Consider the following 461,373-nt stretch of genomic DNA (forward strand, 5'->3'; position numbering starts at 1 on the left):
CATACACCATTGAGAAATTATAATCGTAACACTACACTAGAAATCAAATACATGTTTGTGCAAGCGGCATCTGAAATTAAGCTGTGATGGTTATTAGTGGAAGGTTGTTCCACTTTCTGCTTGTCATAAATTTACTTTAGGAACATGCAGAAATGGGTGCAACCTTCCACTTAGAACCCATCCAGCGAAAATTTCATAAGTCCGCTGGAATAAATATGTGCTTAATTTCGGTAGGTTCCGCATATGTCTAATTCTCGCGCTGGATATCTATATTAGATACTATTAATAAAGTCATAAGTATTATAACTTAGAGTTATTTTGATTTCTCCATTGTCTAGGTGGCATATTATAAATTTCCTTAAAAGCCCTAGAAAAATAAAATTGATTTGGATAGCCCGTCAGTTCAGCAATTTCTCTAATCGACATACTATCATCTTTAAGCATTTCGCATGCCTTAGTTAACCTGTATTTTATTAGAAATTCTTGTGGTGTAGTTTTCATAGTATTTTTAAATATTTTTCCTAAGTAACTCCTGTCTAAGTTACACCATCTCGAAATGTCTTCAACTGAAATATTATTATTATAATTCTTTTCTATAAAATTAATGGCCTCTCTTACATAGAACTCCTGAAGATTGCTAGCCTTTTTTGCAGTATAAAAACTTGAATTTTCTAGTAGTGCATAGAAAAATAAATAAACATGCCCTAAAATTGCAGAATCAGGTGATTCTGGATTATTTATTAAAAACATTAAGTTTTCTACAATAGAGTTTTCAGAAGTATATTCTTTTGGAATAAAGACTGGATTTTTAGCTGAAAGTCCTATTTCATCTAAATACCGTTGCGCTTTTAACCCCTCAAATTCTATCCAAATATAATGCCAAGGGTCGTCCTTGTCTGCTTCATAGGTATTTATTATGTTTGGCGTTATTAAAAAGCCTTCTCCAGCTTTTACTGAATAGGCAGATTTTTTGTTTGTATTATCAATTACTGGATAAAGTTTTCCTTTTCCAGATAAAACATAGTGAAAAAGATAATGATTTTTAACGGTTGGACCAAAGGAATGCAAAGAATCGCAACGTTCAGAGCCAAATTGATAAAGGATAATATCTACATAATTAATATTATTAAAAACATAACTTTTAAAGTCAGACATAAATATTTATCACCTCTTAATTGTATTTATGTAAATGTTTAATATTACTATAACATAAAATATATACTTTTGCGTTCAATATTGCACAATAATTGAATAATGTAGCAAAAGTATATATTTTTAGCTTTGTTATTCTATGTATTTCGAATATTTTAGATGTTAGAATTTAGTCATGGAAAGAAAATAGACGCCTAAAAGCTATGAACTTACTAAGGTGATAAAAATATAGAATATCTATATTAAGCTTTTTTAGGTATTTTATGAAAAGCTTTACTTTTAATATGCTCTGTAAAGAAATATATATTTTTGCTGAGTACTATTAAATAAGGTTTAATCAAAAGATGGAAATTATAAAATTAGATTTTTAATATTAGTGTAATAAAATGCACGGTAATATTAAGGATAAAGTTAAATTACAAAATTAATCTTTATAAAAAATGGAGGGTAATATAATGAAAAAGAAAATTGTTTCTTTATTATTAGCTAGTATGATGGCTATTACAGGGTTAGTTGGATGTGGTAATTCAAATACAGCAGCAACTAGTGGACAAGATGCGGCAAAAGCATCTGGTGGCGAAGATGTTCATATTACTTATGCTCTTTGGGATTCTAACCAAGCAAAAGGTATTAGAAAAATGGCAGATGAATTTGAAAGTAAAAATAAAGGTATAAAAATTGATTTACAAGTTGTTGGCTGGAGTGATTATTGGACAATGCTTGAAGCAGCGGCAACAGGGGGATCACTTCCAGATACTTTCTGGATGCATTCAAATGAAATTTATAGATATGCTTCTAATAACATGCTTATGGATTTAACAGACAAAATAAACAAGAGCAGCGAAGTTAAATTATCAAATTATCCAGAAGGCTTAGATAAAATATACAATTTAAATAGTAAGCAATACGCTATTCCAAAAGACTACGACACTATAGGACTTTGGTATAACAAAACAATGTTTGATAAAGCAGGAATTTCTTACCCAGATGAAACTTGGACTTGGGATAAATTATATGAAGCAGCTAAAAAATTAACAACAGGAGATGGAAAGCAATATGGTTTCTTAGCTCCACTTCATAATCAAGAAGGGTATTACAATTTCGTTTATCAAAATGGAGGAACAATTATAACTGATAGTAAAGTATCAGGATATGATAATCCTAAGACAATAGAAGCAATGAAATTTTATGTGAAATTTGTACAAGATGGTTTGTCACCTAAAATTTTTGATGATGCAGCACGTGCACAAGCAATGCAAAATGGATTATGTGCAATGGGATTCTTTGGTTCATGGAATTTAAGTGGCTTTGCAGCAAATGATTATATGGCTAAAAACTTTAATGTTGCAGTATTACCTTCAGCAAATGATGGGAAGAGAGCAACCATATTTAATGGACTTGGAAATGCAATTTCAGCTAATACAAAGCATCCAGAAGAGGCTTGGAAATGGGTTGAATATTTAAGCTCAAAAGAAGGACAAACAAAACAAGCTGAGCTTGGAGTAGCAATTTCAGCATACAATGGAACAGCAGATGCATGGGTAAATTCTAATAAGACCTTTAATATTAAGTGTTTCATTGATATGGTTAAGTATGCACAAATAAGACCATACTCAAATACAACTGCAAAATGGGAAGATAAAGCTTATGAATTATTAAAAGGTGCATTTACTGGAGAAAAGACAGTAGATGATGCATGTAAGGATACAGCTAAGATGATGAATGATTGCTTAAAGGAAGAGAAATAAGAGTATTCATTGGGAATTACGGCAATAAAATATATGTTGCCGTAATTTTTAAAATGTCTTTATAGGAGATGAATTTATGGTAAAGGATATAACAATGCAAGATATAAAAATAAAAACAAAAAAACCATCTAAACAAACCGTAAATGAATGGAAATGGGGATATGCATTAGTTGCACCTACTATTATTGGACTTATAGTTTTAAATATCATTCCAATTGTTCAAACTTTGTATCTAAGTTTTTTTAAAAGTGGCGATTTTGGAAAAGGAAATATATTTGTTGGTTTAAGCAATTATACGAAGATGTTCGGTGATGTTCAAGTATGGCATGCAGTAGGAAATACTTTAAAATATACACTTATAGTTGTCCCAGTAACAGTAGTTATAGCAATGATATTAGCAGTATTATTAAATTCTAAAATTAAAGGAAAAGGCATGTACAGAACTATATATTTTATCCCAATGGTTGCAGCTCCAGCAGCAGTAACTATGGTTTGGAAATGGTTATATAATAGTCAATTTGGACTTATTAATTATATGCTTTCTAAAATTGGAGTAGCTCCTTTAAATTGGATTGACGATCCTGGCATTGCTCTTTACTCTATAGCAATAATAGGAATATGGAGTACAGTTGGTTACAGTATGGTATTACTTATTGCAGGACTTCAAGAAATACCTAAAGATTATTATGAGGCATCTAGTATTGATGGAGCAAAACCAGTGAGACAATTTTTTAATATTACCTTGCCACTAGTATCGCCAACTTTATTTTTCGTTGTTGTTACTAGTATAATTCAGGCAATGCAGGTATTTGATGTTATTTATATGATGATAGATGTAACCAGTCCTGCATATGATAAAACTGTTTCATTAGTTTACTTATTCTATAACAATTCATTTAAATATGCAGATAAAGGCTATGGGTCTGCAATTGTAATGTTGCTTCTTGCAATCATAATGATAATAACAGTATTTCAAATGAAAGCACAAAAGAAGTGGGTTAATTATATGTAGAAAGGGGAAATGGTATTATGACTAGTATAAATAGAAAAATGAACACGTCAAAATTATTTATACACTTATTTTTGATAGTTGGAGTGGTAATTATGATATTGCCCTTTGTTTGGATGGTGTTAACATCCTTTAAAACGGTGTCTGAATCTACTTCAATGAATCCTTTTGTTATTTTTCCCTCTGAGTGGAAGGTAGAAAATTATTTAGAAGCAATACGTCAAAATGATTTTATTATATTATATTTTAATACCTTTGCAATGATGGCTTTAAGAATTATTTGTTCTGTGGGCTTTAGTGCTATGGCAGCTTATGCTTTTGCGAGGTTAAAGTTTCCAGGAAGAGATTTTTTGTTTGGAATAGTATTATTTCAAATGATGGTCCCAGTTCAGCTTTTTATAATACCACAATATTTGATGGTAGATAAAATTGGAATGAGAAATACAGTATTTGCGCTTCTTTTTCCAGGTCTTGTTAGTGCCTTTGGTACATTTTTGCTAAGGCAATTCTTTATGGGAATTCCAAAGGAATTAGAAGAATCAGCAAGATTAGATGGCTGCAATATAGGACAAACTTTTGTGAAAGTAATGTTGCCACTTACAAAATCAGGGTTGGTTGCACTTGGAATCTTTACAGCATTATTTGCATTTAAAGATTTAATGTGGCCATTAATTGTTAACTCAAGTGCTGATGCAGCAACTTTATCTTCAGCTCTAGCAAAAATTCAAAGTGCATATTCAGTAAACTACCCTCAGCTTATGGCAGCATCAGTACTTGCTATTTGGCCAATGCTTGCAATTTATATTGTGTTCCAAAAGCAATTTATAGAAGGTATTGCAACGTCAGGAGGAAAACTATAGTTTTGAAATAATTGACAGAAATCCATGGGGAGGGAGAAAGTTATGGCAATTAAATACAGCGAAAAATCTAGAGAATTTCATTTATATAATAAAGAAATAAGCTATATTATAAAAATATTAGATAATAACCAATTGGGAAATTTGTATTATGGAAAAAGAATTCATCATAAAGAATCTTTTTCATATCTTTTAGAAGGGGGAATGCGTCCATTAGCAGCATATGTATTTGAAGGTGATACTAACTTTTCACTTCAACATACAAGACAAGAATATCCCTCTTATGGTACAACAGACTTTAGATATCCTGCCTTTGAAATAAAGCAGAAGAATGGAAGTAAGATAACTTGTTTTGAATTTGAGGCATATAACATTTTTAAAGGTAAAAAGAAGCTGGAGAAACTTCCTGCGACTTACGTTGAAAATGAAATTGAAGCACAAACCTTAGAAATAATATTGTACGATAAGCTTATAAAAACAAGATTAGTTTTAAGTTATACTATTTACAAGGATTTACCTGTTATAGCAAGGAATGCGAAATTTCTGCATGAAGGAAAAGAAGAAATTGTTTTGACAAAAGCGATGAGCTGCAGTTTAGATCTGCCAGATTATGATTATGAAATGGTACATTTAGCGGGAGCTTGGAGTAGGGAAAGACATGTGAAAATTAAAAGTTTAGAACAAGGAGTTCAATCAATTTATAGCTTAAGAGGTACAAGTAGCGCAGAACATAATCCTTTTATAGCATTAAAAAGACCAAATACAACTGAATTTGAAGGTGAAGTTTATGGCCTTAGCTTAGTTTATAGTGGTAATTTTTTAGGCGAAGTATTGGTAGATACTCATGGCACCTCAAGAATTATGTTAGGAATTCATCCTAATATGTTTGAATGGAGATTAAAGGAAAATGAAAGATTTCAAACGCCAGAAGTTGTAATGGTTTATTCAGATAAAGGCTTAAATGGAATGAGTCAAGTTTACCATAAATTATATAGATCAAGACTAGCAAGGGGATTTTGGAGAGATAAGGTGCGTCCAATCTTAATAAATAACTGGGAAGCTACGTCCTTTGATTTTAATGAGGAAAGAATACTTAAGATTGCTAAAGCTGCAAAAGACCTTGGAATAGAGTTATTTGTATTAGATGATGGATGGTTTGGAGAGCGTAATAATGATAAAGCTGGTCTAGGAGATTGGTATGTAAATACTAAAAAACTTCCTGCTGGAATAGTTGGACTTTCAAAGAAAATTGAAGAAATAGGAATGAAGTTCGGGCTTTGGTTTGAGCCTGAGATGGTTAATAAAGATAGTAAGTTATATAGAAGTCATCCTGATTGGATTATTCATACACCAAATAGAACAGCATCTCATTGTAGAAATCAATATATATTAGATTTTTCTAGAAAAGAAGTAATTGATTATATATATGAAGCTATGTCAAAGGTATTGCGTGAAGCGTCAATATCATATGTAAAATGGGATATGAATAGATATATGACTGAATGTTACAGCGTTGTTAAAATAGCAGAAAATCAAGGCAAAGTAATGCATGAATATATTTTAGGGGTGTATTCCTTATATGAAAAATTAACCTCTGAATTCCCATATATTTTATTTGAGTCATGTTCAAGTGGTGGTGCAAGATTTGATCCAGGAATACTTTATTATGCGCCACAAGGCTGGACAAGTGATAATACAGATGCAGTTGAAAGGATGAAAATACAATATGGAACTTCTTTTGTATATCCAATAAGTAGCATGGGAGCACATGTATCTGAAGTGCCAAATCAGCAGGTGTTTAGAACAACTCCCCTTGAAACTAGAGCAAAGGTAGCATACTTTGGTGCTTTTGGATATGAGTTGGATTTGAATAATTTATCAAAGAAAGAAAGAGAAATAGTAAAAAGGCAAGTTGAATTTATGAAAGCTAAGAGGGAACTAATTCAAAAAGGAATTTTTTATAGATTGGTAAGTCCTTTTGAAAACAATATAAATTCTTGGATGGTTGTGGCAGAAGATAAATCTGAAGCAGTAGTAGGGTATTATAAAATACTGAATACAGCAAATGACGGGTTTAAGAGAATTAAATTGCAAGGGTTAGATTCAAACAAAAAATATTATATTAATGAAGATAAACAAAATGCATTTTTTGGCGATGAATTGATGTTTGCAGGAATACCAGTAAAGCAAGAAGAGCTTTGTAACAATGGTGGAGATTTTTCATCAATTATATATTATTTAAAAGAAGAATAAATACTTAGCATCTACAGACATAGGTAGTTAATGACTATAAATCAGAAATGCTTTTTATTAAAAAATAATTGTTTCTTGAAGATGAATAATTGACAAGCTAAATATATAGAAAATGAAAAGCATTATTCTGTATTTATAAATAAAGTTTTAAAAAGAAAAGGGGTGATTTTGAAAAGAAAAGAGATATAGAAGGGTTTAAAAATCAAGTGAATTTCACGATTTTGTGAAAATAAAAAGTTTTGAGGAGGTTGGGTATATGAAAAAAGTTTTAGCAAAAGTTTTGTGTCTATCTATAATGGTAGTATTGGCGCCTACATCAGGAATAAAAGCGTCAGCAGCTAGTTCTATTAATGTTGACTGTGGAAGTGTACTTAGGAATGCAACGCATTGTGCAAGTGGATCTCTTTATGGAATGACTGAAACTAAACCAGCGGATGTTAGTGGTCTTGTAGCTCCACTTAATCCATATGTAATGAGAAATCCTGCTAGAGGGGGTTCTGGAAATCAGCATAGTTTTGGTGCTGCAATACCTGTTTCAGGAAAGCTTGCCTCAGTTCCAAGTGCTAAGGTATCAATTGATCTAGCAGATATGCTTCCAGGTTGGCCATATAAATGGCCAGGTATGACAAGTTGGATTAATCAAGTGAATTCCTTTATTTCTGATAAGAAAGCATCTGGTAGAAATAATTATTATGGTTATGAAATATGGAATGAACCAGATGGTACCTGGAACACAGCTAATGGAAGCTTTAATGATATGTGGAAACAAACTTATAATGCTATTCGTGCTAACGATCCAAGTGCTAAAATAATAGGTCCTTGTTACAGTTATTATAATCGTACTAGCCTTAGTAGCTTTCTAAGTTTCTGCAAAACAAATAATTGTCTCCCTGATATAATAAGTTGGCATGAACTTAGTGGAATAGAAGGAGTATCATCACATTTAAGAGATTATAGGAATTTAGAAAAATCATTAGGTATAGGAACATTACCAATTAGTATAAATGAATATTGTGATGCAAACCATGACCTTGAAGGGCAACCAGGATCATCAGCTCGCTTTATAGGAAAATTTGAGCGTTATAAAGTTGATAGTGCATGTATAACATGGTGGTTTGTTCCATCACCAGGTAGATTGGGAAGTCTTCTTGCAACTGATACTCAAAAGGGTGCAGGTTGGTATTTCTACAAATGGTATGGAGATATGAATGGAAAAATGGTAAGTGTAACACCACCAAATGATGATAGCAATCTTGTTGATGGAGCTGCATGTGTTGATTCAACAAATAAGTCTATCAGTTTTATTTTCGGTGGACCAAATGATGGTACTATAAGCACAACAATAAAGAATCTTCCATCCTTTATTACATCTACAGCATCAGTTAAGATAGAGAAGATTGATTGGGTAAGTAAAGATACTGTATCTTCAGGGCCTTCAACAATTTCAACTACTAATTATCCAGTGGTTAATGGACAGATTACAGTAAATCTAACAGGTTGCAACAATAGTTCAGGCTATCGTATTTATGTTACTCCAGCAACCAGTGGCAAATAATAAAAGTAAATAAACTTTTAAAAATGATATTTATACTCTAGATAATTTTGTAGACTTAATATATTTATAATTAAAATATTACTGGGAATTTTGATTTCTGGTAATATTTTTTTGTTGTTTGACAGAGAAAAACACTTGTTAAATAGAGATATCAACGCCAAAGTAGATAATTCAAAAAACAATAAGGAAATATATTTTTACCTTATAGCAAAAATGGAACAGCAATAAATAAAAAAAAGGGTTATAGTATAATTACCACGTGGAATTAAGGAGTGAGAGCAGTGAAGCATGAGGAAATCATACTTTTGTGTATTCAATATATTGAAAATAATATTAAAGAAATATTAACAGTAGAAGGTATCTCTAAAAAAATGGGATATTCAATATATCATTTTTCAAGGTTATTTAGTGAACAAATGGGAATATCTCTTATGGAATATGTAAAGGAGAGAAGGCTCTTTAGAGCGACTAAAGATATTATGCAGGGGAAAAGGATACTTGATGTAGCAGTGGAGTATGGCTACCAAACTCATAGTGGATTTACAAAAGCTTTTCGAAGAAAGTATGGTTTTTCTCCTGCCTTTATTCATGCTATTTGCATTCAAAGCTTAGTTGAAGGAGGTAATTATTATATGAATGAAAATAAAGTATATGAAAACGCTAATATATTTTTAAAAGGAACTGAAAATTATAAAGCACCAAAAGAATTATACGGGTATTTAATTAAAAGTATTAAAAATAATAGAATATTTGATGATTTTGAAAGGTTGGAAAAAGCATATAACTTTGCTTGTTTGGCTCATAAAGGTCAAAAGAGAAAATCAGGTGAAGAGTATGTGACACATTCAATAAATGTAGCTATTATATTAGCTGAAATGGAGGCTGATGAAGAAACAATTATAGCAGGTTTATTACATGACATAATTGAAGAAAAAACTGGAGTAACCTTAGAAGAAGTAGAGGAAGGGTTCTCAACAAAGATTGCCAAAACAATAGCCGATGTGACTAATTTTAATGAAAGCTATTCAAAAAGGAATAAAGCTTTCTTGGATGACTGTGTTATCATGATAAAATTATCAGATCGTCTTCATAACATGAGAACAGTACAATTTATGGATGCAGAAAGATGGAAAGAAAAAGCTAAAGAAACTGTTGAGATATTTTCTCCAATAGCAGCTAAATTCAACAATTCAAAATTAAAAACCGAATTAGATAATTTAGCATTGAAGTATATTAAAAATTAAGAATGCAATTTAAAAAAGGACTTGCCATATAAAAATGATATGGTAAGTTTTTCTTGTTATGTATATAATAAAATTATATAGGAAAATTGGAACTTTTAAAGAAATTGTTTTGATAAAGAAATAGAAATTTAATGGGGGGCTTGGAGTGAAGATTTCAGAAAAATTTCATAAACGTGGTACATCAGCGATAGTCCTTTTCCCAATAATATATTATATAATTTCGGATACTTTTCATGCTAATAAATATATTAAATTTTTAATGGTTATTTTAATTTTTATATATACCGTGTTATTAGATATAGGATATAGATTTACAAATAATCTTATAGAGAAAAAGAAAGATATAATAAAAATAATATTATGGATTTTATTTAATTTAGCCCTTGTTGTTTGGTGGTATTTCAAATTTGTACACCTATAAAAAGAGCAGCTATGCTGCAATACGGATCATTTATGCAGTACGGAACTTTTTACTCATATTTCTTAATTCTTAACTGATCGGCAAATTCCAATTTATCGAACAGTTAAGAATTTTAAATATGAAATAAGGAATAAGCAAAAAACTGTATAAAATAGATTGATATGTTATAATATGGTTGGTTATATGGAGTAATAACAAAAGGAATCCAAGATACGAATAATCAAAAAAACTTTATATTCAATGGAGGTAGATAAGATGTCAAAAGTAGTTATTTTTAATGGTAGTCCAAGAAAGAATGGATATACTTCAAAATTATTAGAACAAGTGGTAAAAGGAGCTGAATCCAAAGGAGCAGATGTAATTGAATTTGATTTAAATGATCCTGGAATTCGTGGATGTCAAGGGTGTTATTATTGCCGTACTCATGATGGATGTGCTGTTAAGGATTATTTACAACCAATGTATGAAGCTATTAACGAAGCAGATGCAATTGTATTTGGTTCCCCAATTTATTTTTATCAAATTACAGGTCAAGCAAGAGTTTGGTTAGATCGTACATTTCCAATGATCGAGATGAATGGACAAAACATTAAACCTAGACATCCAGATAAAAAGTTAATAACTGTATTTGCCCAAGGAAGTCCAGATCCTAAAGTAGGAGAAGCAGGGATAAAATTTGTGACTGATGTTCTTGTGAGATATGGCTGGAAGTTAGAGGATAATATCCATTATTGTGGAACTAGTTATAATCCAGATTTAGCAACGCTTGAGGAGTTATCTTTAAGGGCATTTAAAGATGGAGAAAATTTAGTTGGATAAATATTGGGAGTGATTGGGAACAAATAATCCAGAAGAATATGTAACTGGACTTAAGTTTCCTTCAGTATAACTTTATTGAAATTTTATATATAATTATTAGGAATGACTTACCGTATATAAGTAATATGGTAAGTTTTTTTTATTACGTATATAATATAGTTATATATAGAAATCAATTCTAGAGTAACTATAAAATAGTAATAATTTAATGTGTAAAGAAGGCTATTATTATAACTTAGTGGAGGGTTAGAAAATGAGAACAAAAAATGTGGTCGTGTTACCATATGATTTTAATTGGAGTCATGAATTTGAAAAAATAAAAATATGTATTGAAAAAGAGCTTGGTGATAATATTATTGGAATAGAACATGTAGGAAGTACTTCAGTAGAAGGATTGGCAGCTAAACCGATTATAGATTTAGATGTTATTATAGAAAGTTATGATAATTTTGAAGAAGTTAAAGCTAAGTTGGAAACTTTAGGATATTATCATGAAGGGGATTTGGATGTAAGGGGTAGAGAGGCTTTTGCGTATGATGAAAATGAAAAAATAGAGTTTATGACTCATCATTTGTATGTTTGCCCTAAAAATTCTGATGAATTAAACAGACATATTACTTTTCGCAATTATATGAGAACTAGTAAAGAAGATGTAGAAAAATATAGTGCGATTAAATTACAGGCTGCAAAATTATATCCAAAAGATATAGATATCTATTGTGAATATAAGTCACCATGCATTATTGAAATTTATAAGAAAATTGGAATAGAAAATTAAAAAAGTCTATAGGAATTAAGGAGGAAAAATGAAATTTATTATACTTTTTATAATATTTTGTGTTTTTTATTCTATCTTTGATTGGATAATTAAGAAGACAGATATTCATAATAAATTATTTAATAAAGCAGGAATGAAAAAACATATAAAAATCATATTGACTATAATCATTGTTGTATTTGCATTTTTTATTGAATATGAAAAACAAGTATTAAAGGATGTATATGGTGATTACAGCTATATATGTTTTATAATAGGTGCATTTTTGAGTTCTATTTATATGAATTTTGTTCCTCTTATATTTGGAAAAAACAAGTGATTATCAAATTGGTATACTTAGATTGTTTAATTTTTCATTAAAGAATGGAAACTCTTTTTAAATATTCATAATATTAATATATTGATAGGGATGTGCTCAATATGGATAAAGCTTTTTACGGAATTATGGCAATGATTGGTTTCTTTGTTTTTAATATTATTTTAATGAATATATTTGGAGGTGTGTTTAGAGATCTAATTTACACTGGTGTAGTTACTTTATGTGGTGTTATTGTTATTTGTACTTGTATTATAGTTGAAAAGTTAAATAAAATTATTCAACAACTTAATGAACAAAGTGATAAAAATAATTTAAAGTGAAGATGGAAATGATAACCCATTATTTTAGGTATTCAAGAATATAAGGTGGTGTATATTAATGAAAGAAAAGTTTAACAGCATCTATCCTATAGTAAATTCAATACTTATTATAGGTACATTAATTTTTAAAAGTATTGATTATATACTTTGGATTCTAGTAATGATACTTAATATTGTTACATTAAGCATGTCATTAAGGGATGATACAAAAGCAAAAGCTGGTACAAAGATATTTGTAGGAGCAACTATTGTTTTCACAATAGGTTGTATAATTTATAAATTTTATGAAATTAGTTAATAAATAAATGCAAACATATTTGATAAAAGTGGAAGAAACATAATATTATACTTAAATTATATTACTTGTCCAAACACATTAAGTTAAAATCTTCTAAGAGACTGATTAGATTAAGTTAAAGGAGTATAATAATGAAGATAAAAAGAATGTTAGTTTGTTTTTTTATGATTATATTAATATCATGTGGAGCTTCTTTAACACTTAAAGCAGCTATAGGGGTAGGTGCTTGGGATGCATTAGCTTTAACGGGAAGTTCAATTTCAGGAATTAAAGTTGGTACGGTAGGAATGTTGCTTAATTTTATATGCATTTTTATTGAGTTAATGATATTAAGAAAAAATTTTAAGATTAAACATGCTTTACAAATAGCGCTATGTATTATTGTTGGATATACAGTGAATTTCTTTTTTTATAATGTATTAGGCGGAATTGAGTTATCAAATTATTTTATTAGAGTGGTAATTTTGATAGTTGGATATATTATTAATGCATTTACAGTAGCAGTAATTATGCTGTTAGATGTAGTAACTTTTGCATTGGAAGGTGCCTGTATGGCTGTGTCAAGTAAAGTAGGAATTAAATTTCATATTTTAAGACAAGGAGTAGATGTTGTATGCATTGTTGTTGCGAGTATTGTAGCTTTTACTAGCAACGTTCCTTTAGCAATTAGAGAGGGTACAGTAATTGGTATGGTTATTTTTGGACCAATTATGGGTATATTCATGAAACAATTAAAACCAATATTCCAAAAATATGATTTAACTGATTAGTAGTATCCTGTGATGCTATATGTCTACTTTTCAGATAATTGCTTATATGCATCAAGTTTATATTGTACATTTTTATCATAGTTAAATTTAAAATAGCAGGTATAGATGCAATCTAAAATATATAATAGAGATAGCCTAGTTGAAAAAGATGAAATTTTATTAAAGTGATTTTCATTTGAACTTAAATACAAATGATAATTTGCATATTTAGTAAGTGAGTTTTCGTTTGTAGAAGAAATCAATATAATAGGGGTCTTGTTTGTTTTCAGTATAGAAGCTATTCTTTCTATTATTATTCCTCTGCCTTCAAAAGAGACTATTATTGCAATATGATTTTCATTACTGGTAGAGGCAGTTAAAAGTTGATGATATTCTTCTATAGGAACATTAATAAAGGTTCCTATTTCTTGCATTTGAAATTTGAAGTTTTCTGCAAAGTAAATATTTCCAGCAGAAGTGTAAAAATCAATATGCTGTGTGTTCTTTAAAACATTAGAAATTAATTTTAATTGTTCAGGATCTATTAAATTTAAAGAGGAAACCAATGTTTGCTCATATAATTCTTTCATTTTTGAAATAATTTGGTTTTGAGTTTCATTTTGGTTAAATGGGTAATTATAATCTAAGGAATTATTTTCTTTTAAATATTCATTAATAGATGCAGATACCTGTACTTTTAATTCTGAAAGGCCTGTTAAATCTAATTTCTGGCATAACCTATAAATTGTTGAGGTTGAAATAAAACAAGCCTCACTAATTTCAAGAGCGCTCATTTTCACAAAAGACTCAGGATTATCCTGCATATAGCTGACTAATGTTTTTTCATTTTCTGTTAAGTTGGTTAATTTATTTAATTTGCTAAAAATGTTCATGAAGATCACCTCATGAACATTATACAATATTTTATTAAATTTTGGTTCTCTAATTTAAATAACTACATTGTCTATGTATTTACTTAGTGTATGTGCAATTCCATCTTCTTCATTAGATAATGTAACTTCATCAGCAATAGCTTTTAAATCATCTACAGCATTAGCCATAGCTACACCTACACCAGCATATTTAATCATTGATGCATCATTATGTCCATCACCAAAAGCAATCATTTCTTCCTTTTTATATCCCATTGGAATTAATACAGTATCTAAAGCTTTAGCTTTATCAATTCCACTCGCAGTAAATTCAAAGTAGAAAGCTGCTGTAAACATGCAGCTTAAGGTATCTTTAAAGGGCTCCATCATTTCTTTGTGATGAGCTGTTAAATAGTCAGGCTCACCAGCCGTTAATATTTTATTTAATGGATAGTTTGCAAAGGCTGCCAAGTCTTCTTTTTCACATAACTTAAACTTACCGCCTCTAGATTCATACTTAATTATGTTTATAATTGTATCTTTGTAATGAATCTCATTGTTGAATACATCATTAACATACATATAATCCCCCTTATCAATCATTGGCTTAACGTCAAATTTTTTCATATGTTCTAGTACAGCTTGTCCTTCTTCAATACTCATGGTTTCATTAAATAGAACTTCATTAGTTTCACAATCAACAACTTTAGCACCATTAAAAGAAACTAAAAGTCCATGATTTTTATTCATCTTTAATTCTTTAGCAAAATCCATCAATCCAGAGGTAGGTCTACCTGATGCTAGAATTAATTTAACTCCATTTTCTTGAGCTTTAATTAAAATCTCTTTAGTCTTTTCTGTAATTAACTTTTTACTATTAGTTAAGGTACCATCTACATCCATGATAATTACTTTTATATTATTCATTTCACTTCACCTCAAGTTTTTTTATTTGATTATACTAATATTGGGTTTATAAATGAATAGAGTAATTAAAGAATGAAGAATATATGTCAAAAATAATAAAGTTATAAAGAAATAAATGAAACAAGTTTATCATTATCTAAAAGAGTATTTTTATTTAACATAAGCTTATTGACAGGTTGATATATATCATTTATATTATTTATAAAGAGACTTAATAAAGTATATTTATAAAGGCGGTGGGAAATCAATGGCTAGTGTAAATGCCAATTTAGTGAAAGAAATTAATTTAAATAATCTAAGAAATACATTTAAATTAGTAAAAACAGCAACAAAGCCTCAATTAGCAGAATTAACAGGCTTAAGTGTAGTAACAATTAATTCTTTAGTTAAGATCCTCGTTGAAAATCGAGAAGTAATAGAAGATGTAATATTGCCATCTAATGGGGGAAGACCAGCAACAGCCTATAGCTTTAATAGTGAATTTAGCTTAGCTTTGGTTATCTATTTATATGAGCAAAGAGGAGAAGATACAGCCTTTATATGTGTTTCAAATTTATATGGAGATATTTTAGAAAAAATCGAAAAAACAATGGATAAAATTCAAAACAATAGTTTTGATAGTTTAATTGAGAAGATGCTTTCAAAATATCCTAATATAAAAGTAATAAGCTTTGGAATGCCGGGGGAAGAAATTGATGGAAGATTACTAATTAGCGACTATAAAGAACTTCAGGATCAATTATTCACAACATATATTAAAGAAAAATTTAAGTTACCCGTTATATTTGAAAATGATATTAATGCAGCCGTTGAAGGCTATTGTTATTCTCATGAAATAACAGATACACAATGTGTTATAGGTATATATTTTCCAAGTAAATATCCGCCAGGAGCAGGAATTTATATTAATGGAGGAATTTATAAAGGGCGAAATGGGCTTGCAGGTGAAATTAAATATCTTCCTTTTGAAGTAGATTGGGATAACTTTAATTTTAATAAGGAAAAGATGAAAGAAATAATTATAAAAACAGTAGTAGCTTTTTGTTGTATGTATAATCCAGATATTATTGTTTTATATGGAGAAGGAATGCCAGATACAATTGTTGCTGAAGTTAAGCATAGATGTAATTCTGAAATTGAAAAAATTATGATTCCGGAGATAGTAATTTCTGAAGAATTGAATCATGATTTTGAAATTGGAATTAAACAGATTGCATTGAAGTCTCTAGATCCCATATTGAAGCTTTAAAAGAAAATTTTAAGAGCATGAAAATATATTAAAGTTTGTACTTAAATATGTAGTTTAATATATTTCTCGTGATAAACACTTTGTAAATGGACTTTATAAAGTTGGCTTAGAAACATTTGTATTAATATTAATTTTTGGAATTATAAAATTAGAAAAGAAGATATTAAAAATTAAAAAGGAGAGATTTATAATGAGTTATATTGATTTACATATGCATTCAAATCATAGTGATGATGGTGAATTTAAGCCAAAGGAATTGGTTGATTTATGTTTGAAAAATCAAATAAAATATTTTTCTATTGCAGATCATAATAGTGTTAATGGAATAAAGGAAGCAAAAGAATATTGCATTGGAAAGGATATTAAAATCATTCCAGCAATAGAATTAGATTGTACTATCGATAAAGTTAATTTACATGTTTTGGGATATGGAATAGATTATGATAAGAAGATATTTCATGAAATTGAAGAAAATATTATTAAGCAGGAACAAACTGCATCAAAAAAGCGTATGAAATTGATTCGTGAATTAGGTATAGAATTCTCAGATGAGGTTATAGCGACCTTATCTAGAAATGGAGTAGTTAATGGTGAGATGATTGCTGAAGCTGCTATGGAATTTGACAAGGAACATAAAAATCCACTGCTTATGCCTTATTATGAAAATGGATCAAGAAGTGATAATCCGTATGTTAATTTTTACTGGGATTATTGTGCTCAAGGTAAACCAGCGTATGCTGAAGTGAAATTTATTAACTTGCAGAAAGCAATTAAAATTATTGAAGAAAGTGGAGGAATACCCGTACTTGCGCACCCTGGAAACAATGTTAAAGAAAATATTAACTTATTAAAGGATATTATTTCTTATGGTATTAAGGGGATAGAGGTTTATAGCAGTTATCACAGTAAAGAACAAGTGGCATTTTATAAGGAGTTTGCTTTAAAAAATAAATTGCTTTTAACTTGTGGAAGTGACTTTCATGGAAAAACTAAACCTAGCATATCTATTGGTGGGACAGATTGTGAAAACAATGAGGAACTTATTATATCCGAATTAAAAGAGTTAATACACTTATATTAGAATTAAAGATTAATGAAGTAATATGCGCAGTATGTGTTATTTAAAATTAGGGGAAAAATGTATTATTTATAATTAATTTATTAATATGTTTTCATAAATAAATTTCGATATAGAATGAGTTTATAATAAAAGGCGGAAAAATATGAAAATAGAATTACTAAAGTTAAACAGAGCAAACATAGTTTTTATTGGGTTAGTTATAATAAATATATGTGTATCTTATCTTGCTGGAAGTACTGGAATTTATGCAGCTACAGCATTTCGTGAATATGGTAGATTAGACTTGTTCAATGCAATGTTTATATTAGAGCCTTTAGCTAGAAGTCTTTCATTACTTATTTCAGGCAGAGCTGGAGAATATTTTGGTCGTAAACAATTATATATGTGGAGTGTGGGCACTTTTGCTCTAAGCATAGCAATTAGTGCAGTAGCAACAGATGGAATCACATTTCTTTTAGCTAGAGGTGCTTCAGGTTTCTTTTGGGGACTATTCTTTGCAAATGTATTTACAATGATAAATGACATAATGTCAGAAGAAGAATATCCAGTTAGAATTGGGATTATGCAGACGATCTATTCTTTAGTGCTTATTTTGGGTCCAATACTTTGTGGATTGCTTACTGAAAGTTGGAATTGGCGTATATCAATTGCTACTTTGCTTCCTTTATTTGTAGTTGGAATGTTACTTGTAGGTTGTTTTATGCCGAAGAGTAAAATAAAAAAGAAAATTAATGTAAATATTTTAAAAGAAAATTCTAAAACTGAAAGCATAAATCAAGATAAAAAAAGTGGAAGAGAATTACTAATTGTACAATTACTAAAGCAAAGGGGATATGGTGTAATTATTTTAATTACTTTCATAACTACATGTATTTCTTGCAGTGGTAATTATACACCGCTTTATGCACAGACTATTTTAGGTGCGAATACGGCTATCAGTGCTATTGTGCTTGCTCCGTGTAATATTTTCGTAATGGCCTTGTCAAGTGCAGCTGGTATATATATTTCAAAGAAAGGCTGCACAAAGACTATCTTTATTCTAATGTCAGGAACCATCTTTATAGGAACATGTATTTATGTAGCAACATTATTTATCTCTAGTTACTTTGTTATTATACTATCAACGGCAATTATAGGAATTGGAGTTGGGATACATCAAGTTGCTCCATTTGCCTTTGCACAGAGACATTTAGAGGACAAACTAATAGCAGAAGGAATATCATTCATTAGTTTTGTGCAAGGAGTTGCAGGAGTTATTGCTGGAATGGTATATTCGGCAACCATGAAAAATGGAATTGCATTTTCGTTAGCATTTACAGTAGTTTATAGTCTTACATTAGTTTTAATTACTATATTAAAATATAAAGAACCTCAAGGTGAGTAGAATCCAAGAAAGAACAATATGTTAATAGGATAATACGCAAATATTTATTTAAAGATACAAAAAATCAAAATAATTATATGAATTAAGGTAAAGAAAAGGAGAGGAAGGAAATGAATCAAAAAGAAAGAATGTTAGCAGGATTACCATATAAGGCTTGGCTAGATGGCTTAAGTGAAGAAAGAAGAGAAAATAAGTTGAAAATATATGAATATAACTTACTTAGACCAGATGAAAAAGACAGGATGAGTGAACTGATTGAAGATATACTTGGGAAGGCTGGCGATAATATTTGTATAGAACAGCCCTTTCACTGTGACTATGGAAAAAACATTGAAGTAGGCAAAAACTTTTTTGCTAATTATAATTGTACAATATTAGATGTTGGAAAGGTGAAAATAGGGGATAATGTTATGTTTGCACCTAATGTATCAATTTATACAGCAGGACATCCTATTCATCCAGATTCCAGAAATTCAGGGTATGAATATGGAATAGGAATAACCATAGGAGATAATGTTTGGGTAGGGGGAAGCGTTGTTATAAACCCTGGAATTCATATTGGAAACAATGTTGTAATAGGTTCAGGAAGTGTAGTTACTAAAGATATTCCAGATAACGTGATAGTAGTAGGAAACCCAGCTAAAGTTATTCGTGAGATTACAGAAGAAGATCGTAAATATTACTATAAAAACAAGGAATTTGACGTAGAAGATTTCAACGTTTAAAGCAATTTTGTGTATTCATATATCAAAATAAAAGACTTAAGAAATAGAGAGCCAATGTATGTGTGATATTTTGTAAATTATGTTATAATGAGTGTTATTAATAACTATAGTTTAATAAACAATAGTAAGATATGATGAATTAAATATTGTAAGGAGTAATAAATACTTAATGATTTAATTTTTAAAATAAAATTCTGTAATATAAAAAATACGATTAATCATACTAGAGGGGATGAATAAAAATGGAAATTTTAGAATGTATTAATAGCAAAAGAAGTATTAGAGCATATACAGATGAAATAATACCTGAAGAAGTTCTAAATAATCTAATTGAACTTGGTACAAAATCATCAACCGGTTCAGGTCTTGAACCATGGGGATTTGTAATTATTCAAGATAAAAATGAAATAAATTCATTATCTGAAAGGACAAAACAATATTTATTAGATAATTTTGAAAAATATCCTTATTTACATCAATATGAAAATTGGTTAAAGAACCCACAATATAGTATTTTCAATCACGCAAGTACATTGCTGATTATTTATGGAAATGTAGAATCTCATTGGCATGTTTATGATTGCAGTCTTGTAGCAGGAAATATTATGTTGGCAGCTCATAGTATAGGAATTGGAACTTGTTGGATTGGATTTGCAGAGCATACTTTAAACACAAAGGAATTTAAAGAAAAGTATGGTGTTCCAGAACAATATGAATTGGTTTGCCCTATGAGTATTGGATATATGAAAACTAAATTGACACCACCAAAAAGAAAAAAACCAATAATATTTAATAAAAAATAAAAGATACAATATTCATATATTGAGTATTATAGGTGGACAATCCCACCTATAATTTTTATGTCCATATTTCAACATTGTATTAAAACATAGCCTTATTTTTTTATTAAAATAGAAGTTTTTATAACAAAGTTTTCGTAACCAGATACAGACAATTCATCTAAAATTACATCTTCAAAAAAATACTCACTTAAATTTAAATTATTTTCATTAGCAAAGTCAAGAATTTTTAAATAGGTTTCTCCTATAGAGTCATATCCAGTTGTATGATAAGCAGTTAAATAGTTACCTGCTTCTTTTTTATATAAATTATTTTCTGTTAATGGTGCTGAAATTTTTGTATAAAAAAAGCTATATAAATTATAATTGGCTTTTTTTACATTTTCTAAGCTAAGCATTTGCCCAACAGTAAATGGAGAGATAATATTATTTTCAGTACAATATCTCATATGGTTTGCAAAAGATAGTGGGATATTTCCATAGTCTGAATTTGGAAGTGCATTTGAAATGAAGAATAATTCCATTTCCTCTTTTGATATAAAAATTTTTTCGTTAGTTATATTGAATATGGATTGAGTTGTTTTAACTTTTTGAGAAATTAAATTTTTTATAGCTAAGAGTCTATTAATTTCTGCATCTATTTTATTATTTTGATTATTTAAGAGATCTATCAATTCATTTGGAGTTCTTATATCTAAATATGCTTTGATTTCTTTAAGTGGCATTCCCAATTCTTTTAAAGCTGATATAACAAAAAAAGGTTCAACTTGAAAAGCAGAATAATATCTATATTCATTTTCTCCTTTTATTTCTGGTGAAAATATTCCTAATTTATCATAGTGAAAAAGTGTATGCTTTGTAACGCCAACAATTTTAGCAAATTCACCAGTTGAGAAATAAATTTTTTGATTTTTATTCATTATAAGAAAACCTCCTATTGACTATCGTGTAACACTATACTTTATTATATGAAATATAAAATTAGACTTCAAGGAGAAGTGAATATATTTTAAGGAGCGAAATTTAATGAATAAAAACTGGATATTTATAATAATTTCTGGAATTATAGAAGTACTTTGGGCTACAGGATTAAAATACTCAAATGGTGTAATTACTTGGATAGGAGTAGTAATGCTTATAGGTTTATCCTTTTGGTTATTGTTTGAAGCTACAAAAGAAGTTCCAGTTGCAACAGTTTATGCTGTTTTTACAGGAATAGGGACAGTGGGTACAGTTTTAACGGGGATGATTTTTTTTAATGAAGCCTTTAGCTGGAACAAAATATTATTTATTACTGTACTTTTAATAGGAATATTAGGTTTGAAAATTGTTACACCAAATTCAGATACGAAAGGAGAAATTTAATATGGGTTGGATGTTTTTAATTTTAGCTGGCTGCTGTGAAGTATTTGGTGTTGATAGTATGAATAGAGTGATGAAATATAAAAATATACAGTCTTATTTAAGGGTATTTATTGGATTTGTATTCAGTTTAACTTTTTTATCCATGGCAATGAAAACACTTCCTATGGGAATTTCTTATGCAGTTTGGACAGGAATGGGAACTGTAGGAGGAACCCTTGTGGGGATGATATTTTATGGTGAATCAAAGGATTATAAAAGGATTTTATTTATAGGTATGATTTTAGTTGGAGTAATAGGTTTGAAATTGGTAGCATAAATAATATTGATTTATTTTGGTTCAACTTAAATCTTTGATAAATTTAAAAGTTAAAAAATTAGAATAATATTTGAGGTTAAAACTTACCATAAAAATATAGATGGTAAGTTTTTATTTTTAATCTTACTAGAATATGGATTTGCTATTTTAATGATTGTTTGAGAATTGTAAATTAAAATAGCTATTGTTAAATTTTAATATTGTTGACATATTTAAATGTTAATAGTAGTATTATTAAATGAAAATGCAAATGCAAATCATATGCATGTGGAGGTGCAAATATGAAAAAGAAAATTATTTCAGGAGTTTTAGCTTTAATGACAGGTATTTTACTAATAGGCTGTGGGGCTAATACCCAAACAACATCAGATAACGCTCAAAAAGTAAAAGCTGATAAATTGAAAATCACAGTGTCAATTTATCCATTACAAGAATTCACAGAAGAAATTGCAGGAGATAAAGCAGAAGTTACCTGTTTAGTCCCTAATAACGTTGAACCACATGATTATGAGCCCAAAGCGCAAGATCTTGAAGTTCTAACTAAAAGTGATGCTTTTATTTATAATGGACTTGGGATGGAGAGTTGGGTTTATAAAGTCAACGACGTAATAAAAGATAAAAAAATACCTATTGTAGAGTCAACTAAAGGAGTAGAAGCAAGAAAAGAAGAAAATGCCATCGATCCTCATAGTTGGTTAAGTTTAAAAAATGCAGAAATACAGTCTGAAAATATAAAAAATACCCTTGTAAAATTAGATGAAAAGATTAAAGATTATTACGAAGAAAACTATAATAAATTTAAAGGTGAATTGGAAAGTTTGTATAATGAAAATAAACCTAAATTTGAAAAATTAAATAAAAAGAATTTTGTAACAGGACATGCTGCCTTTGGTTATTTGTGCAGAGATTTTGGATTAACACAAAAGTCAGTAGAAAATCTATTTGGAGAAGGTGAACCTACGCCTAAACAATTAGAAGATTTAGTTAAGTTTTGTAGAGAAAGCAATATAAAAACTGTTTTTTCAGAATCCCTTGCAAGTCCTAAGGTATCAGAAACATTAGCGAATGAAGTAGGTGCAAAGGTGGTTCCAATCTTAACATTAGAATCGAAGGAAGATGATAAGAGTTATATTGAATCAATGAGATATAATTTAGATGAAATTTATAAATGTTTAGAAAATGAATAAATGAATTAGTGTAGGAATATTTATAAGTTAACATAAAACATTAATACTAAGTTTCTTTTAAGAATATTTAAGAGGTTGTAATTTTTATCAGCTGGTAATATAATTCTTTTATGAAAAATAATTACAATAGGGAGAGTGAAGGATGAAAACTAAAATAAATATTGTTTTGGGTTTTATTGGATCTGGAAAAACTAGTTTTATAAATTCTATGTTAAAGACAGATGAATTGGCAAATGAAAAAATTGTAATTCTCCAAAATGAATTTGGAGAAACCGATATTAATGATAAACTATATAATTCCAATAAATTAATGAATATTATTAATTTAAAAAATGATTCAAATGAAGATATTACTGATATGTATATAAGAAATATTTTATTAAAGTATTCTCCGGATAGAATATTCATTGAAGAAAATAGCATGAAAAATCCTAATTCTATTATTAATATTTTTAATGACAAGTCCGTCAAAAAATTATGTAAAATTGATGATATTGTAGCTATAATTAACGCAAAACAATTTTTCATACTTTTGAAAAATCTAAAAAATATTATAAGTAATCAAATTTTTAATAGCGATAGCATAGTATTAAATAGTATAAATGAATTAGATAAAAATGAATTTAAAATTATACAAAAAGAAATTAAGAAGATTAATGAAACAGCTAGTCTTATAGAATATGTCCCTAACTTAAATATAAAAGAAATTTTTCAAGAGGAATTTAGAGAAATAAGAAATAGAAGTAATTTTTCTATAATGAAAAACTTGTTTTATATGGGGGGACTAGTATTACTATTTACTTGTTTAGTATCTCTTTATATGAGTGATTCTATTAGCTATAATGGCTATTTAGTTAAGTTTCAAAAATTATATATTGTATTTTTAAGTATTTTAATTCAAGGATTACCGTTCATTTTAGTAGGAAGCTTCGTGTCTGCAATAATACAAATTTATATTTCTAAAGACACATTTATAAAAATATTTCCCAAAAATATTTTTTTATCATGCATATTAGCAGCTTTTGCTGGTTTATTATTTCCTATATGTGACTGCGGGACAATCCCGGTTGTTAAAGGATTTATGAAAAAGAAAATACCTATAGGTGCTGGAATTACTTTTATGTTAGCTGCACCTATAGTAAATCCAATAGCTATTATTTCAACAATGTATGCTTTTCAAGGCATGAAATCAGTAGTAATTTATAGAGTTTGTTCAGGAATAATTATTGCAATAGTGGTAGGCTTAACTATGCAACTTTCAATTAAAAAAGGGGAAGAAATATTAAAGGATAATACTAATTTAACAAGCTGTAATTGCGGGCTATGTGATAATGAAGATAATACTTCAGAAAATAAGTTTGAGAAAATTAGATCGGTGTTTATTCACGCTGGGGAGGAATTTTTTAATACAGGTAAATATATGATAATAGGTACAGTTCTTTCTACCATTTTTCAAAATGTAATATCATTAAATAACAAGGGTTACCTTCCTAATGATAATAGACTTTCACTTATATTTATGATATTAATATCTTTTTTACTTTCAATTTGTTCAACATCAGATGCATTTGTTGCAAAAGGTTTTTTGACACAGTTTTCTATAAACTCTGTAATGGGGTTCCTAGTAGTTGGACCAATGCTTGATATAAAAAATGCAATTATGCTTTTTGGTAATTTTAAAAATAAATTCGTTTTAAAGTTAATGTTTTTTGTTTTTCTAGTATCATATTGTGTTTTAATAAACATTGGGTTAATTTACTTATCATATTAAATCTTATATATTATTGAGGTGAAAAATATGAAAAAATTAGATATGGATGTAATATTAAAAATGCTGATATTATTAGGTTTTTCAATATTTTATCTTGTGATTATTTTAAATAATCAAATATTAATTTATGTACATCCAAGAATTGTTCCATTTGCAATATTTGGAATGATATCGATGTTTATAATTGCATTATTTTTTATTCCAGATAGTATTAATAATAGAAAAAGAAAAATTAAGCTGAAAAATTATGTTGTCTTTGCAATTCCATTAATCCTAGTATTCTTTATGCAAAGTACTAATGCAAATTCATATACTGCTTCTAATAAAGATAAAAATACTGATATTACAGATAATTTGGATTCTGCTGGTTCAACATATGAAATATATAGTGGTAAAACTGAAAGCAATGGACAAGGTGTAGTTAATAAAAAACAATTAGATATTAGAAATAATATTATTGAAGTAAATCAAAGAAATTTTGTATTTTCCATTGATGAAATTATAGATAATATTGATAAATATGAAGGAAAAGAAATAGAAATAGCAGGATTTGTTTATAGAAATAAAGAACTAAAAGAAAATGAGTTTATATTAGGAAGGTTTATGATGGTATGCTGTGCTGCTGACATGCAAATTGCTGGACTTAGATGTGATAATAATAGTTTAGAATCTTACAGGAATGATACTTGGGTTAAAGTTAAAGGAAAAATTAAAAAAGATACTTATGATGGTGCAGTAGATCCGATTATAGTATTAGAACATATAGAAAAAGATAATAATCCAGATACTTCATATGTATATCCATTTTAATTGAAATTCATACTAGAATATAAATAAAATTATTAATATAAAAATATACAGATAGTTAAAGCTATTTAAGTTTTTGCTTAAAGTAGATCCAACTATTTTTTGTTATAGCTTATTGCATATTTAGATTAAAAATAATTTGTTCTTTAATAGAATAATCAAAGAAATTTTAACAATTAAAGTCGAGGAAATAATTATAATTCCTAAAACATAAATTATACTTTTTCATGAAAAAGAGCCTAATTCGATACAAATAATACATAAATATAGTATGAATGGCTGTGGTAATTTTGTTAGGATAAATATGGAGATGCAAATATATTGACATTAATAGCGTTAAGAATTATATATTAAATATAGATTCACTTAATTAATACCATATTAGAAATTATGGAATTGGAAATTTTAAAAAATTTATCAAAAGAAGAAAAGAGGTTAGTTATGCTAGTTGCTGTAGTTATTCTTAGTGTATTTATTATTTATGGCCTTACTAATTTAATGATTGCTAAAGAGGCAATGACATGGATTCTTATAATGTGTCCAAGTTTACCTCACTATATTTTTTATATAATTTATTCAATTTGTGCTGTATCAGTTTTTATTATGTTTTCTTTGCCTGCTAGATATAGAGTGCGAAAGTATATAGCTTGTTTTTCATATTATTGGATGGGCAGTTATTTCTATCTGCTGTTAACAACTTTAATTTCAATTATAATAGTGTTTTTTTGCTTCCAGTTTGGTTTTGTTAGTCCAGATTTTCAACGGCAAGTAGTTTTTATTAAAGGTTGGATTGTATTTATTACTGTTTTAGGTACTTTAATCTATGGAAGAATTAATGCGAAAGATATAAAACTCAATTCTTACGATATAAGGATTGATAAGAAAGCTGAAATTAGTGAATTGAAAATAGCCTTAATAAGTGATATTCATTTGAGTGGCATAAACAATTACGGGCATTTTAGTAAAGTAATTAAGAAGATAAATAGTACAAATCCAGATCTTGTATGCTTTTCTGGGGATATTTTTGATAGTGATTATTATGCAATGGAAAATTCAGAAAAGATACAAGAATTGTTGAAGGAGATCAAATCTAAATACGGAACATATGCTTGTATGGGGAACCATGACGCAGGTAAAACTTATAAGGAAATGATTGAGTTTCTTCAAAAATCACCTGTCAAGGTTTTAAATGATGATTACATTAATATTGAAAATAAATTTGTAATAGCTGGAAGAAGGGATTCAAGGCCTATTGGATATCAAGGTGAAGCAAGAGGACAACTTCTTGATTTAGATGAGAAATCTAAGGAGTTACCCGTTATTGTACTAGATCATCAGCCTTCAAATATTAAGGAATATAATTCAAATATAGATCTTGTTTTATGTGGCCATACTCATAGAGGACAAATTTTCCCTCTTAATTATATTACAAATGCAATATTTGATGTTGATTATGGATATTATAGAAAAGACAAAGATAGTCCTCATGTGATTGTATCCTCTGGGGTAGGTACTTGGGGTCCGCCATTTAGAATTGGTACTAATAATGAAGTGGTTAGCATAAATGTGCTTTTTAGGAAATAATTTTTGGTAAGTTGTAAAATGTGATGCGAAATTCTCTGAACTTGATAAATTTGATAAATAACTACTATAAGATTAATAATAAAGTAATGCTCAACAGTAGGCTGATGTATAATGCTTAGAGATCAATTAATTACATATATGTAATTGAGAGGTGGGATTTGTTTGGAAGAAGTGACATATCAGGATAGAATTAATGACAATATTAATAATAGTAAAATGCTTATTTTATATTTTAGTAATAAAGCATGTGGAGCTTGCGAAGTTATCAGGAGTAAGGTTGAGAAGCTTTTAGAATTATATCCTGAAATCAATATTATAGATATAGACGGTGAAAAAGAAATGAAATTTGCAGCAATGAAAAGTGTTTTCTCCTTTCCTTTGTTAATACTCTATATTGAAGGTAAAGAAACAATGAGATTTGGAAGAAATATCGATTTTCTTGAATTTGAAAAAAGTATTGATAGATACTATAAATATCTTAGTTAGTATTATTTTGAGTTGATAGTCCAGGCAAAATAGATGAAAGTGAGCCCAAAAGTATAAATAGAATACCAATAAGCATATTAAATGGGATTACTTCATGTAGTAAAATTAATGCAAGAATTGGCGCTAATATTGGTTTAAAGAAGAAAACTAAAGAAGTAACTTGTGCAGAAGTTTCTTCCATTGATTTAAAATAACAAGCAAATCCAACGCCAGTATTAATAATACAAATATACGATACAATAGGAAATGTGCTTAAAGTGTATCCTGTAAATAAAGGTATATTTGAGAAGATTTCAAGTCCACTAGAATAAAACAAGTTTGCAATAGGAGATATATGACTTAAACCAATTAAAGCTAACATTTCAAGACTTCCAAATAAAAAACCAAAGCAAGTAACTACGATACCTCCATATTTAGCGCATTTCTTTTTACCAGAAACTCCATAAAAAGCAAAAGTTAATGTAGATGCAATTGTAAGTATGGTACCAAGTACACTAAGTTGTGTATTTAATGGATTTATTATGATTATTGTTCCAACAACTTCAAGAATTAAAGCAAGAACATTGTTTTTGTGAATAGCTTCTTTCAATAGAAAGAAAGCCAAGATTGTAACAAAGACTGGATTGCAGCTAAATAAAACAGCAACAACAGAAGCCTTTGAGTTTTGGACTGCCAATTGATATAACACCATACTCACAACAGTACCTAAGAAACCTAAAAAAGCAAAATAGCGCAAATCTTTAGCTGAAATAGAAGAATGTTTTTTATGAAGTGCATTTAAAGCAAAGGGAATTAAAAATAACCCACCTATAAAAAATCTAGTAAAAGTAAGCTGTATAGGATTAAATACTCCAGAAATAAACTTTAGTACGATTTCCATTGTACTAAAAATAATAGTTGTCAAAGCTATATATAAATATCCCTTTTTCATGATAACACCTCCAAATTTGATCTGTATTGGTTAAAAAATACTTAGTAACTTAAAGGAAACTTTAAATATTATCTAGCTTTAGTATATAATAACAGCACATGTAATGTTAATACATATTTTATATATTTTTTAATAGGAGATCCTAAAATTACAACTAAACGTTTAGCGTTGTAAAGAAAGAATAGTTGTTTGCCACAATATTTACAAGATTATATTGATATTGTGAGAGAAGCGTTATAAAAAAGAACTCACAATATTTAGAGATACCTGTTAGATAAGCTTATCTGTGATATCACAGAAGAATTCCTTCATTATATTACTATTATTATAAAACAACGAATTTGATGTGGAGGATTACCGTTAATTTTTATAAATAATTAAAACTTGACTTTGTGAAAACGTTTATGGTAGTATATAAACATAAAATGAAATATATCATAGTAGACGTGCTACTGGTAATGCAGGCAAGATCGAATCAATCGTTTAGATTATTTTTATATAATCTAGCTATTTGATTTGGTCTTTTTTTGTTGAATGGCCATGAAACAAAAAGCTAAAAATTGTGTAAATATTTTAGGAGGAATTAATTATGGATTATGCAAAAATAGCACAAGATATTTTGAAAAATTTAGGTGGAAGGGATAATGTAAAAGAATTATCTCATTGTATGACACGCCTCAGATTTAAATTAAATAATTCATCTAAAGTAAATAAAGACGTAATTTCCAAAATCGAAGGTGTTATTTCAGTTGTTGAAGGTATGGGACAATTTCAAGTTGTAATAGGAAACAAGGTTACAAAGGTTTATGATGAAATGATTAAATTAGTACCGGAATCAGGTGTTTCAACTTCAGATTCTGCTGAAAGACAAAGTATTGGGAATGCACTTTTATCTGGTTTATCAGGCATCTTTGTTCCTATAGTTCCTGCTATTGCTGGATCTGGTATGGTTAAAGGGATTTTAGCAATTTGGGTACTATTTTATTCAAATAAATATGGAATTGATGTAAAACAATATCAAAGCTATATTATTTTAAATGCATTATCTGATGCTGTATTTTATTTCTTACCTATATTTTTAGCATTTACAGCAGCTAAAGTATTTAAAACTAGTCAAGTATTATCAATGATTATTGCAGCAACTTTATGTTATCCTGCTTTCACTGCACTTATGACAGGAAAGGATGCAGTTGATTTTTTGGGACTTTCTGTGACAAAAGCGCCTTATACCTCTTCTGTAATTCCAATTATCATTGCAGTATGGGTACTATCTTATGTAGAAAGATTCTTTGAAAAACATATACCAGAAGTATTAAAAATTATTATGGTTCCAACCTGTGTCTTGCTTGTGATGCTTCCTGCTACAATTTTACTATTTGGACCTATTGGAATATATTTGGGAAATGCTATTAACTTTGCTTATAAATCTATTTATATATTTAGTCCAGTTTTATGTGGAGCTTTTATTGGAGGTTTATGGTGCGTGTTGGTTATTTTTGGTGCACATAAAGCTTTAGTTCCAATTGGTATTAATGATGTTGCACAAACTGGAAGGCAAAATCTTTTGGCTTTTGCAGGTGCAGCTAACTTTTCACAAGCTGGTTCTGCACTTGGAGTATTCTTTAAGACAAAAAATAAGCAATTAAAAACAATTTCTATGTCTGCTAGTATTACTGCTCTTTTTGGAATCACAGAACCTGCTATCTATGGTGCAAACCTTAGATTAAAAAAACCAATGGTATGTGCTGTAATCTGCGGTGCTATTGGTGGTGGAATTATGGGGATTGGAGGATCTTATGGAAATGCCTTTGCAAACCAAGGTATCTTAACAATACCTGTTTATGCTTCAGCTGGAATGGTACCATTTTTAAGTTACTTAGGCGGTTGTGCTATTGCATTCTTTGGTTCTGCTATTTTAACTTATATAGTTGGTTTTGAAGATATAGAAAATGAGGATGAGGAAGCAGATAAAACTAGCAATTCACCTGAAAATTTATATTTTAGCGATGATCTTGAAATTACATCTCCATTAAGTGGAAAAGTTATTCCATTAACTGAGGTAAATGATAATGTATTTTCATCAAAGGTTATAGGTACCGGCGTAGCTTTAATTCCAACTGATGGAATAATAAAAGCCCCTGCTGACTGTAAAGTAGTTTCACTATTCCCTACGTTACATGCTATAGGCTTAAAATTAGATAATGGAGCTGAATTATTAATTCATATTGGAATTAATACAGTAGAATTAAAGGGAAGACATTTCGAATCATATGTAAAACAAGGTGATTATGTAAAAAAGGGAAATAAACTAATATCTTTTGATAAGGATAAGCTTAAAGAAGCAGGATATGATATTACAACACCAGTAATAGTTAGTAATACAGGGGATTTTGCAGATGTAAGTACATGTGAAAGTAAACATGTATCAGATAACGATATAATTATTTCTCTAGCAAAATAAAATGAAATAGACTAATATTAACTATTTTTAATATAAAGCACAAAAAATAACAAGGCTATGTGATTGACAAGGAGGATTTACATGAATACGATATTTCCAAAAGATTTCTTATGGGGTGCTTCATCTTCTGCCTTTCAAATTGAAGGTGCATGGGATGAAGATGGTAAAAAAATGACTGTAGCTGATTATAACTCTTTTAAAAAATCAGACATACAAGCGGATACAAAAGTAGCTTCTGATTTTTATCATCATTTTGAAGAAGATATAGATTTAATGAAAGAATTAGGAATGAAAACTTATCGTTTTTCTATCTCTTGGGCAAGAATTATTCCAGATGGTGATGGGGAAGTTAACCAAAAAGGAATAGACTTTTATAATAAAGTAATAAATAAATTAATAGAATGCAACATTGAACCTTTTGTAACTTTGTATCATTTTGATTTACCGTTTACTTTAGTTGAAAAATATAATGGGTGGGAAAGCAGAGAAACAGTATATGCATATGAAAGATTCGCCAAAATTTGTTTTAAGGAATTTGGAGATAGAGTTAAGTATTGGCAGCCTCATAATGAGCAAAATTTAATTGTCAGAGTTGAAGAAAGAATCAATATTTATGATGAAAAAGACCCATTAAAAATTGATAAAATGCGTGCTCAAATGGATTATAACATGTGTTTAGCTCATGCTATTGCAGTTAATGCATGTCATGAAATGATAAGAAATAGTAAGATTGGAGCAGCTGTATCATCATCTGTAACCTATCCACTTACTTGTAATCCAGAAGATGTTTGTGCTTCACGTATGAATGATAATTTTAAGGTTTATTATATGCTTGATATGCATTTTTATGGTGAATATCCGGGATATTATTTAAAATATCTTAAAGAACGAGATATAATGCCTTATATTGAACCAGAAGATAAGGACATCTTAAAAAGAGCAAAAATGGATTTTATAGCAGTAAATTATTATAGAACAAATTGTGCAGAAGCTTTACCAGTTGATGATAATCATCCTTATGGAACTAGAGAAGGTGCTGTAGACTTTAATCTATATGGATTATTTAAAATGTCCATGAATCCTAGATTGAAAGCTTCTGAATATGGTGCTTCAATCGATCCGTCAGGTTTGCGTGTTGCATTAAATGAGTATTGGCAAAGATATCATCTGCCTCTTATAATAACAGAAAATGGATTAGGAACTCCTGATGTTTTAGAAGATGGAAAAGTTCATGATGACTATCGTATTGACTATTTAAGAGAACATATAAATGCTTGTGCCTTAGCTATAGAAGATGGTGTTGAAATGCTTGGTTACTGTCCATGGTCATTTATGGATCTTTTAAGCTCTGCACAGGGCTTTAGAAAACGTTATGGTTTAGTTTATACGAACAGAACTGACCATGATATATTGGGATTAGAGAGAATAAAAAAGGATAGTTTTTATTGGTATAAAAAAGTTATAGAAACTAATGGAAAATTAGAATAAGGTACCAGAATTACTAAATTATTTAATCATATCGATGAAAATCCTCGATAGGTCTCATATATTTTATAGAACATTGAGTATATGTATCTTGTAGTTACATATACTCAAATGACAATAAAGTGAAACTTTTCATATGGAGTTTTACAGATGTTAGTTATCAGATAAAGCAAAATAGATTATTGAACTTTTCTAAACTCACTTAAATTAACTCTATTTATTTAGAATACAATGATGAGATTGGAGTGCTGAGTATGCATATTACAAAAATATTAAATAATTCCTTGGTACTTGCAAAGGATACAACAGAGAATGAAATGATTTTAATGGGAAAGGGGATAGGACATAAACATACTATAGGCTATGAATTAAAGAAAGAAGAGATTGAAAAAATTTTTGTTCTTCATGATGAAACTATGAAAAGAAATATTATACAGCTAGCTGCTGAAATTGACGAGGTTTATTTCAATATTGCACAAACTATTATTGATTACGCAATAACAAAATATAATATGAAATTAATGAATCATATATATTTAGCATTAACTGACCATATTGCATTTGCTGTAAAGCGGTTTAAATCTAATATTGTAATAGAAAATAATTATTTGTTAGAAATTAAAGATTTTAATCCTAATGAATATGATATTGGAATATATGCACTAAGAATAATTAATGAAAGCTTAAATTTGGAACTTCCACAAGAAGAATGTATAAATATTGCTGGTCATTTTATTAATGCTCAGCAGGATAACCCTTATAGTGAAAAAAACAAGAAAATTTCTAAAATAATAAAAGATATACTTGGGATTGTTCACTATCACTTTGCAATTATATACGATGAAAATTCATTTTACTATAAACGCTTTATAACACACCTGAAGGCTTTTGCTCAAAGATTTCTTAATAATCAGCCTAGTAAGGAGCAAGTTGATTTTATTTATGAACAAATAAGGACTAATTGCAGTGCAGAATATGAGTGTGTAAAAAAAATTAATACTTATATTTATAATGAATATTCTAGAAATCTTCCTATTCAAGAAGAATTGTACCTAATGATACATATACATAAAATTTTAGGAGAATTGCAGGAGAATATTTAAAATGTTCTTATTGCAACTACTTCAATATTATAAAAAATAATTAGATAAGGAGATTTATATATGGGGATCATTTTGGTAATTGATGTAGGAACTTCGAGTATGCGTGGTGTATTATATTCCAAAAGTGGAGAGGTACACAAGATTATTCAAGAAATATATTCTCCCGAATATCTTATTAATAATAAGGTTGAGCAAGATCCGTTTACATTTAAAGAAGCTCTTGTTAATATAGTAAAACAATCTGTTGATATTGTAAAAGCTTTATCTGATGAAATCATTGGTATTTCACTTACATCCCAACGCTCTTCTATGATTGCATTAGATTCTGAATATAATCCATTACGCAAAGCTATAATGTGGCAAGACAGGCGAACGCTTGAAATATGTTCAAATTTATCTCAACATGAAAATTATATTTATGAACGAACAGGTTTAAAATTGAGTCCAGTTTTTTTAGCACCTAAGATAGCATGGTTAAAGCAAAATGAAGAAGAGATATATATAAAATCGTTTAAGATTGTTACTATAGCAGATTATCTAATGTGTATAATGACTAATGAGTTAAGAACTGATTATACTTATGGCAGTAGAACTCTATTAATGAATTTACATACTCTTAAGTGGGATGCTGATTTACTTAACTTATTTGATATAGATGAAGATAAATTATGTACTTTGGGTGGACAAGGTTCCATTGTGGGATATACAACTGATGATTTTTCAAAACTATCTGGATTAAAAACAGGGATTCCTGTAATTTCAGCTGGTGGTGATCAGCAATGTAGTGCAATGGGAAATGGTGTGATTAATGAAGGTGATACTCAAGTGACCACAGGAACAGGATCATTTGTTATTACTTCTTCTGACAAGATTCATATTGATCCAGTTAGTAAAGTTATTTGTAGTGTTTCTGCGGTTCCTAATAAATATATTCTTGAAGCTAGCATATTAACATCGGGAACTATTTATAATTGGTTTAATAATAATTTTTATTGTAGTGATGAAACTGCTGAATATAACTATGATAAAATAAATTTCGATGCAGAAAGTTCTGAGCCAGGTTCTAATGGTATTATTTTATTGCCATATTTTCAAGGGAGTGGTTCACCTAATTGGAATCCAAATGCTACAGGTTTATTTCATGGTGTTTCACTTGGTACTAGAAGGGGAGACTTTTCGCGTAGTATATTAGAAGGAATAGCAGCAGAAATAGGGGAAAATCTAGATATACTACGCTCATATGTAGGAAAGATAGCTAGGATTAATATTTCTGGTGGGCTTACTAAAAATCCCCTTTTTAATCAGATACAAGCTGATATGTATGGAGAATCTGTAAATTTACCATCTGATTTTGAAACTACTGCTCTCGGTGCATTTGCAAGTGCAGCTGTAGCTTTAGGTCTACATAAATCTATAACTGAAGCATTAGAATGCTCAAACAAATATAAGGAAAACACAGTTTATAAGCCTATTTTAAATAATATTGAAATTTATTATAATATAAAAATTCGTAGAAAAGCTGTTTATAACGATTTATATAATGGAAATAATCAATTGAATTATTCAGATTCTAAGAAGGTTTCTATTGTCAGATAAACCTAGTAGTTAAGAAAAAAGTATATTAAAGATTAATAAAATAGGATTATAAAAAAGCTCAGTTTTTTTGTTACTCAGCTTTTTTATTATTTGAACTAATTGTAAAAATAAATACTATTCTTAAGTAAAATAAGGAGGGAATTTATTTTTATAAAGCTATCACTTTAAATTGTTAACTTCCTTTAAAATTTCTTCGAGCTTTTTAGTAGATGTAATTCGTTCGTTGCATTTTTCACTATCTATACATACGTCAAAACCTATTGATTTATAAGCACCTTCACCAGTATAGTTCGTTTTACAAATAGCAGAGACAAATGCTATTTCATCTTCCTTACCCATTCTATTACAAAGTGCACACATATGAGTATTGCTTGAACTATGACTTGTTAGTGTACATGTCATACCGACAAGCTTATCCATCATATTATAAGCTACAAATAATTTTCTAGTTGAGTCATCAAACCAGCCTAAGTAAACTTTCTTTGAAGTTTCTTTATCTAGATTTGGTAATTTAAGTTTCTTTTCTTTTTTAAATAGCTTGCTAAGTTGAGCAGTTGTTGGGATTTGCATTCCATATACATATTCCTTCAAACTAGACAAATATGAATCAATATATAAAGGATCATTTATTTTAGTAATATCTAATAATTCTTTTTCTTCCTCTGATAAGTTTGGGAAAATATTTAATATCTTATCACATATATAAGACTTAGTAGCCTCAATAATATTAGTGTCTGAAGTTCCTTTATAAGCGTTATTTAAATCCTCCATACATTTCTTAATATAATTGTATTCATGTTTTTTTATGAAAGCGTTCATAAAATATAGCACCTCTTTTCTATTGTTATCATCCGTAAGGTTGAGAAAATATAATTTTATTTTTGTCTATAGATATCTAAATTAATAATCAAACTTATAAATGAGATATGTATGCATTATCGATAAATTATAATCGTAACACTACACTAGAAATCAGATACATTTTTCTGGAAGCAGGCATGTGAAATTGAGCTGATGATGGTTCTTAATGGGGGCTTGTTTTATTTACAGCTTGTCTAAAAGTGAATGTCCAAAAAGTAAGTGCCCAAATTTTACATTTGGAAACACGAACTTTCTCCCTGGAGCTTTTATATTTGGAAACATGAACTTTCTCCTTGGGGATTTTACATCTGGAACATGCTGAAATGATGACAAGCTGCCATTTAGAACCTTCCAGCGAAAATTTCACTAGTCCTGTGGAAGATAAATGTGTCTGATTTCGGTAAGTTTTGCATAAGTCTAATTCTTGGTTTGGACATCTATAGTTGTAAACAAAAGATGATTACTACCACTTAAGTTTAAAGCAATAATAATCATCTTTTATATAAAATATAATATATATTCACAATCATTTTGCGTTTAATAGTTTTATTGATTTCTTCAATAAAATCATAACATGATTTTAAATAAGGCTTCAATCTAATAAACAGTTCTGTAATGATTATGAGCATATGAGTTTTTCTTTACTAATTATTCGTCTTATACTCTTTTCAGAAAGGTAATATTCCTCAGTCAATTCATTAATAGTAGCACCACTAATGTACTTTTTATAAATTTCATTGTTTCTTACCTTAAGACTACTTTTTATACCACTTTTTTCTCCCCAGGCTTTATGATTTTCATCTTTCCTAGGAATATAAAGATATTTTCCATCCACATATTTTTGTATAATTTGAACAATTTCCTCTGGTAACACATCTTGTGCTTTTGCATATTTCATTTCCTTACTCCTCCACTTTTTAGAAAGTATTAAAGCAAAGAATACAAAAAAGCTATGTGTCACAGAGCCTAAAACATGTACGCATTCCAGCTAACTTAACAGCTTAGGCTCCAAACAAAGCATAGCCGACTTTGTATAGTCTTTGCAAGGAGCAAACTGATTTAAAGCTGAATGTATCACAGACCTTCATAAAAAAACACCCCCAATACGGTTAAGTTATGTTTATTATATCATAATATTCTGATTCAAAAAAACATGATATAATGCAATTACTAGGAATCAATGAGCAATTGTCACTTCTAAGAAATTATTTCAGGATTTCTTAGAGTTATAAGGAGAGATTACTTAGAATTTTATATGCATTACAAAAAAGAATTGTTCAAAGTTCTAAGATTTCCAAAGGGAATCACCCTAAATTGACCATTGATCATCGATTATTGAAAATTTACAACTGAGTTGATCATTTGTTTAAAGAAAGGAAAATCAAAATGAGTGATGAAAAGAGTACCTTTAATAATTACATACCAAGAAGCAGTTTTCTTAATGTAGAAAATTTAATAAATGAAGATAATTTAATTAAAGATATATATGGCGATAGATTTTTTAAATTTGAAAATAAAAATAATTTAGATACAAGTGAAAAAATTATTAGAACTTCAGGCTCTCATAATTGTGGTGGACGTTGTGTAATTAAGGCGCATGTGAAAAACAATAGAGTTGTAAAGATATCCACTGAAGATGATATTGAAGATACCTTTGAAAAACCACAGCTCAGAGGCTGTTTAAGATGCAGAGGTTATCGTAATCGCCTATATAATTATAATAGATTAAAATATCCAATGAAGCGAGTTGGAAAGCGTGGGGAAGGAAAATTTGAATGTATTAGCTGGGATGAAGCTCTTGATATTATTGCAGATAATATTAAAAGGATTAGGTCAAAGTATGGACCAGATTCTATTTATATGAATTATGCCACAGGAAATGCAGGGAAGACTTCTGAAAGAAAATGGATGGCTAGACTCCTTAGTTTGAATGGAGGATATTTATCTTATTATGGTTCATATAGCTCAGCATGTACTCAAATAGCTACTCCCTATACTTATGGAACAGCCTACACTGGAAATAGTCGTGAGGATTGGTGTAATTCAAAATTAATAATTTTACTTGGGTTTAATCCTTGTGAAACTGTTCATGATACTAATACTGCCTATTATCTTAAAATGGCAAAAAAAGCTGGAACCAAGATTATATGTATAGATCCAATGTATTCAAGTACGGCAGCAGCCCTTGCAGATGAGTGGATTCCTATACGCCCAACTACAGATAGTGCATTATTAGATGCAATGGCTCATGTTATAATTAGCGAAAGACTTCAAGACCAAAAATTCTTGGATAAATATTGTTTAGGCTTTGATGAAGAGCATATGCCTGAAGGAATACCAAATGGGAACTCTTTTAAAAGCTATATCTTAGGGGAAGGTGAGGATAAAACGCCAAAGACTCCAGAATGGGCTGAAAATATTACAGGGATTCCAAGAGAAACAATTATTAAGTTAGCACGAGAATATGCAACTAATAAGCCTGGTGCATTAATACAAGGTTTTGGACCACAAAGACACGCTTATGGTGAACAAGTAGTAAGAAGTGGGACAGTGCTTGCAGCTATGACAGGTAACGTTGGTGTTAGTGGAGGTTGGGCCTCTGGAACTGGCTACACTGCTAGGCAGCAATATGTAGCTTCAATACCTAATGATAATCCTAATAAAGCTGAAATTTCTGTGTTTTCTTGGCCTGACGCCATAACTCATGGTAAAGGAATGGGAGCGGATTACAGTGTTGTAGGGGTGGATAAATTAACCTCAAATATTAAACTTATTTTTAATTTAGGTGGAAATTGTCTTATAAATCAACATGGAGATTCAAATGCTACAGGAAAATTATTAGAAGATGAAAGTTTAGTTGAATTTATCCTTGTAACAGAGCATTTTTTAACAGCAAGTGCTAAATATGCAGATATATTATTGCCAGCAGATAATATGATGGAACGAGATGATATAGTTACGCCATGGGTTGATGGAGATTATGTGCTTTACATGAATAAAGCTGTAGATACAGTTTATGAATGTAGAAATGGCTACGACTGGATAAGTGCTTTAGCAGAGAGATTAGGCTTAAAGGAAGAATTTACTGAAGGTAAAAACTTAGAAGATTGGTTAAGATATATAACTCACGAAACAGCAAAGAAAAATCCAGGGTTCCCGTCTTATGAAGAATTTAAAGAAAAAGGGATATACAGATGGGAATATGATGAACCAAGTATTGCATTTAAAGAACAAATAGAGGATATTGAAAATAATCCATTTCCCACGCCTTCGGGTAAAATAGAAATTTTCTCTAAGGCTTTATGGAATAAGAATAATCTAAAAGAAATACCAGCTGTACCTAAATATGTTTCAGCTTGGGAAGGTCCAGAAGATTCATTAAAGGAAAAATATCCGCTTCAATGTATCGGTCATCATACAAAAAGAAGAGTTCATTCGATCTTTGATAATATGAATTGGATGGAAGAGGTGGAGCCACATTCAGTTTGGATTAATACTTTAGATGCAGAAGAGCGTGGATTTAAGGATGGGGAATTAGTTAAAGTTTTTAATGACAGGGGAACTATTATAATACCTGTTAAGGTCACTCCTAAGATTATGCCTGGAGTTGTATCTATACCTCAAGGAGCTTGGTATTCTCCAGATAAAGAAGGAATTGATAGAAGAGGCTGCATTAACACCTTGACTAAATATAAACCTACACCATTAGCCTTTGGAAATCCAAGCCATACTGCACTGGTGGAAATAACAAAAGCATAGGGGGAGAAGAAATGATGAAACAATTGGCCTTTTATTTTGAGCAGGAGCACTGCACAGGATGTTCTACTTGTCAAATTGCTTGTAAAGATAAAAATAACCTAGAGGTAGGAGAACAATTTAGAAAAGTATATGAAACTACTGGTGGCAATTATGTGAAAAAGGGAAATGTAGTTATACAGGATATATATGCTTTTTGGACATCTATAAGCTGCAATCACTGTATTGAGCCTGCATGTGTAAAAAAATGCAGAACAGGAGCATTATATAAGAGAGTTGAAGATGGAATAGTGGTTATAGATAAGGATAAATGTATTGGCTGCAGGGCATGTGTAAATAGTTGTCCTTATAAAGTGATTCAATATGACGCAGTTTCTAAGAAAGCTAGAAAATGTGATTTTTGTTTAGATTTAATAGAAGGTGGAAAAGACCCAGTATGCGTTTCAGCATGTCCAATGAGAGCTTTGGATTACGGGAATTTAGAAGAGCTGCAAGAAAAGTACGGTACTGTAAATGAAACTGATGGACTACCAAGCTCTGATATTACAAAACCAGCCTTGGTGATTACTCCACACAAAAATGCAAAGGGGTGTGCAAATAAAAATGGATAATATAAATCAATGGTTTTCTGAAAGAAAAGCAATATATTATATATTATCACTTTTCTATGCTGGAAAAGTAAATGAAGGCTTAGAGCTTTTAAATAAAAGTAATTTGTTGAATAATTTTAAAAACTATGAACACAATAAAAAGCTTTCTAAGGGAGCTTTGGAAATCATTAATGAATTAAATGAAAGTGATAATTTTGATTATAAGAAAGCTATTTTAGAAGAGCATCAAAGATTATTTGTGGGGCCTAATGAGCTTTTAGCACCACTTTGGAAATCTGTATATAAAACAAAAGATAAATTACTTTTTGGAGATATAGAACTAGAGGTTAGAAGCTATTATAATAGTGTAGGGTTAGACGTTAAGCCGAGTGAGGCGGCTGATTATCTTCCTTTACAATTATCATTTATGTCACAACTATGCAGTATTGGGCAAGAATATAATTTAGAAGGATTGAATGCGGATGAATTAGAAAAATTAAGTGAAAACTTATCAATGCAAAAGGAGTTTTTAAATAAGCATTTGCTGTCTTGGGTGCCTCTGTGGGTAGAAGTTGTAAATAAAAATGCAGGAGGACAATTTTGGAAAGGATTTGCCGAGCTTACTGAAGGCTGGCTTGAAAATGATTTGATAGAAATAGAAAGGATATATATAAACTATAGGAATTTTTAAAGTAATTTAAAAAATGGTAGCACTTTAAAGTTGAGTTGCTATTTTTTTATGCTTTTTTTGAAAAAAATTCAATTATCGGAGGAATTTTTGTATTTATACAGAATATATTAAGTAAAAGTAATTTTGCTTTATAGAAAAATGTCGAATTTAGAAGAAATGTTTTTGCTTTGATTATATATTGGGTTTGGGAATCTGAAATGAAATTTTTAATTCTTTCATGAAGTATATAAATAAAATTTCTTTTTTAATAAACTGTGGGAGGGGTTACATATGTTTTCTTTAGGGAATGTAAGAGTAAGAACAAAACTTATTGGAGGCTTTATAATTGTTTCACTATTGATAGGTTTGGTTGGAGGGTTAGGAGTTATATCACTAAAAAATGTTGGTAAAAAGGCTGAAGGTATATATAGTCAAAATCTTAGGGTTGTATACATACTAACTGATATGCAAGCTAACTTAGAACGTGTTCGAGGTAATATGGCTGAATTGATATATGTAAAGGATCAAGCTCAAAAAGATGAATTGAAAAAAAGCATAGCAAATGATAAGGAAGAGAACACTAATTATATGAGCGAATTTGAAAGTATTAATATTAGTGATGAGGAAAAGAAGGTATATGAAGAATTTCAAAAAAATATAACTCAGTATAGAAGTTTAAGAGAAAATGTTATTAAACTTGTAGATGAAGGAAATTTTGAAGAGGCTGAAAAACAATATGTACCAATACGTAAAGTAACTGAGCCAATGTTTATTTCTTTAGATAAGTTAATTAATATCAATGTGGATAGTGCAAAGTCAGCAAATGATAATATCAAGGCAATTAATGCATCATCTAACATGATTATGATGGCTTTAAGTATCATTGGCCTTATATTAGCAATTTTACTAGGAGTAATTCTATCTCGTGATATAAATAAACCACTTCAGAAAATAAAGATGTTTGGTGAAAAACTTGCAAATTATGATTTGAATTTTGATTTTGAGGTAACTAGAAAAGATGAATTTGGACAAACAGGAGGCTCTTTAGTTATAGCACAAAATAACATAAAAGAACTTGTTAAGACAATAATTGAAAATTCTCAAAGTATGAGTGCTGCATCAGAAGAACTTTCAGCTACAGTTGAGGAAATATCATCAAAAGCTATAAACATAGATGAGGCAGTTAATACAATTGCAAGTAATATGCAGGAAGCTAGTGCTGAAACAGAAGAAATAGGAGCATCAATTGAAGAAGTAGATTCTAGTGTAATTGTACTATCTCAGAAAGCTATGGAAGGAAGTAATAATTCCAATGAATCTAAAGTTAGAGCAAAAGAAGTTAAAGATAGTAGTAAAAAAGCAATTGAAGAATCTCAAATAATATTCAATGAAAAGAAAAATAGGATGTTGAAAGCTATTGAAGATGAAAAGGTAGTTGAAAATATTAAAGTTATGGCTGGCACAATAGCTAGTATAGCAGAACAAACTAATTTACTTGCACTCAATGCTGCAATCGAAGCTGCAAGAGCAGGGGAACAAGGAAAAGGCTTTGCGGTTGTTGCAGAAGAAGTTAGAACCCTTGCTGAACAATCAGCAGAAGCTGTAAAAAATATTCAAGAAACTATAGAAGAAGTACAAAAAGCCTTTAAAAATAGTATTGATACTGGAAATGATATATTGGAATTTATTAATACAGACGTACATAAGCAATTTACTGAATATGAAAAAACAGGCAATCAGTATTATAGTGATGCTGATTTTGTCAGCACAATGTCAGAAAATATTGCTGCAATGTCAGAGGAAATCACTGCCACAGTAGGACAAGTAAGTGAAGCTATGCAAAATATGGCACAAAATACACAAAAATCAAGTGAGCAGGCTGAAGAAATAAGGGAAAGTGTGAATGAGACAACTCAAGCCTTAGAGCATGTAGCTTTAACAGCTCAAAATCAGGCTGAACTTGCTCAGAAGCTTAATGAAGTAATTCAAAAATTTAATATTTAATTATAGATATCCAAAGCAAGAATTAGACATATGCGGAACTTACCGAAATTAAACACATATTTATTCCAGCGGACTAATGAAATTTTCGCTGGATGGGTTCTAAGTGGAAGGTTGCACCCATTTCTGCATGTTCCTAAAGTAAATTTATGACAAGCAGAAAGTGAAACAACCTTCCACTAATAACCATCACAGCTTAATCTCATATGCCGCTTGCACAAATATGTATCTAATTTCTAGTGTAGTGTTACGATTATAATTTCTCAATGATGCATGTATAGTCCATTTATAAGTTTGATTATTCATTTGGATATATATAAAGGATAGTAGCTTTTTAGAGAAGCTACTATTTTTAATGTGAAATACATACACTTAAACCGTCTGAGAAAAACTAATGCAAATAAAAAATGTTGACTATGAAATAGAACAAATATAGAATAACATTATTAAATTTATTACAGAGTTAAGAGGTTAGAATGACACAAGAAAATACTCAGTTAAAAAAGAAAATTAAAAAAGAAAGAATAAGAATTAATAATTTAAGTGATTTTAGAGCTGCATTAAAAAAAGAGGGATATAACATAAATGGATTAGAGGAAGAGAAATTTATAGATAAAATTATAGATATTTTAAAACTGGACAGAAGTGTGGCAAAGAAAATTTTTGCCTCCTTTAAAGATACAGCTGTTACTTATAGAGCAAATGATATTATGGACTTTATAGATTATATGAAAAAAATAAGCTTATTTGAAAATGAACATAATAAGTTATGCGAGAAGATAAGAAAAATAGAAAAGCTTAGTATAGCTAGAGTTGAGTATGAAAGAGAATTGAAAGTTAAGGATGATGTTGAGCATATAATAACTAGAATAGAAGAAATAAAAAGTGATATATCTGAAATAGCAAATCATGAAGAAAAAGAAAAATTATATAGTTTAGAAAAAGAAATAGAGAAAGAATATCTTTATGCAAAGGATATTGAGCTATTAAAAAAAATGCTTATTACTAGAAAAGAATGCTCAAGAGAAAAATATAATGAGGAAACAAAAATTAAAGTAGTATCTATAGAAATACCTAAAGACATAGATTACAGATATATTCCAGCCCAAATAGGTACTATAGAATATCATCAACATTTAAGTAATAATATACCTAGAATGCAACGTTTAACGAAGAATATAAATAAATATATGAGGGTTCATGAAAATGAAAAAACAACCTTTAAAATAAATCAAAGCAAGGCCTTGCAGGATTCTATAAATATAGCATTAGCAACATATGATAATAAAGAATTTAAGGCGATAAGTGGAAGTAACAATATAGTTGATTATTGTGTTGCACCTAAAGAAGAGGAGGCTGTTTTTAAAAGTAATAAGGTTAATAAATTAGGAGAATTAGGTATAGGATATAACAGAGTTAATGATAGTGAAAAGAAGATATTAGAGGAAATACATAAACAAATTGAAGAAAAAACATTGAAGGATGAGGGGGACCTAATCCTGTTAAGTAAATGGGAGCCTTGTCCAAGTTGCTATTTTGTAATAAGCCAGTTTTGCAAAATGCATCCACAAATAAAAGTTCAAGTGAAATACAGTAAAAAATATGGAGAATAAATATAGAAGCAGTTTTTGCAATAGTACTTTTTTAGTATTATTGCAAAAGCTGCTTTTTATCTATTATGAAAGATATGTTATAAATTTTATGCATATTTTAATAAGAATACTATCATAATAATATGTAAATATTAATTGAATACGTTGAAAAGAAAGGCCTAATAGCATTTGTCAAAAATCTGAATTTTCAAATAAAGGGGTAAAATAATTATTTGTGCTATAATGTATCTGTAAATTTGATTTTTATATAAAACTTTTAAAAATTACTAATTGGACCAATGTCTAATTATGATGAACAAATAAATTTATTAAGTAGTTATTATTTTGTAAAACATTATTATTAAATTATTGACTACTGGGAGGGGCTATGAAATGAAAAAAATAGGACTAGCAATTCAAATTCTTATTGGACTTATATTAGGTATTACTGTAGGAGCGATTTTTTATGGTAATCCAGCTGTTGTAGCATATTTACAACCATTTGGAGATATTTTCATCAGATTAATTAAAATGATTGTCGTTCCAATTGTATTTTCATCACTTGTCGTTGGAGTTGCAGGTGTAGGAGATATTAAACAAGTAGGTAAAATAGGTGGGAAAACAATACTTTATTTTGAAATAGTAACAACAGTTGCTATAGTAATTGGGTTGCTTTTAGCGAATTTGGTGCATCCAGGAGCAGGAATAAATATTCAAGAATTGTCATCAGTAAGTATTGATAAATATATGAGTACAGCAGATGCAGCATCTAAACATAGTTTTGCGGATACAATTATTAATATTGTTCCAACAAATGTTTTCGATTCTTTTGCTAAAGGAGACTTGCTTCCAGTAATATTCTTTTCTGTTATGTTTGGATTAGGTGTTGCTGCAATTGGTGAAAAAGGAAAACCAGTTCTTTCTATTTGCCAAGGAATAGCTGATGCAATGTTTTGGGTAACTAATCAGATTATGAAACTTGCTCCACTAGGGGTTTTTGGTCTAATAGGTGTAACTGTTTCAAAATTTGGAGTAGCGTCACTAATTCCATTAGGTAAATTAGTTATTACTGTATATATAGCAATGTTTTTCTTTGTATTTGTTGTTCTTGGCTTAGTAGCTAAATTTGCTGGGACAAGTATAATAACACTTATAAAGATTTTAAAAGATGAAATCATCTTAGCTTATACAACTGCAAGTTCAGAAGCAGTTTTACCAAAGCTTATGGAGAAGATGGAGAAGTTTGGTTGTCCAAAGGCTATCACATCCTTTGTTATACCAACAGGATATTCCTTTAATTTAGATGGATCAACCCTATATCAAGCAATTGCAGCACTTTTTATTGCGCAGATATATGGAATTCATTTACCGCTTGCAACACAAATTAATTTAGTGCTTGTATTAATGTTAACTTCAAAGGGAATGGCAGGCGTTCCAGGTGCTTCTTTCGTGGTTTTATTAGCTACAGTAGGGTCTGTAGGAATACCAGTAGAAGGGGTAGCATTTATCGCTGGAATTGATCGTATTGTTGATATGGCAAGAACTACTGTTAATGTAATAGGAAACTCATTGGCTGTAGTGGTTATATCTAAGTGGGAAGGAAAATACGACGTTGAAGAAGGAAACAAATATTTTAAAACAATTACAAAGACAGCAGAGTTAATGTAATTAAAGAAGTTATTAATTACCTGCTTAAGCTGGAGAAAAAATATGTATTTTAATTTTTACATATCAAAATAAATATTTGAGGGGCAGCATTCAAAGTGTTGCCCCTTCTTCATGTCTTTTTAGTTTTTTGTTTACAACTAGATGGATTTTTGGATTGCTACTAAAATTTTTTGAAGCATTGTTTGAAATATTATGAAATAAAGAAATCATAATAAAATATAGTCGGTAAAACCAATGGAATAATGCTATTTATTTGATTAAAATAAAAAAATAAGATATAAATTTGGAATAATTAACAAGTAAACCTATACAAAAAGTGTTGACTATGGGATAGAAGGAATATAGAATAACATTATTGAATTAAACTTTGAGTTCAATTCAGATACTCTAAAAAAATAATATTCTATGTGCCTATATTAAAAGGAGTTGACAATAATGAGAGATTTAAAAAAGATTATAATTATCCCATTAGTTGTAATTTTTTTTTGCAGTAATTTATTTTTTATTTATTTGTTAAAAGAAAAGAAAGTAGACCAAGAACCAATTAAGCCTAAAATAGTTTTAATTTCACACATTAAAACTAATCCTTATTGGCTCAGTATAAAGGCAGGAGCAGAAAGGGCTGCAAAAGAAAGGGGAGCAGTGGTAGAATTTTTAGGACCTATGACTGCAAGTACAGAGGATGGACTAAATATTTTTGAAATGGCAACCTCGGCAAAAGTAAGTGGAATAATAACTTATGTCCAGGAGGAAGGAAAATATAAACAAAAAATTAATAGTGCAATAGAAAAGGGAATACCAGTAGTTACAATAGATGCAGATGAAGAAGATAGCAATAGACTGGCATATGTTGGTACTGATAACAATTTAGCTGGACAAGTTGCTGGGGAAGCTATGGTGAAAGAAATAGGAAAAGAAGGTAATGTAGCTATAGTAATGGGAGGTAAAAATGTTAAAAATCAAAAGGAAAGGGTAGAAAGTTTTACAAAATATATAACGTCAAATTCTAATTTGAAAATTGTTGACACAGATTCTTCTGATGCAATGCTGCTTGAAGCTGAAATTATAACAAGAAAAATATTAAATAGAAATAATAAAATAGATGCTCTATTTTGCACTTCAGCACTTGATGGAATAGGAGCCGCTAAAGCAGTAAAAGATTTAAATTATAAAGACAGGGTAAAAATTATATGTTTCGATGATTTAGAAGAGACCTTGAAAAATATTAAAAATGACTTAGTTTCAGCAACTATAGTTCAAAAAAGCGATGAAATGGGGTATAGAGCAGTTAACATTGTCATGGATAAAATTCAAGGAAACAATATTAAGAATTTTAAATCTTTAATAGATGTAGATGTCGTTGATAAAAGTAATGTAGATGCTTATATGCAGGGAGGTAATAAATTTGAAAACTAAGAGTTTAAACAGCAAATTTATTATGTTTGTTATATGTTTAATAATTCCTATAGGCATATGCAATATAATATCCTTAGGTATGAGTAAAAAGATTGAAGCTAGATATTCTACTATGCTTAATAATATGCTTATGACAAATGAAATTAGGCAGCACGTAGATAATTCTTTAGATGATTTTAATCAATACATATTAAATGGCAGCAGAGATAAGAAAGCTAATTATGATATTGAAATAACGCTTGCCAAACAGAAAATTAATACACTTAAAATAAATTCTGATAATGTAAATCAGTATATATTAAGAGATTTAGATAATACTCTGGAATCATATATAGAAAAATCTAATAATACAATCACAGCTTATGAAAATAGAGAGGGATATATTTTCTATTATGATGATTTTATAGCAGCTAAAAATATTGCATCTTATTGCGATACCCATGCGGCAACCTTAATGCAGAATTTTTTAGAAACCAGTAGCATAACTTATAAAGAATTAAATAGAAATAGTAATGTAATTTATGTTGCTCTCACAATATATCTTATAGTGATTTTAGCTTTATGTGTATTATATGCTTTAGTTTTTATAAGGAATATATCTGGAGGCTTAAAAGGAATAGTTGAAACTTCAAATAAGGTATCTAAGGGACAGTTTGAATATTATGAAGGTAATAAAACTGATATATACGAACTAGACATACTTATAGAAACTTTTAATACTATGGTTAAAGACATAAAAGAGCTTATAAGTTCAATTAATGAAAAGCTTTTATTAGAAAAAAAGCTTAAAGAAGAGGAAATGAAAAATCTTCAATATGAGAATGCCTTAAAAGAATTTGACTTAAAAGTGCTGCAATCTCAGATAAACCCTCACTTTTTGTTTAATACTCTAAATTGTATAAATTCTACGGCTATGATGGAAAATGCTACAACTACAAGTAAATTAATAAAATCCGTTTCTAATATTTTAAGATATTCTTTGAGGAGTACAAGCACAAATGCATTATTAGAAGATGAAATTAAGATTGTAGAAGATTATATTTATATACAGGAATGTAGATTTGACGATAGAATTAAATTTAATTTAAGCGCAAATATGGATATGAGAAAAGTAAAGGTACCCGGTATGACGATACAGCCACTAGTTGAAAATGCCTTTATACATGGTATTGAAGGAAAAGAAGAAGGAGGATATATAAATATTACTATATATGCAGAAAATGATGAATGTAATATTGTAATTGAAGATAATGGAGTAGGTATTTCAAAAGAAATTTTAGATAAGATTAATAATTATGATTACAACACAAAACACACTGGTCATACAACAGGTTTAGGAATAAACATGGTAGAGAAAAGACTGAGATACCTATACAATAAAAATAATATGTTTAAAATGGAAAGTGAAGAGGGGAAAGGGACAAGGGTTTATTTGAAAATACCTATAATGGAGGATGAGAGTAATGATGAAGATATTAATTGCTGATGATGAAAGGTATGACAGAGAAACAGTTAAACATATAATAAAAGATAATTTTTTAGAAGAACTAGAGATATATGAAGCTAAAAACGGAAGAGAAGCAATTGAAATATCTGAAAGAATTAGACCTGATATAGCTATAATTGATATAAAAATGCCGGGGATAGATGGAATACAGGCGTTAAAGGAAATGAGTGCTACTCTGCCTAATTTGTATAGCATAATTTTAACAGCTTATGATTATTTTGATTTTGCATTAGAGGCGGTTAAAATAAATGTTAAAGAATATCTTTTGAAGCCTTTTGCAAAAGATGAAATAATAGATAAAATTTCATTAGGAATAAAATGGGTTAAAAAGGAGCAAGATAAGAGAAAAAGTGAAATTGAAGATAAAGAAAAAATATATACTTTATTGCCTGTTCTTGAAAACCAATTAAGTGATCTTATTATAAATGATAAGCTGGCAGGGGTAGATTATAGAATGTACTTACAATGTTTAGATATGAGTTTTGTAAATAGTTATGCAATGGTTATTTCGATAAAAGATAAATATGATTACAAAGATATTAACAGAAATGAAAAGGATCAAATTAAAATTAAAATAGGTGAGTATATTAAAGAATACGTTAATAGAAGATATAAATGTATAGGAAATTATGTATTCTATGAAGAATTAACATATTTTATACAAATAGAAAATGAAAAAACTAGTGATTTTAAAAATCTAGAAATTGATCTTGCTTTTAATTTAAGACAAGAGATAAAAAGGCGCTTTAATGTATCCATAAGAGCAGGGCTTGGAAAAGTATTTGATTCAGTAGAGGAAATAGTTGAATCATATAGACAAGCTACTAAGTGTTTGGTGTACAATTCTGATAATGTAAATATAATATATATTGATGATGTTGATGGAAAGTTAAGTAATGATGGCTTTTTTGAAGAAACATCAACTAATATTAAAAACAATAAAAATAAAAGCATGAATAAAATGAAAATGAAGTTGTTTGAAAATGTAAAAGGCTTCATTAAAGAAAATATTGAGACGGAATTAGAACTGGAAAAAGTTGCTGGTAATTTTGGCTTAAGTGTATATTATTTTAGCAGAACTTTTAAAGAAGTAACTGGAATTAATTTTTCGGAATATGTAAATAAATGCAGAATAGATATGGCTAAGGAACTTCTTTCAAATGGAGAAATGAATGTAAAAGAGGTCTGTTATAAGATTGGCTACAATGACCCCAATTATTTTAGCAAGGTATTTAAAAAATATGAAGGTGTAAGTCCAGTTAATTTTAAAGCTGCTATAGAAGAAAGAGCGTAGTTATTAATTATTTTAGAAAGAGTGATAGTTATCAAGAACAAGTTTAGTATTCTTATCTCTATATTAATAGTATTAAATATTACAGGATGTTCAGTCAGTAGAAATATTCATGCATCGGAGAGAAAAGAAGATAGTTTATCTAAAGAAGTAGTTGAAGAAGAAAAGAGTACACATATACCAGATACAAAAGAAATTATATACACCCTATGTTCAGATGACTTCGGAGGGCGTTTAGTTGGTTCGGAGGGCAACAAAAAAGCTGAAAATTATATTATAGGGATACTAAAAGATTTAAAACTGGAATCATTATTTGCAGGAGAATATTATGAACTATATACCCAAGAAGTTTATAAAAAATATGGGTTAATTAATGATAATGATAAACCAGAAACAAAAGAAATTCATAATTTGGTAGGAATTATTAAAGGTATGGATAGTACAAAGGCACTAGTTATTTCAGCACATTTTGACCATATTGGATATCAAGATGGGAAGATAATTAGAGGAGCACTAGATAATGCCTCTGGTGTAGCTACATTAGTGAGAATAACTGATAACTTAAAGAAGAGGTCACAAAATAAAACTTTTAGCCAAGATGTGATCATTGCGTTTTTTAATGGTGAAGAAGAAGCGCAACAAGGAAGCAAAGCCTTTGTTAAAGAAGTAAAAGACAAGTATTCAAGTTTATATGATATAAATATAGACTGTGTTGGTGGAAAAAATGCGGGAAAAATATCTTTAAATAACAGTAGTAATTTATCCAGCAAGTTAACAGAAGCAATGAAAGTTACCTTTAAAAGTAATGGGATGGATTTTTCAGAAGTCAAATTGAAAAATGATACAAGTGATCAAAAAAGTTTTGAAAAAAAGGGAATCCCTAATATCTATATAGGCCAGGATAATTTACAACCATGTATCCATAATCCAAGTGATAATCCAGACACTTTAGATTATAATCAAATAGACAAAGTTGCAGATGTATTAAGTGATTTTATACAGATAAATGATGGGAAGACTTTTGAAAAATAAGTTATAAGTAATTAGTATAAAAAATATCGGTATTTAAAGAGCAATATATTACTATAATCATTAAATAATTCAAGTTAATTCTTATTTTAAAGAGTTAATTTGGATTTTTTTTGTGCTTTAGTGTTCAGAAAATCACCTGCTAAGCAAGTGTCCTGACTTTATTGTAGAGACACAGCAAATGCAGATCACAGAAATTATATAAAGGAAGTATAGTTAATAATGAATTAATCCAAGTGTTTTTCTAGTAAAAATTTGCTATATAAATACAGCAATATAAAATTATAACTCAGCCAATTAGTCTATTTGAAACGTTTACTTAAAACTATATAATTAGCATTGTAAAAGAACTTAATTATAAAAAAAGGGGAGAAATAACATGAAATCTAAAAAAATGATTAAAGTATTAGGCTTAGCATTAAGTGGGGTATTAATATTTTCAGCCCTAACAGGATGTGGAGCAAAAAAAGATGGTCAAGCTGCAAGCAATGGAAATAAGAAAATAAAAATTGGTGTAAGTATGGATGACTTAAGACTTGAAAGATGGCAGCATGATAAAGAAATTTTTGAAGCAGAAGCAAAAAAATTAGGAGCTGATGTTGTTTTCCAATCTGCTAATGGAGATGATCCAACTCAAATGTCTCAAGCAGAAAATCTTATATCTCAAGGTGTAGACGTTTTAGTAATCATACCACATAATGGTGAATCAATTGCACCAATAGTTGATGAAGCACATCAAAATAAAATAAAAGTTTTAGCTTATGACAGACTAATAACAAACAGTGATTTAGATTATTATGTATCTTTTGATAATGTAAAAGTTGGGGAATTACAAGGAAAAGCAATAGTAGATAAAACTCCAAAAGGAAATTACTTTATGATGGGTGGATCTCCAACTGATAATAATGCAAAGTTATTTAGACAAGGACAAATGAATATAGTAAAACCTTTAGTTGATAAGGGTGATATAAAAATAGTTGGAGACCAATGGGCAAAAGACTGGTCAGCAGAAGAGGCTTTGAAGATTATGGAAAATGCTTTAACTGCAAATAACAATAAAATAGATGCAGTAGTAGCTTCAAATGATAGTACTGCAGGTGGAGCTGTTCAAGCTTTACAAGCACAAGGTTTAGCAGGAAAAGTTTCTATTTCAGGACAAGATGCTGATTTAGCTGGATGCCAAAGAGTTGTTGAGGGAACTCAAACAATGACAGTATATAAACCTATAAAGGATATTGCTGCAAAAGCCGCTGAAATGGCAGTAAAGATGGCTAAAGGTGAAGATATTCAAACAAATGGAACAGTAACTAATAATGGTAAGAAGGATGTACCTTCAGTATTACTTACTCCAATAGCAGTTACAGCTGACAATATGATGGCTACAGTTGTAAAAGATGGCTTCCAAAAGTTTGAAGATGTATATAAGAATGTTCCAGCAGATAAAAGACCAAGTAAATAAATAGTATCTTGAGGTTTGAAGGTTACTTCAAACCTCAGTATTAGAGAGGAGACAGGCATTTCATGAGTGAGTATATTTTAGAAATGAAGGATATAGTCAAAGAATTCTTTGGAGTTAAAGCATTAGATGGAGTTAATCTAAAAGTTAAAAAAGGTGAAATTCATGCACTTTGTGGTGAAAATGGTGCTGGAAAGTCTACCCTTATGAAAGTTTTAAGCGGAGAGCATCCAACAGGATCTTATTCAGGACAAATAATCTTTGAAGGTAATGAATTAAATCAAACAGGAATAAAAGATTCAGAGAGAGTTGGTATAGCAATAATTCACCAAGAATTAGCACTTATTAAGCAATTATCCATAGCAGAAAATATTTTTTTGGGAAATGAAATTGGTGAACATGGCCTAGTAAACTTTAGTGAACAATTAAATAAGACCAATGAATTATTGAATAGAGTTAAATTAAATGTTAGTCCTCTAACAAGAGCAGGGGATCTAGGTATTGGACATCAGCAATTAGTTGAAATTGCAAAAGCTTTATCTAAAAATGCAAAATTATTGATTCTTGATGAACCTTCAGCATCTTTAAGTGAAGGTGAAGTAGAAGTTCTAATGGGAATATTAGATGATTTAAGAAAAGATGGCGTTACATGTATATATATTTCACATAAACTTAATGAAGTTACAAGAATTTGTGATAATGTTACTGTAATTAGAGATGGGTCAACAATAGGACAAGTTCCTATTAAAGAGATAGATCAAGATAAATTAGTTCAAATGATGGTTGGAAGGGAAATGAAAAACTTATTTCCAAGAGAAGACCATGAAATTGGTGAAGAATTTTTTGAGGTAAAAAATTTAAATGTTTTTGATCCTTTCAACAAGAGTATTAAAAGGGTAAAAGATGCAAATTTTACATTAAGGCGTGGAGAAATACTTGGGATTTCAGGTTTGGTTGGTTCAGGTAGAACGGAAATGGTAGCAAGCATCTATGGAAGTTTTCAAGGTGTAAATAATGGTGAAATATATCTTGAAGGTAAAAAAGTTAATATAAAAAATCCAAGTGAAGCCTTGAGTAAAGGTATAGCAATGGTTCCAGAAGATAGAAAAAAAGATGGAATAATTGCAGGTATGAGTGTCGCTAAAAATATGACAATGAGTAACCTTTTAAAATATAAAAAGGGACTTAACGTAATAGATAATGATAAAGAAATGATGGATGTTTTAAAACTTATTGAGGATATAAAAATTAAGACTGCAACCACTGAACTTGCTATAAAAAATTTAAGTGGAGGAAATCAGCAAAAAGTAATACTTGCAAAAAACCTTTTAGCTGAACCACAAATATTAATACTTGATGAACCTACTAGAGGAATTGACGTTGGAGCTAAATATGAAATTTATAAATTGATTTTTAAATTAGCTAAACAAGGAATATCAATAATAATGGTTTCGTCAGAATTACCAGAAGTACTTGGAATTAGTGATAGAGTTTTGGTAATGAATGAAGGTGAAATAAAGGCTAGTCTTGATAATGATGGTTTAACTCAAGAAATGATTATGAAATATTCAGTAGGAAAGAAAAGTGAAAATGTAGATGAAAATCATAACGAAGAAATTGTATCTTCTATAGGAGGGGTATAAAATGCAAATAAGTAAAAATAAAAGTATGAGTGTAGAGTCAGAAAAAGGAAATAAATTTGGATTAAATACTATATTTAAGTCTAAGATGACAACAATATTAATAGCAACAGCAGCAATATGGGTGTTATTTACGTTTTTAACAGATGGAAACTTCTTAACAACTAGAAATTTATCAAACTTATTTAGACAAATGTCTATTACAGGAGTTCTTGCCATAGGAATGGTCTTTGTAATAATTTTGGGTGAAATAGATCTTTCAGCTGGGTCAACTCTTGGGCTGTTAGGTGGTATTGCAGCAATTTTAAATGTTTGGTTAGGTTTTTCAGCTATTCCAACAGTAGTTATAACTTTGATACTTGGTGTAATTATGGGAGCATGGAATGGATATTGGATAGCATTTAGAAATGTACCATCCTTTATAGTTACCTTGGCAAGTATGCTTGTTTTTAGAGGTATATTAATAGGTATTACTGGTGGTAACACTGTAGCACCATTAACTCCAGACTTTAAAGCAATAGGGCAAGCTTATCTTCCAACAGCTTTTGGATATATATTAGTTGTATTAGCAGTAGCAGGTGCAGCATATTTAATATTAAATAATAGAAAAAATAAACTTAAATATAATATCGAAGTTAAACCAATGGGAGTTGATATTGCAACTATTGTGGGAATTGGAGTGGTATCTTTAGGATTAGTATTAATTCTTAATGATTATCAAGGCTTTCCAATACCAGCCTTTATAATGTTAGTTCTAGCATTAATACTAGGGTTTGTAGGAACAAAAACTATCTTTGGTAGAAGAGTATATGGAATTGGTGGTAATAGAGATGCCGCAAGACTATCAGGTATAAATGTTAAAAAACATATCATAGTTGTTTATTCAGTATTAGGCTTACTTTGTGCAGTTGCAGGTATATTACTTACAACAAGATTAAATGCAGGTTCAGTATCAGCAGGACAAAATGCAGAAATGGATGCTATAGCATCATGTGTTATTGGAGGTGCAAGTTTAGCTGGTGGTAGTGGTACAGTTGTAGGAGCATTAGTAGGAGCTCTTGTAATGGCAAGTATAGATAATGGTATGAGTATGATGAATACACCAACCTTCTGGCAATATATTGTTAAAGGTTTCATATTACTAATTGCAGTATGGATGGATATATCATCTAAAAATAAAAAATAATTTAGGTTGAAATTATATTAATCATTAATTTTTATAGATAATAAATCAATTTTATAGATATCCAAAGCAAGAATTAGACTTATGTGGTTACTTACCGAAATCCAATACATTTATCTTCCACAGGACTAGTGAAATTTTCGCTGGAAGGTTCTAAGTGTGGGCTTGCCATCATTTCAGCGTGTTCCAGATGTAAAATCCCCAAGGAGAAAGTTCATGTTTCCAAATATAAAATTTGGACATTCACTTTTGGACAAGCTGAAATGAAACAAGTCCCCATTAATAACCTTCATCAGCTCAATTTCACATGCCTGCTCCAGAAAAATGTATCTGATTTCTAGTGTAGTGTTACAATTATAATTTCTTAATGATGCATGAATATTACATTTATCTTCCGCAGCACTTAAATCAGTTAACAATTAACAGTTATCAGTTGAGGAAGAAAAGCTAATAGTTTTTCTTAAATTATACATTTTCTAAATCTTTAAAGAGATTTAATATGTAACTCATAACTCATAACTGATTCCAAGCCTGCTCCAGAAAAAATGTATCATATTTCTAGTGTAGTTTAGTAATTTTAATTTCTCAAGAGCGTATACGCATTCCATTTATAAGTTTGAGTATTAATTTGGATATCTATAATTTAGAAAATTAGTGGAGTTTATTTGATTATAAGCTAAAAAATAAGGAGATGTACTTATGTGCTGGTTTAGGCATTTAAAGATATCACAAAAATTAATATCAGCTTTTATGGTAATTGCAATTTTAATGGGTGTTGTTGGATACATTGGAATATATAATATGAATAAGATCAATTCTAATGCTGTTACTATGCATGATTATAATTTAGAAAAAATAAAATATTTAACAACAATCAAGCAAAATTTTACAGATATTAGAGCTGGCTTATTAGAGATTGTGTATCAAGACAAATATGAAAAAAAAGATGTTTTAGAAAAGGAGATATATTCATTTATTAATGAAAACTATATCCAAATTGATAAATATGAAAGTTCATTACTTTCAAAGGCAGACGAAGCAACATTTTCAGAATTGAAGGAAAATGTAAGTGTTTATTTAACAGCATGTAATAAAGTAATTAATTATGTTAATGAAAATAACTATAAGGATGCAGAAGCTAGTATAGTTGGTGTTACTGAAGCTAGGAAAAAGATATATACAAATTTGAGTGATTTAATAGAAAAAAATAATCTGGAAGCAGATAGCTTTAATGAAGCAAACAATTCAACTTACACAGTATCATTCTATCTTGCAATTTGTATAGTGATATTGGGCTTTATAAGTGCAGTTTCTTTAGGATCATTAATATCAATATCTCTTTCAAGGCAAGTTAATAAAGTATTAGCATTTGCTGAAGCACTTGAAGGTGGGGATTTAACCAAAGGAATACAAATTAATTCAAGAGATGAAATAGGAAAACTTTCAAAAGGCTTAAATAATGCTAATGAAAGTATAAAAAAATTGATTGTTAAAGTAATTAACAGAGCTAAAGATATAAATTCAGCTACTGAGGAATTATCTGCAACAACAGAAGAAATCTCACTTAAAATGGGAAATGTTAATAAATCAGTTGAACAAATATCTAATGGAACACAAGAATTAAGTACTACCGCTAAAGAAGTAACAGCTTCAACGAAAGAAATAAGTGTTACTACAAATATACTTGCACAAAATGCAAACGAAGCAGAAATATCTATAAAAGAAATACATAAGAGTGCTATTGATATAAAAGAAAAAGCATTAAATAATATTGAAAAAAGCAATGTTATTTATAATGAAAATCGTATAAGCATTATGAAAGCTATAGAAGATTCAAAAATAGTTGAAGAAGTTAAAATGATGACTATTTCTATTGGAGAGATAGCAGAGCAAACTAATTTACTTGCATTGAACGCAGCAATAGAGGCTGCAAGAGCAGGTGATCAAGGTAAAGGGTTTGCAGTGGTGGCAGAAGAAGTTAAAAAATTAGCAGAACAATCCTCAAAAGCAGTTGCTAAAATTCATGATATGGTTTTACAAGTTCAAGCTGCTTTTAAAAGTCTGTCCAAAAGTGGACAAGATGTACTTGAGTTTATGTCAGCAGATGTTAAACCTACTTATGAACTGCTTATGAATATAGGACTTAAATATGAGAAGGATGCTGAATTTATGCATAGCCTAATAGGAAATTTTGCTGAGTCATCAAAACAAATTGATGATGTAGTGATGCAAGTAAGAAGTTCAATAGAAAATTTATTTGGAGTTGCTCAAGAATCAAAAATTAGTACTGAGGAAATATCTAATAATATTAATGAAATCACAATAGCTATAGCAGATGTTGCAAAATCATCTGAAGATCAATTAGAGCTTTCATATGAACTTAATAAAATGGTTCAAAAATTTAAAATAAATTTATTATGAAAAAGTTTACTTAAATATATTGACTTAAGACAAAAATGGAAGTAAAATAAACTTATTAAAATACATTTAAAAAGTTATTTAAAAATATTTTTAATTATAAATTATAAAATGAGGAGGCTATTACAATGAAAGAATATTTTGGAAATGTTTCAAAAATAAATTACGAAGGACCTGGTTCTAAAAACCCTTATTCATTTAAATATTATAATCCAGATGAAGTAATTGGCGGCAAGACAATGAAGGAACATCTAAGATTCTCCTTATCTTATTGGCACACATTAACTGCTAATGGAGCGGATCCATTTGGAGCTGGAACTATGCTTCGTCCATGGGATGATATAACAAATGAAATGGATTTAGCTAAAGCCAGAATGGAAGCAGCCTTCGAGTTGATGGATAAATTGAATATAGAATATTTTTGTTTCCATGATAGAGATATTGCTCCAGAAGGAAAAACTCTACAAGAAACTAATGAAAATTTAGATGAAATAGTCGCATATTGTAAAGAGTTAATGAAGAAATACAATAAAAAACTTTTATGGGGAACAGCAAATTGCTTCACAAACCCAAGATATGTTCATGGTGCAGGAACTAGCTGTAATGCGGATGTATTTGCTTATGCAGCAGCACAAATTAAGAAAGCTCTTGAAGTAACAAAAGAATTAGGCGGAGAAAATTATGTTTTCTGGGGCGGACGTGAAGGTTATGAAACATTATTAAATACTGATATGGGCTTAGAATTAGATAACTTTGCTAGATTACTTCAAATGGCAGTTGATTATGCTAAAGAAATAGGCTTTACAGGTCAATTCTTAATAGAACCAAAACCAAAGGAACCAACAAAACACCAATATGACTTTGACACTGCAACAGTTTTAGGTTTCCTTAAAAAGTATAATCTTGACAAATATTTTAAAGTTAATATAGAAGCAAACCATGCTACTTTAGCACAACATACTTTCCAACATGAACTTAATTTTGCAAGAATTAATAATTTCTTAGGAAGTATAGATGCTAATCAAGGAGATCCGATGCTTGGATGGGATACAGATCAATTCCCTACAAACATATATGATGCAACTTTAGCTATGTATGAAATACTTAAAAATGGTGGACTTGCTCCAGGTGGAGTTAACTTTGATGCAAAAGTTAGAAGAGCATCCTTTGAAAAAGAAGATTTATTTTTAGCTTATATAGCTGGAATGGATACTTTTGCTAAAGGCTTAAAAGTAGCTCACAAGCTATTAGAAAATGGCGAATTAGAGAACTTCATAAAGAATAAATATGCAAGCTTTAGCGAAGGAATTGGTAAGGAAATAGTTGAAGGTAAAGTTGGTCTTAAAGAATTAGAAGCATATGCATTGAAAAACAATGAAATTACTAATAAATCAGGAAGACAAGAATTACTAGAAGCTATAGTTAATCAATATATATTTGAAGATTAATACAATTAAAAGTTGTAAATTTTGATTTAAGAAAATCTGTAAGGATCTCTTGATTAATTGAGAATTAATATTTGAAAATTATTACTTAGAACTTATTTATAAGTTCTAAGTAATCTTACACATCTCAATTCAAGAAATCCTGAACGGATTTCCACATTAATTGGTAATTGACAATTGAATATTGATAATTGGAAGAAATACTAAATAAATTATTTATAAATTAGGAGAGATTTTCTATGAGATATTTACTTGGCTTAGATATTGGTACATCCGGGACTAAAACAGCTTTATTTGATGAAGCAGGAAATACAATAAAGACAGCTACCTTTGGTTATGATTTATTTCAGCCACAAGTAGGCTGGGCAGAGCAAAATCCAGATGACTGGTGGGAAGCTTGTGTTAAAGGAATAAAGGCAGTTATTGAAAAAAGTGGTGTACAAGCCTCTGATATTAAAGGTATTGGCTTAAGTGGCCAAATGCATGGACTTGTCCTTGTAGATAAGGCTCACAAGGTAATAAGAAATTCTATAATTTGGTGTGATCAAAGAACAGAAAAAGAGTGCGATTACATGACAGAAGTTATAGGTAAAGAAAGATTGATTAAAATAACAGGAAATCCTGCCTTAACTGGATTTACCCTTTCAAAATTATTATGGGTTAGAAATAATGAACCTGAAAATTATGAAAAGATATATAAAATTCTTTTACCAAAGGATTATATTAGACTTAAATTAACAAATGTTTTTGCAACAGAAGTTTCTGATGCCAGTGGAATGCAGATGTTAGATATCAATACTAGAAATTGGAGTGATGAACTGCTTAAAGATTTAAATATTGATAAGAATATTTTAGCAGACGTTTATGAATCAGTAGTGGTTAGTGGAAAAGTTACAGAAGAAGTAGCTAAGTTAACTAACTTAGCAGTGGATACTCCAGTAGTTGGTGGTGCAGGTGACCAAGCAGCAGGAGCTATAGGAAATGGAATAGTAAGTGAAGGAATAATATCAACTACTATAGGTACTTCAGGAGTAGTATTTGCAGCAACAGATACACCAAGATTTGATAAGGAAGGAAGAGTTCATACTTTATGTCATGCAGTACCAGGAAAATGGCATGTAATGGGAGTAACTCAAGGAGCAGGCCTATCCTTAAACTGGTTTAAAAGAACTTTCTGTGCTAAAGAAGTAGAAGAAAGTGAAAAAGCTGGAGTTGATATATATGATTTATTAACAGAAAAGGCGGCAAAATCAAAACCAGGTTCAAATGGAATTGTTTATTTACCATATTTAATGGGAGAGAGAACACCCCATATTGATCCAAATGTTAAAGGTGCATTTTTAGGAGTTTCCTTAATAAACAATCATGATGATTTTGTTCGTAGTATCTTAGAAGGAGTTAGTTTTAGTTTAAAGAATTGTCTTGATCTTATTGAGGATATGAAGGTAAATATTGAAGAAATAAGAGTAAGTGGTGGTGGTGCAGAAAGCAGTGTATGGAGACAAATATTAGCTGATATTTTTGGTTATGCATTAACTACAGTAAAAGCTTCAGAAGGTGGAGCTCTTGGAGTAGCAATACTTGCAGGAGTTGGTGCTGGAATATATGATTCAGTAGAAGATGCCTGCAGTAAGATAGTAAAAGGAAACTTGAAGGTAGAACCAAATGCAGATTTAAAAGAAGTATACACTAAGGTTTATGAAGTATATAATTCAGCTTATCCAAGAATTAAAGATATTTAAAAAGCATTAAGGCACATTTGATTCAATATCTAATTTATAGATATCCAAATTATAAATGTAATATATATGTATTATTGAGAAATTATTATCGTAACACTACACTAGAAATCAGATACATTTTTCTGGAAGCAGGCATGTGAAATTGAGCTGCTGAAGGTTATTAATGAGGGCTTGTTTCATTTTAGCTTGTACAGATTTTACATCTGTAACACGCTGAAATGACGACAAGCCGCCATTTAGAACCTTCTAGCGAAAATTTCACTAGTCCTGTGGAAGACAAAATGTATAAGATTTCGGTAATTGTTGCATAAGTCTAATTTTCGCTTTGGATATCTTTAGATGTTGATATTAAAATATAAATACTTTTATCATTACAATAATAATGATATTATTTAAGAAAGCTACTGTCATTGAGGCGCATTCGAAAAAATAATAAGTTCATTTATTGGCTTTTATTTAAGCTCAATCAGAAAATGGCCTAATGGATTAACTAGAATATCCAGGGTGACGTTTGAGTTGTTACTTATTTTCATGTGCCTTATATGATAGATGAGAGGAGTATTGTAAAATTTGATAGAAGTAAATCACAGTAAAATAAAAGAAACGAATAGAAAAAAAATTATAACATTATTGTTAGAAAAAAATGAAATTACTAAATTAGATATTTCAAGAATTTTAGATATAAGTATAACCACGGTATCTACTAATATTACTGAATTGAAAAATGAAGGTATAGTAGAAGATGTAAGGCATTTAGAATCTACTGGTGGTAGAAAAGCTATTGCTGTAAAGTTAAGTGAGAATTGTAAATTTTCAATTGGAATTGCATTAACACCTAATAATATTAAAATAGCTTTGGTAAATTTAAAAAAAGAAATTATTGAAAAATTAAAGATAAGACATAAAAATAATGGGATAGAAAATTTAATTGGAATAATCAATGAAAATATAGCTTTACTTATGGAAAAGCATAATTTAGATTCTGAAAAAATATTAGGAATAGGTATTTCATTACCTGGAACTGTAGATTTTGAAAATGGAATAATAAAATATTCATATTTGCTTGGGATTAAAGATTTTAATTTGAAGGAGAAATTTGAACATTTAAATGTACCTATTTATGTGGACAATGAAGCTAATTTATCAGCATATTATGAATTTTTAAATAGGAAGAATATTTTAAAAAACTTATTATATGTATCTATAACTGATGGATTAGGTCTTGGAATAATTATAGATGGCAAAATATATAGAGGTGATAATGATTCATCAGGAGAATTTGGTCATATAAAAGTAGCTCTAAATGGCAAAAAATGCAAATGCGGAGCTAGAGGATGTTTAGAAGCATACACATCTATGAATTCTTTAGTAGATGGTTATAATGAAGTTTCGTTAGAGGCAATATCAGACGTAGAAGAGTTTGAAGAATTGTATCTTAAAGGTGAAGAAGCAACAAAAAAAGTTTTAGATAAATACTTGAAAATATTAGGAATGGGAATATCCAATTTAATTATGTTATTAGATCCTAATACTGTAATAATAGGTGGGGATATAAATAATTTGTTAAATGATAAAATAGATATTTTGAAAAAGAATATATATAAGGATAATTTATTTACAGATGAAAATAATTGCACTATAAGTGTAGCAAGTTACAAAGAAGCTTATTTATTAGGTGCAGCAATGATGCCTATAGAAGAATTTTTAGAAATTAAATAATGAGTAGTTTTTACTACTCTTTTAAATTAAAAACTTATTAAACTAATTTTAAAAACCTGTTTTTAAAATTACATTTTGAAAGTAATGTACTAAATGTATTTACTTAAATATTACCAATAGTCAAAAATAAAAAACAATAGTAACAGTTGATAATACAAGTAACAACTATTAAAGAGACCCCGTATGGGATTTCCAACATAACTGTAACCTGTAAATTGAAAACTGTAAACTAAAAGGAAAGGTTGAGTAAAATGAAGTTTTTTTTAGACACAGCAAATGTAGACCACATTAAAGAAGCAAATGAAATGGGAGTAATCTGTGGAGTAACAACAAATCCATCACTAGTAGCAAAAGAAGGCAGAGACTTCAATGAAGTAATTAAAGAAATAACAGAAATAGTTGATGGACCAATAAGTGGAGAAGTAATAAGTGAAGATGCAGCAGGAATGATAAAAGAAGGAAGAGAAATTGCAGCAATTCATAAAAATATGATAGTAAAAATTCCAATGACAGCTGAAGGCTTAAAAGCAACAAAGGTATTATCTAGTGAAGGAATAAAGACAAATGTAACTTTAATATTCTCAGCAACACAAGCACTACTTGCAGCAAATGCAGGAGCAACTTATGTAAGTCCATTTTTAGGAAGAGTAGATGATATATCAATGATAGGAATGGATTTAGTAAGAGATATAGCAGAAATATTTGCAGTACATGGAATAGAAACAGAAATAATAGCAGCAAGTGTAAGAAATCCAATTCATGTAATTGAAGCAGCTAAGGCTGGAGCTAATATAGCAACAATACCATTTAATTTAGTAATGCAAATGCTAAAACATCCATTAACAGATCAAGGATTAGAAAAATTTAAAGCAGACTGGGCAGCAGCGTTTCCAGTTAACAGTTAACAATTTACAGTTTACAGCATAATTGAAATATATTTATTATAAAAGTGAGGTAAAAAATGAGTAGAGAATTAGATAAGTTATCTATTAATTCAATAAGAGTATTATCAGCAGATGCTATAGAAAAATCAAAATCTGGACATCCGGGATTACCACTTGGTTCAGCAACAATGGCATTTACATTATGGACAAAAATGAATCATAATGGAAAAAATCCTGAATGGGATAATAGAGATAGGTTTGTATTATCAGCAGGACATGGTTCAATGCTTGAATATTCATTACTACATTTATTTGGATATGGATTAACCGTTGAAGATTTAAAGAACTTCAGACAAGTAGGAAGTTTAACACCAGGACATCCTGAATATGGTCATACTAAAGGTGTTGAAATAACAACAGGGCCACTTGGACAAGGTATTTGTAATGCAGTAGGTATGGCAATAGCAGAAGCGCATTTAGCAGAAAAGTTTAATAAGCCAGAGTATAGCATAGTTGATCACCATACATATGCTATAGTTGGTGATGGATGTCTTATGGAAGGAATTTCAGGAGAAGCATCATCTCTTGCTGGAACTTTAGAGCTTGGAAAATTAATCATATTATATGATTCAAACAATATTTCAATAGAAGGAAATACAGATATAGCATTTAGAGAAGACACCGCAAAGAGATATGAGGCTTATGGCTGGCAAGTATTAAAGGTTACAGATGGAAATGATATAGATGCAATCGAAAAAGCAATAGCAGAAGCTAAAGCAGAAACTAAAAAGCCATCAATGATAATAGTTAAAAATCAAATTGGATTTGGTTGCCCAGCAAAACAAGGAAAAGCTTCAGCTCATGGAGAACCTTTAGGAGCAGACAATGTAAAAGCTATGAAGGAAAACTTAGGCTGGAAGGCTGAACCTGCATTTTATGTTCCGGATGAAGTTTACACAAATATGAACGAACATATAGCAAAAGGTGAAAAGACTGAGACAGCTTGGAATGAATTATTTAAAGCTTATTCAGCAGCTTATCCAGAATTAGCAGCAGAATATACTAAGTGGATGAGTGGAGAAATTTATAAAGATGCATTATTAAACAATGAAGAACTTTGGAGCTTTGATAAAGAAATGGCTACAAGGGAATCTTCAGGAATAATGATAAACAGACTAGCTAAGCTTATTCCAAACTTTATTGGAGGATCAGCAGATTTAGCACCATCTAACAAGACTCATATGAATGATAGAGGAGATTTCTCAGCAGAAGATAGAAGTGGCTCTAACCTTCACTTTGGAGTTAGAGAACATGCTATGGCAGCTATAGCTAACGGTATGTATGCTCATGGAGGACTTAAGGTATTCTGTGCAACCTTCTTTGTATTCAGTGATTACATGAAGGGAGCAATGAGATTATCAGCTCTTATGAAGCTTCCAGTAACTTATGTATTAACTCATGATAGTATTGGAGTAGGGGAAGATGGTCCAACTCATGAACCAATAGAACATTTAGCAGCACTTAGAAGTATACCAAATATGACAGTGTTTAGACCAGCAGACTCAAAAGAAACAGCAGCAGCTTGGTATTATGCTGTAACAAATGGAACTACACCAACTTCATTAGTATTAACAAGACAAAAGTTACCACTATATGATGGATGTCCTAAGAGAGCATTAAAGGGTGGATATATCCTTAAAGATTCAAAGAAAGAAACTCCAGATGTACTACTAATGGCATCAGGTTCAGAAGTAGAATTAATCTTTAAAGCAGCAGATGAGTTATCAGCAAAAGGAATTGATGCAAGAGTAATAAGTATGCCAAGTTTTGAGCTATTCGATGCTCAAGATGAAGCTTATAAAGAATCAGTAATGCCAAAGAGCGTAAGAGCTAGACTGGCTGTTGAAGCTTTAACATCCTTTGGATGGCACAAATATGTAGGTCTTGATGGTGACGTTGTATCTTTAGATACTTTTGGAGCATCAGGAAATGCAGATGCATTATTTAAAATGTTTGGATTTACTGTAGAAAATGTTGTTAATAAAGCGATGGGGATAATTAACAAATAAAAAGCCCACAACTAATCTATAAATATATTAAAGTGAATTACTAATTTGTTTTATAGATATCCAAAGCGAGAATTAGACTTCTGAAACAATTACCGAAATCAGATACATTTATCTTCCACAGGACTAGTGAAATTTTCGCTGGAAGGTTCTAAGTGGAAGGTTGCACCCATTTCTGCATGTTCCTAAAGTAAATTTATGACAAGCAGAAAATGAAACAACCTTCCACTAATAACCATCATCAGCTCAATTTCACATGCCTGCTTCCAGAAAAATGTATATGATTTCTAGTGTAGTGTTACGATTATAATTTTTCAATAATGCATTTATAAGTTTGATTATTAAATTGGATATCTATATGTTAAAAAAGATATGTATATAGTGTGTGTTAAATAAATTAGAAAAATTAAATAAAATTAGAAAGTAGCTTGAAATATATTTATAGGTTATTAATAAATATGGAGAGGACGATAAATTTGACTATTAAAAGTGTTATGGACAAGGAGTTCAAAAAATATGGGCAAGTATTAAAAAATTATGATTGCTCAGAAATAATTGAAAAGATGAATGATACACCATTACCTAAAGATGTAATATATGAACCATCAATAAAAGAACTTGAAGCATTGGAAATAGCTAAAGAACTTCAAGCTAGAGAATATGGTGAATTACCTATTCAAATAGGATATTGTAATGGAAATAATTATTTGCTAAATGCTGTTGAATACCATAGATCATCTGAAATAAACATTGCAGCAACTGATCTTATTCTTCTATTAGGATCACAGCAGGATATTGAAGACGATTACTCATTTGATACGTCTAAAATTGAAGCTTTTAAAGTTCCAAAGGGAACTGCAATAGAAGTTTATGCAACTACGCTTCATTATGCACCATGCAATGTTTCAGAAGATGGCTTTAGATGTGTTGTTGTTTTACCAAAAGACACAAATTCAGCGTTAGAAAATAAGCCAGAAGCAAAAGGTGAAGATGCATTACTCTTTGCTAAAAATAAATGGTTAATTGGTCATAAAGATACAGACTTAGGTGAACAAGGAGCATTCATAGGATTAGTTGGAGAAAACCTACACATATAAAAAAAGCGCTTCAGCGCAACCAAGATCTTAATATTAAAGTTACAACGCATGTAAATAGTTTTAGAAAATTGATGAATAAGTTCTTACTTCATCAGACACCATTCAATTTTAAAAAAGGTGAGAAGCTCAATTAGGAACTTTTTCAACACAATCAAAAGATTATAAATAAGCTTTAAATTTAAATTTATTATAAATTGGAGGAATATAAAATGAATAATACACCAAACGTAAAATTAGGAATTGTAGCAGTTAGTAGAGATTGTTTCCCAATGGAACTATCAGTTAATAGAAGAAAGGCAGTTGTAGAAGCATACAAAAAAACTTATGGAGATATTTACGAATGTCCTACAGCAATTGAAAATGAAAAACATATGCTAAAAGCATTGCAAGAAGTTAAAGAAGCAGGAGTTAATGCTCTTGTAGTATACCTTGGAAACTTTGGACCAGAAACTCCAGAAACTTTACTTGCTAAAGAATTTGATGGACCAGTTATGTTTGCAGCAGCTGCAGAAGAAACAGGTGATAATTTAATTGGAGGACGTGGAGATGCTTATTGTGGAATGCTTAATGCAAGCTATAATTTAGCACTTCGTAATATTAAAGCATACATTCCAGAATATCCAGTTGGAACTGCAAGTGATGTTGCAGATATGATTAAAGAATTTGAACCAGTAGCTAAAGCATTACTTGGATTAAAGAACTTAAAAATTATTTCTTTTGGACCAAGACCACAAGACTTCTTAGCTTGTAATGCACCTATAAAACAATTATATAATTTAGGTGTTGAAATAGAAGAAAATTCAGAACTTGATTTATATGCAGCATTTAATGCTCACAAAGATGATGCAAGAATTCCAGAAGTTATAGCTAGTATGGAAAAAGAATTAGGTGAAGGGAATAAAATGCCTGGAATCCTTCCAAAGCTTGCTCAATATGAAATCACATTATTAGATTGGATGGAAGAACATAAAGGTTCAAGAGAATATATTGTATTTGCAAATAAATGTTGGCCTTCATTCCAAACTCAATTTGGATTTGTACCATGTTATGTAAATAGCCGTTTATCTGCAATGGGTATACCAGTTGCATGTGAAGTAGATATTTATGGTGCTTTAAGTGAATACATTGGAACTTGTATAAGTGATGATGTTGTAACTTTACTTGATATTAACAATACTGTACCAGCTGATATGCATGATACTGAAATCAAAGGTAAATTTAACTATACATTAAAAGATACTTTCATGGCTTTCCACTGTGGAAATACTGCAGCTTGTAAATTATCTTGCGGTACAATGAAAAATCAAATGATCATGGCTAGAGCATTAGAACCAAATCAAGAACCAAATATTACAAGAGGGACACTTGAAGGAGATATCGTACCTGGAGACATCACATTCTTTAGATTACAAAGCAATGCAGATGCAGAACTTACTGCTTATGTTGCAGAAGGAGAAGTATTACCAGTTGCAACACGTTCATTTGGAGCTATAGGAGTATTCGCAATTCCTGAAATGGGAAGATTCTACCGTCACGTATTAATTGAAGGAAGATATCCTCACCATGGAGCAGTTGCATTCGGACATTTTGGTAAAGCAATGTATAATTTATTTAGATATTTAGGAGTTAAAGAAGTTGGCTTTAACCAACCTAAAGGAATGCTTTATAAAACAGAAAATCCTTTCAATAGATAATTAAATTAATGACATAAATCTTTTAAAGAGAGTAAAGTATAAAGGAACGTACAAAAAATTATAGTACGTTCCTTTTTTATTAATATGCTCTCATTTTATTTTTATGAAGAATAGCATTTCATAGTATACTGAATTATTACTGTATTAAGCTTGTACCTATTTTATATGCTTTTTCACAATCTAAAGGAAATTGCTTTGCCCTATGAGCTGCTTTTTCCTCTTCAGAAAAGGCATCAGCTTTATATTTCGAGTAATCATCAAATTGATAAGTATTGTTAGAATACATTACTTTTGGCTTTGTAAATATACGTTCTATAGGTGCAGCTAATGTATTTAATATTAAGTTATAATTAAGTTGTTCCATAAATTCTTGTGGAACATTCATTGTATAAATAAAGGCTGTAGGCATTTTTTTAGGAGCAATTGAGGAATGGTTCTTATCATATACCAAATATGGGAAAAGCAATCGTTCTAAAAAAGCTTGTAATTGACCTGTTATATTGCTGAAATATATTGGAGAGCCAAAAATTAGTCCATCAGCTTGAGAAACTTTTTCTAACACTTCTTGAAGATCATCTTTTATAGCACATTTTCCGTAATTTTTACTTTCGAGTCTTTTACAAGCAAAGCAGCTTTTACATCCAGTGTAGTTTAAATCATACAAATTTATTATTTCAGTTTCTATTTCACTATCCTTTACAGAGTCTTTTACTCCATCTAAAGCTTTTTGAAGTAGAGTGGCTGTATTTTTATTTTTTCTTGGGCTTCCATTAATTGCATAAACTTTCATTTTAACACTCCTTGTGCGGTTTATATTTTTGCATTTATTATTTTATGTTATAATTATAAAACATAAAGTTATGAATATAGAAGTATGCAGTTTTTTCTGTGTTAGTATAAAAAGTATACTATAGAATTTACAAGAGGTGTAATTATGAATGATGATGTGAATTTTGGTCAAGGATTTCCAAACACTAACGTTTATGATAATCAGTGTCCAACTATGTATCTATTTAATATTTTAGGTCAAAAGTGGAAATTGCCTATCATTTGGTATTTAGCAGAAAAAGATACTGCTAGATATAATGAATTAAAACGAAGAATTAAAGGACTTACTAATATTATGCTTACTAAATCCTTACGGGAATTAGAAGAACTTAATGTTATTCAAAGAACACAATATAACACTATACCTCCTAAAGTTGAGTATTCCTTAACTGAAAGTGGAAAATCGCTATTACCTGCTTTAAGTGAATTAAATGTATGGGTAGAAGAACATATGAAAATTAATAATATAAAGCGGAAAGAGCAATAGGTTAATATAGTAACATATTGGTGGGAGGAGATACAATGAAAAAGGAAGAACAAGTTTTAATTGGTTTTAGGGAATTATATAACAAGATGGCTTGGCTTAATAAATCTAAGATGGAAGATAGTCTAAAGGGCTATAAGTCTTCAGAAGTGCATTACATAGAATGTATTGGAAGAAATGTAGAGCCAAATGTCACAAAACTTGCTGAATCCCTTTATATGACAAGGGGAGCCATAAGCAAAATGACTAAGAAGCTTATAGAGAAAGGTATTATAGAAAGTTATCAAAAGCCAGATAATAAAAAAGAAATTTATTTTAAACTTACTGAGCAAGGACAAAAAATTTATAAAATTCATGATAAACTGCATAAAGAGTTTCAAGAAAGGGATAAAGTTGTATTTGAAAAGGTAACGGAGGAACAATTTGATAGTATGCTTACGTTTATTAATAAGTATAGTGAGCATTTGGATAAAGAAATAAAGAAACTGGACTTAGATATAAAATCAGAATAAATGCGAACATCGAATTACGAGCAGCTAAATTCTATGGAGAATAGGCTGCATTTTTATTGTTTATTATTTTGTTGACTAGGAAACAAAAAGGTGATATGATAAATATGTTTCCTGGGAAACAAAATAAATTTAGTTAGGAGAATTAAATGGATAAATTTAAATCACACAAAGAAAATAAAATAGAAGAAACTGTAGATAAACATGCTTTGATTTTTGGCCTTATATCTGTATTTTTATGTGGAATAGGCTTTAGCATAATAACTCCTGTTATTCCATTTTTAGTACAGCCATATGTAAGTAATGAAGGAGAGCAAGCAATAGTTGTTACGCTACTGATGTCTGTTTATGCAATCTGCGTGTTCTTTGCAGCTCCTGCACTTGGAGCTTTAAGCGATAAATATGGCCGTCGCCCAGTATTAATAGTATGCCTTTTGGGTTCTGCAATTGGGTACTTAGTTTTTGGGATAGGGGGAGCTCTATGGATACTATTTGCAGGCCGAATAATTGAAGGCGTAACAGGTGGTGACATAAGCACTATCTTTGCATATTTTGGAGATATAATTCCTCCTGAAAAGAGGACTAAATACTTTGGATGGATGAGTGCAGTTGTAGGAGTAGGAACTGTAATTGGTCCTACTCTAGGAGGAGTACTTTCAAAGTTTGGTTATTCGGTACCAATGTATTTTGGAGCAATAATAACTTTATTGAATGTTGCATATGGATTCTTTTTTATGCCTGAGAGCCTTGATAAGAATAATAGATTGAAGGAGATTACATTTGTAAGACTAAACCCATTTACACAGCTAGCAAATATTCTTTCTATGAAAAACTTAAAAAGGCTGCTTGTCTCAGCTTTCTTGCTTTGGATACCTAATGGCTCATTTCAGGCGGTTTTTTCTCAATTTACAATGGATACTTTCAATTGGAAACCTACATTAATTGGACTAATGCTTTCAATTATTGGATTCCAAGACATCATTTCACAGGGTTTTATAATGCCAAAGCTTTTAATAAAACTTAATGATAAACAGATAGCAATTCTTGGAATGCTCTCAGAGATTATAGGTTATAGTCTTATTGCATTATCAACTTTAAGTTCGTTTTATCCTCTTTTTATTGTTGGAATGTTTATATTTGGTTTTGGTGATTCAATCTTTGGACCTTCTTTTAATGGTATGCTTTCTAAGTCAGTAACTTCTAGAGAACAAGGAAGAGTTCAAGGAGGAAGCCAGTCTATTCAGGCTTTAGCAAGAGTAATTGGCCCGGTAATAGGAGGTCAGATTTATGTATCACTTGGACACGCAGCCCCAGCATTTATGGGGATGATTTTAATTGCAGGGGCTATAAGCGTTTTGTATAAGGGTACAAATGCAAATATGTAATTAGAATGATGATATTTTATATTGTTGATATGATGGTTTGAAATATTATTTATGTCTTGGTTATTTATAGTGGACAAGTTTATTACATAATCATTTGTGAACTAGGTAAATTAAGAATTATAGCATTATAATTTCATAGAAAAGATATTTTAATATTGAATAGAGAGTTGTAAAGATATAGCATGCTTCCAACTCATAAAGGAGTAATTATAATGATATTAGAGAATTTAAAAATAGGAAATATCCCTGCTATTTTATGGGGGCCAAAATCAGATGAATTATTTATAGTGGTACATGGCAATATGTCAAATAAGGCATCAGATTTAATTGCGATATTTGCAGAACAGGCAATAGCAAGAGGATATCAAATATTAAGTTTTGATTTGCCTGAACATGGTGAACGCAAGAGAGTAAATGATGATTGCAAAATTCAAGAGTGTGTTAGAGATCTTAAGATCATTATGGATTATGCAAAATCATTATCAAATAATATAAGTGTACTTGCTTGTAGTTTAGGGGCATATTGCACTCTGTTAACCTATAAACGTGAATCTTTAAGGCAGTGTTTATTTCTTTCTCCTGTTGTAGATATGGAACAAATGATAAATAATATGATGGAAGAGTGCAAAATAAGTGAGAACAAGCTAAAGGAAGAAAAAGAAATAAAAACATCAATTGGACATACACTTTATTGGGATTATTATTGTTATGTAAAAGAACATCCTATAGATGAATGGAATAATACAACTTCAATTCTATATGGTTCAGAGGATGAAATATGTGAATTTAATGTAGTGGCTGGTTTTGCAAAATGCTTTAACTGTGATTTGGAAATAATGGAGAATGGGAAGCATTCTTTTCACACAAAGGAACAAATGGAATTTTTTAAGCAATGGTTGAATAAATATTTGTAATGGATAAGCGAAATAGGAGTGAACTATAAAATGTCTAGACAGGAAAAACCAATTATTACAATGGAAACAATAAAAGCAATTGAAGATATGTCTTATTTTACTCATGCACTGATATTTGATGATTTACTTATAGTTGCACAAAAAGAAACTAATTGTTTTGTTTTGAAAACAACAAAGGGATTAATTATAATAGATGCTATTTGGCCATGTGAAGAGGCATTTAATGCAATTATTTCTGCAATTAAAGAGGTTGGGTGGAAGCCAGAAGAAATAAAAAAATTAGTATTAACTCATGGACATGTTGACCATACTGGATGTGGAAAATGGATTGTAAATGCTTTTCATGCTAAAACATATCTATCAAAAAGAGATGATATATTTTGGGAAAAGGAACCAGCAAAAAAGAATAGGCCTGAGACCTGGAAGGATTATAATATAGATGTTTATGTTAAAGATGGCGACATAATTACTCTTGGTGATAAAACAATTTATGTTTATGAGACTCCAGGACATACACCAGGAGGTCTTAGCTTTATATTTAATGTAACAGAAAACAATAATATATATCAAGCTGCCTTATGGGGAGGTTCTAATCCACCAAGAAGTTTACCAGACATTATCACTTATATGAAGTCACTGGATTACTTTATGGAGCAGGCAGAAAACAAAAATGTTGAGATAGCACTTAGTAATCATACAGGGGTAGATAATGGAATGGAACGTATTGCATATTCACAAAAAAGAATGAGTTATATGCCTAATATTTACTTAATTGGGCAAAGTGGATTCCGTAAATATTGTCAGGTGTTTCGGAATCTATGTTATGAAAAATTGGAAAGTATATAAGTCTTATTGATTAACAGGAAGACAAATTACTTTAGATTTAAATAAATTAATGTTAATTATTTACTTTGACGCGACGTAATATATTATACTAGTGTTGAAGGGGGATTTGAAATGGAACTGCAGACCATTAGTCAAGTATCTAAGGCATTTAAAATTTCAACAAGAACATTAAGATATTATGAAGAGATTGGATTAATCGAGAGTTTAAAAAAAGAAGGTTATGCGTATAGAACATATGATGATGGTGTTATAAAAAGACTTAAGCAAATTCTGGTTTTGAGAAAGCTTAGATTGTCATTGAAAGAAATTGAACAGATATTAAAAAACAACGAAATATCGTATGCGGTAGAAGTCTTAAACGATAAATTGGAAGAATTAAACGATGATATTAATGCTCTTGATAATGTGAAAAATGCGATGTTAATGTTCATTGATAAATTAAAGGTTATAAATGAAAAAAATATGCTTGAAAAGGTATTAGATGATGAAACCCTTATTCAAACTGTTTTAGCTATGGCTGATATAAATAAATCATTTATTGCAAAGAAAGTAGGAATGGAGGATTTGAAAATGGCTAATAATATATTGGATATATTAAAAAATGTAAGAATAGTATACTTACCACCTATAAAAGTTGCTTCAATTTGTGCATATGGGAAAGAACCTGAAGATATGGCAATGAAAATATTATTGGAATTTATAGAGAAAAGTGAATTATTAAAATATAAACCAGATGCAAAGCTTTATGGTTTTAATAACCCAGGAGAACAAGATTCTGAAGGAAACTATGGATATGAATATTGGATTACGATACCAGATGATTTTGAAGTAATGGGGCCATTAGAAAAAAAGAGATTAGCTGGAGGAATGTATGGTGCTCACTGTATTAAATTTGGGAATTTTAGCGAATGGCAGCAATTAGAGAAATGGGCAAATAATAATGATGAGTATGAACTGGATTATAATAGAGAGCCAGGAGGAATGTGTGGCTATCTTGAAGAGCATATGAATGTGTATGAATATTTTACTACACTGGATTCAAAAGAAAAGAGGTTTCAGCAAATAGATTTATTAATACCATTAAAGGCAAAAAATAGATAGGTTTTATTTTTAAAGCAATTTTGAAAAACGCAGTTCATAATGAATTGCGTTTTTTATTATGCATATTTTATCAAAATCAAATTAACCAATGGTTAATTTTTATGAACAAAAAATGATAATGCTTCAATTGTTTAAATTAGGTAGCTTTGTTATGATTTAATTAACGAAGGTTAAAGTTAATTAAATGTATAGATAAATGAGGGAGTTTATTTTATGAAAATAGGTGAAATTATTAGACAATGTAGAAAGAAAGAAAATCTTACCCAAGAGCAAGTTGCTAATTGTTTAAATATTAGTGCACCAGCAGTTAATAAATGGGAAAATGGAATATCTTATCCAGATATAACGCTTTTATCACCGCTTGCACGAATTTTAAAAATTGATGTTAATACTTTATTAGCCTTTAATGAAGAGTTAACAGCTTCAGAAGTAAATAAATTTGGAAAAGAGATTAGTGAAATGGCATCGAAAGAGGGATACCAAAAGGCTTTTGAAAGAGGCAGTGATTTAATTAAACAATATTCAAGTTGTGATGATTTAATATTAAGAATAGCATCAATATTAAGATTGTTTTTAGTTACATCTAAGCTAGAGGAAAAAGATAAATATGAAAGAAAAATTATTGCTTGGATTGATTTAGTAGCAGCAAGCAGCAATGAAAAAGCAGCATCTATGGCAAAAATATCATTGGCTGCAATATATAGAGAGAGAAAAGAGCATGAAAAAGCTCAAGAAATTTTAGATAAAATTCCAGACATTGAGTTAGACATAGAGAAAAAAATACAACAGGCACTACTATTTGAAAGCAGTGAAAAGATTGAAGAAGCTTATGGAATTTGTGAGGACATACTGTTTAAGGATGCACAAGAAACCATAGCTGCTTTATTTTTAATAATAAGGATGTTATTAAAAGAAAATAAATTTAGTGAAGCAGAAGAATATACAGAGCGAGCTAAAAAAGTAGCTGAAGCATTTGATTTAGGAGAATATCAAAAATATAGTTTTGATTTATATTTAGCAAAGGAAAGGCAGGATAAAGAAAAAACTATAGAACTTATTATAAATATGGTAAATGAAGCTGACAGTATGAATCATATCAAGACAAGGCTATATAGGCATAGGAAATGGAAGTCTATCAATAGTTGGAGCAAAGATAAGTATGAAAACTTAGCCAAAATGAGAATTAAAAAAGATAAAACTCTTGATTTTGTAAGAAATGATCCTAGAATAAAATTTCTGTTAGAATAATAGTGAAATTAGTTGGAAATCAATTATAGAAAACTCGTTCTTTGAAAATTAAACAGTGTGATGCTTTATAAAAATGGTATAATTAGATTAATATGGATAGTAATTTATAACATAGATAGAAAAATGGTGTTTCACAAAAATTATTATTTTTTATGCTACACATAAAGAACTGATAAATGATGATGCATTTATAATTCTAGAAGAAGAGAGGATATTGTGACAATACAACCAGTGAAAGGAAGCATGGATTATGCATAAAGATTTAGAATTGGCATTTAATAAAATAGTGGAAATACTAAAAGAAGATAAACGATGTAAAGGTGGATGGCACTACGGATCTATTAGCAGAAATACTGAAGACATTTATTCAGATTATGATCCAGTTTTTTTAGTAGCAGATAGGGATTTTGAAGAATTTTCAAAAGATGTTCCTCAAATTATTACAAGGGCTTCTGATGAACTATTAATTTTTTGGGGTGAAAGTTTTAATGATCAGTACTTCAAAAATTATTGCAGTTTAATTCGCCTTGGAAACAACCTTCATCAATTGGATTTCTTTATAATTAATGCTGATTATCCTGAGGAATGGATGTGTAGACAGCATTTGAAAGGATGTACCAGTGATAATATAATTTTTGATAGAACGGGAGAGGTCACTAAGCTTCTTGGTAAAGGTCTTACAACTGATAACTATTTACCTGATCCTGTACGAGCTATGGATACATATTGGTTCCATGCAGAAATGTTAATAAAATATTTTAAACGAAAGGATATTTTTAAATTAATAAAAAATATTGATATATTGTTTCACTCGCATGTGGATTTATTATTAAGTCAATATGATAGTTTAGATTGGGGTTCATGGGAGAGTAAAGTAAAGTATTGTGTCCCAAAGGACAAGCGAAGTCATTTGAAATCATATTTTGTTAATGCTGAATTTAAAGATTTAGAAGACGCAGTTAAAAGCAGTATGTATTTATTTAAACAGGATGCTGAGGAGTTGTGTGAAAAAAAGGGGATTAATTACCCTAGTTCAATATCAGATCAGATAATTTTTTATTTTAGCAAAAGAATGGATGAAAAGGAATAGAATAATAAATTTTAAAATCGTATTATTCAGTGGATTTAATTTAAAAGGATGAGAATCATGAAATTTAAGAAACCTATGTTAGTTGTAAACGATATGGAAAAATCAAAAATATTCTATAAAGATGTTTTAAGATTAAGGGTGATTATGGATTTTGGAGCTAATGTTACTTTAACGGGTGGTGTCACTCTGCAAACAAAAGAAAGTTGGAAAGAATTTATACAGAAAGATGATAATGAAATTAGCTTTAATGGAAATAACTCTGAACTTTATTTTGAAGAAGATAATTTTGACAGCTTTATTAATAAATTAACTTCAATTAATTGCATTGAATATGTACACGATGTTTATGAACATAAATGGGGACAGAGAGTGGTTCGTTTCTATGATTTAGATAAGCATATCATTGAAGTTGGTGAAAATTTGAAAACTGTATGTAAGCGTTTTTTGGATAGTGAACTAAATGTTGAAGAAACTGCAAAAAGAATGGATGTCCCAGTTAAGTTTGTTCAAGCCAGTATAAAGTAAATCATAATAATTGGATTTTTGACTTTTTTACACCACAATAATAATTTTATGTAATTTGTAAAATTGACGTAGCAAAATATAAAAAATGTTCTTTGAAAATTGAATAATACTCATTGGAATAATATGGTATAATGTTGGTAAGAATTCAATAAAGGAGTTGTGTAGTATAATGATGAAGAATCAATCTATTTTACTTATATATGCTCATCCAGATGATGAAACAGTTTTTACTGGGGGAACTATACCTAAATATGTAGCTAATGGTGTAGATGTCTATTTAGTATCTGCTACAAGAGGAGAATGTGGTAAAACATCTGGTCTGTGTACTCAAGAACAACTTGCTATTACACGTGAACAAGAATTAAGAAAAGTTGCCCAAATACTGGGGATTAAAGAAGTAGATTTTCTTGGATATACAGATAAAAATTTAAATAAAGTTAATAAAATAGAAATAACCCATAGAATTGCAAATATTATACGTAATATTTGCCCTAAAGTAATTATTACATTTGGTCCTGATGGTGCTACGGGACATGAAGATCATAAAGCTATACATGATTTTGCGGTTGAGGCTGTAGAGATAGCTGGAAATGAAAGAGTCTTTGAATTGAAAAATAAGCCGTTCAAAGTACCAAGAGTGTATTACGTGTCTCTTATTCAAAAGATAAGAGACAATTGGGGAATTAGAGAAAAAGCACCTGAGCCTGATACAATAATAAATTTTAGATCATTTTCAAGTGTAAAATTGAAGGCTTTAAAATGTCATAGAACTCAAGCGCTAACCATAAATAAGTTTTTAAATCTAAGCGATGAAATATTGCCTTGTTTTCTTGAACAGGAAACTTTTAAGTTAGCAAAAGAGTATAGCTTAATTAAAAGCACAGGTGGAGAAGACTTAATCAGTGAAAATTGAAATATTAGCAGCTTACATTAAAAATAAAGATTATAATTAATTGGAATGCCGTATTATTCAAAGTTGGATTTGCGGCATTTCTTGTTGCGCAATACTACAAAAGCGTGCTTAAGTTATATCAAATCTAGAGACTGTACTATTAATAAATGGAGAAAGGAATTAAAAAAGGAATGATATTTAGCTGGAAAATTATGTTGTGATGAAATAGATATAATCATAAATAAAAAACAAAAGCAAGTATATCATATGAATAAAACTAAATGGCCCACTTTTAATTAATGGAGGTTTCAAATGAGTGATTTTTTAAAATACTGGTTTATTGGCTTTGAAAAAGGATTAGAAAATTTAAACGAGGATGAGCAGTGTAAATTATTATCTGAGTGCGGAAGAGCATGTTCTGAATCATATTCAAAAAAAATATATCAAGAGATATGGAAGAAAACAAAAAATTATAGTGAGTTTTTTAAAATATTGAATGATAAAATACTAGCAGTTGCAGCCTTTGAAATAGAAGAGAATAAAGTATATGAACTAAAGTATAATAGATGTCTTTGTGATTTACATACAAAAGGATATGTAAATACAGGAAGTTTATGCGAATGTTCAAAACAAAGTTTATTATATAATCTGAATAGTATTTTTCCTAATAATAGAATCCAAGTCATATTGGTAGATTCAATTTTAAAGGGTGGGAAAGAATGTGTACTTCGCATTTATATGTAATAGAATTTCAAGTGATAGTTCAATATAAAGGATTAGTAACGTATAGAGTGAATAAATGTGATACTGCTTCATAGGCTACTGATAGCATAATTTCATATAGCAACAAATTAAAGGACAAGTTATTTTTATATCACAAATTTTGATATACCTTATATAAGACTGTATATGTAATTGAATAATGTTGTAAAATAAATTTTTATTGACTCTGACCTTAGGGAAGAAATTAAAATGATTATAAAAGGAAGTTTAATAATTTTAAATGATTTTATAGGAGGTTAAAGAATGATAACAGGATATTACATTAGCAAAGACAAATCAAAATTACAGATGGATATGGTAAAGGATTTATTAAAACAAACATATTGGGCAGCTGATCGTCCAGAAGAAACTATAATTAAATCAATTCAGAATTCCATGTGTTATGGAATTTTCGAAAACAATGGGACTCAAGTTGGCTTTGCAAGGATTATTACAGATTATGCTACTACTTATTATCTATGCGATGTTATTATTGACAAAAAACATAGGGCGAATGGGTTAGGAAAAGCACTTATTGAATTTGTTACTAATGATGTTGATTTGAAAAATTTGCGTGGGTTATTGCTTACAAAGGATGCACATGGATTATATAAACAATATGGCTTCGAAAGAGAGAGAGAAAAATTTATGCAAAAGCCTATACTGTTATAATAGTCAGTTATGTTAAAGATAGGAGACAAGAAATTGAAATTAAAAGTTTTAGTAGATAACAACACTTATATTGATCAATATTACTGTGGAGAACCGGCTGTTTCTTATTATATTGAAGATGGAGATACAAAATTATTATTAGATGTAGGATATTCTGACTTATTTATTAAGAATGCATATGAGTTAGGTGTAAATTTAAATGACATAAATACTATTATTATTTCACATGGTCATGATGATCATACAAGAGGACTACAATATTACTTCAAAGAAAATGATAGAAAAAATATTAATGTTATTGCTCATCCAGATGCTTTTAAAGAAAAAATGAATGGAAACTTAAAAATTTGTTCTCCTATTTTACAGGAGGAATTAAAAGAGAAATGCAATTTGATTCTTTCAAAAGAACCTGCAAGAATAAGTGGAAATATGATTTTTTTAGGAGAAATCCCTCAAAGCAACAATTTTGAAAAGAGGAAAGCTATTGGTAAGCAAATCAATGGGGAAACGACTTTAGATGATTATGTAATGGATGATACAGCCATTGTATATAAATGTAATAATGGAATCTATATTATTACAGGATGTTCCCACAGCGGAATTTGCAATATAGTTGAGTATGCAAAACAAGTTTGTAATGAAGATAGAGTTTTAGGTATTATAGGTGGCTTTCATTTATTTGAAGTAAATGAGCAAGTGAAGAATACAGTAAATTATCTAAAACAAAATAACATAAAAGAACTATATCCTTGCCACTGTACATCTTTTGCTGTTAAAGCAGAAATACATAAAGAAATACCAGTTAAAGAAGTTGGAGTTGGATTAGAAATACATTGGTAAAGAGGAATTCATATTAATATTAAATTTAATATTTGTCGGAAGGACGTGAATATTTTGATTTTTTTAATAATACTATTAATATTTGCCTCTTACATTATAATTCAAATGGCAATTGATAAATCAATAAATACTAAATTATTAAAAGAAAATAATAAGCTTTTAGTTGAAATAAGGAATTTACTTAAAGAGCAAAACGAGAAAAATAAATAGACAATAAAAGCTTATAATAAGAATATGCTTGTTGTATGTGAAGAATTTAAGGTTATCTGGAAAGAATAGATAATAATATTATTTAAGTATAATTGTAAAAATCGCAGAAAATATCAAGTATGTACGTTTGCCTTATCTTATAATTTTTTTGAAAGATGAGGTGCTTATTATGAAGAAAACTAAGTCATATTTAAAGAATTTTGTAGGAACAAGTTATGAAGTTGGTACAAAGATTGGAAATTGGGTTTTAGCACAGCCTAATTTATTGAAAAAGGTGATTTTACCACCAAAGGCTTATCCTCAAAGTAAATTAACAGAAATATTCAATTTGCTTGACCAATATAGCAGTGGTGTAAATAAGGAAATAAAAGGTTTTGCAGATATAATTGGAATTTCAAAAGAGCAAGCTGTTTTTTATGCTATGACATATTTAGAGCGTGGATGCAGTTTGATGTCTGCAGCTTCAAACAAAACTGATTTTGGACACACTTTGATGGCACGAAACTATGACTTTAATGATGAAATGGAAGAAATGTGTTTTGCATATACAGCTATTAGTGGAAAGTATAGTCATATTGGTTCTACTCTCAACTTATTTGGTAGATGTGATGGAATGAATGAGCATGGGTTAGCAGCTTGTAAAGCTAGTAATGGATTGCCAGTTGGTAACTTTGAAGGAGGACAAAAAGCAGGTGTGACTGGTTTCTCTTTTTGGGTTGTTATAAGAAGTATTTTAGAAAATTGTAAAAATGTTGAGGAAGCTATTTCTTGGGCAATGGATGCACCTATTGGCTATAACATAAATTTAATGCTTGCAGATAGTAGCAATAATATTGCACTATTGCAGTGTATAAATGGTCATAAAGCATATCGGATTTTGCATAAGGACTCTGAGCAAAATTTTTTAATTTCTACAAATCACACTGTTTTACAGGAAGTAAAGCCATATGAAAAGATGATTATTGAAAATTCAGTAATTCGTTATAAAACAATAGAAAAAATGTTTTCTGAAAAAGAAAAAGTATCAGCAAATGACTTGAAGAATATACTTTCAACCTCTTATCCACAAGGATTGTGTTGTCATTATTATCCTGAGTTTTTTGGGACTTTACGTTCTATGTTGTTTGATACAACTGATAAAAAAATAGAAACGACATTTGGTTCGCCAAAAGCAAATGATTGGAAAACTTTTATGGTAGAAAAATTACAAGAAGAAGAAGTTATTGTAAATCTTCCATGTGAAAAGGCAGAAAAAGATTTTTACAATATTACTTATTAAAAAGGAGGAGACTGCATTGAAGGATAAGCAAATCATTGGAAGAGCAATTATATTTATTGAAACAAATTTGTATGAGCCTTTGACTGTAGAATCAGTTGCTAATGCAGTTTCTTATTCTTACTATCATTTTCATCGTTATTTTCAAGCAGTTATGGGAGAAACTATTGGCAATTATATTAGAAGCAGAAGATTGACTCAAGCAGCAAGTGAACTTATATATAGCAACAAAAAAATTTTAGATATTGCAATTTCACTATATTTTGAGTCGGCAGAAAGTTTTACAAGAGCTTTTAGAAAGAGGTATGGAATTACACCCACTGAATACAGAAAAAATGGTGTTGATAGGTTGATTGGGTGTCATCAGCCTATTGAAATTAATAAAATAGCAGAATTAGACTATTCGAATCTGTCACCAGAAATAGTGATGCTTGAACCTAAATATATTGCAGGATTTAGATTTTGCATGAGTATTGAGAATAATAACACAATTAATATGTGGGAAAAGCTAAATGCACAATTGGTGAAGCAAAATTATATTTCAATGAATAATAATAGGTATAGTATTTATGAAACAGGTGATACATGCTCCCAAAATACATTTAATAAAAATAGTGAAGCTACTTTATTTATAGGAATTGAAACAACACCTGATAATCATGTCCCAAAAGGTATGAAGTTAAAAGAGATTAGTGGTGGAAAGTATTCTAAATTTATACATAAAGGTACAGTTGAAAATTTGATTTATACTTATTATTATATTTGGGGTATTTGGTTACCTAATAGCAATTTTCAGCTTGATGATAGAGATGATTTAGAATGTTATACAGAAAAATTTTTAGGAGCTGAAAATGAAGCATCGCAAATTGAAATTTATTTTCCATTAAAATAAATATTAATAATACTGACTTATAGGTATATTATAAAATAAAAATGAGAGGTGCAATTTATGGGAGAAATAAAAAAAGTATTAGTTTCATATTATTCTGGAACTGGTGGAGTTGAAAGAATAGCTAAGGTGCTTAAAGAAAGTTTAATTGAAAGAAAATGTGAAGTAATACTGCATTCTATGGACCTTTCAAAATTTAATAACTATAAAGACCAATATCATGATATTGTGAAGGAAGCTAACCTCATTATTGTTTTATATGCAGTTTATGCCTTTGGGGCACCTAGACCTGTGGATAGATGGGTAGAAAATTTGCCAAAAACAAATAAATTACCTGTAGTTGTTGTTTCAGTATCTGGTGGAGGAGAGATTTGGCCAAATACATCATGTAGAGTAGCAACTATAAAAGGAATAGAAAGGAAAGGTTATGAGGTCATTTATGAAAAAATGATGGTTATGCCTGCAAATATGCTTTGTAAAGTAAATGATGATATGGCAATGCATCTTATTAATAGTATACCTATGAATATTAATAATATCTTAGAAGATGTTTTTTCAGGTAAAAGGCATAGAAGCAGATTTAAAATTAGTACAAGAGTTTTGATGCCGATAACAAATGTTGAGAAAAACGCTGTAAGAAATTTTTCAAAAGACCTTATGGCAAATGAAGTGTGTACTGGTTGTGGCTGGTGTTCTTCAAATTGTCCAATGGGGAATATAGAACTTAAAGAGGATAAGCCTATGTTTAAAAATAATTGTATAATGTGTTTAAGATGTTTTTATGGATGTCCTAATAAAGCTATTCAAAATGATAAAGTAAAAGGTTTATTATTTAAGGAAGGCTTTAGTCTTAAAGAAATTGAAAAGAGAATGGAAGGAAAAGAGCTTAAACCAATTAATGAGTGTTGTAAAGGGCTTGCATGGATTGGTGTAAAGAGATATTTGTTAGGAAGAGAATAAATATTTTTTGTTATCTTTAAAACTAAAGAAATATTGAATTGGAAAGGATATCGAAATAAGATATCCTTTTTAATTGTCCGTGAAAGTATAAAAATTTCGATTTTTTAAGTCAGTTATATAAACGCTTAAGAATGATATGGCTTGTAAAAATGTGATTAAAAGAGAGCTTGGCGCAGCCACTTTTGTTCTAAAAAAGTATTAACAAGGCAATTTGATAATAAAGGTAGAGCCTTTTCCTAATTCGCTATTAACTTCTATTATGCCTGAGCATAAGTTAATAATTCTATTTACTAGGGCTAGTCCTAAACCATTACCCTCAGAAGAATGGGACTTATCACCTTGATAAAATTTATCAAAAATATGTTTTTTAACCTCTTGTGTCATTCCAATACCTGTATCAGAAATGGTTATCGTAATCCAGTCAGAGGAATGTCTTAAGGTACAGGTAATCAATCCATTATGAGGGGTAAACTTTATTGCATTATCTAATATATTTACCCATACTTGCGACAGTAATTCTTCATTTCCATAAAAAATAGCTTCATCTAAGCTAATATCCAGGTCAATATTTTTAGCTGACCATTTTGGCTCTAGAAATAATAAGGTTTGCCTAAACTGTTCATCTAATTTAAAGTTACTTTTTTCTGTGATAATTCCTTGATTCTCTAACTTTGAAATTTGTAAAATAGTATAAACCAAATTGGATAGTCTTTTTGTATTTCCAAGTATTTTCTCAATATACTCATTTCTAGTTTCTTCTGTCAAAGTGTTATCTTGCAAAAGCATAGTATAACCATCTATAGAAGCAATAGGGGTTTTAAACTCATGAGAAACATTGGCAATAAAATCATTACGAAAAGTTTCAATATTATTGAGCTCACCTACCATGATATTGAAGTTGTGAGACATATTTTGTAGTTCTTTTACAAGATGCTCTTCTTTGTTTATTTTGATATTAAAATTACCTTTTGCAACTTCCATTAAAGCACTACTAATTTTTAAAATTGGAAGTAATATTATTCTTCCTACGATAGCTACAACAAATATTCCAATAATCAAACTGACAAGATATATATTAATAATTGGCCAGATTACTGAAGTGGAAGTTTGGATAGGAACTAAATTGAAATAATTATTTAAGCTAAATGAAATTATAGTTGATATTAACATAATCACAAAAATTATTATTGAAGAAATAAATAATGGCTTTAAAGGTTTCTTGCTATTCATGTTTATGCACCACCTTATATCCAAGACCCCTTACAGTTATTATTTCAAAATCATCATTAAACCTAAAACGATCTCTAAGTCTATTAATGTGAACATCTACTGTCCTAATATCTGTTTCTGAATCAAGTCCCCAAAATTCATCCATAAGTTCTTGTCTTGTGAAGATACGCTTTGGATAAGAGGCTAATTTATATAGAATATAGAATTCTTTTTGGGGGAGTACGATTGATTCACCATTTTGAATTACAGATAAAGAATCATATTCTAATAAGGTTTTGCCAACATATTGCTTTTTTTCGTTTATAATTTTTGCTCTTCTAAGTAATGCACCAACTCTAAGAACCATTTCATTAACATTAATAGGCTTAATCATATAATCATCTATTCCAAGTGAAAAACCGCGCTTAATATCTTGAAAACTTTCTTTAGCTGTAATCATAAGTACTGGAAGATTGAATTGCGCATCTCGAATAGATTTAATAAGTTCAAAACCATCCATATTAGGCATCATTATGTCAGAAAGAATTAAGTCAATATATTCTTTATCTAAAGCATTGAGAGCTTCAATGCCATCATTTACACAAGTGGTTTTATATCCATTTTTAAGTAGAACAGCACTAAATAACTCGCAGAGTTCCTTATCATCCTCAACTATTAAAATATGAAACATTTAGATACCCTCCTTAATCATATTAATTATACTATATTTTTAATATGCTTTTTGGTAAATTGAAGTATACACAATTATAACTAACAAATATTAATTGAATGTAAACTCATGAAGTTAATATATTTAAAGAATTTTTAAGTTGCTTAATTTAAAATTAACATTAAAGTTTAAATTGAGTTAATAATCCTATGTTAAACTCCCCAATAAGTAATTGTGGTAGGAGGAATATTAATGGAGAAATTAAAAAATTTTAAAATAACTAATTTAATGGGATTATTAAAACAAGTTTTTACAACAGTAGCATTATTATTAATATCACTAGCAGTGATTATTGGTATAATTTCAGGTACAATACTAAAGGAGGTTACCCATTTTGATAATTCACTAGATTTGATTTTTTTGTGTATAATATCAAATATATGTATTGAAGTTATGATTTTTATTGTATTTACAGTATTTATAAAGAAGACAGTTGATGATTTTGGAAATATAGCTGATTTAATCCATTCGGGTGATCTTTCTGTTAAATTGGATTTAAAAGATAATAAATTGTTGAAAAATGCTGGTACATACTTAAATTCTATAACTGCAGAGATGAAAGGAATTATAGAGGGAACCTATAAGCTTACGAAAGCTATTGTTAGTGCATCTTTTAATATGTCAGATAAAGTAGAACAAGCTATGAGTTCAGTAACAGAAATAGAAAAAACAATTGACCAAATTGCAGTAGGAGCTACAGAACAAGTAACTGAAATTCAAAAAAGTGTTGATAAGATAGAGAATTTATCTGATCATATAATACTTGTTAAGGATAGTTATAATGATGTAATTTTAGAAACAGATAATGTAAATAAATTAAATGGAGCTGGAATTTCCAGCGTAAGAGACCTAAGAGAAAAATCTGATGATTATAATGTAGCTTCTGAAGAAATATTTGTAGCAGTAGAAAATCTAACAGTAACTCTTCAAAATGTAGATTTGTTTGTAACAACAATACAAAATATAGCTGAACAAACTAATCTTTTAGCTCTTAACGCCAATATTGAAGCCGCAAGAGCTGGGGATGCTGGTAAAGGCTTTGCAGTAGTAGCTGATGAAGTTAGAAAACTTGCAGAAGAAAGTAAAAAATCAACAGAAGAAATAAGAAATATGATGGGAAACATAAAAAAAGATTCTGATCAAGCAATGAATGCAATGAAATTAATGCAAAATGTTTCAAAGGAACAGCTTTCATCAGTTGATCAAACTGAGAATTCTTTTAATAGAATAGCAGAGGCAATCAAATCAATTACATACAAAATTCAGAATACAAGTGAAGTAATAAATAAGATGGAGATATTAAAGAATGAAGCATTAAATAGTATTGAACATACAGCAGACGTCTCTGAGGAAACTGCAGCTGCTAGTGAAGAATTAGCGGCAAGCGTTGAAACACAATCAATAATTTTTGGAGAAATGTCAGCATCAGCAATAGAATTAAATAGTATAGCAGCAGATATGGATAACAGCTTGAAAAAATATAAAATTAAATAAATAATTATATTATACCTATTATTGCCTATTAGGCAGATGGTTTCAAAAAAGCACCTACAGAATAGAAAAAATCACTAGAAATAGTCTAGTGATTTTTTAAACATATATGATATTATAATAAAACAATGCAAATTGTGGGTTGGGAATGTAATAGGATTTAATTACCTTTATGGAGAGTACTTAAAAATATGTTATAAAATAATATTATAAACTAATACTTCTATATAATATGCTATAATTAATTTATGAGAATTTTATATAGTATATAAAGGAGAATTTAATTATGATTGTAAAAAGTGTAACACTTTATGTGAAAACAGAGCATATAAAGGAATTTATTGAAGCAACTAAAGAAAATCAAAACAATTCATTAAAGGAAAAAGGAATTATATGCTTTGACTTTTTCCAATGTAAAGACGATTCAACGAAATTTTTACTTTATGAAGGATACAAAACAGAAGAGGATGTAAATGAACACCTTAAAACTCAACATTTTAATAAATGGATAAATACAGTTGAACAGTGGTTTTTAATGCCAAGAGATAAAGCTACATATATTCCTGTTTCCTAAATAGAAGAAGATTTAAGGTGAAATAATTACTTAAAGGTTATAAAGGAAGTGATTCAAATAAGTAAACGATGTGAGTGGGTGACAAAAGAAGATTTATATATTGAGTATCACGATAAAGAATGGGGAGTGCCAGTATATGACGATAGGAAACTATTTGAAATGCTGTGCTTAGAAGGTGCTCAAGCTGGTTTAAGCTGGTGGACTATTTTACAAAAAAGAGAAAATTATAAACTAGCTTTTGATAATTTTGAGGCGGAGATAATTGTAAATTACACAGAAGAAAAGTTAGAAGAATTGATGGAAAATAAAGGTATTGTTCGTAACAGAAGAAAAATTGAAAGTGTTGTGACCAATGCAAAAGCTTTTCTGGAAATTCAAAAACAATATGGCTCTTTTTCTAATTATATATGGAAGTTTGTAGATAATAAGCCTATCATTAATTCCTGGAAAAGTATAAAAGAGCTTCCAGCTTCAAATGAATTAAGTGATAAAATGAGTAAACAATTAAAAAAAGATGGTTTTAAATTTATAGGAAGTACAATTTGTTATTCTTTTATGCAAGCAGTAGGAATGGTTAATGATCACATCACTGATTGCTTTTGTTATAAAAAATTAACTTAGAGGAGGAAATATTATGAGCTTTAAAGAAGGATTTTTTTGGGGCGGAGCTACAGCTGCAAACCAATGCGAAGGTGCATGGAATGTAGATGGACGTGGACCTGCTATGACGGATGTTACAACTGGAGGTTCTGTAAAAGAGTCTAGAATGATAACTTATATTGATAAAGATGGAAAGCCAGGAAAAGCAGGAAGAGGTATGAAAATTCCTGAAGGAGTAAAATATGCTGTTTTAGATACTGAATTATATCCTAATCATGATGGAATTGATTTTTATCACTATTACAAAGAGGATATAGCTTTATTTGCTGAAATGGGCTTTAAAATGTTCCGTATGTCTATCTCTTGGTCCCGTTTATATCCAAGGGGAGATGAAGAAATTCCAAATGAAAAAGGTATTGAATTCTATCGTAATGTATTTAAAGAATGCCAAAAACACAATATTGAGCCATTAGTTACAATTTGGCACTTTGATACACCACTTTATTTAGAAGAAAATTATGGTGGATGGACAAATCGTAAATTAATTGAATTCTATGAAAGATTTGCGCGTACTTGCTTTAAGGAATACAAAGGACTAGTTAAATACTGGTTAACCTTTAACGAAATAAATAATACTGTAATGTTCCTAGAGATGTTTGGCAATAAGGCTACGGATGAAATGTACAAAGATGGATATCAAATTTTACATAATCAACTTGTTGCAAGTGCTAGAGCAGTTCAAGCTGGTCATGAAATAGATAGTGAAAACATGATTGGATGTATGATTTGTGGAATAACCTTCTATCCAGGAACTTGTGATCCAAAAGACATCTTACTTAATCGTCACACTTGGGAAAAAGGCATATTCTATTGTGGAGACGTTCAATGTAAAGGAAAATATGGAACTTATGCAAAACGTTTATGGGCAGAGCATAATGTGAAATTAGATATTACAGAACAAGATTTAATTGATTTGAAAAATGGTACAGTAGACATGTATTCATTTTCTTACTATATGTCAAACAACGTGACAACTCATGATACTAAAGACATGGTAGGTGGTAATTTTTCAGCTGGAGCACGTAATGAATACTTGACTTATTCTGATTGGGGTTGGGCGTTAGATCCAGATGGACTTCAATATTATTTAGAAATGATTTATGACCGTTATGAAAAACCATTATTAGTAGTAGAAAATGGTTTAGGAGCTTTTGATACAGTAGAAGTAGATGGTTCTATTCATGACCCATATCGTATTGATTACTATCGTGAGCACATTAAAGCTATGGAAAAAGCAGTTAATAATGGTGTTGACCTTATTGCATACACAACTTGGGGCTGTATTGACTTAGTTAGTGCTGGTACTGGAGAAATGAGAAAGCGTTATGGCTTTATCTATGTAGATAAGCATGATGATGGAACAGGTACCATGGCCAGAAGTAGAAAAGATTCTTTCTATTGGTATAAAAAGGTAATTGGATCAAATGGTGCAGATTTAGAATAATAAAAGAGCTTATAATTTTGTAAAATATGAAATAAAAGATAAGGATAGAGTAATTATATCCTTATCTTTTTTTAGAAAAATAATTCTTTTTAGTCTAATTCATTATTAAAATAAGCAATTTCTTTAAATCAAATATTTCACTAGTATTAAATATTTCTTCAAGATCATAAAGGGTCTTTTCTGAATTTTCTATTTCTTTAGAATACATATGTGTTAGGTCTATTTGATCATTTATATCAAAGTTATAATTATTATCAATCCAGCGTACAACATTTAATTCTTTAATAACAAGATAGCTCATGACAGCTAATGTAACTTTTGAGTATAATTCTTCATCGAAAATAGCTTTCATAAAATATTGGAATATGAAATATACAATTATATGTTCATATTCGTAAGTTTTATTTTGATAGTATTCATTAAAAGCATTATATTGTTTTTCATAAAAAGTAACATCATTTATTTTATAAAAACAGTTAATAGCATTTTCTATTATTTGGGGCCAGTTATCATTAATAGGATTAAGCTTTCTATATATATTCATGCATTTACCCATATTATGATACTTATCAGCTTGTTTGGTTTTATACTTATTAAATTTACTAATAAGGCCTTTTTGATATTGCTCCTTAGAATAGTTATTTACTATCTCAGTAATCTCAGTTAAATTATTTTTAGTTAATTCTTCCTGTATATCATGAGCAAAATTAATTAACAGTGCAACTCTACACTTAAAAGATATAGAATGATTTTGAAGTATATCTAAGGCCACTTTTCTAGCTGACATTAGTTCCATGGAAATATCAAAATTTATATCATCATATATATCTATAAGTTCATTATCTTCTGAAACATCAAAAGTAATTGGTTTAGAATCTTTAAGAATTAATCTTGCAGCTTCAGGACAGGATAAAGATATTCCTATCTCACGGATATCACTATACTCCTCTATGAATCTTGGGTATGTCTTACAAGTATAACACAAACTTTCTTCTCCAAGTTCAGTATAGATATCGCAAAGGTTATTTTTATTTAAAAATGGACAATTATTATTTTTCAATATAAAGCCAGACTCTCCATCTTCATATAAGGTTAAGTTAGCTTTTAGCCTTTCACCAAACTCACCACATACCTTCTTATAATGCTTATTGGTCTCTTCATCAATTATAATTTCCCATCCGGCACAACAAGTATCGGTACATTTTGAAGCTATGCATTTAAAATCTTTGTAGTAATGGGGGACTATTGTTTTCATGTAAATTACCTCTTAGTTTTATTAATTAAGGAAAAAGAGCAGCTATGCCATAATATGTCACTCTTCTGCATATAAGAACAGCTCATAGTATATTTGCTTGATATGCTTATTTAAATATGTCAAAGTTCCATTATAATATAACATTAAACTTAGCACTAAGAAAAGTATTTTAAAATAACAAGAACAAATTGTGGTTTATTATTTTTGGAATTGTATGATTATAGTAAAGATATATAAGTACTCAAACCTAAATTTATGATATAATCGAGGTAAGAAAATGAGGCAGATAGAACTATTCAGGAATGGAGGAAGTTTAATGAACAATACTATTACAAGAAAAGAAGCAGTTGATTTATTAAAAAAATATAATAAGGAGCAATTTCATATATTACATGCTCTTACAGTAGAAGGGGTTATGACATGGTATGCTGAGCAATTAGGTTATAATAATGAAACAGAATATTGGGGAATTGTAGGACTTTTACATGATATTGATTTTGAAATGTGGCCAGAAGAGCATTGTGTAAAAGCACAAGAATTATTAAAAGATGCAGGAGTAAGCAATGAAATGATTAATTCTATCTGTAGTCATGGATATGGAATCTGCGTTGATATTAAACCTGATCATATAATGGAAAAAGTGTTATTTGCTACAGATGAATTAACAGGGCTTATAGGTGCAGCTGCAAGAATGCGCCCATCAAAAAGTGTTATGGATATGGAACTTTCAAGTTTAAAGAAAAAATTTAAAGATAAAAAATTTGCTGCTGGATGTTCAAGAGATGTTATAAAACAGGGAGCAGAAATGCTTGAATGGAGCTTGGACGAACTATTAGAAAAAACAATTATGGCAATGAGAGCTTGTGAAGATACAGTAAATGAGAGTATAAAAGAGTTTGAATAGCAGGCAATAGTACAGAGAGGAAAAGCCTTAAAATGAAATTTAAAGTTACTGATAAAATAAAAAAACAAGATGAAGAAACTATTTTTAAGAATTTGTTAGAATACAATTTAGCTAGGATTGAAGATAAAAATCCAAAAGATTTAGGAGTTTATTTAGAAGATGAAAAAGGTGAAATGATAGGAGGCTTGATTGGAAATACTCATGGTAATTGGCTTACCATAAAATTTTTATGGGTAAGTGAAAATGTGAGAGGTCAGAGCATAGGAAGCAAGCTTTTGAAAAAGGCAGAAGAAACAGCTAAGGAAAGAGGCTGTAAGTACGTTTTCTTGGATACATTTAGTTTTCAGGCACCAGAGTTTTATAAGAAGTATGGCTATGAAGAAAAATTTGTACTCGAAGAATATCCAATAAAAGGCAAACGGCATTATTATACAAAAACTTTATAGAGTAAGTTGAGATATCCAAAAGGAGAAACTAATGGAATAGAATATTATACAAAAACTCTATAGATTAAAAAGAATTTTAATTTTATAAAAACAATAGAGGAAAGTGATTTATTTGGAATAGCAAAGTATTGCTGTTTTTCTTAAATTTATGAGGGAATTATGATTAGCTTATTATTAATGAAACAAATTGTTGTACTTTTTTTAATTATGATTATGGGAATAATATTAGTAAAAACAAAATTGTTAAAAGCAGAGGAAAGCAAAAGTCTTTCAATTGTTTCAATTTATTTGGTAATGCCTTGTGTAATTATCAATGCCTTTCAGATTAAATATACTGAAAGTATACGTAATGGATTGATTCTTGCTGTTATTGCAGCTGTATTGATTCACATTGCATTATTGATTTTAATAACAGTACTTGGAAGGATATTTCGCTTAGATGCAGTAGAAAAGGCATCAATAATGTATTCAAATTCTGGAAATCTTATTATTCCAATTGTAACTTCTATATTGGGGAAGGAATGGGTGATTTATTCTAGTGCTTTCTTGTCTGTACAATTAGTTCTTTTATGGTCGCATGGAAGAATGCTGCTTTGTGGAGAAAGAAAAATAGATCTTAGAAAAATTTTTTTGAATATAAATATGATTACTATTTTAGTTGGAATAGTATTATTTGTTACAGGGATTCAATTACCGGAAATCATCTCAAAGACTATGGAATCAGTAAGTGTGATGATAGGTCCTATTTCAATGATCATGATTGGTATGCTTATTGGAAATATGAAGTTTAAACAAATATTTGCTTATAAAAGGATTTATATAGTAACTTTTCTTAAGATGATATTGTGCCCATTTATAATTCTGCTTCTACTTAAATATAGCGGAATGCCGAATTTATTAACGGATGGTAAGGTGATTTTGCTTATAAGTCTGCTGGCAACACTTACGCCTTCAGCAGTAACAATTACTCAAATGGCTCAAATTTTTGGAAATGATGAAGAATATGCAAGTGCTATAAATGTTGTTACTACTATTGTTTGCATTATAACAATGCCGATTATGGTGTGGATCTATCAGCTTTAGGACATGTTGATTGCTCAGATATTTTGAGGTGATGATAAAAAGCGCGTTAGAATAGACTAATTGAACTGTTATTTACATAAACTATGAATTAAAGCTGGGGATGTGAGTTACTTTGATTAAAGATATAATTTGGGATTTTGACGGGATATTATTTGATACATATCCAGGAACGGTTAATGCATTTATATTGGCTCTAAAAGATAGTGGTATAGAAGAAACAAGTGAAAATGTATTAAATTGCCTTAAAATATCTGACAGTTATGCAGTTACATATTTTAAAAAGCTATATGATTTAGATGAGGCTTTCAATGATAAATATAATGCTTATAAAAAAGATATAAAGCCAGAAATGATTAGACCATTTCAATTTGCAAAGGAAGTATGTCGGCAGTTTACAGCGTTAGGTGGAAGGAACTATATTATTACACATAGGGGTGAATCAACCTTAAAATTCCTTGAGCATTACAGTATGAGAAAACATTTTACAGAAATAGTTACAAAACAGTATGGTTTTAAACGAAAACCTGACCCTGAAGCATTCATATATCTAATTGAAAAGTATAAGATTAATAAAAGTTCAGCAATGGTAATTGGTGATAGAGAATGTGAAATTTTAGGCGGAAAATCAGCAGGAATTAGTACATGTTTATATAATACTAATAATGTAAAGATTAGTACAGAGCCTGATTTTTATATAGAATCTCTGGAAGAAATAATTAATATAATAGACTAAGTTGATATGTGATATTTGACTTATGAATATAATGGAACCAAACATGAAACTAAGTTAAGCAACAAAATTTAAATAAGTTTAAAGGCGATAAACATTTACAAACTAGATGTTTATCGCTTTATTGTGTTATGTCGGTTTATGAGGAGTGGAGTTTGGTTTTAACAAAAATAAAAAATTGATTTAAAATAAAGGATGAAATTGATCGGTTATGTTAAAAATTATGTCAATTTGAATATAAATGTATATTATGGTAGAATAATGGTTGCGGGATTTGTTATACCTAAAAAATGTAAATTGAAAAATAGGGGAAGTATTATATGTGGGGAGAAGAAGGAACAATTAAATTTGATTACGATTCTGTTCAGAAAGCATACACAACTATGCATAAAATTTATGATGAAGCAGCTAAAGTTTTAGAAAAATTAGTGCAAGATAGTAAAAATGCTGAGGAAAAAATGAAAGGTCAATATAGAGGTGCTTATAGTGATAAAAGTGAAGATATTTTCAAAGAATTAAAAAAGAGTATTGAAAATATAAACAAGCTTAGTAAAAAAGTTGAAGAGACCTCTAAAGACTTTTTAAAGCAGGATATGATTTTAGCAGATTTATATGGAAAATCTGAGTAAGGAGAATCGTTTATGTCAGATCATCATAAGGAGAGAATACGAAGAGAAATTCGTGAGTGTAGAGCAGAAATAGAAAAATATTCTGAATATGAATATGAAATGAGATGCGCAGAAGATTACTGTAAACAAGCAGGAAATGGAATAAGCTTATTAATGAATGAACAATATGAAAATGTTAAGATGCATTGTATTGAAGCAATTGGTGAAGAGGATGATTTACTAAGTGCATTAAAGGTTAAGCACAGTAATTTGCATGATATAAATTTAATGCTTTTGGAAGATATACAAGATGGAATACGTGGTATTCAAGAAAAAATAGAAGAACTTAGGGAACGAATCCAAATGTTATTGGGAGAGTTATAGAAGGAGTTAATATTATGGCAGGAATTTTAAGCAGTAATTTTTATATTGATAATTCATCATTAGATAGCCTTAAAGATAGCTATAATACTTCAATAAAAAGTTTAACTGATTTGTATTTTGATTTTGAAAATGAGGTAAACAATTTAGAAAGTAATGAGTTATGGAAAGGTGAAAGTTTCGATAAATTTAAAGAGAACTTTGATAGCTGGAAGATGGAGTATTTAAAAAGTTTAAGCGAAGTAGTTGAATTGAAGGAATTTATAGAAGAGGTAAAGGCAACTTCTGAAGCATTAATTAATCAAAGGGACAATTTGAAAACTTCATTGGAGGTATAAATATATGTCAAGAGACGTTTTTATGGCTAATTACAGTGAGTGTAGGGATACAAATAGAGAAATTGAAAGTAATCTTAATTATATTGAAGAGATTCTAGCAAGGTTAAGAAAAATGGACAATTGTGTTCAAAAAGTAAATGTGCCATCAAATGTATGGAATAGTGGAAATTATGAAAGTGATTATTCAACAATCAAAAGATACTTAAATGATGAAACCACAAGGTATAATAATTTTCATAAAGCATTTGATGAATTTCATATACCACTTGAAAAGATAGATGCAGGTTTAAAATCAAGGTTAGAAAATTCGCTGAATTTTATAGAAGAAAATAAGGAATATGGAATTTATGTATCTGTTATTAAGGGAAGCCAGATAGATGAGCTAGAAAATGGTATTTATAATGAACTTATAAGTAAAAATGTAAATGAAAAAGATGCAATAAAGCTTGCGTCTCTTGCAAATGAAGAGTCGCAAACTTTATTGAAAAAATTGTTAGCACTAGATGAAAGTGAACTGCAAAGTAAAATAGATGAAATAAAGCATAAAACAAAACAAAGTCCAAGTGAATTAGTACTTTTAGATATTTTAAGCTTAAATCAGCCAAATACTTATAGTGATACATTAAAAGATTTAGCAAAAGAATTTGCTAGAGGAGGATTTACAGGAGTTCTGCAGAGCGGTATGCTTGGGAAAGCTCTTGATAAATATAATCTTGATATAAAATCCTTATCAGGAGAAATTAATAAACTTGATAGGGAGATTATTTCGAGTCAGTTGGGGGCAAAAAAGATTAATCTTAAAACTGAAGCTATGAATCAGTTAAAGGCAATTAGAGATTCTAAATTATCAAAAGTAAGTAAATTTGAAACAACAATAGGAAATATGGCTACAATTAGCAAATGGTTAGGAAAAGCTAGTACAGCGTATAATATTGGAAAAATAGGTTACACAGAGTGGAAGAATGTTACTGAAAATGGCGCTGAATTTAATGATGCTGTTGTTGATGCAGGTATTGAATGGGGAGGTGTGATGGCAAGTACTGCAGGTGGAGCATTAGCAACTGCTAAAGCTGGAGCAGTATTAGGTACAGATGTCTGTCCAGTTGTAGGAACTGCAGTAGGATTAGGAGCAGGATTTTTAGGTGGAGCATTAGCAGGATTTGGTTATGGCGTGGTTATAAAACCAATTGCAACGAAAACATATAAAGATGCTATAAAACCATCAAGAGAATGGTTAGCTGGTAAAGAAAATGATGTTAAAGATTGGTGGGATTCATTATGGTGGTAAAAAGTATTTTCGAAGAAGTGGATTATCCAAGCGATAAGAAAAGCTTAGAGCATATTATAAAAGAATATGATAAAAGGTTAGAATATAAAATTGGACTGCCAATTTCCAAAAAACCAAACTATTTATTTCATATATTTAGTATTATAAATTTATTTTATATTATAAAATGTTCAAGTATCTCCATTTTTATAAGGCTTTTATATATGATGCCATTATTTCTAAGTGTAATTTATTCTATTATTTTATTCAATAAAGTGAAAAAAGATAATTATAATGATGAGAAGTTATTTTATAAGTTAATTAATTTTGATATTATTCATATTTTTATTTATATATATAGTGGAATATTCATGTATGAAACAGTTGTATTTAGAAAGTGGACTAGTCAAGAATATTTAATGTCATTTATGATTTTAATTATATTGGCAACATTATCGTCTATAATTGCAAGAATAGAAGCGCCTAAAAGATTTCTTAATAATTATAAAAATAACAAGAGAGAATTATTTACAGCTTACTCTGCTATAATTCCGATAGTACAAGTATTAGTAGGGGTAACGTACTTTAATAGACCTTATTATTTATTATTAATAGCATCAAGTATTTTTGTTGTAGTGATATCTGGAGTTATGACATATATACTGTTTATTTATAATCAGTACGACAAAATACAGGAACTTAAAAAAGAAATTAATTATATACCGAATCACAAAAGGAGATAGTAAAAAAATGATTTGGGAGAGTGATAGGATTCATTATGGTGGTAAGGAGTATTTTTCCCAAAATTAATTATCCTAATGATAAAAATAGTATTAAGCATATTATTACTGAATATGAAAAGGTACTAGAATACAAACTCGATGACAAATCTGTTGATAAAAAATTAATGTTTATAATATATTTTTTCATTATTGTAATCACTATATTTTTATTCAAAAGTAAATTGATTCCAGCAAGTATATCAGTAATATACTCCATACCTTCTATTTCAGCCATAATTTATGATGCTGAATTGAGAAGAAGAATTAAAAAATGTAGCACTGAAGATACAAAAATTTTATTTAAATCATTAATTTCATTTTTAGCACTAACATGGTTGTTATTATATATTGGAGTTGCATTATATGAGGCCTTATTATTTAATAAATGGACATATAAGGAATATTGGATTTCATTAGGTATTTTATCTATTTCTTCAGGATTAATTTTTATTTATGTAAGAATGAAAGTGACAAAAAAATTTATTAAAAAGTATCAATATGGAAACAATAAATTTTTCACAATGAATTCAGTTGTAATTTCAATAATTGAGTTTTTGATTTGTATAGCATATTTTAGAAAACCATATTTATTGCTATTAATTACTACCTATATATTTCTTCCAGTATATTTAGGAGCTATTGTTAATATCATTTTCGAATATTTGCAATACGATAAAATACAAGAGTTAAAAAAAGAAATTAATTATATACCAAGTCACAAAAAAGTTAGAAAAAAATGATTTGCGAGAGTGATGAGATTCATTATGGTGGTAAAGAATATTTTCCCAAAAGTTAATTATCCAGATGATAAAAATGATATTAAACATATTATAAAGGAATATGATAAAGTTCTAGAATATAAGTTATATGGATCAGTGTTAAAAAATCAAAAATCTGGAGGATATATTATACAATTAATTGTGGCAATGGCTATAATTTATATTTTTAAGTGTTCCTGGATCTCTTTTTGGATAAGATCTTTGTATTTTATTCCTTTGATTATTTCAATTGTATATAATATTTGGATAGCTATAAAAGCTAAGAAGAACAATTTTAATGAAGAAAAAATGTTATATAAATTTAAAATGTCTGAAATAATATTGATAATTGCATTAATTTACGGAGGAACATTTTGTTATGAGACAGTGATATTTGATAAATGGGATAATAAAAATTACTTTGTCTATTTTAGTATATTAGTTTTATTTTCATTATTAACTTTTATGAAATTTAGAGTAGAGGCACCAAAAAAGTTTATTAAGCAATATCAATATACAGATAATAAAATTAATTCATATAATATGATAATAATTCCAATCGTGCAATTATTAGTGAGTATAGCATATTTTGAAAAACCGTATTTTTTACTTTTAATAGGATCTTCTGTTTTTTTAGTGTTTTTTTTAGGAGTGATTTCATATACAGTTTTTGAATATGAACAGTATGATAAAATACAGGAATTAAAAAAAGAAATTAATTATATACCTAAGGAGAGAAAGAAATGAATAGATTGTTACCAGTAGGCAGTGTAGTAATGCTGGATTTAGATATAAAAGAAAAAGTAATGATTATAGGGCGACTTATGAAAATGACAGAAGAGGATGGTACAATTTGGGATTATTGTGGATGTATAATTCCCCAGGGATTACAAAACCCTGAACAAATTAGGCTATTTAATCACAAAGATATAAGAAGGCTTCTTTTTGTTGGATATCAGGATGAAGAAGAATTAGGATATTCACTAGCACTTTCAGAAGAGAAAGAAAAGAATAAATAGAAGTATGTAATTTGTAACAAAGCATTATACTAAAACTAGGATTTGCATTAATAGAGGAATGCAGGTACTAATATTATGAAGAAAATAGTGATAATAAGTTTTTTAACAATAAGTTTATTTTTAAATGGGTGCAGTTCATTTTCTCAAAAACCATCTAGTAATTTAAAGGAAAATACGGAAAGTGTTTCAGAAGAAAATAATAAAAAAGAATTAAAGTTAAAAGGGATGGTAGTAGAACGGACAGAAGATGAATTTGTATTTGCGGCTATATCTGAGTCGGGTATGAATACATATATGTTTAAATCACCTGAAGATGATAAAAGAAGATTAAGTAAACTAAGAAAAGGAGATGAGATAATCGTAGAATGGACTGTTGATGGAACTAGTACAGAAGGGAAAATTACATTTTATCTGAAAAAACTTGAAATAGACACGAAAAAATCATATAAAAATGAAGAGGAGTCAGAAAAATATAGACAAGAAAGTCTAGTAGCATATGCTGATTTAATAAAAGAAATAGAAGATGAATATCAAAATATTAAAGTTAGTTATATAGTAGGGAAAAATCAGAAAAAGATTATGTCAATTGAAATGCAGCAACTTTTAAATCAGGAGTTGACATTAGAAGAAATCGAAAAATTAACAGTTGAAAAGGAAATTAGACTTAAAGATGATAATATACATATAATACTAATATCTGTTAAAGAAAAAGATAAAGATGTTAGAATTATCTCGTTTTCATTAGAAAATGGGATATATGTTAAGATATTGGATCAATTTACATAGAGTTACTAAAGCTAGAAGATTTTTTATGTAAATTACAAAAGAGGATAAAGAATGGGTGAGATTATGTTAATAAAGCATGTTTTTCAAAAAGTGGATTATCCAAGAGATAGAAAAAGTATAGAACATATTATAAAAGAATATGATAAAAATTTAAATCATTTATTAGTGGTAAAAGAATCAAATAAGCTAGGAAAATATGTGTTATATATTATGAGTATTTTAATAATATTTTATGTTTTCAATTGTTCATGGGTTTCAATTTTTGTTAGACTTCTATATATAATCCCTTGTGCATTAATAATAATTTGTAATTCAATTTTGATTTTACAAATAAAAAAACATAAAGGAAATAAAAAACTTCAATATAAATATAAAGTTTTCGAGCTTATATTTATTAGCATGTTTATTTATATTGGTACATTTTTTATTGAAAGTATTCTTTTTAGTAGAAAATGGGGAGATGAAAATTATTTGGAGTGGTTCTATGTTTTAGTAATATTATGTATAGTAACTTTTTTAATGGCAAGGGTTAATGCTCCTAAAAAATTTATAAAAAAGTTTCAATATCAAGAAAATAAATTATATACTCCAAGTTCGATTTTGACAAGTATTACATCGTTACTTATTTGTATATCATATTATAATAAACCATATTATCTTGTATTAATAGTTTCGTATATTATTTTGATTTTAATGTCTGGCTTAGTAACGTATATCTTTTTTGTTTATAGACAATATGACAACATCCAGAAACTAAAAAATGCTGATTACAAATTTTAAAGTTTATTTGTAAGCAGCATTTTTTATGAACACATAATAAGGTATTGTAAGACTTGTTTGTATCAAGATAACCATTAATCTAATAAAACTATTTTAATAGTAATGGAGAAATAAAATTAAAAATCTTTTTTAAAGTGAGTTTTTTCTTTAGAATAGCAGTGGAATAGCACATGCTTTTTTGACTTGCATATTTTTGGAGGGTATTGTTTTTAAAGAATACAAAATCAACAAGCTCCATTTCATCTTTTGTTAAATTTTTTAGAGCTAGTTTTAAATCTTCATAATCACATTTCTCACAGAGGAGATCTTCTAAAGATATGTCCTCAGAAGGCAGTTCTTTTTCAAAGTCATCACAAAAGCTTAATGTTTCATAACCGTTTATAAAGCTCTTAGATTTAATCTTTCTTATTAAATCATTCACGTTGTTTTTTATAGCATTAGTGGCATAGGCAACAAATCTGTGTTTTTCAAGATTGTACACAGATACGCATTTGAAAAGTGAGTGATAACATTCATTTTGGATATCATAAAAGTCATATCCATCAATGAAGGTTCTTTTAGAAATATTAAGAATTAAAGGTCTAAATTCCGATGCTAATTTTTCTTTTGAGAGTTCATCATTGTTTTTGCATTTGATTACTAAAGCTTCAACATAATCAAAATCCATAGAAATCCTCCTTTTTGGTTCAGTTATGAGTTACGAGCTGAAATTCACAAATATTGTCAAAAATGTTAATATTATAAGTATATATAGTATATATGGTTTAGTTTGGATGTAATATAATAAATTTTAAAAAAGTAAAAAATATTAAAATCAATGGATTATCTTTAATAAATCATTTAAAATTGATATTAATCACAATAAAAATAAAATAAGCAATATATGAACTACTTGGGGAGGAAACTTAATGAAATCAAAATTAATAGATCTTTTAAATAGGAAAATTTTAGTCTTAGATGGGGCTATGGGAACTTGTATTCAAAATTATAAATTAGAGGAAAAAGATTTTAGAGGAGACTTGAAATTTTCTTGTAATCAAAAAGGAAATAACGATATTTTAAATATTACTAATCCAAACATAATAAGAGAAATTCATGAGGCTTATTTAGAAGCTGGGGCAGATATAATTGAAACTAATACCTTTAACAGCACGAGTATATCGCAAAAAGATTATGAAATGGAAAATAAAATATTTGAATTGAATTTTGAAGGGGCTAAGCTTGCTAGAGGAGCTGCTGATAAATTTACAGCTAAAAATCCAGATAAGCCTCGTTTGGTAGCAGGGTCTCTTGGACCTACAAATAAGACGGCTTCTTTATCTCCTGATGTTGAAAATCCAGGGTATAGAAATATAAGCTTTGATGAATTGGTTGAAGCTTATAAGGAGCAAACAGAAGGTCTTTTAGATGGAGGAGTAGATTTAATCCTTATAGAAACAGTTTTTGATGCCTTAAATGCCAGGGCAGCACTTATGGGAGCAAAGGCTGCATTTATAGAAAAAAGTAAGGATTTACCTGTAATCATATCTGGAACTATAGCTGATAAAAGTGGAAGAATTCTTTCAGGTCAAACTTTAGAAGCTTTTGCAAATACTATGGTAGATGAAAGCATAATTGCAATAGGTTTAAATTGTTCCTTTGGGGCAAAGGACTTAATACCTTTTGTAAAATATTTATCAAAAACACAAAATAGATTTATAAGCATTTATCCAAATGCTGGCCTTCCAAATTCCTTTGGAGAATATGATGAGAAACCTGAAGAAACTGCTGCTTTAATAGAAGCTTTAGCAAAAGATGAATGCATTAATATTGTTGGAGGCTGTTGTGGTACAACGCCAGAGCATATAAAAGCAGTTAGCGAAGCTATCAGAGATAAGAAGCCAAGAAAGCTGCCTGAGATTGAAAGGGAAACAGTTTATTGTGGGTTAGAAGCCTTTAGAGCTAATAAGGAAAATAATTTTATTAATATAGGTGAAAGAACTAATGTTGCTGGTTCAGCAAAATTTGCAAGATTAATTAGAGAAAAAAAATATGAAGAAGCTTTAGCAATAGCTAAAGACCAAGTTGAAAATGGGGCTCAAGTAATAGATATAAACTTTGATGATGCTCTATTAGATGCTAAAGAAGAAATGGATAATTTCCTAAAGCTTTTAGCAAGTGAGCCTGAAATTTCAAAAGTTCCAGTAATGATCGATTCTTCTAAGTTTGAAGTTCTTGTAAGTGGACTTAAAGCTTTGCAGGGAAAGCCTATAGTTAATTCTATAAGTCTTAAAGTAGGTGAAGAAGAGTTTAAAAGACAGGCTTCTATTATAAAAGACTTTGGAGCAGCGGTTGTAGTTATGGCTTTTGATGAAAATGGGCAGGCAGATACCTATGAGAAAAAAATAAGTATATGCAAAAGAGCTTATGACCTTTTGGTAAAGGAAGTTAAATTCTCTCCAGAAAATATAGTTTTTGATCCAAACATCTTAACAATTGCTACTGGTATAGAAGAGCATAATAATTATGCCGTAGACTTTATTAATGCTACAAAATGGATAAAGGAAAACTTACCTTATGCAAAAGTAAGTGGTGGTGTAAGTAATCTTTCCTTTGCCTTTAGAGGAAACAATGTAATAAGAGAAGCTATGCATTCAGTGTTTTTATATCATGCAATTAAAGCTGGAATGGATATGGGGATTGTTAACCCAGGAATGATACAAATCTATGATGAAATAGATAAAGGATTATTAGAAAAAGTTGAAGCAGTTATTTTTAATAAAAGTGAACATGCAGCAGATGAACTTTTAGAATTTGCAGCAAGCTTCAATAAAGTTGACAATAAAACAGAAGAAAATAAAGAAGCTTGGAGAAATGAAGACGTCAAAGAAAGATTAAAGACGGCTCTAGTTAAAGGTATAGATAAATATATTAAAGAAGATGTAGAAGAAGTAAGAGTAGAATATAGCAAATCCATAGAAGTAATAGAAGGACCTCTTATGGATGGTATGAATGAAGTAGGTAAGCTTTTTGGTGATGGAAAGATGTTTTTACCTCAAGTAGTTAAAAGTGCTAGGGTAATGAAAAAAGCTGTTGAAGTTTTAATGCCATATTTAGAAGAAGAAAAAAGCAGCAGTGGAAGTATTAGTGCAGGAAAAGTTGTATTTGCAACTGTAAAGGGAGATGTTCATGATATAGGAAAGAATATTGTATCAGTTGTGCTTTCTTGCAATAACTTTGAAGTAATTGATCTTGGAGTGATGGTTCCAGCAGAAGTTATTTTAGAAACAGCCAAGAAAGAAAATGCAGATATTATTGCTTTAAGTGGGCTTATAACTCCATCTTTAGAAGAAATGGCTAATGTAGCTGAAGAAATGGAAAAGCAAGGCTTTAAAATTCCACTTATGGTTGGAGGAGCTACAACTTCAAAGGCTCATACAGCAATTAAAATTGCTCCTAAATATTCAGGTGGTGTAATTCATACAATGGATGCTTCAAAAGCTGTTGAAGCAGCTAAACTTCTTTTAAATAATGATAAAAAGGCTGATTATCTTAAAGGCGTGGAAGCTGAATATGAAGCAATTAGAGAACTATTCAATAAAGTTCCAAGAAAATTTGTACCATTAGATTATGCAAGGAAAAACAACTTTAAGCAAGAATGGGCTGAGGTGCAAATAGATAAACCTAAAAATTTAGGTATAAAGAAATATCTTGATTTTCCTATAGGAAAGTTAAGAAAGTATATAGATTGGAGCTTCTTCTTTATTGGTTGGGACATGGGAATTCCATATCCACAAATCCTTGAAGACTCCAAATATGGAGAAGAAGCAAAAAAATTATTAGCTGATGCTGAGGAAATGCTTGATAAAATTGAAAAGGAAAATATCTTAAAGGCAAATGCAGTCTTTAGTATCTTTGAAGCAAATTCTATAGGCGATGATATTGAAGTTTATAATGGCTCAGAAGTAATTAAATTTAATCTTCTTAGACAGCAGGAGGAGAAAAAAGATAACACTTATATATGTTTATCAGACTTCATAGCACCTAAAGCTTCTGGAATAAAGGATTATATAGGTGGGTTTATTACTACAGGAGGAATAGGTGCAAAGGAATATGCAGATAAACTTAAAGCCTCTGGAGATGATTATGGAGCAACAATGGTTATTTTGCTCGCAGATAGGCTTGCTGAAGCTTTTGCAGAATGTATTCACCTTGAAGTAAGAAGAGAATTTTGGGGTTATTCACCAGAAGAAAATCTATCCATTGAGGATATATTTAAAGGAAAATATAGAGGAATTAGACCTGCAATTGGTTACCCTTCTTTAAGAGATCATTCAGAAAAGGTTAAATTGTTCAATTTGCTTGATAAAGCTGGTGAACTTAAAGTTGAGCTTACAGAAACCTACATGATGTCACCTACTGCAAGTACTTGTGGTCTTTACTTTGGAAGTAAAGCTGCTAAGTATTTTGATATTAATAAAGTGGATAATGATCAGTTTGAGGATTATGCAGAAAGAAATAGCAGAGATATAAAGGAACTTAGAAAACTAATGTATACACTTATAGATTAAGAAAAGGGGAAGTCAGTATGATTTTAGTTAATTGTGCATGGAAACAAGAGGATATTATTAAACACGTTGAAAGTATAATGGTTGATAATGAAAAAGCTTTTAAACTAGTTAAGGTTGAAGGGATTAGAATACTATTTGATACTCAGGTAGAAGATATGAAAAGTATAAAATTAATAAAGGCAGCAATAAAAAATATTAAGGGTTATCAGGCTTTGGCTGTAGATGTTGTACCTGTTGTTAATAACAGTATGTTTGAAGGATATACAAAATTGTTATAGAAACTGATTATATAAAGTATATTAAAACCTTGAAATGAGATTGTATGACAATTAAATGATTATGTGGTAAAATATAGAATATACTTATATAAGGAGGAATTAGATGTATAATAAAAAAATGAAATTATTAGGTTTATTAAGCTCATTGGCTGTTGTAGGAAGCCTTACATTAGGAACAGTTAGTGCAAATGCAGCTACAGTTGCTCAAAGTCAAAATGAAACATATTCTTACAATAAAAAAGCATATGTTAATAATCCAGAACTTCAATTTGATTTAAAAGTAAGAACTTCTCCAGATTTAAATGGAAAGGTAGATGGGTATTTATATAATTTTGAAGATGTTAAAATATTAGGTAGCGTAGTAGCTAATGGAACCTTATGGGATAAGATTTCATATAAGAATGGCATATCATATGTGAGTGATGCATACATAATGCATTATAATTCACCATCAGATAATGTTGTTGCTATAGCAAGAAACATTACTAAGCAATTTGAAGTTGGAAATTCAAATCAAATTGCAGGAAATTTTGATGGACAAGGTTTATCCTTAGGATATCTTCAATGGTGTATAGGACAGGGAACCTTACAGCCATTGCTTAATAGAATGGATAGAGAATATAATGCTGAAATGAAAAGTATTTTTGGAGCTAATTATGATAGTATACATAATATGATCCTTGATACAAAGGAAAATCAACTTGCATGGGCAAAAGCTATTAATACTTTTGACAATAAAATTATGGAACCTTGGTATTCACAGTTTGTAAATTTATATAATAACCAAGATTTTATTAATATTGAAGCAGATTCTACAGCTTATAAAGTTGGGCAAGCTATGATTATTTGTGATAAGTATAATTTAAAAACTGTAAGAGGTTTTGCACTTGCCTTTGATATAGCCGTTCAAAATGGAAGTATTAGTGCAGAAGCTGCAAAAGTTGTTGATACAGCTTTAGCGCAAAATCCAAATATGAATGAGAAAGACTTATTAAAGGTTATAGCAAATGCTGTTGCAGATGCAGCAGTTACCAATAATAACGATATTCGTTTAAGAAAAATGGCTATTGTTAATGGAAGCGGAATTGTTCATGGTTTCTTTCTTGATTTAGATAAAAATTATGGATTAAGTGATATAAGCTGGAGATAGAAAAGTAATATATTCAAGTGTAGAGTTTTAGTGAAATTTCCTAAAACTCTACACTTTTAATTTTGGTAAAGATTAATTTACTAAATAGTATTGTTTATATTTTATAGATTTCTATATATTGCGACAAAATAGTATTTGATTATGATGAAAATAAAGAAAACATTGCAAATTTGTTAAAATTGTATTAGTATGAAACAGTGAAAATTAAAATTTTAATGATTATGACAATAGAAGAATTTGTTTAATAATTCATTTGATTACAAAATACTTGCAGGGAGAAAGCATTTTTATTAATGCTTTTTGACTAAGGTGGAGGGATAAAATGAAACAATCAACATCAGAAAAACAAGACTTATCGAGAGGGTTAAAAAATCGGCATGTACAGTTGCTTGCCATTGGAGGTGCAATTGGTACTGGATTATTCCTTGGTTCAGGTAGGTCTATTCACTTGGCAGGACCATCTATTTTATTTTCATATATTATTACTGGAATAATTTGTTTTTTTATTATGCGTGCTCTTGGAGAATTATTGCTTACTAATTTAAACTATCATTCCTTTGTGGATTTTGTATATGATTATTTAGGAAGCGGAGCTGCCTTCATTACTGGATGGACTTATTGGTTTTGTTGGGTTTCAGTTGCCATGGCGGATGTAACGGCAGCAGGCCTATATATACAATACTGGTTTCCAAGTATACCACAGTGGGTACCAAGTCTTATAGTACTTGTTGTTTTATTAATTATGAATCTGACAGCTGTTAAGTTGTTCGGTGAAATGGAATTTTGGTTTGCTTTAATTAAAGTAGTTGCGATATTAGCGTTAATTATTATTGGAACTTTTATGATTATTAAAGGATTTTCAACAGATACAGGTGTATCTAGCTTTTCAAATCTTTGGAGTCATGGAGGCTGGTTTCCAAATGGAATTAGTGGTTTTATACTTTCTTTCCAAATGGTTGTGTTTGCTTTTGCAGGTATAGAATTAGTTGGATTAACAGCTGGTGAAACTGAAAATCCAGAAAGTGTTATTCCTAAGGCTATTAACAATATTCCAATTAGAATTATTATTTTCTATATTGGAGCTCTTGCAGTAATTATGAGCATATACCCTTGGAATTCAATTAATCCAGATAAAAGTCCTTTTGTACAAGTTTTTGCAGCAGTTGGAATTGCAGCAGCAGCTAGCATAGTGAATTTTGTTGTATTAACCTCAGCGGCATCTGCTTGTAATAGTGGTATTTTCAGCACAAGCCGTATGATTTTTTCTTTGGCTAAAGAAAATAACGCACCAGAGTCAATGAAAAAACTAACAAATAATAAAGTCCCTGCAAATGCTACCGTATTCTCAGCAGCTGTAATATTGATTTCAATTATTTTGAACTATGTTATGCCTGAAGGTGTATTTGTATTGATTACAAGTATATCAACCTTTTGCTTTATATTTATTTGGGCAATAATAATTATCTGCCATTTAAAATACCGTAAAGCTAATCCGGAACTTGCAGCTAAAAGTAAATTTAAAATGCCTTTGTATCCAATAATAAACTATGTAATTCTAACATTTTTTGCTTTTGTTATAATTGTTTTGGCATTTAATGAAGAAACACGTATTGCATTATTTGTAACACCTGTGTGGTTTATAGTGCTTGGTATTATTTATAAGGTAGTAAAATCAAAATAGAAAAGAAGGGAAGCACAAGTAAATGAATTTTAGTGTGAGCAAAGATTATATACAAAAGGAACTTGTAGCTACTAAGGATAAAAGAAGAAGTATATCCAAAATAAAAACTTTATTTAATTTAAGAGAAAAAAATGAATTTACCCTAGATGATCAAACTTGGGACGATTTACAAATGGATGAGGTCTTTTGTGAGCTTGATAGGACCTATTCTGCAGAAGGCGAAGCTGCATTATATACTATGCTTAGAAACCCAATTATGGATGAAGAAGAATTAAAAGTTAGAGGTAAATTAATAAATACATTTAAAGAAAACATAAATTTAACAGTAGATTTACGAAGAATATTTTATGATATGATTTATGATAAAAAAAATAGATTGATAGATATGATGGAGAGCTTAGTACCTGCTCAAAAATTTAAATACTTTCTTTATTCTTTTTTAGGAATTTTACCAATTTTGATTGTAGCAGCTGTTATTATTTTTAAATCACCAGAATTAATGATGTTGTTAATGATGGATATATTACTAACAATACAGATACACATTAAAGAAAAAGATAATATTAATTCAATTGGATTGACTGATTTAAGAGATTTGATAAATGCTGGCAAAAGAATATCACAAATCAACAATAATGAAATTGAAGCCTATAATATTAGAATAAATGAATTGCTGAAAAAAGTTAAATCTATTGATAATGCTACATATTTGATTAAAATTATAAATTCTTTTGGCGGATTGCTTGAAATGTGTTCAATTCCATTTTTGTTAGAGGAAATTACATATTACAAAGTTAATGAAGAATTGATGTTAAAAAAGGGTATGCTCCTTGAGCTATACTATTTAGTTGGTGAGCTTGATGCGTTAATTTCAATTTCAATTTATGAAAATAATAATAAAGATAATTGTAGTACACCAAAGTTTATAGAAGAGATTTCATTGAAAATAAAAGATGGAATTCATCCTCTTCTTAAGGAACCAGTTGCAAATTCAATTAATATTTGCAGAAAAGGGATTGTTTTAACTGGGACAAATATGTCAGGAAAATCCACATTTTTAAGAATGGTAAGTACTAATATACTCTTAGCTCAAACCTTTAATTTTGCCTTAGCTAAGGAATATGAAGGGTGCTTTTTGAATATAGTTTCCTCAATAAGCCCTAAAGATGATATAACTAATGGAAAAAGTTATTATATGGCAGAAGCAGAATCAATTTTAAGAATAATAAAAGCTTCTGAACAAGAAATACCAGTTTTTTGTCCAATAGATGAAATTTTTAGAGGGACAAATCCCCTTGAAAGAATTTCTTCTTCTGCTGAAATTCTTAATTATATTAATAAAGGAAGAGCAATTTGTATAGTGGCAACTCATGATAGGGAACTTTCGGATATGCTTAAGGAAAATTATGATTTCTACCATTTTAGTGAAGAGGTAGATAATGAAAATGGATTGAAATTTGATTATAAGCTTAAAAGAGGAGTATCTAAAACAAGAAATGCAATTAGGCTTTTAGAATATATTGGCTATCCTAAAGAAATAGTAGAAAAATCCTACAAGAGAATTGAAGGAATTGAAGGATATATTTAAATATACACAATTTCATCAAAAGGTAAATAAAATAATATGTGAGTTAATAATTTGATGAGGTAACAAATGTATCTAATAAGAATATATCTTACAAATGGAGTGATAATTGATTTAAACTGCGAACAATACGAGGTGTCCCAAAGTAGGACTACTGGAGAGGTATCTGGTTATTGTTTTAAAAATGCAAATAAGTGTATTGCCTTTTTAGATAAAACTCAAATTATAGCAGTTACAGGAGAAAAAATACAAGCACAAACATAAATGAATACAATATGATTTTTTATCGCAAATTCAAGGTGATTTGAATTTGCGATATTTTTATTCTATAAATTATAATCAAGCAAAATCAGTGGATAACTTTTGAATTAGCAGAAACACACAGTCAGCGAATCAGATAGAATTATTACATATAAGAATTTCACTCTGTTTTCCTAGTTGATGATGACTCTACAAATACAAACTTATCAGGTCTATGACGAGATTCAGTATACTCAAAAAGCTTGCCAGAATCAGTATAAGCATAGGTTTTAACTATTACGACACAATCATAGGTTCCTAAATCTAAGTAGCGCTTATCTAATTCTGTTGCATGTTCAACAACAATAATTTTTTTAGATGCAAGAATTTTAGTATGTAAATCTTTTTCTAAGTATTCATAAATTGATTTTTGCGCTATTTCGATAGTTAAATCTTTAGCTACTTCTGCAGTAAAATAATTAATATCAAGAATTATAGGTTCATTATCAAGGAATCTTATTCTATGAAGATGATATACTTCAGTATCAGGCTTTAGTGCAGTTTTTTTTGATAAGTGCTCATCTATGATTAATTTAGAAAAATTTACGACACTGGTGGTGAATTTCTTTTTTAATTTTAATTCTTGAAGTCCTAATAAATTTCCAATAGGAAGTTCTATGGATTCTCTGCTATCTAATATTATGACACCTTTACCTTTAACACTTTTTACATAGCCATCCTTGCTTAATTCAGCAATAGCTCTTCTGACAGTATTTCTGCTACAACTAAAGGTATCAATTAATTCCATCTCGGTAGGAAGCATCATAGAAGCATCATATTTACCATTATTAATATTATCTTTTAAGGCATGATATATATCTTTAAATTTTACATTGGGCAAAATAAACACTCCTCCAAAATATGTCTAAATAATTATATTTAGTTTTATTATACTTCACTTTTGAAAATAATAAAAAGTATTTATTAAAAAAACTTAATTTGTACTTATTATATGAACAAATTTTAAAGAATATCTATATTTGTTTAAACATATTTACGATAAAATTTATATAATAAAATAGCTAATATACAAGGATATATAGAATTGTTTAAAATTTGTTTAAACAAATTTTTAAATATATATTGACGATATGTTCAAAATAGAATATTATGAGTATGTAAACATTTAAAAAAGAAATTTAGTATAAATATCTAAGTTTTAAAAATACTAAATGTTTGTTCAATTGAACTTATACTAAGCAGATCTGTATTAATTTTAAAACGAAATTTATTTGGAGGTATTATTAATGGGTAAATTTGAAAATGACTCTAAAGAATTATTGAAGTATGTCGGTGGAAAAGAAAACATATCAGCAGTTACACATTGTGTTACAAGAATGAGATTTGTATTAAATGATCCAAGCAAAGCAGATAAAGAAGCTATCGAAAAATTAAAAAGTGTTAAAGGTACTTTTACTCAAGCAGGTCAATTTCAAGTGGTAATAGGAAATGAAGTATCGGTATTTTACAATGATTTTATTAAAGTTTCAGGAATTGATGGTGTAAGCAAAGATGAAGTTAAAAATGTTGCCAAAAATAATATGACTTTTATTCAAAAGTTAATGGCTAATATAGCAGAAATATTTTCACCACTTATTCCAGCTATCATTGTTGGAGGTTTGATTTTAGGTTTTAGAAATATTATTGGAGATATGAAGCTGCTTGAAGATGGGACAAAGTCCTTAGTTGAAGTATCACAATTTTGGGCTGGAACAAATAGTTTCTTGTGGTTAATTGGAGAAGCGATATTTCACTTTTTACCAGTGGGCATAACATGGTCTATAACAAAGAAAATGGGAACAACTCAAATTCTTGGTATAGTACTAGGTATAACCTTAGTTTCACCTCAACTTTTAAATGCATATGCAGTAGCAGGTACACCAGCAGATAAAATTCCTTTCTGGAATTTTGGATTTGCACAAGTTAAAATGATTGGATATCAAGCACAAGTCATTCCAGCAATCTTAGCAGGTTTCACTTTAGTATTCCTTGAAAGAGGAGCAAGAAAGATAAGTCCAGCATCAATATCCATGATAGTAGTACCATTTTTAGCTTTAGTACCAGCAGTTTTAATTGCACATATAGTAATTGGTCCTATAGGTTGGGTAATTGGTTCAGGTATTTCACAAGTAGTTTATGGTGGACTTACATCATCCTTTGGAGCAATTTTTGCAGCTATCTTTGGATTCTTATATGCACCACTAGTTATTACAGGGCTTCATCATATGACCAATGCAATAGATCTTCAGCTAATGGCACAATTTAATGGAACATCTCTTTGGCCAATGATAGCTTTATCAAATATTGCACAAGGTTCAGCTGTACTTGCAATGATATATTTACAAAGAAAAAATGAAGAGGCGCAAGAAATTAATGTACCAGCATGTATTTCAGCTTATCTTGGAGTAACAGAACCAGCAATGTTTGGTGTAAATTTAAAATACAGCTTCCCATTTTTATGTGGAATGACAGGCTCAGCAATTGCGGCAATTATTTCAGTTGGAAGTGGGGTAATGGCAAATTCAATTGGTGTTGGTGGACTTCCAGGAATATTATCAATTAAACCTGCATTTATGATGACATTTGCAATATGCATGGTGGTAGCAATTGTAATTCCTTTTGTACTAACTGTAATTGTTGGTAAGAAAAAAGGAATTAAATAGAGGTAAAGAAAGGGAAATTAATTATGAAGGATTTTAAGAAAAGTACCGTCTATCAAATATATCCTAAATCATTTTATGATACAAATGGTGATGGCGTTGGAGATTTAAATGGAGTAATAGAAAAATTAGATTATTTAAAAAATTTAGGTATAGATTATATATGGCTTACCCCTTTTTATCCTTCACCTCAAGTGGACAATGGTTATGATATAGCAGATTACTATAATATAGATCCAAACTTTGGAACTCTAGAAGATTTTGAAAAATTAGTTGAAGAAGCTAGAGAAAGAAATATCTATATAATGCTTGATATGGTCTTAAATCATACGTCAACGGAGCATCAGTGGTTTAAAAAAGCATTGAATGGTGAAGAAAAATATAAAGCATTTTACTTTTTTAAAGAGCCAATAAATAATGCTGAGCCAACAAATTGGGAATCTAAATTTGGTGGAAATGCTTGGCAGTATGTTGAAAAGTTTGATGAATATTACTTGCATCTTTTTGATAAGACTCAAGCAGATTTAAATTGGGACAATGAAGAGGTTAGGAAAGAGATTTATTCTATAGTTAACTTTTGGATAAACAAAGGCGTAAAAGGCTTAAGGTTTGATGTTATAAATTTAATATCAAAGCCAGAAAAGTTTGAAAATGATTTTAATGGTGACGGAAGAAGGTTTTATACAGATGGTCCAAGAATTCATGAATATCTTAAGGAACTTAATCAAAACACCTTTGGAAAACATGAAGATATTATAACTGTTGGAGAAATGTCCTCCACATCACTTGAAAATTGTCTGAAATATTCAAAGTCACAAGAAAATGAATTATCAATGGTATTTAATTTTCATCACTTAAAGGTTGATTACAATAACCAAAATAAATGGGAATTGAAAGCATGTGATTTTAAAGATTTGAAGATGTTATTTAATGAATGGCAGCTAGGTATGGAAGAAGGTTGGAATGCTTTGTTTTGGTGCAACCATGACCAACCACGTATAGTTTCTAGATTTGGAAATGATAGAAAATATCATAAAGAATCTGCTAAAATGCTGGCAACAATGCTTCACTTACTTAGGGGAACACCTTATGTGTATCAAGGTGAAGAAATTGGAATGACTAATGCATATTTTACAAATATTAATCAATATGTTGATGTTGAAAGTTTGAATTATTTCAGAATACTAAAAGAACAAGGAATAGCTGAAGAAGATATATATAAGGTTTTACAAGAGCGTTCAAGAGATAATTCAAGAACACCAATGCAATGGAATAAGTTCTTAAATGCAGGTTTTAGTGATGGAAAACCGTGGCTTAGTGTGAATGACAATTATAATGAAATTAATGTTGAGGATAGTTTAAAGGATAAAAATTCAATATTTTATCATTATAAAAGACTAATTTCTTTAAGAAAGGAATATGATGTTGTAGCTTATGGAAACTATGTCCCTTTATTAAATGAAAATAATAATGTTTTTGCATATAAAAGAGAATATCTTGAGGAGTCTTTAATTGTAATAAATAATTTTTATGAAACAGAAGTAACTGCTGTTCTAGATATTGAAGAATTAGAAAGCTATAAGTGTATTATCACAAATTATGAGGAAAGAAATTTAAAACAAATATTTTCTTTAAAACCATTTGAATCTATAGCATTTTTAAAAATAAATTAATATAGAATATAAGGCTTTATTTATCAAAGGCTGTACACTTTATTTGATATGCTTTTTATAGTAGAAGGTTAAAATTAGAAATCATCTACTATAAAGTGAGGATATTAATTATAGTGCTACAGCCTTTAAAATTTACTTTTAAGTTGGCAAATAAAGGATTATAATTAAAGGGAACACTAATTATTATATTGAATGTAAGTTTTTGTTATAAAAGGGAGTTGTTTTGTATTGAAAGTTAAACAATTATTGAGGAGTTTGATGAATAATGAAAACAGAACAAGGATTAGTAATTGAAGTGAATGAAAATGTTGCTAGAATTAAAGTTGGAAGACATAGTGAGTGCAAAAATTGTGGTGCCTGCCCAGGGAACAATGGTATTATTATTGAAGTAGAAAATAAAATAGGAGCAAAAATTGGACAGAGGGTTGTTTTTGAGGTGAAAGAGACTAATTTTATTACTTCAGTATTTATAGTTTTTGTTTTACCATTGATTGTATTATTTATTGGGGTACTATTAGGAGAAGTTATTGGAAATCTTTTGGGGTTAAATGTATGTTTCTTGCAAATCGCTGGTGGATTTATTTTTGTTGCTGTTGCTATTGGCGGTGTAAAAAAGTTTGATAATTATATTGCAAAAAATCATAAATCAATGCCTCGGATTACTAAAATATTATGAAATATGATAAAATAGAAGAAGTACCTTTAACAATTAGTTTATTCTGATTAAAGGTTTTCGTATAACAATGGAGAAGATAGGAGTAAGCAGATGAAGAAATTTATGTACGTATTATTGGCTTGCGTTTTTGTTGTTTCAAGCTTTAGTGCATGTGGAAACAGTAAAAATAAGTATTATGAAAAAAGTAATATAGTGATGGACACTGCAGTGACTTTAAGTGCTTTTGGTCCAAATGCAAAAGAAGCAGTTGATGAAAGTTTTAAAAGGTTAGATGAAATTGAAAAAATGGCGAGTACAACTATAGAAACAAGTGATATTTATAAAATAAATAATTTTTCGGGGAAAGCCTATGTAAAAGTTCATCCTGAAATATTAAAGATGGTAAAAGCTTCTGTACAATATTCTAAATTAAGCAATGGTGCTTTTGATATTACTACAGGTCCTATAATTAATTTGTGGGGAATAGGCACTGATAATGAAAGACTGCCTTCAGTGGAAGAAATTAAAGCAAAGCTTCCATTAGTAGGATATGAAAGAATTAGCATAAACGAAGCAGAAAGTAGCATTATGCTTAAAGATGCAGGTATGTCAATCGACTTAGGAGGAGTTGCTAAGGGCTTTGCTACTGATGAAGTTTTGAAAATTTATAAAAAATATAATATTGAAAATGGATTAATTAATTTAGGGACAAGTTCTTTATATGCTGTTGGTAAAAATAAAGAAAATAAAGATTGGTCAGTAGGAATCAAGCACCCAAGAAGTGAAGATTCTAATGCATTTCTAGGCGTAGTTAAAATATCAAATGAAGCATTATCAACATCTGGAGATTATGAAAGATATTTTATAAAAGACAATAAAAGATATCATCACATTATGGATCCTAAAACTGGATATCCAGTGGATAATGGAGTTGTAAGTGATACAATAGTAATAAATGGTGATATTGAAGATAATGGAATGATAGCTGATATATTAACAACAACAGTATTTTCATTAGGAGCAGAAAAAGGAATTGAATTATTAGATTCTATGCCACAAGTGTCAGGTGAAATTACCACATCAGAGAATAAAATATATACTTCACAAAATTTTAAGGAAAGAATAACTGACTTAAATAAAGATTTTAAATATGCAAACTAGATATAATTAAATCAAAAACCAAGCATTTGAATTTTTCTTTTGTAAAATATTCAAATGCTTATAATTTTTTAAAATTAAATATTGTAAATTATAATTTATAAATTTTTTTGCCTTTAAATTATAAAGAAGAATTGTATGTCTCCTCATAATATATTAACTTATAATGAGTATGTAGAGATGTTTAAAATAAATGTTGTTAATTTAGTGGATATGTGGATTATAATAATACACCAGTTGATTTGTAGTTGACTTTACCTATGTCACGAATCTTAAGGAATCTGAATTCAATACACAATCTTTTGCTTAAATCCATATAATTAATTTCTTTTTTAGTAAGAAATAGTATGAAAAGTGAAAGGTATTTTTCTAAATATTTTGAGGCAACGCCATGATATTTTTTAAGCCATTTTTCTATAATGATCTGGAATGACCATATTAACTTATCACTCTGAACTTCTTTTATACGCTTTTTATTATGTGCTTTTGCAACTAAAGAAATATAACGGTCACCATATGGAACTATATAAGTTTCCTTTTCAATTAGATAATAAATTTTTTGATTAAAGCTAGGTAAATGCCAATGACATCTTGAAATTGGCTTCACTATTATAGAGTCATCGTAATCTTTTGCAGCTACAACCCAAATATTATGACGCACTGAAGGAATAATATTTCTGCAGCCTTTAAAATTTTCAAGTATTAATTTTTTTGCAATATGGACATCGCCACTTAATTTTGCGGGAATACTATCAAAAGTTAGTCCGTGTAAAACTTTGTGTCTCCAATAAAAAGCTGTAACTAAGCTTATTTCCAATTTCTCAGCACAAAATCTTAAGGATTTTCTTTCAAGTACATATTCCACGAATTTAGTCCATTTAATGGGGTCCTTTTTTGAGTAGCTCCATAGAGAATTCGATGCAGAAGAGAAGGTTTTATCGCATTCTTTGCATTTATATCTTTGAATTCCTTTGAATGAACCGTATTTTATGTAATGTTTCGAGCTGCAAGTAGGACATTTTTCAATATTTCTATTTAAATAGATAGTACTTTTTATCAAATTATTAATATTAGAATTTAATAAATTAAAATTGCTATCAGTTTTTATCAAGTAAAACACCTCAATTCACTACTAAAATATAAATTAAATATTCAAATCCTCTTAATAATTGCCTAAATATTAAGTTTCTAAACATTACCAACATTTATTTTAAACATTTGAACATATAACTTTTTATTGAGTATAGAGTAGTTATACATAGTGAATAAGGCATTACTATTAGTACAATTGGAATAATAAAATAAATATATTTAGAACTAGATATAATTAAAAATACAAGAGTTGACATTTTTAATTAACAGAATACACTTAAAGTAGGACAATAAATTATTAAATAAATAATTTATTGGTAGAAAATTGGTGCCATTATAATTTAAAGTATTTAAGGGTGTGGGGAAAAAAGAATATTGAGATGCGAGGTTGGTAATTATGAAAAGAGTTCTTATTGTTGATGATGCAGCTTTTATGAGACAAATGCTTAAGAAAACGCTTGAAAAGAACGGATTTGAGGTGATTGGGGAAGCTGAGAATGGTTTAAAAGCAGTTGAAATGTATAAAAAATTAAAGCCAGATATTGTTACTATGGATATAACAATGCCTGAATCAGATGGAGTTGAAGCTTTAAGTGAAATAATGAAGTATGATTCTAATGCTAAAGTTGTTATGATGAGTGCAATGGGGCAAGCACCCAAAATTAAAGAAGCGGTTCTGCTGGGGGCAAAAGGATTTATAATTAAGCCTTTTAAAGAGGAGCCTTTTATAAAAATTATAAGTAGACTTTAAAAAATTGCTTTTATGAGGAGAAAATATTAATTATCTCCTCATAAAGGCTTTGTTAAAATTTTGAAAAATGATTTCTGTAATATATAATTTAACTATAACTATAACTATAACTATAACTATAACTATAACTATAACTATAACTATAGATCTTACCCTAAAGTTATTTATTTATGTATAAGTTATTGAAGTAAGATAACCTAGATAAATGCTGTACTATAAAATTTGAAGCTATACCTATAAAAATACCTGTTCCTAATCCTGCAATGGATAATATAGGAAGATATAACATGACACCTATGTTTTGGACTATAAGAGATGCCACTATTAATTGACCAACATTATGGAAAAAAGCTCCAGCAGCGCTCACTCCAATTATACTTACTTTATCCTTAAAAATTTCTTTGACAAAAATCATAACAAAATAGCTAAAAATTGCTCCGACAGCACTGTACATAAATGTTGAGAGGTTGCCACCGAATATTGTTGATAATAAAAGTCTGAGTATTATAATTAAGAAAGCATCTCTTTTGCTATTTAAGGTATATAAAGCTATAACTGTGATTAAATTTGTTAGGCCAAGTTTTGCTCCAGGAGCAATAAATGGAACTGGAATCATACTTTCTACTGTATAAAGAACTAAAGCTTGCGCTACCAAAACGCCTATAAAGACTATACGAAAAGTTTTGCTCATGTCATAACACCTCTAATCATCTGATGCAATATCAGTACTTTTAATTTCAACCATCATTTTGTGCGGAAGGCATACTATAATTTTGCCTGGATCAGTGATAAAACCAGATTTTTCACAGATTTTATCTTTGCAGTCTGCATCTACTACCTTAATAGATTGATCTTTAATCTCAAGGGTATTATAGCCATAGGCCGTTTTTATATCGATTGTTTCATCTCCTCTATGTTCTGATAGAGGGATTTTTTTAATAAGTTTACCATCAACAGTTATTTCTGCATAAGTTCCATTATAATTTTTTCCAAGCATTACTCCTAAAATTAGTTCAGGAATAAAGGATAAACATATTAAAAAAGCTATTATAATTATATCCCATTTCTTAAACATATTTGTCATCCTTTAATTTAAATTCTGCTTTGTTGTTTGATTAATCCTTTTCTGTACGCTGACAATAGTAATTTTAATTCATCTATTTGTTGATTTAAGGCAATACCTATATCTGTATCACCAACGGTCTTTCTTTCTACTACTTGCTCAAGTACAAGGTAGGAAGATAATATATCGGTTTCTTCTTTAATAGCCTTTTCTGTAGATTCAAAGGGTTGATGTGATACTAATTGAAGTCCAAAAGAATTATAAATTAAAGTGTATCCAGCAAGTCCTGTTTTTGGCTGATAAGCTCTCGAAAATCCCCCATCAATAACTAACAACCTTCCGTTAGCTTTTATTGGACTTTCACCATTCTTTTCCTCAACTGGAACATGACCATTAATTATATGTGACTCTTGAGAATTAAGTCCAAATTCTTTTAGAATATTATTACACACTTCTTCATTATTTCTAAAATTAAAATAAGGATCTTTTTTCTCATAATGTGTTTCTTTTTCTTCAACAAAATATTGCTCAAATACAGTCATTCTATCTTTTCCAAACAATGGAGAAGAAGCACCACACCATAAATACCACATAAGATCTGCTTTATTTTCCTCAGAATCCATATCATCTTTAGAAAAATAGGCTTCTCGAGCAAGCATATCCAAATTATCTAAGAGATCTTTTCCTTTATATTCATGTTCACCTATTTTAACAGTTCTAAAAGTTCCATCTTCATTTAGTGGTATGCATCCATGATAGAGAAGATTAGAATTAAAAGTTGTGTATAAACTCCCATTTGAAAATAAAAACCTAACATGCTTATTATATTTTTCACTATTCATAAAATAAGATTTTAGTTTTTCAATTAATTCTCTTTCCTCTGGAGTAAGCTTGTACGGATTTTGCGGATCTATAGTTGGAAAATTGGAATCTTTTAATTTATAAGTTTTCTCATATAATTCAATTGTTGCATCAACATAATTAATACTATTTAGCACTAAGCGATGCTCCATATTAAATTCAGGATGTCTTGAAATTATTTCACCTTCTAATTTAAACAATATCACTGCTATAGCCTTATGCATCTTAGCAATTAACTGAATTTCATTAACACTATATTTTTTATCATAATCAATTCGTGGCAAAAAGATGTTGCAAGGGTCGTCATTGTATAAATCCATAGAAAAGGTTGCTAAGGGTAATAAGTTTATGCCATAACCATTTTCTAATGTGTCTAAATTTGCATATTTTAAGGAATTTTTAATAACATTAGCAACACAAGCTTCTGAACCACAAGCTGCTCCCATCCATAAGATATCGTGATTTCCCCATTGAATATCTACTGAATGATAATTTACTAAAGTATCCATTATAATATCAGCACCGGGCCCTCTATCAAATATGTCTCCAAGGATATGAAGCCTGTCGATAACTAATTGCTGTATTAGTTTTGATATTGCAACTATAAATTCTTTAGCTCTGTCAATATCAATGATGGTTGTGATAATTTGCTCATAATATTCTGTTTTATCAATTTCTCTAGGCTGTTCGTGGAGCAATTCTTCAATAATGTATGCAAAATCTTTTGGAAGAGCTTTTCTAACTTTAGAACGCGTATATTTAGAAGACACATATCTAGATAACTCAATTAACCTGTGAAGAGTAATTTTATACCAATCATCTACATTTTCTTCTTGTTTTGAGATTAATTCAAGTTTTTGTTCAGGATAATAAATTAAAGTTGCTAAGCTTTTTTTTTCACTTTGTCTTAATCTATTACCAAATACATCTTCAATTTTTCTTTTAATAACCCCAGAAGCATTTTTTAAAACATGTATGAAAGGTTCATATTCTCCATGAATATCTGTAAGAAAATGTTCTGTACCCTTAGGTAAATTTAAAATTGCTTGAAGGTTTATGATTTCCGTTGATGCCTCGTTAATTGTTGGATATTGCTTTGAAAGTAATTTTAGGTAATTTAAATTGTTACCTATTTCATCATTTGATAATTCGTTTTTAAGCATAAAGTCTCTTTCCCTTCATTAAAAAATAAAACATATTTTAAGAATACTATAATAATTATAACACATAGAATAATCAGTTAAATGGGTAATATAATTTTCTAAATTAATAGAAAATTAAAAGATATAGATTGAAATTTTACTCTAAGTAAGATAAAATAATATCGGGAACACGTGTGCACAATGATCGATTTTTTTAAAAAAAGGAGAGTAATAGAATTATGAAAATGGACATAAGATATTCAAATCATCCAGAGGACTCAAAACATTATGATACTGAAACATTAAGAAGACATTATTTAGTAGAAAAGGTTTTTGTGGAAGATGAAGTAAACTTAGTATATAGCCACAATGATAGAATTATATTTGGAGGAGTTACTCCAGTAAAGGAGACATTAAAACTTGGTGCTTCAAAGGAATTAGGTACAGATTACTTCCTTGAGAGAAGAGAGCTTGGAGTTATTAATGTCGGTGGAGAAGGAACAATTAAGGTAGATGGAGTAGAATATAATTTGAAATTTAGAGATGGATTATATGTTGGACAGGGAGTTAAAGATATAGAATTCACATCAGTAGATGGAAAGAATCCAGCAAAGTTCTACATTAATTCTGCACCAGCGCTTAAATCATATCCTACAGTAAAAATTGACTTAGAAAAGGCTAATAAAATTAAATGCGGCGATGAAATCAATATGAATAAGAGAACAATCAATCAATATGTTCATCCAGCGGTTTGTGATAGCTGTCAATTAGTAATGGGATTAACAATTTTAGAACCAGGAAGTGGATGGAATACAATGCCATGTCACACTCATGAAAGACGTATGGAAGTATATCTTTACCTTGAAGTTCCAGAAGAGCAAGTTGTATTCCACTTAATGGGACAAGGCCAAGAAACAAGACATATTGTAATGAAAAATGAGCAAGCTGTAATTTCACCAAGTTGGTCAATTCATTCAGGCATAGGAACTCAAAATTATTCATTTATTTGGGGAATGTGTGGAGAAAATAAAACCTTTGATGATATGGATCATATAAAAATTGAAGATTTAAAATAAAATTAAGTTAAGTTGCTAGCATGTAATACAAAAATATTACATGCTGTTTTTTTATGAAATTTTTTAGAATTTTTAGAATAATATAGAGAGGTATGGCGAAAAACGTTGAAAGGAAATATCATGAATGGTAAAATATTAGTATATATATAATGATTAGTTACATTTATTCACATAAGTTGAATATTTAAGAGGTATAGATTATGAGGATTACTTTTAGAATAAAATTATTTTTATTTTGTGTATTTATTATTTTATTAACAGCAATTCCAATTGCTACGATTACTTATAATGATATATATAATTCATTGAAAGGGGAGATGTTATTACATAGTAAGGAACAAATATTACAAATTGATAATTCTATCAACGGAATTGCAAATCAGTTAAAAGCAAATACAGTATTTCTAGCAAATTCAAATGAAGCTAGAAAGGCTGATCAATCTATATCAGCACTATTTAACATACCTAATGTTGAAAATAACAAAAAGTATTCAAAACAGCTTCCTGGTATGGAAGGCTCTATATATAATGAATTGGAAAGTTATGGGGAGTCGCATCCTGAAACTACATATGTGTATATAGGCACAAAATGGGGAGGATATATCCAGTGGCCAGATGGGTTAGGTGCGGGTAATTTTGATCCGAGAAAAAGGCCATGGTATGCTCCAGCTGTAGAAAATCCAGACAAAGTGATAACTTCAGATCCTTACGTTTCTGCAATTGATAATAGTAATAATATAATAATAAGTTTTTCAAGTGCTATAAAGAATGAAGCTAACGAAGTAATTGGAGTAGCTGGAATTGATGTGAGTTTAAATAAATTATCAGAAATTGTTAGAAGTATAAAAGTTGGAAAGGATGGTTACATTTTTATTTGTACTAAGGATGGTACTATGCTGGCGCATCCAAATTCTAATTTGAATTTCAAAAAATTATCTGAATATGATAGTAAACTAGTAAGCTCGAAAGATGGTTCGGAATTATCTATTAAGGATTCAGATAAGATTATAAATGCTGAAAATGATAATTTTGAAACTGTTATTGATGGAAAAGAAGTTTTTGTAAATATATATACTTCACCTAATACAGGGTGGAAGATGGTTTCAGTTGTACAAAAAAGTGAACTTACAGATAGAGCAGAAGAACTTCAAAATTTAGTAATTATAATTACATTATGTGTGTTAGTATTAGGGATAATTTTAACATATTTTATTACAAAAGTATTAACTAAACCGATAAAAGATTTAGCACCTATAATGGAAACGGCTGGAAATGGAGACTTGGCGGTAAGAGCTAATATTAATACTAAGGACGAATTTGGAGTATTGGGAAATTCATTTAATCTAATGATTTCCAAACTAAGTTCAAATTACGATGAATTATCAGCAGTGTATGAAGAATTGATGGCAACAGAAGAAGAATTAAGAGCACAATATGATGAACTGCAATTTAATGAAGAAGCCTTAAGAAGTAGTGAGGAGAGATATAGAATTGCTTTAGAATCAGCTAATGATTCTATTTGGCAGTGGAATATGATTACAGGGGAATTTTTTGTTTCTGATAAGTTAATAGATATTATAGGATATAAACCTGATCCAGAAATGAATGTTCCAAAGATGTTTATGGAAATGGTTCATCCAGATGATTATGTCCAAGCTAAGGAAGATTTATATAACCATATAAATAATTTAACACCTGTTTTTAATTCTGAATATAGAATTAAAACAAAAGATGGCTCGTATGTATGGGTATATTCTAAAGGGAAAGTCTCAAGGGATACAGAAGGAAAGGCTATAAAACTTTCGGGATCAATTTCAGATATTTCTGAGCGTAGAAAAGCTGAAGATAAGATTAAATTCTTAGCATATTATGATACACTCACAGGTCTTACTAATAAAGTTTTATTTATGGAAAAACTAGATGAACAGTTGGAAAGAATAAAAAGTAGTGAGGCTGAAGGTGCAGTAATATTTGTTGATTTAGATGACTTCAAAAAAATAAATGATGTAATGGGACATAAATTTGGAGATGAATTACTTATTGCATTATCTGAACAATTTAAGAAATTAGTAGAGAAAAAGGATACGATATGTAGACAAGGTGGAGATGAGTTTTTTATACTTAATCCTTCAATAAAAGAAAATGAAATAGAAGCATATGTAAATAAATTATTGAATTTATTTAATCAAGGATTTAGGGTACAAGATAAGCAGATATCAATTACAGGTAGTATTGGAGTAGCATTGTATCCTAAGGATGGAACTGATTCAGATACTATTATGAAGAATGCTGATTCAGCTATGTATAAAGCAAAGGAATTGGGAAAAAATAGATATGCATTATATGATCCTGAAATTTATTTAAAATTACAAAGAAAGACTGCAATTGAAAGAATTTTAAGGAATGCAATTGAAAATAACGAATTTAGTATAAATTATCAACCACAATATGATGCAATGAAGAACGAAATTTTTGGATTCGAAGCTTTACTTAGATTAAATAGTAAGGAATTAGGTTTTATATCACCAGCTGAATTCATTCCTATAGCAGAAGAAAGTGGATACATAACACAAATAGGATTATGGGTTATTAAAGAATCATGCTTGCAAAGTGTTAAGTGGCTTAGAGGTGGCTATAAGTTTAAGAGTATAAGCATTAACATTTCATCAGTTGATTTACAACAGCCAGATTTCATAGAAAAGGTTACAGATATAATTAAAGAAACAGGTATTGATACAGATATTGTAGAATTTGAAATTACTGAAACAGTTTTAATGCAATCCCTTGATTTGAGCATAAATGCTTTAAATCATTTGAAAAGTATGGGAATACGAATTGCCCTAGATGATTTTGGAACAGGATATTCTTCCCTTAATTATTTGAGAAAAATTCCAATAAATACATTAAAGATTGACAAATCTTTTATAGATAATATTGCTTCCAATGAAAAAGAGGAATCAATAATTAACAATATAATACAAATGGCTCACACTATGGATTTAAAGGTTGTTGCTGAAGGTGTGGAAATAGCAGATCAGTTATCAATACTTAAAGAAAAAGAATGTGACTATATTCAAGGATATTACTTCAGCAAACCACTTCCTGCACCAGAAGTTGAAAAGCTATTTGAACAAGGTTAATTAAATAAAATAATAAGCAAAGGCCTTAATAATTAAGGCCTTTGCTATATTTACTATCATTGTTAACTATGATAACAAAAGCTCTAGGATAGTCTTGCAAATACTTTACGTTAAATTTGACTCCAGATTTAGGATAATAATAGCTATTGAATGACTTTTCATTGACTATATTGAAATCTGAGGAAAGACAATAAGTTGGAATCTCAAGATTTTCATTTGTATTAATAATGATATCATACCGTAATACTTGTTCATTATTATAGTAATTAGATGTTTGAAGAGTATCTACAATAACTCCTTGTCCTTTTTCTCCATAATTATTAATAAGAGAGTTCATTATAAAGTGTCCTATGAAAACATTGACAAAAGAAAGCGTGAAAAAGATGAACATAAAGCCTATTATTTGAAGTCTAAATTTTAATGGTAAAATAAGCAGTGCAATTATACATAAAGCAATTATCAGTAAAAGACTAAGAAGTGGATGAGTTCTTAATGTAATAAGAAGAATAATTAGATATTCCATTAGTATTACCTCCATCATATCATAATATAATTTTTATTCTTAATTATGTATGGATGATCTGCAAGGTATAAAGAATGATATATAATATCATTATAATATATTGTATTGCTAATAATATTAAAGGATAATTAAGGTAATATTAAAAGTATGTAAATTATAGATATATTAGATAATAACCAAAGCAATGAGAAGTTAGTTATATATTGACAGGATTATAATTTAAGAGTAGCATAAAAATGAAAAAATCACATGGAAATTATTATCAATGCCCTTATATATTGCATTGAATAATTAATAAAGTAAAGATTATAAGTTAAGGAAAGGATTTTTGATATGACAAAAATAGATATAATATCAGGCTTTTTAGGAGCAGGGAAAACAACTTTAATAAAAAAATTAATAGAAGAAGCATTTAAAGGTGAAAAGCTTATGCTTATTGAAAATGAATTTGGTGAAATAGGAATTGATGGTGGATTTTTAAACAATTCTGGAGTGGAAATCACTGAAATGAATTCAGGGTGCATATGTTGTTCTTTAGTAGGTGATTTTGGAGTAGCCCTTAAGGAAGCTCTAGATAAATATTCACCTGAACGTATAATAATTGAACCATCAGGAGTTGGAAAATTATCAGATGTAATAAAAGCTGTAGAAAGTATAAAGGATGAAGCGCCTATAAAGCTTAATAGTTTTACAGCTGTAGTTGATGCAATAAAATGTAAGATGTATATGGATAACTTTGGTGAATTCTTCAATAATCAAGTTGAAAATGCTAATACAATAGTTTTAAGCCGTACTCAAAAGCTTACACAGGAAAAATTAGAATTATGTGTAGCTCAAATACGAGAACATAATAAGGATGCAGCCGTTATAACTACAAATTGGGATGAAATTGATGGTAAGCAGATTCTTGCTGCAATGGAGCGAGAAAATTCACTTGAAAAAGAATTATTAAAGGAAGCAGAGGAACATCATCACCATCATGAGGAAGATTGTAGTTGTCAAGAACATGAGCACCACCACCATGATGATAAATGTGATTGTCAAGAACATGAGCATCACCACCACGATGAAAAATGTGATTGTCACGATCATGAACATCATCATCATGATGAAGAATGTGATTGTCAAGAACATGAGCATCACCACCACGATGAAAAATGTGATTGTCAAGAACAAGAACATCACCACCACGATGAAAAATGTGATTGTCATGATCAAGAACATCATCACCATGATGAAGAATGTGATTGTCATAATCATGAACATCATCACCATGATGAAAATTGTGGGTGCCATGAGCATCACCATCATCATGCAGATGAAGTATTTACTAGCTGGGGAATCGAAACTCCTAAAAAATATTCTAAAATTGAATTAGACGAAATATTAAAAGTTTTAGCTGAATCTTCAGAATATGGAATTATTTTAAGAGCAAAAGGAATAATCCCTTGTACTGAAGGAGGATGGATTAATTTTGATTTAGTACCAGGTGAATACGAAATACGAGAAGGCGTATCTGATTATACAGGAAGATTATGCGTAATAGGTACAAATATAAATAAAACAAAAATGCAAGAATTATTTCATATTTAAATCATATTTAAATTAAATAATTTAACTTAAGCGAGAATAAAAAGACATTGTATTATTAATGTAGCAATTTGATGAAAGAAGGTAGAAGTTATGACAGATGTACCAGTTTTTCTTATTACTGGTTTTTTAGAAGGTGGTAAAACAACTTTTATTAAAGAAATATTTAATGATCCAGATTTTGTAGAAGGCGAAAAAATTACTGTGATTGTCTGTGAAAATGGTATTGAAGAATATGAAAAAGAGTTTTTAGAGAAAAATAAAGTATCTTTAGTACATGTTAATAGCAAGAAAAATTTAACTGCAGAATTTTTAAAAGAATGTAATGATGAAAATAACCCAACAAAAGTAATTGTCGAATATAACGGGATGTGGCAAGGTGATGTGATTGGAGAATTAGAATTACCAGAAAATTGGGAGTTTGCACAAATTATAACACCTATTGATGCTAATACTTTTGAAAGTTATATGGGAAATATGAAATCCTTACTCATAGAACAATTTCAAAATTCAGATTTAATTATAATTAATCGTTGCAAAGATAATACTGATAAGTTGAAATTTAGGAATAGTATAAAAGCTGTTAACGCACATGCAAATATAATTTTTGAATTGGAAAATGGTGAAATTGATGATAGACCGTTACAATTACCTTTTGATATAAATGCTAAAGTAATTGAATTTGAAGACTATGATTTTGGTGTATGGTATTTAGATGCAACAGAAGCACCTGACAAATATGATGGTAAACATATTAAGATGAGAGGGTTAGCTTATACAAATCCTAAATATCCTAAAAACATTTTTGCTTTTGGCAGAAATGCCATGACTTGCTGTGCTGATGATATCTCCTTTTTAGGACTTTTATGCCAAACAAATAAACCTGTTGATTTTAAAGATAAAGTATGGATTGAAATAGAAGGAATAATTCGCAAGCAATATATTCCACAAGAACAAAGAGAAATTCCTTTTATAACAATCAAAGATTATAGAAATATTAATAAGCTAGAAGATGATTTGATTTATTTCTAATATAAAATATGTTTTACTTGGTTCATATTAGCTTGTCACACGGGAATAGTGACAAGCTAATATGGAGCAAGCTTAAATGATTTTCTTGAAAATATTACTTATCTATTAAATGTTTTTCATATTCTTCTATCATTTTTTTTGTCATTAAACCGCCTATGTTTCCACCAACATATCCATTTGCTCTTGAAGATTTTCTTCCTTCATACTTATCGTTAAGTTCAATTCCCATATCATTAGCAAATTCAGTTTTCAATTTATCTAGTTTTGCTTTTGCTTCAGGAACTAATGGTCGTCTACTCATATTAAACACCTCCATATCTATATTAGTTTTATATTTAAGAATGAAAATATACTTGGAAAATTTTAAATAGGTAAAATAGGTTAAATAGATTGATAAGGTGTGAATTAAAAGTAATTTATTTGTTTTGTTAAGGCGATTGAATTTTGACTTATATTACAGAATATAGTAATATGTATGCATATATAAGAATATCGGGGTGAATTTATAAATGATAAAAGATGCAATAAATTCTGTAATATGGACGCTTGATGGAGGAATTTTTGGTTTATTAGTTATAGTAATATATAGCATTATAAGAACAAAATTTAATGAAATGAATAAGAAATAATTTTAATAGCTGAAAAAAATGTTTAATCAGAGTTTTATGTTAAATAGACTCTGATTTTGTGTTAAAATAGGATTATAATGCATTTTTATGAAAATGATGAGTATGAGGGAGAGAGACATGCCTAATATTTTTGATGGACTAAAAAGAATTTCAGATGACGAGATGATTGAACAGCTAGCATTACTTGAAACTATGAATATAACAAATATTTCAAAGCCTGTTATTCAAAAGGCTAAGAAAAAGACAATAAGTATAATTAATTTTTTAGGTAATAAACTTGGAAAAGGTAGTGTGCTTCAAGAACCAGAAGTTAAAGAAATTTGGACTTTGATTGAGGAGAAGAAAGAAGAACTAAGAGGTTGTAATAGAGAAGAGTTAGATGAAAGATTAAATAAAGTTCTTTTGGAAAAAACTAAAAATGATACAGATAATCCAACCGAAGATTTAATATCGATGGAAGTAATAGATGGAGCCTTTAAGTTATACAAAACGAATCAATATTTAACACCAAGTCAAAAGGCAGATTATATTTATATAAAATATCATGAGAAGCTTAGTGGAAAAGCAAAGGAATACATAAATGAAATGCCGTTTGTGGACTTACAGGAAACAACGCAAGATATAGAAGAAATCATTAATAATATGGATGATAAGCAAAAGAAAGAGTTTGTACAATCTATAGAAGTTGAAAAATTTACATTGCTAAATGTATGGAAAAAAATTGATAGACAACATTTTGCTAGACTAGTATGGATGGCGGTAAAAGCTTACGGTGGTAGGTTTACACCAAAAGAAGAATTACTTCCAAGCTTTGTGGAAAACGAGAAAGAAGTTGAAATAGAGCAAAAGAATTCAGAATTAAAAAAATCAAAAAGAGAATTATTCGAATTAAAAAATAAGATGGAATCTTGTAAAAATAAATTAACTACTATAGAAAGTAACTTGAAGAAAGAAAATATTGTTTTAAATAATGCAATTAGAAGTAGAAAACAAGCAGAAGAAGATTTGATAGATTTGGGAAAAATTGATAATAAATTAGAAACGGTTAAGAAAAATAATGAGGAACAATTGAATCAAATCAAAGACCAAATGGAAAAGGCTGCTGTTTTAGAAGAATATGATGTATTAATGGAAGAATATAAAAAGGCTAAATTTGACTCGATTGATATTAATAATAAGCTTTCAGATATTGTCCTAGAAGGAACATTTAAAAGAGAACTAATAGAGGATAATATTAAGACGATTGGCACAAAGGAAGAAAGTATTAAAAAAATTGCAGATGAATTTCAACAATTAAAAAATGATACTTCCGTTTTAATAGAAGAATATAATGAAAAGCAAAAAGAAGTTCATACAATGGAAGAAATCAAAAGAAATGAAATTTTTGAAAGATGGAGTAAATTCTTTATAAAATTTATCTTTGAATTTAAAGCACTAAATAATGTAGTTGATTTTTCTACAAAAGAATTGCTTCATATTGAAGAATGCCTATATGAAATACATGCGTCAAAAGATCCAGAAGCTTTAAGTATTGGGTTGATTGAAGGAAGAAATAGTAAAAATGAGAAGGAAGACTATCATTACATTGATGTAAGTTATCCTGATAAATTTCAAATTGAAATACACTATAGAGTATTAAAGAATGAAGAAAAGAATGTTCAAATAGTGGGAATTACAACTGAATTTTAAATAATATAGATTTAATTTTATGTTGAATTTTTAAGGTTAAAGTTTATTAGATTAATTGTATCTAATAAACTTTAACCTTTTTTATCAATCAAAAAAAGTTATTAAAAGCTTGTATGTTTGCTTTCCTAATTTTGATAATTCTTTTATAGATACACAATGCAAGAATTATACTTATGCAAAACTTACCGAAATCAGAGACATTTATCTTCCACAGGACTAGTGAAATTTTCGCTGGAAGGTTCTAAATGTGGGCTTGTCGTCATTTCAGCGTGTTCCAGATGTAAAATCTGGACAAGCTGTAAATAAAACAAGCCCACATTAAGAACCATCATCAGCTCAATTTCACATGCCTGCTTCCAGAAAAATGTATCTGATTTCTAGTGTAGTGTTACGATTATAATTTCTCAATGATGCATGTATATTCCATTTATAAGTTTGATTTTTAATTTGGATATCTATAATATACATAGATAATTTTAGGTATTTGGTCTTAACATAATGTTGTATTTTTTTGTAAAGGAATTTATAATTAATAAGCAGCATAGAATATTAAAATGTAAAATAAATAATTTACAGCCATAGTTAACATAAATATGATAGAATATATTTAACTGCATTAATAAATGAAAGGAACGAATATATAAATATGAAAGAATATAGTTTTATTAACGGAAAAGAACAGATATTTAAAAAAGAGCGTAGAGTTAATAAAAGATATAAATATGATAATAAATTTAAAATCGAAAGTATAAATTCAAAAAAGGTTGATATTGAGGTTCAGGGAGTTGATCTTTCGATTTCAGGTATAGGTTTCATATCAAATGAAAGAATGAAGGTAAATGATATGCTGGAAATTGCATTTAATTATAATAAAGTAACTATTCCAGTTATTATAAAAATACAACATGTAAATTTATATGATGCAGGTTTTTATATAGGTGGCCAATTTATGGCCTTACAAGACATGTATAGAGCAGTATTGAAAGATTTAGATTAATATTTTTAATAAATTAAACGACGTGTAAAAAGCACGTCGTTTAAATTTGTGTTCTTAATGTTGGAATTGTTTATTTATAGTTCCAAGTTTAGTTTGATTATTTTTATCATGAAATTGATAATTTGAATTAAGTTTCTTATAGACATTAAAATAAACCCATACAGCATTTATTAGTAATAATGCACTTGTAACAAAAAATACATATCTTATCCCTAAAGTTCCTGCTATCTGACCACCCAAAATTGAACCTGCAAAAGTACCAAGATAAGCAGCTGACATAGTAAATCCAAAAACTCTTCCTATAAGATTTGATGGTGTGATTTTTTTAATTAGAATATTTATAGATGGTGTTAATCCAGCAGCAGTTAAACCTAACAAAAATCTAAGGAACATTAACTGCCAAGTACTTTTTACAAAAGCTTGAGGTATAAAGATAATTCCAGCTAATATAAGTGCTGTTAAAATAATTTTGTGTGTTCCTATTTTATCAGATAATTTTCCAAGCTTTGGAGCAGCAAGGATATTTGCTAGACCAGATGCAGAAAAGGTTATTCCAGCAAGCATGGAAACATGTTTTGAATTTATTGAAAGTTGAGAAACATATACTGTAATAATAGGCTCTACTGAATATAGGGCTACAGTTAATATGAAAAAAGTTACAAAAAGAGTAATGGTTAAATTTTTGTAAGGAATAGTATCCCATACTTCCTTCATGCTTTGAACTTTTTTATCTGAACGAGTGAAGGATTCCTTAACAAATAAAGCAGTTGTAATAAATGCAATGAAAAGTAACCCGCCTGTTAAAAAAAATACATTTTGCAAGCCAAAGCTTTCTTCAATAAAACCTCCTAGAGTTGGACCTAGTAAAGATCCTGCAATATTAGCTGTTGAAAGAGTTCCTAAGGCATATCCAGCATGTTCCTTTTCTGTTTGAGTTGCTATTAAGGTTGTGCAGGCTGTACTATAACCTGATATTATACCTTGAAGTAATCTAAGTCCTATTAATGCATAGACATTTGGAGCAAAGCCCATGCAGCTTATAATTATTGTCATACCAAGGCTGGCTCTAAGTAGCATTGGTTTTCTTCCAACTCTATCAGCAGCTTGTCCCCAAATCGGTGAAAAAATAGCTAGAGATATAAAAGTTACTCCAAAAGCGATTCCTGAAAATTTTGAAACTAAGGCTGGATCACTAACACCAAGTTTATTAATATAAAGGGGAAGTATAGGTGCTATTTGGCTTAAGCCAACACCAGTAACAAACATTCCAAACCAACAAACTATCAAATTTCTTTTCCACATTTTCATAAAACATCTAATCCTTTATCTTAATTTTAGGGCATTACAAAGAAGATTCTTAAGCTATATTTTAAGTTAAGGCTTCATTATGCCTATTTATATTTATAATACTTATCATTATAAGGATAAACTATTAAATATAATTTGTAAACTATAAAAAATAGTTTATTCTTATAATTTGATGTTTGATAAAAATAATTTATCATGATAAACTATTTTTATTAATTAAAATTTTAAGGGGCGATTAAATGGTGCAAAAGAGAAATTTGACTAAGGAGAAAATTATTGAAACTGCTTTTTCTTTAGCTGATGAAATTGGGTTAAATCAAATCTCATTTCAAAAGATTGCAGAAAAATTGGGAATAAAATATCCATCCTTATATAATCATTTTGATAATATAGAAGATTTGAAAATTAAAATGACAATTCATTTTTTAAATAAACTTAACTCTAGATTAATGGAAAGATTAATTGGTAAAAGTGGTGAAGCAGCTATTATTGAATTTTCGTATGTTTATAGAGAATTTGCAGTAGAAAATAAGTCTGGTTACAGACTTTATATGAATATACCAAGCACAGAAAATGATGAAGTGAAACGATTATCAAAAGAAACAACTACAATAATTCGCAAGATTTTGGAGTTCTATATGGAAGATCAAGCCCAAATAATTCATAAAAGTAGAGCTTTGAGAAGTTTATTGCATGGTTTTGTTTCTTTAAGCTCTCATGGATATTTTCAAAATCCAATAAATCTAGAAGATAGTTTTAAATTCATGATTACTGATTTTATATTATCCATTTCTAAAAAATAAAATTGTAATTATCAATGTTTAATAATCAATTATTGAAGCATGTTGATTTTCCTTGGAAATCTTTAAGTATTTAATTAAATTAATATTATCGATTAGAACAAAAGAAAGGTTAAATAATATGAAATTATATAGTAAGTATTTTAATAAGTATAAATTACCATTCTTAATTGCTGTTTTTTGTGTTGTTTGTGAAGCAATTTGTGATTTGCTTGGTCCGACTTTAATGTCAAATATAATTAATACTGGTATAGAACAAGGTGCTCTTTACAAAGTCTATTATTGGGGAATACTTATGCTTTTGGTGACTGCGATCGGGGCATGCTTTGCTGTTACCAGAAATATTTTAGCTAGCAAGGTATCACAGCGTATGGGAGCTGAATTAAGATATGATTTGTTTGAAAAAATAATATCTTTTTCTGAAGTAAGTGCAGATAAAATTGAAAGTGGCTCGCTTATTACACGTATGACAAATGATACATCACAAATAGTACAATTTGTTAATGGAATTATGAGGATTTTTTTGAAAGCACCTATTACTTGTATGGGTAGCATTATATTTGCAAGTATTTTAAATTTAAAACTTAGCATTATTATTTACGGTGTAGTTGCAATAGTTGGAATTCTTATTATCGGAAGTATGAAATTTAGTTATCCGCGTTTTTATAAGCTGCAAAAGGCTATGGATGAGGTAAATGCAATTGTACAGGAATATCTTATAGGAGTGCGTTTGATTAAAGCCTTTGGAACCTATGATAAGGAAGCTGAAAAGTTTGGAAATGTAAATATGAACTTGATGGAAAAAGGTATATCGTCTCAATTAATTGTTACTTTTGTTTCTCCACTTATAACACTTACAGTTGGAATTGGTACAGTAATTGTAATTTTTGTAGGAAGTAATATGTTTGCACTTAACCTTGCAAATCCAGGAGATATTACTGCTTTTACAATTTATATGGCTCAAATATTAACCTCATTAATCATGATAACTAATATATTTAATACTTTTGTTAGAACAAAGGCTTCTAATGCTCGTATTAAAGAAGTTTTTGATTGTGAAGGTGACTTTAGTCAAAGAACTAAAATAGACAAAAGGGATAAGGACAATGGAGTTGATAAAGTAAGTGGATTTGAGAAAATAAATGGAGATATTAAATTTGAAAATGTTACTTTTGCATATCCCAATGGAAGTGGGATGCCTGCAATAAAAGATTTGTCCTTTTCCATTAATCATGGGGAGAATTTAGCTATAATTGGACCAACTGGAAGTGGAAAGTCTACAATTGCTTGGTTACTTTTAAGATTTTATGATGTAACAAAGGGAAAAATTTTAGCTAATGGACATGATATAAGAGAATTAGATATTGAAAGAGTCCGTGATAATATAGCTATTGTTCCTCAAAAACCTATGCTTTTTTCTGGAACAGTTTCTGAAAATATCAAATGGGGAAATAAAGAGGCAGATTTTGAACTTTTTAATCAAGCCATAGATATAGCGCAAGCTGGTTTTATTGAAAAAATGCAAGATGGATATGAAAGTATTTTGGGAAATGCAGGAGTTAATGTTTCAGGTGGGCAAAAGCAGCGTATTTCTATTGCTCGTGGAATTCTTAAAGATTCTTCTGTATTGATTCTTGATGACGCAACTAGTGCTCTTGATGCAGTAACAGAAGCAAGGGTCAGGGAAGGTTTAAATTCTAAGATAAGAAATCAAACTATAATAACTATTACTCAAAGATGTGGAACAGCTATGTTTGCAGATAAAATATTAGTTATGGACAATGGTAGGAAGGTTGGATATGGAACTCATGAAGAGCTTATGCTGAATTGTGAAATATATAGAGATATCTATAAAACCCAAATAGAGAGTAGTAAGGAGGTGTAAGTTATGGCAGCGCAATTTTCTAACACAGAAGTAAAAGCACCTACTATGGGAGGAAGACCAAAAGGAGGCGGAAGGAATCGTTTTGGTCCAACTGAGAAACCTAAAAATACAAAAGGTACATTAATGCGAATAATTAAGATATATATGAGGTGGGGAAAAACTATCTTTGTAGCCATAGTATTAACAATTATATCTTCATTAATTTCAGTTTCAATTCCATATTACATAGGAAAAGCTTTTAATACTTTTAATATTGAAACTAGAACAGTAGATACAAAATTACTCATTTGGTTTTTAGGAACAATTACAATTTTATACATGATAAATTGGATTATTTCATCTATAAATGGTGTTATAATGTTAAAGGTTTCGCAAAAACTTGTGTTCGCAGTGCGTACTGAGTTTTTTCAAAAGCTACAGAAGCTTCCTTTAAAATTTTTTGATACTCGTTCTCATGGTGATACTATGAGTAGAATTACAAATGATGCAGATAACATAAGTTCTACTATTGCACAAACAACTACCCAATTAATATCAAGTATATTAACTTTAGCTGGATCATTAATAATAATGCTATCACTTAATGTTTTTTTAACTTTAGTTGTTTTATTATGTATTCCTTTAGTTATGCTTTTAACGAGGGCAATTGCTAGAAATAGCCGATCTCATTTTTCAGCGCAGCAAAGGAGTTTAGGGAGCCTTAATGGAGTTATAGAGGAAAATATATTAGGGTTAAAAATGGTAAAAGCTTTTGGAAAACAACAGGATATTTTAAAGCAGTTTTCAACTATTAACGAAAAATTATACGAAAGCAGTACTAAAGCTCAAATATGGTCTGGATATATGATGCCTATTATGAATGTTATCAATAATTTAATCTTTGCAATAGTTGCAATTGTTGGAGGGATATTATCAGTTGGATATGGAGTATCTGTTGGAACTGTAGTTAGTTTCTTGAGTTATTCAAAACAATTTTCTATGCCATTAAATTCTATTGCAGGCATGTTTAATACAATTCAGTCAGCATTAGCAGGAGCTGAACGTGTATTTGAAATTTTAGATAGTGAAGAAGAATTTGCTGATTTTGAAAATGCAATTGAAATTATAGAGCCAAAAGGTAAAGTTGTCTTTGATAATGTGTGTTTTTCATATGATAAGTCTAGAACTATATTAAAGGATGTAAGCTTTAAGGTTGAGGCGGGAGAGACAGTTGCATTAGTTGGAGAAACTGGTGCTGGAAAGACCACTATTGTTAATCTTCTGACACGTTTCTATGATGCTTTGAGCGGACAAATTGTAATTGATAATGAACCAATTACAAATATAAAGAGGAATAATCTTAGAAAGTGTTTCTCAGTTGTCCTTCAAGATACTTGTTTTTTCACTGGTACAATTATGGATAATATTCGTTATTCACAAATTAATGCAACGGATGAACAAGTGATAGCAGCAGCTAAAATTGCTCGGGCTCATGACTTTATTGATAAATTGCCAAAGGGATATAATACAAGGGTGTCTGGATCAACGGATAATCTAAGTCAGGGACAGCGCCAATTAGTTGCAATTGCTAGAGCAGTATTATGTGATAGTCCTATTTTAATTTTAGATGAGGCAACCAGTAGTGTTGATACTAAAACAGAAAAAGATATTCAGCGTGCTTTAGTAAGTTTAATGAAAAATCGAACAAGCTTTTTAATAGCCCATCGTTTATCTACTATCAGAGATGCAGATAAAATTATGGTTATTGGGGACGGAAAAATATTGGAAAGCGGAAATCATGAAGCTCTTATGGATTTAAAAGGCCAATATTATAATATGGTAATTAGTCAAATGGGAAAATTAAAGTAAAAATGAAGATAAACATCAATGCTCGTTGGTTAAAATAAGTTAATCAATGAGCATTGATGTTTTTTTCAAAATTAAGCAATTTGCTTAAAAAATTAACAAACTCTATTAAAAATACTAAAAAAATAAAAAAAATGCAATTTAAATACGTTTACACTGAAAAAGTGTGATATAATATGAAAGATGGTTTGCGAATTGAAAAGGAGAGATTAAATGTCAAAGAATTTTAAATGGACAAACATTATGAAAAAGTCAATTGCTTTTGGAATGGCTTTAAGCATTTGTTTAGGTGCAAAAGCTATATCATTAGGAAATGTAGCTAATGCAGCAACAGCAAACAGAGCATTGATTTGTTCAGCAACAGCATATACTGGAGGAACTGGAAACATTACAGCAAGTGGATTACCAGTGCAAAGAGATCCAAGTGGACTTAGCACAGTGGCAGTAGATCCAAATGTAATACCGTTAGGATCGCATTTATATATTGAAGGATATGGATATGCAATTGCAGCCGATACAGGTGGAGCAATAAAAGGAAATATAATAGATGTATACTTTAATAGTTCTAGTGAATGTAATAATTGGGGTACAAAAACAGTTCATGTCACAGTATTAGGAAATAAATAACATAATTGTGCAAATGTTAATGTTCCAGTAAAATAATTTGGATGAAAAGATCTGAATTTAATGCGCAGTAGTTTTCAATTATAGTTGCAACTTGTAGTTACAATTGAATGTATGAAAAAAAGTAAAACAGTCGTAATAGACGGAAAGTTATGTTAAAAGCAGAAAACCGCGTTAAGAATGTTCAAAATTAAACAGCATAGATTGTCAAGCAAAAAAGTGTAACCATCAACGAGTTTAGTACTATTAATTTTGGTACTAATAAAAAAACAATATAATTTTGGCAGTGACATCATGATAACTTTCTATTTAGATAAACTTAAGATAAGGTTATCTAAAAAAATTAAATATTATATGGGAACCCCCGATTTTTCGGGGGTTTTTGTATAATTATAATTATATTAAAGAATATCAATGCTGTTGCAATAATATTTGACAAAATGCTATAATTAAAACAATACTTATCCAATAAAATAATTATAAGATAAATCTGTCATTAATTACTATAAACATTGTGGCTAGAATATTGAGAGGTTATATATGGGGAGGGTGATTATGTCTAGGATACCTATATTAAAAAAAATTGTAATCTTCAGTAGAACATGCTCATTAAGAATTTTAATTAGTGCTTTATTTATAGCATTAATGACTACAACTATTGGAATTATAACGTTTATTGTATTTAGAAACTGGAATCTTTCAGAAAAAACTACAATAGAAAATATTCAGGAGGATACAAACAAGGATATTTTCAACGAAATACAATTACTATTTTCTATACCTTTGTATAACAATGAAATTAATCATAGTATGATTGAAAATAAAGTAATTGATATACATAATGAAAAGCAAAGAGATAAATTTTTTGCAGGGGTTGTTAAATCAGGGAATGATGAAATTTATAGCTTTAGTTTTGGAACAGAAAATGGGGAATATTATGGAGCACGAAAAAATGAAAATGATCAAATAGAAATTTATAGAAGTAATGCTGATACCAATGGTCATTCAATGTACTATAGCGTAAATGATGATTTATCAGAAGGAACTTTTGTAAAGGATTATGGTAACTTTGATCCTAGAACAAGGGATTGGTATATACAAGCAAAAGAACAAAAAAAGACTGTATTTTCCGATATTTATAAACATTTTATAAAAGATGACTTGGCTTTATCGGCAGCATATCCTATTTACAATAAAGACGGTACAATTCAAGGGGTAATGGGAACGCACATAACTCTTTCAACTCTTAATGAATCTTTAAAAAAAATAGCAGACAATAAATCAGCAACAGCATACATAATTGAAAATAACTCTGGATACTTAGTAGCAAATTCTTTAGAAAAGCCTAATTTTGAGAAGCTATCAGATGGAAATATAAAAAGAACACTAATTGGAGAATTTAGTGATAAATCAATAAATGATGCATACGAAAATTATAAAAATACTTCTAATACCACCTTTGTAACAAAAATTGGAAATGAAACTTATCATATAAAAATTTTTGAATATGAAAAAGAAGGACTAGATTGGCTTATAGTAACTTCAATGCCTGAAAGTGTCTTTACAAAAGAAATTACTAATTCCATTAATATTGCAATTTTTCTTAGTATAACATCACTTGCTTTAGCAATAATAATTCATCTACAAAGTACTAAATTTATTTTAAGACCTATTGAAGAATTGACTATTTCAGCGGATAAATTTTCAAAAGGAGATTTATCTGAAAGAGCCAAAATTTTTCGAAATGATGAAGTTGGAAAATTATCTACGGCTTTTAATCATATGGCAGAGGAATTATATTCATTGATAAATAATCTGGAAGACAAGATTAATGAAAGAACCAATGAATTAATTGCAGCTAAAGATATTGCTGAAGAAGCGAACAGAGCTAAAAGTGAATTTTTGGCAAACATGAGCCATGAAATAAGGACACCTATGAATGGAGTAGTTGGATTTTTAAGTCTTTTAGAGAAAACTGATTTAAATACGTCTCAAAGAGAATTTATTGATACAATTAAGGTTTCCTCTGAGACTTTGCTGGCAGTGATTAATGATATATTGGATATTTCTAAAATTGAAGCTGGAAAAATGGAACTTGAAAATATTCCTTTTAATATTACTACCATAATTGAGAGAACGGTATTCTTGTTCAATGGGAGAGCAAAGGAGAAGGAAATTAAATTGAATTTATCTATAGATTCAAAGATTCCTGATTTTTTGAAGGGGGATTCAACAAAGTTAAGGCAGGTTATAAGTAATTTAATTAGTAATGCTGTTAAATTCACAAATGAAGGTGAAATTCTTGTTGAAGCTTCATTAGTCAATCAGACTGAAGTCGATACAGAAATTTATTTTAAGGTCAGAGATACTGGAATAGGTATGAATGAACATGAAATGGCTAAATTATTCAAACCATTTAGTCAAGCTGATTCCTCATCGACTAGAAAATATGGTGGTACTGGATTAGGTCTTGCAATATGTAAGAAAATAGTTGAGCTTATGGGAGGGACAATCGGAGTTGTAAGCAAAAAAGATGAGGGTACAACATTTTATTTTAATTTGATATTAAATAATCCTAGTGAAGAAGAAATATTTAATTTAAAACAAGAAGATAAAAATATGACTGACATCAAATTTATGGAGAAAAGTGATTTAAGAATATTATTAGTTGAAGACAATGAGATTAATAGGAGGTTCTTCATTAATAGTTTAAAGCTAATAGGATTATCTTGTGATATTGCAGTTAATGGTTTAGAAGCATTGAATGCTTGTAAAATTAAAGATTATCATATAATTTTTATGGATTGTCAAATGCCAGAAATGGACGGCTATGAAGCAACAAGAAAAATACGTCAATTAGAAGCTGGTTCAAAACACACAACAATAATAGCAATGACCGCACATTCTATGAAAGGAGATGCAAATGAATGTTTTAAAGCTGGAATGGATGATTATTTAAGTAAGCCTTTTGTATTTGAACAGATGGTAGAAATGTTACAAAAGCACAGTAAAACTGATGATAATAGAACTTTAAAAAATTCCAGTGATTCAAGTGAAGATAGAATTAATAAGAATAAAGATTCTTCTTTTGATGATATTGTTAAGCTTCTTACTGAGGAATCAGGTTTTGATGAAGAATTTTGCCGAGAATTGGTTGAAGACTTTTGTATACAGGCAGAAAAATTATTAACTGAAATAAAAGACAATATAGCCAAAGATAATTTAATTGAAGCACGTACGAATTTACATAAATTAAAAGGTTCTGCTGGAACTGTGAGAGCTAATGATATAGCTAAAATTGCAGTGGAAGCAGAAGAAAAAGCAAAAATAGGTTCAAAAGATTTATTGATCGAATTAATACAAAAAGCTGAAAATTTATTAAACAAATTATTGTAATGAGAGTGGGTGAGTAAATTTATGAGAGGGAATATACTAATTATTGATGATTCTTCAATCGAAAGAAAAATTATAAATCAAGCAATTAAGAATAGGCTAGATGATATAAACATATTTGAAGTGGACAATGGCTTGGATATTTCCAAAAAACTTTTAGAAAACAATATACATGCATGTGTATTAGATGTAATGATGCCTCAAAAAAATGGATTTCAGGTATTACAAGAAATTAAGGAAGATTGTAATTTGATGGATATACCAGTAATTGTATGTACTGGTATATCGGATAAAGCAGCAGTAGAAAAGGCTTTAAGTCTTGGGGCATTTGATTATTTTGCAAAACCATTAACCGAGGAAGCAATTAAAATTTCGTTACCTCTAAAGATAAAAAACGCTATTGATCTTATGAAGCGGAAAGAAGAAATTATTTATTTGAGTTATCATGATCAATTAACTGGATTATATAATAGAAGATTTTTTGAAGAAGAATTGGCAAGAATTAATACAAGATCAAATCTACCAATAACTCTTATAATGGGAGATTTAAATGGCTTGAAATTAATAAATGATTCCTTTGGACATGCAATGGGAGATGAAGTGATTAAAAGAGTTGGTAAGATGATGAAGCTTGGCAGTAGAGAAGATGATATTGTTGCAAGGCTAGCTGGGGATGAGTTTGTTATTATATCGCCTAAAACTGATGAAAAGGAAGCTTGCAAAATAATTAATAACATTATGTCATTATTAGCAAAAGAAAAAGTTGGATCAGTAGAGGTTTCAATCTCCTTAGGGTATGGATGTAAGTATAATGACGAAGAGAAAATTGAAGATGTATTTAAGAAAGCAGAAGATACAATGTATGGGAAAAAGGTATTTGAAAGTCAAAGTATGAGAGGGAGAACAATTAAAACGGTAATCAATACTCTTAGAGAGAAAAGTAAAATTGAAAGTGAGCATTCATTTAGAGTTTCAGCTTTGTGCAAAAGAGTTGGGGAAGCTTTAGATTTACCTATAAATGAAATTAATAAATTAGTTTCAGCAGGTGAATTGCATGATATAGGAAAAATAATCGTTGATGAAAGAACAATAAATAAACCAGGCAAACTTACAGCGGATGAATGGGAAGAAGTTAAACGTCATTCAGAAATTGGATATAGAATGATTAGTACAGTGGATGATATGACTGAAATAGCAAATTATATATTATATCATCATGAGAGATGGGATGGAAGTGGATATCCAAAAGGATTGAAGGGAGAAGAGATACCTTTTATTTCAAGAATTATAACTATAGCTGATGCGTATGATGCAATGGTAAGTGAACGATGCTATAAAGATATACTTTCTAAAGAAGCAGCAATAGAAGAATTGAAGAATAATGCTGGAAGTCAATTTGATCCTGACCTAGTCAAAATATTTATTAACAAAGTATTAAAATGATTTAAGAATTGTTAGAACATAAAAAAATCGCAGGCGACTGTGGAGCCGTAGATTTTTAATATTAAGTTCCGTATTGTGCTTCGCACTCTTTTTATAGGTGCGCATCTGCCTTTTCGAACGCATGTGAGAAAAATGTGCACATTAGAAAAGGCAGCTATGCTGCATATAAGAACATTTTATGCAGGCGAATATGATTTATTTTTTATTCTTTTAAAATATTAAACCTAATTAATTAGTCTGTTTCAAAAGTTATCCACAGATTGTCCAACAATATAATTTCCTAAAGAATAAAAAAGGCTTATCTTAAAGTAGGATAAGCCTTTTTTGAATTATTATAGTTAGGAATTTTATTAGCTTCTTATTAATTATTGTTGATTTTTTGTTGGTTCAGAAATATTTTTTAGAGCTTCTTCTGCATTATTTTGCAAAGAAGGTTCTACTGAAATATCTCCAAGAGAAAGTATACCAACTAAATGATTATTTTCGATAATAGGTAATCTTCGTATTTGTTGCTCACTCATTATTTTTGCTGCATCATGAATATTCATGTTAGGATTTCCAGTAACAGGATTTGATGTCATAACATCTTTTATTTTTTGTTCATTTGAAAACCCACCTGGCGCTACAGATCTTAATGTAATATCTCTATCTGTAACTATTCCAACTAATTCTTCATTTTTGCATACTGGCACAGAACCTACATCAAATTGACTCATAATCTGGGCAGCTCTTTCAATAGAGTCTTCTGAATTTAAACTTACTATATCTTTTGACATTATATCTCTTACTATCATGAGATCACCTCCAAAGATATGCTTCCCAAATAATATGAATTTTATTAAACAGAATTTAATATTATTAGTTTAAAATGTCTTGAGTAAATGCGTCTAAATCAACATTAGCATTAATTCCGTTTATTTTTCCAGAATCAGTAAATTGATGTCCAATTCTGCTTGTCCAAATTGAATTAGATGGTAGATTTTTAAAGGCAGTATTATTATAATTTGCTTCCCATAATGGATAACTAGATAAACGTCCATCTAAGTTACTAATAAAATTAGAATACGTATAAATGCATATATTCATATTACTTATTCTTTTAAATTCATTTATAAACCTTACAGCATAATCAGAAACATTAAATCCAGAAGTTTCTATGTCTAAACAAGGCTTAAGATCACTTTTTTTATTTTTTATGTTGTTATAAAAATTTTGTGCTTGTGTTTCAGGAGCACTTGTCCCAACTAAAAAGTGATAAAAACCTGTTTTTATACCAACATTTTGAGCATTAGTATAATAAGTTGATAAATAAGGATCAACAAAAGTTGTGCCTTCAGTAGCTTTAATATATACATATTTCGTGCCAGAATATTTAACTTTACTAAAATCTATATTTCCATCATGATTACTAATATCTATAGCATATATCAAATTTGAGTTAGTAGATGCATTTGTATTGCTAGGAGTAGTATCAGTTTTTGAATTACTTGAAGAATTATTTGTATCTGAAGTTGATTTTTTTATAGCTTTTCCATCAGTTCCTATTATATAAGGGTCAACTGTTGTATTTGTAAGCATTTTTCCTGTGCTCATATCTAAATAATATAAATCTCCATTGGATGCTGTAAACCATCCTTTTTGCATAGAGCCATTATCTTTAAAATAGTACCAGACTCCATTAATAGTAATCCAGCCTTTAGCCATTGCACCAGTTTCATATAAATAATAACTTAAGTTATTATCTTTAATCCAACCTGTTGCCATACTTCCATCTGAATTGAAATAATACCAATGATTGTCTAGCAATTTCCATCCTTTTAACATTTCACCACTAGGATCAAAGAGGTAATTATTACCATCTATCTTCCTTAATCCAGTTACCATACTTCCATCACCTTGAAGATAATACCAACAGCCACCTAGATACCTCCAGCCTATAATCATTGCGCCTGAATCATCGAGATAATACCAAGTTCCGCTTAATTGAATCCATCCTGTTGCCATTGTGCCATCATCTTGTAAGTAATACCAATAGTTATCAGGTTTAATCCATCCCTTAGCCTTGTTTTTATCAGAAGTGTAATAATACCAAGAACCATAGATTTGTCTCCAGCCTATAGTTGAAGTAATATTAACTGGAGAATTATTGATTCCAACAACAGTTGTTATGTTTGGAGAATTTGGGATAGTCTCAGGTTTACCAGGATTTGGTGACGAATTATCCTTTGAGTCAGTGTTTGTATTGTCTTTAGTTGAATTTATTAAGTCTTTATATAAATTAATTATTTGATCTCCATAAGATGTATTTGTAGCCCAAATTCCGCTAAGATCACTTATCTTGATAGCTTTACCTTTAAGACTTGATGATTGTTTTTCATCATAAGAACTATCTCTTGGATAACCCTTAACGCCAGCTAATAATGCCAAATGGTCTAAATGGGCCTGTACACCTTCATCCCAGCTATCAAATTTTTGATAAGTATCTTTATCAGTACCTGATCCAGATGACTTTTTTAAGCCACATGGGTTATAATAACTTGAATCAAGAACACCGCCAAAATTTCCATATCCAGTTTCTACTGCAGCTTGTACATAAGCAATTGCAGGATTTACATCACCATGATCTGATGAATATTTAAAATAAAGGTCAGCTAGCTTTAAAAAATCACTTGATGCACCTTTAGATTTTGCCCAATTCTTTGCCTCTTTTGAAGTTACTTCACTTTCAGATATTAACTTATAATCTGTCGTTGCAGCTTGAACATTCAAAGTTGGAATAAAACTTAATATCATTGCGAATGTTAAAACAAGAGTAACAAATTTCTTTTTAATATTCATATTTTTTATCTCCTTAGTACAGTTATTTTTTGGAAATTAGATTCTAATTACAACATAGTGGAAATTATACATTTGATATAACATATTGTCAATGTTTAACAGTAGTTTTAACAATTTTGTAATATCTTTTCTCTCTATAGAGTTTATTGTTGAGTAACATCTTAAAAGTAGTCTAGAATGTTTATTTTATGCTATAATTAGTCTAAATATATTTAGTAATACACTATTTTAATACAACCGAGTTTTAAATATTGAGTACTAAAAATTAAAATAATAGATGATATATTCAAAGATATTTCGAGTGATTTAAAGATTATAGCGTTATAAAATACAAAGTATAGGGGTGGGTTTATGGAATATATAGTTGGAATTGGGGAATATATAATCTCAACAAATAATGAAGATATTGTTAAAACCTTTGCTTTATCAACTTGTGTAGCTATGGTAATTTATGATCAAAACAAAAAGATACTTGCAATGGCTCATGTTTTGCTGCCTAATGCTTCAACTGATGTTGATGATGAAGCGTATAGAACAGCAAAATATGCTGATAGGGCTGTTTATAATGTTATTAATGAAATGAAGCTAAAGTATAATTGTAACTTGAAAGATTTTAAAATATCGTTATATGGTGGAGTTGATTCAGAATTAGAGGATCGTTTCAAAGTTGGAGAAAGGAATTTAACTGTTATCAAAGAAATATTAAATGATATGAATCTAAGGTATGAAATAGTTAATACAGGAGGAAGGGTTTCTAGAACATTAATAGCTCATACAGCTACTGGAGAGGTTGAAGTGAAATCAATACCTATTCAAGGTGTCTTTAGCTAGTTAAAGTAATCTTAAGAAAAGGAGCTGGAAACATTGAAAATTGGTTATGCTTGTTTAACAATAGGAGTTTTGAACGCTAATTTAAAAAGCTGCACAGCTAAAAGTGCAAATGATGAAAAGCTAATAGAAGTAACAGAGAATAATTTAAAATCTCTTCATAATATAATTAAGTATAATATTGAAAATAATATTAAACTTTTTAGAATTAGTTCTGATTTAATTCCTTTTGGTTCAAGTCCACTAAATAATTTGCCATGGTGGGATATTTTTGGAGAAGAGTTTGCGAAAATAGGAAAGGAAATAAGAAAAAATAGCATAAGAGTTTCAATGCATCCAGGTCAATATACTGTACTCAATTCTACTAGTGAAGATGTAGTAAAAAGGGCAATGACAGATTTAAATTATCATAATAAAGTCTTAGATTGTCTTGGAGTTAATGAAGAAAGCAAAATAGTATTACATATAGGTGGAGTATATAATGATAAGAAATCAGCAATAAAAAGATTTATAGATAACTATGCATTATTGGAAAATGGAATCAAGCAAAGATTGGTTATTGAAAATGATGATAAATCTTATAACATAAATGATGTACTAGAAATAGGGCACAAGTTAAATATACCAGTTATTTTTGATAATTTACATAATAAAATTAATCCATATTCAAATATAAAAAGTGAATTGTATTGGATAAATGAATGCAAAAAAACATGGGGAGAAAAAGATGGGACTCAAAAAATTCATTATTCACAGCAGGATATTTTAAAGAAACCTGGGTCACATTCTAATACAATAGAAGTAGAGAGTTTTGTTGATTTTTATAAAGGATTAGAAAGAGATGATATTGATATAATGCTTGAAGTTAAAGATAAAAATCTTTCAGCAGTCAAATGTATAAATTCTATAACAAAAGATAAATCAATTAATAAGTTAGAAGAGGAATGGAGTAGATATAAATATAAAGTCCTAGAAAGCTCACCTAAAATTTATCTTGATATAAGGAAGTTACTTAAAGATAAGAAGGAGTATCCTGTAGTTAAATTTTATAATTATATTGATGAAGCAATAAAACAAGAATATACAATTGGAAATTCAATTAATGCTGCAATGCATATTTGGGGATACTTTAAAAATAAAGCAAGTTTAAAAGAAAAAGAAATTTTTTTGAAAAATGTTGATAAATATGAGCAAGGTAAAATATCTATTAAAGTAATAAAAAATATGTTAAGGAAGCTGGCTTTTAAATATAAAGAATATTATTTATTAGATTCATATTATTTTTCTATTTAAATTATTATTATTATTATTATTATTGGTATTAAGGAGCATTTTTAGAAAATGTGATTAACAGAACTTATTTAAAAAGTTCTGTTTTTTTAATTCAATTACAAATTTGATGAAAAATATTAATACAAATTAATACAATATAGCTCAAAAATAGTGATTAAATCCATGAAACCAGCCCTATAAAATAAAAAAAATATAAAAAAAGTAGCATAATGTGGAGAAAAGTGTGGAAATTAAAGTAAAAGTTATGAAATGAAAGTAAAAGGAAATAATCATGATATGTAGAAATTTAAATTCATAAGGTATTGAGAATTAATAAAATTTATGGGAGGTATGAATAAATGTATGAAATTTTAGAAAATAAGAATGCTGGGTTACAGTATAATTTGTTTAAAAAAATTCATCCTGGGTTTAAGACGTTTTTTGATGATTTTAATGAAGATTCATTGGCTATTATGGGAAAAAAAGCAAATGTTAATGATGAAATCATAATACTATTTATGAACTCAATTTGGGATGATAATTTATCTATAGGAATTGGAAATATTGATCGTCAACATAAAGAAATACTTAATTGTATTAGTGAATTATTGTTTTTTATGAAACAAAATAAGAGCAAAAAAGTAATTTTAAAGGCATTTGATGAGACAGAAAAATTTATTAGCAGACATTTTAAAGAAGAGGAAGCAATTCAAAAGCAATATAAATATCCTAAGTACAAAACAATAGTAAAGGAACATAGAAAGGTTTTAAGTGAATTAGATAAATTAAAGTGTTTCGTTGAAAATGGAAGTATGTCTCCTTTGTTTGTGGCTAATACATATCAAAAAATGTTTAATGGATATAGGAGGCATATATTGGAGTTAGATAAGGAATTTGGAGAATTTTTATTAAAGTCAATCAGAGGATAAATATATAAATTTAAATAACTAAATAAGACTTAAATTGGTATAAAATTAAATTTTATAGACGAAATACGCTTGACTTATTAATTTTATCAAGTGTATTTCGTTTTATAAATAAATCAATATTAAACTAATATTAATTTTTTAATCCAACAGTAATAAAAGCAATTGAGAATAAATGGGAAAAGTGAGGCAGATATAAATAAATTTAATTACCTATTAATGATGTAATATCAAAAATATATGGTTGTATTAAAAATGGATTTATGTGGTATAAAAGAAGTATTGGGGGGGTATTATGAGAATTTTATGTGATGATTGCAATACAAATTGCAATATTGAAAAATACAAAGAAAGATTGGAGAATATTATTGTTAAAACAAATTATAATTTGTTGGATGATGAGGTAATTTATCTAAGTCAGTTTCTTGACGATATGATAGCTAATTGTGTTTTTTGTGAAACCAAAAATTTGTATAAGTTTAATAAAAAGTATACATTTAAGGCATATGAAATTTTATATTACTATGGAAAGCAACACTTATTTTTGAATTTATTTTATTATATAAGTGAAGCAATTAAAAATGATAAGTTAATTTATATTATTATGGAAGAAGAACTTTATGAAAATTTAATTAAAACACTTATAATAAATAGAGTTAATATTGATAATATTAAACTAAAGGCTTTGGAGGATATAATTTTAGGCGAAGATGAGTATCGATTAAATGAAACATCAGACTTATTTTCCTCAAATTATAAAAAGAAACAAAGTGGAGTAAATTGGATAATTGAACCATTGCATATAACTAATACAAGTGTACAAAAATATATTTTAGATTTGAAAGTCACTATAAATAAATTCATGAAAAATAGTAAATCAAGTATATTGTATGTATATGATGCTTATGAATGTATGCATGAACATAAAATTGCTTCAAAATTAGATTGCACTTTAAAATGTGTAATGGAAAATTCATCTACTAATTTATACCAATAAAAGTATATTATAAATAAATTTACAGAATATTGTGAAAAAAGTGTCTTTTATGGTATTATATATATAAATCAAACTTGAGGGGGTTGGAGAATATGGACAATTTAAAAGGAACAAAAACAGAAGCAAATTTATTAGCAGCTTTTGCAGGAGAATCACAAGCAAGAAATAAGTATAGTTATTTTGCATCAAAAGCCAAAAAAGACGGTTTTGTACAAATTGCATCTATTTTTGAAGAAACTGCAAATAACGAAAAAGAGCATGCTAAAATTTGGTTTAAGCTTTTAGAAGGAATAGGAACTACAGCAGATAATCTAAAATCAGCAGCTGAAGGAGAACATTATGAATGGACAGATATGTATGTAACTTTTGCAAAAGAAGCCAAAGAAGAGGGGTTTGATAGAATTGCATATTTGTTTGAACAGGTTGCTAAAATTGAAAAAGAACATGAGGAACGATATAGAAAGCTTATTGCTAATGTTGAAGGTGATTTGGTATTTTCAAAGGATGGAGATGTGATTTGGGAATGCGCTAATTGTGGATATATCCATATTGGGAAGAAAGCACCTGAAATGTGCCCAGTATGTGAACATCCAAAAAGTTATTTTCAAGAAAAAGCTAAAAATTATTGATTATAATATTTAGGGGGAGAATTAAATTATGGAAGAACAAAAATTTTATGTATGTAAACATTGTGGTAATATGGTAGCATCAATAAAAGATTCAGGAGTAAAGATAACATGTTGTGGTGAACCAATGACATTATTAGAGCCAGGAACAGTTGAAGCTAGTGTTGAAAAGCATGTACCTGCTGTTACATATGAAAATGGAGTTGTTAATGTTGAAGTTGGTTCGGTTTTACATCCAATGGAAGCAGAACATTATATTGAGTGGGTTTTCTTGAAAACTGAAAATGGTGGGCATAGAAAGATTTTAAAGTCAGGTGATGAACCTAAAGCATCCTTTTGCTTAGGAGAGGATAAACCAATGGCTGTGTATGCTTATTGCAATTTACACGGTCTTTGGATGGCAAAAATTTAGGTAATATATTTTAACGTTAAGATAAGCATAAATATATTATTTTAAGAATTACAAAAGTTATGGTGTAAAAAGGGAGAAATAAGGTATGGGAGAATATAGATATTATATTTGTAAAAAATGTTCTAACTTGGTTGTATCCATAAAAAATTCAGCAGGAAAAATGATTTGCTGTGGAGAACCAATGAATAGGTTGACAAATGATGCGATGGAAGCTAGTTGGCAGAAGAATATTCCTATTTTTACATATGAAAATGGAGTTGCTAAACTTGGAGTTGATTCAAGCATACTTCCTATGATAGAAGAATATAGTACAAAATGGATTTTCTAATAGGGGGAAATATTTTTATAAAATAAATTTAAAAGAATTTAAGTGAAAAAATGGATTAGTTACGACATTAACGAGTAACTAATCCACTTTCTATTTAAATTTTTATTCATATTATTTTTCCATCAGATATTTCGATTATTCTGTTGGTCTTGTTGGCAATCCTATTATCATGAGTAATTATTATAAAGGTTGTTTTATATTTTTCATTAATATTTCTCATAATATTATTATCCTTTAATAAAAATTATATCGTTACATAAAAGTTAAATCAATAATAATAATAATAATAATAATAAATTACTTTTCTAAAATTAAAGGAATATACTTAAATTTTAAACTTAATCAATAAATATCAGAAAAATGTTAAAAAAATAATGCAGTCATGTAAAAATGACTGCATCTTTATCTTCTGTTATTAATACTCACAAGAGAGGGGAGTAATATCTTTTGTATGTATTAATTGTAACATGATACGACAAGAATGTCTATGAAAATATTATTAAAATAAAAATTTTGTAGAAATTTAAATAAAACTTTCAAGAGGGTATGCTCTGAAAATGTAGAAATATATGATTATAGACATAAATGGATAAAAAGAAAATTGAGAGGTGATTAAATCAATTATTAATTTTTATGAAAGAAGGTAAAGCAGAAATTGGAGAAAATTCTTTTTGTTGATGATGAAGCTCAAATATTAAAAGCTTGCAGAAGACTTTTTGTTGATTCAAAATATGATGTGATTACTGCTCAAAGTGGTGAGGAAGCCTTAAATATTTTAAAAGATGAAGAGATTGATATTATAGTAAGTGATATGAAAATGCCTTATATGTCAGGATATGAATTGCTTAGTAAAGTAAAAGAATTATATCCAGATATAATTCGTATAATATTAAGTGGATTTTCAGATGAAAAAGTTGTTTTTGAGGCATTACAAAAAAACATTGCAAAGCTATATATCTTAAAACCATGGGAAAATGATGTACTTATAAACACTTTAGAAAAGGTACTTCAACTTGAAAAAGTATTGAAGAATAATAATATTTTAAAACTTATAAATAAAGCGGAAGAACTACCAACAATTAAAACTTCTTATGAGAAGATTATAAAAACAATAGATAGCGAAAAAGAGATCCATAAAATAGTTGAAGCCATAGAAGGCGATTATTCTATTGCGAGTAAGTTACTTCACATTGTCAATTCATCCTACTATGGTATAAAAACTGGTTCTGTACAAAGAGCGGTTTCTTACCTCGGAGTTGATAATATAAAAAATATAGTTATTGCTTCAGCTTTTATTGATAGCTTGAAATTTGATCCTAGGTATAGTAAAAGATTAGCTTTATTATGGAAGCAATCATTTGTATCAAATAGAATATTTAATATAATATACAATGAATTTTTAAATAAGAAAATTCCAGAAATAGCGATGACTGCAGGGCTCTTATGTAATGTTGGGATTGTATTCATGATAAATTTTTATAAAGATACATATATAGAGATGTTTGATAGTATAAAGAAAAAAGGTGAGGACATAACAGAACTTGAAAACAAAGTGTTTGGAACAAATCATCAGGAGATAGGAGGATATTTATTAAGATGGTGGGATATACCTATTCCTGTTGTTGAGGCCGCAATTTATCATCATAATCCTTTTGACGACAATATTATAAATAAGGAAATTACATGTATTGCACATATAGCTGAAAAATATGCTTGGGATGTTTTAGAAGAGATTTATATTGGTAAATTTAGTGAAAATGTATTCGAAGTACTAGGTATTGATAAAGCATTATTTGAAAGAAAGCTTAAAGATAACATGGAATTAACTGGCATGGTTGGAGTATAGAATTGTTAATATGGGAGGTAAATATGGTTGTTGAGCAATTTAAATTTAACGAAATAAATGATATAGATAAACTCAGTGAAATGTGTACTTTGGTAGAATCAAATTTAATCCTAATGTTTGGGTCAAAGGAGTTTATTTGCAACAAAGATATATTTGATAAGATTCGAGGGTATTATAAAACAGCATATATAATTGGGTGTTCAACTGCTGGAGAGGTATATAATGATCAGGTTAATGATAATGTACTGACAGTTACAGCAATAAAGTTTAAAAGAACTGAAGTGAAATTCTTTCAATCAAAGATCTTTGATTCTAAACAATGTTATAAACAAGGTATAAAAATAGCAAATTCTATCCCAAAAGAAAATTTATCTCATTTATTTGTACTTAGTGAAGGGATGAATATAAATGGTAGTAAATTTATTGAAGGATTAGTGGATGGCCTTCCTGAAGAAGTTAAAATAACAGGAGGACTTGCAGCAGATGATGATAGGTATTTTGAAACTTTTGTTATTGCAAATGATTACGCTGAAGAAAATTCAGTTGCAGTCATAGCATTCTATGGGGAAAATATTAAAATTGGGTATGGTTCTGTTGGTGGTTGGAATACTTTTGGAATAGAAAGAAAAATTACAAAAGCAAATGAAAACATTTTATATGAATTAGATGGAAAGCCTGCTTTGGATTTATATGTTGAATATTTGGGAGAATATGCAAAGGATTTACCAGCTAGTGGTTTATTTTTTCCATTAAATATAAGATCAGATGACAATAAGTTTAACGTTGTTAGGACAGTTTCAAGTATTAATGAGAAAGAGAGAAGCCTTAAATATGTTGGCGAAATACCTAAGGGATATCACGCAAGATTAATGAGAGCTAACTTTAATAATTTGATTAATGGTGCGGCTAAGGCAGCAGAAAATTGTATTAAAAGTATTAGTTATAATAAGCCTCAGCTTGGAATAATAGTTAGTTGTTGTGGACGAAAATTTGTTTTGAATCAAATGTGCGATGAAGAGATTGAAGTGGTAAGAAACATTTTTGGAAAAGATGTTGTTTTAACTGGATTTTATTCTTATGGAGAAATAGCACCATCTAATAAGGATTCAGTAACTGAATTTCATAATCAAACAATGACTATTACACTCATTGGAGAGGAAGAGTAATATGGATAAAATTAATAAGATTTTGCAAAGGCAATTAAACAAGTATATTAAAGAAGATGAAATTTCAGAGGAATTTAAATCATTTATTGAATCAGTTAATTCTGCATATAATGAGTTTGAAAAAGATAGGCTTTTATTAGAAAGAAGTCTTGAAATAAGTGAAAAGGAATATAATGATAATCTATTGAAAATCGAAAAACTTCAAGGCCAAATTATTCATCAAGAAAAAATGGCAGGAATGGGACAACTTTCTGCTGGTATAGCTCATGAAATAAATAATCCGTTAGGATTTGTAAAAAGTAATGTTTATACATTAAGCAAATATAAAGACAAAATCAAGGGACTTTTAGATTTATACTTTAAAGTTGAAAATTTTTTGGAAATAGAAGATAAAGAAAATTATGATACAAAGTTTTCAGAGGTTTCTGAGTATAAAAAAAATAATAAAATGAATTTTGTCTTTGAAGATATTGATGATATTATAACTGAGTCTAAAGATGGACTAAATAGAATTGAAATGATAGTTAAAAGCCTTCTTGGATTTGCACGGGGAGCAAGTTCAAATGAATTTGCGGATTATGACATTAACAGTAACATTAAATCAACAATTGTTATTGCTTATAATGAGATAAAATATAATGCAAAAGTTGAGGAAGACCTTGAAGAAGTTCCAGTGATACAAGCAATTGGTGGTGAGATAAATCAAGTTATTTTAAATATGCTGATAAATGCATCACACTCCATTAAATCCAAAGGTGTTCAAGGTATAATAAAAATTCACACCTATTGTGAAGATGATTATGTAAAATGTGAAATAAGTGATAACGGAAATGGAATTGAAGAGAAGAATTTAAAGGATATTTTTAATCCATTTTTTACAACAAAGCCTGTTGGACAGGGAACTGGTTTAGGGTTAAGTGTCTCTCATGATATTATTGTGAATAAGCATTCAGGAAAGATAGATGTTAAAAGTTGTGTTGGCGAAGGTGCAACATTTATCATTTCTTTACCAATAAATAATGCACAGGATTATGAGAAGTAAAATTAAATATCAGTATAGGGGTGTTAATTTATGAAGATACTTATTGTTGATGATGAAAAATTAAATTTAAAGATAGCAAATGATTACTTGGAAAAATCTAATATTAATTGTGAGGTTACTCTTTGCAATGATTCAACTGAGGTTGAAAAATTGGTTAGTGAAAATAATTTTGATATTATACTTCTTGACATAGTAATGCCTAAAATGACGGGAATTGATGTATTAAAGATAATTCGGTCAAAAGAAGAATATAATAATATTCAAATTCTTATGTTCACATCACTTACTGATAATGACAGCTTTAAGAAATGTTTTGAAAATGGAGCAGATGATTACGTTAATAAACCAATTAAGGAAGTTGAATTTTTTGCGAGATTAAAAGCAGCAATTAAAACAAGAAGTAATGCAATTATGTTAGAAGAAATGTTTGAAAGAATAAAGAAACAAAATAATGAATTGAAATTATTAAATAAAACTTTGCAAGATACACAATTTCAAATAATACAGAAGGAAAAACTTGCTGCAATTGGTGAATTGGCAGCAGGGGTAGCACATGAAATTAATAATCCTCTTGGGTATTTAGGAAGCAATTTAGAGACCTTATCAAAATTTGTGTCAAAAATACAAACAATGATAGAAGAATATAGAGGAATAATTAAAGGAAAGAATTTAGATGAAAGAGATATAGAAAATTATAATATGAGCAAAGAAGAGGCTTATATTAGAGACATGGAAAAGAAATTAAAAATAGACTTCATAATGGGGGAAATGGGAGGAATTATTAAAGATTCATTGGATGGCGCAAATCGTGTATCAAAGATAGTTAGTAGTTTACAAAATTTTGCTAAAACTGGCTTTGAAGATGAAATGGTCAATAATGATTTAAATATAATTGTTGATGAGGCAGTTTTGCTACTTAATAATGATTTGAAGAGTGTTGCAGAAATTGAAAAGATTAATGGGATAATCACTAATATAATATGCAATAGAAGTGAAATAGGGCAAGTGATAATGAGTCTTCTCACAAATTCATTGCAGGCAATAAAGAGTCAAAATAATGAAAATGGAAAAATAATTATTAGAACCTTTGAAGAAGATGGTAAAGTTTGTTGTAGTATTAGTGATAATGGTCCTGGTATAGAAGAAAATGTATTAAGTAAAATATTTGATCCATTTTTTACAACAAAGGAAATTGGGACAGCTGCTGGAGTTGGGCTTACTATAGCACATGATGTAATAGTTAAAAGACATCATGGAGAATTTGATGTGAAAAGTATACCAAGAAAGGAAACCATATTTACTTTTAAATTTAAAAGTATTAATTGATTAATTTTTGAAATAAATTTTATTTATTAATAAATGCTTGAATAATAAAAAATATAATGTATGAGAGGATGAGATTAATATGTCAAACACATTTAATGAATTAGAAATTCTGAAGGTTGCAATGTTAATGGAGGAAGAAGGGAGGGCTTTCTATACTAATGGCGCTAAATATGCCGATGGGAGATTAAAGGATTTTTTAATAGCAGCAGCAGGACAAGAAATTTTGCATAAAGAATTATTTTCTAAGCTTTATGATGAGTTATCAAGTAAAATAAATGAGGATTATGATTATCTTTTTGATCCAGAAGTGACTTCGTATTTTAAAGATTTAATTGAAAACAAGGTATTTGATAAGAAAACACCTCAAGAAGATGCGTTTAAAGACTTAAAGAGTGCTATAGAGTATTCTATTAAATCAGAAGAGCTTACAGTAGAAGTATATACAAAGATGTATGAAGGTATTGAAAGAAAAGATGTAAAAGATGTACTAGCTAAAATTATAGAGGAAGAAAAAACACATATTGAGGAGTTTAAGAAACTTTTATAATTTAAAGAAAATTTTTTACTCAGAAGGAAACAGTATTTTAAATATTTCTTATACTGTTTCTTTTGATTATATTTTTACATAATTATAATAATAAGGGTTGCAAATTTATAGAAAAAGTTCTAGAATTAATATTAACAAACAATAATTATTAATTAGAGGTGATAATATGAATGAAACTATAAAAGTAATACAAAACCATAGATCGATTAGAAGCTTTATTGATAAAGATATAGATAATCAAATAATTGATGAAATTTTAAAAGCATCACAATCAATGCCTTCATCTATTAATGGACAGCAGACTTCAGCAATTGTTATTAGAGATAAAGAGACAAAGGCAAAAATTGCACATTTCGCTGGTGACCAAAAATGGATTGATGATGCACCTGTATTTGTAATTTTTATAATGGATTTTTATAAAACAAAAATTGCAGCTGAGATAAATGGACTAGAACAAGTTATTAATGAAAGTATAGAAGGAACTATTGTTGGAACTTTTGATTCAGGATTAGCTATGGGAGCTGCAATAATAGCTGCTGAATCCCTTGGACTTGGAATAGTACCAATTGGTGGAGTTAGGAAAAATCCAAAGGAAATAATTGAAATTTTAGAATTACCGTCTAATACGTATCCTATAGCAGGCTTGGCAATTGGATATCCTAAAGATAATTCAAAAAAGAAGCCTAGACTTCCTTTTAATACTTTTAGGCATGATGAGAAATATAATAAGGATATAATTGAAGATAATATTAAAAAGTATGATGAAACAATGGAAACATATTTAAGGGATATTGGTCGAGAACAAGAAGGAAACTGGAGTAAGCTTACTTCTGGTCTTTATAAATATGTTTATTATCCAGAAGTTTATCCTACAATTAAAAAACAAGGTTTTGATAATAATAAGTAAAGTAAAATTGGTGGTGAAATAATGTCGTATTTATTTGTAGAATATCCAAAATGCACAACATGTAAGCGTGCAAAAAAGTGGCTCGATGATCACGAAGTTGATTATGAAGATAGACATATAGTAGAAAAGAATCCAACAGCTGAGGAACTTCAAAAATGGATTGAAAAAAGCGAACTACCAATTAAGAAGTTCTTTAACACTAGCGGGATTTTATATAAAGAAATGAATTTAAGTCAAAAGCTCAAAACTCTTTCAGAAGAAGAACAAATTGAACTTTTAGCAACAAATGGAATGTTAGTTAAGCGTCCAATATTAGTTGGAGAAGATTTTGTACTTGTTGGTTTTAGAGATGAAGCTGTGTGGAAAGAAACATTGAAAGTTAATAACGATTAGTAATTAAATGACTAGCAGTATTTTCTGCTAGTCATTTTTATATGATATTTTAGTATATTGGGCAGGTTAAGCTCTTATGGTATAATTTACATGAGAGATAAAATTATATAAATAGATATAAAAATATTGTAAGAGAAGAAATAGTTATTACTGTTTTTATATCTATGAAATTGGAGGGATTTTATGGCAGTTATTGGTATTGATTTAGGAACTACAAACAGTTTGGTTGCTGTTTGGGAAGATGGGAAAGCTAGAATTATACCTAATGTTTTAGAGAGAAATTTAACACCATCAGTTATTAGTGTTGATGAAAATAATGAAATATTAGTTGGTGATGTTGCTAAAGAAAGACTGATTACACATCCAGAGTGTACAGTGGCAAATTTTAAAAGATTTATGGGAACAGCTAAAAAAATAAATCTTGGCACCTATACTTTTACACCAGAAGAATTGTCTTCATTTATTTTGAAAAGATTAAAGGAAGATGCTGAGAGTTACTTAGGGGAAGTTATTGAAGAAGCAGTAATAAGTGTTCCTGCATATTTCAATGATGCTCAACGTAAAGCAACTAAAAGGGCTGGTGAGCTTGCGGGAATGAAAGTGGAAAGACTAATTAGTGAACCAACAGCAGCTGCTGTAGCTTATGGACTTCATCAAGAAGATGATGAAACTCAATTTTTGGTTTTTGATTTGGGTGGAGGAACCTTTGATATTTCTATTCTTGAATTATTTGAAGGAGTCATGGAGGTTAAGTCTATAGCGGGAGATAATTTCCTTGGTGGAGAAGATTTTAATAAACTTCTAGTTGAATATTTTATTGAAAAGAATAATTTAGATCTATATAAATTAGATAAGAAAGCAGTATCAGCTTTATGTAAGCAGGCTGAATTATGTAAACAAGCATTATCAATGAGTGATAATGCAACAATGAAATTGGTAGTTGATGAACAAAATTTTGAAATAGAATTAGATAGAAGTAAATTTGAAAAATTATGTTCAGATTTAATTTTGAGATTAAGACACCCAGTAGAAAGAGCTTTAAGGGATGCAGATATATCTCCTAGTGAAATTGAGGCTGTAATTTTGATAGGTGGAAGTACAAGGATGCCTTTAGTGAGAAATGTGGTTAGCAAAATGTTTAATAAGCTACCTTTTTCTAATATAAATCCTGATGAAACAGTGGCACTTGGCGCAGCAATTCAAGCTGCTTTAAAAGAAAAAAACTCAGATTTAAAGGAATTAGTGTTGACAGATGTATGTCCATATACACTTGGTGTAGCAGTAGCAAGACGCATGAATGGTGAAAGTTATGAAGCTGGATATTATTTGCCAATAATCGAAAGAAATTCACCAGTTCCAATAAGCAAGGTAGAAAATTTAGTACCTACGGCAGACAATCAAACTCATATTAGTATAAAAGTATATCAAGGTGAGAGCAGAAGAGTGGAAAATAATATAGCTTTAGGAGAATTTCAAGTTCCTATTCCTAAGGATAAAGCTGGAGTGCAAGCTGTTGCTGTAAGATATACTTACGATATAAATGGACTACTGGAAGTTGAAGCTACAGTAGAAAGTACTGGGATTAAGAAAGCTTTAATAATTGAAAAAGCACCAGGATCGATGACTGAGGAAGAAATAAAAGAACGTATGGAAGTGCTTAAAGAAATTAAAATTCATCCGAGGGATAGAACAGAAAATAGATTGCTATTAGCAAGAGGTGAAAGGTTATATGAAGAAGCCCTTGGTGATATGCGTGAATATATTGAAAAATTATTAGCTGAATTTGAAAGAATATTGGCTACTCAAAATCCTAAATTAATTAAAGAGTATGCAAAATTATTTTCTGAGAAACTAGATGAATTGGAGAAATATTATTAATGATTTGCTGGTGGGATATATTAGAAATACCTTATGATAGTGATACTAAAACTATAAAAAAAGCTTATGCCAAACTATTAAAAGTACATAATCCAGAAGATGATGCAGAAGGTTATCAAAGGCTTAGACAAGCATATAATGAAGCTATTATGTATTCCAAGAAAAATAATGTTAATCAGTATGATAATACTAGTAACTTAGAAGGAGTTTCTTACAATTTAAATAATAGCACTTTACAGAACTTAAAGGAGGAAAATAATCAAGATTTAACAGAGTTTAATTCATCTATATATGAATATGATGAGAAAATTAGTGGAAATTCAAGTATTGTTAAAATTTACAATGAAGTTCAAAATCCTGAAATAAATATTAATGAACAGATAGAGCAATTTTTTTATAGATTAGAGGAAATATACAAAAATATTTATCTCAGGATTGATACGACTGTATGGGAAGAATTATTAAATTCAGATGTACTTTGGAATGCAGAGAGCTTTAAAACTATTGAAGATATGCTATTTGACTTCTTGTGTACTCATAAATATTTACCTGCGGAAATATGGATTAAGCTTAATAATAATTTTACATGGAGTAGAAATGAAATAAAATTATATAATAAATATTCAGAAACTATAGTTGATGAAATTTTAAAAAATCTTAAAACTCCAAACAAGCTTAAATATGATTATGTAAGAGATATAAATCCAGATATTATCGATGAATATTTATATGAAAGGCAGGAAGGTTATGAGGCATTGCAAGAAAAAAATTATGCAAAAGCATATATTTCCTTAAATAAGGCAAAAGCATTATTTGATCAAGACCCTGAATTGTTGAGGACAATAGGTGATTATAATTATGAATTTAATCATATGAATGAAGCTTTAAAATATTATAAATTAGCTTTTCAAATAAATAATTATGATCTAGAATGTGTGTTACATATAGGAAAGATTTTGGTCTCCTATGAACTTTTTAGTGAAGCAGTACCATATTTTAAAGTTTGGCTGTCCTATAATAATAATGATAAATTTGCATTAGATTATATGTCTTATTGTTACTATTATAGTAATGATTTAGTTATGGCAAGAGAAAGTTTTAAAAGGCTATTGAGCTTTGATGAAAATAATAAATTAATAAAAAAATATTTGAAAAATATAGAAGCAAAATTGGAAGGAAAGTATGTTAGACAAATTAAATTCTATAAAGATAATTTATTAGAAGAAGTTGAAACTGAAAAAGTAATTAGATCAAAAAGGTTATATGAAGAAGAAAAAAAGCCATTAAATCTAAGTAATATATTTAGAACAGTTATATTTATTGTGATGATAATTGGAGCCCTAGGATGTATGGCGGAACATAGAAATCAAGTAGAAATCAATTATGATAATACAAAAGAATCCAAGATAGATACCAATAATGTTTTGTTTTCTGATATAATTACACCTAAGCAATTTATTAATGCTTCCATAAATAGTAATGTAAAAATGCATTTATTTGAAGTGAAGCCGATTAAGTATTATAAGATATCAGAAGTCTTTGAAAATAGAGTTATATTTTCGGAAGACGAATTAAAACAAAAGGGCTTGAACAATAAAGTTGAAAGTCAGCTATACATTGGTACGTTAAAGCAACAAGTATTTATATTTTCAGATTCAAAATGCAGTAAAAAAACTATTGATAAAAGTGGAAGTTATGAATTAAAGGGGGCTAAATGTTTTATTGATACTAATATAGAAAATAAAATTCAAAAAGAATATGCTTCTTTGTATCCTAGTTATCATTGGGTGCCAGGTGGATTTATCGATGCTTCACAAGATGAAATTAATAAAGCTATTAATAAAAACAGCAAACTAATAAAATAGTTATAAAACTTGAATTGAAAATAAGAAGTTTTTTCTGGCAGCACTAAAAGTGAATTGTTTAAAAATGAGTTTAGACAAGCCGCTTTTAGTGTTTTTTATTACAAAAAGTTGTTTAAGTTAATTATTTTTAAAACATTTTGGGTTCAATACTATACTTTAGTATAATATACAAATTATACTAAAATGTAATATCATACAATAGGTAAAATATTGATAAGGGGATGTGTCTGTTATGAAAAAAATTAACGAAAGATAAAATGAAAGATGATTAAGGCTTATAACTACTTAAAAAAATATTTAATTAAAAAAAGTTAGGGGAGAAAAGATGTTTAAAAAAATATTAACGGTATTGGTAGTGGCGATTATGGTTATTGCCAACTCAAGCATTGTGCATGCAAGTGATTCGACAAATGGTACTGATGAGATCAATTGGATTGAAGGGCCAAAGACTGTAGATGTTGGAACTGATCTAGCAAAACTTGATTTGCCTGAGGAATATGTTTTTGCAGATGGTAAAGATGCAAAAAAATTAATGAAGGAAATGGATAATTTTATTACTGATAAAGAACAGGGAATTGTATTCTCAAAGGATGAAAAAGAAAACTGGTATGTTTTATTTGAGTTCGATGATATTGGATATATTAAAGACAGCGATTCCAAAAATATTGATGCTGATGCACTTCTTGCAGATATAAAAAAGGGGACTGAAGAAGATAATGCAGAAAGAAGGAAGAGTGGAAAGTCAACAATAGATATAATAGGTTGGGATGAAAAGCCACATTATGATCCAAATACACATAATTTAGTTTGGTCTGTGTTAAGTACTTCAAAAGGAGAAAAAATTGTTAATTATAATGTTAGAATTTTAGGTCGTGGTGGAGTTACTGAAGTTACTTTAGTAGCTGGTAAGGATGAAATGGATAAGGTAAAGCCTAAACTAGCTACAATAATCAGTAAATATTCATATAAAGAAGGAAAAAGATATTCAGATTACATAAAAGGTGATAAAGCTGCAGAAATAGGGCTTACTGCATTAATAGCAGGAGGAGCTGGTGCAGGTGCTGCTAAGGTAGGATTATTAGCTAAAATATTACTAATATTTAAAAAGGTTTGGATAGTTATTATAGTTGCTATAGGTGGATTATTTAAAGGAATATTTAAAGTTTTTAAGAGAAAGCCAAAAAATGATAATGGGATTAATACGAATTCAGAAGAAACTGGTTTTAAAGAAAACCCAAAAATAGATGAAATTTAATATTAATAATTTAATTTTACAATTGGTTAATCTTGGAGGTAAGTAATGTTTAAAAATATAAAAAATAAAATAGCAGTTATTTTAATAGGAGCAATAGTTTCAGTAACTTTTGCAGGTTGTGCTGGTTCTAAACCTGGAGATAGACTTAAGGAAATCAAGCCAATTCCAATAAGCGTTGAGGGCGTTGAATTTAAAGTTGGAGAATCAAAAGTAGGGGATATAGTTAATGGTGGATTATCAGTTTCGCCTGATTTAAACTTTAAGTCTGGAATCGATGGGTTAAAGCTTGATAAAATGACCTATTATTTAGGATATATAAATAAAGACGGGTATAATTTAGGAAATATTAATTTTGTTAACAATACTAAAGAAAGTAAAGAATATAAAGATTGTTTGATTAGCGAATACAAAATGAAATTCACAAATCTAACTTCTGAAAGTAAGAAATACAGATTTGATAATATCTTAGTCGATGGAATTAATTTTAAAGGTATGTCTATAGATGATGTAAAAAAGGTTATGGCAGAAAAAACAAGTGAAGTTTCTGATATAAAGGAACCAGATGGTAGCATTGCTATTTTAAATTATACAGTTAATAAAGTGAGTGTAAATATTTCTTTTGACCATACAACAAAAACTGTAAGTGAAATTGATGTACAAGTATATAATACTTTTTTTGAATAAGGATAATTAAGTAGCTTAAAATCTTTAGATAAACAGGTGGTTTTAATTCATGTTAGAATTTAACTACCTGTTTTGTATTTTATGATTATATTAAACTTAATCTATAAATGTTTTGCTAGTATTAAATAATCAAGTAAAAAGGAGTATATTTATTAAAAAATTAATATTTTCTAGAAAACTATGGAAATATATCAACAAAATGTTTATAATGTAAATAATATCTTAAAAGGGGGTAATAATTATTATGAAAAAAAATCTACAAAGGAAATTGGTTTGTGTACCTTTAGCATTAAGCATTTTGTTAAGTCAATCAGCAGTTTTTGCAGCAGGACCTGTTACAAGAGATTCAGTTGATCAAAAGTATAAATGGAGTATTGATGATATATATCCAACTAAAGACCTTTTTGACGCTGATTACAAAAAAGTTACAGAAACATATATTCCAAAGCTAAATAGTTTTAAAGGGCATTTAACTAGTGCACAAAGTATAAAAGATTGTCTTAATACAAAAGACGAAATGATGAGAATAGTTGAAAAATTATATGTATACGCAAGTATGAAATCAAATGAAGATGAATCAAATAGTCCGAATTCAGAAAAGAAATCTTTAACAGAAAGTTTGAATTCACAAGTAGGGGTAGCAACAGCATTTATTCAAACTGAAATTCTTGCACAATCAGAGGACACAATAAAAAAATATATGCAAGATCCATTACTGGCAGATTATAAACACTATATAGACAGGCTATTAAAAGAAAAAGCCCATACTCTTTCTCAAGGTGAAGAAGAGATTTTAGCAGCTGCTTCAGATATGGCTTCATCTCCAGATGATATATATTCAAAGCTTAAAACAGATATGGAAGGATTTTTACCTACAATTAAAGACCCTGAAAATAAGGATTTTAAAATAACAAATTCTTCTTATGGATCTATGCTAGATAATCAAAATAGAGACTTTAGAAAAAAAGGGTTTGAAGAATTATACAGTGTATATGATAAGGAAAAAAATTCTTTAGCAGCTACTTTAAATGCAGAAGTAAAGAAAAATGAATTTTTTGCTAAGGAAAGAAAATATAATTCTGCTGAAGAAGCTGCACTTGCAGATGAGAATATTCCTGTAGCTGTTTATGATAATTTGGTTAGTTCTGTAGACAAGAATGTCAATAGCCTTCATAAATATGTGACTTTAAGAAAGAAGATACTAGGAGTAGACAAGGTACATTTATATGATATGTATGTTCCATTAACTAAAAATTTTGATGTTAAAATTCCTTATGAAGATGGAAAGAAGCTTGTGCTTAAAGGGTTAGCACCGCTAGGTCAAGATTATATTGATGTTTTGAGTAATGCTTTTGAAAGCAGATGGGCTGATGTATATGAAACAAATAATAAATACTCTGGTGCATATCAATGGGGAACTTATGATACCCACCCATATGTTTTAATGAATTATGATGAAAGTGCTGATTCAGTACTTACCACAGCTCATGAATTTGGACATGCTATGAATGCTTATTATACAAATAAAACTCAAAAGTATGTAAATAGTGAACAACCAATATTTACAGCAGAAGTAGCTTCTACAGCAAATGAGTTAATGATGCTAAGATATTTAATAAACAATGCTAAAACTGATGATGAAAAACTTTATTATATAAATACTTTGGCAGAAGACATAAGAGGCACAGTTTATACTCAAACAATGTATGCAGAATTCGAAAAAATGATACATGAGAGAGTTGAAAAAGGTGAAGGTATCTCGGCTGATTCTTTAAGCAGTATGTGGAAAGATCTTATGGTAAAATATTATGGCGATGATTTCCAAGATGATGAACTAGCTAATTTATGGTGGGCAAGAATTCCTCATTTCTATATGAACTTTTATGTTTATAAATATGCAACTTCTATGGCGGCTTCAAATCAGTTAGTAAAAAACATGACCGAAGGAACTGATGCAAGTAAAGCAGAAGGTGTAAAGAAATATAGGAATTTCCTTACTTCAGGTTCTTCTGATTATCCAATAGAAACTCTTAAAAAAGCTGGTGTTGATGTAACAACAAGTGAATCAGTAGATAATTTATTAAAGGAATTTGATCAATTAGTAGATCAAATGGATCAAATATTATCAAAACAACAAAAGAAATAATATAAGATATAATTAAAGCTTACAAGAATTTTCTTGTAAGCTTTAATTAGGTTATCATAATAACTAATATCTTTATATAGATATCCAAACCAAGAATTAGACTTATGCAACAATTACCGAAATATGATACATTTATCTTCTGCAGGACTAGTAAAATTTTCTCTGGAAGGTTCTAAATGTGGGCTTGTCGTCATTTCAGCGTGTTCCAGATGTAAAATCCCCAAGGAGAAAGTTCATGTTTCCAAATATAAAAGCTCCAGGGAGAAAGTTCGTGTTTCCAAATATAAAATTTGGACACTTACTTTTTGGACATTCACTTTTAGACAAGCTGTAAATGAAACAAGCCATAGGGGAAACTCGACTCACGTTCGTTCGCTGAGTAAGCGATTCACACCAAATCATAGATTTGGGTTCTCTGCTTAATACCCTTCAACAGCTCAATTTCACATGCCTGCTCCAGAAAAAATATACCATATTTCTAGTGTAGTTTAGTAATTTTAATTTCTCAAGAGTGTATACATATTCCATTTATAAGTTTGATTATTAATTTGGATATATATATCATTCAGAAAAATATTTTTTGTCGGAATAAAGATTATAAAAAAATAGAAAAATTTATATAATAATTGCAGTTTTCGATAATTTGTAGGAAAATATAAGTATAGAAATATTCAGAATATTCAAAAAGAATATTTTGATTTTGCATTAGAGAATTACATAATGGGTATTGAGTTAAAATTTATTTGTAAAAGGAGAGAGGTAAATGAGTAAACACATGTCAACAGAAGTTCGTGTTCCAATTGAACCAGGAAATCCATCGGTTATGAGAATCGAAGAAAAATGCATAAAGTGTGGTCAGTGTAAAACTATCTGCAAAGATTACATAGGAGTGTTAGGTTATTATGATTTAAGCAAGACTAATGACATTCCAATATGTATAAATTGTGGTCAATGTGCAAATGTCTGTCCAGTAGATAGCATAATAGAAACTTATGAATTTAGAGAGGTTATGGAGGCAATTAATGATAAAGATAAAATTGTAATTGTAAATACATCGCCTTCAGTTAGAGTTTCTTTGGGAGAAGAATTTGGAATGGAAGATGGTTCATTTGTTCAAGGTAAGATGGTTGCACTGCTTAGAAAATTAGGAGTGAATTATGTCCTTGATACTAATTTTGGAGCAGATCTAACAATTATGGAAGAAGCAAGTGAATTAATAGAAAGAGTTAAAAAAAATAAGAACTTACCACAGTTTACAAGTTGTTGTCCTGCATGGGTTAAATTTGCTGAGACTTATTATCCTGAAATAATTCCCAATATATCAACTTCAAAAAGTCCAATTGGTATGCAGGGACCAACAGTAAAATCTTATTTCGCTGAGAGTATGGACATAGATCCTAAAAAAATAGTTAATGTAGCTTTGACTCCTTGTACTGCAAAGAAATTTGAAATACGAAGAGAAGAAATGAAGGATGCAGGAAATTATCTTGATATAGATGATATGAGAGATATGGATTATGTTATTACCACAAGAGAATTAGCCTTGTGGGCAAAAGAAAAAGGCATAGATTTTAATTCCTTAGAAGATTCTGAGTTTGATAGAGTTATGGGAGAAGCATCTGGTGCAGGTGTTATTTTCGGAAATACTGGAGGAGTAATGGAAGCTGCACTTCGTACAGCTTATGAATTTATTACTAAGGAAAAGGTGCCAGATACCTTGTATGACCTTAAACCAGTAAGAGGTATGGAAGAAATGAAAGAAGCAAGTTTAGATATTGGAGACATAACATTAAATGTAGCTGTTATCTATGGTACTGATAATGTAAGGAAAATGATGGACAAACTAAAAACTTCTGATAAGCAATATCATTTTATAGAAGTAATGACATGTCCTGGTGGATGCATAGGTGGTGGTGGACAAGCAAAACATAGGATTGACAAAATTAAAGAAGCAAATGAAAAACGTATAATGAGTCTATATGATAAGGATAATAAGATGAAGCTTAGATTAAGTCATAAAAATCCTGAAATAGAAATGCTTTATAATGAGTTTTATGGAGAGCCATTAAGTGAATTGGCTGAAAAGATGTTACATACTTCCTATTATAGCAGAAGTAATGATTTAGGAGAAAATTAGGCATAAGTATAACAAAGATGTATAATAAAACATGCATGTAGTTGGATACTCTTATTTAACCATGCTTGTTTTATTTTATTGTAAGAATTTTTTAATAAAAAACAATGTGATTTGTTACACATCTGTCAAAAATCTATGGTAATATAATTCGTGACATAGATAAGAGTATTTATAATAATATAGAGATAATTAAATACTTATATGAAGAAAAGATAGCAGAATTATTTTATGCTTAAGGGAGATGAACTGATGAAAATATTAGAAACTCTATTAATAAAACCTTTAATAGAGACAATATATTTAACCGGAATGATTATTTTAATAGGCTTACTATTAGGAGTTTTAAGGAATGGGGCTCTTAAGAATTTTATGAAAAGTTTTGGATTTAAATCTGTAATGATAACTGGATTTATTGGGGTTCCAATACACGAATGTAGCCATGCTTTAATTGCAATTTTCTTTAAACATTCTATAACAGATATGAAATTACTACAGAAACCAGATGCTAGTGGGACTTTAGGGTATGTTAGACATTCTTATAATCCTAAGAGCATTTATCAGCAGATAGGAAACTTCTTTATAGGTATAGCTCCAATCTTTGGAGGATTAATTTCATTAATATTATTAATGAAAGTCCTATTGCCTGCTTCGTATGCAGAATTTATAAAAATTTCAACTCGTAATTTAAGTATTACAAGTATAAATACTGAGGTTATTAAAGGAATAACAAATTCATATTATGATCTGATAAGAACTATATTTACAAAATCAAATTTTGATAATCCTTATTTTTATTTATTTTTATTTTTAGCTATATGTATTTCATCACATATCTCATTAAGTAGAGCAGATATAAATGGAGCATCTGGGGGATTATTATTAATATTTTTAATAATAATAATCTTAAATATGTTTGGATTTACAAATTTTATATCGATGGCAGATATTGTAAAATACAATGTAGTGTTGACAGGTTTTCTTTTGGTAGCCTTAATATTTTCTATGATAACCTATATAATAAGTGGAGTTTCAGCACTGTTGATAAAATAAATTTCAAAATTAACTAATTTGAATGAAATTTTTTCTGAATATTTTTCTTTTAAGAATATATTTGTAATAAGTTATAATCTTAGTATATAATGTGCTTATTAAGAAAGTAGAGTTGTACTTAAACTAAAGGAGATGTAACGTTGCAAGGTAAATGTTATTATTGTAAGAAAGAATTAACTGAGCGAACAATTAAAAGGCACATGAAAAATTGTCCAGAAATGAAAGAAGTTATTGATAAACAAATGAGAACAGCTAAAGGGACAAGAAACCAATTTATCATTTCTATCAAAGATAAGGACGAACCTAATAAATATTGTATTTATGTATCAATAGATACTAACCTGCAATTGCAGCATTTAGACAAATTTATTAGAGATATTTGGGTTGAGTGTTGTGGGCATTTAAGTGCTTTTTATATTGATGGTAAAATATTAACTGATAATATGAATGAATTGTATGAGATGAACTTATTTTTAAAAGATGTATTAAGTGTTGGTAAGAAATTTGGATATGAGTACGATTTTGGATCAAGTACTAATTTAAGTTTAGAGGTTGTTGAAGTTTTAGAAGTGCCAAAAGAATTTACTCAAATAGAAATTATAGCAAGAAATAACAAATATATTTCTCCTAGAAATGGAATTTGCGGATATAATGGAAAAAAATCTGATGAGAAGCAATATTTGCCCCAAAATAATATAAAATATAAAATTAGCAGGAAGAAACCATTACATAATGAAGATTTAGAATTTAATTTATTAAGCAGTAATTTAAAGGATATTTCTCAAAGGCTTACTGATAAAATTTATGATCAAATACATAGTAGTGAATTTAGTGGAGACAATTCTATACAACAAGTACTAGATGATGAGTTAGAGAAGTATTATGATCATTTAGACAATAATGTTGCTAATGGTTTTATGGAATTGTTTTATAAAGGAAAATGCTCATTTGATTTAGAGGAGCTTATAAAATCATGTCCAAAAGATCAAATTAAAGTTTTAGGAGAAAATATTGGATTAAAAATACCATCAAATTTAAATAAGTCAAAGGCAGTTGAAAAATATGTAGGGGAATATGAAAAGTGTATTAGCAGTGAAATGAAACTGCTTGATGAAAAAATGTTTAAACTATTATGGAAATATATAAAAAGTAATGGAATAATTAATTTCCTAGAAAATGAGGCAATAAAGCATACAGCTTTAATGCAGGAAGGGATGGTTTTTCCATGTTTAAAAGATAATGAACCTGTATTTATTATGCCAAAAATAATGCAAGATATAGTTAAGAAAAATGATACTTTAGAGTTTAGAAAATTAATTAAAAGGAATAGTGAGATTATAAGTATCGTTAAAGGAATGATTGAAGCTTACGGTTTTATAGCGTTTGATGATATTAAAGTGTTAATTAAAAGATATACAATTGATATTGATGAAATAATGTTATTGAAGTTATTAGAAAAATCAGCTTTGTATTCTGAGTATCAATATTATGGATCGGTAGATGAAGATGGAAGAATTATTTTTATTAATGAAAAAATAGAAGACTATGAAGAAATATTAGAAGAAATTGATAATGCTTTGGATTATACCATGATTGAAAAAGAAGAATTAGTTTTGATGTCAGAAAGAGATTATCTTCACAAAAGCAAGGCAGGAAGTAAATTTATTAAAGAATTTTATGAAATGTTTGATATGGATAGGGATGATGTTATCGAGAATATGAATATATTAGCCTTAGATATTCAATATAGAGATAGTAATGCAATTATTAGAGATGTATTAGATGGTATACAGGAAACTCTTAATAAGGACGAGGAGAACAGAGTTTGCACTGTGTTCAATGATTTCATTAAAAACGTGAGGCTATGGAAATATAAGGGCGAAACTATAAGTGAAAAGGATGGTATTAAGAAACCAGTAGTATGTAAAAAAACTTCAAGTAGAAATGAACCTTGTCCATGTGGAAGTGGCAAGAAATATAAAAATTGTTGTGGCAAAAATGGAAATGTAATTCAATTATTTTAAATTTAAAATGATGAATAATAAATTAAAATAAGTACATAATAATATTGAAAGAGGTGATTCTCATGGATAATGATTTTAACCATAATATTTTTGGTATAGTCCGAAAATGATTTTAAAGTCCCATAAGTACACTTGTCTTTCTGAAAGAAATAAAGCTAGGGAGAAGTCCCTGGCTTTATTTTGCTTTATGGAATTATTTGCTTATTAATATTGTATTTTGTTTTATATGTTATACTAATATTAGAAATATGGAAAATAGTAAAAAAAACATATATAATGGATATTATATGTCGAACAATGAATTATAGTTTTTTAGTTTGAATAATCACACAATATAGGAAGTGAAAATAGTAGTTATGGATTTAAAAAGCGAATTATGGATAGATGAATTACAACGGATTGGAAAAGTAGGTATCTTTAGTTATGATAGAAGAAAAGGTATTATCAATGTATCAGATGTAGTGTATGAATTGCTAGGGATAAGTGACAAGTGTGTTAGAGATAAGAAAGGGTGGTTAAATGTTATTCATCCGAAACAGAGAGAAGAGATTAGAGAGTACTTTAGAGTAATAATTGAAACAAGGCAAGATTTTGACAAAGAATTTAAAATTTTATGTGAAAGTGATAATGTCGAGAGATGGATAGAATTTAAAGGAAAGGTATTCTGTGATAAAAATGGTATGGCAGAAAAAATATCAGGTACCATACATGATGTAAGTGAAATTAAGAAAAACGAAGAAAAATTCAAAAAACTTTATATGGAATTTCAAGAAAAAGAGTCCCTTTTAGTTTCTTTGATTAATTCTATTCCAGACTTGATTTATTTCAAAGATATTTATGGTTCATATTTGGGGTGCAACAAATCTTTTGAAAAGTTTTCGGGATTAAAAAGAGAAGAAATCTTAGGAAATAAAGATGTTGATATTTTCAGTGAGGAAGTTGCAAAAACTTTTTTATGTACTGATGAAAAAACAGTTTATAGTAGGAAAACCTATGAATTTGAAGAATGGGTTGAATATGCAACTGGAGAGAAAATTTTATTAAATACTTTAAAAACGCCATATTATAACCCTAAAGGTGATATTTTAGGGATAATAGGAGTGAGTAGAAATATTACTGAGAAAAGTAAAAGAGAACAATTAAAGAAGGATATGGAAAATGAGAAATTAAGATTAGATGAGTTAAAGGAAATAGATAGAATGAAGACTGAATTCTTTGCCAATATTTCTCATGAATTAAGAACTCCTATAAATGTAATTTATTCAGCATTACAAATGGAACAAGTTATGTTGAAAAATTTATTTGGAGAAAATGATCAGCAAGATAAAATGAGATATGTAAAGATGATGAAACAAAATTGTTATCGTCTTTTAAGACTTATTGAGAATTTAATTGATATAACTAAATTTGAAAATGGTTATGTTAATATAAATAAAAGTAATTATGATATTGTAAGTTTAGTTGAAAATGTTGTATTATCCGTAGCTGGTTATATTGAAAACAGGGATCTATCAATCATATTTGATACTGATATTGAAGAAAAAGTTATAGCACTTGATGCTGAAAAAATGGAGCGAATTATTTTGAATTTGTTATCAAATGCAGTGAAATTTACGCCAAGTGGAGGGAATATAACTGTAAAGGTTCATGAAAATAATAATTATATATTTATACAAATAAAAGATACTGGTAAAGGTATACCAGAAGATAAACTCAATTCTATATTTGAACGTTTCGTTCAAGTAGATAAGCCTTCTACAAGAAATCATGAGGGAAGTGGAATTGGTCTCTCTATTGTTAAATCATTAGTTGAGCAACATGGAGGAGATATATCTGTGGAAAGTAAAGAAGGTATTGGAACTGAGTTCGTCATTAAAATTCCTTGTGAAGTAATTCAAGGTGAATCTTGTAAATTTAATTTAGATGAACTTCAGATGAATAAGGGTAGTATTTCAAGAGTTAATATAGAATTTTCAAATCTATAGTTACGAATTACCTATCTTTAATAAGAGATTATAATATATTAATATTATAATTATTGAGGTATAGATTAATCTATACCTTTGGTTTTATGAATTTTTTTGATTTGCAAAAAAATCCATCTTATAGTTATGCTATGTTTAAGGAAGTATATAGATGCAAGATTTTATAAAAAATATTATTTTTGTGTTAAAATAGAAAACAAGAGAAATAAAAAAATGGAAATTAATAGATTGGAATGAAATAATGATGAAAATTAAAGAACTGAATCAAGAAGAAATAATTAAGGTATATAATGAACATATGATATTAGACTTCCCTAGTGAAGAGCTAAAACCTGTTGAGGTAATGCTAAATCTTTTAAAGAAAAAAATCTATATATGCTATGGGTTGTATGATAATGAAGATTTATTAGCTTATGCATTTATTGTAACTTTAAAAGAATATATGTTGATTGATTACTATGCAGTTTGCGAAAAACATAGAAATAAGGGGATAGGAAGTAAATTGCTAGCTATTTTAAAGGAACAATGTAAAGATTATAACGGTATTTTTGTAGAAGTTGAAAAAGTAGAAGAGGCTTTTGAGGATGCTGAAAAATTAATACGTAAGAGAAGGATAGAATTTTATGAGAGAAATGGATTTAAAATGACTAAAATTTCAATAGAATTATTTAAAGTTAATTTTTCTGTAATGTGTTTATACAACAAAAAAACTGAGGAGTCAGTTATTTATAAAGGACTGGAGGGTATATATAAAGAAATAGTTAAAGGTAAGCTTTATCTTGATAATGTAAAGCTTAGTTTGTTGAATTAATTTATAGGAGATATGTATGATGAAAGAATTATTAACAGTATATAATGAACAATTAGAAGAAGTAGGAATATTGTCTAGGGATGAAATCCATAAAAAGGGACTTAAGCACAAAGTAGTTCATTGCTGGATAATAGAAAGAGGAGAAATTGGCATCTATTTATATTTTCAACAAAGATCCTTTAACAAATCAGATTTTCCAGGTATGTATGATATAGCTTGTGCAGGTCATATTGATGCAGGAGAAGAGGCAGAAATAGCTATGATACGGGAATTAGATGAGGAAATTGGATTAAATATAAACAAAAATGATTTGAAATACCTAGGAAGAAAATTTGAAGCTTTTCAAAAGGGAGAATTTTTTGATAATGAAATATGTGAAATGTATCTTTTAGAAGTAAAGGATAATACTAAATTTATTTTAGGGGACGAAGTTGAAGATATGGTGAGAGTATCAGTAATTGAATATGAAAAGTGGATTAATAAAGAATTGAAAGAATTAGAAGTATCTTCAATTGAAGGAAGTAAGAAAGTTGTTCTTAGAGAGGATAATATATGTCCTCATATTAGGGAATATAATGAAAGATTACTTGAAACTGTATATAAGGGAAAATAGAAAATAAATTAAGTTATTAACTTAAAATAAGCAAAACGTTACTTTTGAAATTATTTAAATGTAACGTTTTGCTTATATAAGTTTTTAGGTGTACATTAATATATAGTTAATTAGTTTATGGACTTATTTTTTGCAACAGGAAAAAGTAATCCAGAAGTTTTTAAAACAGGTCTTATAACATTATAGATGGTGCTTACTAATATAACTGAGACAACAGCATTAATAAAAGTTGCAAACACACTAAATTTGGCTAGGATAGCAGCCATTTGCTGTGGTTGACCAAGAATATATTGTTTATAAAAATATCCAACAATAGGATCAAAAACAACATTAAAAGATAATCCTCCAATAGCAGCAATTATTGTCCATCTGGCAATATATTTTTTATCATAACTTTGATCTATTTTAGCAAAGTTATGAGCAATTAATCCAGTAATTAATCCAATACACAATTTCAAAATGAATGTTTTTGGTGCACCAATAGCATAGGTTGGATCTAACAAATCAGATATTGTCATTCCTATGGCACCAGATAAGCCACCATACAAACCTCCAAGAAGTAAAGCAGCCAAAACACAAAAAGCATTTCCCACATGCAGAGATACTGCATCACCACCTGCTACTGGTATTTTAATTGAAAGAAAAGTAAAAGATACAAAGCATAATGCAGCAAGTATTCCTGTTTGAAGTAATTTAATAAGTCGAGTGTTTTTATTTTCCATATAATATGCCCCCTTTGTAAAAACTATCTGTATATGAAAATTCTGCTGTTATTATAACATCAGAAAAGTTAAAAAGGCAATTGTATGGATACATATAGGGTATCCTTTAAGCATATAATCCAGCAGTTATAAGTCTCTTTCTAATTTGTGGTCCAATCAATGCTGCAAGTATCATTTTTATTAAATCTCCTGGCAAAAAGGGAATAACTGCAACTGATAGGGCTGAGTTAAACGGCATTTTAGTTAGATATGCTAGCCAAATAGTACCCAAAATATATGTAACTATTGAACCAAGTATCATTCCTAATAAGCACATATAAATTTTGTTTGTAAATTTATCTATAAAGATTCCACTGATTGATGCCAAAAAAATAAATCCAATTAAATATCCACCTGTTGGGCCTAACAATTTTGTGAATCCTCCTGAGAAACCTGAAAAGACAGGTAATCCAATAATTCCAATGAAAAGATAAACAATGCAGCTAATGGTTCCTTTTTTTCCACCTAAAGCATATATTGCAAAAAAAATAGCAAGATTAGTCAAGGAAACAGGAACTATTCCTATAGGAAGTGATAGGGGGCCTAAGATACAAATAACTGCAGTCATTACACCAATCAAAGTCAATTGGCGAGTACTTATTCTTCTTGTATTTTCCATATTTCTATTCTCCTTAATAATGTTATAAAATATTAGCAAATTAATTTAGATTTAGTATATAATTAATTATGTTTATTGTCAACTTTAAAATTAAAAATTGGTTAACAAATAAAAATTAAAAAGGTTTATTAAATTTATAGATATCCAATTTAATAATCAAACTTATAAATGTAATATATATGTAGTATTGAGAAACTATAATTGTAACACTACACCAGAAATCAGATACATTTTTCTGGAAGCAGGCATGTGAAATTGAGCTGATGATGGTTATTAGTGGAAGGTTGTTTCATTTTCTGCTTGTCATAAACTTACTTTAGGAACATGCAGAAATGAGTGCAACCTTCCACTTAGAACCTTCCAGCGAAAATTTCACTAGTCCTTTGGAAGATAAATGTATCTGATTTCGGTAATTGTTGCATAAGTCTAATTCTCGCTTTGGATATCTATGGAAATTATAACAATTTAGTGACTTTTGTTTCAATTAATCATAATATAAAATAATGAATATTTTCAGAGGGTGAAAATTATGAATGTATTAGAGGATAATGAGAAATATAGCTTTAACCATTATTCAAAAAGTCAATTAAATAATATAATTAAGGTTTTTGGAAAAGGTATATTAAGTGTAAAGCCTGATTTAGCTAAGTTGCTAATTGGAGTTATAACAGAAAATGTTCAATTAGAAGTGGCACAACAGGAAAATGCTCTTATAACCCAGAATGTTATTAATAGTATATTAGAAATTGGAGTATTTCCTGACAATATACAAACTCAAAACTATAATATACGAACAAAATATGATTATATTGAGGGTAAACAAGTTTTTAGAGGTTATGAGGTTACTAATAATTTAAATGTTCTTATAACGAATATAAAGTCGGCGGGAGAAGTAATTGATACTGCTGTAAGAAATGGAGCAAATAATATTGGAGATCTCAATTTTCTTGTTTCAAATGAACAAAGATATTATTACGAAGTATTAAATAGAGCTGTCACAGATGCTCAAAATAAGGCAAGGGTTATGGGAAATAAATTAGGAGTGAGATTAAATGATATTCCCATAAGAATAGTTGAACTTGCTATGGGAAACATATCGCCATTACCAGCAATGACTTTTAAGTCTGTAAGTGGGACAACTCCTATTGAAGCAGGAGAAAATAATATTGAAGCAAACGTTGAAGCTGTATTTGAATATATGGAATAAAGTTTGATTTAAATTGATAATTAGTAAATAAAAAAGAAGTTAGTATTGAATTATTTAATTCTTTTTATATATTTGAAAAAAGCCAATGCTTTAGAATAATCCTAAACATTGGCTTAAAATTCATATTATATCCAAAATACCGGTACTCTGATTTTGACACCTATCTCTCGATAGGTGGGTGTCCTCACAGATGTTTCAATCGCCCTTAATGCCTTAAATGGACTCACAGAAAGGTACATTTCTTCATCTAAATATTGAACTCCCGAAGTTAATATGTAGGTTCAAAATAAGAGCTTAACGTATATTTCAGAAAAACAATATATTTAATTCATGGAAACTTGTCCACGACTTAATGCTTTAAATTTTTTTAGTTCAATAAACAATATTGCTATTTAACTTAATTGAGCAGGAAAACCTTTGTTTTCTACTGCTAAATTATAATAACATATTTATTTGATATGCACAAGAAAAATGTGCTGTGACGGTCAATGTAATATTTAGTAATTTTAAAACTGTACAAATTTAAAATGGTAGAAATGTCTCCTTGGCACCAAATTTGTACAGCTATGTTTTAAAAGAAACTTATTTAATTATTAACTCTCCATCATAGGAAGTGATGATCTTATATAAATCAGGACGACGATCTCTAAATATACCCCATTCAATACGTTGATTTTCTAATTGATCTAAATCGAACTCAGCAACTAAAACAGTTTCCTCTGTTCTATTAGCCTCAACAATTTTATTTCCTTGTGGTCCAGCAATAAAGGAAGAACCATAAAAGGTTATTTTAGAATCTTCATCTGCTTCAATACCAACTCTATTTGAAGCAATTACAGGAATTAAGTTAGAAGCAGCATGCCCTAACATGCAAGCTTGCCAATGGTCTTTTGAATCAATTGAGCCATCTTGTGGTTCAGAGCCAATAGCTGTAGGGTAGAATAGGATTTCTGCTCCCATTAAAGTCATACATCTAGCAGCTTCAGGATACCATTGATCCCAACAGATCCCAACACCAATTTTTCCATAACGAGTATTCCATACCTTGAAGCCAGTATCCCCAGGATTAAAGTAGAATTTTTCCTCATATCCAGGACCATCAGGAATATGGCTCTTTCTATAGGTTCCAAGTACTTCACCATCAGCATCTATAATTGCTATGGAATTATATCTAGCATAGTTTTTCTTTTCGTAAAAGCTAATTGGAAGAACTACTTTTAATTCTTTAGCAATTTTTTTAAAATGATTAATAGCTCTATTTTCTTCAACTGTTGAAGCATACACATAATAATCAGATTTTTCTTTTTGGCAAAAATATGGTGTTTCAAATAATTCTTGAAGTAAGATGATTTGAGCACCTTTATCAGCAGCGTCTCTAACAAATTGTTCTGCTTTAGAGATATTTTCGTCAATATTGTTAGAACAACTCATTTGTGTAGCAGCAACTTTAACATTTCTCATAACTTATCACCTCGTATTATTTCTTATTAGCTCTGGAAGTTTTAACAAGTGGCATTTGTTGTGTTGTACAATGCACATTGCCACCTTCTTTGATTACAGTAATTCCATCAACCGTTCTAATTCTTCTATTAGGAAAAGTTTCACTTAATACATTCTCAGCTAATTTGTCAGCTTCTTTAGCAGTTCCACCAAAGATAGGCAAAATAATGCCATCATTTACAAAATAAAAATTTAAATAACTTAAGGTTAATCTTTCACCTTCATATTCAACTCTAGGAGGTTGATTGATAGAAATTACTTCTAACTTTCTTCCCTTTGCATCAGTTGAGTTTTTTAGTATTTCAAGATTCTCTAAAGTGATTTCGTAGTTTTTATCATTTGGATCGTCACAAGTTTGCATTATAATTTTCCCAGGAGCAGCAAAACAAGCAATGTTGTCTACATGACCATCAGTTTCATCACCATCTAAACCATTCTTTAACCAAATGATTTTTTCAATATTCAAATATTGCTTTGCATAATTTTCAATTTGTTCCTTTGTAAGGTCAGGATTTCTATTAGGATTTAAAAGGCATTCTTCTGTAGTAAGTAAGGTACCTTCACCATCAACATGAATAGATCCACCTTCAAGAACAAGTGGTGCATCGAATTTCTTTACATTAAAATGTTCTAAGATTTTTGGAGCCACCATATCATCTAAATCCCATGGAGCATATTTTTCACCCCAAGCATTAAACTTCCAGTTAACTCCAGCTATATTGTAATTTTCATCAACGACAAACGTTGGACCATTATCACGAAGCCATGCATCATTGTGATCAATTGGAAGAAAACTAATGTTTGAAGAAGCAAAAAGTTTAGTAACATCAGTTAAATCTTTTGGATTTACAATAACAGTGACTGGTTCAAATTCAGAAATTGCTTTTATATATTCTGCATATCCAAGACATACACTTTCATGATTTTCTGGATAACACATAGATTCTTTGACAGGCCATGAAATGAATGTACGCTCATGAGTAGTCCATTCAGCAGGCATTTTATAATTTAAATCTTTTGGATACATACAATACCCCATTTCTTTAGGATTATATTTTGCTATATTTATAGCATCTATCATATAATAAACTGGCGTTTATTTCAATGTCAAGATTTAAAGTGTATAAATATTTTGGAATAATAGTTTATATATAGTGAAACAATATTCATTGAATTAATTAAATATTAAATGGAGGTGTTTTTATGAAGCTAGAAGGTTACTTTAGTGGTATAAAAGCTGCAAATGATGCTGTAGAGACATTGAAGAGAGCAGGTATAACTGATGCAGCTGCAGATATAAATGAACATTATACAGGAAACAATAATCCAGGAACAAATCTTCCAACAACTGCAAGTAGTACAAATAGTTTGGCAAATTACGTTCTTACTAGTGACAGTCCCTTAGGTGATCCGATGTTAGGCCCTATGGCAGCAGCAAGTCCAATGGTAAGTGGTTATGGTAAATTCGAAGAAATTGCAGATGTAAATTATAAAGTAATTGTTAATGCAGATGATCAAAATGCAGAAAAGGCAAAGCAAATTATTGTAAAGATGGGCGGAGATTTAAATGATCCAAATTTTAAAATACCAGAAGGATTAAAAAATGTATCAATTAGATGATTTAGTTACTAATATGATAAATAATATGGATAAAAATATAGATTAAAGTGTTTTGAAAATTATTAGTCTGTAATTGTTTAAGGTCAAGTAGCTACAGATGGAGTGTATTTGTATAATTTAAATATACTCCTATTACTTTTATATTTTTTTTTAATAAGAGATGTAGTATGATTTTATTAAAGTGAAAATAAAAAGATTAATTATATGAAAGGTATCAAATATAGATAATATGAGTAATTTAGTAGACAATCGTAAGAAGATAAAATGGAGTAAAAAAAAGCTATGGGGTAGTGGATTATTACTTATTATTAGTGCTGGTTTATTTGGAATGTCAAGGTATGTTAGTGGATTTGCAAACATATATTATGAAAATATTTACTTAAATTTAGTTAATGTAATTGGGAGAGGATTATCAATAATAAAATTTTCAGTTTATGAATTAATCGTTATTGGATTTATTTTATTTATTTTTATTAAATTAATTATGTATATATATTTGAAATATAAGAAGAAAATATCGCTTAAAGAAATTATTATTAGGGCAACAGCTAATATTATTTTGTATATTTCAATTTTTATATTTTTAAATGCAGTGACTTTAGGGGTTAATGCTTTTAGACCAAGTTTTGCTAAGTTGACTGATTTGAAGAATAAAGATGTTTCAGAAGAAAATTTGACTGAACTTTGTAGTTATCTTAAAGACGAGCTTAATGAATCAGATAATAAAATACAAAAGGATCAATATGGACTTTTAAAATTAGATGATAGCGTAAAGGAAGAAGGGATTAATAGTATGAAGAACTTGGGCGATAAATATTCTTGTCTCCAAGGATATTATCCGCTTCCTAAACCATATCTTTTTTCTAAAGTAATGTCCTATCAATTATTAGAGGGAGAAACAGATTTTACTTTAGAAGCCAATTATAATAATGATATGCCTAAAGTCGATGTTCCAAGTACTATATGTCATGAATTAAGTCATGTAAGAGGATTTAATAATGAAGATGAAGCGAATTATATAGGTTTTTTAGCATGTATTAATTCTAATAATTATGAATATCAATATAGTGGATACTTAATGGCGTATTCTTACTGTATGAATGATTTATATGATTCGAATAAAGAGGCATTTAAAAAAATCAATAATGAACTTTCTATTAACGTTAAAGCAGAATTAAAAAATGATGCTTTATATTGGAATAAGTATAGAGGGAGAATATCTAAAATTCACAATGATGCTTACGATAAGTTGCTAAAAATAAGTGGACAGGAAAATGGTATTAAAAGCTATAATGCTGTTGTAAAGTTATTGGTTTCAGGATACGGAGTTCAATTTAAATAAAGTGTTTATATAAAAATAAAGGTAATTATAATTATAAAAAAAATTATACAAATTATCAGAAAATATATTGAATTCTGACAATTTAAATGCTATAATAAATACAAGAAAGGAGGATTAACAAAATAATCCTAACTCTATTAAATAAATTACAAAATCAAGATTAATTACATCTTATAAAAATATTAATTAGGTATGACCAATAACACATAACCATTGAAGATGGTGGATTAGTAATATAGGACAAGCGTATTAGAACGCAAGTTGTAAGTACTAAATAAATCATCGGAAGATTTATTTAGTAATCAAAAGGGCGATTAAGGCGCAGGGAGTATTACTAATTATAGTAAGGTTATTTGAGAAAAATATATCTAAGTAATGTAACAAGTAAATTAAAAATTGTTTTATATTAAAATAAAAATGAAATTTTTAAATTTTGACAATGGAAGGGTGATGGCAATTCAAATAGATTCGTTTCGTAGTAGTAAAGGGTTAGGATTAAATTAACCATCAATTAGTTAAGAAAGTTAGCTAATTGATGGTTAAAATTTTTTTGAGTTATTTTTTAATTTATTTATTAATATGTTCCTAAACATACAAAGTATTTTATTATTTAAAATTAGAGGTATTAATACTTAATTTTACAATATATTACTACAAAATGTTGAATAATTAAAAAAAATTTATTATAATTTGGTTATAGAGGTAGAAAGGTGATATTTTTCTAAAAGCATTTAAAATATACAAGAATAGGAAACGAATGAGTTTCTAATTCTACATTAATAATTAAGAAAGTTAGGTTGAAAAATTATTTGGGTCTTCAATGAAATAGAATTAAATTTATTATTAATTCATGTATTTCGGTGGATACTGAATTTATATCTAAGTCTAATATACAATTAAGATAAAAAAGTAGTGAGAGGGATGTGGGCTTGAAATGGATTATATAGATATTATAAGTACAATATTTCAAAGTATATTATTTATATATACAATTAATTATTGTTTAGGATACAAAAAGATTTTTGATAAGAAACTAGTATTAAGTGTAATAATATTGTCTATGATTGGTTATATAATTCCAAACAAATTTGGTAATGTTTCTATATGTGTTTTCGTTACTCATATGTTATGTATGTTAGTTATAATATTCTTCTATAATAAGAAATACATTGAAGCATTATTAGCTTTGAATTTAAGTTATTCAATAGTAATGTTGAGTGTATTTACATTTGGAAATTTATTTTATGAATTTATTGAAAAAATTATATTTAAAGAACATAATGACATGTTCAAAGCACTATTTATTTATCTTTTTCAATTTGTAATGTGTATAACATGTATGAAGTTTGCTAAACTAATTAAGCAGTTTTATAAAATATTACTAGATGGGGAATTTTCACTAATATCTATACTCCTATTTAGTTTTATTCCGGATTTTGTAATTTCATTTTATATAATTAGATATAAAAACGAACCTCCTTTATTGAAAAATGTTATATTTATGCTATTAATTATTTTTATTATTATTAGCATTGTATACTTTGTACAAATTAAGGAACGAGCAAATAAAATATATAAATTAAATCAAGAACTAGAAATTAAAAATGTTGAATTGACCGTGATAAAAAATACTTATGGAATGCAGATGTCATCTTTATATGAGTTATGTATGATGGAACAGTATGAAAATGTATCGAGTTTGTTAAAAAGTACTATAAATGTTGCAGGAGAAACGAATAAAAGAAAAGAAAATAAAGTACAAGAATCTATTCTATCATATGCGACTAAACATGTAACTTCAGAAGATATAAATATAGAAATAGAAGAACATGCTAACTTAGCACTATTAGCTATATCTGAAATGGAATTGTATAGAATTGTTGTTAATATTGTTAATAATGCTGTTAAAGCTATGAAGAACAAAGGGAGATTGACTATTCGGTCGTACAATAAAGATGAAAATATTATTATAGAAATTGAAAATGACGGTGAAAAGATCCCTGAAGGGATTATTAATAAAATATTCAAATCTGGATTTACAACCAAGGAGGATGATGATAAAAATCATGGGTATGGATTGAGTATAGTTAAAGAATTGATAGAAAATTATAATGGAAAAATATTTGTTGAGAGTAATGAGGTAATTACTAGATTTGTAATTGATTTACCTATAGATAAATTAGAAGATTCAATTGTTGTTTAATATTTAATATATATACTGAATTGCTAACTTTTAACTATTTTAGTACCAAAAATAATAAATCTATTTGTATAATTAGTTAGAAGGAGGTGAAAATGTTGGGAAATATAATAAAAATAAATATGTACGCAGAAATTAGAAAAGAAAAAACCAAGAAGGTAAAACTAAATGTTCTTGAGGATACTATTTTAAAATACAATAATTGGCTTAAAGTCACCAATAGAGAGGATAAAATAGAGAATTATGAAAAGTTTTTGCGAGCATGAAAATGAATTTTGAAAGTAGATTAAACTGTGAGGTTTAAACTACTTTTTTTATATATATTATATAAATTTTTTTAGCAATTATTGATTTATTTAGAAGGAATAAGTAAAATGGTTATGTGATTATTCTTCATTTAAGTAAAGTTTTATGTTTGAAGAATTATATGTGATAAGAAGGAGATAAAATTATGAAAGCTTATGAACGTTTATTAAAATATGTAAAGGTATATACTACATCGGATGAAAATTCTAACACACATCCAACAACTAAAAGGCAATTTGATTTAGCAAATTTATTAGTTGAAGAAATGAAAGAGCTTGGAATAGAGGAATGTAGAGTTGATGAGCATTGCTATGTTTATGGAGTAATACAAGCAACTAAAGGTTATGAAGATAAACCAAGTATAGGACTTATTGCTCACTTAGATTCTGCACCAGCAGCTCCAGGAGAAAATGTAAATCCTCAAATTATTGAAAATTATGATGGTGGAGACATCATATTAAAAGGAAACAATGGCATATTATCACCTGAGAAGTTTCCGCATTTAAAAGACTTAGTAGGAAGAACGCTTATTACTACAGATGGAACTACACTTTTAGGTGCAGATGACAAAGCAGGAATAGCTGAAATTTTAACTGCTTGTGAAACTATAATAAATGAAAATATTCCACATGGAAAAATATGCATTGGATTTACCCCAGATGAAGAGGTAGGGCTTGGAGCACATCTATTTGATGTGAAAAACTTTGGAGCTGATTTTGCTTATACAATTGATGGGGGAATAGAAGGCGAAATTTCTTATGAAAACTTTAATGCAGCCGGTGTTGAAGTTGAAATTCACGGAGTATCAGTTCATCCTGGATCTGCTAAGAATACAATGATTAATGCTGTTAATGTTGGTATTGAATTTAATTCAATGCTTCCATCAGGCGAAAGACCAGAACATACAGAAAATTATGAAGGCTTTTACTATTTGGAGCATTTTTCTGGAAGTACAGATCAAGCAACCTTAAAATATAAACTAAGAGATCATAATAGTGATAAATTTGAAAATAGAAAATACACAATTCTATTAACTGAGAAATTATTAAATGAAAAGTATGGCGAAGGAACAGTAACAGTTAAAATAAAAGATGAATATAAAAATATGCTTGAACATATAAAGCCTTGTATGCATTTAATTGATAATGCAACAGAAGTAATGAAAGCATTAAATGTAACACCAGTAATTGAACCTATTCGTGGGGGAACAGATGGAGCAACATTAAGTTATATGGGCTTACCTTGTCCTAATCTTGGAACAGGAGGTTTTGCTTACCATGGTGAGTATGAACATATTACAGTAGAAGGAATGGATATCTGCACAAAAATTATAATAGAAATTTTAAAAAGATACACACATTAGAAAAAAAGCAGCCGACAAAGGAGGCTGCATAAGATCAGAATCACATTAGAAAAAAAGCAGCCGACAAAGGAGGCTGCATAAGATCAGAATCACATTAGAAAAAAAGCAGCCGACAAAGGAGGCTGCATAAGATCAGAATCACATTAGAAAAAAAGCAGCCGACAAAGGAGGCTGCATAAGATCAGAATCACATTGGATTTTAACAAAGAAGCTGTTGCATTTTTGCAACGGCTTTTTTTATTCTTTACGAGGAATTTATAATGCAGTAAAATCTGTGGATAATATATGAAGAGGGCTATTTAAGTGAGTTGTGTATAAGAAAAGAATAAAAAACAAATCATATTCGCCTGCATAAAATGTTCTCATATGCAGATAGTTCCGTATTGCAGCATAGCTGCTCTTTTTATAGGGGCATAGCTGAGATTTCTAAGGAAATGTTCTTATATGCAGCATAGCTGCCTTTTCTAATGTGCACATTTTTCTCACATACGTTCGAAAAGGCAGATGCGCACCTATAAAAAGAGTGCGAAGCACAATACGGAACTTAATATTAAAAATCTCCGGCTCCACAGTCGCCTGCGATTTTTTTATTCTTTATGTATTTTATTAAAAATAGAGGAGTATGGTATAATTTGCATATAACTATATAAAATATAAAGTAATTAGATTATAAATATAGAAACAATAAACGGTTTTATTGACATTGTAAAATACTAAAAAGGGAGTATTAGGATGAAAAATAATGCAGCACAAAGGGAATTTAAAAAATACAAAAGTCAAATTAATCAAATAGAAGAAATAGTTGAACACTCCAAGCCTGGAGCACTTATTGAACATGAAAGTGCAATAAGAAAGAAACTTGTAAAACTTAAAGAGTTAGAAAATCAAAATCTAAGAGATTATAAAGAGGTATATGAACGATATGAAGAATTATTAGAGGATATATCTAAAAAGATTCTTGATCAATATAATAAAAGTAATAATACAGAGTTTGATTTTTACGAAGTTATAAGAGGAAATTACAATAGCTTTTTAAATCAAGGAATAATGACTATACTTACTAAATTGCATATTCCTAAATTAGTAGCAAAAGAATTTGAGGAGAATTTTCCCAAGAATCCAAAGGATGAATATCTTATTGCTAGAAGTATGAAGAGAAAATTTTACATACACTTAGGAGATACTAATACTGGAAAGACTTATAATGCTTTACAACGTTTAAAAAGCGCAAAAAAAGGTGTATATTTGTCTCCTCTTAGAATACTTGCTTTAGAGAATTACGAAAGATTAAACAGTGAAGGGGTATTATGTAATTTAATGACAGGAGAAGAAGAAATAATTAATGAAGCAGCTACTCATACTTCATGTACCATTGAAAAAGTCAATTTAAGAGAACATTACGAAATTGCAGTTATTGATGAAATTCAAATGATTAGTGATCCGTTCCGCGGAATGGCATGGAGCAAAGCAGTACTTGGCTTACAATGTGATGAAATCCATATATGTGGTGCAGCTAATGCTAAATATATATTAGAAACAATAATTAAGGACTGCAAGGATGATTTTGAAATAAAAGAATATACAAGGGCTATACCATTAGAAGTTGAATTTAAAAACTTTAGTTATAATGATATTCAAGAAGGTGATGCTATTGTAGTGTTTTCCAAAAAAAGAGTATTAGAAATAGCTGAAGAATATTCAAGTAGAGGCATTAAGGCAAGTGTGATTTATGGAGATTTACCGCCAGAAGTTAGAAAAATGCAATATACACAATTTGTAAATAAAGAAACGAAAATTTTAGTTACAACTGATGCAATAGGAATGGGGGTTAATTTACCTATAAGAAGAATTATATTTATGAGTATAAGAAAATTTGATGGAGAAGAAGTAAGGGAATTAACTTCACAGGAAATAAAACAAGTTGGAGGTCGTGCAGGAAGAATTGGAATTTACGATGTTGGTTACATTGCTAGTGTTGGAGGAAATGCAAGTGTAATTAAAGATAAGTTGGAAATAGAGGATCAAGTAATACAACAAGCTGTTATTGGTCCAACAGAAGCAATACTTAAAATAAAAAGTTTGCCACTAAATGAAAAACTAGCTCTTTGGAGTACTCGTGAAGAAAAGATGGATTATTATACTAAAATGGATGTAAGTGAGTATTTATTGATTTTAGATAAAATAAAAAATTATAAACTGAGTGAAGAAATCCAGTGGGACTTACTAAAAGTACCATTTGATGTTAGCAGTGATGAACTAATGAATACATTTCTTGATTATGTAGATGAATTGTTTATAAATAAGCAGGAAGAATTATTTAAACCACAATGCTTTAAAGGAAGTCTTGATGATTTAGAAATATATTATCAAAAAATTAATATGTATTATTCATTTTCAAAAATATTTAATTTAAAATTTGATCCGAAATGGGTATATGATGAGAGGATTAAAGTTAGTGAAGAAATAAATGAGATTTTATTGGGAATATAAAAATATTATAATTAAAGAATGAAATTAATAATTTAATGTTGATTGCTAATTCCTTATTTATGTTATTTTTAACATATAAATTAATTTTTGGTTTGGTCAGATTAGGAATGTAAGTTGGAAAAATTAATGTATAACGTTTAAATAAAAGATAAAATACGAAAATTTAATAAAATTTGTAATTAAATATTTATATATATGGAATTTTAGGTTATACTTAAATTGTTTGAGTTTTTATAATAAGTACTACAAAATATTAAAAAAAGGGGAACGCAAATGAGTGAATTAAATCATGAACTTGGAATCATAGCATTAGAGAGCTGTACAGAATTAGGAAATGCTATAGACAAGTATATCCAAAAAAGCAGAGAGTGCACTGAGTCGTTTTTAGTGCCAATTGAGGAAATTAGATTTTCTAATGGTGAAGGAAAGGTTAAAATTTCTGAAACTGTTAGAGGAAAGGACATATACATTTTATGTGATGTTGGAAATTACAGCTGTACATACAAAATGTTCGGGTTTGAAAACAATAAGGGACCAGATGAACATTTTCAAGATATAAAGAGAACAGTTGCAGCAATTAGAGGTAAAGCGGCAAGAATAACTGTAATCATGCCTCTTTTATATGAGTCAAGACAACATAGACGCAAGGGAAGAGAGTCTTTAGACTGCGCTTTATCACTTCAAGAACTTGAAAGATTAGGTGTAGATGAAATTCTTACATTTGATGTACATGATCCAAATATTCAAAATGCTATTCCTTTAATGTCTTTTGAAAATATCTATCCAACATATGATATAGTAAAATCACTTATATTAAATGAAAAATCATTAGAACTTGATAAAGAAAAATTACTAGTTATCAGCCCTGATACTGGAGCTATGGATAGAGCTATTTATTATTCAAGTGTTTTAGGTGTTGATGTTGGATTATTTTATAAAAGAAGAGATCATTCTACAATAGTTAATGGAAAAAATCCTATTGTTCAACATGAATATATGGGAAGATCTGTTGAAGGTAGCGATGTTTTAATTGTAGATGATATGATAGCATCTGGAGAATCTGTCCTTGATATAGCTAAAGAATTAAAAAAGAGAAACGTTAGAAATGTTTATGTTGCGGCAACATTTGCTTTTTTCACAGAAGGACTTGAAAAATTCAATAAAGCTTATGAAGAAGGATTGATTAAGAGAATTTATTCTACTAATTTAACTTATATATCGCAAAACTTATATGAAGCTGAATGGTTTAACCATGCTGATATGTCAGAATTTATGTCTAGAATTATTAATAGATTAAATCATGGAAGGTCTATAGCTAAATATATGGATGCAACTAGAATTATACATAGCTTATTAAATAAGTAATATTAATATTATAATATATTAAATTGTATATATTTGGAAGAACAACGGGGATTTAAGGTGATTCCTGTTGTTTTTTTAATAAAATCTTAAGAAATGGTAAGGAATTCAAAATTTGTTTGTAGTATAATTGTTTGTATTGGGTAAATAATCGGTTCTACTTTTAGAATTTTATATCTATAAGATAATAACTAAAGGAGGATAAGATGAAAAGAATTCGCAGAATTGTTGTAACGACTACGTTACTTTTACTAATTACTTATACAAGCAATGCATTACCAGCATTTGCAGAACCAACAGATATATCACTTGAGCAGGCAATCCAAAACATACAAGAGGATGATAATCAAATTGAATATAATATGGACAAACTTAATAAATTAAAAGACCAAATTACTCAAAAGGAAAGTGACATCAAGGATAATGAAAAGGAGCTTGAAGATGCACAAGTTGAGGTTGAAGAAAAAGATAATCAATTATCAGAACGTTTAAAAGGGATTCAATTGAATGGTGGCATTGAAGCTACTCCAATGCAGTATTTAGATGCGGTATTTTCTTCAGGGAATGTTCTAGATGCATTAAAAAAAGTAAACTTAATTTCAGAAATTTGTACAAGCGATAAAAAGCTTATTTTAAAAGCAGAGGAATCAAAAAAGCAGCTTTTAGATATTAAAGACCATATAAATAAAGAAAATAGCGAACTTCAAAAAAATAAAGCTGAGGTTGAAAAACAAATTTCTGATTTAGAAAATCAGAAAAGCAATCTTATGAAATATGTACAAGATAACACTGCCTTACTAACTGCTGATGAAGGTGTCACAATTCCAGTAACACTTCCCTCAGATATTTCTCCTAAAGTTAAAACTCTCATAGAGGAATCAGAAAAATATTTAAAGGTTCCATATTTGTGGGGAGGAGAATCACCAGAAGGGTTTGATTGTTCAGGGCTTATGCAATATGTATTTAAATCACAAGGTATGGAAATTCCAAGAACATCTGAGGAGCAACAAAGCTTTGCAAAACCTATTGGCATTGCGGAAATTAAACCTGGAGATTTAGTATTTAATAAAACTACAGATTCAACACATGTTGGGATGTATATAGGTTATGATATGTATATTCAAGCACCGCATACAGGCGATATTGTTAAGATAAGTAGATTGAGTACTTCAAATATGAAATATGTGGGAAGAGTGTTAAATTAATTACTAGTGAAAATTGTGAATATAAAATCAGCTTGTCTGAAATATAAATTAAAAAGGCTATGAATTGTTTCATAACCTTTTTAATGGAATTATTTTATTGGTAGTTGTCGTTGAATTTGTATATTATAAAAAAGTTCTTCGTGAAGCTTTTAATTGTAAATCAGTAACATCTCTAAAATAATAATTGTCATTACAAGGCCTATAAGTATCGTTAACCTCATCATAGATATATTTTGTAGGAGTGAATAGTAAATTTAATAGTGATTTGAAGACCTTTACAAGTAGTGTTGAAAAATTATATAAGTTCCTTAAAACAATATTATTAATAATGTCTTTATTGAAATTATAACTAGTCAAATTAGTTTTTGAAGTTTTAAAAGTTCTATAGTTCATAATAAAACCTCCTAATTTATAAAGATTTTTATTAGTTATTTCTATAATCTAAATATATATCATAAATAAAAAAAATACATCTTGGAGAAAATATTAGTTTATCAATATAAATTATAAATGAAGTAATTTATTTATGAAAAATATGATAATTTTATATTTATATCAATTAATAGACTAAAATACTTAAATAATCATAAAATTGATAGAATTTTCAAACAATTACTGTAGGAAGTTCAAAATTTTTTTACAAAAGGAGTTGTTATAAAGAAATGACTATTTTATATTTAGAAGTTACATTAAGGGCTTCATGGGTACACTCATTAAAAGAAAAGAGAATGATATTAAAAAGTATAGTACAGAAATTAAAAAATAAATTTAATATATCTGTATCTGAGGTAGACGAACAAGATATTCATCAGAAAATAATTATAGGTATTGCCGGATTATGTGCAAACTCAGCACAATGTGATTCGACAATGGAAAATATTATAACTTTCATTGAGGACAATACTGATGCCGAAATGGTGGAAATAAGCAAAGAAGAACTTAGAGTATAAAAAAATATAGGAGCTGAAGAACCAGTTCCTATATTTATAAAATAATATTATCTAAATTATAGAGATTAATTTACTATACTATACTTGCTCTGCAATATAGTATAGTAGCTGTTCAGTAGCGGCCCAGCCTAAACAAGGGTCCGTAATTGATTTCCCGTAAATATGTTCATCTATTTTTTGGCAACCTTCTTCAATATAGCTTTCGATCATAACCCCTTTAATTAACTTGTTAAGTTCAGTATTATAATTTCTACTATAAAGAATTTCTTTTACTATACGAGGTTGTTCAGCAAATTTTTTCATAGAATTGGCGTGGTTTGCATCGACAATTACTGAAGGATATGGAAAATTATATTCGCTATAAGCTTCAGCAACTTTTATTAAATCTTCATAATGATAATTTGGTATGCTGTTACCATGCTGATTAACTGCCCCACGCATAATAGCATGACTATAAGGATTACCTGTCGTATTTACTTCATTATGCCTATACAAGAAGTTATGTTTAGCGTGAGCTGCTTGTATAGAATTAAACATTACTGAAATATCTCCACTTGTTGGATTTTTCATACCAACTGGCACATCAATTCCACTAGCAGTTAATCTATGCTGTTGATTTTCAACACTTCTTGCTCCTACAGCAACATAACTTAATAAATCATCGCAATACATATAGTTAGAAGGATAAAGCATTTCATCTGCTGGAGTGAGGCCGGATTCTTCTATTGCACGAATGAACATCTTTCTGATAGAAATTAATCCCTCAAGAATATTAGGTGATTTTTCGGGATCTGGTTGATGGAACATTCCTTTATAGCCTTCACCTGTTGTTCTAGGTTTATTTGTATAAATTCTAGGAACTATAAAAAGCTTATCTTTTACTTTTTCATTTATTTTTGCTAATCTGCTTACATAGTCACAAACTGAATTTTCATCATCTGCTGAACAAGGTCCAATTATTACAATAAATTTGTCGCTGTTTCCAGCAAATATCTCCTTAATTTCTGAATCTCTTTCTGCTTTGATTTTTCTTAAATTATCTGCAAGAGGAGTTAATTCTTTAATTTCCTCTGGAGATGGTATTTTTCTTACTGTTATAAAACTCATTATAAGTGCCCCCTTGATATTTTTTGATATCCAAAATTGTATTATTTTTCATATGCTCAAATATTATAATTTCTATAGAAGATATCTATATAACTATATAATTATTGAAAAATCTAGTCAAGCTAGAATAAAATATAAATGAAAAAAGTTATTAAAAAAATAGGAAGATTAAGCAATTTTTGATTGCCTAAATCATACATTTAATAGGTAGAAATATTTGAGAGGTATTTTATGTCTATTTATTTTGATTTTAAAACTATCGGGGAATTGTCAGGTGATAATTCTCGTAATGAAGAAACTTGGTCTATATTAAACGAACCTTTATTAAATGAGGAATTCAATTGGAATATGGGAGATTCTAGGTATGATACTAGAGTTGCTAAAACTCCAGCAAATTTTACTCCTGATGATTGGGTTAGATATATTACTCCAATAATTAATTATGCAATAACACAAGGTCAGCAGGGAAGTACAATTGATCCATATATGTATCAGAGAGTTGCTTTATTGGGTGTTCTTGTGGGAAGAGGGAAAACCCCAAGAGAAGCTATTGATCAACTTCAAGAATGGCAAGATAAAGGTGAACTACAATTATTAAAATATACTAATACTGGAACTACAGGAACAACTGGAATGACTGGTACAACAGGAACCTCTACAGGGAATATGGGGCAAACTGGAACTCAAGTTGGTGGAGGAACAACAGGAGGAACTGGAACAAGCGGTGGAATGACAACCGGAGGTACAACTAGTGGAGTTGGAACACAAGGTGGATTAGGTACAACAGGAGGAATGGGAACAGGATTTGGAACAGGAGGTACCTTTGGTGGTATTGGAACTACTGGTGGAACAACAGGAGGAATGGGAACAGGTGGAACCTTTGGCGGATTTGGAACACCAGGAACTTCAGGAGGAATGGGAACTGGGGTAGGAACCTTTGGTGGAGGTACTGGAACTACAGGTGGTATGGGTACTTCAACTGGTGGAGGCACAAGAGATACGAGCGATGAAATGTTAAATGAAACTAGTGATAGATTAATTTTAGATTAATATATATGCATTATTAAAGGATATGCACATTTGAAGTGGCAGCTATGCTGCATATGAGAACATTTTATTAGAAATGGCAGCTAGCTGCATATGAGAACATTTTATGCAGGCGACTATGATTTGTTTTTTATTCTTTTCTTATACACAACTCAGTTAAATAGCCTTTTTCATATATTATCCACAGATTTTACTGCATTATAAATTTCTAAAGAATAAAAAAACAGAAGAATTTTATAAGGATGTGATATAATTAAATTTGGTAAAAAATAAAGAATCGAGGGAAACATATGAAAAGATATTATAGAGGAATTGTGTATTGCATTGGTCTTATTGTACTTGCATTAGGTATCATATTAAATACAAAGACAGGCTTGGGGGTATCTCCAATTATATCTATACCATATTCCATATCAAAAATTTGGAAAGTCAATTTAGGAAATGCAACTTTGTGCATTTATATTTTATGTGTTTTTGGTCAGTTTTTACTTCGTGGAAAGAAGTTTCGTTCGTTTGATTTGTTACAAATTCCTATGAGTTTTGTATTTAGTAAAGTAATTAATTTATTTAATGACATAATAGTTATAAATTTTAGCAGTTTGTATTTGAATGTACTTTTGCTAATTGTAGCAATTATGCTTACAGGAATTGGTGTAGTCATGACAGTAGAGATGAACTTTATACCAAATGCTGCTGATGGGCTTACACAGGCATTAGCTTATAGGTTAGATATTAAACTTGGTTTATCAAAGAATATTATTGATATGTCAAGTGTCTTAATTACAATAGTCATTGGATTACTATCTGTTGGACAAGTAGTTGGAATAGGTTTTGGAACATTAATGGCAGTAATTGGTGTGGGACGAGCTATTGCTTTAGTAAAGTTGTTATTTAGAAACAATATACTTGCTTTTGCAGACTAACAAATTAAAATAAATTTGTTTAATGGCAAGTTTGTTTTTAGGGAAAAGGTAAGCCATACATGTTGTTAAAGTAAGAATGCTCTTGAGTGGATTTTTTTGGAATAATTTTATATTTTGCACTAGATATTTTGAATAAGACTATAGTATAATAATATGAATTATAGAATAAGAGAAGGGCGATTATTATATATGCTATGGATAATTTGGAATGTTAGGAGTAGTAAATATGTCAAAAGAGGAGTTGAAATTACTTCGGAACAGAGTTACTGAGTTAAGAGCGGAAGGAAAATATAAAGAAACTATTGAAAATTGTTATAATCTTATAAAAAAAGCTATGAAATTAAAGGATTATAAATCTTTATTAACTGCATATATAAATCTTGGAGCTTCGTATTATTGTATTGGAGATATTGAATTGGCATTTGAGAGTCTTTCAAAACATAGTGAATATTGTGATAAATATGGTGATGAAGAAGATATACTAAATTCAAGTAATATTTTAGCATTACTTTATGAGTATAATAAAGATTATGTTAGTTCAAAGGATACGTTAAAAAAGGCAATAGATTTAGGTAAAAAATTAAGAAAATATAATATTGTAAGCAATGCATATAGTAATTATGCTCATATATGTATGATAGAAGAAAATTATACTGAAGCCTTAGAAATGGCGGTTATTGGATTAGAGATAGCAAGACTTCATAAGCCGGCAAGTAAAATATTAGAACTTAGAGTTAGGTTAAATATAGGAAAAGCGCTTATAGGATTAGATGATTTTAAAAATTCTAAACATATAATTGATGAAATAATTAATGATGAAATTTTAGATTTATTTATTAGAGAAAAATCCCAGGTTTATCATTTAAAAGGTTGTTGGTATAGTAAACAAAAATTGTATAAAGAAGCATTAGAATCATATAATGTGGCTAAAACTTTAGTTGAAAGTTATAATGATATTCATCTATTACAAATAATTCAAGAAGAAAGATGTAAACTCTGTGATGATATGGGGAATATTGATTTGGGCTACCAGGTTCAAAAAGAATATATAACACTTCTTAAAGAAATTAATAACAGGGAACTTCAATCAATGGCATTAAAATTGCAGGTAAAGCATAATATGGCGGAAATGAGAAAAAAAGCTAACATGGATTTCTTGACAGGTCTTTATAATAGGAGTTATATAGAAGTTACAGCAAATCAATGGTTGAAGAATGATAAGATAATATGTATAGTTTTTGATGTAGATAAATTTAAATCTTTCAACGACAATTATGGGCATTTGTTTGGAGATGAAGTTATAAAAAAAGTTTCTAGGACATGTTTGAATATAATTAAAAAGCCAGATTTAGTTGGGCGTTTTGGTGGTGATGAATTCGTAATTCTTATAAAGGGTAACTCAAAAGAAAAGGCTATAAGTAAAGCAGAGCAACTTCTTGAGGGTATACGAAATTTAAAAATACATGATGGAAATGATGTTATTTCAATTACGATAAGTATTGGGATTTCAGATAATATAGATCGAATAATTACAGATTTTAAAGAACTGTTTGAACTTGCTGATAGAGGATTATATAAGGCAAAGAAAAATGGTAGAAATCAAATATGCACGTATGATTAACGTTTGCATATAAAAAGTCTATTTTTTATATAGGAGGTGATCCGTTTGTACGGGGCGCGTATACTAACTCTTTTTTTCTAGTATAAGAAAAGAAGGGTGGTTTTAATGAAAATAAAAAATTTAATAGAGAATTATAATAAGAATGAATATAAAAAGATAAATCATATTGCATTACCTTTAGTGTTAAATAATGTTTTGGCTATGATTATTGGACTTTGTGACCAAGCAATGGTTGGAAGGATTTCTTTAGCAGCGTTTGGGGCAGTAGGTCTTATAGCTTCTACTATAAATAGTATAACTGGAGTTCTAGGATCAATATCAATCGGGTTTAATATAATTGGTGCAAGGTGCAAAGGTGAAAAAAGATATGATGAACTTAAAAGTAATTTTGGGCTAAATATATTTTTAAATATTTTTATCGGTGCAGTATTTTTTTTAGGAGCATTGAAATTCGGAAAAATTATATTGGAAACTTTATATGGATTTGATGGAGAAGAATTAATTGATGCTTCTGAATATTTAACTATATATAGTATTTCAATTGGACTGAATATGATACTTTTTACATATTCTTCTTATTTTAAAATAATGAATAAAACTAAATATATTTTGTACGGCAATATTATTGCATCAATATCTAATGTATTTTTTGATTATGTTTTTATATTTGGTTATTTTGGATTTCAAAAGATGGGTATTAGAGGACATGCAATAGGTTCAATACTGGGGATTTTTCTAAATATAGGAGTATATTTAGTTGTAACTAGGAAGTCTAAATTGCATACATTATCATCTAATAAAATTATAAAATCTTTAAAAGAAACTTTAATGTTATCAGCACCGATTATGGGACAGGAATTTCTTGAGTCAACACTTCTTGTAATTACAATAAATTCGATTCTTTCTTTTATTGGAATACTTGAAGTTTCAGTTTATAATTTACTATTAGCAGTAGTAAACATTTTGTTGATGCCAATGTATGCATACTCTCAAGCTTCTCTTACAATAATTAGTGAAAGTTTAGGGGCTAAAAATCTAAGTAAAGGCAAGAAAACTCCATTAAGATGTTTAGTTCTTGCAGTATCATTTTTTATAATGCTTATAATCGTCCTCTTGATTTTAAAAAATTATATACCGCGTATAATAACTGATGATACAGAGTTAATTAATAGTTCTATTTTGTATATTCCAATTGCTTTGCTGATAAATACTTTTTTTATTCCAGCTACGATATATAAGTTGAGTTTACAAGGAATAGATGATGGAAAATGGGTATTTTTAGCTTCAATATTAATTAATTTTATGGGTGTGATATTTATTTTATTCTTCACTAAGATTATTTATTTGGGATTAACTGGTGTGTATATTGGAATGGCGATTAATTATATTATTCTAGCCATAGCTTTTTATAGTAGATATAATAATATAATTAAAGAAAAGATTTATATAAACTAAATATAAAAAGAATGACTTATTTGGGGGATAAGTCATTCTTTTCTATTTATGAGGAGAAATAATAATGAATTATTATCTATAATACTAGGATAAATCATAATTGTGTCAATATTATGGCAATTAATATGTAAAATTTTGTGTACTTAAAAAATAAATGTAATATGATATAATAATGTTAAAGTGATGTCAGGAGGTACATAAGATGAAAAAAATAGCAAAATTAGTAGCTAGTTCTTTAGCGGCAGTAGCAATATTATCATTAAATTCAGTTGGAGCAAGTGCAGAATGGAAAAAAGATAATGTTGGATGGATATATTCAGAAGGAAATTCTTCACACATTACTGGATGGAAGTTAATAGATGGGAATTGGTATTATTTTAATTCAAGTGGATATATGGCATATGATACAACTATTGATGGATACTATCTAAATAGCAGTGGCGCATGGAAATATTCAGATAGTGATTTAATAGATCAAGAACTTATAAAAAATATAAGCATTCAGAATCCTCACTTTTACATAAGATGTTATGGTGATGATGCTAATATGCAGAATATTGGAAACATATTTCAAAGTGAAATAAATAAATTGAAGATCACCAATTCATATGAAATGTTTAATGTAAATAATTATAATTTAAGTATAACAAGATATGGATCTGGCCCTATTAATATAACAATTGATTGTACTTACAAGATGAATGCTCAGATGGAAGCTCAATTAGATGTAAAAGCAAGAAGTATAGTTGAAGGAATAGCTCCAAATAGTATGAGTCAAGTTGAAAAAGAGCGTGCAATACATGATTGGATAATAAACAATACTAGATATGACCAATCTTATTCAATATATGATCCATATAATACTTTGATTAAGCACACAGGAGTTTGTGAAGGATATTCGTTACTTGCGCAAAAAATGTTTACTATAGCAGGAATAAAATCAATTGTAGTTGAAGGAAAAGCTGATGGACAAGACCATGCATGGAATTTGGTTTATATTGATGGTAAATGGCGTCATGTGGATTGTACATGGGATGATCCTGTATCGTATAGAGATGTTTTACAATATGATTATTATAATTTAACTGATGAAGAAATCAGTAATGACCATACATGGGATAGTACTAAATATCCAGAAGCGAATTAATTATATGTTTTAATTGGAAAGATTCTGTTGGTAAATTCAATATTTATTAACAGGATTTTTTGTTTTATATAACTTGATTTTATTTATAAAGATTTGGGGTAAAATATAAGAATACGTTACAAAAAAAAGATAGGAGGAATGCTTAGTAATAAAGGTAAATAAAATACTAAGCTCATTAAGAAATAAGTATGAGATATGTAATAGTTTGTGTTATAAAAGGCAAGGCTGGGGATTTTAATAATAACTTAAGAAAAGAACTTTTCAATAAATTTAAGGCAAAATCATCTAAACTTCCTGCTCATTTTACTATTAAAGCACCTTTTGAACATGATAAAGGTATTTCAGATCTAATTAAGGTATTAGAGGATTTTAGTGAAAATGAAAAAGGAGAAGTTTTTAAAATCGACGGTTATGATCATTTTGATGATAGAGTAATTTACATGAAAGTAGCTATGTCAGATGAAGCAAAAAATCTTCATGATAAACTGATTGATACAATTAGTAAAATACCCTATATTGAATTCGATAAAAATGATGGAAAGGATAAAACTTTTCATGTAACATTAGCTTCAAAAAAGCTAAAATCGATCTTCTCTAAGGTATGGGAATATATTCAGAAATATCCATGTGAATTTAACTGTTCGTTCAATAATGTTACTATTTATAAATGGGAAGAAGGAACGTGGAAAGTATATAGAGAGTTTACTTTATAAATGTAATATATATGTATTATTGAGAAATTATAATCGTAACACTACACTAGAAATCAGATACATTTTTATGGAATCAGGCATGTGAAATTGAGCTGATGATGGTTCTTAATGGGGGCTTGTTTCATTTACAGATTGTCCAGATTTTACATCTGGAACACTCTGAAATGACGACAAGCCGCTATTTAGAACCTTCCAGCGAAAATTTCACTAGTCCTGTGGAAGATAAATGTATCTGATTTCGTTAATTGTTGCCTAAGTCTAATTTTCGATTTGGATATCTTCACATAAGACAAAGCAAACTTTTACTTATTTCTATTTACAGCAGTTTAAAAAATTTTATAGGCATTATTTTTTTATGAAGCTAAATTGTAACATAATTTACTAAATTTTGTGACAAAACTGTAATATTACTTTTTTATAATTAAGACGAATAAGAGATACAAATTATAATTTTTGATAAAAAAGATTTTGGAAGGATGGATTTAATATGAAAAGTAAAAGTATAAAAAGTAAAGTTATGACAGGAATTATTTTAGCAAGCTTAATGGTTGGCGCTAGTACAGGTGTGTTTGCAGCAACATCAGACAAAACAACAAATAATACTGGAAAGTTTCAACATCAAGGAAGAGATAATGGATTTGAAAATAAATTAACTGCATTAGTTTCAGCAGGAACTATAACGTCAGATCAAGAAACTGCTATTAAAGCAGCAATAACACCAAAAGATGGATTTAAGGGTGGAAATCATGAAGGAATGATTAAAACTAAATTAGCAGAGCTAGTAACAGCAGGGACAATAACTTCAGATGAAGAAACAGCAATAGAAACAGCACTTACAAGTGCAAAAGGAGATTTTAAAGCAGCCTTGGATAATTTGGTAACAGCGGGAACTATAACTTCAGATAAAGAAACAGCAATAGAAAATGCATTAAAGCCACAAGGTGGATTTAAAGGTGGAAATCATGAAGGAATGTTCAAAACTAAATTAGCAGATTTAGTAACAGCAGGAACAATTACATCAGATGATCAAACAGCAATAGAAACAGCACTTACAAGTGGAAAAGGAGATTTTAAAACAGCTTTGGATAATCTGGTAACAGCAGGAACTATAACTTCAGATAAAGAAACAGCAATAGAAAATGCATTAAAGCCACAAGGTGGATTTAAAGGTGGAAGTCATGAAGGAATGTTCAAAACTAAATTAGCAGAGTTAGTAACAGCAGGAACAATTACATCAGATGATCAAACAGCAATAGAAACAGCACTTACAAGTGGAAAAGGAGATTTTAAAACAGCCTTGGATAATCTGGTAACAGCAGGAACTATAACTTCAGATAAAGAAACAGCAATAGAAAATGCATTAAAACCACAAGGTGATGAAAAAGGTGGAGAACATAAGAACATGCTTAAGAGTAAACTTGATGAATTAGTCACAGCAGGAACAATAACCTCAACACAAGAAACAGCAGTGATAGACGCATTTACTCCTTCTTCAAAATAAATATTAAATTAGTGTTTTTATAAACCTTGATTTTTATAACTAAATATTTATAAATTTATATATAAACTAGTTGCAATTAAATTGTAGCTAGTTTTTAGTTTCTAATATGCAATATATAATGAAACATATATAACTTTACAGAATTGGAAACAAAATAGTATAATTATTATGTTTAACCATAATTTTTATGGAATACATATAGCGGTAATTATTATTGATTAGGGGGAAAAAGAGTGAAAATTAGGGGAATTAAGGAATTGACAAATGAAGAGCTAAATTATGAATTACAAGTTGGAGGGAAGTTTGTTATCTATCAGTATTGTATTTCAATTGGCATAATGACATTTAAACGTGGGTCAGATATCTATTTTGTCAAAAAAGATGAGAGTACATTTGTAAAAGGGTTAGGATACACTCTATTAACTTTAGTAGCTGGCTGGTGGGGCATTCCATGGGGGCCAATCTATACAATAGGAGCACTATACAGGAATTGTTCAGGTGGAAAGGATATTACAGCAGAAGTTGTAAATTCATTCAGAGGTGAACAACAACAATATCAACCTGCTATTGATTAGAGTTGTATTAAAAAGTTTATACTAAGAATAAGAAACTGAAATAGGATTAAATATTTATCTTATTTCAGTTTTTTATTTTAAGTTACAATTCATAAGATGAAAATTTATTTCTAAGATTATATACCTGGTATTATGAATTATAAGTGAATTTATAAATATTGAATATATATTTTTAAATCAAACAATAATAATTAAGAATAGTGCATTAATGTTAAAAGCATAAGAAAAGTATTTGCATAATAATACGAATAAGTGTATAATTATACCTAGAAATCCAACCTGTTTTTATAAAGTATTGAAGGAATAAGAATAGATTTTTAGAATAATACCTTTAAAATATAAAATATTAATATTAAAGTAAAGGAGAGCAATTATGTCAGTAAATTTAAGAGGAAGAAATTTTTTGAAATTACTAGATTTTACACCACAAGAAATAAGATATTTATTGGATTTATCAAAGGAATTAAAAACCTTAAAGAGGACAGGAATTCTTCATGATAAATTAAAAGGAAAGAATATAGTACTATTATTTGAAAAAACTTCAACTAGAACAAGATGTGCTTTTGAAGTTGCTGGAAGAGACTTAGGACTTGGGGTTACATATTTAGATTCAGCAGGTTCTCAAATGGGTAAAAAGGAAAGTATAGCAGATACAGCAAGAGTTCTTGGAAGAATGTATGATGGTATTGAATATAGAGGTTTTGGTCAGGAAATAGTTGAAGAATTAGCTAAATATGCTGGAGTTCCAGTTTGGAATGGATTGACCGATGAATTTCATCCAACTCAAATGATTGCAGATCTTTTAACTATAGAAGAGAAGTTTGGAAGATTAAAAGGGCTTAATTTTGTATATATGGGTGATGCAAGAAATAATATGGGAAATTCCTTAATGGTTGCTTGTGCTAAAATGGGAATTAATTTTACTGCATGTGCTCCTAAAGAATTATTCCCAGCCGAAGAACTTGTAGAGACATGTAAAATAATAACTGAGGAAAGTGGAGCTACAATTACTTTAACTGAAGATGTTAAGTCAGGAACAAAAAATGCAGATATAATTTATACAGATGTATGGGTATCAATGGGTGAGCCAGATGAAGTTTGGGAAAGCAGATTAAAATTATTATTACCATATCAAGTAAACAAGGAAGTTATGGAAAATGCTAATAAAGATGCAATCTTCATGCATTGTCTGCCAGCTTATCATGATTTAGAAACAAAAGTTGGGAAGGAAGTAGGAGAAAAATTTGGATTAACAGCGCTAGAGGTTACTGATGAAGTATTTGAAGGTAAACAATCTGTTGTTTTTGATGAAGCTGAAAACCGCTTACATTCAATTAAAGCTGTAATATTAGCAACTATTGGGGCATAACGTATATTATTTAATTTAAGGATTTAGAGCTAACTACCTAATAAAAGTAGCTAGCTCTTTTGAGTATTTTCTAGAAAATTATAAAACCTTAATTTTTATAACCTAGATATAAATGAAATAAATATCTATTTTGCTAATACATCTTCATATTCTTTGTGAGCTTTAAATTCATCATCAGCAAACCAACATTGAGGAATTATTTTTTTATTATTTTCTCTTGCATAATCAACTACTCTTTTGACTAGTTGAGCACCTATCTTTTGACCTCGTAATTCTTTTGATACAAAAGTGTGATTAAGTATAAGTGTATTATTTGAACTGTTTATATAAGTCACTTCTGCCTTTATATCATTTTCATTGTCTCCTAAATAAAACTTATTATTGCCTTCTTTTAAATTTATCATCATAACCACTCCAATCTAATAAATATTGTTATTATTTAATAAAATGCCCTGACTATTTAAAATGATGCATCAATCTTTATTCAGTGTTAATTAAACGTGGCAAAATCAATTTTTTATAAGTATAATTATAATGTATCTTGACTAGTTGTGCTAGTTTTTAATAATTATTCATTATTGGCATCATATTAAATTTTATTAACATAATGTATTATATTAGAAAAAAGCTATGTTTTATGGTATATAATAAAAAGTAATATTTAACTATTAACTAGTTGTTTTTTTTAGAGGAGGAAATTGGAAGGCATGGAATTGATAAAAGAAATTTATGAAAAAGATATAGGATATGATGGTAAAAATAGTGAGAATATATATAAGCTTAGAAAAGCATCAAGAGCAATTATATTAAATGATTTGGGTGAAATAGCATTGCTTTATGTTTCAAAAAATAAATATCATAAGTTGCCTGGTGGTGGAATTGAAGCAGATGAGAGCATAGATATTGCTTTAAATCGTGAAGTTATGGAGGAAGTTGGGACTGATATTCGAGTTTTAGGTGAAGTAGGTGTAATAATAGAGTACAGGGATAAATTTCAGCAGCTTCAAATATCCTACTGCTATTACACTAAAGCCGTAGGAGAGACCAGTAAACCAGCATTTACAGATGAAGAAATAGATAATGGCTTCTTATTAAAATGGGTTCCTTTAGACAAGGCCATTGATATTCTCAAAAATGATATGCCAGATAATTATGTGGGAAAGTTTATTCGTAATAGAGATTTAGTCTTTTTAAATAAAACTATAGAGATTTTAAATAATATTAGTTAAATTGAAATAGCGATGTGCTTAAGATAGGAAGTAAAAGAATGGTAAATGTATTAGAATTATTTAATCATTATGGATATATTGTTCTATTAATAGCTTTATTCTTAGAATTATTGGCCTTGCCTTTACCAGGTGAAACGCTCATGACCTATTGTGGATATGTTGTTTCAGAAGGCAAAATGAATCTGGGGTTAAGCATAGTAATTGCTACAATTGGTATATGTAGTGGTATTACATTATCATATTATATTGGTAGAGCATTAGAAATAACTTTTTTTGAAAAATATGGACGTTATTTTCACTTAGATAAAAGTAAAATAGAAAAAACTTCAAAATGGTTTGATAAATATGGGAATAAAATCCTTATAGTAGCATATTTTATTCCTGGAATAAGGCATGTTACAGGGTATTTTTCAGGAATTATTAATATGCCGTATAAAAAATTTGCAGGTTATGCATATATAGGAGCCGTTATTTGGACAACAGTTTTTATGTTGTTAGGAGATTACCTTGGAGTTAACTGGGAAAAGTATCATTATTTATTTAAAAGATATTTTATAATAATTGGTATATCTATTGTAATACTCATTATTCTCATTTACATGATCAACTGTTATAGATTAAAAAAGACAAAAGAAAATTCAGAGAAGTAATTTTAAGATGCTTGTGAATTTTATATTGTTAAAATGCATAATATAAAATATTATTAAATTATTAGTAAAAAATAATATTAAGGGAGATGAATTTATGTATGCACATGAAATTGACTATAAAATTTATGGGGATGATATGCAATACGTTGAGATCGAGCTTGATCCAGCAGAAACAGTAATAGCTGAAGCTGGTTCTATGATGATGATAGATCCAAATATACAAATGGAAACTATATTTGGAGATGGTTCTAAACAGCAATCAAATGGTTTTATGGATAAGCTTTTTTCAGCAGGAAAAAGAGTACTTACAGGGGAAAGCTTATTTATGACAGCCTTTACAAATGCAGGACAATTAAAGGAAAAAGCATATTTTGCAGCACCATATCCAGGAAAAATTCTTCCTATGGATTTAAGTTTATTAGGAGGAAAACTAATTTGTCAAAAGGATGCATTCCTTTGTGCAGCTAAAGGAGTATCTGTTGGTATAGATTTTAGAAAAAAATTAAGTGTAGGCTTTTTTGGTGGAGAAGGGTTTATTCTTGAAAAGTTAGAAGGAGATGGAATGGCTTTTATTCATGCTTGTGGTGCAATAGTTGAAAGAGACTTGGCATTGGGTGAAATTTTAAAAATAGATACAGGTTGCTTAGTTGCCATGACTCAAGGAGTACATTATGACATACAATTTATTGGAGGAATTAAAAATACACTATTTGGTGGAGAAGGAGTCTTCTTTGCCACAGTAACAGGGCCAGGCAAGGTATGGATTCAAAGTTTACCATTCAGCAGATTAGCAGAACGTGTATTTTCAGCAGCACCAAGTGCAGGTGGTAGTAGAAAAGAAGAAGGTAGCGTACTTGGAATGATTGGCAATATTTTCGATGGTGATAATTAATTCAAATGTATATAATACATAATACAGTATATTTCTAGAGTTTTACAAAAATGTACTATTAGAAAATTAAGCAGTAGTTTAGAATAAACTACTGCTTATTATATATTTTACCAGTCACTTGAACCTGAACTGCTACCTGAATCCCAACTAGATGATGAATCAGAACTTGAACCAGCATCCCAGCTAGAAGTTGAAGTATCTGAGCTTGAATTAGAATCCCAAGAGGAAGAGGAATCATTTGAATTACTGTCACCCCAACTGCTTGTACTAGAATCAACATTCCAATCGCCAGAGGTATAAGTTGCATTATTAGAGTCATTATTATGTGATCTATCTGATTCTCTGTAATCATCAGAATACTCATGGTTATGATGGTGCTGATGTTCTGAATCTGATAAAATACTGCCCATCATCATTCCTTCTACAAACCTATCATCATTGTTATTTATTATAGTTGTATGGTTAACTGTTGAATTACCATTTGGCATATATGGATCATTATATGACCTATTTGATGAGTTATAACCAGTATTATTACTATTATTATTAAATGAAGAGTATGAATTGTTAGAGGTTTGACCTTTCTTCATATTAGCAGAACGAAAAGATTCATCCTCCGAGTCCATATATGAATCTAAATTATTGTCTTGAGCAAATTGCTTTTTTCTCTTTTCATAATCGCTATTAATTTTACGTCTTATTATAAAAAAGATTATTCCACCAATTATTGCAATAATAATTATTGTACCAAATATGCTTCCACTACTAGTCTTGTGTTCGACTTTAGTAGAATAATCATCTTTAACAACTTGAGCTTTGCCTGATTTTACAGCCTTAGTTGTAACTTTTTCATCAAGAGCTTTTCCAACCTTAATGATTCCAGCATCAAAATTGTTAGCTTTAAAATCTTGGTTTGGAAGAGATACAATATTGTCTATATCTGAGCTTGAAAGAATACTGTTTGCTTTTGAACCTACTAAAAGCTTATTTTTTTTATCTCCAATTGAACTTACAAATAAAATGTATTGATCTCCGCTTATATTTGATTTTGCATATTGTTTAGCATAATCATCAATACTTTTACCACCCAAAGATTGAACTAAATCAAATTTAACTGTTACTTCTGTATTCTTTTCTATTTTTGCTAAGTTGTCTTCAACAGTATTAAGTGTTTCTTGTTTTAAAACTTTAGCATCATCTACAATATATTTTCCAGAGGCACTAACACCAATTGACAATAGAAATATGAATAGAAGGTTTAATAAAAAAATCTTTCCTATTTTCATAAATATTTCTCCTTTTACTTAAAAATCTTTTTCAATTTTTGATGTTTAAATTATTTTATGTAGTATAAATTTACCATAACAAATACATTATAGCATATTTTGAAAATGTTATACTAATATAAATAAGATAAAAATACTAGAATATTTTGCTTTTAAGCAGTTTATCCTAGTATTTTTTATAGAGATATTACGTATTTTATTAATACATAAAGAAACCAAGTATTACTATAGCTGAAAATAATATACTTAGTAATAAACCAATTATTGATGTAACTAGACCTGCTAGAGCAATCTTAAAGCCATCACGTTTTTGTACAATGCTTATAATTCCTAAAATAATTCCTGTGATGCTGGTAATTATTGAGTAGATCAAGAGCCAACAAAGCACTAAAGAAATAATTCCAAATACTAGTGATGCTACAGCTAGGCCATTATTTTTTTTTGAAAATTGATTTGTTACTATTGCTTTTTGGGATTCTTTAATTATATTGTTGCTATCTGTATTCATAACATTTACCTTAAAATTAATATAATATTGATGCCAAAGCGAATAAAATTAATAATTGAATTACAGTACAAGCTACAAAAGATCCTATCACTTTACCATTCTTTTTTTGAATTCCAAATTGAATATAAAGCATACTCCCCAAAATACCAACAAGAAGACTAAGTAATCCAGCAATCAAGTATCCGCCTAATATACTTAAACCTACAAAGATCCATACCCATGAAGCTACATTACTAACTGGTTCATATGGTTTTTGGCTTCCAAGAAAAGTACCGTTTACAGCTAAATCAGCTTTGTTTCCTATTACTACTAATTTGCAGTCTGTATTACCAAAGGTAATACCATAATCAATTACATTAATAAACATGTTTGATGATTTTGCTTTATATTTTTCACCATCAACAATAATTTTTCTTGTAATTCCAGCCTTGTATTGAATTACATGTTTAACCCCATCAACATCAACTTCCCACTTTTTCATTTTTTTCCTCCCTAATAATTATATTTTCCAGTGAAATTATACCATGATATGATTATTTGTGCAAAAATCTTAGATAAAGTAAAATATATGTGTTTTTTTGAAAATATTCTAATTAAATTTTGCAACTATTTTACATTTTATATGAAAATTATAGTATATAATGGAAATATATCGTATAAATTAAAATTTACTAAAAGATGATAGAGTATTAGGGGGAAGAATATTGAAAATAAATATATTGATTGTAGAAGATGATGAGGCTATTTCTAATTTAATAAAAATAAATTTGAATATGGCTGGTTATGGAAGTAAGCAGATATTTGATGGAGTAGAAGCTTATAATTTATTAAAAGAGGAAGCTTTTGACTTAATACTTATGGATATTATGCTGCCAGGTATGGATGGCTTTGAATTAATGGAGAAAATAAGAGAATTAAATACACCAGTGATATTTTTGACAGCCAAAAATGGACTGGCTGACAAGGTTACAGGTTTAAAATCAGGTGCAGAAGACTATATTGTAAAACCTTTTGAAACTGTTGAGTTATTAGCGAGGATTGAAGTGGTTTTGAGGAGATATTCTAAAAATAATGATTGCATAGAATTTAAAAATTTGAAAATATATGAAGATGAACGAATAGTAAAAAAAGCTGATGAGATAATTGAACTTACTCTTAAAGAATTTGAACTCATTCTAATGCTAGTAAAAAATAAAAATATAGCCTTATCTCGGGAATATTTATTAGAAAAAGTATGGGGATATGAATACATGGGTGAAACAAGGACAATAGATACCCATATTCAAAAACTTAGAAAGAAATTAGAGATAACAGAATATATAAAAACTGTATATAAAATTGGATATAGATTAGAGGAGTAACAGATATGAAGTTATGGCAAAAAATATATCTTTTTTCCTTATTATTACTTATATTTACGTTGAATATTGCAGGATTTATATTAATTCAAAAGTTACATAATGATTTATTAGAAAAAGAAGTTGATAAATGTCTTGCAGAACAAAAGTTTATTGTTACAGAATTTAATATTAATTCTTTGGCTTTGCAAAAAGTATATTATTTAGATTCTTCTCCCGATATTAATATGTCAATAAGCGCTTTGATGGGAGAATACAAAAGTTTGATTAATCCTGAAGCTGATGAGCATGGGAGAGTAGAAATTTTAGATCAGAAAAATAAAATATTGTATTCAGACTTAGAATTTCCTGTTTCAAAGGAAAAACAGGAATTAGAAGCCCTTTCAGAAGGAAAAACCAACTATATTATTCGTACATTGGAGGGAAAGCAATTTTTATATGTAAGTAGCTTGGTTGAAGTATATAATACTCCATTAAAAATACTCTACTCTAAAAATATTTCTAACATATATAAAGAAAAAATGAATCAATATGTACTATTTATGAAATTGGATCTTCTTATTTGTACTATTTTTGCTGTTTTTATGTATTTTATAAGTAGATTAATAACAAAACCAATAAATACATTAATAGCATCAACTCAAAAAATATCGTCAGGAAAATACTCTGAAAGGGTAAAGCTTAAATCAAAAGATGAATTTAATATGCTTTCAAATAATTTTAATTTGATGGCACAGACAATAGAAGATAAAATAAATGAATTAGAAATATCTAATATTGAAAAAGAAACTTTTATAAATAATTTAACTCATGAACTTAAGACGCCATTAACTTCTATAATTGGATATGCAAATTTAATTAGAACCTCAAAATATGATGAAGAATTATTTTTTGAAGCAGCAGATTATATTTATAAGGAAGGAAAAAGACTTGAAAAGATGGCTTTTAAGATGATGGATTTAATATATGCAAAAACTCAGGAAATTGAGCTATTGCCTGAAAAAATAATGCCAATAATAAAAGAAGTAGAAAAATCTTTTCAAGTTAAACTTGAGGAGAAAAATATTGAATTAATTATTAAAGGGGAAGATTGCATATTTGATATGGACAAGGACTTAATTAAGATGACACTATGCAATTTGATTGAAAATGCAATTAAAGCTTCTGAAAGTAACTCTAAAATATATTTAAAAGTATCAGTTTTAGAAAATAAGACTTATATCTCTATATCTGATTTTGGTTCAGGAATGGCTAAAGAACATTTAGATAAAATATGGCAGCCATTTTATGTTGTTGACAAGGCAAGAAGTAGAAAAAGTAATGGAGCAGGGATAGGACTTTCTATTTGTAAGAAGATAGTGGAAGTTCACAATGCAGATATTGAAATTAATAGTGAATTAGGAAAAGGGACAGAGGTAAGTTTAATTTTTAATAACTAAAATAAATAATTTATTCAAAGGGTGAGTTTTACAACTATTTTACAATTGAAATAAACTTCTGAGACATTTAAATTTTATAATTAAAGAGTGATAAGTACTTATTCACAAATGAATATTTTAAATATGTGGAGGAATCATTATGTTTTCAAAAAAAATAATTGCAGCTTTAGCAGTTGTAGGAGTAACAGCATCTGCTAGTGCTCTAATTGGTCAAGTTAATATTAAAGGAGCTTTTGCTGATACAGTGAAACAAAATGTTGTTTATACTAAAGAGGATACTTCAAAGGATCAACAAGATGATGGTACTGGTAAAGTAACTGGTGCAGAAAAGGAAGCTTATAAACAGAAATCTTTAGAAATTTTAAAAGATTATTTTAACATAACATTTGAAGAAAATGATAATTTTAAGTTCAGCGCAGGTATATTAAATGAAAAGACTTTGGATGCAATAAAGATTCAAGAAAAAAAATGGATACAGGAAATGTATGATAAAAAGGAAATTTCAAAAGAAGAATGTGATAAGAGATTAGCCTTCGCTGAAGAAAATGATAATGGACTTAAAGAGAGGGTACAAAAAATAAAACATGGAATGGTTCAAACTGGTTGGATTGATGATAATAAAAGTTATTTTTTTGATTTTAATGAAAATACTAAGGAAATTGATACTGTAATGGTTAGTGAAGGATATATGGATAAATCTAAGACTAAGCTAACAATTAGCCAAGATCAATTAAAGAGTACAGCTGAAGATTTCATTAAACAACATAAATTAGGAAATATAGAAAAGCCTAAGTGCTTGATTGCTCAAAAATATCATGTTTTTTATGTAGATGAAAATGATTCATCTAAAAAAGTTGAGGTTTTCGTTAGTCCATTCACAGGCAAAGTTGATGGTTTTTCAGTAGGGACATATGCAGATTATGAGTATGAAAGAGCAACAAATGAAAAATAGAAAATTATATATAAAATAGCATGTAATATTTTTGATTTAAAATTCAGTAGAAACTTTTGGGGTTTCTGCTGGATTTGTTTTATATTATAGATATCCAAAGCGAAAATTAGACTTATGCAACAATTACCGAAATCAGATACATTTATCTTCCACAGGACTAGTGAAATTTTCGCTGGAAGGTTCTAAGTGGAAGGTTGCACCCATTTCTGCATGTTCCTAAAGTAAATTTATGACAAGCAGAAAATGAAACAACCTTCCACTAATAACCATCATCAGCTCAATTTCACATGCCTGCTTCCAGAAAAATGTATGTAATTTCTAGTGTAGTGTTAAGATTATAATTTCTCGATAATGCATACATATTCCATTTATAAGTTTGAGTATTAATTTGGATATCTATAAGGTTTTAAATATATCAATGTAAATCAATTACATTTTATGATATATTAATAAATATATGATATCTTTACTATAATTAAAATTTGTATATTACATAAAGGGAGGAAAGTTGTTTTGTGGAGTATTTTGGGAATAAAAGAGACAAGAGATAAACTGGAGATAAAGGAAGCATATATGAGAAGGCTTCAAAAGATAAATCCAGAAGATGATGAAGAAGGTTTTAAAAGATTAAGGGCAGCTTATGAAGAAGCTCTGAAATTTGCTGATTATGATGAAAATTTAGAAGAGGAAGATACTACACCAATTGGGATTTGGGTTAAGAAAATTAGAGAAGTATATAATAATTTTTCTTTAAGAATTAGTGAGGATGCATGGAGAGAGCTATTAGAAGATGAGGTTTGCTTTGCCATTGATTCTAGAGAAGAGGCAAGTAATAAATTACTTGAATTCCTAATGGATTATTTTTACGTACCTAAAAATATCTGGCTTTTGTTTGATGAATATTTTTCTTGGAGTGAAAAAATAGAAGAACTGTATAATGACTTTCATGAGAGTTTTGTTAACTATGTCAGTGATAGAATAAATCCTAATTATAGCGATAGTTTAAATTATTATTCATTTGAAGATATTGAGGATAATAAAGACTATGATTCATGGATAGCTTTATTTTTTAAGATTCAAAGAGATCTGAATAGTAATGATCTTGAAGAAGTAAAAAAAGATTTCGAAAATATTGAAGAATATCATATAAATCACCCTTCACTTGAATATTGGAAAGTGAGATATTATCTTATAAAAGAAGATTATGAACTTGCAAGAAAAAACGGGGAAGCTTTATTAAAGAAATGCCCTAATGAAACTTTTGCTCTTTACGGAATGGGGGAAGTTGAGTGGCAGAGTAAAAATTTTGATAAAGCAAAAGAATATTATAGTAAGTGTATTGAAATAAATCCTAATGATTATAATTCAAAAGTTGGACTAGCAGACTGCTTTTTAGAAACTGATAATTTAGATGAGGCTGAAAGGCTGTTTGAAGAAGCATTGGATGTTAACAGCTATGATGATTATGTTAGGGAAAGATTATATATTTTATATGATAAACGTATAGAAGAATTTGAAGCAAAATGTGCTGAAAATCCAGAAGATCTAAAAACTAAGCTTCAACTAGGCTGGTACTATTATAACAATGAAAAATATGATGAAATTATAAAGTTATGTGAGAGTTTTAAGCCAGATGAAGATGATGAGAATCAATATTGTGATTTAAGCAGCAGAGCATATTTTTCTAAAAATAACTATGATAAAGCTTTAGAATATCTAGATAAATGGCAGGAAAATTTACTTGCAGAGGAAGATGAAAATGAATATAAGCAGCAAGAGTTAGAAATGGTTTATTATCAAAAGGGACGAATATTTTCTACTAAAGAAGAGTATGAAAGTTCTCTAGACTTTTACAATAAAGTTTTAGAAATAAATGAAAATAAAATATCTGCATTAAATAATAAGGGGTTTGTTTTGAACAAACTTGGTAGATTTGAAGAAAGTATTGCGGCTATTGATAAAGGCTTGGAAATAAACAACAATGATGTATTTCTTCATATGAATAGGGCCGAGGGTTTATTTAATTTAAATTATTATAGAGAAGCTATGGATGAAGCTAATATAGCAATAAGCATTTATCAATACTACACTAAACCTTATTTAATCAAAATGAAAATATTTAACATTTATGAAGAATATGAAGAAATGCTTACAATTGCAGAAGAATTAGAAAAATATAATATAGCAAATGAGGAAACTAATCTTTATAAAATAAAAGCATTAAGCAATAGCAATAAAAGTGAAGAAGCTGAAAAGTTAGCTATAGATATGTTAGAAAATGAAGAAAGTGATTTAGCCCATAAAATACTGTTTGAGCTGGCTATTATATACTATGACAGAAGTTTATTTGATAAAGCATTAGAGTATATAAATGATGCCATTGAAAATTCAAATAATGAAGAGGAATATTTATATTTTAGAGCTTCAACTTATAGATACTTAGGATCTTTTGGCTTTGCAATTAAAGATTATGAAACTCTTATAAATGCCAATAAAGAAAATCCAAGATATTATCCATTCTTAAAGAAGGGACAAATTTTTGAGGAACTTAGAGAATATGAAAAAGCCTTGGAATGTTATAAGGAAGTCTTAGCATTAGATCCAGAAAATCGTACAATTAATAATTCTATAGGAGAAATGTATGATGCTCTTGATGATTATGATAATGCTTTAGATTACTATAACAAGCAAATTGAAATAGAAAGAGGTGCATATTACTATTTAAATAGAGGTCTCCTTTATGCTAGAAATGGTAAATTTGATGAAGCAGAGGACGATTATAGATGTGCAATTGAGCTAGAACCTGAAAATCCTTATGCTTATAATAGTCTTGGATATCTTTATGAAAGAAAAAATGAAGCTGATAAATCTATTCCATATTATAAAAAAGCAATAGAAGCAGATGTAGATAAAAGAGATTTAAGGTTCTATAGAAATATAATTGCTTGTTATAAAAAGTTAGATGAGAACGAACTAGCTTTAGAATATTACGATAAGGCAATTGAAGACTATAGTGATGACGATGAACTTTATTATAGAAAAGCTAAACTGTTAAAGAAAATGAAATTATATAAGGAAGCTATTGAAACTTATTTAAAAGGAATTGAAGTTCATAAACAGCAAGAAGAAACTAAAATAAATATTTTAGAAGATTTTTATGATGAAATTAGCAGTGCATATAAATCAATGGAAGAATATGATAGGGCAATAGAATGGTCTAAAAAGGCATTGGAAATAAATCCTGATTCAAAATATGCGTATGAGAATATGGGAAGAATTTATGATGATCTAAAGGATTATGAAACAGCCATAAAATATTATAAACTTCAGGTTGGTGTTGATAAGGAAAAAGGTATTAATTATTTATTAATAGCTGCAGCCTATAAAGAACTTGGAAATAAAGAAAAAGCAAAATTAAATTATTTGACTGCACTTTCCAAATTCCATAAGGTTGAAGAAAAAACACCTTTTGAGTATAGTAATATCGGAAGCTGTTACAATGGTTTAGAGAACACAAGTAAGGCTATAGAGTATTTGGAAATGGCTATTAATTCAGAGCTGTGTGAACATTGTAACTTTAAAGAATGCTATGATGCTTATTATGTTTTTGGAGAACTTTACGAAAGAGAAAAAGAATATAAAGAAGCTTTGAAATATTATAAAAAAGCGTTAAATGTAAACAATGAGGATAAATCAACTTTAGAAGCGATCGAAAGAATCGAAAAATTATTAAAATAAGAATTTAAGGAGATATTTATGATAATAGGAATTGACTTAGGAACAACAAACAGTTTGGTTTCTTATTTTTCAGAAAATGGTCCGGTAATTATACCAAATAGGCTAGGAGAAAATTTGACACCTTCAATTGTGAGTATTGATGAAGATGAACAAATATATGTTGGACAAGTTGCTAAAGAAAGAAAAATACTTTACCCTGATTTTACTGCAGAAGTATTTAAAAGAAGTATGGGAACTCAGAAAAAATATAAATTAGGGAAAAAGGAATTTTTAGCAGAAGAATTATCTTCATTTGTTATTCGTTCATTAAAAGAAGAGGCAGAAGAGTTTTTAGGACAATCAATAACTGAAGCTGTAATAAGTGTTCCAGCATATTTTAATGATTCTCAACGTAAAGCAACGGTTAGAGCTGGTAAACTTGCAGGATTAAAAGTTGAAAGAATGATTAATGAGCCAACAGCAGCTGCTATAGCATATGGGTTGCACAATAAAAAATCTAATACAAAATTTTTAGTTTTTGATTTAGGAGGAGGAACCTTTGATATTTCAGTATTGGAAGTCTATAAAAATATTATGGAAGTTAGGGCAGTAGCTGGAGATAATTTCTTAGGTGGGGAGGACTTTACTGATATTTTATTCAATATGTTTCTTAAAGAAAAGGAGCTTGATGAAAATTCATTAGATAGAAAAACTTTGGCACATGTAAGAAAACAAGCGGAACTATGCAAGTTAGGTTTTTCAAACGGAAAAGTTTCTTTAATGAAATGCAAAATTAATGATGAGTTAATAGAGTATGAAGTAGCACTTGAGGATTATGAAAAATCTTGCCAGTTATTACTATCAAAAATAAGAAAACCTATAGAAAGAGCACTTGGAGATGCAGCAATAAAGGTTAAGGAAATTGAAGAGATTATTTTAGTTGGAGGTGCAACCAAGTTACCTATAGTTAGGAACTTTGTAGGTAAATTATTTGGTATGCTGCCTAATACTCATATTAATCCAGATGAAGCAGTAGCCTTAGGAGCATCAACTCAAGGTGCAATGAAAGAAAGAAATGAAACAATAAGAGAAATAGTATTAACAGATGTATGTCCATATACACTTGGAACTAATGTATCTGTTCAAAGACAAGGAAATTACTATGAATCAGGACATTTCTTTCCGATAATTGAAAGAAATACGGTGATTCCAGTAAGCAGAACTGAAAGACTCTATACAGTTTATGATAATCAATCTGAAATTAGAATAGAAGTTTTGCAAGGTGAAAGTAGATTGGCTAAGAATAATTTATATCTTGGGGAAATTGTAGTTCCAGTTCAAAGAAAGAAGGCAGGGGAAGAGGCTATAGATGTAACCTATACTTATGATATAAATTCTATATTAGAGGTTGAAGTAACAGTAGTGTCTACAAAATTGAAAAAAAGAATTATAATTCAACAAGATGGAACTAATATGACAGAAGAAGAAATCGAAGAAAGGCTAGCAGAACTAAAGGAATTGAAAATTTTACCTAGGGATAGAGAAGAAAATAAATTGTTGTTATCTAGGGGAGAGAGATTGTATGAAGAGAGTTTTGGGGAAATAAGACAAGAAATAGATGTATGCATGAGAAAATTTGAAGACATACTAGACAAGCAGGATAAGATTCAAATTGAAGAAGCAGCTGGAGAACTAAAAGCTTTCTTTGACGAAATTGAAAGTATAGATTTGCTTTGGTAGCTGAAATGTTATTTAAGTTAAAATGGTAGATAAAAAGTTCTAAATAAAATAGTTTAAAACATACTATATGTATTGTTTTGAACTATTTTATTTTATGATATTAATACTATTGTTATAAAGCTATTATTGTGGTTTGATATATGATTAATTATTGGGAATAATCTCTTGGATCTTTTGTCGTCTAGTTTTGCCAATTAAAAATATGCCTATACCTAGTAATATGATTATTGATCCAAGAATTTGATTATAAGAAATAGATTCACCAAGAATCAAATATGCTAATATACAGGTACCAACTGGTTCACCTAATATGCTCATAGAAATAGTTGAAGCATTTAACCACTTAATCAACCAGTTTAAAACTGTTTGGCCAAGTATTGTCGAAATGAATGCTAAGCCTAGGAAACATAGCCAATCAGATTGTTGATAGCCTATAAGTGGATATCCTAATATAACGGAATATCCTATTAAGAATACGCTGCTGCTCAAATAACAAATAAAAACATAAACAACTAAAGATAATTCCTGTCTTATACTTTGTCCAATAAGAAAGTAAGCTGTAATGACACCAGCAGCTAATAAAGCAAGTAAATCTCCAAGTAATGCTATACCACCAATTTGAAAATCTCCTAAACCTATTATGCAGCTACCTAATATAGATAATAAACCGCCAAAGAGTGATAATTTTTTTAATTTCTCACCAAAGAAAAAATAGCTTCCAATAAAAGCAAATAAAGGCTGCATAGTAACAAGAACTGTTGAACTAGCAACTGAAGTATAGCGTAAGGATTCAAACCAAAGTATATAATGTATTGCAAGAAAAATTCCAGAAGAAAAAACTGCACCTAATTGTTTGAATTTTAATTTTTTTATTTCTAAAATATATTTTTTATTAAAAATGACTACTGGTAGTATCATCAGTGTGGAGAAAAGCAATCTATATGTGGCTATAATGGGAGTAGGTGCTGCTGAAAGTTTTACAAATATTGCAGATGTAGAAATTGCTAAGACTCCAAAAAATAATAATAAGTAATGGATAAATTTATGTGAATTATTCAAAATACAACGTCCCTTCTAGAAAAATATTGATCATAATATCTCATATAATCAAATCAGAATTTTTTATTTAATTATAATTCCATCTACAAAAGTGTAACCTCATTTTCGCAAAAGTTCAACTGTAATTACAATATTATGCTATAATTTACTTAAAGATATATTATTTTTAGGAAGTGAACGGATGATTGAAACAGATAGATTAATTGTTTGTCCAATAAAAGAAATTGACTATGATGATATTTGTGAATATGGTTGTGATGAAGAAACTGGTAAATATATGATACATTGGCCAAAAACAAAAGATGAAATAAGTAATTTTATCAGTGATTGTATTTTCTTTATGAGTTCAGAAAATCCAGCATGGTATGAATTTGTTATAAGACTGAAAGAAACTTCAAAGGTTATTGGAAATGTTAGTTTAATTATTAAAAATTCCGAAGCAGAAATAGGGTGGATTTCAAATAAGAAGTTTTGGAATAATGGTTATATGAGTGAAGCAGTAAAGGCAGTAATTAAAGAAGCCTTTAATAATTTATCTGTAAATAGGATAATAGCAACTTGTGCAGATATGAATATTGGCTCTTATAAAGTTATGGAAAAGTGTAGTATGAAAAGATTGGATTTAGAGAAGAATTATAAAGCAACAAGAAGTGGAAATGAAAAAACTTATAGTAAATTGACTTATGTTATTGACAGAGGAGTCATTTGAAATGAAAAAATTATTATAAGGATGATACAATTGGAACCTTGATGCTGGCTGTATCTTAGGAAGGTAAAGCTAATTGTTTTTTTCAAAAGTTTAATGAAGAAAAACTCAATAACACTAATTCGTCCTATGGTTTATATATCTTAAGCCAGCATAGCAAGTGTTGCTTTAAGTTAGGGCTAAATCAAATTTATATCATATTGTTCCAGTAAGGTCAATATGGTATTATTTGGTTTAGCCTCAGTAATTATACCGTGAAAATCAGTTATATTTGAGAAATTAAAAATTCCATCTAAGTTGAATCTCTCATTTGGTGCTAAGAGAAATAATTCTTTAGATATTTTCATAATTGCCTTTTTAGTGCCAACATCTTCAGAACTACCAGTGCTAATAGCTCCATCTCTAAGATCCATTCCGCTGCAGCCTATAAAAGCTTTATTACAACGATAAAGTTTTATTTGTTCAGTTGAGTGGAAACCTATGTTTCCGCCTACAAGAGGACTATATTCCCCACCTATAAAGATTAAGTGTACTTTTGAATCTAGACTTATCATTGATGAAATCTCAACCATATTTGTAATTAAAGTGATTTTTCTATTATTTTCTGTAATTAGTTTTGTAAGCATATAGGATATGCTAGAGGCATCTAAAAAAATAGTATCATTTTCATTTATTAGTTCATAAGCCTTTTTCGCTATTACTTCTTTTAAATCTATATTTTTTTCTACTCTTTTGAAAAAGCTCTCACCATTTACTATAGTGCGCGTTATGTTAATTGCACCACCATAAGTACGCTGGAGCAAGTTGTTTTTTTCTAGAACTTGAAGATCTTTTCTGATCATGCTTTCACTTACTTTAAATTGTAAACTTAAATCTTTTACTAATACTTTCCCATCTTGTTCAAGCATATCTAAAATATGCTTGTGTCTTTCTTCAATAAACATAATTTCCTCCAACATATTCTCATTTATTTCTATTTTAACAATGAGAATGTTAAAATGCAATTAAATTAATTGACAAATCTCATTAAACAAAATAAAATGATACTAAATGATAACAAATTATACTAAACGAGAATGAATTGCGTTGGGAGATGAGGAAAATATGAAGAAAGCAGTATTTTTTGATATTGATGGAACCTTACTTGATTGTATAAATGGAATAATGGATATTACACCAAGAGTAAAGATGGCAATACGTAAATTGCAGGAAAAAGGAGATTATGTATTCATTGCAACTGGAAGACCATATGCGTTTCTTAGTAGTGCCTTGCTTGATTTTGGATTTGATGGCTTTGTGCTTACAAATGGTTCGTATGTAATACTTAACGATAAGTGTCTATATAAAGAAGCAATTGATAAAGAAGTTATTATAGAACTTACTTCAAATTTTGAAAAACATGATATTGAATATATACTACAAGGCGAGAAATATTCATATATAAAAGATGAACATAAGAAGTTACATTCATTTTATGATACTTATAATATATCTAAAAAGTATCTAGAGGGAAATTACAAACTTGAAGATGTTGATATATACAAGATAGAAATGTTATGCGAAAATACACATGGAATAGATTATTGCTTATCTCTTGAAGATAAATGCTTTAATTACATCTATAACTCAGAAGATGGTTCTTTTGAATTATATTCAAAAAGGAGTTCCAAAGCTTCTGGAATTTTAAAAATATTAGATTTCTTGAATATTCCTTTAGAGAATAGCTATGCTTTTGGTGATGGAAAAAATGATATAGAAATGTTGTCAACGGTTGGATGCGGAATAGCAATGGGAAATGCAGACGATTATGTAAAAGGTTATGCAAAAAAAGTTACAGATACAGTTCAAAATGATGGAGTGGCTTTAGAAATAGAAAAATTTATTTTATAGTTTAATATAAATCATAGTTTAAGCGTAATAACTGCTCGTCAATTTACGAGCAGTTATTTTTAAAATTATATTGGTAAAATTAATATTTTTTGATTTAAATCACATTCTAATAAATAGATAAAAGTTATAATAGAGTCAGAAGTTAAGTTAAATAATAAGGCTTCTAAATATGAGATATTAAAGTTCTCATAATAGGCAAGGAGGAAATAATTATGTTTAAACAATGGGAAGGCTTTAAAGAAGGAACTTGGCAAGAAGGAATAGATGTAAGGAACTTTATACAAAAAAATTATAAATTATACGAAGGTGATTCAAGCTTCTTAGAAGATAAAACTGAAAAGACAAGTAAAGTATGGGAAAAAGCATATGCTCTTATAGTTGAAGAGGTTAAAAAAGGAATAATTGATGTTGCTACAGATAGAGTATCAGGAATTGATAACTACGAAGCAGGATATATTGATAAAGACAATGAAGTTATAGTTGGACTTCAAACAGATGCACCACTAAAGAGAATAGTAAATCCATTTGGCGGACTTAGAATGGTTCAAAGTTCATTAAAGGAATATGGCTATGAATTAGATCCAGAAATAGAAAAGCATTTTTCTAAGTACAGAAAAACTCATAATGAAGGGGTTTTTGATGGATATACTAAAGAAATCAGAGCAGCAAGAAGTGCAGGCCTTCTAACAGGACTTCCAGATGCATATGGAAGAGGAAGAATAATCGGGGACTATAGAAGAGTAGCTCTTTATGGAATTGATTATTTAATAGAAGAAAAGAAAAGAGATTTAGATAATTTAAATGGAGATATGCTTGATGAATTAGTAAGAAAAAGAGAAGAAGTATCAATGCAAATCAGAGCTTTAAGTGAAATTAAATCTATGGCAGCTAAATATGGAATAGACATATCAAAACCAGCTGCAAATGCAAAAGAAGCAGCTCAACATTTATATTTTGGATATTTAGCAGGAATTAAAGAAAACAATGGAGCAGCAACTTCTTTTGGAAGAACTTCAACCTTCTTAGATATATATCTTGAAAGAGATCTAGAAGCAGGAGTTATAACAGAAAAAGAAGCTCAAGAAATTGTAGATCAATTAATTATAAAATTAAGATTAGTTAGACACTTAAGAACTCCAGAATACAATGAATTATTTGGTGGAGATCCTACATGGGTAACAGAATCAATTGGTGGAATGGGGATCAATGGTAAATCACTTGTAACTAAGAACTCTTTTAGATATCTTCATACTTTAATTAATCTTGGAACTTCAGCAGAACCAAACTTAACAGTTTTATGGTCAGATAAATTACCAGAAAACTTTAAGAAGTATTGTGCAGAAATTTCAATAAAAACAGATTCTATTCAATATGAAAGCGATGAAGTTATGAGACCAGTTTATGGTGATGATTATGCCATAGCATGTTGTGTATCAGCAATGAAGGTTGGTAAGCAAATGCAGTTCTTTGGAGCTAGAGCAAATATAGCTAAATCTCTTTTATATGCAATCAATGGTGGAGTAGATGAATTAAAAGGGATTAAGGTTGTACCAGGAATTGAACCTATAAAAGACGAGATTTTAGACTTTAAGAAAGTTAAAGAAAATTATAATAAGGTATTAGAATATGTTGCTAAGGTTTATGTAGACACTATGAACATAATTCACTTTATGCATGATAAATATGCTTATGAAGCAGGTCAAATGGCACTTCATGATACAGCAGTAGAAAGATTAATGGCTTTTGGAATAGCAGGTCTTTCAGTAGCTATAGATTCCTTGTCAGCAATAAAATTTGCAAAGGTTAAGCCAATCAGAAATGAAGCAGGTATAACAGTAGACTTTGAAGTTGAAGGGGATTTCCCTAAGTACGGAAATGATGATGATAGAGCAGATGATTTAGGTGTTGAATTAGTTACTAGATTTTCAAATGAACTTAAGAAACATCCTTTATATAGAAATGCAAAACACACATTATCAGCATTAACAATAACTTCAAATGTTATGTATGGAAAGAAAACAGGAACAACTCCAGATGGAAGAAAGAAAGGCGAACCATTAGCGCCAGGAGCAAATCCAATGCATGGAAGAGATATAAATGGAGCATTAGCATCATTAAATTCAGTGGCTAAGATACCATATAATGAAATCTGTCAGGATGGAGTGTCAAATACTTTTTCAATAGTACCAGATGCCTTAGGAAAAGATGAAAATCAAAAGACTACTAACCTAGTAGCAATACTAGATGGGTATTTTGTACAAGGAGCACATCACTTAAATGTTAATGTTCTTAATAGACAAACTTTGATTGATGCAATGGAAAATCCAGATAAATATCCAACTTTAACAATAAGAGTTTCAGGATATGCTGTTAACTTTAGCAGATTATCTAAGGAACAACAATTAGAAGTTATAAGTAGAACTTTCCATGAAAGCATTTAAGGCAGTTAACAGTTGAGGATGAAATCCCTACGGGATTTCTAAAATATATACTTAAGAAGAAAAGCTTTCAGCTTTTCTTCTTGCACTTTAGATAAATAACTGTAAATTGTAACTTGTAAACTGTAGCTTGACATAATTAACTGTAACCTGTAAATTGTAAACTATAGAAGGGCGGTGATTAATGTGGCGGTAGGAAAAATTCATTCAATAGAAACAATGGGACTTGTAGATGGACCTGGAATTAGAGTTGTTGTATTTTTGCAAGGTTGTGCTTTACGGTGTAAGTTTTGTCACAATCCTGATACTTGGGCTATGAATGGTGGAGAAGAATATACTCCAGAGCAATTAGTGAAAAAAATAGAAAGATTTAAATCCTATTTTTCAAGCAGCGGAGGAGGGGTTACCTTTTCCGGAGGAGAGCCGCTAAGACAACCAGAATTTTTATTGGAATGTTTAAAATTATGTAAAAGCAAAGGTATAAACACTTGTATAGATACTGCAGGATATGGCTTTGGTGATTATGATGAAATTTTGAAATATACTGATTTAGTTTTATTTGATATAAAGCATATTACTAGAGAAGGATATAAGAATATCACTTTAATGGAAATAGACGAATCTTTAAATTTTTTAGAAGCTATGAAAAGAAATAATACTAAAATGTGGATAAGACATGTTGTTGTTCCTGGAATAACAGATGGTGTGGAGCATTTAAAAGAATTAAAGGAATATATAGATACAATACCTAATGTTGAAAAAGTGGAATTACTTCCGTATCATTTACTTGGAAAGAATAAGTATGATACTTTGGAAATAAAATATCCTCTTGAAGGTGTAAAGGCAATGGATAAAGATTTACTTAAAAAGTATCAAAAAGAAATATTCGAGAAATAATAATTTAACTGACAATGGAGGAATAGATTGTGAATAATCAGTGTATGAATTGCTGCAATAATTCTGTAGGTCAGTTTTGTGCAAGTAAAGTTCCAATATTTGAAAATTTAAATGATGAAGAAATTATAGAAATTGCAGATATTATAGAACATAAGGAATTTGCAAAGGGAGATACTATTTTTATAGAAGGAGATGTTGCTAAGACCTTATATTTTATAAATCAAGGAAAGATAAAATTATATAAATATACGAAAGATGGAAAAGAACAAATTTTACATGTACTTTCTGGGAGAGATTTTTTCGGTGAATTAGAGCTTATAAAACCATCTAAATATGGATTTAATGCTAAAGCAATTGAGAATTCAAAAATATGTACTATTACTAAAGATGAAATGAGAGCCATAATGATGAGGAATCCGGAAATTGGAATAAAAATTCTAGAAGCTGTTGCAGAAAGGCTAGCGAGAATTGAAAGTCTAGTTCAAAATCTTGCAACTAATGATGTGGATTCAAGAATGGCTTATTTATTAATTGATTTAGCAGAAAAATATGGTGAAAATAAAGATGGAAAAATATATATTAAATTACCATTATCAAGAGTAGAAATGGCAAATTATATTGGTGTTACTAGAGAAACCATAAGTAGAAAACTAAAAAAGCTTGAAGTTGAAAAACTAATTGAAATAATAGGAACAAAAACAATTGTAATCCTTGATAAGGACGGATTACAAGATTATATTTAAAGTAAAAGTTCATTATTACATTTGTAGTAGTGAACTTTTTATTATAAATATCCAAATCAAGAATTAGATATATGCAACAATTACCGAAATATGATACATTTATCTTCCGCAGGACTAGTGAAATTTTCGCTGGAAGGTTCTAAATGTGGGCTTGTCGTCATTTTAGCGTGTTCCAGATGTAAAATCCCCAAGGAGAAAGTTCATGTTTCCAAATATAAAATTTGGACATTCACTTTTAGACAAGCTGAAAATGAAACAAGCCCACATTAATACCCTTCAACAGCTCAATTTCACATGCCTGCTCCAGAAAAAAATGTATCATATTTCTAGTGAAGTGTTACGGTTATAATTTCTCAATTATGCATGTATATTACATTTATAAGTTTGGTTATTCATTTGGATATCTATATTATTGAAGAGGAATGATTAATAATGAATGATGAAGGAGCAAAGCTCCAAGAAGAAAGTTAATGTAGTCAAATTCAAGATTTGGACATTCACTTTTTCTGCGGAATTTCTTGATATTAAGTTCAAGCGTGACTGTTAACATGGGAAAAAAACAGGTTTAATGATATTATTAGAACAACTGTAATTATTGATAAGACTACAAGAACTATAAGTAAGCTAATAAAGAAAAACAGTTTTTATTATACTATCATGAATAGGGAGATTAATCCTTTAGCTCAATTATAGGAATAAATATAGGAAGGTTGAAGATAAAATATGATACGACCGAGAATTTTTGGCGGATGTATAACAATTGATCAATTGGAAATAATAAGTAATATGGCAAAGAAATATGGAGGAAATCAAATACGCTTCACCTCAAGGCAGGAAATTCAACTGTTGTCAGTTAAAAAGGAAGTTTCTAGTGAGGTATTAGAGGAACTTAGTAAAGCTGGATTGACTACTAAGGCTACTAATGACCAATGGAAAATAAATGTTGCATGTTCTCCTCTTTCAGGAGTAGCAGAAGATGAAGCTTTTGATGTTACACCATATATGCAAGCTGTTGTTGATTTAATGATGAAAGGTCCTAGAACTTTAAATTCGCCTAAAAAATATAAGATAGCTTTTTCAAATAATTTTGAAGATACAGCTAATGCAACCATTGCAGATATAGGATTTATAGCTAAAACTGTTAATGGAAAAAGGGGCTTTGAAGTATATGTGGCTGGTGGTTTAGGTAAGAATCCAAGAGTTGGTATAAAGCTTGAAGAATTTATTGAAGACAAATATGTATTAAATTATGTACAAGCTATGAAGCAACTTTTTGAAAGAGAAGGGGACGGAAACGATAGACGAAAAGCTAGATTAAGATTTGTTCTTAAAAGCTTAGGAGAAGAAAAATTTATAGAAAAATTCAAAAATGAATTAAATAAAGTTAAAAGTGAAAAAAATTTAGAACTTAATATAAAGCATGATCAGGATAAAATAGAAAAAGCAAAAAAAGTTACTGAAAAAGATTGTAAGGACAAATATGGCAATAGAATAATCAATCAAAAACAAGATGGGTATTATTCGGTACATGTTCACCCTACGAATGGCAATATTTCTATTAATAATTTAGAGGATATTTTGAAATTTATAAGGGATTTAGATTATGCAGTATCTATAAGATTAAATTTGACACAAGGATTTTTTGTTAGAGATTTAAATAAACTTGATGCAGAAAAACTAGTGGATTTAACCTCATATTTTTCCTCTAAATTTAGTATAGACAATTCAGTGGTTTGTGCTGGAGCTAGGATTTGTAAATTTGGAATAAATAATTCACAAGCACTACTATATAAGCTTATTGAAACCTTCAAAGACAAATCTTTTGAAATAAAAAATGCTTTACCAGAAATAATTATTTCTGGCTGCTCAAATTCATGCGCTCAACCTCAAAAGAGTATAATTGGACTTATTGGAAAGAAAAGATATACTGAAGATGGACTTGTACCAGTATACTCTATATTATTTAATGAAAAAATAGGAAGAGATGCTGAGAAGCTTGGAGAAATATATGGAGAAGTTCCAGCAAAAAGGGTACCTAGCTTTTTTGAAGAATTGGCAAAATTGAAAGTGGAAGCTGAATGTAAAGATTTTGGCATTTTTATAGAAAATAAAGAAAGAGAAATAAGGGCATTAGTAAAGAAGCATTCATATATAGAGGGTATTAATGGAAATCCAGATATATATTCTGATTTTGAATAAAAGCTAAAAAATGCTGCTTAAAATATAAATGGATTGTGATACCATAATTTTACTGCTATTATTAGTATCACATATCCTTGAACAAAATAGATATTATTTTTATAGGATACTCTCTTATAATAATAAATCATTATAAGAGCATAAATTATTTCTTAAAGCATTTTCTCTTAATGATAAATAGAGCTCAGCTTTGGTGGCATTATCATATGGCATTACAAAAAATATTCCTATTCCAAATGCTAGTGTATCTAATAAGTACCAACCCAAAAATGATAAATCTAATACAAACATATCTAATTTATGTCCCATGGTCATTTCGTTACTTAAGGAAATTGCCTTTTCAACTCCTATATTAGGATTGTCAGCAAGAATGTATGGTACCATTCTATAAGAATATGATTTTATTATGCCAGGTATAACTAATAACAAGCTCCAAATAAAAATTAAAATCTTTGTTGCTAGCATTGCTTTTATTATTCCAAGATAATGTTCTTCGTAAAAGCCAAAACTAAAGCATTTTTTATCATAGAGATATTGAGCCGAGTTAATAAAATATTTTCTTCCACCCACTTCTAAGCAATATCCAATAAAAATACGAATAGCCAATAATATCAGAATTGCAGATAAAGAAAATGACATGACTTTCCAATGAATAAAGCTGTTATGATAAAAATTAAAAAAAATAGAATGTCTTGAGTTATTAAAGTGATGATTACCGCCACTCAATAAATTATTACCACCTACTAAAGCAATTATTATACTAATTAAAAATGCATTCCAATAGTTTACGGCTAAAATAGCTTTAGCTCTTTCTTTTAGTTCTTTTCTACTCCACATATATTTCCCCCATTTAAGTATTAAATTATTTTGTTTGAAATTTTATAAAATTTCAGCTATTAAATATGATATAAGGTAGATAACATAAAAGTATTATAAGTTATAAAATACCATATAACAAGTTAACGGAAATGTCAAAAAAGACGTTTTAAAGTTGGATGTATATTCCAAACATATCAAATCTACGAATTTCATTAAATTGCTAGTCTTTTCTCATGATTTCATTTTTATTTTAGAAGGTTGATAGTGAATAGAAATTTTAATAATATTTCATATTTGCTAGAAATATAAGAAGGAATTTGTCTTCTCTTGTATAATTAGATATATTGAGGGGAGTGAGGTTTATGGTTATTGAAAAGGTTAAAGAAAATTTTAAAGAAATCATAGAAAAAAACAAAAATGATAAAGATACATTACGAGGAATAATAAGAAAACTTCGTGATGAGAAAGCAATGTGGGAAGATGACAACAATCAATTTCAAAAAGGGAAATTAGAAGAATTGCAAGTTTTGATTGACTATGCTAGTAAATTTATCAATAGGAATGCATAATATTACGAACTCTAGAAATAGAGTTCGTTTTGATGTAAATGTTATCTTAATTAAGAAGCATTTGTGGAATAAACTCTTTAAGCCACTGAGTTACTCCAATTGAATTAATTCTCTGCTTATTAATTAGGAGATAGCTTTCCATGCTTGGTGGAGTACTTTCAAGTAATTTTACTTCAATTAGTGAGCCATCTTGAATAAACTTCTTAGCAGCAGATTCTAATAAAAAACTATATCCTATTCCTTCTTTTAAAAATGTAATAATATTACTGCTAATATTTATATCTAAAGGATAAACATAATTTTTCGGGAAAATTGAGTAGAACCATTCTGTAAATGAATCAGTTTGAATAGCTGAGCACAATAATGGAAGATTCCTAAGTTCTTCGTTTGTTATTCCACTAGAGATTAATTTTCTATTCTGTGCTCCAGTTAGTAGTATAATTTTATCACTAAAGAAAGGCTCACATACAAATTTAGGAGACTTAATGTCCCAATATATAAATGCAATATCTAATTGATCTTCATGGAGCATTTGTATAAGATTTTCACTGTGTTCAATAGTTACTTTTATAGCAATTTTTTTGTTTTGCTGCATATATTTAAGAATCATTTCTTGAACATGGCAGTCATAAATAGAGTGTACAACTCCAATATTAAGTGTATCATTAAATAATTCAAGATTTCTAAGGTGGAAAATAGCAGATTCTTGCAAACTAAGTAATTGCTTTGCATAAGGGAGAAAAGCTTCACCTGCGTTTGTTAACTCAACATTTTTATTTGTTCGTATAAATAATGTCTCACCTATATTAGATTCTAAATGTTTTATTCTACTAGTGATAGTAGATTGGACTACATGAAGCTGATCAGCTGTCTTTGTAAAGTTTTTAAGCCTAGCTAAATAGATGAAAGTTGTTAAAAGATCATTATCCATATTTTGTATTATTCCTTATCTATAATTAATTTTTTTGATTGTTACTATTGAATATATTCGTTGTACAAATTGAAAAACCTTTTTTATAATCGGAATTGTAAATAATAAAAAGATTTTTTTAAATGAAAGGAAGAAAACATATGAGTAGTATTGTTTTAATGATTGTAGATGTTCAAAATGAATTGATTAAGAATCATCCGTATAATGAAAAAAAAGTTATTGAGAATATTAAAAAACTAATCCTAGAAGCCAGAAAAAATGAGCATAAAGTTATATATGTACGTCATGATGATGGGATTGGCAGTGAATTGGAAAAGGGTACAGACGGCTGGCAGATTTATGATGAAATAGCACCTGACGATAATGAGTATATCATTGAAAAAGAATATAATAGCGCTTTTCATAAAACTGAATTAAGAAATTACTTGGAGGAAAAAGGCATTACTACAATTATTCTTGTAGGGTTACAAACAGAATATTGCATGGATGCCACTTTAAAAAGTGCTTTTGATTATGAATATAAAATAATTATTCCAGAAGATACAAATTCAACTTTTGATAATGAGTATCTATCTGGTGAGAAACTTTATGAATTTTATAATTATAAAATTTGGAATAATCGATTTGCTAGTGTTATTCCAATGGAAGATACAGTGAAAATTTTAAGGAATAACTGATTTTTATTTGAATATTGTATTAGAGTAACTCAATTATCTAGTTTATTTTTGAGTTGCTCTATTTCAGATTTTAATTGATTTACGCAGGCTTCTAATTCAGCTAGCCTTATTGTATCTGTATTAATAGATGAGTCTGGAGTATGTTCTTTTTTATTCTTTGAGGATTTGTTATCATTTTTTGAAATAGAATCTTGGTTAGTATTTGTGGGATTTGTGTTGCAAAAAGGATTGTTGACATTATAATTGAGTGGACTAAAATATCTACCTGGTCCTCCTTGAAAGTATTGTTGTTGAGAATTATATGTTAAAATTGCTTGCCCAACTAATTCAAGCCAATTCCCAAGGGCATTTTGAACATTATAAGGAATACTTCCAGCAATTATATTTCCAAGAATTTCTCCTATCACAACAAATAATGCTGGATTTAAACATTGAAATCCATTGGGAATATCTGAACAGCCCATATTATTTGAAGTATTACTACTCTTTGATTGAGTTTTGTTAGTATTATCCTTATTGGTGTTAGCATATCCACAAGCTTTAGCTAAGTCTTCAAAACTATTCCATCCTTTGAATTCCATTGTATCCTACTAATTTAAATGCTTTAATTTAATATATTATTCCTTTATAAGAAGTGTTACAATAAAGTGAAATAGTCAAAATAGATATTAAAGCTATAGGAAGAATAATTAGATTAATGAAGGGATGCGTAGATATGTTTAAAGAGATGAGAAGAAGTGACAGATTAATTAGTACTGAAGAGGCTAAAGTCATGTTAGAAAAATGTGATTATGGAGTTTTATCTACAATAGGTGAAAATGGATACCCATATGGATTACCTATTAATTATGTCTATAAAGATAATGCATTATATTTTCATTGTGCTACAGAAGGAACTAAATTAGAAAATTTAAAAAATAGCAATAAGGTTTCTTTTTGCGTAGTTGGAGATACCTGTGTTTTACCTGATAAATTTAGTACAAATTATGAAAGTGTAATTGTATTTGGAAAAGCTAATGAAGTTTTAGGAGAAGAAAAAAATATGATTCTTCTAGAATTAATAAATAAGTATTCACCGGATTACATAGAAAATGGAAAGAAGTATATTTCAGCATCTATCATAAAAACGAATGTAATAAAGATAGATATAGAATATATTTCTGGTAAAGCTAGAAGATAATTGCTATTGAATAAAATTTGACGAATTACTTGGAATTTTTCTTGAATTTATTATATAATTTAATATATATATATAATATTAATAGGTATAAGAGAGGGAGAAAAATGGAACAAATAAATGTGAGAAAAATAAAAATAACTGATTATGAGAATATATACACATTAAATCAAGAACTAGGGTATTTATATTCAATAAAAAAGACAAAAGAAAGAATTCAAAATATAACAGAAAATGCAAAGGATATTATTTTAGTTGCCGAGCATGGCGCAGAAGTAATTGGATATATTCATGGAAGCCCGTATGAATTGCTTTATATGGATTTATTAATAAATGTTTTGGGATTTGTGGTTAAAGAAAAGTATAGAAATAACGGCATAGGAAATGAATTGATGAATAATTTGGAACAGTGGGCTAAGAAAAATGGATATAGCGGAATAAGATTAAGTACTGGATTTGATAGGTTGAATGCTCATAGATTTTACCAAAGACATGGATTTATTAATGTAAAAAAGCAAATGAATTTTTTGAAAATCTTTGAAAAGGCTAATTCGTAACATTTTAAAATTATTTATTAATGAAATTATTATATGTTATAATAATTATATAGACATAAAATCATGGAAGGTGAATAAGATGAAAATGGGAAATCAAGAAGAAGTTATCCATAATCAAAATAATAAGAAAGTACAAGGTAAAAAAAGTACCAATATGCTATTAGCAGCATTTGTTATGTTCATTTTCCCTATAATAGCAGTAATTTTAGGTGCGTATCTTGGAGCCTGTATAGGGGAAGCAATGAATTCATCTTCTATTATTTTTCAAATAATTGGAGGATTAGTGGGAGTGATAATTGCTGGAATTGGAATAAAGTTATTTGACAAAGCTTCTAAAGTTGACGAAAAAGCTGAAAAAATATACTGGGATGATTTATAATAAAAATACATATTAGATAAATTTGATTAATAGTATGCCACTTAGTAGCATACTATTAATATGTCTACGTTTACAAAAATAAAAAAGATTAATTGATGAAATTATTCAATTGAAATTCCTTTTGCTCTCATAGGTTCTAATACTTCTTCATCACACATGCTTATAAGTTCAACAGTTTCAAGGTTTGGTAAGTTTTCAAAGCCCTGTACTGAGTGTACATCAAAGAAGTCATCTTCTCCATCCCAATCAGGAATAATTAAACCATAAATATCATTTCCGCCATCAAAATATAAGTCTGTAATTTTATCTAGGTCTTGTTGAGTTAGTGAAAGTTCTTCAAAAAATTCTAACATTTCTTCAATGGGTCCTGCATTTGAATACCATTCATATTTGTCTGTGTAAAGTTCCTTGTTTTTTTCTAATTCAGCTTCAAAGGATGGATTTTGTTCTAATAAAGAATTAATTACAATTAACTTAAAGTTAAAATCATCAAAAAGTCTTGTCTTATCAATATATCGTTTCACAAGTTTTGCCCTCCATAATTTAAATAAATAATTGCTTCATAGTTATGTTATATTATAGTACTAGGTTTATTATTACACAATAATTATCAAAATACATTTTTGTTAATATTTTAATTGAAATACAATGGAAATAATTTTGAAAGTTTGGTAAAATAAATTATTAATGACGAAAATAAGGAGTAGGCAATATGAGAAAGAATACGGTTATTCTTGCTATAACAAGTGTGATAGTTGTAATTATGGCAAGTGCAGCTGCAGGGATTTTATTAGCAATAAAAACATCAATTCCAGTTAGCGATGAAAGTAATAAAGCAAAGCCAAAATCTGAAATAATTAAAAAAGAAACAGCTAATTCAAGTTCAACATTAAATTCGAATTCAAATGAATGGAAGCAAGAAAATGGTAGTTGGTATTTTATTATTAATGGTGAAAAACAAAAAAATTGGATACTGAGTAATAATAGATGGTATTTTCTTGGAAGTGATGGCAAAATGAAAACTGAATGGGTGAAGGATAAAAATAAGTGGTATTATTTTGGAAATGATGGGAAAATGAGGACTGGGTGGCTTAAGTTTAATAGTAATTGGTATTACTTAAATGATGACGGAGGAATGGAAGTAAATACAAATATTAGTGGACTGTATATTAATGAAAAGGGTATATTACAAGGAAAATCTTAATAAAATATAAGAAACACGTACAGAAGAGTTATTGTAAAAAATGGTGTAATGTTTTTAATTAAGAAAGATTACATTAGGTAGGTTTAATTTTACAATAGTTTCTTCTATTTTTTATTCTTTTAGGAATCTGTAATGCAGTAAAATATGTCGATAATATATAAAAAAGAATATTTAAATGAGTTGTGTATTTTGTTTTATGATGTATGTAAAAAGTTTTTTTATAAAGAATAATGTTATAATTACCAGTTATGTTATAATATATGAATAAGAATAAATAAGATTGTCGAATCAAAAATGAAAGGAAAATTAAAATGAAAAGAATAGAATTTACAAAAGTTATAGCTAGTGTGCTTGTAGTAGGATCAGTTTTTGCATTAAATTCAGTGGGAGCAAGTGCAGAATGGAAACAGGATTCTCATGGCTGGTGGAATACTGAGGGAAATTCATATTCTATTGGTTGGAGAGAAATTAATGGAAAGTTATATTATTTTGGACAAGACGGTTATATGCTACATGATACTAGAATTGGATATTATATATTAGGATCTGATGGTGCTTTGATTCCGTCAATTCAAAATGATTTAACAGAAGCTGAAAAAGATAAAGGAAACAGTAATCAAACTAATATACAAAAAAGCGATGGTTCAAAATCTATAAATAATACTGATGTTAAAAGTCAATTTACATTAGATGGAGTTACTTTAAAGCTTGAGAATAGTGCATATGTACTTGGAACAAAGCAAATTAAATTTTACATTACAAACAATACAGATGAAATTCGTGTATGTAAAGCAGATTATGTCGTAAGCAAGTTTGAAGATGATATGTGGCATACTTTTTCACAATTTACTAAATCTGATGATAAATCAGTAGTTATAAATCCAAAAGATACTGAAGAGGGAACAATTTCACTAAATGTTTTGAAAGGCTTCACTCAATTTACTCCAGGAAAATATAGGGTAACAAAAAGAATTGGTTCAGAAGATTACACTGTAGAATTTGATTTAAAGGAAAAGTTAAGTTAATAAGGATAAAATGCACTGATTAATTTATTTAAATCAGTGCATTTTCCTTAAAGATTTAGTTGAAACTTAACGACAAATATATATATTAAGAAGTAACTAAGAATAGGTCAAAGTTTTATAGAATTTTATGAAATTATTGTCACTACATTGTGATAGTTAATTTTATGTAAAAAATATGAAATTAATACTGTTTAATACATAGATGTAATGACATAATATTTTAAAACATTAATGTATATCTTGAAACATGGAATGTTTGATTGATGGGAGAATATGAGATGACTACTTTTAGGGAATTAGTAAATATTGAGTCAATTAAAAAAATTGCAGAAAATATTTATGCCATAGCTAAAATTCCACTTGCAATTATAAGTATTGATGGAACTATAGAGCTCGAAGTTGGATGGCTTGATATATGCAATAAGTTTCATAGGGCACATAATACCACTTGTAAGTTTTGTTTAGAAAGTGATAATTATCTAAAAAAACATATCTTAGATGGTGAGTATGTGGAATATAAATGTAAAAATGGAATGTGGGATATTGGAATACCAATTATTATTTCAGGAAGTCATATTGCAACGCTTTATTTTGGACAATTTTTTTATGACGATGATGCTATTAATATAGAGTTTTTTAAAGAGCAGGCTTTGAAATTTGGGTTTGATGAAAAAGATTACTTCGAAGAGCTTAGTAAAGTTCCTATTCTATCAAGAGAAAAAGTCAATCACATAATTGAGTATCATAAAGGCTTGATCGAAACAATGGCTGAAAGTGGTTTAAGGCTAATAGAGTACAAAAAATCAGAAGAAAAATTAAAAAAAAGTCAAGAGTATTTAAATTCTATTTTTAGTTCTGTAAATGATACAATATTTATTTCTGATTTTTATGGGAATATATTGGACATAAATAAAACAGCTACGGTTATGTTTGGTTATTCTAGAGAAGAGTTTTTACATAAAAATATTGATAATATCATTTCTAATAATTCACCATATAATGAAATGTCCTTATATGTAATAATTAGAAGGTTAAGGGTTGAAAAGAAATTAGTACTTGAATTAATTTGTATAGATAAGGATAATAATGAATTTTGGGTTGAAATTAATATACGTATTGTAAATATTAATGGAAGAGAAAGTATTTTAGGAACTGTACGAAATATATCAGAAAGAAAGCAAGCTGAATTAACTGTTAAAAATCAAGCTTTAGAACTAGATAAGTTAAGGACAGAATTTTTTGCAAATATTTCACATGAGTTGAGAACACCATTAAATATTTTACTATGTTCAAATAAAGTTTTAATGATGAATTTGGAAAAAGAAAATATTAATAGAAAAAAAATTTACGATAATATAAATATTCAAACACAAAATTGTTTTAGATTAATGAGGTTAGTGAATAACTTGATTGATGTGACAAAGTTGGATTCTGGTTTCTTGGAAACAAATATGATAAATTGCAATATTGTTGAGGTTGTAGAAGACATAGTTTCATCTGTTGTAGAATATGCAAGAACAAATGATTTGGAGCTTATATTTGATACAGATTTAGAAGAAAAAATAGTAGCTTGTGATTTAGATAAGATGGAAAGAATAATGCTTAACCTTTTATCTAATGCTGTAAAATTTACAGATACAGGTGGACACATTCTTGTTAACATAGCTGATGGAGAAGAGTATTTAACAATTTCGGTTGAAGACAATGGGGTTGGCATACCTAAAGATAAAATAGATATAATATTTGATAGATTTAGGCAGGTTGATAAGTCATTTACAAGAAATCAAGAGGGAAGTGGAATAGGGTTATCGCTTGTAAAATCATTAGTAGAAATGCAAGGGGGGACCATATCTGTAGAAAGTGAATGTGGAGTTGGAACAAAATTCATAATAAAATTCCCTGTTAAAATTGTGGATGGAAATAATAGCAGTGAAAACTATAAATTGGTAAGTAATAGTTTAAATAACCGTGTTGAAAAGGTAAGAATTGAATTTTCAGACATTTATGCAATTAAGCAATTTGAAAGAAGTTAGAATTATAAGAAACAAGGAAGTTAGGCAATAGAAAAATTGCTAGCTTCCTTGTTTTAATTTTATGATTAAAGATTTCTACTCCATTCAGCTATGGCTTTAATATCTTCAGGAGTTGTTCTACAACATCCTCCAACTAACTTAGCTCCAGCTTCAAACCAACCTTTTGCATTACAACAATAAGAATGACTTGAGGAATTACCGTGCCAGGTTTTAGAATTAGCATCATATTTTTCACCTGAGTTAGGATAAACCACTATAGGTTTATTAGAATTATTCTTTATTTCAGTAATCAATAATTGTACATATTGAGGAGCAGTACAATTTAAACCAATTGCTGCTACTTGACTATAATCATCTAGACTTTTAGCACATTCAGCAATAGGAGTTCCATCACTTATTTCTAATTCATTTTTACAGCTGAAACTAATCCAACAATAAACATTTGGGAATTCTTTTAGAAGCTTAATAATAGCCTTTGCTTCCATAAGGCTTGGAATTGTTTCACAAGCAAGTATATCAACGCCTTCTTCAATTAACAGCTTAATTCTTGGTCTATGAAAGGATATAAGCTCTTCTTCAGTAATATTGTAATCTCCACGATATTCTGAACCATCAGCAAGATAAGCACCATAAGGACCTACAGAACCAGCAACTAAAGGAGTTGGTCTATTTTTTCTATTCTCAGAATTATTCCAAAAGTCATCTCTTGCCTTTTTAGCAATTTGCACAGATCTTTTTATAAGAGATATGGCTTCAGCTTCAGAAAATCCTTTTTGCACAAAACCATCAATAGTAGCTTGGTAGCTTGAAGTTATTGCACAGTCAGCACCAGCAGCAAAATAATCATAATGTACTTTCCCGATCATTTCAGGCTTTTCAGCTAAAATCTTAGCAGACCAAAGTGAATCATTTATATCGCAGCCTCTATTTTCAAGCTCTGTAGCTAGTGCTCCATCTAAAATAATTAGGGGGAAATCTTTTAAAATATTTTCTATTGGATTCATAATTATATTCCTCTTTTCTATGTATTAATAATATTTTTAAACTAATTTTCAACAATTCGTACATCTTTTACTTTTTTGTTTTCAAGCTCAACAAATTCAAATTTAACTTTACATCCTTGACCGATTGGACTTTGAGCAACAATTCCAATAATATACAGACCTCCCGAAATTAGATGATTTTTTATATTATAACATAATAAGGATGTAAAGAAAGCATATTGTTTATATTATAATATTCCGGTGATATTTAAAGCAATATCATTATTTATTACAAAGTGTATAGGATAGGTGGAGATGAAAATGGAAGTAAATAAAGTTATAAAACGTCTATTTTGGGGAATAAAAATACAATTTTAAAAAATGAGTCCAATAAATGAATTATTTTGCCTTTTATGCATGATTTTGTGCGTTTAGAGGAAAAGGTATTTATTTTGTTTAAATATTGTGACAATATATGATTAAAGGTCCATAAACAATAATGGATATAAAAAATTATGAAGAAAATAATAAAATGTTGTGGGAAATTATGGAATAATAAATCTATACATAACATTTAGCTTGCTTTGTAATACATAATTTAAAGTTTGAAAGTGAGGTTTTTTTATGAAAAAAAGTAGTTTAAAAAGAAAATTTATTGTATCTACTGTAGTTGCCATGAATCTTTTATTCTGTTCCTCTATCCAAGCCTTTGCAGCTTGGAATGACAATCACTCAAGCTATGCTACATATACTGGTTCTGGATATTCTGGAGGTGCAGCACTTCTAGATCCTATTTCTCCTAAAATGGAGATTACTGCCTTAGATCCTGCTGACTTTAACTATAATGGGATAAATGCAGCTTTAGCTGGTGCATATTTAGAAGTCCAAGGTCCAAAGGGGAAAACTACTGTATATGTTACAGATTTATATCCTGAAGGAGCTAATGGAGCTTTGGATCTTTGTCCAACTTCTTTTGCTAAAATCGGTAATATGTCTGCTGGAAAAATCAATATTAGTTGGCATATAGTAAAAGCACCTATTACTGGAATGTGTTCTTATCGTATAAAAGAAGGTAGCAATCCAAACTGGGCAGCTATTCAAGTAAGAAATCATAAATATCCTGTTGTGAAAATGGAATTTCTAAAGAATAATACTTGGATTAATATGACAAAGATGCCATATAACCATTTTGTTGGAAATGGAATGGGGACAGGCTCTATTAAAATAAGAATCACAGATATCCGTGGAATAGCGGTTACAGACACAATACCGGCTTTACCTCAATATGGTAATTCTTCAGCTTATATTATTCCTGGACATGTTCAATTACCAGACTAAATTAGCTAAAATCAATAAATAAAAACGTATTTATTTTAACAATATATAATTAAAAGTTATTTAATATATCATTAATCTTTAATAAATAATAGGGAGTGCAAAAATATGAATAAAGTGATAAAAGCAGGAATGTCAGTTGCTGTATTCGCGACAATATTAATGAGTGGTGGAGCTGTTAAAGCAAGTGCTGCAGCATGGTCAACAACTGATAAGTACGGTTCATGGAGTAATGGTGGATATACGTTTAATAATGACGTATGGGGGAGTGGCGCAGGTGCTCAAAGCATGTGGGCTAACTCATATAGTAATTGGGGTGTATGGTCAGCGCAGCCTAATACTGGTGGAATAAAGTCTTACCCACATGTTGAAAAATCAATAAACAGAAAGGTAAGTGCTGTAAACACACTTACAAGTAACTTTAATGTTACGGTTCCTACAAGTGGAAACGCAATGGAAACCAGCTATGATATATGGTTAAGCGATCCTAGCAAGTATGATCCTAATTATCCAAGTAAAAACAAGCATGAGATTATGTTATGGATGAATGAATATGGTGCAGTAAGTCCTATTTCATATAACTATGATTCAGCTGGTGCTGTTCCTGTATACAAAAATGTAAATATAGGGGGGCATACATGGAATGTATATAGAGGAAATAATGGAAAAAATAATACTGGAAACATGGTTTATTCATTTGTAAGAACTAATGGAAATACTAATTCAGGATATGTAGACATTAAGGCAATAATCAACTGGATTAAGAATACACCAAAGTGGTACGGTGATATTCAATTTGATAATGTTCAATTTGGATATGAAATTACATCAAGCTATAATAACGGTAAAGGTCAAAATTTTAATACCAATAATTTTTCTGTAACATTTAATTAAAAAATAAGGCACATGAACTTGTTATTTTTTTGAATGTGCCTAATAATGAAAAAGAAGCTGCAACTCATTTTTATTCAAAGTTGCAGCTTTTATTTCTTTTCTGTACATTATTGATATGATTTGCTTTTTATGGTAATATTGAAAACAATATTATTATTTATTACAAATTATATAGGATAGGTAGGGATAGTTATGGAAGTTGATAATGAAAAAAAACATAAACTGAGTAGAAGTTTAAAAGCAAGACATATGAATATGATAGCAATAGGAGGTTCTATTGGGACAGGCCTTTTCTTTGCTAGTGGAAGTGCTGTAAGTACAGCTGGTCCTGGCGGAGCGCTATTAGCTTATTTAATAATGGGGATTGTTGTATATTTATTAATGATGTCCTTAGGAGAAATGTCAACTCTGCTACCTATTTCAGGTTCTTTTGAGACATATGCTACAAGATTTGTTGATCCTGCTTTAGGATTTACATTAGGATGGAATTATTGGTTTTGTTGGGCAATTTGTGTAGCAGCAGAATTAGTTGCAGGTTCACTTATAGTTAAGTTTTGGTTCCCAGATACAAATGGAACTATGTGGAGTATTATATTTTTAGCTATTATTGTAATTTTAAATGTTTTATCGGCTAAAGCTTATGGTGAAAGTGAATATTGGTTTGCAAGTATTAAGGTAGTAACAATAATTATATTTATTATTGTTGGTATACTTATGATAGTAGGTATTTTAGGAAATGGTTCTCCAGGGTTTAGTAATTGGACATTATCAGATGCTAATGGTAATAAAGGACCTTTTATTGGTGGCTTTTTAGGAATTATAAATGTATTTTTAGTAGCAGGATTTTCTTTTTCAGGAACTGAAATAGTTGGACTAGCTGCTGGGGAATCAGAAAATCCGCAAGAAAATGTACCAAAAGCAATAAAAACAGTTTTTTGGCGTATTTTATTATTTTACATTGGAGCAATTATTATAATAGGATTTATTATTCCCTTTACTGATGAAAACTTATTGAAAAGTGGCGTAGATAATATAGCTTTTAGTCCCTTTACTATGGTTTTTGAAAAATGTGGTATAGCTTTTGCAGCTAGTGTTATGAATGCAGTAATTTTAACCTCTGTATTATCTTGTGGAAATTCAGGGCTATATGTATCTTCAAGAATGCTATATGCTTTAGCCCTTGAAGGAAAAGCGCCTAAGTTTTTAGGAAAAGTAAATAAACGTGGTGTTCCAATGAATGCATTATACGTTACAACTATAGTTGCATGTTCAGCATTTTTTGCGTCTTTAATTGGAGATGGAAAGATATACTATATACTTTATAATGCTTCAGGAATAATGGCCTTTTTTGCATGGCTTGGTATAGGTATTTGCCATTACAGATTCAGAAAAGCATATATAGCTCAAGGTAAAGATTTGAAGGACTTAAAATTTAAAGCTAAATTTTATCCATTTGGTCCAATAATATCAGTAATTTTATGTGTAATTGTTATATTTGGAGCAAATATATGGATTTTTCAAGCTGAAACTTTCAGTTGGTTTGATTTCATCACAAATTATATTACTATTCCTATATTTATTTGCTTATACTTTGGATATAAATTTATCAAGAAAACAAAAATAGTTCCACTTGAAGAGTGTGATTTTGAACTTAAAGAAGAACTTTAATAAGTAAAATTTATTATAAAGAATGCTGGCCACAATTTTGAGGTCAGTATTTTTTTGGAAAATAAAGATTTGAGAAGAAGATAGAAAAGGTATATAATTGATTTTGAACACGTGTGCGAGGTTCGATTTGATTAATTATATAGTATTTATAGTGTTTTAAGCTTAAACTTGTACTTTATAATTTTGAGATAATAAAGCACAAGAATAGTTTTTAAAGAAAACAAAGGAGGATTAAGTTTGGTTACAGATATGACGCACGGAAGCATATATAAACATTTAATTAAATTTGCTGTGCCTTTGGTGCTGGGGAATATATTTCAACTGACATATAATGCAGCAGATTCAATAATAGTTGGAAGATTCGTGGGAACAAAGGCATTAGCAGCAGTGGGGACGGCAAATCCTGTTATGAATATTACTATATTTTTAATTGTAGGAATTTGCATGGGAGCATCAGTGCTTATGAGTGAGTATTTTGGTGAAAATAATATAAAAAAATTTAAAAGAGAAGTTTCTACTACAATTCTTGCAGGACTTATATTCACCATAGTTATGATTATTTTATGTGTAATTTTAGTTGATCCTATTTTAAGATTGATTCAAACCCCAGAAGAAATTATGGGGGAATCTGCAATATACTTAAGGATTATATTTTGTGGACTAATTTTTACATTTCTATATAATTTTTTTTCAGCGACTTTACGTAGTATAGGAGATTCAAAATCACCATTAATTTTTTTGAGCATATCAGCAGTATTAAATGTGGTTATGGATATTGTTTTTGTAGTTTACTTTAAAATGGGGGTTGCTGGAGCTGGTTTGGCTACAGTAACAGCAGAAATGTTTTCAGCTTTGTTTTGTATTATCTATATATATAAGAAAGTTCCGTTACTCCATTTCTCTAGGAAAGAAATTATTTTGGATAAAGCTTTATTAAAAATTACAATAAATTATAGTTCGGTTACTGCAATGCAACAAACTTGTCTTTATGTAGGAAAGGTTTTAGTACAAACTGCTGTAAATCCTTTAGGTGTGGATGCAATTGCAACTTTTAATGCCGTTACTAAAATCGATGATTTTGCTTTCACTCCACAACAAAGTATAGCTAGTGGAATGACAACTTTTCTAGCACAAAATAGGGGAGCTCAAAAATATGATCGTATTAAACGAGGTCTTTGGGTAGGAATGAAGATAGAGACAATATTTTGGTTCATTCTAGTTGGATTGGTATACTTTGGAGCAAATAGCTTAATGCGATTATTTGTACCCAATGAGGGCGGAAAGGTTTTAGAAATGGGAGTTACCTATCTTCATTTTATGGCATTTTTTTATTTATTACCTGCATGGACAAATGGAATTCAAGGATACTTCAGAGGAATGGGGGATTTGAAGGTGACTTTAATATCAACTTTTTCTCAAATGGCTGGGAGAGTAATATTTGCTTTTTTACTTGCACCAAAGTTCGGAATAGTTGGTATCGCAATAAGCTGTTTTGCAGGATGGATAATTATGCTTCTATATGAAGTCCCAATGTTGGTTAAGCATAGAAGAAATTATAATTCTACTATAGGAAATATTGTTAGGTGTTAGAGATATAATTTTAACTTTGAAATTAAAACAGCCAATATACTTTTTGGTTGTTTTATTATATAGATATCCAAATTAATACTTAAACTTATAAATGGAATATGTATGTATTATCAAGAAATTATAATCGTAACACTACACTAGAAATTAGATACATTTTTCTGGAAGCAGGCATGTGAAATTGAGCTGATGATGGTTGCTAGTGGAAGGTTGTTCCATTTTCTGCTTGTCATAAATTTACTTTAGGAACATGCAGAAATGGGTGCAACCTTCCACTTAGAACCCATCCAGCGAAAATTTCACTAGTCCTGTGGAAGATAAATGTATAAGATTTCGGTAATTGTTGCATAAGTCTAATTCTTGCTTTGGATATCTTTATTATAGTTTCAAATCTAAACCAAAATATCTTTTGTTCTTATCATCAATAAATTTTAAAGGACCATTATATAGTATTGTACCTGCATATTTTCCTTTAGTTATTACAAGGTAATTCTTTAAATTACAATCTGCTGATCTTAAATTGAATTGGAGTTCTTTAAGTTCTTTTTTGTAAGTATCAACATCTAATTTCATTAACTTTAAATTTGAAATTTCCTCAAAGGATAATCGTCCATCATTATTAGTATCAGCAATACTAACAATGGCTGAAGATAAATCAGATGAAATTACATTAGCATCGATGGTTTTTCCATCAGAGCCATAATTATTAATTTCAGAATTAGGTTTTGAGTCCATTTTTGCTTGTAGTATAAGAGCTGTTTCACTAAGTTTATTGATATCTACTTTAAAATCTGTAACGAAAGAAATTCTATTATTTGTGCTAGTTAATACTTTATAAAAATCTAAGAGGAAAAAAATCGAAATACTTAAAAATATCAAAATAACAAAAGTTTTTATCCAATTTGATTTTTTTATAGATTTAAATTTTTTTGTGATGTTTGGGAGTACAGCATTTCTATAGTCATAGGCTACTAAATTTTTAGTCTGCATTTATACACCATCCTTTAAATCATTATTATACTATTATAGTATTCTAGTTATATTAATTTAGATTTAGATAAGAGTAAAAAAAATGTTAAATATTCTTGAAAAATAACAGTAAATTAAATATAATAAAAATATTAAATTGATTTTAAAGGGAGGATAATAAAATGAATATTTGTTGCTGTTGTTGTTCTTTATGTATTAAAAAAATTATAAACAGCTGCAGCATAATGTGATTTTTAATCCTTTATAGTTCATAATTAATTTTATTTGTGACTGCAGAGAATTCTGTAGTTTTCTTATTTTATAAGTAAAACTACAAATTAGCTGCAGTTTTTTATTGCTAATTATTTCAAGGAAAATAAATCTATTGGAGGTAGGACATGACATTAAAAATTTTTAATACCATAAGTAAAAAGGAAGAAGAATTTAAAGAAATAGAAGCTGGGAAGGTAAAAATGTATGCATGTGGACCAACGGTGTATAACTTTGCCCATATAGGAAATTTGAGAAGTTATATTTTTGAAGATATATTAAAGAAGGCATTAGAGTATGAGGGCTATGAAGTTACACATATGATAAACATAACGGATGTGGGACATTTGCAATCGGATGAAGATACTGGTGAAGATAAAATGGAACTTGGTGCTAAGAGAGAAAATAAAAGTGTTTTGGAATTAGCTAGATTTTATGAAGCTAGTTTCTTATCAGACTTAGAAAAATTGAATATTAAAAAGCCAAACATAATAGCAAGGGCAACTGAACATATTGAAGACATGATAAATTTAATAAAAAAATTAGAGGAAAAAGGTTTTACCTACATAGCTAATGGAAATGTTTATTTTTCAATAGATAAATTTGAGGATTATCATAAATTAGCAAACTTAAACATGAATGAAATGAAAGCTGGAAGTAGAATTAAAATTGATGAATTTAAGAAAAACCCCTTTGATTTTGTACTATGGTTTGTTAATTCTAAATATGAAAATCATATACTTCAATGGCAATCACCTTGGGGAAAAGGGTTTCCTGGTTGGCATATAGAGTGCTCTGCAATGGCTATTAAGTATCTAGGAGAATATATTGATATTCATTGTGGTGGAGTAGATCATATACCTGTACATCATACTAATGAAATAGCTCAATCTGAAAGTGCTTTAGATCATAAATGGATAAACTATTGGATACATGGAGAGTTTTTGACAACTGATAGCGAAAAAATGTCTAAATCAAGTGGGGAATTCTTAACTTTGGAAAAATTAATAAAGGATGGATTTTCACCAATAGATTATAGATATTATGTGTTACAATCAAAATATAGGAAAACATTAGCGTTTACTTATGATAAACTAGAAGAAGCTAAAAAGTCGTTAGACAGCTTAAGAAAAAAGATATCAGGTATTATTGCTAACATAGATATTACTGAAGTTACCAATGTTGACGCAGTAAATAAGTATAAGTCAGATTTTAAGGAATGCATAAATGATGATTTAAATATAGCAAATGCTTTTACTGTTTTATATGAAGTTATAAAAGATAATTATATTAGTAATAATGAAAAGAAACAATTAATAGAAGATTTTGATAGGATTTTTTCTTTAAATTTAATTCAAGAGCAAGGGAATAATAAACTAAATGAAGAAAGAATTAAGTATATTGAAGGATTAATTAATGAAAGAGCTCAAGCTAGAGTTAATAAAGAGTGGAACAAGTCTGATAAAATTAGAGAGGCTTTGCTTCAAGAAGGAATCGAAATTACAGATACTAAGGAAGGGACTGTGTGGAAGTTAAGATGATGAAATATTTACAATCAAAAACTTTTAAGATGGCGTTGTCAGCAACAATAGCAATAATTATATCTAATTATATAGGCTTAAAATTTGGGGTAACAGCAGGTATAATTGCAATACTGAGTATACAAGAAACAAAGAAAGAAGCTTTATTAGTTGCTGGTAGAAGATTAATAGCATGTGCTGCAGCAATACTATTATCTTTTTTATTATTTTGGTTATTAGGAAATAATCCAATAGTGTTTGGATTGTTTTTACTCATATTTATTTCAGGGACAATATTGCTAAAAATAGAAGATGGAATGGTAATGGGTGCAGTTCTCTCAACCCATCTTTTATCGAGTACTGATATTAATGTCTCTTGGATTATAAACGAAGTTCAGTTAACTATAATAGGCATTGGGGTTGCAATGTTGTTCAATTTATATTCATCATCTTTAGATGATGAATTTGATAAGAATAAAGCACGAATAGAAGATTGCTATAGGGGTATATTATCAGATATGGCTGTTAGTTTAGTAACCCAAACTGTTCCAATATATGAGAAAAAAATATTGTTAGAGGTTGAAGGATTAGTTAATAAGTCTAAGTTAATTGCCCAAGCTATAAATAATAACAATTTATTTAGTATAAATAATTATTATGTAAGTTATATTGAAATGAGAATAATTCAATTAGAAGTTATAAAAAGAATGAAAAGGCATTTTTCAAGATTTTACATGACCTTTGAACAAACTAAAATATTATCAGAGTTTACTAATAATGTTGCCATGAATCTTCATGAAGATAATGATTGCCTTGAATTGCTTGAAAGGTTGAATTTATTAAGAAAAGATTATAAGAATATGGAATTGCCTAAAAATCGAGAAGAATTTGAAAATCGAGCTCTATTATTTCAATTTTTAAATGATTTAGAGGACTTCTTAAATGCAAAAAGAGAATTTAAAGAATATTTTTAAGAGTAATAATAAAGATATCCAAAGCTAGAATTAGACTTATGTAACAATTACCAAAATCAGATATATTTATCTTCCACAGGACTAGTGAAATTTTCGCTATGCTATCCAATTTGAAAAGAATTGGGTAGTTTTTTTATTAAATTAATTAACGAATATAGACATATAAATTGGATAAAATATAGTTAAATTGGTATTTTACGAAAAAAATTATTTTTAAAAGGAGAAGCAGAATAGTGATTGCTTTTACAATAGCCTTTATTTTAAGTGTAGTCATTGTATTGTTAGTTTGTCTAGACAATGTAAAGAAGATTACATTGCTTAAGAGAAGTTTTTTTAATGTTTATTTATTCTTTGCGCCACATATTGTTCTACTTGAATATTTTTTAATAAACAATTCATTCTTAGTAAATAATTATTTTGTGTTAAGTTGGATTAGCTTGACAATAATTCTTTTTATTTTATATATTTGGTTAAGGATAAACCTGTCTCCAGGCAATAAAAAAGAAAATATTACTCAAAGGTTAAAGGTAATGCTTAGTGGCAGAGGTCTTATCCTGTATGGATTATATACATTAATGATTCAAGTACCTATATATACTATTGGTATTAATATTGTGAAGAATGTTAATATACCAAAACATATATTCATATTGGATATTATTGTTTTAATAGTTAGCATTTCAATTTTACTTTTCAATGGAACAATAAGAATTTTATTTGTTTCAAACAAGTTAAGTATAGCTAGAAAGTATTTTATAGGGATTATAAGTTTAGTGCCGGGGATAAATATTTTCATAATGCTATACTTAATTCATGTGGCAGGCTCAGAGTATGATCATGAAAGTTATAAAGTTAATAATAATGAAATTAAAATTGAATCAGATGTTTGCAAGACAAAGTACCCTCTAATGCTTGTTCATGGTGTGGGGTTTAGAGACTATAAATATATAAATTATTGGGGAAGAATACCTAAGGAGTTAATTAAAAATGGAGCAGAGATTTATTATGGAAATCAGGAGGCATGGGGGACTATTGAATATAATGCTTATGAAATTAAAGAAAGAATTATTCGAGTTTTAAAAGAAACAAATGCAGAAAAGGTAAATATAATTGCTCATTCAAAAGGAGGCTTAGATGCACGCTATGTAATTAGTAAATTAAAGATGGGAAATTATGTTGCCTCTTTAACTACAATTTCAACGCCACATAGGGGCTGTAAATTTGTAGATAAAGCATGTAAGCTTCCTAATTGGTTATATAAAGGAGTCGCATGGCTTTTTGATAAATATTATGCGCATCAAGGAGATAAAAAACCTGATTTTTATACTGCCAGCAGGCAATTTTCAACTTTTAATAGTAAAAGATTTAATGAAGAAGTAAAAGATGATAAGCAGGTTTATTATCAAAGTTATGTTACTGCTTTAAAATGTGTGATTAGTGATTATGTACTTTCAATACCATATCTTATGATTAAAGCAATAGATGGAGAAAATGATGGGCTTGTATCTGTTGAATCAGCTAAATGGGGAGAGTTTAAGGGAATCTTGAGAAATAAATATAGACGTGGGATTTCTCATGCAGATATAGTTGATTTTAGGAGGGCTGATTATAAAGAATTTGAGGTTGTAAAAAAATATATAGAAATAGTATCTGAATTAAAACGTAAAGGATATTAAATACCTGATTATTTAAAAGCTATCAGGTGTTTTTTATAAAAAATTATATATTTAGTTCGCATTTTCCATATTTGATAGTTATATATATGTGGTACCATTAATATGTGAAAAATATAGAAGAAAATAATTTTAGAATAAGTGGAGTAGGAGTTGTAGGAATACCTAAAGAACTTATGTCTATTCAAAAAAATCCTATGATAAAACATGCGATGTTAGGAACTATGGTTGATAAGTATTAATTTTAATTGAAATTCTAAAATAAAAACAGTATACTTCTTAATATGAAAATGACATGCTATAATATATGTAAAGATTAGGGGGAGAATTTTCTTTATTATTGAGTTACTGATTTTATTTTAGGGGGATAATTTAATGAAAGAAATAGCGGAAGAATTATCGGTGTTTTTTAACTATTCAGATAATGTTAGTTATGAAAATGATGATGTGAATTATAGTAAAATAGTTAATGTATTTGATTCTTTTGAGAATATGCATAAAATGAGTAAAGACGATTTCTTAGAGAAAATTTTTGTTGGTGCATTTAAACTTATACCTGAAGCACAAAAGGGATCATTTTTTGAACTTGTAGAAGATAAGTATGTGCCAATATTTTGTAACGGTTATGATATGGATGTATTAAGAAAGCTTGAATTTAAGAGAGAGGATGCATTTATTGAGTATCAATGTTCAGATGTGTCAAGCATAGAAGCATATGAGATTTATATAGAAAGACGTGATGATTCAAAATATTCTGAAGAAATGATTAATATATTTAAATCACTGGGAACATACAATAGTTATACATCACTATATGCACCAATTCAAGTCGAAGGTGTGAATGTAGGAATAATATGTTTTGAGTGCTTTGATAAAAAAAGCTTTTCTAAAGATTCAAAGAAAGTATTAAAGTTTTATGCTCAAATTATATCTAACTTCTATGCTATGAAAACTTTTCATGAGAAAGAAAAAAAGATGTACGACGATATAGTAACAGCATTGGTGTCGGCTATTGAAGTTAATGATAAATATACTGAAGGTCATGCAAAAAGAGTAAGGGAATACAGTTGCGCAATTGCAGAAGAACTTGAACTTCCTAAGGTTAAAATTAATGATATTAGTACAGCTGCTTTATTACATGATATTGGGAAGATTGGAATCTCCACAGAAATATTAAATAAACCAGGTAAATTAACTGAAGAAGAATACGGTATTATCAAGCAGCATCCAGTGTATACCAAGACCATTTTAGAAAAAATTAGAGGCTTTTCTACAATAACTAATTTTGCCTATAATCATCATGAAAATTATGATGGATCTGGATACCCACGAGGTTTAAAGAATAATGAAATACCTTTAGAAGCTCAAATTATTCAAGTAGCGGATGCTTACGATGCAATGACTTCGGAAAGAGCATATAGAAAGGCATTATCTACAGAGGATGCATTAAACATAATAAAGAAGGAAATGGGAAAGCAATTCAATCCTGAAATAGCAAAGGTTGCAATAAAAATATTTTCAAAATAAGAAAAAGGAGGGAATTAAATTTGGAACGAGAAAGCTAGTTGGTGTTTCAAATGGAAAGTATGAAAGAAAAGATAAGTATCATAATAAATGAAATGATAAAATATTATGCTGGTGATCCAAGAAGAGTTAATCACTTTTTGAAGGTATTTTCATTTGCTAAGTCTATTGGTGAATTAGAAAATTTAGATAAGGCTGCTCAAGAAGTTTTGGAAGTAGCAGCTGTAATGCATGATATAGGAATTAAAGTTAGTGAAGAAAAATATAATTCTTCAGCAGGGAATTATCAAGAAATTGAGGGCCCACCAGTTGCAAAAGAAATGCTTTTAGGGCTTGATTATGATTTGAAGTTTATTGATAGAGTATGTTATTTAATTGGACATCATCATACATACAGTAAAATTGATGGGATAGATTATCAAGTATTAATAGAAGCCGATTTTTTGGTTAATATTTATGAAGATGAAATTAAAATGCCTCAAATTCAAAGTATTAAGGAAAAATATTTTAAAACAAAAGCCGGAACAGTGTTTTTAGATAATTTGTATTTGTAAAATTATAGCGAACGAAATGAATTTGTATCATGATAGTTAGTGATGTAGGAAGTTCTAATGTATGTTTCCTACATCATTATAATTTATGGTGAAATTCAATCTATTTTTTGCTATTTCTATAAGCAACATTTCTTGTAATCATCATGGTATTTTCTTCTCTAGGAAAATGTACAGGGTTAATTTTATTTTTGTTATACAAATCGATTATATCTATAACATCTAAGGCCAATTCCTTAAAGCTAATTAATCCATACATTCTTGGTGGAAGGATATAAATTGGTTTATCGGGATTTGAATTTTTAAGAAATCTATTTACACTCATTATCAGATGAGGGCAGCATACAATTATATCAAATTCATTAATTCTCTTTTTTATCAATGCAAAAGCAGAAAATTCAATAAAAAAATCATTTTGCATATTATTTTCAGAGATTTCTTTTTCAACTTTATGGCATAAAGCACTTGAAGAAAAACCACCACCACAGCATAAAAGTATTTTTATCATTTTAAGGCCTCCATATATATAATATTTAATAAGTTAATCATATCAAAATGAGTATTTTGATTCAACATATTAGCAAAATTACCTTTATTTAAATATTATTTTAATTTATGAAGAATTATTGTTGACTTTCCACTTAGGGGAGGATTTAAAATGTTTTTGAAGGGAGGTGAAATCTTGAAAATTAGTGAGTTTGCTAAAAGGTCAGGTGTAACTGTGAAAGCATTACGGTATTATGATAGGATTGGATTGCTGCAACCTTCTGTAAAGACAGATTCAGGTTATAGAATTTATTGTGATGAAGATTTTATTAAATTACAACAGGTTACTACTTTGAAATTTATTGGATTATCCCTTGATGAGATTAAACAACTAATAAATAATAAGCATGAAAATATACATAGTATGATTGATGTTCAAACAAGAGCTTTGGAGGAAAGTAAAAAGCACATTGATATAGTTCTTACTGCTTTATACAAAGCAAAAGCGCAGCTTGAAAATTATAATAATTTGGAAGTTCAGCAGCTTATTGATATTATCAAGATTACAAATATGGAGACAAAAGCAAAACAAAGATTTAACAATGCAAGTAAACAATACGTTACTGATAGTTACTACTGGAGGTCTAAAACAGCAGAATTAATAAATGAATTAGTAAGGCCTCAGATTAAGGATGTCATACTTGATTTAGGGTGTGGTACAGGAAAACAATTAATTGAATTATCAACAAAAGTAAGATTAGGAATTGGTATAGATATTAGTGAAGGGATGCTAAGTCAAGCTAAGATTAATTTAAAAAATGAAAAGGCATCAAATATAGAATTCTATACAGGAACATTTGAAGAGCCTGAATTAAGTGTTGATTTGTATAAGAAAGGTATTACTAAAATTATAACTAATTATTCTTTACATCATTTATCCACTTATTATAAACAAAAAGTTATTAAAAAAATGATCGATATAGGTGGGGAAGCCTTAGAAAAAATTATTATCGGTGATTTGATGTTTTTTGAAAATCCTGAAAATCATAAAGATGAGTTTAATGTAGTTGGATATGGGCCGGAAGTTGATTTTCCATCTAGGGTTGAAGAATTAATGGAATGTTTTTCAAACTTTAATTTTACTGTCGAAGTACACAAGTTACATCCGCTTGTAGGTATTATTGTAGCAAATAGGATTAAATGAGTTTATATGTAAAAATAAAATAATAAGATCAATAGGCAGTTTAAACTTGATATTGTTCCCCTATGGTAGAAAGGGAGCAGTTCAACTTAAATATTAACTGCCTATTTGTATATATAAATTACTCGTCTTTAGAATCAAAACTAGAACATCTTGTTTCAGAATAAATTTGAGCACCGTTTCCTGATACATATACAGACTCTAGTCCACACAATCTATTTGAGTTATGAATGCAGCTTTCAACGTTGCAAGTAAGTGCATCGCATTGGCCTTGTGAATTTGTATTATTAGTTAGGTGGCTATAATGGTATTCATGTAAAAAAGATCCACAACAGGTTCCTTGTGTACTATTTGCAGACATTCCACCAATATCAACTCTGTTGGAATAACAAATTCCAGTTTTATTGTGTGAACAATTAGAAACATTACAATTAATTCTTTCCATAAAAAACACACTCCTTTTAATATAAGCATAAATTCATAAATTTTATTTACTGAAGTACCTATCAAGCAAACCCTTAAATGCTCTTCCATGTCTAGCTTCATCTTTACACATTTCATGGACTGTATCATGTATTGCATCTAAATTATTTTCCTTAGCAATTGTTGCAAGTTTCTTTTTGCCCTCACAAGCACCATATTCTGCTTCGACTCTGGCGCTTAAATTAGACTTTGTATCGGCAACTACAACTTCACCGAGAATTTCAGCAAATTTTGCTGCATGCTCTGCTTCTTCAAAGGCAATTCTCTTATAGGCTTCACCAACTTCTGGATAACCTTCTCTATCTGCTTGACGAGACATGGCTAAATACATTCCAACTTCAGTGCATTCCCCTATAAAATTAGCTCGCAAACCTTCTAATAATTCATCATTTAGTCCGTTTGCAATTCCAATTCTATGCTCATCAGCAAAATTTAATTCATCTTTCATTTCTTTAAATTTGTCAGCACCTGCTTTACAAATAGGGCAAATTTCTGGTGGAGTATCACCTTCATGGATATAACCACAAATAGTACAAATAAATCTTTTCATGTAAAATTCCTCCATAAACAATTTGTTATTTTTAGTTATCATATAACCTAAGAAATAGTATTACCATTTGAAAATAAATTTATTAATTAAATTTATATAGAAAAATATGTTATAATTTATTGATATATTGTAAAAGTCTAGACAATAGGGAGGATTTTAATTTGGATAATAAGTTTGAATATATATTGTTTGATTTAGATGGAACAATTACTGATTCTGGTGAAGGAATAACAAAATCTGTTCAATATGCTTTAAAAGATTTTGGAATTGAAGTAGAAAATATTAAGGAATTGAATAAATTTATAGGTCCACCATTAAAGGATTCATTCAAAAGATTTTATAATTTTGATGATGAAAAAGCAGAATTAGGTCTAAGAAAATACAGAGAGTATTATGCAGATAAAGGGATTTATGAAAATAGTTTATATGATGGAATTGTTGAAGTTTTAGACAAACTTAAGAAAAGTAATAAAAAAATCATACTTGCTACATCAAAGCCTGAAGTGTATGCAAAAGAAATATTGAAATACTTTAAGATTGACGAATATTTTACTTTTGTGGGTGGTGCAGATTTTGAGGAAACAAGAGTAAGCAAAGGTGATGTCATTAAGTATGCTTTAAAAGAGGCACAAGTATCTGATTTATCGAAAACTATTATGATTGGCGACAGGGAACATGATATAATTGGTGCTAAGGAAAATAATATTAAATCAATAGGTGTTCTTTATGGATATGGTGATGTAATAGAATTAACTCAAGCTAGGGCAGACCATATTATAAAAAATGTGGACGAATTAATAGATATTATTTTATAAAAGAGCATATTTAAATATTGGAAGTGAAGCTTAATTAAGAGTAAAATTTAAGTTGATTAAATTAGCAGGTATACCAAGTAATTTTCAGATTGGTTGCCTGCTTTTTGTTGACATAATTTTAAGTAAACAAGTAGTTTGTGGTGAATTGATTTTATACCAAAAAGTTACAAAAGCTTTTAAGATACTTAAAAATATACTATAATAATATTAGTATAATAATGCTAAATGATAAATATTATGCCATAATTAAATATTATTTAGTCGATTTATAAAGATAGAGTGGTGGGATTTGTTGACAAGGTTAGAGAAATACGTGTGTGCTACATATATATGTTTAGCAGTTGCTTTAGGTGGAGTACTAGGATATTTTAAATTTGCAGTATATGATATCTCTAAGGCATCAGCAATGCAGAAGGATGAGAATGAGAACGTTAGTGAAGCCAAAGAAAATGAAATAAATGTACCAACTGGATTTGTTCCAATAAAAGCAGAATTGACAGCTTATTGTAATTGTGCTATATGTTCTGAGCAGTGGGGGTCTCAGACTGCAATGCAGACACATACAAGAGTAGGTGTTGTTGCTACACCTAAGGAAATATCTTTAGGAAGCAAATTATTTATTCCAGATTTAAAGAAATTTAAGGAGGATTGCTTATTTGATGTTGAGGATAGAGGTGGTGCAGTTAAAATAAAAAGTGATGGTACATATATTATAGATGTGTGGCTACCTACGCATGAGCAAGTCAAGGAATTTGGACGTAAGAAGACTATTGTATATTTATTGAAATAATATCAACTTGAAGTTTTCATAAAATTCAATTAAAATATTTTTAGAAATAAAGTAAAAAGAGATTGGTGTTGTAAAATATCAAATTATTTTATAACAAAGGAGGACAAAATACTTATGGGGCAGTCGGAAGAAAATAGTAAAATTGTTAGGGAAAATGATGAAATGATTATTTCACCAGAATTTGTTGAAGAGAAGGTAGAAGAGTTAAACGAAGTTTTGTTAGTTTATCGCTCAGCTATTAAAGAAGTGAGAACTAAATTAGAGATATTAGATGATGAACTAAAAATAAAGAGAAAAAGAAATCCAATAGAATATATGAAGTCTAGAGTAAAAACGCCAGGCAGCATTATGGATAAACTACATCGCAAAGGTCTTGAAATGAGTATTGAATCTGCAAAAAAGAATCTTAATGATATTGCAGGTATCAGAGTTATATGCTCTTTTGTAGGAGATATATACGAAATTGCAAAGATGCTTATAAGGCAAGATGATATAACATTAATTGAAGAAAAGGATTATATAAGTACCCCAAAGTCTAATGGTTATAGAAGTCTACATTTGGTTGTAGAAATACCAATATTTTTCTCTGATCATGTGGAGCCTGTTAAAGTTGAGGTTCAAATAAGAACCATTGCCATGGATTTTTGGGCAAGCCTTGAACATAAATTGTATTACAAAACTTCTGGAGAAAGTCCAACACATATTACACGAGATTTAAAGGAATGTGCAGAACTTATAGCATCAACAGATATGAGGATGCAGGATATACATAATGAAGTTGAAAAATTAAGATGATTGGAGATGGATGAAAGTGATTAAGGATACTGTATTAAAAAATAGATCTTATAGAAGATTTTATCAAGAAAAAAACATTGAGCTAAATGAATTAAGGGAATTAGTTGATTTAGCAAGATTATCACCTTCAGGGGCTAATAAACAAGTTTTAAGATATATATTATCCAATACAAAGGATTCAAATGATAAAATATTTGATTGCATTTTTTGGGCAGGATATTTTAAGGAGTGGGATGGTCCAGATGAAGGCGAAAAACCAAGTGCGTATATAGTTGTGCTTAAAGACACTACTAATGGCAGTGGTTCTCCTCAAGATGATGGTATAGCTGTTCAAAGCATGTTGCTTGGAGCTGTTGAAAAAGATCTAGGAGGGTGTATAATCGCAAATATAGATAGGAATAAACTAAGAGAAAAACTTAATATAATTGAGCAATATGAAATTTCTTTAGTTTTGGCATTAGGATATCCAAAGGAAGATGTTGTAATTGAGAATATAAATGATTCTGGTGATATTAAATATTGGAGGGATAAAAATCAAGTTCACCATGTACCTAAAAGAACTTTAGATCAGTTGATTATAAAAGAAAATTAATTTTCATATAAATATTAATTTTGAACATACTATACTTATGACTTTATTATAAAGGAGACGAGTAGGTATGGAAAGAGAGCATTATATTATTGACGGATTAGCAAATGAAAATATGAAAACTCAAATTAAAAATGCCCTTGAAAAAATTGAAGGTGTGAATAAAGTTTGTGTAGATCTTGCCCGTGGAAGTGTTGAAGTAATTTACAATACTCCTGCGACTCAAGGAGAAATCAAAGACTGTATAGAAAATACAGGAGCTGGGCAGTTTACAGTTCACAATTAAAAGTTTATAGTTGGAGGAAGAAATCCCCTAGGGGATTTCTTAATTTATATATGAAAAGCTAGTAGTTTTTTCTACCATAACTGTAAACTGTGCACTGTAACCTGTAAACTGATTTCTAGCCTTCTAATATTTTTACATAGAAAGTTCTATCTCTTGGCCCATCAAATTCACAAAAATAAATATCCTGCCATCTTCCTAATATTAAATTTCCGTTATTTAAAATAAAAGTTTGCGAAGCACCAATAGTAGACGATTTTAAATGAGCATGAGAATTTCCTTCGAAATGCTTATAATTTTCATCAACAGATGGATAAACTTTTTCAAAACCATATATTAAATCACGAACTACATCTGGATCAGCATTTTCATTTACAGAAATTCCAGCAGTAGTATGAGGACAATAAACTACTACGATTCCATTTTCAATATTACTGTTTTTAATATCCTCTCTTATGTATGGTGTGATATCAATCATAGTTTGCCTAGGAATAATTTCAATTGAATGTTTGAATAAATTAGTCATAGAAAGCCTCCTAAAAATATTTTGATTATAATATATGATATATTAAAAGGTTAAATATATAAATAGTTTATATAAAAGTAAGGTACATTTATTTAAAAAAGAATATAACGAATATTATTCCAATAATAGATATTTGTGTTATATATTTAAAATTATGTTAATAAAAATAATATGTAAGCGTAATTTATATGTTATGGAGTGATATAAACATGATAAAATTCAAATATTTAATGAGGATAATAATAGGTGGAATTATTTTTGGAGAATTATTTACTTTTACAGCAAATGCAGGCAGCTGGGTGAGTGTTGATAATAGTTGGCGATATTATAGTGATGTACAGACTGGGTGGTACAAATCTAATGGATATTGGTATTACAATGATGACAAAGGCATAATGAAAACCGGATGGGTTAAGAGTGAGGGAAATTACTATTATCTTGACTTACAAACAGGGAAAATGCTAATTGGATGGATTCAAGATAAGGGTAATTGGTACTATTTAAATAGCGATGGTAAAATGGTGACAGGATGGCTTGAGTATAATGGAAATTTATATTATTTAAATGTTCATGGTGCTATGGTTAAGGATGTTTATATAGGTGCTTATTACTTGGGACCTGATGGAGCATGGAGAGAAGAACATCAACATTGTCGTTAATATTTGCATAAAAATTAAGTAATCGCTATTTTAGTAAACTATTAATAATTAGCTAAAGTGGGATTACTTAATTTACAGAATATGTACAAGTTATAAATAAAAGTGTGAACATAGTAATTTTAATATATTTATCTCCAAACATCATCAATAACACTATCGATTTTACTCATTGCAATTTGAATAGCTTCAGTTTTTTCTGCTTCTGAAGTTCCAGTATTATCTACTAATAGTTCTTCAAATCTTTTAATTCCCATAAACTTTACTATATCATATACATAATTTAATCCTTTGTTCATTACTAATTTCAAGTACCATGGAATTGGACTGCCAGAAGATTGCACATATATCATACCTCTCTGCTTATCATTTAATAAACCTTCAACAGTGTTTTGTTCAATATGTATAGTTTTGCCTTCCATGATAACACAGTCAAGATATTCTTTTAAAGGAGCAGGAAATGAAAGACTCCACATTGGAGCAGTAATTACATACATATCTGCAGCTTTGAATTGATTTGTTAGTGTTACCATTTTATGAGCTTCTTTTTTTTCGTCTTCCTTCAATTTATTAAAATCTTCTTCTTTTATCATGCAGTTTCTTTTTTCAAAATATTGATATTCAAGTCTAGGAATGTGGCATTTATATAAATCTAATTCTTCAAGCTGAAAATCAGTATGTTTAGTTAAAAATCTATTAACTACTTCACGCCCAATAATTTTGCTGGCAGATAGCTCTTCGGGTTTAGAATTTACTGTGATATAAAGTAAAGTTTTCATTTTTTAAACACCCTCTTAAATATGATTTTAACTATAGTATTTACTGGTTCATACATTTTATTTAAGATACTTTATAAAATTATTATCTTTTATTTCTAAGATAATAAATATAATGTTATTATATTTATTATAATGTGAAATAATAAAACCAATTGGAGAAAATAAGACTATGCTTATGATAAGAACTACAATTAATATTGTAGGCAGCAAGACTAGGGAGAGGATGAAATAAAATGAAACCTATAATAGGTATAACCACTATGCATGAAATAGAAATAGAAAAATCATTTACTTTAGCAAGTAATAACTATTTAAGAGCAGTTGAAGCTGCAGGAGGAGTGCCATTATTTCTTCCTATTACAGAAGAGCTTGAAGATATAAAGTCATATCTAAATATAATTGATGGAATTGTCTTTACGGGAGGAGAAGACATATCTCCTTTGAAGTACGGTGAGAATCCACTACAAATAGAGTTTATAATAAATAATTCAAGAGATAATTTTGAATTTAATCTTTTTCTAGAGGCATATAATATGGATATGCCAATCCTAGGAATATGCAGAGGAGCTCAACTAATTAATGTGGCTTTAGGGGGGAGCTTATATCAAGATATTAATTTACAATTTTCAAATTGTCATGGTCACATGCAGTCAGAGATGCAGGTATATGATTTTTTTCATGAAGTAATAGTTGATAAAGATAGTAAATTATTTGATATATTTAAAAGTAGAGAACTAGAAGTGAATTCTTTTCATAAGCAAGCAATAAAAGCTTTAGGAGATAACTTAAAAGTTACAGCTACTGCAAAAGATGGAATTATAGAAGGAATTGAAGGCATTAGTAGGAAGTTTTTAGTTGGTGTACAATGGCATCCAGAAGATTTAAGTTTAAAACACAAAGATTTTGTGAATTTATTTAAAGCATTAATTGATAATGTATAAAATTAGCTAAGGAGGAGTAACTAATGAAACCAATAATTGGATTAGCTTTATCTAATAGAGTTAAATCTAAAAAAGCATACAGTGTTATAAATAATGATTATATTAAAGCAGTACAAAAAGCTGGTGGAACACCAATTCTTATACCATTTAGTGACAATATAGAGAATATAAAAGTTTATATTGATAAAATTCAAGGAATTATATTCACAGGAGGAGAAGATATTTCACCTTTGTTTTATAATGAGGAACCAAGAAAAGAGGTTCAATGTATAATTGAGGAAAGAGATAAATTCGAGTTGGAGCTTTTTAAGGAAGTTTATATAAAGAATATTCCCATTTTAGGGATATGCAGAGGTCTTCAGCTTATTAATATTGCTTTGGGAGGAAATTTGTATCAAGACATTAAATTTCAAATTCCTAATAGTTATGGTCATGCTCCAAGACAAACCTTAAGATCTAATCTCTATCATTCAGTTAAAATAGAAAAAAGTAGCAGATTATTTGATATATTTAAAACAGAAGATTTAAAGGTTAATTCATTTCATCATCAAAGTGTAAAGAAGCTAGGAGAAAATTTGAAAATTTCAGCAGTTTCTAATGATAATATAGTTGAAGGAATTGAAAGTACAAATGATAAATTTTTGGTAGCAGTTCAATGGCATCCAGAAAACTTAATTGAAAATCATCCGGAATTTTTAAAGTTATTTCAGACATTTATTTATATGGCAGGAAAAGAATTGGCATAATTTGGATAAAGCTAAGCTGATTTATTTGATGAAGGTAAAATTAAATAATTAATATAAAGAGAAATAAACCTATTTAAATTTTAAATAGGCTTATTTCTAATATTTTGAGTTTATAAATAGTATAGCTGAAATTTATCAGAAATTTCAGGGTATACTAAAATGGATTAGTATTAATAAGAGGTTTCCAATTGGTATAAATCTTTTCACTTCTTATTGAATAAGTTATAGCGTTACTCTCAGATATGGCTAATGAACTAAGCTTTTTGTTGAATGATTCTGAAAAAGCTTTAAGGGCTTCTGGAACTAATGCCAAAGATACGTTGTATGCTTCAAGAGGATCTGAAGAGGTATAACTTCTATTAGCAGAGATAATTTTAGTAGCGCCATCACTCGCCTCATCAACAAAATTTTTAATAGTGTTTTTAATTGTATTATCAAAGTTGTATGGGTAACTTACTTCTAAGGTAAGCCTATAACCAATATCTCTTGTTTTAACACAAGGAAGATCATTTTTTAATATAGTATCATCTATACAACCTACAACTTTATTTATAATTTCTTCTTTAAATTCTGGAATATCAATCGAAGACAAAGTATTTGAATATATCTCTCTTGTTTCATTTAATGAGAAATCCTTGTTAATATTTATTTGAGACTTTTTATCTCTAGTCAAATTATCACAAGTTGGACAATTATCATTAATGTCATCTGCTCGGTAGCATATAAAAGAATCAATTCTTCTTAAGTCTATCCCCCAATAAACCCAAGTATTTCTAAACCATCTAAATCCAGAAGCAGAGCGCCTATCAACATTTAATAAAAAGGCCCAATAATTTCTACCACTAACTTCCCAAATGTATGTGTATTTATAAAGACAAAATCTTATTGAACCTGAGCTCACAGCTTTAGTAGATATTCCACCTTCTCCAGGATAGGCACCAAGTTTTTGCACCTCAGGAGCATTTTTCTTAGGAATGTAATTAGGTGGTGGTGATTTAGGTATTCCAGGAGGATTAAATGTTCCACCTGGATAATTAAAGTTTGGTTGATTTAATCCAGGGGGAATATTATCATCAGGCATTGAAGGAAAAAGATTTTTTTGTCTTTCGAATGATTCAAAAGGAAGAGCTGAAAAATTAAATTTTTCAAAATTTATATCATCTTCGAAAGGAATATTTGATTCATTAAACATCTAGTTAAAAACTCCTTAAGATTTATTTATCAATATTATATTCAAAGAAGTACAATGTTGTTAGTATCTAATTTGTAAAAATAGAGTTAATATATAATTAAAGTAATAATAAATTGGAGAAAATTGTATTCAAATATTGAAAATTGCGGTTCGTAATGTTATAGTAATGTTATACATAATTGTATTATAAAAATACATAAAGCATATTTATAAAAAATATGCTTATATAATGCAATAAATTATTTGAGCTAAGGTATTAGTTTGGTTTTATTTCGATGGTTGAAGAAGGGTGGTTTTAAGCTATGAGGGAAAGTGAGAAAAATATACTATTAATCGATGATTCGGCAAGTATTCGAATGTTTATAAGAGGTCTCTTAGAAGATGAAAATTATAATGTGTATGAAGCTATTAATGGCGAAGATGGACTTGTTAAGTTTAAAGAGCTTGGAAATATTGACTTAGTAATTACAGATATTTACATGCCTAAAAAAAGCGGTTTAGAATTTGTAGTCGATTTAAGAGAAAAAGATAAGCAAACCAAGGTAATTGTTCTTTCTGATGGTGGGCAATATAATTTTTCTAATGAATTAGGTGTTGTAGAAGCTCTAGGTGCAACAACTTTCCTTAAAAAAGATTTGATAAAAGATGAATTGATTTCAAAAGTAAAAGAAATAATATCATAAGAAGTTTATTTTATATGAATATTAACTTAAAGCTCATTAGATTAACAAGCAGATCTAATGAGCTTTTTTCTTAATTTTTATCGTTATAATATGAATCGATCTTTTTTATTTTATCAATAAGGGAAATTAATTGCTTTTCTGGTTGCATTTTTGCTTTAATTGCTTCTAATTTAGCACCTAAGGCTTTAGAAACATAAAAATAATCATCATCTGTAATTAGACCATTTCTATATAAAATACTAATTTGATCATATAAAACACTTACTTCACGAGTGGTTAGCGCAGGTTTATTAGAATGATCGTAGTCAATAAGCATTTGTCGAACATCTAAAGTAGAATCTTTTCGTGCATAATCCATGGGATTTAGACCTATTGTTTCAATGATACGTTTTATTGCAAAAGCAATTTCAATGCTTTTTTTTGATTCATATCTAGTTTGTGGAGGTGTAACAGGGGAATCTACATCAGCTTGAAGTGTATTTTTATCGTTGTTTGATTTTTGACTATTACTAGAATTAGCAGATACACTATCTAGTATCGTTTCAAATTTTGAAATATTATTGTTTGATTTATTATTTGAATTAATAGCGTAAGCAGTATTATTTTTTTCTTCAACTTTTATTTCCATAAAAATATCTCCTTTCTATAAATGGAATAACATTACAAATTTATTATCGAACTATATTCATATTTATTTATAGATATGTTACTTAATAATATTGATTGTTATATTATCTATATTTTTAGGAAATTAAGGTTATTTTAAGTTGCCAAGAAGTTAAAATTTAGTATAATAATCCTATGAAAGGGAGGCTTTTATTATGATAAGAATAGACAATATAACAAAGAGTTATAACGGTACATATAAAGCTGTTGATAATTTGAATTTACAAATAAATGATGGAGAGATTTATGGATTATTGGGACCTAATGGCGCAGGAAAAACTACTACAATTAAAATGATAACTGGAATAATAGCGCCGACTAATGGAATAATTGAAATTAATAACATAAATATTAATAAAGATCCAATTAAAGCTAAAGAGCAATTTGGATATGTTCCAGATAGTCCAGATATGTTTTTAAGATTAACGGGAATAGAATATTTGAATTTTATGGCAGATGTCTACGGGGTTTCTAAGGAAGATAGGGAAGAAAGAATAATGGAAATGTCAAAAAGATTTGGAATGGAATCTGCTTTAGGCGATAAAATTCAAGCATATTCTCATGGAATGAGGCAAAAAATTGTATTAATTGGAGTTATGATACATAATCCAAAGGTGTGGATTTTGGATGAACCAATGACTGGTTTAGATCCAAAAGCTGCATTCACATTAAAAGAAATGATGAGAGAACATGCTGATGCAGGAAACACTGTGATTTTTTCAACTCATGTACTAGAAGTTGCAGAAAAAATTTGTGATAAAGTAGCAATAATAAATAAGGGGCAATTAATATTCAATGGAACTTTAGAAAATATGCACGATAAATTCAAGGAAAATGAATCCTTAGAAGAAATGTTCTTGGAGATGACTGAAGATGAACAGGCTTAGTGTTGTAACAAAATATTTCATAAAAAATGCCCTTGGTGAAATGTTTGGAAGTAGCAAAAAAAAATCAGCATTTCTAGTAGCATTAATGATTTTCGGAGTAAGCATGATATCAATGCCATTTACGATGATGGTTGGGCTTGGTTATGAAGAATTTCATGCTGTTGGTCAGGAAGGTATGTTGTTATCGCTTATAATTTCTGCAGGTGCAACTGTTTGTTTTTTCTTTGGAATATATACAATAATGAATGTATTTTATTTTTCAGATGATATAGAAGTTTTATTGCCACTTCCTATAAAAAGTAGTGAGTTAGTAATTGGTAAATTTGCAGCAGTATTAATAAATATGTATATTTATACTGCAATGTTGATACTTCCTTTAGTAGCTTTTGGGGTGGTATCTAAAGCAAATATATTTTATTATTTGTACGTTATAATTGTACTAATTATAACTCCTGTATTACCTATGGTTCTAGCTTCAATTATTTGTATGATTCTTATGAGATTTACGAGTTTGTCAAAACATAAAGATGGATTTAGGATGTTCACAGGATGTGCAACTTTAATTTTAATTGTTGTTTTTAATTATTTAAATTCTGGTTCAAAAGGTAATATGTCTCAGGAACAGGCACTTTTGAAATTTTCAGAAGGTCATAATAGTATGATGGACATGATGACAGGAATTTTTATTACTAATAAATTTTCTTCATATGGATTGCTTTATAATAATGAAACTAGGGGATTAATATACATACTTCTAGGTTTAATTTTAAGCATAATTATATTTGTTATATATTCATATATTGGCGGAAAGTTATATTTAAAAGGAATAATAGGAATATCAGAATCTTATAGTAAAAAAGAAAATATTTTAGAAAATGGGAAAGTTAAAAAGTTTATTCAGATAAATTCTCCGTTGAAAGCTTTAGTAATAAAAGATATTAAAATAATGTTTAGAACTCCGACATACTTTATTAATTGTATAGCTATGATATTTTACATGCCTGCAATACTTGGAGTTGCAATGCTATCACGAAGTAATATAAGTGAAATAAGAAATATGTTAAGCCAAGGCACAAGTATCTATGGATTTGTTATTGTGGGTGCATTTGTTTTAGCATCAATGTCTGTAATGACAGGAGGAGCTAGTGCTACAGCACTATCAAGGGAAGGAAGAGATATTTTAGTATCTAAATACATCCCTGTTTCCTATAAAACTCAATTATATTCAAAGATAATTTCTTCAGTATGTATAAATGGGGCCGGTTCAATAATTGTAGCTATAGCACTTGTTATAATTGGAGTAAGCCCATTATTATTTATTTTAGGATTTTTAGTATCTGTAGCAGCAATATTGGTAATATCACTATTTGGAATATTTATTGATTTTAAATCGCCAAAATTAGAATGGGAAAATGAAAAAGCAATGTTTAAGAAAAATTACATGCCTCTTTTAATTATGTTTATTATATTTGTCATATCAGCAATTCTTGTAGTGCTAAATATTCTTATACAGAACTATATTGTAATATTTGGAATTTGCATGAGCTTAGCTCTTATTGGAAGTTTTATCTTATATAAAATTCTGATTAAGCTTGTTTATAAAGTATATTTAAATGATAAATAATACTTTTTTGAATCCTTGTTTATTGAAGAAATAAGCAAGGATTTTTTTATCAAATATTACTAAGTAACAGTGTATATTTTGTTATACAAATTATATATATTTATGTATAATAAAGTAAATGGAAAGTGTATTATATTGTAAATATATCACCTTTATATTAATATAAGCGAAGTAGGGGAATTTAACATGAAATTAATAAAAGCTAATAAAGAAATGGAGAAGGAATACTATAAATTTGTTAATGAATGGCAGGATTATAATGAAGAAATAATACCATCTTCAGCAAGACTGTTTGATATGAGTTATGAAAAATGGTTGGAATATACCTATGAAATAGAAAACAAGGAAACTTGTCCAAAGCATTGGGTTCCAGCGGTTACATATTTTTCTGTAGATGAAAGTGGAAAGATTATAGGTGCTATCAATATAAGAATGAGACTAAATGATTATTTATTTAATTATGGTGGTCATATCGGTTATGGTATTCGGCCAACTGAGCGTAAAAAAGGATATGCATCTTTAATGTTATCTTTAGCCTTACCAATTGCTAAACAGATTGGAATAGACAAAGTTTTAATTACTTGCGATAAAAATAATGTTGGTTCAGCTAAAACGATTATAGCAAATGGCGGCATTTTAGAAAATGAAGTAATGGAAGATGAAGAAATAGTTCAAAGGTATTGGATAGAGATCAGATAAAGATCATAAAAGTTTAGGTAAGAAGAGAAGGGGGATAAATTTAAATAAGTTGGAGGCGAATTATATGGAAGATAACATCAAGGAAATTATAATTGAGCGTTGCAGAAAAGGAAAGATGAATATAGATAGTCTTTCGATAAGTACTACAGAAGATGGCTTTATAGCAACAGATGGATATACTTCTATTTTGTTTGATAAAAATGGGAACTATGCTTCTCTGCCAATGCATAAATTATATGGAAATAAAGCGACAAAGGCAGTTAATTTTGGATTTAAAATTTATTCATTTATAATAATAGCAGTGATAGTTATAATAATATTTATAAGTATCTTTATAAAATAATGTAGAATAATAAATAATATTTAAATTATGAATAGGAGAAAAGATGGAGATATACACAATTGGACATTCAAATTACGCAGTTGAAAAGTTAATTCATATGTTAAAACATTATAATATTAATTGTGTTGTAGATATTCGTGGAATTCCTTATTCAAAATATAATATTCAATACAATAAAGAAACAATAGCTGGAACCTTAAAGGAAGCAGGTTTTTTATACATATATATGGCAAAGGAATTTGCAGCAAATAGAGAAAATAAAAGATCATATAATAAAGAAGGATATTCGGATTTTGAAAAAGTAATTACTGAAATAGAATTCTTAAATGGAATAGAAAGATTGAAGAAGGGGTGTGAAAAAGGTTATAGAATAGCATTACTAGGGGCTATGCAGGATCCGATAAGATGTCACAGAAGCATATTGGTTGGAAGGGCGCTAAGTAATGAAGGTTTTAATGTTAAACATATTTTAGATGATTATACAGTGGCCACTCAAAAAATGATAGAAGAGAATCTTTTAAATAAATTTTTTAGCAATAGGAACCAAATTACAATAGATAATTTGCTTGGAGTCTCTTTGAATGAAGTGGAAATGGTTAAACAAGGATATAGACTAGCAAATAAAGAAATTGGATATAGAGTTGAGCATTTACAATGATTTTTATAATAAATTTTAAGAGGGTTATGATGTCAGGCTTGCAATTAGTTTAACAAGAATATTTTATAATAAATATTCTACTTGATATTTATAAGCTCAAATTTAGATAAAAGAACATATATTGTTTTATTAATAATGATTTTAGGAATGAAAATAGTGAAGATTTTATCTAAATTTTTTAGAAATAGAAAATGTAAATTGGAAGACACTAGAGCTGAAAGTAAAGAAGCAATTTTAAAGAATTCAAGTGCTATAAGTAATTATGAAAGTGATACTAATTATTTAATTTGGGTAAATAAAAAAAAGTTTCAGGTGAATATTTTTAAAGGAAGCAAAAATAATTGGAATTTAATTAATAGTTATATTTGTACTATAGGAAAACCATCCACTCCAACGCCTAATGGTGTTTTTACAGTTGGAATAAAAGGTTTATATTTTGGAGTTGAGAAAGGTTATAAGTGTTGGTATTATACACAGTTTAAAGGAAATTATTTATTTCACTCAATTATATATAACTTAGATGGCTCTGTTAGAGATGGAAGACTTGGAATGAGATTATCTGATGGATGTATAAGACTTGCTAAAGAAAATGCTAAGTGGATTTATGATAATATACCAAGGGGAACAAAGGTGGTAATTAATTAGTAAAGAGAGGAATAGTATTATGAGATATGAATGGATTGATGAATATTGCCTTGATAAAAAAGGTGTTGAAAAAGATTTTAAAGAAGAATGGAATGCAACTAGATATATGGTAAGAGGAAAAATTTTTGTGATGCTTGGAGGAGATAAAGAGGGCACACCAATAATTACAATAAAATGTGACCCGAGCTTTGGAAGATTCTTGAGAGATGAGTATGAGGATATAATTCCAGGATATCATATGAATAAGGAACATTGGAATTCCATATACATTGGAGGAAAAGTTCCTGATGAGGTTATAAAACAAATGACAGATATGTCGTATAGTTTAATCTTAAATTCACTAAGTAAAAAAATTCAAAAAGAAATTTTAGAAAGATAATAATTAATATAATAAAAACTCAATTCCTAAGATCTAAAGCTTAGAAATTGAGTTTTCTAATTTTAATAATATTAATATTTTTTCTAAAGTAAGATAGTCACAATTATTTTTATTCAAATGGGCGAACTCTTAAATGAACACCAATTTTATCACAAATAGCTTGGCAAGCTGCAATTTCTTTTTCTCCTATGCAATCCACAACTGTCATAACAACATTTGGAATATAAGATTTGCAGCTTATAGCAAATCTTATCATAGAATCATAAGAGGAAAGGCCGTATTTATTTCGTGTTAGCTTTAAAAATTCTTCAGCATTAGAAGAATTTAAGCTTATAGATATTGTATCAATTAATCCTTCAAATAAAGGAGCAATTTCTTTTTCGTGAACTAAATCACCAAGACCATTAGAATTAAGACGTATAGGTGTATTAGCAGATTTATTTTTTATATATTCTGCTACTTTGATTAATGTATCAAGAGCCATTGTAGGTTCACCAAAGCCGCAAAATATGATTTCTTTAAATTTAGTTATATCGTATTTTTTAAATTCTGATATGATTTCATCGTAAGTTGGTTCTCTTTCAAGCCATAAACTATTACTTTCTTTCATTTCTTTAGTATTTCTCAAGCAGAAAGTGCAGGCGCAGGAGCATTTGTTAGTTAAGTTAACATATACTTTCAAGTCACCTGAAATTTTTTCTTCTTCTGAAATATCATTTAGATTGATATAAACACCTTTTTTTGCTGTATATAAGATAACCATAAGACATTTCCTCATTCCTTAAAAATAATATTCTTTAATTTCAAATAGTTATTTACAATTCGGTTAAGAATTCTTCAAAACAAATTCCATGAGTTTCAGGAATGTTTTGTTTTATAGTGTATTCAATTGATTTACTTATAAATTCAGTTGCTTTTTCTACTGAATAAACTAGATCTTTTCCTTTTACTATACTTGAAGCTACAATAGAAGTAAATATATCACCAGTACCAGAACGATCCTCACCAATTTTTTCAACATTAATAATTTTGTGTGGTTTTCCAATCTCGTATATGAAATTTTGTATTATACCATCATATTGAAGACCAGTAATAACAACTTTGCTTGGGCCACTATCACAGAGACATTTTGCTATGTCTTCTAATTCATTAAGTGATAAACTCTTAGTTGGATAAGGTATATCAAGAAGTTTACATGCTTCCGTAAGATTAGGTGTGATTAAGTCAGCGTATTTTATTAGGCGTTTCATCTCATCACACATTTCTTTAGTGTAAGTTAAATAGATTTTACCATAGTCACCCATAACAGGATCAACAATAACAATAGTATCCTTATTTTTAAAGATTTTAATAAAATCAATTACAAGATCAATTTGTTCTTTTGAACCTAGAAATCCAGTACAAATTCCATCGAAATTTATATTTAGATCATTCCAATTATTCATATATTCTCTCATATGAGGAGTATAATCATCAAAGAAAAAACTAGAAAAGCCAGTATGTGCAGATAAGATTGCAGTTGGTAATGGACAGCATTGAATTTTCATTGCTGAAATAATAGGTAAAGCAACTGCTACAGAACAGCGACCAAAACCTGTTATATCATTAATGACTGCAATTTTTTTTTGTTTTTCTAAATTCATAATAATCCTCCTTTTTTCTAATCACATTATTATAAGTTAATTTTTGTAATAAATAAAATGTACCCATACTATTTTTACAATTTATGGATTAATAGTGAAGTTTATAGTTATATAAGTTACAATAATTATAAATAAATACAATAAAAAATAATCAGAAAATTCAAAAATATTGTTGATTTTGTTTTAATAATAAGTTATAATTATATCAAGATAAAGGTTTAGATTTATCTTAGTGTACTGACACTTCAATCCGGCAGAAGAGCATATCCTACGAGGTATGTGGTTGGTGACGGGCAACGGAAAAATCCCGGAGGCAATGTACGACAGACGGTCGTACCCAGTTGGCGGACAACGTAAAAATCAGTGGCTAAGGAGAAGCAAGTGCTTAATTGCACTTGCTTCTTACATTTTAAAAGAGATATGAGTTTGATCATATCTCTTTTAATATATATTAAATTTTGAAATGAAAATAATATAAGGGGAGTTTCGAAGAATTTGATTACTTTTTGTAAATAGTGTATTCTTATTTTTAAAGTAACTAATAAGATGGAGTAAAAATTAATGAAAAGATTTAAAAAGGTTTATATAGAAATAACAAACATATGTAACTTAAGCTGTAATTTCTGCCCTAAAACATCTCGAGAATTGAAATTTATGGGAGAAAGTAGCTTTGAACATATTATTAAGAATATCAAGCCATATACAGATCATGTATATTTTCATTTGATGGGTGAGCCCTTCTTGAATAGTAATTTAGAACAATTTTTAAGAATAAGTGATGAGAATAAATTAAAGGTGAATATTACTACTAATGGCACATTAATAAATAATGTGAGTGAAATATTATTGAAATCTTCAGCTTTAAGACAGGTTAACGTTTCATTGCATAGTTTTGAAGCAAATGAAGAAAAAATTACATTTGAGGAATATATAGAAAATGTTCTTAATTTCGTTAATGATGCAACAGCAAATACGAATATAATATGCTCTTTGAGGTTATGGAATTTAGATACAAGGTACAAAGCTAGCAATGATTTAAACATAGATATATTTAAACTGTTAGAAAATAAGTTTAATCTAGAAGAAGATTTGAAAAAAATTTTAATAGAGAAGAACAGTTATAAACTGAAAAAGAATTTATATTTGAGTATGGGTGAAAAATTCAAGTGGCCGTCTTTAAAGGCAGAAGAAATAGGAGAGAGGGCTTTTTGCTATGGACTTAGAGATCAAATAGGAATACTTGTTGATGGAACTGTTGTGCCTTGTTGCCTTGATAGTGAAGGTAGTATTACACTTGGAAATATTTTTGAAGAGCCATTAGAGGGTATTTTGAATTCTAAAAGGGCTGAAGAAATATATAATGGATTTTCAAATCGTAAAGCTGTTGAAGAGTTATGTAGAAAATGTGGATTTATAAATAGAATACGATAAGAATGATCTGATTGATATAGCCTTATGTAGATTATAGAGTTTTGTTTGAATATAAAAAGAAATGCCAAGATATAATTTTATTTGTATATTAATTAAAAAAAGTGGCTATACTCCATGGATAAAGGAGTGAAGAATATGATAAATAAAAAGAAACTATTTGTATGGATGGTAATAATTTTAGCACTTATATTTTCGATAACGTATTATTTTTCAAATAAATATATAACAAATAAAAATACACAGAATAATTCTGTTAGAGCCAGTGAAACAGATAAAAGTCAAGAATTAAGTGACAATTTGAAAATTTGTTTGGTTTCAGGAGAAAAGAAGGAGAAGGTATTAACATTAGCTGAGTTAAAGAAAGAACTTAATTTGGATTCTAACTTGACTGAAGCAGAATTATCAAAGGAATTAAAAAACAAAGGATATGTTTTAGAGGTCCAAGAAAATGGAGAAATGACATATAAAAAGGATAGTTCAAAATCTGTAAAGCCTAATAAATATTATATTGGTGAAAAGGATGGATACTTAGCTATATATAAGACTAATGAAAATGGTACATTATTAATTGAAAACAGCAATGACGTATATACTAATAGTAAGAAAATTGAAAGTTTAAATGATATTGATAAGAACAAAATTGAGAATTTTGAACTTGAATATAATACAAAAGATGATGCAGAAGAAAATTTGTCTGAGTTTTTATCTTAATATTAATTTGAACTTAGTATTTAATGATATATGTTTTATAATGAGGTATGAGAGTAATTAATTACTCTCATACCTTATTTTTATTTAAAGAAATATAAAAATTACGTTATTGAAAGATTTAGCTTAAAATGATAAAGTATATGTTAGGTTTTAATAATGTGTAAATTTTCTTTACAGACCTTATTTTTATAAATGTTTTTTATTCTTTAGGAATTTATTATGCAGTAAAATCTGTGGATAATATATGAAAAAGGCTATTTTAATGAGCTGTGTATAAGAAAAAAATAAAAAATAAATCATATTCGCCTGCATAAGATGTTCTCATATGCAGCATAGCTGTCATTTCTAATGTGCAGATTTTTCTCACATACGTTCGAAAAGGCAGATGCGTAAAAAAATCTCCGGCTCCACAGTCGCCTACGATTTTTTTATGATTTATAATTCATACTAGCTGACATAGTTTGGAGGAAGAAAGATGTACGAATATATTAAAGGAAAATATGTAGGAATAAATAAAGATTATATAATAGTAGAGAATAGTGGAATTGGTTATAAAATATTTACATCTGGTGCAACTATGTCTTCTTTACCGAAGTCAGGAGAGGAAGTTATGCTTTATTTAGAGCAGATCGTCAGGGAAGATTTTCTTGGGCTTTATGGTTTTGATTCAAAGGATGAATTAGAAATGTTTAAGTTGCTGCTTACAGTTAGCGGGGTTGGTCCAAAAGCGGCGTTATCACTATTATCAATTAGTAGAGTAAACAACTTAAAATATGCAATAATGACTGGTGATGAAAAACATATTTGCAGAGGAATTGGAATAGGTAAAAAGACAGCAGCAAGGATTATCTTAGAACTAAAGGATAAGTTAAAGCCTGATGAATTATTAGATAGCGTTGAGAGTATAGACATTCAAGGAAATGAAAATATTATGATAATATCTGAAGCATTAAGTGCATTGCTAGCATTGGGATATAGCGAAAAGGAAGCTGACACAGCTCTTAAGAAAGTTAACAAAGAAGATAGTGTTGAAAACATTATTAAAAGTGCTTTGAAGGTTTTGGTCAGCTAAAAGTTAATAATTCACAGTTAACAGTTGTGAAGTAGATGGTGGCGCTTGATGTACATTTAGGTTTGAATATTATTTACATAAATTAATTTTAAAGATTTTCTTAGGAAAAGGGGGAGGTTTTTTGGAAAGAATAGTTAATCCGTCTGAGTTACAGGAAGATTTCAATTCAGAGCTTAGTCTAAGACCTCAGAAGATAAGTGAATACATAGGGCAGGAGAAGGTTAAAGAAAGATTAGATATATTTATTAAAGCAGCTCAAAATAGAAAAGAAGCTTTAGACCATGCTTTATTATATGGTCCGCCAGGTCTTGGAAAAACAACTTTAGCAAATATAATTGCTAAAGAAATGGGAGGCGATTTGAAAATAACCTCTGGACCTGCAATTGAAAGAGCAGGAGATTTAGCAGCTATCTTAACTACTTTGAAGGATTATGATGTGTTATTTATTGATGAAATTCACAGATTAAATAGAACGGTTGAAGAAATACTCTACCCTGCTATGGAAGATTATGCTTTGGACATAGTTATAGGAAAAGGTGCAGCAGCAAAATCTATAAGAATAGATCTTCCTAAATTTACGCTTATAGGAGCAACAACTAGAATTGGAATGCTTACATCACCACTAAGGGATAGATTTGGTGTATTATGCGCTATGGAATATTACACAGATGAAGAACTTAAAGAAATAGTAATTAGAAGTGCCACTGTTTTTGGTTGCCAAATCACTGAAGAAGGGGCTCTTGAAGTTGCAAAAAGATCAAGAGGGACACCAAGAATTGCCAATAGATTATTAAAAAGGGTCAGAGATTATGCAGAAGTAAAAGGAAGCAGATTAGTTTCATTAAAAGAAGCGCAAGGAGCTTTAGAATTACTTGAAGTAGATAATCAAGGGTTTGATAAAGTTGACAATAAAATATTGGAAGCTATTATAGATAATTTTAATGGAGGCCCTGTTGGGATAGAAACACTGTCTTATTTTATAGGGGAAGAATTAGGAACTATAGAAGATGTTTATGAACCATACCTGCTTCAAAAGGGATTTATCATAAGAACACCTAGAGGAAGGATTGCAAGTGAAAAAGCTTACAAACATTTGGGCAGAGTATATAACCCAAAGAAAAAGGATAGTAATGGTAAGCAAGGAAGCTTTTTTGAAGGCTAAATATTTAAATAATAAGATTAATATACACATATAAAAAGAGCAGCTATGCTGCAACATCGGAACTTAATATAGTTGATAATTAGGTAAGGTAGGAGTAAAATACCAAGAATTTAAGAATTTACACCTATGAAAAGAGTGGCTATGCCACAATACGGAACTTTTCTGCAACCAAGAATTTAAGAATTTAATTTATTTTATTCTTAATATATATTTACTTAAAGCTTATAGTTAGTTAGGAGAATAAAGAAAAATGAACGTAAAAGACTTTGATTTTTATTTACCAGAAGAGTTGATAGCTCAACATCCTTTAGAGGAAAGAGATTCTTCAAGGTTGATTGTTTTAAATAAAAAGACAGGAGAGATTAATCACAAAAAATTTCGAGATATTATTGGATATTTAAATGAAGGTGATACTTTGGTATTAAATAATACAAGGGTAATGCCGGCAAGATTAATAGGAGAAAAAGAAGAAACAGGCGGAAAGATAGAGTTTTTGCTGCTTAAAAGAGTTGAAAAAGATCAGTGGGAATGTTTAGCAAAGCCAGGGAAGTCAGCAAGAGTTGGAAGAAGATTTACTTTTGGTGAAGGGAAATTAAAAGCCGAAGTAATTGAAGTTAAAGATAATGGAAACAGAATAGTGGAATTTTATTACGATGGAATATTTGAAGAAGTATTAGATTCACTTGGAGAAATGCCATTACCGCCATATATTCACGAAAGATTAGATGATAGAGAAAGATATCAAACGGTTTATTCAAAAGAAAATGGATCAGCAGCTGCGCCAACAGCAGGGTTACATTTTACAAAAGAATTATTAGAAGAAATAAAAGCTAAGGGCGTTAATGTAGTTTACCTAACATTACATGTTGGTCTTGGAACTTTTAGGCCTGTTAAGGTTGACACTATAGAAGATCATGAAATGCATTCTGAATTTTATATGCTATCAAAGGAAACCGCAGATATTATAAATAAAACTAAAAAAAGAGGCAATGCAGTAATTTCTGTTGGAACTACTTCTACAAGAACCTTAGAAACTATTGGTGATGAAAATGGTTTTGTAAAAGAACAAAGTGGATGGACTAATATTTTTATATATCCAGGATATAAATTTAAAGTTGTAGATAAACTAATAACAAATTTTCATTTGCCAGAATCAACCTTGATAATGCTTGTTTCTACATTGGCTGGAAAAGATAATGTTATGAATGCTTATAAAGAAGCAGTAAATGAAAGGTATAGATTCTTTTCCTTTGGAGATGCAATGTTTATCAATTAGGAGTTAAGAGTTTTGAGTTAAATGGATTTACTAGAACTCATAACTGTAAAGTGCCCACAGGGTACCCTAAAGGGCATAAACTGTGAACTAAATTAATTACGCTGATGAGGTGACATTAATCAAGCGTTTATAAAAATACAAAATTATATTTAAGAGGTGACGCTTGTGAGTAAAAGATACACGTTATTAAAAAAAGATGGAAAAGCAAGAAGAGGACAATTTGAAACTCCACATGGAACTATTCAAACACCAGTATTTATGAATGTAGGTACATTAGCTGCTATAAAAGGTGCAGTTTCAAGTATGGATTTAAAAGAAATTGGATGCCAGGTTGAGCTTTCTAATACTTATCATCTTCATTTAAGACCAGGAGATAAGGTTGTAAAAGCACTTGGAGGATTACATGAATTTATGAATTGGGATAGACCTATCCTTACAGATTCAGGTGGTTTCCAAGTATTTTCATTAGCAAAAATGAGAAAAATAAAAGAAGAGGGAGTATATTTTAACTCTCATATTGATGGAAAAAAGATATTTATGGGACCAGAAGAATCGATGCAAATTCAAAGCAATTTAGCTTCAACTATAGCAATGGCATTTGATGAATGTATTGAAAATCCAGCTCCAAGGGAGTATGTTGAAAGATCTGTAGCTAGAACTACTAGATGGCTTGAAAGATGTAAAGATGAAATGGATAGATTGAATTCACAGCCAGATACTATTAATAAAGAGCAGATGCTATTTGGAATTAACCAAGGTGGGGTTTATGAAGATATTCGAATTAAGCATGCCCAAGAAATTGTTAAGTTAGATTTAGATGGATATGCCATTGGAGGTTTAGCCGTTGGTGAAACTCATGAAGAAATGTATAGAGTAATAGATGCTGTTGTCCCTCATTTACCAGAAGATAAGCCGATATATTTAATGGGGGTTGGTACACCAAACAATATTTTAGAAGCAGTTGAAAGAGGCGTAGATTTCTTTGATTGTGTACTTCCAGCGAGAAATGGAAGACATGGGAATGTATTTTGTGGTGAAGGCAAGTTGAATTTAATGAATGCGAAATATGAACTTGATACAAGACCAATTGATGAAGGGTGTCAGTGTCCTACATGTAAAAACTATACAAGAGCTTATATAAGACATTTGTTTAAAGCAAAAGAAATGTTGGCAATGAGATTATGCGTGTTACATAATTTGTATTTTTATAATAAATTAATGGCAGATATAAGAACAGCAATTGATGGAGGATATTTCAAAGAGTTTAAGGAAAAGAAACTAATTGAATGGCAAGGAAAAGCATAGGATATATATTAAAAAAATAAATATTTTTGTAAATTATTACAAAATAATCTTAGTATTAAGATGATATATTGATTAGTTAGCGCTAGTGAATATTGACATTAATCACAAGAAAATGTAAACTACATATCGTGGAATAGAAAAAAATAGAAAAAATATGGAGGATTAATATGGAGAATATGTCTGCAATTCTTTATCAATTAGCACTTTTCGTACCGATAATAGTAATATTTTATTTTTTACTTGTATTACCAGAAAAAAAGAGGAAGAAGAAATATCAAGGTATGCTTCAAGAATTGAAAGTTAATGATGAAGTTGTTACAAGAGGTGGAATTATAGGGAAAATAACACATATGGATGAAAATACTATTACTCTTGAAACAAGTCCAGCTAAAACTAGGATTAAATTTGAAAAAAGTGGAATAGCTTATAAAATGAAAGCTGAATAATCATAATACCGACTAATGCTTCATAAAATGAAGTGTTAGGAGGTGTTATTTGAATGGAAAATGCAAAATATTTAAAATCTGTAGCAAAAGGTACTATAGGAACTGTAATTCTTAGCTTTATTGGTGTAGCCGTCTTGTCGGTGTTGATGACAAAGCTTTCATTCAGTAAAGGAATATTCAATGCTATCTATGTGATCATATCTTTATGTAGTTTAAGCTTAGGAGCAGTTATAGGTGCTAAAAAAAATGAGTCAAAGGGCTGGCTTGTAGGGTTTGGAGTTGCAATTGGATATTACCTAGTCTTATTCATATTGACCAGCTGTTTTAGCGGTGAACTAGTTTTTAATCTTTTTGATTTTGTTAAACTTATTATTGCTTTAGCAGTAGGAACTCTAGCTGGAATGCTTGGAATAAATCTATAAGCTCTTTTGTATTTTGCTAAGATTAGAAAAAGTTATACATATGTAAAGATAATTTAAGTTTATTATTAATCTTCTTCCTATTATAATGGATCAATAAAAAACTTTGCTAAGATATTATAGTATGCTATAATGAACAATGTGCAACATATGAATTATAACAATATTTAAAATTAAGAATTGATGGATTCTTTTTGTAAGAACTGTGATTCTTAATTTTAAGTATTTTGGTATTTTACATAATGTATAGAAAATTAATGGATTTACAATTCAAAATTTTACTAAATTAGAGAAATAAAATACTAATAAGAAAAGACATAATTTACAGAGGGGGATTAAGATGAAAAAGAAAGGCAAAAGTTCGGCAGGATTTATAGCAATTGTTGTCGTAATATTATTTTTAGCTTTTGCAGGATTTAAGGGCTTTGTCGTTGGCGGATGGCAAGTTAAATCTTTTGATAAAGTAATAACTAGAGGACTTGATTTACAAGGTGGAGTTTCTGTGTTGATGGAAATTCAACAAGATAAAGTAACTAAGGAAGAATTAGAAAGTGCTAAGCAGCACATTTCTTTGAGAGTAAATAAACTTGGAGTAGCTGAAACTGTTGTTACAACAGAAGGTGAAAAAAGAATAAGAGTTGATGTTCCTGGAATGTCTAATTCTAATGATATAGTTCAGAGTTTAAGTAAATCTGGTAATTTGGTATTTAAAGGACCAAATGGAGATGAAATTTTAACAGGTAAAGATGTTAAAAAGGCAACAGCACAACTTAACCAACAACAAGGTGGTTATGAAATTGGATTAGAATTAAATGATGAAGGTACTAAAAAGTTTGCGGATGCAACAGGAAAGTATATAGGACAAAATATTGGGATTTATCTTGATGATGAACAGATTTCAAATCCAAGAGTTCAAGTACAAATAAATGATGGTAAAGCATCAATAACTGGAAAGTATACATTAGAAGAAGCTAAATCTCAAGCAGGATTAATTAATTCAGGTGCTCTTCCACTTCCAGTAAAAGCGGTTACAGTCAGCAATGTTGGAGCTGAACTTGGAGCAACAGCATTTCCTAATTCAATTAAAGCAGGAGTTATAGGAGTTGGATTAGTATTCTTATTTATGCTAATTAATTATAGACGTCAAGGTTTAATGGCAGATATTGCTTTAACCTTATATATAGTACTTACACTTTTAGTATTTGTAGAAGTAGGTGTTACATTAACACTTCCTGGTATAGCAGCTTTCTTACTGACTATTGGTGTAGCTGTTGATGCTAATATATTGACTTTTGAAAGAACTAAGGAAGAGCTACTAAAGGGCTATTCTGTTAAAGCAGCTGTTAAAAAAGGTGGAGAACATGCATTATCTTCAATTGTTGACTCAAATGTTACAACTTTACTTGCAGCACTTATCTTATACTTTATAGGATCAGGAACAGTAAAGGGCTTTGCTATTACATTGATGATAGGTATAATTATAAGTTTATTTACTGGTTTATTAGTAACAAAAATACTTGTTAACTTAGCTGTTGATATGGGATTCATAAGCAAAGTATCTCATTTTGGAGTGAAATTAAAAAAGGAGGATGAAAAACATGCTTAAAATTATGGAAAAGACAAAAATATGGTTTTCAATTTCCTTTATAATTATTGTTATTGGGTTAGGGTTTCTAGCTTTTAGAGGATTAAACTTTGGAATAGACTTTAAAGGTGGTTCAGATATAAAGATACAATTAAACGAAAGTATAAATAAAGAAGATGTTGATTCTATTGTTAGAGGCTATGCTCCAGATGCTAGCACAAATACATTAAATGATAATCAATATGAAATTAAGTCAGCGGATCTTGATAGTACTAAATTAGCTTCAATTATGGGAGATTTAAAGAATAAATATCAATTAGATGATAAAGCATTAGTTTCACAAGATGAAATTGGGCAATCAGTTGGTAAAGAGTTGACTCAAAACTCGATTTTAGCTTTACTTGGTGCTTTTGCAGTAATGCTTGTTTATATAGCTATTAGATTTGAATTTAAATTTGGTGTAGCAGCAATTGCAGCTACAATTCATGATATATTAGTTACTCTTTCTGTTTACACTATATTTTACATTCCAGTAAATACTCCATTTGTCGCGGCAATACTAACAATTGTAGGGTATTCTATGTGTGATACTATAGTTATTTTTGATAGAATTAGAGAAAACACTAAAATTATGAGAAGAGCTAAGCCAATTGAAGTTGCAGATGTAAGTTTAACTGAAACAATAAAAAGATCATTATACACATCCTTAGCAACTGTAGTTACAATATTAGCTATGAATGTGTTAGTTCCATCTGTTAGAACCTTTACTATTCCTTTAATAATAGGTATTATTAGTGGTGCATATTCATCAATATGTATTGCTTCACCAATTTGGGTATACTTAAAGGATAAAGTTAGAGGCGGAAAGAAAAAATTACAAAGTGTTTAGTGACTGGAAATAATAGAAAACCTCCAGAATAGTTTGGAGGTTTTTTATTTGTCAACAAAACGATTGTAAAATTTATTATAATCATTTATAATAAAGGTGTTTTCTAATTTTATGGAGGAATAGGCCATGCGTAAGTTCTGGGAAAGTATATATTGTCCAAATTATATTAGCGGATATAACCCATTTATTCTTAAAAATATGAATAAAGCAATAGAAAGATTAGCTTTAGCAATAAATAATAGACAAAAGATTGTAGTCTATGGTACATATAATGTTGATGGGATTTGTGCAGTTTCATCTTTAATTCTTGTTTTAAAGTATTTAAATGCTGATGTAGAGTATCTAATATATGACAGACAAGAAAGTGATGCTGTAATAAATTCAGTGGATATTAAAAATAATGTGGATTTTTTAGGAGCTGAACTTTTAATTACTTTAGGTATAGGATTAAAATCTAAAGAAGAAGTAGATTTGTGTAAAGATTTAGGAATAGATTTAATTGTTTTAGAGAATGAGGAAAGTGACCTTGTTAATGATTACATTTACATAAATCCAAGTCAAAAGGGATGCCAATATAGGTATAAGAATTTGTCCATAAGCGGATTAGCATTTAAACTTATGCAAGCTATTGCAATTTATTATAATATGAAGAGCATAAATAAATATTTGGATTTAATTCTTATTGGAATACAATGGGCAAAAGTATCAGCTAAAGGTGAAAATGGGGTATTAATTAAAGAAGGAAATAAGTTTTTAATTAATACAAACAATAATGGATTGAGATCAATTATTGAATTTAACAATATAAAAGAATTTAATGATGATGGTATAAATAAAATAATAGAATTATTGATTCCACCTATAGGAGCTGTAGGGATAATGGATAATGCTCGAATAGTATTGGAATTATTAACTACTAATGATAAAGATAGAGCGGATCAAATAGTTAAATATTTATCAACGTTAAAGAAGACTACATCGTTAAAATGTATTTCAAATTAAAATATATATTTATTTTATTTACATTACTAAATCATAAATTTTAACTTAAATAATAGTTGGAGGAATTAAAAATGGATTTAAGAGAAAAGATAAGAATTATTGAAGATTTTCCTAAGAAAGGAATTAGCTTTAAGGATATAACAACTTTAATTAGTGATGGAGAAGCTTTAAGAGAGGCAATAAATCAAATAGCTGAACATTTAAAAGATAAACAAATTGATTTAATTGTAGGGCCAGAAGCAAGAGGCTTTATTTTTGGTGTACCTGTAGCATATGTTTTAGGAATAGGTTTTATACCAGTAAGAAAGCCAGGCAAATTACCTGGTGAAACTATATCAATTAATTATGATTTAGAGTATGGTGAAGATCAATTACAAATTCATAAAGATGCAATAAAACCTGGACAAAGAGTAGCTATTGTTGATGATTTATTAGCAACAGGAGGAACTGTTGAAGGTGTTGCTAAATTAGTTGAACAAGCTGGTGGTGAAGTTGTTTCATTAGATTTTGCTATTGAATTGACAGAATTAAATGGAAGAGATAAATTAAAGAATTATGATGTCTTATCATTAGTGCAATATGATATCTAACAATTTGTGATTTTTAGGTTGGAAGGTATTCCATTTATTTTTAATGTCTTATTGAAAATAATTCTAAAATAATATATAATTATTAAAAAGTTAGGCTGGTTATTGAACCAGCCTTTGAATTTACATTTTAATAAAATTATAGAAGGAGAGCAATCCTTATGATTGATAAATTATTGGAAAAAATCAATAATAATTGTAATAATGTTGATATTGATATGGTAAAAAAGGCATACTATTTTGCAGAAGATGCTCATAAGGAACAAAAAAGGCAGTCAGGTGAACCTTATATAATTCATCCTATAGCAGTAGCGGAAATTTTAGCTGAATTAGGGATGGACACGAACACAATTGTTGCAGGACTTTTGCATGATGTAATTGAAGATACAGAGTTTTCATATGAAGAAACTGTAAAGTTATTTAATGAAGAGATTGGCAATTTAATTGAGGGGGTTACCAAACTTACAAGATTGGGAGAAATGGAATATAAGACAAAAGAGGAGCAGCAAGCAGATAATGTTAGGAAAATGCTTCTTGCTATGGCTAAAGACATAAGGGTAATAATTATTAAATTGGCAGATAGATTACATAATATGAGAACCCTTAAATTTATGCCAGAGAAAAAACAAAAAAATAAAGCAAAGGAAACTTTAGATATTTATGCACCACTTGCACATAGACTGGGTATGTCTAAAATTAAATGGGAACTTGAAGATTTATGTTTTAGATATTTGCATGAAAAAGAATATTATGAATTAGTTGATAGTATTGCTGAAAAAAGAGTTGAAAGAGAAACATATATAAAGGATATTGTTGATGATTTATATGCAAAACTTCAAGCAGCTGGAATAGAATCGGATATTGATGGAAGACCAAAGCATTTTTATAGTATTTATAAAAAAATGGTTAATAAAAATAAAAGTATTGAGCAGATTTTCGATTTAACAGCTATAAGAATATTAGTGAATTCAGTTAAGGATTGCTATGGAGTTCTTGGAATAGTACATACAATATATAGACCAATTCCAGGAAGATTCAAGGATTATATTGCCATGCCTAAACCAAATATGTATCAATCTTTACATACTACAGTTATTGGCCCTCAAGGAAAAACCTTTGAAATTCAAATTAGAACTTTTGAAATGCATAAAACTGCTGAATATGGTATTGCAGCTCATTGGAAATATAAAGAAGGCGATACAAGTAAAGGTGAAGATAAACAAAAAGACTTTGAGAAAAAACTTGTATGGCTTAGAGATATGTTAGAATGGCAAAAAGAAACTTCTGATGCGGAAGAGTTTATTGAAGGTTTTAAAATAGATTTATTTTCAGATGAAGTATTTGTATTTACTCCTAAAGGCGTAGTTATTAATTTGTGTAGAGATGCAACCCCTATTGATTTTGCGTATAGAATACATACTGATGTAGGAAATAAGTGTGTAGGAGCAAAAGTGAATGGTAAAATAGTACCTCTTGACTATACTCTTAAAACTGGAGAAATTGTTGAAATATTAACATCTCCTAATGCAAAAGGTCCCAATATGGATTGGCTGAATATAGCTAAGAGTAATCAATCGAAGAGTAAAATAAAACTTTGGTTTAAGAAAGCAAAAAAAGAGGAAAATATATTAAAAGGAAAAGAACTTCTAGAAAAAGAATTGAAAAAGCAAAGTGTTCATTATGCAGACATTGCTAAAGGTGAATTTTATGAAAAGCTCATAAAGAGATATAATATACATTCAATGGAAGATTTATATGCATTAATTGGTATTGGTGGCTTTTCTGTTTCAACACTTATTGTAAGGCTTAAAGAAGATAATGGTGTAGGTGTAGATAAAGCAGCTAAAGAAAAAGAAAATAAGGAAATCCTTAATAAAAGTATTGAGGAGCAAATTGCTAAAGCTACTAGAAGACCTGAAACAAATAGTTATGGTATAACAGTAAAAGGGGAAAGCAATCTAATGATTAGATTTGCGAAGTGTTGTAGTCCAGTCCCTGGTGATGATATTTTGGGATATATAACTAAAGGAAGAGGCGTATCGGTACATAGAAAAGATTGCAGTAATTTACAAAACTTAATAGACACTGATGCTGAGAGGGTTGTTGAAGTTAACTGGGGAACATCACAAGGCAATTCCTATGTTGCAGAAATTGAAGTTCAGGCAGAGGATAGAGATGGATTACTTGCTGATATAATGAGTGTTATAACTGAACTTAAGTTACAATTAAGTGCTGTAAATGCTAATTTAGCTAAGCAAGGCTATGCTATAATTAATGTTAAATTAAAAATCACATCTGTAGATAATTTAAAAGATTTAATGAAGAGATTAAAGAGATTAAAAGGCGTAACAGATGTTTATAGAGTCAATAGTTAATATTTATAAATATTGAAATTATATTATATGTATTTTGTACATGTAATTATTATTGAATTAATTTATTTAGAAGTGTTAAAATATAGGAAAGGTGAGACGATATGAGAGCAGTAGTGCAAAGAGTAACCTCATCTAGTGTTTCAGTTGATGGAAATATAATTGGTAAAATAGAAATGGGATTCAATGTTCTAATTGGAATTTCAAAAGATGATACCTTAGAAGATTTAAAATATATAAAAGATAAAGTTATTAATTTGAGAGTGTTTCAAGATGAAAATGATAAAATGAACTTATCCTTATTAGATGTGAAAGGTGAAATACTTGTGATTTCACAATTTACTTTGTATGGAGATTGTAGAAAAGGTAGAAGGCCTAATTTCATGGAAGCCCTAGGAGGAGAAGAAGCTAATAAGCTTTATGAGGAATTTTTAGAACTCCTTAGAACTTCAGGATTAAAGGTTGAATGTGGTGAATTTGGAGCCGAGATGAAGGTTGAAATTAATAATGATGGCCCTGTGACTATTTTATTAGACAGTAAAAGAAATTTTTAGGAGTGATAGAATTGATTATAAAAACAATTTTAGCAGGCATGTATGAAGAAAACTGTTACTTGGTAATGGATGAAGATACGAAAGAACTTGGAATTATAGATCCAGGAGGGCATGCAAATTCTATAATTAATGAAATAAATTTATTAAAAGGAAAAACTAAATTCATAATTTTAACCCATGGACATTTAGATCATGTAGATGGAGTAATAGAATTAGTAAATAATTTAAAAGTTCCATTTTATATTAACAAAGCAGATGAAGATTTGATGCAAAAAGATGATTTTGTATTTGGAACATTACCAAAGGCATCAGGATACTTAAGTGAAGGCGATACATTAACTTTAGGAAAGCATGAAATTAAAGTAATAGAAACTCCAGGACACACTCCAGGAGGAATATGTTTCTTAATTGATGATAATATTTTTACAGGAGATACTCTTTTTCAAGGTTCAGTAGGTAGGAGTGATTTCCCTGGTGGAAATGGAATGCAGTTAATAAAAAATATAAAGGAAAAATTACTGCCACTTGGTGATGGTATTAAAGTTTTTCCAGGGCATGGTCCAACATCTAATATAGGTTATGAAAAAAGGAATAATCCTTTTTTATAAATGGAATTTTAGTTGAGTAGCAGCATTTTTATAATATATGCATTTTAATAAAATGTTCAACATTTAACACTTTTCGAAGGAAATTAACATTCATTGAATATTGATAATTGCAATATATATGAATATGCTGTTAATAGCTTTAGTTTTGATAAATTGTCACAGTTTTAAGGAGCAATAATGGAAGTTAAAATTAATTTAAATAATTTAAAATATAGATATGAAGTATATCAATTATTTAATGTATATTTTTCAATGAGGGAAATTAGTTTTGTTGAAAAAGAAGAAGCAGATTATAATGTTTATATTGATGAAGAGACTTTAAAGTTTAAATATAAGGATTACTATAAAGAAGAATCTTTAGGAGAAGATATTAAAAATTCTCTTAGAAGATTTCTTTTTCTGTGTTTGAGAGATTTAACTAATGATATATATCCTTGGGGTATTTTAATTGGAATTAGGCCATCTAAAATAGCATTGAAACTTCTTAATGAAGGCCATTCAGAGGAAGAAGTAATTGAAATATTTAAGAAAAAGTATGTTGCTCATGCAGATAAGGCTAAGTTATGTATAAAAGTTGCAAAAGCTGAAGAGCGAATAGTTAATAAGGATAAAAATAATATAGCTGTTTATGTAGGAATGGCTTTTTGCCCAACCAAATGCTTATACTGCTCTTTTACCTCCAATCCAATTGGTATATATAAAAAGATGGTTAAGCCATATATAGAAGCCTTAATAAAAGAAATACAAGGCATGAGTGAGTATATTAAAGAAAAAAATCTTAATGTTGAATCAGTGTATTTTGGAGGAGGAACTCCAACAGCAGTAAATGATGAAGAATTTGCAGCTATTATGAAGGAAATCTATAATAATCTTATTAAGGATAACAAGGTTAAAGAATTTACAGTTGAATGTGGAAGACCAGATACCTTAACAAGGGAAAAGCTTAAAACCATGAAGGAATCTAAAGTTGATAGAATTAGTATTAACCCTCAGACTATGAATGATGATACTTTAAACTTAATAGGACGAACTCATTCATCAGAAGATATAAAAGAAAAATTCAAATTGGCTAGAGAGCTTGGCTTTAATGATATAAACATGGATATTATTATAGGCCTTCCAGGAGAAACTCATAAAGAGGTTCTACATACTGAAAATGAACTTATTAAGCTAAAACCTGATAGTATTACTGTTCATGGTTTAGCCTTAAAAAGAGGATCTCGAATGTATGAAGAATTTATATTGAAAAAAGGAATAGAAATCACACCTCAGGAAGAAATTATAAAAATGTATGAAGAAAGCAGAAATTTAGCAGAAAACTTAGGTATTTCACCATATTATATGTATAGACAAAAAAATATGGTTGGAAATATGGAGAATTTGGGGTATGCTAAAGAAGGCAAGGAATGCATTTATAATATTCAAATGATTGAAGAAAGACAAACAGTAATTGCATTAGGGGCTGCTGCAGTAAGTAAAGTAATATTTTTAGAGGAAGATAGACTAGAAAGATTCCCTAATCTAAAGGATCTTCATGAATATATATCAAGAATTGATGAAATGATTGAAAAGAAGAAGATGTTACTTGATACATTATATAATTAATGTTTAATTATCAATTGACTAATGAACATTTATATATAGTATGTTTATTTGCACTAATTAGTAATATTTGAGGAGGAAAAAACAAATGGCAATTGAAATGCAAGCACCAAAAGGTACGAAGGATATGCTTCCTGAAGATGCCTATAAGTGGCAATACATAGAAGGCGTATTTAGAAATGTTGCTAAAACATATGGAATTAGGGAAATTAGAACTCCAATGTTTGAACATACAGAATTATTTTTAAGAAGCGTTGGTGATACAACTGATATAGTACAAAAGGAAATGTACACTTTTAATGATAAAGGTGATAGAAGTATAACATTGAAACCAGAAGGAACTGCTTCAGCTGTTAGAGCTTTTGTTGAAAATAGATTATTTAACGAAGCTCAACCTACAAAGTTATATTATGTAACACCAGCTTTTAGATATGAAAATGTTCAAAAGGGAAGACTTAGACAATTTCATCAATGTGGAATTGAAGTTTTTGGTTCCAATGCACCTTCAATGGATGCAGAAGTTATAGCAGTAGCAATGGATACGTTGAAGAAATTAGGTTTAAAGAGTTTAAGCTTAAATATAAATAATTTAGGATGTCCAGAATGTAGACCTAAGTATAATGAAGCCTTAAAGAAGTTCCTACAAGAAAATTACGATGGTCTTTGTGATACTTGTAAGAGCAGATTTGAAAAAAATCCTATGAGAATTTTAGACTGTAAGGAAAAGAAATGTCACGAAATTACTAAAAATGCACCGATAATTTTAGATTATGTATGTGAAGAATGTGGTGATCACTTTGGAAAAGTTAAGGAATATCTTGATATTTTAGGACTTCCATATACAATAGATCCAGGTATAGTAAGAGGTTTAGATTATTATACAAAAACTATTTTTGAAATTTTAACTTCTGATTTTACTGTGTGTGGAGGAGGAAGGTATGATAAGCTTATAGAAGAGCTTGGCGGTCCAGACATGCCTGCAGTTGGTTTTGGAATGGGAATCGAAAGATTAATTATGACTTTAGAAAAAGAAAAAATTGAAATACCTAAGGAAACACTATTTGATTTATATATAGGTGCAAGAGGAGAGGCAGAAGGGAAGTTTGCCTTTAAGCTTGCTAATGACTTAAGAGGTCTAGGAGTTAAATGTGAAATAAATCATATGGGAAGAAGCATTAAAGCTGAAATGAAATATGCTAATAAATTAGGTGCAGCATATACTACTATTTTAGGTGAAGATGAATTAACTAACAAAAAGATTAATTTAAAGAGAATGAGTGATGGTGAAATTTTTGAAGTTTCATTAGATAATTTGGAGGAAATAGCTAAAGTAGTTAGATAAGATGAATTAGAACAATTTTTAGTAAAATATTGAAAAAAGTATGTTTTTCGATTACAATTATTAAGGCATATAAAAGTTAGGTATTAGTTAATTACTAATTAATTTTTATGTTGCATTAAAATTTAAAATGAATTGACAATTGATGATTAAAGCCATACTAAGGCAATCGCATGCCAATTTATAATATATAAATAAAGAAATCCCAAAGGGATTTCATCAAAAATTGTTAACTGTAAACTGTAAATTGTTAACTGTTAACTGACATAAATGGAGGTTTAGTAATGGGTGAATCTTTAAATGGATTAAAGCGTACAATGATGTGTGGTGAACCTAGAGAAGAACATGTTGGTAAAAAGATTACTTTAATGGGATGGGTTCAAAGAAATAGAAAGCTTGGAGCACTTGAATTTATTGATTTAAGAGATAAAACAGGTATAATGCAAGTAGTTTTCGGAGAGGAAATAAATGCTGAAGCTTTTGAAAAAGCAAAAGCAGTAAGATCTGAATACTGTATAGCTGTAACAGGTGAAGTTGTAAAAAGAGAAAGTGTTAATGAAAACATGCCAACTGGTTATGTTGAATTAAAATGCGAAGCTATAAAGATTCTTTCTGAATCTGAAACTCCACCAATATATATTAAAGAAGATTTAGATGCTGCTGAAAATATCAGATTAAAATATAGATATTTAGATTTAAGAAGACCTGATATGCAAAAGATTTTTGAAATCAGAAGTAAAACTACTAAAGCTATTAGAGATTACTTAGAAGAACATAACTTCTTAGATGTGGAAACTCCAATTTTAACTAAGAGTACTCCAGAAGGAGCTAGAGACTATTTAGTCCCTTCAAGAAACTATCCAGGAATGTTCTATGCACTTCCACAATCTCCACAAATATTTAAGCAGTTATTAATGGTATCTGGTTTCGACAGATATTATCAAATTGCTAAATGTTTTAGAGATGAAGATTTAAGAGCTAATAGACAACCTGAATTTACTCAAGTTGATATGGAATTAAGCTTTGTTGAACAAGAAGACATAATGGCTGTAAATGAAGGATTAATTGCTCATGTATTTAAAAAGGTAGCAGGTGTAGATGTCCAGCTTCCTATTAAGAGAATGACATTTAAAGATGCTATGGAAAAATACGGTTCAGATAAACCAGATTTAAGATTTGGAATGGAAATAACTGATATTACAGAAGACGTTAAAGATTTAGATTTTGTTGTGTTTAAATCTGCAATAGAGGCTGGAGGATCTGTTAGAGCATTATGCTTAAAGGGTGGAGCTGATCTAGGAAGAAAGCCTTTAGATAAATTAGGCGAATTTGTTAAAACCTATAAGGCAAAAGGTCTAGCATGGATTCAACTTAAGGAAGATGGTGTTAAATCATCAATAGCTAAATTCTTAACTGATGATGTGACTAATGCTATTGCAAAAACTATGAAGGCTGAAAATGGAGATGCTATTTTAATAGTAGCAGATAAGAATTCAGTTGTATTCCAAAGTTTAGGTGCATTAAGATTAGAACTTGCTAAACAATTTGAATTAATTAAAGATAAAAAGGAATTTAACTTTACTTGGATCACTGAATTCCCATTATTTGAATACAGTGAAGAAGAAGAAAGATATACAGCTTGTCACCACCCATTTACTGCACCAATGGATGAAGATTTAGAATTTATTGAATCAAATCCAGGTATTGTGAGATCTAAAGCTTATGATTTAGTATTAAATGGTGAAGAATTAGGTGGAGGATCTATAAGAATTCATGAAATGGCTCTTCAAGAAAGAATGTTTAAAGCATTAGGCTTTACAGAAGAACAGGCATGGGAAAGGTTTGGATTCTTGTTACAAGCATTTAAGTTTGGACCACCACCACATGGAGGCTTGGCATTTGGATTGGATAGAATGATAATGTTCTTAGCTGGAACAGAAAATATCAAAGATGTTATTGTATTCCCTAAAAACCAAAATGCATATTGCTATTTAAGTGAAGCACCAAATATTGCTGACGAAAAGCAATTGACTGAACTTGGAATTGGAATACTTCCTAAAGAAAATGATAAATAAAAATTAATTTTAAATAACTATGTTTAATTAATTATTAAGCATAGTTATTTTTTGATTAAAATTTAAATTAAAAAGGTTGAAAAATATTTTGTTAGTTAACATATATGAGCATAGTAACTAAAAATGTATGTATTATTTTGTTTTAATATGTTATAATGTGGGTATATAATATAAGAAATGTTATTGGAGGTGATTAAATGGTAATTTCAAGTATGAATAATTATGCTAGTATGCAAAAATTACAAATGGCTATGATAAAAATGTCATCAGGTACTAAAATTAACTCAGCAGCAGATGATGCAGCAGGTCTTTCAATTTCTCAAAAGATGTTGTCACAATCAAATGGATATTCACAAGCTAACGAAAATGCAGCAGATGCTCAAAATGCAAGTAATGTAGCAGAAGGTGGACTAAGTGGAATAGAAGACAGTCTTCAAAGAATTAGAGAGTTATCAGTTAAAGCAGGAAATGGTATATATTCTGATCAAGATAGAGCAATGATGCAAAAAGAAATTGATCAAGAAAAGGCATCAATTACAGATCAAGTTAAAGGAACTGAATTTAATACAATTAAAATGTTAGATAATAATTCAGACATAAATTTAGCTATAAATTCTAAAGGAAATGGAATGTCAATGAAAATGGTTGACACTTCACTAGAAACATTAGGAATTGCTGATTATGATGTTACTAAAAACTTTAGTATTGATGCTATTGATAAGGCTATAGCTAAGGTAACATCGGCTAGAAACAATTTTGGAACCACTAGTAACATATTAGATAAAGTAATTGATAGTAATGATATTACTAATCATAATCTTATGGCTTCAATGAGCAAAATAACTGATACTGATTATGCAAAATCATCAACTGACTTTAGTACTCAAAGTGCATTAAATCAATATAATTATATGGCATCACAGGCCAATATTCAGCAGTTCTCTTTATTAGCAAAAGTATAGAAAAAATAAATTTTATATTGATATCTAAGGCTTTTCTTACATTTAGTAAGAAGGTCTTTTTTTTATGTGAATCAATGATTTAAATAATTTGAAAGGATCGTGATAACTAGGATTATAAAAGAATGAAATATAGATATCCAAATTAATAATTCAACTTATAAATGTAATATACATACATCATTGAGAAATTATAATCGTAACACTACACTAGAAATCAGATACATTTTTCTGGAAGCAGGCATGTGAAATTGAGATGATGATGGTTCTTAATGGCGGCTTGTTTTATTTACAGCTTGTCTAAAAGTGAATGTCCAAATTTTATATTTGGAAACATGAACTTTCTCCTTGGGGATTTTACATCTGGAACACGCTGAAATGACGACAAGCCGCCATTTAGAACCTTCCATCGAAAATTTCACTAGTCCTGTGGAAGATAAATGTATCTGATTTAGGTAATTGTTGCATAAGTCTAATTTTCGATTTGGATATCTTTATTTATTAATAATAAAATTGAACATTGTTAGAAATATGCTATAATTAAATTCAATGTACAAACATAAAAATGGGGGATAAAAATGTTAGGAACAATAGTAAATGCATTAGCAATAATAGGTGGCTGTTTAGCGGGATTAATAGTAAAAGGACGACTAACTGAAAAGATAAGTTCAACCATAATGAATGGTTTGGCTTTATGTGTACTTTATATAGGAATATCAGGTGCTCTAAAAGGTAAGGATACTTTAGAAATCATAATTTGTATAGCATTAGGAGCCCTTATTGGAGAAATAATTGATTTAGATAAGAGACTTAATGATTTGGGAGATATGATTGAAAATAAAATAAATGGAAACAAAAAGAATAAAGAGAAAGAAAAGATTTCTATATCAGAAGGTTTTGTTACATCAAGTTTATTATTTTGTGTAGGAGCTATGGCAGTAGTTGGCTCACTTGAAAGTGGCCTCCAGGGGAATCATACAACTCTTTTTGCAAAATCAATACTAGATGGAGTATCTGCAATAATATTTACATCCTCTCTTGGAATAGGAGTAATGCTGTCTTCAGTTGCAATTTTAATTTATCAAGGAAGTATAACACTACTTGCAGGTTGTCTTTCCACAGTGCTTACAGATAGTGTAATCAGCAATATGTCTGCGGTTGGAAGCCTTTTAATTGTAGGACTTGCATTTAATATGCTTGGAGTAACTAAAATTAAGGTAGCTAATTTACTTCCGGCGATATTTATTCCGATAATCTATACCTTATTTTAACAAGAAATAAAAATTTAAAATAGAGTAAGTATTTAATAAAATCAAAATACTTACTCTATTTTTTTATTCGATATAGGTTGATGATAATGTTTACTTAATAAGTTTATAGGAGCAAGTTAATTAATTTCTGTAATAAATTTGTGGAATAAGTAATATTATTAGTAGCAGGTGACTAATACAAAGTTAACGTATTATTTGAAGAAAACAGAATAAAGAGTTTGTGAAGTCAGAGATAAAAATGTAAAGGGACATATTATACATTTATTTAGATAAAATTAGAAAACAGATTTATCAATATAATGAGGTGATCGTAATTGTATTTCAAAAAGAATGAAGCTTGGTATGTTTTATTTGTAAATACAAATCAAGAAGAAAAAGTAAAAGGAATTCTTGAAAAAGAAATTGGCGATAAGTATAAATTCATTATACCAACAAGAGAACTTAAGGAAAGAAAAAATGGAAAATGGCATTATGTTAGGCGAAAATTATTTCCAGGGTATATTTTTATAAAAACCTCAATGAATATTGATATGTACTATAAACTAAAAAATGCTCCTGGAATAATTAGATTGCTAAGGAGTGAAGATGAAATTTTAACAGTTTCTGAAGAGGAATTAAATATATTAAGTATGTTTTTAAGTAATAATGATATTAACATAGGAATTTCTGAATTATATAGGGATAAGGATATTATTAGAATAATTTCAGGACCTTTATTAGGATTAGAAGGGCAAATTGTAAAATTTAATTTTAGAAAATGCAGAGCAAAGGTAAATATCAATTTTATGAATGAAGTAAGAGTAGTGGAACTTGGTATTGAGCTAGTTGAAAAAATCTGAATTATAATTTGGGTGTTTCGGCCCCATAGAAAGATTAAGAGGTTATAGTTTGTTTTTGTAGCATAGCTAGAGTTATGTGAATGGGCGAAGCTATGCCTAGAGACATTATTTATCTTACAGATTGGAGAGGACTATTATTAATGAAAAAAAGAATTATGCATATAGTTCAATCAGCTGGAGGGGTTGAACGGTATATATTAATGTTATTGAAAAATATGGATTCTTCAAAATATGAAAATATTCTTGTATGTTCAAATGATTACAAAGAGGAAAACTATAATGGATTGGTTAATGTTTTTGAATGTATAAATATGATTAGGCCAATAAATATTGTATCTGATGTTAAGGCAATAATATATGTTAGAAGTATTATTAAAAAATATAAACCTAATATTGTGTACATGCATTCTAGTAAAGGTGGGGCAATAGGAAGAATCGCAAATATAGGTATCAAAAATAATAGCATTTATAATCCACATGGATGGTCCTTTAATATGGATTGTGATCCTAAGAAAAAAGCTATATATCGATGGACTGAGAGATTGCTCTCACGATTATGCAACATTATTATTGCAATTTCAGATTATGAGAAAAAAACGGCAATTGAAAATAAAATATGTCGCCCTGATAAAATTAGAGTTATTTATAATGGAACTGATATTGATGAATATATAAGGAAGAAAGACATTTATTCGCTAACAAGGGCTGATTTAGGAATACAAAATGATGCATATATTATAGGAACAGTAGGACGTCTTTCAAAACAGAAAGCTCCTGACACATTTATTAAAGCTGCAGGAATTATAAAGAAATATATTCCAAAGGCTTTTTTTTTGATGGTTGGAGATGGAGAGATGAAAAATGAAATTGAAGATCTGATAAGAAAAATGGATTTACAAAAGTCAGTATTAGTTACTGGATGGGTTAATGAGCCTATGGAATATATACGACTTTTTGATCAAGCAATGCTCTTATCCAGATGGGAAGGTTTTGGGTTAGTGCTAACTGAATATATGCTTGCAAAAAAGCCAATTATTGCAACGAAAGTTGATGCAATTTCAGATTTAATTACAGATAGGGTAAATGGACTTCTTGTAAAAATGGATGATATTGAGGCTATTGCACGAGCAAGTAAAGAGATATATGAAGATAAAGAGTTGGTTAATTTAATGATAAATAATAGTTTTAGGCTTGTGAATGAAAGATTTAATATAAAGAGAGTGGTTTCAGAACTTGAAACATTATTTAATAATAAATAAAGATTTTTTTCTTATAGATTTCAGCTTTTAAATTGGGAGGGATATGCGTGAAAAAAGTAGCAATTGTATCCTGTTACTTTATGGAAAATTATGGAAGTATGCTTCAAGCATATGCAACTCAGAAAATATTAGATAACTTTGGAGTTGAAAATGAAACAATTTGTATAAAGGGATTAGATAAAGAAATTAAATACAGGAAGGTGAAATATTTTGCTAGTAAAGTTTTAGATATTGATACTGTAAGAAATAAATGGAGTTTTATTAAACATAGTATTTACAAAATTATTAATTTATATGGATTTAAAGATAAAATGAAGAAAAGAAGTGCTGCATTTGAAAAATTTTTGCCTTTGTTTCATATTTCAAGGGAGTATGCGTCTTTTGACCAATTAAAAAATGTAGTTAGCAGTTACTCGTCTGTAATTGTTGGAAGTGATCAATTATGGTTACCATCGAATATTTCAGCAGATTACTATACTTTGAATTGGGTTCCCTATGAAATAAAAAAGATTTCATATGCTACAAGCTTCGGAGTAGCACATTTAGAAGAAAAATTTCAGAATTTAGCAAAATCATTCTTAACACGGATTAATTATTTATCTGTTAGAGAGCTGTCAGGTCAAAAACTTATTAAAGAAATTACAGGGATTGATGCAAAAATTGTATGTGACCCTACACTTCTTTTCACAGCAGATGAATGGATGGATGTTCAACCTAAAGAAAGACTAATAAAAAAACCCTATATTTTCTGTTATTTTATTGGTAACAATAGAGATCAGCGTAAATTTGTAAATAAGCTAAAAATTGTAACAGGTTATAAGATTGTTGCACTACTGCATATTGATGAATTTATAAGATACGATGAAGCTCTTGTGGATGAGGCTCCATATCATATAACACCTGGTGATTTTATTAACTTAATAAGAAATGCAGAGTATGTTTGTACCGATTCTTTTCATGGATCAGTTTTTTCAATATTAAACAAAAAGAAATTTTTTACTTTTAAACGCTTTAAAGCCAATAGAAAAGGATCTACAAATTCTAGATTAGACTCATTATTTAATTTGTTGGGATTGGAAGAAAGAATGCTTTCTCCAAATGATGATGTGGAGCATTGTATTCATATGAAAATTGATTATGAAACAGTTCATAAAAAACTAAATAGTTTTAGAGAAGAGTCAAAAAAATATCTTAGAGAGGCGTTAGGAATATAAATGGTGGATAATTAATGATAACAATAACTGATAAATCAAAATGCTGTGGCTGCAATGCTTGTGCTAATATATGTCCTAAAAATTGTATAAAGATGAAAAGAGATGAAGAAGGATTTCTATATCCTGATATATGCCAAGATGAATGCATAAGTTGTAACCTTTGTGAAAGTGTTTGTCCTGAAATAAATGTAAGAGCAGAGGTACCTTTTAAGCAAGATGGATATATTGTACAAATTAAAGATGAAAACATTCGTAGAGAGAGCACTGCAGGTGGAGCCTTTTCTGCAATTGCTAGATATATAATCCAAAGTGGTGGTGTGGTCTTTGGAGTAGTAATGGATGATAAATTTTTAGCGCATCATACTTATGTTGAAAGTGAACTAGAATTACAGAAATATAGAAATAGTAAATATGTTCAAAGTTTTGTTGGTGAATCGACTTTTAAGCAGGTTAGAGAATTTTTAAATAAAGGCAGAACGGTATGCTTCAGTGGTACTCCATGTCAGATTGAAGGGTTAAAACTTTTTTTAAAGGAGGACTATAAAAAGCTCATTACAGTTGATGTAGTATGCCGTGCAGTTCCATCACCCCTTGCATTTGAGAAATATATAGAGCTTCAGAATAAATGTTTAGGCACTGATATAATAAATGTTCGATTTAGGGATAAATACTTTGGTTATAAATATTCTACAATGAATATCTGTACTGCAAAGAATAATTGGAGTTATCACCGTGGAATTGAATCTGACCCTTGGCTCAGAGCTTTTTTTTCAGGAATCTGCAATCGACCGTCATGTTATGAATGCAATTTTAGGAAAAGATATAGGGTAAGTGATTTTACTATTTGGGATTGCTTTTCTGTTTGTAATTTTTCAAAAAAAATGGATGATGATAAGGGGACTACGAGAATGTTAGTTCATACGAGTAAAGGAAGAGAGCTATTTGACAAGATAAAAGAAGAAATAAAGTATGTTGAATTAAATCCAGATGAAATTGTTAATGGAGTTAAGGAGATTTTTGAACCATCTAAGCGAAATCCAAAGAGGGATGAGTTTATGGCAGATTTAAATATACTGGATGCGGAAAAACTATTTAAAAAGTACTTTCCAAATACGATAAAAGTTAAAATTAAAAGATTTATAAGAATTGCTTTATATAAATTGAGAATATACAAGTTTGTAAAAAATCTTTATTCAATTATTCTAAAAAAATAGGTGGAATAATTAAATAAATAATAGGAAGGAGAATTTGTGCTATATAGAAGTAGTACGTAATATATATGAAATTGATGTTTATACATGGTGGAACAAAATTGAAGGAAGATGCTTCTGGAAACTTATATACCGATGGAAATTTTAATAATAAAATATGGGATAGATATCGTGTATTTTGTGATGATTTGCAAGTGTTATTGCGAAAAGAAGCTAAAATTTATGATAAGGACTATGCAATTAACAAATTTAATAAATTAGATAAAGATAGAGTCGAGTGTATTCCAATGCCAGAAATATATGCACCTGTGAAAAATTACTTCAATTTTGGGATTAGGCGGAAAATAAAGAGTATAATTGAGAATTCTATTAAGCAATGTGATTATGTCATTGTTAGGTCAGCATCAAATTATTATTGTATTCAAGCTATAAAGATAGCTAAGAAATATAATAAACCATATTTGGTAGAAGTAACTGGGATTGCCTTTCATGCCAATTGGTATCATAGCATAAAAGGAAAGCTTGTTGCTTTTTATTCTGAAATGTGTGTTAAGCATTATGTTGGTCAAGCTCCTTATGCAATTTATGTAACAAATGAAGTTCTTCAAAAGAGATATCCTTGTAAGGGAAGAACTCTTGGCTGCTCAGATGTTGAGTTAACTGATGTTAATGAACAAGTTTTAGAAGATAGGCTTAATAGAATTGAGAATGAGAAAACAAAAATTATAATTGGAACTGCTGCATTTTTAAATGTGAAGTGGAAGGGACAAGAATATGTTATCCGTGCTTTAGCAAAATTAAAAAAAATGGGTATTGATAATATAGAGTATCAATTAATTGGAGTAGGAGATAAAACATATCTTCAAAATATAGCTAATAAATATAAAGTTTTAGACTGTGTGAAAATATTGGGAGGTAAGCCTCATGATGAGGTTTTTGAATGGTTAGATTCAATAGATATATATATTCAACCAAGTTTCCAAGAAGGGCTTTGTAGGGCTTTAGTTGAAGCTATGAGTAGAGCGTGCCCTATAATATGCTCTAATGTAGGTGGTAATAAGGAACTTGCAAATAAAGAATTACTTTTTAAAAAGGGGAATGTCAATGATATTGTTAAGACGATTAATAAGATAATTGACAAGAATCTTCAGAGACAAGAAGTCGTTAGAAGTTTTGAAAAAGCAAAAGAATATAAAAAAGAAATATTAGATAAAAAGCGAAATGATTTTTATTTAGAGTTCATTAAAAGAAAATAAGGAGAATAATTATAAGTATGAAAATTTCTGTTGTAATGGCAACTTATAATGGTGAAAAATTTATAATTGAACAATTAGAGTCAATAATTAACCAGACTGTATTACCTGATGAAGTAATCATATGTGATGATAAATCCGAGGATTTAACAATTACAATAATAGAGGATTTTATTAAAAAGAATGACTTAATTGGATGGAAGGTATATGAAAATTCTTTTAACTTAGGTTATTCAGCTAATTTTAGTAGAGCATTAAAATTAGCAACAGGAGATTTGATTTTTTTAGCAGATCAAGATGATATATGGTTAAAGGATAAAATACAAATTATGTCTGAAGTAATGAATAGGCATTTAGAAATAGATTTATTAGCTTCGAATGTTATTCCATTCTATATGGACGAAAAATCCAATAAAGTAAACTATGAAAGAATTGGAATAAAATCTTTAGTAAAAATTCCTTTTAGCAGCCGTTGGATTAAACCTGTGAGACCTGGTTGCTCCTTTTGCATACGGAAGAATTTATTAAAGGATTATTATAAAATATGGTTTAATAAATATCCACATGATTGCTTGTTATGGGGACTTGCAAATTTAAATAGCAGTTCCTATTTAATTAATAGAAACACAATTAAATATAGAAGGCATGGCTTAACTGCTTCTAACAGAGGTAATAAACAGTTAGATTATAGGCTTGTTAATATAAAAAATGAAATTGTAATAGCCAAAAGAATGCTTAGCTATTTAACATCAAAAAATAATTTCAATGATAATAAAAAAAAATTTATACGAAAGCAAAAAGAAGTTTATGAAAAAAGATACAATGCTCTAATTTCAAACAATCTATTCTCAGCGATAAAGCTATTATTAAATATTAAGTATTATGCAAGAATTAGATTTTGGCTTACTGATTTATATTATATTTTACAGAAGAATTAGAAGAAGGATTTATTATAAAATACTAATAATTTAAATTGAGGAATTAGTTATGATATATATTTTACTTTTTACAATGATATTATTTTTAGTGTTATCATATAGGGTTTTTGATAGAGATATTATTTCGCCATCAGTAATAGTTTGTATAATGTTTATTATTTGTATTACTTTTGCTACTTATAATATTGATAATTGGGGAATTGATTATCAATTTAAAACTTACATGATACTTTTTCTAGGATTACTTAGTTTTATAATCACTGGAATTATTATTAATTATGCTTGTAAGATAAGTTTAAGAAAAAAAATAAATAAGAACTATAATAATGAGTTAAAGTTATATTATTTGGATAAAAAGATAATGTTTATTTTTTTAGTAATAGATATTGGCACAACTTTTTTTTATTTTAAAGAAGTATATAGGATTTCTCTTTTGGCAGGAAATGACTTGGGATATTTAGGAATGATGAGTTACTATAGAGGTTATGTTGCATATAATTCATTAGCTGAGGGGATTCCAACCTTGCTAACAGAATTTGTTAAATTATGTACTGCTTTAGGCTTTGTTTCTATATATATTTTTATTTATAACTCAATAATTAAAAGAGATTTCAAGAGGGATGGATATTTAATAATATTTATATTATTGACAATGATTCAAACAGTATTAGGCGGAGGCAGAGGAACAATTTTATGGTTATTTTCAACAGCCTTTGTAGCAAGCTATATAACTGTAATGAGAAAGCGAAATTGGAAGGGATATATTAATTCTAAATATATAAAAGATGGAATTTTAATACTTATAGTTTTGCTATTTGGCTTTTATTTTCTAAAAAATTTAATAAGAATTTTTAATACTACTGATTCTATTGTTGATTATATTTCAGCCTATGCAGGAGGATCAATTCAATTATTTGATTTATATATAAAAGATCCAATACTACCTTCGAAATTAGTGGGACAAGAATCCTTTGTTGGTATATATAATACCTTGGATAAACTAGGTTTTATGGATATAGCATCATTTTATCCTAATAATTCAAACTTGGAGTTTAGATTATCAAATGGAATTAGTATAGGAAATGTTTATGGTGCTTTTCGAAGATATTATCACGATTTTGGAATAGTAGGAGTCTGTGGTTTACAAATGATATGCTCAGCATTTTACCATATATATTATAACAAGATTAGGACTTTTAATAAAAGCCATAAATCAGATTTCTATATTTTATTATACTCATATTTAACATATCATCTTTTTATGATGCCAATAGATGATATCTTTTTTAAAAATTTTATTTCTTTAAATTGTATCACAACAGTAATTTTATTATATGTTGTATACCATATCATGAGTAATGTGAAAATTAAACTTATGCGGTAACTTACCGAAATTACATACATTTTCATTCCACAGGACTTATGAAATTTTCGCTAGAAGCTTCTAAATGGGGACTTACCGCCATTTCAGCGTGCTCCAGATGTAAAATTTGGACAAGCTGAAATGGAACAAGCCCCCATTAATAATCTTCAACAGCTCAATTTCATATGCCTGTTCCACAAAAATGTATGCAATTTCTGGTTTAGTGATCTCATTTAAGTTTAACGAATATACAGCAATTTTCCATTTATAAGTTCGATTATTAATTTGGGCATCTATAGGAAGTTTAAAATTAATTTATAAGGGGTTAATATAAGTGAGTTTATTTAGAAAAATAAAATATGCAATAGATAAATTTCATATACGGAGATATTGGAGAAAAATTAATAAACACAATTATACAAGATTAGGAATAATAAGCAATCCTATGTATATTAACTTAATTAAGAATGGACATGTAATAATTGGTAAGAATACATATGGACAAATTAATATTCACTCAACGGGAAATATTAATGAATATTTGTGCATAGGTTCTAATTGCTCTATATCTTGTTATTCTGATTTTTTATTAGGAGGAGAGCATAACTATAAATGTATAACAATGTATCCATATAAGGTAAGAAAGTTTAATTATTTATTTGAAGCATTAACTAAAGGTCCACTTATAATAGATGATGAGGTTTGGATTGGAGATAAAGCTCTTATTCTATCAGGGGTGCATATTGGAAAGGGTGCAATTGTTGCTGCTGGAAGTGTTGTTGTTCATGATGTACCACCATATGCAATTGTTGGTGGTAATCCTGCAAAAGTAATAAAATACAGATTTTCAAGTACAATAATTAATAAAATAATGTCTATTAATTTGAGTGAAATGAATGTATCAATTGAAGATATAGAATATCTCTATAAAAATATAACAGAAGAAAATGTTGATGAATTAGTAGAATACTTTAAAACAAAATCATAAACTAAAGCAGTTAAATGTAGACCTTAATAGAACTTAATATATCAAAAGGAGTTTTGTATGTAAAAAATAAAAAAATTTTTTGATTGAGGCTGTGCCAAAAAACAATATTAAAGTTTTTAATTTGCAGACTATTTTAGATAAAGAGTACTCAAGTGAAATATATGATGACATGCTCAAGAAGTCAAAAATATAAGTTAACATATAGAATAAAATTCCCAAGTATAAGAAATGGAAAATTAACTTTTTATGGATATTTAATGAATAATTCTAACTAGATGCTAGACAATTATAATTGAAATTTTAAATATAATTAATTTCTGAGGAAATATAAATGAATAACCGAGTTAAAGAAATTATAAAAAATATTATTTATATTGTAACTGCTAATGGAATAGGAATGATAATATCTGCACTAATTACTCTTATTGTTCCTAAATTTTTAGGAGTTAAAGAATATGGCTATTGGCAGCTGTATACGCTTTATATATCATATGTTGGATTTTTCGCCTTCGGATGGTGTGATGGAATTTATTTAAGATTTGGAGGATATAAATATGAGGATCTTGAGAAGGAAACTTTTGTTTCTCAATTTTGGTTATTAACTATATTCCAAGTATTTTTATCCTTGCTGTTATTTATAGCAGCTATATTTTTAATTAAAGACTCTAACAAACAGTATGTAGCATATATGACTATATTATGTGGATTTGTAACAATAATAAAATCTTTTGTCTTACTAATTTTACAAGCAACAAATCGTATCAGAGAATTTGCTAAGTATACACGATTAAATCAATATATATATATTGTAATAACTATGGCAGCACTATTTTTAGGAATTCGTAGTTTTGAGATTTTACTAATAATTGATATCATAAGTAAATTTATAGTATTAATTTTATGCTTTAAATGCTGCAAAGAAGTAATATGGGGAACATTTGCTCCGCTAGTATGTGCTATGGCTGAAGCTAAAATGAATATTAATGCTGGAATAAAATTAATGCTTGCTAATATAGCTAGTTCCTTAATAATCGGAATTGTTAGAATTGGAATCGAACGTAAATGGGATATCTTTGTATTTGGAAAGCTATCATTGACCTTGAGTATTTCAAATTTGCTGGTGTCGTTTATTAATGCAATAGGAGTTGTTATGTATCCAATTCTTAGAAGAATGCCTAGAGATAAACTTCCAAGTATGTATACTGCATTACGTACATTGCTAATGAGTGTACTTTTGCTTGTGTTAGCATCATATTATCCTTTAAAAGTTATTATGTCAATGTGGCTGCCTAATTATGCTGATAGCTTGATTTATATGGCTATATTGTTTCCTATGTGCATTTATGAAAGTCATATGGCTTTATTAATAAACACCTATTTGAAAACTTTAAGAAAAGAGGCAGTTATGTTATATATTAACGTATTATCAGTAGTTGCTAGTTTAATATTAACAAGTGCTATTGTGCTTTTCTTTAATAATTTGAATTTATTGGTGTTTTTGATTGTAGCTCTTATTGCATTTAGATGTATAATTGCTGAATTATACATTAGCAGGATTATGGGGATAAGAGTAGGAAAAGATATGGTAATAGAATCTGTTATGTCAATAGCATTTATTACTTTAGCTTGGTTTTCTAGTTGTGTAATTGGATTTATGATTTATATAATTTTCTATGTAATATATATATCGATAAAGAAGAAGGATATTATGGAGAAACTATCAACACTAAAAACCACTATATGGAGTGAACAAAAAGAAGTTAGTAGCCTAATATAAATAAAAGGAGTAGAAATTCATGAAAGGAATTATTTTAGCAGGTGGTTCAGGCACTCGCCTATACCCAGTAACTAAAGCAATGTCAAAACAAATGTTGCCAATATATGATAAACCAATGATTTATTATCCTATGTCGGTTTTAATACTTGCAGGAATAAGAGAGATTTTAATTATATCAACGCCAAGAGATATAAATAATTTTAAAGAATTATTTAAAGATGGACGAGAATTAGGACTAAGTATTAAATATGCAGTACAAGAGAAGCCAAATGGTCTTGCAGAAGCATTTATAATAGGGGAAGAATTTATTAATAATGATAAGGTTGCAATGGTTCTTGGAGATAATATTTTCTATGGTCAGAGTTTTTCAGAGCATTTGAAAAAAGCTGCAAGCTTAGAATGCGGAGCTTATATATTTGGCTATTATGTTAAAAATCCAAAGTCCTTTGGTGTTGTTGAGTTTGATGATACTGGTAAAGTAATTTCTTTAGAGGAAAAGCCAGATAAACCAAAGTCAAAATATGCTGTACCTGGGCTTTATTTTTACGATAATTCAGTAGTTAAAAAGGCTAAGAAACTAAAACCATCCCAAAGAGGAGAACTTGAAATAACTGATTTAAACAGATGTTATATGAAGGAAGGCACCTTAAAGGTAAAATTACTTGGGAGAGGAATGGCCTGGCTTGATACAGGAACTCATACCTCTATGCTTCAAGCAGCAAACTTTGTTGAAGCAGTCCAAAGTACTCAGGGGACTTATATAGCCTGCCTTGAAGAAATAGCTTATAGACAAAGCTGGATAACTTCAGAACAAGTAATCGAACTCGCTAAACCATTAATAAAAACAGGATATGGTAAATACCTAATGGATATAGTTGAAGAAAAGAAATTATGAAGTGATTTTTTGTCTACTTGATAATTGAAGATTATTAATTGGAGCATAGAGATTTAAATATATTATGTTCAATATCAAAAAAATTACTTGGTTAATTATGCACATAATTAAGATATTATCATATATTATCTTTGTAATGCATTAGGAGGGAGAGCAATGATGCCAACAAAAAGCAAGTTGATTTCCAGGTTGATTATATATTCTTTGATTATCTTAATTATGCCTATTTTAGCAATTCAGGTTGATTTTATAAAAAATATAGTATTATGGTTATTTAAGAATAAAACAAATGCATATGAATATTTGCAATTTAGTGGAGCATTCTTAGGAGTAATAGGAGCTGTTGGGGGAACTACCCTTTTAATTGATAAAGAAAAAAAATTATAAAATAGGCACAGATAAAGTAGTAGTTCTAATTTGTAAAATTTTTATATTATTTTAGAATAGTTACTGCAATTATAAAAAGAGGAAAGTATCTGAATATAGATTCAAAGGAGTTGTATTTAGATACTTAATTAAATTAAAATCATAAAATCGTAAAAACACAAATATATTTTAATGTTATTGATTTTATATAGGCTAACAGGCCAATATATATTTTATCAATTAATTTATGGAGGAAATTAATGCAGGAATTAAATATGAAAACAGGAGAGTTTGTAAATCAAAATCAGAAAAAATTTTATGAATTCACAAAAAGATTAATAGATATAATTTCATCGATATGCGGACTTATAATATTATTTCCCATATTAATTATAGTTGCAATTGCAATAAAAATAGAATCCAAAGGACCAGTTATTTTTTCTCAAGAGAGGATTGGAGTAAATGGGAGAAAGTTTAAAATGTACAAATTCCGATCAATGATAGTAGATGCAGAGAAATATAAAGAAAAACTATTGAAGCAAAATGAAATGAATGGTCCAATGTTTAAAATTAAAAATGACCCAAGGGTAACTAGGATAGGTAAATTTATAAGACGTACAAGCATAGATGAATTGCCTCAACTATTAAACATATTAAAAGGTGATATGAGTTTAGTTGGGCCAAGACCATCCTTACCAAAAGAAGTTGAAAAGTTTTCACCATGGATGTTAGAAAGACTAAAAGTTAAGCCAGGGTTAACTTGTTATTGGCAAATATCAGGAAGGAATGATATTCAATTTGAAGATTGGATGAAACTTGATATAAAATATGTGAAAGAAAGAGGAACATTATTAGATATTAAGCTAGTAATAAGAACATTTTTTGTGTTGTTTGGTGATGAACATGCTAGCTAGACTTGAAATTTATTTATTAATAACGCATTGGCAAGAAGCAAAATAATAGTTCTGTAAGGTAGATTTAATTAATAAATACTATATCAATTTAGTTTACAACAAAAAATAAAAGAGCTTTTTAAAAAGAAATAATCATAATCAAACTTTAGATGGAGCTGTTTCACTAAATATTAGTGTACAGCTCATTTTTGTGGATGAGCTTAAAGAATATAATTTAATGCATGTCTTAATACTCTTCTAAAATATTAAATATGTAAATATATTTAATATATAACAAATAAAGCTGGAGGCATATTTAATGAATGATATCACAGAAATAGAATTAAGACTTCAAGATATACTTGAAATATTAAAAAGAAAATGGAAATTAGTTATTGCAGTGGCATCAATTACTACTATAATCACTGCATTGGTAAATTTCTTTTTGATTACGCCAATTTTTCAGGTGAATTCTAAAGTTTTTATAGGCAAAGAAGAAAATATTAATTCAAAATACGATAATAGTGATGTCCAAATGTATCAAAAATTATTGAAAACATATTCTGAGTTAATGAAAACTAAGGATTTGATTGAAGATTCAATTAATAAAAATAATTTAAACATATCAGCTGATGAAGTTATTGATAATTTAAAAGTCACTCCTATGACTGATACTCAGATTTTACAAGTTAGTTATGAAAATAAGGATAAAGTATTAGCAAGAGAAGTATTAGTTTCCATAATAGATGAATTTATGTTAGAAAGTAAAACAATTATACAAAATGGAAATGTTAAGGTTATAGAAAGTGCGGAATTACCAGAAAAACCAATAAGTCCACAAAAAGCCTTGAATGTAGCAATAGCATTTATTATTGGGTTCATGGTTGGAGCTTCATTAGCATTGATCAAAGAATATGTTGATGATACCGTAAAAACAAAAGAACAAACTGAAAATGTAATGGGACTTCCAGTAATAGGTATGATACCTTGCGAAGAAAACAATTAAAAGGAGAATTAGGAAATGTTAATAGTTGAAGCTAAACCAAATTCAATTGAAGCAGAAGCTTATAGGACTTTAAGAACTAATATTCAATATTCTTCGATTGATAAAGAAATTAAGAGCATAGTAGTTACAAGTGTAAATCCAAATGAAGGAAAATCAACGATAGTTGGGAATCTTGGATTGTCATTTTCACAGAATGAGAAGAAAGTAATTGTTATTGACTGTGATTTGAAAAAACCTTCTATGCATACGAAATTTGGAGTGTCAAATTTAATTGGACTTTCAGATGTATTAATAGGAAATAAAACGTTAGAAAATGCAATCCAAAAATATAACTCTAATTTTCATATTTTAACTAGTGGAAAAATACCTCCAAATTCAGCTGAGATGATTAATTCAGTAGCAATGAATAATTTGCTAGAAGGTATCAAAATGAAATATGATGTTATGATAATAGATAGTCCGCCTTTAGGGGCTTTCACAGATGGTCAAATTTTAGCAGCTAAAGCAGATGGGGTGATACTTGTAGTAGAAGAGGGAAAAACAAAAATTGAAGCAGTTAAAGAAGGGAAAAATCTTTTGGATAAAGTTGGAGCTAGTATTATTGGAATAGTTATAAATAAAATGAGTAGTGACAAAAAGAAAGATTATTATTACTATGAGACAAATGAAACTAAAAACATAACAAAATCTGAAACTTGGCAGAAAAAAATTTAAATATAAGTATTAAAAGTGGCTGATGTAAAATTGTGAATACCAATTTGCACCAGCCTTTTGCTTTTTAAGGAAAATATTTCAAGTATCAATTTTAAAGTGATTTTATTTAAGATTAGAAACTTCTTTTATTATGGCATCGTTTATTGATACAGCATATAAATTATAGCCATTATCATTTGGAAAATCATTTGTAGATAGTGTGGCCATTTCTACCTTAGAAGTTTTAAATTGATCCAACATATCAATGCATTTCAAATTATAATCAGAATTCAAGTTTTCTATTTCATGTCTATAATCACTACTTTCAGGTAACGTGCTAGGAATTATGGTAAGTATTGTGCAAGCTGGATTTTTGCTTTTCAAAGCTTCTATTAGGTCAGAATAATTTTTTTGAAAAGTTGATAATGGGATTTTATTAGTAGAGTCATTTTTTCCAAAGCAAATTATTATTAAATCAAAGTTTTCTAAGTTTGGATTTGAAGTTACTATTTTTTCACCTTCGAGGATTGTATCTCCTGATTGTGCTAAGGACTCTAGATATACTTTGTTTTTAAAAGAAGCTTCAATATAAGATACTAATAAATTACTCCAACCAGGATGAGCATCTGATTTTCCTTTGCTAAGGGCTAAATCATCTCCCAGAAGAAGAATGTTAATATTTTGTCTGTTTTTTAACTTTTTATATAGGATTAAATTATTTTTAACCTCAAAGGATGTTTTATTGTTTAGCCAATTATCGTAATCACTTTTATCGTGTGCATTCATAATATTGCTTTTTGAAATACCTAAAATTAAAGAAATTAATAACACTATCAGAAGTAAAAATGCCAAGCATATAGAAAGTACTTTTTTTTTCAAATTTATATCACCTCCTAGAAAAATATATGTTTTTAATAGTCATAAATATAACAATATTTTAATAAAAATAAAGTGATAACAGAAAATGTTAAGAAGTAAGTGCTGAGTAATACAATACGTCAGAGTCATAATAATTACAAAGGAGCGTAGAAGAGTGGGAGAAAGTTCAAGTATAAAAGAAATATTAAGCGTATTAAAAAAGAGGTGGGAAATTATCATTATAATTGCTCTTACTGTTACAATAATGGCAGTAATTTTAAGCTTTTATATAATTTCTCCTACCTATGAGGCAAATACTAAAATATTTATGAGACAAGAAAATAAAAGTAATAATGATAATAATGATGAATCTCAAATAAATAAAAATTTGATAAAAACATATTCAGAATTAATACAAACTAATGATTTTATAGATAAAATCATTAGAGAAAATAATTTTGATATAAATTCGGAAGATATACTTAAGGAGTTATCAGTTATTCCTAATGTAGAAACTCAAATATTAGAAGTAAAGCTTAGGGGAAGGGATAAATATTTTACCGAAAAAATTTTAGAGAGTATATGTACTGAATTTGTTAAAGAATCTAAAAAAATAAATCCGTATAGTAATGCAAAAATTATTGAAAGTGTGAAATTGCCAAAGTGGAAGAAAAGTCCTAATGAAGCAACAAATATTGGAATAGGATCTGTATTAGGCGTTATGTTAGGAATATTATTTGTTATTTTGCTTGAAAACTTTAATACAAGAATAAGTAATAAAGGACAGTTAGAAAAAGCAATTTCTGTACCTGTAATTGGCTGTATACCAGCACAAAAAAATAATGGGAGAGGAAGTAGGTACAGAGTTTTGACTTTTGAAAATAATCCTAATTCGGTACAAGCAGAAGCTTATAGACAACTTAGAAATAATATAAGTTATTCCTTTGATAAAGAAGCATTTAGTATAATTTCGATAATAAGTCCTGATAGTAATACTGGAAAATCTACTGTGGCAAGTAATATTGCATTAGCTTTTTCTGAAGTTAGCAAAAATGTGATAATAGTTGATTGTAATTTAAGAAATCCAACTTTGCATAAAATATTTAATATATCAAATATGCAAGGGCTTTCAGATGTATTTGTAGGAAGAGAGAAGGTGGAAAATGTTATAAGAGAATATTGTAATAACATATCTGTTTTACCCTGGGGAAAGGTTCTAATTAATTCATCTGAAATATTAGAATCTAATAAAATAGATGAAGTTTTAGAACATTTAAAAAGCAATTATGACCTGGTTATTATAGATACTGCAGCAATTCAAAACTTTACAGATACTCATCTTTTATCAAGTAAAGTGGATGGAAATATTTTTGTAGTTAAAGAAGATAAAACAAGGATTGAAGAAGTGATAGACTCTAAGAAAATACTTGATAAGGTTGGTGCTAAAGTAATAGGTACAGTACTTAATTAATGAGGATACTTAATATGAAGATAGTAGAAAATTATATTTACAACACACTATATCAAATTTTAATTTTAATGACTCCTTTTATAACCTTGCCTTATGTAACCAGAATATTTAGCCCATTGGATTTAGGAATAAATTCTTACACTGTTTCAATAGTAAATTACTTTATGTTTTTTGGAACATTAGGAATAGCATTATATGGGAATAGGGAAATTGCTTATGTTAGAGATGATGAAACAAAGTTAAGAGAAACTTTTTGGGCATTGCTTTTAATTCAACTTTTAGGAAGTTTTACTACATTAATTATTTATTATTTTATTGTATTGATTTATGTTAGTGAAAATGAAATTATATATATTATTCAAGGAGTAAACATATTATCAATTATGATAGATATATCATGGCTGTTTATGGGACTTGAAGAGTTTAAGAAAATTTCATTGAGAAACACTATAGTTAAGGTAATTGGAGTAATTAGTATATTTTTATTAGTAAAGAGCTCAAAGGATTTATTAATATATATATCACTGAATGTTTTTATTAATGTTTCAGTATCTTTGATAATGTGGTTTAGTATTCCTCAAAGGATTAGAAAAATAAAGATTAGCATACTGACAATAAAGAGAAACCTAAAGCATCTTGTTATACTTTTCATTCCTCAAATATTTATTCAAGTATATGCTTCATTGGATAGAGTACTGGTTGGATTATTATCAACTATGGATCAAGTTAGTTTTTATGACTATTCTCAAAAGATAATTCGTATAATTTTAGCTTTAATAACTTCATTGGGAGTTGTATTTATTTCGCGTATTTCTAATATGAGCGGTAATGGAAAAATTGATGATATAAAACTTGTAATAGAAAAGGAATTTGAAATTATAGCCTATGTAGCTAGTCCTATAGCTTTTGGTTTAATGGCAACTTCAAATAATTTGATTCCATTGATATTTGGAGAAAACTATTCATATGTTGCTAAGTTAACGTCATTCAGTTCAGTAATAGTAATTGCTGTAAGTTTGGCAAATGTTATCGGGATTCAGTATTTAGTAGGAACAAAGCAGGAAAACAAGTATTCTGTTGCAATAGTTGTTTCAGCAATTGTGGATTTTGCCATTAATATTATTCTAATAGGGAAATTAGGTGCAGCTGGAGCAGTAGTAGCAGTAGTGGTAGCAGAATTTGTTGGCATAATAATTCAATTAGTATTGGTAAGAAAACAGCTTCCAATTGTTAAGATGCTGAGAAAAGTAATTAAATACTTTTTAGGTTCTATAACTATGTTCGTTATAATCATTCCAATAGGTATATTAATTAGTAATAAAATAATATCTATTTTAATTCAAATACTTATAGGGAGTATAGTTTATATTTCTATAATGTTTTTAAGTAAAGATGAAACTCAAAAGCAAATTTTAGAAGGAGTAATAAAAATTTTTAAATGAAAAATATAGTGGTTTATATACTTATATTTATCGCATTGCTAGAAGTTAAATTTTTTTATGTAGTTTCTTTACCATCGATATTAAATACATTTAATACCTATAATAATAAGATGTTAATTTTACTATTTGTAATAATTGGTGTGATTTTTGAATTTCTACATGAATTAAAATTCAAAATTAAAAAAAGAGTCTTTAATATAGAGGTAATTTCATTTTTCATTATATATATAATTCAAGTTTTCATTAGCTGTGTTAAATATGATCAAGACTTTACTGAAGTATTTAAAGCAAGTTACTTTTTTCTTATACCTTTATTATATTATGTTCTTGGGTATTTTTTAGAAAGTGAGATAAAATACAAAAAACTTATTAAGATTATTGTTTTATTTTCTAGTGTATTATCATTTTTGTTTATTGTTCAAGCTATTATTTATGAAAATTTTGGGATTATCTTTTTAAGATTAGAGGAACTTTCAGGAAACAGATTCCTTATGAGGAATGATAGAATCAGGCTTATACAGCCTGCATTAATAATCAGTTTTTCTATTATTTTGTCTTGGGCTGAATTATTAAAGTTAGAAAAAAGGAATAATAAAATATTACATTTTTATAATATTATTTTGGGATTAATTTACTTGATTTTAGTTTGCCAAACTAGAATGCTTACTTTAAGTATTTTAGTCTCAATGACAACAATAATCTTAGTTAAAAGAAAAGGAAATCTTAAACAAATAGCCTTAATCATATTACTAGCAATATTGATGCTGGTTATCTATAATCTAGATTTCACTAAAAGCTTCATTAAAGAATTTAACTTGGACAGTTCAACAGGAAGTGTGTATGCAAGGCAGGAAGGGTTAGATTATTATTTAAAGAAAATTGAGGATAATCCAATTAGCCCTGTTGGACTATTAAATGAAGGTGATGGAATAGAAGTTCATAATTTGGAAAGATCCTATATATTGCATGGAAAGCAAGGATATTTATTTGTTTCTGATGTAGGAATAGTTGGATTAACCGCAACTTTAGGGATTGCGGGAAGCATATGGTTTGTTTTTTTTATAGTAAAATTACTAAGAATTCTTATTTATATAAGAAAAAATAATAAACTAGAGGATTTCCTTGAGTTAGTTGGAATTGCTGCATTCATTTTAGTAAATATATTTACTTTGATTATAACTGATATGGAAAGAATAATGAGTTTGCCAGTGGCTTTAGCTATTTTTGAATATTCATATATTAGCTGTAACGGAAAATTTACAAAGTTGAATAATTTTAGTTAGGAGTAAGTTAATGAAAAGCATATTATATATATCCTTAGCAGATTGGTATTGGATAAAGCAAAGACCACAACACCTATGTGAAGCTATGAGTAAATTAAATTATGAAGTAGATTATTTTTGTAAGAAGGCGTGGAGTAGAGTTGGAAGGTGTCAGCAGCAATCTTATGGTGCAGCTAATGTTAATGTACTTAGACAAACAAGATTTCCCTTTGAATCAAAATCTAGAATGATTGAAAAGATTAACAATATAATTATAAAAAGAAGAATTAAAAGTATATTAAAAAAGAAATACTCATTTGTTATAGTGACATATCCTAACCAAATAAAATGTTTAACTGAAAATATAATTAAAGAAAATAGAATAATATATGATTGTATGGATAATTATAAGGAACTGTTTAAGAATAATAAGTATTCAGAAGATTTAGGAGTAATGGAAGAAAAGGTACTTAGTATAGCTGAAAAAGTAGTTGTATCTAGTGAACAAATTAAGAAAAATTTAATTTATGAATATAAAGCAGAAGCTAAAAAGATTAAAGTGATTAATAATGGAGTTGATATTAATAATTTTAATTTGTTTGTTAATAGAACAAATATTGTTTTTAATAATAACAAACAAAAGGTTGGTTATATAGGAACGGTTGGTAATTGGGTTGATATAGAGTTAATAAAGTTTGCTGGCTCTAATAGACCTGAGGTAAATTTTTATATTATTGGACCTATACTTAAGGAGTGCCCAATATATGAGGAGACTAGAAAATTTAAAAATATCCATTTAACAGGTACAAAGGATTATAGAGAAATTCCGGCTATATTAAAAGAATTAGATGTAGCTATAATCCCTTTTAAATTAAACAAGCTAATAGAATGTGTTAACCCAGTTAAAGTTTATGAATATCTAGCAATGAACAAACCAGTTGTAGCAGTTAAGTATAAAGAGACAGAGCACTTTAAGGATTTAATTTATTTATATTCCAGCAAGGAAGAGTTTTTAGAAAAATTGAATAAAGCCTTATCAGAAAAAACTATAGATACGTCGAGACGAGAATATGCCTTGAAGAATTCTTGGGAAATACGTGGAAAAGAATTTATAGAATTTATTAATGAGTAATTGAGTAATGATGGGATAGATTTAATGGAAAAAACAGTATATATCATCGTATTAAATTACAATAATTATAAGGATACTATTGAATGTATCAAGAGTTTAGAAGCTCTGAATTACCATAATTATAAAATTGTAATTATTGATAATAAATCCACTGATGATTCAAACATTATTTTAAAAGAAAAGTATTCTAGTAAATATAAGTATATTGAAAATAGCAGTAATTTAGGATATGGAGCTGGGAATAATGTAGGTATTAATTATGCTTTAAATAATAATGCAGATTATATATGTATATTAAATAATGACACAATTGTTAAAGCTGATTTTTTGATAAAATTAGTTAATTATATGGAATATAACTTGAAATGTGGAATAGTTGGACCAGTTTTATTAGAGCATTCTAATCCTAAAAAAGTTCAATCTTCAGGAGCAGTTATTAATTTATTGCAAGGCGATATGTCGTGTATAAATTATAATAAAGATATTGGAGAATTAGAAGAAGAAATAATTAAATGTGATTATGTTGGAGGGGCTTGTATTGTAATTAGGAGAAAAGTAATAGAAGAAATTGGATTAATACCTGAAGAATATTTTTTGTTTTATGAAGAAACTGAATGGTGTTATAAAGCTAAAAAATTTGGATATGACATAATATGCTTTACTCCAGCACAAATTTTTCATAAAGGTTCAGTCACTATAAATACAATAAATGAATTAAGTGAATATCTTCTAAATAGAAATAAAATATTATTTGAAAAGCGAAATGCTTCTTTTATCATATTGATATTATTTTATATATATCTAATCATGGAAACTTTATTTAATATAATAACAAAAAAGCAAGGGGGAAAAATCATAAAATATTATTTTCATGGACTATTTAATCTTATTGATGATAAATATCCCTTTATATATATCCCTTCAAAAAAGAAATCTAAAAAGTGAAGAGAGATCAAAGCTATGAATAAGGATTTTACTGTTGAACATACGAATTATTGCAAAGGAATTGCTATAATATTAATGGTTATACATCACTTATATTGGAATTCGCCGGGCTATGGAATATATATTGGACAAGTTACGTTATCACAAAGAATAGCAGCAATAGGAAAAGTTTGTGTAAGTATATTTTTATTACTTAGTGGGTTTGGATTAGCTAAAACTTTAAAGGGTAAATTGGAGATAAAGCATTTTTATTTTGAAAGATTATTAAAATTATATTTGAATTATACATTTATAGTAATTACATCAATTATAATATCTTTAGTGTTTTTTAGAGAAGAATATTCAAATTTAGTTGGTAGTGGTTTAAAAGAAGTAATATTAATTATTTTAAACTTATCCGGGTTACAATATTTTATTGGCTATCAAGGACTTAACGGTGCTTGGTGGTTTATGTCAGTAATACTGGTATTTTACTTATTATTTCCGTTTATCAAAATACTTATAGAGAAATATAAAATTAAATTTGTTGTGTTATTTTTTATTATTTCTTGCCTTGATATAGTTCAATTTCAACATATTAAAATAGTTACAATTATTTCTTGGGGATTTCCTTTTGTTTTAGGAATATATCTTGCAATGAATAATATATTTATAAAAATATATGAATATATTATTAGTAAAAGGAAAGGTGCAAAAAAACTTATATTAATATTCATATTAATTATTTCGTTAATTGTAAAGCAAAATATGGATCCTCAAAGTTTTATAGGAATAAAATTTGATTACTTTTTGGCCTTTATTATTGTTTTGAGTATATATATTTTTTATCAAAACATAATTATTGGTAAAAAAATAATATGTTTTTTAGGTAAAAAATCTAGTGACATATACTATCTTCATATGTTTATTTCATACTACTATTTATATGATTTAATTTATAGCATGAATAATATATTTTTTATGATAATTAGTGTAATTGCTTTTAGCTTAATTTGGAGTTTAGTACTAGAAATTATAAGGAAAATTATTAAATGGGATGAAGTTATTTTGTATTGTTGTAGGTATGTTAAAAAAGTAAAAGGGGAGACTTGGGAATGAGAGAAGTGTTTATCTTGGGATCAAAGGGGATTCCAGCAAGATATGGTGGCTTTGAAACTTTTGTAGAAAAACTTACTGAATATAGGGAAAATGAATTTATACATTATAATGTAGCTTGTATAAATGACAATTATCTATTACCTCTACATAATGGTGCAAAATGTTTCAAAATTAAGGTTCCCAATATAGGAGCTGCAAAAGCAATATATTATGATATAAAGGCACTAGATAATTTTATTAACTATATAAAAAATAACAATATAAAAGAACCAATAATATATATATTGGCATGTAGAATCGGTCCTTTTATTGGATTTTATAAATGGAGAATTAGAAAATTGGGTATAAAGCTCTTTGTAAACCCTGATGGGCAAGAGTGGAAAAGAAAGAAATGGGGATATTTTACGAGAAAGTATTGGAAATTATCTGAAAAGCTTATGGTTAAACAGGCAGATTTGTTAATATGTGATTCAAAAAATATTGAGAATTATATAAAAGCTGAGTATAAAAAAAACAATCCTAAAACAATGTACATTGCATATGGAGCTAAAGTTAATTTTGAAAAAAAATGTATTGATAAGGATTTAAATGGTTGGTATGAAAAAATGCAGATAAAAAGTAATGAATATTATTTAGTAGTAGGAAGATTTGTACCTGAAAATAACTATAATATTATAATATCAGAGTTTATGAAATCTTGTACCAATAAAAGCCTTGTTCTGATAAGCGATATAAAATACAACACATTTTATAAAAAGTTATGCAGAAATACAAATTTTGAAAGAGATACAAGGGTTAAATTTGTTGGAACTTTATACAATGATAAATTATTGAGAAAAATTAGAATTAATGCATATGGATATTTACATGGGCATGAAGTTGGCGGGACTAATCCTTCACTATTAGAAGCTTTAGCCACAACAAAATTAAACATATTATTGGATGTAAGCTTTAATAAAGAAGTAGCAAAGGATGCAGGGATATATTTTAATAAAGAGCCAGGGAATTTAGTTAGTATTATAAATAATTTAGAAAATGTTGATAAAGCATATTTAGAAAATATGTCAATTAAGGCAAAAAGAATTATTGAGGAAAATTATACCTGGAAGCAGATTGTAGAAAAATATGAAACACTATTTTTAGAATATTCGTTAGAGACAAATAGTTATGATGTTGTTGAAAATAATTTGAGATTTAGAAATATAGAACTAAAAAATACGCATTTCTAAAAGAATATAAGGAGTAGGTGTAATGAATCCTAAAATAATAGCATTCTATCTACCACAATTTCATTGTATAGAGGAGAATAATAAGTGGTGGGGAAATGGATTTACAGAATGGACAAATACTAAAAAAGCTAAACCACTATACAAAGGCCATAATCAACCCAAAGAACCATTGAATAATAGATATTATTGCTTATTAGATAAAAAGATGCAAGAATGGCAATGTAATTTAGCTGAGAAATATGGGATTTATGGTTTTTGCTATTATCATTATTGGTTTTCAGGGAAAAAGCTATTACAAAAACCTATGGAGAATATGTTGAACAACAAGAATATTGAATTCCCCTTTTGTATATCATGGGCTAATGAACCGTGGACGAGAAATTGGGATGGTAGAGATAAAGAAATATTAATGTCACAAGAATATGGAGAAGAAGAAGAGTGGGAAAAACATCTTCAATATCTATTGCCATTTTTTAAGGATGTAAGGTATATTAAAAAAGATAATAAACCTATTTTTATATTATATAGGGCTTGTCATATTAAAAAATGTTATGAGATGGTAGAATATTGGGAAAAAAGACTTACTCAATACGGTTTTAATGGTATTTATATAATCGAAACTTTAACAGGACATCAAAAAGCTTTTTGTTTAAATAATTCTAGTGCTCAGTTAGAAATGGAACCAATGCACACCATAAGATATCATTTACCATTGTGGAAACAAGGAATAAGATTTATTATAAAGAAACTTAACAAAAATGGTATCAGTGTATATGATAAAATTTCATATTCATTGATATGGAATAGAATAATTAATAAAAATAGATCATATAAAAAGACAACCTATTTAGGGGGATTTGTGGATTGGGATAATAGTCCAAGATGGGGAAGAAGAGCAATGATTGTAACAGGAGCCAATCCAGCTAAATTTAGAAAATATTTTAGTATTCAGTATAATCTCAGTAAGCAGGTTAATAATGAGTATCTTTTTATTAATGCCTGGAATGAGTGGGGAGAAGGGACTTTTTTAGAACCAGATAAAAAGTATAAATATAAATATTTAGAAGCTATTAGGAAAGTTATAGGATGAAAACAGTAGTGGAATTTTAAATTATACTAATGTGAGGGACTGGAGTAAACAAAAACAATGTAAGAAAGTTGGGAGAGAAAATGGCAAAATTTATATTAATATATTGTTTAATAGTACTTGTTATATTATGGTTTTTCCATGGAGCACATAAGAAATGGTGATTTATTGTTTAAATTATAGTGTATTGAATAAAAAAATATAGCCAAAAATTAATATAGGAATTATAATAAATAGGTATACTATTGTTAACAATAGATATAACAAAGGGGGGCACAAAATGAAAAAAGTTAAAATAGCACTACTAGGATTGGGGAATGTTGGTCGTGGTGTTTGGATGATTTTGAATTCTAATAAAGAAGAAATCATGAAAAGATGCGGATATGAAGTTGAAGTTGTAAAAGTTCTTGTAAGAGATAAAAATAAACCAAGAGGTGTAGAGATTCCAAATGAACTTGTAACCACAAATTTTGACGAAATTTTAAATGATGAAAGTATTAAAATTGTTGTTGAAGTTATGGGGGGAATGGAGCCTGCTAGAGAATATATGCTTAAATGTATGGATAAGAAAAAGCATATCGTAACTGCAAATAAAATGCTGCTTGCAACTGGTGGAGATGAACTTTTTGAAAAAGCAGATGATAAAGGTATAATGTTTAATTATGAGGCTAGTGTGGCAGGAGGAATTCCGATTATTAAAGGAATTGATGAAAGCTTAACTGCTAATAAAATAGAAACACTTTATGGAATTGTAAATGGTACAACAAATTATATTTTAAGTAAAATGGAACTTGAAGGTGCTGATTTCGATGATGTATTAAAGGAAGCACAAGACAAGGGTTATGCAGAAGCAGACCCAACATCAGATATTGAAGGATATGATGCTCAATATAAATTAGCAATACTTGCATCATTAGCCTTTGGATCAAAAATTGATGTAAATAATGTATATAGAGAAGGTATTACTAATATTAAAGCTGTAGATATGAAGTATGCAAAAGAATTTAAGATGGGAATCAAACTACTTGCTATTGCAAAGGAAGTTGAAGGAAAGGTAGAACTTAGAGTTCATCCAACAATGATTCCTAAAAAACACCCACTTTCAAATGTTTATGATTCATATAATGCTGTATTTATAAGAGGTAATGCTGTTGGAGATTTAATGTTTTATGGAAGAGGTGCAGGTGATCTCCCAACAGGTAGTGCTGTAGTAAGCGATATTGTATCGATAGTAAGAAGTAATGTTGAAACAGAAAACTCTAATCCAGTAGTTAAGAATAACTTATGGAAAAGAGAAATTTTAGAGTTAGGTAATATCAAAAGCAAGTATTATATTAGAGCAACAGTATTAGATGAATCTGGTGTTTTAGGAGAAATAACTGCTATTCTTGGAAAGCATAATGTAAGTATACGTTCAGTAATTCAAAAAGGTGATGAAGAGGATGGGCAAGTAACTATTGTATTAGTGACCCATAAAACTTTTGAAAATAAGATTGAAAGTGCAATAAAAGAAATTAAAGATTTAAAATCAGTTCATAATATAGATAATATAATAAGAATTGAGGATTTTAAATAATTTGAGTAGTAAATAGAACAAACACTATCATCAAAAGTGAAAATAAAAAATCTTAAGAGTAAATATTGAGTTTTGATGAAAAATTTGTTAGAATAGATTTAGATAAGAGATAACGGGGTCTCAAAGTATGGCCTCATTATCTCTTTTTTGTTTTATACGAATGTTGGAATTCCTATTAAGCCCCCAAAAGGTGTATTTCTAAGTGATAAAGGTTGCCTTGCCATGGTAAATCTGATCATTTATATAATATAGTTTCCACATATTAATACTATATTATTGTTGAGATATTACCTTTTAATAATATATGTACCACTGTATTTGGATAGCTTCAAAATACAGTGGTTTTTTATGTTTATAATGTATCAGTTTAACAAAATAAATATTGTAATTTAAAATAGCATATGTTATAATAAAGTAGTTCTGAGAAGAGCATATATTATACAAGATTTATTTATTTTAAAATTTCTCCATACGAGAAAGATTATTTAACTAAGTCTTAAAATTGGAGGAATTGAAAATGGAAGATAAAACATTAGTATGTAAAGATTGTGGAAAAGAATTTATATTCACAGTTGGAGAACAAGAATTCTACAAAGAAAAAGGTTTTGAAAACGAACCAGTAAGATGTGCTGATTGTAGAAGAGCTAGAAAGCAACAAAACAACAGAAGATAATTTCTGTTTGCAAATTAAGCTATAAGATTTATTCTTATAGCTTTTTTATATTTTAATAATTAATATGATCACTTCTAAAGCCTTCTCGTTTGACTGAATGTTTCTTTCTATTTGGGTTGTGATTGTTATTTTCTTCAGTTATTGGAGTTTGATAATTACATTTCTCCATTCTTGCTTGTTTGTTATCTGGTTGACTATCTTTTGTCATAATACTGATCTCCTTTAAAATAAATTTATATAATAGTTTTTTGCTTTTTGAACTAAAAATATTCATTTTTATATTAATCTTTGATGGGAAATATACAATATGATAAAGAATTAATGAGAAAAAAATAGAAATATATGGAACTATTATGCTTGATATTATTCACTGCTTATTGTAAAATTAAGGAAAAGAATGCAACATAAGGAGGTTGTTAGCGTGAGGGGGCATAATAGAAAGAGCATAAAAAGTGACAGAAGAATAAATAAGAAAAATGAAATATTGATGATAGAAAAGATTTTTTCCTATAACCCAAAGTTGTTAAAAGGTATTGAGGTGTATAAAGACGCAAATAGAAATTTCATACTTTTAATATTCCTTGGCGCCTTGCTAATTAATTTTCCTATAATTTCAATACCATGCTGTACATTGGCTATATTTTACATTATAAAAATGTTACAGTATATTAAATATAATAGTATAAACAATGTAGTGAAAATTTTAGCTAAAGATTTAGCTTTTAAAGGAATATATGATAGAGAAAAAGTTGAGGATATGCTTTATGATTTTAGGGCTAAATATGGGGAGGATGTTAATGAATATATAGAATTAGTAGATATGTTAAGAAAATATGATTCTTTTATAAATAAGATAGATAGTGTATTAAAAAACATTAACATTAAGGAACAAGAACGTTATGAAGACAATTTGAATATATCAGATAAAAGTAATGCATTTTTATCTGAGAGAATAAAAAATATGCAAAATCATAAGAAAACTCTATTTATAAGTAGGAGATCATATAATACATGCAATGAATTAAATAATCAATTACCTGTATTTTATGAAAAAGAAGATGGTCAAATAAAGATGGTAAGTAAAGCGATAGATTTTTTTGATAATGAAGATAGTAATTGTTACAATAAAGAAAATGCAATTGTGCTGAAAGATACTAATAAAGAAAATAAAAATCTCACTGTGTACTTATATAAAAAAAGCTCACCAATCTTTGAAAAAAATGCATTATGATAAATTGATTTAAAATAAATTAAATCAACTCTTGTTATTTATTGAAGCCTTGAGGATTTTAATACTAAATAGGAGTTGTGTTTTTTTTTGTTTTATAATAAAATCTAATAGGCAAGTAAATAGAGTTTGTTTTAAATTTATGTTATTAATATATATTATTATGTATTAAGTTAAGATGGAGGAAGATATGCAAGACGTAATGGTAATAGGTATCGCTGGAGGAAGCGGGTCTGGAAAAACTACTTTGGCTCAAAATATTAAGGAAGTTTTTAATGATGAAATTGTGATTCTTTGTCATGATTATTATTATAAGTCAAATGAAGGTATTCCGTTTGAAGAAAGAAAAAAGCTAAATTATGATCATCCTGACTCTTTTGATACTGACCTTTTAATTGAACAGTTAAAAAAATTAAAGGAAAATAAAGTGATACATCATCCTGTTTATTCATTTGTTGAACATACAAGAATGAATGAAACTATTGAGGTTAAACCTGCAAAGGTTATTATTGTTGAAGGAATATTAATTTTTGAAAACAAGGAGCTTTGTGATTTAATGGACATAAAGGTTTTTGTTGATACAGATGGAGATGTACGTATAATAAGAAGGCTATTAAGAGATGTTCAAGAAAGAGGAAGAGATCTAGACTCTGTTATAAATCAGTATTTAAGTACTGTTAAACCAATGCATGAAGAATTTGTTGATCCAAGCAAAAGGAGAGCAGACATAATAATTCCAGAAGGTGGAGAAAATACCGTAGCGTTAGAAATGCTTTTAGAGAGAATAAAAAATTTTATTAAATATTAATTGATTTGTACATATGGGCAAGCTTGTTAAAATAAAGTCTTGTGAATATATTAAGGCCTGTTGTGTTTATACGCAGCAGGCCTTTTGTGATTCGTAATTTGATTTTTTACGAAAAATATTATTGTTAAATTTAAAAATATACAGCAAAGTAGAAAAAAATATCTATCAATAATGTCTATATTTAGCACTAAAATTCTAAAATGCATGAAAATGGTTAAAAAACAGTGAATTTCTCAGCAAATACAAGATTATTTATGAAAAATAAGGAAATGTGATTTGCCATAATCTAGAATGTAAGTTAAAATTATAGAGGTTAAAATTATTTAGGGGGTAAATAAAATGAAAAATTTTAAAAAAGTTTTTTCAGTCGTTTTAGTTTCTTTAATGGCTGTAATGGTATTAGTTTCTTGTGGTCCAAAAGTATCACCTGAAGACACTACTAAAATTTTCTTAGATGTAGTTTTAAAGGATGATAAGACTAATATGGACAAAATCGGTATAAAGGAAAAAGATTATACTGACTTTAAGAAAGAAGAAGATACAGCTATTGATGAAAGTTTTAAAGCTTCAGGAATGGACAGCAGTATATTAACAGATGATGTTAAGGCTACTTTGAAAAGCAATATATTAAAGGGACTTTCTACATTAACTTATGAAGTAACACCAGTTTCTTCTGAAGGTAATAAAGCAACAGTTACTGTAAAAATAAAACCTTTTGATATGGAGAAGATTGTTAAAGATGGACAAAGCAAAATTATGGAAAAGGTTTTAGCAAATCCATCTATGTCAGAAAAAGAAATTTATCAAGAAGCATTTAAGATTATTGGTGAAGCAATTGCAGCAGGAACAGTAAAAGATCAACCTAAGTCTGTTACAATATCACTAACAAAAGAAGGTAATCTTTGGGTGCCAAGTGAAGATGATGTAAAAAATATTATGACAACAGTAATGGCAGGATAATAAATAGAACTATAATGTGTGTCCTAAAGTAATTTTGTGTATTACTTTAGGACTTTTTTGTTTTGTTATAAAAAAATGGATAGACAAGGTGAAAAGTTGGAAAGTTTAAAATAAAATGTTAATATAGATAAGAAAGCAATATTTTTACGAAGAGGAGAAAGTAAAGATGAACAAGATTCAAGGAATAATTTTTGATATGGATGGAGTGATAATAGATTCTGAAAGAATTTCTTTTAAGTGTTTTCAAGAAGTTTTTAAGGAATATAATTACGAAATTGATGAAAAGTTTTATTTAAAGGTAATAGGAAGAAATTATGCTGGGATAGAAGATATAATGAAAAAGGAATATGGTGACGATTTTCCATTTGAAACAATTTATAGAAAGAAAGCAGACTTAGCATATGAAGTTACTGATAGAGACGGTGTAATAGTAAAGCCAGGAGTACATGAATTAATGGACTATTTAAAGGAAAATGGCTATAAGATAGCAGTTGCTACTTCTACTAGAAGAGAGCGAGCACTTCAATTGTTAGAAGAGGCTAAAGTTAAAGCTAAAGTTGATTTTGTGGTTTGCGGTGATGAGGTTGAAAATTCTAAGCCAAATCCTGAAATTTTTTTAAAGGCTGCAAAAGGTCTTGGAGTTAAAGCTGGAAAATGTATTGTAATTGAAGATTCTGATGCTGGAATAACGGCTGCTCATGCTGCTAAAATGATTGGAATACATGTTCCTGACATGAAACAATTAGAAGTTGAAACAAAAGCTTTAGCCTTTAAAGTTTGCAAAAGTCTCTTTGAAGTGAAGGAATACTTAGATGAAGTTGGAAAAAATTGAGTTTTGAGATAAGGAGAATTTAGATGTATACAGCAGATTATTTCGTAAAACAATTAGACATGATCCCGCATCAAGAAGGTGGATTTTATAAAGAGGTTTATGATTCAGGAGATAATGTGTCCGTTGAAAATATAAACGAACCACGAAAGCTTTGGACTACTATATATTTTTTACTTAGAGATGGTGAAGTTTCAAATTTTCATAGATTAAAATCTGATGAAATGTGGTATTATCATGCTGGTTCCTCTTTGACTATTTATATGATTAATCCAGAAGGAGAGCTTATAATAGAACAGCTTGGACTAGATATTGAAAATGGGGAAAAACCTCAAGTATTAGTTCCAAAAGGATATATATTTGGTTCTGCAATGAATAATAGTGGCTATGCTTTAGTGGGGTGTATGGTTGCACCAGGATTTGAATTTAAGGATTTTGAGTTATTTGAAAGAAATTATTTATTAGATAAATATCCAATATTTAAAGAAATTATTTTAAAATTAACAAGATAGATTATATGTTCTAATTGTCAATGTTCGATTATTAATTGTAATTAGTCCTGAAATCATTTTAGGATTTCATAAATAACGATGCATAATTGTAATTAGAACCTACATAATTATAAATATTAAAAATGCGCTTCAATTCATTTTGAAACGCATTATTAATATACCTGTGATTTTATTGATATATCATTTTAGGTTGGATTACTTTAGGATCATAGCCGTTATCAATAAGGGCTTTAATGATAGCTTCTTTATGATCGTGGCCAAAAGTTTCCATTGTAATATCTAGTTCAACAGCATTATTTCTATTTATGCTTACAAATTGATTATGATCAAGCTTTATTATATTTCCTTGAGCTTCTGCTATCACTTTTGATACATTTGTTAATTCTCCTGGCTTATCTGGAAGTAATACTGAAACACTGCAAATACGTTCTCTTTCAATTAGTCCATGTTGGACTAAAGATGCAAAAGTTATTACATCCATATTTCCACCACTTATTATAGAAACAACTTTTTTGTCTTGTACATTTAAATGTTTAAGTGCAGCAACTGTTAATAAGCCTGAATTTTCTGCAAGCATTTTATGATTTTCTAGCATATCAAGAAAGGCTCCAATTAATTCGTGATCTTCAATCGTAATGATATCATCAAGGTTTTCTTTTATAAAAGGAAAGATTTTAGAACCAGGAGTTTTAACAGCAGTACCATCTGCTATAGTATTAACCAATGGTAATGTGACAACCTCTCCAGCTTTTATAGAAGCTTGCATACAGTTTGCTCCAGCAGGTTCAACTCCTATAACTTTAATTTTGGGGTTAAGAAGCTTTGCTAAAGTAGAAACTCCAGCTGCTAATCCGCCACCGCCAATCGGTACTAAAATAATATCTACCGTTGGAAGTTCTTTGATAATTTCCATTGCAATAGACCCTTGTCCAGTAGCAACATCTAAATCATCAAAAGGATGAATAAAGGTATAGCCTTCTTTTTCTGCAAGTTCTAAAGCATAATTACAAGCTTCATCATAAACATCCCCATGTAATATTACTTCTGCTCCGTATGCTTTAGTACGATTTACTTTCATAAGAGGTGTTGTGGTTGGCATAACTATTACAGCTTTAGTGTTATACTCTTTAGCAGCATATGCAACCCCTTGAGCATGGTTGCCAGCTGAAGCTGTTATAAGACCTTTGTTTCTGTCTTCCTCACTAAGGGTACTTATTTTATAGTAAGCACCTCTTATTTTGTAAGCACCTGTCTTTTGCATGTTTTCGGGTTTGAAGTAAATTTTATTCTTTGTTATATCTGAATAATAATCGCTATAAACTAGTTTTGTTTTTAGGATTACTTTTTGTACAACTTCATATGCTTCTTCAAACTTATCTAATGTCATCATTTTATATTGCCCCCTTTATTTAAAGATAACTATTTTATCTCAATATTTTTATGATAACATGTCAGTATTTTATGTCAAGAGACTGTTGAAGCTTAAAAAGAAAATATAGCATATTTAATTGGAGAAAAGTTTTAAACCTACAGTATTTAAAAGGTCATCATCACTTATATTCTTAAAGGAATTTCTAATTTCAACAAGTTTGTCCTTAGATACCAAGATAAAGTATTTATTCTTACTACTTGAATAAACTTTAATATTACTAGGTAAATTAGTATTGATTTCAACCAGGTTAAAGTTGTTTTTGTTTAGAAAATTTATTGCTCTATCTTCTGCAAATTTTATGACTAGTGGATAATTACTTTGAATAAGTGTGTAACTAAAAAAAGTATCTTTTTTACCAAAAGAATATTCGGTTTTTGAGGCAATTATACTTTTAGTGAAATCAATATAAGGTGATTCGTCGGAGACTTCTGTATTTGTAAAGTCATCAATAGTTAGATCTAAGTTTGAATAAGGCAAACCTTGGTAGTTATTATTATCATAAACATTTGAAAAAATCACTCTTGTAGTTAAAAAAACTATTAAAAAAATGGACATAAGTATATTTACTGTGTTTATTACTAGCTTTGTATTTTTAGAATATCTAGTTTCATTTATAATTTTTTTTATAAAAGGATGCATTATAATAAAAGCAAAGAGTATTGTTAAAATTATAAGATTCGATTTTTGCTCTTGATAATTTTCTGAAAAAATAAATAATAGTATTCCCAATATTGTTAATAATGAAAAAATAATTAGAAACGTATTTTTTCTTTTCAATACTTTATAGGTATTATAAGGCATGTAATTACCTTCGTTTAATTTTGATTTTGCATGTATTGCCCAAGTAGAAAAATTAATAAGTTTAAATATGTCTTTGAATATGAGGAGAATTGTCATAAATATTAAAAATATCGAAAAGTTTGAGGATAAGAAATATTCTGCTCTTGATGAGAATTGCAATGAAACATTAAATATAAGCATAATAGTTATAAATAATTCACTAAGTTTTCCACGTAATGAAGCTTTAAAAACTAGCTCGAACTTTTCCTTTTCATCAGTGTGTATTGATACAATTTCTGTGTTTTCTTCTGAACAGAATACTTGAATTTCGCTTGCTTGACATACAAAATTCCAGCCTGCAGCAATGCAATATTCTCTATAATCTAAAAGTTCCGCGTATCTTTTTGAATCAAAAGATGAAATTTTACCAATAACATCTACTGAATATTTGATTTTATGTGGTTTGATTTTTTTAAATTTAAAAAAAGGGCCTTTTATTTTTGTTAAGAGCCAGCCAGCTTCAGCCATATTTTCAAGGTATTCTTCTATAGCTGTACACTCATAAGGTGTATAAAATAAAAATGTTATTTTTATATTATTAAATATCATTGTTTTCCCTCCATGTATAATGAGCCATCGTTTATCAAAGTAATGAGTCGCGAATACTCTTCTAGCAGTATTTGTTTACCTTTGTCTGTTATTATATAGCTCCGCTTTCTACCTTGTACTTCAGTTTCGAGTATGATTTTTTCTTTTTCAAATTTTCCGAGAAGTGTATATAAGGTACCTGGACCTACTCTAACGCGGCCCTTTGATATTTCGTAGACAGCATCCATAACATCAACACCACAGCGTTCTGTGAGCAAAGCTATCAGTATGTAATACATAGGTTCAGTAAGGTTTTGAAATTGTTCTCGAGCCATTTGTTGCCACTCCTTTAATATCGAGTATCGATATGTATAAATTTATAATATTATCGATACTCGATATTGTCAATGATATTTTTGGTATATTATCTTAAAATTTATTTATAAATGTTAAATTTAGAAAAAGTGACCACTAATGTAATGAAGTAATTTATAAATAAACAAATAAAATAAAAGAACAGTAGATTGCCTACTGTTCTAAAATATAACTAATGACCTTTATGTTTTTCTAGTTTTTTCTTTCTTTTTAAATCAAATTGTCTTTGTTCCTCCTGTTCTCTTTGCTCTTTGGATTTTTTCTTGTGTTCAATTTTACATTTTTCATGTTGTAATTGCATAGCTATTTGAGCTTTAGTACTAATTCCTTTTGTAGAAGTCTCTTTTTGAATGCTTCGTTGCAGTCTTTTGGGATTTTGCCTTTTTTCAGTAAAACTGTTGTTAACTGATATTATTGGATGGCTAAAGTTTAATGAATAAAACCTTTTTAATATAAATTCATAAGCTTGTTCATCCTTTGGCTCCGCTCCAAAAGTAATCTTGCATACTTTGTATTCATTAGCTTCATTAATTTCAAAGATGCCAATCCAAAAAGGTTCTTGAAAAAGAACGGTTAATTTGATTTGTGAAATCATAGTTAAATTCCTCCTGTTTGTATAAAATTCACAGAGAATGGACAACCCCAGGAGGGCAGGTTACTGCTATATTTAATTATAGGTTCTGACTACCAACAGAAACTGTGTTTTTATCTCTTAGAAATAATTATAACAAAGAATAGCACTAGTGAAAATAAAATTGAAACTTAAGAATTGTTTTTTATATACAGATATCCAAATCGAAAAATAGACTTATGCAACAATTACCGAAATCAGATACATTTATCTTCCACAGGACTAGTGAAATTTTCGCTGGAAGGTTCTAAGTGGAAGGTTGCACCCATTTCTGCATGTTCCTAAAGTAAATTTATGACAAGCAGAAAATGAAACAACCTTCCACTAATAACCATCATCAGCTCAATTTCACATGCCTGCTTCCAGAAAAATGTATCTAATTCAAGTGTAGTGTTACGATTATAATTTCTCAATAATACATATATATTACACTTATAAGTTGAAATATTAATTTGGATATCAGAAGCACAATGAACTTTTATCTCTAGTTATAATTATAGTGTTAGTATATAAAAATAGCCTTGACTAATATAGTCAAGGACAAATTTTTAGCAGCATAAATTAAAAGTTAAAGCTTTAATAATTTTGCTACATTATTACCTAAAACAGCATCTTCAACATATGAATCTTTGCATACTTTTCTTACTGCATCTAATGATAACTGTAAATCCCCATAAGGCATGTCTACACCGAAAATGCATTTTTGAGGGATTTCATTTATAACAATCTTTAACACAAGGGTGGAGAAATATGCGGATGTATCTAGATATAAATTTGGAATTTCCTTAGCAAGTTCTATTGCCGTCATCCAGTTACTTCCGCCTAAGTGTCCTAGTATTACAGGTATATCAGGGTAAGTCTTGCATAATTCAGCTACGTCTCTTATATCCTGTAAGACTAAAGGATTGAAGCCATGTATCCAAATCGGGAATCTTCCAAAGTTCATGGAGGCTTTGAAAATCACGTCTAATAATTTTACTTGTCCGCTTGCAGGAGTAAATTCGCCTATGCCTGCAAGTTTATTATTAGCTATATTTTCTCCAATATACAAGTTTGTATCATTTTCGTTCAATCCTAAAGGCACATTTCCAAAGCCAATATACCTATCTGGGTAGCTTTTAATAACAGTCATAAGTTCGTTTATGGATTTACGTTTAGTTCCTATTAATGAAGGGCTTTTTCCTCCTACAACATCATTTAACTTTTTCATTTCTATTTTTAATTCTTTAAGATCTTTAGTGTTTTCAGGATGTACTGAAGTAGAAAAAAGTATTGTTTTATTGACTCCAGCTTGGTTCATTATTTGGATATGTTTTTCAGCTGGCAAGATTACATGCGAATGTCCATCTATAATCATTTATATCATTCCTTTTTATATAATTGTATTATCATAAGGCCTTATAAGTACATTATACAGAAGTTGTAATTTTGTGAAAGTATGCACTTTTTTGTGCTATACTATCATAAAGGAGAGTGTCGGAAATGGAAAAGCTGTGTTATGTCAGTAATAAAGAACCTTTTGAATATACTTTATCTATAGTAAGTGGAAAATGGAAGCTAAAAGTTATTTATTTACTTGCATGTAGTGGTACTTTAAGATATGGAGAGTTAAAGAAGAATATTGAAGGAATTACCCATAAGATGTTAAGTTCCCAATTAAAAGAATTAGAAAATGAAAATATAATATTAAGAAAAGAATATCCTCAAATTCCTCCAAAAGTTGAATATTCTTTAGCACAAAAGGGTCAAAGTCTTATTCCTATTGTTAGAGATATGTGTAAGTGGGGGAAGGAAAATATATAAACGTGAAAAAGCCATTAATAATATTTAGTGCTATTATTAATGGCTTTTTACAGTTATAATTGTAACTTTATATAATGTATTGTGATTTTACACAATTTTTGTTGTCCAATCTTCACAATTCCAAGTTTCAGTGATTATATCCCTATAAAATTCAGGTTCATGTGAAACTAATAGGATTGTTCCTTTATATTCTTTAAGGGCTCTTTTTAATTCATCTTTTGCATCTACATCTAAGTGGTTAGTAGGTTCGTCTAAGATTAATATATTTGTTTCGTTATTAATGATTTTACAAAGTCTAACTTTTGCAGCTTCTCCACCAGATAAAACTCTTATTTGTGATTCAAGCTGTTTTGTTGTAAGGCCACATTTTGCAAGAGCAGCTCTTATTTGATATTGAGTATATCCAGGGAATTCCTGCCATACCTCTTCTATACATGTATTTGTATTATTTCCTCTATCTTCTTGTTCAAAGTAACCTATGTATTGATAATCTCCAAGATGAACTTCTCCGCTTATTGGTTTTATTTGTCCAAGTAAGCTTTTAAGTAAAGTTGATTTACCAAGACCATTAGCTCCAACTAAAGCTATTTTTTGTCCTCTTTCCATATATAAATTAAGAGGTTTTGTAAGAGGAGAGTCATAGCCGATAACTAAATCTTTAGTTTCGAATATAGCTTTTCCAGAAGCCCTAGCAGTTTTGAAAACAAATTCTGGCTTTGGTTTTTCCTTTGAAAGTTCAATTATGTCCATTTTATCAAGCTTCTTTTGTCTAGATTTTGCCATATTAGCTGTAGCAACATTTGCCTTATTTCTAGCAACAAAATCTTCAAGTCTAGCTATTTCTTTTTGTTGCTTTTCAAAGGCAGCTTCTAATTTTTCTTTATTTATTGCATATATTCTTTGAAACTCATCATAATCTCCAACATATCTTGTAAGTTTTCTTTCATCTACATGATATATTAAATTTACTACTGAATTTAAAAAAGGAATATCATGTGAAATTAAAATAAAGGCATTTTCATATGATTGAAGATATCTTTTAAGCCATTCTACATGTTCCTCATCAAGGTAGTTAGTAGGCTCATCTAAAAGTAATATATCTGGGGATTGTAGTAATAACTTACCTAGAAGGATTTTGGTTCTTTGTCCTCCAGATAAATCATCTACATCTCTATCTAAACCTAAATCTAGAAGTCCAAGTCCTTTTGCAACTTCTTCAACCTTTGGATCAATTACATAAAAACCATTATGGTCTAACATATCTTGAATTACGGCTGTTCTATCAAGCATTTTAGTTAATTCATCTTCAGTACAATCGCCCATCTTTTCATATAAAGTATTCATTTCAGTTTCTAAATCAAAAAGATATTTAAAGGCGTCTCTTAATGCATCTCGTATGCTTTGACCTTTTTCTAAGGCTGCATGTTGATCCATATAACCAACTCTAACATTATTAGACCAAATAACATCGCCTTCATCAGGCATAAGCTTTCCAGTTACTATATTCATAAATGTTGATTTACCTTCACCATTAGCACCAATAAGACCAACATGTTCTCCCTTTAATAATCTAAATGAAACTTCTTCGAAAATAGCTCTATCACCAAATCCGTGGTTCATATTTTTTACAGTAAGTATACTCATTAATATCCTCCTTGAATAAAGTTATGATTAATTATTAATTTTTAATTACTAGTAAAAATTATCAATTATAAATTCCAATTTAACTAACTTTCTTTATAACTGAAAATTACACACTGCTAATAGTTTAAATGATACAAAGCTACTATGTCAAAATAAATTTTAATAAGATAAAAATATTATAGTTTTATATTGTAAAAGACTCGAAAAATAAAATTTTTATAAATAATATTCCTATTTTGGGGCAAACTTATAGCATAAAATTTTTAATAAAGTTTTGGAATAATAAATATTTTACGAGAGGAGAAAAAATAATGGAAGAACTAATTAAAGGAATAAAGGAGAAAGCAGAAAAGATGAAAGGTGAAATGAAAATACTAATGGTAGATATGGGAGATGAAATAAGATCCTTTAGAGATATTATGAAGGAGAAAACAGGGGAAATAAGTAATGAGATAAAAAAGATTATCAGATAAAGATAAAAAGATAGTAAATGTTTTGAAAGGCATTATTACTATCTTTTTTCAACTATTGCTGCGCATAAAAGTAACAGAAAAATATAGAAATCATATTATATAGTGGAAATGGTTATAAGGTAAGTAAACTACCTCTATCTATTAATTTACCTTTTCTAAGTGCAATAGGTGAGATGTCATATTTGTAAAGAAATTTTTTTATCTCATCTCCCCAGCTGTAGCAATCTAAATCACCAAAGAAGGCCATTCTGTTTAAAGAAATCATTCCGCCAACCCCGCCTATAAAACCGTAGTTTAGTGAAGGTAGTGATATATCTCCGGGAGGAAGTAAGAGAATATCAAAATCATATTCTTGTAAGGCTTTAAAAATTCCTTTATCACTTGTTATTAATGCCTTATCTCTGACAGGGAGAACAGAGCATTTTGTATATCCTTGAGATACATTGATTTTGATTTTAGTTAATTGAGAAGCTAAAAGATTTTTATCTGTAAATTTTAAATTGTGAATAAAGTGATTTTCTAAAATTAAAGAATTTAAAATAATGTCATTAGGATATGTATAGGACAATGAATTTATAGAAACAATAAAATCTATGTCATTGTCAATCAAAATATTCTTGAAATTTTGAGAAATATCTTTTTGAATAATAACTTTGTTTGAGGAATTGTTTTTTAGGATATTTAATTGAATATCAGGGTGTCCATTTATAGCTTCATATACAGAATTGCATTTTGGAACTAGAATTGGGTTCATATTTAATTTTAAAAGGTTGTTTAATTCTTCATTTGTAATTCTATAATCGACAAAGCAATGCATATTATTCTCCTTTATAGTAAGCAAGTATTAATGTTAAACACTCAATGATTATTGAAAGTTGATTTTCGTTTGAAATCCTTAAGTTTAAAAGAATCCTATTGATAATATGCAGATATTCAAGCCAGAATTATGCATAAGGATTTAAGAAATTCTAAAATTGGTTTGCAATAAATTAACAATGGATAATTAATAATTATTAACCTACAAACTTCTCAAAATATATTGTGAACTGAATAATTTAACATGTCAATTTTAAAATTAAAATTTAAGTATAAATTTTGCATACCAATAAATTTTTAATACATACTAATATTAAGAAGGGAGTGAAATCCATGCTTATTTTAAAATTAGCTTATAGTGATGACTTGAGCTTTTCTAATGACTTGCAAGAGCTAAGAGAATTACTTAAGAAAAAGAATATCTTAATCGGATTTGTTGAAAGTATTGAAGGAAAAATCCATATAATTAAGATAATATGTGAAGATAACTGTTATAATGAGAAAATAAAAGAAATTATTAACTTATATGTTAGTAATATTTTATATAAAATAGTTATTGATAATTATAGAAAAAAAGAAATGCTGGAATTTTTAACAGACAACTTCTTTTTCTTAAAGCAAAGTGAAATATTTGAAGTGGAAGATAAAATATTAAAAATACTGAAGTGCGAAGAAAAAACAGAAGGTGAAAATTCTATATATTGTTTAAATAATATAAATGAAATGATTGAAAAAATTAGAGATTGTATAAGTGAAAAACAAGAAATAAATATAGATGGTTTTATAACTTTTAGAATGAGAAAGCTTAGAATCTATATAGAAAAAATAATTGATAATGTAGTAGAAAGCTATATAGCAGAAAAAGAATATAAAGAATTCATAAAACTGTTAAAATATTTTGTAGAAATACAAGAATGCAAAATTGAAGAAATTAATATAGTAATAGATGAAAATAATAATTATATAGTTAGAGATAGGGAAGGTAGAAATTTATATTACAATTTTATAAGTGATATAAAAATAGAGGGGAGCAGTACAGATTTAAATATGGAAGATATATTAATTAGTGGATTAATAACAAATGCGCCCAAGAATATAAATATATATGGAAAAGAAAATTGTGACAATAAGGAATTTTTGGATACGATTGAAAAAGTGTTTGAAAGCAAGGTTGCTTTTTATAAAAGTAGTGAGGAATATAAAGGTGAAAAAATAATACTAAAAAAATATTGACATGGATTATTAATGATGATATACTCATCTTTGTTAAGAAGAAACAGCCGTTTCTCACCATGCAGTGTTATAAGTACTACTAGTATGGTTTATGGATATCTGTGCAATATGTATTGATAATTTTGAGACGGCTAGAAGGCCGTCTTTTTATTATGCATATAATTTTTCGGAGGTGAAAAATATTAATAAAGATTTTCCAATGAATGAAGAAATTAGAGAAAAAGAACTTAGAGTAATAGGCAGCGAGGGAGAACAATTAGGTGTTATCTCAGCAGCTGAAGCAAGAAGACTTGCTGAAGAAAAAGAGCTTGACTTAGTAATGATTTCTCCTAATGCAAAACCACCAGTTTGTAAGATTATGGACTTTGGTAAGTACATTTATGAGCAATCAAAGAAAGAAAAAGAAGCTAAGAAAAAGCAAAAAGTTATTAGTATTAAAGAAATAAGAGTAAGTCTAACAATTGAGGAACATGATATTGATATAAAAGCAAAAAATGCTAGAAAGTTCCTATTAGATGGAGATAAAGTTAAAATCACTGTTAGATTTAGAGGTAGAGAAATGGAACTTGGTCATATTGGACAAAGAATCCTTGATAAATTTGCTTCTAAATTAGAAGATGTTTGCCTTATAGAGAAACACCCCAAGAGGGAAGGCAGAAGCATGACAATGGTTTTAGGGCCTAAAAAGGCATAACTTGAGAGGAGGATTTAATCATGCCAAAAATGAAAAGTCATAGAGGTGCAGCAAAAAGATTCAGAAAGACAGGTACAGGAAAGCTTAAGAGAGCTAAAGCGTTTAAGAGTCATATCTTAACTAAGAAGAGCTCAAAGACTAAGAGAAATCTTAGAAAAGCTGGATATGTTTCAAAGTCACAAGAAAAAGTAATGAAGAAATTATTACCATACCTATAATATAGAGGTAGTGCAGGAGGTTTAAGTAATGGCAAGAGTAAAGAGAGCAAAGAATTCTCGTAAAAATCATAAAAAAGTTTTAAAACTTGCAAAGGGATACTACGGTGGAAAGAGTAAGCTATTTAAAACTGCTAATGAATCAGTAATCAGAGCGTTAAGAAATTCTTACGTTGGTAGAAAGAATAAGAAGAGAGATTACAGAAGTTTATGGATTGCAAGAATTAATGCTGCAACAAGAATAAACAACTTATCATATTCTAAATTTATGAACGGAATCAAATTAGCTGGAATCGACATCAACAGAAAGATGTTATCTGAAATAGCTATAAACGATCCAAAAGCATTTGCTGAATTAGTGGAAGTTGCTAAAAAACAATTAAATGCTTAATACATAAAATGCGGTTTAGACCGCATTTTATTTTTATATACAAATATAAATAAGAGTTAGAATGATTAGAGGAAACTCGACTCGCATTTGTTCACTAAGCACACGATTCACGCCAAATCATAGATTTGGATTCACTGCTTATGTCAAATTAGAGTTACAAATTGGCAAGAAGTAAGTGCTAAGACTTACTGTTATTCTTGCATAAATTAAAATATTCTTGTGATTTTGAGGTGTAGCGCTTTGATATTTATTGAAAGTAAAGAAAATAGTTTGTTTAAAAATACAAAGAAGCTTAAAGAAAGAAAAAACAGAAATAAAACCAGCAAGTACATAATTGAAGGTTTTAGATTGGTTCAAGAAGCATTTAAAGCAAAAGTTCATGTAGATTATTTAATTGTAGCAGAAGATGCAGTAAATAAAATTGATGAATTTTTAGGCGAATATATTAATGAAGAGATTAAAATTTATAAAATAGCAGCAAATTTGTTTAAAGAGCTTATTTCGACAGAAAATCCTCAAGGAATACTTGCAGTTATAAATATGAATGCTAGAATACTAAATTCTGATGGGGATTTTTATTTACTTTGTGATAAGCTGCAGGATCCAGGAAATCTTGGGACTATAATAAGAACAGCTCATGCGGCAGGAGTGCAGGGTATTATACTGACAAAAGGAACCGTGGACATATATAATGAAAAAACAATTAGATCTACAATGGGATCTATATTTTATATTCCTATTCATTATGATGATGAGAATTTCTCTTTGGCTAACGAATTAAAGGAAAAAGGGTTTAATTTAGTAGTTACATCTTTAGATACAGATAAAAACTTTTTTCAAGCGGATTTAAGAGGAAAGGTTCTTTTAACTGTTGGAAATGAAGGGAATGGAGTTAGTTCAGAAGTTCTGGATATGGCTGATACTAAAGTTAAGATACCAATGCCAGGCAATGCTGAATCTTTAAATGTGGCAATAGCTGCCTCTGTTATTATGTATGAAAAAGTAAGACAAAATCAACCTAAATAAAATAATGAATTTATGCATAAATTTTGAAAAATATATTGATATTTTATAAATTTATTTGTATAATGAATTGTATTAATTGGATATTTAAAACTGTGAATGAGAAAGTAAATATTAGAAAAGTTTTAAGGGAGAGAGGGTCATGGACTGTAAGCCTTCTTAAATAATATAATATTGAAGTTCGCTCAGGAGTTCTAGCTGTGAAAATTGCAGTAGTAGCTAGCGGCAAAAAAGGTCGTTAATTAAATTAAGTTGGGTACTTGTATTTTGAGTTCCAATTAGGGTGGTAACGCGGATATTTCGTCCCTTTTTTAGGGGGACGATTTTTTTATGCAAAAAAGCCTGTGAAATTAATATTTGAAATTTGCAGCATTGAAAGGAGAAACGATTATGAAAGAAAAACTTAAAGAATTACAAGAACTTGCATTAAATCAAATTGAAGCTGTTAAAAACAGCAGTGAATTAGAAGAAATTAGAGTAAAGTTCTTAGGAAAAAAAGGAGAACTTACTACAATATTAAGAGGTATGGGGAGTGTTTCTCCAGAAGAAAGACCAATGGTAGGGAAATTGGTTAACGAAGCTAAAGCAGCTGTTGAGGAGAAATTAGAAAGTGTATTATCTGATATAAAAAGTAAAGAAAAAGCAGAAAAACTTGCAGGTGAAAACATAGATATTTCACTTCCAGGAAGAAAGAAAGTTATAGGAAAAAGACATCCTTTAGATTTAACCTTACAAAGCATGGAAGAAATCTTTGTTTCAATGGGTTTCACAATTGAGGATGGGCCAGAAGTTGAATATGATCATTATAACTTTGAAGCTTTAAATATTCCTAAGAATCATCCAGCAAGAAGTGAACAAGATACGTTATATATTAATGATAATATAGTCCTTAGAACACAAACTTCACCAGTTCAAATTAGAACTATGGAAAATCAAAAGCCTCCAATAAAAATGATATCACCAGGTAAAGTATATAGATCAGATTCTGTAGATGCTACTCATTCACCTATATTTTATCAAATGGAAGGTTTAGTTATAGATAAAGGTGTAACTTTTGCTGATTTAAAAGGAACTTTAGAATTATTCGCTAAAAAGATGTTTGGTGATAAAGTTCAAACTAAATTCAGACCGCACCACTTCCCATTCACAGAACCATCAGCAGAAATGGATGCAACATGCTTCGTTTGTGGTGGTGAAGGATGTAGAGTATGTAAAGGTAGTGGTTGGATAGAACTTTTAGGCTGTGGAATGGTTCATCCAAATGTACTAAGAAATTGTGGACTTGATCCAGAAGTATATAGTGGATTTGCTTTTGGCTTTGGAGTAGATAGAATGGTAATGTTAAAGTATGGAATAGATGATATAAGATTACTATATGAAAGTGATATGAGATTCTTAAACCAATTCTAAGAAATTATTTGAAATTAATACTATTATGATGTGTTTGAAAAAATAATTGGTCAAAATTTAAAGATCTTCAAAGGAAATAAACATTAATTAAACATTGAAAATTCATAATAAAGTACTGACCATTGATAATTGAACATTGTAATACTGGGTGTGGATATTTTGAGAAAAATTCAATAATCCATATACCCAATAATCAAGAGGAGGAGACAAAATGAAAGTACCATATAATTGGCTTAAAGATTATGTTGATATAAATGTTAGTCCTAAGGAATTAGGAGATAAATTAACTTTAACTGGATCACAACTAGAGGAACTTATTGTTCAAGGGGATGTAATTCAAAATGTAGTTACTGGAAAAATCACTAAAATTGAAAAACATCCTGATGCAGATAAATTAAGTATATGTCAAGTTGATATAGTCAGTGAAGAAATTCAAATAGTTACAGCAGCTACAAATATGAAGGAGCAAGATGTTGTGCCAGTTGCTCTTCACGGATCAACCCTTGCTGATGGAACCAAGATAAAGAAAGGTAAACTTAGAGGAGTAGCGTCTAATGGTATGTTTTGTTCAGAAGAAGAATTAGGAACAGCAGGAGATAAACCAGTACATGGTTTAATGATTTTACCTACAGATACTAAGCTTGGAGTGGATATTAAAGAAATTTTAGGCCTAAATAAAGCTATCTTAGATTTTGAAATTACTTCAAATAGACCTGATTGCTTAAGCATGGTTGGAATGGCAAGGGAAACGGCTGCAGCTCTTAGAACAACTTATAAAATGCCAAGTTTAGAATATGAAGTTAAGAATTCAAAAAATATAAATGAAGAATTGAATGTTGAAGTTAAAGATTCTCTTTGCAACAGATATATGGCAAGAGCAATTAAAAATGTTAAAGTAGAGCCTTCCCCAGGCTGGATGCAGGAAAGGCTTCTTGAAGCAGGTGTAAGACCAATAAACAACATAGTTGATATAACAAACTTTGTTATGCTTGAGATTGGTGAACCAATGCATGCTTTTGATAGAAGAGAGATTACTACTAATAAAATAGTTATAGAAAGAGCAAAAGCAGGTGAAAAATTCACTACTTTAGATGAAGTAGAAAGACAGCTAGATGATTCTATGCTTTGTATTAAAGATGGTGATAATACTATAGGTCTTGCTGGAATAATGGGTGGATTAAACTCAGAAATAAAAGAAGATACAATTGAAGTTGTTTTTGAATGTGCAAACTTTGATGGAACTAACATAAGAGTAAATTCGAAGAAATTAAATTTAAGAACAGAAGCTTCAGGAAGATTTGAAAAGGATATTGATCCAAACTTAGCAGAAGTTGCATTAAACAGAGCCTGCAGTTTAATTTGTGAATTAAATGCTGGTGAAGTTATGGAAGGAACAATTGATGTTTACAATAACAAAAAAGAAGTGTCAACAGTAACAGTTGATTCAAATTGGGTAAACAGCTTCCTTGGAACAGAACTTTCTAAAGAAGAAATGAAGAGATATTTGGACAGCGTTGATTTATTTACAGAAATTAATGGTGATAATTTAGTCGTAAAAGCACCAACCTTTAGAGTTGATATTGCAATTAGAGAAGATATAGCTGAAGAAATAGCAAGAATCTATGGATATGAAAAAATTCCTACAACAATTTTCAAGGTTTCTACAGAAAGAGAACCTAGATATAGAAAGGGCTTGCTAGATAACAGAGTAGTAATGCTTGCTACAGGAAGTGGATTAAATCAATCTATCAGTTACTCATTTGTATCTCCAAAGGTGTTTGATAAAATCAATTTACCAGAAGATAGCGTGCTTAGAAATGTAGTCAAAATAAAGAATCCATTAGGAGAGGATTATAGTGTAATGAGAACCTCAACACTTCCTTCAATGATGGAATCCCTAGGAAGAAATTACTCAAGAAATAATCCTTATGTTAGATTATTTGAAATGGGTAAAGTATATATTCCAAATGAAGAGGAAACTAAACTCCCTACTGAAAAAAATATATTAACTATAGGTATGTATGGAGAATGTGATTATTTAGATCTTAAGGGTGTTGTAGAAAATATAACTGATGGCCTTGGAATTAAAAATGTTAAATATGAAAGAGAAAGTGAAAATGTAAGTTACCATCCAGGAAAGACAGCAAAGATTGTTATTGGAAGAACAAATGCTGGAACTATTGGAGAAGTACATTTAGATGTATCAGAAAATTATGGTATTGATGTGCCATGTTATGTAGCTGAATTAGATTTAGATGTTTTATATGAAAGTGCAGACATGGATAAAAAATACAAAGCACTTCCAAAGTTCCCTGCAGTAACAAGAGATATTGCATTACTTGTTGATGACAGTCTTTTGGTTCAAGAAATTGATGATACAATAAAAAGAGCTGGTGGAAACTTAGTTGAAAAAGTAGAATTGTTTGATATATATAAAGGAAAGCAAATTCCAGAAGGCAAGAAGAGTATTGCTTATGCAATTTGGTATAGAGATGAAAATAAAACTTTAACCGATAAAGATGTTAATAAGGTACATGAGAAAATATTGAAATCTTTAGAATATAAACTTGGAGCTACATTAAGAGATTAATAATTTTTAGCTTAAATCAGGTGAATATTTGTTTTTTAACAAATATTCACCTGATTTTTTTGAGCATTTTTAAGAAAAATTTCTAAAAATAAAAAAAATATAAGCTTAAAAGAAGGAAAAATCACATTTATATAGAATAAATATACATAAAGTGGTTGAAAGTGGAGCGAAGTGGGTTAAAATAGAGTATAGAATTAATTTTTTAAGTGGGAGCTGAGAATGATGTTTATAGGAGAGTATCAACATGCGTTAGATCCTAAAAATAGAATAATTGTTCCGGCCAAGCTTAGAGAGGGCCTTGGAAATAGATTTGTTATTACCAAAGGTCTTGATGGATGTTTGTATGCATATCCACTTCAAGAATGGGAAATATTAGAAAACAAGCTAAAAACTTTGCCTTTAACAAACAAGGATGCAAGGTCTTTTGTAAGGTTCTTCTTTTCTGGGGCTTGTGAGGTTGAGTTAGATAAGCAAGGAAGAGGGCTAATTCCACAAAATTTAAAGGAATATGCAGGAATAGAAAAGGACATAGTAAGTATTGGGGTATTATCTAGGGTAGAAATATGGAGTAAAGAAAAGTGGAGCGATTATAATGAGTCAAATATTGATTTTGACTCAATAGCAGAAAAAATGAATGATTTAGGAATATAAGGAGTTTTTAGTATGGAATTTAAACATGTTTCGGTATTATTAAATGAATGTATTGATGCACTGAACATAAAAGCTGATGGGATTTATGTTGACGGTACATTAGGTGGAGCAGGACATTCTTCTCATATAGTAAAGCATCTATCAAAGGATGGAATGCTTATTGGAATAGATCAAGATAAAGATGCTTTAGCTGCAGCTAAAGAAAGATTAAAAGATTATAGCAATGTAAAATTTGTTCACGATAATTTTTCTAATATAGATAGTATTTTAAATGAACTAGATTTAGAAGGAGTAGATGGAATTCTTATGGACCTTGGGGTCTCATCATATCAACTGGATGAAGCTTCTAGAGGCTTTAGTTATATGCAGGATGCTCCTTTAGACATGAGGATGAATAGAGATAATGATTTTTCAGCATATGATATTGTAAATAAATATAGTGAAGAAGAGTTGTCTAAGATTATTAAAGATTATGGAGAAGAAAGGTTTGCTAAAAGAATAGCAAATTTTATAGTGAACAGAAGAGCTGAAAAGCCTATAGAAACAACTTTAGAATTAGTAGACATAATTAAAGCTGCAATTCCAGCAAAGATGAGAAGAGATGGACCACATCCAGCGAAAAGAACTTTTCAAGCTATTAGGATTGAGGTTAATTCTGAACTTAAGATATTAAATAAAACAATTGAAGATGGGGTTAACAAATTAAATAAAGGTGGAAGAATGGCAATTATTACATTTCATTCATTAGAAGATAGAATTGTAAAATTAAAATTTAGAGAATTAGAGAATCCTTGTAATTGCCCTAAAGAATTTCCAGTTTGTATTTGTGGAAAAGTGCCAACGGTTAAGACGATTTCAAAAAAAGGAATTGCTCCAACTGATAAAGAAATTGAAGAAAATCCAAGAAGTAGAAGTGCTAAGCTTAGAGTTATTGAAAAATTATAATTAATATTATGTTATAAATGATAGGGATGTGAATAAATTGGCGAGAAGAGAATATGATTATATTAAGGGGAATACAGTATTAGCACCAGAAAGAAAAAGAAGAGTACGTAAGCCGGACGAAAAATATAAACAGATTAAAAGAAGAGTAAAGAAAGAGGCATTATTAAGAAATCAAAGAAAAAACGATAGAAAATACTTAGTGACAGTAGCAGTAGTAATATTTGCTTTAGGGGTTGCTACAATTTCAGGAGATAATAAAGTTTATTCAATGCAAAAAAGAGTTAGTGATATGAATAGTCAAATTAAGCAGGCTCAAGAAAAAAATGATGCATTGAATGTAGGTATACTAAAATTTTCTTCGTTAAATAACATTGAAAAAAAAGCTGAAGGTAATTTGGGTATGTATGTACCTAAAAAAGAAGAAATAGTTAAAGTTGATTTCTCAGATAATTATTTTGCGGGTATTGAATCAAATGGTGTCAGTCAAAATACTAAAGAGAATAGCATATTTTCAAAACTAATAAATCTTATAAAATAGTGTGAAATTATAGCATAAATAATTAATCAAAAATTATTAGGGATAGATATAACTTAATAAAAGTAAGGTCCATGGGGGAAATGGGTATTGAGAAGGGAAAATTATAAAGATAGGTCAAAAATGCGACAGAGGATGAGCTTAGTTGCTTTTGCTTTGACTTTTGTGTTTTCCATACTGATTCTTAGACTTTCATATATAATGATAGTTAAAAGGTCAGATTATGCAGCAAGAGCAGAAGAACAATGGACAAGTGAAGTTAAGATTGACGCAAGAAGAGGAAGAATATTAGATAGAAATGGTAAAGAACTCGCAGTTTCTGCTAATGTTTATAGAGTGGATTTTGATTTGACATCTATCAGAAATTATTTAAAAAGATCCTTAAAAGAAATACCAGCCAAGGAACTTGAACATATGAAAAGTGTGGGGATTCCTGTGCCAACAGGAAATGAAGGGTTAAAGAACGATGATATTGCACCTGCGATAGCAAAAGCATTAGATGTAGAGGTTTCAGTAATAAAAGATAAACTTGAAACTAAACTTAAAAATGGAGAACCTGCTGGAGCAGCAATAGTAAAAAGAAGAGTAGAAAAAGATATAGCTGATAAAGTGAAGGAACTAAATATTAGCGGTGTAATTGTTTCTCCTGATACAAAGAGATACTATCCAAATGGAAATTTTTTAGCACACGTATTGGGAAGTACTAATACAGATAATAAAGGATTAACTGGTATAGAACTTCAATATAATTCATATTTAGCAGGAATTCCTGGTATGAAAGTAGCAGAACTTACTAAGAATAATATGGATTATCCATATACAATATCTCAGTTTACTTCACCTGTAAATGGTAAAGATATAACTCTTACAATTGATGAAAATATCCAAAAATTCGCTGAAAAAGCAGCACAGCAAGCATTTGAAGATACTGAAGCTAAAGCTGTATCTATATTAGTTATGGATCCTAAGACAGGAGAAGTATTAGCAATGGTTAATAAGCCTGATTTTGATCCTAACAATCCATATCAAGGTGCAGACAAATTTGATGGAGCAAATAGTGGAGAAAAATTACAAAAAATGTGGAGAAATCGATTGGTTAATGATACATTTGAACCTGGATCAATATTTAAAGTAATTACAGCCATTACTGGTTTAGAGGAAAATGTGGTTAATAAAGATACAGATTTTCAATGTAATGGATCATTATCAGTAGGAGGAATTAATCCAAAGTGTTGGAAAGCTGGCGGGCATGGAGCACAAAAGTTTCCAGATATAATTCAAAATTCATGTAATGTAGGTTTTATGAAATTAGGTGCAATGATTGGTAAAGACAAGTTATGTGAATACATTAATAAATTTGGATTTGGACAAGCAAGTGGCATTGATTTACCAGGTGAAGCTAAGGGAATCGTGAAGGCAGTTAATAAGGTCTCAGAGGCAGATCTTGCAACAATTGCTTTTGGACAAACAAACACTGTTAATTCAGTTCAATATATGACTGCTTTTAATGCTGTTGCAAATGGGGGGACATTAATTCAGCCTCATGTAATGAAGGAAATAACACATAATGACGACAATAATGCAAGTATAGTAGATGATTCCTTTAAACCTAAAACCACAACTGTAGCAAGTAAAGAAAAGACTGCAGAGCTTAGATCTTACCTTGAACGAGTTGTTACAGGTGGATCTGGCACAGGAACTTTTATAGAAGGATATCATATTGGTGGTAAAACAGGAACAGCACAAAAAGTAGTAAATGGTGTATATGGAGATGGTAAATATATATCTTCATTTGTTGGGATGGCTCCTGTAGATGATCCTAAAGTTACAATCATGGTAACTATTGATGAACCAACTAAAAATGGGGCATATTATGCAGCTCAAGTAGCAGTGCCACCAGCAAAAACATTATTTTTAGATATTTTTAATTATCTAAATAGTAAATTTTCAGATGAAAATTTAGGACAGATCACTAGGGATGTAACAATACCTGAAGTTAGAAATATGAAAGTTGCTGATGCAAAAAAAGTATTAAAAGATGCTAAGCTAGACTTTAATATTGAAGGGGATGGAGAAAACATTACAGGTATAACACCATATCCAGGCTATTCTGTAAAAGAAGGGTCAAAAATAAATCTTTACACAAATAGTGAAGGGACTTATAATAATAATGTTGTAATGCCAGATGTTAGAGGATATTCAAAGGAAGATGCTTCTGCTTTATTAAAAAATATTGGAATCGTGGCTACTTTTGAAGGTGATGGAGCAGTTTCGGAACAAGATATTTCCCAAGGGGAAGTTATAAGCAAAGGAAGCACTGTTAAATTAATCTTAAGTTCCGATTATAAAGATTAGACAGGAACTAATAAGAAAATTTTAAGCTTACTAAAGCTGAATATTTGTTTTGATGAAATAATTGAAGTTTGAATTGACGAAATATTAATAACTAGCATGTGGGAATATTCACATGCTATATTTTTTAGGGATAATATTAATGTTGAAAAATCTAAGGGTAGATTAGTAAAAAAATTAAAAATGAGATACGTGAGGGAAGAGAAAATTGAAAAATAATAATTATAAACGTAGAGATAAGCTAATGATGCGCAAAAGGATTACTGTTGCAGCTTTAATGTTAACATTTATTTTTGTAGTATTGATAATTAGACTTTCTTATATAATGATAGTAAAGAGGGCTGATTATGCAACAATGGCTGAAGAACAGTGGACTAGTGAGATGAAAATAGATGCAAAAAGGGGACAAATTCTTGATAGAAATGGTAAAGAGCTTGCAGTATCAATTAATGTTTATAGGGTCGATTTTGATTTGAAATCAATAAGGGATTATTTAAAAGAAGGGCCTGATAATTTATCGCTCAAGGAAAAGGAACAAAGAAATAGTGTGGGAATCCCAATTCCAGCAGGAAAAGAAGGTATAAAAACAAGTGATATTGCACCAGTAATTGCAAAGGCGTTAGATATGGATGCTTCAAAAATAAAAGAAATTTTAGAGACTAAGCTTCCAAGTGGCGAGGATGCAACCTTTGCGACAGTTGCTAGAAGAATAGAAAAAGATACAGCAGATAAAGTTAAGGCTCTTAATATAAATGGTATTTTAGTTACTACAGATACTAAGAGATATTATCCAAATAATAATTTTTTAGCAAATGTATTGGGAACTACCAATACTGATGGCAAAGGATTATCAGGAGTGGAACTCCAATATAATTCATATTTATCTGGAATTCCTGGAATGAGGATTGCAGAAGTGGATAAAAACAGTACTGATTTGCCATATGACATTTCACAGTTTACAGCACCTGTAAATGGTAAAGATGTAAAGCTAACTATAGATGAAAATATTCAAAGCTTTGCTGAAAAGGCAGCAGAACAGGCTTATATAAATAACAAGGCTAAGGCTGTATCTGTATTAGTTATGGATCCTAAAACGGGAGAAATTTTAGCTATGGTTGATAAACCGGATTTTGATCCCAATAAGCCATTTGAAGGAGCAGAAAAATTTGATGGCAAAGATAATAGTGAAAAAGTACAAAAGATGTGGCGAAATAGATTGGTAAATGATACTTTTGAGCCTGGTTCAATATTTAAAGTATTTACTACTATATCTGGTTTAGAAAATAATGTAGTTAATAAAGATACGAAATTTGCAGATAATGGATCAATATCAGTAGGTGGAATTACAGTAAAGGACGCTGAAGAGGGCCTTGGAACTCAAAATTTACTTCAAATTTTACAAAATTCATCTAATGTAGGGTATGTAATGTTAGGTAAAATGCTAGGAAAAGAAAAATTGTTTGAAACTATTGATAAATTTGGATTTGGTAAAGTTAGTGGAGTTGATTTACCTGGCGAAGCTCCTGGTATTGTTAAACCAGTTAATAAGATGTCTGAGGCAGATCTTGCAACAATATCGTTTGGACAAACTAATACAGTAAACTCAGTTCAATATATGGCTGCATTTAATGCCATTGCGAATGGAGGAACCTTAATTCAACCCCATATAATGAAGGAAGTTACTCATGGGGATGAAAATAATGTTAGTATTGTAGATGAAACCTTTAAACCTAAGACTTCAACAGTTGCAAGTTCGGAAAAGACAGCAGAACTTAGAAGTTATCTTGAAGCAGTTGTAACTGGAGGATCAGGGGCAGGAACCTTTATTGAAGGGTATCATGTAGGTGGAAAGACTGGAACAGCTGAAAAAGTAGTTGACGGTAAATATGGAGAAGGTAAATACATATCTTCCTTTGTTGGAATGGCTCCAGCAAATGATCCTAAAGTCACTATAATGATAACTGTGGATGAACCAAGTAATGGTGAATATTATGCAGCCCAAGTTGCAGTTCCTTATGCAAAACCATTATTTTTAGATATCTTTAATTACTTAAACACAAAATTTACTGATGAAAAAGGTGAGAAAATCACTAAAGATGTTGTAATACCCGAAGTAAGAAATATGAAATTGGAAGATGCTAAAAAAGTGCTAAAAGATGCAAAATTAAACTTCAATCTTGATGGTAATGGCGATAAAATAGTAAGTATGAGTCCATATCCTGGAAATACTGTTAAGGAAGATACTAAAATAAATCTTTACACTAGTGGTGATGCGACTTATAATAATAATGTTGTAATGCCAAATGTTAGGGGATATTCAAAGGATGATGCTGCTGCTTTATTGAAGGGACTTGGAATAACACCAAATTTTGAAGGCAATGGATCAGTATTATCTCAAGATATTTCAGAAGGTGAAAATATAACTAAAGGCATAACAGTTAAGTTGGTTTTAAATGCAGATTATAAGGATTAAATCGAAATTAGATAAGTGATAAAGCATTAGCATGTGAGAATGCTCGCATGCTATATTTTTAATATTGGTTTTGGAAAAAAATTCTACATTTTTGCCATGAGTAAAATTATGACAGTAATAATAAGATAAATTTAGTTGGGAGAGATTCAATATGAATTTTAAAAGTATTTTAGTGGGAATAGATTATGAACTGATTCAAGGTGAAATTGATGTAGAGATCAATAAAATAAACTATGATAGTAGAAAAATTAATCAGCTTGATGTTTTTGTGTGCGTTAAGGGATACGCAACCGATGGGCATAATTATATTAATAAAGCTTTAGAAAATGGAGCAAAGGTGATTGTAGTCCAAGATAAAGTGGACATAGAAAACAAAGAAGTCACAATTATTAAATGTGAAGATACAAGAAAAGCTTTAGCATTATTAGGAGCAAATTATTATGATAATCCTAGCAGTAAAATGAAAATCATTGGAATAACAGGAACTAATGGTAAAACTACTACTGCTTTTATGATAAAGAATATTTTAGAGGCAAACAATAAAAAAGTTGGTTTAATTGGAACTATTGCAAATTATATAGGAAGTGAAAAAATCCATACTGAAAGAACAACTCCTGAATCACTAGAATTACAAGAACTATTTTCAGACATGGTAAATAGAGGTGTAGAATATTGCGTTATGGAAGTTTCTTCACATTCTTTGGAATTAGATAGAGTATATGGAGTTAAATTTGAAGTTGGGATATTTACCAATTTAACTAGAGATCATTTGGATTTTCATAAGACCTTTGAAAATTATTATAAGGCAAAATTTAAATTGTTTGAAAGAGCTGGAATAAAAATTGTTAATATTGACGATAATTACGGAAGACAAGTAATTGAAGATTTAGAAAATTTAAAAGGAAAAGAAGTCTATACCTTTTCGGTAAATAGTAATTCTGATTTTAAAGTTTTTGATGAAGAAATGGGAAGTAGAGAAATTAAGTTTAAGCTTAAACTTAAGAAAGAAGAACAATTTATTTTAAATATACCTGGTGAATATAACATTTATAATGCTTTAGGAGCTATTATAGCATGCTATAAGTTAGATATACCAGAGGTTGCAATAAAAAATGGAATTGAAAGTGTTGTTGTTTTAGGAAGATGTGAAAGAGTAGCAAAGGAATATAATCTTCCATATGAAATAATTATAGATTATGCACATACTCCTGATGGCCTTGAAAATATATTAAAAACGGCTAAGGCTTTTACTAAAGGAAAATTAATATCTGTTTTTGGATGTGGTGGAGATAGAGATAAGGTTAAAAGACCTCAAATGGGAAAAATATCTACTGATATAGCAGATATTTCAATTATAACTTCAGATAATCCAAGAAGTGAGGAACCAGCAGAGATAATTAAGGATATTAAAGCAGGGGTTAATAAAGAAAATTATATAATAATTGGAAATCGAAAAGAAGCAATAAAAAAAGCCATTACAATAGCTGATAAAGATGATGTTATTGTAATTGCAGGTAAGGGGCATGAAACTTATCAAATATTAAAAGATGAAACAATACATTTTGATGAAAGAGAAGTTGTAAAGGAAATACTTGATTCAGTTAACAAGTCATAATTAATAGTAAAAGCTAAGTTTACTTAGAATATAGAATAATTTTTTATATAAACAAACTAAAAAGTGATAACTATAAAAAACTGTAAACTGCAAACACTTTCTCAACTGTAAATTGTAAACTGTTAATTGACTAAAAGGGGTGGATGAACTTGGATTTAAATTTAGCAGAAATAATAAAAGCTGTAGAGGGAAAAGTTTTATACAATAATAATGAAGGAAACTTTAATGTTATTTCTACAGACACAAGAAAAATTGAAAAAGATAATTTATTTATAGCATTAAAAGGCGAAAACTTTAATGGAAATGATTATGTAATTAAGGCTATTGAAAAAGGAGCATCTATAATTATAATAGATGAAGTTAAATTTCGAGAAGAAGAATTAAATAATCAAGGTACGATAATTAAAGTTAAGGATACAAAAACTGCTTTAGGAGATTTAGCAAGATTCTATAGAAAAAAACTTGGAATAAAAGTTGTTGGAATAACGGGTTCAACAGGTAAAACTTCCACTAAAGATTTAGTAGCTGCATTTTTGAGTGGAAAATATAAGGTGTTTAAAACACAAGGGAATTTTAATAATGAAATTGGTTTACCTCTCATGATTTTTCAGCTTTCAAAAGATTATGATATAGCTGTACTTGAAATGGGAACTAGTAATTTTGGTGAAATAAACCGTTTAGCAAGTATTGCACTTCCTGATGTTGCAGCAATTACAAATATTGGAGTATCACATATAGAATATTTGAAGACTAGGGAAAATATACTTAAAGAGAAGATGTGTATAACAGACTTTTTTGCTGAGCAAAATTCATTAATAGTAAATTGTGAAAATGATATGTTACAGACTTTAAATAAATGCGATAAATTTAATTTACAAAAAGTTGGATATGATGAAAAGTACGATATGTATGCTAAAAACATTGAATTAACTGATAAAAGTACTTCTTTTGATGTAGTGACTATGGAAAAGGAAAGTCATAGATTCAATTTAAATATGATTGGAGAACATAATGTACTTAATGCACTTATAGGGATACAAATTGCAAGAGATTTTGGATTAACATTTGAGGAAATGGAAAAAGGATTAGAAAATTTTAATGCAACTTCTATGAGACTTGAGTTTATACAAAAAAATAATTTCACAATAATTAATGACTCTTATAATGCCAGCCCTGATTCAATGAAAGCAGCAATTGAGGTTCTTAAAAATTCTTCTGGAACAAGAAAGTTGGCAGTACTGGGTACAATGGGGGAATTGGGTGATTATGCCAATAAAGCTCATACTGAAATTGGAAACTATGCAAAAGAAAAAGTTGATATTTTATTAACAACAGGAGAATTTAAGGATTGTTATAAGGCTGGTTTTGGAGATGCCACAATGGTCTTTGAAACAAAACAGGAACTTATGGAAAAATTAGTTGAGTTAATAGAAGTAAATGATACTATTTTAATAAAGGCATCAAGAAGTGGAAAATTTGAGGAAATAATTAAGTATATAGAGAAAATGAAATAAAACTAAGGAGGTGACTTGCCTTAGGCAGCACAGGATGGGGGACACTATGAACTTTATAATGAATTTAAAAATTTTAGCACCATTAATAATGGGATTTATATTTTCAATGATACTTGGACCGATATTTATACCAGTACTTCACAAATTGAAGTTTGGTCAAAATATTAGAAAGGATGGACCTAAGAGCCATCAAAAAAAATCTGGAACTCCAACAATGGGTGGTCTTATATTTTTTATTTCAACGGCTGCAACTATGTTAATTATGGGACAAAATCTAACAAGCAAGGAAATGATAATATTATATTCATTTCTAGCATTTGGATTTATTGGATTTTTAGATGATATATTAAAAATAATTCACAAAGATAACCTAGGATTAAGAGCAGCACAAAAGATGATATTATTAATTTTATTTTCATTAGCTTTAGCATGGTATGGATATGTAAATGTTGGAGCTGATATATTATTCCCATTTTTAGGTCATAATATTAAATTCAATTTAGGAATATTATATATACCATTTATAGTTATTTATTATGCAGCAGTAACAAATGCAGTTAATTTGACGGATGGGATTGATGGACTTGCAACATCAGTTACAATAATTGTATTAACATATTTTGCTATTGTTGGATTTAGAACAGGAAATTATGAAGTGTCAGTTTTTGCATTAGCATTAATTGGAGCATTACTTGGATTCCTGAAATTTAATGCTTTTCCAGCAAAGATTTTTATGGGTGATACAGGTTCTCTAGCTCTAGGAGGGGTTATAGGGACTATGGCCTTAATGCTTAGAATGGAGTTGTTTGTTATAATAGTTGGAGGAATTTATTTGATTGAAACATTATCTGTTATCATTCAAGTTACTTCTTTTAAATTAACTGGTAAGAGAGTATTTAAAATGTCTCCAATACACCATCACTTTGAACAAGTTGGGTGGAGTGAAGTTAAAATAGTAACCGTATTTTCATGTATAACTACAATTTTATGTGTAATTGGTTTTATAGCGCTTTAGTTAAGTAAGTTTGGAGGATTTATGTATGAAGGTCATTAGGCCAAAAAGAAAAATTAAGATGGGTGAAATAGATTATGGTATATTTTATTCTGTGGCATTACTGTTAACAATAGGAATAGTTATGGTATATTCAGCTAGTTCTTACTATGCAATGTATATAGACCATGATAGTATGGCTTATCTGAAAAAACAGCTTATTTCAGCAGTTGTTGGAGTTATTGCAATGGCCGTTGCTATGAGTTTTGACTACCATAAAATAAAAAAATACACAGTACCAATAATGATAGGGTGTGTACCTTTGTTATTAGCTGTGTTCTTATTCGCTGATACTAAAGGAGCACAGAGATGGATTAAGATTGGTGGATTTAGTTTACAGCCTTCAGAAATTGCTAAATATGTTGTGGTAATTTTTTTAGCAATGAGCTTAGAACTCAAAGGTGAAGGTGTTAAAAAATTTACAACTGGAATAGTTCCATATTTAACAGTTTCAGGATTTTATGCTGCATTGGTATTATCTCAGAAGAATTTAAGTATTGCATCAGTTATTATGATTGTTACCTTTATTGTGTTATTTGCTGCTGGCGGAAAATTAAAACATTTATTTGGAATAGTAGCTCCAGTTTTAGTAGCAGCAGCAGCATTTTTTGCAATGTCTGCAGATTATAGAAGAGCTCGATTATTGAACTTTATAAATCCTTGGAATGATGCTGCCGGAAATGGATATCAATTAATACAATCCTTTTATGCACTTGGAGCTGGAGGTATAACGGGACTTGGTCTTGGCCAATCAAGACAAAAAACTTTATATATGCCAGAACCACATAATGATTTTATTTTCTCAATAATTGGTGAAGAACTAGGTCTTATTGGATGTATATGCATAATAACCTTATTCGTAATATTTATTTGGAGAGGAATAAATGTAGCCATGAAAGCAAGGGATACGTATGGTACACTTCTTGCAGTAGGAATAACTTCAGTTATTGCGGTTCAATCACTTATCAATATAGCAGTTGTAACTGGATCGATGCCTGTTACAGGCGTTCCTTTACCATTTATTAGTTATGGAGGTTCGGCTCTGGTGATCAATATGGCTGCAGTTGGAGTTCTTCTAAATATATCACGGCAAATTGAAGGAAAAGAAGAAATTAGAAAAGTATAAATATGTACAGAGTAAAGAATTAGATAATTAATTCTTTACCCTGTTTTTTTTGAGAATATGGAAATAGCATTTTAATTTAGATGAAATTCTTTAATTAACGTGGTATCATTATATAATAAATATAAATTTATATAGATATTTATTATCGATTAATTGAAGAGAAATTTATTAATATACAGAATAAAAATTATATTATTATATAAAGGATATATAGAAATAGGGATGAGTATGATTAATTCAAAGAAAAGAAATTTACCTAAAACAAAGAAGTTACCTAAGACAAAGAAATTTATTATAAAATCACAAAAAAGAAAGTTAATAAAAAGAATAATATTATCGACAATAATAATAACTATAGGTGTAGTAGTTTTTGCAACTAAGTCTGACTTTTTTTTAGTAAAAAAGGTAGCCATTTTAGGGAATCCTATTATGAGTGGTGAAGATGTTAAAGAAAAAACAGAAAATATTATTGGTCAGAATATATTTTTTATAAATAAAAACAATATTATAAATGAAGCGAAAAAAAATCCTTATGTTGAAAGTGTAGAAATTACTAAAACATATCCAAAACAAGTTAACATAAAGATAATGGAAAAACAAGGAGTATTTTATACAGAAAGTGATGGATATAAGTATGTTTTAGATGGTCAAACTAACTTGCTTGAAAAGACCGATAATGTTGAAAATAGAAATTTGGTTAAGCTTCAGGGCGTTGAATTGAAAAAAGTAGAACTTGGAAATAAGACCTTGGACGATGCAAGGATTCTTAAAGTATTGGATGTCTTTTATCAAATAGTTAAGAAAAATCCAACAAATTATAATGTAGATACTATTGATTTAAGTGATTTTATGAATATAAAAGTGTCTATTGGTGAAGTAGAAGGAAAATTAGGAAATGATGAAAATATACCAGATAAGATGAATAAGTTAATGCATATTATTCAAGATAAGGATATTGGAATAAAAAAGGGTTATGTAGATGTAGGTTTTAATGGAGCGCCCGTATATAAAAAAGAAAGGTAAGATAAGAAATGAAAATATCTAAATCGCAAGTGTTTATAGCAATCGTTTGTGGACTACTAGGGTTTTTATTGGCATATCAATTCAAAGTCTTGTCAAATAAGAATATTGAGTCAAATATTAATAATTATAATAAAAGTGATATAATTTCAGAAATTGAGTCTTTAAAGAAGGAAAAGGAAGAATTAACTGCAACTAATTCTAAATTATCAGATGAGCTTAAGCAAATTGAAGAGACTGCGGCTAAGAATGGAGATTTGGGTAAGGATGTAAAAAATCAACTTGATGACGCAAGAATGCAGTTAGGAATAGTTGACGTAAAAGGACCTGGAGTTGTACTAACAATAAGTCCTAAGAGTTCTATTTTTGGAGCAAATCAAAATGATGCTAGTGGAAATCTAGGAGAAGATGAGTTAGTTCATGTTGTAAATTTGCTTTGGTATTCTGGTGCAGAGGCTATATCAATAAATGATATTAGAGTAACTTCTCAAACAGGAATTAAAACAGCTGGGAATGGAATAGCTATAGGTTCATCAGGGAAGGTTTATCCAAAGGATAAGGTGGTAATAAAAGCAATTGGAGATAAAGCGAGACTTAATGTTGGAATTTCATTTCCTGGTTCTTTGGAATATGGTTCTCTTCCCAATTATAATAATGAAGTCAAAGCAAATGATGATATATTTATAGGAAAATCAACACAATCATTAAAAAATGACTTTTTAAAATCAGTTAAAGAATAGGAGAGAGTTAATTTGATAGCAATTATAGGTTTATTAATAGGAATTATACTTGGATTTGTATTAGATGTTAACATATCAGATAAACTATCCCCATATATGTCAGTGGCAATACTTGCATGTTTAGACACTGTATTTGGTGCTATAAGAGGAAATCTGTCAAAAAACTTTCAGGCAGATATCTTTATATCAGGTTTTTTTGGAAATGCATTACTGGCAGCAGGACTTGCATATCTTGGAGATAAGCTTGGGATTCCGATATATATGGCAGCGGTAATAGTATTTGGTGGAAGAATATTTGATAATTTTGCAATTATAAGAAGATTATTATTAGAGAATTTTAAAACTTGGAAAAAAAGTAAGGGTAAGAAAAATTTAATAGAAAATGAAGAAAATGATGTGAAGTAATGGGGTGATGTAATGAAAAATGATAAAGGCTTTTTCTTTGTTTTCATTGCAACCATTATAATTGGGATATTAATATCTATGAATTATCATTTGAAAGGAAATCAATCTTTTACTCAGTTAAATTCAGCAGAATTCCAAAATGCTGTTGAAGAAAGAGCAACATTGTATAGGCAAATTGGAAATTTAAAAGAAGATAATGGTGAGAAGCGAGATAAAATAAGAAATTATGCACAGAATGATACTAAAAATGATAAAATTTTAGAGGATATGAAAGCTCAAATTAAAGATTATGGAATGTTTGTTGGTGCAAATAAAACTGAGGGACCTGGAATTATATTAAAAATAAATGATGGAATAACTAATGCACGTGAAGAAAATACAGATCAAATAAATAATAAGCTTTTCCATGATAATGATATGGCTTTGGTTTTAAATGAATTGAGAGTTGCAGGTGCACAAGCAATCAGCGTAAATAAACATAGAGTTGTTCCGTGGTCAGGAGTAATTTGTAGTTGGGCATTTTTGCAGTTTGAAGATGGAACTATGGAGTATGCACCCTTTAATATATATGCAATTGGTGATCCAGAAAAGTTGAAAGCAGCATTGCTTGAAGACGGAAGTCATGTAAAACAATTGATGTTTAGAAAGCTCTATGTAGACATTCAAGTAGTTGATAAAATTGTTATGCCACCTACAACAGCTAATATAAATGTTAACCATATGAAAGAAGAACAAAGTAAAAAGTAAAATTAATTAAAATAATTGAAGGAAATTATGAATTTGTATAGAATATAAACAAGTGAGGCAAAGAAAGGATATTTTGGTGTTACATTATGGGTATTATTCAAAACATTGAAAAACTTAAAGCTAAAATTCCCGAAGAAGTATTGCTTTTAGCTGTTTCAAAGACAAAACCTTTGGAAGATTTAGAAGAAGCTTATAAAGCTGGAATAAGAGATTTTGGTGAAAATAAAGTTCAAGAACTTACTACAAAATTTGAAAGCTTTCATGATGATGTAAGATGGCATCTTATAGGGCATCTTCAAACTAATAAAGTGAAGTATTTAGTTGATAAGGTTTATTTAATACATTCCTTGGATAGTATTAATTTATTACATGAAATAGAAAAGAATTTCAAGAAAGCTAATAAAATTGCAAATACTTTAATTCAAATAAATATTGGAAGAGAAACAAGTAAAAGTGGAATTTTAGAAGAAGATTTAGAAAAATTTATTCTAGAAATTGAAAAATGTACAAATGTATCTGTTAAAGGTATAATGGTTATAATTCCGGTAGGAGATGAGGAAAGCAATAGAAGATATTTCAAAAAGACAAAGGAAATCTTTGATGGGCTTAAGAAAAATGAATATAAAAATATACAGATGAACATATTATCTATGGGAATGACTCATGATTATGTGACAGCAATCGAAGAAGGTTCTAACTTAGTTAGAATAGGTACAGGAATATTTGGAGAAAGAAATTATAATTTGGGAGGCGTAAATAATGAGTAATGTTTTGTCAAAAGTAAAATCTTTATTAGGGTTTGAGGATTATGAAGAATATGAAGATTTTGAAGAAGAAGAATTTGAAGATGCGTTAAAGGATGAAGATGAAATTGAACCAGTTATAACCAATAAAAAGAATAGTAAGGTTGTAAATATCCATACATCATCAGCTACAAAGGTCACAATAACTAAACCTGTAGATTATGAAGAAGCTACTGAAATTTGTGAAGCTCTTAAAAATAGAAGAATAGTTTTAGTTAATACTACAGTATTAGAACTTAAAATAGCACAAAGGTTATTAGATTTTATAAGTGGATCATGTTATGCTTTAGGCGGAGAACTACAACAAATTGAAAAGGGAGTATATCTTCTTTCACCTTCAAATGTTGAAGTGACAAATGAATTAAAGAATGAATTAAGTTCAAAGGCGTTGTTTAACTGGTCAAAATAGGAGGCGGCATGATATATAGTATTTATGTAGTTCTTGACATATTATTAAGATTGTTAGAATTAGCTGTAATTGTAGATTTTATATCTTCGTGGATTCCACAAATCCAAGGAAATAAAATTGTTAGAACTATTCGTGATTTTATTAGTCCTGTTTTAGAACCAATTAGAAGATTACAAGACAGATTAATTCCGGGCTTACCAATAGATTTTTCGCCTATGGTTGCATTGGGAATAATAGGAATATTTAGAGGGATGATATAATAAAATTTATGAAAAATAGAATACTAAAATATTTTACAGATGAGTATAAAGATGAAGCTTTAAATTTATATGAAAAATATACATTATCAAAAGAAAAAAATATAACTGTATTTGGTAGAAGTTTTTATACACCTAATGTATGGAAATGGTTTGAAGAAAATTTGCAGAGTAACTACTTTAAAGTTGAGAGTAATGGGCTTTTTCAAGAAGCAGAAAGAAGAATGGTTTCTTTTAATAATTCGGATGAAAGTCCATTTCCTATGAAATTGTTAAAGATTGAAAATACTTCGAAGTTTACAAGCCTTACACACAGAGATTATTTAGGTGGAATTTTATCTCTTGGAATAGAAAGAAATAAAATTGGGGACCTTTTGGTATCCGAAAATGCTTGTTATTTACCAGTACATGAAGAGGTTGAGGAATTTATAATATTTAACTTAGAAAGAATTGCTAAAGTTAAATGTAATGTGAAAATAATTGATAATTTAGATTTTATACCTAAGTTTTCTTTTAAAGAAGAGTTAGTATTAGTTTCTTCTTTAAGAGCTGATGGAATTGTTTCCAAAATTACAAATGCATCAAGAACTAAGGCTCAAGGTATGATTGAACAAGGTCAAGTACTTCTAAATTATGCTAAAATTAAAGATAAAAGTCAAGAATTAAAGAGCGAAGATAGAATCACTATAAGAGGTTTTGGAAAATTTATTTTAGGTGATTGTGTTGGTAATAGTAAAAGTGGGAAAGTAAAACTTATTATAAAAAAATATACATAATTGAGGTGAACAGCATGAAATTAACTCCTATGGACATAAATAATAAGGAATTTAAAAAAGGCTTAAGAGGCTATAATGCAGATGAAGTTGATGACTTTTTAGATCAAGTAGTAGAGAATTATGAAGAACTTTACAAGGAAAATGCAAACTTAAAAGAAAAGCTTGCAAACCTAAATGAAAAAATTGATCATTATTCAAAAATTGAAAGCACTATACAAAATACTTTATTACTTGCTCAAAACGCTGCTGAGCAGGCTAAAAATTCTGCTCAAAAGGAAGCAGAGTTATTACTTAAAAATGCAAATGAAACAGCACAAAAGGTTACTGATAAAGCTCATAATGATGTTGTACAAATCAATGATGAGTATGAAAAGGTTAAGCAGGAATTTATTAAATTTAGAGCAAAATATAGAAATTTCGTGAACACTCAATTACAAACTTTTGATGATTTAGAAAAAGAATTTATTAAAAATTATAATGTGTCAGAGCCAATTGAAGAAGAAGAAGATATTCAAGAAGAAATAATTGAAAAAGAAATTAGCACAGCTAATGAGAGTTTAGATGTTACTGATAAAGAGGAAGAAATTAAGGAAAGTACTTCCTTAAGCGATGAATTAAATGAAATTAAAAGCTTTTTCGTTCAGGAATAATTACATATTGAAATTGTCAATACTCAATGATTAATGAATATTGATTTAATTTGATAGTATTTATATTTTTAGCAATTATATTCGTAACATATATATATAAAATAAGTAAGTTAGTTAATTAGAGAAATTTACTAACTTACTTATTTTTTTATCTTGAAGTTGAAGATTCAGAACTATTAAATTTACTATTAATTATTACTATATCAACCCTTCTATTTGCAGCTTTACCTTCTTCAGTTGAATTGGACTTAACAGGCCTATATTCACCATATCCTATTGAAGAGAGCCTTTCGGGTTTTACATTCCCTTGTGAAATTAAGAATTCTACTACGTTTGCAGCTCTTATAGATGAAAGCTGCCAGTTTGAATGAAAGTAAGTCGTATTGATAGCGACGTTATCAGTATGTCCTTCTACATGAATATAGTTGTCGATTCCATTTAGAATTTTTGATATAGATATTAGCTTACCTTGAAAATCAGGCTTAATAGTTGCTTCACCGCTATTGAAAAATAGATTATCATTAAAACTAATTACAAGACCTCTTTCTTGAATTGAAGTAGTAACTCCACCTTTTAATTCAGAATTATTAACAAGTTCGTCAACTTTTCTTTTAATATCTGTTAATTTCTCACTTTCAGTAGAAGAATAACTTTCATCCACTGATTCGTCAGTGGAATCAGGTGAGTTTGTATTATCAGTAACAGCTATTACGTTTTTACCGTTTCCACTATTAAAGCCTATCTTTAAAGAATTAGCTAGTGTTTCAACTTTCTTATTATCTACATTAGAAATCGCATACATCATTAGAAAAAAGATCATCATTAAGGTAATAAAATCCAAGTAAGAAAGCATCCACCTATCTGTATTGTCTTTCTCTTTTCTCATTCTTCTTCTCTTAATCATATTTTATTACCTCTTAATATTCTTCTTCAAATTGTTTAGCTTCATCTGCAGTAAGGTAACTTGATAATTTACTTATTAAAGTATTAGGATTTACTCCTTCTTGGATAAGTAATACTGCTTCTATAATCATTTGCTTTTCGTTGCATTCTTCTTTGTTTAATTCTTTCAACTTACTAGCAATAGGAAGCCAAAAAAGATTAGCAGTAGCAAGTCCATATAATGTTGCAATAAAAGCAAGGGCAATTTTTCCACCCATTGTACTAACATTATTTAATTGGCTGAGAATAATAACTAAACTGGTGATTGTTCCAACTATTCCCATGGTAGGAGCATAGCCGCCGGCAGAAGTAAAAACTTCAATGTAATTATCATGTCTATCCAAAATTTGTTCCAGTTTAGTATTTAATATATTTTTTACTGATCCAGGATCTACACCGTCTACCACCATTTGAAGGCCTTTTTTAACAAATGGATCTAAATCAGAAGTTAGCTCTGAATCTAAACTTAAAAGACCAAATTTCCTAGTTTTTAATGATACTTCCTTAAAATAATTAATAAGAGTTTCGTTATTACTTTCTTTCTTTTTAAAAGCTATTGATAATACTGTAGGAATTTTTTTTAGTGTTTTAGATGGAAATGAAATACCCACAGCACCTATAGTTCCCCCAATAACTATTAATGCAGCTGTTGGTTGCATTAAAGCTAACGGACTACCTCCCTCAATAATAAACCCTACTATTATACAAAAAAAAGCAAAAAAAATACTTATTAATGTACCAATGTCCACAATTCAATCCCCCTTATAATGTGTAAGTTCATAAAATTATTTAATAATCCTAAATTAAATCTAAAATAAATAAGGATTATGTAATAAATTACGAGTTTTTATTAAAATATGTATTATATAGAATAATCATAGCACATTATAAAAACGTTGTAAAATGCCCTAAAATATCATTTTTAAGCAATATATCTATAAGTTTCAATTGTAAAGTGAAAGTTAATATATTATAATGTTGAGAGAATATGATAACAATCAATTACTAAATAATAGACTAAGAGGCTTGTCTATTATTTTTTGATTATGTCTAAAAAGAAAGGATTATTGATTTATGGAAAAGCATGTTTTTGTAGTCGACGAAAGTGACAAAGGGGCAAGGATTGATAAGTATTTATCAGAAATTTTTGTTGATAAATCAAGATCTTTTATTCAAGGACTCATTGAAAAAGATGGAATTGAAGTAAATGGTAAAATTCCTAAAAGCAACTATAAGTTAAAAACTTTTGATAAAATTGAAGTTACATTTAGTGAACCTGAAGTCTTGAATGTAGAGGCTGAAGATATACCTTTAAATATTTTATATGAAGATGCAGATATAGTAGTAGTAAATAAAGAACAAGGGATGGTTGTCCATCCAGCACCAGGAAATTACAATGGAACATTAGTAAATGCACTACTTTATCATTGCACAGATTTATCTAGTATTAATGGAATTATTAGACCAGGTATAGTTCACAGAATTGACAAAGATACTTCTGGAGTTTTAGTAGTAGCTAAAAATGATGAAGCGCATAATAAACTTTCAGAACAATTAAAAGATCATTCTATGAAAAGAGAATACTATGCTTTAGTTGAAGGAAGAATAAAAAACGATAAAGGTATTATTGATAAGCCACTTGCAAGAAATAAAAAAGATAGATTAAAGATGGGAATAGTTGAAGGTGGAAAAAGGGCAGTGACTCATTATGAAGTTTTGGAAAGATATAATGGATTCTCATTAATTAAATGTGTACTAGAAACAGGAAGAACTCATCAAATTAGAGTGCACATGGCATCTATTGGCTTTCCATTAGTCGGAGATCCTCTTTATGGTTTCAAAAAACAAAAATTTAAAATTAATGGGCAAATGTTACATGCTAAAACATTGGGCTTCATTCATCCAACAAAGAATGAATATGTTGAATTCACAACAGAGTTGCCAGAGTATTTTAGAACTATATTAGATAAATTAAGAAAAGAATAGAAATAATACATTGTATTAATGGAGGGGTAACATGAAGTTTAAAGCAATTCTATTAGATGATAAAGCAATAAATAGAACATTAATAAGAATATCGCATGAAATAATTGAAAGAAATAAAGGAGTGGAAGACTTAGTTTTACTTGGAATTAAAACTAGAGGATATCCTCTTGCTGAGAGAATTGCAAGTTATATAAAAGGAATTGAAGGTAAGGAAGTTCCAGTAGGCTCAGTAGACATAACGTTATATAGAGATGATTTAAGTGTTGTTACTGATAAGGTAGAGGCCCATGATTTAAATTTAGGCCTTGAAATAAAAGATAAGAAAATTGTTATAGTTGATGATGTTTTATATACCTGTAGAACAGCTAGAGCGGCAATAGATGCTATTATGGATGTAAGCAGACCAATGGGAATTCAATTAGCAGTGCTTATAGATAGAGGTCATAAAGAATTACCTATTAGGGCAGATTATGTAGGTAAAAATATACCAACTTCAAAAAATGAAATTATAGCAGTTTCATTGAACGAAATTGATGGTGAAGATCACGTAAAAATATATGATTCAAATAGTAATGAAGAATAAAGGGAGAACATGATATAATGTATGATTTAATTGCAACCAGTACTTTTGGAATAGAAAGTATAACAGCAAAAGAACTAAAAGCACTAGGCTATGAAGATTTAAAAATTGAAAATGGAAAAGTTACTTTTGAAGGTGATGAAATGGATATAGCAATTTGCAATATTCATTTGAGAACAGCAGATAGAGTACTTATAAAAATGGCGGAGTTTGAAGCTAAGTCTTTTGAAGAATTATTTCAAGGAACTAAAAAAGTCGATTGGAGCAAGTTAATTCCAATAGATGGTGTTATGCATGTAGTTGGTAAAAGTATTAAATCAACTTTACATAGTGTTCCAGACTGCCAATCTATTGTAAAAAAAGCTATAATAAAAAGCATGAGTGAAAGCTATGGGATTGAGACCTTTAGTGAAAGTGGACCAGTTTATAAAATTGAAGTTGCAATTTTGAAAGATATAGTAACTTTGACTATAGATACAACAGGACCAGGTTTACACAAAAGAGGTTATAGAGAACTTGCTGGTATTGCTCCACTAAAAGAAACTTTAGCAGCATCTATGATTTTAATTTCTAGATGGAATGAAAATTTTTCACTTATTGACCCATTTTGTGGCTCAGGAACAATATTGATAGAAGCTGCTATGATAGCTCAAAATATTGCACCAGGAGTAAATAGAAGTTTTGTATGTGAAACTTGGCCATCTATGAGTGGAAATGAATTTAATATAGTAAGAGATGGTGCTAGGAAGTCTGAGAAGAAGAATGATATAAAACTAATTGGCTATGATATAGATTATAGAGTTATTAAAGTTGCTATGGAAAATGCCCAAAAGGCAGGAGTAGATAAATACATTGAATTTCAAAAACGAAATTTTATGGATTTTTCAACTTCTAAAAAGTATGGTTTTATAATTTCTAACCCACCATATGGGGAAAGAATCGGACAAACAGAAATGTTAAACACGCTTTATAAACATATGGGAAATATGAAAAAGAGATTAGAAGATTGGGATTTTAATATATTAACATCTTTTGAGCCTTTTGAAAAAGTAGTTGGAGTAAAGTCTACTAAGAACAGAAAACTATATAATGGTAAAATAAAATGTTATTATTATCAATATTTTGATAATATTAAAATTAAAAATCAAGGTGATATTTTAATCAATAAGTTAATAAATTAAAATTAACTCGATAAATAGTTAATTAAATTAAGCTGATGGGGTTAAAAAGTTATTTATATTAGTTTGTATAGGAAGTAGTGTAAATATATTTACAAAATTTTATACCAGTGATAAAATTAGTGTAAGTAAAATATGGTAGCAAAGGCGCTAACAATAAGAAGTTGTTAGTGCCTTTTTTGCGCATCTAATTATAATCAAGAAGATTTTATAGAGATGTATATTTTATTAAAATAAATATTAAGGAAGGAGTTCAAATAATGGCAGAGGTATATCAAAGGATGGCAGAGAAAATACCAAATATGAGTAGAGCTCAAGAAAAAATAGCAAAATATATTTTATCAAATCCAAACAGCACACCTTTTTTAACTGTAGAAAAATTAGCTAAGCTATCTGGAGTTAGTATTGCAACTGTTACGAGATTTGTAATCTTTCTAGGATATAAAGGATATCCTGAATTTCTAAAGGATACTCAACAATCTATGCAGCAGCAAGTATCAAAAAATGAGCGTTTAAAAAATGATTCAAATGAAAATTCTGATGATGAAAAAGAAGTTTATGATATATTTGAAGAAGATTTAAATAATATCAAATTGACTATGGAAGAGTTAGATTTATATGAGTTGAAAAAGGCAGTAAACTTACTATTAAATGCTAAAAAAATATACATAGTTGCGAGGAGAAGTGCGTCAGTGCTTGGATCATTTTTAAAATATTATTTAGATTTTATGTTTAATAGTGTTAATTTAATAGAAAATATTGAACAAATACCTAAACAAATAAATGGCTTTAGTGGAGAAGAAGTTATTATAGGAATCAGTTTTGAGAAGTATGCCAGAAGTACAGTTGAGATAGTTGCTCATTTAAAAAGCAGGGGAGTTGCTACCATAGCAATTACTGATAATATGTTGTCTCCACTTGTTCCTTATTCAGATGTTACATTAACTGCAATGAGTAAAGGTTCTACTGAAATTGAATCTTTTGCAGCACCAATAAGTTTAATTAACGCATTAATTACATCTATTGAGAAGGAAAGAAAAGATTGTTTTACTAGCAATGTAGAATTGCTAGAAGAAGCCTGGAGAAAATTTGATTTATTCATTTAAAAAAGAAGTATCAACTTACATAAACGGAAGTTGATACTTCTCTTTATTAAACTTTAAACTTATTATTAAAATCACTTGGGTTAATAAATAAGGTCCAATTTGTATGATAAATAACCATACCAGGTTTTGCGCCATTAGGCTTTTTTAATTCCTTAACTTTTGTATAATCAATAGGTAATTTTGCTGAATCTTTACCTTTACTATAATAACCAGCAATTATAGCAGCTTCCTCTAAAGTGCTATCAGGTACATCAAAGGCACATACGATAACATGTGAACCAGGGATGTCTTTTGCATGAAGCCAAAGATGATTTTTATTTGCAAATTTTAAACTCAAATAATCATTTTGTAAGTTGTTCTTTCCTACATAGATATCAATTCCATCACTTGAAACAAAATGATGAGGTTTTGAAGTTTTTGCTTGTTTTGCATTTTTATTATTTTTTCTAAAGCGAATATATCCTGTTTCGACTAATTCATTTTTTATCTCATCAATTTCACTATAACTTTCAGCATTTAGAATGTTTGTAAGCACAGAATTTAAATAAGCTATTTCCTGTAAGTTTTTCTCAAGTTGAGCTTTTGCGTATTCTTCAGAGGTTTTAAGTTTATTATACTTTTTATAATAACGCTGAACATTTTCAGAAGGAGTTTTTGTCTTATCTAGCGCTATTTTCATATACTCTTCTTCCTCTTCGTTATAAAAATTAAGTAAAGTACATTCTTCATCACCTTTTTTTATAGTATATATATAAGAAGTTAAGAGATCTCCTTTGATTTTTAAACTTTCTTTTTCAGAGCATTCAATGAGCGTTTCATTTAGGATCTTAGATTTCTTATTGCATCTTTCAATATTTGTATGAATAAGTTTTTGTAAATCAGTAGATTTATTTTGAAGTCTATCTTGTTTATCTTTGCTTACAAAAAAATCTTCCATTAAAGTATTAGGGTCATCATAAGATTTGAGTAAGAAATCACTTCCTAAAGAATTTAATTTAAGTGAATAAAAGTCTTTAACTATTCCTAAACTATTCGAATATATGTTATATGAAATATTATTATCTAAATTATCAATAAAGTTTTTGAAATCTTCATAGATTTCATTAGTAGCAGGAGTAGTATTACTTTTTATAAGGTTATAATATAAATCCTTAGATAGTAGTTTACTAATTCCTGTAAAACAGTTAGAATAAAAATTATCATCAAAAGGGATAGAATTATTTACTACGTAAGAATTTAATTCTTCGTAGGTAGTTGAAAATGGATTAAGTTTGTTAGAGCTTGGAGGATATACAAAATTAACACCTGGATATAATACTCTATAACTATTTATATCAGCAGTAATGTGTTTTATAGATTCCATTACTTTGTTATCTCTATTTCTAACTAAAGTTATATTGGAGTGACGTCCCATAATTTCGATAATAAGGGAATAAATACTATCAAATCCAAGTTCATCTCTATTTTCAATTTCCATGATTATAATTCTATCAGAATCTTTTTGAATAAGATTTGTGATTCTGCCACCTAAAATATATTTTCTAAGAACCATTAAATACATAGGTGCTTTTATCGGATTTTCCTTAACTGTATTTGTTAAATGAATCCTCGCAAATCTAGAAGACGCAGAAATCAAAAGTTTCAAATTTTTACGATCTTTTCTTAAAGTTAAAATTATTTCATCTTTTTCAGGTTGGTTTATTTTATCTATTTTTGAATTCACAATGGAGTTCTTTAAATCATTAATTAAACTATATAAGTATATACCATCTAGTGCCATCTTATGTCATCCTTTCTTTTGTAACTAAGAATAGTATAACATTAATGCTTAAGGATTATCAAATTTTAGCAAAAATCATGGTATCAATCTTAAAAATAGCAAAATATAAGAAAAATTTAAGAAAAAATATTAAAAAAGGTATACAGAAATTATAAGAAATAAGTTATAATTTAAAATTGTGATATTATTAATGTATAAACAAAAAAGTTAATTAATTTTATTTTACATAAATTGGAAAAAAACAATTGATTGGGGGAATAGAAATGGATTTTTATAAAATGCAGGGAATAGGAAATGACTTTGTATTTATTGAAGATTTTAATAATGAAATTCAAGAGGAATGTGAACTTGCAAAAAAAGTTTGCGATAGACATTTTGGAATTGGTGCAGATGGACTTGTAATTGTAAGAAAATCAGATTTAGCTAATGCTAAAATGGTTATAATAAATGCTGATGGTTCAAGGGCAAGCATGTGTGGTAACGCAATAAGATGTTTTGGAAAATATGTATATGAGCATAAAATAGTTAAAGACTTGAAATTCTCAGTAGAAACTGGTGATGGAGTAAAGGAAATTGAAATAATTTTAGAAAAAGATAAAGTTAAATATGTACGTGTATATATGGGAAAACCATCTTATGCAGGAGCGGATATACCTTTAGTTAATATGGAAAATCTTATTGGAAAAGAAATTACTGTAGATGGCAAAACTTATAAGATGACAACAGTATTAATGGGTGTTCCTCATACGATTATTTTTCAGGAAAATGAGGAATATGATGTTATAGCTGATGGTTCGAAATTAGAAAAATTACCTATGTTTAAAGAAGGTAGTAATATAAACTTTGTTAAAATAATTGATAAGACGCATATAAGAGTAGATACATGGGAAAGAGGTGCTGGAGCTACCCTTGCTTGTGGTACTGGTTGTAGTGCATCTGTAGTTGTAGCTAAGAAATTTGGTCTTGTAGATAATATTGAAGAAATTTTTGTGAAAGCACCAGGTGGAGAGCTAGTTATAGAAGTTTTAGGTGACGATGTACATATGAAAGGTCCAGCTGAAGTTGTATTTCAGGGAAAGATTACGATATAGAAATAATTAATGAGGGAATAAGAAATGAAATTATTAAGAAGAGTGTTTTTAGGGGTCTTAGTTTTGATTGTACTGCCTCTGTTTGCATTTGGATGCTCATCTCCCAAAAAAGAAGAGTCTATTAATGTAGCAGAGGATATTAAGTTAAATATGGGGGCTGTATTAAAAAATGAAGAAGGTAGTTATAAACTGTATAATTATATAAATGGAAAGTACGAGCAAATGAAAAGTAATTATACTGTATCAACATATGACAAAAATAGCTCCATTTATGTTAGCTCAGAAGGTGGAAAAAATTATATTGTTCATGGAAATCAAAAAGCTGAAATTAAAGATTTAAATTATAGTAACCTTGAGTTATCTAAAGGTGGAGAATACATTTCTTATTTTATTGATGATAATGGTTTAAAATTAAAAGTGTTTAGTACTGATGGATATAAACCTATAGAAATTAAATCAAAAGTTTCAATATCTGGTGTATTATCGGATTGGTATGATAGTGATACTTTAGTATATTACGGAGTTAGTGATGACGGAGTTAATGGATTATTTACCTATAATATTAAAGATGACAAAGAAGAACTATTGTATAAAATAAAAGAAGGCTATTTAGCCTTTTTAAAAGGAACAGATAATAATGTTGTGTTTTTACAATTAACTTTGGAAAATAAAAGGCAGTTGCTTATGATAGATAAAAAGACAAAGGAAGTTAAGTTTTTATCTGATGGAATAGATGATTTATCGGATATAGTTAAAAAAGATGATACTTATTATTTTACTGGAAAAGGTTCAAATAATATAAATTCTTTGTATGAGATAAAGAATAATACTGTAAAGAGATTAGTTTATGATTTTCCAACTAGAGTCAAAATTGAAAAAGGACTAAGAATAGATGAAAATGGAAATGTCTTATTTGTTGGCTCTAACGGGGGAGAGACGGCACAGGAACAAATTTATACTTATACGAAAGATGGGAGTATAAGTGCTATATCTAAAAATTCAACGGATTATGTTTTTTTAGAATATATAAATTAAAATAGTTAATCCTAAATAACTAAGCACTCAAGTAAATATCAATGTTTTATTGATATTTACTTGAGTGTTTCTTTTTTGTATTCAGAATTAATTTAAGTTTCTTTATTACTAACCAAATAATAATAACTCTTGACGAAACTTAGTTGATAAAATATAATTGTGAGTGATAATCAATATCAATTATATTTTTAAGGAGTACAAAGATGATTTTTATTGTAACATTTATTTTAGTAACATTCTTAGCACTTTTTTACACGGGAGCCATTAGAAAAAGCAATTATATTTTCTATTCTATTGCAGCAGTTATCTCGATAACGACAGCTATCTATGAAATTCTGAGAATAACCTCAAATGCTAAACTTGATGGAATTCTTCTTACTCTTGAAAAAGCCTCAATGAGAGGTTTTATATCAATATCATTTTTTATTCTAGTAATGTATGCAGGAGCGTTAAATACAAGATGGTCAATAACCAAAAAATTATTGAGCATAAGAGCAGAACTAGCTATTTTGGGATCAATTATTTTGTTACCTCATGGAATAATATATTTTGCTCGTTTTCTAATACTAAAACTTCCAAAGATTATGAGTGAAGGTTCATTTCCTTTATTGTATTTTAGTTATATAGCAGTTGGAATTATAGGCTTTATAATAATGATACCTTTATTTATAACATCAATAAAAAAGATAAGATATGAAATGAAAGGAATGCGTTGGAAGAAGCTGCAGCGATGGGCATATTTATTTTATATATTGGCCTATGTACATATTTTATTAGTATTGTTAAATGAAAAAGAATTAGATTGGTTAAGATTGAGTACATATACAATAATCTTTGGTGGTTATATGACTTTAAGGTTATTAAAAAGTAAAAACGCTGCACAAGTTAAAGCTCTTAAATTATCTGCAAATAGTGACTTAGCTTAAATATTGAAGTACCATAAATTTTAAAATGAATTTATGGTATTTTGTTGTTTTAAGGATTGTGAAGTGAGTATATGTTATAATTAAGTAAATAAATGGTATATTGGAAACTAATCAATTTTTGCTTTTTATTCAAAAATAAATAGTAAAGATGATATAATTTACTCACATGCTTATATTAGGGGGAGGATAATAATGTTTAAAATTGAAAGAGACAAAAATGGAGAATTACGTTTTCTAGGAGAATTTGATTTAGGTTCGCTTGGTAAATATCCAAGTGAAAAAATTGAATTTGATATGAATGAGTTTGCACCATTAGATAATGATGTGGATTTTGGTTGTGAAGAGAAAGAAAGCAAATATTACCAAAATAGATTTTCTAGATTATCAAAAATTATTAGAACGGATATGAACGAAAATGAAAAACTAGAAAAACTCGGAGTATTTTATGAAGAAAAGCAAAAAGAAGTTATTAATAATTTAGCTGTGATTGAAGATAGATTTTTAAAATTCATTATTATGGACTTTGTTGATTGTGATTTCCCATTTTGGGAAGAGGCTGATGGTAGTTTAACGTCATTTATAATCCCAGAAAAAATGCCTAATAATTCTTCAAATAATCAGGAAGAATTAATAGAGTTAATTTATAGTGAAGTACCTGATAATATTTTTGAGCTGATTGATACAGAATATGAGCCAGGCAAAAGTGTCATGTTGGCGAGAGAAGTTTGTTTAAAGTATTTTCCTATGATAGATATAGATAAGCTTATTTCAACAATATATCCAGATATATTAGTATTAAATGGTGATATTTTAATATTTCAGTGCTCAAGTAATGTTGGAGATGGAATGATTATATGTGCAGCTTATGCAGAGATATTACCAAATTATAAATTCGATGATTGGCATAATCACTAAGTCAGAATGTTAATTTTATGTGAAAACAAAAGTTGATCAAAATAAAAAAATTTATATTATCCACCATTTTAATTTAATGATTTAAATGTACTAAAGTTTGCTTTGCTATATTTTGATAAGGTAAATTTAATAATATAGAACTACAAGAGTTATTGAATCAAATTTCTATAGTAAAAAATGAATATATATCTTTAAGTAATAAAAAATCAAGATGAATTCTAATAATCTTGATTTTTTTTTGTGCAAGTGTTATTAAAAAATATTCTAAAGCAGTGTATAAGTCATCAAAATTTGGTCTAGAATTTGGATATAATTGTAAATTTGTATTTAGGGAGGTGAAGGACATATCAAAGAATATAGAATTGATGATGTTGACTTAAAAACTGCAAGAAACTTAAAAAAGGAAATCTGTGAAAAGTATAAGGTTATACCTATAAAAGAAAATATAAGTGAGGTTATAGTTTTAGCTTATAGAAAAACAGAAGAAGCACAGGAATATTTAAAATTTATATATAACAAAAATATTATCATTAAAGAAATTGAAGAAAATAATTATGAGAATTTAAAAGATATTATTTTTGGCGAAGAGGATAAAGATTTAGAAGATGTATTAATATGGAATGCAATAAAAGATAAGGCTAGTGATATACATTTGGAGCCTCAAAAAAATTGCGTTTTTGTACGTTATAGAATTAATGGAACTTTAGTGTTGGTTCATAAAATTGAGCATAAAGAATATGCTGTGCTGGTATCTAAAATAAAGGTAAAAGCCAATATGGACATAACTGAAAAACGAAAGCCTCAGGATGGAAAGATAGTTGTAACTTATAACAATCTGAAATACGACTTAAGAATATCTTCAATACCAGTAGTATATGGAGAGAAAATAGTTATAAGAATCTTGTATTGTGATAATTTTGCTTATAAACTTGAAGATTTAGGCTTCACAGAAGATAATGTTAAACTTATTAGAAAAATAATATCAATTAAGAATGGATTAATTTTAGCCTGTGGCCCAACTGGTTCAGGAAAAAGTTCTACTCTCTACACAATATTAAAGGAATTAGACTCAAAATCATTAAATATAACCACTCTGGAAGATCCCGTGGAAATTCTCCTTCCTAATATTAATCAAATGAGTTTAAATAAAAAGCTTAATATAGATTTTTCAAATGGACTTAGAAGTATATTAAGACAAGATCCTGATGTGATTATGATAGGTGAAATTAGGGATGAGGAGACGGCTAATATGGTAGTGCTAAATTTAAATTATAAGGAATAACATTGGTATTAGCAGTGTTATTGTTTGTGAAAAATTTGCTATTTTTATTATTAACACATTTTTAACACACTAATAATATCAATTGCTTTTTCCTCTTCTTTCTTTAACACATGTGTATATGTGTTAGCTGTTATATCTACTTTTGAATGTCCTAATAATTTAGAAACTGTTTTTAAAGGTGTTCTTGCCTCGAACTGCATTGTGGCATAAGTATGTCTAAGGGCGTGAAACTTCTTATAAGGTATATCTAATCTATTCAAAAAGGCTTTCCAACTCTTAGTTATATTAGTTGGATATAATAAGTTTCCGTTCTCTGTCAAAAAATATAAATCATCATATTTTTTATTATAACTAGATCCAGCTTTTAATTTATTTTTTAGTTTTTCTGTTTTTGCTGCAGCCAATATAGAAATAATAGAATTAGGAAGAGGTATTGATCTTATTGAATTTTTAGTTTTAGGGGTTTGAAGAACTTTTACTTTTTTTCGGGTATCACCATCTATTTCAGTATAGCATGCAACTATTTGGTTTATATTAATTCTATTATTTTCGATATCTATATCATTTTCACTAAGTCCTAGTATTTCACCTACTCTCATTCCAGTAGAAAATGCAATTATTGATATGGATTTTATTAAATATTCTTCGTTTGAATTTAGAATTTTAGTTAACTCTTCATTAGAGAATGTTTCAACTTCATTCTTAATTACTTCTTTAGATCCTGGAATAGTTACTTTTAAGCAAGGATTTCTAAGAGTGTAACCTTCATTAATAGCAAAATTAAGAAAATATTTTAAAATTTTATTAACTCTGTTAATACGGCTATAAGATTTTCCACTTTTATATAATTCGTTATAATACTTTTGTATATCAATAGCCTGAATATCTTTTATAACTTTATATGCAAATGGAGCAGGCTTTATATAGTTTCTAAATAAATCTTCATATCTATCTAATGTTGAAGCCTTAATATTATTTGAAACTATTTCAAAGAGCCACTCATGCATTATTGGATATAAAAATAATTTTTTGTCGACAACTAAACCATTATCCACACTCCTTTTATATTCCTCTAATTTTTGCTTAGCTTCTTTTTCATTTTTACCATAGAAAAACTTTCTTATAAGTTTTCCGTTGGAATCTCTACCAAAACTTGCAGAGATTCTAAAGTATTCTTTTCCATTCATAGTATAGTTAGTTTTATTTGCCATAAAATCATCCTTTCCTCAATGTTTGTTTATATGTAAAAAATATAAAAATCTATATTAAAACATATTTTTAATATTATAATAGGTATTACGTTCAGTTTGCTTGACATTTTTTACTTCATCTGAGTGCTATTTCTTATGTTTTATTGAAGCGTATTTATCTTTATTAATTCTTTTTGCATATTCAATGCCGTTTCTGATAGCGCTCTTTATTAATTCCCAGTCAGCATCATCAACTGGATTACCTGATAGCATTAAACTATCTTGTTTTTCTAATTCTGATATAGTAGCTTCAACCGTCTTTTCTATATCTCTCATATCCTTTTTGTTTAATTTAATTCCGTTAATATTTGAATGGTGTGCTTCATCAGCTTCTAGCTTTATAGAATCATTATTTTCATTTTCTGATAATAAATAATCAATAGTTACATCAAAAAAATCTGCTAATTTCTTTAGAGTTTCATTGCCAGTACCTTGTAAATTTTTCTCAACCATACCTATAGTAGAACGACTAATACCAATAATCTCAGAAAGTTCTTGTTGAGTTAATCCTTTCTGTTTTCTAAGTTTTTTTATTTTATCACCTAACACAATAATTTCACCTCTATGACAATTTTATCATAATTAATGACAAAATCAATAGGGAATTTGAGATAATGAAAGAAAATTTGAGAATGAGTGATTTATCTTTGATTTTTGTCATGATTTATGATAAAATAGAACTTTAAAATTGTCGGTAATTATGACATAATAAAGCTACACCAAGATAAATAAATCACCCAACAAAACAATAAAATCACTCAATAATTAAATGAACCAAAAGGAAGTGAAACAGATGAAAATTACACCAATAAGATTAAGAAGGTTAAATCTAGGAATTGAAGCTAAAGATGCAATTGACTCACTTAGAATAACACAAAGTACATTCTATAAATTGGAGCAAGGATGGACAAGTCCATCACCCCAGTTAATAAAAAGAATTGCAGATACTTATAAGTGTACTACTGATGAAATATTTAAAGATTTAAATATTATTGGTTAGAGGAGGATATATGGAAGAAATATTAATAGAAATATTAGAAACTTTAAAATCAGAAAGACCTAAAAAAATAACTTTTACGATTGCAGAAGCAGCAAATTATTCAGGAATCGGACAAGTTAAAATAAGAGAACTTATTAATAAACCTAATACTGATTTTCCGTTTTTTAAAGTTGGCGCAAGAGCGTTAATAGATAAAGCAGCTTTAGATAATTGGATGGAGAAAATAACGCAAGAGCATAGAGGATTATAAAGTATAAAAACTTACAATATGCAAATACTATTTCCATAAATTTATTTTAAGGAGATATATTTTCATGGAAGAATTATTAAAGCAAATTTTAGAAAGAATAAAAGATAATTCAAGAGCTACTATGACAGTTGTAGAATGTGCTCAGTATATTAAAGTAAATAAAGATAAAATTAGAGAACTTATCAATAAACCGAATAGTGATTTCCCATACTTTAAAAATGGAAGCAAAGTAATTATTAACAAGTCTCAATTAGATTCATGGTTAGATAAAATTTCAAGAGAACACAGAAACTTGTAAAGTATAAAAACTCACAGTATCATACTATTTTAATAATCTTATTAAGGAAATGGATATCATGACTAAAAGAATTAATTATGATAATATCACGGTAACTTGCAATGGCTCTCCAAGTAAAGAATCATTAATGAATTACTATAATTTATTAATCGACTATCACATAAGAAAATACGGAAAAAAAGTAGTAAAAAAAGCACTAGAAGAATTACTTAACGAAGACTAAAGAAGAATAGGCTGAAAAGCCTTAAGTTAAGAGTCAACATAATTTAATTTTTGAAATTGAAATAAATATAAGGAGGACAAGCTAAATGAGTAAATTAATACCATTAGAATTTAAGCAACAACGTATTATGACAACTAAGGTTTTAGCCGAAGAATTTGGGACAGAAGATAAAATAATTCAACAAAATTACAAAAGAAATGAGGAAAGATTCACTGAAGGGAAGCATTACTACAGGTTAACTGGTGATGAATTAAAAGAATTTAAAGCTAACCTTCATTTAGAAGGTAACCTTAAATTTGCTAGTGAATTAATTTTATGGACAGACCGAGGAGCAGCAAGACATGCAAAAATTCTTGATACAGATGAAGCCTGGGAAGTATATGAAGCATTAGAAGAAAACTATTTTAATCCAAAAGAAGAAAAACCAACGTGTATTGAAGATGTACTTATATCTAGTTTGCAGGAAATGAAAGCATTAAAAGGAGAAGTACAAGCTGTAAGAGTTGGAATACAAGAAACTAAAGATAAGATAGAGGGAATTAAAGAAGTAGTATCTCTTAATTCAACTGATTGGAAGAAAGATTCCAAAAATCTAATAGTAAAGATAGCACACAAGATTGGTGGAAACCAATTTATAAATGACGTATACAAAGAAATTTATACTAATTTAGAAAAAAGAGCAGGATGCCAATTAGAAATAAGACTTACAAATAAACGTAGAAGAATGGCAGAAGAGGGAGTTTGCAAATCAAAAAGAGATAAGTTGTCTAAGTTAGATGTTATAGGCGAAGATAAGAAGGTTTTAGAATGTTTTTTAGCTATAACCAAAGAGATAGCAATTAAATATGGAGTATAGGAGGAAATGATAAATGGAAAATAAAGAAATAGAAAAATTACAAGAACTATGTAAACCAGTAACAGAGTATTTAAAAAATAATTGGGATCCACATTGTACAGTAGTTATTACAGATAATCATATTAAATTGGTTAGAGATGAAATAGGTTGTCCAATGAGAAGTGATGACTAAGTAGTATTTAGCCATCACTAAGAGATTAAACTCTATGATAAGGATGAATTTTATCAAATCTAGCCAAAGCAGAGCCTAGGGATGGAGAATTAATAAAATCAATGTAGTGTGATTCTGATACATTCATATACGCATAAACAGAACCATCTTTGAATTTTATAAACATTGTATTGTTTTCCCAACCGACTGCATTCATTCGACTAGATGAAACAGGTTTTAAATTCATAAAAGCACCCCCTTTCAACAATATTTTACCATAAATATGAATAAAAAGAAAAAGGAGGAATGAAAATGGTTTTGAAGTTTCTAAGTTGGTTAAAGGAAAATGTAACAGAGGAGCAATTCAAAGATATTCTAAAAGCAACAGATCAAGATATTAAATTCAATCGTATCAGCTTTGGTAAAAGGACAAGTCCAATCACTTATATAAATATTTGCATAATGTGTGCTTGCGTGATATTGAGGTATCAGCATGGGTAGGATAGAAGCAATTGCATATATTGCAGATAATCAAGCTAAAGCAAAAGGAATTCTAAAAAGAGTTGAAAAATCGAGGATAAAAGTATTACCTTTGGAGAAATTCTGCAGGAAGAGATAGACAAGTATAAAAAAGAAGCTACCAAGGACACCGACCAAAGTAGTCCAAGATAGCAACGTTAAATAATCAATTAAATTATAACACATGATTGGAGGAAATCAAATTGAAGCAATTAAATATAATCGAGGCTATGAAAATGCCTATAGGGACAGAGTTTGAAGTTAACTATGATAATAAAGGTAGAGCAATTAGTAATATGATTTTAAAAGAAAATGACAGCGACAAATATTTAGATTGGATTAATGGACCTCCCCTAAAAGTATTTGATTTTCTATTTAGCAATATAAAATTTATTCCAATTCAAAAGCCAGTAAGCTTTATGGAAGTAGTTAACTCTAATAAACGATGTAAAGTTGAACATGAGTATGTTAAAGAAATAAGGAGATTAAGTGATCTTTGTTTTGTATATAAACTTGAATTTAAAAAGGGTGAATACATGCCATTAAATTATCTCATGTATGCATTGGGTTATCATTGTTCACAAGAAGATATTCAAGAAATAATTAAGAATGGTATTTGGTACCTAGAGGAATAGTTAAAATACAATAAATTAAAGACTATCTAGAAAATGAAGGGAGGATTTCAAGTGTTAGTTAAATGTGGAGCTAAAACATGCGTTAACTATAATGAGGGCATGTGTAAGGCAGAAGCAATAGAAATTAAAAACTTTACCTGGTATTCAGAAGAGCAAAAGGAAGAATTGGATGAAATGAAATGTGATACTTATGAGTATTATTCAGACTGGATGTACAGGAAATAAATTAAGGAGGAAATTTTATGGCAGAAACAATCAAAAATATATATTCAAAAATGTCAGAAGCTAGAGGGAAATTACAAGAGGTCGAGTTTAAAAAGAGTGCTTACAATTCATTTAGCAAATACTATTACTTTGATTTAAGCGACATTTTACCACCAATAATGAAAATATGTGATGAATTTAAGCTGACTCCAATTTTTAATATGACTAAAGAGGTTGCGACTCTAAGAATTACAAACGCTGAAAATACAAAAGAAGAAATATTATGTACAATGCCAGTTGGAATATCACCATTGAAGGGTTGTAATGATATGCAAAGCATAGGTGGAGCACAAACATTTGCTCAAAAATATTTATATTCAAGTGCATTTGGAATATCTGAAACTGATGCAACAGATAAGCAAGATAATGAAGAAGGAGCTCTTGAACCTATCAGTAATGTACAAGTAAAAGTTATTGAAAGTTTATTAAAAGAAACTGGATCAGATAGAATGGCTTTTCTTGCATATGCAAGAGTTAAAGATGTAAAAGAAATAGTTAATAGAGATTTACCTAGTATTATGAATATGCTTGATAAGAAAAAAGAAGAGGTTGAAGCTAAGAAGCATGGAGGAAAAGAGAGTGGAAAATAATAAGATTCAAGAAAATAAAGATAAATTTCTAGTACTTTTAAAAAGTATACAAAGACCTGGAATTGATAAGCTTGTTGACTGGTTAGAAAGTAAAAGTGATTTCTTTACTGCGCCAGCTTCAACAATGTTCCATGGAAATTATGAAGGTGCTCTTTGTGAACACAGCATAAATGTTTATGAATTATTCAGTGAAAAAAATAAAAGATATGATCTTGGTTTAAGCGAAGATTCAGTAAAAATAATGGGATTGCTTCATGATATATGCAAAGTTAATTTTTATAAACTTTCAAGTAGAAACAAGAAAATTGATGGTCAATGGAGAGCAATACCTTGGTATGACGTTGAAGACGAATTCCCTATTGGACATGGTGAAAAGTCAGTAATAATTCTAATGAGTTATATTGGATTAACTAATGAAGAAAAAATGGCTATAAGGTGGCATATGGGGGGATATGAACCAGAATCAAATTATAGAACTTTAAGTGTTGCATGGGATAAATATAAAAGTGGTGCTTGCCTTCATACAGCAGATTTAGAAGCTTCAAATCTATTAGAAATAAAAATTGATTACGAAAAATCTTTTAAACAAACCAAAATGAATATATAGAAGGTGATCAAATGATTAAGGTTAAAGATGTTGCCAAAACAATGACACTTAAAGATTTTCAAAAAAGATTTACTCAAGAAAATCAAGGAATTAAGGACAACCTTACGAGAAAAATTTATTTTTGTATATATGATTTTGGCTTCAAAGTAAGCCAAGAAGATTGTTTGGAAGTAAGAGATTGCAAAGAATGCATGAATGAGGCTATTGAATACTTAAAATTTAGAAATAATTCTAGGGAGAATAAAAAATATGAACAAAGTAGTTTTGATAGGTAGATTAACAAAGGATCCTGAGCTAAGATACACACCAGGAAATGGAGCAGCAGTTACAACAATAACATTAGCAGTAGATAAGTATAATACTAAAACAGGACAAAAAGAAGCTGACTTTGTACCAGTAGTTATATGGGGTAAGCAAGCAGAGAGTACAGCACAATACATGACAAAGGGTAGTCAAATGGCTATAAGTGGTAGGATTCAAACCAGGACCTATGATGCTAATGATGGTAGCAAAAGATATGTAACTGAAGTTGTAGCAACTGAGACTCAATTCTTAAGCAAAGGAAACCAATCAAGTAATGCGAGTAACAGTAATGAATATTCTATGCCAGCAAATGATCCATTTAGTGGTGGGAATTTTGAAGAAGATATAACTCCTGTAGATGATGGAGATATGCCATTTTAGTGAGGTGATTAATTATGCGGAATTTAAAAGAAATAGTTTTTAATTTTCTTAGAAATAATCAAGAGGCATTGCTTTCTAGGGAAAATAATAAGTATGCTAAAAAGTTAGGAATTGCAAAAACCACATATAAAAATTACAAATATGAGTTTATTGCAATGAAAAATAACACTGAGTTAGCAAAAGCCAAGGCTAAGGAGAATAAAGAGAAGCAAGAAACAATTTTTTATAAGGGAAGATTGAGACAAAAGTTTGTTTTTGATACTAGTAAATTGTCAGCATTTTAAAATGTAAGAATAAGAGCATTTAACAACGTTGTTATTTGCACTTATTTTCAATAGATAATCAAGTGAGAAGGTGAAAAGATGGAATATATAAGTGCAAAGGAATTTTTAAAGCAACCTAAGGAAGTTCAAAAGGTATTTATTGATTGGTGGAAATGTGATACAGGAGATTTATTTACATTTGATGGTGTAGACGATAGAGATTTAAATATTTTGCAAACTATAGGTAGCGAAAACCAAGCAACAATGACAAAGGCCAATAAGGACGAAAGCAGAATTCCACTTTTTGTGGAAGGACAGTTAAGGAAATTTATCGAGGATAGAGCAGGAAGTAAACTTGCAATAATAGAGTTTGATTATGATCACTATAATATAGTTCTTAGAAGTAATAACAAGGCTTATATAACAGAAGAATATGACTTACTCCAAGCCCATTGGAAAGTGGCTTTAGAAATAGCAAAAGAGAAGGTGCAAGTATGGAAGGAATAAAGCTTAGGTTTTCAGATACAGAAATTAAAAAGCTATTAAAAGAAAACTTTAAAATTTTATACGATACTCGTGAACAAGTAAATGACCATATATTGTATTGGTTTGATTCTAAGAAAATTCCATATAAGTGTCAGAAGATAGATGAGGGAGATTACACAGCAATTATTACAGCTAGACCTGATATGGGCATTCATAGAGATTTATATTTTAAGGTTGGAGTTGAAAGAAAAAATAGTGTTGATGAATTAGCAAGTAACTTAGCAGAAAAAACAGATACAAGGGATGATATAAGACTTGAAAGAGAACTTATAAGAGCAAAAGCCAAAGGAATAAAAATATTTTTAATAATAGAAGATCCTAATGGATTAGAAAATATTATTAATGGAGATTACAGAAGCCAATATGGGAGCAATGCTTTTGTAGGAAAGCTTACTAGTATACAGGATAAATACATTCAAGATACCATTTTTACATCAAATCTTAAAACAGGATATCACATATATAGAAAACTATATTATGCGGTTAGAAACTATTTAAAGGAAGGCGAGGTTGATTTAGTTGTTGGAGAAGATTGAAAAAGATGAAGCAATAGTAATTTGCAAAAAGGCAATAGATAATTGGGGAACTGCACTTCAAAAGATAGTTGCAATGGAAGAATTGGCAGAGTTAATTTCTGCGCTAAGTTCAGCGTTGAAGAATCAACATAATAATATCGAAGAAGAAGCAGCTGATGTTGAGATAATGTGTATACAGCTTAGGTTAATGTATGGGAATCAAAAAGTTAATGAAGCTCATGAAGAAATTAATGAATTTAGTAATTTTGGACTAATAGAATCAACAATTAAAAGATGTTCGTTACTCCAACAAAGTATATCAAAGTCATTAAGGGATATACAGAATAATTCTATTTATAAAAATATAGCTTTAGTTGAAAATTCATGTAGAGCTATGAGAAAGAAGTTTAATGGAGATGAAATTGAAGAAATTAAGCAAGTAAAGCTAAAAAAACTTAAGGGAGTTGTTTGGTAGTGAGGGATTATCTTAACAGTAGTGAATCTTTACAACTTGTAGCATTTCTTAAAACAATTGAAACATCAAAGGAATTTATAAATGGGAAATTAATGACTAATGAAGAAAAAACGAATCTCAAAAAGGCTATGACTTGGCTAGATAAATCTATTAGCAGTGTAACTACTAGACTTAATGAAAAAGCCAAAAAAGCCTTTGATAAATCAAAAAGTGGAGTATCCTTTTATCTTGGTTCAAACATAGAGATAGAAGTTTATAGGAAAAGAAGATCAGCAGATATTGATGCAGCTTATGAAGAAAATAAGGAATACTTCAAACTCATTGAACTGATTATGCATTACAATTGTCAAAATTGTAAAATGGACTGTCATGAATGTTTATTTTATAGTGAATTTGAAAAAAACTATATCCCAGAATTTACTGGCAAAGAACCAAATTGTAAATATGCCTATAGGACCATTGATCTTAAGGGGAATTCAAAAGAAAAAAAGTAAGAGGTAATTATGAGTGATCAATTATTAATACTTAAAAATAAATACAATCAAACTCTTGATAGAAATAAGAAGGCTGAAGAATATTTTCAAGAACATACGGTTGAGGAATGTCTTAATAAGAAATTTAAAAGTGGTACCGCTTTGGATGTCTTCAATGAAGTCACTAAAGAGTTAAGTAATTTAATAATCCAAATAGAAAGTACCATGGGAAATAAAATGACACATTATGAAAAAATAAATGGTTTTAAACTGTAGGGGGTGAGAAAAGTTTGACTGAATTAGAAGATATAGATTTAAGAGAATGGATTGAAAAGGAGACAGGACAGAAATTCAATAGAGAAAATAAAATTTGTTGCCCATTTCATAATGAAAAAACGCCTTCATTTGGGATCAAGTTTTATCCAGATGATAATAAATGGAGATATAAGTGTTTTGGAGGCTGTGATGCTCATGGTGATGTTATTGATTTTATACAAAAATATAAGAATCTTGATTATAAGAAAGCCAGAGAATATCTAGGTGTGGCAGTTGAAAAAACTCCAAGAGAATTACAATTTGAAAAAATATTAAAGCGTATAGATTGGGATGTAATAAACACAGAATTCAAACAAGGATACAAGCTTTTAGGATTATTTGAGTTTGTAAATGGACACAATGAAGTAATTTATTACAAAGCAAAGTTTTTAAAGCCAGATGGCAAAAAAGCAGCTTCATATTATCGCTTTGAAGGTGACAAAATTATAAACAAAAGAGAAGGTATTGAAGAAGTTCCTTACAATTTATATAACGTCCTTATAGGCCTAGCAGATAAAGTAATAATTGTTGTTGAGGGCGAAAAAGATGCCAACAATATAAATGCTCTTTTAAGAGGCACAAATTACGTAGCTACATCTATAAAGGGATGTACAAATTTAGATATATTAAAAAATGGATTCAAGCCGAGAATTTATGCTTTAGGAGATACAGGTGTGGCTGGAGAAAAATATAAATGGCATGTCCATAAAGAATTTTTTAGTATTGCTACAGAATTTAAATTTGTAAATCTTCCAGGAATTAAATCTTTAGGTGACAACAAAGATGTTACCGATTGGTTAAATTCAGGGCATTCAAAACAAGATTTATTAAATGCCTTTAAGAGAAGTTTAGATTTAAAAAATGAAAATGAATTACAACAGGACCCTATTGGTGTGTATAAGATTATTTATGATAAAAAAGCCAAGGAAGATAAAAGAATAAATTTGACCGATTTCATGTTATTAGAAGCTGATAAGGTGTTAAATGTGGACGATGATATGGAATTTATAAGATTAAAGCTTAAATCTCGGAACGATGGAAAGATTTATGAAAAGGTAAAAGAGAGCACAGTATTTAATGATCTTAGAACATTTAGAAATATGTTAGGTATGGATTTAAGTTTTGATGGGAATATGAATGATTTAGTTAAGTTCAAAATGTGGATTACACAATATTTTGCAATAGAAACTAAAGAAGTATATACAGGCACTAAATTTATAATGAAGAATGATAAATTAACCTTTATATGCGCAGATGGTTCAATAAGTGAAAATAAAACCGATTTTAGCATTACAGCAGATGAAACTAATGTTTTCGTTGTTAGTAAGGAAAAATTGAAAACTGATGAATTATTAGAAATAAAAAACAATATTTTTAAATTCACAAGTACTGAGAAAAGCATTAGTATCATTGGCACTACAATAAATAATTTGGCAGTCTATCAAAATATATCACTCAATTTGAATTTACATCATCTTCTCATGGTGGGCGAAGCAGAAACAGGTAAGTCCACTATATTAGAAAAAATTATAGCACCAATTCTCAATTATCCAATAAAAGGAGATAAAAACGAAAAGTTTTCATTTACAACAGCAAAGCAATTTAGTCTACCTAAAAGTTTATCTATGGGAAATTATCCATTGTTATGCGATGAATTTGCACCAACAACATGGAACCCTAATAAAATCGCTGATATGGTTAATCCCTTGAAAGATGCTTATGATAGAGCTCCAATGATAAGAGGGGACAAGAATTTTAAACTTAAAAAATTTGTATCACTGAGACCAATCATAATCGCTGGTGAGGAAAATTATCCTGGTCAGAGCAAAGCTTTAATAACTCGTAGTTGTATTGTATATTTATCCAAATATGAACGAACTGAAAAAAGTACAGAATCTACATTTTGGCTAATAAACCATCAGGATTTACTTAATAGATTAGGTCGGTCATTAATAGAAGAAGTTTTAAATATTTCAGTAGAACAATATGACAATATGAGAAAAGAATTAATGCCCAAATTCACTGAATTAAATGATAGATCACTTCAAACATCTTTAAATATTGCTTGTGGAATTGAGATATTTAATATTCTACTGGAAAGACATGGACTTAATAAAATCACTAACTATGAAAAATACATTGTAAATAATATCAAAGAAGAAGTTCTTGACGGTGGAGAAGAGGCAAAATCAATAGTAGAACAAATGCTGCTTTTATATAACGATATGGTTGAAGATGGCCGGGCAATGTTTACTGATTATGTTATCCAAGAGCGTGGAGACGGATTATTTATTAAGACATCAGAAATGCTTAATCAATTAAGAGTACATGTTAAAAATACCAATACTCAAATAAATATTCTATCGGATAAGGATTTTAAGAAGCAAGCAACTAAGGCTGGTTATATAAAAGAAAAAACAGCAAAGCAAATAAGACTTAAAAATGGAGTTACCACTCCTAATGGTAAAAATATGATTTGGTATGATCAATATAATTTAGAGAAAGTGAGAAAGCTTAAAGCATTTGCTATATGTTCAAGTGGAGAATTAGAGCAGGTAGAAATGCCAAAAGAAGAAAATAAAGTTATAGATAATGTGTTCCAAGGGGCTAAATAGCTCCTACGGAATGTGTAGAGGTGATTAATTTGAAATGCTCAGAATGCAAACAAGAAATACAGTGTGATTTATGTGGAAAAACAATTTTTTGTAAAAATAAAATAATAATGAAAAATGAAATGACTAAGGCAGAAATAAGTATATGTCAAGAATGCAATGATGAATGTTTTACAGAAAAGTAATGCTTAAGCTGTAAATATTATGTAGCAGTAAATGAAAATAATGTTCTTTGAAAATCGAATAATGCGGCTCTTGAAAAATATGTTATAATTATATTTAATATACCAATATGGTAATTATTTTGCAATTAAAGAAGGAGAGAAAGCTTTGAGTAATTTAAAACATACGAAAATAGGAAGATTATCATTTATTTTGGCATTAATCTTATTAATATATTTTATAATTATAATTATGTCAGATATTATGAATCCTATTTCTTTTTCGTCAGAAAAAACTTCACAAATTTCAAATGCTTCAAATATTTCAAAAGCAATAGAAACACAAAGAGAGATGCTAATAATTAGTGTTATTTCTATTATTAGTTTTATATTAGGAATCATTGCAAGAATTCAAAAAAAGGAGTCAAAAAAAATATTGCCAACTATAGCCATTATTATAAGTGGATTGTTTTTAATTCCAGTTATAAATGGATTAATTAAATTTATATTCATGTAATTAAGTATGCAGTCAGTTATGTAAAAAAATTATTATTTTAGGTACCGCATTATTCAAAGAATAAATTTGCGGTATTTTTTTATTGTACAAGTACTACGCAATACATGAACAGGGGTTCATGTAATAAAAAAAAGCCCCTATAAAGGGGCTAATAACAAATGGAGAATAATCCAGGGGGACAATAAAAATGAATTATTATCACATAAATATTATCCCAAGTTTTTTGAATAATATTCAAATTGTAGAAAGGGTGAAATTATGACAAGTAATGAAATGGCTAAAAAATTAGGATATGAGTTAAAAGAAAGCGAATATCCATATAAAAAAGCGGTTTATAAACAAGGTGTTAAAATAGGAGATTTTAGTGTATATGAGTTTAATGATTATTTAAAGGAACAGGGAGAATTTAATACTACAATCGAAGGGATGAAGTAACTATGAAAACATGGACAAAAACAATATTTGAAAAAGAATATACAAGTAAAACTTCAAAAATGGATAGACAAATAATAACTTACATTAAAATACAAGTTCATTTTGATTTCAAGGAAGGGTTAAGGTACTCAGTTTCAGTACCTAATTGCTCATTTTGTAAAAGAAAATTAAAAGATGCGTTGATAAGAGCGTTAGAACATGAAAGTATAGGTATGCAGAAATATAATTGTTTAAAAGAAATTTGTACAAGTAAAAGATTATGGAATCAGATTTAATACACAATACTAAAATTTAACAACTTAAAATATGATCTTTGAAAATTGAATAATGTGGCTTAGAAATTTATGTTATAATAAGAAGTAAATGTTATTAAGATGTAAAGGGGATGGAGTGTTGGTATCAATAGCAATATTAATAAATTTAATTCCTTTAGCAATATTATGGGGATTAGGGGTTTATGCATTAATCTTACTTATAAAAGCGTTAAAGATTTATATTAATAAAAATTCTTAATAGTATCATAAATAATACTTTAAAATTAAAAACATATATAATATATGCCGCATTATTCAGAAAATGAATTTGCGGTATTTTTATATTTAAGTACTGCGTAATTCTAAAAATTTGGCAAAAAGAGTATAAGTCTAACGCCTATACTCCTCTAGTTATTAATAAGAATGACGATGGCGCGATAATAATTCTAATGCAGCTATATTAGCGAACGGAAAAAATCTACGTCTAAAACGCCTGAATCTTCTTCGTGGACGACGATGAAATCCGACATTCCCATACTGTCTTTTTTCATCATAATTATATTCATTATCATTATCATTATCATCTAGATCCATTGCATCCTCACCAACCAACATTACAATGCGGTCTTGATCTGCATTTTCAATAATTCCATCAAATATGCTTCCATCTGACATTATTAAAGAAACATTGCAGTATAAGTATTTTTGACATTTGCTTTGCAAGTTTCGCATGTTATTGCTATAGTTAATTTCATCTAATTCCATTTTGTGTCATCTCCTTTTGAATATATGATATTCATCTTTGAGGAAAATCGTGTTATATAACATGGATAAATTTTTATAAAATAAAATCTGAGATTTTTTGCGATTGCATAATTCTAAGGTCGGACATAAAAAAGCCCCAATAAAGGGGCCACAAGGAAAGAAAAATTTTTAATCATGAGTACATTCTTATTATGTGAAATTTAAGAAATAAATATTCAAGTTGTAAAGTGGAGGTAAATAAATGAGTAGAGAAATTAAATTTAGAGTTTATGATAAATGGACAAAGCAAATATTGCCAGTATTAAGCATTGATTGTAAAGAAACTTTTTCAAGTGAAAGAGGCGATAATGTATTAATGCAATATACAGGCTTAAAAGACAAGAATGGAAAAGAAATTTATGAGGGAGATATTATAGATGCTAGCTATATAAATCCTATGAATAAAGAAGTAGTTAAAAAACATTATTTAATAGAATATGGCGAAGGTCAATACAAAGCAAAATTAATAGGTTCAAGCCCTTATGGAGATACATGGATTAATTTTATAAATGAAAAAGGAACCGTTATAGCAAATATCTATGAAAATCCAGAGTTGCTAGAAAGTGAGGAACAACAATGAATATAGGATTGATGATTGCAACAGAAAGAACTAAAAATAATTTATCTACAAGAAAATTAGCAGAAACAGTTGGATGTAGTTCAAGAGCTATTGAGTATTGGGAAAGTGGTAAAAGAAAAATAAGTCTAGAGAATGCGGATAAGATTTTTAAAGCATTAGGGAAAACACTTACTATTGGTGTTAAAAATAACGAACAATAGTGCGTAATTCTTGTAACGGATGAAAAATAAAACTATAGAAAGGGAAGATTAAAATGAGCAACCTGAATGAAGAAGCCAGTATAAGATTATTAGGAAAAATAACATTGTTATTACCAGTATTAGAACAAAATTTTTCAATGCAGCTTGAAGTAAAAAAAATTATAGATGAAACTCTATATGATTATGAAGTCCAAAGCAAATGTACTGACCTAGTTGCATCAGATATAGGAGAAAAAGCATCAATATATTTAGCATGTAAGAAGTTAGAAGGGTTAAGCCAAAAGACATTGGATAATTATAGATTGTTTTTAATAAAGCTAGATCAATTTTTTACAAAGCCATGTTCAACAATAAGCACTATGGATTTAAGGATGTTCTTAGCTCTAATGGGAAAAGGTAAACAGGCAAGTACAATAAATGGATATATAACAGCTTTGAAGGGCTTTTTCGGATGGTTGCAAAACGAAGAATATATAATTAAGAATTCAGCTGCCAAGTTAAAACAGACTAAGGTGCCAAGAGTAATTTTACAGGGATACAAAGCTGAAAACCTTGAAAAGTTAAGAGAAGCATGCAAAACTGAAAAAGAAAAGTGCTTATTTGAATTACTTGATAGTACTGCCTGTAGAATATCAGAACTAGATAACATTAAATTAGATGATATCAATTGGCAGGAACAGAGCATAAAGGTTTTAGGAAAAGGTAGTAAGGAAAGAATAGCTTATTTTTCGACAAAAGCTAAGATTCATTTAAAAGCTTATATAGGAGATAGAATAAGTGGATATTTATTTTTATCAGATAGAGGTGAACATAAACATATCAAAGTCAGAGCCTTACAATTAATTATAAGTAAAATAAAAGATAGAGCAGGCATTGATGAAAGAGTACATTGCCATAAATTTAGGCGTACTCAAGCAACACGATTGCTAAATCAAGGAATGCGAATTGAAGGAGTTCAGGGGATATTGGGACATACTACTCCTACAACGACTCAGATTTATGCACAGTTAAGTCAGGAGAATTTGAAGAATGAATATAGAAGATTAGTCGTATAGAAATTTTAATAGATAAAAAATGGAATGTAACTAATATAGAAATTATATGTGACATTTTATGTTACACAAGAATGGCTTAAATACAAGGTTTAAAGCATATGTCACAAAAAGTAAGAATTTGGATGTTACACGTCAAAACTGCATAACCGCGGGAGTTTGCGCCCCTTTATATATATAATGTAATATAAAATATAATATATATATTATATATATAGATAAATAAATACATATATATGCGTGCAATCTCAAAAAAGTATGTTACTTTGTTACAAAGTACATCAAAGTAAGTTATATCAACGGTTTTCGTGTAACAAGTACAGTGTTACAAAGATGTTATTTTTGTGACATATAACTAAAAATGAGGTGATTTTAATGAATTGTGATTTTAAAAAAGGTTTTGAAGATAGAATTAAAGATATAGATAAGCAGATTAGTGAAGCTGCTCAAAATAAAAAATGGGTTGAAGTTGCTAAACTTGAAGCTAAAAAAGTAGAACTACAAGAAAAGATTGAGAGGTAATACTATGGAAGATAAAGATTTATATAAGAAAACTGATGGAGTTCTTTTTAACTATAAGACTATTAAAGCTGAAATATTCAATTTAGATCTAGAAATTGAAGAGCTCAAAGAAGAGTATGCTGGAGTATCTGGTATTAGTTATGAAGAAAGAACCGGTAAAACTAATGCATTTAGTAGTGCTGTTGAGAATGAAGTTATGAAAAAGGAAAAGGAGATAAACAGGTTGCTAAGAGAAAAGAAAAGCAAAGAAAGATTACTCAGCAAAATAGATAATGCATTAGAATGTTTGGAAGATGAGGAAAAAGAGATTATTAAACTCAGGTGTTTTGAAAGAAAATCGTGGAATAGAGTGGGGATGATAACTCATAGAGATGGAGATTATTGTGGTAAAATTAAAAGAGCTGCAGTAAACAAATTATCAGAACTAGTTTGGATAAGAAAAAAGTATACTTAAAATACAAGTAAATTATACGGAAAATATACGTGTTTTTTACATGTAATCTACTGTTAACACCTGTTATTATGGTATTGTAGAAAGAATCAATTAAGAGTTCTTTCAAAATACAAAAGATAAGTCTGACCTCCTTTTTATTAAATACGATACCTTTTAAAGTTGAAGTCTTAAGTTTATACTTGAGAGATTTATGTAGACTTTAAGAGGTATCTTTTTAAATGCATTTATTAGCTTAATAGAGAGGTTTTAAAAGTAAATGATTTGGTACTCGATTAATGAAATAAAATCAAAATACGAGGGCAATGGATATGTAAAAACAATTAATTTTAATATGAAATACATATGAATAAAACTGTAAATATGTAAGTAATGAAATGAGGTGAATTTTATGATAATATCTGATAAACATATACAATCAATTAATTTAATGTTAATAGGAAACCTTACAAATGCTAATATTGCTAAAACTGTAGGAGTATCAGAAAAGACTATTTATAATTGGTTGGATAATAAAGATTTTAAGGCTGAGCTTCAGAAACGTACAGATGAATTTAATTCCCAGCAGACTGAGGAAGGCAGAAGGCAAATACTAGGGTTAATGCCTTTAGCTATTAGTAATTTAGCTGAGATAATGGCCGATAAGAGCAATCCTAAGTTCTTTGAAACTAATAAGTATATTATTGACCGTAATTTAGGCAACACAACAACTAAGATAGAACAGGCTAACACTGACTCTACTGGTAAGAATACCAATGTCGATATAGATCAGCTGGTGAATGAGATAAAAGAAGATAATAATGTAATAGATATTTCCCAAGTTAAATAATTAGTAAAGGCTGATATTTATTAAGTTATTGCGTTAAATCTCGATTTCCCGAAATAATTGTATAAACTGAAATTATAAAGAATGGCTTAGATACTTGGGTTACAAAGAATTGAATGTTTTTGCATAACGAAATGTATAAAATATATGAATAATTAATGCATAAATCAAAGAATATACATTAATAATTGTATAAACATTATTATTTATTTCCCGTTATTTATTTGATTTTCTATTGCTATTATACCATATGTTGGTAGGGTAAGGGGAGGGCGTACCTTCTAAATTCCCAAATTGAAAAAGTCTATCACCAAGGTCTATAAAATTTTGCTATATTTTCAAAACTCAATAAAGAAACATCTTATTTAAGATAGGATTGAAATTAATGAATTTCAACCTGTCTTTTTTTATTGCCTTAAATTAATAGAAAGGATAGGTTGAAGATGGAAGCTTGGAAAGAGATTAAAGGTTTTGAAGGCATGTATAGTATATCTAACTTAGGAAACGTATTTAGCGTAAAATCAAATAAGCTATTAAGCGTTAGAGAGTCTAAAGAAGGATATCTTCGAGTTAATTTAAACAATCAAGGTAAAAGATATACTTTTACAGTTCATAGATTGGTATTAGAATCATTTGATCCTATTGTGAATATGGATGAGTTTCAAGTTAACCATATTAATGAAATTAAATGCGATAATAGATTGTCAAATCTAGAATGGGCTACACCTAAAGAAAATATAAATCATGGAAAACATAACAATAAGATAAGAAATTATAGGAGTAATAATTCTGGAAACTGTAAAAAGAAAGTTATATGTACTACGACTGGAAAGCCTTTCAACTCAATCAGTGAAGCTGCAAGGTATTATGGAATAAAGGCAAAATCTAATATAACATATTGTGCCAAGGGTTTAGCTCAATATTGTGGAATTCTTGAGGATGGAAGAAAACTCGAATGGATGTATATTTGATAAAAATTATGAAGCTTATTTGTAATATTTAAAAGGAATATGCCAACTTTTGTATAATTAATTATATGAAAGAGGTGGGAGTTTAATGGCGAAAAAGAAATTACAAATATTTATATCATCAACATATACAGATTTAATAGAGGAACGGCAAGCAGCTGTAGAAGCAATTCTTGGATCCAAACATATAACTGCAGGTATGGAATTGTTTAGAGCCGGAAATTCATCACAATTAAAAGCAATAAAAAAATGGATAGATGAATCAGACTTGTATATGTTAATTTTGGGTGGAAGATATGGAAGTATAGAGCCTGAGTCAGGAAAAAGTTATACTCAAATTGAATATGAATATGCCATAGAAAAAGATATACCTGTATTTGCAGTCATATTAAATGAATCGTTCTTGCATCAAAAGGCTGCCCTTAAAGCATATGATGTTTTTGAAAAAGATAATAAAGATAAATATGAAGAATTTAAAAAACTTGTAGAAACTAAAATAATAAAATATGTAGATGATTGCAAAGATATACAAATAGTAATAAAGGATTCAATCTCTGAATTGGATGAAGAATACGAATTAATTGGTTGGATTAGAAGCAATGAAGGTGATACAGGTCAACTTTTACAGCAATTGAATGAAACAAGGTTGGAATGTGATAAGTTAAGGGATGAATTAAAAGAATGTAAAAGTAATATAGCCAATATCAAAGTTGTTGAAATATTTGCATCAGGAGAAGAAAAAACTACATTGAGGTATACAGATATGCACACATTTAATAAATTTTCAACTATTGAATTGACATGGAATGAGATATTTATCATATTTGGAAAGATAATATATAAAGATGGCAGTATAACAAACACTGAAATAAAGTTTGAATTAGAAAGTGCAATAGCAAATAGATATGGTGATTATAGTGCATCAGTTTATGATGATGATGTTATAAAGGTACAAATTCAATTAGAAAAATTATGTCTCATTAAGCGAGTAAATAATAGTAACTTTGCATTTACAGAGTCAGGCAGGGAAGAATTTATTAATCAATTTGTTGAGAAAAAGAAATAAAGAATATAATTAGTTAAGAGAACTCTAGAAATAGGGTTCTTTTATTATGCTCAAAAGGAGGATTAGCATGATATACTTTGACAATTTAAAATTTCATACACAACTTAAATATGAGGTATATCTGTTAGGAAAGTACCTTACTAAACATTATGATTCTGAGACTGCCGATAGGGTATTAAAAGCTAATAGTAGCGATTTGGACAATCTTGCTAAAGCTCTAGGTGCAAAGGATATTGAATTTTTCTGTCTTTACTTCATGAGTGATACTTTTGTTGTTAAAGATTTAAATAAAGATGGTTCCATTCCAGAAGATCATAAACCTAATGTGGCTAGACAACTTTCTGAAGGACATTATGAATTGTGGAGCATTGCAAATGATGTTTTTGTAATTGATAAAAGGGATAAAACGGTTATTATTGAACCAAGAGGATATGCGAAAACAACTATCTTTGATATGTCTGTTTGTGTATATCTACATTGTTACGAAAAATCTATATTTACTTTACTTGGTGCAAAAACTGATGGAGATGCGACTCAATTTCTTGATTCAATAAAAAAAGTATTTAATGAAAACCAAAAAATAATTAAATGTTTCGGAAAGTTAATTGATGCTAAAGCAATTAAGGTAAATGGTGAGAGATATACTATCAATGCTAATGAAGTTGAATTTACTAATTGCACGTATATTAGAACAGTTGGTTCTGGGACATCTGTCCGTGGTGCGAACTGGGGAGGAATAAGACCAACAGTTGTTATTGCTGATGATTTTCAATCAAAGGATAATATTCTTACTGAAGCAGCAAGAGAGAAACAGTACAATAAATGGACTACAGAGGTTGAAGAGGTTGGAGATAAAGCGGTATACAGAAATGGCAGGAAGATAAAAGCAGCTACAAAGATTATTGCAATTGGAACAGTATTGCATATTGATTGCCTTATGAGTAAATTGGCTAGAAACAATGACTATTTTACCGTTTTAAGACGTGCAATTGTTCTAAAGGATGATGAAACAGTTGAAGATATCTTTGAAAGTGACTTATGGTTGCAATGTCACGACATTTATTTTGATGAAAAACTTAATGAAGATGAAAGAAAAGAAAAAGCGAAGCAATTCTATGATGACCATAAGGAAGAAATGCAATTTGAAACCTGGTGGCCTGAAAAATGGGATTGCTTTAATGATTTAGCAATAAAATATTGGGAAAATAGGGCTGCATTTATGTCAGAGTTTATGAATGATGCAAGTTCTATAGGAGAAAAGTGGTTTAAATCTGTTGCCACTAGAACTAAAGAGGAAATTGAGGACCATGTATTTACCAAAACTATGCTTTGCATAGATCCTGCCAGTACTACTAGTAAAAAATCTGACTTTACTGCAATGGCAGTTGGTTCAAAAGCAACAAACGATTTTACATATATAAGGGATTTACTTATGAAAAAGTTAGGATATGAACAATATTGTAAAAAGGCTGTGGAAATGTTAGAGAGAAATCCCGACGTCACCCATATAAACATTGAACGAAATACATTTCAAGGGGCCGACGTTGTTAGAATAAAAGAATTAATTGCAGAAAGTCCAATTCTTAAGGGTAAAAAATATGAGTGGATTAATGAAATGCAGAAAAAGAATAAGGATGAAAAAATAAGTACTGTTGTAGATCCAGTCAACAATGGTCAGATAATTGTGTGTTCTGATTGTGAGGATAGCAAAGAAGCAGTTAATCAAATATTAGATTTCCAAGGTCAGTTATATACAACTCATGATGATATGATTGACTGTATTTCAGAATTAGAGAATAAAATTAAGACTATAGAAGTTGTTCAATTTGCAACAATTATGGATAGAAGAAAATTAGGTTTATAGAAAGGATGTGAGGATTTGATAGACGTAGAATTATTAAAAGCAGCTTATGACTATTTTCAAATCAAAAAGCCGTTTTATGATGAAATGTATTATTACTACAAAGGACATTCAAAAGCTTTAGAAGATTATTTCATGATAGATGATAATAATAGAAGTAATCGAACAATAAGGGTTAATTTTGTTAAGAAATTTATTAAAGAAGAAGTGAGTTATTCTATAGGAAATGAAATTAATTATATTTCTAAGTCTCAAAATGAAAATATCATAGCAGATATTGATTTTTATTTAGGACATTGGAGTGAGCAGCATGATGCAAAATTAATGAACAGGATGCTTACATATGGATTGGCATATGAACTTTATTATATTGATGATGATGCACAATTCTGTTCCAAAATAGTAACGCCACGTGAAGGTTATGCTTTTGTGGATTCCTTGGGGAATATTCGATTTTTCATGCATGTCTACCATAAGAAATTTGATTCTAAACTTTATATAGATGTTTATGATGAGAGTACTATTTATCATTATATTGGCAATTTTGATAACTTGGAAAGTACAGAAGAACATTTTTTTCAAGGTGAAGTTCCTATATCTATTGCTCAGGTTAGTGATGAAAAAGAACATGACACTATATTTAATGATATTAGAGGATTACAGGATGCTTATGAAACAAATTTATCTGATATTTCAAATGAAATTAGTGATTTTAGGAATGCTTATTTAAGTATATTCGGATTTCAAATCAAGGAAGAAGATATTGATAAAATGAAGGAACAGGGAATGATCCAGGTTGCTTCTGATAAAGGTAGGGCTGAATGGATAATTAAAAATATCAATGATAGTTTTATTCAAAATACGCTTACTACTTTAGAGGATAAAATGTACCAAATATCATCACATATAAATCATAATGAAAAGATGCAAAGTAATCTTTCTGGAATTGCTTTAAGAAGTAGGCTGATTTCACTTGAAGAAAAATGTAAGCTTAATACTAAGGCTTTTGCAGATGCTGTTAAATGTAGATTAAAATTCTTATTTTCATACTTAAATCTTAGACAAAATAAGACTTATGATTATAGAGATATAAAACTTAAATTTACACCAAATGTTCCACAAGATGATGTTAGTGCAGCTCAAATTATTAATCAGTTAGGAGAAAAGCTTCCATTGGAAACATCATTGTCATTATTAAGTTTTATTGATAATCCTCAGCTTACAGCAAAAAAAGCTAAAGAAGAGCACCAAGAGACATTTCCGAAGACAAGCCTGGATAAGGAAGTAAATAAGGATGGATAAGAATAAGCTTACTAAAGAACAGAATTTCTTTAATGATAAAACCTTAGAATTTGCTAAAGAGCTTTATGATAAGAATGAAGAGAAATTAAAAGAAGCCTATAAGGGCCAAATAAAAAACAGGGATGGTTTATTAAGCAAAATTGCAAAGATATTATTATCTTATAATATTACTGATAATATTTTAAATATAAATGCAGCAGATAAGAAAAAGCTATATTCAGAATTAAGTGATTTAATTGTAGCTAATATTAAGTCAGAACTTAATTTTGAAACTAGTTTAACTAAAGGTATATTAACTGGTGTAGGTAAGGAAAAATTTAATGCTAATAATTATATTTATAGCTTGGGAGCTGATTTTAATTTAACTCAACTATCAGATGAAGCTTTGGAAAAAATAATAAATACAAAAGTGGATAATAAGCTGTGGTCTGATAGGCTTTATGATAATAAGAATGAAATATGCCAAACATTGCAAACAGAAGTTGAAAAATTTCTTAAGGGTGAAACTAATGTAAATCAAATTGAGCAGAAAATCATTGAAAAATATGATACAAATGCCCATGAAACTAAAAGGCTAGTACAAGATAATATCTGCAGGGTACAGGAAGGTGCTAATGATGAATGGCAACATGAACATGGTATAAAGAAAGTTATGTATATGGCTACTTTGGATGGAAAAGTTTGTTCAAGGTGTGCTCAATATGATTCCCAAACGTTTGATATAGATAAAAAGCCTGTACAAATCCCCCAACATCCATTTTGTAGGTGTGTATATATTTCCTTGGTTTCAAACTGGCATCCAAGAGTGCGACTTGATAATGAGACTAAACAAAATATTAATTGGCAAAGTTATCAAGAGTGGAAAAAGAATTATATTGATAATAATCCAGAAAGACTTGCTAATCATAAGATGATTAAAAATAAATCATAAGATAAAAGAATATATGAAAAATATAAAGATATTTTAGGAAAAGAAATACCTAAAACATTGGAAGATTTCCAAAAATTGAAGTATAATAATAGCAATGAATGATCGATTATGAAAGACTATTATAAAGCTAGAAGACTTGATAAAGTAGCAGAAATAAGTAAAAAATATATAGGAGAGACATAAACAGTATCAATTAATCCTAATACAGGGAACCTGATACAAAGTAATCCAACTGACAAAGATAAAGTAAGGAGGTTAAGAAATGTATAAAATATCTTTGAATAAAAATTTATTTGATTATTTAATAAAAAATCTAAATGATGAAAAAATAAAAGAGGCACTTAGCAAAAAAGATGAAGAGAATGGAAATATACATTGTGAAATAGATGTAGATACTAAAATTGACCTGCTAGATTATATCGAGGACCTGCAATTAGAAATAGGTTTTGATAATGAAGATTATTTAAATGAAGATGGTAAAATAATTCAAGAAATATATGATCAGATTTATAAACAAACTAATAAGTAGCACTTACAAATGTAGGTGCTTTTATTATGTCTAGAATTAGGAATGAGGGATATCATGCATCTTTGCCACCACGTTGACCAACTTCTTTGTAGATTGTCTGTTCCATGTTTAATTAAATTACTTATGTGTTAAAATGCTCCTTTCTTAGTATTTAAACTATGAAAGCTGATAATAATATTTTAGAGCATATTGAAAAAACAAGTGGTATTATGGGAAATTTTGAAAGGTTAGGTGATCAACATATCTCGCAAGCCAGCGTTAAGGCTTTTTATTTTGCCCTTAGCATGGCACTAAACGGCTAGAAAAAATAAGAATTAACTATACAGGGTTAGTAATAAAACTGGATAGGGAAGGAGCTTAGTAATGAAAAAAAATGAGATTATAGAATTTTTAAAAGACTTGGCAGATGATGCAGACATAGATGAAACTGTAAAGGGGAATGAAACATTAAGTAAGTTATTTGAGAAGGGTTTATCTATAGATGATGTTAAAAACTTTTTAGATAGCAATGAGGATGGTAAAAAGTATCTGCAATCCTATGGAGATGGCAGAGTAACAAAAGGTATTGAAACTTTTAAGGAAAAAAATCTATCTAAGTTAGTAGATGATGAAATTAAAAAGAGGTATCCAGAAAAGGATCCAAAGGAATTAGCTCTTGAAAACCTTCAAAAGGAACTTGAAAATATGAAAGCTGAAAGTGCAAAAAAAGATTTAAAAGCAAAAGCTGTTCAAATTGCGAATGAGAAGAAGGTTCCATTAAATTTAGTCGATTATTTCTTAGGTCAGGATGAAGAAGCAACAACTAAGAACTTTGATACGTTTAATGATGTTTTCAACAATTCTCTTTCAGTAGCGATTGAAGAAAAAATCAAAGGTGGATATAAGCCACCAACACAAACTGTGGATCCAGTAGACGAAAGTAAAATGACAGATGCTGAATGGTTTGCAGCACAAGAACAAAAAAATACACAAAACTAAGGAGTGAATTAAAATTATGGCAAATAAATTTTTAACAGTACAAGAAATTGCAAGACAAGCTTTATTAAGGCTTCAATCCAATATGGTTATGGCAGGATTAGTCTACACAGATTATTCAAGTGAGTTTAAGGAAAAAGGCGATACAATTCAAATTAGAAAACCAGCTACATTTATAGCTGATGAATTTGGTGAAACTATTAATCTTCAAGATGTAGGTGAAAAATATGTATTAGTAAAATTAGATAAGATTGCAGACGTATCAGTTGAAGTTGGTTCTAAAGAATTAACATTAAACATTGATGATTTTGGCTCTCAAATCTTAGATGGTGCTACACTTGCTATCGCAGAAAAAATTGATCAAGACTTATGTGGATTATACGCAGATATTCCTTACTATAGCGGAGCCGGAGGAACAACACCTTCAAAATTAGATGATATTTCTGCAACCATGCTAGTGTTAAATAATAATAGAGTACCTATGGCTAACAGAAATGTTGTGTGGGACCCTTATGCTCAGGCAAAATTAGTAACAATAGATTCAATTTCAAGAGCAGATGCATCAGGTTCAACAGCAGCTTTAAGAGAAGCTTCTATGGGTAGAATTTTAGGTTTTGATAACTATATGGATCAAAATATTAAAAAGCAAGTAGCTGGAGCCTTTACATCATTAACAGATGTTACCGGAGCTGGTGCGAAAGATGCAACTATTATTACATTAACAAGCGCTGCTAAAGTATCAACTGGAGATATAAAGAAAGGTGATGTATTTACAATAGCAGGGCAACAATTTGTTGCAACAGCAGATGCAACAGCAGCCGCTGGGGTTGCTTCAGTTAATATATACCCAGCAATTAAAGCTGATATTAGTAATCAAGCAGTAAACTTTGGTAAAACACATGTAGCATCATTAGCTTTCCATAAGAATGCATTTGCATTAGTTACAAGACCATTAGAACCTCCAATGGGTGGAGCAACATCTTATGTAGCAACAGCGCCAAATGGAATGAGTTTAAGGGTTACTATGGGGTATGATATGAATACAAAGAAAAATACAATATCTATTGATTGTTTATATGGAGTTAAATCTATCTATCCTGAACTAGCAGCAAGAGTATTAGGTTAATAAGTTGAGGATTAAACCTCAACATTACCTAAAGTAAGGAGTGTTATATTTTGAAGTGCAAACATTGTGGAATTAAAATAGATAATCCTATGATTTTTCATATACATGAAAATAGATGTTTAGAAGATCAAAGGGCAAATGGTTTTATTAAAGATAATAAAGAGAATGATATAGATTACAACTCAATGACAGTTGAACAGCTTAAAGTTATATGCAAAGATAAAGGATTAGAAGGATATAGTAATTTTAATAAAGATGAGCTAATAGCATTTATGAAAGAAAAAATTCAACTGTAAATATATATTAAGCTAGTGTATTTGAGGAGGTGCAACATGGACCTTACAATTGAGCAAAAGAAAGCAATAGTGATAATAAGGAATTATTTAAATGTAGATGGTGATGAAAAATTCACCGATGAATATATTTTAAATAATTTTGAATGTGCAATTGTTGAATTAATAGAAAGTGCAGCAGATTTTAAGAAAACTCAAAAATCTGCTGGTGGAAAAGGTGTATATTCTGCAAGCCAAGGACAACGTTCAGTAACATTGAAAGGTAATGTTGGTCCATGGACTATAACTGATGATATTAAAAGTTTACTTCCATTACCTTATGCAAAAATAAGGGGGTAATATGTTTTACAATAAAGAAATACAAATATATATCTATGGTGATAAAAAAGACGATCATGGGATAACAAGGACAGGTTACAGTCCATTAGCAACAGATGAACCTATAATGGTTGACATGCAGCCATATTCTACTGAAAAAGCTAAGAAGGATTATGGCTATGATATTGAGTGTACTAGAAAAATGTTTTGTGATATCATTCCTCAAATTACTGAAGATTGCCGTATAAAATACAATGAAAAATTTTATAAAATTACTGCTATTCCATGGGATGATGATTATCTGGAGGCTTTATTGAATGAAACTAAAGATGTTGAAGTTATTGAAAATGAGGTGATCAGCAATGGATAGTACTTTTGGATTTAAAGAGTTTATAAATAAAATTAATGAATCACAAGAAAAATTTAATAATGCTGTAGATGAAACATTATTTGAAGGAGCACTTGAAGGTATCGGAGAAATTCAAAGTAGAACATCAGTTAAAACTGGAAATTTAAGAAGATCTGCTACTAGTGGAGAAATTGAGATCCAAGGAAAAATTCATTCTATTGAGGTTGGATATAATCTTAATCAAGCACCATATGCTGATGCATATGAAAATGGTCATAAACAGGAAAAAGGAAGATATGTTCCTGCTATTGGAAAGAAACTTGTGAAAGAATATGTACCTGGAAGGCATGTTGTAAGAGATTCTTTGACAATTATTAGAGCAGAGTTACCAAATAAATTAAGGCAGAAGTTGAGTGATATTAAATGATAAAATATGTGGATTTGTTATATAGCATTACTAAGAAACTGAGGGATAATTATCCCAACGCATCAATTAAAATAGACAAAAAGAAAAGCGAAAAGGAAATTGAAAATGGTTTATTTTATGTAATAGTATCACCATTAAAGAGTGATACTTCATTTAACTTAAGAAAAAAGCTATTGAATATATATATTGAATATGTAGAAGAAGATAAAACACAAGAAAGTTCTTTAAATAAAATTGATGAATTAACGGAATTGTTTGACGAAAATATAAGTGTTAATAATAGAGTGTTACCAATATTAAATAAAGAACCAAAGGATACTGATGATAATGTGACTCTAATGTTTACACTCAATTATTTTGATAGTAAGGCTGAACCTATTCCAGAAACTCCAGATGCAACATATGATGCTTTGATGGGAATATTGAAATTAAATGTTATTGATAAAGATTAAAAGACTGGTTTTTTACTGGTCTATTTTTATGTAAAAAATCAGAAAGGAGATATGTAAATGGCTACAAATAACGTCATGAATGGTGTTAAATTCACAGTACAAGCTTTAGCTGAATCAGTATCAACTCGAGCAGCACATGGAGTACTTTTTCTTGTTTTGGATGATAGTACAGTAACACCAGGATTATATAAATATGCAAAATTAAAGAAAGTTACAGAAAAATATACCGAAGATAATAAAAATATTATTTCAACTATTTTTGCAGATTATGGGATAAAAAGCTTAATTGTTGCGGTTGGTCATGATGCAACTAATGGCATAAGTGGATCATTAGATAATGTTTTATCTTTACTTAATAAAGTAAATGAAAATGGATGGTTGGCGGTACCTCAAATAACTTTAGATGCTGACAAGAAAAAAGTTGCTGATTTTATTAAAACTCAAAGGAAAGATGAGGACTATCCTTTAAAAGGAGTTATTTATAACTATTCTAGTGATTGTGATGGAATAATTAATTTTACTGGAAAAGACCTAGGAGCAATTGCACCTGATGTATATGCAGCAGAAGTTGCTGCGCAGTTATGTGTACTTGGGCCAAATGAGGCTATTACAAATCATATTGCTAAAAATGTAACAAGTTGCGATGTTAAAACAGATAATGATGATTGTGTTGCTAGAGGAGAGCTGTTTCTTTGTAACAATGGTAAAAACATTGTATTTTCAAGGGGTGTAAATTCTTTACAAACAATAGATTCCACCCAATCAGAAACTTTAAGTAAAATAAGAATTGTTGAAGTTATCGATTTAGTTAAGTCGGATATGAGAGAGATATTTGATACCAGTTATTCAGGTAGGATGGGGAACTCATATAAAAATAGAAAGACATTGATTAATACATTAAATTCATATCTTAAAACATTATCTAATGACGGGTATTTATCAAATGATGAATTATCCTATGTAGAATTAGATGTTGAAGCAACTAAAAAATACTTAGAATCTAAAGGTGTCAATACCGATAATATGAAAGATGAAGATATATTAAAGGCTAAGCTAGGAAGTTATGTGTTTATAAAAGTAACCCTAAAATGCATGGATACAATAGAAGATATAAACATTGTGCTTCAATATGAAACATAGGAAGGAGCGTGAATATAATTGAGACAACTAAAGCCAACAGATATTGTGAGAACTAACAAGGGATACATGAAAATTAATGGTGTTGAACTAGCTGAATTAAAAGAGTGTGAAGTTAATATTGAACCAAATGTAAAAAGTCTACCTCTTATGAATAGTGGCAGTGATGGAGAAGTAACTATGAGTTACAAATGTACAATAGCGTTTAAATTAAACAAAAGGTATAGCAGATTTAAACCTGCTATACTAGAGGCTGCTAAAAAGTTACAAAACTTTGTATTTGATTTTGAAGGAACAAATTATACTCCAGATGGTGAAGAGGAAGAAAGCATTTCAATTACAGATGCTTGGGTTAAGGGGAAAACAACATTAATAAAATTAGCAGCTGAAAATGATTTTGGCGAAGATGCATTTGAAGCAGGATTTATGATAGAAAATTCGGATTACACGAACATTATAGATGATGGTGAGGATTGGGGTAGTAAGTAAATACTACCTTTTATTTTTAATTTGAAAGGATGAAGAATTATGGCTTTATTAAAAATAGAAGACATTATAGCAAAAAAAGAGGAATTAAGAGCACAGGCAGGAGAACAAAAATGTTTAGTATATTGTGAAAAACTAGGTGGAGAGTTTGAAGCGCATAGTTTATCAAAGGGAGATTTAGCAGATGTAAGGTCTAAAATGAAAGATAGTTACTTAGAAGGTATAAAATATCTAATCTATATGAGTATTGATGATTTAAGAAGCCCTCAACTTTTGGAGGCTTATGAATGTAAAACAAATTCAGTAAAAATTGTTGGAAGACTATTCCCTAAAGAAAATGAAGTTGGTGCTATAGGAGAAATTTTAATGGATTTAAATGGATTGGGTCAATTAAAACCAGGAGAAATATATAGAAAAGAAATTGAAGATTTAAAAAACTAATTATGTCCGAAGATGGTGAGTTTATTGATATAGAATTGTATATGTATTCTCACTATCTTCAATGTGGACATGATTTAGATAAATTAATAAATATGTCTGAAATGAAAAAGAATTATTATATTGCCAGCATGTTAGTTATGAAAAAGCAAGATACTGAGAACAATGTAGCCTTAGCTGAACTTACAGGCAGATTGGCGAATCCTTTTATAAAAAAAGAGGAATAAGGAGTGAGGTGAGTGGCAGAAGATATTTTAGGTGGCAGATTATCTATTGAGGATGGTTATACAAATCCACTACAAAAATTTGCAAATGCTGTATTAGGTACTGAAAATAAATTTAAACAATTTGCTAATGGAATAAGTAGTAGCAATCAAAAGATTAATAATGAAACAAATAAATCTTATCAGCAGGTTGATAAGATTGCTCAAAAATTTATTAATCAAGGGAATACTGTTGCGGATGCAATTAACAAAGCAAATGACAAGGTGAAACAAAATCAAGAGAAAACAATTGAAGGTCTTTCTCAAAAATATATGAAATTAGGAATGACCATTCAACAAGCTTATGGAAAAGCACAGCAAGATTCGAATAAAATATGGAATGGTGATTCAAATCAAGGTGGTAATAATCCTTTAAAAGATTTTGCACAAAGCTTTTTACAAGGTGGAATTGGTGGGATAATCGGTAAATTAGGTCTTATAGGAACAGGTATTACAGCTGGTATTACTGTGATGAAAACTTTAAATAATTTCATGGAGCAGGGATTCGATGTATTAAACAAATTATCAGATGGGTTACTTTCTCCTGAAGGTATTAAAAATGCTATTGAGGAATCAATGGATTTTGAAACAGGTAGAATGAAACTTGATTTGTTTTATGGTAGTAAAGACAAAGGTTTGAAAGCCTATCAAGATGCTACATATATTGCACAAAAAACATATGCTGGTGAACGTGATACTGTTGAAATTTCTGCTAAACTAGGTCAATTAGGTATAGCCCCAAGTCAAAAGCAATTAGGAAAATTGGTTGATGTAGCAGGAACAAGACCAGAAGTTCAAACAGATCATATTGGATTAGCTGTTAAAGAAGCTGTTGAAGGTAGAAGTATGATGCTTCAAATGTATGGGATAAACAATAAAAATTTGAAAAAGTTCTATGATGATTTAAGGAAAACAGATCCAAACGAACATAAAGAATTAAAAGGAGCTTTAAATAAAAAGGGTACCGCTGGTGATCCACAGAAATATTTTAATTTACTTACTGATTATATTGAAAAATCTCCTATGAATAATTATGCTGAAACATATGCTCAAACTGTAAAAGGTAAAATTGAAAGAATGACAGGCGTTTGGGAGACAATGAAAGCTGAAATAATGGGGATTGATGTAAAAACAGGTACAGCCAAAGAAGGAGGAGTATTTGCAACAATAGCTAAGCAAGTTGATCATTTAAAGGATGTCCTTGAGGATAGCGGTACTGCAAATTCAATACAGAAAATAGGAAAGGCCTTTGGTGGTGCGTTTGAATCTATTGGAAATGCATTTAATAAAGCTGTAACTCCAGAAACAATTGATAAAGTTGCAAATGCAATTGTAAAAATAGGAGAAGCGTTAGCAAAAATGATTAATCATTTTGTTGATAGTGGACAATTAGATAATTTGCTTGATAAGCTTCCAGATTTAACTGAAAAAGTAGTTGGAAATGAAGTTATAAACAAGACTACTGACTTTAAAGTAGGTGCTGACTTAGCGCAAGGTAATTTTTCAAATGCTGCTAATGATTGGCTTATGGGTAAAAGTGATTGGTATAGAAATACATTTGGAATTGGTAAAGATGTTGGAATTGGTTCAAATCCTGTTGAAAGCCAAAATGAACAAAATAAAAATGATGCTGAATGGTTTAGTAATAAAACTGGTTTAGATAAGTCATGGATTTATTCTAACAATGATGCAGTTAGTAGTTTTGGTGATTGGGTTGATCTTAAGTTAGGTTTAAGAGTTAACGATGAACAATTTAATAGCGCGATAGATAGAAACAGTAATTTATCTGATGATGAAAAAACAAAGCTAAAAAATACTATAAATAGTGATGATAAAAACACATACCATATTACTATTCAAAAAATTGAAGCAAATAATTTTGATGAAATAATGAAATCAATAAAGTCAGCAGCGGCTAATAGAAAGTAGGTGGTAATGTAATGATAGAAACTATGACAATGGGACAGTTTTCATCTTTAATAAGAATAACAACTTTAAATAATTATAATAGTATGCAATATGTAAGTGAAAGCAATGAAAGTACCCCTATAGATAATAGACTAATATTGTTGCCAGTATCACCTAGTGATTTAATGTTTGATGAAGATTCAGATGTACAAACAATAAAACTTATGAATTATGGCGAATATCCAGTGAACATAAATAAGAAATTAGCTTCTTGGAGTGTATCAAGCTTTTTCCCGTGTTTAGATAGTAATTATCCATTTGTTAAAAATTCTGAGTTAAAGGATCCATATGAGTATTATTGCAAAACACTATTAACCTGGAAAAATAATAAGACTCCTTTAGTCTTCATGTTTAAAACTTGGGGGTCATATTACTCATGCCAAATAAAAAATTTTAAATTTGGAAGAAAAGATTCAATAGGAAATATATATTATGATTTACAATTTCAAGAATATAGAATATTGAATTTGTCTTCTGGTGAAAATGGAACAACTGATTATGCAGCTGATATTTATTATCCAAGTGAAGGTGAAACAATTCAAGACGTAGCAAAGAAGTTATATGGTAGTTCAGAATATTATAAAACTATTATGTCTTTAAACAACTTGACTAATCCATTTATTAAAGCAGGTGTTGGGTACAAAATAAGGTAGGTGAAAGTATGTTAAATATATTTTATTATGATGATGCTGGAACTAGAGTTGATGTATCTGATTTATTAGTTTTGATAAAATATACATGTTCTGTAGATAAAATAGCTCAACAAGTAGATTTGGTATTGGTTTATGGAGTATATAGTGATGCACTTCCAACTATTTATATTGGACCTAGCACAAAAATAGAGCTTTATTATAATGGCTCTTGCATTTTTAGAGGGAAGGTTATTACATCAGATTTAAAATCAAATGAAGAGCAAATAGAATTAACATGCTATGATTTTATTTGGTATTTAACTAAATCAAAAGTCGTCTATAATTTTTCAGATATTTCGGCTTATAAAGCAATTTGCAAAATTTTTGATGATCTAGAAATACCATATAATAAAGATGGAATTTTAGGAGGCGCTAATGGTGAAGGCGCATCGATCAATATAAATCATTTAATTAAAAATAAAAGTGCCTATGATGCGTGTATGATGATAGCAACTGAGATACACACACAAACAGGCACTTTTTATTATATGTTTATGGATGTTGCAGGAAATGTCAACATAATGGCATGTGATAGGTATTGGAGTAAACAAACTATTAAACCATGTTCTGACCCTTCTTTGCCTAATCCAGATGGTACGATAATTTCATTAAGCTATAAAAACGATATGTCTGAAATGATAACTAGAATAAAATTATTTGATAGTAAAGGAAATAAAGTAGATATTGAAACCGGAGAATCAACTGGTGAAGATGATGAGGGAGTTGATAGCGGTGAGTGATATTGAACATATGAGTATTTCTGAAGCACAGGCTTTGGAGAAATCTTTGGGAGCTCAAAAAGTAAAAGAATTATTAAAATTAGATAATCTAACTACAGACAATGGAGAAGACGCTGAAGCTGTTAATAATACATTAAGTGCACCTAATGCAATACTAAAGAAATATGGAATCATACAAGACATAATCATTAAATCTAAGAAAGAAGATCCATTAATTAAATCATATAGAATTTTAAATGAGAACTGCAAACCAAAAGAAACTATTGAAGTTGAATGTATTGGTGATATAAATTATAAAGTTGGTTTTGGGGTTCATTTAATTGTACCGTTTTTAAAGGGATATGAAGATTGCTTCATGTATGTTAAAGAAGTTGAGCATGAGTGGAAAAGTGATAACTTGTTCATTAGTAAATTAACCTTGACAAAGTCTCGTGTTATGGATGAGGTTGAGTGGAGTGATTTAGATGATGATGATTCAACTGATAGTTCAACTGCAGGAAGTAAACTTTGGGATAAGATTTATACATTGTTAAAACAACAAGAAGGTAAGAATTATGTATGGGGAGCTACTGGACCTGATAGTTTTGATTGTAGTGGACTTGTACAATATTGCTATAATCAATATTCAAGTGAACTTGGATTAAGACTTGGCAGAACAACATACGAACAGTGTAAGCAAGGGAAAGAAATAGGGAACGACAAGGGAGTATGGATTCCAGGAGATTTGTTGTTTTGGAAAGGTAGTGACACGCCACCAAGTCATGTGTCTATTTATATTGGTGGTAATAAAATGATCCACGCTCCAAAAACTGGAGATGTAGTTAAAACAGTGGATGTTACAAGAACAGATATTTATGCAGTTAGAAGAGTTATTCCTGAAGAAGTGGCTGAAAGTATAAAAGAGGATAATATCCCGAGTGATTATGAAGGTAATTTAAATTCAGTTGATAGCAATTGTAGTACTTTTATTTCAAATATGAGTAAGTATGGTTATAAAGATATAATAACTAGCAAATCAAATGCGTTAAGTGTAGATCCTTATCTTGCAGCAGCGATAATTGCAATTGAAAGTGAAGGAAATCCAAAGTGTGGTGGAACTTATTATGGATTAATGCAAGTTGAGAACGGCTCAGGTGATCCATCTACGAATATAGGGCAGGGAATCGAAGAATATAAAAAGAAAAGAAGTGCTGTAGGTATTCAGGTTCATGTAATATTATCTGCATATAATAGTGGAGAAGGCACAGTTGAACAAGCTTGTAAGCAATCAGGATATAATATGTCTAATGTAACAATTAAGCAGCTTGGCGATGCATTGTATGATTATGTAAAAGCACATAATCCAAGTTGGGATGCAAATGAAAAGAAATATTATGCTAGTAAAGTTTTAAAGGCCTATAATATATTGAAATCAAAAAAAGCACTAGAGTAAGGAGGTTATTATTATGCCAAAATCTTTTGGAGATCAATTTTGGGAAGAAATAGAAAAGCATAGAAGTAAAAATAAAATAGATGAACCTTTTGAAATAGGGAAAGTTATTTCGGAAGACCCTTTAATTATTGAAATTGAAGGGCTTCCTTTATATAGGAACAATTTATATATAAATCCATCTCTATTGCCATGGGATGAAGAAGTTAAGGCTATAACAACAACTGTATCTGAACACAATCACCAAATCATTTTAATACAACATTTTTCAAAGCTTAAAATAGACTCATATGTTGCATGTTATGGTATTGAATATAATGATATATCTAAGACATATCAAAAATATGTTGTACTGGAGGTGGTTCAATAATGGGGTTATTTCCAGAAGATTTTTATAGCAATACACAAAGTGCTAAAGTAAAAAATGAGATTCCTTTGCTTAAGGATTATGCAATAGATCTTAAGACAGGGGAAGTGTTATATGATGAAAATAATAATGAAATAATTGTTGAAGGATTGGATGCTGTTATAGTCCAGTCCTGGCGTAAAATATACATACCTAAATTTGATGTTAATAATAATGAAGGTTATTCAATTTACGGAAAAAACTTTGGAAGTCAGATTAATAAACTTATTGGAAAAGGAAAAAATTATGGTGAGACTTTTGCACATCAAATGCTGGTGGAGTGTTTAGTGGATAACGTTTATGTTACAGGAATTAATAATATTTCAACAAAATTAGAAAAAAGTTCTTATTTGATAAATTATACCATGGAAACTATTTATGGAAATTATCAAGATAGTTATTATATCCCATTAGATTAGGAGGTCAGCATGAGTTATTATAGAAGCGAAGAAGATATATACAATGAAATGTTTCTTGGATATACTGCTACTAGTATTGGAAAAGAAAGTTTGTTATACAATGCTTGTATGCCAGTTTGTATCAAATTATCTGAAGCATATTTGGCCTTAGATGAAGTTACTAAACAAATATTTGCTAAAAAAGCTGTTGAAAGTGGTTATTCATCATTTCTGGACTTAAGAGTGGAAGAAATGGGAATTAAGAGAAAGGAGTCCACTTATGCGTTAATCGAAATTACTGTTAATGGAACAGCAAAGATGATTTTTCCAAAAGATAGTATTGTGGGGACCAGTGATAATAGGTTATATATTACTCAAAGCGATTTAATATTAGATGATAATGGAAGTGGGAAAGTAAAAGTTAGAGCTGAAAAAGCAGGTTCAAAATATAATGTAACTGCAAATGAAATAAATTATTTGCCAATAAAATATAGTGGAATTAAGAGCATAACAAATGAAAAGGCTTATTTTGATGCATATGATGAAGAAACAAATGAATCTCTATATTATAGATATTCATTAAAAGTACAAATTCCTGCAACGTCTGGAAATAAGTATCATTACCAAAACTGGGCTTTAGAAGTTGATGGAGTAGGAAGTGCTAAAGTGTATCCTCTTTGGAATGGGAATGGAACTGTTAAAGTTGTAATTTCTAGTAGTAACTATAGGGCTGCTTCATCTGATTTAATAAAAACTGTAGCAGATCATATTGAAGAAAATAGGCCGATAGGTCCTACAGTTACAGTTGTATCAGTTGAAGAGTTACCATTAATCATAAGCTTAAAATTAATTTACGATTCTGTATCTTACACACTAGATACTATCAAAACTAATATACAAAATTCAATTTCTCAATATTTAAAGGATGTGGCGCTTAAAACTGACCATATAAGCATAGCAAAGGTTGGCGCTATCATATTAAGTACTAGTGGAGTTACTGACTATAGTAATTTAACTATTAATGGTAGTACTATTAATTTGCCTATAGCTGATAATCAAATTGCGGTATTAAGTGGGGTGGTATGTAATGTTACTTAAGGATTACATATCACCTTTAGTTTGCAATAAAATGGTAAGTAAAGCACTTGAGGTACAACAACCACAGATTGATAATGTAATTGCTAATATTAATGATTTAACTAATCAAGGTTTTATTGAGTCAGCAACATGGAGTTTAGATCTCTGGGAAGAAGAATTTGGAATTAAGTCAAAATTAAATGATACTTTAGAAAATAGAAGAAATCTAGTTTTAGCTAAGAAAAGAGGAACTGGAACAACTACAGTTGGAACAGTTAAAAATGTATGTAATAGCTTTGTAGATAAAACAACGGTTACTGAATATTCAAATGAATATTATTTTGATTTATTACTAGAAAGCTATAATGGATTTCATAATTACCTTGAAGATCTAATGGAAATAATTGAAGATTTGAAGCCAGCTCATTTAAATGTTAATTATCATTTAAAAGCAATTACTCAATCAAATTTATATATAGCAAGTGTTGGATTTACTTCTGAAATAATTAATGTATATCCATGGACACCAAGCAACTTAGAATCTAAATTAGATGTTTATATTCCATCACATCAGCCATCAAGTTTAGAAAGTATAAATGTATATCCAAAGGAGGCGATTTAATGGCAGAAAAGTTTTACAGTTTGCTTACCAATATAGGAAAAGCAAAGATTGCTAATTCCATAGGACTTGGAACAAAAGTAAATTTTATGATAATGAAGGTTGGTGATGGTGGTGGATCCTATTACGAACCAACAGAAGATCAAGCAGATTTAAAAAATACTACTTGGCAAGGTAATATAAATCATGTTGAGATAGATAATGATAATCCTAGTTGGCTAAATATTCAAGTAATGATTCCATCAAGTGTTGGAGGATTCACAATTAGAGAATATGGGGCATTTGATGAAGAAGGTAATATGTTAGGCATATGTAAATGTGCTGAAACATATAAACCTAAAATCGAAGATGGTTCTACTAAGGAGCTGCTTTTAAATTTAACATTAGCAGTTACAAATACTGAAAGTGTAAATTTAAAAATAGATCCAACGATAATATTTGCTAAGAAATCAGAAATTGACCAACTTAGAACAGATATTAATGCACAATTGTCAGATTTTGTGTACCAAACAGCAGGAGGAACATCAACATCAATAACACTAACAATGCAAACTTTGGTAAATGGTTATTTTAAGACATTTATTGCAAGTGCGAATAATAATGGAGCTGCAACAACTATAAATGGAAAGAAATTATATAAACCAGGAACAACAACAGCACCTAATTTAATTGCTGGGAAGGCATATACAGTTTGGTATAACCAAGCAGGTGATTGTTTTTTTATCAAAGCTAGTGCTGAAGGTGATGCAATAGCTGCCAATGTACTAGCCGGAAAGAAATTTAGTAATGATAATGATACTGGATTAGTTGGGACATTAGACTTAAGCAATTTAGTAAGTGGAAATATAAAAAGTGGAGTAAGTATAAATGGTGTTAGTGGAAAAGCAAGTGTTGTAGATACATCAGACGCAAATGCATTAGCAGGACAGATATTAAATGGACAGACTGCATATGTAAATGGAAATAAGGTTGCAGGTAATATGCCTAATCATAGTGGAGCAGATAGTCCTGCAAACAGTATAGCTGGAACTGGTGCTGGCAGAATATATGTAAGACCACAAGCAGGATATTATGATGGCTCAGTTGCTTCATATGTAGATGATGGAAACTATAATCCAGCAAATATTGTAAGCGGTAAAAGTATATTGGGGCTCTGGGGAAGTGCAACAGTTGCAAGTTTGGGTGGTGTTAAAATTGCTAGTGGAACTATAACAAATATACAATATAATAGTTCAAATTCACAATATTATGGCACAATAAGTGGATTATCATTTACTCCGTCTATTATAATAATGTATTATGCTGGAGGTATAATACAATATCCTGATGCTATGATTGGAGTTTTTTGTTCTCAGTTTGTAGGGAATAAATATACAGTAACAAAAGCTAATGCTAGTGGTTATGGGAGTTATCTAGTAGATAGTACAAATATTTATAATGGAGGATTTAAACTCCCAACGTTTTGGGGATATTATACAAATTATCCTTGGCAATATATAGCAATAGGAAATTAAAAATATTAAGGAGAAATGTAAATATGCAAACATTGATAATTTATGACAATACAGGAACTATTTTTAGTTCACCGATAACAGGAAGTTATAAAAAACCACAAGGAGATTTAAAGTATTTAGAAATAGAACTACCAGAAAATAAAGTTCTAAAAAGTATTGATACAAGTGAAACACCAAACATACCAATACTTGAAGATATACCTAAAACAGATTTAGAAAAAACACAAGATCAATTGCTAGAAACTCAAGCTCAATTGGCAAATTTACAAGAACAAATATTAGTAAAAGAAAATGGAGGTAAGTAAAATGGATTTAATCATGGAAAATCTTATTAACAACAAATTTTATGCAACTAAGGATGATGTAGAAAAGAAGCTGGGGGTATTCTTCGCATTTAATGTAATTACACAGGATGAATATACAAAGTTGATGCAATTAGCAGAGAGTAAATATACTGAAACTAATGCATCATAGTTAGAACTATCAATAAAATAAGTGTAGATAACATTAAAGACTTAGATAAAAAGTCTTTTTTTGTTATCCATTTTAAGTAAGATAGTATAAATATGGATAATTAAACATGTAAAAATTTACTGAATTTCTTAGATATAAAGGAATTTGTATTACGATTATTGTTGGATTTAACAGGTATTAGAACTAAAATAAATATATGGAACGCGCGTTCATTTATTATTGAAAATAAGGGAGAAATGATAAATGAAAAATTACTTTAAAAAGTTTAGTATAATGTTTGTGATGTCTTTGACACTTATGCTAGGGTGCTGTGTCAATGTTTTTGCGGCAGATGATTTTGTAACAGGAACTACTAATTTAAACAATACTACTGAAAATAGTGCAACACGTGGGGTACAATTAACAGCTCCAGAAAAAGGCTGGAAAAGATACGATAATAATTATTCAGGAGTAAATTATACTGGAAATTGGCAAACTAATGATAATGCTAGTGATTTTTATAATAAATCTCTAAAATTTTCAACTGATGTAAATGCAAAAATAACATTTTATGCTTATACATCAAAGATTAGATTTATATCTCCAATTACTATGTATTCATGGAGTGATGATGTCAAAATTAAAGTTGACGATAATGAATATACGTATAGTCATTATAATAGTACTTCTATATGGCAGACTATAGTATGGGAAAATTTAAAATTGGAAAAGAAAATTCATAAAATAGAAATAACTAATCCTAATAATACGTTATACTGGTCAATTGATGCTATCGATATAGCTGAAGATGGTTATATTGTATCAAATGATGAATCAATAACATTAGATAAATCAACAATGAATCTAACAGAAGGGGAAACAGGACAATTAATAGCAACAACAACTCCAGCAGGGGCACAAGTGACATGGAAATCAAGTGATCCTTCAATAGCAACAATAGAAGTAGATCCTACTAATGGTAAAATTACAAAGGTAAATGCACTTAAAGAAGGAACTTGTACAATAACAGCAACTATAGCAGATGGTAGCAATTTAAGTGCATCATGTACTATAAATATAACTAAAAAAACTGAACCAACACCAGATAATCCAACAACTGATTCAAAAACAGGTGCAATCTTAATAATAAACTTAACAGATGGAGAAACAAAAGTATTTGATGTTTCAAGCTCAGAAGTTGATAAGTTTAAATCTTGGTACAATAATAAATCAGAATTCGAAAATAAGTTGACATATGTATTTAACAAGACAGTAAATTCAAACATATCAGTTGAGGAAGATGTTGTACATAATCAAATAACATCTTTTGAAATAAGAAAATATTAATATGTATTTTGCTATGATGACACTTGCAGTAATGTAGGTGTCTTTTAATATTAGTGCGTACTAGGAAGATGAGGTGCACAAAATAAAATAGTAAAAACCAATAAATTAGTAGTAATGAAGGTAGATTGAGTAGAAATATTTAGTCTATCTATTATTTTTGTATTTAAGGCTTACAAAATTATGGATAGTATTGGTATATAAATAATGTAGCTATATATAGTGTGTATTTTATACAGTTTTATGACAGGAAAAGACATTTTTTAGGTCAAAAGCCTAATATCAATAAGAATGTGAATGAGTACTTATTCTATTTAATTTCTATTTTCTTTGAATGATTAGAAATTACATGTACACTATATAAAAAATAATTATTAAAAAGGGAGAAATGATAAGTGAAAAATTACTTTAAAAAGTTTAGTACAATGTTTATAATGTTATTAGTTGTGATAGGTGTTGGAGTGATTCAAAATGGAACTGTAGCTAATGCGGCTACTATTGGGGAGCCATTGACTTCACCAGAAGCTGGATGGACAGCTGTTGATGATACTGATAGTAAAATAGTATCTCCTAAAGGAACTATTAATAACTATACAGAGCGCTCACATTACAATCGTTCATTAAGAATTGTTGCTGGAATGAATGGTAAAATAGTCTTTCAATTTTATGGAACTAAGTTTAGAATAATTTCTGAGATATCAAGTTTAAGAAGTAGTAAAATAAATGTAAAGATTGATGGAATTAATGTGGACAATATCACCATGCAAGGAAATACTAGTGTGAATCAAGCTCTTGTATATGAAAAATTAGGGCTACCATTAACAATTCATTATGTTATTTTAACTAATGTAGATGGTGGCATTGCAAATACGAATATGGATTTAGATGCAATACATTTAGATGATAATGGGTATTTGGTACCATATGTTGAATCTATATCATTAAATAAAACATCACCTATCTTAACAGTAGGTGATTCAAGGCAATTAACAGCAATAACCACTCCATTAGGCTTGGATCTAACTTGGACATCAAGTAATTCCAATATAGCAAGAGTAGATTCAACAGGAAAAGTTACTGGAGTAGCAGAAGGAGCAGTAATAATAAAAGCTACCACAGAAAACGGATTAACTGAAATATGCACAGTACCTGTAATGCCAAGAGGAACTGATCCAAATCTAGAACCAAGAGAATTAGAGTATATAGTTAATACTGCTCGTGCAAAAGGTGATAATACCAATAATCCTGGTGGAGAGGTCACAATTATATTTCATGGATCATCTGACACTACATTGAGTTTAGTAAAAACAGCAGATGTAAAAGATGTATGGATAGGAGATAATTTCACATATACTCTTGTTATAACCAATACTGGGTCAAAGACAGCTAAGGCAGTAGTGGTTAATGATCCAGCACCAAACCATATTGATTTTAATGTTAGTGGAGTAACAACTACTCAAGGAACAGTTGATTCAAGTTCAACATCTAAAAATATTATAGTTAATGTTGGTGATATACTACCTGGAGGGACAGTAACAATTAAAATTCCTTCAACTGTAATAGCATAAATTGACTGTTTTAAAAGATAATTAAATATAAAGTTTGTAAAAGATACTTGCAGAAATGTAGGTATCTTTTTATTATAGAAATTTATTAGAAAAAGAGGTGCAACATGAATGACGAATTGGTAAAAGATAAATTAGAGAGGTGTGAAACTAGACTTAATAATCATGGTGATAGGCTAGATAAACTTGAACAGGATGGAAGAGAGCTTAAAACAGAACTAAAGAACTTATGTGAAAATCTTAAAAATTTAACAAGTATGATGAAGTGGTTCATAACTGCTATTGGAGGAGCTTTAGTAAGCTTCTTTTTTTATGCAGTTCAAGCAGGAATATTTAATAAATAAGAAAGAGAGTGATATAAAAATGATAAAAGCATTAATAACAATTTTAGTGAAATTAGTAGAGGCTAAGTTAGAAAAAGCAGGAGTAGAAACATTAATTTTAAAGAATAAAAATTATATTACTGTAGCTAAGCAAATATGGGATATGGTAGATGAAAACTTTAGAATTTCACAATCTATTGAGGAAAAAGTATCATCAAAGATAGATACATTTAATCTAGCATTATTAAAAGAATTTCCTGAGTTGAAACAGGATGATATTGATAAATTAAGACAATCTGTTGCTGGAAGTGTTAATGCTGGCAAACAAGCTGTATTAGATAATTCAACAATTTTAAAACAGCTACAAGAAAAAAATGATAAATTAGCTTTAGAAAATACAGATCTAAAAAATAAGTTAGCCAACATAAATGCTCAATCCACTGTAGTAAATACAGTTCAAGAAACTGTAGCATAAGCTTAATATTCAGAGTGGTCTTTATGGCTGCTCTTATTTTTTATCATAAATAAGAAAGGATGATGTACAATGAAAGGTATAGATGTAAGTAATCATAATGGTAATATAAATTTTAACCAGGTAAAAATGGCAGGCGTTGAAGCTGTTTATATAAAAGCCACAGAAGGGACAACATTTACTGATAACTATTTAGAGACAAATTATTCAAATGCTCATTATGCAGGACTAAAGGCTGGCTTTTATCACTTTTTAGTTGGGACTAGTTCACCTGAGACTCAGGCAACTAGTTTTTATAACGCTATTAAGAATAAAACAAATGATCTTATTCCAATGCTTGACATAGAAACAAAATTTGATGGGTTAATGGATTATGTTATTAGATTTATAAATAAGTTTAAAGAGCTATCAAGCTTTACTATAGGAGTTTATACTTATACTGGATTTATGGATAATCTAGATAATAGAATTGCAAATTACCCATTATGGGAGGCGAATTATAATAATGATCCATGGAACTTATCAGATAATTTTTTTACAAACAGGGTTGGACACCAATACACTGAAACAGGTTCAATCAACGGTATAAGTACAGCTTGTGATATCAATGATTTCAATGAAGGAATATTAATGAATACAACCGGTTATGTAATTACAACTTATTTGCCTAATGGGTATCAAGGCAATAATGAATTTAATGGAGTGGATTCTGATTATGTACTTCAGTATTTTAAAGGCATACGTTGCTATTTCAGGGGGAATGAAAAAGGGGTATGGATAGAAACACAAATATTACCTTTAGAAAAATGTAGAGAACTCCAAAAAGTTCTAGGAAGTTGGTTCTATTCAATAGAAACAAAATAATTTGATAATATTAGTATTTTTAGGGCATGGGAGAAATCCTATGCCCATTTTTTGCATTTAATTATATATTGTAGTAAATTATTTTGTGAGTGCATACTTAATAATTTTTAAGGAGATATTTAATTATGGATACAAAAAAACTTATGAGTCAAAAATATGTACAAGTTATTATATCAAAATCAACTAATAAAAAAGGAGATATAAATGCTGTTGGGACAACCTTGATTGCAATCAGTATAAGCCTAATTTTATTATTTTTCTTTATGTTAGGATATTCATTTTTTTATGGAATTTATTTCGGTAATGGTAAAGATAATATTTCTTTGCTAGAAATAGGGTTAAATATTATTCCGATAGAGCCTAAATTTGCAATAACTTTAGGTGTCTCAATGTTTATAATAAGTACTCTGTTTATTATACCAATAAAAAACTTTGTATTTAAAAGAGGAGTAATATCAAAATTAATATATCTACTTTTAATTTGCTTTTTTTCAATAGTAAGTATAGGGGCGCTAAAGGCTTCATTTAGAGGAACAGTATTATTTAATTTTAATGATATTTATATGATTTACATTCCATTGATTATTCCATTACTAATATTCTTCTCACTTTATATAGCTGACTGTTTGTTGAAAAAAAGATTTCTATTTATAATATCTCTAATAATAACGATCCCATTGATAAAAATAGTAATATCTCAAATTATCAATTACACTAAATTTGATCTTAGAATATGGCTTCTACTATTTCTTTTGAGCGTTATTATGATTTTAATAATTGACGATATATTAGAGTTGATTTCTAACTTTTTTGTGAAAAGGCCATTTATTAAATTAAATAAAGAAATAAATACAGTTATATCATTTTTTACTTCATTTATATCGTTAATAAAAGAGTCTAAATTAACGAAAATTGCAAAAAAAATTAAACTTAGATTAGATATAGTAAATATTAATAAATCAATTAACTGGGATGAGTTAATGTTATCATTGATAATGTGTATAGCAATCATGGCTATTATAAGTGCACCGTCAATTTACGCATCATTAGGTTCGTTTTATGGTACGAATTACGTTAGTAATAATACACAAATAATAACCTATTCAAATAGAGGAGTTGAATTTCGAAAAATAGGGTATGTAATTGGATGCAAGGATGGAAATTATTACATATCAGAACATCCTAATAGAAATTTACTTATTATAAAGGCGAGTGAAGTTACAATAGAGAGTCATATAATTGGTTGGCAAAATATTAAAGACAAATGGTACTACTTTAATTCAGATGGAGAAATATTGATCAACGCAGAAACACCTGATGGATATAAAGTTGATGAAACTGGGGCATGGATTAAATAAATAGTAAAAATGTATTTAAGGGCATGGGAGAAATCCTGTGCCCTATTTTTTATTATCTTCTTTTACTAGAGTGAGTTTTATTTATAGTTGGTTTGTTAGAATGACTATTTTTTGAATAAGTTTTTGTTCCATATTTTCCAGTCCAAGGATTATAATTTCCTTTATAATCATAATTGTTTTTGTGTGTAGAATCTTTTGTTGTTCTCTTGTAAGGTTGTACTTTTGTTCCATTATGTTTGGTATACCCACTAACTGATGTATAAGACTTAGAAGATTTAGCATAAGCAGGTGTTGCAGGAACTGAAACTAATACAAAAGTTGCTATTGTAAGCAATGGAATTATTTTTTTAAATTTTCTAAACATAATTTTCCCCCTTGTAAAGTAGATTTGTAGATAGTTAAATTCACAATTAAACTACCAATGCTATATAATTTTAGCATATACTTACAATAAAAAAAAGAAAATAAAAAGCAGTAGCCAGGAGCAATCCACTACTGCTTATTTATATGCAATTGCCGTAAAATTTTATACTATAAACTCTCCCATTTTTTGCAAGCTGAGAGAATTGTACTTTCTATGCGTCTTGGAAATACTAATTTATTATCTAAATAACTCTCCCATTCTTTCTGAGCTTTTATAATAAATTCGCTATGTTTATTTATAATGGAAGTATCTCGTTGAGCCGATGGTGTTAACAGTAAGCGTGATGGAAATCCTTCTGCATAATACATCATTGGGTTTGTTAATTCAAATGGATCTGATGTAATTACATGTGGTGAATTTTCCCAACGATCTAGAAACCTAGCATCAAATTTTATGGTAGCATATTCTGTAAAAGCACCACGAGTATGTGTCTCAATAGTATATCCGCCATGATCAAGCCCTTCAAAATTGATAGGATCAATGCTATCGCGAGTTAAATTAACTATTATATCACTTTTGGATTTAGACAATTCTGAATATTCTTTTCCTGTACGCGATAGAGTTTCTTTATATCCTATATTATATTCTGAAAGTGCTTGAATAATAATAAGGTGTAAAGTGCAAATATAATTAAAAGCTAAAATCCCTTCAATGGTATTAAATCTTTTTAATCTTTGAACTGTATCAGATGCATCTGCAAAGAGCTCATCTAATATGTCTTTATCTTTTGAATCGTTGAATGCAGATAACCTATTTGCAATACTATTAGTGTCAGCAATATATTCATTCATGAACGCAACATCAATAGCTTTTGTTATTCTATTACAAATTTCTTCTACTGCTGCAGTTATCATAGTTTCTGTATTTGAATTACGATTGAACAACATAGAGATAAGTGTACCAGCCGCAGGACTTCCTAAAAATTTAATTCCAACTTCTATAACTTCTTCCCAGTTAAAGGAACTATCATCTGTATCTGATGGCATATTATATTCCTCCTATATAATTTATTTACACTATTTTAATGATGTAAAATAGGCATTTAAGTTAGTATTGGTCTATAAACTGAAATTATGCATTTCTGTGAATATTTAAATATAAAATATGTATGCAAATTTTTATGTATAAGAAACTAATACAACAAAAAAGGCAGTAACCGAAGTTACCACCAGTCCATTTTGAAATATTATTTTAACATATAAGAAAGTAAAGGTATAGGGGGTAGTAGTTGGGTGAGTTAAATTAAATACTACCTCTTTTGAATGAACAATTTTAGGGTCATCGCATTATTGACAGTATTAACTCATAATATACAATAAAATTTATTTTTACATTTAAAAGGAAAAAGAAGTATTAGTATAGAAATAATATATTGTTGAAAAATATATTATAAAAGGGGATGGGTAATAATGCAAAAATTTAAAAGACTACTTGCTGGTTTTATGATGGCAATATCATTACTTGCATTTACTCCAGTGGCTGCTCATGCAGAATGGAGATCAGATTCAAAAGGTTGGTGGTATTCTGATGGTAATTCATATGCTCAATGGTGGAGACAAATAGATGGTAAGTGGTATTACTTCTATTCTGATGGGTATATGGCAAAGAATACTTGGATGGGTAGTTATTATTTAGGTAGTGATGGAGCTTGGACAACTGCACCAGCATCAAATACAAGTAGTGTAAGTACTACTAATGATAAAACTCAAATGGTTTATGTGGCAAGTAGTGGTAATGGTAAGAAATATCATTCTGATCCTAATTGTAGTAATATGAAAGGTACAAGGCACATTACTTTATCTGAAGCTCAATCGGAAGGCTACACAGCGTGTAGTAAATGTTATTAGAGACTATATATTTAGAAATAAAATTAAAAGAGATAGCGTTAGTAGGGAATCTAATGCTATCTCTTTATTAATGGGGTTAATGCCTTCATATAGAATTATTGACAAATGTTACTAATAATATACAATATTAGTATAAAAGCTTTGAGGGGGATAATAATATGGGGAATGAAATTGAAACTATGTCAAAAGAAGAATGGATGGCATCTAAAGGCCTAGTTAAAAAGAAAAGAAAAAAGAGTAAAGGTGTCTTTTACTACTTTAAGATAGTTTTCATTTTATTTATACTATTTCTAATGTTTTTAGGATGGAGAGAAAAAAATATTGAAGCAGCACAACAAAAACAGAAGTTTGAATTACAGGCTAAAAAGGATAAGATTCAAACAAATGCAATAACATATTCTAAAATTGCTATACAAAAGATGTTAAAAAGTCCATCAACAGCAAGTTTTCCTAATTCAGCATTTCAGGCAGAAGATTATAAAAAAATATTAGTTCAAGATGGAACAGATAATCAAATATGGTATATAGAAAGTTATGTTGATTCTCAGAATTCATTTGGAGCTGCAGTAAGAAGCTATTGGTCTGTAAAAATTCAAGTGTATGACGATGAAACATATAAAATACTAGATGTAGATATAAAGTAGGCTAGGAGTGATTTCCTAGCTTTATTTTTCTATAACAAGAAAATGTTTACTAGGAAAATAAATGGTAAAATGAGAATTAAAAGTTTAATTTGGGGAATGAAAAGCAGTTTTATGTTTTACTATATTTTAGTAAAATTAATATTGTAAGAAAAAATAACTCTACAATGCGCCGATTTGCCATCATGCATTGTAGAGTTTCCATAAATATAGAATTTGTTTACATAAGAGAAAATTTCTTTTTGTTAGAGTTTCTAGACTTAGAGAGGAGAAAATAAAATGTTTGACAACCAAGTTATGCCAATAGGAACAAAAATCAAAGAACTTAGGAAAATTCTAAATATGACACAAGTTGAACTTGCAGAAGGTATTTGTTCTATAAATAATATAAGTTTATTAGAGAATAATAAGCAAAAGTTAACATATAAATTAGCTGTTAGACTTGCTACAAATTTTAATAAAAAATCAAAAAACACATTAATTACAACCGAAGAATTAATGAGAGATGAAGATGATCAAGCGAATATTATTATAGAGAATAATATTATAAGTACTTTGGAAAAAATTAAAATAATAAAATCGTTCGAAGAAATGCTCGATGAAGCGGAATGGTTATTAAAAAAATACAACATTATTGATAAAAATAAGATAAAACTATATAATACAGCATCTAATTTTTACTACAATAATTATTCGTATTATAAATCATATGAAATGTGTAGAATTGGATTAACTATAGCTATTAATTGTGGTAATAAATTAGAAGAAGCAAATTTTTATATTAGTAAGGCTAGGATTAATGTAGCCTTAAAAAAGTATCTTGAAGCATTACAACAACTTGAACATGCTGAAAAAATTAATGATTTTGATAATGATGAGCTTTTTAGAAGAATATGTTTCAATAAAGCAGTGCTATATAAAAAAATGAATAAATTTGCTGAATCATTGGAGTATCTAGATAAAATAAAAAACATAGTAAATGATCAAAAAAGGATGATGGATTTAAAAACTATGTATGCAAATTGCTTGGAATGTTTGCAAGAATATGAAAAATCTGAAAAAGAGTATATTGAAATACTCGATATAGCAATGAAGCTAAATAATCAAGATTTAATAGCACTAACGTATAGGAATTTATCTGAATTACATTTTAACATGAAGAATAATAAAAATGCATTAATGTTTATAAATGCATCTTTAGAAAATAATCATAATAATTCTCACGTAAATGATGATATGTTTTTTGCAGCAAAGATATATAAAAGATTAGAAAAGTATTCAGAGGCCAAGAAATACCTTTTGCGGGCATTAGAGATAAGTGAAGAAACAGATAGAGAGAACAGCGAACTAATTGAGAATATTATATATGAATTGATATTAATTTATATAATAGAGAATGATGAAGATAATATAAATTTAATGGAACAGAAATCTAAAGAACTCAATGTAGATTATCGATTAATTTATTTGGAACTTATAAAATACTATAGGATTAAAAATGAAGAAAAGTCTATATATTTTAATAATGAATTAATAGAAATTATTAAAAAGGAAAAGAATTTTTAATGTTTTTTATCGTAATTTACATAAATATATTATAATTATATAAAATTTACATTTACAGGAGGATAGTTATGAAAAAATTATTATTGACAATGGTCGCATGTGTTGTGTTATTATCAAATGTTGCATTTGCTGCAACAAAAACTACAAGCACAACAACTGATACAAAAAGTACTATTACATCAAGCAGTGGAGAAAAGTTTCATCTAGATTCAAGAGATCCTGACGGTTGGTAAGCTAGATATTAAGAAAACTATAAAATCAAGTGAATTTATGTTTTAGATTCATTTGATTTTTTTGTTTATAAAATTATAAAAATCAAGAAATATATTAAAAAAATTTTTATATCGCAAATTATGCTAACATTTGACTTTTTAAAGTACAATAATGTAAGTAAACTTTATAGTTTTAGAGAATGTAAACAATAAAAAAATCATGTTAGTAGTTTTTGTAACAGTGATATAAGTAAAAATGTTGCAATTTAGTAAGTTAAGAGGGCATATATTGTTATACTTCTAATTTATAAAAACATTCTATATAAGTTAATGTTGCATTTTAATATAAGGAAAGTATATTAAAATCAAGTGAACTTTCTGTGTTCCACTTGATTTTTATTTATTTTCAAAATGATATATAATTATTTACATAAAAACCGTTGATGCATCATCATTTAGGAGGTAATCCGAGCAAAAAATAATAAATATACAAAAAAGGTGATTTATTATAGAATTAATTTTGCATATCTAGAAATTAAATATAATGGATAAAGGGGATAAGACACATGGCAAATAAATATACAAATGATTCAGACTATATTTTAGAGATATTAGAGGAAGAAGAAGAACGGTTATTACAAAAATTAGGAACAAAATTATATGAAGACGATAAACATTTGTTTTTTAGATATGTCTCTGTTAGAGATACAATGGAAGATATAAAACTAAAAACTATATAAATTAATCTAGAAATAAATTCAATATATTAATGAAGGAATATTAAAGGCTATGTATAAATATAAATTTTATATAAATTTTACATAGCCTTTAATATTTGCCGTCAAAAAATCGTCAAATATTGAATTCTAAAGTATTCTTTATTATTATAAAAGTTAATTTAAATAGTAAGATAAAAAGATTAAAATCCATATGATTACATTATATTATTGTAACTTATGTTTTCTTATGGAAAGGCAGTTTGCTGTGATAAAAATAAATATGGGAAAATTACAACTGTTGCAAAAAAGAATCAAATTCGTTTTGTAGAAGGAATTGATAATATTGAAAAAGTCATAATTCTTCCTAAAGAAATTAAAATAATAAATGATGATATAAGTATTTTTATAAAACCAAATGGGAAAATAGAGCAAGGTGCAACAATAAAACTTAAGGATGCCTATGGTGAAAAAAGATATATAACCATTGGCGTTGGAATAGATAGAATTGATATAAAAGATAGGAGCTATATATGAAAAAACAGGGCAGTATTTTAATTGAAGTAATGGCTTCGATTATGATTTTATCACTAACAACGACTTTTGTTGTAAGTGCTTGTATACAAAGTAATAATATAGCCAAGAAGAGAATTTTACATGAAGAGGTGGAAAGATCAGTTTGCAATTTAATGAAAGAATTTAAGTTTAATGTTCCTAAGAAAGATATATTATCAATGTTAGATAATGGTGAAGTTGGTTTTAAATATGACAAGGATTTTTCAAATAAACTCATTGAAGTGCCTATAAAAGAACTAGAAAAAGGTTCAGATATAGAAGTTAGTAAACTTCAGGATGATAAATTTGGTTTGAAATTAAAAATTAAAGCTGAGATTAAAAGAAATGATAATGATGTATTGATTGAAAAAGAATTTACTAAGAGTTGGTGGATGGATGAAGTATAAAAAAACTGGATTTACGATTATTGAATCTTTAGTATATACTTTTTTAACGACTATGATTTTAGCCTCTGGAATCAGCTTGTTTATATCAATTTATAAATCTTATGTTGATGCAATGAATTTATCAATTAAGTATAATGACTGCCAAAATTTTTTTAATAATTTAGATAGTATAGTATCAGATGGATATAGAGAAATTTTAGTACTTGATAATAATACAGTTTTGTTTTCAAACAATAATGTTAACGATAATTTAGATAAGGTGATCAAATCAAATGAAGGTAAGATCTATGTAAAATATATGAGAAATAATAGTGTAGAGACAATAAAAACTGTACTTGATGATATAGATAATATGGAAATTAAAAAGAATGGAAAATTAATATATTTTATAATTCATGATAAGGATGGGAAGGAATTTATTAAATGCTTTTAAAAAGAAGAGGCTCAGTTTTAATCAGTTCTGTAATGATACTATCACTAATGGGTATAATTGCAGGCTTTATGTTTAAGATCATGAGGAACAATAATGAACTAAGTTCATTATATAATTCAGGCATAGACAAATATGACATGAGTGAAAGTGAAGAAAAAATTCTTTATGGCTTTATGAGGAAACTCAATGAAAGCATAAAAAGTGAGGAAGATTATAAAAATATGTTCATGCAGAATTTTGAAATAGAAAGTAACGACAAGTCAAGTAATCTTAAATTTATTGTTCAAGATAATAAAATGTATTTAACCGCAAATAAAGATAATGAGTTTGATAGAGAAAGAGAAATAAATTGGAATTTTAAAAATGGAGAAATAGTATTGATTCCAACTTATGAATTTAAAGACATACAGAAATAATATACATGTATTATTGAAAAATTATAATCTTAACACTATACCAGAAATACGATACATTTTTCTGGAGCAGGCATGTGAAATTGAGCTGATGATGGTTGTTAAGCAGAGAACGAAAGTGAGTCGAGTTTCCTCTATGGCTTGTTTCATTTCAACTTGTCCAGATTTTGCATCAAAATTTAATAAAGACTGAAGTGGTTTTGTAATTGATTAATAAAGGACAATTGAACATTGATAATTTGAATATATATACTTAAATTGAAAATAGGAGTTTGAAATGAAGAAAGCTATAATTTTTGTTAATAGGAATAATTTTATTTATAATAAAGAAAAATATAGTTTCGATAAATTAAATGAAGTGAAAAGAGTACTTAAAAAGGACATAAAAATAGTTATTTTAGAGGAAGAGCTTTGTTTAAAAAAGTTTGATAATAATGCAAAAAAATTTCAACTAGCAAAGTTTGTTGATTCCTTAATAGAAAAGGAATTTCCTCAAAATGGAGATATATTATATGATTATGAAAAGAAAAATAATGTAATAGTAATATACTATATTAGAGGAGCTAAACGAATTGAAAGGTTAGCAGAAGGTGCTAAGAGGATCGAAGTTAAACCAATTCAATTGATAATTAAAGAAGTTATGAGAAAAGAGTTAAAGGCAAATAATAATAGCGGCAGGGTCTTAATAAAAATTAATGAATACTATTATTATATATCTTTTGAAGCTGGTATATTTGATCATTGTAAAGTTAAAGAAAATAAAGCTAACATAATAAATGAAATATGTGATGATATTAATGGAAAAAAAATATTTGTTGATAAAAGTGCAATTGATATTTTACCAGCAAATGATAACTTTAAAATTATTGAAATTGATATAGGGAGTTTAATAAATGAAACAATATATGAAAAACAAAAATTTTATTCCAGAAAAAGTGTATAAAGAAATACAGTTAAGTCAAAGCAAAAGGGAAATTGGAATATTGGTTATGTTTTTAATAATAAATTTACTTATGCTTCCAACTACTGCAAGCAGAATTAGTGTGAATAGAGAAAATGAGGAACAAGTTCTAAAGGTTGATAATAAAAGAAAAAATCCTGTGTATTTTAAAGATATTAATATTTGGTTAAATAATATTTTTGATGACCGTATTGAAGAAATACATGTGACTAATGGCAAAGGAGAAATAGTAGTTAAGAATTTTGATAAAATTAATGAACTAAGTATAAATCCTTTAATTAAAATAGTTGATATAAATAGTGTAAGTGAGGATAAATATAAATTAGGAGTACATCTAAATGAGTAAACTACATAAAGACATAATGATAATAATTATGATTGCATTAGTATTTGTCCAGATTAGTTGCATAAATTGGAGAGATAAAGGAAAATATATTCAAGAAAATAATTCTCAAAAGGAACCGAAAAGAAATAAAATAACTTTAAAAGAACTTAATGGGGAGTTAAAACAATTAAACTTTAATAATATTATGTCTGCAAATGAAGTTGATGGAAAATGGTACGTTAAACTAAAAATAATAGGTGACAAAAATGAATTGTTAGAACAAATAGAGAAATTAAAAGCATTTGATGTAAATGAATATAGTATTAACAAAAATACCGAGGAAAGTAGTATCATAGTTAAGGTGAGCTCAAAAGATAATATATAGAAAATATTAAAAAAATATAAAATATTATGGTAAAGTATACAGAAATAATTGCAATTATTATTGTCTTTTGATAAAATATGAGTGTTATGTCAACTATTAAGCATTTTAACTTAAAGTTTGAGGGTAAGTAACATCGTAATTAGATTATAAATTTGGAGGGATCTTTAATGATAACAGCAGGAGATATAAGAAAAGGAACAACTTTTGAATTAGAAGGACAAGTTTTTACAGTAGTAGAATTTTTACACGTTAAACCAGGAAAAGGAGCAGCTTTCGTAAGAACTAAGCTTAGAAATGTAATTTCTGGTGGAGTTACAGATACAACTTTTAACCCAACTACAAAATTACAAGAAGCTGTAATTGAAAGAAAAGAAATGCAATATCTTTATTCAGATGGTGAATTATATTACTTTATGGATCAAGAAACATATGAACAAATTCCATTAAATTATGAAAAGGTTGAAGATGCAATAAAGTTCTTAAAAGAAAACATGTTTGCAACAATTAAATTCTTTAAAGGGGATGCTTTCTCAGTTGAAGCTCCAAACTTTGTTGAATTACTAATTACAGAATCAGAGCCAGGGGTTAAAGGGAATACAACAACTAATGCTCTTAAACCAGCAACACTTGAAACAGGTGCAATAGTAAATGTTCCTATGTTCGTTAATGAAGGTGACGTTATAAGAGTAGATACTAGAACTGGCGAATACATGGAAAGAGTTTAAGTCAAACATAAGTTGCTAAGTATATCGCTTAGCAACTTTATTTATATAAGTTCAAATTAACATTGTGAATTTTAATTTGAGAAATTCCTAAAGGATTTCTTCATTAATTAATAATTGAAGATTGATAATTAGAACCGATATAGACTGATTATAAATAAAGAAGGAAGTGAAATGATATGGAAGAGCTTAGAAATGAGATTGATAACTTAAGAAAAAATTTATCTAAGATAGAAAGCAAGGAATATAAGGAATGCTTTGATAATGTGTTTGCTGTTTTAGAAACTATGAATCAAAAAATTGAAGAGTTAACTATAAATCAAGAAGCTATCGAAGAAAATATTAAATTTATGGATGATGATTTAACTAATATCCAAGATGAGTTGTTTGAAGAAGTATCTATAGATGAATTAAATGATATGGAAGATGAGTATACAGAAATCAATTGTATTCATTGTAATAAACCAATTTTTATTGAGCAATCTGCACTAAGCAATAATGATGAAATTCCATGTCCATATTGTCATAAAAATATCAAAAGCAAGTAATGAAATTTCAGTAAAAGGCAATAGAATAACATATTTATTTTAAAGGATCACCCTAAGTGTTTTTTAGGTGGTCCTTTTTGTTTTACATATTTTTATGATAATTAGTAATATTTCAGATGAATGATAAATATTAATTATATATGAGAACGATAGAGGAGGAGGCAGTGAGAACATTGAGGGATGAGGAAATAATAGAAATATTTCCACTTAAAATAAGTGAGATTATTAAGGAGAGAATTAACAAGGAGCAAGTATATGAACTTAGGCTAAAGGTTGGTAAACCAATTTTAGTTTATTCAAAGTTTGGAGAAAATCTTATAAACTATATTATCTCAAAAGAAGATATGAAAAGTATAATGCAAAAGATTTCAAATTATTCTTTATATGCATTTGAGGAAGAAATAAGACAGGGATTCATAACAATAAAAGGTGGGCATAGGATAGGTATTGCAGGCGAATGCGTTATGGAAAAAGGCGAAGTAAAGACTATAAGAAATATATCTTCCTTAAATATAAGAATTTGCAGAGAAGTTATTGGATGTTCAGATAAGATTATGAAATACATTGCTTCAAAAATAAAGATTTATAATACAATAATAATTTCACCTCCTAAATGTGGGAAGACAACAATAATAAGAGATATTGCTAGAAATATATCAAATGGAGTTTTTTCACTAGGAGTTAGTGGTAAAAAAGTGGTTGTAGTGGATGAAAGGAGCGAGATAGCAGCTTGCCATCTTGGAATTCCACAAAGTAATTTAGGATTAAGAACAGATGTCTTAGATAATTGTTTAAAGCGAGAAGGTTTAATAATGGCAATTAGAAGCCTTTCACCAGAAGTATTAATTTGTGATGAGATTGGAACCAAAGGTGATACAGAAGCACTTATGATGGCATTTAATTCTGGGGTTAATATAATCACGACAATTCATGGCTTTACTGTTGAGGATTTATATAAACGAAAAGTTTTTAGTGATTTACTTGAAAATGAGATTTTAGAAAGAGCAATAATCTTAAGTAATAGAAATGGCATTGGAACAGTTGAGAATATATATAGTTTCAAAGGCGGTGAAACTATTTGTTTAAAATAATCATTGCAATAGGAATATTCTTAATTAGTACATATATAGGTTTTATATATGGAGATACATTCAAAAAAAGACAAGATCAGTTAAGAGAGATATTAAAAGCATTAACAATTCTAGAAAATGATATTGTTTATGGGACAACTCCTTTGCCAGAAGCTTTAGAAAATCTTTACAGTAAAATAAACAATCCGTTAAATAATTTAATTAAAGCTATTGCTGACAGATTAATTAAAGGAGATGTAGAAAGTGTATATCAAGGAGCACTAGAAGAATTTAAAGGATTAGAAAATGAATTTTACTTAAATGAAGCTGACAAAGAAATAATGGCAGATTTTTTGAAATCTTTAGGGTCTTCAGGAGTTTTGGGACAGAAAAAGATATTTGCTTTAGCAGTAGAAGGCATAAGAATGAATTTAAGAGAGGCAGAAGATATTGCTAAAAAAAATATTAAGTTATATAGATATCTTGGAGTTTGCCTAGGAGCAATGATAGTTATATTTATTATATAGATTGGAGGAAGACTAATGCACGATATAAGTATTCTTTTTAAAATAGGGGGGGCTGGTATACTGTTAGTGGTTTTAGATAAGGTATTAACGAGCAGTGGAAAGGGGGAAATAGCAGCTATCACGAATATTGCAGGTGTTGTAATAATTCTTCTGATGATAATTTCAATTATAGGGGATTTATTTAGTACAGTTAAGACAATGTTTATTATGTAGGTGTAAGTATTATGTTAATAATAAAAGTTGCGTCTATAGCGCTTATAACATTATTTATCACGCTGTTATTTAAACAATCTAAAAATGAAATAAATACATTCCTTGTTTTAACGGCAGGAGCACTTATACTTCTAATAATGATTGAACCACTTAAAGAAATAATTGATTTTTTAAAACAAGTTGCTGATAAAGCCAATATTGATATGTTGTATATAGGAATTGTGCTGAAAATTTTAGCAATAGCATATATTGCCTCCTTCACTAGTGCCTTATGTAAAGATGCTAATGCAGATAGTCTTGCAACTCAGATAGATATTTCAGGTAAAATAATGATTTTAGTATTAGCAATTCCTATATTGATGGCTGTACTGAATTCCATATTGCAGATATTGTAGGTGTGTATTATGAAGATGACAAAAAGGATTACTTTGCTGGTAATAATGAGTATTGCAATTACTATAGTTGCAAGCTTCATTTCTAACTATACATTTGAAAAAAATAATTTGGCTTATGCGGCTGAATATAATGTAAACTCCAATGACAAGAGTAAAGATACCAAAGCTATAGACAAAGAAGCTAATATTGATGAATTAAATGGTGATGCAAAAGAAAAATTAAATAATTTGTATGATTATATAAGTAAAATGAAGACAGATGTTGAACTTATGAATAATCTAGAACCTGCTGAATATATTAAAGCTTATATTAAAGACGGTAAGGGAAATATTTCTTTAAATACTATGTTTAATGCAGTAACTAGTTTAGTTTTTAAGGAAGTTAAAGAAGTATTAAAACTTATGGTATCAATAGTGACAATAGCAATAATATGTTCATTGCTGAAAAATCTTCAAGAAGCATTTTCAGATGAAAGCATTTCACAAATTGCTTTTTACGCATGTTATGTACTTATGATAATAGTTTTATCAAGAAGCTTTATTATATCAATTTCAATTGCAAAGGCTGTAATAAATGACATATCAAATTTTATGAGTGCACTTTTACCAGTACTAATAACTATGATTTCTCTGTCAGGTGGAATTACTGCTGCTACTACTTTGGATCCAATAGTTCTTGGAGCAGTTGTTTTTATACCAAAGGTGTATTCAAATATTATAATTCCAATGATACTGATGGTATTTGTATTAGAATTTGCAAATAATATTTCAAATGAACATAAAATAACGAATTTATGTAAACTATTTAAGCAAATTACTATTTGGTTTCAAGGAATTATTGTGACTATTTTTATTGGAATATTGACAATTAGGGGGATTACATCTAGTACTATTGATGCTGTAACTCTTAAAACAGCAAAATTTGCAGTAGATAATTTTATTCCTATAGTAGGAAAGGCATTTTCAGATGCAATTACTTCAGTTGCTGGATATTCTTTAATAATAAAAAATGCTATAAGCTCAATTGGGTTAATTGTAATAATTCTAATTTTACTATACCCAATAGTAAAGCTTATGCTAATTACACTAATTTATAAATTGTCAGCAGCATTAGTTGAGCCAATAAGTGACTCAAGGTTAACAAAATCAATAGAAGCTGCTGGAAACTCTATGGTATTAATAATATCTTGTATTTTAACTGTAACATTAATGTTTTTTATTTTAATTGGCATCATAGCATCTTCAGGAAGGTTTATTGTTGGAGGATAAATTATGTTTATAGACGTTTTAAAGAATATTGTTATAACAATTGTAACTGTTCTAATATTTATTAGTGCTGTAGAGATAATGGTGCCAAGCAATAAAATGAAGAAATATGTAAATTTTGTATTAGGATTAATCCTTATATCTGTAATTTTAAGCCCTATAGTTAAGTTTTTATCTAATGGGGACAAGGAAATAGTGAATAGCATTAAAAGCTATGAGGAAATTTTTACTGATAACCAAAATAAATTTAAATCAGATAATGTGAGTACATTGAAGAACAATGGAAAAGAAGATACCAAGAAAGAACTGTTTATAAGGAATTTTAATAAAAATTGTGAGGATTTGCTTAAAAATAAATTTAAGGAGATGACTTTTAAAAGTGAATTGGAGTGTGATGTTGACTTTAATAATATAACTTTTAATATTAAAAAACTAAGAATAGGGATAGCTGATAGCAAAGTAAATAAGATAAAAAAAGTTAGGATTAACAAGGAAAAGACTGATAATAAAGAAGAAAATGAAGAATATTCTGAAGTGGTTAACTATATTTCAAATCAATTAGATATACCTAAAGAGAAAATTGAAATATATAAATTAGAGGAATAGGAGGGGAATCAAATGGATAAAAATCAATTTAAGAATGAGCTTAATAAATTATTAGGGCAAAAAAAAATAAAAAGTCTAATAGCAGTTTGTATAATTCTATTGTTTGTCTATCTTGCCATGGATGTATTTTTAGATACCAATAAAAATTTTAGCCCAAATAAATTATCAACAATGACAAATAAAAAAGATGATGTAAACACTTCAAATATTGTAAATGAAGAAGATGAAAAAAATTATGAAGAAAATCAAAAGAACAATTTGAAAAATATGTTAAAGAAGATGAATGGAGTTGGTGATGTTGAGGTAATGATGACTTTTGAAAATGGAGAAGAAAAGATTCCTGCATATGATAAAAATGGTCAAAAATCTGTTACTGAGGAAACCGATACTGAGGGTGGAAAACGCGTAAATAATCAAAATAATGATTCGTCAAAGGTAGTAATGACAACAAAGGATGGAAATAATGAGCCGTTTATATTAACAACCTATAAACCTAAACTTATAGGTGTTATGATTTTAGCGGAAGGTGCTGAGAATAGCAAAATTAAATATGAAATACAACAAGCTGTATCTAAACTATATAACTTAAGTTTAGATAAGGTTAATGTATATAGTATGAAGAAGTAGCATATAATTTTAAAGAAAAAGAATGGGAGGAAGATTATTATGACAAAGAAACAATGTGGGATTATTTTTACATTATTAGCATTAATATTATGTGTAGGTATGTTAGCAGCTAAGCTTAATAAGGGAGGATTAAATGATCCAACAGATTTAAGCCAAGTACTATCTACTGATAAGGCTAATAGTGATCAAGATGCGCAAGCTTTAAATCAACAAAATAATTTTTATGAAGCTAAAAGTGATAGAGAGCAAAAAGACTCATCAACAATTCAAACTTTAAATCAAATTATTTCTGATTCTAATACCTCAAAAGAACAAAAAGCAGAAGCTACAAAAGAATTGAATCAAAAAACAATGGCAAGGGATTATGAGGGTAGAATTGAGCTTGGTATTAAAAATAAAGGATATGAGGATGCTTTATGTATGTTACAAGGAGAAAAGGCAACAGTAATCGTTAAATCTCAAAATCCTCTACAAGAAAATGAAACTGTAGCAATTCAAGAAATAGTTCAAAATACATCAAAAATAAAAGATGTAATAATTCAAGTTCAAAAATAGTAGAAAAACCATAATATAATTGTAATGTTAAATTATATTTGATATAATAGACAAAAGATTATCATGTTTTGTTATTGCAAAACCTAGGAGGTTAAGTAACATGGAAGATTTAATTCATGAAGAAAATACTGGAGTTGTTAAAATTTCCGATGAAGTGGTAAGCGTTATTGCTGGAATAGCTGCTCAAGAAATTGATGGAATATTAGATAGTCAAGTAGGTGTAACAAACAATTTGACTAGTATATTTAAAGGCAAGAAAAATACTGCAAAAGCTAGTAAAGTAACTTTGGAAGAAGATAAGGCAATTATAGATATGAATATATCAGTTGAATACGGCAGAAAAATAATGGATGTTGCAGCACAAGTTCAAGAGAATGTTAAGAAAACTGTTGAAGCTATGACTGGATTAAGTGTAGAAGCTGTGAATGTTTCTGTTCAAAATATTTATTTGCCAAAAAAGGAAGAAAATGAATCTAATTAGTTTGATTTTCACCCTCTGAAATTCTCAGAGGGTGTTTCTATGCGAACAATAGATAGTTTAAAACAAGTTAAAATTGTGTATAATTAAAAATATACTTTAGATTATTGATACATATTTAGGAGGAATTATAAAATATATGAATAGAAAATTATCAAGAGAAAAAGCAATGGAGTTATTATTTGGAATCACGTTAAGCAAGGATTCAATTGAAGAAGCAATGGAAGGTTTCACAGAAAATTATGAAGGAAATATAAAGGATATTGATTTAGACTACATAAAACAAGCTTTAAATGGAGTTGAAACTAATAAAGAAGAAATTGATAAAGTTATAGAAGTTAACTTACATAATTGGAAACTAGAAAGAATATCTAAAGTAAATTTAAGTATATTAAGACTTGCAACTTTTGAATTATTACATGATGAAACAGTTCCAAGAAACGTTGCTATAAATGAAGCATTAGAAATAACTAGAAGATATTCAGATGAAAAAAGTGTATCCTTCATTAATGGAGTGCTTGATAAAATTAAATAATAGTGATTTTCAAATTTTAGCAATAGCTTGAAATAACCAGTAACATAAACTAGAAAGTAGGTAGATTATCAATGGGGCAAATTATTAATGGCAAAGAAGTTGCATTAAAAATAAAAGACGAAATAAAAGAATTTGTAGCAGCAAGAAAAGAAAAAAAACTTGCTGCACCTAAAATTGCATCAATATTGGTTGGAAACGATGGGGGATCAATTTATTATATGTCTAGCCAGGAGAAAGTAGCTACATCTCTTGGAGTGGAATTTTTAAAAGTAACTTTAAGTGAGTCTTGTAATGCTGAAGAGGTTATAAATGAAATACATAAATTAAATGAAGATAATAGTGTTCAAGGTATAATACTTCAATTACCACTTCCAGATAAGTTTGACGAAAAGAAGATTATTAAAGAAATATCACCTAACAAAGATATAGACTGTCTTACATTTGAAAGCCAAGGAAAATTATATATGGGTGAGCCAAGATTTTTGCCATGTACACCTAACTCTGTAGTAACATTGATTAAAAGCCTGAATATAGATATTACTGGAAAGAATGTTGTAGTTCTTGGAAGAAGTAATATTGTAGGTAAACCAGTAGCACAACTTTTGCTAAATGAAAATGCAACTGTTACTATTTGTCATTCAAAAACTAAAAATTTAAAAGAAGTTTGCAAAAGTGCAGATATCTTGGTTGTAGCAATTGGTAAGCCAAAATTTATTGATGAAAGCTATGTTAATGAAAATTCAGTAGTAATTGATGTTGGAACTTCTTCTTTTGAAGGAAAAATAACTGGAGATGTGGATTTTGATAAAGTAATAGATAAGTGTAGCCTTTTGACACCAGTTCCAGGTGGAGTTGGTGCATTAACTACAACTCTATTGATTAAAAATGCATGTGAGGCGTTAAAAGAAAATGAATATTAAGACGTTAACAGTTTCAGAGGTTACTAATTATATTAAAAGAATGTTAGACAATGATTTCATTTTAAGTAATCTCTCTGTAAAAGGAGAGATTTCTAATTTAAAATATCATAGCAGTGGACATATATATTTTTCTCTTAAAGATAATAATGGAAAAATTAATTGTGTTATGTTTAAAAGTAGTGCAATGCTACTTAAGTTTGCATTAGAAGAAGGCATGGAAGTTATAATTAAAGGAAGAGCTTCAATTTATCCAGCTACTGGTAGTTTTCAACTATACTGTGAGGAAATACGCAAAGAAGGTATAGGTGATCTTTTTGTTAAGTTTGAAAAGCTTAAAGAAAAATTATCTAAAGAAGGCTACTTTGATGAAGCTCATAAAAAAATTCTTCCTAAATATCCTGAAAGAGTTGGAATAGTGACTTCGTCAACAGGAGCAGCTATCAGGGATATTATTAATGTTGCAACGCGAAGAAGTAATTTAGTTGATTTGGTTTTATATCCAGCAAAGGTTCAAGGCATAGATGCCTATAAGGAAATAATTGAAGGTATAAAATATTTCAATAAAAAGAACTCTGTTGATATAATAATAGTTGGCAGAGGTGGTGGATCAATCGAAGAATTATGGAATTTTAACGAAGAAGAGTTAGCTAAAGCAATTTATAATTCAAAAATACCTATAATTTCAGCAGTTGGTCATGAAATAGATTTTACAATTTGTGATTTTGTAGCAGATGTAAGAGCAGCAACGCCATCTCAGGGAGCTGAAATTGCAGTTCCTTTAAGTAGTGATATAAGAGATAAAATAAGTGATATATCGAATAGAATAGATAAAAAGATAGATAGCAAATTGCAAAGCTGTAAAATTGAATTAAGTGGTGCAGAAAGGCTTTTGAAGCTGAATTCTCCTATAGCTAAGATATCTAATTCATATTTGGAATTAGATAAATTGCAAGAACGACTAAGATTTGTAATTAAGGCAAAACTTAAGAAGGAGAAGAGTGCAATAGAAAATTTAAATAACTTGCTATTTGCTCATAATCCTATTAATGTTATATCTAAAGGATATGCTATAATAGAAGATAATGATAACAATTTAATAACATCAAAAGAGATGTTAAAGGAAAGTAAAGAAATAAAGATTATTCTTAAAGATGGCGAAACAAAAGGGAATTTTACAACATTAGAATAGGAGTTTAAATCATGGCTAAAAAAGAGAGTTACGAAGAAATGCTAATTAAGCTTCAAGAAATTTTGAATAATTTAGAAAATGATGAGTTGAATCTAGAAGAGTCTATGAAGTCTTATGAGGAAGGTGTTAAGCTCATAAATAAGATTTATAAAGTACTAGATTCATATGAGGCTAAAATTTCTATAATTAAAGAGGAAAAAGAAGTGGAGTTTAATGATGGAGATGGAGATAAATAATCTAAAGCAAGATATCGATAGTTATTTAAAAGATTACTTTATAAATAAAGGTACATACAATAAAGTTATATATGATTCGTGCAGCTATAGTTTAAATATAGGAGGAAAACGAATAAGACCTATATTGTTAGCTTTAACTTATTATATATACAAAGAAAATTATAATAAAGTTATTCCAATGGCAGCTGCAATTGAGATGATACATACTTATTCATTGATTCATGATGATTTACCATGTATGGATGATGATGATTTACGAAGGGGTCAACCTACAAATCATATAAAATTTCAAGAAAATATTGCAGTACTTGCAGGTGATGCATTATTAAATGAAGCTATGATAATTATGATGAAATTTGCTTTGGAAAATAAAGAAAATTCATTATTAGCAGCCCATGAAATAGCTGCTGCTGCTGGAGCAGAAGGTATGATAGGTGGTCAGGTTGTTGATATTGTTTCAGAAGGAAAAGAAATTTCTAAAGATGAGTTAGAATATATGCATGCAAAAAAAACAGGTGCTCTCATTAAAGCATCAATAGTTGCAGGCGCTATTTTAGCAGATGCACCAAAAGATGACTTGGAAATGTTTGAAAAGTATGGAGAGAAGCTTGGTTTAGTATTTCAAATAAAAGATGATATTTTAGACGTTGTTGGTGATAAGAATAAGCTAGGAAAAAATACACATGCAGATGAAGAGCATAATAAAACCAATTTTATATCAGTTTTTGGATTAGAAAAGTGTATTGATTTATGTGAATCATTAACTGAAGAATGTATAACAATTCTTAATAATTTAAGTGTTAATGCTGAATACTTAGTAAATTTAACGTATAATCTTTTAAATAGAGAAAATTAACAAAGGGAATGAGTGTAATGAAATTATTGAATAAATTAAACTTCCCAGAAGATTTAAAAAAACTTAATGATGATGATTATAATATACTAAGTGATGAAATCAGGGGATTTTTAATAGATAGTGTTTCCAAAACTGGAGGACATTTGGCATCTAATTTAGGTGTTGTAGAGCTTACTTTAAGTTTGTTCAAAGTATTTAACTTTGATAATGATAAAATAGTGTGGGACGTTGGACATCAAAGTTATGTATATAAGATTTTGACTGGTAGAAAAGATAAGTTTGAAAAACTTAGACAATATAATGGTATGAGCGGCTTTCCAAAGAGAAATGAAAGTAAATACGATTCTTTTGATACTGGACATAGTAGTACTTCAATATCTGCAGCACTTGGAATTGCAAGAGCAAGAGATTTAAAGAAAGAAAAATATAATGTGATTTCTGTAATAGGAGATGGAGCTTTAACTGGTGGAATGTCAATTGAAGCGCTCAATGATGTTGGATTTAGAAAGACAAAGATGATTATTATATTAAATGATAATCAAATGTCCATATCAAAAAATGTTGGAGGATTGTCTAGGTATTTAAATAAGCTTAGAATAGATCCAAGTTATAATAAATTGAAAACAGGTATACATGCATCGTTAGATACTTCAAATTTAGGAAAAAATATAGCAGGAAAGATATCAAAAGTTAAAGATAGCATTAAACAGCTGGTGGTTCCTTCTATGTTTTTTGAAAATATTGGAGTAAAATACATTGGCCCAATTGATGGTCATGATATTGCTTCTATGACAGAGGTGTTATTAAAAGCTAAAGAAATTAATGAACCAGTTATAATTCATGTTTTGACTCAAAAAGGAAGGGGATATACTCTAGCAGAAGAAAGTCCAAGTAAATATCATGCTATAGCTCCTTTTGATCTTGAAAGTGGAGAACTAAATGTTTCACCTAAAAATAATTATTCAAAAGCATTTGGGAAGGCATTAGTAAATTTAGGAGCTAAAGATGACCGAATAGTAGCAATAACTGCAGCTATGCCAGAAGGAACTGGACTTAAATGTTTTTCAGAGAAATACAAAGAAAGATTTTTTGATGTAGGAATTGCAGAAGAGCATGCAGTTACCTTGGCAGCTGGGATGGCGAGTAATGGACTAAAACCTGTATTTGCAGTATATTCGACTTTTTTACAAAGGGCATTTGATCAAATTTTACATGATGTTTGTATTCAAAATCTCCCTGTGGTATTTGCAATAGATAGAGCTGGAATAGTTGGAGAGGATGGAGAAACCCATCAAGGAATTAACGATTTATCATACTTATCCATGATTCCTAATATACATATAGTTGCGCCAAAGTGTTTAGAAGAAGTTGAAGTTTTATTGGAATGGGCTTTAAAGAAAAATGCTCCAGTTGCTATTAGATATCCTAAAGGTGGAAATATTATTAATAATCTTTCTCCAATAAAGGAAGTTGAAGAAGGTAAATGGGAAATAATAAACAATGGTTCTAAAGTATGTATAATTGCAACAGGTAAGATGGTTCAACATGCTATGATTGCAAAAGATATACTTTATGAAAAAGGAATCAATCCAATGGTAATAAATGCAACCTTTATCAAACCAATTGACAAAGATTTACTAGAAAATATTAAAAAAGAAGGATATAATATTCTAACTATAGAAGATAATATTTTAAAGGGTGGATTAGGGTCTGCTATTAAAGATTATTTAATTGGAACAGATTATAAAGGTAAGATTAAATCACTTGGATACAATGATGAATTTGTTTCACAAGGCAGTGTAGAAATATTATATAAAGCATATGGATTAGATTGCGATAACATAAGTAAGGTTGTTATACAGCTTTATGATTAAAAGGAGATACACATGGCAGAAAAAAAAGAAAGACTTGATTTACTTTTAGTTGAAAAGGGCATAATTACTTCAAGAGAGCGAGCAAAAGCATGCATCATGGAAGGAAAGGTCTATGTTGATGGACAAAAAGTAGATAAGGCAGGAGAAAAAGTGAGTTTTGCTGCTAATATAGAATATAGAGGAGAAACTTTAAAATATGTTAGCAGGGGTGGACTTAAATTAGAGAAAGCAATGAATACTTATGAGCTCTCATTAGAAGATAAAGTTTGTATGGATATTGGAGCCTCTACTGGCGGTTTTACTGATTGTATGCTTCAAAATGGAGCGAAAAAAGTTTTTTCAGTTGATGTTGGATATGGACAGTTTGCTTGGAAGCTTAGAACAGACGAACGTGTAGTTTGTATGGAAAGAACTAATATAAGATATGTTACCCTAGAAGATATAGGAGAACCTTTAGATTTTGCTTCAATTGATGTATCTTTTATATCACTAAAGAAAATAATGCCAGCAACTTTAGGCCTTTTAAAAGATACTGGTGAAGTTGTTGCTCTTATAAAACCACAGTTTGAAGCTGGACGTGAAAAAGTTGGTAAAAAAGGTGTTGTAAGAGAGGCAAGTACTCATAAAGAAGTAGTTCATAATATTGTTGATTTTCTTTTGGAACAAAACCTTAATATACTAGGAGTAGGATATTCTCCAATTAAGGGACCGGAAGGAAATATAGAATATTTAGTTTATTTTACAAAGGATCAAAAGAAAGAAAGTAATTTTAAAAAAGAAGATATAGATACAGTAGTTGAAGCATCACATGTAGAAATTTAACTTCTTTTGGAGGGGCTATGAATAATATTGGAATTGCTATTAATCCATCAAAGGATAAAGACGATAAAATATTAAAAAGAGTTGTTAATAAATTTAAAAATAAATTTAATTTAAATGATATTTCGGTTTTTAATTCATTTGATATAGGTGAACAAAATTTAGAGGATATTGATTTACTTGTGGTATTAGGTGGGGACGGAACTTTATTAGGAATAGCACGCTCCCTAAATGAAACTTTTCATGGACCAATTTTAGGCATAAATATAGGTAATTTAGGATTTTTATCAAGTGTTGAAATATCAAACATTGATTTTGCTTTAAACAAGCTTTATGAAGGTAAATACAATGTTGTAGATAGAATGATGTTAAATTGTATAGTCGAAGATGAAAATACAAAAGAAGAAGTTACAGCTTTGAATGATATAGTTCTTGCAAGAGGAACCTTATCAAGAATGGTCAAATTCACAATATTTGTTGATGGCAAAATATATACGACTTTTAAAGGTGATGGACTCATTGTAGCTACACCTACAGGTTCTACAGCGTATTCTTTTTCGGCTGGAGGTCCATTTATATCTCCAGAGTTAGAGCTTATTACTATAACACCTATATGTCCTCATACTAAGAGTATGCAGACTATAGTATTAAGTGGTAAAAGTATGGTTGAAATATTTGCTGATCATGATGAAGAAAAAATATATTTGACAGTAGATGGGCAAAAATCAATTAGAATTACTCAAGAAACATCTGTAAAGATAAGTAAAAATAATAAGAATTTTAAATTACTATTATTTGATGATTACGACTATTTTAAGGTTTTAAGAAGTAAAATATTAAATAATTCTAAAGAATGTGATGGTGATAAACTATGAAATCAAAAAGGCATACAAAAATACTAGAGATTATAGGCTCGAGAGAAATAGAAACTCAAGAGGAATTAGCAGAAGCATTAAAAAAAGAAGGCTTTGATGTAACACAAGCAACTGTATCTAGAGATATTAAAAATTTAAAATTAATAAAAATTCAAGCTTCAAGTGGAAAGTCAAAATATGTTGTTTCAGCTGGAGAACAAAAAAATATTATAGATAGATTAAGTAATATCTTAGTTAACACAGTACTTTCAGTAGAAAATGTAGATAAAATGGTAGTTATTAAGACTATTACAGGTTCGGCACCAATTGCAGCTGAGGCGATTGATAATTTAGAAAGTGCTGATATTGCAGGGACAGTAGCGGGAGACAATACTATTTTTATTTTAGTTAGAAGTGTAGAAAGTGCTGAGGACTTAGTAGAAAAAATAAGAAAAAGAATGTCATCATAGGAATAAGGTGGGATTATATGCTAATTCAATTAAATATTAAAAATTTTGCACTAATAGAAGAGATGACCATAAACTTTAGCGAAGGGTTTAATATACTATCAGGAGAAACAGGCGCAGGAAAATCTATTATGATAGATGCGATAGACTTTGTACTTGGTGGAAAGTTTTATAAAAATCTTATTAGAACAGGTGAAGATAAGACTTATGTAGAAGCTTTATTTACGCTTGAAAAGTCTAGAGTTTATGAAGTTTTAGAAGAGTTAGATATTGAATATGAGGACTTATTGATCATTTCAAGAGAAAGTCATGTTAGTGGAAAAAATTTAATCAAAGTCAATGGAAAAAGTTTAATAACATCGCAGCTTAGAAAAATAAGAGTAAAACTTTTAGATATACATGGACAGCATCAAAATCAAGAACTTTTACAAAGAAATACGCATATAGCATATTTAGATGGATTTGTAGGAAATGAAATAATTGCCCCATTGGCTAGGTTCAGTGAATTAAGAGAAGACTTAATGGGTGTAAGAGAAGAAATTAAAAGAATTTGCGGTAATCAAGATAGGGAAAAGCTTTTAGATTATTTAAAATTTCAAATAGAAGATATAGAAAAAGCAAAGTTAAAGCCTGATGAAGAAGAAAATTTAAAAGAAGAATATAATATTTTAGCTAATGCTGAAAAGATAAATAGTAGTTTATCTGTATCCTATGGAATATTAAGTGGAAATGAAGATGGAAATGTAATAGATTCAATTTCAAAGATAGTTCAAGAATTATCAAGTGTAGAAAATCATTTTGAAAAAATTAAAAAGAATAAACAAGCCATTGAAGAAGCTTTTTATGCCTTAGAAGAAGTAAGTCATGAAATAAGAGACATGGTTGAAGATGTAGTTTATGATCAAGATGCTTTGGATAAAGTAAATGCTAGAATTTATGAAATAAACTCATATAAGAAAAAATATGCTCCAAGCATTCCGGAAATTTTAAATTATTATGAAAAAATAAAAAAAGAACATGATGAAATAATAAACTCAGAAAAGATAATACAAGAATTAGAGCAAAAAGAAAAAGAAATATTATTAAAAATGGAAGAACAGGCTTTAATTATTCATGATATTAGAATAGATAAAAGCAAGTATTTAGAAGAAAAAATCTTAAGAGAACTTGCGTTTGTTGGATTAGAAAAGTCAAGGATGGAAATAAGTGTTTTAAGACAAGACGAGTTTAATGAAAAAGGTTTTGATGAAGTTGCTTTCTTAATCTCTACTAACCCTGGCGAACCACTTATGCCACTAGAAAAGGTATTATCTGGTGGAGAGTTATCAAGAATAATGTTAGCATTAAAATGTGTATTTGCAGAAAAAGATGAAATACCAACTTTAATCTTTGATGAAATAGATACAGGAATTAGTGGAGCAGTTGCGCAAAGAGTTGGAGAAAAAATGTATCAATTATCTAAAACGCATCAAATTTTATGCATAACTCATTTACCACAAATTGCAGTATTATCTGATTATCACTATTTTGTCATGAAAAATGTAAAAAATGATAAGACCTTTACGGAAATAAAGATTTTGGAAAAAGAAGAAAAAGAACTAGAGATTTGTAAAATGCTAGCAGGTGATGAAGTTACAGAAGCTACATTAAACAATGTTAAAGAAATGATAAAAATAAGTGAAATTAAAAAAATTGAAATTAAAAAATAAATACATATAAAGAGTAAAATTGGTAAAAATAAAACTATGTGATACATAGTTTTATTTTTTTTATTCTTTAAGAATTTATAATGAAGTAAAATCTGTGGAGAATATATGAAAAGGCTATTTAACTGAGTTACGTATAAGAAAAGAATAAAAAAACAAATCATATTCGCCTGCCAGAATTTTCTCACATGCGTTCGAAAAAGGCAGATGCGTAAAAAAAATTTATTGTATGAAAGAGATAAAATAATTGTATTTTTAAAATTTAGTATAAGCTATTTTTTTTGTCTATAATAACAGAGTTCTTATAGGATAGTAGTTTAATTAAAAGGGAAAATTAAAATTAGTAAGCAGAAGGAGGAGATAAACATGAAGAAACTATTTATATATACAACTAGCTTGATTATTACTCCAATACTTATTTTAATTTTAATGACCTTCATTAATTTAAGTAAATTACCAGATAAGATTTATACTAAAGATGAAAAAACGGTTCAATCATTAGCTCCAATCGGAAATACAATAAATAAGGTTAAAAATGAAAAAAATCAATATGAAATTAAATTTTTAGGAATGATTTCTTTAAAATCATTGCAAGTTGAAAAAATTAAAGATATTGAAATATATCCAGGAGGCAATCCTATAGGTGTAAGGGTAAATAGTCAAGGAGTTTTAGTAGTAGGATATTCAGAGATAGAAGTTGATAATAAAAAGGAAGAAAGTCCTGGTAAGGCATGTGGGCTTGAAATAGGAGATGTGATATTAAAGGTTAATGGAGAAGATATGGAAAATTCCTTAGATCTGCTAAAAACAATTAAAGAATGTGATAATGGAAATATAAAAGTTGATTTATTAAGGAATGGAGAGAATATTACAAAAAATGTACATCTAATAAAAGAAAATAATAAAGATTATAAAATTGGATTATGGATTCGAGATTCAACTGCTGGAGTTGGGACAATGACGTTTTATGACTCTAATACAAAAAAGTTTGGAGCATTAGGACATCCAATAACTGATTGTGATACAAATGAACCCTTTTTAATTAAGAGAGGAGATTTGTTAGAATCATCAATAATTAGTGTAAGAAGAGGCGAAAGAGGAGCGCCAGGAGAATTAAAAGGAATATTTTTGCATGAAGACAATCCAACTGGAAAAATCGAAAAGAATACGCAAAGTGGAATATTTGGGGAAATAGTAAATTCTGAAATGATAAAAAAATACTCGAAGCCGTTAAAAATTGGATTTAGAGATGAGATTTCTTTAGGTAAAGCATCAATAATAACAACAATTGATGAAAATGGACCTCAAGAATTTGATATAGAAATAGAAAAAGTTTTAAATCAAAGCACAGCAAATTCAAAGAGCATGCTAATTAAAATTACTGATCCAAGGTTATTGCAAAAAACAGGAGGAATAGTTCAAGGAATGAGTGGTAGTCCTATAATTCAAAATAACAAGATCATTGGAGCTGTAACTCACGTTCTTATAAACAAACCAGATACAGGATACGGAATTTATATAGAATGGATGCTTCAAGATGCAGGAATAATAAAATAATAGTTTAGGTGGAGTTAAATTTCCACCTAAATTATTATTTTATGCCATTTTATACATTGTAGAAAAAGCAATATAAATATATAATAAATATATAATAACTTATTTATTGATAACAGAGGAAAATATAGTTACATATTATTTAGAAAAAATACTTTTAAAGTATTTTTTAGGAATAGTATTTACTTTTGGTTAAAAAAAGTGTATAATTTACAAATAGTGGAAGATAAATACATTATTAAACTTAACTCTATGAAATATTTAAATTATTACCAATATATTTGTAATTGTTAAATTTAAAGGAAAAGGTACATACCCTAAAATATTCTAAAATATTATTCTATAATTAAGAAAAAGATATATTTTATAATATTTGAATAATTATTAAAGGGAAAATTATGGGGTAAGAAAATTTATCAAAATATAAACATAATAAATGAATGGACAAAAGGAGAGAAAGAAAGATGGAAGATTCAAAAATATCTGTACTTATTGCCGATGATAACAAAGAATTTTGTAGCATTTTAAATGATTACTTATTAAACCAAAAGGATATCGTTGTCACTGGTATTGCAAAAGATGGTAGAGAAGCCTTAGATTTGATTGTAGAGAGAAAGCCTGATTTAGTTATTCTAGATATAATTATGCCTCATTTAGACGGACTAGGAGTTTTAGAAAAATTAAATACAATGAATTTAGAAAAAGTTCCAAGAATAATAATACTATCTGCAGTTGGGCAAGATAAAATAACTCAACAAGCTATAACTCTTGGTGCAGATTATTATACTGTAAAGCCTTTTGATATGGAAGTATTCACTAAGAGAATAAGAGAAATGTTCAATGGGGCTCCAGCGCAAGAATCTAATGTTAGAGCAAGTTCATATATGCAATCACCAGTAATGACTTCTGGTGAACCAAAATCAAAAACACCAGTAGATTTAGAAACAGAAATTACTAATATCATACATGAAGTTGGCGTTCCAGCTCATATTAAAGGTTATATGTATTTAAGAGAAGCTATAACTATGGTAGTAAACGATATGGAGCTATTATCAGCAGTAACAAAGGAATTATATCCTTCAATAGCTAAGAAGTACAATACAACAGCTTCAAGAGTAGAAAGAGCTATAAGACATGCAATAGAAGTTGCATGGGGTAGAGGACAAATAGATGCTATTAATAGACTATTTGGATATACTGTTCATACAGAAAAAGGTAAACCTACAAATAGTGAATTTATCGCTATTATCGCTGATAAGCTTCGTTTGAAAAACAAGGTTAGCTAGGTCTAATGACAGACTTATTTAGTGAAAATTTCATATCGATAAACATAATGAAAATCGCTATGGATTTTAGCATTTCGTATCTATGAACTTAAAATTAAATTGTTAAATAAATACCTTTTGTACGTCAGTTCAAGCACTGATGTATAGGAGGTGTTTTTTCTTTGCCAAGAATTATTAAAAAAACAAAACTAATGATAGATTTAATTCAAGATTTTTTAGATTATTGTAACTATAAAAATTTATCTATTAAAACTATTAAATCTTATAATCAAACATTAATTTTATTTATGCGATACCTTGAAGAAGAAAAGGATATTACAGATATTAATAAGATTAATAAAGATATTGTACAAGAATACATTACATTTACAAAAGATAGGGGGAAATATAGTTTTGTAGCAAGCATAGATGGAATGGTTAAAGCTAATATTGATAGAAAATCAGATGATAAAGCAAAATACGGTATCTAAATGTAAATTTGTAAAAACTGAAAGAAAAGCCAAAGATCAATTAACAGATGCTGAGTTCAATAAACTGATAAAATCTATAGATATTACAAAATTTCATGAGTATCGTGATTATATTATATGTAATATTATTATGGATTCTGGGATGAGACTAAATGAAACTTTAAATTTAACTATTAATGATGTTGATTTTACAAGAAGAACTATTTTAATACCATCAGAGATTAACAAGGGTAGAAGAGACAGAGTTGTTTATTATAGTCAAACAATTATTCATAAGCTTAGTAAAATTTTAGGACATAGCTCGGTGACTGTTACCGAAAAATCCTATCTTGATTTAATGGACGAGGATTTTAGAAAAAAATATCAGAGATTTAGTCCTTTAGAAAATATGAATAGAAATAATTATTAGGGAAAGATTATACAACTAAAAATTTGAAGAGATAAAAATTAAATAAAAAAATAGGTGAGTTGTTACCAGCAACTTACCTACTCTAAAACTACAATTGAATATAGTTTATAATCTGTACCATCTTATTCAAGTGGTAACATAATCTCGATAAAATTATGATATCACAAATTTTTCAAAAAATAAAGATGCTATGGTTTATTAAGTTCGCAAAATTTTAAAGCGAACTTTACTTGCTATGCGATGGGACAAGTATAAAATATCCCATAGGTCTGGTCAACCGATGCTATAGAGTGACAATGTCATATAAAGCTAGTATTAATTATCTTTGTTATAAATGCTAGGAAAGTATTTATATGACATAGGTGCGTGGCGACCAATACCTTTATAAATAACAGCTTCGGTGGTTACTTGGTGTCTAAAGGCGGGTAAAGAGTAGTGATTTAACAACTAGGACAAGTATTAGTTGGTAAAACTGCTTATACAGAAATGTAATTAATAACAAAGATTTGAAGCGATTCCTATTCAACTCAAAACATTAGCTTTAGAGTTAATTTGCTTATGAACTATCAAGAATTTAATTTTTTTGATAGCTTATAGGTAAATTATTTTTTTTGCTCAAATTCTTCAATTTAAAACATTATTCTCTGGGCATTGTTCATAAGTCGAGTTTTACTTAAAAATTATTCAGTAAATCAGCCTTTGGTAAGAAAATAAAAAAATGACTTATTGTGGTGTAATAAGTCATTTGAAAATAGTACTGAGTTTGGACAATATTAAATTATAGTTGCAGTAATAATTTAACAAGCCTAACAATTATGATTATAAGAAGTAATTGTGACAACATTATGTCAAATTAATTAACTTAATATAAATTATTCTATTTAAGATAGTAAATGAAATGATGAGTAGATAATTATAAAAATAAAAAGGACAATCTGTTAATGGGTAACAGACTATCCTGAATACTGTGTTAAAGGGTAATATATTTATGAAAAATTATCATCATCATGGTTTTATTATAAAAGGTAATTGTGGCAAGATTATGTCAGGTTGATTAAATTAAGGTGAATGATTTCTTAAATATAATTAAGGTTTATGGCTGATGAACTATACAGTTCTTTGGTCTTTTTAAAGAGATATAAATGAAATTAAAAATTTATTACATGATAAAACCGATTCATGTGAACTTAAGTTAAAAAATTATTTAGTTGAAATAGATAAAAATAATTTAATTAATCCATCCGAGATAGATTATTAGATAAATGTAAAAGGCTCAATATAAGCAATGTAGGTTGTTCATATATTAAAAATGAAATAGTAGCTTATAGAAGTGATAATAATGCTGAAGATATAATTGCTAAGGCAGAAATACATAATGGATGAAAATGGTTATGTAAATATTGGCAATGCAGTTGAAAATATGTTACAACAACTTAGAAAGGTGGCTTAATTATGAGTAATATGATGATGGTTAAGAAAATGGTAAGAGGTGGATTTACACTTAACGAGGCTGATGAATTAATGGATAAATTATCTGAATGTTCTGAGAGACAAGTTATAGACGATCTTAAGCAAATTGAATTTGAATCATCACTTAAAACCGAACAGGTATTGGAAGATTGTCTTGATACAATATCTGGATTGGAAGCTAATGAAGAAAATATATTGACTATTAATCAATGTAAAAGATCATTGGAATTTATTGAAATTGCAACTTCTGAGAGTTGAAGAGATGATAGTAGCAGAGAAACAAGTTAAAGAATTAATATGTAATTAATAAAAAAAATGAAATTATGTCGAAAATTATCAACAAATATCCTAACAATATGTTATAATATTTGTAAACTATAACATAGGAGGAATCAAATGATAAAAGAATGTAAAAAAGGTTATGATGTGAATGTAAGAAAAATTGGTACACAGACAAATATAATTCTACCTTTTGCAAATGATGGCGCAAATTTAAGATGTAAAACTGAGAAGTGTGAATTTATTGAAACATGTGAGTATAAAGATTATATAAATAATACAAAGAAATAAATTAGATTATATAGAGGTGTGAGTAAAATAAAAACTCACATCTTTTGTTTTATATAAAGTTTTTATTACGCATCGCTTCCCAAAAAGAGAAAATAGGGTATAGGCTGGTAACTATAATCTTTGCTTATAGTGTCTAGATAAGCATAAAATTATGTACTTAAATAATTACGAAATTAGCACTTGTCTTTGGTAGGATGGAGTGCCTTTTTCAAAGGACTACTGAATTGATATGTAAACAAATACTAAATCACTGATGAAGCACTACTTGGTTGGGGTGCTTTTTCTTTTATTATTTTTTATGTTAAAAATATTATAATTATTTAAATACAATATAAAAATGAAAAATAAATTTAAATAAGTGGACAACCGACTAAACAGGTTGTTGAAAAAGGAAGGAATTATTATGTGTAAAATTAATGGAGTATATTTAATTAAAAACAATGTGACTAAAAGAATTAGAATAGGCTCAGCAACTGATATTGATAAGAGATTTAGCCACTATAAGAGTCAGTTAGCAAATGGATTAGGTAATAAAAACATGGTTGAAGATGTTGTTAATTATGGATTAGACAGTTTTGAGTTTATTGTATTAGAGGAATGTGCTATAGAAGATTTATTTAAGACAGAACAAAAGTATATGAATTTATATAGTGATTGCTTTGATAAAGACTATGGATATAACAGTAATATGGTTAGGAAAAGAGAAAAATATATTAGAAATTTAGACAAAGCAAAAGAATATAAGGAAAAGCGTTCTAAGATAATTTATGGAATTAGATGCATTAGTAAAAGTTGTTAGAGACAATGGCACTAATTTAAAAGTTACTTGTGTTCTTTTGTTAGTGTATGTTTTGATAAATACTGCAATGGATATTGTTTGGGAGAGTAAGGGTAAAAATAATGGGAAAGAGATTTTATAGTAAAAAAATTACTGATTCAGATGGAATTAAGTGGGATTCTGAAACTGAATACAATTATTATCAATACATATTGAAAAATAAGGACAAACTAGGAATTAATAATGTTCAAAGGCAAGTTAAATATATAATTCAAAATAAATTTAGAGATAAGAATAATAAGGCAGTTAGGGAGATATCTTTAACTGTCGATTTTGTATTGGAGTTCTTACTACTGGTGAAATGATTATGGTTGATTGTAAAGGTTGCAAGGAAACGATAGAAGAAACTTTTAAAATTAAGTGGAAAATGATGAAGTTAAAATATCCTTAATATGATTATAAAGTTGTAGTTTGGAATAAGAAATTAAAAGAATTTATGGAAAATTAAAATTAATTTGGAAAATAAAAAGGAATTTTACATTCCTTGTATAATGTATTATATAGAGGAGGTGAAGGAATGAAAAAGTTAATTGTTATAGCACTTACCGCTTGTACGTTATTTGGTTCTACAATTAGCGCATCAGCATCTGTATTTAATGGAAGCCAACCGACTAAAATTAATGCAACAGACATTAGTAATTTATTTGGTGGAAAAGAACCAACTAAAATTAATGGAACAGATTTAAGTAATTTATTTGGTGGTTCTCAACAAACAAATGCCATTACAAATTATAGTAAACTAGGAGTCGGACATTGGACTTCCTTGACAGGAGATTCAATAAAAGTTGTGTCTGGATCGGAATATGTTACTATACAAGGTATGATTGTAATTGGAAAAGCACCTGGAACAGCTGTAATTGACGCATACAAAAATGGAGTTTTATATTCACGACAATATCTTACTATTGTTAGGTATTAAAGAATGTAGAATTACATAAAAACTGAAAGAACTCTAGAAATAGGGTTCTTTTATTATACTAATTTGTAGAACTTAATAAAGTATTTTGCCATCTTTTACATAATTGTATATATTGGGGTGAAATTTATGAATGATGTGAAATTCTTAAAATATATTATGAAAAAAGAAAATAAACTAGAAGATGACTACGATATGAAAGAGTTATTCAATATAGCAAAAGAAATGGAGTTGCACCTATTAAATAAAAAATAAATAGATATTTATTGAAATAACTTTACAAACAGGGTTCCTAGTATTTACATAATCATGCCACTTTTTATATAATAAGGATATAATTATATGGAAGGTGGACAATATGAATAATGAACCTATTAATATATATAAAGATACATTTAAAAGAATAAGTAAAATAGAGAATCATGAAATAAATTGTTATTATTTCTTTATATAATAATTGCGGTACTTTTCTTTTATGCAGATATTCTGATCTGAAGAAAGAAAATCATTTTGGATGTTGCTTTATATATAGAACTATCTTAAAAGAACTAAAAGAAGAAATTAACTTTCATGACAAAGACGTTATTAATGAAGCTGCAATCACAAACAATAAATCAACAATAATTAAAATAGAAAAAGATATTAATGATATTAGGAAGTTTATGGGGATGAAATGTTAATTTATATACTTGCATAATTTTAGAGGAGTTTGCCATCTTTTGTATAATTGTATTATATGGAAGATGGTGAGAAAAGAAATGACAGAAGAACAAGTGAAACAAGAATTAGATTATTTAAGGGCTCAAAAGGAAAATCCAACAGGTAATTATAGAAAATATTTAGTTAGGTCATATGAGTATATATTAAATAAGAGTAAAGAAAATAATACAGAATTGGCTAAAACTAATCTTAGAGAAATGATTGATTATGTTTATGAAGGATCGCCAGATCATATGGGTAACGAATTAGTTGTGAATTATCAAAAAGATTTGAAAAATTTAGGTTATATAAAGAAATTAAAAGAAAATGGTGAATGGCGAGTATATATAATTAAAGAATTGGATTTTTAAAAAAGGATTCTAAATTAGGGCACAAAATGTGCTCTTTTATTATGCAGAAAATTGAGTTTAGGAGGATTTGAATTGGATAAATTTTTAGCGATAGTAAATATAATTGTATTTGGAATAATGTTCGCTTAATTTAAAAGAGTATGATGAGGAAAAACATTATGGAGAGGAAAGGTCATATATTTTGATGACTATTAATTCTCGGTTAGGTACTTCATTAACACAAAAAGACATAGTAGATTTTGTGGGATTAATAAAAGATATTGAAGATTTACTTGATGAAATGAAACAAGAAATGATTCAAGATTGTCCAGATGAAGATTAATCAAGTTCTAAATGATTACAATATGCAAAGTAAAATTAATGATTAGAAATTGGCATGTTACATATTTTTCTTTGTAATAGGAAAAATTAACATAATAATAACGTAATTTAACAATAGAAAAAAAGCAATAATTCCAGGTGTTTATATGCACCTGTTTTTTTATTGCCTAATTTTATAGAAAGAGAGTGATTTATAAATGAAAATAGCAGTAGATTTTGGCATGGAGTTGGAAGTGACAGAGGAGCGGTTGGTTTTGTAGCTGAAGAAGACATTATAAATGCAGTCGGAACATTAGTATTGGCTAAACTAGTTACATTAGGCCATACAGTAATTGGAGTAAGACCAACATAAGCTTCAAGTGTTTCAGCTTCACTATGTCAAAGATGTCAAAAGGCTGATAATAACAATGTAGATTTTTATGTTAGTTTACATGCAAATGCAGGCGGTGGAGTTGGAACAGAAGTATTTACTTATAATGCTAAAGAAGTTCCAGAAGCTAGAAATATATTAAATAATATTGTGGCTTTAGGATTTCAAATAGAGTGATTAAGGATGGTTCTGGATTATATGTAGTTAAACATCCTAGGGCTACAGATATACTTATCAAAATATGTTTCTGCGATACTCAAAGTGATGTTGATAAATATAATTCAATTGGAGCTGAAGCAATATCTAATGCAATTGTATGTGGATTAACTGGTCAAGTTGTGCAAAATGTAGCAAAGAATTCCAATGGCATATGGAAACAAGATGACAAAGGATTTTGGCATGTTAATAGTGATGGAACATATCCTCAAAATAAATGGTTTCAATTAGAAAATGATTGGTATTATGCTGATGAAAAAGGATATTGTTATCAAAATAGATGGTTAAAATACAGGGATAAATGGTATTACTTTAAGAATGATTGTAAGATGGCAACAAATGAAACAATAATATATAAATTTAATGAGCAAGGGGAGTGGATAGAATGTTAGATAGAATAGTAAACAAATTAACTTCAGGGAGATTTTTAATAACTGTGATACTTACAATAGTATTTGCAATATTGGAAATTAACAATCGATTGAGTACAGAATTTCTTACAATTTATACAATGTTAGTGGCTTTTTATTTTGGAAAAGAAAGACAAGACAATGCAGTAAATCAAACAAAAGAAATTGATAAAGCAGAATGGAGGTGACAATAATGGATTTAACAGCTATGGGGAGTTTAATAGGAAGCGTTGGATTTCCTATTGGACTAGCATTGATAATTATTTATGGTGTTTATAGAGGATTTAAAGCATTATGTGATAAATTTTTTAAACCAATATTAGATGAATTTTTAAAGTTACTTAGTACAATAACTGAGAATAATAAAGTATTGGTGGAAACTAATGCTTCATTTGTGGGTAATATAAATACTAAAATGGAAGACATAGAACAAAAAGTGGATAGAATAATGGAAAAGTTAGGGTAGTATAGGGATAATGGATAGGAGAATTGTTCTTAAATTCGTATTACACAGTAAATATTTAATATGTTATAATATTTAAGGCTAAATTGCACAACTAGCCAATACATAATAGGGATAGTATAGACAGGAGAAATTCTTGTTTTGCTATCCCTATCTTTTTCTTTTATTTTACTTATAGAATCACATTAATAATTTACATGCATTTCTATTTATGGTATAATAAGACTTGTATTTTGAGTAGGATAAGTTGTTAAGTTGTACTTGATAATTTAATGAAATAAAAGGACTTTCTAATTATATTATTTGCCATCTCACGTGAGTACCATTCACGCTTTTAATTAATATAATTATACTAATCCTTTAAATTTTACTTTTGTATATCAATTTATTATTTAAAGCATTTTAGAATTACGGAGACTAAATTAAATAGAGATCCAAGAAAAACAAATATATCTTTCACTAGTTCTTTATCGAAACGTTTTCTGCTAAGTCTACGTTTCATGTGTATCGCCTCCTGCGATGTATAAATATTCGAGATGGCATGTTAAGTATATCATTATATGGTAAAAAATACAATTTCGAAGACTTGAAATAATAAGTAGGAGGCTTAAAATAATAATATAAATATTATTATTTCGAATTTAGTACAAGTTATACTAGATTCTTTTTTGTTGTTGGAAAATATGGCATATATAATATTAGTTAAGAATTAATATATTGAAAGTGTTTTTTTGCCTAAAATTCTTAAAAAATAAATAGATGGTAATATAGTAGGTTACTTCAAGCTATGTCTATCTGATAATTATTAGGAAAGAATCTTACAACTTAAGAAATTGATTCAAGTATAAAAATAATAAAGAATCTTTTGGCAATATGCTACAAAATAAAAATAGAACAGCCTGCTAGGGTGTAACAGACTATTCTAAATACTGGCTAATATGTATTATTTAAGGGGTAAATAATAATGCTTTAACTACTTTATGTTTTTATTATATGATTCTTTTGTGACAGTATTATGTCAGGTAGATTAAATTAATATAAATACTTTCTTAAATATAATTAAGGTTTAAGGTCGATTAATATAAAGTAAGTGGAGATGATATTAGAGACTTAAATAAAAAGTTTTTTCTGTTAGATATTTTAAGCAAGATAGTATAAATATGGATAATATTATATGTAAAAATTTACTGAAATTCTTAGATATAAAGGAATTTGTATTACGATTATTGTTGGATTTAACTGGTATTAGAACTAAAATAAATATAAGGAATGCGCATTCATTTATTATTGAATATAAGGGAGAAATGATAAATGATAAATTACTTTAAAAAGTTTAGTATAATTTTTATGATGGCTTTTATGTTTATTGGGATTGAAATGATTCAAAATGGAAGCGTTGCTAATGCAGCTACAGACTATACAAGAGGAGTACAATATCTTAATCCTCTGGAAGGTTTCAACAGATTCGATGATAGCGATGGCAGAATCACATATTCTAGCAACTTTAAAGAAATTACCCAAGTAGAGCCAAGTACAAGTAGTACTTCAAGTTTATATAACAAAAATAGAATGGATTTATCAAATAGTGCAGGTGATGGTACAATTAAATTTTCTTTTTATGGAACGGATATAGCACTAATAGATTGTATAGCTAATAATAGAACTCAAAATTGTACTATAAGTTTCGATGGTGGAAATACTAATGAAATATTTACATCGTATAGTAGTTCTTATAGTCCAACAAGCGCTATTGCACAAAGTGCTTTTTATGTAAAAAAGGGACTTGAGAATAAAAGACATGATGTAATAATTAGCATTCCTGCATCTAGTACAACTTGGTTTTGTATCGACGCTATAGATATAAATGGTTATTTATTATATAATAATGAATCAATAACATTAGACAAATCAACTATAAATTTAACAGAAGGTGACTCAGATAAACTAACTGCAATAACGACTCCATCAGCAGTAGGAGCAACATGGACATCAAGTGATCCTTCAATAGCAACAATAGAGGTAGATCCTACTAATGGTAAACTTATAAAAGTAAATGCGATTAAAGAAGGAACTTGTACAATAACTGCAACAACAGCAGATGGTAGCAATTTAAGTGCATCATGTACTATAAATGTAACTAAAAAAGATGTTCCTAAACCAGATAATCCAACAACTGATACAAAAACAGGAGCAATTTTAATAATAAACTTAACAGATGGAGAAACAAAAGTATTTGATGTATCAAGTTCAGAAGTAGATAAGTTTAAATCTTGGTACAATAATAAATCAGAATTTGAAAATAAGTTAACATATATATTTAATAAAACAGTAAATTCTAATATATCAGTGGAAGAAGATGTTGTACATAATCAAATAACATCTTTTGAAATAAGAAAATATTAATATGTAGTTTATATAAGGACACTTGCGGAAATGTAAGTGTCTTTTTACTGCATAATAGGAATAATGAGCGTAATAATTAAATAAAAATTATAAGCATAATTAAGGACTTTCAATAGTCTTTTTTCTTGTTCATATTTGACGCATACATTGCTTCTAGATAGACTATATGTTTAATTTGGAAAAATGGCAGAATTTGTATTACGATTTTTGTTGGATTTAACTAATTATGAGATTAAAATAATTGATGAACATGTTCATAATTTAATGAATAAATAGGAGAACTGATAAATGAAAAATTATTTTAAAAAGTTTAGTGTAATGTTTATAATTGCTTTTGCTATTATGTTTGGAAATTTTACTAATGCGTTTGCAGTCAGCCATGTGTTGTCAGTCAGCTACGCTACCACAGTACGCATTAATGATACAACTATAAGTTTCGATAAAGTTATTTATGTAGATCCACAAAATGGAGATGACATTACAGGTCTTGGAAATGAAAAATATCCATATAGTACAATCAAAAGGGCTTTAGAAGTGTGTAGTGCTAAAGGTTCTGCTATATTTTTAAAAGGTACTACTAAAGAAACAACTAATCCTATTAATCTTGCTAGTAAAAGTGTCACTATTATAGGTGATTATTTAAAATATGGCTCTAAAATAACTAGCAGTATAAGTAATGGATCTATAAATATATATAATGTTTATTTATCTAATTCAAGTACTGCTACTTATGGTGAAATATTTGCTAGCATAGCAAGTCTTAATTTATATAATTGTATATTTGAAGAAAATTCATATTATACTAACGTAAGTGTAACTAGTTCTAATTTTTATAACTGTCTAATAATTAAACAAGGTATTAAATATAATAGTACTATTAATTATGTAAATTGTGCATTTAAGGCAAAGATAGCGACTAATGATACTTGTGTAAGTAATGTGACTTATGATGATAAATTTAAATTAACTTCAGATTCAGGTCGTTGGCAAAATGAAGGTACAGGAAAAAATCCAGATGGAACAGTAGCTAATATGGGACTTTATGGTGGACAGTTTGCATGGGGAACTTGGACTGGTAATAAAGAATCTATATTATTAAATAAATCAACAATGATATTAACGGAAGATGCTTCAGAACAATTAACTGCAACAACAACACCAGCAGGTGTAGGTGTAACATGGAAATCAAGTAATGAATCAAATGCGACAGTAGATTCAAATGGTAAAGTTACAGCGATAAAAGAAGGACAAGCAACTATAACAGCTACTACTTCTGATGGTTTAACTGCGATATGTATAGTAACTGTAACTAAAAAAGCAGAGCAAGAGTCAATATCACTAAATAAATCAACTACAAATTTAATAATAGATGATTCAGAAACTTTAATAGCAACAACAACTCCAGCAGGAGCACAAGTAACATGGAAATCAAGTGATTCTTCAGTAGCAACAGTAGATTCAGCTGGTAAAGTAACTGCGGCAAAAGAAGGAACTTGTACTATAATAGCGACAACTGCTGATGGATTAACTGCTAAATGTGTTGTGACTGTAATACCAAAAGGAACAGATCCAAATCCTCAACCAATAGATACAGAGTATATAACTAATATTGCTCATGCCAAAGGTACCAATACAAATAATCCTGGTGGAGAGGTTACGATTATATTTCATGGATCATCTGACACTAAATTGAGTTTAGTAAAAACAGCAGATGTAAAAGACGTATGGATAGGAGATAATTTCACGTATACCCTTGTAATTACTAATACTGGGACAAAGACAGCTAAAGCAGTAGTGGTTAAGGATCCAGCGCCAAATCATATAGATTTTAATGTTAATGGAGTAACAACTACTCAAGGAACAGTTGATTCAAGTTCAACATCTAAAAACATTATAGTTAATGTTGGAGATATACTACCTGGAGGAACAGTAACAATTAAAATACCTTCAACTGTAATAGCATAAATTGATTGTTTTAAAAGATAATTAAATATAAAGGTTATAAAAGGTACTTGCAGAATGTAGGTACCTTTAAATATTGCTGCATAATAGGAATGGGGGATGTATTATATGTACTAATTTGCATAAACAAGTGTAAAATAGAAGAAGTGGAAATAATGTTGTATAATTTACATGGCCATAAGTTATTTTTCATGAAGAATAAACTGAACATAATATTAGATACTGAAATCTTAGATGGAGTTTTGCAAGTGCGCATCAAATAATTAAACTTAAATTTAATATTAGGTAGAAATAAAAATGACTGATTAATTTTTAAAATCTATTGACGTATGTTTTTTATTATTTACATAATCATGCTATGTTTTGTATAATGAGGTATATTATACTAATGAAAGCGGGGAATAATAATTATGAAAAAAAAGTTACTAGCTATCTTGATAACATCTACGCTGACTATATTAATATTACCAATGGGGATAAATGCAGAATGGAGAAGTGATAGTCATGGGTATTGGTATGCAGAAGGGAATAGTTGGGCTCTAGGTTGGAAACAAATAGACGACAACTGGTATTATTTTGATAAAAATGGATATGTGGTTAAAAACATGGTTGTTGATGGTTACATTCTTGGAATAGATGGTGCATGGGTGGAAAATAAGCAGAATGATATTTCAATGTTGAAATCTGGTAAAACTATTATAAAAGATTATAAAATAACAGTATTCTACGAAAAAGCAACTGGTAAAATAGTAAAATGTGTTGATGGAGTCAAATCATATTCAATACTAGATGCTTCAGCAAAACAAGATGAATTAGAGAAAAAATATGGCATTATAGTTATTGGAAAAGATGTAGAAGTTCAGTATGGATATGAAAATTACAAAGTAATAAATGGTCAAATAGTATATATAAAAAAATAATTATTGAATAATTTATTTTACATATTTGTTATTGGCATTATAAATGGAACCTAGTGAAATGATATAAATTTTATTAGGTTCTTTTTTTGTAAAAATTTGTTTTAATGAAGGCACTTTTTATGGGGTTTTATTTTATTTTTTTTAAAGGAATTAATTAATATGTGAAGAATTAATTGTGTATATATATATTAATGTAGATTATAGGGAGGAAATGATTATGAGTGATTGTCATAACCTGGAAAAATGTGGATTTGTGAAAAAATATGGTGAATCAAAAGCTCTTGCAGTAAAGGGCTTTGTAGCAATGTATTGCATGAGCGAGAAACAAGAAGAGTGCAAAAGGAAAGAGTACAAACAAAAAAATGGAGTCCCACCAATAGATGAAATGCTTCCTAATGGAGGTATGATAAAGGATTGAATAGAAAATGTGACAAAGTTAAAAATTATTAAATACTTTGAGGGGGAGTTATTTTGAAACTGTTTGAAAATTTAAAGACTGCACAAAAACTGATTTTTTCATTTATCTTAGTATCAATTTTTATAGTAATAGTAGGTGGTATTGGTATTTTTAATATGAAAACAATTAAAGAGAATTCAAATTCTATGCACGATTATAATTTCGAATCAATAAAGCAACTATCCGTTTTAAAGAGTAATTTAGGAGATATTCGTAGCGACCTATTGAAGTTAAACTATCAGAGAAATATAAATAATCAAAATGAGCAACTGGAGAAAGAAATAGATAAATTTTATAATGAAACTATTAGTATAATGTCAAATTATGAAAAAACAATATTGTCAGATGAGGAGAAACCGGCTTTTGGTAGACTTAAGGAGGATGTACAGGCATATAAAAGCAATTATGATGTAGTTATTAAGCTTGTAAATGACAATAAATATGACGAAGCAGATGGATATTATTCTAATTTAACAAAAATCAGATCAAAAATATATGATGACTTAAGTGAATTAATAGAAATTAATGTAAATCAAGCAGATAAAGCTAATGAAGATAATAATGTAACTTATAATAATTCTTTATATAAAATAATTATTATAACTTCTTTAATATTAATTATTTCAATTATTTTAGGTGCTTTAATATCACTTTGGATTTCAAGGCAATTAAAAAAAGTGTTAAATTTTGCTGAAGCACTTGGAGATGGAGATCTGACTCAAATAATTAATATTGACACAAATGAAGAAATTGGGAATATGGCTAAAGCATTAAACAAAGCTAATCTAAACATAAAAGATCTAATTAGTGAAATAATTAATAGTGCAAGTGACATAAGTTCAACTAGTGAGGAACTATCCGCAACGACTGAAGAGGTTTCATCAAAGATGGAAGTGGTAAACGAATCTATAGAGCAAATATCTAAAAGGGTTCAAGACTTAAGTGCAACTACTGAAGAAGTAAATGCATCGACAGAGGAAATAAGCGCTAATACTAGTA

At 28.8% G+C, this 461,373-nt stretch carries 471 protein-coding genes, 1 other RNA gene, 3 pseudogenes and 1 other annotated feature (1 of these 476 running past the window's edge); of the genes and pseudogenes, 406 read left to right on the top strand and 69 right to left on the bottom strand.

Features of this window, described 5'->3' with window-relative positions; genetic code table 11:
- Positions 1–300: 300 nt before the first annotated feature.
- Positions 301–1,155, bottom strand: coding sequence for an AraC family transcriptional regulator (locus CSPA_RS11240; protein WP_015392388.1), 855 nt, complete (start codon positions 1,153–1,155; stop codon positions 301–303).
- Between the two features lie 452 nt (positions 1,156–1,607).
- Here CSPA_RS11240 and CSPA_RS11245 point away from each other — a divergent pair, with 452 nt between their 5' ends.
- From CSPA_RS11245 to CSPA_RS11305, 13 genes are all read left to right on the top strand, one after another.
- Positions 1,608–2,900: an ABC transporter substrate-binding protein gene (locus CSPA_RS11245; protein ID WP_015392389.1), complete on the top strand. Its 1,293-nt coding sequence runs from the start codon at positions 1,608–1,610 to the stop codon at positions 2,898–2,900.
- Positions 2,901–2,976: 76 nt separating this feature from the next.
- Positions 2,977–3,912, top strand: coding sequence for a carbohydrate ABC transporter permease (locus tag CSPA_RS11250; RefSeq protein WP_015392390.1), 936 nt, complete (start codon positions 2,977–2,979; stop codon positions 3,910–3,912).
- A 17-nt stretch (positions 3,913–3,929) separates the two neighbouring features.
- The gene (locus CSPA_RS11255) at positions 3,930–4,769 is read left to right on the top strand and encodes a carbohydrate ABC transporter permease (RefSeq protein WP_015392391.1); all 840 of its coding nucleotides are present in this window, start codon (positions 3,930–3,932) and stop codon (positions 4,767–4,769) included.
- A gap of 42 nt (positions 4,770–4,811) precedes the next feature.
- Entirely contained in the window at positions 4,812–7,019 is a 2,208-nt protein-coding gene (locus CSPA_RS11260) for an alpha-galactosidase (RefSeq protein WP_015392392.1), read from the top strand.
- A gap of 256 nt (positions 7,020–7,275) precedes the next feature.
- Positions 7,276–8,574 carry a GH39 family glycosyl hydrolase gene (locus CSPA_RS11265; RefSeq protein WP_015392393.1) on the top strand — a complete coding sequence of 433 codons (1,299 nt, stop codon included), beginning with the start codon at positions 7,276–7,278 and terminating at the stop codon, positions 8,572–8,574.
- A 281-nt stretch (positions 8,575–8,855) separates the two neighbouring features.
- Entirely contained in the window at positions 8,856–9,818 is a 963-nt protein-coding gene (locus CSPA_RS11270; RefSeq protein WP_015392394.1) for a helix-turn-helix domain-containing protein, read from the top strand.
- Positions 9,819–9,963: 145 nt separating this feature from the next.
- Entirely contained in the window at positions 9,964–10,239 is a 276-nt protein-coding gene (locus CSPA_RS11275) for a hypothetical protein (protein WP_015392395.1), read from the top strand.
- Positions 10,240–10,494: 255 nt separating this feature from the next.
- On the top strand, positions 10,495–11,058 hold the full coding sequence (locus CSPA_RS11280) for a flavodoxin family protein (RefSeq protein WP_015392396.1): 564 nt from the start codon (positions 10,495–10,497) through the stop codon (positions 11,056–11,058).
- A gap of 253 nt (positions 11,059–11,311) precedes the next feature.
- The gene (locus tag CSPA_RS11285; RefSeq protein WP_015392397.1) at positions 11,312–11,836 is read left to right on the top strand and encodes a GrpB family protein; all 525 of its coding nucleotides are present in this window, start codon (positions 11,312–11,314) and stop codon (positions 11,834–11,836) included.
- A 28-nt stretch (positions 11,837–11,864) separates the two neighbouring features.
- On the top strand, positions 11,865–12,155 hold the full coding sequence (locus tag CSPA_RS11290; protein ID WP_015392398.1) for a hypothetical protein: 291 nt from the start codon (positions 11,865–11,867) through the stop codon (positions 12,153–12,155).
- A gap of 101 nt (positions 12,156–12,256) precedes the next feature.
- Positions 12,257–12,475: a hypothetical protein gene (locus CSPA_RS11295; protein ID WP_015392399.1), complete on the top strand. Its 219-nt coding sequence runs from the start codon at positions 12,257–12,259 to the stop codon at positions 12,473–12,475.
- Positions 12,476–12,533: 58 nt separating this feature from the next.
- Positions 12,534–12,773 carry a hypothetical protein gene (locus tag CSPA_RS11300; protein WP_015392400.1) on the top strand — a complete coding sequence of 80 codons (240 nt, stop codon included), beginning with the start codon at positions 12,534–12,536 and terminating at the stop codon, positions 12,771–12,773.
- Positions 12,774–12,904: 131 nt separating this feature from the next.
- Positions 12,905–13,543 (top strand): YczE/YyaS/YitT family protein, encoded by a 639-nt coding sequence (locus CSPA_RS11305; protein ID WP_015392401.1) that lies wholly within the window; start codon positions 12,905–12,907, stop codon positions 13,541–13,543.
- Positions 13,544–13,566: 23 nt separating this feature from the next.
- On the opposite strand, the gene CSPA_RS11310 is transcribed toward CSPA_RS11305, so the two are convergent.
- Entirely contained in the window at positions 13,567–14,415 is an 849-nt protein-coding gene (locus CSPA_RS11310; RefSeq protein WP_015392402.1) for a MurR/RpiR family transcriptional regulator, read from the bottom strand.
- Positions 14,416–14,469: 54 nt separating this feature from the next.
- Positions 14,470–15,321, bottom strand: a complete 852-nt coding sequence (locus CSPA_RS11315; RefSeq protein WP_015392403.1) for a Cof-type HAD-IIB family hydrolase — start codon at positions 15,319–15,321, stop codon at positions 14,470–14,472.
- Positions 15,322–15,568: 247 nt separating this feature from the next.
- Here CSPA_RS11315 and CSPA_RS11320 point away from each other — a divergent pair, with 247 nt between their 5' ends.
- The 5 genes from CSPA_RS11320 (at position 15,569) to CSPA_RS11340 (ending at position 20,563) form a co-directional block, all read left to right on the top strand.
- A complete protein-coding gene (locus tag CSPA_RS11320; protein WP_015392404.1) occupies positions 15,569–16,570 on the top strand; it encodes an ROK family protein in 1,002 nt (333 codons plus the stop codon).
- Positions 16,571–16,760: 190 nt separating this feature from the next.
- Positions 16,761–17,651, top strand: coding sequence for a PHP domain-containing protein (locus CSPA_RS11325; protein WP_015392405.1), 891 nt, complete (start codon positions 16,761–16,763; stop codon positions 17,649–17,651).
- A gap of 142 nt (positions 17,652–17,793) precedes the next feature.
- On the top strand, positions 17,794–19,035 hold the full coding sequence (locus CSPA_RS11330) for an MFS transporter (RefSeq protein ID WP_015392406.1): 1,242 nt from the start codon (positions 17,794–17,796) through the stop codon (positions 19,033–19,035).
- A 110-nt stretch (positions 19,036–19,145) separates the two neighbouring features.
- A complete protein-coding gene (locus CSPA_RS11335) occupies positions 19,146–19,760 on the top strand; it encodes a sugar O-acetyltransferase (RefSeq protein WP_015392407.1) in 615 nt (204 codons plus the stop codon).
- Positions 19,761–20,002: 242 nt separating this feature from the next.
- On the top strand, positions 20,003–20,563 hold the full coding sequence (locus CSPA_RS11340; protein ID WP_015392408.1) for a nitroreductase family protein: 561 nt from the start codon (positions 20,003–20,005) through the stop codon (positions 20,561–20,563).
- A 92-nt stretch (positions 20,564–20,655) separates the two neighbouring features.
- Here CSPA_RS11340 and CSPA_RS11345 read toward each other — a convergent pair whose 3' ends face one another.
- Positions 20,656–21,480 carry a MerR family transcriptional regulator gene (locus CSPA_RS11345; RefSeq protein WP_015392409.1) on the bottom strand — a complete coding sequence of 275 codons (825 nt, stop codon included), beginning with the start codon at positions 21,478–21,480 and terminating at the stop codon, positions 20,656–20,658.
- A 106-nt stretch (positions 21,481–21,586) separates the two neighbouring features.
- Here CSPA_RS11345 and CSPA_RS11350 point away from each other — a divergent pair, with 106 nt between their 5' ends.
- From CSPA_RS11350 to CSPA_RS11380, 7 genes are all read left to right on the top strand, one after another.
- Positions 21,587–21,925 carry a DMT family transporter gene (locus CSPA_RS11350; RefSeq protein WP_015392410.1) on the top strand — a complete coding sequence of 113 codons (339 nt, stop codon included), beginning with the start codon at positions 21,587–21,589 and terminating at the stop codon, positions 21,923–21,925.
- Position 21,926: 1 nt separating this feature from the next.
- Positions 21,927–22,241, top strand: coding sequence for a DMT family transporter (locus CSPA_RS11355; protein WP_015392411.1), 315 nt, complete (start codon positions 21,927–21,929; stop codon positions 22,239–22,241).
- Positions 22,242–22,522: 281 nt separating this feature from the next.
- Positions 22,523–23,428: a metal ABC transporter solute-binding protein, Zn/Mn family gene (locus CSPA_RS11360; protein ID WP_015392412.1), complete on the top strand. Its 906-nt coding sequence runs from the start codon at positions 22,523–22,525 to the stop codon at positions 23,426–23,428.
- Between the two features lie 142 nt (positions 23,429–23,570).
- Positions 23,571–25,199 carry a permease gene (locus CSPA_RS11365; RefSeq protein ID WP_015392413.1) on the top strand — a complete coding sequence of 543 codons (1,629 nt, stop codon included), beginning with the start codon at positions 23,571–23,573 and terminating at the stop codon, positions 25,197–25,199.
- 27 nt (positions 25,200–25,226) lie between these two features.
- Positions 25,227–26,009: a TIGR03943 family putative permease subunit gene (locus CSPA_RS11370; RefSeq protein WP_015392414.1), complete on the top strand. Its 783-nt coding sequence runs from the start codon at positions 25,227–25,229 to the stop codon at positions 26,007–26,009.
- A 393-nt stretch (positions 26,010–26,402) separates the two neighbouring features.
- On the top strand, positions 26,403–27,590 hold the full coding sequence (locus tag CSPA_RS11375) for a metallophosphoesterase (protein WP_241425118.1): 1,188 nt from the start codon (positions 26,403–26,405) through the stop codon (positions 27,588–27,590).
- A gap of 171 nt (positions 27,591–27,761) precedes the next feature.
- Positions 27,762–28,076: a thioredoxin family protein gene (locus tag CSPA_RS11380; RefSeq protein WP_242832620.1), complete on the top strand. Its 315-nt coding sequence runs from the start codon at positions 27,762–27,764 to the stop codon at positions 28,074–28,076.
- Here CSPA_RS11380 and CSPA_RS11385 read toward each other — a convergent pair.
- Positions 28,069–29,007: a DMT family transporter gene (locus tag CSPA_RS11385; RefSeq protein ID WP_015392416.1), complete on the bottom strand. Its 939-nt coding sequence runs from the start codon at positions 29,005–29,007 to the stop codon at positions 28,069–28,071. The genes CSPA_RS11380 and CSPA_RS11385 overlap by 8 nt on opposite strands.
- Before the next feature lie 589 nt (positions 29,008–29,596).
- On the opposite strand from CSPA_RS11385, the gene CSPA_RS11390 reads away from it, so the two are divergent.
- The 4 genes from CSPA_RS11390 (at position 29,597) to CSPA_RS11405 (ending at position 35,652) form a co-directional block, all read left to right on the top strand.
- On the top strand, positions 29,597–31,468 hold the full coding sequence (locus CSPA_RS11390) for a beta-glucoside-specific PTS transporter subunit IIABC (protein ID WP_015392418.1): 1,872 nt from the start codon (positions 29,597–29,599) through the stop codon (positions 31,466–31,468).
- 81 nt (positions 31,469–31,549) lie between these two features.
- Entirely contained in the window at positions 31,550–32,956 is a 1,407-nt protein-coding gene (locus tag CSPA_RS11395; RefSeq protein WP_015392419.1) for a glycoside hydrolase family 1 protein, read from the top strand.
- A gap of 251 nt (positions 32,957–33,207) precedes the next feature.
- Positions 33,208–34,056, top strand: a complete 849-nt coding sequence (locus CSPA_RS11400; protein WP_015392420.1) for a PRD domain-containing protein — start codon at positions 33,208–33,210, stop codon at positions 34,054–34,056.
- Between the two features lie 60 nt (positions 34,057–34,116).
- Entirely contained in the window at positions 34,117–35,652 is a 1,536-nt protein-coding gene (locus CSPA_RS11405; protein WP_015392421.1) for an FGGY-family carbohydrate kinase, read from the top strand.
- 159 nt (positions 35,653–35,811) lie between these two features.
- Here the strand turns inward: CSPA_RS11405 and CSPA_RS11410 are convergent, their stop codons facing one another.
- Entirely contained in the window at positions 35,812–36,471 is a 660-nt protein-coding gene (locus CSPA_RS11410; protein WP_015392422.1) for a FusB/FusC family EF-G-binding protein, read from the bottom strand.
- A gap of 661 nt (positions 36,472–37,132) precedes the next feature.
- The gene (locus CSPA_RS11415; protein WP_015392423.1) at positions 37,133–37,411 is read right to left on the bottom strand and encodes a CD3324 family protein; all 279 of its coding nucleotides are present in this window, start codon (positions 37,409–37,411) and stop codon (positions 37,133–37,135) included.
- A 488-nt stretch (positions 37,412–37,899) separates the two neighbouring features.
- Here CSPA_RS11415 and CSPA_RS11420 point away from each other — a divergent pair, with 488 nt between their 5' ends.
- The 21 genes from CSPA_RS11420 to CSPA_RS11520 all read left to right on the top strand — a co-directional run bounded on the left by CSPA_RS11420 (position 37,900) and on the right by CSPA_RS11520 (position 69,377).
- Positions 37,900–40,272: a DMSO/selenate family reductase complex A subunit gene (locus CSPA_RS11420; RefSeq protein WP_015392424.1), complete on the top strand. Its 2,373-nt coding sequence runs from the start codon at positions 37,900–37,902 to the stop codon at positions 40,270–40,272.
- A gap of 11 nt (positions 40,273–40,283) precedes the next feature.
- A complete protein-coding gene (locus CSPA_RS11425; protein ID WP_015392425.1) occupies positions 40,284–40,880 on the top strand; it encodes a DMSO/selenate family reductase complex B subunit in 597 nt (198 codons plus the stop codon).
- A complete protein-coding gene (locus CSPA_RS11430; RefSeq protein ID WP_015392426.1) occupies positions 40,873–41,550 on the top strand; it encodes a TorD/DmsD family molecular chaperone in 678 nt (225 codons plus the stop codon). Before CSPA_RS11425 ends, CSPA_RS11430 begins: the two co-directional genes overlap by 8 nt.
- A 270-nt stretch (positions 41,551–41,820) precedes the next feature.
- Positions 41,821–43,533 (top strand): methyl-accepting chemotaxis protein, encoded by a 1,713-nt coding sequence (locus CSPA_RS11435; protein WP_015392427.1) that lies wholly within the window; start codon positions 41,821–41,823, stop codon positions 43,531–43,533.
- A 473-nt stretch (positions 43,534–44,006) separates the two neighbouring features.
- Positions 44,007–45,143: a deaminase domain-containing protein gene (locus tag CSPA_RS11440; protein ID WP_015392428.1), complete on the top strand. Its 1,137-nt coding sequence runs from the start codon at positions 44,007–44,009 to the stop codon at positions 45,141–45,143.
- Positions 45,144–45,515: 372 nt separating this feature from the next.
- Positions 45,516–46,790, top strand: coding sequence for a cation:dicarboxylate symporter family transporter (locus CSPA_RS11445; RefSeq protein ID WP_015392429.1), 1,275 nt, complete (start codon positions 45,516–45,518; stop codon positions 46,788–46,790).
- Between the two features lie 435 nt (positions 46,791–47,225).
- A complete protein-coding gene (locus CSPA_RS11450) occupies positions 47,226–48,206 on the top strand; it encodes a substrate-binding domain-containing protein (protein WP_015392430.1) in 981 nt (326 codons plus the stop codon).
- Positions 48,196–49,692 carry a sensor histidine kinase gene (locus CSPA_RS11455; protein WP_015392431.1) on the top strand — a complete coding sequence of 499 codons (1,497 nt, stop codon included), beginning with the start codon at positions 48,196–48,198 and terminating at the stop codon, positions 49,690–49,692. Before CSPA_RS11450 ends, CSPA_RS11455 begins: the two co-directional genes overlap by 11 nt.
- Entirely contained in the window at positions 49,670–51,007 is a 1,338-nt protein-coding gene (locus tag CSPA_RS11460) for a response regulator transcription factor (protein ID WP_015392432.1), read from the top strand. The genes CSPA_RS11455 and CSPA_RS11460 overlap by 23 nt, the downstream gene beginning before the upstream one ends.
- Before the next feature lie 21 nt (positions 51,008–51,028).
- Positions 51,029–52,036 carry a M28 family metallopeptidase gene (locus tag CSPA_RS11465; protein ID WP_015392433.1) on the top strand — a complete coding sequence of 336 codons (1,008 nt, stop codon included), beginning with the start codon at positions 51,029–51,031 and terminating at the stop codon, positions 52,034–52,036.
- Between the two features lie 376 nt (positions 52,037–52,412).
- Positions 52,413–53,492: a D-xylose ABC transporter substrate-binding protein gene (xylF, locus tag CSPA_RS11470; protein WP_015392434.1), complete on the top strand. Its 1,080-nt coding sequence runs from the start codon at positions 52,413–52,415 to the stop codon at positions 53,490–53,492.
- 62 nt (positions 53,493–53,554) lie between these two features.
- Positions 53,555–55,132 carry a xylose ABC transporter ATP-binding protein gene (locus CSPA_RS11475; protein WP_015392435.1) on the top strand — a complete coding sequence of 526 codons (1,578 nt, stop codon included), beginning with the start codon at positions 53,555–53,557 and terminating at the stop codon, positions 55,130–55,132.
- Between the two features lies 1 nt (position 55,133).
- Entirely contained in the window at positions 55,134–56,315 is a 1,182-nt protein-coding gene (locus tag CSPA_RS11480) for a sugar ABC transporter permease (RefSeq protein ID WP_015392436.1), read from the top strand.
- Positions 56,316–57,011: 696 nt separating this feature from the next.
- Positions 57,012–58,733: a methyl-accepting chemotaxis protein gene (locus tag CSPA_RS11485; RefSeq protein ID WP_015392437.1), complete on the top strand. Its 1,722-nt coding sequence runs from the start codon at positions 57,012–57,014 to the stop codon at positions 58,731–58,733.
- A 125-nt stretch (positions 58,734–58,858) separates the two neighbouring features.
- On the top strand, positions 58,859–60,178 hold the full coding sequence (gene xylA, locus CSPA_RS11490; RefSeq protein ID WP_015392438.1) for a xylose isomerase: 1,320 nt from the start codon (positions 58,859–58,861) through the stop codon (positions 60,176–60,178).
- A gap of 236 nt (positions 60,179–60,414) precedes the next feature.
- Complete coding sequence (gene xylB / locus CSPA_RS11495; RefSeq protein WP_015392439.1) at positions 60,415–61,917, top strand: xylulokinase; 1,503 nt, start codon at positions 60,415–60,417, stop codon at positions 61,915–61,917.
- A 570-nt stretch (positions 61,918–62,487) separates the two neighbouring features.
- Positions 62,488–63,636, top strand: coding sequence for an ROK family transcriptional regulator (locus CSPA_RS11500; RefSeq protein WP_015392440.1), 1,149 nt, complete (start codon positions 62,488–62,490; stop codon positions 63,634–63,636).
- 251 nt (positions 63,637–63,887) lie between these two features.
- On the top strand, positions 63,888–64,541 hold the full coding sequence (gene fsa, locus CSPA_RS11505; RefSeq protein WP_015392441.1) for a fructose-6-phosphate aldolase: 654 nt from the start codon (positions 63,888–63,890) through the stop codon (positions 64,539–64,541).
- 56 nt (positions 64,542–64,597) lie between these two features.
- Positions 64,598–66,589 (top strand): transketolase, encoded by a 1,992-nt coding sequence (gene tkt / locus CSPA_RS11510; RefSeq protein WP_015392442.1) that lies wholly within the window; start codon positions 64,598–64,600, stop codon positions 66,587–66,589.
- A gap of 473 nt (positions 66,590–67,062) precedes the next feature.
- Entirely contained in the window at positions 67,063–67,683 is a 621-nt protein-coding gene (locus CSPA_RS11515; protein ID WP_015392443.1) for a DUF4867 family protein, read from the top strand.
- Between the two features lie 209 nt (positions 67,684–67,892).
- Positions 67,893–69,377, top strand: coding sequence for an L-fucose/L-arabinose isomerase family protein (locus CSPA_RS11520; RefSeq protein ID WP_015392444.1), 1,485 nt, complete (start codon positions 67,893–67,895; stop codon positions 69,375–69,377).
- A gap of 136 nt (positions 69,378–69,513) precedes the next feature.
- Here CSPA_RS11520 and CSPA_RS11525 read toward each other — a convergent pair whose 3' ends face one another.
- On the bottom strand, positions 69,514–70,167 hold the full coding sequence (locus CSPA_RS11525; protein WP_015392445.1) for a flavodoxin family protein: 654 nt from the start codon (positions 70,165–70,167) through the stop codon (positions 69,514–69,516).
- A 144-nt stretch (positions 70,168–70,311) separates the two neighbouring features.
- On the opposite strand from CSPA_RS11525, the gene CSPA_RS11530 reads away from it, so the two are divergent.
- The 16 genes from CSPA_RS11530 to CSPA_RS11605 all read left to right on the top strand — a co-directional run bounded on the left by CSPA_RS11530 (position 70,312) and on the right by CSPA_RS11605 (position 84,808).
- Complete coding sequence (locus CSPA_RS11530; RefSeq protein WP_015392446.1) at positions 70,312–70,692, top strand: winged helix-turn-helix transcriptional regulator; 381 nt, start codon at positions 70,312–70,314, stop codon at positions 70,690–70,692.
- A 35-nt stretch (positions 70,693–70,727) separates the two neighbouring features.
- On the top strand, positions 70,728–71,201 hold the full coding sequence (locus CSPA_RS11535; RefSeq protein ID WP_015392447.1) for a MarR family transcriptional regulator: 474 nt from the start codon (positions 70,728–70,730) through the stop codon (positions 71,199–71,201).
- 146 nt (positions 71,202–71,347) lie between these two features.
- Positions 71,348–72,583 carry an MFS transporter gene (locus CSPA_RS11540; RefSeq protein ID WP_015392448.1) on the top strand — a complete coding sequence of 412 codons (1,236 nt, stop codon included), beginning with the start codon at positions 71,348–71,350 and terminating at the stop codon, positions 72,581–72,583.
- 212 nt (positions 72,584–72,795) lie between these two features.
- Positions 72,796–73,497: an alpha/beta hydrolase gene (locus tag CSPA_RS11545; RefSeq protein WP_015392449.1), complete on the top strand. Its 702-nt coding sequence runs from the start codon at positions 72,796–72,798 to the stop codon at positions 73,495–73,497.
- A gap of 30 nt (positions 73,498–73,527) precedes the next feature.
- The gene (locus CSPA_RS11550) at positions 73,528–74,343 is read left to right on the top strand and encodes an MBL fold metallo-hydrolase (protein WP_015392450.1); all 816 of its coding nucleotides are present in this window, start codon (positions 73,528–73,530) and stop codon (positions 74,341–74,343) included.
- A gap of 111 nt (positions 74,344–74,454) precedes the next feature.
- Positions 74,455–75,444, top strand: coding sequence for an effector binding domain-containing protein (locus tag CSPA_RS11555; protein WP_015392451.1), 990 nt, complete (start codon positions 74,455–74,457; stop codon positions 75,442–75,444).
- 213 nt (positions 75,445–75,657) lie between these two features.
- A complete protein-coding gene (locus CSPA_RS11560; RefSeq protein ID WP_015392452.1) occupies positions 75,658–76,692 on the top strand; it encodes a helix-turn-helix domain-containing protein in 1,035 nt (344 codons plus the stop codon).
- A 250-nt stretch (positions 76,693–76,942) separates the two neighbouring features.
- The gene (locus tag CSPA_RS11565) at positions 76,943–77,782 is read left to right on the top strand and encodes an aminoglycoside 6-adenylyltransferase (RefSeq protein ID WP_015392453.1); all 840 of its coding nucleotides are present in this window, start codon (positions 76,943–76,945) and stop codon (positions 77,780–77,782) included.
- Positions 77,783–77,839: 57 nt separating this feature from the next.
- Positions 77,840–78,307, top strand: a complete 468-nt coding sequence (locus CSPA_RS11570; RefSeq protein ID WP_015392454.1) for a VOC family protein — start codon at positions 77,840–77,842, stop codon at positions 78,305–78,307.
- Positions 78,308–78,476: 169 nt separating this feature from the next.
- Positions 78,477–79,220: a PIG-L deacetylase family protein gene (locus CSPA_RS11575; RefSeq protein WP_015392455.1), complete on the top strand. Its 744-nt coding sequence runs from the start codon at positions 78,477–78,479 to the stop codon at positions 79,218–79,220.
- Between the two features lie 291 nt (positions 79,221–79,511).
- Positions 79,512–79,943 (top strand): hypothetical protein, encoded by a 432-nt coding sequence (locus tag CSPA_RS11580; protein WP_015392456.1) that lies wholly within the window; start codon positions 79,512–79,514, stop codon positions 79,941–79,943.
- 282 nt (positions 79,944–80,225) lie between these two features.
- On the top strand, positions 80,226–80,633 hold the full coding sequence (locus tag CSPA_RS11585) for a GNAT family N-acetyltransferase (protein ID WP_015392457.1): 408 nt from the start codon (positions 80,226–80,228) through the stop codon (positions 80,631–80,633).
- A gap of 33 nt (positions 80,634–80,666) precedes the next feature.
- Complete coding sequence (locus CSPA_RS11590) at positions 80,667–81,473, top strand: MBL fold metallo-hydrolase (protein WP_015392458.1); 807 nt, start codon at positions 80,667–80,669, stop codon at positions 81,471–81,473.
- A 379-nt stretch (positions 81,474–81,852) separates the two neighbouring features.
- A complete protein-coding gene (locus tag CSPA_RS11595) occupies positions 81,853–82,962 on the top strand; it encodes a C45 family autoproteolytic acyltransferase/hydrolase (protein WP_015392460.1) in 1,110 nt (369 codons plus the stop codon).
- Positions 82,963–82,978: 16 nt separating this feature from the next.
- The gene (locus CSPA_RS11600; RefSeq protein ID WP_015392461.1) at positions 82,979–83,851 is read left to right on the top strand and encodes an AraC family transcriptional regulator; all 873 of its coding nucleotides are present in this window, start codon (positions 82,979–82,981) and stop codon (positions 83,849–83,851) included.
- Positions 83,852–83,908: 57 nt separating this feature from the next.
- Positions 83,909–84,808 carry an EFR1 family ferrodoxin gene (locus CSPA_RS11605; protein WP_015392462.1) on the top strand — a complete coding sequence of 300 codons (900 nt, stop codon included), beginning with the start codon at positions 83,909–83,911 and terminating at the stop codon, positions 84,806–84,808.
- Positions 84,809–85,006: 198 nt separating this feature from the next.
- On the opposite strand, the gene CSPA_RS11610 is transcribed toward CSPA_RS11605, so the two are convergent.
- Both CSPA_RS11610 and CSPA_RS11615 read right to left on the bottom strand, forming a co-directional pair.
- Positions 85,007–86,038: a HAMP domain-containing sensor histidine kinase gene (locus tag CSPA_RS11610; RefSeq protein ID WP_015392463.1), complete on the bottom strand. Its 1,032-nt coding sequence runs from the start codon at positions 86,036–86,038 to the stop codon at positions 85,007–85,009.
- A complete protein-coding gene (locus CSPA_RS11615; protein ID WP_015392464.1) occupies positions 86,031–86,708 on the bottom strand; it encodes a response regulator transcription factor in 678 nt (225 codons plus the stop codon). The genes CSPA_RS11610 and CSPA_RS11615 overlap by 8 nt, the downstream gene beginning before the upstream one ends.
- Before the next feature lie 231 nt (positions 86,709–86,939).
- On the opposite strand from CSPA_RS11615, the gene CSPA_RS11620 reads away from it, so the two are divergent.
- From CSPA_RS11620 to CSPA_RS11635, 4 genes are all read left to right on the top strand, one after another.
- On the top strand, positions 86,940–88,241 hold the full coding sequence (locus tag CSPA_RS11620; RefSeq protein WP_015392465.1) for a methyl-accepting chemotaxis protein: 1,302 nt from the start codon (positions 86,940–86,942) through the stop codon (positions 88,239–88,241).
- A 283-nt stretch (positions 88,242–88,524) separates the two neighbouring features.
- The gene (locus CSPA_RS11625) at positions 88,525–88,812 is read left to right on the top strand and encodes a putative quinol monooxygenase (RefSeq protein WP_015392466.1); all 288 of its coding nucleotides are present in this window, start codon (positions 88,525–88,527) and stop codon (positions 88,810–88,812) included.
- A gap of 48 nt (positions 88,813–88,860) precedes the next feature.
- Entirely contained in the window at positions 88,861–89,433 is a 573-nt protein-coding gene (locus tag CSPA_RS11630; RefSeq protein WP_015392467.1) for a DNA-3-methyladenine glycosylase I, read from the top strand.
- Between the two features lie 13 nt (positions 89,434–89,446).
- Entirely contained in the window at positions 89,447–90,916 is a 1,470-nt protein-coding gene (locus CSPA_RS11635) for a family 1 glycosylhydrolase (RefSeq protein WP_015392468.1), read from the top strand.
- 94 nt (positions 90,917–91,010) lie between these two features.
- Here the strand turns inward: CSPA_RS11635 and fliB are convergent, their stop codons facing one another.
- Entirely contained in the window at positions 91,011–92,171 is a 1,161-nt protein-coding gene (gene fliB, locus CSPA_RS11640) for a flagellin lysine-N-methylase (protein WP_015392469.1), read from the bottom strand.
- A gap of 316 nt (positions 92,172–92,487) precedes the next feature.
- Between fliB and CSPA_RS11645 the strand changes: the two genes are divergently transcribed.
- The 14 genes from CSPA_RS11645 to CSPA_RS11710 all read left to right on the top strand — a co-directional run bounded on the left by CSPA_RS11645 (position 92,488) and on the right by CSPA_RS11710 (position 102,053).
- Positions 92,488–93,075, top strand: coding sequence for a hydrolase (locus CSPA_RS11645; protein ID WP_015392470.1), 588 nt, complete (start codon positions 92,488–92,490; stop codon positions 93,073–93,075).
- 32 nt (positions 93,076–93,107) lie between these two features.
- On the top strand, positions 93,108–93,521 hold the full coding sequence (locus CSPA_RS11650; RefSeq protein ID WP_015392471.1) for a GNAT family N-acetyltransferase: 414 nt from the start codon (positions 93,108–93,110) through the stop codon (positions 93,519–93,521).
- 159 nt (positions 93,522–93,680) lie between these two features.
- Entirely contained in the window at positions 93,681–94,604 is a 924-nt protein-coding gene (locus CSPA_RS11655) for an AEC family transporter (RefSeq protein WP_015392472.1), read from the top strand.
- A gap of 112 nt (positions 94,605–94,716) precedes the next feature.
- Entirely contained in the window at positions 94,717–95,337 is a 621-nt protein-coding gene (locus CSPA_RS11660) for an HAD-IA family hydrolase (RefSeq protein WP_015392473.1), read from the top strand.
- 317 nt (positions 95,338–95,654) lie between these two features.
- Positions 95,655–95,963 (top strand): WXG100 family type VII secretion target, encoded by a 309-nt coding sequence (locus CSPA_RS11665; RefSeq protein WP_015392474.1) that lies wholly within the window; start codon positions 95,655–95,657, stop codon positions 95,961–95,963.
- A gap of 12 nt (positions 95,964–95,975) precedes the next feature.
- Positions 95,976–96,326, top strand: coding sequence for a hypothetical protein (locus CSPA_RS11670; protein ID WP_015392475.1), 351 nt, complete (start codon positions 95,976–95,978; stop codon positions 96,324–96,326).
- A gap of 14 nt (positions 96,327–96,340) precedes the next feature.
- Positions 96,341–96,661, top strand: a complete 321-nt coding sequence (locus CSPA_RS11675) for a WXG100 family type VII secretion target (protein WP_015392476.1) — start codon at positions 96,341–96,343, stop codon at positions 96,659–96,661.
- A gap of 4 nt (positions 96,662–96,665) precedes the next feature.
- Positions 96,666–97,949, top strand: coding sequence for a hypothetical protein (locus CSPA_RS11680; protein ID WP_015392477.1), 1,284 nt, complete (start codon positions 96,666–96,668; stop codon positions 97,947–97,949).
- Complete coding sequence (locus CSPA_RS11685; protein WP_015392478.1) at positions 97,940–98,671, top strand: hypothetical protein; 732 nt, start codon at positions 97,940–97,942, stop codon at positions 98,669–98,671. Before CSPA_RS11680 ends, CSPA_RS11685 begins: the two co-directional genes overlap by 10 nt.
- A gap of 35 nt (positions 98,672–98,706) precedes the next feature.
- Positions 98,707–99,450 carry a hypothetical protein gene (locus CSPA_RS11690; protein WP_015392479.1) on the top strand — a complete coding sequence of 248 codons (744 nt, stop codon included), beginning with the start codon at positions 98,707–98,709 and terminating at the stop codon, positions 99,448–99,450.
- A 24-nt stretch (positions 99,451–99,474) separates the two neighbouring features.
- The gene (locus CSPA_RS11695) at positions 99,475–100,215 is read left to right on the top strand and encodes a hypothetical protein (protein WP_015392480.1); all 741 of its coding nucleotides are present in this window, start codon (positions 99,475–99,477) and stop codon (positions 100,213–100,215) included.
- Positions 100,212–100,487: a DUF4176 domain-containing protein gene (locus CSPA_RS11700; RefSeq protein ID WP_015392481.1), complete on the top strand. Its 276-nt coding sequence runs from the start codon at positions 100,212–100,214 to the stop codon at positions 100,485–100,487. Before CSPA_RS11695 ends, CSPA_RS11700 begins: the two co-directional genes overlap by 4 nt.
- A 75-nt stretch (positions 100,488–100,562) precedes the next feature.
- A complete protein-coding gene (locus CSPA_RS11705; protein ID WP_015392482.1) occupies positions 100,563–101,273 on the top strand; it encodes a hypothetical protein in 711 nt (236 codons plus the stop codon).
- A gap of 51 nt (positions 101,274–101,324) precedes the next feature.
- The gene (locus CSPA_RS11710; RefSeq protein ID WP_015392483.1) at positions 101,325–102,053 is read left to right on the top strand and encodes a hypothetical protein; all 729 of its coding nucleotides are present in this window, start codon (positions 101,325–101,327) and stop codon (positions 102,051–102,053) included.
- Between the two features lie 88 nt (positions 102,054–102,141).
- Here CSPA_RS11710 and CSPA_RS11715 read toward each other — a convergent pair whose 3' ends face one another.
- The gene (locus CSPA_RS11715; RefSeq protein ID WP_015392484.1) at positions 102,142–102,720 is read right to left on the bottom strand and encodes a sigma-70 family RNA polymerase sigma factor; all 579 of its coding nucleotides are present in this window, start codon (positions 102,718–102,720) and stop codon (positions 102,142–102,144) included.
- Positions 102,721–102,961: 241 nt separating this feature from the next.
- On the opposite strand from CSPA_RS11715, the gene metH reads away from it, so the two are divergent.
- From metH to CSPA_RS11745, 6 genes are all read left to right on the top strand, one after another.
- Positions 102,962–106,603 carry a methionine synthase gene (gene metH / locus CSPA_RS11720; RefSeq protein WP_015392485.1) on the top strand — a complete coding sequence of 1,214 codons (3,642 nt, stop codon included), beginning with the start codon at positions 102,962–102,964 and terminating at the stop codon, positions 106,601–106,603.
- Positions 106,604–106,620: 17 nt separating this feature from the next.
- Positions 106,621–106,881 carry a hypothetical protein gene (locus CSPA_RS11725; RefSeq protein ID WP_015392486.1) on the top strand — a complete coding sequence of 87 codons (261 nt, stop codon included), beginning with the start codon at positions 106,621–106,623 and terminating at the stop codon, positions 106,879–106,881.
- A gap of 103 nt (positions 106,882–106,984) precedes the next feature.
- On the top strand, positions 106,985–108,031 hold the full coding sequence (locus CSPA_RS11730; protein ID WP_015392487.1) for an SH3 domain-containing protein: 1,047 nt from the start codon (positions 106,985–106,987) through the stop codon (positions 108,029–108,031).
- A gap of 322 nt (positions 108,032–108,353) precedes the next feature.
- On the top strand, positions 108,354–109,712 hold the full coding sequence (locus CSPA_RS11735) for an amino acid permease (RefSeq protein ID WP_015392488.1): 1,359 nt from the start codon (positions 108,354–108,356) through the stop codon (positions 109,710–109,712).
- 22 nt (positions 109,713–109,734) lie between these two features.
- Positions 109,735–111,300: a MutS-related protein gene (locus tag CSPA_RS11740; protein ID WP_015392489.1), complete on the top strand. Its 1,566-nt coding sequence runs from the start codon at positions 109,735–109,737 to the stop codon at positions 111,298–111,300.
- 66 nt (positions 111,301–111,366) lie between these two features.
- Positions 111,367–111,561: a hypothetical protein gene (locus CSPA_RS11745; protein ID WP_015392490.1), complete on the top strand. Its 195-nt coding sequence runs from the start codon at positions 111,367–111,369 to the stop codon at positions 111,559–111,561.
- 157 nt (positions 111,562–111,718) lie between these two features.
- Here CSPA_RS11745 and treR read toward each other — a convergent pair whose 3' ends face one another.
- Complete coding sequence (gene treR, locus CSPA_RS11750) at positions 111,719–112,438, bottom strand: trehalose operon repressor (RefSeq protein WP_015392491.1); 720 nt, start codon at positions 112,436–112,438, stop codon at positions 111,719–111,721.
- 406 nt (positions 112,439–112,844) lie between these two features.
- Here treR and treP point away from each other — a divergent pair, with 406 nt between their 5' ends.
- The 4 genes from treP to CSPA_RS11770 all read left to right on the top strand — a co-directional run bounded on the left by treP (position 112,845) and on the right by CSPA_RS11770 (position 117,746).
- Positions 112,845–114,260 (top strand): PTS system trehalose-specific EIIBC component, encoded by a 1,416-nt coding sequence (gene treP, locus CSPA_RS11755; protein WP_015392492.1) that lies wholly within the window; start codon positions 112,845–112,847, stop codon positions 114,258–114,260.
- Positions 114,261–114,283: 23 nt separating this feature from the next.
- A complete protein-coding gene (gene treC, locus CSPA_RS11760; protein ID WP_015392493.1) occupies positions 114,284–115,930 on the top strand; it encodes an alpha,alpha-phosphotrehalase in 1,647 nt (548 codons plus the stop codon).
- Positions 115,931–116,195: 265 nt separating this feature from the next.
- The gene (locus tag CSPA_RS11765; protein ID WP_015392494.1) at positions 116,196–116,606 is read left to right on the top strand and encodes a SoxR reducing system RseC family protein; all 411 of its coding nucleotides are present in this window, start codon (positions 116,196–116,198) and stop codon (positions 116,604–116,606) included.
- A gap of 90 nt (positions 116,607–116,696) precedes the next feature.
- Positions 116,697–117,746: an FAD:protein FMN transferase gene (locus CSPA_RS11770; RefSeq protein WP_015392495.1), complete on the top strand. Its 1,050-nt coding sequence runs from the start codon at positions 116,697–116,699 to the stop codon at positions 117,744–117,746.
- Positions 117,747–117,963: 217 nt separating this feature from the next.
- Here the strand turns inward: CSPA_RS11770 and CSPA_RS11775 are convergent, their stop codons facing one another.
- Positions 117,964–118,803, bottom strand: coding sequence for an IS1/IS1595 family N-terminal zinc-binding domain-containing protein (locus CSPA_RS11775; RefSeq protein ID WP_158399833.1), 840 nt, complete (start codon positions 118,801–118,803; stop codon positions 117,964–117,966).
- A gap of 429 nt (positions 118,804–119,232) precedes the next feature.
- On the opposite strand from CSPA_RS11775, the gene CSPA_RS11780 reads away from it, so the two are divergent.
- The gene (locus CSPA_RS11780) at positions 119,233–119,586 is read left to right on the top strand and encodes a response regulator (protein ID WP_015392497.1); all 354 of its coding nucleotides are present in this window, start codon (positions 119,233–119,235) and stop codon (positions 119,584–119,586) included.
- Positions 119,587–119,746: 160 nt separating this feature from the next.
- Here the strand turns inward: CSPA_RS11780 and CSPA_RS11785 are convergent, their stop codons facing one another.
- From CSPA_RS11785 to CSPA_RS11795, 3 genes are read right to left on the bottom strand one after another with little or no spacing between them, the layout of a single operon-like run.
- Positions 119,747–120,277 (bottom strand): Gx transporter family protein, encoded by a 531-nt coding sequence (locus CSPA_RS11785; protein WP_015392498.1) that lies wholly within the window; start codon positions 120,275–120,277, stop codon positions 119,747–119,749.
- Between the two features lie 12 nt (positions 120,278–120,289).
- Complete coding sequence (locus CSPA_RS11790; RefSeq protein ID WP_015392499.1) at positions 120,290–120,661, bottom strand: NusG domain II-containing protein; 372 nt, start codon at positions 120,659–120,661, stop codon at positions 120,290–120,292.
- A gap of 17 nt (positions 120,662–120,678) precedes the next feature.
- Positions 120,679–122,673 (bottom strand): fructose-bisphosphatase class III, encoded by a 1,995-nt coding sequence (locus CSPA_RS11795; protein ID WP_015392500.1) that lies wholly within the window; start codon positions 122,671–122,673, stop codon positions 120,679–120,681.
- A 218-nt stretch (positions 122,674–122,891) separates the two neighbouring features.
- Between CSPA_RS11795 and kduI the strand changes: the two genes are divergently transcribed.
- Together kduI and CSPA_RS11805 are read left to right on the top strand one after the other, a co-directional pair.
- On the top strand, positions 122,892–123,728 hold the full coding sequence (gene kduI, locus CSPA_RS11800; protein ID WP_015392501.1) for a 5-dehydro-4-deoxy-D-glucuronate isomerase: 837 nt from the start codon (positions 122,892–122,894) through the stop codon (positions 123,726–123,728).
- Positions 123,729–123,928: 200 nt separating this feature from the next.
- Complete coding sequence (locus tag CSPA_RS11805) at positions 123,929–126,868, top strand: bifunctional diguanylate cyclase/phosphodiesterase (protein WP_015392502.1); 2,940 nt, start codon at positions 123,929–123,931, stop codon at positions 126,866–126,868.
- A gap of 25 nt (positions 126,869–126,893) precedes the next feature.
- On the opposite strand, the gene CSPA_RS11810 is transcribed toward CSPA_RS11805, so the two are convergent.
- Positions 126,894–127,391 carry a hypothetical protein gene (locus CSPA_RS11810; protein WP_015392503.1) on the bottom strand — a complete coding sequence of 166 codons (498 nt, stop codon included), beginning with the start codon at positions 127,389–127,391 and terminating at the stop codon, positions 126,894–126,896.
- Between the two features lie 333 nt (positions 127,392–127,724).
- Between CSPA_RS11810 and CSPA_RS11815 the strand changes: the two genes are divergently transcribed.
- Together CSPA_RS11815 and CSPA_RS11820 are read left to right on the top strand one after the other, a co-directional pair.
- Positions 127,725–128,984, top strand: a complete 1,260-nt coding sequence (locus CSPA_RS11815) for a CobW family GTP-binding protein (RefSeq protein WP_015392504.1) — start codon at positions 127,725–127,727, stop codon at positions 128,982–128,984.
- Positions 128,985–129,074: 90 nt separating this feature from the next.
- Positions 129,075–130,013, top strand: coding sequence for a TIGR03943 family putative permease subunit (locus CSPA_RS11820; RefSeq protein WP_015392505.1), 939 nt, complete (start codon positions 129,075–129,077; stop codon positions 130,011–130,013).
- A gap of 94 nt (positions 130,014–130,107) precedes the next feature.
- Here the strand turns inward: CSPA_RS11820 and CSPA_RS11825 are convergent, their stop codons facing one another.
- Positions 130,108–130,314, bottom strand: a complete 207-nt coding sequence (locus CSPA_RS11825) for an alpha/beta-type small acid-soluble spore protein (protein ID WP_015392506.1) — start codon at positions 130,312–130,314, stop codon at positions 130,108–130,110.
- A 445-nt stretch (positions 130,315–130,759) separates the two neighbouring features.
- Here CSPA_RS11825 and CSPA_RS11830 point away from each other — a divergent pair, with 445 nt between their 5' ends.
- Both CSPA_RS11830 and CSPA_RS11835 read left to right on the top strand, forming a co-directional pair.
- Positions 130,760–132,331, top strand: coding sequence for a hypothetical protein (locus CSPA_RS11830; RefSeq protein WP_015392507.1), 1,572 nt, complete (start codon positions 130,760–130,762; stop codon positions 132,329–132,331).
- Positions 132,332–132,977: 646 nt separating this feature from the next.
- Positions 132,978–133,328 carry a PilZ domain-containing protein gene (locus CSPA_RS11835; RefSeq protein ID WP_015392508.1) on the top strand — a complete coding sequence of 117 codons (351 nt, stop codon included), beginning with the start codon at positions 132,978–132,980 and terminating at the stop codon, positions 133,326–133,328.
- Positions 133,329–133,382: 54 nt separating this feature from the next.
- Here CSPA_RS11835 and CSPA_RS11840 read toward each other — a convergent pair whose 3' ends face one another.
- Positions 133,383–134,636 (bottom strand): multidrug efflux MFS transporter, encoded by a 1,254-nt coding sequence (locus tag CSPA_RS11840; RefSeq protein WP_015392509.1) that lies wholly within the window; start codon positions 134,634–134,636, stop codon positions 133,383–133,385.
- Between the two features lie 239 nt (positions 134,637–134,875).
- Here CSPA_RS11840 and CSPA_RS11845 point away from each other — a divergent pair, with 239 nt between their 5' ends.
- From CSPA_RS11845 to CSPA_RS11870, 6 genes are all read left to right on the top strand, one after another.
- On the top strand, positions 134,876–135,439 hold the full coding sequence (locus tag CSPA_RS11845; RefSeq protein WP_015392510.1) for a TetR/AcrR family transcriptional regulator: 564 nt from the start codon (positions 134,876–134,878) through the stop codon (positions 135,437–135,439).
- 118 nt (positions 135,440–135,557) lie between these two features.
- Positions 135,558–137,321, top strand: coding sequence for an ABC transporter ATP-binding protein (locus tag CSPA_RS11850; protein ID WP_015392511.1), 1,764 nt, complete (start codon positions 135,558–135,560; stop codon positions 137,319–137,321).
- 3 nt (positions 137,322–137,324) lie between these two features.
- Positions 137,325–139,169, top strand: a complete 1,845-nt coding sequence (locus tag CSPA_RS11855; protein WP_015392512.1) for an ABC transporter ATP-binding protein — start codon at positions 137,325–137,327, stop codon at positions 139,167–139,169.
- A 210-nt stretch (positions 139,170–139,379) separates the two neighbouring features.
- Positions 139,380–139,793 carry a 3D domain-containing protein gene (locus CSPA_RS11860; RefSeq protein WP_015392513.1) on the top strand — a complete coding sequence of 138 codons (414 nt, stop codon included), beginning with the start codon at positions 139,380–139,382 and terminating at the stop codon, positions 139,791–139,793.
- A gap of 552 nt (positions 139,794–140,345) precedes the next feature.
- On the top strand, positions 140,346–143,186 hold the full coding sequence (locus CSPA_RS11865) for an ATP-binding protein (RefSeq protein ID WP_015392514.1): 2,841 nt from the start codon (positions 140,346–140,348) through the stop codon (positions 143,184–143,186).
- A 21-nt stretch (positions 143,187–143,207) separates the two neighbouring features.
- Positions 143,208–144,626: an HD domain-containing phosphohydrolase gene (locus tag CSPA_RS11870; protein ID WP_015392515.1), complete on the top strand. Its 1,419-nt coding sequence runs from the start codon at positions 143,208–143,210 to the stop codon at positions 144,624–144,626.
- 365 nt (positions 144,627–144,991) lie between these two features.
- Here CSPA_RS11870 and CSPA_RS11875 read toward each other — a convergent pair whose 3' ends face one another.
- Together CSPA_RS11875 and CSPA_RS11880 are read right to left on the bottom strand one after the other, a co-directional pair.
- Positions 144,992–145,420 (bottom strand): CBS domain-containing protein, encoded by a 429-nt coding sequence (locus tag CSPA_RS11875; protein WP_015392516.1) that lies wholly within the window; start codon positions 145,418–145,420, stop codon positions 144,992–144,994.
- A 64-nt stretch (positions 145,421–145,484) separates the two neighbouring features.
- The gene (locus CSPA_RS11880) at positions 145,485–147,464 is read right to left on the bottom strand and encodes a GH25 family lysozyme (protein WP_015392517.1); all 1,980 of its coding nucleotides are present in this window, start codon (positions 147,462–147,464) and stop codon (positions 145,485–145,487) included.
- Positions 147,465–147,815: 351 nt separating this feature from the next.
- On the opposite strand from CSPA_RS11880, the gene CSPA_RS11885 reads away from it, so the two are divergent.
- From CSPA_RS11885 to CSPA_RS11915, 7 genes are all read left to right on the top strand, one after another.
- Positions 147,816–148,295, top strand: coding sequence for a chemotaxis protein CheD (locus CSPA_RS11885; RefSeq protein ID WP_015392518.1), 480 nt, complete (start codon positions 147,816–147,818; stop codon positions 148,293–148,295).
- Between the two features lie 33 nt (positions 148,296–148,328).
- Positions 148,329–149,585, top strand: coding sequence for a UV DNA damage repair endonuclease UvsE (gene uvsE, locus CSPA_RS11890; protein ID WP_015392519.1), 1,257 nt, complete (start codon positions 148,329–148,331; stop codon positions 149,583–149,585).
- A 338-nt stretch (positions 149,586–149,923) separates the two neighbouring features.
- Positions 149,924–150,493, top strand: a complete 570-nt coding sequence (locus CSPA_RS11895; protein WP_015392520.1) for a bacteriohemerythrin — start codon at positions 149,924–149,926, stop codon at positions 150,491–150,493.
- Between the two features lie 292 nt (positions 150,494–150,785).
- Positions 150,786–151,487, top strand: a complete 702-nt coding sequence (locus CSPA_RS11900; RefSeq protein ID WP_015392521.1) for an MEDS domain-containing protein — start codon at positions 150,786–150,788, stop codon at positions 151,485–151,487.
- A gap of 92 nt (positions 151,488–151,579) precedes the next feature.
- The gene (gene rbr, locus CSPA_RS11905; protein ID WP_015392522.1) at positions 151,580–152,116 is read left to right on the top strand and encodes a rubrerythrin; all 537 of its coding nucleotides are present in this window, start codon (positions 151,580–151,582) and stop codon (positions 152,114–152,116) included.
- 28 nt (positions 152,117–152,144) lie between these two features.
- Positions 152,145–152,525 (top strand): desulfoferrodoxin family protein, encoded by a 381-nt coding sequence (locus CSPA_RS11910; RefSeq protein WP_015392523.1) that lies wholly within the window; start codon positions 152,145–152,147, stop codon positions 152,523–152,525.
- A gap of 85 nt (positions 152,526–152,610) precedes the next feature.
- Positions 152,611–152,853: a desulfoferrodoxin gene (locus CSPA_RS11915; protein ID WP_015392524.1), complete on the top strand. Its 243-nt coding sequence runs from the start codon at positions 152,611–152,613 to the stop codon at positions 152,851–152,853.
- A 106-nt stretch (positions 152,854–152,959) separates the two neighbouring features.
- Here the strand turns inward: CSPA_RS11915 and lolD are convergent.
- Positions 152,960–153,079: pseudogene (gene lolD, locus CSPA_RS30560) on the bottom strand (lipoprotein-releasing ABC transporter ATP-binding protein LolD); the annotation flags it as partial.
- Between the two features lie 429 nt (positions 153,080–153,508).
- On the opposite strand from lolD, the gene CSPA_RS11920 reads away from it, so the two are divergent.
- The 18 genes from CSPA_RS11920 to CSPA_RS12005 all read left to right on the top strand — a co-directional run bounded on the left by CSPA_RS11920 (position 153,509) and on the right by CSPA_RS12005 (position 176,528).
- Positions 153,509–154,699 carry an HDOD domain-containing protein gene (locus tag CSPA_RS11920; protein ID WP_015392526.1) on the top strand — a complete coding sequence of 397 codons (1,191 nt, stop codon included), beginning with the start codon at positions 153,509–153,511 and terminating at the stop codon, positions 154,697–154,699.
- A 23-nt stretch (positions 154,700–154,722) separates the two neighbouring features.
- The gene (locus CSPA_RS11925; protein WP_015392527.1) at positions 154,723–155,865 is read left to right on the top strand and encodes an FIST signal transduction protein; all 1,143 of its coding nucleotides are present in this window, start codon (positions 154,723–154,725) and stop codon (positions 155,863–155,865) included.
- A gap of 1 nt (position 155,866) precedes the next feature.
- Positions 155,867–156,907, top strand: a complete 1,041-nt coding sequence (locus CSPA_RS11930) for a sensor histidine kinase (RefSeq protein ID WP_015392528.1) — start codon at positions 155,867–155,869, stop codon at positions 156,905–156,907.
- Positions 156,908–156,937: 30 nt separating this feature from the next.
- Positions 156,938–158,233 (top strand): response regulator, encoded by a 1,296-nt coding sequence (locus CSPA_RS11935; protein WP_015392529.1) that lies wholly within the window; start codon positions 156,938–156,940, stop codon positions 158,231–158,233.
- Between the two features lie 79 nt (positions 158,234–158,312).
- Positions 158,313–158,780, top strand: a complete 468-nt coding sequence (locus CSPA_RS11940; protein WP_015392530.1) for a ferritin family protein — start codon at positions 158,313–158,315, stop codon at positions 158,778–158,780.
- A gap of 166 nt (positions 158,781–158,946) precedes the next feature.
- Positions 158,947–159,687 carry an NADPH-dependent oxidoreductase gene (locus CSPA_RS11945; RefSeq protein ID WP_015392531.1) on the top strand — a complete coding sequence of 247 codons (741 nt, stop codon included), beginning with the start codon at positions 158,947–158,949 and terminating at the stop codon, positions 159,685–159,687.
- A gap of 21 nt (positions 159,688–159,708) precedes the next feature.
- A complete protein-coding gene (locus CSPA_RS11950; RefSeq protein ID WP_015392532.1) occupies positions 159,709–160,080 on the top strand; it encodes an arsenate reductase family protein in 372 nt (123 codons plus the stop codon).
- A 183-nt stretch (positions 160,081–160,263) separates the two neighbouring features.
- The gene (locus CSPA_RS11955) at positions 160,264–161,958 is read left to right on the top strand and encodes a molecular chaperone HscC (protein ID WP_015392533.1); all 1,695 of its coding nucleotides are present in this window, start codon (positions 160,264–160,266) and stop codon (positions 161,956–161,958) included.
- Positions 161,958–163,823 (top strand): J domain-containing protein, encoded by a 1,866-nt coding sequence (locus CSPA_RS11960; protein WP_015392534.1) that lies wholly within the window; start codon positions 161,958–161,960, stop codon positions 163,821–163,823. The genes CSPA_RS11955 and CSPA_RS11960 overlap by 1 nt, the downstream gene beginning before the upstream one ends.
- Before the next feature lie 325 nt (positions 163,824–164,148).
- A complete protein-coding gene (locus CSPA_RS11965; protein WP_015392535.1) occupies positions 164,149–165,078 on the top strand; it encodes a DUF2167 domain-containing protein in 930 nt (309 codons plus the stop codon).
- Between the two features lie 45 nt (positions 165,079–165,123).
- Positions 165,124–165,762, top strand: coding sequence for a hypothetical protein (locus tag CSPA_RS11970; RefSeq protein ID WP_015392536.1), 639 nt, complete (start codon positions 165,124–165,126; stop codon positions 165,760–165,762).
- A 244-nt stretch (positions 165,763–166,006) separates the two neighbouring features.
- Positions 166,007–167,908, top strand: a complete 1,902-nt coding sequence (pepF, locus tag CSPA_RS11975) for an oligoendopeptidase F (RefSeq protein WP_015392537.1) — start codon at positions 166,007–166,009, stop codon at positions 167,906–167,908.
- Between the two features lie 763 nt (positions 167,909–168,671).
- Complete coding sequence (locus tag CSPA_RS11980) at positions 168,672–170,045, top strand: [FeFe] hydrogenase, group A (RefSeq protein ID WP_015392538.1); 1,374 nt, start codon at positions 168,672–168,674, stop codon at positions 170,043–170,045.
- Positions 170,046–170,294: 249 nt separating this feature from the next.
- Positions 170,295–171,095: a hypothetical protein gene (locus CSPA_RS11985; protein WP_015392539.1), complete on the top strand. Its 801-nt coding sequence runs from the start codon at positions 170,295–170,297 to the stop codon at positions 171,093–171,095.
- Positions 171,096–171,235: 140 nt separating this feature from the next.
- Entirely contained in the window at positions 171,236–173,119 is a 1,884-nt protein-coding gene (locus tag CSPA_RS11990; RefSeq protein ID WP_015392540.1) for an SEC-C metal-binding domain-containing protein, read from the top strand.
- A 356-nt stretch (positions 173,120–173,475) separates the two neighbouring features.
- Positions 173,476–175,104, top strand: coding sequence for a sensor histidine kinase (locus CSPA_RS11995; protein ID WP_015392541.1), 1,629 nt, complete (start codon positions 173,476–173,478; stop codon positions 175,102–175,104).
- Between the two features lie 241 nt (positions 175,105–175,345).
- Positions 175,346–175,915, top strand: a complete 570-nt coding sequence (locus CSPA_RS12000) for a GNAT family N-acetyltransferase (protein ID WP_015392542.1) — start codon at positions 175,346–175,348, stop codon at positions 175,913–175,915.
- A 16-nt stretch (positions 175,916–175,931) separates the two neighbouring features.
- Positions 175,932–176,528, top strand: a complete 597-nt coding sequence (locus CSPA_RS12005) for an NUDIX hydrolase (RefSeq protein ID WP_015392543.1) — start codon at positions 175,932–175,934, stop codon at positions 176,526–176,528.
- 110 nt (positions 176,529–176,638) lie between these two features.
- Here the strand turns inward: CSPA_RS12005 and CSPA_RS12010 are convergent, their stop codons facing one another.
- Together CSPA_RS12010 and CSPA_RS12015 are read right to left on the bottom strand one after the other, a co-directional pair.
- On the bottom strand, positions 176,639–177,250 hold the full coding sequence (locus CSPA_RS12010) for an ECF transporter S component (RefSeq protein WP_015392544.1): 612 nt from the start codon (positions 177,248–177,250) through the stop codon (positions 176,639–176,641).
- Positions 177,251–177,356: 106 nt separating this feature from the next.
- Positions 177,357–177,908, bottom strand: coding sequence for a biotin transporter BioY (locus tag CSPA_RS12015; protein ID WP_015392545.1), 552 nt, complete (start codon positions 177,906–177,908; stop codon positions 177,357–177,359).
- Positions 177,909–178,437: 529 nt separating this feature from the next.
- On the opposite strand from CSPA_RS12015, the gene CSPA_RS12020 reads away from it, so the two are divergent.
- Positions 178,438–179,115, top strand: a complete 678-nt coding sequence (locus CSPA_RS12020; protein WP_015392546.1) for an SIMPL domain-containing protein — start codon at positions 178,438–178,440, stop codon at positions 179,113–179,115.
- Between the two features lie 124 nt (positions 179,116–179,239).
- On the opposite strand, the gene ssrS is transcribed toward CSPA_RS12020, so the two are convergent.
- The 3 genes from ssrS to CSPA_RS12030 form a co-directional block, all read right to left on the bottom strand.
- A non-coding RNA gene (gene ssrS, locus CSPA_RS29145) (6S RNA) lies at positions 179,240–179,431 on the bottom strand.
- Between the two features lie 266 nt (positions 179,432–179,697).
- Positions 179,698–180,576: an N-carbamoylputrescine amidase gene (gene aguB, locus CSPA_RS12025; RefSeq protein WP_015392547.1), complete on the bottom strand. Its 879-nt coding sequence runs from the start codon at positions 180,574–180,576 to the stop codon at positions 179,698–179,700.
- A gap of 16 nt (positions 180,577–180,592) precedes the next feature.
- Entirely contained in the window at positions 180,593–181,642 is a 1,050-nt protein-coding gene (locus CSPA_RS12030; RefSeq protein WP_017810660.1) for an agmatine deiminase family protein, read from the bottom strand.
- Between the two features lie 176 nt (positions 181,643–181,818).
- Here CSPA_RS12030 and CSPA_RS12035 point away from each other — a divergent pair, with 176 nt between their 5' ends.
- From CSPA_RS12035 to CSPA_RS12065, 8 genes are all read left to right on the top strand, one after another.
- A complete protein-coding gene (locus tag CSPA_RS12035) occupies positions 181,819–182,235 on the top strand; it encodes a hypothetical protein (RefSeq protein WP_015392549.1) in 417 nt (138 codons plus the stop codon).
- A gap of 229 nt (positions 182,236–182,464) precedes the next feature.
- Positions 182,465–183,577 (top strand): DUF3810 domain-containing protein, encoded by a 1,113-nt coding sequence (locus CSPA_RS12040; protein ID WP_015392550.1) that lies wholly within the window; start codon positions 182,465–182,467, stop codon positions 183,575–183,577.
- A gap of 934 nt (positions 183,578–184,511) precedes the next feature.
- A complete protein-coding gene (locus CSPA_RS12045) occupies positions 184,512–185,780 on the top strand; it encodes a sensor histidine kinase (RefSeq protein ID WP_015392551.1) in 1,269 nt (422 codons plus the stop codon).
- A 92-nt stretch (positions 185,781–185,872) separates the two neighbouring features.
- On the top strand, positions 185,873–186,043 hold the full coding sequence (locus CSPA_RS30095; protein WP_015392552.1) for a hypothetical protein: 171 nt from the start codon (positions 185,873–185,875) through the stop codon (positions 186,041–186,043).
- Between the two features lie 185 nt (positions 186,044–186,228).
- Entirely contained in the window at positions 186,229–187,446 is a 1,218-nt protein-coding gene (gene pepT, locus CSPA_RS12050; protein WP_015392553.1) for a peptidase T, read from the top strand.
- Positions 187,447–188,178: 732 nt separating this feature from the next.
- Positions 188,179–189,936, top strand: coding sequence for a helicase-related protein (locus tag CSPA_RS12055; protein ID WP_015392554.1), 1,758 nt, complete (start codon positions 188,179–188,181; stop codon positions 189,934–189,936).
- 273 nt (positions 189,937–190,209) lie between these two features.
- The gene (locus tag CSPA_RS12060; protein WP_015392555.1) at positions 190,210–191,301 is read left to right on the top strand and encodes a ribose-phosphate pyrophosphokinase; all 1,092 of its coding nucleotides are present in this window, start codon (positions 190,210–190,212) and stop codon (positions 191,299–191,301) included.
- A gap of 203 nt (positions 191,302–191,504) precedes the next feature.
- Positions 191,505–192,503: a C40 family peptidase gene (locus CSPA_RS12065; protein WP_015392556.1), complete on the top strand. Its 999-nt coding sequence runs from the start codon at positions 191,505–191,507 to the stop codon at positions 192,501–192,503.
- Positions 192,504–192,626: 123 nt separating this feature from the next.
- Here CSPA_RS12065 and CSPA_RS12070 read toward each other — a convergent pair whose 3' ends face one another.
- Complete coding sequence (locus CSPA_RS12070) at positions 192,627–192,896, bottom strand: hypothetical protein (RefSeq protein ID WP_015392557.1); 270 nt, start codon at positions 192,894–192,896, stop codon at positions 192,627–192,629.
- A 269-nt stretch (positions 192,897–193,165) separates the two neighbouring features.
- On the opposite strand from CSPA_RS12070, the gene CSPA_RS12075 reads away from it, so the two are divergent.
- Positions 193,166–193,453, top strand: a complete 288-nt coding sequence (locus CSPA_RS12075; RefSeq protein WP_015392558.1) for a DUF503 domain-containing protein — start codon at positions 193,166–193,168, stop codon at positions 193,451–193,453.
- A 78-nt stretch (positions 193,454–193,531) separates the two neighbouring features.
- Here the strand turns inward: CSPA_RS12075 and CSPA_RS12080 are convergent, their stop codons facing one another.
- Positions 193,532–194,560: a 3-deoxy-7-phosphoheptulonate synthase gene (locus tag CSPA_RS12080; protein WP_015392559.1), complete on the bottom strand. Its 1,029-nt coding sequence runs from the start codon at positions 194,558–194,560 to the stop codon at positions 193,532–193,534.
- A gap of 231 nt (positions 194,561–194,791) precedes the next feature.
- Between CSPA_RS12080 and CSPA_RS12085 the strand changes: the two genes are divergently transcribed.
- The 9 genes from CSPA_RS12085 to argF all read left to right on the top strand — a co-directional run bounded on the left by CSPA_RS12085 (position 194,792) and on the right by argF (position 204,911).
- Positions 194,792–195,610: a hypothetical protein gene (locus CSPA_RS12085; RefSeq protein ID WP_015392560.1), complete on the top strand. Its 819-nt coding sequence runs from the start codon at positions 194,792–194,794 to the stop codon at positions 195,608–195,610.
- 287 nt (positions 195,611–195,897) lie between these two features.
- Complete coding sequence (locus CSPA_RS12090; protein ID WP_015392561.1) at positions 195,898–196,530, top strand: YczE/YyaS/YitT family protein; 633 nt, start codon at positions 195,898–195,900, stop codon at positions 196,528–196,530.
- A 226-nt stretch (positions 196,531–196,756) separates the two neighbouring features.
- Positions 196,757–198,151: a GGDEF domain-containing protein gene (locus tag CSPA_RS12095; protein ID WP_015392562.1), complete on the top strand. Its 1,395-nt coding sequence runs from the start codon at positions 196,757–196,759 to the stop codon at positions 198,149–198,151.
- Positions 198,152–198,256: 105 nt separating this feature from the next.
- Positions 198,257–199,606, top strand: coding sequence for an MATE family efflux transporter (locus CSPA_RS12100; protein WP_015392563.1), 1,350 nt, complete (start codon positions 198,257–198,259; stop codon positions 199,604–199,606).
- A 202-nt stretch (positions 199,607–199,808) separates the two neighbouring features.
- Positions 199,809–200,753, top strand: a complete 945-nt coding sequence (locus CSPA_RS12105) for a transglutaminase domain-containing protein (protein WP_015392564.1) — start codon at positions 199,809–199,811, stop codon at positions 200,751–200,753.
- A gap of 188 nt (positions 200,754–200,941) precedes the next feature.
- Positions 200,942–201,466 carry a 2'-5' RNA ligase family protein gene (locus tag CSPA_RS12110; RefSeq protein WP_015392565.1) on the top strand — a complete coding sequence of 175 codons (525 nt, stop codon included), beginning with the start codon at positions 200,942–200,944 and terminating at the stop codon, positions 201,464–201,466.
- Between the two features lie 487 nt (positions 201,467–201,953).
- A complete protein-coding gene (locus CSPA_RS12115) occupies positions 201,954–202,967 on the top strand; it encodes a hypothetical protein (RefSeq protein WP_015392566.1) in 1,014 nt (337 codons plus the stop codon).
- A gap of 233 nt (positions 202,968–203,200) precedes the next feature.
- A complete protein-coding gene (locus tag CSPA_RS12120; protein ID WP_015392567.1) occupies positions 203,201–203,542 on the top strand; it encodes a hypothetical protein in 342 nt (113 codons plus the stop codon).
- Between the two features lie 373 nt (positions 203,543–203,915).
- Positions 203,916–204,911 carry an ornithine carbamoyltransferase gene (gene argF / locus CSPA_RS12125; protein WP_015392568.1) on the top strand — a complete coding sequence of 332 codons (996 nt, stop codon included), beginning with the start codon at positions 203,916–203,918 and terminating at the stop codon, positions 204,909–204,911.
- Positions 204,912–205,036: 125 nt separating this feature from the next.
- Here argF and CSPA_RS12130 read toward each other — a convergent pair whose 3' ends face one another.
- The gene (locus tag CSPA_RS12130; protein ID WP_015392569.1) at positions 205,037–205,315 is read right to left on the bottom strand and encodes a GNAT family N-acetyltransferase; all 279 of its coding nucleotides are present in this window, start codon (positions 205,313–205,315) and stop codon (positions 205,037–205,039) included.
- Between the two features lie 303 nt (positions 205,316–205,618).
- On the opposite strand from CSPA_RS12130, the gene CSPA_RS12135 reads away from it, so the two are divergent.
- The 3 genes from CSPA_RS12135 (at position 205,619) to CSPA_RS12145 (ending at position 207,682) form a co-directional block, all read left to right on the top strand.
- Entirely contained in the window at positions 205,619–206,140 is a 522-nt protein-coding gene (locus CSPA_RS12135) for an NUDIX domain-containing protein (RefSeq protein WP_015392570.1), read from the top strand.
- Between the two features lie 38 nt (positions 206,141–206,178).
- Positions 206,179–206,790, top strand: coding sequence for a DedA family protein (locus tag CSPA_RS12140; protein WP_015392571.1), 612 nt, complete (start codon positions 206,179–206,181; stop codon positions 206,788–206,790).
- Between the two features lie 94 nt (positions 206,791–206,884).
- Positions 206,885–207,682, top strand: coding sequence for a TIGR00266 family protein (locus tag CSPA_RS12145; protein ID WP_015392572.1), 798 nt, complete (start codon positions 206,885–206,887; stop codon positions 207,680–207,682).
- A 107-nt stretch (positions 207,683–207,789) separates the two neighbouring features.
- Here the strand turns inward: CSPA_RS12145 and CSPA_RS12150 are convergent, their stop codons facing one another.
- The 3 genes from CSPA_RS12150 to CSPA_RS12160 all read right to left on the bottom strand — a co-directional run bounded on the left by CSPA_RS12150 (position 207,790) and on the right by CSPA_RS12160 (position 209,957).
- Positions 207,790–208,968, bottom strand: a complete 1,179-nt coding sequence (locus CSPA_RS12150) for a TPM domain-containing protein (RefSeq protein ID WP_015392573.1) — start codon at positions 208,966–208,968, stop codon at positions 207,790–207,792.
- A 199-nt stretch (positions 208,969–209,167) separates the two neighbouring features.
- The gene (locus tag CSPA_RS12155; RefSeq protein WP_015392574.1) at positions 209,168–209,476 is read right to left on the bottom strand and encodes a DUF4190 domain-containing protein; all 309 of its coding nucleotides are present in this window, start codon (positions 209,474–209,476) and stop codon (positions 209,168–209,170) included.
- 16 nt (positions 209,477–209,492) lie between these two features.
- Positions 209,493–209,957 carry a hypothetical protein gene (locus CSPA_RS12160; protein ID WP_015392575.1) on the bottom strand — a complete coding sequence of 155 codons (465 nt, stop codon included), beginning with the start codon at positions 209,955–209,957 and terminating at the stop codon, positions 209,493–209,495.
- Positions 209,958–210,180: 223 nt separating this feature from the next.
- Between CSPA_RS12160 and CSPA_RS12165 the strand changes: the two genes are divergently transcribed.
- The 5 genes from CSPA_RS12165 to CSPA_RS12185 all read left to right on the top strand — a co-directional run bounded on the left by CSPA_RS12165 (position 210,181) and on the right by CSPA_RS12185 (position 218,682).
- A complete protein-coding gene (locus CSPA_RS12165; protein WP_015392576.1) occupies positions 210,181–210,837 on the top strand; it encodes a response regulator transcription factor in 657 nt (218 codons plus the stop codon).
- A 5-nt stretch (positions 210,838–210,842) separates the two neighbouring features.
- A complete protein-coding gene (locus tag CSPA_RS12170) occupies positions 210,843–212,273 on the top strand; it encodes a sensor histidine kinase (RefSeq protein WP_015392577.1) in 1,431 nt (476 codons plus the stop codon).
- Between the two features lie 139 nt (positions 212,274–212,412).
- Complete coding sequence (locus CSPA_RS12175; protein WP_015392578.1) at positions 212,413–213,225, top strand: hypothetical protein; 813 nt, start codon at positions 212,413–212,415, stop codon at positions 213,223–213,225.
- Between the two features lie 513 nt (positions 213,226–213,738).
- Positions 213,739–216,963, top strand: a complete 3,225-nt coding sequence (locus tag CSPA_RS12180; protein WP_015392579.1) for a tetratricopeptide repeat protein — start codon at positions 213,739–213,741, stop codon at positions 216,961–216,963.
- Positions 216,964–216,981: 18 nt separating this feature from the next.
- Positions 216,982–218,682, top strand: a complete 1,701-nt coding sequence (locus CSPA_RS12185) for a molecular chaperone HscC (protein ID WP_015392580.1) — start codon at positions 216,982–216,984, stop codon at positions 218,680–218,682.
- A 144-nt stretch (positions 218,683–218,826) separates the two neighbouring features.
- Here the strand turns inward: CSPA_RS12185 and CSPA_RS12190 are convergent, their stop codons facing one another.
- A complete protein-coding gene (locus CSPA_RS12190; protein WP_015392581.1) occupies positions 218,827–219,741 on the bottom strand; it encodes a DMT family transporter in 915 nt (304 codons plus the stop codon).
- Between the two features lie 181 nt (positions 219,742–219,922).
- On the opposite strand from CSPA_RS12190, the gene CSPA_RS12195 reads away from it, so the two are divergent.
- Positions 219,923–220,450: a GNAT family N-acetyltransferase gene (locus CSPA_RS12195; RefSeq protein WP_015392582.1), complete on the top strand. Its 528-nt coding sequence runs from the start codon at positions 219,923–219,925 to the stop codon at positions 220,448–220,450.
- A 176-nt stretch (positions 220,451–220,626) separates the two neighbouring features.
- Here the strand turns inward: CSPA_RS12195 and CSPA_RS12200 are convergent, their stop codons facing one another.
- The gene (locus tag CSPA_RS12200; protein WP_015392583.1) at positions 220,627–221,391 is read right to left on the bottom strand and encodes a DeoR/GlpR family DNA-binding transcription regulator; all 765 of its coding nucleotides are present in this window, start codon (positions 221,389–221,391) and stop codon (positions 220,627–220,629) included.
- 160 nt (positions 221,392–221,551) lie between these two features.
- Here CSPA_RS12200 and CSPA_RS12205 point away from each other — a divergent pair, with 160 nt between their 5' ends.
- From CSPA_RS12205 to CSPA_RS12225, 5 genes are all read left to right on the top strand, one after another.
- Positions 221,552–222,337, top strand: coding sequence for a Cof-type HAD-IIB family hydrolase (locus CSPA_RS12205; protein ID WP_015392584.1), 786 nt, complete (start codon positions 221,552–221,554; stop codon positions 222,335–222,337).
- A gap of 212 nt (positions 222,338–222,549) precedes the next feature.
- Complete coding sequence (gene pflB, locus CSPA_RS12210; RefSeq protein WP_015392585.1) at positions 222,550–224,778, top strand: formate C-acetyltransferase; 2,229 nt, start codon at positions 222,550–222,552, stop codon at positions 224,776–224,778.
- Positions 224,779–224,961: 183 nt separating this feature from the next.
- Complete coding sequence (pflA, locus tag CSPA_RS12215; RefSeq protein WP_015392586.1) at positions 224,962–225,672, top strand: pyruvate formate-lyase-activating protein; 711 nt, start codon at positions 224,962–224,964, stop codon at positions 225,670–225,672.
- A 29-nt stretch (positions 225,673–225,701) separates the two neighbouring features.
- Positions 225,702–226,415, top strand: a complete 714-nt coding sequence (locus CSPA_RS12220; protein WP_015392587.1) for a Crp/Fnr family transcriptional regulator — start codon at positions 225,702–225,704, stop codon at positions 226,413–226,415.
- 723 nt (positions 226,416–227,138) lie between these two features.
- Entirely contained in the window at positions 227,139–228,614 is a 1,476-nt protein-coding gene (locus CSPA_RS12225) for a nitrite/sulfite reductase (protein WP_015392588.1), read from the top strand.
- A 114-nt stretch (positions 228,615–228,728) separates the two neighbouring features.
- Here CSPA_RS12225 and CSPA_RS12230 read toward each other — a convergent pair whose 3' ends face one another.
- Positions 228,729–229,451 (bottom strand): DUF975 family protein, encoded by a 723-nt coding sequence (locus tag CSPA_RS12230; protein WP_015392589.1) that lies wholly within the window; start codon positions 229,449–229,451, stop codon positions 228,729–228,731.
- A 344-nt stretch (positions 229,452–229,795) separates the two neighbouring features.
- Between CSPA_RS12230 and CSPA_RS12235 the strand changes: the two genes are divergently transcribed.
- A complete protein-coding gene (locus tag CSPA_RS12235; RefSeq protein ID WP_015392590.1) occupies positions 229,796–230,002 on the top strand; it encodes a hypothetical protein in 207 nt (68 codons plus the stop codon).
- Between the two features lie 46 nt (positions 230,003–230,048).
- Here the strand turns inward: CSPA_RS12235 and CSPA_RS12240 are convergent, their stop codons facing one another.
- Complete coding sequence (locus CSPA_RS12240) at positions 230,049–230,933, bottom strand: LysR family transcriptional regulator (protein ID WP_015392591.1); 885 nt, start codon at positions 230,931–230,933, stop codon at positions 230,049–230,051.
- A 140-nt stretch (positions 230,934–231,073) separates the two neighbouring features.
- On the opposite strand from CSPA_RS12240, the gene CSPA_RS12245 reads away from it, so the two are divergent.
- On the top strand, positions 231,074–231,610 hold the full coding sequence (locus CSPA_RS12245; protein WP_015392592.1) for a cysteine hydrolase family protein: 537 nt from the start codon (positions 231,074–231,076) through the stop codon (positions 231,608–231,610).
- Positions 231,611–231,639: 29 nt separating this feature from the next.
- Here the strand turns inward: CSPA_RS12245 and CSPA_RS12250 are convergent, their stop codons facing one another.
- Positions 231,640–232,191: a hypothetical protein gene (locus CSPA_RS12250; protein ID WP_015392593.1), complete on the bottom strand. Its 552-nt coding sequence runs from the start codon at positions 232,189–232,191 to the stop codon at positions 231,640–231,642.
- A 134-nt stretch (positions 232,192–232,325) separates the two neighbouring features.
- On the opposite strand from CSPA_RS12250, the gene CSPA_RS12255 reads away from it, so the two are divergent.
- The 3 genes from CSPA_RS12255 (at position 232,326) to CSPA_RS12265 (ending at position 233,723) form a co-directional block, all read left to right on the top strand.
- A complete protein-coding gene (locus tag CSPA_RS12255; protein WP_026106401.1) occupies positions 232,326–232,790 on the top strand; it encodes a pyridoxamine 5'-phosphate oxidase family protein in 465 nt (154 codons plus the stop codon).
- A gap of 104 nt (positions 232,791–232,894) precedes the next feature.
- Positions 232,895–233,344 (top strand): GNAT family N-acetyltransferase, encoded by a 450-nt coding sequence (locus CSPA_RS12260; protein ID WP_015392595.1) that lies wholly within the window; start codon positions 232,895–232,897, stop codon positions 233,342–233,344.
- 79 nt (positions 233,345–233,423) lie between these two features.
- A complete protein-coding gene (locus tag CSPA_RS12265) occupies positions 233,424–233,723 on the top strand; it encodes a SoxR reducing system RseC family protein (protein ID WP_015392596.1) in 300 nt (99 codons plus the stop codon).
- Between the two features lie 101 nt (positions 233,724–233,824).
- Here the strand turns inward: CSPA_RS12265 and CSPA_RS12270 are convergent, their stop codons facing one another.
- Complete coding sequence (locus tag CSPA_RS12270) at positions 233,825–234,247, bottom strand: DUF6892 domain-containing protein (RefSeq protein ID WP_015392597.1); 423 nt, start codon at positions 234,245–234,247, stop codon at positions 233,825–233,827.
- Between the two features lie 188 nt (positions 234,248–234,435).
- Here CSPA_RS12270 and CSPA_RS12275 point away from each other — a divergent pair, with 188 nt between their 5' ends.
- From CSPA_RS12275 to CSPA_RS12285, 3 genes are all read left to right on the top strand, one after another.
- Positions 234,436–234,927, top strand: coding sequence for a hypothetical protein (locus CSPA_RS12275; protein ID WP_015392598.1), 492 nt, complete (start codon positions 234,436–234,438; stop codon positions 234,925–234,927).
- A gap of 311 nt (positions 234,928–235,238) precedes the next feature.
- Positions 235,239–235,952, top strand: a complete 714-nt coding sequence (locus CSPA_RS28960; RefSeq protein ID WP_015392599.1) for an immunoglobulin-like domain-containing protein — start codon at positions 235,239–235,241, stop codon at positions 235,950–235,952.
- A 278-nt stretch (positions 235,953–236,230) separates the two neighbouring features.
- Positions 236,231–237,985: a PocR ligand-binding domain-containing protein gene (locus tag CSPA_RS12285; protein ID WP_015392600.1), complete on the top strand. Its 1,755-nt coding sequence runs from the start codon at positions 236,231–236,233 to the stop codon at positions 237,983–237,985.
- Positions 237,986–238,050: 65 nt separating this feature from the next.
- On the opposite strand, the gene mmuM is transcribed toward CSPA_RS12285, so the two are convergent.
- A complete protein-coding gene (gene mmuM, locus CSPA_RS12290; protein WP_015392601.1) occupies positions 238,051–238,989 on the bottom strand; it encodes a homocysteine S-methyltransferase in 939 nt (312 codons plus the stop codon).
- A gap of 603 nt (positions 238,990–239,592) precedes the next feature.
- On the opposite strand from mmuM, the gene CSPA_RS12295 reads away from it, so the two are divergent.
- From CSPA_RS12295 to CSPA_RS12310, 4 genes are all read left to right on the top strand, one after another.
- Positions 239,593–240,306, top strand: a complete 714-nt coding sequence (locus CSPA_RS12295) for an expansin EXLX1 family cellulose-binding protein (RefSeq protein WP_015392602.1) — start codon at positions 239,593–239,595, stop codon at positions 240,304–240,306.
- Between the two features lie 105 nt (positions 240,307–240,411).
- The gene (locus CSPA_RS12300) at positions 240,412–241,197 is read left to right on the top strand and encodes a GH12 family glycosyl hydrolase domain-containing protein (protein ID WP_015392603.1); all 786 of its coding nucleotides are present in this window, start codon (positions 240,412–240,414) and stop codon (positions 241,195–241,197) included.
- Between the two features lie 192 nt (positions 241,198–241,389).
- Positions 241,390–242,865, top strand: coding sequence for an amino acid permease (locus tag CSPA_RS12305; RefSeq protein ID WP_015392604.1), 1,476 nt, complete (start codon positions 241,390–241,392; stop codon positions 242,863–242,865).
- Between the two features lie 237 nt (positions 242,866–243,102).
- Positions 243,103–244,455 carry an MATE family efflux transporter gene (locus tag CSPA_RS12310; RefSeq protein ID WP_015392605.1) on the top strand — a complete coding sequence of 451 codons (1,353 nt, stop codon included), beginning with the start codon at positions 243,103–243,105 and terminating at the stop codon, positions 244,453–244,455.
- Positions 244,456–244,830: 375 nt separating this feature from the next.
- Here the strand turns inward: CSPA_RS12310 and CSPA_RS12315 are convergent, their stop codons facing one another.
- Positions 244,831–245,442 (bottom strand): hypothetical protein, encoded by a 612-nt coding sequence (locus CSPA_RS12315; RefSeq protein WP_015392606.1) that lies wholly within the window; start codon positions 245,440–245,442, stop codon positions 244,831–244,833.
- A 377-nt stretch (positions 245,443–245,819) separates the two neighbouring features.
- Between CSPA_RS12315 and cysS the strand changes: the two genes are divergently transcribed.
- The 6 genes from cysS to CSPA_RS12340 all read left to right on the top strand — a co-directional run bounded on the left by cysS (position 245,820) and on the right by CSPA_RS12340 (position 251,936).
- Positions 245,820–247,232 (top strand): cysteine--tRNA ligase, encoded by a 1,413-nt coding sequence (cysS, locus tag CSPA_RS12320; RefSeq protein WP_015392607.1) that lies wholly within the window; start codon positions 245,820–245,822, stop codon positions 247,230–247,232.
- Entirely contained in the window at positions 247,229–248,185 is a 957-nt protein-coding gene (locus CSPA_RS12325; RefSeq protein ID WP_015392608.1) for an aromatic acid exporter family protein, read from the top strand. Before cysS ends, CSPA_RS12325 begins: the two co-directional genes overlap by 4 nt.
- A 233-nt stretch (positions 248,186–248,418) precedes the next feature.
- Positions 248,419–249,861 (top strand): lipase family alpha/beta hydrolase, encoded by a 1,443-nt coding sequence (locus CSPA_RS12330; RefSeq protein ID WP_015392609.1) that lies wholly within the window; start codon positions 248,419–248,421, stop codon positions 249,859–249,861.
- Positions 249,862–249,965: 104 nt separating this feature from the next.
- Positions 249,966–250,100 carry a hypothetical protein gene (locus tag CSPA_RS30765; RefSeq protein WP_017810653.1) on the top strand — a complete coding sequence of 45 codons (135 nt, stop codon included), beginning with the start codon at positions 249,966–249,968 and terminating at the stop codon, positions 250,098–250,100.
- Between the two features lie 133 nt (positions 250,101–250,233).
- A complete protein-coding gene (locus tag CSPA_RS12335; RefSeq protein WP_015392610.1) occupies positions 250,234–251,385 on the top strand; it encodes an HD-GYP domain-containing protein in 1,152 nt (383 codons plus the stop codon).
- Positions 251,386–251,444: 59 nt separating this feature from the next.
- A complete protein-coding gene (locus CSPA_RS12340; RefSeq protein ID WP_026106399.1) occupies positions 251,445–251,936 on the top strand; it encodes an HD domain-containing protein in 492 nt (163 codons plus the stop codon).
- Between the two features lie 100 nt (positions 251,937–252,036).
- On the opposite strand, the gene CSPA_RS12345 is transcribed toward CSPA_RS12340, so the two are convergent.
- On the bottom strand, positions 252,037–252,441 hold the full coding sequence (locus CSPA_RS12345; RefSeq protein WP_015392612.1) for a PTS sugar transporter subunit IIB: 405 nt from the start codon (positions 252,439–252,441) through the stop codon (positions 252,037–252,039).
- A gap of 150 nt (positions 252,442–252,591) precedes the next feature.
- On the opposite strand from CSPA_RS12345, the gene CSPA_RS12350 reads away from it, so the two are divergent.
- Positions 252,592–253,623 (top strand): MerR family transcriptional regulator, encoded by a 1,032-nt coding sequence (locus tag CSPA_RS12350; RefSeq protein ID WP_015392613.1) that lies wholly within the window; start codon positions 252,592–252,594, stop codon positions 253,621–253,623.
- 118 nt (positions 253,624–253,741) lie between these two features.
- On the opposite strand, the gene CSPA_RS12355 is transcribed toward CSPA_RS12350, so the two are convergent.
- Both CSPA_RS12355 and CSPA_RS12360 read right to left on the bottom strand, forming a co-directional pair.
- Positions 253,742–254,065 (bottom strand): DUF1540 domain-containing protein, encoded by a 324-nt coding sequence (locus CSPA_RS12355; protein WP_015392614.1) that lies wholly within the window; start codon positions 254,063–254,065, stop codon positions 253,742–253,744.
- Positions 254,066–254,107: 42 nt separating this feature from the next.
- Positions 254,108–254,653 carry an NADH peroxidase gene (locus CSPA_RS12360; protein ID WP_015392615.1) on the bottom strand — a complete coding sequence of 182 codons (546 nt, stop codon included), beginning with the start codon at positions 254,651–254,653 and terminating at the stop codon, positions 254,108–254,110.
- A gap of 161 nt (positions 254,654–254,814) precedes the next feature.
- Between CSPA_RS12360 and CSPA_RS12365 the strand changes: the two genes are divergently transcribed.
- From CSPA_RS12365 to CSPA_RS12385, 6 genes are all read left to right on the top strand, one after another.
- Positions 254,815–255,468: an HAD family hydrolase gene (locus CSPA_RS12365; protein ID WP_015392616.1), complete on the top strand. Its 654-nt coding sequence runs from the start codon at positions 254,815–254,817 to the stop codon at positions 255,466–255,468.
- Between the two features lie 52 nt (positions 255,469–255,520).
- Positions 255,521–255,670, top strand: a complete 150-nt coding sequence (locus tag CSPA_RS29750) for a hypothetical protein (protein ID WP_017810652.1) — start codon at positions 255,521–255,523, stop codon at positions 255,668–255,670.
- Positions 255,671–255,760: 90 nt separating this feature from the next.
- Positions 255,761–256,258: a 3D domain-containing protein gene (locus CSPA_RS12370; protein ID WP_015392617.1), complete on the top strand. Its 498-nt coding sequence runs from the start codon at positions 255,761–255,763 to the stop codon at positions 256,256–256,258.
- A 114-nt stretch (positions 256,259–256,372) separates the two neighbouring features.
- On the top strand, positions 256,373–257,053 hold the full coding sequence (locus tag CSPA_RS12375; RefSeq protein WP_015392618.1) for a GTP pyrophosphokinase: 681 nt from the start codon (positions 256,373–256,375) through the stop codon (positions 257,051–257,053).
- Positions 257,054–257,069: 16 nt separating this feature from the next.
- Positions 257,070–257,645, top strand: a complete 576-nt coding sequence (locus tag CSPA_RS12380) for a nitroreductase family protein (RefSeq protein WP_015392619.1) — start codon at positions 257,070–257,072, stop codon at positions 257,643–257,645.
- Between the two features lie 67 nt (positions 257,646–257,712).
- The gene (locus CSPA_RS12385) at positions 257,713–257,928 is read left to right on the top strand and encodes a heavy-metal-associated domain-containing protein (protein ID WP_015392620.1); all 216 of its coding nucleotides are present in this window, start codon (positions 257,713–257,715) and stop codon (positions 257,926–257,928) included.
- 115 nt (positions 257,929–258,043) lie between these two features.
- On the opposite strand, the gene CSPA_RS12390 is transcribed toward CSPA_RS12385, so the two are convergent.
- The gene (locus tag CSPA_RS12390; protein ID WP_015392621.1) at positions 258,044–258,451 is read right to left on the bottom strand and encodes a secondary thiamine-phosphate synthase enzyme YjbQ; all 408 of its coding nucleotides are present in this window, start codon (positions 258,449–258,451) and stop codon (positions 258,044–258,046) included.
- A 209-nt stretch (positions 258,452–258,660) separates the two neighbouring features.
- Here CSPA_RS12390 and CSPA_RS12395 point away from each other — a divergent pair, with 209 nt between their 5' ends.
- Complete coding sequence (locus tag CSPA_RS12395) at positions 258,661–259,110, top strand: hypothetical protein (protein WP_015392622.1); 450 nt, start codon at positions 258,661–258,663, stop codon at positions 259,108–259,110.
- Between the two features lie 128 nt (positions 259,111–259,238).
- On the opposite strand, the gene CSPA_RS12400 is transcribed toward CSPA_RS12395, so the two are convergent.
- On the bottom strand, positions 259,239–259,886 hold the full coding sequence (locus CSPA_RS12400; protein WP_015392623.1) for an FMN-dependent NADH-azoreductase: 648 nt from the start codon (positions 259,884–259,886) through the stop codon (positions 259,239–259,241).
- Positions 259,887–260,119: 233 nt separating this feature from the next.
- Here CSPA_RS12400 and CSPA_RS12405 point away from each other — a divergent pair, with 233 nt between their 5' ends.
- Together CSPA_RS12405 and CSPA_RS12410 are read left to right on the top strand one after the other, a co-directional pair.
- Entirely contained in the window at positions 260,120–260,827 is a 708-nt protein-coding gene (locus tag CSPA_RS12405) for a gamma-glutamyl-gamma-aminobutyrate hydrolase family protein (protein WP_015392624.1), read from the top strand.
- Positions 260,828–260,850: 23 nt separating this feature from the next.
- Positions 260,851–261,573, top strand: coding sequence for a gamma-glutamyl-gamma-aminobutyrate hydrolase family protein (locus tag CSPA_RS12410; RefSeq protein WP_015392625.1), 723 nt, complete (start codon positions 260,851–260,853; stop codon positions 261,571–261,573).
- 154 nt (positions 261,574–261,727) lie between these two features.
- On the opposite strand, the gene CSPA_RS12415 is transcribed toward CSPA_RS12410, so the two are convergent.
- Positions 261,728–262,765, bottom strand: a complete 1,038-nt coding sequence (locus CSPA_RS12415) for a hypothetical protein (protein ID WP_015392626.1) — start codon at positions 262,763–262,765, stop codon at positions 261,728–261,730.
- A gap of 302 nt (positions 262,766–263,067) precedes the next feature.
- On the opposite strand from CSPA_RS12415, the gene CSPA_RS12420 reads away from it, so the two are divergent.
- Positions 263,068–263,448, top strand: a complete 381-nt coding sequence (locus tag CSPA_RS12420) for a response regulator (protein ID WP_015392627.1) — start codon at positions 263,068–263,070, stop codon at positions 263,446–263,448.
- Positions 263,449–263,518: 70 nt separating this feature from the next.
- Here the strand turns inward: CSPA_RS12420 and CSPA_RS12425 are convergent, their stop codons facing one another.
- The gene (locus CSPA_RS12425) at positions 263,519–264,076 is read right to left on the bottom strand and encodes a hypothetical protein (protein WP_015392628.1); all 558 of its coding nucleotides are present in this window, start codon (positions 264,074–264,076) and stop codon (positions 263,519–263,521) included.
- A gap of 193 nt (positions 264,077–264,269) precedes the next feature.
- Between CSPA_RS12425 and CSPA_RS12430 the strand changes: the two genes are divergently transcribed.
- The 7 genes from CSPA_RS12430 (at position 264,270) to CSPA_RS12460 (ending at position 269,349) form a co-directional block, all read left to right on the top strand.
- The gene (locus tag CSPA_RS12430) at positions 264,270–265,001 is read left to right on the top strand and encodes an ABC transporter ATP-binding protein (protein WP_015392629.1); all 732 of its coding nucleotides are present in this window, start codon (positions 264,270–264,272) and stop codon (positions 264,999–265,001) included.
- Complete coding sequence (locus tag CSPA_RS12435) at positions 264,988–266,625, top strand: putative ABC transporter permease subunit (RefSeq protein WP_015392630.1); 1,638 nt, start codon at positions 264,988–264,990, stop codon at positions 266,623–266,625. The genes CSPA_RS12430 and CSPA_RS12435 overlap by 14 nt, the downstream gene beginning before the upstream one ends.
- A 186-nt stretch (positions 266,626–266,811) precedes the next feature.
- Complete coding sequence (locus CSPA_RS12440; RefSeq protein ID WP_015392631.1) at positions 266,812–267,324, top strand: GNAT family N-acetyltransferase; 513 nt, start codon at positions 266,812–266,814, stop codon at positions 267,322–267,324.
- A 64-nt stretch (positions 267,325–267,388) separates the two neighbouring features.
- Positions 267,389–267,667, top strand: coding sequence for a hypothetical protein (locus CSPA_RS12445; protein ID WP_015392632.1), 279 nt, complete (start codon positions 267,389–267,391; stop codon positions 267,665–267,667).
- Positions 267,668–267,710: 43 nt separating this feature from the next.
- Positions 267,711–268,325, top strand: coding sequence for a DUF488 domain-containing protein (locus CSPA_RS12450; protein ID WP_015392633.1), 615 nt, complete (start codon positions 267,711–267,713; stop codon positions 268,323–268,325).
- 156 nt (positions 268,326–268,481) lie between these two features.
- Positions 268,482–268,970: a L,D-transpeptidase gene (locus CSPA_RS12455; protein ID WP_015392634.1), complete on the top strand. Its 489-nt coding sequence runs from the start codon at positions 268,482–268,484 to the stop codon at positions 268,968–268,970.
- A gap of 19 nt (positions 268,971–268,989) precedes the next feature.
- Complete coding sequence (locus CSPA_RS12460) at positions 268,990–269,349, top strand: MmcQ/YjbR family DNA-binding protein (RefSeq protein ID WP_015392635.1); 360 nt, start codon at positions 268,990–268,992, stop codon at positions 269,347–269,349.
- Positions 269,350–269,458: 109 nt separating this feature from the next.
- On the opposite strand, the gene CSPA_RS12465 is transcribed toward CSPA_RS12460, so the two are convergent.
- Complete coding sequence (locus CSPA_RS12465) at positions 269,459–270,112, bottom strand: TatD family nuclease-associated radical SAM protein (RefSeq protein WP_015392636.1); 654 nt, start codon at positions 270,110–270,112, stop codon at positions 269,459–269,461.
- A gap of 52 nt (positions 270,113–270,164) precedes the next feature.
- Positions 270,165–270,992 carry a pyridoxamine kinase gene (locus CSPA_RS12470; RefSeq protein ID WP_015392637.1) on the bottom strand — a complete coding sequence of 276 codons (828 nt, stop codon included), beginning with the start codon at positions 270,990–270,992 and terminating at the stop codon, positions 270,165–270,167.
- 561 nt (positions 270,993–271,553) lie between these two features.
- On the opposite strand from CSPA_RS12470, the gene CSPA_RS12475 reads away from it, so the two are divergent.
- The 34 genes from CSPA_RS12475 to CSPA_RS12640 all read left to right on the top strand — a co-directional run bounded on the left by CSPA_RS12475 (position 271,554) and on the right by CSPA_RS12640 (position 308,373).
- Positions 271,554–272,423, top strand: a complete 870-nt coding sequence (locus tag CSPA_RS12475) for a radical SAM/SPASM domain-containing protein (RefSeq protein WP_015392638.1) — start codon at positions 271,554–271,556, stop codon at positions 272,421–272,423.
- A gap of 135 nt (positions 272,424–272,558) precedes the next feature.
- Positions 272,559–273,134, top strand: coding sequence for a hypothetical protein (locus CSPA_RS12480; protein WP_015392639.1), 576 nt, complete (start codon positions 272,559–272,561; stop codon positions 273,132–273,134).
- Positions 273,135–273,609: 475 nt separating this feature from the next.
- Positions 273,610–274,206, top strand: a complete 597-nt coding sequence (ruvA, locus tag CSPA_RS12485; RefSeq protein ID WP_015392640.1) for a Holliday junction branch migration protein RuvA — start codon at positions 273,610–273,612, stop codon at positions 274,204–274,206.
- Between the two features lie 121 nt (positions 274,207–274,327).
- Positions 274,328–275,368, top strand: a complete 1,041-nt coding sequence (ruvB, locus tag CSPA_RS12490; RefSeq protein WP_015392641.1) for a Holliday junction branch migration DNA helicase RuvB — start codon at positions 274,328–274,330, stop codon at positions 275,366–275,368.
- A 250-nt stretch (positions 275,369–275,618) separates the two neighbouring features.
- Positions 275,619–276,644, top strand: a complete 1,026-nt coding sequence (gene queA / locus CSPA_RS12495) for a tRNA preQ1(34) S-adenosylmethionine ribosyltransferase-isomerase QueA (protein WP_015392642.1) — start codon at positions 275,619–275,621, stop codon at positions 276,642–276,644.
- A 165-nt stretch (positions 276,645–276,809) separates the two neighbouring features.
- Positions 276,810–277,949 carry a tRNA guanosine(34) transglycosylase Tgt gene (gene tgt / locus CSPA_RS12500; protein WP_015392643.1) on the top strand — a complete coding sequence of 380 codons (1,140 nt, stop codon included), beginning with the start codon at positions 276,810–276,812 and terminating at the stop codon, positions 277,947–277,949.
- Between the two features lie 167 nt (positions 277,950–278,116).
- Complete coding sequence (yajC, locus tag CSPA_RS12505; RefSeq protein ID WP_015392644.1) at positions 278,117–278,395, top strand: preprotein translocase subunit YajC; 279 nt, start codon at positions 278,117–278,119, stop codon at positions 278,393–278,395.
- Positions 278,396–278,448: 53 nt separating this feature from the next.
- The gene (locus CSPA_RS12510) at positions 278,449–278,817 is read left to right on the top strand and encodes a TIGR04086 family membrane protein (RefSeq protein ID WP_015392645.1); all 369 of its coding nucleotides are present in this window, start codon (positions 278,449–278,451) and stop codon (positions 278,815–278,817) included.
- Between the two features lie 337 nt (positions 278,818–279,154).
- Positions 279,155–280,420, top strand: coding sequence for a protein translocase subunit SecD (secD, locus tag CSPA_RS12515; RefSeq protein WP_015392646.1), 1,266 nt, complete (start codon positions 279,155–279,157; stop codon positions 280,418–280,420).
- Positions 280,413–281,288, top strand: a complete 876-nt coding sequence (gene secF / locus CSPA_RS12520) for a protein translocase subunit SecF (RefSeq protein WP_015392647.1) — start codon at positions 280,413–280,415, stop codon at positions 281,286–281,288. Before secD ends, secF begins: the two co-directional genes overlap by 8 nt.
- Before the next feature lie 126 nt (positions 281,289–281,414).
- Positions 281,415–282,290, top strand: a complete 876-nt coding sequence (locus CSPA_RS12525; RefSeq protein WP_015392648.1) for a DHH family phosphoesterase — start codon at positions 281,415–281,417, stop codon at positions 282,288–282,290.
- A 71-nt stretch (positions 282,291–282,361) separates the two neighbouring features.
- Complete coding sequence (locus tag CSPA_RS12530) at positions 282,362–282,880, top strand: adenine phosphoribosyltransferase (protein WP_015392649.1); 519 nt, start codon at positions 282,362–282,364, stop codon at positions 282,878–282,880.
- A 158-nt stretch (positions 282,881–283,038) separates the two neighbouring features.
- The gene (locus CSPA_RS12535) at positions 283,039–285,252 is read left to right on the top strand and encodes a RelA/SpoT family protein (RefSeq protein WP_015392650.1); all 2,214 of its coding nucleotides are present in this window, start codon (positions 283,039–283,041) and stop codon (positions 285,250–285,252) included.
- A 101-nt stretch (positions 285,253–285,353) separates the two neighbouring features.
- On the top strand, positions 285,354–285,803 hold the full coding sequence (dtd, locus tag CSPA_RS12540; protein ID WP_015392651.1) for a D-aminoacyl-tRNA deacylase: 450 nt from the start codon (positions 285,354–285,356) through the stop codon (positions 285,801–285,803).
- A gap of 11 nt (positions 285,804–285,814) precedes the next feature.
- Positions 285,815–286,411 carry an MBL fold metallo-hydrolase gene (locus CSPA_RS12545; RefSeq protein WP_015392652.1) on the top strand — a complete coding sequence of 199 codons (597 nt, stop codon included), beginning with the start codon at positions 285,815–285,817 and terminating at the stop codon, positions 286,409–286,411.
- A gap of 177 nt (positions 286,412–286,588) precedes the next feature.
- Positions 286,589–288,016, top strand: coding sequence for a coproporphyrinogen III oxidase (locus tag CSPA_RS12550; protein WP_015392653.1), 1,428 nt, complete (start codon positions 286,589–286,591; stop codon positions 288,014–288,016).
- An 85-nt stretch (positions 288,017–288,101) separates the two neighbouring features.
- Positions 288,102–289,355 (top strand): histidine--tRNA ligase, encoded by a 1,254-nt coding sequence (gene hisS, locus CSPA_RS12555; protein WP_015392654.1) that lies wholly within the window; start codon positions 288,102–288,104, stop codon positions 289,353–289,355.
- Positions 289,356–289,636: 281 nt separating this feature from the next.
- Complete coding sequence (gene aspS / locus CSPA_RS12560; RefSeq protein WP_015392655.1) at positions 289,637–291,427, top strand: aspartate--tRNA ligase; 1,791 nt, start codon at positions 289,637–289,639, stop codon at positions 291,425–291,427.
- Between the two features lie 197 nt (positions 291,428–291,624).
- Positions 291,625–292,389, top strand: a complete 765-nt coding sequence (locus CSPA_RS12565) for a flagellin (protein WP_015392656.1) — start codon at positions 291,625–291,627, stop codon at positions 292,387–292,389.
- A gap of 575 nt (positions 292,390–292,964) precedes the next feature.
- Positions 292,965–293,657 (top strand): DUF554 domain-containing protein, encoded by a 693-nt coding sequence (locus CSPA_RS12570; RefSeq protein WP_015392657.1) that lies wholly within the window; start codon positions 292,965–292,967, stop codon positions 293,655–293,657.
- A 314-nt stretch (positions 293,658–293,971) separates the two neighbouring features.
- Complete coding sequence (gene loaP / locus CSPA_RS12575; protein ID WP_015392658.1) at positions 293,972–294,496, top strand: antiterminator LoaP; 525 nt, start codon at positions 293,972–293,974, stop codon at positions 294,494–294,496.
- A 140-nt stretch (positions 294,497–294,636) separates the two neighbouring features.
- Positions 294,637–295,755, top strand: coding sequence for a glycosyltransferase family 4 protein (locus CSPA_RS12580; protein ID WP_241393446.1), 1,119 nt, complete (start codon positions 294,637–294,639; stop codon positions 295,753–295,755).
- 47 nt (positions 295,756–295,802) lie between these two features.
- Complete coding sequence (locus CSPA_RS12585; protein ID WP_015392660.1) at positions 295,803–296,969, top strand: polysaccharide pyruvyl transferase family protein; 1,167 nt, start codon at positions 295,803–295,805, stop codon at positions 296,967–296,969.
- A gap of 14 nt (positions 296,970–296,983) precedes the next feature.
- Positions 296,984–298,183: a Coenzyme F420 hydrogenase/dehydrogenase, beta subunit C-terminal domain gene (locus tag CSPA_RS12590; RefSeq protein ID WP_015392661.1), complete on the top strand. Its 1,200-nt coding sequence runs from the start codon at positions 296,984–296,986 to the stop codon at positions 298,181–298,183.
- Positions 298,184–298,248: 65 nt separating this feature from the next.
- The gene (locus tag CSPA_RS12595; protein WP_015392662.1) at positions 298,249–299,436 is read left to right on the top strand and encodes a glycosyltransferase; all 1,188 of its coding nucleotides are present in this window, start codon (positions 298,249–298,251) and stop codon (positions 299,434–299,436) included.
- Between the two features lie 17 nt (positions 299,437–299,453).
- The gene (locus CSPA_RS12600; protein ID WP_015392663.1) at positions 299,454–300,371 is read left to right on the top strand and encodes a glycosyltransferase; all 918 of its coding nucleotides are present in this window, start codon (positions 299,454–299,456) and stop codon (positions 300,369–300,371) included.
- A 73-nt stretch (positions 300,372–300,444) separates the two neighbouring features.
- A complete protein-coding gene (locus CSPA_RS12605) occupies positions 300,445–301,755 on the top strand; it encodes an O-antigen polymerase (protein ID WP_158399834.1) in 1,311 nt (436 codons plus the stop codon).
- Between the two features lie 313 nt (positions 301,756–302,068).
- Positions 302,069–302,722: a CatB-related O-acetyltransferase gene (locus CSPA_RS12610; protein WP_015392665.1), complete on the top strand. Its 654-nt coding sequence runs from the start codon at positions 302,069–302,071 to the stop codon at positions 302,720–302,722.
- Positions 302,723–303,053: 331 nt separating this feature from the next.
- Positions 303,054–304,499, top strand: a complete 1,446-nt coding sequence (locus CSPA_RS12615) for a lipopolysaccharide biosynthesis protein (protein ID WP_015392666.1) — start codon at positions 303,054–303,056, stop codon at positions 304,497–304,499.
- Between the two features lie 19 nt (positions 304,500–304,518).
- Positions 304,519–305,394, top strand: coding sequence for a glucose-1-phosphate thymidylyltransferase RfbA (gene rfbA / locus CSPA_RS12620; RefSeq protein WP_015392667.1), 876 nt, complete (start codon positions 304,519–304,521; stop codon positions 305,392–305,394).
- Positions 305,395–305,550: 156 nt separating this feature from the next.
- Positions 305,551–305,781, top strand: coding sequence for a hypothetical protein (locus CSPA_RS12625; protein ID WP_015392668.1), 231 nt, complete (start codon positions 305,551–305,553; stop codon positions 305,779–305,781).
- A gap of 239 nt (positions 305,782–306,020) precedes the next feature.
- Complete coding sequence (locus CSPA_RS12630; protein WP_015392669.1) at positions 306,021–306,674, top strand: sugar transferase; 654 nt, start codon at positions 306,021–306,023, stop codon at positions 306,672–306,674.
- Positions 306,675–306,972: 298 nt separating this feature from the next.
- Positions 306,973–307,659, top strand: a complete 687-nt coding sequence (locus CSPA_RS12635; RefSeq protein ID WP_015392670.1) for a YveK family protein — start codon at positions 306,973–306,975, stop codon at positions 307,657–307,659.
- Positions 307,660–307,674: 15 nt separating this feature from the next.
- Positions 307,675–308,373, top strand: a complete 699-nt coding sequence (locus CSPA_RS12640; protein WP_015392671.1) for a CpsD/CapB family tyrosine-protein kinase — start codon at positions 307,675–307,677, stop codon at positions 308,371–308,373.
- Between the two features lie 102 nt (positions 308,374–308,475).
- Here CSPA_RS12640 and CSPA_RS12645 read toward each other — a convergent pair whose 3' ends face one another.
- Entirely contained in the window at positions 308,476–309,231 is a 756-nt protein-coding gene (locus tag CSPA_RS12645; protein WP_015392672.1) for an SGNH/GDSL hydrolase family protein, read from the bottom strand.
- A gap of 154 nt (positions 309,232–309,385) precedes the next feature.
- On the opposite strand from CSPA_RS12645, the gene CSPA_RS12650 reads away from it, so the two are divergent.
- From CSPA_RS12650 to CSPA_RS12695, 10 genes are all read left to right on the top strand, one after another.
- Complete coding sequence (locus CSPA_RS12650) at positions 309,386–310,681, top strand: tyrosine-protein kinase domain-containing protein (RefSeq protein WP_015392673.1); 1,296 nt, start codon at positions 309,386–309,388, stop codon at positions 310,679–310,681.
- A 14-nt stretch (positions 310,682–310,695) separates the two neighbouring features.
- Positions 310,696–312,123, top strand: a complete 1,428-nt coding sequence (locus tag CSPA_RS12655; RefSeq protein ID WP_015392674.1) for an oligosaccharide flippase family protein — start codon at positions 310,696–310,698, stop codon at positions 312,121–312,123.
- The gene (locus CSPA_RS12660) at positions 312,120–313,406 is read left to right on the top strand and encodes an O-antigen ligase like membrane protein (RefSeq protein WP_015392675.1); all 1,287 of its coding nucleotides are present in this window, start codon (positions 312,120–312,122) and stop codon (positions 313,404–313,406) included. The genes CSPA_RS12655 and CSPA_RS12660 overlap by 4 nt, the downstream gene beginning before the upstream one ends.
- 10 nt (positions 313,407–313,416) lie before the next feature.
- Positions 313,417–314,517: a glycosyltransferase gene (locus CSPA_RS12665; RefSeq protein ID WP_015392676.1), complete on the top strand. Its 1,101-nt coding sequence runs from the start codon at positions 313,417–313,419 to the stop codon at positions 314,515–314,517.
- A gap of 24 nt (positions 314,518–314,541) precedes the next feature.
- Complete coding sequence (locus CSPA_RS12670; protein WP_015392677.1) at positions 314,542–315,462, top strand: glycosyltransferase family 2 protein; 921 nt, start codon at positions 314,542–314,544, stop codon at positions 315,460–315,462.
- Positions 315,463–315,477: 15 nt separating this feature from the next.
- Positions 315,478–316,560 carry an acyltransferase family protein gene (locus CSPA_RS12675; RefSeq protein ID WP_015392678.1) on the top strand — a complete coding sequence of 361 codons (1,083 nt, stop codon included), beginning with the start codon at positions 315,478–315,480 and terminating at the stop codon, positions 316,558–316,560.
- On the top strand, positions 316,557–317,789 hold the full coding sequence (gene cps2T / locus CSPA_RS12680; protein ID WP_015392679.1) for a beta 1-4 rhamnosyltransferase Cps2T: 1,233 nt from the start codon (positions 316,557–316,559) through the stop codon (positions 317,787–317,789). The genes CSPA_RS12675 and cps2T overlap by 4 nt, the downstream gene beginning before the upstream one ends.
- A gap of 22 nt (positions 317,790–317,811) precedes the next feature.
- A complete protein-coding gene (locus CSPA_RS12685) occupies positions 317,812–318,879 on the top strand; it encodes a glycoside hydrolase family 99-like domain-containing protein (RefSeq protein ID WP_015392680.1) in 1,068 nt (355 codons plus the stop codon).
- Between the two features lie 277 nt (positions 318,880–319,156).
- On the top strand, positions 319,157–320,452 hold the full coding sequence (locus CSPA_RS12690; RefSeq protein WP_015392681.1) for a homoserine dehydrogenase: 1,296 nt from the start codon (positions 319,157–319,159) through the stop codon (positions 320,450–320,452).
- A gap of 517 nt (positions 320,453–320,969) precedes the next feature.
- Positions 320,970–321,125 carry a zinc-ribbon domain-containing protein gene (locus CSPA_RS12695; RefSeq protein ID WP_015392682.1) on the top strand — a complete coding sequence of 52 codons (156 nt, stop codon included), beginning with the start codon at positions 320,970–320,972 and terminating at the stop codon, positions 321,123–321,125.
- A 52-nt stretch (positions 321,126–321,177) separates the two neighbouring features.
- Here CSPA_RS12695 and CSPA_RS30100 read toward each other — a convergent pair whose 3' ends face one another.
- On the bottom strand, positions 321,178–321,333 hold the full coding sequence (locus CSPA_RS30100; protein WP_015392683.1) for a hypothetical protein: 156 nt from the start codon (positions 321,331–321,333) through the stop codon (positions 321,178–321,180).
- Positions 321,334–321,546: 213 nt separating this feature from the next.
- Between CSPA_RS30100 and CSPA_RS12700 the strand changes: the two genes are divergently transcribed.
- From CSPA_RS12700 to CSPA_RS12720, 5 genes are all read left to right on the top strand, one after another.
- Positions 321,547–322,356 (top strand): hypothetical protein, encoded by an 810-nt coding sequence (locus CSPA_RS12700; RefSeq protein ID WP_015392684.1) that lies wholly within the window; start codon positions 321,547–321,549, stop codon positions 322,354–322,356.
- Between the two features lie 187 nt (positions 322,357–322,543).
- Positions 322,544–323,161 (top strand): uridine kinase, encoded by a 618-nt coding sequence (gene udk, locus CSPA_RS12705; protein ID WP_015392685.1) that lies wholly within the window; start codon positions 322,544–322,546, stop codon positions 323,159–323,161.
- Between the two features lie 339 nt (positions 323,162–323,500).
- Positions 323,501–324,121 carry a DUF5105 domain-containing protein gene (locus CSPA_RS12710; protein ID WP_015392686.1) on the top strand — a complete coding sequence of 207 codons (621 nt, stop codon included), beginning with the start codon at positions 323,501–323,503 and terminating at the stop codon, positions 324,119–324,121.
- A gap of 166 nt (positions 324,122–324,287) precedes the next feature.
- On the top strand, positions 324,288–324,953 hold the full coding sequence (locus CSPA_RS12715; RefSeq protein WP_015392687.1) for an HAD family hydrolase: 666 nt from the start codon (positions 324,288–324,290) through the stop codon (positions 324,951–324,953).
- Between the two features lie 23 nt (positions 324,954–324,976).
- Positions 324,977–325,462 (top strand): cupin domain-containing protein, encoded by a 486-nt coding sequence (locus CSPA_RS12720; RefSeq protein WP_015392688.1) that lies wholly within the window; start codon positions 324,977–324,979, stop codon positions 325,460–325,462.
- Between the two features lie 169 nt (positions 325,463–325,631).
- Here the strand turns inward: CSPA_RS12720 and ilvA are convergent, their stop codons facing one another.
- The 5 genes from ilvA to CSPA_RS12745 form a co-directional block, all read right to left on the bottom strand.
- Positions 325,632–326,852: a threonine ammonia-lyase gene (gene ilvA, locus CSPA_RS12725; protein ID WP_015392689.1), complete on the bottom strand. Its 1,221-nt coding sequence runs from the start codon at positions 326,850–326,852 to the stop codon at positions 325,632–325,634.
- Positions 326,853–326,966: 114 nt separating this feature from the next.
- A complete protein-coding gene (locus tag CSPA_RS12730; RefSeq protein WP_015392690.1) occupies positions 326,967–328,283 on the bottom strand; it encodes a DUF2812 domain-containing protein in 1,317 nt (438 codons plus the stop codon).
- Positions 328,280–328,597, bottom strand: a complete 318-nt coding sequence (locus CSPA_RS12735) for a PadR family transcriptional regulator (RefSeq protein WP_015392691.1) — start codon at positions 328,595–328,597, stop codon at positions 328,280–328,282. Before CSPA_RS12735 ends, CSPA_RS12730 begins: the two co-directional genes overlap by 4 nt.
- A gap of 212 nt (positions 328,598–328,809) precedes the next feature.
- Complete coding sequence (locus tag CSPA_RS12740; protein WP_015392692.1) at positions 328,810–329,232, bottom strand: YjdF family protein; 423 nt, start codon at positions 329,230–329,232, stop codon at positions 328,810–328,812.
- Between the two features lie 604 nt (positions 329,233–329,836).
- Entirely contained in the window at positions 329,837–330,625 is a 789-nt protein-coding gene (locus tag CSPA_RS12745; RefSeq protein ID WP_015392693.1) for an amidohydrolase family protein, read from the bottom strand.
- 125 nt (positions 330,626–330,750) lie between these two features.
- On the opposite strand from CSPA_RS12745, the gene CSPA_RS12750 reads away from it, so the two are divergent.
- On the top strand, positions 330,751–331,071 hold the full coding sequence (locus CSPA_RS12750) for a winged helix-turn-helix transcriptional regulator (protein WP_015392694.1): 321 nt from the start codon (positions 330,751–330,753) through the stop codon (positions 331,069–331,071).
- An 87-nt stretch (positions 331,072–331,158) separates the two neighbouring features.
- Here the strand turns inward: CSPA_RS12750 and CSPA_RS12755 are convergent, their stop codons facing one another.
- A complete protein-coding gene (locus tag CSPA_RS12755) occupies positions 331,159–332,715 on the bottom strand; it encodes an ABC-F family ATP-binding cassette domain-containing protein (protein WP_015392695.1) in 1,557 nt (518 codons plus the stop codon).
- A gap of 311 nt (positions 332,716–333,026) precedes the next feature.
- Here CSPA_RS12755 and CSPA_RS30105 point away from each other — a divergent pair, with 311 nt between their 5' ends.
- A complete protein-coding gene (locus tag CSPA_RS30105; protein ID WP_015392696.1) occupies positions 333,027–333,188 on the top strand; it encodes a hypothetical protein in 162 nt (53 codons plus the stop codon).
- A gap of 112 nt (positions 333,189–333,300) precedes the next feature.
- Here CSPA_RS30105 and CSPA_RS12760 read toward each other — a convergent pair whose 3' ends face one another.
- Positions 333,301–334,005, bottom strand: coding sequence for a DUF6873 family GME fold protein (locus tag CSPA_RS12760; protein WP_015392697.1), 705 nt, complete (start codon positions 334,003–334,005; stop codon positions 333,301–333,303).
- A 332-nt stretch (positions 334,006–334,337) separates the two neighbouring features.
- Here CSPA_RS12760 and ytxC point away from each other — a divergent pair, with 332 nt between their 5' ends.
- From ytxC to CSPA_RS12885, 25 genes are all read left to right on the top strand, one after another.
- The gene (gene ytxC, locus CSPA_RS12765) at positions 334,338–335,237 is read left to right on the top strand and encodes a putative sporulation protein YtxC (protein WP_015392698.1); all 900 of its coding nucleotides are present in this window, start codon (positions 334,338–334,340) and stop codon (positions 335,235–335,237) included.
- Between the two features lie 172 nt (positions 335,238–335,409).
- A complete protein-coding gene (infC, locus tag CSPA_RS12770) occupies positions 335,410–335,931 on the top strand; it encodes a translation initiation factor IF-3 (RefSeq protein WP_017810648.1) in 522 nt (173 codons plus the stop codon).
- 20 nt (positions 335,932–335,951) lie between these two features.
- Entirely contained in the window at positions 335,952–336,149 is a 198-nt protein-coding gene (gene rpmI, locus CSPA_RS12775; RefSeq protein WP_015392700.1) for a 50S ribosomal protein L35, read from the top strand.
- Positions 336,150–336,177: 28 nt separating this feature from the next.
- Positions 336,178–336,537, top strand: a complete 360-nt coding sequence (gene rplT, locus CSPA_RS12780; RefSeq protein ID WP_015392701.1) for a 50S ribosomal protein L20 — start codon at positions 336,178–336,180, stop codon at positions 336,535–336,537.
- Between the two features lie 240 nt (positions 336,538–336,777).
- Positions 336,778–337,563: a TrmH family RNA methyltransferase gene (locus tag CSPA_RS12785; protein WP_015392702.1), complete on the top strand. Its 786-nt coding sequence runs from the start codon at positions 336,778–336,780 to the stop codon at positions 337,561–337,563.
- 83 nt (positions 337,564–337,646) lie between these two features.
- Positions 337,647–337,871 (top strand) — a binding site (T-box leader).
- A 79-nt stretch (positions 337,872–337,950) separates the two neighbouring features.
- Positions 337,951–338,970, top strand: coding sequence for a phenylalanine--tRNA ligase subunit alpha (gene pheS, locus CSPA_RS12790; protein ID WP_015392703.1), 1,020 nt, complete (start codon positions 337,951–337,953; stop codon positions 338,968–338,970).
- 211 nt (positions 338,971–339,181) lie between these two features.
- On the top strand, positions 339,182–341,560 hold the full coding sequence (gene pheT / locus CSPA_RS12795) for a phenylalanine--tRNA ligase subunit beta (protein WP_015392704.1): 2,379 nt from the start codon (positions 339,182–339,184) through the stop codon (positions 341,558–341,560).
- Positions 341,561–341,782: 222 nt separating this feature from the next.
- Positions 341,783–342,211, top strand: coding sequence for a division/cell wall cluster transcriptional repressor MraZ (mraZ, locus tag CSPA_RS12800; RefSeq protein ID WP_015392705.1), 429 nt, complete (start codon positions 341,783–341,785; stop codon positions 342,209–342,211).
- Positions 342,212–342,223: 12 nt separating this feature from the next.
- A complete protein-coding gene (gene rsmH / locus CSPA_RS12805) occupies positions 342,224–343,156 on the top strand; it encodes a 16S rRNA (cytosine(1402)-N(4))-methyltransferase RsmH (RefSeq protein WP_015392706.1) in 933 nt (310 codons plus the stop codon).
- A gap of 28 nt (positions 343,157–343,184) precedes the next feature.
- Entirely contained in the window at positions 343,185–343,694 is a 510-nt protein-coding gene (locus CSPA_RS12810) for an FtsB/FtsL family cell division protein (RefSeq protein WP_242832617.1), read from the top strand.
- An 87-nt stretch (positions 343,695–343,781) separates the two neighbouring features.
- On the top strand, positions 343,782–346,046 hold the full coding sequence (locus tag CSPA_RS12815) for a stage V sporulation protein D (protein ID WP_015392708.1): 2,265 nt from the start codon (positions 343,782–343,784) through the stop codon (positions 346,044–346,046).
- A gap of 205 nt (positions 346,047–346,251) precedes the next feature.
- Positions 346,252–348,516, top strand: a complete 2,265-nt coding sequence (locus CSPA_RS12820; protein WP_015392709.1) for a stage V sporulation protein D — start codon at positions 346,252–346,254, stop codon at positions 348,514–348,516.
- A 151-nt stretch (positions 348,517–348,667) separates the two neighbouring features.
- The gene (locus CSPA_RS12825; protein WP_015392710.1) at positions 348,668–350,131 is read left to right on the top strand and encodes a UDP-N-acetylmuramoyl-L-alanyl-D-glutamate--2,6-diaminopimelate ligase; all 1,464 of its coding nucleotides are present in this window, start codon (positions 348,668–348,670) and stop codon (positions 350,129–350,131) included.
- Positions 350,132–350,280: 149 nt separating this feature from the next.
- Positions 350,281–351,645 carry a UDP-N-acetylmuramoyl-tripeptide--D-alanyl-D-alanine ligase gene (locus CSPA_RS12830; RefSeq protein WP_017810647.1) on the top strand — a complete coding sequence of 455 codons (1,365 nt, stop codon included), beginning with the start codon at positions 350,281–350,283 and terminating at the stop codon, positions 351,643–351,645.
- A gap of 34 nt (positions 351,646–351,679) precedes the next feature.
- Entirely contained in the window at positions 351,680–352,660 is a 981-nt protein-coding gene (gene mraY / locus CSPA_RS12835; RefSeq protein ID WP_026106396.1) for a phospho-N-acetylmuramoyl-pentapeptide-transferase, read from the top strand.
- A gap of 25 nt (positions 352,661–352,685) precedes the next feature.
- Entirely contained in the window at positions 352,686–353,822 is a 1,137-nt protein-coding gene (spoVE, locus tag CSPA_RS12840) for a stage V sporulation protein E (protein WP_015392713.1), read from the top strand.
- Positions 353,823–354,050: 228 nt separating this feature from the next.
- A complete protein-coding gene (locus tag CSPA_RS12845) occupies positions 354,051–354,845 on the top strand; it encodes a cell division protein FtsQ/DivIB (protein ID WP_015392714.1) in 795 nt (264 codons plus the stop codon).
- A gap of 8 nt (positions 354,846–354,853) precedes the next feature.
- Positions 354,854–355,582, top strand: coding sequence for a DUF881 domain-containing protein (locus tag CSPA_RS12850; protein ID WP_015392715.1), 729 nt, complete (start codon positions 354,854–354,856; stop codon positions 355,580–355,582).
- Positions 355,583–355,594: 12 nt separating this feature from the next.
- Positions 355,595–355,987, top strand: coding sequence for a small basic family protein (locus CSPA_RS12855; protein ID WP_015392716.1), 393 nt, complete (start codon positions 355,595–355,597; stop codon positions 355,985–355,987).
- A 12-nt stretch (positions 355,988–355,999) separates the two neighbouring features.
- Complete coding sequence (locus CSPA_RS12860) at positions 356,000–356,734, top strand: DUF881 domain-containing protein (protein ID WP_015392717.1); 735 nt, start codon at positions 356,000–356,002, stop codon at positions 356,732–356,734.
- Positions 356,735–356,820: 86 nt separating this feature from the next.
- On the top strand, positions 356,821–357,501 hold the full coding sequence (locus CSPA_RS12865) for a YggS family pyridoxal phosphate-dependent enzyme (protein ID WP_015392718.1): 681 nt from the start codon (positions 356,821–356,823) through the stop codon (positions 357,499–357,501).
- On the top strand, positions 357,494–357,946 hold the full coding sequence (locus CSPA_RS12870) for a cell division protein SepF (protein WP_015392719.1): 453 nt from the start codon (positions 357,494–357,496) through the stop codon (positions 357,944–357,946). Before CSPA_RS12865 ends, CSPA_RS12870 begins: the two co-directional genes overlap by 8 nt.
- An 8-nt stretch (positions 357,947–357,954) precedes the next feature.
- A complete protein-coding gene (locus tag CSPA_RS12875; RefSeq protein WP_015392720.1) occupies positions 357,955–358,206 on the top strand; it encodes a YggT family protein in 252 nt (83 codons plus the stop codon).
- 8 nt (positions 358,207–358,214) lie between these two features.
- Positions 358,215–358,979, top strand: coding sequence for a YlmH family RNA-binding protein (locus CSPA_RS12880; RefSeq protein ID WP_015392721.1), 765 nt, complete (start codon positions 358,215–358,217; stop codon positions 358,977–358,979).
- 14 nt (positions 358,980–358,993) lie between these two features.
- Entirely contained in the window at positions 358,994–359,629 is a 636-nt protein-coding gene (locus tag CSPA_RS12885) for a DivIVA domain-containing protein (protein ID WP_015392722.1), read from the top strand.
- Between the two features lie 148 nt (positions 359,630–359,777).
- Here the strand turns inward: CSPA_RS12885 and CSPA_RS12890 are convergent, their stop codons facing one another.
- Both CSPA_RS12890 and CSPA_RS12895 read right to left on the bottom strand, forming a co-directional pair.
- Positions 359,778–360,533 (bottom strand): flagellar motor protein MotB, encoded by a 756-nt coding sequence (locus tag CSPA_RS12890; RefSeq protein ID WP_015392723.1) that lies wholly within the window; start codon positions 360,531–360,533, stop codon positions 359,778–359,780.
- Between the two features lie 13 nt (positions 360,534–360,546).
- Complete coding sequence (locus CSPA_RS12895; RefSeq protein ID WP_015392724.1) at positions 360,547–361,320, bottom strand: motility protein A; 774 nt, start codon at positions 361,318–361,320, stop codon at positions 360,547–360,549.
- 325 nt (positions 361,321–361,645) lie between these two features.
- Between CSPA_RS12895 and CSPA_RS12900 the strand changes: the two genes are divergently transcribed.
- From CSPA_RS12900 to CSPA_RS12915, 4 genes are all read left to right on the top strand, one after another.
- Entirely contained in the window at positions 361,646–362,557 is a 912-nt protein-coding gene (locus tag CSPA_RS12900; protein ID WP_015392725.1) for an RluA family pseudouridine synthase, read from the top strand.
- 31 nt (positions 362,558–362,588) lie between these two features.
- Positions 362,589–363,140: a bifunctional pyr operon transcriptional regulator/uracil phosphoribosyltransferase PyrR gene (pyrR, locus tag CSPA_RS12905; protein ID WP_015392726.1), complete on the top strand. Its 552-nt coding sequence runs from the start codon at positions 362,589–362,591 to the stop codon at positions 363,138–363,140.
- A 17-nt stretch (positions 363,141–363,157) separates the two neighbouring features.
- Positions 363,158–364,318: a THUMP domain-containing class I SAM-dependent RNA methyltransferase gene (locus CSPA_RS12910; RefSeq protein ID WP_015392727.1), complete on the top strand. Its 1,161-nt coding sequence runs from the start codon at positions 363,158–363,160 to the stop codon at positions 364,316–364,318.
- A gap of 257 nt (positions 364,319–364,575) precedes the next feature.
- Positions 364,576–365,421, top strand: coding sequence for a MurR/RpiR family transcriptional regulator (locus tag CSPA_RS12915; protein WP_015392728.1), 846 nt, complete (start codon positions 364,576–364,578; stop codon positions 365,419–365,421).
- 46 nt (positions 365,422–365,467) lie between these two features.
- Here CSPA_RS12915 and CSPA_RS12920 read toward each other — a convergent pair whose 3' ends face one another.
- Entirely contained in the window at positions 365,468–367,201 is a 1,734-nt protein-coding gene (locus CSPA_RS12920; protein ID WP_015392729.1) for an Rqc2 family fibronectin-binding protein, read from the bottom strand.
- 263 nt (positions 367,202–367,464) lie between these two features.
- Between CSPA_RS12920 and dapF the strand changes: the two genes are divergently transcribed.
- From dapF to CSPA_RS12945, 5 genes and pseudogenes are all read left to right on the top strand, one after another.
- On the top strand, positions 367,465–368,292 hold the full coding sequence (dapF, locus tag CSPA_RS12925; protein WP_015392730.1) for a diaminopimelate epimerase: 828 nt from the start codon (positions 367,465–367,467) through the stop codon (positions 368,290–368,292).
- Positions 368,293–368,316: 24 nt separating this feature from the next.
- Positions 368,317–369,327, top strand: coding sequence for a hypothetical protein (locus CSPA_RS12930; RefSeq protein ID WP_015392731.1), 1,011 nt, complete (start codon positions 368,317–368,319; stop codon positions 369,325–369,327).
- A gap of 203 nt (positions 369,328–369,530) precedes the next feature.
- A complete protein-coding gene (locus tag CSPA_RS12935) occupies positions 369,531–370,253 on the top strand; it encodes a ferric reductase-like transmembrane domain-containing protein (protein ID WP_015392732.1) in 723 nt (240 codons plus the stop codon).
- Between the two features lie 192 nt (positions 370,254–370,445).
- Entirely contained in the window at positions 370,446–371,168 is a 723-nt protein-coding gene (locus CSPA_RS12940; RefSeq protein WP_015392733.1) for a hypothetical protein, read from the top strand.
- Between the two features lie 346 nt (positions 371,169–371,514).
- A pseudogene (locus CSPA_RS12945) lies at positions 371,515–372,426 on the top strand (GspE/PulE family protein); the annotation flags it as partial.
- Between the two features lie 74 nt (positions 372,427–372,500).
- Here the strand turns inward: CSPA_RS12945 and CSPA_RS12950 are convergent.
- Positions 372,501–373,661 (bottom strand): tyrosine-type recombinase/integrase, encoded by a 1,161-nt coding sequence (locus CSPA_RS12950; protein WP_015392735.1) that lies wholly within the window; start codon positions 373,659–373,661, stop codon positions 372,501–372,503.
- A gap of 126 nt (positions 373,662–373,787) precedes the next feature.
- A complete protein-coding gene (locus tag CSPA_RS12955) occupies positions 373,788–374,249 on the bottom strand; it encodes a helix-turn-helix domain-containing protein (RefSeq protein ID WP_015392736.1) in 462 nt (153 codons plus the stop codon).
- Between the two features lie 244 nt (positions 374,250–374,493).
- On the opposite strand from CSPA_RS12955, the gene CSPA_RS12960 reads away from it, so the two are divergent.
- From CSPA_RS12960 to CSPA_RS30115, 6 genes are all read left to right on the top strand, one after another.
- Complete coding sequence (locus tag CSPA_RS12960; protein WP_015392737.1) at positions 374,494–374,700, top strand: helix-turn-helix domain-containing protein; 207 nt, start codon at positions 374,494–374,496, stop codon at positions 374,698–374,700.
- A 10-nt stretch (positions 374,701–374,710) separates the two neighbouring features.
- The gene (locus CSPA_RS12965; protein ID WP_015392738.1) at positions 374,711–374,950 is read left to right on the top strand and encodes an excisionase family DNA-binding protein; all 240 of its coding nucleotides are present in this window, start codon (positions 374,711–374,713) and stop codon (positions 374,948–374,950) included.
- Between the two features lie 64 nt (positions 374,951–375,014).
- Positions 375,015–375,248: an excisionase family DNA-binding protein gene (locus tag CSPA_RS12970; RefSeq protein ID WP_015392739.1), complete on the top strand. Its 234-nt coding sequence runs from the start codon at positions 375,015–375,017 to the stop codon at positions 375,246–375,248.
- Positions 375,249–375,306: 58 nt separating this feature from the next.
- Complete coding sequence (locus CSPA_RS30110) at positions 375,307–375,471, top strand: hypothetical protein (protein ID WP_015392740.1); 165 nt, start codon at positions 375,307–375,309, stop codon at positions 375,469–375,471.
- 85 nt (positions 375,472–375,556) lie between these two features.
- Positions 375,557–376,327 (top strand): ORF6N domain-containing protein, encoded by a 771-nt coding sequence (locus CSPA_RS12975; RefSeq protein WP_015392741.1) that lies wholly within the window; start codon positions 375,557–375,559, stop codon positions 376,325–376,327.
- A 13-nt stretch (positions 376,328–376,340) separates the two neighbouring features.
- Positions 376,341–376,499: a hypothetical protein gene (locus tag CSPA_RS30115; RefSeq protein WP_015392742.1), complete on the top strand. Its 159-nt coding sequence runs from the start codon at positions 376,341–376,343 to the stop codon at positions 376,497–376,499.
- A gap of 25 nt (positions 376,500–376,524) precedes the next feature.
- On the opposite strand, the gene CSPA_RS12980 is transcribed toward CSPA_RS30115, so the two are convergent.
- Positions 376,525–376,725, bottom strand: coding sequence for a KTSC domain-containing protein (locus CSPA_RS12980; protein ID WP_015392743.1), 201 nt, complete (start codon positions 376,723–376,725; stop codon positions 376,525–376,527).
- A gap of 65 nt (positions 376,726–376,790) precedes the next feature.
- Here CSPA_RS12980 and CSPA_RS12985 point away from each other — a divergent pair, with 65 nt between their 5' ends.
- From CSPA_RS12985 to CSPA_RS29755, 20 genes are all read left to right on the top strand, one after another.
- Entirely contained in the window at positions 376,791–376,979 is a 189-nt protein-coding gene (locus CSPA_RS12985) for a hypothetical protein (protein WP_015392744.1), read from the top strand.
- Positions 376,972–377,097, top strand: a complete 126-nt coding sequence (locus CSPA_RS30770; protein ID WP_017810645.1) for a hypothetical protein — start codon at positions 376,972–376,974, stop codon at positions 377,095–377,097. Before CSPA_RS12985 ends, CSPA_RS30770 begins: the two co-directional genes overlap by 8 nt.
- Before the next feature lie 103 nt (positions 377,098–377,200).
- Positions 377,201–377,632 carry a hypothetical protein gene (locus CSPA_RS12990; protein ID WP_015392745.1) on the top strand — a complete coding sequence of 144 codons (432 nt, stop codon included), beginning with the start codon at positions 377,201–377,203 and terminating at the stop codon, positions 377,630–377,632.
- Between the two features lie 51 nt (positions 377,633–377,683).
- Positions 377,684–377,857 carry a DUF1540 domain-containing protein gene (locus tag CSPA_RS29150; protein ID WP_015392746.1) on the top strand — a complete coding sequence of 58 codons (174 nt, stop codon included), beginning with the start codon at positions 377,684–377,686 and terminating at the stop codon, positions 377,855–377,857.
- Between the two features lie 17 nt (positions 377,858–377,874).
- Positions 377,875–378,486, top strand: a complete 612-nt coding sequence (locus CSPA_RS12995; protein ID WP_015392747.1) for an ERF family protein — start codon at positions 377,875–377,877, stop codon at positions 378,484–378,486.
- Complete coding sequence (locus CSPA_RS13000) at positions 378,476–379,093, top strand: HD domain-containing protein (RefSeq protein WP_015392748.1); 618 nt, start codon at positions 378,476–378,478, stop codon at positions 379,091–379,093. The genes CSPA_RS12995 and CSPA_RS13000 overlap by 11 nt, the downstream gene beginning before the upstream one ends.
- Before the next feature lie 11 nt (positions 379,094–379,104).
- Entirely contained in the window at positions 379,105–379,368 is a 264-nt protein-coding gene (locus CSPA_RS13005; RefSeq protein ID WP_015392749.1) for a hypothetical protein, read from the top strand.
- Positions 379,343–379,777, top strand: coding sequence for a single-stranded DNA-binding protein (locus CSPA_RS13010; protein WP_015392750.1), 435 nt, complete (start codon positions 379,343–379,345; stop codon positions 379,775–379,777). The genes CSPA_RS13005 and CSPA_RS13010 overlap by 26 nt, the downstream gene beginning before the upstream one ends.
- 14 nt (positions 379,778–379,791) lie before the next feature.
- Positions 379,792–380,061 (top strand): hypothetical protein, encoded by a 270-nt coding sequence (locus tag CSPA_RS13015; protein WP_015392751.1) that lies wholly within the window; start codon positions 379,792–379,794, stop codon positions 380,059–380,061.
- Positions 380,062–380,139: 78 nt separating this feature from the next.
- Positions 380,140–380,547 (top strand): hypothetical protein, encoded by a 408-nt coding sequence (locus CSPA_RS13020; RefSeq protein ID WP_015392752.1) that lies wholly within the window; start codon positions 380,140–380,142, stop codon positions 380,545–380,547.
- Complete coding sequence (locus tag CSPA_RS13025) at positions 380,535–381,122, top strand: ERCC4 domain-containing protein (RefSeq protein ID WP_015392753.1); 588 nt, start codon at positions 380,535–380,537, stop codon at positions 381,120–381,122. The genes CSPA_RS13020 and CSPA_RS13025 overlap by 13 nt, the downstream gene beginning before the upstream one ends.
- Positions 381,106–381,576, top strand: a complete 471-nt coding sequence (locus tag CSPA_RS13030) for a nucleoside triphosphate pyrophosphohydrolase family protein (RefSeq protein ID WP_015392754.1) — start codon at positions 381,106–381,108, stop codon at positions 381,574–381,576. Before CSPA_RS13025 ends, CSPA_RS13030 begins: the two co-directional genes overlap by 17 nt.
- Positions 381,576–382,070: a DUF5651 domain-containing protein gene (locus tag CSPA_RS13035; RefSeq protein ID WP_015392755.1), complete on the top strand. Its 495-nt coding sequence runs from the start codon at positions 381,576–381,578 to the stop codon at positions 382,068–382,070. The genes CSPA_RS13030 and CSPA_RS13035 overlap by 1 nt, the downstream gene beginning before the upstream one ends.
- Positions 382,071–382,079: 9 nt before the next feature.
- A complete protein-coding gene (locus CSPA_RS13040; RefSeq protein WP_015392756.1) occupies positions 382,080–382,325 on the top strand; it encodes a hypothetical protein in 246 nt (81 codons plus the stop codon).
- 14 nt (positions 382,326–382,339) lie between these two features.
- Complete coding sequence (locus CSPA_RS13045; protein WP_015392757.1) at positions 382,340–384,979, top strand: CHC2 zinc finger domain-containing protein; 2,640 nt, start codon at positions 382,340–382,342, stop codon at positions 384,977–384,979.
- A gap of 29 nt (positions 384,980–385,008) precedes the next feature.
- On the top strand, positions 385,009–385,161 hold the full coding sequence (locus CSPA_RS29400; protein WP_017810643.1) for a hypothetical protein: 153 nt from the start codon (positions 385,009–385,011) through the stop codon (positions 385,159–385,161).
- Between the two features lie 145 nt (positions 385,162–385,306).
- The gene (locus CSPA_RS13050) at positions 385,307–385,654 is read left to right on the top strand and encodes a hypothetical protein (protein ID WP_015392758.1); all 348 of its coding nucleotides are present in this window, start codon (positions 385,307–385,309) and stop codon (positions 385,652–385,654) included.
- Positions 385,655–385,912: 258 nt separating this feature from the next.
- The gene (locus CSPA_RS30120; RefSeq protein WP_015392759.1) at positions 385,913–386,089 is read left to right on the top strand and encodes a hypothetical protein; all 177 of its coding nucleotides are present in this window, start codon (positions 385,913–385,915) and stop codon (positions 386,087–386,089) included.
- Positions 386,090–386,091: 2 nt separating this feature from the next.
- Positions 386,092–386,364 (top strand): hypothetical protein, encoded by a 273-nt coding sequence (locus CSPA_RS13055; RefSeq protein WP_015392760.1) that lies wholly within the window; start codon positions 386,092–386,094, stop codon positions 386,362–386,364.
- A gap of 88 nt (positions 386,365–386,452) precedes the next feature.
- Positions 386,453–386,602: a hypothetical protein gene (locus CSPA_RS29755; RefSeq protein ID WP_157228412.1), complete on the top strand. Its 150-nt coding sequence runs from the start codon at positions 386,453–386,455 to the stop codon at positions 386,600–386,602.
- A 155-nt stretch (positions 386,603–386,757) separates the two neighbouring features.
- Here the strand turns inward: CSPA_RS29755 and CSPA_RS13060 are convergent, their stop codons facing one another.
- Positions 386,758–387,018 (bottom strand): hypothetical protein, encoded by a 261-nt coding sequence (locus CSPA_RS13060; protein WP_241425117.1) that lies wholly within the window; start codon positions 387,016–387,018, stop codon positions 386,758–386,760.
- A gap of 331 nt (positions 387,019–387,349) precedes the next feature.
- Here CSPA_RS13060 and CSPA_RS13065 point away from each other — a divergent pair, with 331 nt between their 5' ends.
- The 41 genes from CSPA_RS13065 (at position 387,350) to CSPA_RS13250 (ending at position 418,921) form a co-directional block, all read left to right on the top strand.
- Positions 387,350–387,727, top strand: a complete 378-nt coding sequence (locus CSPA_RS13065; RefSeq protein ID WP_015392762.1) for a YopX family protein — start codon at positions 387,350–387,352, stop codon at positions 387,725–387,727.
- Positions 387,724–387,927 (top strand): helix-turn-helix transcriptional regulator, encoded by a 204-nt coding sequence (locus tag CSPA_RS13070; protein ID WP_015392763.1) that lies wholly within the window; start codon positions 387,724–387,726, stop codon positions 387,925–387,927. The genes CSPA_RS13065 and CSPA_RS13070 overlap by 4 nt, the downstream gene beginning before the upstream one ends.
- A 53-nt stretch (positions 387,928–387,980) precedes the next feature.
- On the top strand, positions 387,981–388,982 hold the full coding sequence (locus CSPA_RS13075) for a tyrosine-type recombinase/integrase (RefSeq protein ID WP_015392764.1): 1,002 nt from the start codon (positions 387,981–387,983) through the stop codon (positions 388,980–388,982).
- Between the two features lie 372 nt (positions 388,983–389,354).
- Positions 389,355–389,501 (top strand): hypothetical protein, encoded by a 147-nt coding sequence (locus CSPA_RS30125; RefSeq protein WP_015392765.1) that lies wholly within the window; start codon positions 389,355–389,357, stop codon positions 389,499–389,501.
- A gap of 4 nt (positions 389,502–389,505) precedes the next feature.
- On the top strand, positions 389,506–389,955 hold the full coding sequence (locus tag CSPA_RS13080) for a hypothetical protein (protein ID WP_015392766.1): 450 nt from the start codon (positions 389,506–389,508) through the stop codon (positions 389,953–389,955).
- A gap of 388 nt (positions 389,956–390,343) precedes the next feature.
- Positions 390,344–390,781 carry a phBC6A51 family helix-turn-helix protein gene (locus CSPA_RS13085; protein WP_015392767.1) on the top strand — a complete coding sequence of 146 codons (438 nt, stop codon included), beginning with the start codon at positions 390,344–390,346 and terminating at the stop codon, positions 390,779–390,781.
- A gap of 440 nt (positions 390,782–391,221) precedes the next feature.
- The gene (locus CSPA_RS13090) at positions 391,222–391,749 is read left to right on the top strand and encodes an NUMOD4 domain-containing protein (protein ID WP_015392768.1); all 528 of its coding nucleotides are present in this window, start codon (positions 391,222–391,224) and stop codon (positions 391,747–391,749) included.
- An 85-nt stretch (positions 391,750–391,834) separates the two neighbouring features.
- On the top strand, positions 391,835–392,812 hold the full coding sequence (locus CSPA_RS13095; RefSeq protein ID WP_015392769.1) for a DUF4062 domain-containing protein: 978 nt from the start codon (positions 391,835–391,837) through the stop codon (positions 392,810–392,812).
- 67 nt (positions 392,813–392,879) lie between these two features.
- Positions 392,880–394,676, top strand: coding sequence for a hypothetical protein (locus CSPA_RS13100; RefSeq protein ID WP_015392770.1), 1,797 nt, complete (start codon positions 392,880–392,882; stop codon positions 394,674–394,676).
- A gap of 15 nt (positions 394,677–394,691) precedes the next feature.
- The gene (locus CSPA_RS13105) at positions 394,692–395,975 is read left to right on the top strand and encodes a phage portal protein (RefSeq protein WP_015392771.1); all 1,284 of its coding nucleotides are present in this window, start codon (positions 394,692–394,694) and stop codon (positions 395,973–395,975) included.
- Positions 395,968–396,906 carry a minor capsid protein gene (locus CSPA_RS13110; RefSeq protein ID WP_015392772.1) on the top strand — a complete coding sequence of 313 codons (939 nt, stop codon included), beginning with the start codon at positions 395,968–395,970 and terminating at the stop codon, positions 396,904–396,906. The genes CSPA_RS13105 and CSPA_RS13110 overlap by 8 nt, the downstream gene beginning before the upstream one ends.
- Before the next feature lie 262 nt (positions 396,907–397,168).
- On the top strand, positions 397,169–397,435 hold the full coding sequence (locus CSPA_RS13115; protein WP_015392773.1) for a hypothetical protein: 267 nt from the start codon (positions 397,169–397,171) through the stop codon (positions 397,433–397,435).
- Between the two features lie 158 nt (positions 397,436–397,593).
- Positions 397,594–397,737 carry a hypothetical protein gene (locus CSPA_RS29760; protein ID WP_157228411.1) on the top strand — a complete coding sequence of 48 codons (144 nt, stop codon included), beginning with the start codon at positions 397,594–397,596 and terminating at the stop codon, positions 397,735–397,737.
- 61 nt (positions 397,738–397,798) lie between these two features.
- Positions 397,799–398,413 carry a DUF4355 domain-containing protein gene (locus tag CSPA_RS13120; RefSeq protein WP_015392774.1) on the top strand — a complete coding sequence of 205 codons (615 nt, stop codon included), beginning with the start codon at positions 397,799–397,801 and terminating at the stop codon, positions 398,411–398,413.
- Between the two features lie 16 nt (positions 398,414–398,429).
- On the top strand, positions 398,430–399,536 hold the full coding sequence (locus CSPA_RS13125; RefSeq protein ID WP_015392775.1) for a major capsid protein: 1,107 nt from the start codon (positions 398,430–398,432) through the stop codon (positions 399,534–399,536).
- A 50-nt stretch (positions 399,537–399,586) separates the two neighbouring features.
- On the top strand, positions 399,587–399,832 hold the full coding sequence (locus CSPA_RS13130) for a Rho termination factor N-terminal domain-containing protein (protein WP_015392776.1): 246 nt from the start codon (positions 399,587–399,589) through the stop codon (positions 399,830–399,832).
- 36 nt (positions 399,833–399,868) lie between these two features.
- On the top strand, positions 399,869–400,168 hold the full coding sequence (locus tag CSPA_RS13135) for a hypothetical protein (protein ID WP_015392777.1): 300 nt from the start codon (positions 399,869–399,871) through the stop codon (positions 400,166–400,168).
- Between the two features lies 1 nt (position 400,169).
- Positions 400,170–400,517 (top strand): hypothetical protein, encoded by a 348-nt coding sequence (locus tag CSPA_RS13140; protein WP_015392778.1) that lies wholly within the window; start codon positions 400,170–400,172, stop codon positions 400,515–400,517.
- Positions 400,510–400,923, top strand: coding sequence for an HK97 gp10 family phage protein (locus CSPA_RS13145; protein WP_015392779.1), 414 nt, complete (start codon positions 400,510–400,512; stop codon positions 400,921–400,923). Before CSPA_RS13140 ends, CSPA_RS13145 begins: the two co-directional genes overlap by 8 nt.
- Positions 400,920–401,375, top strand: coding sequence for a phage tail terminator family protein (locus CSPA_RS13150; RefSeq protein ID WP_015392780.1), 456 nt, complete (start codon positions 400,920–400,922; stop codon positions 401,373–401,375). Before CSPA_RS13145 ends, CSPA_RS13150 begins: the two co-directional genes overlap by 4 nt.
- A 57-nt stretch (positions 401,376–401,432) precedes the next feature.
- A complete protein-coding gene (locus tag CSPA_RS13155) occupies positions 401,433–402,515 on the top strand; it encodes a phage tail sheath C-terminal domain-containing protein (protein WP_015392781.1) in 1,083 nt (360 codons plus the stop codon).
- A gap of 18 nt (positions 402,516–402,533) precedes the next feature.
- Positions 402,534–403,001: a phage tail tube protein gene (locus CSPA_RS13160; protein WP_015392782.1), complete on the top strand. Its 468-nt coding sequence runs from the start codon at positions 402,534–402,536 to the stop codon at positions 402,999–403,001.
- A gap of 39 nt (positions 403,002–403,040) precedes the next feature.
- Positions 403,041–403,439, top strand: a complete 399-nt coding sequence (locus tag CSPA_RS13165) for a hypothetical protein (protein WP_015392783.1) — start codon at positions 403,041–403,043, stop codon at positions 403,437–403,439.
- Positions 403,440–403,441: 2 nt separating this feature from the next.
- Entirely contained in the window at positions 403,442–403,663 is a 222-nt protein-coding gene (locus CSPA_RS13170) for a hypothetical protein (RefSeq protein WP_015392784.1), read from the top strand.
- Between the two features lie 12 nt (positions 403,664–403,675).
- A complete protein-coding gene (locus tag CSPA_RS13175; protein WP_015392785.1) occupies positions 403,676–405,628 on the top strand; it encodes a hypothetical protein in 1,953 nt (650 codons plus the stop codon).
- 11 nt (positions 405,629–405,639) lie between these two features.
- The gene (locus CSPA_RS13180) at positions 405,640–406,320 is read left to right on the top strand and encodes a LysM peptidoglycan-binding domain-containing protein (RefSeq protein ID WP_015392786.1); all 681 of its coding nucleotides are present in this window, start codon (positions 405,640–405,642) and stop codon (positions 406,318–406,320) included.
- An 8-nt stretch (positions 406,321–406,328) separates the two neighbouring features.
- Positions 406,329–407,099, top strand: a complete 771-nt coding sequence (locus CSPA_RS13185; protein ID WP_015392787.1) for an XkdQ/YqbQ family protein — start codon at positions 406,329–406,331, stop codon at positions 407,097–407,099.
- A complete protein-coding gene (locus CSPA_RS13190) occupies positions 407,092–408,531 on the top strand; it encodes an NlpC/P60 family protein (RefSeq protein ID WP_017810641.1) in 1,440 nt (479 codons plus the stop codon). Before CSPA_RS13185 ends, CSPA_RS13190 begins: the two co-directional genes overlap by 8 nt.
- A 13-nt stretch (positions 408,532–408,544) precedes the next feature.
- Positions 408,545–408,898 (top strand): DUF2577 domain-containing protein, encoded by a 354-nt coding sequence (locus CSPA_RS13195; protein WP_015392789.1) that lies wholly within the window; start codon positions 408,545–408,547, stop codon positions 408,896–408,898.
- A complete protein-coding gene (locus CSPA_RS13200) occupies positions 408,898–409,353 on the top strand; it encodes a DUF2634 domain-containing protein (RefSeq protein WP_015392790.1) in 456 nt (151 codons plus the stop codon). The genes CSPA_RS13195 and CSPA_RS13200 overlap by 1 nt, the downstream gene beginning before the upstream one ends.
- Before the next feature lie 9 nt (positions 409,354–409,362).
- A complete protein-coding gene (locus CSPA_RS13205; protein WP_015392791.1) occupies positions 409,363–410,430 on the top strand; it encodes a baseplate J/gp47 family protein in 1,068 nt (355 codons plus the stop codon).
- Positions 410,420–411,031 (top strand): putative phage tail protein, encoded by a 612-nt coding sequence (locus CSPA_RS13210; protein ID WP_015392792.1) that lies wholly within the window; start codon positions 410,420–410,422, stop codon positions 411,029–411,031. The genes CSPA_RS13205 and CSPA_RS13210 overlap by 11 nt, the downstream gene beginning before the upstream one ends.
- Positions 411,031–412,542: a phage tail protein gene (locus tag CSPA_RS13215; RefSeq protein ID WP_015392793.1), complete on the top strand. Its 1,512-nt coding sequence runs from the start codon at positions 411,031–411,033 to the stop codon at positions 412,540–412,542. Before CSPA_RS13210 ends, CSPA_RS13215 begins: the two co-directional genes overlap by 1 nt.
- 23 nt (positions 412,543–412,565) lie before the next feature.
- Positions 412,566–412,847, top strand: coding sequence for a hypothetical protein (locus CSPA_RS13220; RefSeq protein ID WP_015392794.1), 282 nt, complete (start codon positions 412,566–412,568; stop codon positions 412,845–412,847).
- A gap of 1 nt (position 412,848) precedes the next feature.
- The gene (locus CSPA_RS30130; protein ID WP_015392795.1) at positions 412,849–413,016 is read left to right on the top strand and encodes a hypothetical protein; all 168 of its coding nucleotides are present in this window, start codon (positions 412,849–412,851) and stop codon (positions 413,014–413,016) included.
- Positions 413,017–413,259: 243 nt separating this feature from the next.
- Complete coding sequence (locus CSPA_RS13225) at positions 413,260–414,342, top strand: Ig-like domain-containing protein (RefSeq protein ID WP_015392796.1); 1,083 nt, start codon at positions 413,260–413,262, stop codon at positions 414,340–414,342.
- A gap of 392 nt (positions 414,343–414,734) precedes the next feature.
- Complete coding sequence (locus CSPA_RS13230; protein ID WP_015392797.1) at positions 414,735–415,907, top strand: Ig-like domain-containing protein; 1,173 nt, start codon at positions 414,735–414,737, stop codon at positions 415,905–415,907.
- Between the two features lie 104 nt (positions 415,908–416,011).
- Positions 416,012–416,248, top strand: a complete 237-nt coding sequence (locus CSPA_RS13235) for a hemolysin XhlA family protein (protein WP_015392798.1) — start codon at positions 416,012–416,014, stop codon at positions 416,246–416,248.
- Between the two features lie 19 nt (positions 416,249–416,267).
- Positions 416,268–416,702 (top strand): hypothetical protein, encoded by a 435-nt coding sequence (locus tag CSPA_RS13240; protein WP_015392799.1) that lies wholly within the window; start codon positions 416,268–416,270, stop codon positions 416,700–416,702.
- 69 nt (positions 416,703–416,771) lie between these two features.
- Positions 416,772–417,563, top strand: coding sequence for a GH25 family lysozyme (locus CSPA_RS13245; RefSeq protein WP_015392800.1), 792 nt, complete (start codon positions 416,772–416,774; stop codon positions 417,561–417,563).
- A gap of 125 nt (positions 417,564–417,688) precedes the next feature.
- A complete protein-coding gene (locus tag CSPA_RS13250) occupies positions 417,689–418,921 on the top strand; it encodes a hypothetical protein (RefSeq protein ID WP_015392801.1) in 1,233 nt (410 codons plus the stop codon).
- 52 nt (positions 418,922–418,973) lie between these two features.
- On the opposite strand, the gene CSPA_RS13255 is transcribed toward CSPA_RS13250, so the two are convergent.
- Positions 418,974–419,285 carry a hypothetical protein gene (locus CSPA_RS13255; RefSeq protein WP_015392802.1) on the bottom strand — a complete coding sequence of 104 codons (312 nt, stop codon included), beginning with the start codon at positions 419,283–419,285 and terminating at the stop codon, positions 418,974–418,976.
- A gap of 167 nt (positions 419,286–419,452) precedes the next feature.
- Complete coding sequence (locus CSPA_RS13260) at positions 419,453–420,331, bottom strand: hypothetical protein (RefSeq protein ID WP_015392803.1); 879 nt, start codon at positions 420,329–420,331, stop codon at positions 419,453–419,455.
- 423 nt (positions 420,332–420,754) lie between these two features.
- Between CSPA_RS13260 and CSPA_RS13265 the strand changes: the two genes are divergently transcribed.
- The 53 genes and pseudogenes from CSPA_RS13265 to CSPA_RS13500 form a co-directional block, all read left to right on the top strand.
- On the top strand, positions 420,755–421,192 hold the full coding sequence (locus CSPA_RS13265; protein ID WP_015392804.1) for a hypothetical protein: 438 nt from the start codon (positions 420,755–420,757) through the stop codon (positions 421,190–421,192).
- A gap of 158 nt (positions 421,193–421,350) precedes the next feature.
- On the top strand, positions 421,351–421,836 hold the full coding sequence (locus CSPA_RS13270; RefSeq protein ID WP_015392805.1) for a hypothetical protein: 486 nt from the start codon (positions 421,351–421,353) through the stop codon (positions 421,834–421,836).
- Between the two features lie 276 nt (positions 421,837–422,112).
- Entirely contained in the window at positions 422,113–423,399 is a 1,287-nt protein-coding gene (locus CSPA_RS13275; protein WP_015392806.1) for a helix-turn-helix domain-containing protein, read from the top strand.
- Positions 423,400–423,467: 68 nt separating this feature from the next.
- Positions 423,468–423,632, top strand: a complete 165-nt coding sequence (locus tag CSPA_RS30135) for a hypothetical protein (protein WP_015392807.1) — start codon at positions 423,468–423,470, stop codon at positions 423,630–423,632.
- A gap of 545 nt (positions 423,633–424,177) precedes the next feature.
- Entirely contained in the window at positions 424,178–424,351 is a 174-nt protein-coding gene (locus CSPA_RS30140) for a hypothetical protein (protein WP_015392808.1), read from the top strand.
- A gap of 216 nt (positions 424,352–424,567) precedes the next feature.
- Complete coding sequence (locus tag CSPA_RS13280; RefSeq protein ID WP_015392809.1) at positions 424,568–424,864, top strand: hypothetical protein; 297 nt, start codon at positions 424,568–424,570, stop codon at positions 424,862–424,864.
- On the top strand, positions 424,861–425,289 hold the full coding sequence (locus CSPA_RS13285; protein ID WP_015392810.1) for a hypothetical protein: 429 nt from the start codon (positions 424,861–424,863) through the stop codon (positions 425,287–425,289). Before CSPA_RS13280 ends, CSPA_RS13285 begins: the two co-directional genes overlap by 4 nt.
- Complete coding sequence (locus tag CSPA_RS13290; protein WP_241393442.1) at positions 425,246–425,722, top strand: hypothetical protein; 477 nt, start codon at positions 425,246–425,248, stop codon at positions 425,720–425,722. The genes CSPA_RS13285 and CSPA_RS13290 overlap by 44 nt, the downstream gene beginning before the upstream one ends.
- Positions 425,713–426,138, top strand: a complete 426-nt coding sequence (locus tag CSPA_RS13295) for a hypothetical protein (RefSeq protein ID WP_015392812.1) — start codon at positions 425,713–425,715, stop codon at positions 426,136–426,138. Before CSPA_RS13290 ends, CSPA_RS13295 begins: the two co-directional genes overlap by 10 nt.
- Before the next feature lie 274 nt (positions 426,139–426,412).
- Positions 426,413–427,078, top strand: coding sequence for a hypothetical protein (locus CSPA_RS13305; RefSeq protein WP_015392813.1), 666 nt, complete (start codon positions 426,413–426,415; stop codon positions 427,076–427,078).
- Complete coding sequence (locus CSPA_RS13310) at positions 427,029–427,442, top strand: hypothetical protein (RefSeq protein ID WP_015392814.1); 414 nt, start codon at positions 427,029–427,031, stop codon at positions 427,440–427,442. Before CSPA_RS13305 ends, CSPA_RS13310 begins: the two co-directional genes overlap by 50 nt.
- The gene (locus CSPA_RS13315) at positions 427,435–427,806 is read left to right on the top strand and encodes a hypothetical protein (RefSeq protein ID WP_015392815.1); all 372 of its coding nucleotides are present in this window, start codon (positions 427,435–427,437) and stop codon (positions 427,804–427,806) included. Before CSPA_RS13310 ends, CSPA_RS13315 begins: the two co-directional genes overlap by 8 nt.
- 167 nt (positions 427,807–427,973) lie before the next feature.
- Positions 427,974–428,531 carry an elongation factor P gene (efp, locus tag CSPA_RS13320; protein WP_015392816.1) on the top strand — a complete coding sequence of 186 codons (558 nt, stop codon included), beginning with the start codon at positions 427,974–427,976 and terminating at the stop codon, positions 428,529–428,531.
- Between the two features lie 176 nt (positions 428,532–428,707).
- On the top strand, positions 428,708–429,076 hold the full coding sequence (locus CSPA_RS13325; RefSeq protein WP_015392817.1) for a CD1247 N-terminal domain-containing protein: 369 nt from the start codon (positions 428,708–428,710) through the stop codon (positions 429,074–429,076).
- 140 nt (positions 429,077–429,216) lie between these two features.
- Positions 429,217–430,167, top strand: a complete 951-nt coding sequence (gene spoIIIAA / locus CSPA_RS13330; protein WP_042314685.1) for a stage III sporulation protein AA — start codon at positions 429,217–429,219, stop codon at positions 430,165–430,167.
- Positions 430,155–430,673: a stage III sporulation protein SpoIIIAB gene (gene spoIIIAB / locus CSPA_RS13335; protein WP_015392819.1), complete on the top strand. Its 519-nt coding sequence runs from the start codon at positions 430,155–430,157 to the stop codon at positions 430,671–430,673. The genes spoIIIAA and spoIIIAB overlap by 13 nt, the downstream gene beginning before the upstream one ends.
- 15 nt (positions 430,674–430,688) lie before the next feature.
- On the top strand, positions 430,689–430,886 hold the full coding sequence (spoIIIAC, locus tag CSPA_RS13340) for a stage III sporulation protein AC (protein ID WP_015392820.1): 198 nt from the start codon (positions 430,689–430,691) through the stop codon (positions 430,884–430,886).
- A gap of 11 nt (positions 430,887–430,897) precedes the next feature.
- Complete coding sequence (gene spoIIIAD, locus CSPA_RS13345; RefSeq protein WP_015392821.1) at positions 430,898–431,281, top strand: stage III sporulation protein AD; 384 nt, start codon at positions 430,898–430,900, stop codon at positions 431,279–431,281.
- 9 nt (positions 431,282–431,290) lie between these two features.
- Complete coding sequence (gene spoIIIAE / locus CSPA_RS13350; protein ID WP_015392822.1) at positions 431,291–432,550, top strand: stage III sporulation protein AE; 1,260 nt, start codon at positions 431,291–431,293, stop codon at positions 432,548–432,550.
- 3 nt (positions 432,551–432,553) lie between these two features.
- On the top strand, positions 432,554–433,153 hold the full coding sequence (gene spoIIIAF, locus CSPA_RS13355) for a stage III sporulation protein AF (RefSeq protein ID WP_015392823.1): 600 nt from the start codon (positions 432,554–432,556) through the stop codon (positions 433,151–433,153).
- 12 nt (positions 433,154–433,165) lie between these two features.
- Positions 433,166–433,780 carry a stage III sporulation protein AG gene (gene spoIIIAG / locus CSPA_RS13360; RefSeq protein WP_015392824.1) on the top strand — a complete coding sequence of 205 codons (615 nt, stop codon included), beginning with the start codon at positions 433,166–433,168 and terminating at the stop codon, positions 433,778–433,780.
- Positions 433,781–433,819: 39 nt separating this feature from the next.
- On the top strand, positions 433,820–434,335 hold the full coding sequence (locus CSPA_RS13365) for a SpoIIIAH-like family protein (protein ID WP_015392825.1): 516 nt from the start codon (positions 433,820–433,822) through the stop codon (positions 434,333–434,335).
- A gap of 100 nt (positions 434,336–434,435) precedes the next feature.
- Positions 434,436–434,816 carry an Asp23/Gls24 family envelope stress response protein gene (locus tag CSPA_RS13370; RefSeq protein WP_015392826.1) on the top strand — a complete coding sequence of 127 codons (381 nt, stop codon included), beginning with the start codon at positions 434,436–434,438 and terminating at the stop codon, positions 434,814–434,816.
- A 136-nt stretch (positions 434,817–434,952) separates the two neighbouring features.
- Positions 434,953–435,348 (top strand): transcription antitermination factor NusB, encoded by a 396-nt coding sequence (gene nusB, locus CSPA_RS13375; protein WP_015392827.1) that lies wholly within the window; start codon positions 434,953–434,955, stop codon positions 435,346–435,348.
- A 71-nt stretch (positions 435,349–435,419) separates the two neighbouring features.
- Positions 435,420–436,268, top strand: a complete 849-nt coding sequence (locus CSPA_RS13380; protein ID WP_015392828.1) for a bifunctional methylenetetrahydrofolate dehydrogenase/methenyltetrahydrofolate cyclohydrolase — start codon at positions 435,420–435,422, stop codon at positions 436,266–436,268.
- On the top strand, positions 436,258–437,457 hold the full coding sequence (gene xseA, locus CSPA_RS13385; protein WP_015392829.1) for an exodeoxyribonuclease VII large subunit: 1,200 nt from the start codon (positions 436,258–436,260) through the stop codon (positions 437,455–437,457). Before CSPA_RS13380 ends, xseA begins: the two co-directional genes overlap by 11 nt.
- Positions 437,458–437,468: 11 nt before the next feature.
- Positions 437,469–437,693: an exodeoxyribonuclease VII small subunit gene (locus tag CSPA_RS13390; RefSeq protein WP_015392830.1), complete on the top strand. Its 225-nt coding sequence runs from the start codon at positions 437,469–437,471 to the stop codon at positions 437,691–437,693.
- Positions 437,680–438,549 (top strand): polyprenyl synthetase family protein, encoded by an 870-nt coding sequence (locus CSPA_RS13395; protein WP_026106393.1) that lies wholly within the window; start codon positions 437,680–437,682, stop codon positions 438,547–438,549. The genes CSPA_RS13390 and CSPA_RS13395 overlap by 14 nt, the downstream gene beginning before the upstream one ends.
- Positions 438,550–438,566: 17 nt before the next feature.
- Positions 438,567–440,423, top strand: coding sequence for a 1-deoxy-D-xylulose-5-phosphate synthase (dxs, locus tag CSPA_RS13400; RefSeq protein WP_015392832.1), 1,857 nt, complete (start codon positions 438,567–438,569; stop codon positions 440,421–440,423).
- A 12-nt stretch (positions 440,424–440,435) separates the two neighbouring features.
- Positions 440,436–441,245 carry a TlyA family RNA methyltransferase gene (locus CSPA_RS13405; RefSeq protein WP_015392833.1) on the top strand — a complete coding sequence of 270 codons (810 nt, stop codon included), beginning with the start codon at positions 440,436–440,438 and terminating at the stop codon, positions 441,243–441,245.
- A 17-nt stretch (positions 441,246–441,262) separates the two neighbouring features.
- Positions 441,263–442,117, top strand: a complete 855-nt coding sequence (locus tag CSPA_RS13410; RefSeq protein WP_015392834.1) for an NAD(+)/NADH kinase — start codon at positions 441,263–441,265, stop codon at positions 442,115–442,117.
- Positions 442,114–442,566: an arginine repressor gene (locus CSPA_RS13415; protein WP_015392835.1), complete on the top strand. Its 453-nt coding sequence runs from the start codon at positions 442,114–442,116 to the stop codon at positions 442,564–442,566. Before CSPA_RS13410 ends, CSPA_RS13415 begins: the two co-directional genes overlap by 4 nt.
- Before the next feature lie 17 nt (positions 442,567–442,583).
- Positions 442,584–444,272 (top strand): DNA repair protein RecN, encoded by a 1,689-nt coding sequence (gene recN, locus CSPA_RS13420; protein ID WP_015392836.1) that lies wholly within the window; start codon positions 442,584–442,586, stop codon positions 444,270–444,272.
- Positions 444,273–444,635: 363 nt separating this feature from the next.
- Positions 444,636–445,826: a SpoIVB peptidase gene (gene spoIVB / locus CSPA_RS13425; protein WP_015392837.1), complete on the top strand. Its 1,191-nt coding sequence runs from the start codon at positions 444,636–444,638 to the stop codon at positions 445,824–445,826.
- 461 nt (positions 445,827–446,287) lie between these two features.
- Positions 446,288–447,109: a sporulation transcription factor Spo0A gene (gene spo0A, locus CSPA_RS13430; RefSeq protein ID WP_015392838.1), complete on the top strand. Its 822-nt coding sequence runs from the start codon at positions 446,288–446,290 to the stop codon at positions 447,107–447,109.
- Positions 447,110–447,270: 161 nt separating this feature from the next.
- Positions 447,271–447,988, top strand: a pseudogene (locus CSPA_RS30985) (tyrosine-type recombinase/integrase).
- 1,452 nt (positions 447,989–449,440) lie between these two features.
- Positions 449,441–449,716, top strand: coding sequence for a hypothetical protein (locus CSPA_RS13440; RefSeq protein ID WP_015392839.1), 276 nt, complete (start codon positions 449,441–449,443; stop codon positions 449,714–449,716).
- Positions 449,717–449,854: 138 nt separating this feature from the next.
- Positions 449,855–450,028: a hypothetical protein gene (locus CSPA_RS30145; protein ID WP_015392840.1), complete on the top strand. Its 174-nt coding sequence runs from the start codon at positions 449,855–449,857 to the stop codon at positions 450,026–450,028.
- 403 nt (positions 450,029–450,431) lie between these two features.
- Positions 450,432–450,827 (top strand): GIY-YIG nuclease family protein, encoded by a 396-nt coding sequence (locus CSPA_RS13445; protein WP_015392841.1) that lies wholly within the window; start codon positions 450,432–450,434, stop codon positions 450,825–450,827.
- Positions 450,796–450,948 carry a hypothetical protein gene (locus CSPA_RS29765; RefSeq protein WP_017810631.1) on the top strand — a complete coding sequence of 51 codons (153 nt, stop codon included), beginning with the start codon at positions 450,796–450,798 and terminating at the stop codon, positions 450,946–450,948. Before CSPA_RS13445 ends, CSPA_RS29765 begins: the two co-directional genes overlap by 32 nt.
- Positions 450,929–451,171 carry a DUF1064 domain-containing protein gene (locus tag CSPA_RS13450; protein ID WP_015392842.1) on the top strand — a complete coding sequence of 81 codons (243 nt, stop codon included), beginning with the start codon at positions 450,929–450,931 and terminating at the stop codon, positions 451,169–451,171. Before CSPA_RS29765 ends, CSPA_RS13450 begins: the two co-directional genes overlap by 20 nt.
- A gap of 212 nt (positions 451,172–451,383) precedes the next feature.
- A complete protein-coding gene (locus CSPA_RS13455; protein ID WP_017810630.1) occupies positions 451,384–451,785 on the top strand; it encodes a BLB8/JUQZ-1 family protein in 402 nt (133 codons plus the stop codon).
- Positions 451,786–451,911: 126 nt separating this feature from the next.
- The gene (locus CSPA_RS30775) at positions 451,912–452,037 is read left to right on the top strand and encodes a hypothetical protein (RefSeq protein WP_017810629.1); all 126 of its coding nucleotides are present in this window, start codon (positions 451,912–451,914) and stop codon (positions 452,035–452,037) included.
- Positions 452,038–452,525: 488 nt separating this feature from the next.
- Complete coding sequence (locus tag CSPA_RS13460; protein WP_241427100.1) at positions 452,526–452,852, top strand: hypothetical protein; 327 nt, start codon at positions 452,526–452,528, stop codon at positions 452,850–452,852.
- A 184-nt stretch (positions 452,853–453,036) separates the two neighbouring features.
- Positions 453,037–453,174, top strand: a complete 138-nt coding sequence (locus CSPA_RS30150) for a hypothetical protein (RefSeq protein ID WP_015392847.1) — start codon at positions 453,037–453,039, stop codon at positions 453,172–453,174.
- A gap of 542 nt (positions 453,175–453,716) precedes the next feature.
- A complete protein-coding gene (locus CSPA_RS13465; RefSeq protein ID WP_015392848.1) occupies positions 453,717–454,151 on the top strand; it encodes an N-acetylmuramoyl-L-alanine amidase CwlD in 435 nt (144 codons plus the stop codon).
- Positions 454,145–454,357, top strand: coding sequence for a hypothetical protein (locus tag CSPA_RS13470; RefSeq protein WP_015392849.1), 213 nt, complete (start codon positions 454,145–454,147; stop codon positions 454,355–454,357). Before CSPA_RS13465 ends, CSPA_RS13470 begins: the two co-directional genes overlap by 7 nt.
- 5 nt (positions 454,358–454,362) lie before the next feature.
- Complete coding sequence (locus tag CSPA_RS13475; protein ID WP_015392850.1) at positions 454,363–454,635, top strand: hypothetical protein; 273 nt, start codon at positions 454,363–454,365, stop codon at positions 454,633–454,635.
- A 1,308-nt stretch (positions 454,636–455,943) separates the two neighbouring features.
- Positions 455,944–457,035, top strand: a complete 1,092-nt coding sequence (locus CSPA_RS13480; protein ID WP_015392851.1) for an Ig-like domain-containing protein — start codon at positions 455,944–455,946, stop codon at positions 457,033–457,035.
- Between the two features lie 288 nt (positions 457,036–457,323).
- Positions 457,324–459,000, top strand: coding sequence for an Ig-like domain-containing protein (locus CSPA_RS13485; protein WP_015392852.1), 1,677 nt, complete (start codon positions 457,324–457,326; stop codon positions 458,998–459,000).
- Positions 459,001–459,407: 407 nt separating this feature from the next.
- Positions 459,408–459,917 carry a hypothetical protein gene (locus CSPA_RS13490; protein WP_015392853.1) on the top strand — a complete coding sequence of 170 codons (510 nt, stop codon included), beginning with the start codon at positions 459,408–459,410 and terminating at the stop codon, positions 459,915–459,917.
- A gap of 217 nt (positions 459,918–460,134) precedes the next feature.
- Complete coding sequence (locus tag CSPA_RS13495; RefSeq protein ID WP_015392854.1) at positions 460,135–460,335, top strand: hypothetical protein; 201 nt, start codon at positions 460,135–460,137, stop codon at positions 460,333–460,335.
- A 53-nt stretch (positions 460,336–460,388) separates the two neighbouring features.
- Positions 460,389–461,373: the 5' portion of a methyl-accepting chemotaxis protein gene (locus tag CSPA_RS13500; RefSeq protein WP_015392855.1), read on the top strand. It continues 731 nt past the right edge of the window; the window shows 985 of its 1,716 coding nt (coding positions 1–985); it begins with the start codon at positions 460,389–460,391; its stop codon lies off the right edge, out of view.

It is taken from the genome of Clostridium saccharoperbutylacetonicum N1-4(HMT) (assembly GCF_000340885.1).
GTDB classification, from domain to species: Bacteria; Bacillota; Clostridia; order Clostridiales; family Clostridiaceae; genus Clostridium; species Clostridium saccharoperbutylacetonicum.

Coding starts and splice junctions, on each gene's coding strand:
- CSPA_RS11240 (WP_015392388.1), bottom strand. CDS start 1,155: ATGTCTGACTTTAAAAGTTATGTTTTTAATAATATTAATTATGTAGAT.
- CSPA_RS11245 (WP_015392389.1), top strand. CDS start 1,608: ATGAAAAAGAAAATTGTTTCTTTATTATTAGCTAGTATGATGGCTATT.
- CSPA_RS11250 (WP_015392390.1), top strand. CDS start 2,977: ATGGTAAAGGATATAACAATGCAAGATATAAAAATAAAAACAAAAAAA.
- CSPA_RS11255 (WP_015392391.1), top strand. CDS start 3,930: ATGACTAGTATAAATAGAAAAATGAACACGTCAAAATTATTTATACAC.
- CSPA_RS11260 (WP_015392392.1), top strand. CDS start 4,812: ATGGCAATTAAATACAGCGAAAAATCTAGAGAATTTCATTTATATAAT.
- CSPA_RS11265 (WP_015392393.1), top strand. CDS start 7,276: ATGAAAAAAGTTTTAGCAAAAGTTTTGTGTCTATCTATAATGGTAGTA.
- CSPA_RS11280 (WP_015392396.1), top strand. CDS start 10,495: ATGTCAAAAGTAGTTATTTTTAATGGTAGTCCAAGAAAGAATGGATAT.
- CSPA_RS11285 (WP_015392397.1), top strand. CDS start 11,312: ATGAGAACAAAAAATGTGGTCGTGTTACCATATGATTTTAATTGGAGT.
- CSPA_RS11290 (WP_015392398.1), top strand. CDS start 11,865: ATGAAATTTATTATACTTTTTATAATATTTTGTGTTTTTTATTCTATC.
- CSPA_RS11295 (WP_015392399.1), top strand. CDS start 12,257: ATGGATAAAGCTTTTTACGGAATTATGGCAATGATTGGTTTCTTTGTT.
- CSPA_RS11300 (WP_015392400.1), top strand. CDS start 12,534: ATGAAAGAAAAGTTTAACAGCATCTATCCTATAGTAAATTCAATACTT.
- CSPA_RS11305 (WP_015392401.1), top strand. CDS start 12,905: ATGAAGATAAAAAGAATGTTAGTTTGTTTTTTTATGATTATATTAATA.
- CSPA_RS11310 (WP_015392402.1), bottom strand. CDS start 14,415: ATGAACATTTTTAGCAAATTAAATAAATTAACCAACTTAACAGAAAAT.
- CSPA_RS11315 (WP_015392403.1), bottom strand. CDS start 15,321: ATGAATAATATAAAAGTAATTATCATGGATGTAGATGGTACCTTAACT.
- CSPA_RS11320 (WP_015392404.1), top strand. CDS start 15,569: ATGGCTAGTGTAAATGCCAATTTAGTGAAAGAAATTAATTTAAATAAT.
- CSPA_RS11325 (WP_015392405.1), top strand. CDS start 16,761: ATGAGTTATATTGATTTACATATGCATTCAAATCATAGTGATGATGGT.
- CSPA_RS11330 (WP_015392406.1), top strand. CDS start 17,794: ATGAAAATAGAATTACTAAAGTTAAACAGAGCAAACATAGTTTTTATT.
- CSPA_RS11335 (WP_015392407.1), top strand. CDS start 19,146: ATGAATCAAAAAGAAAGAATGTTAGCAGGATTACCATATAAGGCTTGG.
- CSPA_RS11340 (WP_015392408.1), top strand. CDS start 20,003: ATGGAAATTTTAGAATGTATTAATAGCAAAAGAAGTATTAGAGCATAT.
- CSPA_RS11345 (WP_015392409.1), bottom strand. CDS start 21,480: ATGAATAAAAATCAAAAAATTTATTTCTCAACTGGTGAATTTGCTAAA.
- CSPA_RS11350 (WP_015392410.1), top strand. CDS start 21,587: ATGAATAAAAACTGGATATTTATAATAATTTCTGGAATTATAGAAGTA.
- CSPA_RS11355 (WP_015392411.1), top strand. CDS start 21,927: ATGGGTTGGATGTTTTTAATTTTAGCTGGCTGCTGTGAAGTATTTGGT.
- CSPA_RS11360 (WP_015392412.1), top strand. CDS start 22,523: ATGAAAAAGAAAATTATTTCAGGAGTTTTAGCTTTAATGACAGGTATT.
- CSPA_RS11365 (WP_015392413.1), top strand. CDS start 23,571: ATGAAAACTAAAATAAATATTGTTTTGGGTTTTATTGGATCTGGAAAA.
- CSPA_RS11370 (WP_015392414.1), top strand. CDS start 25,227: ATGAAAAAATTAGATATGGATGTAATATTAAAAATGCTGATATTATTA.
- CSPA_RS11385 (WP_015392416.1), bottom strand. CDS start 29,007: ATGAAAAAGGGATATTTATATATAGCTTTGACAACTATTATTTTTAGT.
- CSPA_RS11390 (WP_015392418.1), top strand. CDS start 29,597: ATGGATTATGCAAAAATAGCACAAGATATTTTGAAAAATTTAGGTGGA.
- CSPA_RS11395 (WP_015392419.1), top strand. CDS start 31,550: ATGAATACGATATTTCCAAAAGATTTCTTATGGGGTGCTTCATCTTCT.
- CSPA_RS11400 (WP_015392420.1), top strand. CDS start 33,208: ATGCATATTACAAAAATATTAAATAATTCCTTGGTACTTGCAAAGGAT.
- CSPA_RS11405 (WP_015392421.1), top strand. CDS start 34,117: ATGGGGATCATTTTGGTAATTGATGTAGGAACTTCGAGTATGCGTGGT.
- CSPA_RS11410 (WP_015392422.1), bottom strand. CDS start 36,471: ATGAACGCTTTCATAAAAAAACATGAATACAATTATATTAAGAAATGT.
- CSPA_RS11415 (WP_015392423.1), bottom strand. CDS start 37,411: ATGAAATATGCAAAAGCACAAGATGTGTTACCAGAGGAAATTGTTCAA.
- CSPA_RS11420 (WP_015392424.1), top strand. CDS start 37,900: ATGAGTGATGAAAAGAGTACCTTTAATAATTACATACCAAGAAGCAGT.
- CSPA_RS11425 (WP_015392425.1), top strand. CDS start 40,284: ATGATGAAACAATTGGCCTTTTATTTTGAGCAGGAGCACTGCACAGGA.
- CSPA_RS11430 (WP_015392426.1), top strand. CDS start 40,873: ATGGATAATATAAATCAATGGTTTTCTGAAAGAAAAGCAATATATTAT.
- CSPA_RS11435 (WP_015392427.1), top strand. CDS start 41,821: ATGTTTTCTTTAGGGAATGTAAGAGTAAGAACAAAACTTATTGGAGGC.
- CSPA_RS11440 (WP_015392428.1), top strand. CDS start 44,007: ATGACACAAGAAAATACTCAGTTAAAAAAGAAAATTAAAAAAGAAAGA.
- CSPA_RS11445 (WP_015392429.1), top strand. CDS start 45,516: ATGAAAAAAATAGGACTAGCAATTCAAATTCTTATTGGACTTATATTA.
- CSPA_RS11450 (WP_015392430.1), top strand. CDS start 47,226: ATGAGAGATTTAAAAAAGATTATAATTATCCCATTAGTTGTAATTTTT.
- CSPA_RS11460 (WP_015392432.1), top strand. CDS start 49,670: ATGATGAAGATATTAATTGCTGATGATGAAAGGTATGACAGAGAAACA.
- xylF (WP_015392434.1), top strand. CDS start 52,413: ATGAAATCTAAAAAAATGATTAAAGTATTAGGCTTAGCATTAAGTGGG.
- CSPA_RS11475 (WP_015392435.1), top strand. CDS start 53,555: ATGAGTGAGTATATTTTAGAAATGAAGGATATAGTCAAAGAATTCTTT.
- CSPA_RS11480 (WP_015392436.1), top strand. CDS start 55,134: ATGCAAATAAGTAAAAATAAAAGTATGAGTGTAGAGTCAGAAAAAGGA.
- CSPA_RS11485 (WP_015392437.1), top strand. CDS start 57,012: ATGTGCTGGTTTAGGCATTTAAAGATATCACAAAAATTAATATCAGCT.
- xylA (WP_015392438.1), top strand. CDS start 58,859: ATGAAAGAATATTTTGGAAATGTTTCAAAAATAAATTACGAAGGACCT.
- xylB (WP_015392439.1), top strand. CDS start 60,415: ATGAGATATTTACTTGGCTTAGATATTGGTACATCCGGGACTAAAACA.
- fsa (WP_015392441.1), top strand. CDS start 63,888: ATGAAGTTTTTTTTAGACACAGCAAATGTAGACCACATTAAAGAAGCA.
- tkt (WP_015392442.1), top strand. CDS start 64,598: ATGAGTAGAGAATTAGATAAGTTATCTATTAATTCAATAAGAGTATTA.
- CSPA_RS11520 (WP_015392444.1), top strand. CDS start 67,893: ATGAATAATACACCAAACGTAAAATTAGGAATTGTAGCAGTTAGTAGA.
- CSPA_RS11525 (WP_015392445.1), bottom strand. CDS start 70,167: ATGAAAGTTTATGCAATTAATGGAAGCCCAAGAAAAAATAAAAATACA.
- CSPA_RS11530 (WP_015392446.1), top strand. CDS start 70,312: ATGAATGATGATGTGAATTTTGGTCAAGGATTTCCAAACACTAACGTT.
- CSPA_RS11535 (WP_015392447.1), top strand. CDS start 70,728: ATGAAAAAGGAAGAACAAGTTTTAATTGGTTTTAGGGAATTATATAAC.
- CSPA_RS11540 (WP_015392448.1), top strand. CDS start 71,348: ATGGATAAATTTAAATCACACAAAGAAAATAAAATAGAAGAAACTGTA.
- CSPA_RS11545 (WP_015392449.1), top strand. CDS start 72,796: ATGATATTAGAGAATTTAAAAATAGGAAATATCCCTGCTATTTTATGG.
- CSPA_RS11550 (WP_015392450.1), top strand. CDS start 73,528: ATGTCTAGACAGGAAAAACCAATTATTACAATGGAAACAATAAAAGCA.
- CSPA_RS11555 (WP_015392451.1), top strand. CDS start 74,455: ATGGAACTGCAGACCATTAGTCAAGTATCTAAGGCATTTAAAATTTCA.
- CSPA_RS11560 (WP_015392452.1), top strand. CDS start 75,658: ATGAAAATAGGTGAAATTATTAGACAATGTAGAAAGAAAGAAAATCTT.
- CSPA_RS11565 (WP_015392453.1), top strand. CDS start 76,943: ATGCATAAAGATTTAGAATTGGCATTTAATAAAATAGTGGAAATACTA.
- CSPA_RS11570 (WP_015392454.1), top strand. CDS start 77,840: ATGAAATTTAAGAAACCTATGTTAGTTGTAAACGATATGGAAAAATCA.
- CSPA_RS11575 (WP_015392455.1), top strand. CDS start 78,477: ATGATGAAGAATCAATCTATTTTACTTATATATGCTCATCCAGATGAT.
- CSPA_RS11580 (WP_015392456.1), top strand. CDS start 79,512: ATGAGTGATTTTTTAAAATACTGGTTTATTGGCTTTGAAAAAGGATTA.
- CSPA_RS11585 (WP_015392457.1), top strand. CDS start 80,226: ATGATAACAGGATATTACATTAGCAAAGACAAATCAAAATTACAGATG.
- CSPA_RS11595 (WP_015392460.1), top strand. CDS start 81,853: ATGAAGAAAACTAAGTCATATTTAAAGAATTTTGTAGGAACAAGTTAT.
- CSPA_RS11605 (WP_015392462.1), top strand. CDS start 83,909: ATGGGAGAAATAAAAAAAGTATTAGTTTCATATTATTCTGGAACTGGT.
- CSPA_RS11610 (WP_015392463.1), bottom strand. CDS start 86,038: ATGAATAGCAAGAAACCTTTAAAGCCATTATTTATTTCTTCAATAATA.
- CSPA_RS11615 (WP_015392464.1), bottom strand. CDS start 86,708: ATGTTTCATATTTTAATAGTTGAGGATGATAAGGAACTCTGCGAGTTA.
- CSPA_RS11620 (WP_015392465.1), top strand. CDS start 86,940: ATGGAGAAATTAAAAAATTTTAAAATAACTAATTTAATGGGATTATTA.
- CSPA_RS11625 (WP_015392466.1), top strand. CDS start 88,525: ATGATTGTAAAAAGTGTAACACTTTATGTGAAAACAGAGCATATAAAG.
- CSPA_RS11635 (WP_015392468.1), top strand. CDS start 89,447: ATGAGCTTTAAAGAAGGATTTTTTTGGGGCGGAGCTACAGCTGCAAAC.
- fliB (WP_015392469.1), bottom strand. CDS start 92,171: ATGAAAACAATAGTCCCCCATTACTACAAAGATTTTAAATGCATAGCT.
- CSPA_RS11645 (WP_015392470.1), top strand. CDS start 92,488: ATGAACAATACTATTACAAGAAAAGAAGCAGTTGATTTATTAAAAAAA.
- CSPA_RS11650 (WP_015392471.1), top strand. CDS start 93,108: ATGAAATTTAAAGTTACTGATAAAATAAAAAAACAAGATGAAGAAACT.
- CSPA_RS11655 (WP_015392472.1), top strand. CDS start 93,681: ATGATTAGCTTATTATTAATGAAACAAATTGTTGTACTTTTTTTAATT.
- CSPA_RS11665 (WP_015392474.1), top strand. CDS start 95,655: ATGTGGGGAGAAGAAGGAACAATTAAATTTGATTACGATTCTGTTCAG.
- CSPA_RS11670 (WP_015392475.1), top strand. CDS start 95,976: ATGTCAGATCATCATAAGGAGAGAATACGAAGAGAAATTCGTGAGTGT.
- CSPA_RS11675 (WP_015392476.1), top strand. CDS start 96,341: ATGGCAGGAATTTTAAGCAGTAATTTTTATATTGATAATTCATCATTA.
- CSPA_RS11680 (WP_015392477.1), top strand. CDS start 96,666: ATGTCAAGAGACGTTTTTATGGCTAATTACAGTGAGTGTAGGGATACA.
- CSPA_RS11685 (WP_015392478.1), top strand. CDS start 97,940: ATGGTGGTAAAAAGTATTTTCGAAGAAGTGGATTATCCAAGCGATAAG.
- CSPA_RS11690 (WP_015392479.1), top strand. CDS start 98,707: ATGGTGGTAAGGAGTATTTTTCCCAAAATTAATTATCCTAATGATAAA.
- CSPA_RS11695 (WP_015392480.1), top strand. CDS start 99,475: ATGGTGGTAAAGAATATTTTCCCAAAAGTTAATTATCCAGATGATAAA.
- CSPA_RS11700 (WP_015392481.1), top strand. CDS start 100,212: ATGAATAGATTGTTACCAGTAGGCAGTGTAGTAATGCTGGATTTAGAT.
- CSPA_RS11705 (WP_015392482.1), top strand. CDS start 100,563: ATGAAGAAAATAGTGATAATAAGTTTTTTAACAATAAGTTTATTTTTA.
- CSPA_RS11710 (WP_015392483.1), top strand. CDS start 101,325: ATGGGTGAGATTATGTTAATAAAGCATGTTTTTCAAAAAGTGGATTAT.
- CSPA_RS11715 (WP_015392484.1), bottom strand. CDS start 102,720: ATGGATTTTGATTATGTTGAAGCTTTAGTAATCAAATGCAAAAACAAT.
- metH (WP_015392485.1), top strand. CDS start 102,962: ATGAAATCAAAATTAATAGATCTTTTAAATAGGAAAATTTTAGTCTTA.
- CSPA_RS11725 (WP_015392486.1), top strand. CDS start 106,621: ATGATTTTAGTTAATTGTGCATGGAAACAAGAGGATATTATTAAACAC.
- CSPA_RS11730 (WP_015392487.1), top strand. CDS start 106,985: ATGTATAATAAAAAAATGAAATTATTAGGTTTATTAAGCTCATTGGCT.
- CSPA_RS11735 (WP_015392488.1), top strand. CDS start 108,354: ATGAAACAATCAACATCAGAAAAACAAGACTTATCGAGAGGGTTAAAA.
- CSPA_RS11740 (WP_015392489.1), top strand. CDS start 109,735: ATGAATTTTAGTGTGAGCAAAGATTATATACAAAAGGAACTTGTAGCT.
- CSPA_RS11745 (WP_015392490.1), top strand. CDS start 111,367: ATGTATCTAATAAGAATATATCTTACAAATGGAGTGATAATTGATTTA.
- treP (WP_015392492.1), top strand. CDS start 112,845: ATGGGTAAATTTGAAAATGACTCTAAAGAATTATTGAAGTATGTCGGT.
- treC (WP_015392493.1), top strand. CDS start 114,284: ATGAAGGATTTTAAGAAAAGTACCGTCTATCAAATATATCCTAAATCA.
- CSPA_RS11765 (WP_015392494.1), top strand. CDS start 116,196: ATGAAAACAGAACAAGGATTAGTAATTGAAGTGAATGAAAATGTTGCT.
- CSPA_RS11770 (WP_015392495.1), top strand. CDS start 116,697: ATGAAGAAATTTATGTACGTATTATTGGCTTGCGTTTTTGTTGTTTCA.
- CSPA_RS11780 (WP_015392497.1), top strand. CDS start 119,233: ATGAAAAGAGTTCTTATTGTTGATGATGCAGCTTTTATGAGACAAATG.
- CSPA_RS11785 (WP_015392498.1), bottom strand. CDS start 120,277: ATGAGCAAAACTTTTCGTATAGTCTTTATAGGCGTTTTGGTAGCGCAA.
- CSPA_RS11790 (WP_015392499.1), bottom strand. CDS start 120,661: ATGTTTAAGAAATGGGATATAATTATAATAGCTTTTTTAATATGTTTA.
- CSPA_RS11795 (WP_015392500.1), bottom strand. CDS start 122,673: ATGCTTAAAAACGAATTATCAAATGATGAAATAGGTAACAATTTAAAT.
- kduI (WP_015392501.1), top strand. CDS start 122,892: ATGAAAATGGACATAAGATATTCAAATCATCCAGAGGACTCAAAACAT.
- CSPA_RS11805 (WP_015392502.1), top strand. CDS start 123,929: ATGAGGATTACTTTTAGAATAAAATTATTTTTATTTTGTGTATTTATT.
- CSPA_RS11810 (WP_015392503.1), bottom strand. CDS start 127,391: ATGGAATATCTAATTATTCTTCTTATTACATTAAGAACTCATCCACTT.
- CSPA_RS11815 (WP_015392504.1), top strand. CDS start 127,725: ATGACAAAAATAGATATAATATCAGGCTTTTTAGGAGCAGGGAAAACA.
- CSPA_RS11820 (WP_015392505.1), top strand. CDS start 129,075: ATGACAGATGTACCAGTTTTTCTTATTACTGGTTTTTTAGAAGGTGGT.
- CSPA_RS11825 (WP_015392506.1), bottom strand. CDS start 130,314: ATGAGTAGACGACCATTAGTTCCTGAAGCAAAAGCAAAACTAGATAAA.
- CSPA_RS11830 (WP_015392507.1), top strand. CDS start 130,760: ATGCCTAATATTTTTGATGGACTAAAAAGAATTTCAGATGACGAGATG.
- CSPA_RS11835 (WP_015392508.1), top strand. CDS start 132,978: ATGAAAGAATATAGTTTTATTAACGGAAAAGAACAGATATTTAAAAAA.
- CSPA_RS11840 (WP_015392509.1), bottom strand. CDS start 134,636: ATGAAAATGTGGAAAAGAAATTTGATAGTTTGTTGGTTTGGAATGTTT.
- CSPA_RS11845 (WP_015392510.1), top strand. CDS start 134,876: ATGGTGCAAAAGAGAAATTTGACTAAGGAGAAAATTATTGAAACTGCT.
- CSPA_RS11850 (WP_015392511.1), top strand. CDS start 135,558: ATGAAATTATATAGTAAGTATTTTAATAAGTATAAATTACCATTCTTA.
- CSPA_RS11855 (WP_015392512.1), top strand. CDS start 137,325: ATGGCAGCGCAATTTTCTAACACAGAAGTAAAAGCACCTACTATGGGA.
- CSPA_RS11860 (WP_015392513.1), top strand. CDS start 139,380: ATGTCAAAGAATTTTAAATGGACAAACATTATGAAAAAGTCAATTGCT.
- CSPA_RS11865 (WP_015392514.1), top strand. CDS start 140,346: ATGTCTAGGATACCTATATTAAAAAAAATTGTAATCTTCAGTAGAACA.
- CSPA_RS11870 (WP_015392515.1), top strand. CDS start 143,208: ATGAGAGGGAATATACTAATTATTGATGATTCTTCAATCGAAAGAAAA.
- CSPA_RS11875 (WP_015392516.1), bottom strand. CDS start 145,420: ATGATAGTAAGAGATATAATGTCAAAAGATATAGTAAGTTTAAATTCA.
- CSPA_RS11880 (WP_015392517.1), bottom strand. CDS start 147,464: ATGAATATTAAAAAGAAATTTGTTACTCTTGTTTTAACATTCGCAATG.
- CSPA_RS11885 (WP_015392518.1), top strand. CDS start 147,816: ATGGAATATATAGTTGGAATTGGGGAATATATAATCTCAACAAATAAT.
- CSPA_RS11895 (WP_015392520.1), top strand. CDS start 149,924: ATGTATGAAATTTTAGAAAATAAGAATGCTGGGTTACAGTATAATTTG.
- CSPA_RS11900 (WP_015392521.1), top strand. CDS start 150,786: ATGAGAATTTTATGTGATGATTGCAATACAAATTGCAATATTGAAAAA.
- rbr (WP_015392522.1), top strand. CDS start 151,580: ATGGACAATTTAAAAGGAACAAAAACAGAAGCAAATTTATTAGCAGCT.
- CSPA_RS11910 (WP_015392523.1), top strand. CDS start 152,145: ATGGAAGAACAAAAATTTTATGTATGTAAACATTGTGGTAATATGGTA.
- CSPA_RS11915 (WP_015392524.1), top strand. CDS start 152,611: ATGGGAGAATATAGATATTATATTTGTAAAAAATGTTCTAACTTGGTT.
- CSPA_RS11925 (WP_015392527.1), top strand. CDS start 154,723: ATGGTTGTTGAGCAATTTAAATTTAACGAAATAAATGATATAGATAAA.
- CSPA_RS11930 (WP_015392528.1), top strand. CDS start 155,867: ATGGATAAAATTAATAAGATTTTGCAAAGGCAATTAAACAAGTATATT.
- CSPA_RS11935 (WP_015392529.1), top strand. CDS start 156,938: ATGAAGATACTTATTGTTGATGATGAAAAATTAAATTTAAAGATAGCA.
- CSPA_RS11940 (WP_015392530.1), top strand. CDS start 158,313: ATGTCAAACACATTTAATGAATTAGAAATTCTGAAGGTTGCAATGTTA.
- CSPA_RS11945 (WP_015392531.1), top strand. CDS start 158,947: ATGAATGAAACTATAAAAGTAATACAAAACCATAGATCGATTAGAAGC.
- CSPA_RS11950 (WP_015392532.1), top strand. CDS start 159,709: ATGTCGTATTTATTTGTAGAATATCCAAAATGCACAACATGTAAGCGT.
- CSPA_RS11955 (WP_015392533.1), top strand. CDS start 160,264: ATGGCAGTTATTGGTATTGATTTAGGAACTACAAACAGTTTGGTTGCT.
- CSPA_RS11960 (WP_015392534.1), top strand. CDS start 161,958: ATGATTTGCTGGTGGGATATATTAGAAATACCTTATGATAGTGATACT.
- CSPA_RS11965 (WP_015392535.1), top strand. CDS start 164,149: ATGTTTAAAAAAATATTAACGGTATTGGTAGTGGCGATTATGGTTATT.
- CSPA_RS11970 (WP_015392536.1), top strand. CDS start 165,124: ATGTTTAAAAATATAAAAAATAAAATAGCAGTTATTTTAATAGGAGCA.
- pepF (WP_015392537.1), top strand. CDS start 166,007: ATGAAAAAAAATCTACAAAGGAAATTGGTTTGTGTACCTTTAGCATTA.
- CSPA_RS11980 (WP_015392538.1), top strand. CDS start 168,672: ATGAGTAAACACATGTCAACAGAAGTTCGTGTTCCAATTGAACCAGGA.
- CSPA_RS11985 (WP_015392539.1), top strand. CDS start 170,295: ATGAAAATATTAGAAACTCTATTAATAAAACCTTTAATAGAGACAATA.
- CSPA_RS11995 (WP_015392541.1), top strand. CDS start 173,476: ATGGATTTAAAAAGCGAATTATGGATAGATGAATTACAACGGATTGGA.
- CSPA_RS12000 (WP_015392542.1), top strand. CDS start 175,346: ATGATGAAAATTAAAGAACTGAATCAAGAAGAAATAATTAAGGTATAT.
- CSPA_RS12005 (WP_015392543.1), top strand. CDS start 175,932: ATGATGAAAGAATTATTAACAGTATATAATGAACAATTAGAAGAAGTA.
- CSPA_RS12010 (WP_015392544.1), bottom strand. CDS start 177,250: ATGGAAAATAAAAACACTCGACTTATTAAATTACTTCAAACAGGAATA.
- CSPA_RS12015 (WP_015392545.1), bottom strand. CDS start 177,908: ATGGAAAATACAAGAAGAATAAGTACTCGCCAATTGACTTTGATTGGT.
- CSPA_RS12020 (WP_015392546.1), top strand. CDS start 178,438: ATGAATGTATTAGAGGATAATGAGAAATATAGCTTTAACCATTATTCA.
- aguB (WP_015392547.1), bottom strand. CDS start 180,576: ATGAGAAATGTTAAAGTTGCTGCTACACAAATGAGTTGTTCTAACAAT.
- CSPA_RS12030 (WP_017810660.1), bottom strand. CDS start 181,642: ATGTATCCAAAAGATTTAAATTATAAAATGCCTGCTGAATGGACTACT.
- CSPA_RS12035 (WP_015392549.1), top strand. CDS start 181,819: ATGAAGCTAGAAGGTTACTTTAGTGGTATAAAAGCTGCAAATGATGCT.
- CSPA_RS12040 (WP_015392550.1), top strand. CDS start 182,465: ATGAGTAATTTAGTAGACAATCGTAAGAAGATAAAATGGAGTAAAAAA.
- CSPA_RS12045 (WP_015392551.1), top strand. CDS start 184,512: ATGGATTATATAGATATTATAAGTACAATATTTCAAAGTATATTATTT.
- CSPA_RS30095 (WP_015392552.1), top strand. CDS start 185,873: ATGTTGGGAAATATAATAAAAATAAATATGTACGCAGAAATTAGAAAA.
- pepT (WP_015392553.1), top strand. CDS start 186,229: ATGAAAGCTTATGAACGTTTATTAAAATATGTAAAGGTATATACTACA.
- CSPA_RS12055 (WP_015392554.1), top strand. CDS start 188,179: ATGAAAAATAATGCAGCACAAAGGGAATTTAAAAAATACAAAAGTCAA.
- CSPA_RS12060 (WP_015392555.1), top strand. CDS start 190,210: ATGAGTGAATTAAATCATGAACTTGGAATCATAGCATTAGAGAGCTGT.
- CSPA_RS12065 (WP_015392556.1), top strand. CDS start 191,505: ATGAAAAGAATTCGCAGAATTGTTGTAACGACTACGTTACTTTTACTA.
- CSPA_RS12070 (WP_015392557.1), bottom strand. CDS start 192,896: ATGAACTATAGAACTTTTAAAACTTCAAAAACTAATTTGACTAGTTAT.
- CSPA_RS12075 (WP_015392558.1), top strand. CDS start 193,166: ATGACTATTTTATATTTAGAAGTTACATTAAGGGCTTCATGGGTACAC.
- CSPA_RS12080 (WP_015392559.1), bottom strand. CDS start 194,560: ATGAGTTTTATAACAGTAAGAAAAATACCATCTCCAGAGGAAATTAAA.
- CSPA_RS12085 (WP_015392560.1), top strand. CDS start 194,792: ATGTCTATTTATTTTGATTTTAAAACTATCGGGGAATTGTCAGGTGAT.
- CSPA_RS12090 (WP_015392561.1), top strand. CDS start 195,898: ATGAAAAGATATTATAGAGGAATTGTGTATTGCATTGGTCTTATTGTA.
- CSPA_RS12095 (WP_015392562.1), top strand. CDS start 196,757: ATGTCAAAAGAGGAGTTGAAATTACTTCGGAACAGAGTTACTGAGTTA.
- CSPA_RS12100 (WP_015392563.1), top strand. CDS start 198,257: ATGAAAATAAAAAATTTAATAGAGAATTATAATAAGAATGAATATAAA.
- CSPA_RS12105 (WP_015392564.1), top strand. CDS start 199,809: ATGAAAAAAATAGCAAAATTAGTAGCTAGTTCTTTAGCGGCAGTAGCA.
- CSPA_RS12110 (WP_015392565.1), top strand. CDS start 200,942: ATGAGATATGTAATAGTTTGTGTTATAAAAGGCAAGGCTGGGGATTTT.
- CSPA_RS12115 (WP_015392566.1), top strand. CDS start 201,954: ATGAAAAGTAAAAGTATAAAAAGTAAAGTTATGACAGGAATTATTTTA.
- argF (WP_015392568.1), top strand. CDS start 203,916: ATGTCAGTAAATTTAAGAGGAAGAAATTTTTTGAAATTACTAGATTTT.
- CSPA_RS12130 (WP_015392569.1), bottom strand. CDS start 205,315: ATGATAAATTTAAAAGAAGGCAATAATAAGTTTTATTTAGGAGACAAT.
- CSPA_RS12135 (WP_015392570.1), top strand. CDS start 205,619: ATGGAATTGATAAAAGAAATTTATGAAAAAGATATAGGATATGATGGT.
- CSPA_RS12140 (WP_015392571.1), top strand. CDS start 206,179: ATGGTAAATGTATTAGAATTATTTAATCATTATGGATATATTGTTCTA.
- CSPA_RS12145 (WP_015392572.1), top strand. CDS start 206,885: ATGTATGCACATGAAATTGACTATAAAATTTATGGGGATGATATGCAA.
- CSPA_RS12150 (WP_015392573.1), bottom strand. CDS start 208,968: ATGAAAATAGGAAAGATTTTTTTATTAAACCTTCTATTCATATTTCTA.
- CSPA_RS12155 (WP_015392574.1), bottom strand. CDS start 209,476: ATGAATACAGATAGCAACAATATAATTAAAGAATCCCAAAAAGCAATA.
- CSPA_RS12160 (WP_015392575.1), bottom strand. CDS start 209,957: ATGAAAAAGTGGGAAGTTGATGTTGATGGGGTTAAACATGTAATTCAA.
- CSPA_RS12170 (WP_015392577.1), top strand. CDS start 210,843: ATGAAGTTATGGCAAAAAATATATCTTTTTTCCTTATTATTACTTATA.
- CSPA_RS12175 (WP_015392578.1), top strand. CDS start 212,413: ATGTTTTCAAAAAAAATAATTGCAGCTTTAGCAGTTGTAGGAGTAACA.
- CSPA_RS12185 (WP_015392580.1), top strand. CDS start 216,982: ATGATAATAGGAATTGACTTAGGAACAACAAACAGTTTGGTTTCTTAT.
- CSPA_RS12195 (WP_015392582.1), top strand. CDS start 219,923: ATGATTGAAACAGATAGATTAATTGTTTGTCCAATAAAAGAAATTGAC.
- CSPA_RS12200 (WP_015392583.1), bottom strand. CDS start 221,391: ATGTTTATTGAAGAAAGACACAAGCATATTTTAGATATGCTTGAACAA.
- CSPA_RS12205 (WP_015392584.1), top strand. CDS start 221,552: ATGAAGAAAGCAGTATTTTTTGATATTGATGGAACCTTACTTGATTGT.
- pflB (WP_015392585.1), top strand. CDS start 222,550: ATGTTTAAACAATGGGAAGGCTTTAAAGAAGGAACTTGGCAAGAAGGA.
- CSPA_RS12225 (WP_015392588.1), top strand. CDS start 227,139: ATGATACGACCGAGAATTTTTGGCGGATGTATAACAATTGATCAATTG.
- CSPA_RS12230 (WP_015392589.1), bottom strand. CDS start 229,451: ATGTGGAGTAGAAAAGAACTAAAAGAAAGAGCTAAAGCTATTTTAGCC.
- CSPA_RS12235 (WP_015392590.1), top strand. CDS start 229,796: ATGGTTATTGAAAAGGTTAAAGAAAATTTTAAAGAAATCATAGAAAAA.
- CSPA_RS12240 (WP_015392591.1), bottom strand. CDS start 230,933: ATGGATAATGATCTTTTAACAACTTTCATCTATTTAGCTAGGCTTAAA.
- CSPA_RS12245 (WP_015392592.1), top strand. CDS start 231,074: ATGAGTAGTATTGTTTTAATGATTGTAGATGTTCAAAATGAATTGATT.
- CSPA_RS12250 (WP_015392593.1), bottom strand. CDS start 232,191: ATGGAATTCAAAGGATGGAATAGTTTTGAAGACTTAGCTAAAGCTTGT.
- CSPA_RS12255 (WP_026106401.1), top strand. CDS start 232,326: ATGTTTAAAGAGATGAGAAGAAGTGACAGATTAATTAGTACTGAAGAG.
- CSPA_RS12260 (WP_015392595.1), top strand. CDS start 232,895: ATGGAACAAATAAATGTGAGAAAAATAAAAATAACTGATTATGAGAAT.
- CSPA_RS12265 (WP_015392596.1), top strand. CDS start 233,424: ATGAAAATGGGAAATCAAGAAGAAGTTATCCATAATCAAAATAATAAG.
- CSPA_RS12275 (WP_015392598.1), top strand. CDS start 234,436: ATGAGAAAGAATACGGTTATTCTTGCTATAACAAGTGTGATAGTTGTA.
- CSPA_RS28960 (WP_015392599.1), top strand. CDS start 235,239: ATGAAAAGAATAGAATTTACAAAAGTTATAGCTAGTGTGCTTGTAGTA.
- CSPA_RS12285 (WP_015392600.1), top strand. CDS start 236,231: ATGACTACTTTTAGGGAATTAGTAAATATTGAGTCAATTAAAAAAATT.
- mmuM (WP_015392601.1), bottom strand. CDS start 238,989: ATGAATCCAATAGAAAATATTTTAAAAGATTTCCCCCTAATTATTTTA.
- CSPA_RS12295 (WP_015392602.1), top strand. CDS start 239,593: ATGAAAAAAAGTAGTTTAAAAAGAAAATTTATTGTATCTACTGTAGTT.
- CSPA_RS12300 (WP_015392603.1), top strand. CDS start 240,412: ATGAATAAAGTGATAAAAGCAGGAATGTCAGTTGCTGTATTCGCGACA.
- CSPA_RS12305 (WP_015392604.1), top strand. CDS start 241,390: ATGGAAGTTGATAATGAAAAAAAACATAAACTGAGTAGAAGTTTAAAA.
- CSPA_RS12315 (WP_015392606.1), bottom strand. CDS start 245,442: ATGCAGACTAAAAATTTAGTAGCCTATGACTATAGAAATGCTGTACTC.
- cysS (WP_015392607.1), top strand. CDS start 245,820: ATGACATTAAAAATTTTTAATACCATAAGTAAAAAGGAAGAAGAATTT.
- CSPA_RS12325 (WP_015392608.1), top strand. CDS start 247,229: ATGATGAAATATTTACAATCAAAAACTTTTAAGATGGCGTTGTCAGCA.
- CSPA_RS12335 (WP_015392610.1), top strand. CDS start 250,234: ATGAAAGAAATAGCGGAAGAATTATCGGTGTTTTTTAACTATTCAGAT.
- CSPA_RS12340 (WP_026106399.1), top strand. CDS start 251,445: ATGAAAGAAAAGATAAGTATCATAATAAATGAAATGATAAAATATTAT.
- CSPA_RS12345 (WP_015392612.1), bottom strand. CDS start 252,441: ATGATAAAAATACTTTTATGCTGTGGTGGTGGTTTTTCTTCAAGTGCT.
- CSPA_RS12350 (WP_015392613.1), top strand. CDS start 252,592: ATGTTTTTGAAGGGAGGTGAAATCTTGAAAATTAGTGAGTTTGCTAAA.
- CSPA_RS12355 (WP_015392614.1), bottom strand. CDS start 254,065: ATGGAAAGAATTAATTGTAATGTTTCTAATTGTTCACACAATAAAACT.
- CSPA_RS12360 (WP_015392615.1), bottom strand. CDS start 254,653: ATGAAAAGATTTATTTGTACTATTTGTGGTTATATCCATGAAGGTGAT.
- CSPA_RS12375 (WP_015392618.1), top strand. CDS start 256,373: ATGGGGCAGTCGGAAGAAAATAGTAAAATTGTTAGGGAAAATGATGAA.
- CSPA_RS12385 (WP_015392620.1), top strand. CDS start 257,713: ATGGAAAGAGAGCATTATATTATTGACGGATTAGCAAATGAAAATATG.
- CSPA_RS12390 (WP_015392621.1), bottom strand. CDS start 258,451: ATGACTAATTTATTCAAACATTCAATTGAAATTATTCCTAGGCAAACT.
- CSPA_RS12395 (WP_015392622.1), top strand. CDS start 258,661: ATGATAAAATTCAAATATTTAATGAGGATAATAATAGGTGGAATTATT.
- CSPA_RS12400 (WP_015392623.1), bottom strand. CDS start 259,886: ATGAAAACTTTACTTTATATCACAGTAAATTCTAAACCCGAAGAGCTA.
- CSPA_RS12405 (WP_015392624.1), top strand. CDS start 260,120: ATGAAACCTATAATAGGTATAACCACTATGCATGAAATAGAAATAGAA.
- CSPA_RS12410 (WP_015392625.1), top strand. CDS start 260,851: ATGAAACCAATAATTGGATTAGCTTTATCTAATAGAGTTAAATCTAAA.
- CSPA_RS12415 (WP_015392626.1), bottom strand. CDS start 262,765: ATGTTTAATGAATCAAATATTCCTTTCGAAGATGATATAAATTTTGAA.
- CSPA_RS12420 (WP_015392627.1), top strand. CDS start 263,068: ATGAGGGAAAGTGAGAAAAATATACTATTAATCGATGATTCGGCAAGT.
- CSPA_RS12425 (WP_015392628.1), bottom strand. CDS start 264,076: ATGGAAATAAAAGTTGAAGAAAAAAATAATACTGCTTACGCTATTAAT.
- CSPA_RS12430 (WP_015392629.1), top strand. CDS start 264,270: ATGATAAGAATAGACAATATAACAAAGAGTTATAACGGTACATATAAA.
- CSPA_RS12435 (WP_015392630.1), top strand. CDS start 264,988: ATGAACAGGCTTAGTGTTGTAACAAAATATTTCATAAAAAATGCCCTT.
- CSPA_RS12440 (WP_015392631.1), top strand. CDS start 266,812: ATGAAATTAATAAAAGCTAATAAAGAAATGGAGAAGGAATACTATAAA.
- CSPA_RS12445 (WP_015392632.1), top strand. CDS start 267,389: ATGGAAGATAACATCAAGGAAATTATAATTGAGCGTTGCAGAAAAGGA.
- CSPA_RS12450 (WP_015392633.1), top strand. CDS start 267,711: ATGGAGATATACACAATTGGACATTCAAATTACGCAGTTGAAAAGTTA.
- CSPA_RS12460 (WP_015392635.1), top strand. CDS start 268,990: ATGAGATATGAATGGATTGATGAATATTGCCTTGATAAAAAAGGTGTT.
- CSPA_RS12465 (WP_015392636.1), bottom strand. CDS start 270,112: ATGGTTATCTTATATACAGCAAAAAAAGGTGTTTATATCAATCTAAAT.
- CSPA_RS12470 (WP_015392637.1), bottom strand. CDS start 270,992: ATGAATTTAGAAAAACAAAAAAAAATTGCAGTCATTAATGATATAACA.
- CSPA_RS12475 (WP_015392638.1), top strand. CDS start 271,554: ATGAAAAGATTTAAAAAGGTTTATATAGAAATAACAAACATATGTAAC.
- CSPA_RS12480 (WP_015392639.1), top strand. CDS start 272,559: ATGATAAATAAAAAGAAACTATTTGTATGGATGGTAATAATTTTAGCA.
- ruvA (WP_015392640.1), top strand. CDS start 273,610: ATGTACGAATATATTAAAGGAAAATATGTAGGAATAAATAAAGATTAT.
- queA (WP_015392642.1), top strand. CDS start 275,619: ATGAACGTAAAAGACTTTGATTTTTATTTACCAGAAGAGTTGATAGCT.
- yajC (WP_015392644.1), top strand. CDS start 278,117: ATGGAGAATATGTCTGCAATTCTTTATCAATTAGCACTTTTCGTACCG.
- CSPA_RS12510 (WP_015392645.1), top strand. CDS start 278,449: ATGGAAAATGCAAAATATTTAAAATCTGTAGCAAAAGGTACTATAGGA.
- secD (WP_015392646.1), top strand. CDS start 279,155: ATGAAAAAGAAAGGCAAAAGTTCGGCAGGATTTATAGCAATTGTTGTC.
- secF (WP_015392647.1), top strand. CDS start 280,413: ATGCTTAAAATTATGGAAAAGACAAAAATATGGTTTTCAATTTCCTTT.
- CSPA_RS12525 (WP_015392648.1), top strand. CDS start 281,415: ATGCGTAAGTTCTGGGAAAGTATATATTGTCCAAATTATATTAGCGGA.
- CSPA_RS12530 (WP_015392649.1), top strand. CDS start 282,362: ATGGATTTAAGAGAAAAGATAAGAATTATTGAAGATTTTCCTAAGAAA.
- CSPA_RS12535 (WP_015392650.1), top strand. CDS start 283,039: ATGATTGATAAATTATTGGAAAAAATCAATAATAATTGTAATAATGTT.
- dtd (WP_015392651.1), top strand. CDS start 285,354: ATGAGAGCAGTAGTGCAAAGAGTAACCTCATCTAGTGTTTCAGTTGAT.
- CSPA_RS12550 (WP_015392653.1), top strand. CDS start 286,589: ATGGAAGTTAAAATTAATTTAAATAATTTAAAATATAGATATGAAGTA.
- hisS (WP_015392654.1), top strand. CDS start 288,102: ATGGCAATTGAAATGCAAGCACCAAAAGGTACGAAGGATATGCTTCCT.
- aspS (WP_015392655.1), top strand. CDS start 289,637: ATGGGTGAATCTTTAAATGGATTAAAGCGTACAATGATGTGTGGTGAA.
- CSPA_RS12565 (WP_015392656.1), top strand. CDS start 291,625: ATGGTAATTTCAAGTATGAATAATTATGCTAGTATGCAAAAATTACAA.
- CSPA_RS12570 (WP_015392657.1), top strand. CDS start 292,965: ATGTTAGGAACAATAGTAAATGCATTAGCAATAATAGGTGGCTGTTTA.
- CSPA_RS12580 (WP_241393446.1), top strand. CDS start 294,637: ATGAAAAAAAGAATTATGCATATAGTTCAATCAGCTGGAGGGGTTGAA.
- CSPA_RS12590 (WP_015392661.1), top strand. CDS start 296,984: ATGATAACAATAACTGATAAATCAAAATGCTGTGGCTGCAATGCTTGT.
- CSPA_RS12595 (WP_015392662.1), top strand. CDS start 298,249: ATGAAATTGATGTTTATACATGGTGGAACAAAATTGAAGGAAGATGCT.
- CSPA_RS12600 (WP_015392663.1), top strand. CDS start 299,454: ATGAAAATTTCTGTTGTAATGGCAACTTATAATGGTGAAAAATTTATA.
- CSPA_RS12605 (WP_158399834.1), top strand. CDS start 300,445: ATGATATTATTTTTAGTGTTATCATATAGGGTTTTTGATAGAGATATT.
- CSPA_RS12615 (WP_015392666.1), top strand. CDS start 303,054: ATGAATAACCGAGTTAAAGAAATTATAAAAAATATTATTTATATTGTA.
- rfbA (WP_015392667.1), top strand. CDS start 304,519: ATGAAAGGAATTATTTTAGCAGGTGGTTCAGGCACTCGCCTATACCCA.
- CSPA_RS12625 (WP_015392668.1), top strand. CDS start 305,551: ATGATGCCAACAAAAAGCAAGTTGATTTCCAGGTTGATTATATATTCT.
- CSPA_RS12630 (WP_015392669.1), top strand. CDS start 306,021: ATGCAGGAATTAAATATGAAAACAGGAGAGTTTGTAAATCAAAATCAG.
- CSPA_RS12635 (WP_015392670.1), top strand. CDS start 306,973: ATGAATGATATCACAGAAATAGAATTAAGACTTCAAGATATACTTGAA.
- CSPA_RS12640 (WP_015392671.1), top strand. CDS start 307,675: ATGTTAATAGTTGAAGCTAAACCAAATTCAATTGAAGCAGAAGCTTAT.
- CSPA_RS12655 (WP_015392674.1), top strand. CDS start 310,696: ATGAAGATAGTAGAAAATTATATTTACAACACACTATATCAAATTTTA.
- CSPA_RS12660 (WP_015392675.1), top strand. CDS start 312,120: ATGAAAAATATAGTGGTTTATATACTTATATTTATCGCATTGCTAGAA.
- CSPA_RS12665 (WP_015392676.1), top strand. CDS start 313,417: ATGAAAAGCATATTATATATATCCTTAGCAGATTGGTATTGGATAAAG.
- CSPA_RS12670 (WP_015392677.1), top strand. CDS start 314,542: ATGGAAAAAACAGTATATATCATCGTATTAAATTACAATAATTATAAG.
- CSPA_RS12675 (WP_015392678.1), top strand. CDS start 315,478: ATGAATAAGGATTTTACTGTTGAACATACGAATTATTGCAAAGGAATT.
- cps2T (WP_015392679.1), top strand. CDS start 316,557: ATGAGAGAAGTGTTTATCTTGGGATCAAAGGGGATTCCAGCAAGATAT.
- CSPA_RS12685 (WP_015392680.1), top strand. CDS start 317,812: ATGAATCCTAAAATAATAGCATTCTATCTACCACAATTTCATTGTATA.
- CSPA_RS12690 (WP_015392681.1), top strand. CDS start 319,157: ATGAAAAAAGTTAAAATAGCACTACTAGGATTGGGGAATGTTGGTCGT.
- CSPA_RS12695 (WP_015392682.1), top strand. CDS start 320,970: ATGGAAGATAAAACATTAGTATGTAAAGATTGTGGAAAAGAATTTATA.
- CSPA_RS30100 (WP_015392683.1), bottom strand. CDS start 321,333: ATGACAAAAGATAGTCAACCAGATAACAAACAAGCAAGAATGGAGAAA.
- udk (WP_015392685.1), top strand. CDS start 322,544: ATGCAAGACGTAATGGTAATAGGTATCGCTGGAGGAAGCGGGTCTGGA.
- CSPA_RS12710 (WP_015392686.1), top strand. CDS start 323,501: ATGAAAAATTTTAAAAAAGTTTTTTCAGTCGTTTTAGTTTCTTTAATG.
- CSPA_RS12715 (WP_015392687.1), top strand. CDS start 324,288: ATGAACAAGATTCAAGGAATAATTTTTGATATGGATGGAGTGATAATA.
- CSPA_RS12720 (WP_015392688.1), top strand. CDS start 324,977: ATGTATACAGCAGATTATTTCGTAAAACAATTAGACATGATCCCGCAT.
- ilvA (WP_015392689.1), bottom strand. CDS start 326,852: ATGATGACATTAGATAAGTTTGAAGAAGCATATGAAGTTGTACAAAAA.
- CSPA_RS12730 (WP_015392690.1), bottom strand. CDS start 328,283: ATGATATTTAATAATATAAAAATAACATTTTTATTTTATACACCTTAT.
- CSPA_RS12735 (WP_015392691.1), bottom strand. CDS start 328,597: ATGGCTCGAGAACAATTTCAAAACCTTACTGAACCTATGTATTACATA.
- CSPA_RS12740 (WP_015392692.1), bottom strand. CDS start 329,232: ATGATTTCACAAATCAAATTAACCGTTCTTTTTCAAGAACCTTTTTGG.
- CSPA_RS12745 (WP_015392693.1), bottom strand. CDS start 330,625: ATGATTATAGATGGACATTCGCATGTAATCTTGCCAGCTGAAAAACAT.
- CSPA_RS12750 (WP_015392694.1), top strand. CDS start 330,751: ATGGAAAAGCTGTGTTATGTCAGTAATAAAGAACCTTTTGAATATACT.
- CSPA_RS12755 (WP_015392695.1), bottom strand. CDS start 332,715: ATGAGTATACTTACTGTAAAAAATATGAACCACGGATTTGGTGATAGA.
- CSPA_RS30105 (WP_015392696.1), top strand. CDS start 333,027: ATGGAAGAACTAATTAAAGGAATAAAGGAGAAAGCAGAAAAGATGAAA.
- CSPA_RS12760 (WP_015392697.1), bottom strand. CDS start 334,005: ATGCATTGCTTTGTCGATTATAGAATTACAAATGAAGAATTAAACAAC.
- ytxC (WP_015392698.1), top strand. CDS start 334,338: ATGCTTATTTTAAAATTAGCTTATAGTGATGACTTGAGCTTTTCTAAT.
- rpmI (WP_015392700.1), top strand. CDS start 335,952: ATGCCAAAAATGAAAAGTCATAGAGGTGCAGCAAAAAGATTCAGAAAG.
- rplT (WP_015392701.1), top strand. CDS start 336,178: ATGGCAAGAGTAAAGAGAGCAAAGAATTCTCGTAAAAATCATAAAAAA.
- pheS (WP_015392703.1), top strand. CDS start 337,951: ATGAAAGAAAAACTTAAAGAATTACAAGAACTTGCATTAAATCAAATT.
- pheT (WP_015392704.1), top strand. CDS start 339,182: ATGAAAGTACCATATAATTGGCTTAAAGATTATGTTGATATAAATGTT.
- mraZ (WP_015392705.1), top strand. CDS start 341,783: ATGTTTATAGGAGAGTATCAACATGCGTTAGATCCTAAAAATAGAATA.
- rsmH (WP_015392706.1), top strand. CDS start 342,224: ATGGAATTTAAACATGTTTCGGTATTATTAAATGAATGTATTGATGCA.
- CSPA_RS12825 (WP_015392710.1), top strand. CDS start 348,668: ATGAATTTTAAAAGTATTTTAGTGGGAATAGATTATGAACTGATTCAA.
- mraY (WP_026106396.1), top strand. CDS start 351,680: ATGGGGGACACTATGAACTTTATAATGAATTTAAAAATTTTAGCACCA.
- spoVE (WP_015392713.1), top strand. CDS start 352,686: ATGAAGGTCATTAGGCCAAAAAGAAAAATTAAGATGGGTGAAATAGAT.
- CSPA_RS12845 (WP_015392714.1), top strand. CDS start 354,051: ATGATTAATTCAAAGAAAAGAAATTTACCTAAAACAAAGAAGTTACCT.
- CSPA_RS12850 (WP_015392715.1), top strand. CDS start 354,854: ATGAAAATATCTAAATCGCAAGTGTTTATAGCAATCGTTTGTGGACTA.
- CSPA_RS12860 (WP_015392717.1), top strand. CDS start 356,000: ATGAAAAATGATAAAGGCTTTTTCTTTGTTTTCATTGCAACCATTATA.
- CSPA_RS12865 (WP_015392718.1), top strand. CDS start 356,821: ATGGGTATTATTCAAAACATTGAAAAACTTAAAGCTAAAATTCCCGAA.
- CSPA_RS12870 (WP_015392719.1), top strand. CDS start 357,494: ATGAGTAATGTTTTGTCAAAAGTAAAATCTTTATTAGGGTTTGAGGAT.
- CSPA_RS12875 (WP_015392720.1), top strand. CDS start 357,955: ATGATATATAGTATTTATGTAGTTCTTGACATATTATTAAGATTGTTA.
- CSPA_RS12880 (WP_015392721.1), top strand. CDS start 358,215: ATGAAAAATAGAATACTAAAATATTTTACAGATGAGTATAAAGATGAA.
- CSPA_RS12885 (WP_015392722.1), top strand. CDS start 358,994: ATGAAATTAACTCCTATGGACATAAATAATAAGGAATTTAAAAAAGGC.
- CSPA_RS12890 (WP_015392723.1), bottom strand. CDS start 360,533: ATGATTAAGAGAAGAAGAATGAGAAAAGAGAAAGACAATACAGATAGG.
- CSPA_RS12900 (WP_015392725.1), top strand. CDS start 361,646: ATGGAAAAGCATGTTTTTGTAGTCGACGAAAGTGACAAAGGGGCAAGG.
- pyrR (WP_015392726.1), top strand. CDS start 362,589: ATGAAGTTTAAAGCAATTCTATTAGATGATAAAGCAATAAATAGAACA.
- CSPA_RS12910 (WP_015392727.1), top strand. CDS start 363,158: ATGTATGATTTAATTGCAACCAGTACTTTTGGAATAGAAAGTATAACA.
- CSPA_RS12915 (WP_015392728.1), top strand. CDS start 364,576: ATGGCAGAGGTATATCAAAGGATGGCAGAGAAAATACCAAATATGAGT.
- CSPA_RS12920 (WP_015392729.1), bottom strand. CDS start 367,201: ATGGCACTAGATGGTATATACTTATATAGTTTAATTAATGATTTAAAG.
- dapF (WP_015392730.1), top strand. CDS start 367,465: ATGGATTTTTATAAAATGCAGGGAATAGGAAATGACTTTGTATTTATT.
- CSPA_RS12930 (WP_015392731.1), top strand. CDS start 368,317: ATGAAATTATTAAGAAGAGTGTTTTTAGGGGTCTTAGTTTTGATTGTA.
- CSPA_RS12935 (WP_015392732.1), top strand. CDS start 369,531: ATGATTTTTATTGTAACATTTATTTTAGTAACATTCTTAGCACTTTTT.
- CSPA_RS12940 (WP_015392733.1), top strand. CDS start 370,446: ATGTTTAAAATTGAAAGAGACAAAAATGGAGAATTACGTTTTCTAGGA.
- CSPA_RS12950 (WP_015392735.1), bottom strand. CDS start 373,661: ATGGCAAATAAAACTAACTATACTATGAATGGAAAAGAATACTTTAGA.
- CSPA_RS12960 (WP_015392737.1), top strand. CDS start 374,494: ATGAAAATTACACCAATAAGATTAAGAAGGTTAAATCTAGGAATTGAA.
- CSPA_RS12965 (WP_015392738.1), top strand. CDS start 374,711: ATGGAAGAAATATTAATAGAAATATTAGAAACTTTAAAATCAGAAAGA.
- CSPA_RS12970 (WP_015392739.1), top strand. CDS start 375,015: ATGGAAGAATTATTAAAGCAAATTTTAGAAAGAATAAAAGATAATTCA.
- CSPA_RS30110 (WP_015392740.1), top strand. CDS start 375,307: ATGACTAAAAGAATTAATTATGATAATATCACGGTAACTTGCAATGGC.
- CSPA_RS12975 (WP_015392741.1), top strand. CDS start 375,557: ATGAGTAAATTAATACCATTAGAATTTAAGCAACAACGTATTATGACA.
- CSPA_RS30115 (WP_015392742.1), top strand. CDS start 376,341: ATGGAAAATAAAGAAATAGAAAAATTACAAGAACTATGTAAACCAGTA.
- CSPA_RS12980 (WP_015392743.1), bottom strand. CDS start 376,725: ATGAATTTAAAACCTGTTTCATCTAGTCGAATGAATGCAGTCGGTTGG.
- CSPA_RS12985 (WP_015392744.1), top strand. CDS start 376,791: ATGGTTTTGAAGTTTCTAAGTTGGTTAAAGGAAAATGTAACAGAGGAG.
- CSPA_RS30770 (WP_017810645.1), top strand. CDS start 376,972: ATGGGTAGGATAGAAGCAATTGCATATATTGCAGATAATCAAGCTAAA.
- CSPA_RS12995 (WP_015392747.1), top strand. CDS start 377,875: ATGGCAGAAACAATCAAAAATATATATTCAAAAATGTCAGAAGCTAGA.
- CSPA_RS13005 (WP_015392749.1), top strand. CDS start 379,105: ATGATTAAGGTTAAAGATGTTGCCAAAACAATGACACTTAAAGATTTT.
- CSPA_RS13010 (WP_015392750.1), top strand. CDS start 379,343: ATGAACAAAGTAGTTTTGATAGGTAGATTAACAAAGGATCCTGAGCTA.
- CSPA_RS13015 (WP_015392751.1), top strand. CDS start 379,792: ATGCGGAATTTAAAAGAAATAGTTTTTAATTTTCTTAGAAATAATCAA.
- CSPA_RS13020 (WP_015392752.1), top strand. CDS start 380,140: ATGGAATATATAAGTGCAAAGGAATTTTTAAAGCAACCTAAGGAAGTT.
- CSPA_RS13025 (WP_015392753.1), top strand. CDS start 380,535: ATGGAAGGAATAAAGCTTAGGTTTTCAGATACAGAAATTAAAAAGCTA.
- CSPA_RS13040 (WP_015392756.1), top strand. CDS start 382,080: ATGAGTGATCAATTATTAATACTTAAAAATAAATACAATCAAACTCTT.
- CSPA_RS30120 (WP_015392759.1), top strand. CDS start 385,913: ATGACAAGTAATGAAATGGCTAAAAAATTAGGATATGAGTTAAAAGAA.
- CSPA_RS13055 (WP_015392760.1), top strand. CDS start 386,092: ATGAAAACATGGACAAAAACAATATTTGAAAAAGAATATACAAGTAAA.
- CSPA_RS29755 (WP_157228412.1), top strand. CDS start 386,453: ATGTTATTAAGATGTAAAGGGGATGGAGTGTTGGTATCAATAGCAATA.
- CSPA_RS13060 (WP_241425117.1), bottom strand. CDS start 387,018: ATGTCAGATGGAAGCATATTTGATGGAATTATTGAAAATGCAGATCAA.
- CSPA_RS13065 (WP_015392762.1), top strand. CDS start 387,350: ATGAGTAGAGAAATTAAATTTAGAGTTTATGATAAATGGACAAAGCAA.
- CSPA_RS13070 (WP_015392763.1), top strand. CDS start 387,724: ATGAATATAGGATTGATGATTGCAACAGAAAGAACTAAAAATAATTTA.
- CSPA_RS13075 (WP_015392764.1), top strand. CDS start 387,981: ATGAGCAACCTGAATGAAGAAGCCAGTATAAGATTATTAGGAAAAATA.
- CSPA_RS30125 (WP_015392765.1), top strand. CDS start 389,355: ATGAATTGTGATTTTAAAAAAGGTTTTGAAGATAGAATTAAAGATATA.
- CSPA_RS13080 (WP_015392766.1), top strand. CDS start 389,506: ATGGAAGATAAAGATTTATATAAGAAAACTGATGGAGTTCTTTTTAAC.
- CSPA_RS13085 (WP_015392767.1), top strand. CDS start 390,344: ATGATAATATCTGATAAACATATACAATCAATTAATTTAATGTTAATA.
- CSPA_RS13090 (WP_015392768.1), top strand. CDS start 391,222: ATGGAAGCTTGGAAAGAGATTAAAGGTTTTGAAGGCATGTATAGTATA.
- CSPA_RS13095 (WP_015392769.1), top strand. CDS start 391,835: ATGGCGAAAAAGAAATTACAAATATTTATATCATCAACATATACAGAT.
- CSPA_RS13100 (WP_015392770.1), top strand. CDS start 392,880: ATGATATACTTTGACAATTTAAAATTTCATACACAACTTAAATATGAG.
- CSPA_RS13110 (WP_015392772.1), top strand. CDS start 395,968: ATGGATAAGAATAAGCTTACTAAAGAACAGAATTTCTTTAATGATAAA.
- CSPA_RS13115 (WP_015392773.1), top strand. CDS start 397,169: ATGTATAAAATATCTTTGAATAAAAATTTATTTGATTATTTAATAAAA.
- CSPA_RS29760 (WP_157228411.1), top strand. CDS start 397,594: ATGAAAGCTGATAATAATATTTTAGAGCATATTGAAAAAACAAGTGGT.
- CSPA_RS13120 (WP_015392774.1), top strand. CDS start 397,799: ATGAAAAAAAATGAGATTATAGAATTTTTAAAAGACTTGGCAGATGAT.
- CSPA_RS13125 (WP_015392775.1), top strand. CDS start 398,430: ATGGCAAATAAATTTTTAACAGTACAAGAAATTGCAAGACAAGCTTTA.
- CSPA_RS13135 (WP_015392777.1), top strand. CDS start 399,869: ATGGACCTTACAATTGAGCAAAAGAAAGCAATAGTGATAATAAGGAAT.
- CSPA_RS13140 (WP_015392778.1), top strand. CDS start 400,170: ATGTTTTACAATAAAGAAATACAAATATATATCTATGGTGATAAAAAA.
- CSPA_RS13145 (WP_015392779.1), top strand. CDS start 400,510: ATGGATAGTACTTTTGGATTTAAAGAGTTTATAAATAAAATTAATGAA.
- CSPA_RS13150 (WP_015392780.1), top strand. CDS start 400,920: ATGATAAAATATGTGGATTTGTTATATAGCATTACTAAGAAACTGAGG.
- CSPA_RS13155 (WP_015392781.1), top strand. CDS start 401,433: ATGGCTACAAATAACGTCATGAATGGTGTTAAATTCACAGTACAAGCT.
- CSPA_RS13165 (WP_015392783.1), top strand. CDS start 403,041: ATGGCTTTATTAAAAATAGAAGACATTATAGCAAAAAAAGAGGAATTA.
- CSPA_RS13170 (WP_015392784.1), top strand. CDS start 403,442: ATGTCCGAAGATGGTGAGTTTATTGATATAGAATTGTATATGTATTCT.
- CSPA_RS13180 (WP_015392786.1), top strand. CDS start 405,640: ATGATAGAAACTATGACAATGGGACAGTTTTCATCTTTAATAAGAATA.
- CSPA_RS13185 (WP_015392787.1), top strand. CDS start 406,329: ATGTTAAATATATTTTATTATGATGATGCTGGAACTAGAGTTGATGTA.
- CSPA_RS13195 (WP_015392789.1), top strand. CDS start 408,545: ATGCCAAAATCTTTTGGAGATCAATTTTGGGAAGAAATAGAAAAGCAT.
- CSPA_RS13200 (WP_015392790.1), top strand. CDS start 408,898: ATGGGGTTATTTCCAGAAGATTTTTATAGCAATACACAAAGTGCTAAA.
- CSPA_RS13205 (WP_015392791.1), top strand. CDS start 409,363: ATGAGTTATTATAGAAGCGAAGAAGATATATACAATGAAATGTTTCTT.
- CSPA_RS13210 (WP_015392792.1), top strand. CDS start 410,420: ATGTTACTTAAGGATTACATATCACCTTTAGTTTGCAATAAAATGGTA.
- CSPA_RS13215 (WP_015392793.1), top strand. CDS start 411,031: ATGGCAGAAAAGTTTTACAGTTTGCTTACCAATATAGGAAAAGCAAAG.
- CSPA_RS13220 (WP_015392794.1), top strand. CDS start 412,566: ATGCAAACATTGATAATTTATGACAATACAGGAACTATTTTTAGTTCA.
- CSPA_RS30130 (WP_015392795.1), top strand. CDS start 412,849: ATGGATTTAATCATGGAAAATCTTATTAACAACAAATTTTATGCAACT.
- CSPA_RS13225 (WP_015392796.1), top strand. CDS start 413,260: ATGAAAAATTACTTTAAAAAGTTTAGTATAATGTTTGTGATGTCTTTG.
- CSPA_RS13235 (WP_015392798.1), top strand. CDS start 416,012: ATGAATGACGAATTGGTAAAAGATAAATTAGAGAGGTGTGAAACTAGA.
- CSPA_RS13240 (WP_015392799.1), top strand. CDS start 416,268: ATGATAAAAGCATTAATAACAATTTTAGTGAAATTAGTAGAGGCTAAG.
- CSPA_RS13245 (WP_015392800.1), top strand. CDS start 416,772: ATGAAAGGTATAGATGTAAGTAATCATAATGGTAATATAAATTTTAAC.
- CSPA_RS13250 (WP_015392801.1), top strand. CDS start 417,689: ATGGATACAAAAAAACTTATGAGTCAAAAATATGTACAAGTTATTATA.
- CSPA_RS13255 (WP_015392802.1), bottom strand. CDS start 419,285: ATGTTTAGAAAATTTAAAAAAATAATTCCATTGCTTACAATAGCAACT.
- CSPA_RS13260 (WP_015392803.1), bottom strand. CDS start 420,331: ATGCCATCAGATACAGATGATAGTTCCTTTAACTGGGAAGAAGTTATA.
- CSPA_RS13265 (WP_015392804.1), top strand. CDS start 420,755: ATGCAAAAATTTAAAAGACTACTTGCTGGTTTTATGATGGCAATATCA.
- CSPA_RS13270 (WP_015392805.1), top strand. CDS start 421,351: ATGGGGAATGAAATTGAAACTATGTCAAAAGAAGAATGGATGGCATCT.
- CSPA_RS13275 (WP_015392806.1), top strand. CDS start 422,113: ATGTTTGACAACCAAGTTATGCCAATAGGAACAAAAATCAAAGAACTT.
- CSPA_RS30135 (WP_015392807.1), top strand. CDS start 423,468: ATGAAAAAATTATTATTGACAATGGTCGCATGTGTTGTGTTATTATCA.
- CSPA_RS30140 (WP_015392808.1), top strand. CDS start 424,178: ATGGCAAATAAATATACAAATGATTCAGACTATATTTTAGAGATATTA.
- CSPA_RS13280 (WP_015392809.1), top strand. CDS start 424,568: ATGTTTTCTTATGGAAAGGCAGTTTGCTGTGATAAAAATAAATATGGG.
- CSPA_RS13285 (WP_015392810.1), top strand. CDS start 424,861: ATGAAAAAACAGGGCAGTATTTTAATTGAAGTAATGGCTTCGATTATG.
- CSPA_RS13295 (WP_015392812.1), top strand. CDS start 425,713: ATGCTTTTAAAAAGAAGAGGCTCAGTTTTAATCAGTTCTGTAATGATA.
- CSPA_RS13305 (WP_015392813.1), top strand. CDS start 426,413: ATGAAGAAAGCTATAATTTTTGTTAATAGGAATAATTTTATTTATAAT.
- CSPA_RS13310 (WP_015392814.1), top strand. CDS start 427,029: ATGAAACAATATATGAAAAACAAAAATTTTATTCCAGAAAAAGTGTAT.
- CSPA_RS13315 (WP_015392815.1), top strand. CDS start 427,435: ATGAGTAAACTACATAAAGACATAATGATAATAATTATGATTGCATTA.
- efp (WP_015392816.1), top strand. CDS start 427,974: ATGATAACAGCAGGAGATATAAGAAAAGGAACAACTTTTGAATTAGAA.
- CSPA_RS13325 (WP_015392817.1), top strand. CDS start 428,708: ATGGAAGAGCTTAGAAATGAGATTGATAACTTAAGAAAAAATTTATCT.
- spoIIIAA (WP_042314685.1), top strand. CDS start 429,217: ATGAGAACGATAGAGGAGGAGGCAGTGAGAACATTGAGGGATGAGGAA.
- spoIIIAC (WP_015392820.1), top strand. CDS start 430,689: ATGCACGATATAAGTATTCTTTTTAAAATAGGGGGGGCTGGTATACTG.
- spoIIIAD (WP_015392821.1), top strand. CDS start 430,898: ATGTTAATAATAAAAGTTGCGTCTATAGCGCTTATAACATTATTTATC.
- spoIIIAE (WP_015392822.1), top strand. CDS start 431,291: ATGAAGATGACAAAAAGGATTACTTTGCTGGTAATAATGAGTATTGCA.
- spoIIIAF (WP_015392823.1), top strand. CDS start 432,554: ATGTTTATAGACGTTTTAAAGAATATTGTTATAACAATTGTAACTGTT.
- spoIIIAG (WP_015392824.1), top strand. CDS start 433,166: ATGGATAAAAATCAATTTAAGAATGAGCTTAATAAATTATTAGGGCAA.
- CSPA_RS13365 (WP_015392825.1), top strand. CDS start 433,820: ATGACAAAGAAACAATGTGGGATTATTTTTACATTATTAGCATTAATA.
- CSPA_RS13370 (WP_015392826.1), top strand. CDS start 434,436: ATGGAAGATTTAATTCATGAAGAAAATACTGGAGTTGTTAAAATTTCC.
- nusB (WP_015392827.1), top strand. CDS start 434,953: ATGAATAGAAAATTATCAAGAGAAAAAGCAATGGAGTTATTATTTGGA.
- CSPA_RS13380 (WP_015392828.1), top strand. CDS start 435,420: ATGGGGCAAATTATTAATGGCAAAGAAGTTGCATTAAAAATAAAAGAC.
- xseA (WP_015392829.1), top strand. CDS start 436,258: ATGAATATTAAGACGTTAACAGTTTCAGAGGTTACTAATTATATTAAA.
- CSPA_RS13390 (WP_015392830.1), top strand. CDS start 437,469: ATGGCTAAAAAAGAGAGTTACGAAGAAATGCTAATTAAGCTTCAAGAA.
- CSPA_RS13395 (WP_026106393.1), top strand. CDS start 437,680: ATGGAGATAAATAATCTAAAGCAAGATATCGATAGTTATTTAAAAGAT.
- dxs (WP_015392832.1), top strand. CDS start 438,567: ATGAAATTATTGAATAAATTAAACTTCCCAGAAGATTTAAAAAAACTT.
- CSPA_RS13405 (WP_015392833.1), top strand. CDS start 440,436: ATGGCAGAAAAAAAAGAAAGACTTGATTTACTTTTAGTTGAAAAGGGC.
- CSPA_RS13410 (WP_015392834.1), top strand. CDS start 441,263: ATGAATAATATTGGAATTGCTATTAATCCATCAAAGGATAAAGACGAT.
- CSPA_RS13415 (WP_015392835.1), top strand. CDS start 442,114: ATGAAATCAAAAAGGCATACAAAAATACTAGAGATTATAGGCTCGAGA.
- recN (WP_015392836.1), top strand. CDS start 442,584: ATGCTAATTCAATTAAATATTAAAAATTTTGCACTAATAGAAGAGATG.
- spoIVB (WP_015392837.1), top strand. CDS start 444,636: ATGAAGAAACTATTTATATATACAACTAGCTTGATTATTACTCCAATA.
- spo0A (WP_015392838.1), top strand. CDS start 446,288: ATGGAAGATTCAAAAATATCTGTACTTATTGCCGATGATAACAAAGAA.
- CSPA_RS13440 (WP_015392839.1), top strand. CDS start 449,441: ATGAGTAATATGATGATGGTTAAGAAAATGGTAAGAGGTGGATTTACA.
- CSPA_RS30145 (WP_015392840.1), top strand. CDS start 449,855: ATGATAAAAGAATGTAAAAAAGGTTATGATGTGAATGTAAGAAAAATT.
- CSPA_RS13445 (WP_015392841.1), top strand. CDS start 450,432: ATGTGTAAAATTAATGGAGTATATTTAATTAAAAACAATGTGACTAAA.
- CSPA_RS29765 (WP_017810631.1), top strand. CDS start 450,796: ATGGAATTAGATGCATTAGTAAAAGTTGTTAGAGACAATGGCACTAAT.
- CSPA_RS13450 (WP_015392842.1), top strand. CDS start 450,929: ATGGGAAAGAGATTTTATAGTAAAAAAATTACTGATTCAGATGGAATT.
- CSPA_RS13455 (WP_017810630.1), top strand. CDS start 451,384: ATGAAAAAGTTAATTGTTATAGCACTTACCGCTTGTACGTTATTTGGT.
- CSPA_RS30775 (WP_017810629.1), top strand. CDS start 451,912: ATGAATGATGTGAAATTCTTAAAATATATTATGAAAAAAGAAAATAAA.
- CSPA_RS13460 (WP_241427100.1), top strand. CDS start 452,526: ATGGTGAGAAAAGAAATGACAGAAGAACAAGTGAAACAAGAATTAGAT.
- CSPA_RS30150 (WP_015392847.1), top strand. CDS start 453,037: ATGACTATTAATTCTCGGTTAGGTACTTCATTAACACAAAAAGACATA.
- CSPA_RS13470 (WP_015392849.1), top strand. CDS start 454,145: ATGTTAGATAGAATAGTAAACAAATTAACTTCAGGGAGATTTTTAATA.
- CSPA_RS13475 (WP_015392850.1), top strand. CDS start 454,363: ATGGATTTAACAGCTATGGGGAGTTTAATAGGAAGCGTTGGATTTCCT.
- CSPA_RS13480 (WP_015392851.1), top strand. CDS start 455,944: ATGATAAATTACTTTAAAAAGTTTAGTATAATTTTTATGATGGCTTTT.
- CSPA_RS13485 (WP_015392852.1), top strand. CDS start 457,324: ATGAAAAATTATTTTAAAAAGTTTAGTGTAATGTTTATAATTGCTTTT.
- CSPA_RS13490 (WP_015392853.1), top strand. CDS start 459,408: ATGAAAAAAAAGTTACTAGCTATCTTGATAACATCTACGCTGACTATA.
- CSPA_RS13495 (WP_015392854.1), top strand. CDS start 460,135: ATGAGTGATTGTCATAACCTGGAAAAATGTGGATTTGTGAAAAAATAT.